This window comes from Commensalibacter sp. W6292M3, assembly GCF_016101315.1.
Lineage (GTDB): Bacteria > Pseudomonadota > Alphaproteobacteria > Acetobacterales > Acetobacteraceae > Commensalibacter > Commensalibacter melissae.
The window spans coordinates 1-352,020 of the sequence record NZ_JACFQT010000002.1 but is presented as its reverse complement, the minus strand read 5'-3'; the positions used below and the strand labels follow the sequence as shown (position 1 = coordinate 352,020).

The 352,020-nt window shown below is 38.6% G+C and carries 317 protein-coding genes and 5 tRNA genes; 168 read left to right on the top strand and 154 right to left on the bottom strand.

Going from position 1 to position 352,020, the window contains the following annotated elements:
- Nucleotides 1-11: 11 nt before the first annotated feature.
- From H3T57_RS07155 to cydD, 7 genes are all read right to left on the bottom strand, one after another.
- Nucleotides 12-1,415, bottom strand: a complete 1,404-nt coding sequence (locus H3T57_RS07155) for a hypothetical protein (protein ID WP_155567551.1) — start codon at nucleotides 1,413-1,415, stop codon at nucleotides 12-14.
- A 313-nt stretch (nucleotides 1,416-1,728) separates the two neighbouring features.
- Entirely contained in the window at nucleotides 1,729-1,926 is a 198-nt protein-coding gene (locus H3T57_RS07150) for a hypothetical protein (RefSeq protein ID WP_155566218.1), read from the bottom strand.
- Nucleotides 1,927-1,942: 16 nt separating this feature from the next.
- Nucleotides 1,943-3,079, bottom strand: a complete 1,137-nt coding sequence (gene cydB, locus H3T57_RS07145; RefSeq protein WP_198193666.1) for a cytochrome d ubiquinol oxidase subunit II — start codon at nucleotides 3,077-3,079, stop codon at nucleotides 1,943-1,945.
- Between the two features lies 1 nt (nucleotide 3,080).
- Nucleotides 3,081-4,682, bottom strand: coding sequence for a cytochrome ubiquinol oxidase subunit I (locus tag H3T57_RS07140; protein WP_198193665.1), 1,602 nt, complete (start codon nucleotides 4,680-4,682; stop codon nucleotides 3,081-3,083).
- A gap of 190 nt (nucleotides 4,683-4,872) precedes the next feature.
- Entirely contained in the window at nucleotides 4,873-5,343 is a 471-nt protein-coding gene (locus tag H3T57_RS07135; RefSeq protein ID WP_155568730.1) for a hypothetical protein, read from the bottom strand.
- Between the two features lie 116 nt (nucleotides 5,344-5,459).
- Nucleotides 5,460-7,157 carry a thiol reductant ABC exporter subunit CydC gene (gene cydC, locus H3T57_RS07130; protein WP_198193664.1) on the bottom strand — a complete coding sequence of 566 codons (1,698 nt, stop codon included), beginning with the start codon at nucleotides 7,155-7,157 and terminating at the stop codon, nucleotides 5,460-5,462.
- Entirely contained in the window at nucleotides 7,154-8,830 is a 1,677-nt protein-coding gene (gene cydD / locus H3T57_RS07125) for a thiol reductant ABC exporter subunit CydD (RefSeq protein WP_198193663.1), read from the bottom strand. Before cydD ends, cydC begins: the two co-directional genes overlap by 4 nt.
- 366 nt (nucleotides 8,831-9,196) lie before the next feature.
- Here cydD and H3T57_RS07120 point away from each other — a divergent pair, with 366 nt between their 5' ends.
- The 7 genes from H3T57_RS07120 to H3T57_RS07090 all read left to right on the top strand — a co-directional run bounded on the left by H3T57_RS07120 (nucleotide 9,197) and on the right by H3T57_RS07090 (nucleotide 16,301).
- Complete coding sequence (locus tag H3T57_RS07120) at nucleotides 9,197-10,228, top strand: sulfate ABC transporter substrate-binding protein (protein ID WP_198193662.1); 1,032 nt, start codon at nucleotides 9,197-9,199, stop codon at nucleotides 10,226-10,228.
- Nucleotides 10,229-10,246: 18 nt separating this feature from the next.
- Nucleotides 10,247-11,113: a sulfate ABC transporter permease subunit CysT gene (gene cysT / locus H3T57_RS07115; protein WP_198193661.1), complete on the top strand. Its 867-nt coding sequence runs from the start codon at nucleotides 10,247-10,249 to the stop codon at nucleotides 11,111-11,113.
- Nucleotides 11,114-11,956, top strand: coding sequence for a sulfate ABC transporter permease (locus H3T57_RS07110; RefSeq protein ID WP_198193660.1), 843 nt, complete (start codon nucleotides 11,114-11,116; stop codon nucleotides 11,954-11,956). It begins immediately after the preceding gene.
- Nucleotide 11,957: 1 nt separating this feature from the next.
- Nucleotides 11,958-12,941 (top strand): sulfate/molybdate ABC transporter ATP-binding protein, encoded by a 984-nt coding sequence (locus H3T57_RS07105; protein WP_198193659.1) that lies wholly within the window; start codon nucleotides 11,958-11,960, stop codon nucleotides 12,939-12,941.
- A gap of 296 nt (nucleotides 12,942-13,237) precedes the next feature.
- Entirely contained in the window at nucleotides 13,238-13,990 is a 753-nt protein-coding gene (locus H3T57_RS07100) for a phosphoadenylyl-sulfate reductase (RefSeq protein ID WP_198193658.1), read from the top strand.
- A gap of 26 nt (nucleotides 13,991-14,016) precedes the next feature.
- Nucleotides 14,017-14,931 (top strand): sulfate adenylyltransferase subunit CysD, encoded by a 915-nt coding sequence (gene cysD, locus H3T57_RS07095; RefSeq protein WP_110439299.1) that lies wholly within the window; start codon nucleotides 14,017-14,019, stop codon nucleotides 14,929-14,931.
- A 38-nt stretch (nucleotides 14,932-14,969) separates the two neighbouring features.
- Nucleotides 14,970-16,301, top strand: a complete 1,332-nt coding sequence (locus H3T57_RS07090; protein WP_198193657.1) for a sulfate adenylyltransferase subunit 1 — start codon at nucleotides 14,970-14,972, stop codon at nucleotides 16,299-16,301.
- Between the two features lie 45 nt (nucleotides 16,302-16,346).
- Here H3T57_RS07090 and H3T57_RS07085 read toward each other — a convergent pair whose 3' ends face one another.
- Nucleotides 16,347-17,468, bottom strand: coding sequence for an alpha/beta fold hydrolase (locus tag H3T57_RS07085; RefSeq protein ID WP_198193656.1), 1,122 nt, complete (start codon nucleotides 17,466-17,468; stop codon nucleotides 16,347-16,349).
- Nucleotides 17,469-17,534: 66 nt separating this feature from the next.
- On the opposite strand from H3T57_RS07085, the gene H3T57_RS07080 reads away from it, so the two are divergent.
- The 3 genes from H3T57_RS07080 to H3T57_RS07070 are packed head-to-tail and all read left to right on the top strand — an operon-like array spanning nucleotide 17,535 to nucleotide 21,136.
- Nucleotides 17,535-17,735: a zinc-finger domain-containing protein gene (locus tag H3T57_RS07080; RefSeq protein ID WP_155564821.1), complete on the top strand. Its 201-nt coding sequence runs from the start codon at nucleotides 17,535-17,537 to the stop codon at nucleotides 17,733-17,735.
- Nucleotides 17,736-17,743: 8 nt separating this feature from the next.
- On the top strand, nucleotides 17,744-20,524 hold the full coding sequence (gene polA / locus H3T57_RS07075; protein WP_198193655.1) for a DNA polymerase I: 2,781 nt from the start codon (nucleotides 17,744-17,746) through the stop codon (nucleotides 20,522-20,524).
- A gap of 3 nt (nucleotides 20,525-20,527) precedes the next feature.
- Nucleotides 20,528-21,136, top strand: coding sequence for an SCO family protein (locus H3T57_RS07070; RefSeq protein ID WP_155568720.1), 609 nt, complete (start codon nucleotides 20,528-20,530; stop codon nucleotides 21,134-21,136).
- A gap of 77 nt (nucleotides 21,137-21,213) precedes the next feature.
- Here H3T57_RS07070 and fghA read toward each other — a convergent pair whose 3' ends face one another.
- The 3 genes from fghA to H3T57_RS07055 form a co-directional block, all read right to left on the bottom strand.
- On the bottom strand, nucleotides 21,214-22,050 hold the full coding sequence (gene fghA / locus H3T57_RS07065; RefSeq protein WP_198193654.1) for an S-formylglutathione hydrolase: 837 nt from the start codon (nucleotides 22,048-22,050) through the stop codon (nucleotides 21,214-21,216).
- A gap of 27 nt (nucleotides 22,051-22,077) precedes the next feature.
- Nucleotides 22,078-23,190 carry an S-(hydroxymethyl)glutathione dehydrogenase/class III alcohol dehydrogenase gene (locus tag H3T57_RS07060; RefSeq protein ID WP_196424072.1) on the bottom strand — a complete coding sequence of 371 codons (1,113 nt, stop codon included), beginning with the start codon at nucleotides 23,188-23,190 and terminating at the stop codon, nucleotides 22,078-22,080.
- Nucleotides 23,191-23,594: 404 nt separating this feature from the next.
- Nucleotides 23,595-24,365: an energy transducer TonB gene (locus tag H3T57_RS07055; protein WP_198193653.1), complete on the bottom strand. Its 771-nt coding sequence runs from the start codon at nucleotides 24,363-24,365 to the stop codon at nucleotides 23,595-23,597.
- Nucleotides 24,366-24,511: 146 nt separating this feature from the next.
- Here H3T57_RS07055 and H3T57_RS07050 point away from each other — a divergent pair, with 146 nt between their 5' ends.
- Together H3T57_RS07050 and H3T57_RS07045 are read left to right on the top strand one after the other, a co-directional pair.
- On the top strand, nucleotides 24,512-24,976 hold the full coding sequence (locus tag H3T57_RS07050; protein ID WP_198193652.1) for a DUF2946 domain-containing protein: 465 nt from the start codon (nucleotides 24,512-24,514) through the stop codon (nucleotides 24,974-24,976).
- 74 nt (nucleotides 24,977-25,050) lie between these two features.
- A complete protein-coding gene (locus H3T57_RS07045) occupies nucleotides 25,051-27,258 on the top strand; it encodes a TonB-dependent receptor (protein WP_198193651.1) in 2,208 nt (735 codons plus the stop codon).
- Here the strand turns inward: H3T57_RS07045 and H3T57_RS07040 are convergent, their stop codons facing one another.
- The 9 genes from H3T57_RS07040 to tkt form a co-directional block, all read right to left on the bottom strand.
- Complete coding sequence (locus H3T57_RS07040) at nucleotides 27,259-27,801, bottom strand: gluconokinase (RefSeq protein ID WP_155566201.1); 543 nt, start codon at nucleotides 27,799-27,801, stop codon at nucleotides 27,259-27,261.
- 12 nt (nucleotides 27,802-27,813) lie between these two features.
- Entirely contained in the window at nucleotides 27,814-28,512 is a 699-nt protein-coding gene (gene rpiA / locus H3T57_RS07035) for a ribose-5-phosphate isomerase RpiA (protein ID WP_110439287.1), read from the bottom strand.
- 41 nt (nucleotides 28,513-28,553) lie between these two features.
- Nucleotides 28,554-29,306, bottom strand: coding sequence for a 6-phosphogluconolactonase (pgl, locus tag H3T57_RS07030; RefSeq protein ID WP_110439286.1), 753 nt, complete (start codon nucleotides 29,304-29,306; stop codon nucleotides 28,554-28,556).
- 105 nt (nucleotides 29,307-29,411) lie between these two features.
- Nucleotides 29,412-30,221: a Cof-type HAD-IIB family hydrolase gene (locus H3T57_RS07025; protein WP_198193650.1), complete on the bottom strand. Its 810-nt coding sequence runs from the start codon at nucleotides 30,219-30,221 to the stop codon at nucleotides 29,412-29,414.
- Nucleotides 30,222-30,417: 196 nt separating this feature from the next.
- Nucleotides 30,418-33,993 (bottom strand): pyruvate:ferredoxin (flavodoxin) oxidoreductase, encoded by a 3,576-nt coding sequence (nifJ, locus tag H3T57_RS07020; RefSeq protein WP_232349789.1) that lies wholly within the window; start codon nucleotides 33,991-33,993, stop codon nucleotides 30,418-30,420.
- A gap of 49 nt (nucleotides 33,994-34,042) precedes the next feature.
- Entirely contained in the window at nucleotides 34,043-35,671 is a 1,629-nt protein-coding gene (locus H3T57_RS07015) for an NAD(P)-binding protein (RefSeq protein WP_198193649.1), read from the bottom strand.
- A 256-nt stretch (nucleotides 35,672-35,927) separates the two neighbouring features.
- Nucleotides 35,928-36,911, bottom strand: a complete 984-nt coding sequence (gene gnd, locus H3T57_RS07010) for a phosphogluconate dehydrogenase (NAD(+)-dependent, decarboxylating) (RefSeq protein WP_198193648.1) — start codon at nucleotides 36,909-36,911, stop codon at nucleotides 35,928-35,930.
- Nucleotides 36,912-36,983: 72 nt separating this feature from the next.
- Nucleotides 36,984-39,824, bottom strand: coding sequence for a bifunctional transaldolase/phosoglucose isomerase (locus H3T57_RS07005; protein ID WP_198193647.1), 2,841 nt, complete (start codon nucleotides 39,822-39,824; stop codon nucleotides 36,984-36,986).
- A gap of 70 nt (nucleotides 39,825-39,894) precedes the next feature.
- Nucleotides 39,895-41,949 carry a transketolase gene (tkt, locus tag H3T57_RS07000; protein WP_198193646.1) on the bottom strand — a complete coding sequence of 685 codons (2,055 nt, stop codon included), beginning with the start codon at nucleotides 41,947-41,949 and terminating at the stop codon, nucleotides 39,895-39,897.
- Between the two features lie 392 nt (nucleotides 41,950-42,341).
- On the opposite strand from tkt, the gene H3T57_RS06995 reads away from it, so the two are divergent.
- The 3 genes from H3T57_RS06995 (at nucleotide 42,342) to H3T57_RS06985 (ending at nucleotide 45,589) form a co-directional block, all read left to right on the top strand.
- The gene (locus H3T57_RS06995; RefSeq protein ID WP_155566194.1) at nucleotides 42,342-42,875 is read left to right on the top strand and encodes an ankyrin repeat domain-containing protein; all 534 of its coding nucleotides are present in this window, start codon (nucleotides 42,342-42,344) and stop codon (nucleotides 42,873-42,875) included.
- Between the two features lie 31 nt (nucleotides 42,876-42,906).
- Nucleotides 42,907-43,977, top strand: a complete 1,071-nt coding sequence (gene hisC / locus H3T57_RS06990) for a histidinol-phosphate transaminase (RefSeq protein WP_198193645.1) — start codon at nucleotides 42,907-42,909, stop codon at nucleotides 43,975-43,977.
- A 70-nt stretch (nucleotides 43,978-44,047) separates the two neighbouring features.
- Nucleotides 44,048-45,589 carry a carbohydrate porin gene (locus H3T57_RS06985; RefSeq protein ID WP_198193644.1) on the top strand — a complete coding sequence of 514 codons (1,542 nt, stop codon included), beginning with the start codon at nucleotides 44,048-44,050 and terminating at the stop codon, nucleotides 45,587-45,589.
- Between the two features lie 66 nt (nucleotides 45,590-45,655).
- On the opposite strand, the gene dhaL is transcribed toward H3T57_RS06985, so the two are convergent.
- The 5 genes from dhaL to H3T57_RS06960 form a co-directional block, all read right to left on the bottom strand.
- Nucleotides 45,656-46,300, bottom strand: a complete 645-nt coding sequence (gene dhaL / locus H3T57_RS06980) for a dihydroxyacetone kinase subunit DhaL (RefSeq protein ID WP_155564803.1) — start codon at nucleotides 46,298-46,300, stop codon at nucleotides 45,656-45,658.
- Nucleotides 46,301-46,305: 5 nt separating this feature from the next.
- On the bottom strand, nucleotides 46,306-47,304 hold the full coding sequence (locus H3T57_RS06975; protein WP_122124222.1) for a dihydroxyacetone kinase subunit DhaK: 999 nt from the start codon (nucleotides 47,302-47,304) through the stop codon (nucleotides 46,306-46,308).
- 35 nt (nucleotides 47,305-47,339) lie between these two features.
- Entirely contained in the window at nucleotides 47,340-48,095 is a 756-nt protein-coding gene (locus H3T57_RS06970; RefSeq protein ID WP_155564801.1) for an SDR family oxidoreductase, read from the bottom strand.
- 19 nt (nucleotides 48,096-48,114) lie between these two features.
- Nucleotides 48,115-49,392 carry an MFS transporter gene (locus H3T57_RS06965; RefSeq protein WP_347400969.1) on the bottom strand — a complete coding sequence of 426 codons (1,278 nt, stop codon included), beginning with the start codon at nucleotides 49,390-49,392 and terminating at the stop codon, nucleotides 48,115-48,117.
- 64 nt (nucleotides 49,393-49,456) lie between these two features.
- Nucleotides 49,457-50,572: an alcohol dehydrogenase catalytic domain-containing protein gene (locus H3T57_RS06960; protein WP_230882806.1), complete on the bottom strand. Its 1,116-nt coding sequence runs from the start codon at nucleotides 50,570-50,572 to the stop codon at nucleotides 49,457-49,459.
- Between the two features lie 210 nt (nucleotides 50,573-50,782).
- Between H3T57_RS06960 and rpiB the strand changes: the two genes are divergently transcribed.
- The gene (gene rpiB, locus H3T57_RS06955) at nucleotides 50,783-51,241 is read left to right on the top strand and encodes a ribose 5-phosphate isomerase B (RefSeq protein ID WP_198193643.1); all 459 of its coding nucleotides are present in this window, start codon (nucleotides 50,783-50,785) and stop codon (nucleotides 51,239-51,241) included.
- Nucleotides 51,242-51,308: 67 nt separating this feature from the next.
- Here rpiB and H3T57_RS06950 read toward each other — a convergent pair whose 3' ends face one another.
- Nucleotides 51,309-51,632: a DUF1971 domain-containing protein gene (locus H3T57_RS06950; RefSeq protein ID WP_110439274.1), complete on the bottom strand. Its 324-nt coding sequence runs from the start codon at nucleotides 51,630-51,632 to the stop codon at nucleotides 51,309-51,311.
- 71 nt (nucleotides 51,633-51,703) lie between these two features.
- The gene (locus H3T57_RS06945) at nucleotides 51,704-52,759 is read right to left on the bottom strand and encodes a Gfo/Idh/MocA family protein (protein WP_198193642.1); all 1,056 of its coding nucleotides are present in this window, start codon (nucleotides 52,757-52,759) and stop codon (nucleotides 51,704-51,706) included.
- A 288-nt stretch (nucleotides 52,760-53,047) separates the two neighbouring features.
- On the opposite strand from H3T57_RS06945, the gene H3T57_RS06940 reads away from it, so the two are divergent.
- A complete protein-coding gene (locus H3T57_RS06940) occupies nucleotides 53,048-54,091 on the top strand; it encodes an NAD(P)-dependent alcohol dehydrogenase (RefSeq protein ID WP_198193641.1) in 1,044 nt (347 codons plus the stop codon).
- An 88-nt stretch (nucleotides 54,092-54,179) separates the two neighbouring features.
- Nucleotides 54,180-55,451: an MFS transporter gene (locus H3T57_RS06935; protein ID WP_232349788.1), complete on the top strand. Its 1,272-nt coding sequence runs from the start codon at nucleotides 54,180-54,182 to the stop codon at nucleotides 55,449-55,451.
- 98 nt (nucleotides 55,452-55,549) lie between these two features.
- Here the strand turns inward: H3T57_RS06935 and H3T57_RS09115 are convergent, their stop codons facing one another.
- From H3T57_RS09115 to H3T57_RS06900, 6 genes are all read right to left on the bottom strand, one after another.
- Nucleotides 55,550-57,097 carry a hypothetical protein gene (locus H3T57_RS09115; protein ID WP_232349787.1) on the bottom strand — a complete coding sequence of 516 codons (1,548 nt, stop codon included), beginning with the start codon at nucleotides 57,095-57,097 and terminating at the stop codon, nucleotides 55,550-55,552.
- 182 nt (nucleotides 57,098-57,279) lie between these two features.
- Nucleotides 57,280-59,610: a peptidoglycan glycosyltransferase PbpC gene (gene pbpC, locus H3T57_RS06920; protein WP_198193640.1), complete on the bottom strand. Its 2,331-nt coding sequence runs from the start codon at nucleotides 59,608-59,610 to the stop codon at nucleotides 57,280-57,282.
- Nucleotides 59,611-59,694: 84 nt separating this feature from the next.
- On the bottom strand, nucleotides 59,695-64,584 hold the full coding sequence (locus H3T57_RS06915) for an alpha-2-macroglobulin (protein WP_198193639.1): 4,890 nt from the start codon (nucleotides 64,582-64,584) through the stop codon (nucleotides 59,695-59,697).
- 92 nt (nucleotides 64,585-64,676) lie between these two features.
- Entirely contained in the window at nucleotides 64,677-65,339 is a 663-nt protein-coding gene (locus H3T57_RS06910; protein WP_110439269.1) for a DUF421 domain-containing protein, read from the bottom strand.
- A 151-nt stretch (nucleotides 65,340-65,490) separates the two neighbouring features.
- Nucleotides 65,491-66,468: a COG2958 family protein gene (locus H3T57_RS06905; protein ID WP_198193638.1), complete on the bottom strand. Its 978-nt coding sequence runs from the start codon at nucleotides 66,466-66,468 to the stop codon at nucleotides 65,491-65,493.
- Nucleotides 66,469-66,629: 161 nt separating this feature from the next.
- On the bottom strand, nucleotides 66,630-67,376 hold the full coding sequence (locus tag H3T57_RS06900) for an SDR family NAD(P)-dependent oxidoreductase (protein WP_110439268.1): 747 nt from the start codon (nucleotides 67,374-67,376) through the stop codon (nucleotides 66,630-66,632).
- 131 nt (nucleotides 67,377-67,507) lie between these two features.
- On the opposite strand from H3T57_RS06900, the gene thiM reads away from it, so the two are divergent.
- The gene (gene thiM / locus H3T57_RS06895; protein WP_155566186.1) at nucleotides 67,508-68,329 is read left to right on the top strand and encodes a hydroxyethylthiazole kinase; all 822 of its coding nucleotides are present in this window, start codon (nucleotides 67,508-67,510) and stop codon (nucleotides 68,327-68,329) included.
- Between the two features lie 65 nt (nucleotides 68,330-68,394).
- Here the strand turns inward: thiM and H3T57_RS06890 are convergent, their stop codons facing one another.
- A complete protein-coding gene (locus H3T57_RS06890; RefSeq protein WP_155567519.1) occupies nucleotides 68,395-69,018 on the bottom strand; it encodes a glutathione S-transferase family protein in 624 nt (207 codons plus the stop codon).
- A gap of 47 nt (nucleotides 69,019-69,065) precedes the next feature.
- Nucleotides 69,066-69,695, bottom strand: a complete 630-nt coding sequence (locus H3T57_RS06885; protein ID WP_196424189.1) for a TVP38/TMEM64 family protein — start codon at nucleotides 69,693-69,695, stop codon at nucleotides 69,066-69,068.
- A 198-nt stretch (nucleotides 69,696-69,893) separates the two neighbouring features.
- On the opposite strand from H3T57_RS06885, the gene H3T57_RS06880 reads away from it, so the two are divergent.
- Both H3T57_RS06880 and tldD read left to right on the top strand, forming a co-directional pair.
- Nucleotides 69,894-70,934, top strand: coding sequence for a COX15/CtaA family protein (locus H3T57_RS06880; protein WP_198193637.1), 1,041 nt, complete (start codon nucleotides 69,894-69,896; stop codon nucleotides 70,932-70,934).
- A gap of 40 nt (nucleotides 70,935-70,974) precedes the next feature.
- Nucleotides 70,975-72,426, top strand: coding sequence for a metalloprotease TldD (tldD, locus tag H3T57_RS06875; protein WP_198193636.1), 1,452 nt, complete (start codon nucleotides 70,975-70,977; stop codon nucleotides 72,424-72,426).
- Nucleotides 72,427-72,508: 82 nt separating this feature from the next.
- On the opposite strand, the gene H3T57_RS06870 is transcribed toward tldD, so the two are convergent.
- Nucleotides 72,509-73,114 carry a YigZ family protein gene (locus H3T57_RS06870; RefSeq protein ID WP_155579882.1) on the bottom strand — a complete coding sequence of 202 codons (606 nt, stop codon included), beginning with the start codon at nucleotides 73,112-73,114 and terminating at the stop codon, nucleotides 72,509-72,511.
- Nucleotides 73,115-73,320: 206 nt separating this feature from the next.
- Here H3T57_RS06870 and H3T57_RS06865 point away from each other — a divergent pair, with 206 nt between their 5' ends.
- A complete protein-coding gene (locus H3T57_RS06865; protein ID WP_198193635.1) occupies nucleotides 73,321-75,759 on the top strand; it encodes a DUF3772 domain-containing protein in 2,439 nt (812 codons plus the stop codon).
- 141 nt (nucleotides 75,760-75,900) lie between these two features.
- Nucleotides 75,901-77,331, top strand: a complete 1,431-nt coding sequence (locus tag H3T57_RS06860; protein ID WP_198193634.1) for a glycosyltransferase family 2 protein — start codon at nucleotides 75,901-75,903, stop codon at nucleotides 77,329-77,331.
- A gap of 70 nt (nucleotides 77,332-77,401) precedes the next feature.
- On the opposite strand, the gene H3T57_RS06855 is transcribed toward H3T57_RS06860, so the two are convergent.
- Both H3T57_RS06855 and H3T57_RS06850 read right to left on the bottom strand, forming a co-directional pair.
- A complete protein-coding gene (locus H3T57_RS06855) occupies nucleotides 77,402-77,995 on the bottom strand; it encodes a uracil-DNA glycosylase family protein (RefSeq protein ID WP_198193633.1) in 594 nt (197 codons plus the stop codon).
- Nucleotides 77,996-78,004: 9 nt separating this feature from the next.
- Nucleotides 78,005-78,718: an NAD-dependent deacylase gene (locus H3T57_RS06850; RefSeq protein ID WP_155579879.1), complete on the bottom strand. Its 714-nt coding sequence runs from the start codon at nucleotides 78,716-78,718 to the stop codon at nucleotides 78,005-78,007.
- A 179-nt stretch (nucleotides 78,719-78,897) separates the two neighbouring features.
- Between H3T57_RS06850 and H3T57_RS06845 the strand changes: the two genes are divergently transcribed.
- Nucleotides 78,898-79,725: an SDR family oxidoreductase gene (locus H3T57_RS06845; protein ID WP_110439257.1), complete on the top strand. Its 828-nt coding sequence runs from the start codon at nucleotides 78,898-78,900 to the stop codon at nucleotides 79,723-79,725.
- Between the two features lie 82 nt (nucleotides 79,726-79,807).
- On the top strand, nucleotides 79,808-80,368 hold the full coding sequence (locus H3T57_RS06840) for an adenine phosphoribosyltransferase (protein ID WP_110439256.1): 561 nt from the start codon (nucleotides 79,808-79,810) through the stop codon (nucleotides 80,366-80,368).
- 4 nt (nucleotides 80,369-80,372) lie between these two features.
- Here H3T57_RS06840 and accC read toward each other — a convergent pair whose 3' ends face one another.
- From accC to aroQ, 3 genes are read right to left on the bottom strand one after another with little or no spacing between them, the layout of a single operon-like run.
- The gene (accC, locus tag H3T57_RS06835) at nucleotides 80,373-81,728 is read right to left on the bottom strand and encodes an acetyl-CoA carboxylase biotin carboxylase subunit (RefSeq protein ID WP_198193632.1); all 1,356 of its coding nucleotides are present in this window, start codon (nucleotides 81,726-81,728) and stop codon (nucleotides 80,373-80,375) included.
- A 1-nt stretch (nucleotide 81,729) separates the two neighbouring features.
- The gene (gene accB, locus H3T57_RS06830; RefSeq protein WP_110439254.1) at nucleotides 81,730-82,206 is read right to left on the bottom strand and encodes an acetyl-CoA carboxylase biotin carboxyl carrier protein; all 477 of its coding nucleotides are present in this window, start codon (nucleotides 82,204-82,206) and stop codon (nucleotides 81,730-81,732) included.
- Nucleotides 82,206-82,658 (bottom strand): type II 3-dehydroquinate dehydratase, encoded by a 453-nt coding sequence (aroQ, locus tag H3T57_RS06825; protein ID WP_110439253.1) that lies wholly within the window; start codon nucleotides 82,656-82,658, stop codon nucleotides 82,206-82,208. The genes accB and aroQ overlap by 1 nt, the downstream gene beginning before the upstream one ends.
- 326 nt (nucleotides 82,659-82,984) lie before the next feature.
- Here aroQ and H3T57_RS06820 point away from each other — a divergent pair, with 326 nt between their 5' ends.
- Nucleotides 82,985-83,500, top strand: coding sequence for a septal ring lytic transglycosylase RlpA family protein (locus tag H3T57_RS06820; protein WP_196424188.1), 516 nt, complete (start codon nucleotides 82,985-82,987; stop codon nucleotides 83,498-83,500).
- A gap of 10 nt (nucleotides 83,501-83,510) precedes the next feature.
- Here H3T57_RS06820 and H3T57_RS06815 read toward each other — a convergent pair whose 3' ends face one another.
- From H3T57_RS06815 to H3T57_RS06805, 3 genes are all read right to left on the bottom strand, one after another.
- Nucleotides 83,511-84,458, bottom strand: coding sequence for a YihY/virulence factor BrkB family protein (locus H3T57_RS06815; RefSeq protein WP_110439252.1), 948 nt, complete (start codon nucleotides 84,456-84,458; stop codon nucleotides 83,511-83,513).
- A 265-nt stretch (nucleotides 84,459-84,723) separates the two neighbouring features.
- Nucleotides 84,724-85,326 (bottom strand): methionine biosynthesis protein MetW, encoded by a 603-nt coding sequence (gene metW / locus H3T57_RS06810; protein ID WP_198193631.1) that lies wholly within the window; start codon nucleotides 85,324-85,326, stop codon nucleotides 84,724-84,726.
- Entirely contained in the window at nucleotides 85,316-86,503 is a 1,188-nt protein-coding gene (locus H3T57_RS06805) for a homoserine O-acetyltransferase (RefSeq protein WP_198193630.1), read from the bottom strand. The genes metW and H3T57_RS06805 overlap by 11 nt, the downstream gene beginning before the upstream one ends.
- A gap of 189 nt (nucleotides 86,504-86,692) precedes the next feature.
- On the opposite strand from H3T57_RS06805, the gene H3T57_RS06800 reads away from it, so the two are divergent.
- Nucleotides 86,693-87,247, top strand: a complete 555-nt coding sequence (locus H3T57_RS06800; RefSeq protein ID WP_198193629.1) for a hypothetical protein — start codon at nucleotides 86,693-86,695, stop codon at nucleotides 87,245-87,247.
- Between the two features lie 46 nt (nucleotides 87,248-87,293).
- On the opposite strand, the gene H3T57_RS06795 is transcribed toward H3T57_RS06800, so the two are convergent.
- From H3T57_RS06795 to H3T57_RS06785, 3 genes are all read right to left on the bottom strand, one after another.
- Nucleotides 87,294-88,769, bottom strand: a complete 1,476-nt coding sequence (locus H3T57_RS06795) for a SulP family inorganic anion transporter (RefSeq protein ID WP_347400970.1) — start codon at nucleotides 88,767-88,769, stop codon at nucleotides 87,294-87,296.
- Nucleotides 88,770-89,084: 315 nt separating this feature from the next.
- Nucleotides 89,085-90,680 (bottom strand): lycopene cyclase family protein, encoded by a 1,596-nt coding sequence (locus H3T57_RS06790; RefSeq protein ID WP_198193627.1) that lies wholly within the window; start codon nucleotides 90,678-90,680, stop codon nucleotides 89,085-89,087.
- A gap of 136 nt (nucleotides 90,681-90,816) precedes the next feature.
- Nucleotides 90,817-90,890, bottom strand: a tRNA-Gly gene (locus H3T57_RS06785).
- Between the two features lie 155 nt (nucleotides 90,891-91,045).
- Here H3T57_RS06785 and H3T57_RS06780 point away from each other — a divergent pair.
- A complete protein-coding gene (locus H3T57_RS06780) occupies nucleotides 91,046-92,263 on the top strand; it encodes a PLP-dependent aspartate aminotransferase family protein (RefSeq protein WP_198193626.1) in 1,218 nt (405 codons plus the stop codon).
- 204 nt (nucleotides 92,264-92,467) lie between these two features.
- Nucleotides 92,468-93,067 carry a GTP cyclohydrolase I FolE gene (folE, locus tag H3T57_RS06775; RefSeq protein ID WP_155564777.1) on the top strand — a complete coding sequence of 200 codons (600 nt, stop codon included), beginning with the start codon at nucleotides 92,468-92,470 and terminating at the stop codon, nucleotides 93,065-93,067.
- Here the strand turns inward: folE and H3T57_RS06770 are convergent, their stop codons facing one another.
- The 5 genes from H3T57_RS06770 to fabI all read right to left on the bottom strand — a co-directional run bounded on the left by H3T57_RS06770 (nucleotide 93,068) and on the right by fabI (nucleotide 96,650).
- Nucleotides 93,068-93,409, bottom strand: a complete 342-nt coding sequence (locus H3T57_RS06770) for a hypothetical protein (protein WP_110439244.1) — start codon at nucleotides 93,407-93,409, stop codon at nucleotides 93,068-93,070.
- Nucleotides 93,410-93,436: 27 nt separating this feature from the next.
- Nucleotides 93,437-94,375 (bottom strand): DnaJ C-terminal domain-containing protein, encoded by a 939-nt coding sequence (locus H3T57_RS06765; RefSeq protein ID WP_198193625.1) that lies wholly within the window; start codon nucleotides 94,373-94,375, stop codon nucleotides 93,437-93,439.
- Nucleotides 94,376-94,387: 12 nt separating this feature from the next.
- Nucleotides 94,388-94,561 carry a hypothetical protein gene (locus H3T57_RS06760; RefSeq protein WP_155564776.1) on the bottom strand — a complete coding sequence of 58 codons (174 nt, stop codon included), beginning with the start codon at nucleotides 94,559-94,561 and terminating at the stop codon, nucleotides 94,388-94,390.
- Between the two features lie 127 nt (nucleotides 94,562-94,688).
- Complete coding sequence (aroC, locus tag H3T57_RS06755; RefSeq protein ID WP_198193624.1) at nucleotides 94,689-95,783, bottom strand: chorismate synthase; 1,095 nt, start codon at nucleotides 95,781-95,783, stop codon at nucleotides 94,689-94,691.
- 27 nt (nucleotides 95,784-95,810) lie between these two features.
- Entirely contained in the window at nucleotides 95,811-96,650 is an 840-nt protein-coding gene (gene fabI / locus H3T57_RS06750; protein WP_198193623.1) for an enoyl-ACP reductase FabI, read from the bottom strand.
- A gap of 333 nt (nucleotides 96,651-96,983) precedes the next feature.
- Here fabI and H3T57_RS06745 point away from each other — a divergent pair, with 333 nt between their 5' ends.
- From H3T57_RS06745 to H3T57_RS06710, 8 genes are all read left to right on the top strand, one after another.
- The gene (locus tag H3T57_RS06745) at nucleotides 96,984-97,859 is read left to right on the top strand and encodes a universal stress protein (RefSeq protein WP_155566172.1); all 876 of its coding nucleotides are present in this window, start codon (nucleotides 96,984-96,986) and stop codon (nucleotides 97,857-97,859) included.
- Nucleotides 97,860-97,983: 124 nt separating this feature from the next.
- Entirely contained in the window at nucleotides 97,984-98,340 is a 357-nt protein-coding gene (locus H3T57_RS06740) for a DUF2849 domain-containing protein (RefSeq protein ID WP_198193622.1), read from the top strand.
- The gene (locus tag H3T57_RS06735; RefSeq protein WP_198193621.1) at nucleotides 98,318-100,030 is read left to right on the top strand and encodes a nitrite/sulfite reductase; all 1,713 of its coding nucleotides are present in this window, start codon (nucleotides 98,318-98,320) and stop codon (nucleotides 100,028-100,030) included. The genes H3T57_RS06740 and H3T57_RS06735 overlap by 23 nt, the downstream gene beginning before the upstream one ends.
- Nucleotides 100,017-100,502, top strand: coding sequence for a DUF934 domain-containing protein (locus tag H3T57_RS06730; RefSeq protein WP_198193620.1), 486 nt, complete (start codon nucleotides 100,017-100,019; stop codon nucleotides 100,500-100,502). The genes H3T57_RS06735 and H3T57_RS06730 overlap by 14 nt, the downstream gene beginning before the upstream one ends.
- A gap of 209 nt (nucleotides 100,503-100,711) precedes the next feature.
- Nucleotides 100,712-101,326 carry a lysophospholipid acyltransferase family protein gene (locus H3T57_RS06725; RefSeq protein ID WP_232349784.1) on the top strand — a complete coding sequence of 205 codons (615 nt, stop codon included), beginning with the start codon at nucleotides 100,712-100,714 and terminating at the stop codon, nucleotides 101,324-101,326.
- A complete protein-coding gene (locus tag H3T57_RS06720; RefSeq protein ID WP_198193618.1) occupies nucleotides 101,323-102,618 on the top strand; it encodes a 3-deoxy-D-manno-octulosonic acid transferase in 1,296 nt (431 codons plus the stop codon). The genes H3T57_RS06725 and H3T57_RS06720 overlap by 4 nt, the downstream gene beginning before the upstream one ends.
- Complete coding sequence (gene lpxK / locus H3T57_RS06715; RefSeq protein WP_198193617.1) at nucleotides 102,615-103,595, top strand: tetraacyldisaccharide 4'-kinase; 981 nt, start codon at nucleotides 102,615-102,617, stop codon at nucleotides 103,593-103,595. The genes H3T57_RS06720 and lpxK overlap by 4 nt, the downstream gene beginning before the upstream one ends.
- 100 nt (nucleotides 103,596-103,695) lie before the next feature.
- The gene (locus H3T57_RS06710) at nucleotides 103,696-104,640 is read left to right on the top strand and encodes a lysophospholipid acyltransferase family protein (protein ID WP_198193616.1); all 945 of its coding nucleotides are present in this window, start codon (nucleotides 103,696-103,698) and stop codon (nucleotides 104,638-104,640) included.
- Here H3T57_RS06710 and H3T57_RS06705 read toward each other — a convergent pair.
- The gene (locus tag H3T57_RS06705; protein WP_198193615.1) at nucleotides 104,637-105,920 is read right to left on the bottom strand and encodes a penicillin-binding protein activator; all 1,284 of its coding nucleotides are present in this window, start codon (nucleotides 105,918-105,920) and stop codon (nucleotides 104,637-104,639) included. The genes H3T57_RS06710 and H3T57_RS06705 overlap by 4 nt on opposite strands.
- Before the next feature lie 104 nt (nucleotides 105,921-106,024).
- On the opposite strand from H3T57_RS06705, the gene rsmI reads away from it, so the two are divergent.
- Complete coding sequence (gene rsmI, locus H3T57_RS06700; protein WP_198193614.1) at nucleotides 106,025-106,948, top strand: 16S rRNA (cytidine(1402)-2'-O)-methyltransferase; 924 nt, start codon at nucleotides 106,025-106,027, stop codon at nucleotides 106,946-106,948.
- A 3-nt stretch (nucleotides 106,949-106,951) separates the two neighbouring features.
- On the opposite strand, the gene H3T57_RS06695 is transcribed toward rsmI, so the two are convergent.
- The 4 genes from H3T57_RS06695 to H3T57_RS06680 form a co-directional block, all read right to left on the bottom strand.
- Nucleotides 106,952-107,605 carry an outer membrane lipoprotein carrier protein LolA gene (locus tag H3T57_RS06695; RefSeq protein WP_198193613.1) on the bottom strand — a complete coding sequence of 218 codons (654 nt, stop codon included), beginning with the start codon at nucleotides 107,603-107,605 and terminating at the stop codon, nucleotides 106,952-106,954.
- Between the two features lie 33 nt (nucleotides 107,606-107,638).
- Nucleotides 107,639-108,802 carry an iron-containing alcohol dehydrogenase gene (locus H3T57_RS06690; RefSeq protein ID WP_155564765.1) on the bottom strand — a complete coding sequence of 388 codons (1,164 nt, stop codon included), beginning with the start codon at nucleotides 108,800-108,802 and terminating at the stop codon, nucleotides 107,639-107,641.
- 90 nt (nucleotides 108,803-108,892) lie between these two features.
- Nucleotides 108,893-110,278, bottom strand: coding sequence for a glutamate--cysteine ligase (locus H3T57_RS06685; RefSeq protein WP_198193612.1), 1,386 nt, complete (start codon nucleotides 110,276-110,278; stop codon nucleotides 108,893-108,895).
- A gap of 53 nt (nucleotides 110,279-110,331) precedes the next feature.
- Complete coding sequence (locus tag H3T57_RS06680; RefSeq protein WP_155564763.1) at nucleotides 110,332-111,066, bottom strand: 16S rRNA (uracil(1498)-N(3))-methyltransferase; 735 nt, start codon at nucleotides 111,064-111,066, stop codon at nucleotides 110,332-110,334.
- A gap of 133 nt (nucleotides 111,067-111,199) precedes the next feature.
- Between H3T57_RS06680 and ubiA the strand changes: the two genes are divergently transcribed.
- On the top strand, nucleotides 111,200-112,117 hold the full coding sequence (gene ubiA / locus H3T57_RS06675; protein WP_198193611.1) for a 4-hydroxybenzoate octaprenyltransferase: 918 nt from the start codon (nucleotides 111,200-111,202) through the stop codon (nucleotides 112,115-112,117).
- The gene (locus H3T57_RS06670; protein WP_155564761.1) at nucleotides 112,114-112,764 is read left to right on the top strand and encodes a methyltransferase; all 651 of its coding nucleotides are present in this window, start codon (nucleotides 112,114-112,116) and stop codon (nucleotides 112,762-112,764) included. The genes ubiA and H3T57_RS06670 overlap by 4 nt, the downstream gene beginning before the upstream one ends.
- Here the strand turns inward: H3T57_RS06670 and H3T57_RS06665 are convergent.
- From H3T57_RS06665 to queE, 3 genes are read right to left on the bottom strand one after another with little or no spacing between them, the layout of a single operon-like run.
- Complete coding sequence (locus tag H3T57_RS06665; protein ID WP_110439226.1) at nucleotides 112,761-113,294, bottom strand: 6-carboxytetrahydropterin synthase; 534 nt, start codon at nucleotides 113,292-113,294, stop codon at nucleotides 112,761-112,763. The two genes, H3T57_RS06670 and H3T57_RS06665, sit on opposite strands and share 4 nt — an antisense overlap.
- Nucleotides 113,287-114,018, bottom strand: a complete 732-nt coding sequence (queC, locus tag H3T57_RS06660; RefSeq protein WP_198193610.1) for a 7-cyano-7-deazaguanine synthase QueC — start codon at nucleotides 114,016-114,018, stop codon at nucleotides 113,287-113,289. Before queC ends, H3T57_RS06665 begins: the two co-directional genes overlap by 8 nt.
- Complete coding sequence (gene queE, locus H3T57_RS06655; RefSeq protein WP_155568680.1) at nucleotides 114,018-114,653, bottom strand: 7-carboxy-7-deazaguanine synthase; 636 nt, start codon at nucleotides 114,651-114,653, stop codon at nucleotides 114,018-114,020. Before queE ends, queC begins: the two co-directional genes overlap by 1 nt.
- Nucleotides 114,654-114,887: 234 nt before the next feature.
- On the opposite strand from queE, the gene H3T57_RS06650 reads away from it, so the two are divergent.
- The 4 genes from H3T57_RS06650 to H3T57_RS06635 all read left to right on the top strand — a co-directional run bounded on the left by H3T57_RS06650 (nucleotide 114,888) and on the right by H3T57_RS06635 (nucleotide 118,495).
- Nucleotides 114,888-115,781 carry a LysR family transcriptional regulator gene (locus H3T57_RS06650; protein WP_198193609.1) on the top strand — a complete coding sequence of 298 codons (894 nt, stop codon included), beginning with the start codon at nucleotides 114,888-114,890 and terminating at the stop codon, nucleotides 115,779-115,781.
- Between the two features lie 177 nt (nucleotides 115,782-115,958).
- Nucleotides 115,959-117,005 (top strand): quinone oxidoreductase family protein, encoded by a 1,047-nt coding sequence (locus H3T57_RS06645; RefSeq protein ID WP_408869330.1) that lies wholly within the window; start codon nucleotides 115,959-115,961, stop codon nucleotides 117,003-117,005.
- A gap of 57 nt (nucleotides 117,006-117,062) precedes the next feature.
- A complete protein-coding gene (locus H3T57_RS06640) occupies nucleotides 117,063-117,842 on the top strand; it encodes a glucose 1-dehydrogenase (protein WP_198193608.1) in 780 nt (259 codons plus the stop codon).
- Nucleotides 117,843-118,297: 455 nt separating this feature from the next.
- Nucleotides 118,298-118,495, top strand: a complete 198-nt coding sequence (locus H3T57_RS06635; protein ID WP_196424184.1) for a hypothetical protein — start codon at nucleotides 118,298-118,300, stop codon at nucleotides 118,493-118,495.
- Nucleotides 118,496-118,546: 51 nt separating this feature from the next.
- Here H3T57_RS06635 and H3T57_RS09105 read toward each other — a convergent pair whose 3' ends face one another.
- The 4 genes from H3T57_RS09105 to H3T57_RS06620 all read right to left on the bottom strand — a co-directional run bounded on the left by H3T57_RS09105 (nucleotide 118,547) and on the right by H3T57_RS06620 (nucleotide 120,669).
- On the bottom strand, nucleotides 118,547-119,386 hold the full coding sequence (locus H3T57_RS09105) for an MFS transporter (RefSeq protein WP_232349781.1): 840 nt from the start codon (nucleotides 119,384-119,386) through the stop codon (nucleotides 118,547-118,549).
- 191 nt (nucleotides 119,387-119,577) lie between these two features.
- The gene (locus tag H3T57_RS09100; RefSeq protein ID WP_232349780.1) at nucleotides 119,578-119,868 is read right to left on the bottom strand and encodes a hypothetical protein; all 291 of its coding nucleotides are present in this window, start codon (nucleotides 119,866-119,868) and stop codon (nucleotides 119,578-119,580) included.
- A 191-nt stretch (nucleotides 119,869-120,059) separates the two neighbouring features.
- Entirely contained in the window at nucleotides 120,060-120,332 is a 273-nt protein-coding gene (locus H3T57_RS06625) for a hypothetical protein (protein WP_198193607.1), read from the bottom strand.
- Nucleotides 120,333-120,396: 64 nt separating this feature from the next.
- Nucleotides 120,397-120,669, bottom strand: coding sequence for a hypothetical protein (locus tag H3T57_RS06620; RefSeq protein ID WP_155564751.1), 273 nt, complete (start codon nucleotides 120,667-120,669; stop codon nucleotides 120,397-120,399).
- A 225-nt stretch (nucleotides 120,670-120,894) separates the two neighbouring features.
- Here H3T57_RS06620 and H3T57_RS06615 point away from each other — a divergent pair, with 225 nt between their 5' ends.
- On the top strand, nucleotides 120,895-121,674 hold the full coding sequence (locus tag H3T57_RS06615) for a hypothetical protein (protein ID WP_198193606.1): 780 nt from the start codon (nucleotides 120,895-120,897) through the stop codon (nucleotides 121,672-121,674).
- A gap of 78 nt (nucleotides 121,675-121,752) precedes the next feature.
- Here the strand turns inward: H3T57_RS06615 and hemJ are convergent, their stop codons facing one another.
- The 3 genes from hemJ to hemE are packed head-to-tail and all read right to left on the bottom strand — an operon-like array spanning nucleotide 121,753 to nucleotide 124,018.
- Nucleotides 121,753-122,202 (bottom strand): protoporphyrinogen oxidase HemJ, encoded by a 450-nt coding sequence (gene hemJ, locus H3T57_RS06610; protein WP_110439218.1) that lies wholly within the window; start codon nucleotides 122,200-122,202, stop codon nucleotides 121,753-121,755.
- A 2-nt stretch (nucleotides 122,203-122,204) separates the two neighbouring features.
- Nucleotides 122,205-122,939: an HAD family phosphatase gene (locus tag H3T57_RS06605; RefSeq protein ID WP_198193605.1), complete on the bottom strand. Its 735-nt coding sequence runs from the start codon at nucleotides 122,937-122,939 to the stop codon at nucleotides 122,205-122,207.
- 14 nt (nucleotides 122,940-122,953) lie between these two features.
- Complete coding sequence (hemE, locus tag H3T57_RS06600; RefSeq protein WP_198193604.1) at nucleotides 122,954-124,018, bottom strand: uroporphyrinogen decarboxylase; 1,065 nt, start codon at nucleotides 124,016-124,018, stop codon at nucleotides 122,954-122,956.
- Nucleotides 124,019-124,486: 468 nt separating this feature from the next.
- Here hemE and H3T57_RS06595 point away from each other — a divergent pair, with 468 nt between their 5' ends.
- Both H3T57_RS06595 and H3T57_RS06590 read left to right on the top strand, forming a co-directional pair.
- Nucleotides 124,487-124,927 (top strand): carboxymuconolactone decarboxylase family protein, encoded by a 441-nt coding sequence (locus H3T57_RS06595; RefSeq protein WP_110439215.1) that lies wholly within the window; start codon nucleotides 124,487-124,489, stop codon nucleotides 124,925-124,927.
- Between the two features lie 216 nt (nucleotides 124,928-125,143).
- A tRNA-Ala gene (locus H3T57_RS06590) sits at nucleotides 125,144-125,219 on the top strand.
- A gap of 256 nt (nucleotides 125,220-125,475) precedes the next feature.
- On the opposite strand, the gene H3T57_RS06585 is transcribed toward H3T57_RS06590, so the two are convergent.
- Nucleotides 125,476-130,470, bottom strand: coding sequence for a type ISP restriction/modification enzyme (locus tag H3T57_RS06585; RefSeq protein ID WP_198193603.1), 4,995 nt, complete (start codon nucleotides 130,468-130,470; stop codon nucleotides 125,476-125,478).
- 280 nt (nucleotides 130,471-130,750) lie between these two features.
- Between H3T57_RS06585 and dalD the strand changes: the two genes are divergently transcribed.
- The 8 genes from dalD to H3T57_RS06545 all read left to right on the top strand — a co-directional run bounded on the left by dalD (nucleotide 130,751) and on the right by H3T57_RS06545 (nucleotide 138,605).
- Nucleotides 130,751-132,127 (top strand): D-arabinitol 4-dehydrogenase, encoded by a 1,377-nt coding sequence (gene dalD / locus H3T57_RS06580; protein ID WP_162988620.1) that lies wholly within the window; start codon nucleotides 130,751-130,753, stop codon nucleotides 132,125-132,127.
- 99 nt (nucleotides 132,128-132,226) lie between these two features.
- Entirely contained in the window at nucleotides 132,227-133,129 is a 903-nt protein-coding gene (locus H3T57_RS06575) for a glycosyltransferase family 2 protein (protein WP_198193602.1), read from the top strand.
- 142 nt (nucleotides 133,130-133,271) lie between these two features.
- The gene (locus H3T57_RS06570; protein WP_122124207.1) at nucleotides 133,272-134,165 is read left to right on the top strand and encodes a BadF/BadG/BcrA/BcrD ATPase family protein; all 894 of its coding nucleotides are present in this window, start codon (nucleotides 133,272-133,274) and stop codon (nucleotides 134,163-134,165) included.
- The gene (nagB, locus tag H3T57_RS06565; protein WP_155566148.1) at nucleotides 134,165-134,953 is read left to right on the top strand and encodes a glucosamine-6-phosphate deaminase; all 789 of its coding nucleotides are present in this window, start codon (nucleotides 134,165-134,167) and stop codon (nucleotides 134,951-134,953) included. Before H3T57_RS06570 ends, nagB begins: the two co-directional genes overlap by 1 nt.
- Nucleotides 134,954-134,989: 36 nt before the next feature.
- Nucleotides 134,990-136,291, top strand: a complete 1,302-nt coding sequence (locus H3T57_RS06560; RefSeq protein ID WP_198193601.1) for a sugar MFS transporter — start codon at nucleotides 134,990-134,992, stop codon at nucleotides 136,289-136,291.
- Between the two features lie 2 nt (nucleotides 136,292-136,293).
- Nucleotides 136,294-137,409, top strand: coding sequence for an N-acetylglucosamine-6-phosphate deacetylase (gene nagA, locus H3T57_RS06555; RefSeq protein WP_198193600.1), 1,116 nt, complete (start codon nucleotides 136,294-136,296; stop codon nucleotides 137,407-137,409).
- Between the two features lie 159 nt (nucleotides 137,410-137,568).
- Nucleotides 137,569-137,838, top strand: a complete 270-nt coding sequence (locus H3T57_RS06550; protein ID WP_196424063.1) for a DUF333 domain-containing protein — start codon at nucleotides 137,569-137,571, stop codon at nucleotides 137,836-137,838.
- A gap of 74 nt (nucleotides 137,839-137,912) precedes the next feature.
- Complete coding sequence (locus tag H3T57_RS06545; protein WP_155566145.1) at nucleotides 137,913-138,605, top strand: pirin family protein; 693 nt, start codon at nucleotides 137,913-137,915, stop codon at nucleotides 138,603-138,605.
- A 49-nt stretch (nucleotides 138,606-138,654) separates the two neighbouring features.
- On the opposite strand, the gene H3T57_RS06540 is transcribed toward H3T57_RS06545, so the two are convergent.
- Nucleotides 138,655-140,586, bottom strand: a complete 1,932-nt coding sequence (locus tag H3T57_RS06540; RefSeq protein ID WP_198193599.1) for a S9 family peptidase — start codon at nucleotides 140,584-140,586, stop codon at nucleotides 138,655-138,657.
- A 168-nt stretch (nucleotides 140,587-140,754) separates the two neighbouring features.
- Here H3T57_RS06540 and H3T57_RS06535 point away from each other — a divergent pair, with 168 nt between their 5' ends.
- A complete protein-coding gene (locus H3T57_RS06535) occupies nucleotides 140,755-141,333 on the top strand; it encodes a DedA family protein (RefSeq protein WP_155564739.1) in 579 nt (192 codons plus the stop codon).
- Here H3T57_RS06535 and H3T57_RS06530 read toward each other — a convergent pair.
- The 6 genes from H3T57_RS06530 to H3T57_RS06505 all read right to left on the bottom strand — a co-directional run bounded on the left by H3T57_RS06530 (nucleotide 141,328) and on the right by H3T57_RS06505 (nucleotide 148,263).
- Nucleotides 141,328-142,080, bottom strand: coding sequence for a tRNA (guanosine(46)-N(7))-methyltransferase TrmB (locus tag H3T57_RS06530; RefSeq protein ID WP_198193598.1), 753 nt, complete (start codon nucleotides 142,078-142,080; stop codon nucleotides 141,328-141,330). The two genes, H3T57_RS06535 and H3T57_RS06530, sit on opposite strands and share 6 nt — an antisense overlap.
- An 11-nt stretch (nucleotides 142,081-142,091) precedes the next feature.
- A complete protein-coding gene (gene metK, locus H3T57_RS06525) occupies nucleotides 142,092-143,279 on the bottom strand; it encodes a methionine adenosyltransferase (RefSeq protein WP_198193597.1) in 1,188 nt (395 codons plus the stop codon).
- 97 nt (nucleotides 143,280-143,376) lie between these two features.
- Complete coding sequence (gene dapB, locus H3T57_RS06520) at nucleotides 143,377-144,174, bottom strand: 4-hydroxy-tetrahydrodipicolinate reductase (protein WP_198193596.1); 798 nt, start codon at nucleotides 144,172-144,174, stop codon at nucleotides 143,377-143,379.
- A gap of 34 nt (nucleotides 144,175-144,208) precedes the next feature.
- Nucleotides 144,209-145,345, bottom strand: coding sequence for a molecular chaperone DnaJ (dnaJ, locus tag H3T57_RS06515; protein ID WP_110439202.1), 1,137 nt, complete (start codon nucleotides 145,343-145,345; stop codon nucleotides 144,209-144,211).
- Nucleotides 145,346-145,473: 128 nt separating this feature from the next.
- The gene (dnaK, locus tag H3T57_RS06510; RefSeq protein WP_122124196.1) at nucleotides 145,474-147,411 is read right to left on the bottom strand and encodes a molecular chaperone DnaK; all 1,938 of its coding nucleotides are present in this window, start codon (nucleotides 147,409-147,411) and stop codon (nucleotides 145,474-145,476) included.
- Between the two features lie 234 nt (nucleotides 147,412-147,645).
- Entirely contained in the window at nucleotides 147,646-148,263 is a 618-nt protein-coding gene (locus tag H3T57_RS06505; RefSeq protein ID WP_198193595.1) for a nucleotide exchange factor GrpE, read from the bottom strand.
- A 256-nt stretch (nucleotides 148,264-148,519) separates the two neighbouring features.
- On the opposite strand from H3T57_RS06505, the gene H3T57_RS06500 reads away from it, so the two are divergent.
- From H3T57_RS06500 to H3T57_RS06435, 15 genes are all read left to right on the top strand, one after another.
- Complete coding sequence (locus H3T57_RS06500; protein WP_198193594.1) at nucleotides 148,520-149,230, top strand: response regulator transcription factor; 711 nt, start codon at nucleotides 148,520-148,522, stop codon at nucleotides 149,228-149,230.
- 43 nt (nucleotides 149,231-149,273) lie between these two features.
- Nucleotides 149,274-151,034 (top strand): ATP-binding protein, encoded by a 1,761-nt coding sequence (locus tag H3T57_RS06495; protein WP_370552772.1) that lies wholly within the window; start codon nucleotides 149,274-149,276, stop codon nucleotides 151,032-151,034.
- A gap of 368 nt (nucleotides 151,035-151,402) precedes the next feature.
- Entirely contained in the window at nucleotides 151,403-152,269 is an 867-nt protein-coding gene (locus H3T57_RS06490; RefSeq protein WP_198193592.1) for an OmpW family protein, read from the top strand.
- An 18-nt stretch (nucleotides 152,270-152,287) separates the two neighbouring features.
- Nucleotides 152,288-153,652 (top strand): oxygen-independent coproporphyrinogen III oxidase, encoded by a 1,365-nt coding sequence (gene hemN / locus H3T57_RS06485; protein WP_198193591.1) that lies wholly within the window; start codon nucleotides 152,288-152,290, stop codon nucleotides 153,650-153,652.
- Between the two features lie 14 nt (nucleotides 153,653-153,666).
- Complete coding sequence (locus H3T57_RS06480) at nucleotides 153,667-154,323, top strand: 2OG-Fe(II) oxygenase (protein ID WP_198193590.1); 657 nt, start codon at nucleotides 153,667-153,669, stop codon at nucleotides 154,321-154,323.
- 84 nt (nucleotides 154,324-154,407) lie between these two features.
- Nucleotides 154,408-156,054 (top strand): electron transfer flavoprotein-ubiquinone oxidoreductase, encoded by a 1,647-nt coding sequence (locus H3T57_RS06475; RefSeq protein WP_198193589.1) that lies wholly within the window; start codon nucleotides 154,408-154,410, stop codon nucleotides 156,052-156,054.
- Nucleotides 156,055-156,093: 39 nt separating this feature from the next.
- Entirely contained in the window at nucleotides 156,094-156,843 is a 750-nt protein-coding gene (locus H3T57_RS06470; protein ID WP_198193588.1) for an electron transfer flavoprotein subunit beta/FixA family protein, read from the top strand.
- A gap of 2 nt (nucleotides 156,844-156,845) precedes the next feature.
- On the top strand, nucleotides 156,846-157,793 hold the full coding sequence (locus tag H3T57_RS06465) for an electron transfer flavoprotein subunit alpha/FixB family protein (protein WP_198193587.1): 948 nt from the start codon (nucleotides 156,846-156,848) through the stop codon (nucleotides 157,791-157,793).
- 97 nt (nucleotides 157,794-157,890) lie between these two features.
- Nucleotides 157,891-158,022, top strand: coding sequence for a hypothetical protein (locus tag H3T57_RS09150; protein WP_255412377.1), 132 nt, complete (start codon nucleotides 157,891-157,893; stop codon nucleotides 158,020-158,022).
- Between the two features lie 48 nt (nucleotides 158,023-158,070).
- Complete coding sequence (locus H3T57_RS06460; RefSeq protein ID WP_198193586.1) at nucleotides 158,071-158,973, top strand: metal ABC transporter solute-binding protein, Zn/Mn family; 903 nt, start codon at nucleotides 158,071-158,073, stop codon at nucleotides 158,971-158,973.
- On the top strand, nucleotides 158,973-159,731 hold the full coding sequence (locus H3T57_RS06455) for a metal ABC transporter ATP-binding protein (RefSeq protein WP_110439190.1): 759 nt from the start codon (nucleotides 158,973-158,975) through the stop codon (nucleotides 159,729-159,731). The genes H3T57_RS06460 and H3T57_RS06455 overlap by 1 nt, the downstream gene beginning before the upstream one ends.
- 23 nt (nucleotides 159,732-159,754) lie before the next feature.
- Nucleotides 159,755-160,564: a metal ABC transporter permease gene (locus H3T57_RS06450; RefSeq protein ID WP_232342162.1), complete on the top strand. Its 810-nt coding sequence runs from the start codon at nucleotides 159,755-159,757 to the stop codon at nucleotides 160,562-160,564.
- Between the two features lie 90 nt (nucleotides 160,565-160,654).
- Nucleotides 160,655-161,581 (top strand): RNase adapter RapZ, encoded by a 927-nt coding sequence (gene rapZ, locus H3T57_RS06445; protein WP_198193585.1) that lies wholly within the window; start codon nucleotides 160,655-160,657, stop codon nucleotides 161,579-161,581.
- A 49-nt stretch (nucleotides 161,582-161,630) separates the two neighbouring features.
- The gene (gene purH / locus H3T57_RS06440) at nucleotides 161,631-163,205 is read left to right on the top strand and encodes a bifunctional phosphoribosylaminoimidazolecarboxamide formyltransferase/IMP cyclohydrolase (RefSeq protein WP_198193584.1); all 1,575 of its coding nucleotides are present in this window, start codon (nucleotides 161,631-161,633) and stop codon (nucleotides 163,203-163,205) included.
- 14 nt (nucleotides 163,206-163,219) lie between these two features.
- On the top strand, nucleotides 163,220-163,765 hold the full coding sequence (locus tag H3T57_RS06435) for a hypothetical protein (protein ID WP_155581015.1): 546 nt from the start codon (nucleotides 163,220-163,222) through the stop codon (nucleotides 163,763-163,765).
- Nucleotides 163,766-163,797: 32 nt separating this feature from the next.
- Here the strand turns inward: H3T57_RS06435 and H3T57_RS06430 are convergent, their stop codons facing one another.
- Genes H3T57_RS06430 through gmk form a run of 4 tightly spaced genes read right to left on the bottom strand, consistent with a single transcriptional unit; the run spans nucleotide 163,798 to nucleotide 168,663 of the window.
- Nucleotides 163,798-165,303: a replicative DNA helicase gene (locus H3T57_RS06430; RefSeq protein WP_347400651.1), complete on the bottom strand. Its 1,506-nt coding sequence runs from the start codon at nucleotides 165,301-165,303 to the stop codon at nucleotides 163,798-163,800.
- Nucleotides 165,304-165,307: 4 nt separating this feature from the next.
- On the bottom strand, nucleotides 165,308-166,519 hold the full coding sequence (locus H3T57_RS06425; protein ID WP_155572381.1) for an AGE family epimerase/isomerase: 1,212 nt from the start codon (nucleotides 166,517-166,519) through the stop codon (nucleotides 165,308-165,310).
- A 34-nt stretch (nucleotides 166,520-166,553) separates the two neighbouring features.
- Nucleotides 166,554-167,999 carry a D-glycero-beta-D-manno-heptose-7-phosphate kinase gene (gene rfaE1 / locus H3T57_RS06420; protein ID WP_198193682.1) on the bottom strand — a complete coding sequence of 482 codons (1,446 nt, stop codon included), beginning with the start codon at nucleotides 167,997-167,999 and terminating at the stop codon, nucleotides 166,554-166,556.
- A gap of 7 nt (nucleotides 168,000-168,006) precedes the next feature.
- Nucleotides 168,007-168,663 (bottom strand): guanylate kinase, encoded by a 657-nt coding sequence (gene gmk, locus H3T57_RS06415; protein ID WP_198193583.1) that lies wholly within the window; start codon nucleotides 168,661-168,663, stop codon nucleotides 168,007-168,009.
- Between the two features lie 67 nt (nucleotides 168,664-168,730).
- On the opposite strand from gmk, the gene H3T57_RS06410 reads away from it, so the two are divergent.
- Nucleotides 168,731-169,531, top strand: coding sequence for an SDR family oxidoreductase (locus tag H3T57_RS06410; protein ID WP_232349779.1), 801 nt, complete (start codon nucleotides 168,731-168,733; stop codon nucleotides 169,529-169,531).
- A 71-nt stretch (nucleotides 169,532-169,602) separates the two neighbouring features.
- On the top strand, nucleotides 169,603-170,964 hold the full coding sequence (locus H3T57_RS06405) for an MATE family efflux transporter (protein WP_232349778.1): 1,362 nt from the start codon (nucleotides 169,603-169,605) through the stop codon (nucleotides 170,962-170,964).
- A gap of 9 nt (nucleotides 170,965-170,973) precedes the next feature.
- Here H3T57_RS06405 and H3T57_RS06400 read toward each other — a convergent pair whose 3' ends face one another.
- Nucleotides 170,974-172,467, bottom strand: coding sequence for an oligopeptide:H+ symporter (locus H3T57_RS06400; RefSeq protein WP_198193581.1), 1,494 nt, complete (start codon nucleotides 172,465-172,467; stop codon nucleotides 170,974-170,976).
- Between the two features lie 145 nt (nucleotides 172,468-172,612).
- Here H3T57_RS06400 and H3T57_RS06395 point away from each other — a divergent pair, with 145 nt between their 5' ends.
- The 8 genes from H3T57_RS06395 (at nucleotide 172,613) to H3T57_RS06360 (ending at nucleotide 178,458) form a co-directional block, all read left to right on the top strand.
- The gene (locus H3T57_RS06395; RefSeq protein WP_198193580.1) at nucleotides 172,613-173,377 is read left to right on the top strand and encodes a hypothetical protein; all 765 of its coding nucleotides are present in this window, start codon (nucleotides 172,613-172,615) and stop codon (nucleotides 173,375-173,377) included.
- Between the two features lie 76 nt (nucleotides 173,378-173,453).
- Complete coding sequence (locus H3T57_RS06390; RefSeq protein WP_155568629.1) at nucleotides 173,454-173,765, top strand: AtpZ/AtpI family protein; 312 nt, start codon at nucleotides 173,454-173,456, stop codon at nucleotides 173,763-173,765.
- Between the two features lie 28 nt (nucleotides 173,766-173,793).
- Nucleotides 173,794-174,561, top strand: coding sequence for a F0F1 ATP synthase subunit A (locus tag H3T57_RS06385; protein WP_110439177.1), 768 nt, complete (start codon nucleotides 173,794-173,796; stop codon nucleotides 174,559-174,561).
- Nucleotides 174,562-174,606: 45 nt separating this feature from the next.
- On the top strand, nucleotides 174,607-174,840 hold the full coding sequence (locus H3T57_RS06380; protein WP_110439176.1) for an ATP synthase subunit C family protein: 234 nt from the start codon (nucleotides 174,607-174,609) through the stop codon (nucleotides 174,838-174,840).
- Between the two features lie 13 nt (nucleotides 174,841-174,853).
- A complete protein-coding gene (locus tag H3T57_RS06375; RefSeq protein WP_110439175.1) occupies nucleotides 174,854-175,465 on the top strand; it encodes a hypothetical protein in 612 nt (203 codons plus the stop codon).
- A gap of 15 nt (nucleotides 175,466-175,480) precedes the next feature.
- Nucleotides 175,481-175,990 carry a F0F1 ATP synthase subunit B gene (atpF, locus tag H3T57_RS06370; protein ID WP_232349777.1) on the top strand — a complete coding sequence of 170 codons (510 nt, stop codon included), beginning with the start codon at nucleotides 175,481-175,483 and terminating at the stop codon, nucleotides 175,988-175,990.
- Nucleotides 175,991-176,013: 23 nt separating this feature from the next.
- On the top strand, nucleotides 176,014-176,739 hold the full coding sequence (locus H3T57_RS06365; RefSeq protein ID WP_122124173.1) for a glycosyltransferase family 2 protein: 726 nt from the start codon (nucleotides 176,014-176,016) through the stop codon (nucleotides 176,737-176,739).
- 33 nt (nucleotides 176,740-176,772) lie between these two features.
- On the top strand, nucleotides 176,773-178,458 hold the full coding sequence (locus H3T57_RS06360; protein ID WP_198193579.1) for a glycosyltransferase family 39 protein: 1,686 nt from the start codon (nucleotides 176,773-176,775) through the stop codon (nucleotides 178,456-178,458).
- A gap of 95 nt (nucleotides 178,459-178,553) precedes the next feature.
- On the opposite strand, the gene H3T57_RS06355 is transcribed toward H3T57_RS06360, so the two are convergent.
- A complete protein-coding gene (locus H3T57_RS06355) occupies nucleotides 178,554-178,856 on the bottom strand; it encodes a YggT family protein (protein WP_110439173.1) in 303 nt (100 codons plus the stop codon).
- A gap of 111 nt (nucleotides 178,857-178,967) precedes the next feature.
- On the opposite strand from H3T57_RS06355, the gene H3T57_RS06350 reads away from it, so the two are divergent.
- A tRNA-Ala gene (locus tag H3T57_RS06350) sits at nucleotides 178,968-179,043 on the top strand.
- 40 nt (nucleotides 179,044-179,083) lie between these two features.
- Here H3T57_RS06350 and H3T57_RS06345 read toward each other — a convergent pair.
- Nucleotides 179,084-179,809: a helix-turn-helix transcriptional regulator gene (locus tag H3T57_RS06345; RefSeq protein WP_155572375.1), complete on the bottom strand. Its 726-nt coding sequence runs from the start codon at nucleotides 179,807-179,809 to the stop codon at nucleotides 179,084-179,086.
- 379 nt (nucleotides 179,810-180,188) lie between these two features.
- Here H3T57_RS06345 and H3T57_RS06340 point away from each other — a divergent pair, with 379 nt between their 5' ends.
- From H3T57_RS06340 to H3T57_RS06325, 4 genes are all read left to right on the top strand, one after another.
- Nucleotides 180,189-181,358: an efflux RND transporter periplasmic adaptor subunit gene (locus tag H3T57_RS06340; protein ID WP_155572374.1), complete on the top strand. Its 1,170-nt coding sequence runs from the start codon at nucleotides 180,189-180,191 to the stop codon at nucleotides 181,356-181,358.
- A gap of 23 nt (nucleotides 181,359-181,381) precedes the next feature.
- Nucleotides 181,382-184,543: an efflux RND transporter permease subunit gene (locus H3T57_RS06335; protein ID WP_283949368.1), complete on the top strand. Its 3,162-nt coding sequence runs from the start codon at nucleotides 181,382-181,384 to the stop codon at nucleotides 184,541-184,543.
- Nucleotides 184,544-184,547: 4 nt separating this feature from the next.
- The gene (locus H3T57_RS06330; protein WP_196424175.1) at nucleotides 184,548-186,077 is read left to right on the top strand and encodes an efflux transporter outer membrane subunit; all 1,530 of its coding nucleotides are present in this window, start codon (nucleotides 184,548-184,550) and stop codon (nucleotides 186,075-186,077) included.
- A 162-nt stretch (nucleotides 186,078-186,239) separates the two neighbouring features.
- The gene (locus tag H3T57_RS06325; RefSeq protein ID WP_198193578.1) at nucleotides 186,240-187,139 is read left to right on the top strand and encodes a DMT family transporter; all 900 of its coding nucleotides are present in this window, start codon (nucleotides 186,240-186,242) and stop codon (nucleotides 187,137-187,139) included.
- Nucleotides 187,140-187,175: 36 nt separating this feature from the next.
- Here H3T57_RS06325 and glpK read toward each other — a convergent pair whose 3' ends face one another.
- The 7 genes from glpK to trpB all read right to left on the bottom strand — a co-directional run bounded on the left by glpK (nucleotide 187,176) and on the right by trpB (nucleotide 195,465).
- Entirely contained in the window at nucleotides 187,176-188,675 is a 1,500-nt protein-coding gene (gene glpK / locus H3T57_RS06320) for a glycerol kinase GlpK (protein WP_155569718.1), read from the bottom strand.
- A gap of 27 nt (nucleotides 188,676-188,702) precedes the next feature.
- Nucleotides 188,703-189,491, bottom strand: coding sequence for an MIP/aquaporin family protein (locus H3T57_RS06315; RefSeq protein ID WP_155566087.1), 789 nt, complete (start codon nucleotides 189,489-189,491; stop codon nucleotides 188,703-188,705).
- Nucleotides 189,492-189,516: 25 nt separating this feature from the next.
- On the bottom strand, nucleotides 189,517-191,025 hold the full coding sequence (gene glpD, locus H3T57_RS06310) for a glycerol-3-phosphate dehydrogenase (RefSeq protein ID WP_198193577.1): 1,509 nt from the start codon (nucleotides 191,023-191,025) through the stop codon (nucleotides 189,517-189,519).
- Nucleotides 191,026-191,217: 192 nt separating this feature from the next.
- Nucleotides 191,218-192,522, bottom strand: a complete 1,305-nt coding sequence (locus H3T57_RS06305) for a folylpolyglutamate synthase/dihydrofolate synthase family protein (protein WP_198193576.1) — start codon at nucleotides 192,520-192,522, stop codon at nucleotides 191,218-191,220.
- Between the two features lie 5 nt (nucleotides 192,523-192,527).
- Nucleotides 192,528-193,388 (bottom strand): acetyl-CoA carboxylase, carboxyltransferase subunit beta, encoded by an 861-nt coding sequence (gene accD, locus H3T57_RS06300; RefSeq protein ID WP_198193575.1) that lies wholly within the window; start codon nucleotides 193,386-193,388, stop codon nucleotides 192,528-192,530.
- Between the two features lie 41 nt (nucleotides 193,389-193,429).
- Nucleotides 193,430-194,242 carry a tryptophan synthase subunit alpha gene (gene trpA, locus H3T57_RS06295; RefSeq protein ID WP_198193574.1) on the bottom strand — a complete coding sequence of 271 codons (813 nt, stop codon included), beginning with the start codon at nucleotides 194,240-194,242 and terminating at the stop codon, nucleotides 193,430-193,432.
- Complete coding sequence (gene trpB / locus H3T57_RS06290; protein WP_198193573.1) at nucleotides 194,239-195,465, bottom strand: tryptophan synthase subunit beta; 1,227 nt, start codon at nucleotides 195,463-195,465, stop codon at nucleotides 194,239-194,241. Before trpB ends, trpA begins: the two co-directional genes overlap by 4 nt.
- 381 nt (nucleotides 195,466-195,846) lie before the next feature.
- On the opposite strand from trpB, the gene rho reads away from it, so the two are divergent.
- Nucleotides 195,847-197,118 (top strand): transcription termination factor Rho, encoded by a 1,272-nt coding sequence (rho, locus tag H3T57_RS06285; protein WP_110439160.1) that lies wholly within the window; start codon nucleotides 195,847-195,849, stop codon nucleotides 197,116-197,118.
- A gap of 78 nt (nucleotides 197,119-197,196) precedes the next feature.
- On the opposite strand, the gene H3T57_RS06280 is transcribed toward rho, so the two are convergent.
- Nucleotides 197,197-197,649 (bottom strand): methylated-DNA--[protein]-cysteine S-methyltransferase, encoded by a 453-nt coding sequence (locus H3T57_RS06280; protein WP_198193572.1) that lies wholly within the window; start codon nucleotides 197,647-197,649, stop codon nucleotides 197,197-197,199.
- A gap of 106 nt (nucleotides 197,650-197,755) precedes the next feature.
- Nucleotides 197,756-198,073: a hypothetical protein gene (locus H3T57_RS06275; RefSeq protein WP_198193571.1), complete on the bottom strand. Its 318-nt coding sequence runs from the start codon at nucleotides 198,071-198,073 to the stop codon at nucleotides 197,756-197,758.
- A gap of 199 nt (nucleotides 198,074-198,272) precedes the next feature.
- Between H3T57_RS06275 and mnmE the strand changes: the two genes are divergently transcribed.
- From mnmE to H3T57_RS06250, 5 genes are read left to right on the top strand one after another with little or no spacing between them, the layout of a single operon-like run.
- Nucleotides 198,273-199,607, top strand: coding sequence for a tRNA uridine-5-carboxymethylaminomethyl(34) synthesis GTPase MnmE (gene mnmE / locus H3T57_RS06270; protein ID WP_198193570.1), 1,335 nt, complete (start codon nucleotides 198,273-198,275; stop codon nucleotides 199,605-199,607).
- Between the two features lie 21 nt (nucleotides 199,608-199,628).
- Nucleotides 199,629-201,524 carry a tRNA uridine-5-carboxymethylaminomethyl(34) synthesis enzyme MnmG gene (mnmG, locus tag H3T57_RS06265; RefSeq protein ID WP_232349775.1) on the top strand — a complete coding sequence of 632 codons (1,896 nt, stop codon included), beginning with the start codon at nucleotides 199,629-199,631 and terminating at the stop codon, nucleotides 201,522-201,524.
- Nucleotides 201,514-202,134: a 16S rRNA (guanine(527)-N(7))-methyltransferase RsmG gene (gene rsmG, locus H3T57_RS06260; protein WP_347400766.1), complete on the top strand. Its 621-nt coding sequence runs from the start codon at nucleotides 201,514-201,516 to the stop codon at nucleotides 202,132-202,134. The genes mnmG and rsmG overlap by 11 nt, the downstream gene beginning before the upstream one ends.
- A 1-nt stretch (nucleotide 202,135) precedes the next feature.
- A complete protein-coding gene (locus H3T57_RS06255; protein ID WP_198193569.1) occupies nucleotides 202,136-202,924 on the top strand; it encodes a ParA family protein in 789 nt (262 codons plus the stop codon).
- A 16-nt stretch (nucleotides 202,925-202,940) separates the two neighbouring features.
- On the top strand, nucleotides 202,941-203,843 hold the full coding sequence (locus H3T57_RS06250; RefSeq protein ID WP_198193568.1) for a ParB/RepB/Spo0J family partition protein: 903 nt from the start codon (nucleotides 202,941-202,943) through the stop codon (nucleotides 203,841-203,843).
- 97 nt (nucleotides 203,844-203,940) lie between these two features.
- Here the strand turns inward: H3T57_RS06250 and H3T57_RS06245 are convergent, their stop codons facing one another.
- A complete protein-coding gene (locus H3T57_RS06245) occupies nucleotides 203,941-205,641 on the bottom strand; it encodes an alginate export family protein (protein ID WP_155569710.1) in 1,701 nt (566 codons plus the stop codon).
- A 206-nt stretch (nucleotides 205,642-205,847) separates the two neighbouring features.
- On the opposite strand from H3T57_RS06245, the gene H3T57_RS06240 reads away from it, so the two are divergent.
- A complete protein-coding gene (locus H3T57_RS06240; RefSeq protein WP_155568617.1) occupies nucleotides 205,848-206,600 on the top strand; it encodes a HesA/MoeB/ThiF family protein in 753 nt (250 codons plus the stop codon).
- Here the strand turns inward: H3T57_RS06240 and H3T57_RS06235 are convergent.
- The 3 genes from H3T57_RS06235 to H3T57_RS06225 form a co-directional block, all read right to left on the bottom strand.
- Nucleotides 206,597-207,253, bottom strand: a complete 657-nt coding sequence (locus H3T57_RS06235; protein WP_122124155.1) for a response regulator transcription factor — start codon at nucleotides 207,251-207,253, stop codon at nucleotides 206,597-206,599. The genes H3T57_RS06240 and H3T57_RS06235 overlap by 4 nt on opposite strands.
- Before the next feature lie 18 nt (nucleotides 207,254-207,271).
- Nucleotides 207,272-209,161 carry a histidine kinase gene (locus H3T57_RS06230; RefSeq protein WP_155580998.1) on the bottom strand — a complete coding sequence of 630 codons (1,890 nt, stop codon included), beginning with the start codon at nucleotides 209,159-209,161 and terminating at the stop codon, nucleotides 207,272-207,274.
- Between the two features lie 62 nt (nucleotides 209,162-209,223).
- Nucleotides 209,224-211,404 (bottom strand): TonB-dependent siderophore receptor, encoded by a 2,181-nt coding sequence (locus tag H3T57_RS06225; protein ID WP_198193567.1) that lies wholly within the window; start codon nucleotides 211,402-211,404, stop codon nucleotides 209,224-209,226.
- Between the two features lie 275 nt (nucleotides 211,405-211,679).
- On the opposite strand from H3T57_RS06225, the gene H3T57_RS06220 reads away from it, so the two are divergent.
- The 9 genes from H3T57_RS06220 to moaA all read left to right on the top strand — a co-directional run bounded on the left by H3T57_RS06220 (nucleotide 211,680) and on the right by moaA (nucleotide 222,950).
- Entirely contained in the window at nucleotides 211,680-213,062 is a 1,383-nt protein-coding gene (locus tag H3T57_RS06220) for a NarK family nitrate/nitrite MFS transporter (protein ID WP_122124151.1), read from the top strand.
- Between the two features lie 32 nt (nucleotides 213,063-213,094).
- On the top strand, nucleotides 213,095-216,793 hold the full coding sequence (locus H3T57_RS06215) for a nitrate reductase subunit alpha (protein ID WP_198193566.1): 3,699 nt from the start codon (nucleotides 213,095-213,097) through the stop codon (nucleotides 216,791-216,793).
- Nucleotides 216,794-216,803: 10 nt separating this feature from the next.
- Nucleotides 216,804-218,360, top strand: a complete 1,557-nt coding sequence (narH, locus tag H3T57_RS06210) for a nitrate reductase subunit beta (protein WP_198193565.1) — start codon at nucleotides 216,804-216,806, stop codon at nucleotides 218,358-218,360.
- Nucleotides 218,360-219,016: a nitrate reductase molybdenum cofactor assembly chaperone gene (narJ, locus tag H3T57_RS06205; protein WP_155567413.1), complete on the top strand. Its 657-nt coding sequence runs from the start codon at nucleotides 218,360-218,362 to the stop codon at nucleotides 219,014-219,016. The genes narH and narJ overlap by 1 nt, the downstream gene beginning before the upstream one ends.
- Nucleotides 219,000-219,686, top strand: a complete 687-nt coding sequence (gene narI / locus H3T57_RS06200; protein WP_110439144.1) for a respiratory nitrate reductase subunit gamma — start codon at nucleotides 219,000-219,002, stop codon at nucleotides 219,684-219,686. The genes narJ and narI overlap by 17 nt, the downstream gene beginning before the upstream one ends.
- Before the next feature lie 18 nt (nucleotides 219,687-219,704).
- Nucleotides 219,705-220,481, top strand: a complete 777-nt coding sequence (gene modA / locus H3T57_RS06195; RefSeq protein WP_198193564.1) for a molybdate ABC transporter substrate-binding protein — start codon at nucleotides 219,705-219,707, stop codon at nucleotides 220,479-220,481.
- Between the two features lie 6 nt (nucleotides 220,482-220,487).
- A complete protein-coding gene (gene modB, locus H3T57_RS06190; protein ID WP_155568609.1) occupies nucleotides 220,488-221,165 on the top strand; it encodes a molybdate ABC transporter permease subunit in 678 nt (225 codons plus the stop codon).
- Nucleotides 221,166-221,215: 50 nt separating this feature from the next.
- Nucleotides 221,216-221,830 carry an ATP-binding cassette domain-containing protein gene (locus H3T57_RS06185; protein ID WP_347400968.1) on the top strand — a complete coding sequence of 205 codons (615 nt, stop codon included), beginning with the start codon at nucleotides 221,216-221,218 and terminating at the stop codon, nucleotides 221,828-221,830.
- Between the two features lie 145 nt (nucleotides 221,831-221,975).
- On the top strand, nucleotides 221,976-222,950 hold the full coding sequence (moaA, locus tag H3T57_RS06180) for a GTP 3',8-cyclase MoaA (protein ID WP_198193562.1): 975 nt from the start codon (nucleotides 221,976-221,978) through the stop codon (nucleotides 222,948-222,950).
- 10 nt (nucleotides 222,951-222,960) lie between these two features.
- Here moaA and mog read toward each other — a convergent pair whose 3' ends face one another.
- The 5 genes from mog to H3T57_RS06155 are packed head-to-tail and all read right to left on the bottom strand — an operon-like array spanning nucleotide 222,961 to nucleotide 226,059.
- On the bottom strand, nucleotides 222,961-223,527 hold the full coding sequence (mog, locus tag H3T57_RS06175; RefSeq protein ID WP_198193561.1) for a molybdopterin adenylyltransferase: 567 nt from the start codon (nucleotides 223,525-223,527) through the stop codon (nucleotides 222,961-222,963).
- 24 nt (nucleotides 223,528-223,551) lie between these two features.
- Nucleotides 223,552-224,760 carry a gephyrin-like molybdotransferase Glp gene (glp, locus tag H3T57_RS06170; protein ID WP_198193560.1) on the bottom strand — a complete coding sequence of 403 codons (1,209 nt, stop codon included), beginning with the start codon at nucleotides 224,758-224,760 and terminating at the stop codon, nucleotides 223,552-223,554.
- Nucleotides 224,744-225,358, bottom strand: coding sequence for a molybdenum cofactor guanylyltransferase MobA (mobA, locus tag H3T57_RS06165; RefSeq protein ID WP_155572353.1), 615 nt, complete (start codon nucleotides 225,356-225,358; stop codon nucleotides 224,744-224,746). The genes glp and mobA overlap by 17 nt, the downstream gene beginning before the upstream one ends.
- Nucleotides 225,351-225,809 carry a molybdenum cofactor biosynthesis protein MoaE gene (locus tag H3T57_RS06160; protein WP_155566063.1) on the bottom strand — a complete coding sequence of 153 codons (459 nt, stop codon included), beginning with the start codon at nucleotides 225,807-225,809 and terminating at the stop codon, nucleotides 225,351-225,353. The genes mobA and H3T57_RS06160 overlap by 8 nt, the downstream gene beginning before the upstream one ends.
- A 1-nt stretch (nucleotide 225,810) precedes the next feature.
- A complete protein-coding gene (locus H3T57_RS06155) occupies nucleotides 225,811-226,059 on the bottom strand; it encodes a MoaD/ThiS family protein (RefSeq protein WP_198193559.1) in 249 nt (82 codons plus the stop codon).
- Nucleotides 226,060-226,115: 56 nt separating this feature from the next.
- Between H3T57_RS06155 and moaC the strand changes: the two genes are divergently transcribed.
- Together moaC and H3T57_RS06145 are read left to right on the top strand one after the other, a co-directional pair.
- Nucleotides 226,116-226,589 (top strand): cyclic pyranopterin monophosphate synthase MoaC, encoded by a 474-nt coding sequence (gene moaC / locus H3T57_RS06150; protein WP_198193558.1) that lies wholly within the window; start codon nucleotides 226,116-226,118, stop codon nucleotides 226,587-226,589.
- 77 nt (nucleotides 226,590-226,666) lie between these two features.
- A tRNA-Lys gene (locus tag H3T57_RS06145) sits at nucleotides 226,667-226,742 on the top strand.
- Between the two features lie 195 nt (nucleotides 226,743-226,937).
- Here H3T57_RS06145 and H3T57_RS06140 read toward each other — a convergent pair.
- Entirely contained in the window at nucleotides 226,938-228,266 is a 1,329-nt protein-coding gene (locus tag H3T57_RS06140) for an oligosaccharide flippase family protein (RefSeq protein WP_198193557.1), read from the bottom strand.
- A 128-nt stretch (nucleotides 228,267-228,394) separates the two neighbouring features.
- Nucleotides 228,395-229,054, bottom strand: a complete 660-nt coding sequence (locus H3T57_RS06135; RefSeq protein ID WP_122124140.1) for a histidine phosphatase family protein — start codon at nucleotides 229,052-229,054, stop codon at nucleotides 228,395-228,397.
- Between the two features lie 158 nt (nucleotides 229,055-229,212).
- Between H3T57_RS06135 and rfbB the strand changes: the two genes are divergently transcribed.
- From rfbB to rfbD, 4 genes are read left to right on the top strand one after another with little or no spacing between them, the layout of a single operon-like run.
- On the top strand, nucleotides 229,213-230,268 hold the full coding sequence (gene rfbB, locus H3T57_RS06130; protein ID WP_155568600.1) for a dTDP-glucose 4,6-dehydratase: 1,056 nt from the start codon (nucleotides 229,213-229,215) through the stop codon (nucleotides 230,266-230,268).
- Complete coding sequence (gene rfbA, locus H3T57_RS06125; protein ID WP_155580988.1) at nucleotides 230,265-231,170, top strand: glucose-1-phosphate thymidylyltransferase RfbA; 906 nt, start codon at nucleotides 230,265-230,267, stop codon at nucleotides 231,168-231,170. The genes rfbB and rfbA overlap by 4 nt, the downstream gene beginning before the upstream one ends.
- A gap of 29 nt (nucleotides 231,171-231,199) precedes the next feature.
- Nucleotides 231,200-231,760, top strand: a complete 561-nt coding sequence (rfbC, locus tag H3T57_RS06120; RefSeq protein ID WP_198193556.1) for a dTDP-4-dehydrorhamnose 3,5-epimerase — start codon at nucleotides 231,200-231,202, stop codon at nucleotides 231,758-231,760.
- 12 nt (nucleotides 231,761-231,772) lie between these two features.
- Complete coding sequence (rfbD, locus tag H3T57_RS06115) at nucleotides 231,773-232,651, top strand: dTDP-4-dehydrorhamnose reductase (RefSeq protein ID WP_198193555.1); 879 nt, start codon at nucleotides 231,773-231,775, stop codon at nucleotides 232,649-232,651.
- Between the two features lie 31 nt (nucleotides 232,652-232,682).
- Here rfbD and H3T57_RS06110 read toward each other — a convergent pair whose 3' ends face one another.
- From H3T57_RS06110 to H3T57_RS06090, 5 genes are all read right to left on the bottom strand, one after another.
- Nucleotides 232,683-233,348, bottom strand: coding sequence for an RluA family pseudouridine synthase (locus tag H3T57_RS06110; RefSeq protein ID WP_232349774.1), 666 nt, complete (start codon nucleotides 233,346-233,348; stop codon nucleotides 232,683-232,685).
- A gap of 17 nt (nucleotides 233,349-233,365) precedes the next feature.
- Nucleotides 233,366-236,050, bottom strand: a complete 2,685-nt coding sequence (locus tag H3T57_RS06105; RefSeq protein ID WP_347400967.1) for a DNA translocase FtsK 4TM domain-containing protein — start codon at nucleotides 236,048-236,050, stop codon at nucleotides 233,366-233,368.
- A gap of 70 nt (nucleotides 236,051-236,120) precedes the next feature.
- Complete coding sequence (rsmD, locus tag H3T57_RS06100) at nucleotides 236,121-236,678, bottom strand: 16S rRNA (guanine(966)-N(2))-methyltransferase RsmD (protein ID WP_110439128.1); 558 nt, start codon at nucleotides 236,676-236,678, stop codon at nucleotides 236,121-236,123.
- 4 nt (nucleotides 236,679-236,682) lie between these two features.
- Nucleotides 236,683-237,459, bottom strand: coding sequence for a pseudouridine synthase (locus H3T57_RS06095; protein ID WP_198193554.1), 777 nt, complete (start codon nucleotides 237,457-237,459; stop codon nucleotides 236,683-236,685).
- Nucleotides 237,440-238,141, bottom strand: coding sequence for a gamma-glutamyl-gamma-aminobutyrate hydrolase family protein (locus H3T57_RS06090; protein ID WP_198193553.1), 702 nt, complete (start codon nucleotides 238,139-238,141; stop codon nucleotides 237,440-237,442). Before H3T57_RS06090 ends, H3T57_RS06095 begins: the two co-directional genes overlap by 20 nt.
- A gap of 233 nt (nucleotides 238,142-238,374) precedes the next feature.
- Here H3T57_RS06090 and H3T57_RS06085 point away from each other — a divergent pair, with 233 nt between their 5' ends.
- Both H3T57_RS06085 and H3T57_RS06080 read left to right on the top strand, forming a co-directional pair.
- Nucleotides 238,375-238,806: a nucleoside deaminase gene (locus tag H3T57_RS06085; protein ID WP_110439125.1), complete on the top strand. Its 432-nt coding sequence runs from the start codon at nucleotides 238,375-238,377 to the stop codon at nucleotides 238,804-238,806.
- Nucleotides 238,807-238,895: 89 nt separating this feature from the next.
- Nucleotides 238,896-240,449 (top strand): trypsin-like peptidase domain-containing protein, encoded by a 1,554-nt coding sequence (locus tag H3T57_RS06080; protein ID WP_122124132.1) that lies wholly within the window; start codon nucleotides 238,896-238,898, stop codon nucleotides 240,447-240,449.
- A gap of 142 nt (nucleotides 240,450-240,591) precedes the next feature.
- Here the strand turns inward: H3T57_RS06080 and H3T57_RS06075 are convergent, their stop codons facing one another.
- Nucleotides 240,592-240,900 carry a TRL-like family protein gene (locus H3T57_RS06075; RefSeq protein ID WP_110439123.1) on the bottom strand — a complete coding sequence of 103 codons (309 nt, stop codon included), beginning with the start codon at nucleotides 240,898-240,900 and terminating at the stop codon, nucleotides 240,592-240,594.
- Between the two features lie 331 nt (nucleotides 240,901-241,231).
- Here H3T57_RS06075 and H3T57_RS06070 point away from each other — a divergent pair, with 331 nt between their 5' ends.
- The 4 genes from H3T57_RS06070 to H3T57_RS06055 all read left to right on the top strand — a co-directional run bounded on the left by H3T57_RS06070 (nucleotide 241,232) and on the right by H3T57_RS06055 (nucleotide 244,444).
- Nucleotides 241,232-242,527 (top strand): radical SAM protein, encoded by a 1,296-nt coding sequence (locus H3T57_RS06070; RefSeq protein WP_198193552.1) that lies wholly within the window; start codon nucleotides 241,232-241,234, stop codon nucleotides 242,525-242,527.
- Nucleotides 242,528-242,760: 233 nt separating this feature from the next.
- A complete protein-coding gene (crcB, locus tag H3T57_RS06065) occupies nucleotides 242,761-243,147 on the top strand; it encodes a fluoride efflux transporter CrcB (protein ID WP_198193551.1) in 387 nt (128 codons plus the stop codon).
- A 91-nt stretch (nucleotides 243,148-243,238) separates the two neighbouring features.
- The gene (locus H3T57_RS06060) at nucleotides 243,239-243,685 is read left to right on the top strand and encodes an META domain-containing protein (protein WP_122124129.1); all 447 of its coding nucleotides are present in this window, start codon (nucleotides 243,239-243,241) and stop codon (nucleotides 243,683-243,685) included.
- A gap of 21 nt (nucleotides 243,686-243,706) precedes the next feature.
- The gene (locus H3T57_RS06055) at nucleotides 243,707-244,444 is read left to right on the top strand and encodes a dienelactone hydrolase family protein (RefSeq protein ID WP_198193550.1); all 738 of its coding nucleotides are present in this window, start codon (nucleotides 243,707-243,709) and stop codon (nucleotides 244,442-244,444) included.
- Between the two features lie 64 nt (nucleotides 244,445-244,508).
- Here H3T57_RS06055 and H3T57_RS06050 read toward each other — a convergent pair whose 3' ends face one another.
- Nucleotides 244,509-244,751, bottom strand: a complete 243-nt coding sequence (locus tag H3T57_RS06050; RefSeq protein WP_110439118.1) for a DUF3297 family protein — start codon at nucleotides 244,749-244,751, stop codon at nucleotides 244,509-244,511.
- 133 nt (nucleotides 244,752-244,884) lie between these two features.
- On the opposite strand from H3T57_RS06050, the gene H3T57_RS09230 reads away from it, so the two are divergent.
- Nucleotides 244,885-248,250, top strand: a complete 3,366-nt coding sequence (locus H3T57_RS09230) for a S41 family peptidase (RefSeq protein ID WP_198193549.1) — start codon at nucleotides 244,885-244,887, stop codon at nucleotides 248,248-248,250.
- A gap of 124 nt (nucleotides 248,251-248,374) precedes the next feature.
- Here H3T57_RS09230 and H3T57_RS06040 read toward each other — a convergent pair whose 3' ends face one another.
- A complete protein-coding gene (locus tag H3T57_RS06040; protein WP_155568589.1) occupies nucleotides 248,375-248,737 on the bottom strand; it encodes a hypothetical protein in 363 nt (120 codons plus the stop codon).
- 129 nt (nucleotides 248,738-248,866) lie between these two features.
- Here H3T57_RS06040 and H3T57_RS06035 point away from each other — a divergent pair, with 129 nt between their 5' ends.
- Nucleotides 248,867-249,232: a copper resistance protein CopC gene (locus H3T57_RS06035; protein ID WP_155566049.1), complete on the top strand. Its 366-nt coding sequence runs from the start codon at nucleotides 248,867-248,869 to the stop codon at nucleotides 249,230-249,232.
- A 6-nt stretch (nucleotides 249,233-249,238) separates the two neighbouring features.
- Here the strand turns inward: H3T57_RS06035 and ccmB are convergent, their stop codons facing one another.
- Both ccmB and ccmA read right to left on the bottom strand, forming a co-directional pair.
- Entirely contained in the window at nucleotides 249,239-249,901 is a 663-nt protein-coding gene (ccmB, locus tag H3T57_RS06030) for a heme exporter protein CcmB (protein WP_155567394.1), read from the bottom strand.
- Between the two features lie 12 nt (nucleotides 249,902-249,913).
- Entirely contained in the window at nucleotides 249,914-250,534 is a 621-nt protein-coding gene (gene ccmA / locus H3T57_RS06025; protein WP_155567393.1) for a heme ABC exporter ATP-binding protein CcmA, read from the bottom strand.
- Between the two features lie 183 nt (nucleotides 250,535-250,717).
- Here ccmA and acnA point away from each other — a divergent pair, with 183 nt between their 5' ends.
- The 6 genes from acnA (at nucleotide 250,718) to rbfA (ending at nucleotide 259,730) form a co-directional block, all read left to right on the top strand.
- Nucleotides 250,718-253,402, top strand: a complete 2,685-nt coding sequence (gene acnA, locus H3T57_RS06020; RefSeq protein ID WP_155569683.1) for an aconitate hydratase AcnA — start codon at nucleotides 250,718-250,720, stop codon at nucleotides 253,400-253,402.
- 291 nt (nucleotides 253,403-253,693) lie between these two features.
- Complete coding sequence (rimP, locus tag H3T57_RS06015) at nucleotides 253,694-254,158, top strand: ribosome maturation factor RimP (protein ID WP_230882797.1); 465 nt, start codon at nucleotides 253,694-253,696, stop codon at nucleotides 254,156-254,158.
- A 61-nt stretch (nucleotides 254,159-254,219) separates the two neighbouring features.
- Nucleotides 254,220-255,749, top strand: coding sequence for a transcription termination factor NusA (nusA, locus tag H3T57_RS06010; protein ID WP_155566044.1), 1,530 nt, complete (start codon nucleotides 254,220-254,222; stop codon nucleotides 255,747-255,749).
- A 92-nt stretch (nucleotides 255,750-255,841) separates the two neighbouring features.
- Nucleotides 255,842-256,426, top strand: coding sequence for an RNA-binding protein (locus H3T57_RS06005; protein ID WP_198193548.1), 585 nt, complete (start codon nucleotides 255,842-255,844; stop codon nucleotides 256,424-256,426).
- Nucleotides 256,427-256,485: 59 nt separating this feature from the next.
- Nucleotides 256,486-259,305: a translation initiation factor IF-2 gene (gene infB, locus H3T57_RS06000; protein ID WP_198193547.1), complete on the top strand. Its 2,820-nt coding sequence runs from the start codon at nucleotides 256,486-256,488 to the stop codon at nucleotides 259,303-259,305.
- Nucleotides 259,305-259,730, top strand: coding sequence for a 30S ribosome-binding factor RbfA (gene rbfA / locus H3T57_RS05995; protein WP_198193546.1), 426 nt, complete (start codon nucleotides 259,305-259,307; stop codon nucleotides 259,728-259,730). The genes infB and rbfA overlap by 1 nt, the downstream gene beginning before the upstream one ends.
- Nucleotides 259,731-259,735: 5 nt before the next feature.
- On the opposite strand, the gene H3T57_RS05990 is transcribed toward rbfA, so the two are convergent.
- The 4 genes from H3T57_RS05990 to H3T57_RS05975 are packed head-to-tail and all read right to left on the bottom strand — an operon-like array spanning nucleotide 259,736 to nucleotide 263,207.
- Complete coding sequence (locus H3T57_RS05990) at nucleotides 259,736-260,329, bottom strand: membrane integrity-associated transporter subunit PqiC (RefSeq protein WP_198193545.1); 594 nt, start codon at nucleotides 260,327-260,329, stop codon at nucleotides 259,736-259,738.
- On the bottom strand, nucleotides 260,326-261,276 hold the full coding sequence (locus H3T57_RS05985; protein ID WP_122124116.1) for an MlaD family protein: 951 nt from the start codon (nucleotides 261,274-261,276) through the stop codon (nucleotides 260,326-260,328). Before H3T57_RS05985 ends, H3T57_RS05990 begins: the two co-directional genes overlap by 4 nt.
- A complete protein-coding gene (locus H3T57_RS05980; RefSeq protein ID WP_155566040.1) occupies nucleotides 261,273-262,064 on the bottom strand; it encodes an ABC transporter ATP-binding protein in 792 nt (263 codons plus the stop codon). Before H3T57_RS05980 ends, H3T57_RS05985 begins: the two co-directional genes overlap by 4 nt.
- A gap of 3 nt (nucleotides 262,065-262,067) precedes the next feature.
- The gene (locus H3T57_RS05975; protein WP_155572337.1) at nucleotides 262,068-263,207 is read right to left on the bottom strand and encodes an ABC transporter permease; all 1,140 of its coding nucleotides are present in this window, start codon (nucleotides 263,205-263,207) and stop codon (nucleotides 262,068-262,070) included.
- A 219-nt stretch (nucleotides 263,208-263,426) separates the two neighbouring features.
- On the opposite strand from H3T57_RS05975, the gene truB reads away from it, so the two are divergent.
- The 4 genes from truB to H3T57_RS05955 all read left to right on the top strand — a co-directional run bounded on the left by truB (nucleotide 263,427) and on the right by H3T57_RS05955 (nucleotide 268,599).
- Nucleotides 263,427-264,353 carry a tRNA pseudouridine(55) synthase TruB gene (gene truB, locus H3T57_RS05970; RefSeq protein ID WP_198193544.1) on the top strand — a complete coding sequence of 309 codons (927 nt, stop codon included), beginning with the start codon at nucleotides 263,427-263,429 and terminating at the stop codon, nucleotides 264,351-264,353.
- A gap of 19 nt (nucleotides 264,354-264,372) precedes the next feature.
- A complete protein-coding gene (rpsO, locus tag H3T57_RS05965; RefSeq protein ID WP_110439101.1) occupies nucleotides 264,373-264,642 on the top strand; it encodes a 30S ribosomal protein S15 in 270 nt (89 codons plus the stop codon).
- Nucleotides 264,643-264,880: 238 nt separating this feature from the next.
- Nucleotides 264,881-267,049, top strand: a complete 2,169-nt coding sequence (pnp, locus tag H3T57_RS05960; RefSeq protein WP_198193543.1) for a polyribonucleotide nucleotidyltransferase — start codon at nucleotides 264,881-264,883, stop codon at nucleotides 267,047-267,049.
- Between the two features lie 131 nt (nucleotides 267,050-267,180).
- Nucleotides 267,181-268,599, top strand: coding sequence for a nitronate monooxygenase family protein (locus tag H3T57_RS05955; RefSeq protein WP_198193542.1), 1,419 nt, complete (start codon nucleotides 267,181-267,183; stop codon nucleotides 268,597-268,599).
- Nucleotides 268,600-268,708: 109 nt separating this feature from the next.
- On the opposite strand, the gene H3T57_RS05950 is transcribed toward H3T57_RS05955, so the two are convergent.
- On the bottom strand, nucleotides 268,709-270,499 hold the full coding sequence (locus H3T57_RS05950) for an FAD/NAD(P)-binding protein (RefSeq protein ID WP_198193541.1): 1,791 nt from the start codon (nucleotides 270,497-270,499) through the stop codon (nucleotides 268,709-268,711).
- Between the two features lie 183 nt (nucleotides 270,500-270,682).
- Between H3T57_RS05950 and H3T57_RS05945 the strand changes: the two genes are divergently transcribed.
- Complete coding sequence (locus H3T57_RS05945) at nucleotides 270,683-271,717, top strand: nitronate monooxygenase family protein (protein ID WP_198193540.1); 1,035 nt, start codon at nucleotides 270,683-270,685, stop codon at nucleotides 271,715-271,717.
- 164 nt (nucleotides 271,718-271,881) lie between these two features.
- Here H3T57_RS05945 and purD read toward each other — a convergent pair whose 3' ends face one another.
- On the bottom strand, nucleotides 271,882-273,156 hold the full coding sequence (gene purD / locus H3T57_RS05940; protein WP_198193539.1) for a phosphoribosylamine--glycine ligase: 1,275 nt from the start codon (nucleotides 273,154-273,156) through the stop codon (nucleotides 271,882-271,884).
- Between the two features lie 52 nt (nucleotides 273,157-273,208).
- Between purD and xseA the strand changes: the two genes are divergently transcribed.
- From xseA to H3T57_RS05925, 3 genes are all read left to right on the top strand, one after another.
- Complete coding sequence (gene xseA / locus H3T57_RS05935; RefSeq protein ID WP_155567382.1) at nucleotides 273,209-274,660, top strand: exodeoxyribonuclease VII large subunit; 1,452 nt, start codon at nucleotides 273,209-273,211, stop codon at nucleotides 274,658-274,660.
- A gap of 157 nt (nucleotides 274,661-274,817) precedes the next feature.
- Complete coding sequence (locus tag H3T57_RS05930; protein ID WP_155566031.1) at nucleotides 274,818-275,255, top strand: YcgN family cysteine cluster protein; 438 nt, start codon at nucleotides 274,818-274,820, stop codon at nucleotides 275,253-275,255.
- Between the two features lie 163 nt (nucleotides 275,256-275,418).
- Nucleotides 275,419-275,505 (top strand) — tRNA-Leu (locus H3T57_RS05925).
- 24 nt (nucleotides 275,506-275,529) lie between these two features.
- Here the strand turns inward: H3T57_RS05925 and H3T57_RS05920 are convergent.
- The 4 genes from H3T57_RS05920 to H3T57_RS05905 form a co-directional block, all read right to left on the bottom strand.
- Nucleotides 275,530-277,008, bottom strand: a complete 1,479-nt coding sequence (locus H3T57_RS05920; RefSeq protein ID WP_198193538.1) for a DUF4435 domain-containing protein — start codon at nucleotides 277,006-277,008, stop codon at nucleotides 275,530-275,532.
- Nucleotides 277,009-277,154: 146 nt separating this feature from the next.
- Nucleotides 277,155-278,669: an efflux transporter outer membrane subunit gene (locus tag H3T57_RS05915; RefSeq protein ID WP_370552882.1), complete on the bottom strand. Its 1,515-nt coding sequence runs from the start codon at nucleotides 278,667-278,669 to the stop codon at nucleotides 277,155-277,157.
- 11 nt (nucleotides 278,670-278,680) lie between these two features.
- Entirely contained in the window at nucleotides 278,681-279,592 is a 912-nt protein-coding gene (locus H3T57_RS05910) for an HlyD family secretion protein (RefSeq protein WP_198193536.1), read from the bottom strand.
- A 30-nt stretch (nucleotides 279,593-279,622) separates the two neighbouring features.
- Nucleotides 279,623-279,817: a DUF1656 domain-containing protein gene (locus H3T57_RS05905; RefSeq protein WP_110439090.1), complete on the bottom strand. Its 195-nt coding sequence runs from the start codon at nucleotides 279,815-279,817 to the stop codon at nucleotides 279,623-279,625.
- Nucleotides 279,818-280,486: 669 nt separating this feature from the next.
- Here H3T57_RS05905 and H3T57_RS05900 point away from each other — a divergent pair.
- The 3 genes from H3T57_RS05900 to H3T57_RS05890 all read left to right on the top strand — a co-directional run bounded on the left by H3T57_RS05900 (nucleotide 280,487) and on the right by H3T57_RS05890 (nucleotide 282,084).
- On the top strand, nucleotides 280,487-280,744 hold the full coding sequence (locus H3T57_RS05900; RefSeq protein ID WP_198193535.1) for a hypothetical protein: 258 nt from the start codon (nucleotides 280,487-280,489) through the stop codon (nucleotides 280,742-280,744).
- Nucleotides 280,745-280,774: 30 nt separating this feature from the next.
- Complete coding sequence (locus H3T57_RS05895) at nucleotides 280,775-281,209, top strand: hypothetical protein (RefSeq protein WP_198193534.1); 435 nt, start codon at nucleotides 280,775-280,777, stop codon at nucleotides 281,207-281,209.
- A 185-nt stretch (nucleotides 281,210-281,394) separates the two neighbouring features.
- A complete protein-coding gene (locus H3T57_RS05890; RefSeq protein ID WP_198193533.1) occupies nucleotides 281,395-282,084 on the top strand; it encodes a response regulator transcription factor in 690 nt (229 codons plus the stop codon).
- Between the two features lie 26 nt (nucleotides 282,085-282,110).
- Here H3T57_RS05890 and H3T57_RS05885 read toward each other — a convergent pair whose 3' ends face one another.
- Nucleotides 282,111-282,893 (bottom strand): NAD kinase, encoded by a 783-nt coding sequence (locus H3T57_RS05885; RefSeq protein ID WP_155568569.1) that lies wholly within the window; start codon nucleotides 282,891-282,893, stop codon nucleotides 282,111-282,113.
- Nucleotides 282,894-283,373: 480 nt separating this feature from the next.
- On the opposite strand from H3T57_RS05885, the gene H3T57_RS05880 reads away from it, so the two are divergent.
- Nucleotides 283,374-283,877: a helix-turn-helix domain-containing protein gene (locus H3T57_RS05880; RefSeq protein WP_122124102.1), complete on the top strand. Its 504-nt coding sequence runs from the start codon at nucleotides 283,374-283,376 to the stop codon at nucleotides 283,875-283,877.
- Nucleotides 283,878-283,890: 13 nt separating this feature from the next.
- On the opposite strand, the gene H3T57_RS05875 is transcribed toward H3T57_RS05880, so the two are convergent.
- From H3T57_RS05875 to H3T57_RS05850, 6 genes are all read right to left on the bottom strand, one after another.
- Nucleotides 283,891-284,553, bottom strand: a complete 663-nt coding sequence (locus H3T57_RS05875; RefSeq protein ID WP_370552881.1) for a tyrosine-protein phosphatase — start codon at nucleotides 284,551-284,553, stop codon at nucleotides 283,891-283,893.
- A 34-nt stretch (nucleotides 284,554-284,587) separates the two neighbouring features.
- A complete protein-coding gene (locus H3T57_RS05870; protein ID WP_110439083.1) occupies nucleotides 284,588-285,370 on the bottom strand; it encodes a succinate dehydrogenase iron-sulfur subunit in 783 nt (260 codons plus the stop codon).
- A gap of 19 nt (nucleotides 285,371-285,389) precedes the next feature.
- A complete protein-coding gene (gene sdhA / locus H3T57_RS05865) occupies nucleotides 285,390-287,201 on the bottom strand; it encodes a succinate dehydrogenase flavoprotein subunit (protein WP_155572329.1) in 1,812 nt (603 codons plus the stop codon).
- 27 nt (nucleotides 287,202-287,228) lie between these two features.
- On the bottom strand, nucleotides 287,229-287,642 hold the full coding sequence (gene sdhD / locus H3T57_RS05860) for a succinate dehydrogenase, hydrophobic membrane anchor protein (RefSeq protein ID WP_230873110.1): 414 nt from the start codon (nucleotides 287,640-287,642) through the stop codon (nucleotides 287,229-287,231).
- A gap of 64 nt (nucleotides 287,643-287,706) precedes the next feature.
- Nucleotides 287,707-288,159, bottom strand: a complete 453-nt coding sequence (gene sdhC, locus H3T57_RS05855; protein WP_230873109.1) for a succinate dehydrogenase, cytochrome b556 subunit — start codon at nucleotides 288,157-288,159, stop codon at nucleotides 287,707-287,709.
- Nucleotides 288,160-288,510: 351 nt separating this feature from the next.
- Nucleotides 288,511-289,533 (bottom strand): aspartate-semialdehyde dehydrogenase, encoded by a 1,023-nt coding sequence (locus H3T57_RS05850; protein WP_155572328.1) that lies wholly within the window; start codon nucleotides 289,531-289,533, stop codon nucleotides 288,511-288,513.
- 216 nt (nucleotides 289,534-289,749) lie between these two features.
- Between H3T57_RS05850 and zapE the strand changes: the two genes are divergently transcribed.
- The 6 genes from zapE to H3T57_RS05820 all read left to right on the top strand — a co-directional run bounded on the left by zapE (nucleotide 289,750) and on the right by H3T57_RS05820 (nucleotide 298,276).
- Nucleotides 289,750-290,853: a cell division protein ZapE gene (gene zapE / locus H3T57_RS05845; RefSeq protein ID WP_198193531.1), complete on the top strand. Its 1,104-nt coding sequence runs from the start codon at nucleotides 289,750-289,752 to the stop codon at nucleotides 290,851-290,853.
- Nucleotides 290,854-290,987: 134 nt separating this feature from the next.
- Nucleotides 290,988-293,843 (top strand): 2-oxoglutarate dehydrogenase E1 component, encoded by a 2,856-nt coding sequence (locus H3T57_RS05840; protein ID WP_198193530.1) that lies wholly within the window; start codon nucleotides 290,988-290,990, stop codon nucleotides 293,841-293,843.
- 44 nt (nucleotides 293,844-293,887) lie between these two features.
- Entirely contained in the window at nucleotides 293,888-295,093 is a 1,206-nt protein-coding gene (gene odhB, locus H3T57_RS05835; RefSeq protein WP_155567373.1) for a 2-oxoglutarate dehydrogenase complex dihydrolipoyllysine-residue succinyltransferase, read from the top strand.
- A gap of 45 nt (nucleotides 295,094-295,138) precedes the next feature.
- On the top strand, nucleotides 295,139-296,863 hold the full coding sequence (lpdA, locus tag H3T57_RS05830; protein ID WP_155566019.1) for a dihydrolipoyl dehydrogenase: 1,725 nt from the start codon (nucleotides 295,139-295,141) through the stop codon (nucleotides 296,861-296,863).
- An 82-nt stretch (nucleotides 296,864-296,945) separates the two neighbouring features.
- Nucleotides 296,946-297,956, top strand: a complete 1,011-nt coding sequence (locus H3T57_RS05825; RefSeq protein WP_198193529.1) for a L,D-transpeptidase — start codon at nucleotides 296,946-296,948, stop codon at nucleotides 297,954-297,956.
- 92 nt (nucleotides 297,957-298,048) lie between these two features.
- On the top strand, nucleotides 298,049-298,276 hold the full coding sequence (locus H3T57_RS05820) for a DUF3126 family protein (RefSeq protein ID WP_198193528.1): 228 nt from the start codon (nucleotides 298,049-298,051) through the stop codon (nucleotides 298,274-298,276).
- 11 nt (nucleotides 298,277-298,287) lie between these two features.
- Here the strand turns inward: H3T57_RS05820 and H3T57_RS05815 are convergent, their stop codons facing one another.
- A complete protein-coding gene (locus H3T57_RS05815) occupies nucleotides 298,288-298,818 on the bottom strand; it encodes a DUF2939 domain-containing protein (protein WP_198193527.1) in 531 nt (176 codons plus the stop codon).
- 451 nt (nucleotides 298,819-299,269) lie between these two features.
- Between H3T57_RS05815 and H3T57_RS05810 the strand changes: the two genes are divergently transcribed.
- Nucleotides 299,270-299,950 (top strand): SH3 domain-containing protein, encoded by a 681-nt coding sequence (locus tag H3T57_RS05810; protein ID WP_198193526.1) that lies wholly within the window; start codon nucleotides 299,270-299,272, stop codon nucleotides 299,948-299,950.
- Nucleotides 299,951-300,038: 88 nt separating this feature from the next.
- Nucleotides 300,039-301,484 (top strand): pyruvate kinase, encoded by a 1,446-nt coding sequence (pyk, locus tag H3T57_RS05805; RefSeq protein ID WP_198193525.1) that lies wholly within the window; start codon nucleotides 300,039-300,041, stop codon nucleotides 301,482-301,484.
- Between the two features lie 31 nt (nucleotides 301,485-301,515).
- Here pyk and H3T57_RS05800 read toward each other — a convergent pair whose 3' ends face one another.
- The 3 genes from H3T57_RS05800 to H3T57_RS05790 all read right to left on the bottom strand — a co-directional run bounded on the left by H3T57_RS05800 (nucleotide 301,516) and on the right by H3T57_RS05790 (nucleotide 305,215).
- Nucleotides 301,516-303,135, bottom strand: coding sequence for an ATP-binding protein (locus H3T57_RS05800; protein WP_198193524.1), 1,620 nt, complete (start codon nucleotides 303,133-303,135; stop codon nucleotides 301,516-301,518).
- Between the two features lie 85 nt (nucleotides 303,136-303,220).
- On the bottom strand, nucleotides 303,221-304,123 hold the full coding sequence (locus tag H3T57_RS05795; RefSeq protein ID WP_155566012.1) for a prephenate dehydrogenase/arogenate dehydrogenase family protein: 903 nt from the start codon (nucleotides 304,121-304,123) through the stop codon (nucleotides 303,221-303,223).
- 39 nt (nucleotides 304,124-304,162) lie between these two features.
- Complete coding sequence (locus H3T57_RS05790) at nucleotides 304,163-305,215, bottom strand: lysylphosphatidylglycerol synthase domain-containing protein (protein ID WP_158523884.1); 1,053 nt, start codon at nucleotides 305,213-305,215, stop codon at nucleotides 304,163-304,165.
- 156 nt (nucleotides 305,216-305,371) lie between these two features.
- Here H3T57_RS05790 and hpnA point away from each other — a divergent pair, with 156 nt between their 5' ends.
- The 7 genes from hpnA to H3T57_RS05755 all read left to right on the top strand — a co-directional run bounded on the left by hpnA (nucleotide 305,372) and on the right by H3T57_RS05755 (nucleotide 313,577).
- Nucleotides 305,372-306,364 carry a hopanoid-associated sugar epimerase gene (gene hpnA / locus H3T57_RS05785; RefSeq protein ID WP_198193673.1) on the top strand — a complete coding sequence of 331 codons (993 nt, stop codon included), beginning with the start codon at nucleotides 305,372-305,374 and terminating at the stop codon, nucleotides 306,362-306,364.
- A 49-nt stretch (nucleotides 306,365-306,413) separates the two neighbouring features.
- A complete protein-coding gene (locus H3T57_RS05780) occupies nucleotides 306,414-307,670 on the top strand; it encodes a glycosyltransferase (protein ID WP_232349773.1) in 1,257 nt (418 codons plus the stop codon).
- Nucleotides 307,671-307,673: 3 nt separating this feature from the next.
- Complete coding sequence (locus H3T57_RS05775) at nucleotides 307,674-308,561, top strand: squalene/phytoene synthase family protein (RefSeq protein ID WP_198193523.1); 888 nt, start codon at nucleotides 307,674-307,676, stop codon at nucleotides 308,559-308,561.
- 128 nt (nucleotides 308,562-308,689) lie between these two features.
- Entirely contained in the window at nucleotides 308,690-309,568 is an 879-nt protein-coding gene (gene hpnD / locus H3T57_RS05770; RefSeq protein WP_198193522.1) for a presqualene diphosphate synthase HpnD, read from the top strand.
- Nucleotides 309,569-309,579: 11 nt separating this feature from the next.
- Complete coding sequence (hpnE, locus tag H3T57_RS05765; RefSeq protein WP_198193521.1) at nucleotides 309,580-310,869, top strand: hydroxysqualene dehydroxylase HpnE; 1,290 nt, start codon at nucleotides 309,580-309,582, stop codon at nucleotides 310,867-310,869.
- A gap of 90 nt (nucleotides 310,870-310,959) precedes the next feature.
- A complete protein-coding gene (shc, locus tag H3T57_RS05760; protein ID WP_198193520.1) occupies nucleotides 310,960-312,924 on the top strand; it encodes a squalene--hopene cyclase in 1,965 nt (654 codons plus the stop codon).
- A complete protein-coding gene (locus tag H3T57_RS05755) occupies nucleotides 312,924-313,577 on the top strand; it encodes a hypothetical protein (RefSeq protein WP_155569656.1) in 654 nt (217 codons plus the stop codon). The genes shc and H3T57_RS05755 overlap by 1 nt, the downstream gene beginning before the upstream one ends.
- Nucleotides 313,578-313,641: 64 nt before the next feature.
- Here the strand turns inward: H3T57_RS05755 and H3T57_RS05750 are convergent, their stop codons facing one another.
- Nucleotides 313,642-314,202 carry a TIGR00730 family Rossman fold protein gene (locus H3T57_RS05750; RefSeq protein WP_198193519.1) on the bottom strand — a complete coding sequence of 187 codons (561 nt, stop codon included), beginning with the start codon at nucleotides 314,200-314,202 and terminating at the stop codon, nucleotides 313,642-313,644.
- Between the two features lie 24 nt (nucleotides 314,203-314,226).
- Nucleotides 314,227-315,432, bottom strand: a complete 1,206-nt coding sequence (locus H3T57_RS05745) for an MFS transporter (protein WP_198193518.1) — start codon at nucleotides 315,430-315,432, stop codon at nucleotides 314,227-314,229.
- A 63-nt stretch (nucleotides 315,433-315,495) separates the two neighbouring features.
- On the opposite strand from H3T57_RS05745, the gene H3T57_RS05740 reads away from it, so the two are divergent.
- The gene (locus H3T57_RS05740; RefSeq protein ID WP_198193517.1) at nucleotides 315,496-316,527 is read left to right on the top strand and encodes a M20/M25/M40 family metallo-hydrolase; all 1,032 of its coding nucleotides are present in this window, start codon (nucleotides 315,496-315,498) and stop codon (nucleotides 316,525-316,527) included.
- Here the strand turns inward: H3T57_RS05740 and H3T57_RS05735 are convergent.
- Complete coding sequence (locus H3T57_RS05735) at nucleotides 316,524-317,270, bottom strand: methylenetetrahydrofolate reductase (protein ID WP_198193516.1); 747 nt, start codon at nucleotides 317,268-317,270, stop codon at nucleotides 316,524-316,526. The genes H3T57_RS05740 and H3T57_RS05735 overlap by 4 nt on opposite strands.
- A 108-nt stretch (nucleotides 317,271-317,378) precedes the next feature.
- On the opposite strand from H3T57_RS05735, the gene H3T57_RS05730 reads away from it, so the two are divergent.
- On the top strand, nucleotides 317,379-317,882 hold the full coding sequence (locus H3T57_RS05730) for a lytic transglycosylase domain-containing protein (protein WP_232349772.1): 504 nt from the start codon (nucleotides 317,379-317,381) through the stop codon (nucleotides 317,880-317,882).
- Between the two features lie 36 nt (nucleotides 317,883-317,918).
- Here H3T57_RS05730 and H3T57_RS05725 read toward each other — a convergent pair whose 3' ends face one another.
- From H3T57_RS05725 to H3T57_RS05705, 5 genes are all read right to left on the bottom strand, one after another.
- A complete protein-coding gene (locus H3T57_RS05725) occupies nucleotides 317,919-318,512 on the bottom strand; it encodes a hypothetical protein (RefSeq protein WP_198193515.1) in 594 nt (197 codons plus the stop codon).
- Nucleotides 318,513-318,686: 174 nt separating this feature from the next.
- Nucleotides 318,687-319,556: a bifunctional methylenetetrahydrofolate dehydrogenase/methenyltetrahydrofolate cyclohydrolase FolD gene (gene folD / locus H3T57_RS05720; RefSeq protein ID WP_198193514.1), complete on the bottom strand. Its 870-nt coding sequence runs from the start codon at nucleotides 319,554-319,556 to the stop codon at nucleotides 318,687-318,689.
- Between the two features lie 51 nt (nucleotides 319,557-319,607).
- Nucleotides 319,608-320,918, bottom strand: coding sequence for a dicarboxylate/amino acid:cation symporter (locus H3T57_RS05715; protein WP_198193513.1), 1,311 nt, complete (start codon nucleotides 320,916-320,918; stop codon nucleotides 319,608-319,610).
- Nucleotides 320,919-320,986: 68 nt separating this feature from the next.
- Nucleotides 320,987-321,589, bottom strand: coding sequence for an NUDIX hydrolase (locus tag H3T57_RS05710; protein WP_198193512.1), 603 nt, complete (start codon nucleotides 321,587-321,589; stop codon nucleotides 320,987-320,989).
- Between the two features lie 27 nt (nucleotides 321,590-321,616).
- Nucleotides 321,617-322,120 (bottom strand): protein-export chaperone SecB, encoded by a 504-nt coding sequence (locus H3T57_RS05705; protein ID WP_198185008.1) that lies wholly within the window; start codon nucleotides 322,118-322,120, stop codon nucleotides 321,617-321,619.
- A 566-nt stretch (nucleotides 322,121-322,686) separates the two neighbouring features.
- Between H3T57_RS05705 and H3T57_RS05700 the strand changes: the two genes are divergently transcribed.
- The 3 genes from H3T57_RS05700 to H3T57_RS05690 are packed head-to-tail and all read left to right on the top strand — an operon-like array spanning nucleotide 322,687 to nucleotide 324,470.
- Nucleotides 322,687-323,079 (top strand): LapA family protein, encoded by a 393-nt coding sequence (locus tag H3T57_RS05700; protein ID WP_198193511.1) that lies wholly within the window; start codon nucleotides 322,687-322,689, stop codon nucleotides 323,077-323,079.
- Between the two features lie 52 nt (nucleotides 323,080-323,131).
- Nucleotides 323,132-323,833 (top strand): orotidine-5'-phosphate decarboxylase, encoded by a 702-nt coding sequence (gene pyrF / locus H3T57_RS05695; RefSeq protein WP_155565991.1) that lies wholly within the window; start codon nucleotides 323,132-323,134, stop codon nucleotides 323,831-323,833.
- Nucleotides 323,834-323,837: 4 nt separating this feature from the next.
- On the top strand, nucleotides 323,838-324,470 hold the full coding sequence (locus H3T57_RS05690) for a phosphoribosylanthranilate isomerase (RefSeq protein WP_198193510.1): 633 nt from the start codon (nucleotides 323,838-323,840) through the stop codon (nucleotides 324,468-324,470).
- A 37-nt stretch (nucleotides 324,471-324,507) separates the two neighbouring features.
- Here the strand turns inward: H3T57_RS05690 and H3T57_RS05685 are convergent, their stop codons facing one another.
- Complete coding sequence (locus H3T57_RS05685; protein ID WP_155565989.1) at nucleotides 324,508-324,699, bottom strand: heavy-metal-associated domain-containing protein; 192 nt, start codon at nucleotides 324,697-324,699, stop codon at nucleotides 324,508-324,510.
- Nucleotides 324,700-324,808: 109 nt separating this feature from the next.
- Between H3T57_RS05685 and H3T57_RS05680 the strand changes: the two genes are divergently transcribed.
- A complete protein-coding gene (locus tag H3T57_RS05680; RefSeq protein WP_198193509.1) occupies nucleotides 324,809-327,031 on the top strand; it encodes a cation-translocating P-type ATPase in 2,223 nt (740 codons plus the stop codon).
- Nucleotides 327,032-327,081: 50 nt separating this feature from the next.
- Here the strand turns inward: H3T57_RS05680 and bioB are convergent, their stop codons facing one another.
- Together bioB and H3T57_RS05670 are read right to left on the bottom strand one after the other, a co-directional pair.
- The gene (gene bioB, locus H3T57_RS05675; RefSeq protein ID WP_198193508.1) at nucleotides 327,082-328,089 is read right to left on the bottom strand and encodes a biotin synthase BioB; all 1,008 of its coding nucleotides are present in this window, start codon (nucleotides 328,087-328,089) and stop codon (nucleotides 327,082-327,084) included.
- A gap of 54 nt (nucleotides 328,090-328,143) precedes the next feature.
- A complete protein-coding gene (locus tag H3T57_RS05670; RefSeq protein WP_155567345.1) occupies nucleotides 328,144-329,199 on the bottom strand; it encodes an acyltransferase in 1,056 nt (351 codons plus the stop codon).
- Between the two features lie 105 nt (nucleotides 329,200-329,304).
- On the opposite strand from H3T57_RS05670, the gene H3T57_RS05665 reads away from it, so the two are divergent.
- From H3T57_RS05665 to mltG, 9 genes are all read left to right on the top strand, one after another.
- Nucleotides 329,305-330,303, top strand: a complete 999-nt coding sequence (locus H3T57_RS05665; protein WP_198193507.1) for an enoyl-CoA hydratase/isomerase family protein — start codon at nucleotides 329,305-329,307, stop codon at nucleotides 330,301-330,303.
- A gap of 101 nt (nucleotides 330,304-330,404) precedes the next feature.
- Entirely contained in the window at nucleotides 330,405-331,232 is an 828-nt protein-coding gene (locus H3T57_RS05660) for an acyl-ACP desaturase (RefSeq protein WP_198193506.1), read from the top strand.
- Between the two features lie 34 nt (nucleotides 331,233-331,266).
- Nucleotides 331,267-332,028, top strand: a complete 762-nt coding sequence (locus tag H3T57_RS05655) for a glycine betaine ABC transporter substrate-binding protein (RefSeq protein ID WP_198193505.1) — start codon at nucleotides 331,267-331,269, stop codon at nucleotides 332,026-332,028.
- The gene (locus H3T57_RS05650; RefSeq protein ID WP_155580900.1) at nucleotides 332,028-333,281 is read left to right on the top strand and encodes a class I SAM-dependent methyltransferase; all 1,254 of its coding nucleotides are present in this window, start codon (nucleotides 332,028-332,030) and stop codon (nucleotides 333,279-333,281) included. The genes H3T57_RS05655 and H3T57_RS05650 overlap by 1 nt, the downstream gene beginning before the upstream one ends.
- 24 nt (nucleotides 333,282-333,305) lie before the next feature.
- Entirely contained in the window at nucleotides 333,306-334,259 is a 954-nt protein-coding gene (gene fabD / locus H3T57_RS05645; RefSeq protein WP_232349771.1) for an ACP S-malonyltransferase, read from the top strand.
- 24 nt (nucleotides 334,260-334,283) lie between these two features.
- Complete coding sequence (gene fabG, locus H3T57_RS05640; RefSeq protein ID WP_155568532.1) at nucleotides 334,284-335,027, top strand: 3-oxoacyl-ACP reductase FabG; 744 nt, start codon at nucleotides 334,284-334,286, stop codon at nucleotides 335,025-335,027.
- A 191-nt stretch (nucleotides 335,028-335,218) separates the two neighbouring features.
- Nucleotides 335,219-335,461, top strand: coding sequence for an acyl carrier protein (locus H3T57_RS05635; RefSeq protein WP_110439039.1), 243 nt, complete (start codon nucleotides 335,219-335,221; stop codon nucleotides 335,459-335,461).
- Between the two features lie 48 nt (nucleotides 335,462-335,509).
- Complete coding sequence (gene fabF, locus H3T57_RS05630; protein WP_122124066.1) at nucleotides 335,510-336,790, top strand: beta-ketoacyl-ACP synthase II; 1,281 nt, start codon at nucleotides 335,510-335,512, stop codon at nucleotides 336,788-336,790.
- Nucleotides 336,791-336,824: 34 nt separating this feature from the next.
- Nucleotides 336,825-337,784, top strand: a complete 960-nt coding sequence (mltG, locus tag H3T57_RS05625; protein WP_155565980.1) for an endolytic transglycosylase MltG — start codon at nucleotides 336,825-336,827, stop codon at nucleotides 337,782-337,784.
- A 38-nt stretch (nucleotides 337,785-337,822) separates the two neighbouring features.
- Here mltG and H3T57_RS05620 read toward each other — a convergent pair whose 3' ends face one another.
- Nucleotides 337,823-338,683, bottom strand: coding sequence for a lipid-binding SYLF domain-containing protein (locus H3T57_RS05620; protein ID WP_232349770.1), 861 nt, complete (start codon nucleotides 338,681-338,683; stop codon nucleotides 337,823-337,825).
- A 71-nt stretch (nucleotides 338,684-338,754) separates the two neighbouring features.
- The gene (locus H3T57_RS05615) at nucleotides 338,755-339,543 is read right to left on the bottom strand and encodes an inositol monophosphatase family protein (RefSeq protein ID WP_198193504.1); all 789 of its coding nucleotides are present in this window, start codon (nucleotides 339,541-339,543) and stop codon (nucleotides 338,755-338,757) included.
- 166 nt (nucleotides 339,544-339,709) lie between these two features.
- On the opposite strand from H3T57_RS05615, the gene H3T57_RS05610 reads away from it, so the two are divergent.
- Together H3T57_RS05610 and H3T57_RS05605 are read left to right on the top strand one after the other, a co-directional pair.
- Complete coding sequence (locus H3T57_RS05610) at nucleotides 339,710-340,006, top strand: putative quinol monooxygenase (RefSeq protein ID WP_155567338.1); 297 nt, start codon at nucleotides 339,710-339,712, stop codon at nucleotides 340,004-340,006.
- A gap of 13 nt (nucleotides 340,007-340,019) precedes the next feature.
- Nucleotides 340,020-340,910 (top strand): formyl transferase, encoded by an 891-nt coding sequence (locus tag H3T57_RS05605; RefSeq protein WP_198184995.1) that lies wholly within the window; start codon nucleotides 340,020-340,022, stop codon nucleotides 340,908-340,910.
- 60 nt (nucleotides 340,911-340,970) lie between these two features.
- Here H3T57_RS05605 and H3T57_RS05600 read toward each other — a convergent pair whose 3' ends face one another.
- The 5 genes from H3T57_RS05600 to H3T57_RS05580 all read right to left on the bottom strand — a co-directional run bounded on the left by H3T57_RS05600 (nucleotide 340,971) and on the right by H3T57_RS05580 (nucleotide 345,792).
- Nucleotides 340,971-341,744, bottom strand: coding sequence for a nucleotidyltransferase family protein (locus H3T57_RS05600; RefSeq protein WP_198193503.1), 774 nt, complete (start codon nucleotides 341,742-341,744; stop codon nucleotides 340,971-340,973).
- Between the two features lie 17 nt (nucleotides 341,745-341,761).
- Nucleotides 341,762-342,586 carry a sterol desaturase family protein gene (locus H3T57_RS05595; RefSeq protein ID WP_232349769.1) on the bottom strand — a complete coding sequence of 275 codons (825 nt, stop codon included), beginning with the start codon at nucleotides 342,584-342,586 and terminating at the stop codon, nucleotides 341,762-341,764.
- On the bottom strand, nucleotides 342,583-343,680 hold the full coding sequence (locus tag H3T57_RS05590) for an LptF/LptG family permease (protein ID WP_198193502.1): 1,098 nt from the start codon (nucleotides 343,678-343,680) through the stop codon (nucleotides 342,583-342,585). Before H3T57_RS05590 ends, H3T57_RS05595 begins: the two co-directional genes overlap by 4 nt.
- Nucleotides 343,680-344,837 (bottom strand): LptF/LptG family permease, encoded by a 1,158-nt coding sequence (locus H3T57_RS05585; protein WP_198193501.1) that lies wholly within the window; start codon nucleotides 344,835-344,837, stop codon nucleotides 343,680-343,682. Before H3T57_RS05585 ends, H3T57_RS05590 begins: the two co-directional genes overlap by 1 nt.
- A 67-nt stretch (nucleotides 344,838-344,904) precedes the next feature.
- The gene (locus tag H3T57_RS05580) at nucleotides 344,905-345,792 is read right to left on the bottom strand and encodes a metallophosphoesterase (protein WP_198193500.1); all 888 of its coding nucleotides are present in this window, start codon (nucleotides 345,790-345,792) and stop codon (nucleotides 344,905-344,907) included.
- 195 nt (nucleotides 345,793-345,987) lie between these two features.
- Here H3T57_RS05580 and H3T57_RS05575 point away from each other — a divergent pair, with 195 nt between their 5' ends.
- Both H3T57_RS05575 and H3T57_RS05570 read left to right on the top strand, forming a co-directional pair.
- On the top strand, nucleotides 345,988-346,962 hold the full coding sequence (locus H3T57_RS05575; RefSeq protein ID WP_198193499.1) for a diacylglycerol kinase family protein: 975 nt from the start codon (nucleotides 345,988-345,990) through the stop codon (nucleotides 346,960-346,962).
- Nucleotides 346,963-346,978: 16 nt separating this feature from the next.
- A complete protein-coding gene (locus tag H3T57_RS05570; RefSeq protein ID WP_198193498.1) occupies nucleotides 346,979-347,917 on the top strand; it encodes a hypothetical protein in 939 nt (312 codons plus the stop codon).
- Nucleotides 347,918-347,922: 5 nt separating this feature from the next.
- Here the strand turns inward: H3T57_RS05570 and spt are convergent, their stop codons facing one another.
- The 3 genes from spt to H3T57_RS05555 all read right to left on the bottom strand — a co-directional run bounded on the left by spt (nucleotide 347,923) and on the right by H3T57_RS05555 (nucleotide 351,269).
- Nucleotides 347,923-349,122, bottom strand: coding sequence for a serine palmitoyltransferase (gene spt, locus H3T57_RS05565; protein ID WP_198193497.1), 1,200 nt, complete (start codon nucleotides 349,120-349,122; stop codon nucleotides 347,923-347,925).
- A 12-nt stretch (nucleotides 349,123-349,134) separates the two neighbouring features.
- Nucleotides 349,135-349,377, bottom strand: coding sequence for an acyl carrier protein (locus H3T57_RS05560; RefSeq protein ID WP_122124053.1), 243 nt, complete (start codon nucleotides 349,375-349,377; stop codon nucleotides 349,135-349,137).
- A 158-nt stretch (nucleotides 349,378-349,535) separates the two neighbouring features.
- On the bottom strand, nucleotides 349,536-351,269 hold the full coding sequence (locus tag H3T57_RS05555) for a fatty acyl-AMP ligase (protein WP_347400643.1): 1,734 nt from the start codon (nucleotides 351,267-351,269) through the stop codon (nucleotides 349,536-349,538).
- Between the last annotated feature and the right edge of the window lie 751 nt (nucleotides 351,270-352,020).

The window sequence follows — 352,020 nt, the reverse complement described above, 5'->3', positions numbered from 1 at the left end:
TAAATGCATCGCTAACCATCCATGTCTATCTGAAAATTCGTCGTCAAATTCTTATAAGAGGGAGCAGGATTATTGATGATTTCAACATGATCATGATATGCTGCTGGTTTAGAAAAAAACTCTATAACATTTGACCTCATCTGATTATAAGGTGCATTTGGAATAACTGGAACTTCTGTATCTATATCAACAAAAGAATTAATTTTTACATTTTCAATAATATAAAGAAATGTCGTATTTGATATATTTACAAAAAAGTTACTAAAACTAAAATTTAACTCAATTATACCATTTGCGTCTCCACCGCCAACAATAAAATGATTTAATCCATTTTTAGGTAACTTGTTAAATATACATCCTGTAAACGAATAATGACCTCCAGAAATTAACCATCCTTCAATAACATTAACATGATATGGATCGTTATCCATTTCATTTATTCTATCAATTTCAATTTCGATACCCCAAAAATTTACATAAAATTGTCCTGAAGTACCAGATAACCGAGTAAATCGGATACCTGAAATATATAATTCATTATTATTATCTAATGAAGAAGTATATGTCCAACATATTATTAATTTTGGTCGAGTCAAGCCAACTAAACTCCGATTTAAACCAATATTATTAGTATGCTTGTTCAGCCACTCTGTCGCCTGATCCAAAAAATCATCTCCGTAAGCCAAAAAAGTAACATTTTTTGTTTGAAGATCAAAAGTATGATCAATTTCTTTATCTGAATTTAGCTTACCATCTGGAGTTAAATAATGAACATCACTAGCTTTTAAATAAATCATAATTGATCCAGTTGCAGGAGCTTGTTGCAGAGCTTTACTTATAGAAAAATAAGGATTTTTCATAGTGCCATCTCCCATTTTATCATTACCTTCAGAAGAAGAAACGTAAAATTCTGTCTGAACAGATGGTGATGCAACCAATAACTGACCGTCTTTATCATAATATAAAATATTACCATAAATTTTTGATAAAACAGGATATCGTATCCAACCGTTTTGAGGGTTGATTATGTTAACTTTATTCTGGTTGGGATTAAATCTGTTATTATCCTCCAAACATTGCCATAAAACCCAAGGCCTGTTTGGATCATCCCCCTGCACGATGGTTCCTTTTGAATAACCATTGTTTTTATTACAAAAATCCTGGTTGAAACTTGGCAGACCTCCCGCCTGCATCCACTGTATAGCCTCTGTAATCTGGTATAAAATCCCGTTATGATCCTGTCCCCAGGGTGGAACACCACCTTTCAGGGCAGAAATCATAGTTTGTTTTGGAAAACCTTTTTCAATATCCGCACGTCCATTTCGATGATCTGCACCAGATTCAACAATATCAAAACGCTCGCCTTTTTCTGCCCATTTAGAGGAGAAAAGCTTTCCAGGTCTTTGAATAGACATATATAATCCCAACCAACTTTATTGTAAAATAACTAATTAATCATAATAAGAAATTAATTAATTACTTATTGATTGAATAGGGATTATTTGCCTTAGTTAATTAACTTATCAATATTATTCATTTACAAATTTTAATATATCACTTAATTATTTTAAATAACAAAGCCGAGAAAAATATTTTTCTCGGCTTTGTTATTTAAAATACATCTATTACATTAGGGAAAAATTCTTTTAGTAATAAAATAAAATATCAAATAAACAGCCAAATAAATAAAAGGAACGCAAAATACGATTAATTCAAGATAACCACCCATTAGAATTCTCCTGTTGAATCACGTAAATCTGATTGGGCATCAAATAAAACGGCCCCTGCCACTGATATGAGAATAATCATTACTGTACCAATTAACCATGCAAAATACCAAGGTCCCTGATCACCCACAAAAACAGCGATTAATAATGCGACTATTAAAACCAAGCCAAGTCCAGTGAAACGTAGAAATATAGACATAATAACACCTTATTATTCAATAACTGTGATGATCATTTATGATATTGGAAGTTTTAACCTTACCCCGCATGACATAAAAGCACCATGACGTATAAGAAAGGATGATGGGCACAAAAAGACAAGCCACAACAGCCATGCAAATTAGTCCATATAAACTACCGCAACTGTTCCATATTGTCAGACTTTGATTTGGAATTGTTGTTGAAGGCATAAAAAACGGAAACATGGCAGCCCCAACCGTACCAATAACACCAATCCAGGAACCAAGCCCAATCCACCAGGCAACAACAGGTCTATCAGATTTAACCATTAATGTTCCCAGTAACATGCATAAAACACCCAGCAAAGGTAATCCCCATAAAATTGGATGTTCATAAAAATGATGTAACCAGGCCCCTTTATATAATGCAACATTCTGACCAAATAATGGATTTGAAGGCATTGCGGGATGACCACTGACTAAAACAAATCCTTTAATTTGCGTAATCCATAATCCTCCCAACACAAATAATATTATCGCAATCATCTCTGCAATAGTGGCATATTTTTTTGCCCGTAAATAAATGGGATCTTCACCACGTATCATCAACATGGCTCCACCTTGATAAATACTTAACGAAACCGATAATAAACCACATAAAACAGCAAATGGATTAATCAGATAACTCCAGAAAGATTCATCTTGAAAATACTGTCCATTCCAAATGAAATGATATCCTACACCTTGCAAGATATTACCAAAGGCTGCTCCACAGACAAACATTGGAAAGAAACCAGAAAGCAAAAAAATCCAGTCCCAACTCGAACGCCATAATTTTGCATCAACTTTTGATCTAAATTCAAAAGCTACAGGTCGCAAAATCATGCTGAACAACAGTAAAACCATAACAACATAAAAAACAGAAAACGCCGTGGCATACAAGGTTGGGAAAGCAGCAAAAATGGCACCTGCTCCCAAAATAAACCATACCTGATTCCCTTCCCAATGGGGTCCGATAATATTAAGGGCTGTACGACGCTCAACATCATTTTTGCCAACGAAACGAAGAAGCATACCAACACCCATATCCATACCGACCATCAGGCCCAATCCAATAAGCAGGATACATAATAATGTTGCCCAGATTAATTTGAGAATTACATAATACTCCATATCAATCTCCCCAACCTTCTTGATATGTAAACACTTTTTTCGATAAAGAATCCATATCTTGATATTTTACCGGCCCAAGTCGAGCAAATTTAAACATCAAATAAAATTCCACAACAATAAATACACTGTAAAATAATAAGAAGCCGATCAAGGAAAAAACCATATATCCCGCACTATGTGTTGACGAAGAAACAACTGTCGGCAGAATTTCATAAACGGACCATGGTTGTCTTCCTACCTCTGCTGTGATCCAACCGAACTCGGATGCAATAAAAGGAAGCGGAATTGACCATGTAATTATCTTTAAAAACAAACGGTTTTTTTCAATTTGTCTTTTCAGACTTACATAAGATCCCATGGCAAAAATGACAAAGAAATAAATTGCAAGGAAAACCATAATTCTAAAGGCCCAGAATGTGACAAAGACATTAGGGACAATATCATTCTTGGTTTTTTCAATAATAGTCGATTTATACTCTGGCGTGATCTTTGCTATATCCTGATCCGGAGCATATTGACTTGCCAGAAAACCATATCCCATATCTTTTTGATGAGCCTTAAATATATCAAGATCAGCCTGTCGATGGTCTTCCCCATAACGTTTTAAAGCCGATACCGCCTTTATGCCCGACTCAATCCTTGGAACCGCTTGATTTTTTAATTCCTTAACACCAGGAATAGAAGTTGTAAAATCATGGGTTAACAAAGGGGTTAAAACAAAAGGAACTCCAACCTCCAAATGGTTTGTCTGCTTTTTATCATCGGGAATACCAAATAAAATCCATGGTTCATAAGGAGGTTTGCTTGTTTCCCACAACCCTTCCATTGCAGCAACTTTTGTCGGTTGATGCATATAGTCCAATCGGCCAAGGACATCCCCAAGCGTTATGACTGCAATTGTTGAAATAATTCCAAATAATGCGGCCATACGAAAAGAACGTGCGGCAAATTCACGATGCTGTTTACGTAATAAATAAAATGCGCTAATCCCCATTACAAACATTGATGCGGTTACAAATCCTGCCACAGAAGTGTGTACAGCTTTTGCCTGTGCATCAGGATTGAAAACCAGAGCAACAAAACTTGTTGAGGTTAATCGCATGGTCTCTGGATCAAAATGAGCCCCTGCAGGCATATTCATACATGCATTTGCCACTAAAATCCATAAGGCGGAAATATTTGACCCCAATGCGACAAGATAGGTAATTGCCAGATGAGCACCACGGCTCAACCGGTCCCATCCAAAAAACATTAGTCCGATAAATGTTGATTCCATAAAGAAGGCCATTAAACCTTCAATCGCAAGAGGTGTTCCAAAAATATCGCCAAAGAACCTTGAATACATTGACCAGTTCGTGCCGAATTCGAATTCCATGGTTAATCCTGTTGCGACACCAATCGCAAAATTAACACCAAATAATTTTCCCCAGAATTGTGTCATTTCCTTGTAAATTTCTTTACCAGTAATGACGTAGGCAGTTTCCATGGCAGCCAAGATAAATGTCAGACCCAGTGTCAAAGGAACAAACATGAAATGATACAAAGCTGTCAAAGCAAACTGAAAGCGGGAAAGATTTACAACCAGAAGGTGTATCCCATCCATTTTATATAACTTTCATTTTTTCAAAAAAATGTTCTAGTCTAATATCTGGCCAAAATAGAAAATCATAGAAAAAGACAACAAAAAACCCTGTACCAAATAAAAGAATGATTATTTGATTGCTTTATAAACTATTTTATCAACGAGGTGTTTTCTATAATAGCCAAACACAAATATTGTTTGAATATTTTACTTATGAATATGTTTCATAAAATGGAGGCGCTCTTGCCCCATTTGCCTTGTAAAAAATATTGAGTGGAGCCTTAGCAAGATATATCCGATATAAATATGAAATAATGGATATTAAAATCGAAGGTAATAAAGGCTCATAATTAACAATCGATATTGGCAACCAAAAAATACTACAATAAAGACAGAAAAGTATCCCTTTTTGTTTTGAATGAGAAGTTGAACCGTGAGAAGAGGAAATTTTCTCATCCATTGGCATAATGGCGTTATTCATACTCAACATACTGTTCATATGTTGCATATGCATCATGGCCTTTGGCGCAAATTGCCCATTATGCATTGGGCAATGCCATATTTTCGTAAATGTCAGGGGCGTAGTGAATAAATGAAAAACAAAGAAAAACAAAACTGTCAGTGCCGTATAGTTACAAGCCCTATCCATGTTTTTTTCTTCAATTTTCCGTTTTGGATACATTATCAGACAGCTAAAAACAATATTAATTCCTTAATAACATATCCTGTTAAAATCGATTGATAAAAAAACTGTAATTATACGTAAAATATTCGTGTAATTTGATTTTGAAATTAAGATTATTTTTTATAATCATCCATGATAACTTTATTAAAACATCCATTTTCCAGCGAAAAAACAAGATTCATTAAAAATAATATACTTGTTTCATGAGTAATGATTATCAGAGTTTTGTCAGCATATAGTTTCAATAATTCCTGCATCATTGTATATTTTGTTTGCTGATCCAAACCATCTGTTGGTTCATCAAGAATCAACCAGGGGGTTTTACGTAAAAGAGCAATAGCAATAGCCAATCTTTTTGCCTCCCCTCCCGACAATTCTATTGCATTATTGCCTATATGACTGTGAATATTCTTTGGTAGTCGTTTAACAAAATCATCAAGTTGCACAATTTTTAACACATCATAAATTTCATTTTCAGTTGCATCCGGTACAATCAATCTAAAATTATCCATGATGCTTCCAGAAAAAAGATGAAAATCCTGGGAAACAACAGTGATAAAAGAAGATAAATTATCCGTATTCAAATTCTTGACAGCTTCACCAGCAAACTTAATTTCTCCAGCCTGGATTGGATAAAACGAAAAAATCAAATTGATCAAACTACTTTTACCAGTCCCGGACTCGCCAATAATCGCCACTTTATCACCTTGTTTGATTGTTAAAGATGCATTCTGTAAAATCATTCTTGGGTTATGGGGATAACTGAATTGAACTTTGTCAAATACAAGACAGGTGGAAGAGGATACGGAATTGATGACCCTACTGCTTTGTTCATCTTTCCCTATATTTGATAGAATCTGTAACCTTTTTTGTGCCAGGCGTGCTTTTATATGAGCATGACAAGCCTGTGGTAAGGGAAGTACAACATCAAAAGCTGCCATTACACCCAAAACCAACATGGGAATTTCAGCTGCATTCAGCCCCATATCATGATGAGCATTACTGGCCTGAAACAAAACGGCAATAACACAAAGCATCATAATAAATGTAATTAATGACTTGGCCACACTTTCAATACAATCCAGCATCAATCTGCTTCGATCAATAGATTTCTGAGCAGTCTGAATTTTTATAAAATACTGATCAATAACCTTAAAAATATATAATTCACCAAAATGACGCAGAGTCTCACCTAGATCAGCCTGTAAATTGTTTCTTGATTCAAGAATATGACAAATATACTTGTATGAACAACCGTAAACTCCAACAGAAACCAGACCGACTGCCATGATAAAAGCTATGGCCAAGGAAAAAGCCGCCACAGGCAAAAAGAAATAAAAGGTAACAATAAATATAATCCCACAACATAAAGCCCGAATAAATGGAAGCAATGCATCAGTATAATAATTTGCTATATTTTCTGAATCGGAAACAAATTGTCCCAGCAAGTCACCCCCTCTTTTATTCACAAGTCCTGCAGGTGTTAAGGGGATCAGACATTCATAAACCTTTTTTCTTGCCAGGCTTATAACCCTTAATGCACCATCATGCGTGATCACACGTTCCAAATATCGTGTCACAATCCGTGTTATGGCAAAAAAACGGACCCCTGAAGCTGGCACAATAATATTAAATGCCTGAACGGCAATAATCCCGGTTAATCCAACTATGGCTGCACTAGCTATCAGCCATCCTGATAAAAACAGCAACCCAAAATTACTCAGGGCCGCGATACAAGATAAAAATAGACCCAGCATTAAATGCCATTTAATCGGTTTAACCAATTGAAAAAAAGAAAAATTAAAATTCATAACGACTTGCCATCAACCCTTGAATTATGAAGCAGTTGTCCCCGGTCTATTTGCACAGAAACCTCACCATAAGAGATTAAAAGGGGATTGTGCGTTGCCACAATAACAATCCTGCACTTTTTAAGAAATTGAATAGTCTGAATGATCTGCAAGGCATTTTTTTGATCCAGCCCGGAAGTGGGCTCATCAAGAATCAGAATATCTGGATTTTTTAACAGCGCTCGTGCCAACATAAGGCGTCTTATTTGTCCACCCGATAAATTCTGCCCTTCCTCCCCTATATGAGTTTCAAAACCCTGTGGTAAGGTTTCTATAAAAGACAAAATACCGGCTTGATTGGCTACATTACGCAATTGATCAAGAGAAGGTTCAAAAGCTTTCAGGGATAAATTATCCCTAATCGTCCCATATAGCAATAAAGGTTCTTGAGGAACCCAGGCAATATCCACCATATTTAGAGATTGTGACTGGTTTTTTAAATCAATCATTTTAAGCGTGCCTGATTGTATAGGCAAAAAACCAAGTAGAATATTTAATAAGGTCGTTTTTCCTGCACCACTATGACCAAATATAATATTGAGCCTATCTCTTAAAAATGTACAAGTAATATCCTGCACTAAATTTATATTTTCTTTATTCTTAACCGTTACATGATCGAGAATGATTTCCTTAATACATGAATCTATCCTTTTATTTTGATAAGAAAATTTAATTAGTTTCGGTAAACTGTATATTTTTTTTAATTGATCCAAGGCTGCATTTGCATTTTGTCTGGCATGGTAACTCGATGAAAAGTCTCGTAAAGGCATGAAATATTCTGGCGCCAATAACAGGACAAGAAAAGCAGAGTGAAAATGCATGGTTCCATTTAACAAACGAATACCAAATGTCACAGCGACAACTGCAATTGATAAACTTGAAAAAAATTCCAACACTGCTGACGTTAAAAACGCAACCTTCATAACTGACAGTGTTGTTTTACGATATTCATCTGAAAGTTTTTCAATAAATTTCAGACTTTCACCAGCCCGTCCAAATAACCGTAAGGTCTTCAACCCTTTCAACATGTCAAAAAAGTTTCCGCTTAACAGGGATAACTGCCGCCATTGTCTATCCATAATCACCTGTGCCGTATATCCAACCAAAGCCATAAAAAGCGGAATTAAAGGACCCGTACATAACAAAATCACAAAACCCCAAATATCAAAGTTTAAAACAGTGGCCAAAATAAACAGGGGCAATATGACCATCATCACGGCACTAGGGATATAGCGTGCAAAATAGGGAAGCAGATTATCGACGGCTTCTGTTAGGCTGTTAACCATTTCCCCCAAAGAAATATGACTGTAGGAAATTGGACCTGTTCTAAACAGTGATTGATAAATCTCCAACCTTATGGCTTTTGTAATTTTTAATGCCGCTTTTATGCCAGTAATATCAGAAACAGATCTGGTACAAATTTGAAAAAATACACAACATATAAAATAAATAACTTCGTTATCAACAAAAGAAATATTCGCTTTATAAAATATGATTGAAGTAATGATTTTTGACAACAACACCAATTCTAATATTAATAATATTGATGAAATTGAAGATAAAAAAACAGTAATAACAAACCAATTTACTGATAATTTAATAAATTTGTTAAGCGTTATTGATATATTATTCATTTTTATAAAACATATAAAATTAATCTAAATTTTATACTAATCTAAATAATCATTATTTAAATTGGCGGCAACATGATGATAATGATATAAAATATATTTTATATTGACCCCTAAAATTATAAAATAAACATTTTCGCGAAAATTGAAATTTGTTGTAAAACAGAAATAATTGTTATATATGTCAAAATTTAATGTCATCAAATTTATCTCCTAGATAAATCTGAAAATTTATATTTACACAGATTTAAAATACTTTATAAAAAAGTAATTTATTATATTTTTTAAAAATTAACTTTTATTTTTTGTTAAAATAGTTCATATTCACATTTACGCAAGTAATTATTCCCCTTTCAAAGCCATATCCCTATGTTTTTATTCAGATATATTACTCAAACATTACATTTATATATAGCTTTGATTATTGCAGTTTTTGCCGTCACAACATCCACCGCCCGTACTAAAACCATAACTCTATTGAATTCTTCCTATGATCCAACACGAGAATTTTTTCATCAATATAACCATTTTTTTCAACATTACTGGAAACAAAAAACAGGTCAGGATGTCATAATATACCAATCCCATAGTGGTTCAGGAAAGCAGGCCAGGGCCATTATTGACGGTATGCAAGCCGATATTGCCACACTAGCTCTTGCCGGAGATATTGATGCAATCAATAAGTATCACCCCTTGCTGACCAAAAACTGGCAGGACAATTTTCCCAATCATAGTGTTCCTTATACATCAACCATTGTTTTTCTTGTTCGCAAAGGTAATCCCAAGCATATCCATGACTGGAATGATCTTGTCAAACCTGACATTGCTGTAATTACCCCCAATCCAAAAACCTCTGGTGGGGCAAGATGGAATTTTCTCGCTGCATGGCTTTACAGTTATACCAAAAATCATGATCCACAAGAGGCCTATGATTTTGTCAAACAGCTTTATAAAAATGTTCCCATACTTGATGCCGGGGCAAGGAACGCCAGTCTTACATTTACCCAACGCAACATTGGAGATGTACTTATTTCTTGGGAGAATGAGGCCTATATGGCAACCCGTGAATCAGGGACAGGACAATTTGAGGTAATAACCCCATCCACATCTGTCCTAACGGAACCCCCCGTTGCACTCATCGATACTGTTATTGACCAAAAAAAAACAAGGGAAGTAGCAAAAGATTATTTACTTATGCTTTACAGCGATGAAGGTCAAAAAATTGCCGCTCAAAATTATTATCGTCCCATTAATCCAGGTATAGCATCCCATTACATCATGTTTCGTCCCCTTCATCTTTTAAAGATCAATGATTTCTTCAAAAACTGGACAGAGATTAACCAAGAGTTTTTCAAAGATCATGCCATTTTTGACCAAATCATTCACAGTATTAATCAATAAAGCCATAAGGAAAAAATTATGTCTTTTTCCCGATATTCAATTCTTCCAGGGTTTTGGCTTAGTTTTGGATACAGTCTTTTCTGGTTGTCCTTTATCGTTTTATTACCATTGGTTGGACTGATTCTTTACAGCACCCATATCAATAGTCATCAGCTTGTCATGATCTTAACCGATCAACGCTTATTAAGCGCATTAAAACTTTCTTTTTACACCTCTTTCTGCGCTTCTTTACTGTCCTCTATCCTAGGCGGTTTTTTGGCCTGGAATTTAATGCGTTACGAATTCAAGGGAAAAAAAATAATTGATTCAATGATTGATCTTCCCTTGGCATTACCTACTGCAATTGCAGGCATTGCATTAACGGACTTATATGCGCCCAACGGTTTATTCGGTACAATTTTACCCTTCAAGGTTGCCTACACACCCCTGGGAATTATTCTTGCCCTCATATTCGTTACAATTCCCTTTGTAATCAGAACCTTGCAACCCGTTATAAAAGAGTTCCCCCCCTCATTACAAGAGGCGGCTTACACACTAGGTGCAACCCGTTTACAAACATTTATATATATCTTTCTCCCCATTTTATTTCCTGCATGGCTTACCGGTTTTTCGCTTTCTGTTGCAAGAAGCTTGGGAGAATATGGCTCCGTTGTGTTCATTGCCGCGAATATTCCTTACAAAACGGAAATTTTACCTATCTTAATCGTATCAAAACTTGACCAGTTTGATTATACGAGTGCAACTGTAATCAGTCTCTTAACGTTGCTGGTTTCTTTTTCTTTATTATTTTTTTTCAACCTGTTCCAAAGACATTTTAAACCTTACCGCCTAATTCTATCCACATCCCGGCTTTCCCCTTTTAATATTTTTCAGAGGAATACATAAATGCCCCTTTATTCCTCCAAACCTTTTGTAAATTGGCAAAAAAACAGCCTTATCTTTATTACTTGGCTTATTTTTTTAATTATTTTTATCGCACCCCTTTCTATCATTCTAATTGAAGGTTTAGGCAAGGGTATTGTCTTTTTCTGGGTCACCTGTACTTCGTCAGAAGCCCTGGCGGCACTAAAATTAACAATAATAGCGACTTCCTGCGCCGTTTTTTTCAATGGAATCTTCGGACTGATGGCTGGATGGTGTTTATGCAAATATGATTTCAAAGGGAAAAATATACTTTTAACCCTCATCGATCTACCTTTTTCCATTTCCCCTGTGATTGCAGGTTTGATTTGTACCTTATTCTATGGATCGCAAGGTATTTTACATACTTTTTTAATGCATTATCACTTACAAATTATTTATGCAATTCCAGGAATTATTCTTGTAACCATTTTTGTGACTTTTCCTTTTATCGCACGTTCTTTGATCGCCTTAATGCAAACCCAGAGCAATCAAGAAGAGGAAACCGCCCGTTTGTTAGGTGCATCAGGATGGCAAATTTTTAAAAAAATAACATTTCCCAACATCAAATGGGCATTTCTATATGGTATTGTTATGTGTACCGCCCGTGCCATGGGAGAATTTGGTGCCGTTTCAATTGTTTCAGGCCATATACAAGGCCTGACCAATACCTTACCCCTTCATATCGAGATTTTATATAATGAATATAATGCCGCGGCCGCATTCAGTATTTCCATTCTCCTTCTTATCATGGCCCTATTCATTCTCATTCTAAGATATTGGTGTGAGAAACAACTTAAACCGTCCCAAAAGAAGGGAAATAGTTAAAATGGGTATTCAGATATCTCATCTCAATAAATGGTTCAATCATTATCATGCACTCAATGATATAAACCTCACCATTGAAAAAGGTAAGCTTGTTGCACTCCTAGGACCATCGGGATGTGGAAAAACAAGCCTGTTACGAATTATTGCAGGTTTGGAATTGCCCACCTCGGGACACATCTTTTTTGAAAACCAGGATATAAGCAAGGAAGATATTCGTAATCGACATATTGGGTATGTATTCCAGAATTTCGCTTTATTCCCACATATGAAAGTTATTGACAATATTGCGTTTGGTCTACGCATTAAACCAAAAAAATTACGGCTTTCCCCCAAAGAGATCACGAAAAAAGCTCAATTTCTTCTGGAAATGGTACAACTTGAACATGTGGCCAATCATTATCCACATGAACTCTCCGGCGGACAATGCCAAAGAATTGCCCTGGCACGTACCCTAGCCATAAATCCCAAAATTCTATTACTGGATGAACCTTTTTCCGCTCTTGATACAAAGGTCCGAAGAGAATTACGACGTTGGCTAACCCGGTTTCATCAAGAAATTCAACTGACAACCCTTTTTGTAACGCATGATCAGGAGGAGGCCATGGAAATTGCTGATCGTGTTGTCATCATGAATAGGGGTGTCATTGAACAAATTGGCTCCCCGATTGAAATCCTCAATAATCCGGCCAATGATTTTGTCTATAATTTTCTGGGCGATTCGAATAATTTACGCATTGGGGAAAAAAGCTTTAATTTTCGCCCCTATGAAATTGATATACAAATTAACGATATATCCCCTATAGGATACTATCCAGCAGAAGTCATCGATATACGACCCCTTGGTGCTTTAATGAAACTAGTTTTAAAACCTCAACAATGCACCTCTCACATTGAAGCCCAAATTCCAAAAACAATTCCAAAAATTCATAATCTAAAAAAAGGCCAAATTATTTATTTTAAGCCAATTTTAGATTTTGAAATATGAATATATACAAAGAAATTATAAATTTTATATATAAATCAATAAATTACAAATAAGATATACAATATTTTATAGTTATTAATTGACTTTATTTACTTAAATAATACAAATTATATTGCTTAAATTGAAAATATTCTATATTTTACAGTTAATTAAAGTAATTTGAGGAATAGTTTTATCATGGATCAGCCCCCTATTGCAGATTATCCTGTTTAGTCATTAACACCAGAATTTCCAACCGCATCTTTTTCAAATTCCTAATAACAGAATTATTATATCAACTTAGGTAACAGTTTACGATGACACCACTTGAATTCTATTCCAAACATCCAAGCGAGCAATATGAACAGAAGCTGGAACAAACAAGATCATTCCTGCAAAAAATAAATCGGGATTATTCACCATTGGTTCAGGCAACCAGTTTAGGGGTGGAAGATATGGTAATCACAGATCTTATCCATCAGCTTGATTTACCCATTCAGGTTTCCATGCTGGATACACTAAAACTGCATCCTCAAACGCTAGCCTTAAAAAGACAAGCTGAAATTCATTATAGTATAAAAATAAAAAGCTACTATCCAAACAAAAAAACAGTCCAGAATTATGTTCAAAAAAATGGTGAAAAAGCGATTTATCGATCAACTGAGCTTCGTAAAGAATGTTGTCACATCAGAAAACTGGTCCCCCTGACCGACCTTTTACGAAACTATAAAGGTTGGATTACAGGATTACGCAAGGAACAATCAAATTTCCGGGCCAATCTTCAAGCGGTTGAACCTGAAAACAAAGGGAATGATCAACCTGAAGTAAAGCTAAACCCTTTACTTGACTGGACAAATGGAGATGTGTGGTACTACGTTAAAACATATCGCGTTCCCTACAATACGCTTCATGGTCATTTTTTTGTCAGTATTGGCTGCGAACCATGCACTCGCGCCATCACTCTTGGCGAAGATTTCAGAGCTGGACGCTGGTGGTGGGAACATGATGAAGCGAAGGAATGTGGTCTTCATGTGAGTGCACCCATTTCTTTCAACTCTCATCAGTCTTAACATATTTTAATTATGGTCATTTTATCATGAATTTTCTCATATCATCCTCGAACCCTGCCTTAAATGATCTGGAAGAAGAGGCCATATTCATTATGCGTGAAGTGGCTGGTTCCTTCGAAAAACCAGCCCTGTTATTTTCTGGCGGCAAGGATTCATGTATTTTATTAAGGCTGGCTGAAAAAGCCTTTGGGCAGGGACGCTTCCCCTTTCCGCTTCTTATGATCGATACAGGACATAATTTTCCAGAAGTCATCCAATTTCGTGATCAGAGAGCAAAAGAATTAAAGGCAAATTTAATCATTCGATCAGTAGAAGAATCAATGAAACGAGGTACGGTGAGGCTATCTCATCCTTTGGAAAGCCGTAATCCCCATCAATCAGTAACATTGTTGGAGGCTATAGAGGAATTTGGTTTTGATGCATTAATTGGAGGGGCCCGCCGTGACGAAGAAAAGGCCCGTGCCAAGGAAAGAATTTTTTCACACAGGGATTCTTTTGGTCAATGGCAACCCAAAGATCAACGGCCAGAATTATGGAACATATTCAATACCAGAATTCATCCGGGTGAAAATTTCCGTGTTTTTCCAATCTCTAACTGGACGGAATATGATGTATGGCGTTATATCGAACAGGAAAATATTCCCTTACCCAGCCTTTACTACGCTCATCAACGGCAAGTCATTCCCCGCAAAGGGTTGCTTGTTCCTGTAACAGAGGTGACACAGCCTAAACAAGATGAAGAAATTCTTACCAAAACTGTCCGCTTTCGCACGGTCGGTGACATGACCTGTACTTGCCCTATTGAAAGCAATGCAAAAACAGCACGCGATATTGTCAGGGAAACAGCTACCGTCACGATCAGTGAACGTGGTGCAACCCGTATGGATGACCAGACCTCAGAAGCCTCAATGGAAAAACGTAAACTTGAAGGTTATTTCTGATCTCTCTATCCCCGTTTTTATTTCTTAAGGAATGCATCATGATATCTTCTCCCGTAAATTCCACCTCTCATTCACATCATACATTAAAATTCCTGACCGCCGGAAACGTTGACGATGGCAAAAGCACATTAATCGGCCGTTTATTACTCGATAGCAAGGCAATTCTTGCCGATCAACTATCTGGTATACAACAACAGTTTTCGACAGACCGTTCCTATGATCTCGCCCGGCTTACAGATGGATTACAAGCTGAACGAGAACAAGGTATTACAATCGATGTGGCATACCGTTATTTTACCACACCAACTCGTAAATTCATTATCGCGGACGCACCAGGTCATGAACAATACACAAGAAACATGGTAACCGCCGCCAGCAATAGTGACGCTGCCGTCATTTTGGTCGATGCGACAAAATTAAACTGGGAGATGGAAAATGTTGACTTGTTGCCTCAAACCCGTCGACACACATTACTTGCCAACCTATTAAAAGTCCCCTCGCTGCTTTTCGCCATCAATAAACTTGATGCTGTCAAAAATCCTGATATTGCCTTTGTGCATATTAAAAAAGCACTGAAAAAATTCACTCAGGAAGCAAATATACCTGTTACGCACATCATACCCATTTCAGCATTAAAGGGTTATAATATCATCTCCACTATAGCCGATAACGAAAGATATCGCTTATGTGAAAATGTCTATCACGGTCCCTGTCTTTTAGACGCCTTGACCGAACTTCCCTCCCAACAACATATTGTCAAATGTCCTTTATATTTCCCTGTCCAATATGTACAAAAACTATCTGAAACCCAATCCAGCCCCACCCAACATGGTCAAAGAATTTTTTGGGGGAAAATAGCGGCAGGAATTGTCAAGCCAGAAAATGAAATTATTGTGCAACCTTCTGGACTAAAAGCAAAAATTGCTAAGATTTTTGCCGATGCACTACAAAACGAAATACCCTGTGCTGAAGCGGGTAAATCCGTTGGATTAATTCTTGACCGGGAAATAGACATTTCCCGAGGGGACTGGATAACCTCTCCTTCCATATCTCCATTACAAAAAGAGGTCCAAGCCACCCTGGCATGGTTGGATGACGAACCTTTGATTATTGGAAGACTTTATTGGTTGAAACATGGTCACCGCTGGATCAAGGCGAAAATCTCATCGATTCATAATCATCTAAATATACATAATCTGGAAAAAGAACCTGCCAAGGATTTACAGAAAAACAGTATTGGACAAGTTTCCCTAACCTTGCAACAGCCAATTCCGGTTTTACCCTATAATCAGGCAAAAGATGTGGGTGCAGCCATTTTGGTAGATACGGCCACCAATCGGACTGCTGGAGCTGTTCTCCTCCAAGACTAGCCGGCAAGCTGTTATTGCACTATCACCCATAAGATATAGAGACTTTTATTTTTTAATAAAATTATCAACCTGGCTTGGCAAATAAACCGGTATTTTTTCCTTTCCCTCAATCGATAACCATGTGGAGGTTGAAATATCTCCACCTGATGGCAAAAACTGATCCGGACTAAAAATCCAGCTCAGTATATCCTGCACCACAATGTTTCTATTTCTACCACGCAACAATAAATGATATCCTCCAGGAATATAATCCTTTCTTACCCAAGAAGGAAATTGTCGCCAGACCTTTTTCATTGAAGAATCAGGGATGAGCTGATCCATATCACCATATATTACAAGGATTGGAGAATGAATATAAGGAGCAGCCTTTGCAGCCTTGCTCATCAAATTGACCAACCCATACAATGCCTTTACACGGGCTTTGTGCAATGATAACGGATCAAAATACAAACGTAACAGGGATTCATCATTATCACTTGCCCTGATGGTTACCGGGGCGCTTTTTCCACTTAACCGCCAATTCGGGGCGATCGTATTGATCATGCGCAAGATAACATCGGCAACCAGTCCCAGCTGTTTATGACCCCACACGGCTGGGGCCAGTAAAATATAACCATCGACTTTTGGAACATTGGGACGTGAGGCCAAACACATGGCGACAGCCCCCCCCATACTCTCTCCCATCACATACAAGGGTGTATCGGGATATCGAGTTTTTAAAAATGATATTTCCTCTATAATATCGTCAATCATCCGACGGCTACCCGCCCAATTCCCTCTTAACGGTGCTTGTCCAAATCCTCTCTGATCCGGGGAATATAAAGTTACACCTGACTTAACAAAATGATCTGCTGAATCTTCCCACGCATCGCGACTATCATTAAATCCATGTAAAGCCAAGATAATTGCCTTTTGTTGTCTTGCCCGCCATATACGCACGGGAATACGGGCATGATCCGACATTTCCCACCACAAATCAGGAGGAATCAGCTTTTTATAACGTGCATAAGGATCAGAACCGATAGAGGATGTATTCAAAACAGAACTATTCACTTTAACTTCTGCATAGGCTATATTACAATGTTGGGTCAGGAAATAAATTCCGATCAGAAAAAAATAGCAAGCTTTATGTAAATAGACAGAACTTAAACGGTTTAAGAAAAACATATTTGTCCAAGATAAATTTTATTTTTATAAATGACAAGTTCTGAACCACTTAACAAGGGTATATTCATGAATTTAGAAAAAGATTCTACAACAACCTTACCGACGAAACCTATTGAAACCATTTATACTTCCTCCCAAACCGTTGCTTGTGAGGGTAATCACACACTGTTCGGTCATCCACGGGTTTTTCTAAAACTAAAAAACGGACAGGCAACCTGTCCTTATTGCTCAAAATCATTTGTCTACAAACCATCTGAATCAAATTAACATCTTTCATGACTTCATTTTCTGCATCAAATCAAAAACACTTAATCCTCATTGATGGATCCGGGTTTATTTTTCGTGCTTTTCATGCCATTCCCTTAATGACTGATCCATCAGGAACACCTGTCAACGCGGTTTATGGTTTTACTAACATGATGATAAAACTAATCCGTGATCATGTGGCCAGTCATATGGCTGTAATTTTTGATGCAGGAAGAAAAACCTTCAGGAATGAAATCTATCCAGCTTATAAAGCACATAGACCTCCTCCTCCTGAAGAGCTTATTCCCCAGTTTTCACTTGTTCGGGAAGCCTCTGAAATTCTGGGATTACCAACAATTGAAATGTCAGGATGGGAAGCTGATGATCTTATTGCAAGTTACGCAAAAGCAATCGTGGCAGATGGGGGCAAATGTACAATTATTTCTTCCGATAAGGATCTGATGCAATTAATCAACGAACATATTCAAATGCAGGATCCCATCAAGGAAAAAATCATCAAGATTGAAGAGGTACAAGCTAAATTTGGTGTGTCCCCAACAGATATGATTTCCTTACAAGCATTGATGGGAGACCCGGTAGATAATGTCCCTGGAGTTCCTGGCATAGGTCCCAAAACGGCAGCCGCTTTAATTCATGAATATGGACAGTTGGAGGATATCCTTGCTGCCATTCCTACGATGAAGCCCTCCAAACGGCGCGATAATCTTGAAACCAACAAGGAAAATGCACGAATTTCATACCAACTTGTTCAGCTAAAAGATGATATTCCTCTACCCACCCCGATTGATCAGTTAAATTGTTGCAAGGCTGATCCTGAAAAAGTTACCGCATGGCTTCAAAAACATGGATTCCGCTCCATATTAAATCGCTGGACAAAAAATTCTCATAATACAGGCGACATTCCTCATACATCTCGCAGACAGGAAACACAGACCGGTCCCGAACCAAACAAAGCGGTTCTTGCCGCCCCGTATCATCAGTATGAGACCATTCTCAATAACACGCAATTACAGGAATGGATTCACCGAATTCAAACAACCCATTTTTGTGCCGTGGATACTGAAACCGACAACCTTAATGCATTACAGGCAAATCTAATCGGGATTTCCCTAGCTGTAGCCCCGGGTAAAGCCTGTTATATTCCCATCAATCATCAAATAGATGGAGAATTATTAAAACCAGAACAAATTTCATTAAAAAATGTCATTCAGTATCTTGGCCCCATTCTGACAGATCCTTCCATCCTCAAGATTTTTCATAATGCTAAGTATGATTTTCTTGTTTTAGAACATAACGGGTTTCCGCAACCTGCCCCCTATGATGACACAATGATTATTTCTTACAACCTGGCGGCGGGAGAGCACAGACATGGAATGGATGAGCTGGCAAAACGCTATTTGAATCATCAAACAATATCTTATGATGCATTAACCGGAACCGGTCGTAAACGTATCCCTTTTGCGCAAGTTTCAATTGAAGAGGCAACAACCTATGCAGGTGAAGATGCAGATGTCACTTTGCGTTTATGGGAAATATTGCGACCTCAATTAAGAACCGCACATGTTCTAGGTCTTTATGAAGAAATAGAACGCCCCCTAATTCCAATCCTGACCAGGATGGAACAGAATGGAATTATGATTGACGCTTCCCTTCTTCAAAAGCTTTCTACTACTTTCACCGAAAAAATGTCAGAACAAGAAAAAGAAATCTATCATGTTTCCGGTGAAGAATTCAATTTGGCCTCACCAAAACAGCTTGGGGAGATCCTTTTTGACCAGATGAAGTTGCCGGGTGGAAAACGTATGAAATCTGGTACATGGGGAACAGATGTCAAGGTATTACAAGAACTTAGCGATCAGGGTTACGAGATTGCTGAAAAACTGCTGGCTTGGCGACAATTGGCGAAACTTAAATCCACCTATACGGATGCCTTGGTTAAGGAAATAAACCCGGAAACAAAACGTGTACATACCAGCTTTAATATGGTTGGAACCGTTACGGGACGTTTGTCTTCCAATGATCCCAATTTACAAAATATACCTATTCGAACAGAAGAGGGTGGAAAAATCAGGGAAGCATTTATTGCCAAGCCTGGCCATGTTCTTGTTTCCGCAGATTATTCACAAATAGAATTGAGGCTTCTTGCACATGTTGCAAATATTCCCCAATTAAAAGAATCCTTTATTCATAATGAGGATATTCATGCCCGTACTGCCTCAGAGGTCTTTGACGTTTCAATCAATGAAATGCAACCTTTGCTGCGTCGACAGGCCAAAGCCATCAATTTTGGTATTATTTATGGAATTAGTGCCTTTGGGTTAGCCAAACAATTGAATGTTTCATCATCTGATGCCAAACAATATATTGAGACCTATTTTAAACGTTACCCTGAAATAAGGGCATATATGCAAAATACCCAGGAAGAGGCAAAGGAAAAGGGATTTGTTCTAACACCTTTTGGCAGAAAATGCTGGATTGCTGGAATTAAAAATAGCAAAGGTCCACAAAAGGCTTATGCCGAACGCCAAGCCATAAATGCTCCCATTCAGGGGGGCGCCGCCGACATTATAAAATGCGCAATGCGGGATATGGACAAAATCATCACAGAAAAAAAACTCCCCGTAAGCATGTTATTACAAGTTCATGACGAGTTGCTTTTTGAAGTGCGAACAGATTATGCTGAAACATTCGTTAATCTTGTAAAGCAAACAATGGAAAACACTGTTAATCTTTCCATTCCCCTTGTTGTTGAGGCTGGAATAGGTAAAAACTGGGCAGAAGCACATTAAACCATGCCACAGAATCAAAAAAAATCTATTTGGATTATTTCATTCCTATTTATCGCTTTCATTATTGGCATGATGTTCCTCGGGATTAAATTCACTGCCAATCATACAGCCGTTGCGCCTGAAAATTCCAATGTAATCGGAGGGGGTTTTCAACTTATCAGCCCTGCAGGAAGTATCGTCAATGACGGAATATTCAGGGGAAAATGGATGTTGATGTATTTCGGTGCAACACGTTGCCCGCATAATCAATGTCGTAAGGATCTTATAAAAATGGGTGAGATCATTAACCATTTAGAGAATAAAGCATCTCAACTTGTTCCAATTTTCATATCCTTTGATTCTAACTATGATACACCCAGCCGTCTGATGTTAAGCATGAAAACCTATAATGATAAAATTATAGCCCTGACCGGTGGTGAACTGGCGCTTCGTGATATTTCAATTCTTTATCATGTTTCCATCAAAAAAGCGCCAATCAATAGTGATATAAGTCTTGTTGAACCTTATGATCAGTTCATTCTCATGGATCCAGAGGGAAAATATAGAACCTCCATTCAAACAGGAACAGAAACGCATCAGATTGTAGAGACCCTTGAATCAATAATCCATTAAATATAGTTTATACAAACTGTCCTCATTTCAAAAAGCGTGAAACTGCATAAATTCTTGATATGATTATTCACATATATTTACTTTAAATATCTATAATGAAATAACAAATGATCACGGATAAAACTTGAAACAAAAAAATAGCTGTGGTCATAATCTTTCTGCCATCGCAATTGAAACGGCCAATTCTTTTTGAGGGCAACAGTTTCCAAAATTTCTGGTTGTAACTGTTTTAATAAAAATTCATCCGTTGTTCCCTGATCAATCAATATGGGAAAGGGTTGATCAATATAATGTTCCATTAGAAAACAGCTATCATAGACTTGCCAAGTTTCCTTGCCATCTCCAAGATAATGACAAAATGCCTTCCGCCCGAACGGCACCTGCATTGGATTAACAATTGGTGCAAAAGCCGAAACCGAACAAAATCGACCAGGATGTTTTAGGGCAAACATCAAAGCACCATGACCACCCATTGAATGTCCAGCAATAGATTGCCTGCCATTCGATTTAAATTGTCGCTTGATCAATTTGGGAAGCTCAATGGAAATATAATCAAACATTTGATAATTTTGTTTCCAGGGTTCTTGTGTCGCATTAACATAAAAACTCGCTCCCTGTCCCAGATCATAAGAAGGCGCGTCAGGAATTATATCACCTCGGGGACTTGTATCAGGGACAACCAGTATAATTCCCAATTCTGCAGCATATTTTTGCGCCCCTGCCTTAGTCACAAAATTCTGGTCATTACAAGTTAAACCGGAAAGCCAGTATAATATAGGTAAAGTTGTATTCCTGTAATCAGGTGGCAAGTAAACTGAATAACTCATTTCGCAGCCCAGTGTGACTGACCAGTGTCTAAACCGTTTTTGCTGTCCACCAAAAGATTGATGAGTTTCCAATTCAACATATTTCATAATATTTCCTGTCAAACCTATCTGAAACTAGTAATGTAAAACAGTTCGAATAGCTTTTCCCTGATGCAATAAATCAAAAGCCCTATTAATCTCATCAAATGCCAAGTCTTGTGTTATAAAATCCTCCAAAACAAATTTGCCTTGCAGATAATCATTTACAATAACAGGCAATTGTGAACGCCCCTTAACCCCACCAAATGCGGATCCTCGCCATACGCGGCCAGTCACCAACTGAAAAGGACGGGTGGAAATTTCCTCACCTGCCCCGGCAACACCAATGATAACAGATTCTCCCCAACCTTTATGACAACATTCAAGAGCAGAACGCATTACCTGAACGTTTCCTATACATTCAAATGAAAAATCTACTCCACCTTTTGTTTTTTCAATTACAACTTCCTGTATTGAGGCGGAATAATCTTTAGGATTTATAAAATCGGTAGCACCTAACTTCCTAGCCAATTTAAATTTTTCTGAATCAATATCAATTGCGACAATGCGACCTGCACCCGCCATATGGGCTCCCATAATGACCGACAAGCCAATCGCACCCAACCCAAAAACTGCAACACTATCACCTTTTTGTACTTTTGCCGTATTTTTTACAGCTCCCATACCAGTTGTGATTCCACAACCCAATAAACATACTTTTTCCAAAGGTGCCTGTTTACTGATTTTTGCTACGGAAATCTCCGGAACAACCGTATATTCGGAAAATGTAGATGTTCCCATATAATGATAGATAGGTTCGCCGTCTTTAAAAAAACGGTTCGTACCATCAGGCATCAACCCTTGACCTTGAGTGACACGAATAGCCTGACAGAGATTGGTTTTACCAGAACGACAATATTCACATGTTCCACATTCCGGAGTATATAAGGGTATAACATGATCACCAACAGAAACACTTGTTACCCCTTCACCAACAGCCTGTATAATTCCCGCCCCTTCATGACCCAATATTGCAGGAAATATACCTTCAGGATCTTTTCCTGAAAGCGTGTATGCATCTGTATGACATACGCTGGTTGCAATTATCTTTATTAAAACTTCCCCTTTTTGTGGCGGCATTAAATCAACTGTCTCAATTGAAAGGGGCTGATTGGCTCTCCATGCAACAGCAGCCTTCGTTTTTATCATCTCCATCTATGATCACTCTTCTGATACAAAAATTAATTTATTCAATTAAATATTAAAACCCAGGATTTTATAAACCAAACAAACAGTTTCAAAGTAAAGATTATATCTATGAAATGGAATTTCATGACTCAATTCAAATTAAAATAATTTAATATAGTCTTCTGGTCCCAAAATTTTGAAAATAATCAATCCATAAACCCCAAACAGGCATTGATAGAATTTTCTTTCTTGATATATTCTTACTTCAGATAATCTTCCCGAAAAAGTATTTTTAATTTAAACGTGTTTCAATTTTAAAAATAAAATGGCAATAATCAAATAAACTATATAATATAAAAACATATATATCGGCTGAACCAATCATAAATAATATTCAATTATACATGAATACTACTTATATATTTTTAGTTGTGTCTTAACTCAAAATGAACCGTGGTTGTTGTCTGAACAAGCGTATCATTATCTTTCAGTGCACTGCATTTTATTTGTTGGACTGCCTCGATTGCAGCCCGATCCAAATCAACAAAACCACTTGTCTCAACAATTTTTACCTGACCAACCTGTCCATTTGACAAAATTTGCAATGCAACCTTTGCAACACCTTGTTCATGTCTTCTACGGGCAGCCAAGGGATAAGTGCTTTTTGGTGATGAGCAGCGTTGCAATGGAAAATTGTGGCTAACTAAAGGTATTGATGATTTGGCTTTTTGTTCCATTCCCCTATCTTGCCTTTTCTGCTGTCCCATTGCTGATTGAGCAGCTATTTTATTTTTGGAAATGTTGCGATTACTCGATTGATCCTGAGTGGTTGGCACTGAAATTTTTTGCAATGCGTTCATGGCAGGCAAAGCATTGACAGGACTTCTGGCCACGGGGATGGTTACTGCCTTCAGATCATCCGTTTTATTTTCTGCAATTGCATCCAATAAGGAAAGAGATTTCATCCCTTCTTGAAATTGAACCACAACCATTGAAGAGAGTGGGAAAACTTCTTTCTTTACATGTAAACAAAAAAACATTAGCAGGAAAACAATTATATTAAATAGAACAGCAACCGTACAGGCCAGCTCTATCCCTACTGAATTGACATGTTCGGAAAAAACCAACGTCCTTTTTGGAAATGATGATAAAATCGTTTTCTGATTCAGAGAAGGACAGATAGGTTCCTGTTTCATAATCCTTGATGCCATATTTGCTCAAATATATTAGAGGTAAAGAGCCTTTATTCTATTCTATCTATAAAACAAAACATTCAAATACTAAAAAGAAATTTGACTTTATTCTTAATTTTAATCAAATAAATAATAATGATCTTCAATACTTGACCAAGGCATTAATGATTTTATCCTCTACAACAAATATATGGGTAAAAAAAAATAAAGATTCTTATCCTGTATCTTTATATTCTGTTATTATTGTCCTGTTTCTGTTTATAAGTCATTTAATTCTTTTACCTTTTACATTTACCTCGCTTTGGCATTGTCCAATGATGCAAAATCAGCATGCATCCATGTCAATGACGATGTGTGACACTGCCACTTTCTCCCACTCTAAGATAAGCAAAAAAACGGATCAACATTCCAAACACAATCAACAACATCATGGAATCTTTGTTTGTCCCCTCTGTAATGGATTGGCTGTTCCAAGCCCCTTGTTAAATTTATTACTTATCTTTCCCCAATTGACAATTATTCATCTTTTTTTGAAACGCAAGGTTTATCAGGCTCAACCTCCCCCGATATTACCCTTGAATACGCAGCTACCCCGTGCACCACCCCTTTATTAACACTGATAGTTCTAATGGTCATACAGATATTATGACCAAATTATTCCTTTGTCATTATTATATCAGGTTAATCTATGTCTTATCGATGGCATTGTTCATGTAAATTTTACCTTTTTTTATTATTGTGTTCTCTTTACCCCTATAATGGAAAAGCACAAAAAAACATTACACAAAATAAAACCTCTCTTTCAAGAACCAATACCACTGCACCAGTTCCAGAAATACATATTGAATCAGAAGACATCCCAGACTTTTCCACAAATCCACCCAATTCAATTTTTTTAAAAAAGGATAAATTAAAGGATATTGTGAATAACAGTCCAAACCCAATGGATCTTTTCAAAAATCAAATGGGTATCAGCCAATATGGTGCGGGTCGTATTGCCTCTTTACCCGTAATTAACGGAATGGCGGATGATCGGGTGGCCACGTTCATTGATGGTATGCGTATCAATGGGGATTGTCCAAACCATATGAATCCTGCCATTTCCTATCTTAATCCCCATGATGTTGCAACAGCCAAAATCATGGCCGGTATCACACCCGTAAGTATGGGAGGGGACAGCCTGGCCGGATCAATTGATATCCAACGAAAAGATCCTCTTTTTGCAGAAAAAAACAAAAAAATTCTCATCAAAGGAGAAGCTTCAAGCTTTTATCATAGTAATGGTTCAGGCGTAGGAACGGCAGGAAACATTACTGTTGCCAATAAACATTTAAGTCTCCGCTATAACGGGTCATGGTCTCAATCCCGCAATTATCATGCAGGCAGCGGAGGTGGAAAAGTGTATTCTTCTGCTTATAAAACATTCAATCATGATGTGACCCTAGGTTATAAAAAGGATAACTATTTATTCTCTTTGACCTATGGACAATCTGACACACCCTATGAAGGTTTTCCCAATCAATATATGGATATGACCAATAATCGCTCCATTTTTGTCAATGGAAAATATAAGGGTGACTTCGATTGGGGAACAATTGAAGCAAGAGGCTATTGGCAACGTGTCACCCATGCCATGAATATGCTCAGCAATAAAGGCGGCCATTCCGCCACGAAAGGAATGCCCATGAACATTGATGGTCGTACAGCTGGATATAATGTTAAGGCAACGGTATTCATAGATAATCATAACACGTTACGGATTGGCAGCTCTTTCGATCATTCAGGTTTAAATGACTGGTGGCCCCCCCTACAAAAAAACATGATGATGGGACCTCATACCTATCACAATATCAATAATGGCCATCGGGATCGATTGGGAAATTTTGCTGAATGGGAAGCCCAATGGACCCCAAAAGTCACAACCCTTCTCGGTTTTCGAAATGATCTGGTCATGATGAATACAGGGAGAATATCTGGATACCAGGGCATCAATGGAATGAATGCCGAGGAACGGAAAGCCATTCATAATTTCAATACTGCAAACCGTGGCCATACCGATACCAATTTTGATGTTACAGCCATGGCACGATGGACAGTCAATAAATCCTTTACCTGGGAAGGTGGGTATGCCCGGAAAAGCCGTTCTCCAAATTTATATGAACGTTATACATGGGGCACATCTCCAATGGCCATGCGCATGATTGGCTGGTTTGGTGATGGAAATGGTTATATCGGCAATCTCAACCTCAAACCGGAAGTAGGCAATACCGTCAGCACAACCTTTGACTTTCACGATCCACACCAGGATATATGGGAGGTCAAGGTTCAACCCTTCTATACCTATATTCACCATTACATCAACGTTAATTACCTTGGGAGTATGCGAACACGTCAAAATACAACTGTCTCAAAATTGCAGTTTGACAATCATAACGCCCAAATCTATGGAATTAACACAGCTGAATCCTATAAATTATGGAACAATAAGAAATATGGTCAAGGCATATTGAAAGGAAATATCAACTGGGTTATGGGTCAAGATCGAACCAATCACAACAGCCTTTATCACATGATGCCATTAAATGGAACGTTAAGCCTTAATGAATATTTTGGTCCATGGGCTGGCAGGATCGAGGCAAATTTCGTCAATACAAAAAGTCAGATTGACCCTATGCGTCGTGAACCGAAAACACCTGGGTATGTTTTGTTCAATATCGGGGGGAGTTATACATGGCGTATGCTTCGCCTGGACGCAAGCATAGAAAATATTGCCAACAAAAAATATTATCTTCCTTTGGGGGGAATGTCCTTAGGGGATTTAATCACAACTAACGAATTGCGTGCCCTGCCAGGTCTGGGTCGTTCTTTTAATATCGCCCTGACTGCCAGCTTTTAACTAAAGTTGCTGTAATTTCATTAGTGTATCTCGAATAACCGTTTCAAGCGGATGGGACATGTCAATTTCTATATGAGGTTCATCCACCTGGAGCGGTTCAAAGCTTTTCAGCTGTGTATCCAGTAAACTTGCGGGCATAAAATGCCCTTCACGTTTTTCAATACGATGAAGGAGAACATCATATGGAACTTTTAAATTTACAAAATAGAAAGGTTTCCCAATGCCCTTGCGCAAAAAATCACGATAGGATCTTTTTAGGGCAGAACATGTTAACACCCCTTTCCCACCATGTTCTTCCGCACATGCCTCCAACCATGCATGACATTTTTCCAGCCATGGCCAACGATCGCTATCTGTTAGGGGTTTGCCTTCTGACATTTTCTGGATATTATGTTGTGAATGAAAAGAGTCCCCTTCCTGAAAAGGCCAGTCAAGATACTGATCCAAACCTTTTGCCAATGTCGTTTTTCCACATCCCGAAACACCCATTATCACCAATAAACAAGGCCTAATCTGTACATTATCATTCGTGGACAAAGACATTGATGTGTTCCTTTACTTATATAAATGCTGAATCCCGTTATAGCCCGCGACTAAAGCTTCATCCGTACAATTAATAAATAAACCGCTTTCGATAACCCCAGCAATCGAAATGATATCTTTCTCTAGTCGCACAGGATCGTCAATAATTCCAAAATCACAATCGAGAATCATGTTCCCACCATCCGTCAGGAAAAAATCAGGATGATCATTCTTGACCCGAACTTTTATTGATGCTCCAATTTTTTCCAAATGTTTCATTGTGGCTTCCCAACCGAAAGGGGTAACCTCAACTGGAACAGGTGTATGCTCACCAAGCTTATCGACTAATTTACGTTCATCAACGACTATAACAAATTTTTTGGCTGCATAGCGAACAATTTTTTCTCGTAATAAAGCGCCACCCAACCCCTTAATTAACTGTAATCCTTGATGCGTAACCTCATCTGCCCCATCAATGGCAATATCCAATTCTGGACATTCCCCCAATGTTGTCAGTTCAATTCCGTAAGATTCGGCCAGCTTGGCCGACGCAATCGAGGAAGGCACACCTTCAAAACGCAACCCTTCCTCTTGCCACCGCTTGCCTAAAGATCGGATAACACATGCCGCGGTACTCCCACTTCCCAATCCGACTTTCATCCCTTGCGAAACTAATGAAGCCCCTATTTTTCCAAGCTGCTCTTTATATTTAACGATTTGTTGTGCATCCATCTCTATCTAGTATTCTTTCGTTATCCAATTACCGACCGCTTTTATTCACCACCGGCCGCTTTATCCAAAATCCAGTGAACCTCTCCTTCCGTTTCAATTTTTGAAGAGGGATATATTGCATTCTCTTCCCTTACCTCACGGAAAATCTTAACCTTGTTTTCTCCACTCACTACAAATATAACCAAACGGCTGGAAGCAATTGCTGGATAGGTCAATGTCATTCTTCTATGAGGGGCGTCTTTTGGTTGACACCAAGAAACCCACTTCTGTTTTTCCTCCAAAACAGCTGTGTCAGGAAAAAGTGAAGCCGTATGACCATCTGTTCCCAGTCCCAATAAAACGATATCAAATAAGGGTTCCCCATTCTTCAATACCCTTGATCCATATTCATGCTGTAGATTTTCTTCGTATAATCGCGCAGCTTTTTCCACATCTTCTAAAATAGGCATCGGATGAACATTCCTAAATGGAATATTCACATGATTAAGCAAAGCCTCGGTAACCATACGAAAATTGCTGGCTTCATCCGTATAGGGCACCATTCTTTCATCACCGAAAAACAGATGCAACCGTTCCCAAGGCAGTCGATGACTGTAAGTCTCTCCCCCTAATAATTCGTATAATTTTTTAGGTGTGGATCCTCCTGATAACGCTATCCTGAAAACCGCATCCTTTTTTTCCTCAATCTGGTGCAAAATGATATCAGCCAGGTAATTAGCCTGTGCATTTGCATCGGGTAAGACAAGAACATATCCGGTTTTCGCATTATGCCCTTTTTCCATATTGTCTGTCATAGATAACTCGTTCTTTATAATTTTTATGTACCCCTTCCCGGGATTCAACAATTCAGGTTACAAAATAAAACCATTATTTCACAACTTAAAATATTTTCATTTAAATTAAAGTAAAAATTGATTAACAGCATAAGCCCATCCATTTTCCTCATTCGTACGTGCAATATGATGAGCATATTGTTTTACCCTTTGACTTGATTGTCCCATAACAATCGGCATTCCTGCAATTTTCAGCATCGGAATATCATTATCCATATCCCCTATACAGGCCGTTTTACTTAACGGAATTTTAAGTAATTCCGCTATTTTCTGAGCTGCAAATCCTTTATTTGCCTTTACATGAGAGATATCCAGATAATTTTTTGAAGAATGAACTGCGGAAACTTCCCGGCCATGACGTCGTTTTATCTGTTGTGCTAGATTATCAAGTAAAACAGTATCCTGGGAAATACCCATGATTTTTATTGTATCCGTTACATGATCTTGAATGTTTTGAATAATTTTCGGCTGCAATTGCAAGGCTTTTTGTTCATGCTCCACAAAGGCGCTTTCAGTAGTAAATACGAACCATTCAAGACTACTATAAAGCCATATTTCAATTTTATGCTTCTGGAGCATGTTGCATATATCGAGAATCAGGACAGGATTCATGCAAATTCTGGAAAGGATATTTCCTTTTACATCAAGAATTTCTCCGCCATTCAATGCGGCAAAAGGCAACTCTATTTTCAATTGCTCCAAATACAAACGCATACCCAAGGCAGGCCTGCTACTTACCAGGGACAATCCAATCCCTGCCTGTTTCATTTTATGAACAGCATGAATGGTTTCATTTGTGACAATTTTATTGTTTGGTATCAATGTTCCATCAATATCCGAAATTAACAACCGAATTGCTGGAGTTGTTTTATTCAAGATTGACACTTTCCAACTGTATTAAAATGTTTTAGAACCATCCAAAAAGCCATTTTTGATTTTCTAATAATCAATTGGAAAAATATTATATTCACAAATTGATAAAAATATGACGATATATAATTGTCAAAATATAAAAACACCCCTTGACCGCAATCGTCAAGGAGTGTCATCAATCACATATTTTAATTTAGTCTCAATGTTTTAATCCCAATACAACAGGATTGACTTCATCCGTTTCAATTGATGCCAGGGCCTCATATTGTTTATAACGACGGTCAATTGCCTTTTGTGCATTTTCCATAATTTCCTCGGCATCATTCGGACGTATCCGTTTTAGATTCCGATATCTGATTTCATTACCCGCATATTCTTTTAAAGCAATACGTGGTCTGGCTGAATCCAGTTGGAAAGGATTTTTACCAATTTTCCGCATCATAGGATCAAAACGGAATAATGGCCAATAACCGGATGCTGTCGCCAATTTTTGTTGGGTCAATCCATGGCGCATATCTATTCCCTGTCCAATGCAGTGGCTGTAGGCAATGATCAACGATGGCCCATCATAAGCTTCGGCCTGGCGAAATGCTTTTAGGGTATGTTGCGGATTGGAACCCAAGGCAACCTGGGCAACATAGACATTATCATATGTCATGGCCATTAACGCCAAATCTTTACGGATTGTTTCTTTTCCCTTTGATGCAAATTTGGCAATTGATCCGAACGGTGTCGCCTTTGAGGCCTGACCTCCTGTATTGGAATACATCTCTGTATCCAGCACGAGGATATTGACATTTTCACCTGACGCTAAAACATGATCCAAACCACCATAACCAATGTCATAGGCCCAACCATCTCCACCAACAATCCAGATACTGCGACGGATAAAGTAATCAGCCAATGCCAATAAACGTTTTGCATCATCACTGTTAAGCCGAGCTAAACGTGTCTTCAGCATTTTTACCCGTGAACGTTGGGCCTGAATTTCAGATTCTTCTTTCTGTGATGAATTCAAAATCGCATCAGCCAGATCCGTACCGACCTCTTCCCTCAATCGCTTCAATAAATGACTGGCCACTTCTAGCTGTTTGTCAACAGCAATCCTAAAACCCAATCCAAATTCGGCATTATCTTCAAACAAAGAATTGGACCAGGCTGGGCCCTGTCCTTCTCCATTTACAGACCAGGGCGTTACAGGCAGATTGCCACCATAGATTGATGAACAACCAGTCGCGTTGGCAACTTGCAAGCGATCTCCAAACAACTGGGTCAATAATTTCAGGTAAGGCGTTTCCCCACATCCGGCACAGGCACCAGAAAACTGAAATAAAGGTTCCAGAAACTGCACACCCCGTACATTCGAAAAATTAACTTTGCTACGATCATCAACCGGTAAAGTTTCAAAAAACAAAATATTCCTTTTTTCTCTTTCAAGCAGGGATTCCTTTGCTGTCATATTGATTGCCCTGGTTTCGGGCTCAATAGGACTTTTCGCTGGACATACATCAACACACAAAGTACACCCTGTGCAATCCTCCACGTAAAATTGCAAAGTATAATTAATATTTGGATATCCCCTAACTTTTAAAGGTGCCGTCTTAAATCCCTCTGGTGCTTTTTCCAGATAACGATCATGGTAAGTTTTGGAACGTATCACACTATGTGGACAAACATAGCTGCACTGACCACATTGCACGCACAGATCCTCTCGCCATTCAGGAACAAAATCCGAAACGTTACGTTTTTCATAAACGGCTGTTCCGGAAGGAAAAGTTCCATCGGCCGGGATCAAGCTTACCGGAATTTGATCCCCCTTGCCCGCAAACATAGGAGCAATAACCTTATGAACAAACTCTGGTGCATCTGCTGGAATAGAATATTCAAGATCGATATTGCTTGATACACGGTCTGGAACCCTTACTTGCTGTAAGCTATCGCAGGCTGCATCAACAGCCCTGTAATTTTGCTGTACAACATCCTCACCTTTTACAAGATAGGTTTTCCTGATCGAATGTTTGATATACTCAATCGCTTTATCCCTTGGAAGAATATCCGAAATTGCAAAAAAACAGGTTTGCAAAATCGTATTGGTGCGCATACCCAACCCAACTGCCTGGGCAACTTTTGAAGCATTAACAACGTAAAATCTTAATTTCTTTTCAATAATACGCTGTTGTACCAAACGAGGTAAATGTTGCCAAATTTTATCTGCATTATAATGCGCATTCAGCAGAAAAACTCCACCTTCCACCACATGTTCAAGAATATCCTGACGATAAAGAAAATGAAAATGATGACACCCAACAAAATCGGCACGTTGAACCAGATAGGCCGCCTTGATCGGAATTTTACCAAAACGTAAATGGGACACAGTCTGCGCACCGGATTTATGAGAATCATAAACAAAATACCCCTGTGCATATTCCCCTGCATCCTCAGCAATAATTTTCACGCTATTTTTGTTGGCCCCAACGGTTCCATCCGCACTCAATCCAAAAAACATGGCGCGTTTAATTTGATCACTATCAATTGTAAAGGATGAATCATAGGTTAAACTGTTATGGGTTAAATCATCCTGGATACCGACTGTAAAACCATGTCGAGGATTCTCTGTCTTTAACTCATCAAATACGGCCTTGACCATTGCAGGGGTGAAATCCTTGGATGAAAGACCATACCTACCACCGATAATCAAGGGCAAATCCCTTCTTTTCCCCCTTGAGACAGCCTCGGCCAAAGTCGCCATCACATCTAAATATAAAGGTTCCCCCAACGCACCTGATTCTTTTGTGCGATCCATAACTGCAATTCGTTTGACTGAGGTAGGCAGGAATTCGAGAAATTTTTCTGAAGGAAAAGGACGATAGAGACGAATTTTTAAAACACCAACAGATTCCCCCTGTTTTATGAGGGCTTCAGCTGTATTGTCAGCAGTTTCGGCAGCGGATCCCATCAATACGATAACATGTTCTGCCCGAGAATCCCCAACATATTCAATCAGATCATGGTAACGCCCTGTTAAATCCCCTAAACGCTTTACGTATTTTTCAACAAGTTTGATAACCCGGTTGTAATATGGATTAACCGCTTCACGTGCCTGGAAAAATGTGTCAGGATTATGAGCCGTTCCTCTAATAAAGGGTTTTTCGGGATTTAGGGCCCGTTCACGATGTGCAATGACAAATTCATCATCGATCATTTTGGCCATAATCTCATCAGATATGATATCCAATGTGTTTAATTCATGAGACGTACGAAAACCATCAAAAAAATGAATGAAAGGTACACGTGCCTCCAATGTAACGGCATGCATAATCAAGGCCAAATCATGGGCTTCCTGGACTGATGCAGAACAGCACATGCCAAAACCTGTCATTCTGCTTGCCATGACATCAGAATGATCCCCGAAAATTGACAGGGCAGAAGTTGCAACAGAACGTGCTGCCACATGAAAAACCGTCGAGGTCAATTCACCAGCGATCTTGAACATGTTTGGCAACATCAACAACAATCCCTGTGATGCCGTAAAGGTTGTTGTTAACGCCCCTGTTTGTAAAGAGCCATGTACTGCTCCTGCAGCACCACCCTCACTTTGCATTTCCTGAACAAGGGGAATATTTCCCCAAATATTTTTAATTCCCTTTGCCGCCCATTCATCAATATGCTCAGCCATCGGGGATGAGGGCGTAATCGGAAATATGGCACAAACCTCATTAACACGATAAGCAATATGGGCAACTGCAGTATTGGCGTCCATTATTGTATTAGTCATCTATAACCATCCTCTCTTGAGACGTTATCTGCATGTAATATTAATATATTTAGATATTTTCAGCTGTCATATCAATTGCTTGGCATGGACAGGATTCAAAACAGACCGCACATCCCGTGCAACGATCCATATCCAGTAAATACCCTTTTCCCACTCCGGCTTTGGTTAAAGCATCCTCTGGACAAGCTGCCAGACAGTTATCACACTCATAGCAATTTCCACAGGAAAGACAGCGTTTGGCTTCATACAGAGCTTCTTTTTCATTAAAACCGATTAATGTTTCCGTAAATCCAACACGCTTTTCAACAGGCAATTCCTTTTGTAGGATCTGAGGTGTATCCTCCAATAAGGGAAGATGTAAATCCGTATAATAGGTAATCGGATTTTTTTGGGATACGATAAAGGGTTTATTATCCAGCCAAGCATTAATGAACCGAGCAGCCTTTTTACCAGAACCCACAGCATTCGTGATACTTCGAGGACCGTCAATAGCATCCCCGCCCGCAAATATGCCAGAAACCCCGGTCATCATCTGGGCATCAATAACCAGAGTCCCCTTTGAATCAAATTCTATTCCTTCAATATTTTGCAAAAAATGATTATCAGGTTGCTGTCCCAATGCCATAATAACGGTATCCATCTGTATTTCCTCCATCTCCTCGGATGGTTCCGGACGAGCATCCTGGCCAATGATCATTTTCCGTAAAATCACCCTGTCTTTAAAAACAGAATCAATTGTCCTCATACATTTAAATTGAGTGCCTTCTGCCTCTGCATCCTTAATCTCAAATTGATGCGCCTCCATATGCGAACGATCCCAAAAGAAAATAACCGTTACTTTTTGCGCCCCTGCACGAAAGGCTGTTCGAGCGGCATCCATCGCTGTATTTCCGGCTCCATAGACCAAAACGTTTTTACCGATTTTTGGATTTTTCCCAGCACTGACATCACCCAAAAACTCTATGGCTGACAAAAGATGCGCTTCCTTATCAATTGGAATATTTAACAAACTTGGTTTTGTAGCCCCTATTGCCAAAAAGACCGCATCAAACCGTTCCTCCTGCTTTTCTTTCAATAAGTCCCTCACTGGATCATTACATCTGATCTTGACCCCCATCTGTTCAATCCGATGAATATCAAGCTTTAGAATATCTCTCGGTAAACGATAAGCGGGAATGCCATAACGCATCATGCCTCCAGGTTCAGGAAAAGCCTCACGTATTACAACTTCATGCCCCATACGACACAAATGATAAGCTGCTGATAACCCCCCAGGTCCAGCTCCAACAATTAAAATACGTTTACGATTAGGATTATCTGCAACGGAAACTTGCCATCCCCGGTCATTAGCCATATCCCCCAAAAACCGTTCAACAGCGTGAATGGTGACAGATCCATCCAATTCTTTACGATTACATGAACCTTCACATGGATGATAACATGCCCGCCCGTGAACTGCAGGCATGGGATTATTATCAAGAATATGTTCCCAAGCCTCTCTAAACTTTCCCTCTTGAGCAAGGGAAAGCCACCCTTGTATATCCTCACCGGCGGGACAAGCATAATTACATGGTGGTAAATGGCGATTATAAACAGGATATAATTTCCTTACCGGCCCACCAAACTGTTGTTGAGTCATATCAATGACCGGACTCATATCGTGATGTTTTGTTCCCATTAGATGATACCCTTAAATTATATCTTGTAGATTTTTATAATCTTTATGAAAAACCATTATGCTTATGTATGTTGTTAGAAAATTATTATGTCATAAACCATTCAATAGCGAATTTTGTTTAATGTAATGTTAGTAAAATAAATTTGATTTATTTCACTAACTCCATATATTCCTTATATATTTTGTATAAAATTTATAAAAAAAAGCCTTAATCCTCACGATTAAGGCCTTTTCCAATAAAATTGGAAAATTTATATTATTTCTTTTCTACATGGCCACCAAAACCAAAACGCATTGCTGACAACATCTTTTCGCCAAACGTATTTCCTGAACGGGAACGAAAACGGGTGAATAAAGCGGAAGTTATAACGGGGGCAGGAACAGCCTCTTCAATTGCGGCTTCAATGGTCCAGCGCCCTTCTCCCGTATCTGCAACATCACCTTTAAAACCTGCAAGAGTACCATCCTTTGCAAGCGCATCCGCACATAAATCCAACAACCACGACGGAATAACGCTGCCACGACGCCATACTTCTGCAATATCTGCCATATTCAAATCAAAACGTTCATCTTCGGGTAAACGATCTGACCCTTTGGTACGCATGATATCAAACCCTTCTGCATAGGCCTGCATCATACCGTATTCAATACCGTTATGAACCATTTTGACAAAATGTCCAGAACCTGCGGGACCACAATGAAGGTAACCTTTTTCCGCACGGGGATTCAAATTGGCATTACGTTCCTTTGTACGTGGAATATCGCCCATTCCAGGAGCCAAAGAGTCCAAAATCGGATCAATATGGTCAACAGCTTCCTTACTGCCACCATACATCATGCAATATCCACGTTCCAGACCCCAAACGCCACCGGAAGTTCCAACATCAACATAGTGAATACCCTTTGCTTCCAGCATTTTTGCACGACGTATGTCATCTTTATAGAACGTGTTTCCACCGTCAATAACGATATCCCCTTTATTTAACATATCTCCAAGACTTTTGATTGCCTGTTCTGTCACTTCACCACAAGGCAACATAATCCAAACAATTTTTGGGGAAGGCAATGCTTCTACCAAAGATTTCAAATCATCGACAATGGTACTTTTAGGAGCTTGATTATGAATTTCCTCACTTTTGCTGCGCGTACGATTTAACAGAACAACTTCATGACCATGACGAGCCAAACGAATTGCCATGTTACCACCCATTCTGCCCAAGCCATACATACCTAGTTTCATAGTTAATTTCTCCATTCTCATCACAATAAGTTTATATCTTGCGGTAATCGTAAGATATAAACGTTGATTAATCTACAGAATATTTAAAATTGATTGGCTTAATTTATCCAATCCAACTTTCATATTCCCTTTTACATGAATACGGATAACCCTTCTATCCCGTTCCGATAATACATCGAAATCACCACGAGCTTGTGCTTCCTTCACAATTCCAAATGTGTATTTTTCACCGGGAACAGGCAAATCATGATCATCATCGGCAGTGATCTGTAAAAATACACCACTATTGGGTCCACCCTTATAAGCCTGTCCAGTTGAATGCAAAAACCGGGGACCGAATTCAGCCGCTGTTGCAACCTTTTTCTTGTCTCTTATAGCCAGACGTAATTTCTGGATCCACTCCCGTGTTGCCAAATCACGTTCAATATAGGCCAAAACAGCAACATAATCCCCTGCAGCAATTTCATTGAAAAAATTTTTCAAGGCTTCGGAGATTGTGGAAAGACCTTTTAATTTTGCAATTTCAACCTTACCTGCATAAAGATCAAACCCTTGCTCTTGAACGATTGGGGTAATAACGGGAAGAGAACCTTTTTCATTATAAGCAGTTGTAATTTTCTTGGTTTCAATCTTACTGGCTTCAACATCGGGTTGATCAAAAGGATTAATTCCAATGAAAGCACCCGCCACAGCGGTTGCAAATTCTGTTTGGAAAAAAGTCTGAACAATCTGTGCTTTATCATGTAGATTTATTGTCACAACAGGCTGTTGAGCCGCTTTTAATTCAGCAATTGCTTTTTCCTGTTGAGGATCAATCTTATTCTCCAACCGTAAATAGATAAATAGACGATCCTTTCCATAGACAGATGGTACAGTCAAGGTTTCCTCATCTATAGGAATGATTCCTTTACCAACCTTACCCGTTGATTCTGCCAAAAGTTGCTCAAGCCATGAACCTAAGGAGCCAATATCAGGTGAGGCTATGATTGTAAATTTATCCCGTTTGAATTCAGCAACACCAACCCCGAAAATTGCCCCGAGTTGAACTCCCGGATTTTGTGCCGGTGGAGATCCTGCAGAACAAGCTTTTTCCATTCGTTGGGCCGAATACAGGATTTCCTGTAAAGGCAATCCCGCCGCGGCTGCGGGAACAATTCCAAAATTAGATAAAACGGAATAACGCCCACCGATTGATTTCAAGCCGTAAAAGATTTTCCAGAAACCATCCTGCTTGGCCACATCTTCCATATGGGAACCCGGATCAGTGACCGCAACAAAATGCTGTCCCACTTTGTCACCCAGCACCTTTTTGGCTTCATTGAAAAAATACGCCTTAAGAATATTAGGCTCCAGAGTGCTGCCTGATTTCGAAGAAACAATAAACAGGGTTGTCGCAATTGTCACTTTCTGCTGGAAGCTGTGCACTTGCTGTGGATCAGTGCTATCCAGGACATGAAGACGCGGAAAACCAGCCTGATGTCCAAAAACCTCTCCCAGAACTTCAGGACCAAGACTTGATCCGCCCATACCTAGTAAAAGGATATCGGTAAAACCTCTATTCCTGACTTCTTTTTGGAATTCCTCCAGTTCAGCAAGATTTTCAACCTGTTGATCAACAATATCAAGCCAACCGAGCCATTTATTCTCATCATTTCCCGTCCAGACAGAAGATTCACGATCCCACAGTTTGCGGACTGTACCATTCTTACGCCATTTATCCAGACCAGTTTTTACAGCGATTTCATAATCTGAAGGTAAATCAAACTGCAAATGAGTTAGCTTATTCCCCTGTAATATCATCTGCTTTTCACCAACAGAACCCAATAATTGATCAAAAGCGTCGGCAAATGAATTAACACCGTCTTCCAACAACTGATCCGTAACTTTTTTTAAATCAAGGTTCAAATGTTCAGCCTCAGCCAGAATCTTTTTAGCTTCATCAATATTTTGTTCCAGGGTGTCAGCCACAGTACCATGATCTCTAAAAGCATCCATGGTGGCAGGTGGAATTGTATTGACAGTATCCCTACCAATCAGTTGATCAACATAAATAGTGTCTGGAAATGTCTTATCCTTGCAACTTGTACTGGCCCATAATAAACGTTGGGGTTTCGCTCCTGCAGCCTCAAGTTTTTTCCATCGGTCACTTTGCATCACTTCAAGATAATGCTGATAAGCAAGTTTTGCATTTGCAATGGCAACCTTGCCACGAATAGCTTTTAATGCACCGCTTTCCTTATCCCCTGCGGCGATCCTTTGATCAATTTGCTTATCAATGGCCGTATCAATACGACTAATAAAGAAAGAGGCCACACTGGCAATATGCGCAATATGATGCCCCTTGGCAAGATGCGCTTCAAGCCCCTTGATATACGCTTCAAGAACCTGTTTGTACATATCCAAGGAAAATAGTAAAGTTACATTAACATTGATTCCCTCGGCAATGGCCCCTTCAATAGCGGGAATACAAGGTGCTGTTGCTGGAATCTTGATCATAAGATTCTTTTCAGCAACCCTTTTCCATAATCGGCGTGCGTCTTCCAACGTTGCATGCCCGTCCATAGCGATATATGGAGAAACCTCCAAACTAACATATCCATCCAGCCCATGGGTTTTTTCCCATACAGGATACAATACTGAACAGGCCGCACGGATATCATCAATCGCCATTGTTTCATATAAGGTAACAACATCGGTGATTCCCGAAGAAATCAGTTGTTTAAATTGTTCATCGTAGTCAGTGCCATGCCCCATTGCCTTTTCAAAAATTGAAGGATTGGAAGTAACGCCCTTTAATCCATCTTCATCAACCAGTTTTTTTAACCCACCGCTTTGTGTAAATGAACGCTGGATAAAATCTAGCCAAGGTGATTGTTTATACTGTTCTAATTTAATGAGAGGGTTTTCAACCATTTCTATTTCTTTCCTTAAATATGCTGCGACAAAAAATCCTTCTTAATAAATTAAGAAGGATTCACAACATTTACCTTGTCAATTGTTCCTGTGCCGCTTGTAAAACAGCTTCAAGAGTAAACCCGAATTTTTTCTGTAGATCACCATAGGGAGCAGAGGCACCAAAACCACGCATAGCGATGATTGCACCGGTTGTTCCAGCATAACGATCCCATCCAATGGGAGATCCCTGTTCAACCGCGACACGTGCTGTTATATCAGGAGGCAAAACCTGATCACGATAAGACTTGGACTGTTCTTCAAAAAGTTCCCATGAGGGCATTGAAACAACCCGAACCTTTTTTCCGGATTTTGTTAAAACCTGATAAGCTTCCATAATCAAACCAACCTCGCTTCCTGTCGCCATGAGAATCAAGTCTGGCTTACCTTCACAATCCGCAATAACATAAGCACCCTTTTTAAGCCCTTCTGCCGAAGCATATTGATGGCGGTCAATTGTTGGCAAATTCTGACGACTTAATGCCAGAATGACTGGTTTAGAATTTTCCTGCATCGCATATTTCCATGCCTCGACAACCTCGTTTGCATCGGCGGGACGAAAAACAACAAGATTAGGCGTTGCCCTAAAGTGAACCAACTGCTCAACTGGCTGATGTGTCGGACCGTCCTCACCAACCCCGATACTATCATGCGTAAAAATATATATGACCGGCAAATGCATCAATGCAGACAAACGAATGGGATTTTTCATATAGTCAGAAAAAATGAAAAATCCTGCGGCATACGAACGCAAACCGCTTAAGGCCATTCCGTTGACAATTGCCCCCATGGCATGTTCACGAACGCCAAAATGAAAATTCCGTCCATCATATGTACCGCCATAAGCAGGATTCTGAAAAACTCCAGCCCCTTCAAAATCCAGATTGCTTTTATTAGAGGGGGCAAGATCTGCAGATCCACCGATTAACCAGGGCACATTCTTTGCAATGGCATTCAATACCTTTCCTGAGCTAGCCCGCGATGCAACCCCTTTGGCATCAGGCGCAAAAATTGGAATATCCTTGTCCCATCCCTTTGGTAGGCGATGATTTAAAATATCCTCGATCTCTTGACCCAACTCGGGATATTTCACCTTATAATCCGCAAACAGCGTATGCCATTTTTGATAGGCTGCAGCCCCTCTTTTACCAATATTGGCTTTAAAATGATCCATTACACCATCAGGGACAAAGAAATCTTTGTCTTCAGGCAAACCAAGATTCTTTTTGGTCGCCTTAACTTCTTCCACCCCAAGCGGTTCACCATGCGCTACTGATTTTCCCGCTTTATTAGGAGAACCATACCCGATAACACTATCAATGACGATGAAACTTGGCATGTCTTTATTTTGACGCGCTTGATCAATCTTATTTTGGAAATCATTGATATCGTTACCATCTTTCACATGATAGATCTTCCATCCTGCAGCTTCAAAACGTTTTTCAACATTTTCTGTAAAGGCAATATTGATATTGCCCTCGATCGTAATACGGTTCCGATCATATACCCAGATAAGGTTACCTAACTTCAAATGTCCTGCAAGAGAGGCCGCCTCATAGGAAATCCCCTCCATAAGATCACCATCACCGCAAAAGGCATAGACGTGATAATCGAACAAAGGAAATTCTGGTCGATTATAACGTGCAGCAAACCATTCCTGGGCAATCGCCATTCCCACAGACGTTGCAATCCCTTGAGCTAAAGGTCCTGTTGTGGTTTCAATTCCGGTGGTATGCAAATACTCTGGATGACCGGGCGTTTTTGAATTGAGCTGTCTGAATTGACTTAAATCTTCAAGGGTTAAGGCTGGTTTGTTTTCCACTTTACCTTGACGTGTCACTTCCTTAATACCGCTTAAATGAATCATGGCATATAAAAGGGAACAGGCATGACCACCTGACAAAACAAAACGATCGCGGGCCGGCCACAATGGATTCGCAGGATCATAATTTAAAATATTATTCCATAAGGCATATGTCGCGGGTGCCAAGTCAAGCGGCGTACCTGGATGACCAGAGTTAGCTTTCTGCACTTGATCAATTGCAAGTCCACGAATGGTATTAATACATACCTTATCCATATTCATTCAAGTCTCTCCATCAAACAACTTTTAAAATAACTTCGTTAATCATAAATTTAATCGTTTTTTTTAAATCAATTTATATCACCCAATAAAAAAGGAAAAAAAATCGATTGTTCAAATTACAAAAATTTTATCCTACAAAGCTATCAATTAACTTAAGATCGAATTGTTAATATTCCGATAAATTCTGACCCCTGCCAAATGTTCAATTAATAAAACATTTTATCTGTAATCAATTTTATCGATTATATTAAATTATATTAAAATCATACACTTTTATAAAACTTTCTCCTATAAAAGAAATCTTATTTTTCTTGATCTTTCTTTTTTATACGCGGCACTATAAAATAAAAACCAGATTTTTGTTCATTAACTCTCAATAATATGGCAATACCATGACGGTTTCATCTTCTCTTGATTCTAGTTCTTCCCCTGAATTCACTTCACAGGAAATAGAAACGCTTTATTTCAATTCTGCTAGAGAAGGTTCACTTCCTTTGCTTGAAGAATTCATCGCCGCGGGTATGAATATCAATCATCAGAATGAAAAAGGCTATACTCCTCTCATCTTAACCACTTACAATAATCATCATGATGCAACGGCTTTCCTATTAAAAAGCGGGGCAAATCCTGATCTGCGGGATAAAACAGGTGCAACGGCTTTAATGGGCGTAGCTTTCAAAGATCATGTTGAAATGGCCAATCTTTTAATTAAGGCTGGTGCCTCGGTTGATATTCCCAATAATCTAGGACGCACACCTTTGATGTTTGCAATCCTTTTTAACCGAAACGACATGACTGAAATTTTATTAAAAGCCGGGGCGAACCCTCTGCACGCCGATGGGGAAGGCATTACACCCTTAAAACTTGCAGAACAACAGGGGAATAAACATCTAATATACTTACTTGAAAACTATCAAAACATTTAAATTTCATAATTTTTTAAATAGGTATATCCTTATGCAAAATCGTTATTGGAGTTCTTTTGTCAAAAATTTAGTTCCTTACACACCTGGGGAACAACCCAAAGTAAATAATCTTATCAAACTTAATACAAATGAAAATGCGTATGATATATCCCCCAGCGTATTAAAAGCCATACAGACAAATACCAACAATTTATTAAAATTGTATCCCGATCCTACATCCCAGGCCCTTTGTCAATCCTTGGCTGATTTGCACCATGTCCAACCAGACCAGGTTTTCGTCGGTAATGGCTCTGATGAGGTACTTGGATTTGCCTTTCATGCCTTATTAAAACATGAAAAACCTATTCTCTTTCCAGATATAACCTATAGTTTTTACCCTGTTTACTGCAATCTTTTCAATATTGACTATAAAACCATTCCCCTAACCGAAAATTTCAAGATTGACCTTGAACAATATGATGCAGAGGATGCTTGCGGGATCGTCATTGCCAACCCCAACGCTCCAACTGGCTTGCTGATTGACCAGGAGACAATCCGGCATTACCTTGAAACACACCCTGAACAAATTGTTATTATCGATGAAGCCTATATAGATTTTGGTGGAAAATCGGTTATTCCCCTTATCAATCAATTACAAAATCTTCTTGTTGTTCGAACTTTCTCGAAATTTCACGCCTTTGCAGGATTACGGGTTGGTTATGCAATTGGAAACACACAATTAATTGAGGGTATTAAACGTGTAAAGGACAGTTTTAATTCATATCCCTTAGATCGATTGGCACAAATTGGTGCGATTGCATCAGTAAAAGACATTCAATGGTCTGTTAATAATGCCCGACAGATTATCAAAAACAGAGATTACCTGATCAACGCCCTTTCTGAATTAGGATTCACAACTCTCGATTCAAAATCAAATTTTGTTTTTACATCTCATCCCGAGATATCTGGTGAAAAACTTGCAATTCAGTTAAGAAAAAATAAGATTTTGGTAAGACATTTTAATCTCCCACGAATTCAAAACTGGCTTAGGATAACAATTGGCACAGAAAAAGAATGTCAAATCCTGATACAGGTCATAAGCACAATAATATCAACTAATTGACAATACAAAATAAATAAGATTAACTTAAAATTTATATTAGTAACAATCATTTGAAATGAGGTGTGTTATAATGTCTCATCCCTATTCCCAGCTTTTTTTTTCAAAAAAAAATGATTTATCCAAAATTGTTTTAATTAATTTTGTTATATATCAAGCGCTGATTAATCAACATTCTGCATATGCGGTTGGAAATTCCCCTATTGTTAATCAGGGCGCATCTCCATCAACAAATATTAGCGGTGCAACCCCGGTAAAAAAATCCCCTCCACCAGCCACAATCCTTGATAAGGATACAGGTCAGGCACCCGAAAACAACGATATGTTATTGGGAAATATTTTGGGATTACGTTCCCTTATGGCACAATATGGTCTGACCCTCACCCTGGTGGATGTCAATGAGGTATGGGGAAATCCTTATGGGGGGATCAAGCAGGGTGCTGCCTATACAGGTTTGACCACAGTTACCTTGAACTGGGATCCCGAGAAAGTGACAGGAATTAAGAATGGTCTTTTTAACATTAGCGCCCTGCAACTTCGAGGACGGGCTTTTACGGCAGAAAATATAGGAGCCTATAACTCTACCAGTGGTTGGGAAGGCGATCGCTCGACACGCCTATGGGAACTATGGTATCAACAGGGGTTTTTCGATAATAAAATGACCATTCGCATCGGGAAATTAAGTTTGGACCAGGAGTTTAACATCAGCGATTATGCAACGCTATTCATTAACTCCTCTTTTGGATGGCCCATGATTCCATCAGTCAATACCTATAGTGGAGGAATTGACTATCCCGTTGCCTCTCCTGCAATCCGTTTCAGTTTTCAACCCAATGATCACTGGACGGACCTTTTTGCAGTTGCGGACAGTAATCCCAACAATGTTTCTTTTTGCAATCCATCCGGACCATTTACCTGTGATCCGTATTCCAAGCATCAATCAGGAACACATTTCAATTTTACTACCGGGGTATTCATAACCAATGAAATTCAATATCATCTGAATCCTGGCAATGAAGATGATGAAAAATATACAGCTTATCCTGGAACTTATCGGTTGGGAGCTTATTTTGATAGTTCAAAATTCCCGGATCAACGTTATAACAGGGATGGGGATCCATTAGGAAATCCGGACAATCCCCAAACAATGCTCAACCATCGCCATACCTGGTCAGTTTATGGAATTATGGATCAAATGATATGGAGAAACCCGGGAAACAAAAAAGAATCTCTTGGCATATTTGGAAGAATACAAGTCAGCCCAACTGACCGCAGCCCCATCAATTATGCAGGAGATGCAGGGATTGTCTATAAGGGACTTCTCAATCGGGAACATGATTCCCTAGGTTTTGGCTGGGGATTTGCCCATACTGGCAACCGTGCCAGACATTATGACCGTGATTACCGCAATTTTGCGGATCCATACTGGTGTGTTCGAAAAACAGAACATCATATCGAGCTCGCCTGGCAAATACAGGCCACATCATGGCTAGAGCTAAAACCTGATTTTCAATATGTCTTCCGTTCCGGTGGAGGATTAAATCTTGAGGAAAATAGTAAAAAGAAAATTCCAAATGCCGCCATTTTTGGATTGAGATCTACGGTCAACTTTTAAAAAAAGATTATATACATTATCGATAAATCGATAATGTATATAACTTGTATTTTATTTTTTTAAAATTTAGGAAATTCTTTTCGAAATACTGTCCGCAAGTTGCGTTAACAGCAAGCAGCAAGAAGTTGCACCAGCATCCAAAATGCCTTTTGAACGTTCACCCAAACGACTGGCACGACCTATTTTTGCAACAAGATTGCGGGTGGATTCCTTACCATCATGTGCTGCCTGTTTCATAATAATCAAAGCTTCATGAAATGTTTTTCCGGATTCATTCGCTTTTTTGAATCCTTCAATTGCAGGCATTAAAGTATCAACCAAACATTTATCACCCTGTTTGGCAGAACTAATTTCCTGTAATTCATGCAACCCTTTTGAAAGCATTTCCTTGAATTCATTTGAATTCAAGGTATTTTTACCTTGAATTGCCTCAGCCCATCCAGCAAAAATACTGCCATATAAAGGCCCCATTGAACCACCAATCCCCTCCATCAGGGAATCACTTAATATTTCAAAGGCTTCTGACAATGAAAGATTTTTCCCATCAATACGATGTTTGCAAATGTTAAATCCCTTTGCCATATTGATCCCATGATCACCATCACCGATCGCACCGTCAATCTCACTTAAATAATCACGGTTATTCACGATACAGCTGATTAGATCATCAACAATCTCGGTGCCATTTTCAATCTTAGCCACTTCTGTCATGCCATTTACTCCTGTACCAAACCCAAAGAACGTGCAGGAATATCAATCAGTTTTTTTAATTCCGCATCTAATTTCATAACGGAAAGCGTCACACCCATCATTTCAAGAGAAGTAAAATAATTTCCTACATAACAGCGATGGATCTTGACATTTTTAGCCTTCAAAAGACGTTCAACCTCTGCATAATAGATATAAAGCTCCATAACAGGTGTTGCTCCAAGGCCGGAAACCAGCACGACCACTTCAGATCCGGGTTCAAAAAGACCTTCCTCCATGATTGGATGAAGCATGGTTTCCGCCATCTCTTTTGCCGTTTCTATAGGAACAACCTTGATTCCAGGTTCACCATGATGGCCAATACCCAATTCCATTGTTCCTTTTTCAATATGAAAATTTGGTTTTCCAACTGCAGGAATAGTACAAGAACTCAAGCCAACCCCAATTGAGCGACAGTTATTTATTGCTTTTTGGGCAGCGGCAATAACACCATCAAGATCATATCCTTCGGCAGCGGCAGCCCCACCAATTTTCCACATAAGGATTTCACCCGCAACACCGCGGCGTTTCTCTATTTCACTGGCTGGTGCGGAAGCGACATCATCATTGGCAACAACTGTTTTGACTGTAATACCAGCGGCTGTGGCCTTCTTTATTGCCATCTTGACATTCATATTATCGCCAGCATAATTGCCGTATAAACAAGCAACACCAGCACCTGAATCTGCGGCTTTCATTGCATCCAAAAATGCACCAGCAGTGGGAGAAGAAAAAATTTCCCCAATTGCAACCGCATCAACCATATTTTTACCCACATATCCCAGAAAGGCTGGTTCATGACCGGAACCGCCACCTGTAATAATGCCAACTTTACCTTTTTTTTCTGAACCTGAATATTTTAGAACTCTAGAATTATCCGTTTTTTCAAAAAATTCTGGATGGGCGACGACATATCCCTCGATTGCATCTTCAACGACTAAATCTGGATCATTAATAATTCTGTTCATTGTCATTATTTATTCTCATTATTTTTTATTTCTTTTTATTGAATGGTAAATCCACCATCAATGACTAAATTAGCACCATTCACAATAGATGCTTCAGAGCTGGCAAGATAAACAGCTGCAGCGGCAATCTGTTCGGGTTCAGCAAAACGGCGCATGGGAATTTGCGCCTTCATATCCTCACCAACTTTACCTGCCCATGCTTTTTTCCCAAGTTCCGTCAAAACAACGGTTGGAGAAATCGCATTAACATTGATCCCATGAGGTCCCCATTCCAATGCCAATACATGTGTCAATCCAATAACACCTGCCTTACTGGCACAATAAGCAGCATGTTTTTGCAAGGCGATAACCCCCGCCTGTGAAGCCATATTAATAATGGATCCACTCTTTTGTTTTAACATCACGTTTCCCACTGCCTGGGCAACCCAATAGGTACCAGTTAAATTAATATTAATAGTCGCATTCCACATTTCCTCACTGAGCGTTTCAGCTGCATCAAGCAAAGCAACACCCGCACAATTTACAGCAATATCTATACGACCAAAATGATCAACAACTTTTTTTACTGCCTGATCAACCTGTTTTTTATTCGTTACGTCAACCTGGATACCAATAGCATTATCTGGACCTAGATTTTTTGCAACTTGGTCAATGGTATCAAGTCGGTCCAACAACGCTACCTTTACACCTTTTTGTAAAAAAGTCCGAACAATCTCGTTTCCAATACCGGCAGCCCCCCCGGTAACAAGTGCAGTTTTACCTGATAAATCAAACATTTGATTTGTTGACATAAATCTCTCCTTTAATAGGCTATAATGTTTCTTCTATTGCCACACCGACTTCTCGATCGATTGTTTCATTTTTATATTGTTGAACCTTGACAAAAATCATTAATGCTGCAGCAACAAAATAGAGCCCGATATAAATATACATCACCCCGAAATTACCAATGATCCCTTGAAAAAGCATGACAATTGCATAACCAAAAAAGTAACTCATTCCCGCACCAAAATTAAGAATTGACATGGCCGCACCCTTATTTTCAGGGGCAAGATTTGGCATAATGGCTGATAAAGGGACAAATGCTGCAAGTAATGCACCATATACAGCGGCGCATATTTTTATGGTAAAAAGATCCGCATGAATAGAAATGCAATAGGTATATGCAATAACGCTCAATGCGCAGCCTATACAGCCAAACCACATAACAACATTACGCCATCCCAATTTGTCACTTGCGGCTCCAAAGATAAGATTGAATACAACATTACCCATCCATAAATACACGGCAACCTCAAGCCACGCATTTTCAGCATATCCCATACCAAATAAAAAAGTTGGCATAAAAACTGAAAAACCGTAAGCGGCACTTGTATTAATCATCCGGACAAGACCACCAATCCCCACTTTTGGTTTTTCATAAACAATCGTTAAACCTTTTAACAAATGTTTTAATGAATGGGTTTCATCATCTTCTGGATAATTATTTTGGGCAGATTTTTTTCCACTTAAACTCAATGCAATAACAGCACCTACAGCAACAAAAATCAATGCTGTCCACAATAAATGCAGATTTTCCATATGGAAATAATAAAGCATAATATTTGAATAGCCAGTTCCCAGAACGGAAATCCCTCCTGCATAAACAAGCCAGAACATACCGACAGCCCCTCCCAAGCGTTCACGAGGAGCCTCATAAGCAACGGAAACTAGAAAACCATAAGCGAACAGAGGATAAGCAAGCCCCCGCACTGCATAGGTAGGTAATATGACGCTAAAATTATAAGTTGGAATACCAAAAACCAAAAAAAGAAATGACCCTACAAAAAAAAGGACAAGTCCAATGGTCATCACTTTCCGAACCCCGAAAATCTCTGCCAAAACACCTGAAAGCCATGATGAAATGGCGACCATCAATCCATAAACCGTGAAAATGGTAGAAGCCTGATGTGCAGTTAGACCATGCTGTTGTAAAAAGGGAGACAACCAGTTCTGTTCCAGCCCTTCACCAGCCATGAAAATTAATACTCCAAAATAACCCAACATCAATTTTGGAGAAATGAAAAGTCTCTCTATGACTTTGTTCACGCGCAGGCCTCCCTCTTAGTAAATAAATTACTTTCAAATAATTAGATGGCTAAAATTCAATAAATTATAAATTTGGATCGAGTACGACCTTTAAAGAACCCACTCCTTTTTTCATTATGTCAAAAGCTTCCTTAAAATCTTTTAATGGGAAAACATGCGTTACAACGCCCTCCGTTGGAAAATCACCATTTTGTATTCCCTTGATCACCATGGGATAGCAATAAGGACCCAAATGTGATCCCAAAACATCCAACTCCTTACGATCGCTAATGATACTCCAGTCAACCGATACCGGGTCTTTGAATACAGAAAATTCAACAAAACGACCAAGCTTGCGAATCATTGACAGACCCTGTTCTACTGATTTGCCTGCACCCGTAGCTTCAATATAAATATCGCAACCATATCCTTCGGTCATATCCTTGATTTTCTTGACAACATCTTCACGGGCTGGATTCATCACGATATCAGCACCGAATTTCTTAGCCAATGCTAAACGATCATCATTCAAATCAAGAACAACCAGTTTGTCGGGACCGGATTTTTTCAATGCACCAATCATACCTAAACCCAGAGTGCCCGCACCAGATAGCACCACAAAATCTCCCAACTTAACGCTTGCACGTTGCACGGCATGTAATGAACAGGCATATGGTTCAACCAGAACAGCCTGTTTCATGGGAAGATCATCTGGCAAATGATAGTTAATCGCTTCTTTAGGCAATTTTATATATTCTGCCATGCCGCCATTAACGTTGTTTTGAAAACCGTAAAGATCGTGTTTTTCACACATCCAGTATTCACCACGTTTACAGAAACGGCATTCCCAACAAGGAACAATTTGTTCGGAAATAATACGGTCATTCAGTTTGAAATCTTTGATTTTATCGCCATAGGCAACAACATGCCCAATAAATTCATGACCGGGTATCATGGGAGCCTTAATATAGGCAGGTTGCTTTTCATCCCCCCAAAAACTTGGTGCCCCATCAAATGCTTTGGTGTCCCCAGCGCAAATTCCACACGCCTCTACTTTAACAAGAATTTCTTCAGACCCAATTTGTGGTACAGGAACCTCTTCCAAACGGTAATCATGTGGCGCATAAGCAACAATTGCTTTCATTGTCTTGGGAATATTATCTATTTTTGTAATAGAAGGTTTACCGTTTTTTTCCATCATTTTTCTCTGCTCATCTGTAATGTTTACTATGATGATCAGCCAGAATATATTCAAAAACAAATAAACTTCTTGTGATCTTTTAATCTAAATTACTTGTATATTTATTGGTGAAAAACTTTATAAAATACATACTATAAATGGAAATCTTTAAAAATATTTTTAATACACCAATACAATGAAATATTTTGAGAAATTTTAAGGAATATAAAAATGCCTTCTATTGCTATCGGCTGCGATGATGCTGCTGTTGACTTAAAAAATAAAATCGTAGACTGGCTTCAATCCAACAATATTGAAGTGACAGACTACAGTAGCGATTCCAATCGCGATTCAAATCTGTATCCGGATATTGCCTGGTCTGTAGGACAGGCAATCAAGTCCGGCAAACATGAAAGAGGGATTTTGATTTGTGGCACTGGAATAGGAATGGCAATTGTTGCAAATAAGATACCCGGCATTCGTGCGGCTCAATGCCATGATACCTATTCCGCCGAACGGGCCAGAAAAAGCAATAATGCACAAATCATCACATTAGGTGCCCGTGTTATCGGTAAAGAACTGGCAAAAACAATCCTTCAGGCCTGGCTTGATTCTGAATATGAAAAAGGTAGATCAGAGCCTAAGGTAAAAAGAATTGCGTATTACGAAGATAAAGCAATTTCCGAGTAATCCTACATAATTCCATAGACTATTAATTGGTATCGATTAATAGTCTATGGAACAGGAGATACCCGTATCAATCATTTGACGAAACTGTATAAAAAGATAACTGACAGGTCATATCCTCACTGCAGGAAGCGATTTTATGATATTGGCGTGGCTTTATCATTTCAGGTTGATGCACAACTGAATATTCAGTTTCTTTCTCAATTTCTTTTTTATCATTCAAAAATTCCATTACCAAAGATCCTGATAATATCTTTAATTTTGCCCAGACACCCTCTTTTGTATTATGGCATTCCTTGAAAGATTTTGGTAAAGTTTTTACATTCCATATTGGCAAAGTTTTATAGCAAACCAATTTACCATCCCCATAATTCTGTTTTACAGCATTCATCATTTCCTCATTATCTATTAAAAATAATCATGATTTAGATTCTATACTTAAATATATTCCAATTTTTTATAAATTTACTCAATTTTATTATCAGACCTATAAAAATCGGGACATTTCAAGACAGGTATTGCAATTTCCTGACCTTTTTTTTGAGATTCAATACAGAATTCGGCCACATAAGTCGCCATATATCCCCGCCATGCGTCCGGACCTTGTAATTTTCCAACCAGACATTCATTAATGAATTCCTGTATTTCAATATTATAGGCTTCCAAAAACCAATCCTGCCAATTTGCCAAAATTTGATCATACTGTTTTTCATGCTGGCATATTGAAACAGCAGCAGGAGCGGGTAAGCTGGCCACACCTTCTTCACCCACAATTTCACATTTGATATCGTAACCATATTGACAGTTTACAAATAATTCCACATTAATTCTGATTCCTGATTGGGTTTCCAAAAGTGCAAACTGAGGATCCTGCAAGCCTTTTGGCGCTTTTGATGTTTTACGGATTGGAATCATACTTACGGTAACAAATTCATCGTTCAACAACCAACGAAATATATCCAGTTCATGAATTAAGGTATCCGTTATAACCATTTCAGATGTAAAATTCTCTGGACACTCCTGATTCCTATGTGCCGCATGTATCATCAGGATCTGGCCTAATTTTTTATCTTGAATGATTTTTTTCAGTTCTTGATATCGCCGATCATAAGAGCGCATAAATCCAACCTGAACTAAACGTTTTCCATATGTTTGCTCAGTCTCGATGATCGCTTGACATTCCTCGATTGTCGTTGCCAGCGGCTTTTCACAAAAAATGAATTTTTTTGCCTCAATGCCAGACAATATATATTCCGCATGGGTTTTACCTGAAGAGGCAATGATAATTGCATCCACCTCTTTCGCTTGAATCAAATCGTTCCCTGATTCATATGCTTTAGCATCCAATCCATATGTGGAAATGGCATTCTGTGCAGATTTTTTATCAATGTCACTGACAGCAACAACCTCGACTCCTGATAAAAAGTTCGTACATCGTTTGATATGATCCTGACCAATAGCTCCAGTACCAATGATTCCAATCTTTAACGTTTTGTTACCTGATATTTGTTTAATCATCATCGAACTCTTTTCTTGGATTTTTTATTTAAACAAAATGACAAAAAAATAAATAAAATATTTCTGTCATTATCCAATTAAATATAATAGTTATATAAACTACTGAACTGTAATAACAATAAAACTATTTATAATTACGAACAAATATTTTTTTATTAAAAATTTCTATTTCAATCTTTTATAAATAGAATGAAATTACTTTGAAATAACACATTTGTTATTTTTCATACTTACGGAATATTGGTAACATAATTGTGTATTTTATATGTTTATTCCAGTAAGGAACATTTCATGGCTCAAGCTCTTGTACTTGAAGAAAAAGGCAAATTAAGTATCCGTAACATTGATTTACCCTCTACAGTAGGGGATAATGACGTTAAAATAAAAATACGTAATGTTGGTATTTGTGGAAGTGATGTACATTACTACACACATGGAAAAATTGGCCCTTTTATCGTAAATCAACCAATGGTGCTCGGGCACGAGGCTTCTGGTATTGTTATTAAGACAGGCAAAAATGTTGAAAATTTAAAGGTTGGGGATCGTGTATGTATGGAGCCCGGCATACCCAATCCACACTCACGCGCAACAAAACTCGGTATTTACAATGTTGATCCTGACGTCGTGTTCTGGGCAACCCCACCCGTTCATGGATGCTTAACGGAAACGGTGGTACATCCCGCAGCTTTTACATTTAAACTGCCCGACAACGTATCTTTCGAGGAAGGTGCCTTTGTTGAACCTCTTGCCATTGGCGTTCAGGCTGCCGTAAAAGCCCGATTAAAACCTGGCGATATCTGTTTAGTGACAGGATGTGGTCCAATTGGTATTCTGACCGCACTTGCCGCACTTGCCTCTGGCGCAAGCAAGGTTTTCATCTCTGATCTTGCTCAACCCAAACTGGATATTGCCAAACAATATCATGGCATTATCCCAATTAATTTGAAAAATGAATCCGTAGAGGAAAGAGTCAAGGCGGAATGCGGTAAAGACTGGGGGGCAGATGTCGTTTTTGAGGCTTCAGGACATCCCTCCGCTTATGATACCGTATTGGCCTGTGTCCGCCCTGGTGGAACCATAGTATTTGTAGGGATGCCCGTTGACAAGATCCCCTTTGATCTTGTTACTGCACAAGCAAAGGAAATACATATGGAAACAATCTTTCGATATGCACATGTTTATGACCGGACCATTAATCTGATTGCTTCTGGAAAGATTGATATCAAGCCATTAATTTCTGGAGTTTATCCATTCTCAAAAAGTATCGAGGCTTTTGAACGGGCCGCATCAGCACAACCTACTGATGTAAAATTGCAAATTGAAATGCCCGAATAAGATTCTTCTGAATTTTATTCCGATACAAAGCCCGAAACCAATTCAATTCGGGCTTTTTTTATAAACTTATCATGCTCAAAGATTACTTATGAATAATATCCAAATAAAATCACGTATGATGATGGGAATGCCAGTCTCTCTGTTTTGGGGGTATATTGCCATTGCCCTTTTCATGATTGGCGACGGTCTTGAACTGAATTTCCTTTCCAAATACATTGTTACACTGGGATTCACAGAAAAAAAAGTCAGCCTTATTTTTGCTGCTTATGGGTTAACCGCTGCAATTTCAAGCTGGCTTTCTGGCGTTCTAGCTGAAACATTTGGTGCAAAAAAAATCATGATGGTTGGTGCCATTACATGGATTGTTTTTCACGCAGCCTTTATGCTTTTCGGAGTTATACCTCATAACTATTACATGATGTTGCTATTCTATGGTCTACGCGGTTTTGCTTATCCCTTATTCTTTTATGCATTTTTCTATTGGGTTGTAAAAGAAACCCCTGACAGCCAGCTTGCCTCGGCAGTGGGGTGGATCTGGTCCATGTTCACCATAGGGTTTGGCATTCTCGGAAATTTGTTACCGATTTATTCTGTCCGTTACTTTGGCGAGATCAACACTTTATGGCAATCCATAGGCTGGGCAACTGCAGGTGGTGCAATCGCCTTTTTCCTTCTCAAGGCACCCGTTATGGAAAAGAAAAATCATCAGATTCATTCATTCGAACACAAATTTAAAGGTATTATCCAAGATCTCTCACTCGTTTTTTATAATCGTGATCTGGCAATTGCACTCATAACCCGTGCGATCTGCAACTTTTCCCTTTTTGGTATTCTTGCGGTCGTAATGCCTATTTTCTACACGTCTGAACATGGTGGACATTTTACGGATGAACAATGGAAAATTATCAGCCTTAGTATATATCCTATCCAACCTTTTACCAATGTTCTATGGGGCATTATCGGCGATCGTATCGGTTGGTTAAAGCAAATGCGATGGGCGGGATTTATAGGATGTGGAACGGCAACCATCCTGCTTTATTTTATTCCGGTCTGGTTTCCCGGAAATATATGGGCCAGCATATTCGGAATCCTGTTTTTTGCCCTGACCATTACAGCCTTTGTTCCAATGGGAGCCATTTTTCCAATGTTAACACCTGAACATAAAGGGGCAGCCGTATCCATTCAAAATCTTGGTGGTGGTCTAAGCAATTTTGGCGGACCCGCTTTGGTTTCTCTCATTCTTTTTACAGGATTGGGACATTTTAGCGTCTTCATAATTTTTGGTTTCTTATATTATTGTGCGGCAATCATGACCTATTTTATCCGCCTCAAACAACCCGGTGTTGATAAACCTTTTTAATTACAATTAACGTAACAACAATCAGCAATCACCCAGACGCTATATAACAATATAACCATATTAGGTTAATACCCCTAATATGGTTAAACAATACACGACTAGTTTATTTTACCTCTTTCCCTATAACGGTCATTACGAACATAAATGTAAGAATCCGTTGCAATATGGGTATAATCATTTTTCAAAACTATCAATACGCAATTCAAGAACTGATCTGGCATATATTTGCCCCATATTATTGATGGATCATAATAAATAAGTGGTGGCTTATTTTTAGGCAAATCTTTACAAAGGTCCCGTTCATAATGATGCCAAGGATGTGAAGCGTAGTCTGCCTCCCATGGTAAATAAGCGTGATATTTTTTTATGGGCAAACGGTTAGCCAAAATATAAATATCTGGATTATAAGGTATAGATAATATTCTTTCGTTTTTATCAACGTAAAACCAAATTGCTTTCGTATCTTCATTATATCCTTCACGAAAGGCATGCCATTGATAGGCATTACGTTGTCGCTTGTCTAAAATATTGGGAGAGGTTACTGCATATTGATCAATGATAAAAAAGATGCAAAAAGTTGAAATGACAGAGAAAAACAGGGAAATATCCGGCTTGACTTCCGTTGATTTTATAAAAGCAACGATTATTAAGGTTACAGAAGCAATAAGGAAAGCACCATTTTGAAACAGGATACTTCCTCGAGCCTGCAAACCCAGAATCCCGCACAATACAAGACATGCACTTATTTTATATTTTCCTTTTGCAACCAGGATAATCCCCCCAAAACAAAACGAAAATAAAGCAAATGTTTCAACAATATGATTAGAGGAAAAAAATGGAATCAAACTTAGAAAAAAATTGCTTAAATTGAAGGGAATGTATCGTGCATAATTCATTTGGTTGGTGATGAAATGAAAGGCAACCATTCCACCTATATCCCCATATATACCTAACCAGACAAGCATCATAATGATAGATGTCAAACACCCCGACAAACTTGTCACGAATATCGAAACATATTTTCTATGATCTATACAAATTCCATTGATAACAACAAGAAATAAAATAAAGGCGGTTATTGCAAAAGGATAGGCAATAAAAGGCAAAAGCGTGATAAAAAATCCTCCTGTAAAGGCCTGTATCCGTGACGGCTTTATGTCATAAATCATGGGAATAACAAGAGTGACCAAACCAATAGCTGCAAAACACCCACCTAATGTCCAATAATTATCAAGATATAAACCCTGTATAAGCCAGACACTTGAAATGAAACCAAACCACAAAGCGGTTACGAGATAACGTTGCCAAAAATAATGAAAAATTGGAGAAAAAAATAAACACAGGGCAGCTAACATTGCGCTAAACGAAGAAATAAGTCTCAACAGCCATACTTCTGAGAAACCAACAATTAATCCCATCATCCATGTCAGCATATAAATTACGGGACCATGATAATCTATATAGTCCCTGTAAAGTTTGTCCCCTTTATGAATGGCTTGTGCACCTACAAAATGACCTGATTCGTCTGTAAATCTTAAAAAACCTAAACCCTTTATATTTTCATATAAAAATAATGCAAAACACAAAATTAAAAACAGGAATGAAATAATGGATGCCTTGTTTTTTTTAAAATGATTCGGATACATATCCAATAATTCTCTTTGAAATTATTACCTGTGCATAACAATTGTTTTCCACGATTATATGAAAAGATACAAGATATTTTCTTGAATGAAGATGATCTATACCAAGGCCATAAATATGATTTCAAATCGTCAATGAATCCATTTATTTTTTACCTGATAGTATATCCTATGAATTCATGCCTTTAATTCAACGTAAATTCAGCAAGAGCCGTTTTTCCCATTTCATCCATTACCGTCAATTGTTGCTTTCCATGATTATGAAAAACATGATCAAAACTTTGATTTCCATCAGTTTCCTGAATAAGATAACCATTTAGGAACCACCATTTTTTCTTTGTCCCCCCAAGGGCAGATAATTTTAAAGTTAACGGATGCATATTACTGGGAGGCAACTGTAAATGGTCTCCGTTTTTTACACCTATAATGGACAAGGAAGAAGATTCCATCAAAGATAAGGAGGGACAGGATAAATCCTGTGTGGGCAGACGATTGTGACGCTGTTCTGTAAGGGGCAACCAAGGTTCAAGTGCAATTGGCCACAGATCAATTTTTTTTTCAATGGCTCCTGGACAATCAGACGATACTTGAAATCCTCGTTTATTGATCCATACCGTTTGGCTGACACCCGTTCCTAACGGTTGATCGGCCATTTCCAAAGTGGGTGGAACTATATGGTTTATAATCCATGCGGTCCTTTTTTGTCGGCAATTTTGATCCCTATCCGGCAATATCTGTCCAGATGGCCAACATATCTGTGCCACGCTTACTGTTGCCGGCTCATAATCTTTAATACTATATGAAAACGTCTGTGAAGCTTGGTTTCTGACCATATCATATACTTGAAATAATAAGGGGGTTGCGGAAGCTATTCCATATTGGCCTGCCACAGGTGTGCCATCAGGTCTTCCAATCCAGACCCCCATTATATGATGTCTGCCAACGCCAACAGCCCAAGCATCCCTATATCCGTAACTTGTCCCTGTTTTCCATGCCAAATGATCCTGCTGAAAAATCTGCCGATCAAAATTACTGTCCAATGGACTTTCCCCTTCCAGAATTTTCCGAATAACCCAGGCTGAACCTTCAGACAATAATGGCCGTTCACTCATGGATCCATTATTCTTGAAACGTAACATTGCAACCTTCCCCTTTCTTGCGAACGCGCTATAAGCTGTAACAACATTTTCCAAAGACGTGCCAATCCCGCCAAGAATAATTGCCAAATTTGGTTCAACCATTTGAGGCAGTTTTAATCCAATGCCGGCACCTGTTAATTTGCCGTAAAATTTTCTGGCTCCATAAACTTCCAACACTTGTACGGCTGGTAAATTAAGTGACCGTCGCAATGCCTGGCTTACTGAAACGGGTCCAACAAATGAAGAAGAAAAATCCTCTGGCCTATAATGACCAGATTGTCTTGGTACATCCTGCAATAAGGATTCAGAATGGATAAGCCCTTCATCCATGGCCAACCCATAAAGAAAAGGCTTTAATGTTGAACCGGGTGAACGGATAGCGGTTACCATATCCACATAACCAAAACGCTGTTTATCCTGTAAATCTACAGAGCCGAGATAGGCCTTAACCTGCATTGTCTCTGAATCCACCACCAAAATGGCAGCGGAATTATGCGGTGGCCAACGGTTTTTCCAATTTTCAAGAAGTTCCTCCAAATGACGTTGCATATCTATATTGATAGTGCTATGAATGACTGCATCTTTGTTCTGAAGTGATAATCGTCTCGCCAATAAGGGAGCCAATTGTGGTATCTGACGTTCACTTAATAAAACATTTTCCCCTTTAATTTCCTCAATATCCCTCTTTGACCATACCTTGAATTGAGCCAGCCGCTCCAGAACTTTGTCACGGGCCTTCTTGGCACGCTCAGGATAACGATCTGGTCGTAAACGGCTGGGCGCTTGTGGTAGAACAGCCAGCAAGGCTGCCTCTCCTTTGGTAAGTTGATCCGGTGGTTTACCAAGATATGTCCAACTCGCCGCCGCAATACCCTCTACCATTCCCCCATAAGATACATGATTTAGATAAATGGTTAGAATCTGTTCTTTATTCAAATGCCATTCAAGTTGCAACGCCCGGAAAATCTGCCCAATTTTTCCCAAATAAGTATGAGGACAGGGATCAACAATACGGGCAACCTGCATTGAGAGCGTACTACCACCCGATACGATATGATGATGATAAATATCTTGTCCAAAAGCCCTGCCCAAAGCGACAGGATTAATGCCGGGATGATGATAAAACCACCGATCTTCATAGGCTAACAAAGCCTGAATATAATATGGAGAAACCTGTTGGATGGTAACAGGATAACGCCAGACCCCTTTTTGATTGGTAAAACGCCATAAGGGCGTTCCATCCTCTGCCAAAACGACACGAGAAGAACTGATATTTGGTAAAGGAAGAGGGTTGGTTTTATCCGCTATAAATAACCCAATACAAATAAATAAACAGAATATTACCCCTTTTCGATAAATCTGACCTATCACACGCACTATACACACCATTTATTTCTAATAAAAAAGGCGTACACCATCATATATTGATGCACACCTGATTATGACCTTTTTATTAATTTTTTAACGTGCTTTAACTATTAATGTCATATTGCCACTGGTCCTTGCAAACCGGCCTGGCTGATACATCGACTGTAATGTTGCCGATGGTATGTGATACCTTCCAGGTGTCACCGCACGGGCCAAATAAACCAGTTCAGTTTTATTCGTAAGATCCAATTGGGCTACATAACGGTCATCACGATATTCTTGATGTTGAATGGATGCTTCCTGCATTTTTTCAAGAGATTTTTTAATTACCTCCCCTGCATTTTCCAAATTGACAGAAGCATTTGAAAGATCTTGATTTTCCAGCTCAAATCCAGCGGGCAGGAAATCAACCACCAAAGCGTCGTGCATTCTTGAAAACGAAAATATCTTAATTCTAACCAATATAAGATCACCCGTTTTGACATTTTTCAAATCCACTGGATTACCGTAAATATCAAGAAATTCTCTTTCTATGTTCAGTTCCTTTTTCTGAACCTGTACAGGAGCCCGTAACGGATAACCGGATAAACCGAGATTTGGATATAGATCAACATCTCCCGTTTTGCTGGCAAGGCGAAGCGTATTGATCTGTCTCATTTCCTGATCATTGAATTGCAAAAAAGATTTTTGGTTTGTCAGGTTATAATGATTCCCTGCCACGTCGACCTCAACCTTCCAGTTTTTAGCGGATTTTGAAACATAGCGATATCCTGCCAGAAAAATTGCATTCTTTTCCTGTGTAGACAAATATATTTTATCTTCAATTTGATGACTTAAAGCAAACAGCCTTTGTATAACAACGTCATCACTGACCAAATGATTATCCTGTAAAAGTGCAAGAATTAACGCATTATCACGAATATCACTTCCATAATCTCCTATCCACCAATCATGAACACGTTGCCCATAATGTAAACCTTCATTTAAGGTCTGTGCAGAACGTCCCTCATCTCCCATTAGCTTTAATGCTGCTGACAACTGAATTAAAGAAAATCCTGATGGTGCCTGTTTACGATGATTGTAAAGATTTCTTAATGCGGCTAAAGGTACCTGTTTTGTTCGTGCCAATACATATCCAGCATAGGCTTGAACCGTAAAACGCGATTCATTAAAGTCACGACTGTAATAAGGGTCAATCTCATTGCCGTTTTGAACATATATTAACAAACGTTTTAAGGCATTTTGCAAGGCATCTTCAGGAATCATATAACCCCGGTCCCGTGCCTGAATAAGAAAATCCGTGATATAAACGGTTAACCAATATTCTTCTGGGCTGTCACTGCTCCATAACCCAAATCCCCCATTTGAACGCTGCATCGTTAGTATATGAAAAATCGCTGCATTAATCGCATCATGACGCTGTTGATCGGTTAGCTTGTTTTTAATATTAAGCTGTTTTAAGATATCCTTATTTACATAGAGGAAAGGATAAATTCCACTTGTTGTTTGTTCGGCACATTCATAGGGATAAGTTTGTAAATCCTCAATCTGTCTGGATAAATTCAAGGGTGGATAAGGACTTATGTTCAGTCTCCCCTCACGACCTGAAATCCCGATATTATGCAAGACCGATGGTGATATCTGCCAACTTTTTTTATTTAGTTTAGTCTGTTCTATTATAAATTGAGCAGCATAAGGCGAGCGTGTTCCAATTGACCATGAACGGCTCAATACTTGCTTTTTACCGTTAAAGACAATTCCTGAAACATCAACCCTGATTTTTCCTTCTCCTGATCCTGTTTTTGCCTGGAAAGGAATTTTTAGTGTTTTCCGTTCATTTGGTGCCAATATAACAGCTTGATCCCCAGAATGCGTTGCAAAAATAAATCCCTCTGTCTTGAAACGCACAGATAATTCCTGTGACTGTCTGGTCATGTTAGTAAGATCAAGTGCCAGAACCGTTTCATCACCCCCTGCCAGGAAACGTGGTGTGGACATTTCGGCAACAATAGGTGCGGCAACTGTTATTTTATTTTCTGCCATACCAAATTGACCAGCTGTCCAAACTTGCCCCATAATTCTTAATTCGCCGTTAAAATCTGGAACAGTAATTGAAATCTCGGCTTCACCCTGATCATTCACATGAATAGGCTTGGGTTGTAACGTAACAATCTTGATCTTGGTATCGGGCAGTTTCCCCCCCTTCGCCATTGCATCCCCACCAAAAGCCAAACTTGCCAAAGGGTTTTGACCTGCCTCGATTAACTTGCCATAAACATCTAACTGATCAACATTATAAGCTTTGCGATCAAAGAAAGCCCTGAAAGGATCTGGAGTTTTGTAATCCGTAATATTTAAGACACCTGTATCCACGGCGGATAACAAAACCTCGGCATCCTTTACAGGTTTCCCATATGCATCCGTAACTTTGACCTTAACTTTCTGATCCGTTAAAGGCTCGATTTTTGAATTCATTTTCATTTGAAGTTTTAACTTACGATCCTGCCGATCAAGAGGTAAGTGTAATATTCCCACAGATCGTTTTGGAGTGGCGCCAACCTTACGGTCACCGGGTCGGATAATCAAAGTTGCAATATATACATCATGACGTAACCATTTTGAATTAATGGGAAGGGTAAAACTTGAACCTTTGGCAGAAGCCTGAATAGATTGCCGCCATAATAGCTGACCTGATGACTCTACCGCCAAATAACCCTTGCCATCAGAAGGAGGGGTCAAAGTGATTCGGGCAATATCGCCAGCTTTGTAAGCCGTTTTATCCAGCATGACCTTAACCTGATCGGGACGCAAATTCTCTTCTGACCCCGCTTCTTTAACTGCCCCCGTTTCAAAAGAATAACTGGATGTCAAACCGGTATCTGGATTGAACACTTCCAATCGATAGAATCCCCAATCTTTGGAAGGAAATGTCAGCATCGCTGTTTTGTTTTGGCCTATGTTTAAAAGCTGTTCATCCTCTATAACATCTTTCTTATTAAAATGGCTGTCCCACCCTGTATCATCAGAATACGTCCAATAATAATCATGACGTTCATGAACAAATCTTGCTTTTAAATTTTTTGCCGGTAATTTATGCCCTTCGAAATCAGCCATGACAACCTCAAATCGAATTGGCTTGTCATGCGAGGTAACCGAATCAAAAAGGGGCCGAATACCAACCAATTGTTTGGCTGGCCATACAAATTGCGTCAAATGTCTCACCACTGGACGTTCTCCGGTTTCAAACAGGCTGGCCTCGGTGATCAATTGAACAGGTGATCTGATCCCTTGCCATTGATTGGCCATTTTAATTTGGCCATAACCTAGCTGATCCAGATGAATCTCGTCAAAATCCATCCGTTTATCAAGACCTTTTTCTTGACTATCACCAAATTCAAATCCCTTTAATTGAGGAACCGCTTTTCTCAATGAGTGCATGGTAATTGAACCTGATAAAAGATTATGACTGGCCGGCGCCCCATACAGATACCAGCCATTCGCCTTGACATGCAAATCTTGCCGAGAGGTCAGAGGCACATTATTTTTCGAATTTTCCAGATTTTCCGATTGTAAAGTAAGACCCATACGTTCAGGCAAAAAATCCTCAACTGCAAATCGATACTGATTCAATTCTTTCCTCCCCGCTTTCACAACGACAGACCATTTGCCTGTTACAGCATTGGCGGGTAATTTTAACTGATATTGATAAAATCCTGTCTCTGAGGCTTTCCAAACAAAATTTTGAGCCTTTTTTCCCTCTGCGTTATAAACAATAGCATTGACTGGAATATTTTGAACAGATTGCCCATCCGCATCCCTCAATAAAGCGTTCAATATTACGGTTTCTCCCGGACGATACAAATCACGGGGGCCAAAAACAAAAAACTGTAAATCATGCTGAATATCTCCATCAATTTTAAAATCTGATAAATCCAAAGCTGGAGACTTTAATTGGATAAAGGATGTTTGACCATTTTGTGTTGCCAGCAAAATTCTAGCTTTTGACATATTTGTCAAATTTGCATAACCGTCCTTATCTGAAAAAGCTGTCGCAATGATATGCCCTTTTTTATCCAAGGCACTGATATTTACGTTTGGTAAGACATCACCCGTTTCTAGAGACTGTGTAAAAACGCTGACCTGATCATTATCCTGATAACGATGTACGGAAATGCCAATATCAGAAATCGTAAACACTGTAACAGGATAACTGTAATTATACATTCCCGCGGAACGCATAACCGCAAAATAAACACCCTTTTTTTGTAAAGATTTGATGGAAGAAATCGGCAGTAAAATTTTCTGACGATGATTTTTATCTACATTTAGCTTAAAAGAACCCGTATATATCAGATCCGCCTTATCAACCAAAGCCGAGATCATGTCATTTGACAAGATTGAGGAAGATTCCTTATCTTCAAAAAAATTGACAAGCTGGTCATTTTTTATTCTGAAGAATTCAACATTTGCCTGATTTACATTCAATGTTATAACAGGCAAACCCTCGGCCAATCTTACGGGAAACAAAGAACCCTGACTGGCAAAGCTGATATTGGGACTTAAATCGTTTGTTGTGATTTTGGCCGTATATTCTTTTCTGAGAATTTTTGCGTCTTTACCCTTTAATCCAGCATCAACAGTTAAAACCAGTTTCCGGTTAGGCTCAAGATGATTAAAAATAAGTTCCTGATGGTCTTCAGATAAAATCCAGGCGCCATCCACCTTTCCTTTTTTTGCATCAAAAAGATGCAATATCTCTTCAAAGTTCTGGTTTTCATTCAGGGGGGATGAAAAAGTAACCTCAAGACAGTCCCAACCATCCCTGTCTATTTCAGATACGTCAACAACCTTTAAAATTTGTTCATTACCCGAATTCTGAACATTTGAATTTCCATAAACAGTTTTGACAGATAATGAATTTAAAAAAAAACTACATATAAATAAACATATAAAAAAGGCAAAGAACCTTTGTTTTTCAAACATCTAAAAATCCAATAAAATAAAACATTTTTCAAAAATAAACTAAAAAACAAAAACTTAAATATTCAAATTAATTTATATAGCACTATAGATGCTCAATAAAATGGAATAGTTATTCTTTTACCGTCATATAAAGCAAACATGATCTTTTTATCGTAGTATTCGGCTAGATAAACATCCTCCAGTTTCAAGGAATATTTATCAAGTAAATGCTGGACCGTATCTTGACTTATATCCAACAAATGGGATGGACAATCCTTGATCTCGCTATCAAGGATTAAAATGACGGAAGGATCCTTTTCCTCTTTATTTTTAACAGTCAACGATCCATTAGGCTCAATTTGGGCATAATATATTTCCTGCATTGAACCAATGCCTCTGGAATGTAGGCTGGACATAATATTGATAATATCAATTTTATTTTTTTTATCCTGGATATTATCCATTAATAAGGAACCGTTTTTAATAAAGACAATCGTGTTACCCAAGGCCAAGGCACGGAAAACATCAAATTTCTTGGCAATATAATTTAGAAAATGCATTAATAGAGTGCCAATTATCAAGACAACAATATAACGAGACAGAGAAATACTATCTGTATAAATAACCCCCCCAATTATTCCACCCAATATAAAATTTCCAATCAGATCAATAGGGGTCATTTGGGAAAGCTGCGTTTTGCCGGACTGATTAAAATAAAAAATTACAACAGCAAAGCCGATAATAAATTTTACAAAAACCAACATATAAAAATTCATGAAAAATCTCTTATATGAATAACACACTGAATAAATTCATTTTTACTCTGCAAATTATAACATATTGGAAAATATTTATATATTTATTTAAGAATTATTTTAATTAAATCAGTTTTTTATAGTTAAATTAATATATATTAATAATTTATATTTAATTACTCTCAACTTTTAGTAAATCATTACTCCATCCAGTTTTTTGTAACAAACCGCTTTTATAATAACTGGCAACTTTTTGAATAAACAATCTCATATCCGGATTTTCTTCAACCAACCGGTTTACCGAGCACCAATCCACCTCTGCTCTAAATGCCGCAGGAATCATTATCTGACTATCAATTACATTATCTGTTTTAAGTATAATTAACCCAATACCATGTAAAGCCGATAACATTCTTAGCTCATTCATCGTTCCATCATCTGGAATGCTTGCACTCACCAGATAACCGTAATTTGCCCAACTGGAATTACTAACGGCTTGAAAAAAATATTGACGAACTGTTGAGCGGGAAATCTGTTTTTTTACTTCAAAAGACCATAGATAAGCCATTTTAGCATCCCCTGACTGTACACAAGTTTTAACCAAACTATTCCAGTCTTCAGTCACTGCCTGCAAAGCAACAATATCCGGATGCAACCATTTGTTGCCATTTTCCCCTTTACCTTTTTTAGAAATTTTTTCATTGATTCTATCACATTTTAAACTATATTCCGTACCAAGATACTCAATCAATAAAGGATAAAGATCAGCTTCCGTATAATTCATCTTTTTTAATGGCAAATTTAAAATGTCTTTACCTGCATTTTCTTCATCTTTCAGTTTATCTATAAAATTGCTCTTGAGCCTGGAATTACCTTTCCATTCGTAAACTCTTGGTCGAGGCTGGTCCTGAATCAATATTCCTGCATTTGATTGTTTCAACCTTTTAATACGTGAACTAATTTCAGCAACAATTTGAGAAATAAAAGAATTTTCCGAGGTAAAACGCTGCTGGCTATTTAGCCTTTTTTGCTTATAATAATCAGGATAAATTTTAACTAATTGGATTGCAATTTCACGCGCGGTAAATCGTTTACGCGGATTATTTTTTAAAAATAAAACAACTTGCTGAATTAATGTATAATTTTTCATAATATTATAAATTGTTCAGATAAATTCATTATTTCTATCATATGATATTAAAATAATTGGTTAACCTTATTTAAAGAACATAATATATATAACCGGTTAAATTGCCCGATACCGCCTATTTGATTTTAAAAAGGCTTGAGACAGACAATTTATCAATAATTTTACACGCGTTTTGTCATGCCACCATCAACAACAAGGTTGCTTCCGGTAATAAAACTTGCCTGTTCACTTGTCAGAAAAACAACTGTTGAGGCCACATCCTCTGGTGTTCCCATACGACCTAACGGGTTATTCTTCAAGGCTGTATTATAAAGTTCAGGCTGCTCCCGTTCAATTTGATCCCATATCCCTCCCTTAAAATAAATTGTTCCTGGAGAAACAAGATTAACCCTTACATTGTGTTCTGCAACTCTTAGTGCAACCGATTTGCCATAATGATTCAAGGCAGCCTTTAAGGCACCATATGGTTCAGCAAATACGTCTATTTCAGAAGCGGAAACACTGGATATGATAACAATTGATCCGTTTTTCTGTTTGGTTAAATAAGGCAATGTCTCGTTAACCAGGGCAACGGTACCTAACAGGTCTGTATCAACCGCCTTTTTCCAGGTTTGCAGATCCCGTCCCGAGGCAAGAGCGCTTACATTCGCCACCACATGATCAAGCCCACCCATCTTTTTGTGACTTTCCTTGATCCATCTTTCAACTTCATCCGCCTTGTTAATATCAACAGTCATGCCCATGGCCCGGTCACCCAATTGCAGAATAGCCTTATCGATACCTTGCTGATTTCTGGCACAAATACTGACAAACGCACCTTCATCAATAAATTTTTGGGCAATCGCCAATCCAATTCCTTTGGAACCGCCACTAATAAGCACTTTTTTATTTTTTAGACCAAGATCCACTTTATTATTCTCTCAAATTTTAAAAGACATTATTATCTCTAGAATACGTAAGGCAGATATCTTTTGCAACGAAATAGTCTATAATCTCCATTCATAAACCATAACCTATAAAACAAAAACTTTGTATTATCATGATCGAACCCAATATCCTAATTTCCACTCTTCATGCCATACGCACAAAAAATCCACTTATCCTCAATATAACCAATCAGGTTGCAACCCAATTTACCGCAAATATTTTACTTGGGCTTGGCGCATCACCCGCCATGGCCAATGCGGAGGAGGAAGTTGAGGAATTCGTTCAAAAATCCAACGCTCTGGTTATCAATATCGGGACTTTATCAACACCCCAATTACGCTCCATGCAGTTGGCCAGTCGTACCGCATACCAGCAAAACATTCCATGGATACTCGATCCGGTGGGCATCAGTGCCTCTCTTTATCGAGCTAAAACAACGCTCAGTCTTTTACAGAATTTCCCCAATGCCATTCGAGGAAATGCGTCAGAAATTATCAGTCTTTACCATTATCATCAAAATACATCTCCTCGAACACAGGGCCATGGAGTGGATAGTCTTGATTCCTCTCATGATGCACTGGAAGCCGCTAAACAACTGGCCTTATCTTATAAAACCACTGTGTCAATCAGTGGCCAAACAGATTATATCACCAACGGAAAAGAGATTGTCTCCGTAAGAAACAGCCACTCTCTCTTAACCAAAGTAACAGGATCTGGTTGTGCAGCAACCGCCATCACCGCAGCATGCCTGGCTGTTGAAAAAAACACCCTATATGCTTGTTCCGCGGCAATGGCTTTTATTGGCATTGCCGCCGATATCGCTATGCAACATATCAACGCCCCCGGCAGTCTGCAAATCGGATTAATTGACGAGCTTTATCTATTGAACGATGAAAAGATTATAAAATATGCAAAAATTAATCTTGTCAAATAATGGATAAAATAATTTTCCAAAATGATGAAAATGAGATTTCATTTTCATCATCCCTTATTTGGACATCAAACGAAATTCGGAATACCTTCCGCCTTGAAAACAGCAAGAACCCCATCATCTTTTTGCATTTTCATATAAAACTGCAACAGATTCTTATAACTCGAAATATCTATTTTTAGATTTTGAACCCAGGTCAAGGTCATGAATAAATATGGATCTGCCACACTACGGAAACCCGCGATCCATTCCTTTTCCGCCAGTTGTTTATCAACCTGACCGTATAATTTATGAAGTTTTTTACGAGCGGCAGTATCAAGGATTTCAATCACTTTTTGATCGCCGCTGATTTGTTGTCCTCCAAAAATCAAACCGAATACAGGATGAATATCGGAATTTACAAAAGCCAACCAACGCAAAGCCTCTGCCCTTTGTTGCTTACTACCATCTCCGAGCAGCTTCCCTTGTGGAAAAGAATCCGCAATATAATTCATGATGGCGACATTTTCAGTCAGCACAAACCGATCATCAACCAATACGGGCACCTGACCTGATGGATTCAATTTAAGAAATTCATCCTTTTTTAAACCATCATGATCAACAATTTCAAAGTCAAAATCAGCTTTGCACCAATATAGGGCAATATGACATCCTGTTGAGCAAGCACCTGGAATTGTATAAAGCTTTAACATCAATAGTCTCCTTGAAATATCCTGAGAAAATTATAATGCTTTTATAATTATTCAGGCAATAATAAATCATCTTTTTTGTTAAAAGAACGTTTCATTAAAATCAAACCAGCAAGTATTGAAACAGCCAATAAAAGTAAACTTAACGTAATTTGCCCAAAATGGCCAATCCGAATTCCGCCGCCGAGTAAAACAAAAACAACCGTTTGTGGAAAGCTTCCCAGAAAAGTCGCACAGATAAAAGGCATAACGGAAATACCAACTATACCAGCCATGGTATTCAGCAGAACGGAAGAGCCCACAGGCATCAAACGGCAGATAAGAACGGTATGAAAAGGGTTTGTTTGAATGAAATGATGAATTTTTTTTAGTTTTGCATGGGAAAGATATTTTTTCCCCCATTCACGTCCCAGCCACCGGGCCCAGTTATAGGCCAATAACGCTCCTATGACAGTCGCAATCGTGGCGTAAAAAATACCCAACCAAAAACCGTATACCACCCCAGCCGTCAGACAGACAAGCTGTCTTGGAAAACCGACCATGCACATAATGATGGCAATGGATAAGAAAATCAGGGGACCTTTTATCCCGCGCCTTAATAACGTATGATCATTTAAAAACAAATCAAAGCCGTGAAAATAACGAGCAAGTAAAAGAACAATAACAATTCCAAAAACCATACATAATGGTTTTATTACTTGACCAATTAGTGTTTTGTATTGAGTTAAATTTTTATTTCTTTTCATAACACAACTAAATTATTGACCTTATGAAAGGCTTGACTTGCAAAAACCTTCTTATAGGACTAAAAAAAAACACAATATCTCACTTTTCTTTAAAACGATACCCTTTATCATTTATTTAGAATTTCTTTACTCATGCAAAACAATAAATCAATTTCAACGTGGCTGTTCCTCATCTGCTTTATGCTTCTTTGCATGATAGCCCTTGGGGGATATACACGACTAACGGGTTCCGGTCTGTCCATCATGGATTGGCGTCCAATCACTGGTATCATCCCTCCTCTAAGCCACGCAGAATGGGTTCGGGAATTCGATCTTTATAAAACCATTCCACAATATCAAATTCTTAACAATGGTTTTGGACTGGATGGATTTAAACAGATTTTCTGGGCTGAATGGAGCCATCGTTTTCTGGGAAGATTAATAGGTCTGGTTCTCATTTTACCCTTAATCTGGTTTATTTATAAAAAAATGATCACAAAACAACTGGCTCTGCGCCTGTTCATTTTTTTTATTCTCGGTGGATTACAGGGCGGTATTGGCTGGTTCATGGTTCATTCTGGCTTCAGAGCAAACAGTACCGCGGTTGAACCGGTCCGTCTCGTTTTGCATCTAGCCTGCGCCATTATTCTCTATATCGCTATTTTATGGACAGCCCTTTCATTACGCCACCCTGTTGCCAATCCACTGACCCAAAATCCAGCCGTAAAATTTATTAAAACCTTATTGAAAACAGATTTCATTTTATTGCTAGTCACCATTGTTGCCGGTGGTTTTACTGCAGGAACCCATGCGGGTCATTCATTTAACAGTTTTCCCCTAATGAACGGCCACCTGATTCCTGCTGATTATAATAGACTATCCCCTTTCTGGTTAAACTGGTTTGAAAATATTTCAACCATTCAATTCAATCATAGGCTCTTGGCAACATTTACAGGCATAATGATTCTAATAACCGTTATGACAGGTCTGAAATCCTCATTGGACAAGACGACCAAGGACAGCTTTATGGCAATGGGATGGGCTGTCCTTATCCAATACGCCCTGGGGATTACAACATTATTGCTTGTTGTTCCTGTCTGGGCAGGCACCGTTCATCAAGCCTTTGCAATCGTTTTATTGACAACAGTTACGATTGCCCTACATCATATGCGTAAAAATAAATCATTATCATAACTAACATTTTTTATTTTGATCCTCTTGAAAGCTATCATTTATGACTGACCCCATCAATGCCTTGACCCTGACAGATTCTATATTTTTTAATCCACAGAAAACCCAGCTGGATCGGGATAAGACAGAAAAATCCATTCATCAGACCCTTTCTTCCATGGATGATGGAGAACTGTTTCTTGAATATCGTGAAAGTGAAATGATAAGTATTGATGATGGAACCATCCGAACCGCGACAACAGATATCACTTCTGGATTTGGCCTACGATCAGTCTTGGATACTCAAACAGGATTTGCTTTTTCCAATGAATTAAGTGATAAAGCCTTAAAACGTGCCAGTGAAACTGTCAGCCAATTGAAATCAGATCATGAATCTATAATCAGTGATAAACCTGTTTTGACCAATCATCAGCTTTATCACCCTGACAACCCACTTCATCAAGGTAAATTTGCCGATCGGGCTCATTTGCTTCATGAAATTGATGCTTATGCCCGTTCAAAAAGTCCTCATGTCGTTCAGGTAAGCGCATCCCTATCGGCAGAATGGCAGGCCATTCAAATTATCCGGACCAGTCAGTTCCGTGTTGCTGACATCCGTCCCCTGGTTCGACTTAATGTTACCATCATAACAGAAAAAAATGGACGTCAAGAAATAGGTTCCTATGGGTGTGGTGGACGCTATGGTTATGATCATATTACACAGGAAAATATTTGGAAAAATGCTGTTCATGAAGCCTTGCATCAATCCCTAATCAATCAGGAAAGTAAATCTGCACCTGCCGGTGAAATGGATGTCGTTCTCGGGTCTGGATGGCCTGGTATTTTGTTACATGAGGCTATCGGCCACGGATTAGAAGGTGATTTCAATCGCAAGGGAACCTCTGCTTTTGCCGGTTTAATGGGTAAAAGAATTGCAGCTCCAGGGGTTAATGTCGTTGATGACGGCACCCTCTCTGAACGACGGGGAAGTCTTAATATTGATGATGAGGGAACTCCAACTCAACGGACAAACCTGATCGAGGATGGCATTTTGACAGGATTACTTTATGACCGTTTGAACGCCCGTCTGATGAATAAACCATCAACGGGAAATGGACGTAGAGAATCTTTTGCCTGTGCGCCAATTCCTCGTATGACCAATACATTTATGCTGGCTGGAAAAGATACGTTGGACGATATGATTAAAAGCACCAAAAAAGGTCTTTACGCTGTCAATTTTGGCGGTGGTCAGGTTGATATTACCTCTGGTAAATTTGTCTTCTCTACTTCTGAGGCGTATCTGATAGAAAATGGAAAGGTCACCCATCCAGTTAAAGGGGCCACCCTGATTGGAAATGGTCCAGATGCCCTTACCAAAATCACAATGATTGGCAATAAAGTTGAATTAGATAAAGGGGTGGGAACTTGCGGCAAGGCTGGTCAAGGCGTACCGGTTGGAGTTGGACAGCCATCCCTTAAACTTTCCGGCCTGACCGTCGGGGGAACAGATTTCTAATTTGCGTCAATACAAACGTAACTGATCCTTATACCCCAAGGATCAGGAAATCATCTCTCCTCCTGTATTTTATCACCGATCTTTATCTATTAATATCCTCTATCAATATCTGTCCCCTTGTCAGATCAAGTAAACGCCGCTTCAAAGCCAAATACTGTTCTTCAGGCACGACAAGATGACACTCCACATCCATGGATTCAAAATTTTCCATGGCAATTTCTGCTTGATATTCTCCAATACGGACTTTTACCAAAGCATAATCTGAAAAAGAACAGACAATTATAATTTCTTTTTTAGGAATATATAATTTGGAGGAAGACTGACGTAAACATTCAGCCGCAGTTCCACTATAGGCCCGAATAAGACCGCCTGCGCCTAGCTTAATACCGCCAAACCATCGAATAACTATTACTAGTGTACAATCAAAATTCTGTCTTTCTATAACTTGTAAAATGGGTCGCCCCGCTGTTCCGGAAGGTTCACCATCATCATTGCTTTTATAATTTTGTCCTATACGATAAGCCCAGCAATTATGTGTTGCCTCTGGTATTTTTAACCGTTGCAACCATTCCCCAACCTGCATTTCTGTATAGACGGGCACAGCATGTGCCAAAAATATACTTTTTCGAATTTCTTGCTGAAACTGATAAGGGGCGGTTAACGTATAAATCAGATTGTTTGCTATCATTAATTCATTCAGAAATTATGTTTTTATTGTAATAAAGCAATGTTTGAGAATACATTTTACTAACAATTCCCATATAATTCATTCCAAAAAAGCCATTTTCGCCTTATTTCGTACAAAAAAACAATATTTTTACATATTTTTATAGTTTACTTTACCAAGTCGTTATAAAATAAAACAAATTTGCCTTTAAACTTGGAGCTGCTTCTATGAAAATAGTGCAATACCTATTATTTAGTCTTTTCCTTTCCTTTGGAATAATATCTATACAAAATACCCACGCGCAAGAAGCAGCCAACTCTCTTATTTCCTCATCAACCCCTTCAAATACACCTGTTTTTCTCAATATTCCCGATACAACAACTCAACCAATTTTAAATAAGCTTATAAAACAATTGGGAAATATTAATAAAAGCTTACAAAACCTTCAGCATTCTGAAGATTTTACACAATTCAAAAATCTGCTGAATCAAGCGCGATCCATATCCACCTCGGCAGATGCGATTGTAACTGATTTGACCCCTCGTCTGAAGGGATATAATCAGGCTTTAAAGCTACTGGATAACGTTATCCAAAATACAGGAAGTGATAAAAATAAAGATGATATTAAAAATTTAAATGATCGACAAAAATCCTTTATTCAAAATAGAAATGATCTTAGCGCAAAAATTCAGCAGGCAACAATCATATCCTTGGAAGCCAATAGTCAGGTTGCACAAATTCAGCAGGCTTTATCCAAGATTCAACAGGTGCAGTTATTTACCCGCATATCCTCCCCCCTAGGTTATAATTTTTGGCATGAAATTGCCATTCATTACGATGATGACAGTTCCCGCATAAATAAACTATATTCTGATTTTGGCAGTTTATTCACCAAAACATGGCAAGATGGCTGGGGAAGCCGTCTTACAATGCTTGCAGGTTTTCTTGGCGCTATTCTGTTAATTTTCATCCTACGTCCTCTTATTGAAAAGGGACTGGTACAGTTCACAGAAAAATTCATTCCCCCCACACGTCTTAGACGCAGTTTAATGACGCTGTGTTCAGCAATAATAGCCTCTCTTACCGCAGGATTATCTGCCACACTCATTTTGGTAACCATTAATAACCACAATACGATCAGCCCACAAGCCTATGCTTTTGCACAAAACATAATTCACCAACTTTATTTTTGCGGTTTCATCTTTGGACTTTATCGAGGTTTCCTTGCCGTAAAAAATCCACAATGGCGGTTATTGCCCATTGGTGACGAAGTTGCGCATTCAATCAATATTCTACCCAATATTTATATGGCCATTATCCTGCTTCTTGGAATTGTCCGTTATATCAATAATGTTAGTGGTGTAAGTATTATAGCACAGCAATTATGCAATGGTTTTTTTGCCTGTGTCGCCTCAATCCTTTTTTTGTCCATTCCCATAAAGCTTCGCGAAGTGGGTCAGAAAAGAATCAAACTTCATTCAGCACAAAATAATCAAAGTCCGGATATCACACTTCTTGTCGTTGCAATCGGGCTCCCATTATTCTGTATCATCTCTATTGTTGCCATCCTAACAGGATACATCCATTTGGGTTATTCAATGTGTGTATGGTTTAACTGGGTAATTCTGGTTTTCAGTACTTTAAGTCTTTTAAGAATACTTTTGAATGATATAACAAACCTCATCTTTGATCCGGATCGCTGGCTGGGTAAAAAAATACAACTTTTAGGCATAAAACCTCAAAGCATGGAACAATTATCAACCATCATTACCGGTGTCATCACACTAACAACTGTCATTCTGACAATTGTTTCCATTATTTCCCCCGGTAATTTTGATCTGGTCGTCTTCATCCAACATTTAACAACCACCCTAACCAACCAAAAAATAGGTAACTTTACATTTTCCTTTTCAACAATCGCCGAGGCAATCTTGGTATTTTTCATTGGTATATATTGTATAAGAATTGTCAGAAACTGGTTAAATAAAAACTTCTTCCCAAAAACCAGTCTGGATAATGCAACCTGTAATTCAATTGATACAATTTTCAATTATTGCTGTTGGGTCGTTGTCGCCATTATTGATTTATCCATCCTTGGGGTAACAACCCAAAACATTACCTGGATTGTCAGCGCTCTTTCTGTCGGTATTGGTTTCGGTTTACAAGCCATTGTCCAGAATTTTGTTTCCGGTCTTATCCTTCTCGCTGAAAGACCCGTCCGCATAGGGGATACGGTTATCATAAATGGTGTTAAAGGAGTGGTAATGAGCATCAAAGTAAGAGCTACCGAAATTCGTTTGTCAGATTTTTCAACCCTAATTGTTCCAAATTCACAAATTATCACATCTTCTGTTCAGAATGCCACCCGTGGACGTCATATGGGTCTGGTTTCATTTAAATTACCTGTAATTACCATTCAACAATTGGATCAAGCACGCACGTTAATCATGAAAATCATGGAAAAACAAAAAGATGTTCTAGATGATCCGAAACCCTATATATGGGTTGATAACATTACAGAAAGCTCTTTAGTCATGACCATTGTTTGTTATACAAATTATCTGGCAAATACAGATGCAGTAAGAAATAACATCTTATCTGAATATCTAAATAATATAAGTCAGCTATCCAATAACAAACCCTCCTCAGAAAAGGGTGACAAATAGACAATATACATAAATATTAATAACTTAACATTAAGAAAAATTAAAAAATAATTAATTTTTTGCTATTTTTATATTATTATTTCGATATATTTATAATTTTAAATACGTATTATTGTTATTTTTCTAAAAAGTTATTTAAGTATGAAAATTTGTCTCGCTTTATTTCTTAAAAATGAAAATCCAAACATTTTATCATGGATTTCTTGGCATCTTGCTATCGGTATCGATAAATTTTTTATTTATGATGATCACTCAACAGATGGAACATATGAAATATTAAAAACTGTTTCTAATATATATAATATTGAAATTGAACTAACAAATCCTGTCAGTATTCCTTATTTTTATGATCGACAAGCTAATGCATTTGAAAGCGCTTGTCGAAAAGCATTGAATCAAGAATATGACTGGATTGGATTTTTGGATGCCGATGAATATGTATCACTAGAACACGATCTATCTATACAGGATTTTTTTAAAAGATTCTTACACTATAATGGTGTTTCTTTAAATTGGAGAATTTATGGAAATTCAGATAGAGTTTTAAAGAGCAAAATTCCAACCTATGAAGCTTATACTAAGCACTGTGATAAAAATTTTTCCGATACTTTATTAACAAAATGTTTTATAAGGCCTAGCAATTACTCGTTTGAATATGAAAATCCTCATTATTTCAAAACAATCCCTCAAAATTATGCAAATGCTTGTGGATTACCTGTTTCAAACAAACGTGCTGATAGTGATACTGTTATATGGGATAATGCATGTATCAACCATTATATTAACCGATCGATGGAAGATTATATAATTAGAATTCAATACCGCCTAAATACAGATTTGATAAATTCAGAAGGTCGATGGAAACATTTCAATAGAAATGATATAGAACATCAGGAAAGAAAAGATTTTATAAAAAAAGCCAACGAAATATTAGTAACCCTTAAACAAGAATGTGTATATCGTTATATATTTGAAATTACGGGATCTTTTAACAAGAAAAAATCCAACAACAAACAAACAAGTTGTTTTAGCCTTTGCTCAACAAAAGAACGGTATCTAGCTTTACATATGCGTGAAGGATATTTATTTAATTTTGAAAATATACAAAACATGATACCAATATATGGCGTTATATACAATCATAAACCAAATTTGATTTATCTTTTCTATAAAGAAAGCAATTCCATATCTACTATTCCTTTCATTATTAAATTTTTAAATAAATTTTCATCAACCTATCAATTTTCAGTTTGCTCAATTGATAATACACCTTACCATTCATTACAAACACCTTATTCTAAAAAATTTATGTCGTTAAATCCTGATACAGGTTTTTTTGGAGATGTAGATGTCAACAAAAACATTTGTAAGGAATGGGAATACCTTCAACTGAAATCAAAGGATTTAGAAATTAATTTCAATGTTTCACCTGATTCTGTACATGATCTATACAGTTTTTATAATTACTTATATCAAAATAGTGAAGATATAACCTATGCAGATTTTATCTTGGCATATAATCTTTTATCCAAAAATATACATAATGTTGGAAAAATTATAAGTTGGCTATAAAATAATTATTTTCAACTTCTGCCAAGATGCAGTTTCCTTTATTTAATATGATAAGTTATTAAATAAATATTTAAGATTTCATGTTTAAACTCAAAATATCGCAAACCCTTTTTTTCAACTCTGGTAAAACTTCCGTTTCAAAAAAAGGGTTCTTTTTTGCCCAAATTCTTGTCCGCCATGAAGGATGAGGAAGAGGCAAAAAATTAGGTAAATAATCCCGAAAATTCTTAACTCGTTCTGTTAGGCTTCCTTTTCCCAAGACATAATTTTGTGCATAAGATCCAACCAGAAGGGTTAATTCAATATCAGGCAATAATTTCAAAAGTTTGGCTCTCCATTGTGGCGCACATTCTTTACGAGGAGGTAAGTCCCCACCTCTTTCATAACTGCCTGGATAACAAAATCCCATTGGAATAATTGAGATCAATTGATCATTATAAAATAAGGATCGGTTAATTCCCATCCATTCACGCAAACGATCCCCCGAAGGATCGTTAAACGTTATTCCCGTTTCATGTGCACGTGTACCCGGAGCCTGTCCAGTGATTAACAACCGCACTTTAGACGAACCTACCTGCAAAATGGGTTTTGGACCCAAAGGTAAATCCCTGCAGATATGACAAGCCCGAACCTCTTTCAAAAGACGGTTTAAAGAGTCAGCCATTCTTTTCCCTTATTTCTGATAGGCGTTTAATAAATAATTGACAAATTCGGGAACCAATTCTGTTGCTGAACCTTGCCAGGATTCATCAAAATTTGATGTGCCCATAGAATGTTCCAGATTTAACTCGATTGTTTTCGCTCGCCCCTGTACTTCGTTTACAAACCCAGCAGCTGGATAGACTACACCGGAAGTACCAATGGCGACAAATAAGTTACAATCTGATAATGCCCTTCCAATTTCTTGCATATAATAAGGCATTTCCCCAAACCATACAATATCTGGCCGTAATGTCACAGCATGACAATATGGACAAGATGTATATGGAAAACATGACTTATGCCATTCCATACGTCGATCACATGTTGTGCATCTTATCTTGTACAATTCTCCATGCATATGATAAAGAAAACGGTTCCCGGCACGTTCATGTAAATCATCAATATTTTGCGTTATCAAAACCAATTCAGCTTCAATTTCTTTTTTCAAGACAGCCTGTTCAAGTTTTGCCAAGGCAATATGAGCGGCATTGGGTAAATATTTAGGCAAATTCGAACGTAACTGATTATAAAATTCATGTAATTTTTCAGGATTTTTCTTAAATCCTTCCAAGGTGCAAACTTCTTCCATATTATATTTCGCCCAGATACCATTAGCATCACGAAACGTATCAAGACCCGATTCCTGACTGATCCCGGCTCCAGTTAAAACAACAATTTTATTCATTGCTCGATACTTCTTATAACATTTAATTCATAAAATTATTTTATGGTAAAAATAAACAAGTTTGATTAATTACGCTATATAAACCTAAATATCTTATATTTTAAAATATTATGTTATACTTAATTAAATAGTATTCTATAACTTAGTATAATGACCTTTTAAGTTTGAGATTTATCTAAATGAATTTAAATATTTTTAAACAATCTAATAAAATCGCTGTTCTTACTGGAGCAACCGGGGGGTTGGGCAAAAAACTTGTTTCTTACCTTTTAGAAGAACATTACAAAATTATTATGATTGCAAGAAATCTTGCGCAATTAGAACAAATTTCTCTCCATTATGGAGATAAAGTCATTATTCGTATTTGCGATATTTCTCATCTTAATGAAATACAGTATTTATGTGAGGATATTAAAAAACAATTCCATCACATTAATGCCTTAATCCATTGTGCAGGAAATATTTATCCAGGTTCGTTTTCAAATTTAAGTGATCAATTAATACTTAACCAACTTCAGGTAAATCTTAATGGAGCCATTTTTTTGACCAAGGGCTTACTTCCGCTTATGCGTAAAAAAAGCTCAATTGTTTTTATAAATTCATTGGGAGGTATTTTCCCCCTAAAAGACAGCGCATTATATTCTGCCAGTAAATATGGTTTACGTGGATTTGCCTTGGCGTTGGCCATGGAGCTCCGTCCCCGGAAAATATATGTTTCATCCATTTTTCCTGGCGCCATTGACACGCAAATGCTTCATAATGAAATGCAAAATGGGGGGTCTTTGCTTAATTTCTGCTCTCCACCTCTTGAACCCGAAATTGTCTGTAAAACAATTATGAAAGCCCTCAAGAAAAAAGGATTGGAATATTACATTCCCAAATGGTCAGGATTGCAAACTAAACTTTTGATGCTAAAACCATATTTTATCCTACGATTAATGCCTTTTGTGGAAAAGTTTTGTGAAAAAAGAAAAAAAAACTGGCAGAAAAATAACCTACATTCATAAGATCAATAAATTTATTGCGTGACGTATTTGAACCTTTTAAAACATGAATGGTTTATGTTAAATTTATTAATGATTGTTAGAAATGAGCAACGCACCTAATCAAACAGATTTCACACCACCCACCAATATAGATTTAAAAAAATATATTCGTACTATTCCTAACTATCCTCATGAAGGCATATTATTTTACGATATCTCCACACTTCTACGCAATGCTGATGCCTGGCAGATTGCTTCTGCACGTATGGCACATGGAATTGCAGCTTGGCAACCCGATCTAATTGCCGGAATTGAATCAAGAGGATTTGTTAGTGCATCACCCCTTGCAACAGCATTAGGCTGTGGAATGATAATGATTCGTAAACCCGGAAAATTACCTGGAAAAACGATTTCAATTGATTACGATTTGGAATATGGACAAAATTGTATCCATATTCAGGAAGATGCAATCAAGCCCGGACAGCGCGTTGTTATTATTGACGACTTGCTCGCAACTGGTGGAACGTTGCAGGCCGCTATTAAACTTTTACGTAAAACTGGTGCCAATATCATCGGAGCAGCTGCCTTAATTGAACTAAAAAATTTAAAGGGACGCGAAAAAATTGACGTCCCCTTATTTTCAGCAATCACTTATAATGAATAAAGCTTCAATTATTTTCGGCTTTGTTTTTCTCAATAAAATGTTCCAGCCAATGTATGGTATAGTCACCTTTCTGAAACTCTTTATCTGCCAATATTTTCTGCTGTAATGGAATGGTTGTTTTTACACCTGTCACAACCATTTCCTCCAATGCTCTTTGCATTCTTGCAATTGCGGTTGCCCTGTCATGTCCATAGGCAATTAATTTGGCAATCATACTATCATAATATGGTGGAATAGTATAACCAACATATAAAGCGCTATCCAAACGAACCCCCAGTCCACCTGGAGAATGAAAAACTTCGATTTTTCCAGGGTTGGGTACAAAATTTTCAGGGTCCTCGGCATTAATACGGCATTCTATTGCATGTCCTTTAAACTGAATGTCTTTTTGGCTTAATTTTAATTTTTCTCCTGAAGCCACACGAATTTGCTCTGCAACAAGATCAACATCGGTAACCAGTTCGGTAACAGGATGTTCAACCTGTAAACGCGTATTCATCTCAATAAAACAAAATTGTCCATCCTGATAAAGAAATTCAAGCGTACCGGCATTTTTATATTCCAATTGCTGCATGGCATGGGTGGCAACTTTACCAATAAAATCACGTTCCTTTACAGTTAGACAGGGAGACAAAGCTTCTTCCAACACTTTTTGATGCCGTCTCTGCAAAGAACAGTCCCGCTCACCCAAAAATAAGACATTACCATGTTGATCGCCAATAATCTGAACTTCTATATGACGAGGTTTATCCAAATATTTTTCCATATAAACTTCGTCATTACCAAAAGCCATTTTTGCTTCAGCCCTTGCAACCTGCCACGCCTCTTCCAGCTCTGTTTCTGTAGAGGCAACTTTCATGCCGCGACCTCCACCCCCAGCAGAAGCCTTGATCAAAACTGGATAACCAATCTTATTTGCAACCTCTTTTGCTGTAGCAAGATCTGACAAAGCCCCATCTGAACCTGGAACCAGAGGAACATTGAATTTCTTCATGGTTGTTTTGGCCTGGATCTTATCACCCATCATACGAATATGCTGGGCAGAAGGACCAATAAAAACAAACCCATGCTCTTCAACCAGTTCGGCAAAATCTGCATTCTCGGAAAGAAAACCATAACCAGGATGAATTGCTTCGGCTCCTGTGATGGCTGCTGCAGATAAAATTGCCCTCTTATTCAAATAACTGTCTGTGACTGAAGGGGGACCAATACATACGCTTTCATCTGCCAAACGCACATGCATTGCATCTGTATCCGCAGTTGAATGCACAGCAACGGTTTTAATGCCCATTTCACGACATGCCCGTAAAATACGAAGAGCAATTTCTCCACGATTCGCGATTAAAATCTTTGAAAACATTTTATTCAATTACCGCCAGAACCTCACCATATTCTACTGGATCACCGGAATTAACAAGCATACGCGTCAATTTTCCTGATTTATGGGCACGAATTTGATTAAAAGTTTTCATCGCTTCAATAAGCATGATGATCTGTCCAGACTGAACCTCTTGTCCAACAGTTACAAAAGGGGGGGCAGAAGGTTCCGGCGTTAAATAAGCCACACCAATCATTGGACTTAGCAGCGCGCCAGGATGTTTAGAGAGATCTTCTTCCTGTTTGGCATCATCATTATTAACCGTTACAGGCACAGGCGCGGAATTCATGACAGGAGCCATGGAAACGGGAGCTGTTACTGGACTTGCGTTAACGGTAATATTCTTTACGACGCGAATATGCTGATCCTTTTCGGAAACCTCGATTTCTGTTAACCCTGTTTCAGTTAAAATATCAGCCAATTTACGAATAACTTCTACATCTACGAGCATTTTGCTCATCAACTATCCTCTTCCAATATAAGATTTGCCAACGCAGCCAAGGCCAAGGCATAACCCTGAATACCCAATCCACAGATTACCCCTGTCGCCGCATGAGAAACATAAGAATGATGCCGAAATGATTCCCGGCGGTAAATATTTGATATATGTACCTCTATAACAGGTAAATCAACTGCCAGTAAAGCATCTAAAATTGCTATAGAAGTATGACTATATGCTCCTGCATTAATGATAATTCCCTTTGCTTTTCCCCTACACTCCTGAATCCAGGAAACAAGTTCCCCCTCATCATTGGATTGGCGAAAATCAATTGCTATTTCGAGCTGTTCTGCATTTTGAATACAGATTTGTTCTACATCATCCAAGGTTGCATGACCATACACATTTGGCTGACGCATTCCTAACATATTTAAATTAGGACCATTCAAAACATATACGAGGGGCAATTCCATCACTAGTTATTCATGCCTTTAATCAGGTTTAACACTATATGAATTTAAAAAGCCTCTCTTATAAACAGTCAACAAATTAATTAAATTTTCTCTTAATTTTTTGATAAACTATGTCTATTTATATCATTTCAGCCAGAAACAATAGATTAAACAAATTATTTGCCATATGTGCGTCAATTGTATTAGCGTAAAGTTACAAAAGCAAATCTTTTCATTTTTTTGCCATTTTTTTTCTCTAGCTTTTAACATGGTTTATATTAACTTAAAGGAATTATGGCGGTTTTCTTAATCATTATGATCAAAAAACGCTATAATAAACAGGGTATATGAAACGTCGAAATAAATTACTGGCTTTGTCACTTGTTATCGGATTAAATGTTCAATCCATGCAAGTATATGCTAACTCCGGTTCTCATAAGATCACCTCTCACCGGATTCGAAAATTAAAGAAAAGAGTGATGCCCTACACTCTTCACAAAAATAGACATCCTGCAGACATGATCATCAGTACAGATGAAACAGCTTTTCAAAGCGGTATTGCCAGCTGGTACGGTGGGCGACATACGCAAAGACGTAAAACAGCCTCTGGTTCAACATTCAACAACCAGAATTTTACCGCAGCTCATCCTACCCTTCCTTTGGGAAGCAAAGTGTTGGTTAAATCAGAAGATACAGGGCACTCAGTCATCGTCACCATTAACGATCGTGGCCCTTTCGTAAAACATCGCATTATTGATCTATCAAAAGCTGCTGCAGCAAAAATTGGCATGTTAAGCCGGGGAACTGCCCATGTAACAATTAAACCCCTGAATAATATCGAAGTTGCTGAAACTCCCCAATAATTTTCTATGACTATGGTATCTTGTTAGAAGCCTCGCTTCTATCTAAGATATATCCTTCTATCTGGGCATTGAACTGAGCGCCAACCAGAACAACATAGCAGGAAACCAGAAACCACATCATAACAGCAACCACGGTTCCCAATGGGCCGTAAGTACTTGTAAAATTTGCAAAATGGGCAACGTAATAAGAAAAAGAAAAGGCAGCCAACAACCATAAAATTGTGGCGATAAAAGCGCCTGGACATGTCCAACGCCAATGCACGTTGGAACGGCAGGGCCCAAAACGGTAAAATAAAGCAAAAGTCCACGTTGCAAAAAGAAAAACAATAATGTTACTACTTATTCTCACCATATTGTAAGCAGGAAAGTAATCTGTAAGAATATTTAGAAATTGATATGGCAAAATATTCAAAATTGCCGGTAAAGCAACAATAACCGCAAGGGTCATAATCGTTCCCAAAATAGCGCAGAATGTCAAAACAACAGATAGAACCTGAAATTTCAAGAAACTCCGTGTTTCATGCGTATTATAGGCAACGTTTAGCCCCGTAACCAAACCCTTTGTCCCAATGGATGCAGACCAAAGAGCGAACAAAATGGAAACAACCAATTGTATTGTTAAAGTGGAATGGGTTTGCTCGACAATACTGTTAATCATTTCCTGTAAAAAAACATAAACATTCGGGGGGAAAAAATGTTGTAGAAATTCCAGTTGTGGCTCAACCGTTTGTGGATCAAAAACCAGCCCATAAATGGAAATCAAGCTACTTATAGAAGGAAATAGTGACAAGGTAGAAAAAAATGCGCAACCAGCTGCGACCAGCATATATGGACCATCAATTAGTGTATGAATGGTCGCCATTATAATTTTTATCCATCCGTGAAATGATATCTTTAAAGGGGAATGATGTTTTTCAACAAAAATATGACTTTCAGAAGACCGATCCAAGTCTCGCATTACTTCTTTTAAACCTCAATCAAATATTAAAAAATTATTCTAAAAATTTTATTCGTACCCATAAGAAATATGACTCTACAAAACCATGATGTAATGTAAATGATAGAGTAATATTATCCAACCCCGTCAATTCTATTAACCAATTCATGACATAAAAATAGAAATCTAAAATACTCTGTTAACTAATCCAATGAATATCAATTTTTTTTATATATAATCAATATAATATCAGATATGTAACAGTTGCATTGATTGTCTCATTTAATCAACGTGTCAGCAAAAATAAGGCCTGTTCCCCAAAAAAATTGGCCAAACGTATTGAACGTCGCCAGGGGGCCTTTTCCCCCTCGCCATGATCATCAATAGCCATCCACTGACTAATATGATATCCCTCTTGTTTACATAGTGATACAAAATCTGTTAAGGTACAGGGATGAATATTCGGCGTCTCAAACCAATGGGTTCCCCATACTTTTGTCATGGGCATATGTCCCTTAAAAAGCAGTTGCATTCTTACAGTCCAATGGCCAAAATTTGGAAATGAAACAATAGCATACCGTCCTATTCGCAACATTTGTTGCAAAACTTCACGTGGGCGATTAACCGCCTGTAGAGTCCTCGATAATACGACATAATCAAAACCATCCGTGGGATAATTCTGCAAGTCAAAATCTGCGTTTCCCTGAATTACAGATAAGCCTTTACTTACTGCCTTGGTAACACAGGACATATCCAACTCTATTCCTCGTGCATCACATTGATGATTACAGCACAGATAATCGATTAATGTACCATCACCACATCCAATATCCAGTATTGTTGAATTTTGCTGAATCATGTCAACAATACAACATTGATCAAGACGCATTATTTTCCAATTGCCTCTGTCTTTTAATTCCTGCCAGAAAACCGCTGATTACATGATCGAGATCCGGTTCATCCAACAAGAAGGCATCATGCCCTTTATCACTTACAATTTCAACAAAAGAAACCTTGGCTCCAACACGATTTAATGCCTTGACTATCACTCTTGACCGTGAAGTGGGAAAAAGCCAGTCAGAAGAAAAACTGATAACACAAAATCTGGATTTAACCTGTGAAAATGCCTTGACCAGATCCCCATCATAAGCTTGGGACAAATCAAACCAATCCATTGCCCGGGAGATTGTCACATAAGAATTTGCATCAAAACGTCTTACAAAATTCGATCCCTGATAATGCAAATAGCTTTCTACCTGGAACATTTCCCCGAAAATTGGTGACGAAGAATCTATCATTGTTTCTTGCAATCTCCGTCCAAATTTTCGGTTTAATGCATCTTCTGACAAATAGGTAATATGTGCCATCATACGTGCTACAGCCAACCCTCTGGATGGGATAACACCATATCGCCAATAATCTCCATTTTGCCAATCGGGATCTGAAAATATGGCCTGTCTTCCCACTTCATTAAATGCAATATTCTGTGCCGAATGAAAAGACGAGGTGGCAATTGGTATAGCTGCATAAACTTGATCTGGATAGCTTACCGCCCATTGCAATGCCTGCATTCCTCCCATTGAACCACCGATAACGGCAAATAACTGATCAATTTTGAAATGATCGATTAGAAGTTTTTGGGCATTGACCATATCCCTAATGGTAATTACAGGAAAGTCTATTCCCCAATAGCCTATTTTCTGATGATCTGTTCGTATGGAACGTGGTCCTGTCGTTCCCATGCAGCTTCCTAAAACATTACTACAAATTATAAAATATTTGTCTGTATCAATAGGTAGTCCAGGACCAACCATTCTGCTCCACCAACCAGGTTTCTTGCTGATTGGATTAATACCTGTTACATACTGATCGCCAGTTAAAGCATGACAAATCAAAATTGCATTATCCTTGGCTGATGACAACTTTCCATAAGTCTGATATGCAATTTCCAAGTGATTTAGTTTTTGACCATTTTCCAAAACAAGTCCTTCAGTAAAAAGTAATTTCTGAATAGATTCATTTTGTGTTTCGTCAGCTGCAACCTGTTTAATCCCTGAAGTTACCATAAATAATACAGGTATCCTTTTTACTATAAAATATGAAAATCCATCCCAGAAATCATCTCTTTGCCATAAACTGCACTATCTTATATAATCATTTGAAATTAAAAATATTATCTCTGTATAAGTTAGTTTTTTAAAAAAGTTCATCTATTAATATCAAATATTCTTGTTTAGAAAAAGGCCTTAATAATTATGAATAAAAAACTTGTTGTATTTTGTTTAATCAGTGCCTTTGCTTTTACTGTCCAATCCTCTTGCGCAGTTTCCCATCATACGAAAAAAAACAGAAATTATCAAAATCCAAAATCAGGAAGAGTCGTTTTAACCCCCCAACCTGCGAACAACCTTTCAACAATTGCATATAACTTGAATAAAACCGATATTAATTTTGCTGTTCAACATGGTGAGAAACCGCTTATCCTTATTGGCAATGCAAACCTCTCCAGCACAAAAAAACCGCAAACTGTTCTATTTACCCAGTTACAATCCGCCAGTCTTTGTGGGTCTGGAGGCTGTACCACCACAGCCTATCTTAACCGTAATAATCATTGGGTAAAAATACTCGATTCTGTTACTGGCAATATTGAAATAAAAAAAACATCCCACAAGGGGATGCATGATTTGATAGTTGAAGGTTCAGATGTCTGGATATGGAATAAAACAACTTATGTTGAAACCCAACAGGGACCCAATCTAAATGGATTGAAAAAATCCATTCATAAATATCAAAAAAATAGACCTGAATAAGCGATATAAACACATTAACTATATATATCGCCAAGAATGATCCTGATTAATAACTCCCGATAACCTTTTCAATTTCCTCTGGTTTATCATGGATGCCAAAACGGTCAATGATAGTCGCCGTGGCATCGTTCATTCCCTGAACCTCCACTTTTATACCACGTTGGCGAAAATGGATGACAACCTTATCCAATGCCATAACTGAACTTACATCCCAAAAATGCGCATGGGTTAGATCGACTGTAACATTCTTAATCTCTTCCTTGAGATCAAAGCTATTTATAAAACGATCAACCGTTACAAAGAATACATGACCATTCACTTTATAAATACGAGACTGATCTTTTTTTTCTGATTTAATCAGCATGAAATGTGAAACCTTGCTTGCGAAAACAAGAGAGGCAACCAGCACGCCTGTTAATACTCCATAGGCCAGATTATTTGTTCCAACCACAACACAGACCGTTAGAATCATGACAATATTGGTAGAAAGCGGATATTTTTTTAAATCAAGAATTGAACGCCAGGAAAAAGTACTAATAGAAACCATGATCATCACAGCCACCAAGGCGGCCATAGGAATCCGGGCCACCCATTCCTTTAAAAAAACAACAAGAATGAGCAAGAAAACACCAGCCACCAAGGTAGATAATCGTCCCCTTCCCCCGGACTTGATATTAATAACCGATTGACCAATCATGGCACATCCAGCCATACCTCCCAGAAAAGCAGTACAGATATTGGCAATTCCCTGCCCCTTACACTCACGATTTTTATCACTTGAAGTATCCGTGAATTCATCAACGATCGTTGCTGTCATCATGGTTTCAAGTAATCCGACCGCTGCCAGTCCAGCAGAATATGGTAAAATGATCATGAGGGTATGAAAGTTCAAAGGAATATCTGGAATAGCCAAAATTGGTAAAGAATCTGGCAATTTACCCATATCACCCACCGTTGGAATATTTAAGCCATAACCGATTGAAATGGCGGTCATTATAATAATACATATCAAGGGAGACGGTATTAATTTCGTTAAATAAGGGAAAAGGTAAATAATTGCCAATCCACCTCCAACAATCACGTAAACATGCCATGTCACATGCACTAATTGCGGAAGCTGTGCCATAAAAATCAAAATTGCCAACGCATTTACAAAACCAGTCACGACAGAATGGGAAACAAAACGCATTAATTCACCAAGTTTCAAATATCCGGCAATGATCTGAAAAATACCTGCAAGAATTGATGCTGCGAGTAAATAACTCAATCCATGAGTCTTTACCAAAGGCCCCATCAGTAAAGCCATTGAACCCGTTGATGAGGATATCATTCCAGGACGTCCGCCAAATAACGAAATGACACAAGGAATGGCAAAGGCCGAATAAAGTCCTACACTCGGATCAACCCCAGCAATAATGGAAAAAGCAATTGACTCTGGTATCAGGGCCAATGCAACCACAATACCAGATAGAATATCCGCACGAATATTTCCTAACCAATCTTGTCGATTACAAGACAGCAACATATTATAATCCTATAAATATTTTTAAATTGAAAAATTAATCAATAACAGACTGATCGCATCAATCCTGTTCCTGTTTTTTTTAAAAAAACAGAAATAATAAAATTGGTTACACAGTGCTAACTTAGGGCGGCGTTAAAACAAACATTCCGACTCAACAAAACAATAAGAATTTAATTTTAAAATCAATCAATCTAGTAACAAAAACTAATAATTTATAATTAAAAATATTCACAGAATCAATACGTAAACGCTTTTTCTATAAAAATGTCACTTTCAGAATAATAAAATATAAATGTCTATATCAGAAAATAATTAATTTCTATTCACCATTTCTGGATTGGGAAAAAATTCACCATAACGCCATGAAGTATGAAAGATTTCTGGCTGTCCATCCCTTCTAATATACAAATCATATAAATTCCTATCGGAAGAAATATATTCACATATTTTACACATGACCTGGTAATTATCCTGTAACAGGTTAATCAATTTCTCCAGGTCATTATCAGGTTCCGTCAAATAACTGTTTATTTTGGCAAATAGACTTTCAGAAAGATTGATAAATCTTGGTAAGTCCAAATTATTCTGCCTATTGTTTTCAGAAAATTTCTTGGTTTTGAGTATGGAATTCACCTTATCATATTCCATATAAATTTTATGAATTTTATCCCATATAATCTTTGCGTTTTTAAAATCTCTCATTCCCTTATTCATGAAACAGGGGCAAATTGATCCAAAATAAAATACGGAATCAACAACATATTTAACAAAAATATAATACCAATTATCTTTTTGTTCGTACATTTTATCAAATACGTTACTATAAGCAATTACCAGATCTGATATGACCGAATTATAAAATGCCATACGTTCTTTTATGTCTTGACCATTTTTTTCCTGTGCAAGGACATCAACTATAAACGTGTTTTCAATGCACATCAAATCTATACCACTTGAATAAACTGGATCCAAAAAAATGCATGCATCCCCTGTTAATGCCCAATGATTTTCAGAGATACAGGGCTGCGCAATAGATGCGTATTTTCTCAAATATTTAAAATCAAGGATGGAAAATTGTTTCTTCAGCAAATAATCATAAAAAACCCTTTCATGCGTTTTTAACCATTCAAAGGTTTTCTCCAAATCCGATAAACTGTCAAATTGATGAATATTCTCACTAAAACATATTCCCACACTGGTCGTATGATCAGAAAGCCGAAGAACCCAGATCCAATATCCCTTTCCATCAATATGTAAGGAACTGTAGCTTCTATCCATGCCATAAAAAGGGTTATCTTCTTCTGCCGGATAGATTTCATCTACCAGAACAGCCCCCTTGACTCTAAACCAGACTGAAGAATTGGGTAAACTACCTTTGCTTGATAAATTATACTTCCTGGAAATAACTTTTTTCCGTCCGGATGCATCAACAATCCAACGAGAATTAATGATTTTCTGGACTTTGCTCAATTCAACTACGTGGATTCTTTTAAAATGCCCCTCATCTTCAACATCAAGAAAACGCGTATTTTGTAAAATATCAATTTTATCTTGTAATAATGAAAAAAAATGATTTTCCAGTTTGCCACGTTCAAATTGATAGGAATTTTTTTTGGGAAAATTTCTAATTCCCATTTCTTTATAGAATTCATCATTTGTATAAATAAACCGCATTCCCATTTTTATAAAATGTTCCCGACCTAGATATTCATCTCCCAGCAATTCCCTAAGATAATACCCACCCAAATCAATTGTTGCCTCTCCAACTTTGAAAGCTGTCTCTTCATTGGGAAATTTTGCATCATGAATAAGACAAATGGAAATATCAGGTATATCACGCAGCAATTGACTGGCCAATGTCAATCCGGCAAGTCCACCCCCAATTATAACTACATCATAATTTTTCACTATATCCCTCAATTTAATATTAAAGTAATTAATTGTTTTATTTATGATTAAGATAAAACAATACTACTAAATTAGGTTGAATATCTAAATAATCAATTTTATAGATATTATATAGTTTAAAATAAATAATATTTCTTGGAGCGGATGAAGGGAATCGAACCCTCATGAACAGCTTGGGAAGCTGTCATTCTACCATTGAATTACACCCGCCAAAATCTGAAAAATAACATTTCTTATTAAAATAACCAAATTGAATGGAAAAATATATCTTTTTTGATAATTTTTAAAAAATAAAGAAATTACTAACCACTTTTCTTGCATTCCTCTATCATGAACGCTCCTTATGGTTATCAAAGAGAAATATTATGAACAAAACCTCTTCCCATCGCCTCGCCACCCGTTTACTTCATGATAATATTGAACGTTCTTCCTTTGCTGAAACATGTGAAGCTCTTTTTTTAACATCTGGGTTCATTTATGAAAGTGCAGAACAAGCAGAACGCACTTTCCAAAAAAAAGAAAGGCATTATCAATATAGCCGTGTTAATAACCCTACCATTACCAACCTTGAAAATCGACTTATTCATTTGGAAGAGGCTGAATGTTGTGTTGCCACCTCAACAGGAATGAGCGCAATTTTTGCTGCCTTATTTTCCAATTTGAAACATGGGGATCGTGTTATCGCATCTAAGGCGCTTTTTGGATCAAGTTACTGGATTGTTGAAAATTTTTTACCAAAATTAGGAATCGAAACCGCTTTTGTTGAAGGCACGAATATTCAGGAATGGAAAAAAGCATTATCCAAACCTGCAGCAGCTGTTTTGATTGAAAGCCCTTCCAATCCAATGCTAGACATTCTGGATATTCGGCAAATTGCTGACTTGACCCATCAGGCAGGCGGAATATTGATTATTGACAATGTTTTTGCCACGCCATTATATCAAAAACCTTTGAAAGTAGGGGCTGATCTTGTTGTCTATTCTTGTACAAAACATATGGATGGACAGGGGCGTGTCCTAGGAGGTGCTATTCTAGGTAGTAAAGACTTGCTTGAAGCCGATATTATACCTTTTGTTCATAATACAGGACTTACAATTTCAGCTTTTGATGCGTGGATATTGCTGAAAGGTCTGGAAACTTTTCCACTTCGGATGGAAAAAATGACCGAAAATGCGAAAATCTGCGCAGAATTTATTGAAAAATCTGATGTTGTTAATCTTATCCGATATCCCGGATCACACTCACATCCTCAATATGGCCTTGCCTGCAAACAAATGGATGCGCCAGGTGCCATGATCGCCTTTGAAGTCAATGGGGGGAAAAAAGGTGCATTTACATTCATGAATGCCTTACAGCTCATATTAATTTGTAATAATCTTGGTGATAGTCGGAGTATTGTAACGCACCCGGCAACAACAACACATATGAAGGTCAGTCCAGAGGATCGTTTAAAACTCGGAATTACTGATGGCATTATCCGCTTTTCAGTAGGAATGGAGGATCCACAGGATTTACTTGAGGATCTGCAAAAAGGATTTGATAAATTAACAATTTTTTTGCAAAAACAAACAATAAATAAGTAATCTTTTAAATTGAAAATATATTAATTTTTTCCATATATTTTAATACTGAAGGAAAATATAATAAAATCGTGTAGTTTCATTTTAAACAAAACCGTTTAATTTTCCCTTTACAAAATTAATATATATCTTTTTATATTGTCCAAAATTACTTCATACCAAACAGAAACATTGAACAGTTTTACTGGTTTAAAAGGTTTATAGAATATGACTGATAAAAAAACTTCCGCCCCCTCTCGTTCAGAAGCTGAAGAAGCGGTGCGTACCCTTATTCGCTGGGCTGGTGATGATCCGGATCGTGAGGGGTTAATAGATACGCCAAGCCGTGTTATAAATGCCTATGCCGAATTTTTTTCTGGCTATAAGGAAAACCCGAAAGAAATCCTTGGCCGAACATTTGAAGAAGTCGGTGGATATAAGGAAATTGTCCTTTTACGTGACATTCGCTTTGAAAGTCATTGCGAACACCATATGGTTCCAATTATTGGAAAGGCTCATGTTGCCTATTTACCCAATAACTATGTCGTCGGCATTTCCAAACTGGCCAGGATTGTAGAGGTTTTTGCCAAAAGATTACAAATTCAAGAAAGAATGACAGCGGAAATCGCCAATATAATCCAAGAGGTATTACAACCTAGAGGGGTCGCTGTAATCATTGAGGCCACTCATCAATGCATGACAACCAGAGGTGTGCATAACCCAAGTGTATCTATGGTTACATCAAAATTGCTTGGTGTTTTCCAACAGGATCAAAATGCAAGAGCAGAACTTTCAGCTTTATTAAATCGTTCTGTTTCATTTATGTAACTAATTGATCTCAATCGTTGAATGATCATCTAGAATACGACGTAAAATTTGTTGAACATCAGGATATTTCTCCGTGGAAATCACTTCACATAAATAACGCATTTGTCGTCGCGTCGTATAAAGCTGATCCAAAAGTTGCAGAACCAGAGACATTGAATCTTCTGCCACTCCCAAATGATCCCTTAATTCAAGAATTAATTTGGCCCTTGCCTCATCAATCTCCTTAAACAAATAATTTCCCTCTTTCTTTTCTGGCCTCAACCATTGATTATTTATCCAGTGATAGACATCATTGGCTGTTATTTCAGGTAAATTATAGCATAACATTTCAAGGGTTATCATTTTCTTTCCCTTTTACATTTTTTAGATTTAATTGGATTGATCAATGGATTTACGTAAAAACTCTTCCAAAGCGGGATCGACTTTACCAATCGTAATTTGTAAAGTTACATACAGATTCCCGGCCTCAAGATTTTTACGGGATGGGATACCCCGTCCACGTAACCTTAGTACAGTTCCGCTATCTGAATGAGCCGGCACATTTAACGCAACCTCACCGGTAGGGGTTGGAACAGTCAGCTTACCGCCCAAAACCGCTGTCTTTAGATCAACAGGCCACGTCATTCTTATATCCTGACCATCTCTTTTAAAATAGGCATGAGGCATTACCTGAATGGTAATCAAGGCATCCCCGGCAGAACCATTTTGAAAGCCAGGATCCCCTTTTCCGCGCAACCTTAAGGTCTGACCATCATCAATTCCAGGAGGGATTTTAACATCAAGTGTTCCTCCTTCAGGTAAGGTAATTCTCGATGTTGTACCATTAACTGCATCCAGAAAACTAATTTTCAGACTATAGCGTCGATCCTGCCCTTTCTGTGGACCTCTACTGGATCTTCCTTGAGAAAAACCCCGACCAGAGAAACCACCCCAGCCACCACCGCCAAACCGGTTCAATATATCCTGCAAATCATCCTCGGAAAAATGATTACCGTGCATTCCTTCACCCTGACTGTACCGAAATCCTTGCGCTCCATCAGCATAATGACGATATCCGGCACCTCCCCCCGGAAAGCCCTGTTCCTGACCATGAATGTCAATCTCACCACGATCAAAACGGGCCCTCTTTTCTGGATCTGAAAGCAATTCATTCGCAACGCTAATTGCTTTAAATTTATCCTCAGCCTCTTTATTTCCGGGATTTAGGTCAGGATGATATTTTTTGGCCAATTTTCGATACGCTTTACGTATCTCATCCTGACTGGCTGTTTTCGATATTCCCAAAATGGTATAAGGATCTAAACTCACTGCACTTTTCTCTTAATTTTCTATCATTATGGCTTTGAAATCGATTTCATCGGATAAAGTAATCAACAACGCCTCAAACACATCTGCTGGAATGCCTTTTGCAGCAGAGTTTCTTGCCACCTTAATTAATTGATCCCTTACAAATTCTTTTTCAAAATCAGTATTCTGTTTTTTATTATCATCCATAGTCTGGCAGTCCCAATAAACTTTGAAACCAAAATTTATTTTTTAAAAGTATAACCACATTTTCATTAAACTTGAAATCAAAATAGCTGATTATTTATAAAATACAGTTCATCAATATAATGTTCTATTATTTATGAATTATCTCCCCAAATTTTCCGATTTGACCGCGATGCCTTAACCAATGATCTGCCAAGACACAGGCAAGCATGGCCTCTCCAACTGGAACAGCCCGTATACCGACACAAGGATCATGTCGACCTTTGGTAATTACTTCAACAGATTCACCTTCTGAATTAATTGAGGGTTGAGGGACAAGAATTGAGCTTGTCGGTTTAACTGCAAAACGAACCACAATTGGTTGACCGCTGGAAATACCGCCCAGAATACCGCCCGCATGATTAGAGGCAAATGAAAGCATACCATTTTCAAGATATATAGGATCAGCATTCTCTTCACCCCGTAAGGCTGCAGCGGCAAAGCCTTCACCGATTTCAACAGCTTTTACGGCATTGATACTCATCATGGCCTGGGCAATATCAGCGTCCAGTTTTCCATAAATTGGCGCCCCCAATCCTGCGGGAACCCCTTCGGCCACCACTTCAATCACCGCACCGATTGATGACCCAGCCTTACGGATTATGGATAATTCATTCCTCCAAATCTCGACCATTTGTGCATCGGGACAAAAAAATTCATTTTTTTTAACCTCGTCCCATGACCATCGGTCACGATTGATTTTTTTATCCCCAATCTGAATTAGGGCCCCACGAATAAAAATTGAATTTCCCAAAACCAAACGGGCAATCGCTCCAGCAGCAACACGCATGGCTGTTTCCCTGGCTGAAGATCTTCCTCCCCCTCGATAATCCCGTATACCATATTTCAAATCATAGGTAATATCTGCATGACCTGGACGGTAGGACTGAGCGATATTGGAATAATCCTTGGAACGCTGATTGGTGTTTTCAATCAATAATGATATAGGAGTGCCTGTCGTTTTACCTTCAAATACACCTGATAATATCTTCACCTGATCGGGCTCATTACGCGTGGTTGTAAATGAGGATTGTCCAGGTCTGCGTAAATCCAGCCAAGGTTGAATCAATTTCTCAGAAAGCGGAATCAAGGGAGGACACCCGTCAACAACACAACCGATTGCAGGCCCATGACTTTCCCCCCATGTCGTAACCCTGAACAAGCTTCCAAAACTATTACACGACACGTTACTGTTCACTCACTGTAAAATTGATTAATTATCTGACAAGGCAATATCAGGTGCATCAGGATTTTTCATTCCAACCAGATGATAACCACAATCAACATGATGTATTTCACCTGTGACCCCTCTAGATAAATTAGAAAGGAAATACAAACCCGCCCCGCCAACTTCATCAATGGTAACATTACGTTGTAAAGGGGAATTAAGCTGATTCCATTTCAGGATATAACGGAAATCGCCTATTCCACTTGCCGCCAATGTTTTGATAGGACCAGCGGAAACCGCATTGACACGAATATTATCAGGTCCAAGATCTGCTGCCATATACTGCACGGAAGCCTCCAAAGCCGCCTTGGCTACACCCATAACGTTATAATGAGGCATCACACGTTCAGATCCCAGATATGTCAAGGTAAGAAGTGATCCACCATCTGGCATTAATCTTGCGGCCTCTTTTGCAACAGCAGTAAAAGAATAGCATGAGATATCCATGGCTGTTAAAAATGCCTCTCTAGGAGTATCGACATAACGTCCACGCAAATATTGTTTATCAGCCCATCCAATCGCATGAACAACAAAATCTAGTTTTCCCCATTTTTGGGCAATATCTTCAAATACGTTGCTGATATCCTCATCTTTACTGACATCACAAGGCAAAAGATAGGTTGATCCCAAACTTTCGGCCAAAGGGGCGACCCTTTTTTTCAAGGCATCTCCCTGATAAGTAAAAACAAGCTCTGCCCCTTGTAACGCACAAGCACGCGATATTCCCCATGCTATCGAATGATTATTGGCCAAACCCATAATCAAACCGCGTTTTCCTTGCATCAAATTTCCCTTTACAGGCAAAACATCATTTTTCGTTATCATAACACCCCTTAATAGATTTTTTGTTTTTGTATGTCTTTTGACAATTAAAAAGTAGCCAGAACAATTCCTAAATTGGCATTCATTTTAAAACAAAAAAAAAAGAAAAGAAATCATTTTCATTATGGATACAATCTTTAGAGATTAAACCCAAACATTATCAAATAATACCCCTCAACTTTTTGTTTTAATTAAGCTCCAGCATTCCTGTCACAAAAATGTGATTCTTTTCAGCGCTCTATTTCAGCCTAGAATTCATTTTATCTATTAAAAAATCAAATAAGCGATTAATATCCAAGATTATACCCCGTTTATTTTAAGGAAAGGGAATAAACAATGCTTAGCGTCAAGAAAATACTCATTCCTATTCAAGGCACCCCTTTATCTGAATCTACTCTAACCACTGCCTATTACCTCTCAAAAAACTATAATGCTCATCTTGCCGTTATCCATATTCAACCCGATAGAAAAGACCTCATTCCGCTTACTAGTGAGGGATTGTCCGGATCCATGATTGAAGAGGTCATGAATATTGCCGCCTCAGAAAATCAAAAACGGTTAAAACTTGCCCGAGAAATATTCGATAATTTTATCGATAAATACAATATCGAATTAACCGACCCAGACCTTACTGAACCTGCTAAGGAAAAAATTACGGCCAGTTTCACCAATATGGTTGGACGGGAAAATGAATTAATTACCTACTGGGCACGCTTGTCCGACATAACAGTGATTTCTCACCCCGATTCAGACAGTGAAATTTCCTCTTCCGAAGCACTTCATACCCTATTATTCGATAGTGGCCGCCCCATCATTATCGCCCCAAAACAAAAACCCCTGACAACCGGCAAAAAAATCTGTATCTGCTGGAATGGCAGCGCAGAATCAGCCGCCGCCCTGCATGCAAGTTTGAGATGGCTTCATTATGCTGAACAGGTCTATATCCTATATACGAATGATTATGAAAATCATGGTAAGAAAATTCAAGATGTTGTTAACTATCTCAAATTCCATAACATTCAAGCAACTCCCCATCAATTGGGCAATGACAGGGATGTTGGAAATACAATCCTTTCAACCTGTAATGAGATAGGAGCGGACATGTTATGCATGGGTGCCTATTCCCACCCACGTTGGCAGCAGCTGATTCTGGGAGGGGTCACACGTTACATGCTTGAAAACGCCAATATATCTGTCTTGATGAATCGATAAAACATCATCTTCATTTATCCTTATGGTAAAAGGATAATTTTTCCTTTTACTATTTTTTTGTGTAATTATAAAAAATAATGTTATATATACATACTTGTATAGTTATAAAAAGGAATTATCTGTTGTGGTTTCTCAAGACAGGCAGGCCGATCAATCTGATTATTATGTTTTAACCGCAAATCGTCTTCTGGATGGGCGGGTTGTGTGGTTCACCCCGCAAGAACATTGGGGAATAATGCTGGAAGACGCCCAACTTTTTTCCAATAAGGAAAATGCCGAAAAAAAATTGCAGGAAATCATCCAGTCCAATACTGCCCATTTTTTAATTGATTTACATTATGTAGAATTAATAAACCCTTTCCATCCAGCATCAGCACGTGAAAATATTAGAGCGTTTGGTCCCAGTACACATCCTGAATTTAATCCACGCTCTATGCTCTATAATAAGATGATTATCAATGAAACAGTTTCCATCCCATGATACCGATTCAAACACCATAAAAGTCATTGGTCGTTATAACTATGACGAAATTGATTTTGATTTTTTAAAAGAAAGAATCAATCAATTCAGGTCACAGATTGAAAGACGGCTGAATGGTGAACTTTCTGAAGATGAATTTAAACCCTTACGATTGATGAATGGTGTATACCTTCAATTACATTCCTATATGCTTCGTGTCGCCATCCCATATGGTATTTTATCATCAAGAATGTTGCGCGGTTTGGCATATATTGCCCGTTACTACGATCGTGGATATGGTCATTTCACTACCCGTCAGAACATACAATTTCATTGGACAAAACTAGAGGAGGTCCCCGATATTCTAACGTATCTGGCATCTGTTGAAATCCATACCATCCAAACCAGTGGAAATTGTATCCGTAATATCACCAGTGATGAATTTGCTGGTGTGGCGCAAGATGAGATCTTGGATCCCCGTATTTATGCAGAAATTATGCGTCAATGGTCAACGCTTCACCCTGAATTTTCATTTTTGCCCCGAAAGTTCAAGATTGCTATAAGCGGCTCTTCAAATGATCGTATCGCTGCTTGTTTTTATGATATTGGCATATTAACCCGTCGCAATGAACAGAATAAACCCGTTTTTGAAATCTGGGTTGGTGGTGGCCTGGGCCGCATTCCGGTTAAAGGTAAAATCATCCGTGATGACTTGCCCCCTGAACATTTGCTCGCTTATCTTGAAGCCATTATCCGTGTTTATAATCTGCATGGAAGTCGAAATAATTTATATAAATCGAGAATCAAAATTCTTGTAGAGAATCTTGGTATAGATGCTTATCGCAAACAGGTTGATAAAGAATTTGATACCATGGATTTAGAACAATACCGTTTGTCTGACGATATCATAAATTCGATTCACAAACGTTTTGGTCATCCCAATCTTGCCGATATCCCAAACGCTTCTGAAACCATGAAAAAACATCAGCAAAACAATCCGGAATTTGACCGATGGGTAAAACATAACAGCCACCCTCATTTTCATAAAGATTATATAGCAACCGTCATTTCCCTTAAAAACATCGGGGAAACACCTGGTGACATGACAGCAGATCAAATGAATGCTCTGGCCAATCTGGCGGAGGAATATTCCTTCGGGGAAATTCGTGTGACTCATTTACAAAATCTTGTCTTGGGGCATGTCAGAAAAGACCAATTATTTTTTCTATGGCAGGCTTTGCAAAAATATCGGCTGGCAATGCCAAATCAGGGATTAATTACAGATATCGTCTGCTGTCCCGGACTTGATTACTGCTCCTTGGCAAATGCGCGGTCAACCTCTGTCGCCAAGGAAATAATGTCTCTATTTCAGGATATCCGTTTACAGGAAAAAATAGGTCCCATACATATTGGAGTCGATGGATGTATCAATTCCTGTGCCCATCATCATATCATGAATATTGGTGTTTTGGGGGTTAATAAAAAGGGGGAGGAATTCTATCAAATAAAACTTGGCGGATCTTCCTATAAAGGCAGAGCCGCAATAGGTGCCATACTAGGAGCGGCACTTACTGCGGAGGAAGCGGTTGATGCCGTTCGCAGGCTAATTGATTTTTATCTTGAGCAACGTCATGAAAATGAATATTTTATTGATACTTACAACCGCCTAGGTATCAGCCCATTCAAGGAAATTGTCTATGCTACTGCTTAAAGATGGTGAAATTATTGATAACCCCTGGATTGTAATTGAAAATAATTTACCAACATCGTTACCTGATTATCCGATCCTGTCGCAAACGCTTTTATCCACGCTTGACAATATCGATAAAATTCATCAACCACTTGGTGTTTTATTGCCATGCGATCAAGATATTGAACACTTAAGACCTTATCTTGAAAATCTCTCCCTTATTGTCCTGGAATTTCCCTCTTTTAAAGATGGCAGGGCTTTTTCACAAGCTCGCCAAATCAGAGAGCATCTAAAATTTACAGGAGAACTACGGGCAATTGGGCATATTCTTCCCGATCAATATCAATTTCTAACCAGGGTTGGTTTTACAACCATCTTGATCCCAGATAATGCCAATATAGCAAGTTGGAAAGAAAATAGACAGCATTTTACAATCGGTTTTCAGTCTTCCGTTTTAAAAGAGCCCAAACAGGGTTTGGTAAGAAAGCTTTAGGTCTCTTACAAGTAACGATATATTTTAAAATATACTGTTATCTAACTAATAAAATAAAATCTTGTTCAAATTGTACAATAGATTCCTATATCAATCATATGTAAATCTTTATCACCATCAGTTTCAAACAGCATTTTATCCATTTTCAAATGTTTGCCTCCATAAAAAAAATAATTCAAAATAGTTTAATCTTTATTTTAAGAGGTTATTTGAAACTAACCTTACAAACAACATGTTGGCAATTTGATATTGACCCGCAAGCACGCTCTTTACTTACTTGTAGGGATGGTCAACCCGCCCTTGTCATTTTTTGGCATGAAACCCTGATCCTTTCACCACGTTTATGGTGGTGGGCCTTACCTCAGAACCCTTATCTGACCCTATATGTACTTATTAGTAAAAATAATGATGGACGCCTCATCAGCAAAATTGTTAATCCCTGGCGAATATGGACAGTACAAGGATCTGCCAATAAAAACGGACAAGATAAAGGTGGGGCGACCGCTTTCCGCAAACTTCTAAAATTATCCAAAGCAGGTCATCTAATCGCCATCATGCCCGATGGGCCAAGAGGCCCACGCCATCATTTACATCCGGGATTGATCAAGCTTGCCTTACTTGCCAAAACCAAAATCGTACCTGTCGGAGCTTATTGCAGCTCAATACGCCTAAACAACTGGGATAAATTGATCGTCCCCTTACCGTTCGGTAAAGGAAAAATGGTTTGTCGCACACCTATCGAAGTCACAAAGAAAAATTATGATACAATTGAAACAGAAATCATTAACCAACTACATCAAGCCAACCAGCTGGCACAATCATGAAAATCATAATTAAGGATCATTTTCTTTTATCAGCCTGGACAGCATTAACGAATTGTTTGTCTCCCTTTTTACCATTTTATCTTCAAAACCGTTGCAAAAAGGGTAAAGAAATTCCCAACCGCCTTAAAGAAAGGCAAGGTTATCCTACCCTATCCAGACCTGCCGGTTCAATCATACAGTTTCATACCGCAAGTGTTGGAGAGCTTGTTTCCATTTTTTCGGTCATTCAAGCCATTCATATTCAGGATGCCAGCCAGAGTTTTTTGATTACAACAGGAACAGTTACCTCCTTTCGTATCTTAGAAAATTTCATATCGCATCATCCAATATTAGCCAGACATATTATTCATCAATTTATACCCCTCGATATTCCACAATGGATCAATCGTTTTTTAACTTATTGGCATCCATCCCTTATTGTTCTGGCAGAAAGTGAAATCTGGCCCAATCTTATCAAAGAGGCCTGCCAAAAAAAAATACCACTTGCTTTAATCAACGGACGCCTTTCCGATCGCTCATTAAAAAACTGGAAAGTTTGTCCATCCCTTATCCAAAACATTCTATCACGTTTTCAATGGATCGTTTCCCAATCTGAACATGACCAAAATAATTTTGCACATCTACAGATTACAACCGATTATTTGGGCAATTTAAAACAAACAGCACAAAAACTCCACTTTAATTCTCAAGAATTGGTCGAGTTAGAAAACCATTTTAATAATTCTCCAATCTGGCTGGCAGCATCAACCCATCCTAATGAAGAAACCCTTATTGCCAAAACGCATGCTGTATTAAGAAAAAAATGGCCCAACCTTATTACAATCATTGTACCACGCCATCCTGAACGAGGACAGGAAATCATTAATGAGATAGGAATGGTTGCCCAACGCAGTAAACATGAGCTTCCTTTTGAAAACGGTTTATGGCTCTGTGACACTTTAGGAGAGCTTGGACTATTTTACAGATTGGCTGACATTGTATTCATAGGCAACAGTCTTGATGTTGTTCATAAAGGGGGTGGACATAATCCATTTGAAGCTGCGCGATTAAATTGTACCATTGCAACTGGACCCAAAATACATAATTTCAGACAGGCTTATTATCATTTGCAGAAAGCGGTTACAATAATTCACACCATAGACGATCTGACAAACTGGGTTGATAAAATGCTGTCCAACCCACAATTGAGAAAAAAACAAGCCTGCCTGGCCTTGGAAATCATGGAACAAAAAAGCAATCTTGCTACGGATATTGGCACTCATCTTCTAAAATTAGCAAGGCAATCCATATGAAGGCTCCCTTTTTCTGGCAACAATATCCTCCCACATCAACAGCAAAAATTTTAACCCCCTTTTCGTTCATAACCTCACTTATCACCCGTTATCAAATAAACAAACCAGGCTGGCATGCCCCTATTCCTGTTCTCTGTTGTGGAAATTTGACTATTGGTGGCACAGGAAAAACTACCGTAGCGCTGGAAATGGGTCATTATTGCCAACAACAATCAATTCCTTTCGCCTTTTTGACACGTGGCTATAAAAGAAAAAGCAGAATTGCAGAACCATTTATGGTTGATCTCAATCAGCATAATGCCAAAGATGTTGGTGATGAAGCCCTTTTATTGGCCCGACTTGCACCAACGTGGATTGGTGGCAATCGAGCCGCATCGGCCAAAGCAGCAATAAAGAAAAGTCCTGTAAAATTACTAATCATGGATGATGGTTTGCAAAACCCTACCCTGTATAAAGATCTATCCATCCTAGTTGTTGATGGTGTAACAGGTTTTGGAAATCAAAGACTTTTGCCTGCCGGCCCTTTACGACAACCTGTTATACAAGGGCTTAAAACAGTCAAAACCTGTATTTTTATTGGCAAAGATAAAACAGGGCTTTTACCCATGATTTCATCCCATGTACCTGTTTTCAGGGCAAATCTAACAATGAATCCTGCCATTCGACGGTTTTCTAATCAATCTGTTATCGCCTTTGCAGGCATTGGACGACCTGAAAAATTTTTTCAAACCTTAAAAGATAACCAACTTATCCTTTCAAAAACAATTTCATTTCCAGATCATCATCATTACTCAAACAAAGACCTAAACAAGCTTGTATCACTTCATCACCATTATCAATTGCCCCTGGTAACAACACCCAAGGACTATGTGAGGTTACCAGATCAATTCAGACCTTTGGCCACTCCACTAGAGGTTTGTTTGACATGGCACGATCCCGCATCTTTACAAAAGCTATTTCATATGATTCATTTCTAACCAATTTACTTTTCAAGATTTCTCTATATCTTTTCTATGTAATCTTTTAGACTGTCATCCATTCCGTTTTAGTAAAATCCATTCAATAAAAATTTCCTTCATGTCCTTGCCCTTACCATCCCGTCAGATTATTTCCAATTGGTTGAAACAATGTTTATATTACGGTGAATATCTGATCGCTGAAATTTGTATAAACCTGTTACAAAAACTTTCTCCAGAACAAGCCTCCAATCTAGGTGGATGGATTTGTCAAAAAATTGGCACGAAACTTCCCGTTTCCAAAATAGCTGATAGAAATCTAAAATTTGTCATGCCTGATCTGTCCTTGCAGGAAAGACAAAAAATTATAGCAGGCGTATGGGAAAATCTTGGAAGAACAGTTGGAGAATTTCCACATCTTGCTAATCTTGAACAAAATACCAAACAAGGTGCGGGCTGGGAAATCATTGGGGAAAATTATTTAATTGGACAGGCAAAGCGTAAAGGACCGGTTTTATTTGTATCAGGTCATCTTGGAAACTGGGAAATGTTGCCACCGGGGGTTGCACAATATGGGGTTCCTTTTTCTTCTTTTTTCCGTGCAGCTAGCAACCCCTATGTAAATGAGCTTATCCTTCAATTACGATATCAAGCCATGCAACAAAAAATTCCCATGTTTGCAAAGGGAGCAAAAGGGGCAAAACAAGCATTAAGACACCTTTTACAAGGAAAAAGACTTGGTGTTCTAAGTGATCAGAAGATGAATGATGGCATTCGGGTTAATTTTTTTGGAAAACCTGCAATGACCTCTTCCGCTGTTGCAAGCCTGGCCCTGAAATTACGTTGTCCCATCATTCCCGGTTATGTAAAACGACTTGGACCTGCAAGGCTGCGCATTATTGTCGAAACACCCATTGATTATTCGGATCTGGTCGAAAACAATATAGAAAATGTTCGAATATTAACCCAACGCATAAATGACAAAATTGAAGAATGGATAAGGAAACAACCAGAACAATGGCTCTGGCTGCATAAAAGATGGCCAAAAGAATACTATAAACCCTAATGTGTCATACTGCCCGATGTATTATCTTTTGGAGTTGAAATCATTTTTGCTCCACCAAAGGACTGAATTTCAAAAATCTGTAAATCACGTTTTACTGTTCCATCGGGATGCAGGGCAAAAAAGCCATCAATACCATTAAATCCATCCGGTCGCGTTAGATTTTCTATTGAGAAACCACCTGGACGTTTTCTCAAACTGTTTGCCAATGCAGCTGAATCATAGGTGAAGTCCGCTAGGGGTTTTGGGGTTTGTCCATATCTTGCCATATATTGCCGGATAAATTCCTGACGTTTGACCGGATTGGGCGCGACATACCAGGCCCCTTTTAATTTTCCCAACTTACCGGCAAAAGATGACCATAAAGTAGGTCCCATAATCCTGACCTGGCTTGTAGAAACCTGCACTTCATTCATCGCATTGATAACAGACTGCAACTGTAATCCTGTATCAGCCAAAAGCAAGGCGTCAAACGGAGGTTTATCCAGTTTCAGTTTTTTTGTCTCGACCTTTTTTTCAGGTTTTGAAGGAATAAGTTCATTTTGTAAACTATCTCCATCTTCCTTGGATCCATTCGCTGCAGTGGTATCAGTTGAATTCTGGTTTTGAGAGTTTATTTTAGCCGCTTCCATTCTTTCATCAAAATTTGACATTGATTTCAATTTTTGTGTGATGTCAGACAGGTCAGCCGCATGATACACGATTGTGGGTTGCATCAATCCCTGATCAGAGCAGCTTTTAATTAATCCATCTGCCATTGCCCGACCAAAACTGTTATCAGGTAAAAAAGCTGCAAATTTCATTCGCCCTTCATTTTTGGCTGCTTTTACCAAAGTTTCAATTTGCTGATTTTGCGTAATTCCAAAAATCCACACATTTGAAGATGCAATTGAAGCATTACTGCTATAGGAAAGAACCGGAATATTGACCGCACCTGTCACTGCTGCAACCTCTGTTGTATCCTTAGCTGTCAAGGGACCAAGAATAATGCCATCACCTGCCTCAATGGCTTTATGGGCTGCTGCAGAAGCCCCACCCGTTTCTGCCGTATCATGAACGTCGAGTGCAGAGGGTTCATCAATGGCGAGCCGGGCGGCTTTTAACATATTGTTTCCCAATCCGCCATTTCTCCCCGTCAAGGGAAGAAGAAGCCCAATTTGTTTTTTGGAAGGTTGTTGCAAATTTTGAGTAGGTGTCGTAATAGGAGTATTATTATCACTATGACTAGAAGAACAAGCTGCCAGCAAGCATACAGGGATAGTGACCTTTAACAAATTTGCCATAAAAGAATTCAATCCCAAACAATTTTGTTTAAAAGGTATTTTCTGCTCTATCAATAGTATTCTCCTTTGATTTAATCAAAATCTGATTATCAGTTATTATTAAAATGCAAAAACAAAATATTCAATCAAATATTAACACAATCCAATCAAACAGGCTTTTACATAATCGTACCATTGAAAATAATGCTCGATTTTTTCTGGTTTCGACACCAATTGGCAATCTTGGTGACCTAAGTTTTCGTGCCAAAATGATTTTACAGGAATGCGATTTGATTTTGTGTGAAGATACACGGGTCAGTGCAAAACTTCTATCAACCTATGGTATTACAACCCCAACCGAATGCCTGCATCAACATAATGAAACCCATCGTATCCATCATGTTTTAAATTTACTTCACCAGGGTAAAAAAATTGCATTGATTTCTGATGCTGGCACCCCTTTGGTATCTGATCCAGGATATCAACTAACCCATGCTGTCATAAAAGAAAATATTAAAATTACAGCCATTCCAGGCGCAAATGCAGCTTTAATGGCATTAACTTTATCAGGACTTCCACCACATCCCTATTTATTTATTGGTTTTCCGCCACCAAAATCAACAGCTCGGCAAAATTCTTTTGCTATCTTAAAGGCAGTAGAAAATATAGGACTGACCCCAACCTATATCTGGCATGAAGCACCCCATCGATTGATCGATATGCTAAAAGATTTGAAAGAGGTTTTTGGCGAAAATCGTGAGGCAGCCGTAGCTAGAGAATTGACAAAAAAATTCGAAGAAATTCAACGTGGTACTTTAAAATCTTTGCTTGATCAATTTTCCCAAATCTCACCAAAAGGTGAAATGATTGTATTATTGGCCCCCCCCTCTTCAGAAAAAAATAACCATGATATGATAGATCTTGATGCAAATCTTATTGAGGCCTTAAAAACAATGTCCATTAAAGACGCTGCCCAAGTTGTGTCCACCGCTCTTCACTTGCCCAAAAAAATTGTTTATAAACGTGCGCTTGAACTGCAAAAAATATAATCCTTATTCATCATCCTTAAAATGAATGTTAAATAACTCATCAGAAACAGATTTTTTAGGATGAAGGTCATACAGGTCAACTTTGGTAACCTGACCCTGCGCATCAACAACCTCCCATCCTCTTAAAACCATATAATTTTGATTGAATATCAACGTCAAGCTTCCTTCTGAAGGAGAGGCCGTCCTGACAACCGTGACCTGAATTAAACCATTTTCCTTTTCATATTTAACAATCGTGACATCTCCGGAAAAATGAAGATCCGGCTTTAATAACAGTCCTAATGGATTTTGATCAATTGGAATGGTGGTTGTTTGACCAACAGCTCCATCATGAAAAACCATTTTCCCTTCATTCGCTACCAACAATAATTGACTGGGTTTATCATATTCAAACCTGATCCGCCCTGGACGCTTGATCCAAACCTGTCCAGTGCTTCGTTGACCATTCGGGGCAATCTGCTGAAAATTGGCTTTCATTATTGTCAGATTATCAATCCAATTTTCCAACTGCTGAATATTATTTAGCTGCTTGGACGTCAGTGTCACACCCGTCATTGCATTCCCTGTCTTATCCTGAGCAAAAGCAAGATTTCTTAAACCAACCATTTCCAAAACGGTAATAAAACAGCAAATGGAAACAACTTTCAACAATCGCATGGCAAAACCCTTTTAGCAGAAATGTAATTATTGTTACAGACTTGCCTGCACAATACGATAACTTACATCAGGTGTAATATTTTTTCTTTCCCCCAATGCGGTCATATGATGTCTCTTTAATTGCTCAATTACCTTTTCCGCAGCATTATTATCAATATCATATTCGTGTAAATAGGTTTTTACACCAAAACTTTCAAAAAATTCCCTTGTTTTCCTGATTGCTTCATCAATAATCTTTTCATCACTATATCCTGTTAATCCCCATACTCTCTTACCATATTGAAGAAGTTTTTCACGTTTATCTTGACGCATTTCCTCTAATAAGGATGGAAGTACAATCGCCAAAGTCTGCCCATGATCAAGACCATACAAAATTGTCAGTTCATGTCCAATCATATGAGTGGCCCAATCTTCCGGAACCCCTGCGGCAATCAAGCCATTTAGGGCCATTGTTGCTGCCCATACAAAATTTGCGCGAGATTCATAATCCTCTGGATTATTATAGGTCTTTGGACCCTCTTCAATTAAAGTTAACAAAATCCCTTCAGCAAAACGATCTTGAATGGATCCATTAACTGGATAAGTCAAATATTGTTCTGTAGTATGGACAAAAGCATCAATAATTCCGTTTGCAACTTGCTTTTTCGGTAAACTGAATGTTTTCGTTGGATCCAGAATAGAAAATACAGGATATAAAAGCTCGTTTTTAATCGGCAATTTATCTTCTGTTGTCTTCCGTGAGATAACAGCATTACTGTTCATTTCCGAACCTGTTGCCGGTAAGGTCAAAACAAATCCGAAAGGAACAATCTGCTGAATATCTTTTCCACCATCAAGTACCAATTTCCAAGGATCATCCTTGCAATGTACTGCCCCGGCGATAAATTTGGTCCCGTCCATGACAGATCCTCCGCCAACGCCCAATATAAAATCAAAATTTTCCTGACGAATTTTCTCAACAGCTTTCATGAGAGTTTCAAAAATAGGATTGGCTTCTATTCCTTCAAAAATCTCGACATGACGACCACCCAATGCCTTTTGTACCTCAGCAAGGGTTCCATTTTTGCGAACACTGCCCCCTCCTATAGTAATTAGTACTTTTGCATTTTTAGGAATTAAGCTGTTCAATTTTTCAATTGTATTTTGTCCGAAAACGATACGTGTTGGATTATAAAATTCAAAATTTTGAATCGACATGACTAAATTCCTTTTATAAAATCAATTTATTAATTTACAATATTCAACCTTAATGACTCAAAGAACAATAAAATTAATTTTTTATCTTCCCTAAATCATAGACTCTTTCATAATTCGCCTTACATCTCCCCTCCAAACCGTTTCATAACGGTGTAACCAATATTCAGACTGGGTTGGACCTCCCTCAGCAATTTCAAATAGGGGAATCAGATACTTGGTTTCATCATCACCATTCTCATCCTTAAAATTGCGATTTTTCAATCCTTGTTGAGCCAACTGAAGAAGACGCCTCATAAATTCCCTAAGGTTTTCTCTACCGATTGATGCTGACAATCCCTGTCCGATCACTTTATTTCTTAAAGCTTTATAGACAGACCATTCCTGTTCCCTGACCAGCTTTTCCACGGCCAGCAACGTTGAAGAATCATACAATAATCCCGTCCAGAAAGCCGACATTGCAATCATCATTTCCCTTGATCCTGCATCCGCACCCCGCATTTCAAGATATTGTTTCAAACGGACATCAGGAAAGGCGACTGTTATATGGTTTTTAAAATCTCCCATGGTCAGTTTCTCATGCTCCAAACCCGCAGGTGTTCTACCCTGTATCCATGCCCGAAAAGATGCCCCGGAAACATCAATCATCTTACCATGACGAATGACAAAATACATCGGCACATCCAACAGCCACTCGATATAGTGTTCGAAACCAAAATGATCGTCAAAAAAAACATCGGGCATACCTGCACGCTGATTATCCGTATCTGTCCAGATATATGCACGCATTGACTGCAACCCGCTCGGTTTTCCTTCATAAAAGGGTGAATTTGCAAATAGAGCGGTAAATATGGGCTGTAAAGCCAAAGATACACGCATTTTACGTGCCATGTCTTTTTCTGAAGAAAAATCCAGGTTGACCTGAACTGTACAAGTTCTTGTCATCATATCCAGGCCAAGTTTTCCAACCTTTGGCATATAGGCTTTCATAATTTCATATCGCTTTTTGGGCATCCAGGGCATTTGGTCACGTCGTGCAAACGGATGAAATCCCAAAGGAGAAAATCCCAATGCCAAAGAGTCAGCAGCACGATGCATATCCTGAAAATGCAAATCCATTTCCCGGCGCGTTTCATGCAAAGTTTCAACAGGCGCCCCAGATAGCTCAAATTGTCCAGCCGGTTCAAGGGAAATCGAACCCCTGTCACCATTAAATCCGATAAGGTTATTCATATCGTAAAGCGGCTGCCAGCTTTCATGCTGATCTTGAATATTTTTTAAAACATCCTCTATTCCATCCGGTTTATAAGCGGGAGGGAATAAATAATCACGATCATTCTGAGAATTAATGAATCCAAATTTTTCATGCTCAGTACCAATACGCCAATTTTGAACAGGTTTACATCCACCGGCCAAATAATCAGCCAATTGTTTTACGGAAGTTACTAGAGTCTGATCATGATCAATTAAACTGGACATATACAATCTATCTACATTTACATTTTTAAAAAAGAAGTAATTATTATACTATATTAAGCTTTTACATAAGGAAATAATTTTGCAAGTCCTGCAGCAATAGCTGTTTCCGCTTTTAAAACAAGATTTCCCAAGGATATAGGAAGTATAAATTTATAAGAAAGTAATTTTTCGATTTCACATTCATCAAACCCTCCTTCGGGACCAATAAGGAGCCCTTCGTTTCCATTATATAATGGTTGAAAAGTTGCATCAATCTTTCTTTCATTTCCACGCTCTAGCGCTATCAGCAAAGGCTTGTCCTGTGGCCAAACATCACAAATTTCGAATAGGGAACAAAGTGACCTTATTTCGGGAATGGTCAAACGGTTACTTTGTTCTGCAGCCTCTTTGGCGATAGCCAGTAACCTTTCATCTTTAATTCTTTGACTGTTTGTTCGCAATGTCTGAACAGGCTGAATAATTCTGACCCCCAATTCAGTCGCCATACGAACAGCCAAATCTGTTGCATCTCGTTTCAAGGGTGCAAAAAGCAAGGTTGGTCCATGAGCAAGAATGGGTAACCTTACCTGCTCCAACAGATGAACAACCCCTTTGTTTTTGGATATATGCTCTATTTCACCAATCCACTCTCCATCTCGGTTATTAAACAAAATAACTCTGCCACCTTTTTTCAATCGTAAAACATTTCCTAGATAATGAACAATTGTAGCGGATAAATAACAAGGTTCATTTGCAACCAATGTTATAGATTGATCTAAATCAATATAGATACGCGGTACAAAAGACATTCATTCCACCATTCTGTAACAAAATATTCAAACAATCTTTTTCTAGTAAAAAAACAGTTTTATACTATAAAATCCATAAAGCTTTTACACCATCCTCGATATTCAGGCACAAATTTGCCTTTTGGAATTAACTGTGAATCAAAAATCATCATATTCTGATATCAATTTATCAAGTTGGATTAATTTTTTACCGTCTTCCTTAAAACCTTATGCCATTTTATCCAGACTGGATCGCCCGATTGGAAACTGGCTTCTCTTTATCCCGGGGTTATGGGGAATCCTATTACCCCATCAAATCAATTGGGCAATACGCTTAAAACTCATATTTCTTTTTGCGCTGGGCAGTATCATCATGCGCAGCGCCGGTTGTGTTGTAAATGATATATGGGATCGTGATTTTGACCGTCAGGTTGCCAGAACACAACAAAGGCCCCTTGCAAATAATACAATTTCCCTAAAAAGAGCAGTTTGTTTTTTACTTGTTCTCTTGGCTCTTGGTTTTCTCGTTTTATTACAGCTAAATCCGCTTTCATGGCTTTTGGGCGCTTCCTCCCTAATTCTTGTTGCTCTCTATCCTGGTGCAAAAAGAATTTTTGCTTGGCCACAACTTGTTCTGGGATTTACATTTGGATTTGGTGCCCCCCTTGGATATACCGCCGCTACAGGCTGTTTATCCTGGTCCCAATTTGCGTTATATGCCGCAACTATTTTTTGGCAAATCGGTTTTGATACTATTTACGGATATCAGGATATAGAAGATGATCAACGAATTGGTGTCAAATCAACCGCCCGATGGGCCGGGGAGGCAGGAAAGATTTTCGTGGGTACAAATTATGGCTTTTGTATCATAATGTTATTGATTGCCATGATTTTAAATCAGAATAGCTGGGTTTCTTTCTGTGCCCTTCTCTTACCCTTGAGCCATTTTATATGGCAGCTTAAAAACTTTGACTTATGCAACCCAACCTGTTGCCTAATATTGTTCAAATCCAATCGTGATGCCGGTATATTGATCGCCCTGGCTTTATTAATGGGAAATATTTTTCAATGAATCCGGCACTATTCCAAAAATTTATTTCCGATTATACCATTTTAAAAGAAGTTGATTTTGTTCCGGAAATTTCACTTTATCAAGCCAGTGATATTACACCTATTTGGCAAGCGACTGAAAACTGGCTTGCCGAGCAAAATATTGAACCGCCTTTCTGGGCTTTTGCCTGGCCTGGAGGAAAAGCACTCGCACGGTATATTATAGATCATCCTCGATTTGTTAAACAGAAAAAAGTCCTGGATTTTGCAGCAGGATGTGGAATTGCCGCCATTGCAGCGGGCAAAAACAACGCGCAATTTATTGAAGTCGCAGATATTGACCCTCTGGCACAGCAAGCGTGTGCATCAAATGCAAAGGCCAATCATATTCTTCTAGATAAAAATTCCAAAAATATTGTTGGACTACCCTGTCAATGGGATCTGATTCTTTGTGGTGACGTTTGTTATGAAGCCCCAATGACCAGGCATATCTGGCCCTGGCTAAAAAAATGTGCCGCCACCGGTGCACAGGTCATTATTGCAGATCCTGGACGTAATTATTTACCCAAAGAAGAACTTTTCCCTATTCATGAATATAATATTCCGACAACAATGGAACTGGAAGATTGTACCAGTCGTCACACGATATTATATCAACTCACCCTCTAGATTTCCAAATCAGAAATTGACATATCCGGCCGTTCCCACCAATGACCTTGTCCATTTTTCGATTGGGGAACAAAATCAAAAGGATTGCCCGAAAAACTGACCGTATTTGTCGGGGTTTCCTTGATATCGATTTTAAAACAATATAAGCCGGTTTTTTCTGCATCCAAAATTGTATTGACCTTGATCATTAATAAACAAGCCATTAATTCAGTTGTTGGATCACCTGGTGTCACGACTAAATGCCTTACACGTTTTGGTTCATTTTTGATAAACCAGGGCAAAAGGGGATCATCTTCTGAAAGCTGAAAAGAATGATCTATGGAACCATCCACAAATTGATGCCATTTCTTTTTTGCATAATAGAAAGGAAGGACCATATTTGCAGAACCATCCAGTCTTTCCGCTTCATGAGCCTTTAAATAAACGCTCACCTCTTCATTATGCCCATGCGGTGTGGCACAAATATCTCCAGCCCCGTGAATCAAACGATGCCCCATAGAATAACGACGAGTAAAAACCAAATCAAACACCAAACATTTCCTTTTGCCGCAAATAGGTCTCCCATCCAGCCTGACGTAATTCGCAGGCAGGACAATGACCACAACCATATCCCCATTCATGATAATGGGTACGATCGCCCAAATAACAACTATGCGTTTCCTTATTGATTAATTCAATAAGTGAATCATTTCCCAAAGTTTCAGCCAATTTCCATTCTGCAGCCTTGTCAAGCCACATTAATGGTGTATGCAAAACAAATCGCGTATTCATTCCCAGATTAAGCGCAACCTGCAAAGCTTTTAACGTATCGTCCCGACAATCAGGATATCCTGAAAAATCTGTTTCACACATGCCACCAACCAAATGCCGCAAATTTCTTCTGTTTGCAATAATCGCGGCATAAGTTAAAAAAAGTAAATTCCTTCCAGGAACAAAGGTCGAAGGTAATCCCTGCTTATTCCATTCAATTTCGGTTTCCCGCGTTAAGGATGTATCAGAAATCGCTCCCAAATCTGATAATTTCAAAATATGATCCTCTCCAAGACGCTCTCTCCATTCCGGTTGAATATTCAAGATCTTTTCGCGAATTACCGAACGGCATTCCATTTCCACAAAATGACGTTGTCCATAATCAAATCCTAGCGTCTCGACAATTGGGAAATGTGTCAAAGCCCAGGCCAAACAGGTTGTTGAATCCTGGCCTCCCGAAAATAAAACCAGGGCCCCTTCTGAAAAATCTGCTGTTTTTTTCATTATGGAATTCCTATTAATTTATGTGTTTGCAATGAAAGGTACCATTTTGGATTATCCTGACAGTATTGGATTGCCTGACGCAAATGTTTATCTCTCTGCTCATCATCCCTAGGCTGCAAACGAAAACTCTTAAAAGATAATGATTCAAATTTCTGGGGATCCATCGCTTCTTGCGGATACACTAATTTCAATTCATCCCCATGCATTTGCATTAGGGCAGCCCCTTGTTTGGGACTTACACAAATCCAATCCACCCCTTTTGGTACAGGCATCGTTCCATTTGTCTCAACAGCAATAAAAAAACCTTTTTTCTTCAGAACATCAATCAAGGATTTATCTAGCTGCAACAAAGGTTCCCCTCCGGTAAAAACAACAAAACGATAGGAAGTGTCCCTTTCTCCCCAATGTTTTTCAATAGCTATGGCCAACGAATTTGCATCTTCAAATCGTCCACCACCAGAACCATCCATTCCGACAAAATCTGTATCACAAAACTGACAAATCGCAGTAGCTCGGTCTTTTTCCTGTCCGGACCACAAGTTACAACCGGAGAAACGGCAAAAAACCGCTGTCCTGCCTGCAAAATAGCCTTCTCCCTGCAAGGTAAGAAAAATTTCTTTTACTGCATAGCTCATTATCTTAATTTCAAAACTGTTCAAACAATCAATGAAGTATTCTAGTACCATATAATTTTTTATCTTTTAAAGATAAAATTTATTACAGGTTTTCCTTGTATACAAAATTTGAAATTGTTTCGAATGGAAATTCGAATACACTATATATATGAAATAATTCTTTAATTTCTAACCAAACTTTAAAATTTATTCTTCAATTTAATATTCTTATTTTTTCAAACCTATGACAATAAAATGAAAAAAACGACACTTAATGCATTGCAATCATTTTTAGCCGTAGCACGAAATAAAAGCTTTACAAAAGCTGCAACTGAATTAGGAATAACTCCATCAGCTTTAAGCCATATAATCAAAGATCTTGAAGAACAACTTGGTTTACGATTACTCGCCAGAACGACACGCAATGTTTCTCCAACCAAAATTGGTGAACAATTAATAACATCGGTTGGATTTCATTTAAATCAAATAAATTTGGAACTTGAAAAGCTCAATGAATTACGTGGTAAACCAGTAGGTACTATAAGAATAACTTGTACTGATGATTCTATTGAAATGTGTCTAAGACCTCTTTTAAAAGATTTTTTTATACAATACCCTGATATTATCTTAGAATTACATATCAATTATGAATTTATAAATATTATAGAACATAAATTTGATGCCGGTATTCGTCTTGTAAATTCCATAGACAAAGATATGATTGCTGTTCGTATAGGAACCAATTGGCGCATGGCTGTAGTCGGGTCTCCTGATTATTTTCAACAAAATTCATTTCCAACAACCCCATATGAATTGATCCATCATAAATGCATCAATATTCGACATAATAATTCCGGAAACATTTATGCCTGGGAATTCAGAAAACATAATGAAAAATTCACGGTCAAAGTTAATGGGCCTCTCATTTTAAATAGCAGTTTACAAATGTTGAATAGTGCCCTTGATGGAATAGGTTTGGCCTTTATTCCCCAACCACTTGCTGCACCTTATTTACACAATGGTCAATTACAAGAGACATTGAATGATTGGTGCCCTGTTTTCCAAGGATTTCACCTATATTATCCCAATCGTAGAAATATGTCGTTAGCCTTTTCTAATTTTATTCAAGCTATTCGATATAGAGATTAAATCAATTTCTATTAACAATTTACTTGAAAAATTTGAATCAATATCAAGAAATTCATACAGATGATCTTGAAATTCAATATTTTTATTTGTGATTTTTTCTCATAACCACATAAAACTTATTAAATCTAATCACGTTAATCTATTCCCTTTATAATTAAATCCATCCGCAATTTTTAAATCATCCATTCTATTGATTTTATTAAAAAATCTACGACACGAATTGAAAATACATTTACAAATCTAGGAATACAGATAATTAAAGCCATACGAATTCATAATTATGGTGATCCAAATGTTTTAAATTATGAAGAGATACCTATTGTTCATCCCAAAGCTGGAGAGGTTCTTATCCGTAATCGAGCAATTGGAGTCAATTTTGTCGATATTTATTTAAGAAAAGGGATTTTTAATACACCACTTCCATTTATTCCAGGTAAAGAGGGGGCTGGCGATATTATTGCCATTGGTGAGGGAGTAAAAGATTTTTCCGTTGGGGATCGAGTAGCTTATATCGAAACCTTGGGTGCTTATGCAGAACAAACAATTGTTCCTGTACATTTTCTTGTACCCTTGCCTGATAATATCTCTTATGAAACTGCAGCCGCATCCTTACTCAAAGGATTAACAGCCCGGTTTTTAATCCGACAAACCTTTCAAGTTAAAGCAAACCATATTCTTTTAGTGCATGCGGCGGCAGGTGGTGTTGGACGTATCCTGACACAATGGGCCAAACATCTTGGAGCAATTATTATCGGTACCGTTGGTTCTTCGGAAAAAATCAGAATTGCCAAACAAAATGGTTGTGATTATGTAATAAACTATAATGAATGTGATTTTGTGACACAAGTTAAAACCATCACTCATGGTCAGGGATGTCATGTTGTTTATGATAGTATTGGTAAAAAAACCTTTCCTGGTTCACTGGATTGCCTGCGTCCTTTTGGTTGTTTTGTTAGTTTTGGCTTTTCTTCAGGACTTATTCCGCCTTTTGATATTCTAACTTTATTAGAAAAAGGATCGCTTTATGCAACTTGGCCTGGCTTAACAACATATCTTTCCAAACGTTCCGACGTGCTTTCCATGAGTAAAGAGTTTTTTGATATTGTTTCAAATAATATTGTAAAAATTCAATCACCTTTTCAGTTATCTTTAGCACACGCTGCTGAAGCCCATCAGCGACTTGAATCACGCAAACTCACAAAAGCCACTGTACTGATTCCCTAAACAAAAGAATAAATAATAATTTTCATTAAATTGCTACTAGGAAAAAGGAATTAAAAAATGACTATAAATCAAAATAAACGTTTTACTGATAAAGTTGCCTTTATTACAGGTGCAGCAGGAGGTATTGGTAAGGCCACAGCCCTTGCTTTTGCAAGAGAAGGAGCAAATATAATTTTAGTGGATCTGGACGAAATTAGGTTGGAGGAAACCGTAAACCTTATTGAAAAAATTGGGCAACATGCCTTGGCTATTACTGCTGATGTAAGAAATAGCCAACAGATAAAAAATACTGTCGATCGTGCAGTTGCCACGTTTGGTCATATTGATCTAGCATTTAATAATGCTGGTGTTGAACAACCTGTTGGACCGATTGGTGAAGTTACAGAAGACGATTGGTACCATTATATTAATATAAACCTAAATGGTGTTTTCTTATGTATGAAATATCTTATTCCAGTTATGCTTAGGAATGATGGAGGATCAATCGTTAATACTTCTTCCAGTGCAGGCATTATTGGTATTAAAGGGCAAGCTGCTTATGCCGCGACTAAATTTGGTATTATCGGTCTTACCAAATGTGCCGCACTTGATTATGCAAAATCAAACATTCGGATCAATGCCATTTGTCTTGGTATTATTGACACGCCAATGATTGAGCGATTCAGTGGTGGTACGCCTGAAGGAAAAGCTCGTGTAATTGCTCAAGAACCTATTGGCCGTCTTGGTAGACCTGAGGAAATCGCTGCTGCTGTATTATGGCTTAGTTCCAAAGAAGCTGCCTTTACTACTGGTCATGCCATGATTGTGGATGGTGGTCAGACTATTGGTATCAATTAAATATAATTGATTTTGTAAATCCTTATTTATAAAATCAAATAAAAATAAACTAAAACACTATTATATTGCCTATAAATAAAATATCTATTTCAAAAAAAGGTAGTTTTACAAAACTCAAAGGCAAAACGGTTATTGTTACGGGAGCAGATAGCGGTATAAGTAAAGCAATCGCACTTAAATATTTAGAAGAAGATATCAAGTGTGTTCTTGTCGATTTAAAAAACCTTCATGAATTGCACTTTATTACTTGAAGATCAATTTATTACTCTACACTGCTGATATCAGTAAAAAAGAGGATATATAACAAATTCTGTCAACCACTCTCCAAAACTTTAATAAAGTTGACATTTTATTTAATAGCGCAGGAATTTTTGACATGCAACCTTTATGGGATGAATCATGAGATGTCTTTGATCAATTATTTACCGTTAATGTAAAAGAATCATTTTTTTCTTATGCAAACTGTTGCCAAACAAATGGTAGAACAAAATGAAGATGGAAAAATTATCAATCTGTCATTTCAGGCTCCTCCCTTTGGGACGAATGGATTACCAGAAAATTTTATGGGAGCAGCTTTGTTTCTGGTATCTTCTGACTCAAATTATATAACAAACCAGACATTAAATATTGATGACGAGAATTATATGAATTAATTACAAAAACTGTCAAAATAAATATTACTGACAGTTTTGTTTTATCATAATCTAATTTTCCAAAATAATCTGATCATATTCTAGTTCAGTTCCATTTTCTTGAAATTTGACTCTTTCCTCTTTTGAAGGCTGTTTCACTTTAATCAATAACGTTAATAAGGCGGCAAAAACATATAGCCCCATATAAATTCCGATTGCTCCTCCAACCCCCAAGAAAGGTACCGCTGTAGTGGCAATAGCCGGACCAAGAAAATTGCTCAATCCAGCTGACAAATTATATATTGAAATTGCCGCCCCTTTATGATGCGGTTCCAGAGTTGTAAAAATAGCAGTCATAGGCATAAAAGAAGCAACCGTAATTCCAAACAAAATTGCCGGTATCATTGCCATCCAAATATTATGACCATATGTTATTGGAATGTAATAAAAACTGAAACAGGCAAAAACACCACCAATACAACCAACCCAGCGTACTTGCTGTAACCAACCAATATAATCTGCCAAAATACCCCATAAAATATTTGTAAAAATCGTAACAAACAAAAATAGTGTCCAGATATTTTGCCATTCAGTTTTAGAAAATCCCAATCCATGATCCTGGGATGTTTTTCCAACTAAAAACCAAGGCATTACAACGGCAAATCCAAATAAAGGTGTCGTATTAATGATACGAACCAGCGCAGCCATAAATATATTCTTGTTTCTGAATAAGATGGTAATTGCCTGACCTAATTCAGCTGTTTTCTCTTTAAAAGTCAGATTGGCTTTTTCCTTGTTGGTCCTTGCATTATGCAACGTAATTAATGCAATCAGTCCACCGACAATAAGCCAACCCAGAGACATCCATAAAATATTATATTCCCCAATAACCGGATTTATAAATCCTGGCAAAAAACCACCTATAACACCAAACCCAACAGAATATGCCGCCTAAAACCATCCCATTGCATTAGAAATTTGCAATTTATCAACATTGTAAATAACAAGCACAACAAAAGAATATAAAAACAAAGAATAGCCAAGTCCTCGAATGCCATAAAAAATCACCATCATCCAATAATTGTGATAGGTGAGGCCAAATATCATGAAGAATATATGCATGGCTGCCCAAATGGCAAATCCTGCAAACACATCGCTTTTTGTGGAGTAATAATTTCCGCAACAACCCCAGAACACCATGCGGACAAGGCAACCATTAACCCATAGACAGCAAAGACAAAACCTGACTGTGCTTCAGAAAATCCTATATCAGTTATATATTTCGATAAAAAAGCGGCCTCAAATCCATCCCCGGCCATAAATATCGCAATTGCAATATATCCCCAAATCAAAGGAACCATCATAAAACCAAATAAAGGCTTTTCTGTATTCATAAAAATAATCCTTTATCCATAAGGTTAAAGAATTATTATAAATTCAATTTATTGTTATTATAGATTTACTTTCGTAATTTTCCATATATATTTGCTAATACTTTTTTATAATAATTTTAATATTTAAACGTTATATTGCTTTGCTGTTTATTAGTTATACAAAGCAATATAATCAAGAATTCATGTGATGATCAGAATTGTATTGCAGTTATACAAGCAATCGCACCAAAAACAATACCTGGAGCGTTTGAGATTGCCACGGGCCAGTCTTTGATTTTAACAGCGTACCAAACCCATAATGCACCATTTACAGCAGCCACAGCCGGTTGATAGGGAGGTGTAATTTGACCATGAAGATTATCAATAATCTGAAAAACATATGAAACATACATACAACATGCCGTTAAGGTGGCTATCCAACCCACAATATGAATGTATTTGGGAATTTGATCTTTTTCTAACATTTTTATTCTTTACCTTAGAATTATTGCAAGTTTTCTATTACGAAAATTAGTTCGAAAAATTATTTTATTGATAAAACAATGCAGTAATCGCAGCGATAATTCCAAATAAAATTCCAGGAGCATTCGCGATCGCTACGGGCCAGTTTTTGACACGTACAGCATACCATACCCACAGTATACAGTTTAAAGCAGCCACAGCGGGCTGATAAGGCGGAGTTGGATGACCATTAAGATTATTGATAATTTGAGGAATATAAGATACATACATAAAACATGCCGTAAGAATTCCGATTGTGCTTACAATATGTAAATATGTGGGAATTCGTGTATTGGTCATTTTGCAACTTTCACAATAATAAGTTTAGAATTGTATCGTAGTATTCACCTTTATATATTTACGAAGGAAAGAAAAAACAATTAATAACATTAATTTATATTACAACAATAACTTTAATTAACAAATATTTTTTAAAATATAAAGATTAATTACTCTATATTTTTTATAATACTATTAAAATCCTGATATATTTCATTCTTTTTGTTATTTTTTAAAGGAAATTCTATGTTAAAAAAATTTTTATACATTTTTATATTTCTTATGATTATTTGCAATAACTTCATTGCAAAAACCAATGCAAAGGATCCTTTTTTTATTCAAGAAGATCATTATGAAAACTGGTCGCTAACCAAAAATTACACTCGAACCTGGTTAACTTCCACCGGGCAGAATAATGATCTTACAATAAAATTGCATCCTTACAGCTATTCATTAAGAATTTCCATTACCCTTAACAAATTACGGAGTAATCAACCAGTTATTGAACTAGATGTTGGTGATTTTACCTGTGAATTAAAGAAAGAGGAAACAGGCACTTACAAAACTGTCCTGGAACCTATTAGTACCGTTCAATTTATCAATAATCTGAAACAACAAAAAATATTCACATTAATTGTTGATGAACAAAAAAATTATACCATTCCCTTGGCAGGAATCAATAAGGCAATAAATGAAATGGAGAATTTCGCCAAAGATCATTACATTATTCTTCCCCCTCCATTTTCCTCAAAAATTGATGAATTCACGACAATGGATATACCCAATATCGTTCCTCCAGATCTATATCCCTTATTCAGACAACAGGCTGCACTGGCTAGAAAATGCAAAGAGGAAAAAAATGATAGGGAAACCTGCGAGAAAGAATATTCAACTGTTCTTGGTTTGCTAAAACAAAACAATATCTGTCAAAAAGAAAAAAATCAGTTCATGTTATCCTATAACAAATCCTCTCCAAAATCCTATCAATGGGTCAGTTGTAACGCTTTCCAGAAAGATAACGATTAAGGACTGATCCTGTATGAACAGCAATTGTTACAAATATAAATTGTAACAATTGCTGTAATTAAAAATATTTTTAAAATATTAAAAAGGCTGCACAATAACCATGATAACAATAATAATCATTAATATTGTAGGAATCTCATTCATCCAGCGATAAAATTTTTCAGAATGATGATTGTTATTTGCAGCAAATTGCCGACGCCAACGTGAACAAAACCCATGATATCCTGTTAAGATCAATAAAGCCACCAGCTTAACCACCCACCATTTTGCATGCCAATCAATGATCCCAGGAGTCAAGGCCAATAAAATTCCAAATAAAAAAGCCGCCATCATTGCAGGATTAATAATATAACGAAGCAATTTATACTCCATTATTTTAAATCTTTCATTTTCATCTGTTTCTTTGTTTACCTGACAATGATAGACAAATAACCGGGGCAAGTAAAACTGACCTGCCATCCAGGCAATAACTGAAATGACATGCAAAGCTTTTATCCACAGGACATAAGGCAATAGAGAGGACATCATTACTAATGTTCCCTGTTATGCTGAGATTGAACAATTTCCTTTATGATATCGATAGCTTTCTGAAGAGAATCAACACGGATGACCCCTTTATAATTTGGCGCTGCTTTATTTAAATCCCTCAATAACATACAGGCCATCCCCGCATCATAGGCAGCTTTTAAACCTGTATCAGAATCCTCTATAACCAGACATTCATCAGGGTTAACCCCCTCTTTTTCAGCAACATACAAATAAAGGTCAGGAAAAGGCTTTGAATTTCTAACCTCATAAGCAGAATGAATACGATCCTTGGGAAACCACTTCATCAATCCGGTTTTCTCAAATTTTGTTTTCATTTCCTCCTGTGAGGAATTCGAGCCGACACGATAAGGTATTTTCAAATCATGTAGGGTTTGCAGAATTGATTCAACGCCAGGAATTTTTTCCACATTGCCGAACATGCCCTCGACAACCTTTTTATGTGCTTCCTCAGCCCAGTTATCCGGTAAATTCATTTTTGCATGCTTGGCTATCTTTTTTCCGATATCCACCATTTGCACTCCGGTAAATTCTTCACGGGCCTGTTTATCGGTTATGTTCCATCCGTATTGACGAGCTTCTTTTCCCATAATTTCTGCCACAATATGCTCACTTTCAACCAGAACACCATCGCAATCAAAAATAACCAGTTTTAAAGATCCATTAGTATGAACTGCCTGCGGTGCCTGTTGAATAACCTGTTTTATTCTATCATCCATTCCCAATCTCCCAATTATTTCAAATTATGTACAGTGTTAACCAATTCTTCGACATGTTCAATAGGGGTTGCAGGTAATATTCCATGACCTAGATTAAAAATATGCGGCCTGTTTTTCAATTCATGACATAAGCGATGAATTTCCTTCTGAAGCATGTTCCCGCCATATAACAGACACAAGGGATCAAGATTACCCTGGAATCCAACTGTGGGGGATACCTGACGGTTTAAAAAGGATATATCGTTATACTGATCAACTCCAACCGTATTTAAACCTGTCCGTTCAATATAGGTTAGCAGTTGTGTCCCGGACAACCGCGGGAAACCGATAATCGGGACCAGAGGATAGACCTGTCTGATTCTGTCAATGATTTGTCGAGTGGGATCAATGACATAACGCTGAAACAGGGTTGAAGGGAGCAGACCTGCCCAACTGTCAAAAAGCATAATGGCTTCGGCACCGGCCCTTACTTGATGACAAAGATAGGTTGCTGTTGTTTCTGCAAGAAGATCAATGATCTTATCAAACAAGTCAGGATTTTGATAAATCATTTTAAACACAGTTGAAAAATCTTTCGAGGATTTACCTTCAACCATGTAACAGGCAACTGTAAAAGGCGATCCTGTAAATCCCATCAGGGTTACCGATCCAGGTAAGGCTTTTCCAATCGATTCACCATTATTAAGCAATTTATTCAGATTTTGCAAGGTGATCAGGACCGGTTCAATTTTTTCATCAATCTGTTCCGGATGAAGTTTTTTAAGATCCTCCTCCGAATGAATAGGGTGTAAAATAGGGCCTTTTCCTTCAACAAACTGTAATTTTTGTCCCATCGCCCATGGCAGGATTAAAATATCTGAAAAAAGGATGGCGGTGTCAAAAGCAAAACGTCTTATGGGTTGCAATGTTATTTCAATGGCAAGATCAGGTGTCAGACAACGTGTAAGAAAATCAGCCTGTTCCCTTAATTTTCGAAATTCAGGTAAAAATCTTCCTGCCTGTCGCATCATCCATAAAGGGGGTGGCCATATTTTTTCCCCTTTCAGAACTTTCATCAATTTTTTTTCAGATTTTAACATTCATATTCTTTCTTATTCGTCTTGATAAAACAGTATCAAAATTTTTTTTCTTTTTCATGTCCTTTAAAATAAAAAGAAAATTTAAATTTTTTAATATTTGTTTATAAATCCTGTTAGTACTGTGGTACCCGTTATTTAAAAAATGTACCCCATTTTTCCAACAGAGTGTACAGTTTTTAATAGGTTGAATTCATTTAATAAATTTAGATTATCCAGATATTGTTAAACCAAACCTGTGTACAACTCACTGAAAAATAAAAAAGGGTACAATCCCCGGTACTCAGTACCTGACTGTTTTTCTTGAAATTTAATCCCCATGTACCTCATTGTACCCCAATCATAAAATCAGATGAAAAATTGTCGGAATCGATTTGGAAAAACCGAGAATAAAATTCATTGTAAATACATCTTATAATAGGTATTTTTTATTATGGGAAACCAAAATTTATTTTAGAAAGGGAATTTGAGATGGTAGAAAAACGACTGAATTATTTTAAGGCCGCTCCTGAAATGATGAAGGCCATGTGGAATTTGGAAGAGGCTTCAAAAAAGTCAATTCTTCCCGTTTCATTGAGGGAATTGGTAAAGATAAGGGCTTCCCAGATTAATGGCTGCGCTTTCTGTATTGATATGCATACCAGGGATGCCCTGGCTGCGGGCGAGGATTTGAAACGGATCTTGACCCTCAGTGCCTGGCGGGAGACATCCTATTTCAATGAACGGGAACAGGCAGCCTTATTATGGACGGAAACACTGACGCTTGTATCGGAAAAACATGCTCCTGATGAAATTTACAGTCAGGTCAGAAAACATTTTGATGATCAGGAAATTGTAGAGTTGACGGTTACCATTAATGTTATCAATGCCTGGAACCGTTTTGCGATCGCTTTTGCGACCAAACCTGAATAATTGATGAAATCCGGGATGTTTGTTGTTGGTTCAATCAATAATTGCTGTTCGGATGATAGATATTTTCGGATTTTGTTTTGAATATCTTTCCTGAAGTGGAGATTTATCAAAGAAAGCCGGAATATTGTCTGAATTTTCCATCATTTGATAAAAATTAAAAGTTACCATTTTTAACTTGCCATCTACAGGTTTAACCGTTATATATTTTTTTCAAAAGGGGCCATAGCTCAGTTGGGAGAGCGTCTGAATGGCATTCAGAAGGTCAGGGGTTCGATTCCCCTTGGCTCCACCATTTAAATAGGTTGGATATTGCCAATTCCTGACAGATACCTTGTTTTTCCCAAAAAATACATATTTACCTATCATATTCTTGCCAGTTCATGACAGACTATGCGATAAAAAGTGGGTACAAAAATGGGTACAATATTTTGAATTATTAAATTCGCTTTCTTAATAGACAAGTTTCAACGATAATATTCTATCTTTATAACAATTGGTTTCGGAATGATATATGAGGATTGTTCCTTGAATATCATTTCTGTTGACTGTTACAGTTTCAGTTTAGGCAAGGCATTGACAATTTTACTTGTTGCCAGACTGACAGTGATGACACGAAGAAAGAGTTCAAGCGGATATTTTGGATTATGCATGGTTTCAATGGCCCAGTCGTTGGCATCATTGGTAATGCCTGTTTTTTTGTCTGTTGTAACGGATTGGCGTTCCATAACCCATTCCAGGGCCGATTTTCCATTTACGATATAGTCATAGGCCTCCTCAGGTATGTTTCTGATGGTGAAACAGTCATTGTAAATGACTTCCGTTTTCTGGTTCCTTTGGGGGAATCTCATTTTGGTAACGTGAAATTCATGGTCTTTCCCCCCGACAATTCCTGATGGGGTAAGGTTTAACCCATCAATTTCAACCCCGGTGTAACAGTCAACAGTTTCATAATTCAGGTGCAGGTCGGCAAGCATGCGTCCCGCCTGTGTGAAGGCGGTAAAATCATCAAATGACTTGACACGGGGAATACGGGGAAGTTCCTTGGTCAGATTGTCCTCATAACGGTTGCGGTAATCTTCACTGTGAAGCAGGCCGTAAATGTAATAGAAAATATCCTCCCTGGTGATGGCCTGATCGGGATAGGCGGCCTGAAAATGTTTTAGGGCATCATTGGTGATGGCGTCCCGTCTTTTGGGTGTTTCCTTTTCCAACAAATCATTTTCACAGGGGGAAATGTCATAGAGATATAGGGGAAAACACTGGCCGTTGGCTTGTAATTGTACATCTGGAATAACATTGCATATTATACAGCTGAATTTTTTTGTAACTCCCAAACCTGTAATACTGATAACTTTATTATCAGTCTGTGCAGTTGGAAAAATTCGCGGCATTTGATAAGTCATGTTATTTAAATATTTGTTAAAATACAAGTAAGATTTGGTGAAAGGACGATATAAAGATTTATATAGGGAGGAAGCATCAAACTGATATTTTTTTCCTTTTTCTAAATCTTTTTTATTTTGACGATCCCATGAAAACCTGGTTGAATCAAAAATGACGAAATCTTCAGCTTTTATAATTTTGGTGGATTGGGGTTGGGCAAGATAGCGATCAACCTCGTCATTGTAGAACTGAATGGAATTTTGGATATTGGCAATCAATTTTTTGGATGAGGCATCATAAACCCAGGCATCTCTATTTGTTTTGATACCGTTAGAATAATTTTCAAAAATACTTATTGTTTGCCTATTTTTTTTATCACCCATGGGAATATAGGCATTGAAATTTGGATCGCGCTGATTGATCCAGTCATTGAACCGGTCAGGAACAATATTGCTCCAGCCGTTGTGTCGGGTGATTCCATCGATATTGCCGAATTTCCGTATTGTTTCCAGTTTTTGCCGACGGGTGAGGTAATCGCCAATATCATGGAAATATATTTGTCCCCTCTGGTTTTGATTGGGGTTTTTAACCAGAATTGAAATGGCAATGGGCGTTAAGCTGCCTCCTTTTCCACCATGAGCGGCAAATAGGGGATGTCCTTCTTTACGGCAACGTTCTCCTGATGTACGTCCATTGCCGCGTAAATGAAAAATATAAAGGCTGGTGAATTCTTCAGCCAGACATTTTCTCAAACCATCACCAGTGTTGCTGTCGATAAAGCTGGCATTGCTGACAAAACCGAGAACACCGCATTCCCTGATTCGATCCGATGCCCAGCGGATGGCCCTTATGTAACTGTCATACAACGCGTTTTTATTGGTTGCCGTTGAATATTTGGCATAGGTTTCACGAATTCTTTCATCCAGGTCTGGATAGGAAAGATTGGCGTTATTGTCATTGGCGGATCCCTGCCCCGCGGAATAGGGCGGATTGCTCATGATAACCTGAATGTCAAGGGCCTGCTGACGGGAAACCCGTTCATTGTTTTCCTTTAGCAGGATATCTTTCCCGATATCCTTTTGCCTGCCTTTCGTCATTCCGAACGTGTCGGTCAGACAGATTCCGGCAAAGGGTGTATATCCCCCTTCCTCCTTTTCTGTTTTGCCAGCATCGTTTTGTTGCGTCATTATACTGTGATAGGTTGATTCAATATTGATCGTGGCGATATAATACGCCAGCAGGACAATCTCATTGGCATGGATTTCATTTTCATATTTGTGGGGTAGTTTGTCCTTTGTGATAATGCCGCTTTGCAGCATCCTTGTGATGAAGGTTCCGGTACCTGTGAATGGGTCAAGAATATGGACATTGGGTTCGGCGAGACTGCTTCCAAATTCGGTTTTCAGGACATGCTCGATGCTGTGGATGATGAAATCCACCACCTCAACCGGTGTATAGACAATTCCCAATCTTTCGGTCATGCGGGGAAAGGCATTGCGAAAGAATTTGTCATATAGCTCGATGATGATGCGTTGTCTGCCCTGTACGCTGTCAATGCCCGTGGCACGCATTTTTACGGATTCGTAAAAGGACTGCAGGGTTGCACGTTCCTTGTCCAGTTTTTCTTTGTCCAGCTGTTCTAGGATTTTCTGCATTCCCTTTGAGATGGGATTGTGCTCGGTAAACCGGTAATGTCCGAACAGGGCGTCAAATACAGGTTTTGTGACCATATGCTGGGCCAGCATTTCAATGATTTCTTGATCATCGAGATTTTGGTTGATATCGTCCCGCAACTCTTTGGCAAATTCGTTGAAAAGATGAATGGCCTGATGATTTTTCGGGTTGTCCAGAATGTGCTGGATGCGATCGATATGGGTTTGGGCAATTTTGGCGACATCATTTGCCCAGTCCTCCCAGTGATGCCGGTTTCCACATTTTTTAACGATTTTGGCATAGAGGGCCCGTTCAATTTCCCCAACCTCGAAGACCAGGTCTCCCTGCCGGTTCGATGCGGGTTGGGAAGCTTGGCCAATAATATGGCTTTTTCTCGCCCTGGCCACTATTTCCTGAGATCTGGTTTGCTTTTGTCTTTTGGGGCCAATCTTGTCGGCAACAGCGATCACCTCTATTCTTGAGGGGGCCTTTCCATTGAATTCCAGCTTGTTGATGGTTGCGTCAAAACGGTCATCATGGGAACGGAGGGCATTTAGAACCTGCCATACAACACGATAGGTCTGATTGTCATCCAGTGCCTTTTCAGGCTCAATGCCTGCCGGTATGACAATGGGCAGTATGACATATCCCAACTTTTTTCCGGGTGCCTTGCGCATAACCCGACCGACGGATTGAACCACGTCCACCTGGGATGAACGGGCTGTCAGGAAAAGAACGGCATCCAGTGCCGGAACATCTACCCCTTCGGACAGGCACCGGACATTTGACAGTATGCGACAGGTATTTTCTGGTATTTCGGATTTCAGCCATTCCAGTTTCGTTTCCTTTTCCCCCGCGTTCATTCCTCCATCAATATGTTCTGCCTCGCAAGTCATGCTCAAGGCCCTGTCCGGAAGTGCGTCAGGATTTTCTTTTGAACGTTCTTCGGTTTCGTGATGTTGATATTGTTCAACAACCTTGCCAAACATCTCGGCGATTAGTTTGGAACTGACTTTGTGTGTCCTGCCTTTATAGGTTGCCTCAATGACCTGGCAAAAGGCAACGGCGCGTTGCATGGGATCCGCCGAATTATCGGGATTTTCATACAGACCCTGTTTAGACAGGGCTTTCCAGCAACCAACAATTTTTGCCGCATCATCAACCTTCAAGGCATTATCCTGATCCTTCAGCAATTCTTGCAGGCGTCTGTTGATGTGGCTTTCCTCCACGGCCAGAACGATGACTTTGTAATCAACCAGCAAGTTCCGTGATACGGCCTGGGAAAATGTGATGACATATAATTCCTCACCATAGATAGCCGGATCATCCATTGAATAGACGACAATAGATTCATCTTTGGCCTTTTTCTTGCTGGCTTCGGCATAAATCCGGGGGGTTGCGGTCATGTATAAACGTTTTTTTCCAAGAATATATTCATTGTCATGAATTCTGACAAATGCGGATTCATCATCTCCCTCATAGGTTGCACCAGTCGTACGGTGCGCTTCATCACAGATGACCAGATCGAATGCCGGAATGGCGTTTTCACCCTGTTGCGCCTGGTTAAGAACCTCGATGGAATGATAGGTTGAAAAAATGACCGTCATGGCTTCGGGATTATTATCAAGGGCCACGTGAAACGCTTTTTTCAGACTTTCGGCATGGGTTGTTGCCGGATATTGCAAATCACTGATTCCCGCAATGACACGGTCATCCTCCCTGGCATGTTTCTTGCCTACATCACTGTCTGAACAGACCGCGAAACTGTTTATTTCAATGGCACTCTCTTGCGTCCATTCTGTAAGGCTCTGACTGAGCAGGGAAAGGCTTGGAACCAGAAATAATACGGTTTTCCCCTTTCCTGCCATGGTTTCGGCAATTTTTAGCGAGGTAAATGTTTTTCCTGTACCACATGCCATGATCAGTTTGCCGCGATCCGCGGTTTTCAGGCCGTGTTGCACGGCTTCCAGGGCGGACGCCTGATGATCAAGCAGCTTTTTCTTGGGTTTTAAAACCGGTTTTTCTTCATGCAAGTATTTTGACCAGTCAATAACACTCTGTTCCAAGTGATGCAGATCGATCTTGCTGACCGGGGGATTCTGGTTTTCCAGGGCATTTTCAGCATTTTCTGTCCATTTGTCAGTCGTGGATATGATATAGCGATAGGTAAAATATTTCTTGCCCGAAGCGGTAAAGAAGCTGTCTATGTCATTTTTGCTGATTGTCCTGTCCGGATCATAGTTTTTGCATTGAAAGGCATGAAGTTCATTATTCAAAGTGACCCCGACCAAATCAATACCCGTGTCCTTTTTATCCGTGATGTTCAGGACCTTTCCATAACAGGATACCCAGTCAGAATAGGATAAAATATCCTTGTATTTATTTTTATAAGCTGGTTCAGTTTTGAAATACTTGATCATCAGGTTTTCAAAACTGGTTCCCTTATCCCGTTCCGTTTGCGTTGTATGACGGAATTGTTCCAGTAAATTCTGTAATGCCGAGGTCATTTTAAATGATGAATACTAAAAAGAAATTAACAAATAATTCAAATTATTAAATATGCTTACCTTTTTGAAATAACATTGTTGGTAAATATCGTTCCATTCCATCAAATTATTTTGATAAATCAATTAATTTATTAATAATCGGTCAATTGATTATGATTCGCATTGTCTAAAATATTTATTAATTATTTCAATTGGTTATATAATATGTTTTAATACAGAACATAATCTCATTCACAATGATCCTGCAATATTAGGTACAATCATCTCAAGGGGTTCAGTCATGACAAATATATGGATGCATATTGGTATTGGTTCTTTTCAGCGTGCCCATCAGGCATGGTATCTTCATCGTTTGTTACAGGAAAATACCAGGGAAAAATGGATTGTGGCGGCTGGGGGGATACGCAAGGATACGGCTCCGTTGTTGGACGCCCTGTCAAAACAGGATGGTCAGTATATATTGGAAACCGTCACCCCAAAAGGTGAACGGGATTATGAAAAAATCACATCTATTCAAAAAATCCTGCCCTATGATGATAAAATGCAAGGCCTTGTTGAACAGGGGATCAGGCCTGAAACAAAAATTATCGCTTTTACCGTTACAGAAGGTGGATATTATCTGGATACCAATCATCAGCTTGATAAGAGCAGCAGGGATATCCAGTCTGAACTCAAGGGTGAAATCTGCACGATTTATGGTGCCTTAAAGGCAATTCTAAAGGAAAGAATTAGAAAGGGTGGCCAACCTGTCACCCTGTTAAGTTGTGATAATTTACGTCACAATGGGGAACGTTTCAGAAACGGGTTTATCGAATTCCTGAAACTGTCTCGGGAAGACCAGTTGCTGGAATGGGTAAGGAAAAACACTTCCTCTCCAAATACTATGGTGGATCGTATCACCCCCCGCCCCTCAGCCGATTTACCGGAACGGGTATATGGGGCCACGCATTTCAGGGATGCCGCCCCCGTTATGGCGGAATCATTCATTCAATGGGTTATCGAGGATCATTTTATCGATGGTCGCCCCGAACTTGAAAAAGTCGGGGTTGAAATGGTAAAATCGGTTGATCCATGGGAAGAGGCAAAAATTCGTATCCTGAATTCAAGTCACAGTTGTGTCGCTTGGGCGGGAACCTTGGCAGGGCTCTCCTTTATTCATGAGGATGTGGCCAATGCTGAGATCAGGAAAATGGCATGGAATTATGTTACAGAGGACGTTATCCCTTGTCTGACACCAAGTCCCCTTGATTTGGCCAGATACAGGGATGTTGTATTGGATCGTTTTAGTAATCCGTATATAAAAGATACGAATCAACGCGTGGCTGCAGACAGTTTTTCCAAAATCCCGGGGTTTATTACACCCACCTTAACCGAATGTTACGATCGGGGTAAAACACCTGATGCAACTGCCGTTTTACCAGCATTATTTTTTGTTTTCCTAGAAAATTATGTAAAGGATCTAATTCCCTATCAATATCAGGATGGTATTATGGATCAGCAAGCTGTTCACGAAATGTTCAAGGCAGGGGACCCCGTTGCGGAATATGCGGGAGACAAAATGCTGTTCGGGAAATTGGCAGGCAAACCAGAATTTGTAAAATTATTACACAACAAAATTAATTATTTGAGAGATTGGCAGAAAAAAGTTAATAATTAGTTACGAAACCCTTAACCAGCATTAAAGTCTGTTGAGTGTCAATTACACCAGAATTGAGGGTTATTTTAATGAATTTAATTTTGTGAAGTTGATAATTTTATGAAAATTGGTATTGCAATAACTACATTTAACCGGATTGAATATTTAATAGAACAAATACGCCTGATCCAAAAGTTTTCCTTGAATGAATATGAACTGATTGTATGTGACGATGGTTCAACAGATGAAACGGTTGATGTTTTAAACAGGGAAAAAATAAATTACATTACGGGAAAAAACAAGGGTATCGCCTGGAATAAAAACAGGGGGATTTACTACTTGGCCAACTATACACAAGCCGATATGTTTATTTTACTGGATGATGATATTTTCCCAACGATGTATGGATGGGATGTGGAATGGGCAAAGGCAGCCCAAATTCATGGACATGTCACCTTTGTCGTTCCAGAATGGAAGGACAGATTGCTTTATGGTGATTGTAATGCGCAGAATCCGGGCATATCCCCACTAATTGCGGGTTCATGTATCACGGTCAGCAGGGAGGCTTTTCCCCTGGTTGGTTATATGGATAACCGTTTTGGGCGTTATGGACATGAACATACGGATTATTCAACAAGATATGTTAAATCTGGATTTGGGGGAATTATCAGGGAAGATAATTCCATCGTTTATGCGGTTATGGATAGTGGATTAAAATTGATGCCCATTCCCTCAACAGGTTCCCCAGAAGAAGCAAGAAATAATGAAAAAACGTTAAATGACCTAAAAGAGGAGCCGCTTTTCCGGTACCCCTGGTTTTCACGAAATCAAAAACAGGAATTCCTGAATGATTTAAAAGATAAAAGTCAAATAGTTCATTTAAAAGAATGGGACATTATTCGTGAATTTGATCAGGATTTTTATCTGGAAACCTATCCTGATGTAAAAGCGGCAGGTATTAACCCTGTTCAGCATTACATTCTTTATGGATGTAAAGAAAATCGCAAAATTAAACCAGAATAATGAAACGTATTTATTATCTTCTATTGGAATTTTAAAAGTTAATAATTAATTAATAAATGAGGGGCTTATAAAGTAAATAAATTTTTTTTATTTGTTAAATTTTTTATTTGCTTAATCGACGAATAATCTAGATTGGGTGACTATGAAAAAAAAACAAGATTTATTAATCAGTATTGATGGTGGAGCCACTAAATCCATCATACAAATTTTTACAGCTGATGGAAAATTTTTATTAGAAAATAAAGGGGGACCAGCGAATATTGCGAGTAACACGCAAGAAAGCTGGTTTTCTATTAAAGAAACTCTGGATAACAGTTTAAAACAATTGGATATTACACCAGAGGATGTTAATTTATATGGAGGTGCTGGTCTGGCCGGAGCAGAGGTTCCTGTTGCCCGTGAAAATTTTAGGAAATTATGCACAGGTTTTGAAAAATTTATTTTTGAAACAGATGCTCATACATCATGTCTAGGTGCGCATAAAGGTAAAAATGGCGCGGTTATTGCCATTGGAACAGGGACAGTGGCCTATGCCATTTTCAATGATAAACATAAAAAATTAAGCGGCTGGGGTTTTCCGCAGGATGATCAAGGAGGTGGAGCCTGGCTGGGATTGCAATTGATATCTGACATGTTGCAACGTATAGAGGGACGTAAGCCGGAAACCGATTTAAGCAGAAAATTATATAACCATTTAAAGCGGCAGGGAGAGGATCCAATGTTGTGGGCAGTAAGAGCGCAACCACAAAAATTTGGTTCTTTGGTTCCATGGCTGATTGAGCAAGCGGAAACTGGATGTTCTGACGCAAGTTTATTCTTGGATAAAGCAGCGGAAATTATATCTGATTTGGCTTTGGCATTACTAAAAGACGAATATGCGGATCTTCCTCTGTGTTTATTAGGGGGACTGGCAAATATTTTCTTATCTCGATTATCTCCAAAAGTGCGTGAACATATTATTCCTGCTCAAGGTCAATCTTTAGATGGTGCCTATTATCTGGCGCTTCAAGCATATAAAAATAAGGAAGTACATTAATGGAAGTCATTATTCGCCCAGATGCAGAGAAAACAGCACAGTTGGCGGCAACTTTTATTGCCCAGAAAATCAAAGAAAAACAAAAGATTGTTTTAGGACTGGCAACGGGTCGAACCATGGAACGGATTTATGCAATTTTGGTCCAGATGCATAAAAATGAAGGGCTGGACTTTTCCGGATGTCATTCTTTCAATCTAGATGAATATATTGGTTTGTCCGCAGAAGACCCCAATTCTTATCGTAGCTATATGGATTATCATTTATTCAGGCATGTGAATATTGATTTGAAAAATACACATGTTCCAAACGGTATGGCACAGGATGTGCATTCTGAAGGTAAACGTTATGAAGAAGAAATTCGTAAAGTGGGCGGAATAGATCTTCAATTGTTAGGTATTGGTGAAACCGGTCATATTGGTTTTAATGAACCCTTGTCCGCGTTAATGTCACGAACCAGGGATAAAAGCTTAACCCCTCATACACGTCAACAAAATGCAGAAATGTTTGGAGGAGATCCGGAAAAGGTTCCCAGTCGTGCAATGACCATGGGTGTTGGTACGATTTTGGAAGCGCGGTCAATCCTATTGGTTGCCTTAGGAGAAAGCAAAGCATCAATTTTGGCAAAGGCAGTTGAGGGACCTATCACTTCGATGATTAGTGCGTCTGCACTACAACTTCATTCTGCATGTAGGATTCTGGTTGATGAAGCGGCAGCCTCTCAATTGTCAGGTCGCCAATATTATGATTGGGTTTTCCAAAACGAACCTGAATATGCCCAATATCGTTAAAAATAACAATTCAAGGCGTGGATAAAAGGAAAATATATGTCTGATCAGATATCGCCTAATGTTCCTCAGAATACGACAAAACCTCTTATTATTGTAGGTGTTCTTTTTTTTGTTATTGGATTTTTTACTTGGATTAATAGCCCTCTAATCCCTTTTGTAAAAGTTGCTTTTTCGCTTGATGATTTCAATGCTTTTTTTGTTTTATCTGCTTTTTACATATCCTTTTTTGTTTTTTCACTTCCCGCCTCATGGGTGTTAAAAAAGACAGGCATGAAAAATGGCTTGTGTATTGCATTGATTGTCATGGCAATAGGTGCATTAATTTTTGGCCAGTTTATAAAATCTCATTGGTATATTGGGGTTTTAATAGGTTTATTTATTATTGGGGTTGGATTGTCGTGTCTACAAACCGCTGTAAATCCTTATGTTAGTATTTTGGGGCCTATTGAAAAAGGTGCCCAAAGGCAGGCAATAATGGGTATTTGCAATAAGGGTGCTGGTATTCTTGCCCCTGTAATCTTTGGAATGTTTGTTACAAATATCAGTGGCATCCAGGAACGTATTGATGCCGCCAAATCCATTAGTGAGAAAACGCAAATTATATCTGTTTTTGCTGATAAAGTTTATTATCCATATATGGGAATGGCATTGATTTTGCTTTTGGTTGCTTTTGGAATTTATCGTTCGACTTTACCAGAAATCAACAATGAAGATGATGGACAGCAAAAAGGAAATAGTGGTGGAATTCCTACCTCTCCTCGTTTATGGTTTGGTGTTTTGTGTATATTTACCTATGTAGGTATGGAAGTTTTGGCTGGAAGTGCCATCGGTACTTATGGATCAGATTTTCATATTTCTCTCGATATTACCAAGTTTTTTTCTTCTTTTACCCTTTCTGCAATGTTGGCCGGTTATTTTGCAGGAATTATTATTACCCCTAAAATTCTTTCTCAAGAAAGTTATCTGGTTGTATCCAATGTTTTAGGCATTATTTTTGCTATTGGTGCATGGTTGACCACCGGATATATTTCAATTACTTTTATCGCTCTATTGGGATTTGCCAATTCAATGATGTGGCCCGCTATTTTTCCAATTGCCATACGTGGTTTGGGTGAACGAACAGCTAGTGGTGCAGCTTTAATGGTAATGGGGATTTGTGGAGGTGCTGTTATTCCGCAAATTTACAGTTATTATACGAAATTTATTGATTTTCAAACGGTTTTTGCAAGTATAGCCATTATTTGTTACACGATTATGGGTTTATATGGCATTTATGGTTATTTTGACCTGAAAAGAAGCAAAGCATCTCGACCTGTCATTATTAATGAGGGTGCATAGGGATGACCAATTTACAAGGACGTATTGTATTACGTGATCGGGTTGTTACAGGTAATATATCTTTTGGTGAGATAATTTCTGATATAGAGGCTGGAAATTTATCCAATAAAGATCCACAATACTATATTCTGCCGGGTTTTATTGATGGTCATGTTCATGGTGGAGATGGCGCGGATACAATGGATGGTGCGGAGGCAATTGAAAAGCTTTCAAGATTTCATATGCATCATGGCACGACAACCATTCTACCAACAACCATAACACGGCCATGGAAAGAAATTCTTGATTCACTTCGGGCAGTTAAAGAGGTGCGACAGAAGGGATTGGCGGATCTTCCCGATATTCGAGGTGCCCATTTGGAAGGTCCTTTTATCAGTAGTAAAAAACTGGGTGCCCAGCCTCCATTTAATATCATGCCAAAGGCAGAAGTGCTTCAGGAAATGATAGATCTGGATATTGTCAGAGTCATTACCATTGCCCCTGAAGTTGAATATATTGAACAGGCTGTTCCTTTATTAACAAAGGCTGGAATTCGTGTCAGTTTGGGACATACGGCATGCAGCTATAGCCAAGCCCAACATGCTTTGCAAATAACTCATACACATCATGGTGTTGTGGGGGGAACCCATTTATTTAATGCAATGGGTGGGATTGAAGGACGCGCTCCAGGTCTTGCCGGGGCCATATTAGATGATGATAAGGTATACGCTGAGATGATTTTTGATACCCATCATGTTCATCCTGTCAATTTTCGATTGGCACATCGTCAAAAACCCGATCATTTGCTGTTTGTGACAGATGCGATGCGTGGAGCTGGAATGCCTGAGGGTGAAAGTGAATTGGGTGGACAGAAAGTGATCATTAAAAATGGTTGTGTGATGGGAATGAATGGACATCTTGCAGGAAGTGTCCTAACGCTTGATCAAGCCTTTCGTAACGCTTTGGTTCATGGGGCAACACTACCAGAAGCGACACGTTTGGTAAGTACAAATGCAGCCCAATATCAGGGATTGACTGATCGTGGTGAGATCGCATTTGGAAAAAGGGCAGATTTTGTTGTGATGAATGCCAATATGCAGGTTGAACAGGTTTGGATTGCAGGCAAAAGAAGAGTCTAGCTACAAATTGGGTTTAAATTCTGATATGGAGCCTAACCTTGTTTGAGGTTAGGTTTTTTTATTTGATATTTGATGAGAGAATGGAGGTAAATAATTTGTTCTGAAATTATCTGAAACATAGTATTATAAAACAGTAAATACATTCAAAAGGGGTAAAACTTGAATAAATATTTTGTTAATATTGGAATATTATTATCGGTTTTTACCCTGTCCAATTGCCAGGCGGCCAATAAAAGTAATCATAAAATCTCATTTCCCGCCCAAAAAATAGGGATGCCCAATCCCGCCTCTGTTTATTGTCTAAAGTTGAAGGGAAAGCTGATCAAAAGACAAAATAATCTTGGAGAATATAATGATTGTCTTTTACCTGGTGGACAGGTTATTGAGGAATGGACATTATTTCGCAGAGACCATTCCGTTAAGAATTAGGAAACCAATGGTATTTATGAAACATTCTTGATTAATATCGATTCCATTATCTTGAATATTTGAAAGTCTATAGAATGATTTATGTACGTAAGGCAAATGCAAGAGGGCATGCCAACCATGGCTGGCTTGAAACCTATCACAGTTTTTCGTTTGCAAATTACTATGATCCGGATTTTATGGGGTTTTCAGATTTAAGGGTAATTAATGAAGATCGGGTACAGGTGGGTAAAGGGTTTGGTCAGCACCCACACAAGAATATGGAAATTCTTTCCTATGTATTGGAAGGAACCATTGAACATCAAGATAGTATGGGTTTTAGGGAACGGGTAAAAGCCGGCGAGTTTCAGATCATGAGTGCCGGTACCGGAATTCATCATTCAGAATATAATCCCTCTGATCAGGAAACGTTACATTTTTATCAGATATGGATTAAACCAAATGAAATAAATATTAAGCCACGGTATGAAACAAGATATTTTCCTGAGGTTGAGGGTAGGCAACTCATTTTATCATCAGACGCACGTGAAAATTCCCTAAAGATTTACCAAGACATGAATCTTTGGCGTTGGCGATTTAAGGCACAAGAAGATCATGAATATACAATTTTAAAAAGATACGGAAATGTATGGATTCAAGTTGTTACTGGTGAATTGAGAGTAAATGGACAATTGATTCAAACAAGTGATGGCGTTGCTGTGTTTGATGAGGAAAATATTCAGATCACAACAGTTAAAGCTGCTGAAATATTGCTTTTTGAATTATTGTAAATGTTTGTAACCCATTAAAACAAATCCAAAAAAGGATTTGCTTTTTTATCTAAGTGTGTAATGTTACCTTTTCAGAAACACTATCCGGTTTAAACCCAAGAATTTTACCAAAAAAAGCCAGCTCCAGCTCAAGAACTTTTTTTACGGTTGCCTCTTGTTTAAATCCATGTCCTTCTTCTTTAAATGTATAATATGCATGGGGAATATGGTTGTTTTTTAAAACTTTAATAATATTTTCTGCCTGTGATGGAGGGACCACCATATCTTTAAGGCCTTGAAAAAGAATAAGGGGACATGCGATTTGATGAATATGGGTCAAAGGGGAGCGTTCATGATAAAGCTCTTTTTCTTCTGGATAAGATCCGATAAGACCATTTAAATAGTTGGATTCAAATTTATGTGTTTCCTCGGCCAGGGCTGTTAAATCCCCCACACCATATAAACATGATCCTGCAGCAAAAATCTTGGACTTGACTAGGGCTGATAATACGGTAAAGCCTCCTGCGCTACTGCCTTTTATGACGATTTTTTTTGGGTCAACCTTTTGTTGCTTGATCAGATAGTTACAGGCATCAATACAATCCTGGACATCCAGGATTCCCCATTTTTTTTGTAATGCATTCCGGTAGGTTTTTCCAAAACCTGTAGATCCTCGATAATTAACATCAACAACCGCGAAACCTCGACTGGTCCAGAATTGTATCTTTGGATTGTAACTGTTAACAGTTTGACCTGTTGGTCCACCATGAGCAATGACCATCAAGGGAGGTAATTCATTTTTATTTGGTTGAAAATGCCGATTGGTTGGTGGATAGAAAAAACCATAAGCATGTTGATGGTCCTGTGTTGGGAAACATATAGTATGTCCAATGGAAATGTCTTCCTTGTGTATATGAACTAGACTTGATATTTGAATAACCTGTCTATTGTGATGATTATCCTGGTAAATGATTTCCGTTGGTCGGGAAGTTGAGCAGTTTATCCAGGCAAATTCATTATTTTTTATGGGAACAGGACAATATTCAGGTTGATCTAGGGATATTTTTTTGATTTTATTATGACTTATGACAAATGTTTCAGGAAATCCCTGATGAATAGCCTGGACAACAAAATTATTATTTGAAACCGGATACCAGTTTTTTTGGCCAAAAATCCAATGTGGTTTACCAATTTCGGCATTCATCTGGGTAATGGCTCTTAAGTTATCAGCTTTGTCAGTGTGTAAATTTACATGGTAAAGATTCCACCAATTTTCACGGTCACTGCAAACATAGAGCTGATTATTTTCTGTCCAGGCTGGTTCAATCAGAGATTCAATTTGTTTATTACCGGCCAAGATCCTTTTATTTTTAATCGCTTTATCCTTAATATCAAAATCGGCACAGCATAAATACGTTGATTCCCATGGCATGAAAGGATGATACCATTCAATCCAGGCGAGCTTCGCTTGATCCTTTGATAATGTTGGTGTGCTATAAAAATCAGCCTTTTCATCCAGTGTTATCATTATATTTGGATTATCCAATGAAAATAGAACAAGACTGTTTTTAACATTATTTGTTGAATGATCTTCACAAACACAGAAAACATGTTTATCAATCAAGTTAAAGCTGGCAAAACGCAAGGCTTTGTCCTGATACAGACAAGTAGCCTGCCGATCTTGTGAAACAGTCCAAATCCCACCTGTATAAAGATCGCTAAAAACAATACTGTTTTTATGAACGCTATAGGATCCTCCACCATATTCATGTACCTTATTTCCAACAGAAAATGATGGTGTGGTTATATCCTTTATACCCTTGTTTTTATTCCATTGGACAAGAACGGTTCTGTTTTGTTCCTGTGGACGTCTTTCAAGCCAATATATGTTTTCCTCATCTATTTGTAATTCGGAAAAAATAACGTTCTTCCCTGCAACAGTTTCCGTTGTGAAAGGGGAGGGCCAACTTCCACAAGGGCCATTTTTTTTGAACATATTCATAACAAACTCGATAAAAATTAAATCTTTCTTAATTGGTTAGAATCGGTCATAAAGATAGTAAGATTTTTAGAAATGAAACAATATGGATTTTAAACACTGTTAGATTATATTTTACAATTTGTTCATCATTATGAATCCCATGCCTATTATATTGTTGGTCTTATCATTATGTTGGAAAGTATGGGATTAATCCTACCAGCTGAAAGCTTGCTGATTACCATATCCATTTACTGTGCCTCTCATTACAGTAGCCTCAATATTAATTATATTGCCTTATCCGCGATTGTCGGTGCGATTATGGGGGATAATTTTGGATATCTTATTGGTCGTATTGTTGGATATCCAGTATTGAAAAAATATGGTCCTAAATTCAAATTGACCCCAGATCGTCTATTATTAGGACAATATTTGTTTAGGCATCATGGGGGTAAAGCTGTTTTTTTTGGACGTTTTGTTGCCATTTTAAGGTTTTTTACGGCTTTATTGGCGGGTGCAACACATATGCATTGGAAGGATTTTTTAATCTATAACGCTTTGGGGGGTATGTGTTGGGCAGGTGCCTTTACATATACCGCATATTTCCTGGGTCAGGAATTTCTTAGACTAAAAGGGACTATAGGCCTTGTTATAGGGATTATCTTTGTTGTAGTTGCTGTTCTGGTGTTTATATTTTTACGTAATAACGAGCATAGGCTTGTCAAACGTGCAGAACAGGAACTAAAAGTTGATAATAATAAAAAATCATGATTTTTCAAATATCCAGAAAATTGGTGATCTTCCAGCCTTGTAGGCTTTTTGTTCGTAACGGGTTGATGGCCAGTTTTCAGGACGTTTGTTCGTTTGCATGATTTTCTTGAAATAGGGTTGATTCTCCATGGTTTCTTCAACCCATGCCTGATAGGTTGGATCATCACTTGCAATATGCCACTGTCCTTTTGGGGTTAGAATACGATGAAGCAAAGGCAGACGTTCTGGATGGACAAACCGTCTTTTTGCATGTCTCGTTTTTGGCCAAGGGTCAGGAAAAAGCAGAAAAATCTTTTCAATTGAATTTTCCGGTAATGCACGGATCAAGATACGTGCATCTTCATTCCATATCCGAAGCATATTTGGAACAGTTGCTTCTGTTTCCTTAACATCTTCCCGAACAAGATTGGATAATAGGGAACAAATTCCGTTTTCGAATACCTCACATGCAATATAACCAATATCAGAATGTATTTGGTGCTGGGCAAGGCTGTGCTCACCTCCCCCAAATCCAATTTCCAGCCATAGTGCCCTGGGCTGACTTTCAAAAGCCTCAAAGGGGTGTTTGATATTTCTGGTTGGGAATTTGATTCGGGGAAGATAGTCTGAAAGAAGCCGTTTTTGTCTGTCGCGTAAAGGATGAGCACGACGACGCCCGTACAAACGGTCTTTGGGTAGGGATGAATCTGTTTTGGAAAAAGGCTCTTGAGCACTTTCTCCACAAGAACCTTTTTGAATTATGGTCATATACTTAAGTTTTAACGATTAAAAGCATTTCGCAAAGCATCAACAAGATCAGTTTTTTCCCATGTAAAATCATCTTTTACCGGGTCTGGATGGCGTCCAAAATGACCGTAGGCTGAAGTTTGTTTGTATATGGGACGATTTAATCGTAAATGTTTACGGATGCCTCTTGGAGAAAGATCCATTAATTCACGTAAAACTTTTTCAAGTTTTGCTTCATCAATGTCTTTGCCTGTTCCATGTAAATCAACATAAACAGAGAGAGGATGGGAAACTCCAATCGCATATGAAATTTGCAGGGTACAAAGATCAGCAAGACCGGAAGCTACAATATTTTTGGCAAGATAACGACAGGCATATGCTGCTGAGCGATCAACTTTGGTTGGATCCTTACCCGAGAAAGCTCCCCCACCATGAGGGGCAGCTCCACCATAAGTATCGACGATGATTTTACGACCTGTCAGGCCACAATCGCCATCAGGACCTCCAATAACAAAAATTCCTGTAGGATTGACATAAAATTCTTTGTCTGGACACATCCAGCCTTCTGGCAATGTATTCGTAATCAGTTCTTTTAAAACGTCACGAATATTTCCCTGTGGCATGAATTCCTCATGTTGGGTTGATAAAACAACAGATGTTGCTCCAACAGGTTTACCGTGAACATAACGCAAGGTTACCTGACTTTTTGCGTCCGGAAGAAATCCTTTACCCTTAGGGTCACTTGATTTACGTAGGTCATTGAGATTTTTTAGGATCTTATGAGCATAATAAATTGGGGCAGGCATTAAGGTTTCGGTTTCAGACGTTGCAAAACCGAACATGATTCCCTGATCGCCAGCACCTTCATCTTTACTTTCATTACTGTCAACCCCGACTGCGATATGGGGAGACTGTGCATGTAACAGGTTTAATATATTTGCGGTTTTCCAAGAAAAACCGTCCTGGTCGTATCCAATTTCACGTATGGTTTCACGGGCTTTTTCATTGAGCATTTCTTTGGTAATGCTTTTCGGGCCACGCAGTTCTCCAGCCAAAATTACCTGATTGGTTGTAACAAGAGTCTCACAAGCTACGCGCGCTTCTGGATCTGCGGCAAGGTAGGTATCCAAAATGGTGTCGCTGATACGATCGGCAACTTTATCTGGATGACCCTCTGATACCGATTCTGAAGCGAACAGAAAATCGCTATTGTTTCGCATAATTTTTCTGCTATCTCACTAATAAATAAAAAAACACAAGTATTGTAAACAGACCCTTTTGTGGTCTATCCGTCAAGTATTAATTTAAAAAAAATTATCATTTGACCGGATCCAGTCCCAAAACATGGTTCATGTCATATAAACCTGCGGGTTTATTGATACACCAAAAAGCTGATCGAACGGCACCTTTTGCAAAAATGCGACGATCAAAAGCTTTATGTGTAAGAACAATTTCCTCAACATCGGAGAGAAATATGACACTATGTTCACCAACAATTTGTCCGCCCCTTAAGGAAGCAAATCCGATGGCATCTTTTTTCCGGGCCCCTGTAAACCCTTTTCTGCCAATTTCTGCAACAGATCCTAAATCCACCTTTCTTGCTTTTGCAATGGACTCCCCGATTGCCAAAGCTGTTCCAGATGGAGCGTCAACTTTTTGACGATGGTGTGTTTCCACAATTTCAGCATCATACTGATCGGCAGGCAAAGCTTTCGCCAGTTCAAAAGCCAGTCGGGTTATCAAGGTTACACCAGGTGAAAAATTAGCCGCCTGAACAACGGGAATGGTTTTTGCGGTTTCTTTGATAAGTTTTTGGACGGATTCAGATATGCCTGTTGTTCCTAAAATCCATGCTGTTTTACTATTGTTTAATGCTTTTGCATGTGTTTCCGTTGCTGTAGCATTTGTAAAATCGATAATTACATCACTTTTTTCGACCAGACTTGCAATGTCAGAGAAGATTTGAACAGAATCTGGTATATCATGAATGTCTTTTGAAAGTGATGTACCTCCAGATAAAACAGCATTATCTCTAGAGGTAATTTCTTCCATCAAAAGACGTCCAACACGTCCGGTAATGCCAGCAATACCAATACGTAAAACAGATGTATTCATTCTAAACACTTTCATTTATCAAAGAATAGATTAATCAGGATTTTCCTTCAAAGAAATCTTTGACTTTCTTAAAAAAACTTGTTGTTTCCGGATTTCCCTCATTTTCTTTATTTTGCGCTTCTGCCTCGAATTCTTCAAGCAGCTCTTTCTGGCGTTTTGTCAAATGTTGAGGAATCTCGACTTTGACTTCAATATACATATCACCACGTGATGAAGAGCGTAGAACAGAAAACCCCTTACCCCGTAAACGGAATTGTTTACCTGTTTGGGTACCGGCAGGAATTTTCACTTTTGATCTGCCACCATCTATGATAGGTACTTCAAGCTCTGTTCCCAAAGCAGCCTGCGTGATTCGAATGGGGATACGACAGAATATATTTGCCCCTTCTCTGTGAAATAGATCATGGGGTAAAACAGAAACATATACGTATAAATCCCCAGGTGGATTTCCATTGCTGCCGGCCTCCCCTTCCCCCGAAATCCTTATACGGGTTCCATCTTCAATTCCGGCAGGTATATCGATTTCCAACTCTTTATCTTGATTTTCAAGCCCGGTACCATGACATTTTTTACATGGGTTACTGATGACCTGGCCTGTTCCATGACAGGTATTACAAGGGCGTTCTACCAGAAAAAATCCCTGTTGAGCACGGATTTTTCCAGAACCATGACAGGTCGGACAGGTTTTATTTCCATTGGTTTTGTCTGTTGATCCTGATCCATCACAGCTTTGGCAAGGTTTTTTTGTTTTATATTTTACCTTTTTCTTAATGCCTGTAAAAGCTTCAGTTAACTGGATTTCGGTTTGAATTTGGATATCAGCACCAGAACGTTTGCGACTGTTACCGCCACGGTTCATACCCATCATATCGCCGAACATGTCAAAGATATCGCTGAAGCCACCAGCTCCAAAACCACCGCCGAAACCATTACCGGCCCCGCCATTTTGGAAAGCATCGTGACCAAAACGGTCATAAGCGGCTTTTTTCTGTTCATCTTTTAGAACATCATAGGCCTCATTGATTTCTTTAAATTTGGCTTCCGCCTCCTGATCGCCAGGATTGCGATCAGGATGGTATTGCATTGCTTTCTTGCGATAGGCTTTTTTAATTTCTTCGCTACTTGACGTACGACTAATCTCTAGAATTTCATAATAATCTCGTTTAGACATTGATGTCCTCAAATTATCTTCAAATAGATATCGTAACAAAAAGCAGCCCGCCTTGTTGAAAGGACGGGCTTGACTTCTTACGACATATCAAATTGGTTAATATATCTTATTTAATAGGCATTGACCCATTAGCTAGATTTTTTGTCATTATGATTGACATCTTCAAAATCAGCATCAACAATGTCTTCTTCTGGCTTTGCAGAGGAACCCGCTTGATCTGCAGTTTCTGCTCCAGCAGCCCCTGCGGCTGCATTTGCATCATTGGTTGCTTTGTAAATGGTTTCACCGATTTTCATTAAAAGCTGGGAAAGTTTTTCAGTTGATGATTTTAGGGCCTCCAAATCATCACCTTCTTTTTTGCTTTTAACATCGGCTACGGCAGCTTCAATATCTGATTTTGTTGAAGCATCAATCTTGTCACCATGCTCTTGCAGGTTTTTCTCTACCTGGGCGACCATCATATCTGCCTGATTTCTGCTTTCAACCATTTCTTTCTTCTGCTTGTCTGCCTCAGCATTTGCTTCAGCATCTTTAACCATTTTTTCGATATCGGCATCAGACAGACCACCAGAAGCCTGAATACGAATTTGCTGCTCTTTACCGGTTGCTTTATCCTTGGCGGATACAGAAACGATACCGTTTGCATCAATATCGAATGTTACTTCAATTTGTGGGACTCCACGTGGTGCAGGTGCGATTCCTGTCAGATCAAAGTTGCCAAGCAACTTGTTGTCTGCCGCCATTTCACGTTCACCTTGGTAAACCTTGATGGTAACAGCACTTTGGTTGTCTTCTGCTGTAGAAAAGGTTTGGCTTTTCTTTGTAGGAATGGTTGTGTTTCTATCGATTAAACGTGTGAAAACACCTCCGAGTGTTTCAATTCCAAGGGATAAAGGAGTAACGTCAAGCAACAGTACGTCTTTAACATCCCCCTTAAGAACAGCACCTTGAATGGCAGCACCAATCGCAACGACTTCATCAGGGTTAACGTTACGGGCGGGTTCCTTGCCAAAGAAGCTTTTGACGACCTCGATGACTTTTGGCATACGGGTCATTCCACCTACCAAAATAACTTCATCAATATTATTTGCTGATAATCCGGCATCCTTGATCGCTGCCTTACAAGGTTCTAGGGTTTTGGTGATTAGATCATCAACCAAGCTTTCCAGTTTTGCACGGCTTAGTTTAATGACCAAGTGTTTTGGACCGGAAGCATCAGCGGTTATAAATGGAAGGTTAATTTCCGTTTCTTTTGAAGAGGAAAGTTCGATTTTTGCTTTTTCAGCCGCCTCTTTCAAACGTTGTAAGGCGAGTTTATCACTGCGAAGGTCAATTCCTTGTTCTTTTTTGAATTCATCAGCCAAGAAATCAATGATTCGAGCATCAAAATCCTCACCGCCAAGAAAAGTATCACCGTTGGTTGATTTAACTTCAATTACACCATCAGATATTTCTAGAACAGAAATATCAAAAGTACCACCACCCAGGTCATATACAGCAATGGTGCCGCTATTTTTCTTTTCCAAACCGTAGGCCAGCGCGGCGGCTGTTGGTTCGTTGATAATACGAAGAACATCAAGTCCAGCAATTTTACCAGCATCCTTGGTTGCCTGACGTTGCGCGTCATTAAAATAAGCTGGAACAGTAATGACAGCCTGTGTTACTTTTTCGCCCAGATATGCTTCTGCTGTTTCTTTCATTTTACCTAAAATGAATGCAGAGATTTGTGAAGGGGCGTATTTTTTATCTCTGGCTTCAACCCATGCATCGCCATTTTCACCTTTGACAATAGAATAGGGAACCAACCCCTTGTCACGGCTTACAGTCGGATCGTCAAACCGACGACCAATTAACCGTTTTACGGCGTAAAATGTATTTGTTGGATTGGTGACAGCCTGTCTTTTTGCTGACTGACCAACAAGCATTTCATTGTTTTCAGTGAAAGCAACCATCGAAGGGGTAGTACGGGCCCCCTCACTATTTTCTATTACTTTGGTTTCATTACCTTCACGGATAGCAACACAGGAGTTTGTTGTACCAAGGTCAATACCAATAACTTTACTCATTAATTCATCTCCTAATAGCAACTTTCACAAGACCCGAAGCGCCTTCTAAAAGTCCTTTTCTAAAAATCATGGTCATTAAACATTAACCCCCAATAATGGCGAGGTTACAGTTATGACTTGTTACCATTATATAAGTTTCTTTAGTGAAATCTTCAAGAAACCTTTTGAACAGCTCCATTATACACATTTAATTAATGGAAGTCAGCTAATTAATTTAGTTATTTAATATCTGCATTATGTGTTTTCAGGAGATTTGGCCACGACAACCATGGCTGGTTTTAACAGACGGTCATTTAGGGTCCATGTTGGTGTCCAGCTTTGAATAATGGTTCCCTGAGGGTGTTCATCAGATGGTTGTTCTGCCATTGCTTGATGTTTATTTGCATCAAATGGACTGCCTGTCGGATCTTCGCATTTGATACCATTTTTTTCCAGAATTTTTAAAAATGAACGTTCAGTACTTTCAAAACCTTCACGCATTTTTGTAATCATTGGATCTTCATTCTCAGCTGGTTTTGGCAAGCTATCAATGCCGCGACGCAGGTTTTCGGCTGCCTCTACGATGTCACGAGCAAATTTCTGTACAGTATAGAGGCGTGTATCTTCAAGCTCTTTTTTATGGCGATTGCGCAGATTCTGATTTTCGGCTTCTGAACGCATCCACTGATCTTTCATGGCTTGCAGTTCATTTTTCAACTTGTCAACTTCACTATTCTGGCTGGAAGAGGAATCTGAAGATTCCGTGCCGTTTTCCTCTTGTGGGAAAATAGTTTCATGACCCCGTGAATCTTGTTCCTGATCAGGAACAGAGCTATTTTCTGGATTGGCGTGTAAATTTTCTTCTTTTGTCATAATAACCAAATTTGTTTTATTCTGTTAAAAAGATTGTAAAAGATATTGGATAAGATCGGTATCCTTACAAAATTTAAGACAGATCTATTTTAATAAACTTTTTGAAAGTTACAAGAAATACGAATGAAATAGAGCAAATAAGATATAGAAATTAACCTTTGGAATTGATTTTATAATTTATTTTCTATTTAACTTTATTCTAGCATATTTATATAAGATTTTGATTTATTTTTAATGGATTGATGGAGTGTAACAGGTGGAAGCAGGGAAACATGTCATAGCATTGGTTGATGATGATCGTAATATTTTAACCTCTGTTTTTATGATGCTGGAAGCTGACGGTTTTATTGTTCAGACCTATACGGATGGTGAAAGTGCGCTGCAAGGTCTTTTATCACGTCCTGTTGATCTGGTGGTTTTGGATATTAAGATGCCTCGGATGGATGGAATAGAATTGTTGCAGAGACTGCGTAACCGTTCCCAAATGCCCGTGATAATATTATCTTCCAAGGATGAGGAAATTGACCAGTTAATGGGGTTGCGCCTTGGGGCAGATGATTATATCACTAAACCTTTTTCCCAGCGTCTTCTTCTGGAGCGTATCCGTGCTTTGTTAAGGCGTCATGAAGTCAATAAGGCTGAAAATGATGGTGGGATCAATAACGGTTTGGTTGTTCGTGGTGCTTTAACCTTGGATGATATGCGCCATCAATGTCGTTGGCATGACCAGGATATTCAATTGACAGTAACTGAATTTTTATTGACCAAAGCATTGGCAACACGGCCCGGCCTGGTAAAATCAAGGGATCAGTTGATTGATGCTGCCTATGGTGAAAATATTTATGTTGATGATAGAACAATAGATAGTCATATTAAACGTATCCGCAAGAAATTTCGTCAGATTGATCCTGAATTTAATAAAATAGAAACGTTGTATGGCATTGGATATCGTTACAAAGAAGATTAGAAAAGTCTATAAACTCTTTGGTTTTTTTTATCGTCACCATCCTTTGGAGAATAGAAGATTCAGGAAGCTTTTTTTCTCTCCTCTGATGAAGAGGATATTATTGGTTAATACGCTTCCTCTTGTGGTTTTGGTTGTTACACTTCTTTATTTGAATCAATTTCAGAATAGCCTGTTGGAAACAGAAATCAATGTTTTACGGGAGCAGGCAAAAATTTATGCTGGAGCACTCAGCCAAAGCGCAATCAAGAAGATTAAGGATGATGTTTTTTTTCGATCCTTGGATTTTTATGCTTTGGTACCAGAACAGCGGAATAATCAATCTTTATCTGTTGAATTGGCCAGACCTCTTTTGTTAAGCCTAACAAACCCCAGTCCACGTGTACGTGCACGTGTTTATGCCGTTAATGGGAAACTGGTTATTGACAGTCAAAATGAAAGAAAAAAAACATATAGATCTCATAAAGATAATCGACTTGATAATTCGGTTTTTTCAAATACAGAACAGGATACACAGAAAAAAATAGCCGTATTTGGTGAGAGTAATAAAAATAAATATTTAAATTATGACGGATTTTTAGAACAGATTTATGATCATCTTTTAAGTTGGCTTCCCTATACGAATGCAAGAAGAATTGAGTTTCTTGAAATGGGTGCCGATCCAGATAGTGTACCTTATGATAATCAGACATTTAAGCTGCATGAATTATCAAATAATTATGAAGCTCCCCCTTATATTCGTAGGACGGTTGATTATCGTTTGTTGATTACCGTATCTGAACCTATCATCCATCAGAACCAGCTTGTAGGTATTATTGAACTGACAAGAGAGGCACAGGATATCGATCAGGCGCTATTTTCTGTGCGTGCATCAATTTTGATTCTATTTTTAGTTGCCTTGGCAATAACGGTCCTATTATCTTGGTATTTGTCTTTGACTATTGCAAAACCTTTACTGAGTTTGGCTAATTCCGCTTACAGGATTCATAAATCTACGGGACGAAACAGAATGGTTCCTGATTCCCTTTTGATCCGAAAAGATGTTATCGGTGATCTGGCAAGGGCAATTCAGGATAGTGCAAGAGAGTTATGGGCCAAGATGGATGCAATTGAGCGTTTTGCGGCTGATGTCAGTCATGAGCTGAAAAATCCTTTGTCTTCCATTCGTTCTGCAATTGAATTGTTGCCAAGAATAAAAGACGATAAACATCGTCAACAGTTATTATTTATCATTACCGATGATGTTAAACGTTTGGATCGTTTAATAACGGATATTGCCAATTCAAGTCGTATTGAATCTGAAATGTCAAGGGTGGCTCCAAAAGCTGTTGCTGTAGCGCCTATTTTTCGTTTGCTTGCTGATATCAATGCAGCCACACAGAAAGAAGATGATCCTTATATTGTCGTGGATCTGAAAAATGACGATACTAAATATCCGCTTTCTGTTTTGGCAATTGAAGATAGACTGGTACAGGTTTTAAGGAATTTGATTGGAAACGCATCTTCTTTTTCTCCATCAAAGGGAAGAATTATTTTGTCGGCTGTTGCAGTCAAAGATAACGTGGAGATTATGGTCAGTGATGAGGGACCGGGGATTCCTGAAAACAAATTAAACAATATCTTTGAACGGTTCTATACAGAGCGACCTCAAGGAGAAAATTTTGGGCAACATTCAGGTCTTGGATTATCAATTTGTCGGCAAATTGTGGTTGCCTTGAAAGGGTCAATTCGTGCCTATAACCGGTATGATGATGCAGGAAAAGTTATTGGCGCCTCTTTTGTGGTTTCTTTACCAAGGGCAAAATAACTGATTGGATTTTGTTTTAAATTTAAAAATTTAATCAAACAAAAACCGATTCGCTCAAAGAATTTTCGAATATTTAATTACAATTAAAGATATATTACAAATATATATTTGTAATATAATATGTAAAAAAAATACTTATTTAAAATAATGATTATCCTAATTTGTTAAGCTTTATCAGGAACTAATTAATTTTTTTTGCGAAAGATTACATATTTATTTGTTGTTATTTGGTCACATTATGTATTGTTTAAGTATATATTGTTAGAAACTGGTTGCCTGATCAATGGTTATGATCCTAATAAAAAAGAATATTTAACTATTTAATTTGATCATTTCATCTTTACTTTGATCAGTAAGGTTTCACCACAATGAAAAAATCATTAAGTCGTATTCTTACCTGTGCATTTTTGTTTACGCCAGTCGCAGGCTATGCACAACAACACTATGCTTCTCCTAATCTGACTCCTGCTGCCAATCCAGCATTGGCTCCAGCTTCAAGCACAACTGCCCCAGCAACGGCAATTCCTATGAGAAGAGAAGAAATCTGGGCTTCTGGCTGGAGTGGAAAAATCCAGTATCGTGAAGTTCCAATGTATGCTCCACCTAAAAAACCAAAACCTCATTGTGGTTTATTTAAAACATGTTCTGGTGTAACCAGAATTGGTTTGGGTAAAGGTGATTTTATCATCAGATTAAGTGCATTGGGTGTTATCACGAATAATACAAGTTCTAAAACATCCGTTGGAGGGCATGTCAATGCAACAAACCAGGTTATGCCTGAATTAAGTTTTGATTATTTTGTCACGGATAATTTGTCATTTGAATTAATTGCGGCAAGTACACGTCATGAAATCAAGGCACAGGGTGTTCCGGGTCTTGGTAAGGTGGATGTGGGCAGTGGATGGATTTTACCTCCTACCTTGACAGCACAATGGCATTTTCGTCCTCATAAGGCCTTTAATCCTTATGTAGGTGTTGGCTTGACAGTCGCTTTCTGGCATAATATCTCTCCTGCAGGGGGTATTGTCAAAAAAGTGGGGTTGGAAACAGCAGTTGGTCCATCTTTCAATTTCGGGTTTGATTATCAGATTGTTGGGAACTGGTTCTATAATGCTGATGTAAAACAGATTCTTTTACAACAACGTGCCCACATTAATGACAGTCCCAACAGAATTGATGCTCGTACTTCTTTGAATCCAACCGTTGTAAGTATGGGTATTGGATATCGCTTTTAATTCATTGCGGAGATTGGCATGAAACCCGAAGTTTCCTTTGACCGTCTTGCGCGGTATGAAGGGAACGTGCCGCGTTATACAAGTTATCCAACAGCTGTACAGTTTGAAGAGCGTGTCGGGTTTAATGAGTATAAACATTGGTTGCAGGCTTTTCCTGAAGAAGAGCCTGTTTCTTTGTATATCCATGTTCCTTTTTGTGATGAGTTGTGCAAATTTTGTGCCTGTAACACACAAGTCGTTCATCAAGTTAATGTGCGGGTTGCTTATGGTAATCTTCTATGTGATGAATTGAAACGACTGGCAACCCTTTTAAAATCGCGTCGTAAAGTAAGTTTTGTTCATTTTGGTGGGGGTACTCCTACAACATTACCGATTGAAGCGATGAAAAAGGTGATGTCAACAATACGATCCTTATTTTATGTTCAGCAAGATGCCGATATTTCGATAGAATTAGATCCAAGACATATCTCCGAGGATTATCTTGCATTATTACCCACTGTTGGATTTACACGGGTTAGCCTTGGAGTTCAGGATATTGCTCCTGAAGTGCAAAAGGCTTGCGGTCGAATCCAGAGTTTTGAAATGATTTCTGATTGTATTGATCGTGTCAGGCAGAAAAATATAAAATCGGTTAATTGTGATTTGATTTATGGTCTGCCCAATCAAACAGCTGCCAGTGTTCGAGAAACGATAGAAGCTATTGTGACGTTAAGGCCTGATCGTTTGGCTGTTTTTGGTTATGCACATGTCCCATGGAAATTTAAACGCCAAACTTTGTTGGAGGGGGAAATCTTACCCAATCCGGCTGAACGTTTTGAGCAGAGACAGATTATTGATGAAGTTTTAAAAAAAGCGGGTTATCGGGCTATAGGATTTGATCATTATGCTTTGCCTCATGATTCCATGAGTAAGGCAATGGAAAAAGGTGTACTGCATCGCAACTTCCAGGGATATACCGTAGACCAAGCCAAAGCACTGTTAGGGGTTGGTGCTTCATCAATTTCAATTTTACCGCAAGGTATTTTTCAAAATCAGCCATCTTCCTATGGCTATCAAAAGGCAATGCAGCAGTTCGATATCTTGCCCGTTGTAAGGGGGGTACAGCGAAGTACAGCAGATTTGTTCCGTTGGGAAATAATTGAGCGGTTAATGTGTGACTTACATGTTGATTTAAAGAAAATGATTAGTCAATATAAACAAGATCCGTCTTTATTAGGTGAGTTTCTTAAAAAGCTACGCAGTTTTGAAGAGGATGGTCTGGTTATTATTCGTAATAATGAAATTACAGTGACAGAAGAAGGTCGTCCCTTTTTACGAAATATTGCCGTGGTTTTTGATGCTTATTACCGTGCAGCTCCCCATCGCCATGCGCAGGCGATTTAGGTGAAAGAAAATTTATGCAACTTGTAGAAGAGATAAAGCAAACTAAACAAGATATCAAAAACGTAATTGATCATGCTGATTATCATTCGCTGCCATATTCCTATTGGACAATGACGAATGTCTTGCCTTTGTTTATTTGTGACTCTCTGTTGAACTGGATGCCTGATTCAAGATCTATTGCCGGTGATGTGAAGGGCAAAAGGGAAAATCATAATAAAGATCGTGTATTTGTAACCCAGCAAAAACAGAGGGAGGATCCCGCCTGTGCGGTTTTGGCGCAAGTTTTTGATTCAGAGGAAATTCGTTCTGCTTTCTCTCATTTAACAGGTGGTGACCTTTCCAATACTTGGTTAAGATTGGAATTATGCCTTGATACTGATGGGTTTTGGTTGGAACCACATACAGATATTGGGGCAAAGAAATTAACCTTTTTGCTTTCTTTGTCCACTGCAGAAGGGGCCGAGGGATGGGGGACCGATATCATGAATGAGGCAGGTCAGTCTTTGGGAAGAAGCTCAGGCGTTTTCAATTCAGCATTTTTATTTATTCCCGCTAAAAATACCTGGCATGGTTTTGAAACGCGACCTATCAAGGGAGTGCGTCGTACCCTTATTTTAAATTATGTAGATTCAAGTTGGCGTGCAAAACATGAATTGGCATTTCCCTCATAATTGAATAAAGTCTTTTTAATTAAGATTAAAGATATATATAATTTGCAACTTGATAAATATCAGCAGAAGAGAGATTAAGGAATTATGGGTGAGGTTGTGCGAGAGCAAATGGAATTCGATATTTTAATCGTTGGTGGAGGACCTGCCGGTCTTTCAGCGGCAATACGATTAAAGCAATTACTTCCATCTCTTGAGATCTGTTTGATTGAAAAGGCTTCTGAAATTGGTGCCCATATTGTTTCAGGAGTGGTGATCGAACCGACAGCGCTTAATGAGTTGATCCCAGATTGGCAGCAAAAAAACGCCCCTTTAGACACGTCAGTTCAGCATGAGGCATTTTTTTATCTGCCGAATGAAGACAAGTCTATAAATATCCCCATTATTAAATCTATTATGCCTCAAATGGACAATGAGGGAAATTATGTGGGAAGTTTGGGTGATTTTTGTCGGTGGCTGGCCGCAGAAGCTGAAGCAATGGACATTCAAATTTTTCCAGGATTTGCTGGTAGTGATCTCATAATTGAAAATAATCGAGTTATGGGTGTAGTGACTGGTGATATGGGACTTGAAAAAGATGGCAGCCAGGGAGGCAATTATGTTCCAGGTATGGAGCTAAGGGCAAAATATACGTTATTTGCAGAAGGCTGTCGTGGTTCCTTATCCAAAAAGCTCATGGGCTTTTTCAATTTACGTCAAGGTGTTGACCCACAAACATACGGAATTGGAATTAAGGAATTATGGGAAATTCCACAGGAAAAATTTTCGGCTGGATATATACAGCATAGCTTTGGTTGGCCCTTGGACAATCGCACTTATGGTGGTTCATGGCTTTATCATTTTGGCAGTAATCTGGTTTCATGTGGTTTTGTTTTGGGATTGGATTACGAAAATACCTGGCTTTCTCCATTTGATGAAATGCAGCGTGTAAAAAAACATCCCATTATCCGCAAATATTTAGAGGGAGGCAGAAGAATAGGATACTCTGCCCGTGCATTATCTGAAGGTGGATACCAATCCATTCCAAAACTGACCTTTCCTGGTGGTCTATTAATCGGAGATGCAGCAGGCTTTTTGAATGTTCCAAAAATTAAGGGAACGCATACTGCAATGAAATCAGGAATGATTGCCGCTGAGTCGATTGTTGAGGCATTAAATACACAACAAGCAGAACCTATGATTTATCAATTTCGTATCCGTAAATCCTGGGTTTATGATGAATTGTATCAAGTGAGGAACATTCGTCCCGCATTTGCAAAATTTGGTGCAAAGTTTGCAACATTGTATACGGGATTTGATTCCTTGGTTCGGGGGAAAGTGCCTTGGACCTTTCGCCATCGTTTGGCTGATAACGATAAATTAAAAGCGGCTTCTTTATGTGTTAAACCTGATTATCCAAAGCCCGATGACAAATTGACATTCAGTCGTGAATCTTCCGTATTTTTGGCGAATATTGATCATCGTGATGATCAGCCTGTTCATCTGAAATTAAAAAATCCTTCAATTTGGAAAACGGTTAATTGGGATATTTTCAAGGCTCCTGAAACAAGATATTGTCCGGCCGGTGTTTACGAGGTTGTTGATGTTGATCATGAGAATCAAGAACCCAAATTACAGATTAATGCGCAAAATTGTATTCATTGTAAGACTTGTGATATCAAGGATCCAACACAGAATATCGATTGGGAAACACCTGAAGGCGGCAGTGGTCCCAATTATTCAGGGGGAATGTAGAAATCATTTAATTATGTGTAATTATAGAGAAAGGTCATTATGAAAGTAATTGTTCCGGTTAAAAGGGTTGTTGATTCCAATATAAAACCGCTGATAAAATCAGATGGATCTGATGTTGAGATTAATGGTGTAAAAATGTCCATGAATCCTTTTGATGAAACAGCTGTTGAGGAGGCTGTTCGTTTAAAGGAGAAAAAAATTGTCTCGGAAATTGTGGTTGTTTCCATAGGAGAAGCGAAATGCCAAGATACATTGCGAACAGCTATGGCAATGGGGGCGGATCGGGGAATTCTGGTGACAACGGATAAGGCTGTGGAGTCTCTGACCGTTGCAAAAATTTTGCAATACTTTGTGGACAGGGAAAAACCCGACCTTGTGTTAATGGGTAAACAGGCCTCAGATGATGATATGAATGCGACAGGGCAGATATTAGCTGCCAAACTTGGATGGGGACAGGGTACTTTTGTCAGTAAACTGGAGTTATCTAATGGACACGCAAAAATTGCCAGGGAAGTCGATGATGGACAGGAAATTCTCGAGCTAACATTGCCAGCAGTCATTACAACCGATTTACGGTTGAATGAACCTCGTTATGCATCATTACCCAATATTATGAAAGCACGTAAAAAGCCTTTGGAAACGGTCGCTTTATGTGAATTGGGAATTGAGGCAAAAAAACATTTGGAAGTTATTTCCGTAAAAGAATCCTCTTCATCTCGTGAAAGCGTCATTGTTGATTCCGTTGATGCATTACTTGATAAACTTAAAAATGAAGCAAAGGTAATTTAAGAATGACCGTTTTAGTTTTGGCAAGTTATGAAAAAGGTGATCAAATTCGTTCTATTACCCGATCAGCGATTACAGCCGCATCCAAACTAGGGGAAGTTCATGTTCTATTAGCTGGGAAAAACCTAGAAGCAATAACGAAAAAGGCTGTGGCGCTGGCTGGTGTTTCAAAGGTGCTGGTTGCTGATCATGAGGTGTATGCCCATATGTTGGCAGAGCCAACCGCAGATCTGATTGCATCTCTGGCCGATTCTTATGATACGGTTATTGTTCCTGCAAATGCTGAAGGAAAAGATATTTTGCCTCGTGTTGCTGGATTGTTGGATATGCAGCCTGTATCTGATGTTATCGAAATTATTGATGCCTCCACCTTTGTGAGACCTATTTATGCTGGGAGCATTTTGGCAACGGTTAAGTCTCATGATTCCAAAAAGCTTTTATCTGTTCGTGGAACGGCTTTTGCTCCTGTTGCTGAAGATGGGGGGAGTGCCGAGATTGAGATTCTGGATAATTTTCCCGGTTCAGTAAAATCATTATCCAAATTCTGTGAACTGCAAATTTCCCAATCGGACAGACCAGAATTGGAATCTGCCCGTGTTGTTATTTCAGGCGGACGGGGTATGCAAAGCGGTGAAAACTTTGTGTTAATTGAAAAGGTGGCGGATCAATTAAATGCCGCCATTGGGGCATCTCGTGCTGCAGTTGATGCCGGATTTATCAATAATGATTGTCAGGTTGGCCAAACAGGGAAAATTGTTGCTCCGGAATTATATATCGCAGTAGCCATTTCTGGTGCCATTCAGCATCTTGCGGGTATGAAAGACAGTAAGATCGTGGTTGCAATTAACAAAGATCCCGATGCTCCAATTTTCAAGGCTTCAGATTATGGTATTGTTGGCGACTTATTTGAAATTCTCCCTCAATTAGAGGAAAAACTTAAAGCATTAAGATAAAAGATTTTCAATTGAGGCATGATTTTTTAACAATGTTTCAATTGAATGAATAAGGTTAAGTGGAAATAATAATATTAATAAGGTTAGGATTAGGGCGATGAAATGGGAATTACAGCAACCAAGAGATAAGTATTATGTTCCAGTTATAACCATTAAATGGTTGTTGATTCTTCATCTGGCCCTAATTGTATTGCTTAGTATTATGATTATTGGTGCCTGGGAATTATAGGAATTGGTGAGCAGTTTAATTTTAAGTTGGGGAATGGCATTCTAGATAATGAAAAATGGTGACATAATCAAGGGCAATTTTTTTTTCAGTATTTTTTTCAGTATTTTTGCTTTGTTATTTTATGCTTGTCATGATGATGTAAAAGCCAAAGTTGTTCATATTGTTGCTGCTGAAAATATGTACGGGGACATAGCCCAACAAATAGGGGGTGATAACGTCAAGGTTGACGTGATTTTAAATAATCCTGATCAAGATCCGCATCTATTTGAATTGACCCCGCATATCAGCAGAATGACAAGTCAAGCTGATTTAATCATCATGAATGGTTTAGGGTATGATGACTGGATCAATCGGCTAATTTCCCGTGTTGAAATAAAAAACGGAAAGGTTATCTCCATTCAGGATTTGTTAAATCGTTCTGATGGTAGTAATCCACATTTATGGTATGATCTTCAGTCAGTCAAGAAATTGGCTGGGTATTTGGAGCAAAAATTATCTGTTCAGGATCCTGAACACAAGAATTCTTTTTTGCATAATCGTGATTATTTTTTGCATGAAATCGACAGTATAGATCAGCGTATTCATAAAATTCGTGTTCAGCATCCTGATTTAAGCGTGGCTGCTACGGAACCTGTTTTTGGGTTGATGGCCAAACATATGGGCTTTAGGGTATTGGAAGAATCCTATCAATGGGTAATTATGAACGGTGGAGAACCGACTCCCCAGCAAACAGCCCAATTTATCCAGGATTTTAAAACCCATAAAATAAAAATCTTGTTTTATAATAATCAGGTCAGTAACGGCGCGACAGAGCATTTGAAAAAAATGGCGTCAATATATAAAATTCCTGTAATTGGTGTTGAAGAGATTATGCCTGTTTCTCTTTCTTATCAAACATGGATTAACCAGACATTAGATAAAATTGAGGCGGTAATACAGAGCATCCCCTGATGACAATCCTCGCTTGCAATAAGCTGCGTATCCAGTTTGGTAACCGGCTTGTTTTATCAGATTTAACCTTTAGCATTGATGAACCCCAGTTTATAGGGGTTTTCGGTCCTAATGGGGCGGGCAAAACAAGTTTTATGAAAACAATTTTAGGTATTTTACCTGTTCAGCAAGGAACCTTAAAAATTTTTGGAAAACATCCAAGACAGGTAAGGAAGGAAATAGCCTATATCCCTCAGTATCAAAATATGGATAGCTTTCATTTGACGGGAAGATCATTTATTGCAAGTTCTGTCCATGGGAATCGTTTGGGTTTACCGTTTCTAGCAAGAAAAGACCATCAGGAAATAGATCGGGTTCTGGATGATGTGGAGGCAAGGGATCTGGCTGATCTATCCTTGATGGAAATGTCGGGAGGCCAAAAACAGAGAATTTTATTGGCACAAGCCCTTTTGGGGGAGCCAAGATTTATTATACTGGACGAACCTTTTAATAACTTGGATCCCAAATGGGTAAAAGTTATTTTAGCCCTGATAAAAAATATACAGCAGGAAAGAAAAATTTCTGTCTTATTGTCAACGCATGATTTAAATCCGTTAATTCATGTTATGAATCAGGTATTATGTATTGGTAATCAATCAGCAATTCTGGGTAAGGTTCAGGATGTCATTACAGCAAAGACTTTAACGAAGCTTTATGGTTTCCCAATACAGGTGATAAAGGCAAATAATACGTGTTTTGTAACAACATCCTTTAATTAAGAAATTCGAAAGTATATTCTTGGATGCTTACCCTTGAATTTATGTATCATGCTTTTGCCGCTGCAGGGATTGTGGCTTTATTGACAGGGTTTATTGGTTATTTTCTTTTATTGAGAAGAGAGGCCTTTGCAGGACATGCATTATCGCATATAGGGTTCGCTGGGGCGACAGGGGCGGGACTGTTGGGAATATCCCCTTTTGCCGGACTGCTTGTTTTCAGTTTATTTGCTGGTGGATTGATCGGTTTTATAGGTCCACAGTTGAGGGATCGTGATATCGCTATTGGCCTGGTTCTGTCAGCATCAATGGGTTTAGGTCTGTTATTTCTTCATTTTTATACCCATTACGCGACACAAGTTACGAGCTTGTTATTCGGCAATATTTTTGCGGTTGATACAGTCATTTTATATGATCTTGTCGGTCTCGCATTATTTTGCCTGGCTGTTATGCTATTTTTTATGCGACCTTTGTTATTTGCCACCTTGCAACCAGATTTGGCCGAGACAAGAGGGATCTCTTTACGATGGGTTTCGATAGTCTTTCTAATGCTGGTTGCCTGCATAACTGTTGCTTGTGTTCAAGTGACCGGTATTCTTTTGACCTTTTCTTTGATGATTGGACCTGCTGCTGTTGCCAGGCAATGGGGTAAGACAATATGGCGGGCACTTATGGTTTCGGTTTTCCTGGCTGTATTTGAGGCCTGGAGTGGTATAGTGGCTTCTTGGTATACAGACTTGCCAGTATCTTTTTGGATCAGCTTTTTTAGTTTTGTCATTTATTCAATAAGTTTGCTTTTTTTCAAAAGAAAAATATCATTTCGAAAGTATTTATAAATATCATATTGTATAAAGAGTAAGGATTGCTTAACATAACCCTTTATGGGGTATTTGAAAATTTTTATTTAAAAAGTTGATTTCTTCAGAATGCATGATTTCACGTCAAGTAAGAAATTGGTAATTTTTGTAACGGGATTATCAGGAGCTGGTAAAGCGTCCATTCTTCGGGTTTTTGAGGATCTAGGATATGAACTGGTTGATAATGCGCCTTTACAGCTTATTGCGGATGTTGTTGGGCGTGTTCAGGGGCCCATTGCAATAGGCATTGATTCCAGAACCAATGGATTTGAGGTGAATGCATTTCTAGAGGTTTTAAATAGTTTAAAGCAGAATTCATCCCTTAAGGTTGAACTAATTTATGCCACGGCAGAGTTGGACGTTTTGTTGCGACGTTATACAGCAACCCGTCGCCGTCATCCAATGGCTGCCAATGGTACGGTTAAGGACGGGATTAATGCTGAAATAGCCTTGATGAATCCATTACGAAATGTTGCTGATCTGGTTATTGATACATCGGATCTTCCCCCTACGGAATTAAGGTTGCTTGTGGAAACAAGGTATAACTTTAATCATCTGGATACTAAAAACCGCTTTACCCTAACCTTGATGTCTTTTGCCTTTCCTGTTGGAATTCCGAGAGAGGCGGACATGGTATTCGATGCGCGGTTTTTGCATAATCCTTATTATATATCAGAATTATCAGCACTGACGGGGCTGGATACGTCGATCCAGGATTATGTTAAAAGTGATCCTGATTATGAGAAATTTGTTGATCAGATTTATCAGATGCTAAATTTGATTTTTCCCCGTTTTGCGATAGAAGGAAAAAAATACGTCACAATTGCGGTAGGATGTTCTGGTGGACGTCATCGTTCAGTTACCGTTATAGAGGACCTTGCACGTCGTATTGTTAATTCTAAAGATAAAGAAATGCGTTTCCCTGCATTGGTTATCCATCGTGAACTGGCGCGGCAGGGAATTCAGACATGGCGATGGGTTGCCCATCCTCAATAAAAATTATAATAAGTGTAAATTGTTAGAATATTAGGTTTGGAATATTAATATGGATCAACAGATTATTCCTGTTCGTCGGGCTTTGATTTCTGTTTCTGATAAAACAGGTTTAATTGATTTGGCCAAGTTATTGGCTGAAAACAGCGTGGAAATCTTGTCAACAGGTGGGACAGCCAAAGCACTTCGGAATGCCGGAATAAAAGTGGTGGAGGTTTCGGATTTTACAGGATTTCCGGAAATTCTGGATGGTCGAGTTAAAACACTGGTGCCTCAAATTCATGGTGGGTTATTGGGACGACGTGATCTGTCCAGTCATCAGGAACAAATGAAACAGCATAATATTTTGCCGATTGATTTGTTGTGTGTCAATTTATACCCTTTTGAGGAAACAGTCGTGTCAGGCGCCGGTAAAGAAGATATTATAGAAAATATTGATATCGGTGGTCCAGCTTTAATCAGGGCTGCATCTAAAAACCATAGTCATGTCGCGGTGTTGACGGATGTTCATCAATATGCTGCTTTTAAAGAAGAGATGAAGCAGAATGGTGGAACAACAATACAGCAGCGGCGAAAATGGGCCCAGGCGGCTTATGCCCGGACCGCTGCATATGATGCTGCGATTGCCAGTTGGTTTGCAGGTCAGGCAAAAGATATATTTCCAGAACGCCTAAATTTAAGTGGCCAACGGAAACAGATTTTGCGATACGGGGAAAACCCTCATCAACAGGCTGCTTTTTATACGAATGATGAACAACGTCCGGGTGTTGCAACAGCCCAACAATTACAGGGTAAAGAGCTTTCCTATAATAATTTTAACGATACAGATGCAGCTTTTGAAGCGGTGGCTGAATTTGATAAACCATCTGTTGTTATTGTCAAACATGCAAACCCTTGTGGTGCAGCAAGCGCATCTTCTTTATCAGAAGCTTGGGATTTGGCTTTACGGTGTGATCCTGTTTCTGCTTTTGGAGGAATTATTGCGGTCAATCGTCCATTAGATAAAGAAACCGCACAAAAAATTATAACTATATTTAGTGAAGTGATTATTGCTCCAAAGGTCAATTCAGATGCATTGGAGATCCTTTCAAAGAAAAAGAATGTAAGGGTTTTAGAAACAGGGGCAATGCCTGATCCATTGGCACAAGGTATGACGGTTCGTACTTTGGCGGGTGGGTATCTTTTACAAAATCGTGATAATGGACGACCTTCCGATTTTAAGGTTGTAACTAAACGCGAACCTACTGAAAAGGAAATGGAAGATCTGATTTTTGCCTTTACGATTGGCAAGCATGTTAAATCAAATGCAATTATTTATGTTAAAGATAAAGCGACTGTAGGGATAGGTGCGGGTCAAATGAGTCGTGTCGATTCAGCCAGGATTGCTGCCCACAAAAGTGCGGAAGCAGCTCAAGCCGCCGGTTTAGAAAAACCCATGACCCGGGGAAGTGTTGTTGCTTCAGATGCCTTTTTTCCATTTGCAGACGGTTTGCAGGCTGCCGTAGCGGCAGGAGCCACTGCGGTTATTCAGCCAGGTGGTTCAATGCGTGACAATGAGGTGATTGCGGCCGCAGATGAGGCTGGAATTGCAATGGTTTTTACGGGAATGCGCCATTTCCGTCATTAAAAGGTCAAGGGAAAATGAAACGGATAGGTTTGTTCTGTATTTCTTCTTTATTTCTGTTTGTGCAGTTTGCTTATGCGAAAGAATATCGCTTGAAAAGTCAATTTGATCCAGCTTCGGTTCAATGGTCTAAAACAACAGGAAATGCAGCGGTCGCAGGTATGGGTATCTATCGATTATCCGATGGTACGATGAAAAGTTGTGCAGGACAAACCGTCTATTATTATCCCTATTCTGATTATGTAATGGAACAGTTGCAGTTTAGAATGCGAGGTATTACCAATATCAAGAATTTAAATCCACAGTCTGTTCAATACCGTTTTTCCGTAACTTGTGATCAAGAAGGTGATTTTCACATTGCCTATTTGCCGGCAGGAAAATGGATTTTTGTAATGAATATTCCTGTGGTTAAAAATGATGAAGACTATTCTTTTTACAATCAAGAATCAGATTTAAGTGGTGTCGCTGGGGAAGGGAATGGCATTATTTATCGGATTGTAACCCTTACCCCTCAAAAAGTCACGCAGGTTCCCTTGATTCAGGGGGATGTTAACAGCCATTAACATGAATGGTTTTGTTGATTTTTTTTATTGAATTAATAATCGTGAATTTCGTCAAGATCGGTAAAGCGTGTAAATTCTCCTTCAAAAAAGAGGTCAATTTTACAGGTTGGGCCGTGACGTTGCTTTTCAAGAATGAGTTCTGCTTTATTATGAACCTTATTCATATCTGCTTGCCATTTTTCCAAGGCAATTTGATATTTATCCTCATTTTCAAATGTGGTCGGTTTCGGCATGCGTTGCTGTAAGTAGTATTCATCACGATAGACAAACATGACGCTATCGGCATCCTGTTCAATTGAGCCAGATTCTCGTAAGTCTGAAAGTTGCGGACGTTTATCTTCTCGGCTTTCGACTTGTCTTGAAAGTTGTGAAAGTGCAATAACGGGAATGTTAAATTCTTTTGCCAGAGCTTTTAATCCTTGGGTAATTTGTGAAATTTCCAAGACCCGACTTTCAGGTTTACTGCCAACGGATGGACGCATCAGTTGTAAATAGTCGACGACAACCAATCGCAACCCTTTTGTTCGAGATAATCTCCGGCAGCGTGTTCGCATGACGGATAGACTGATTGCAGGTGTATCATCAATATAGAGAGGAAGCTGTGATAATTCTCGGCTGACTTGAACAAAGCGATCAAATTCCTTTTGTCCAATTTCTCCACGACGGATGCGTTCACTTGAAACACGTGATTCCTCGGAAAGTAAACGGGTGGCCAATTGTTCAGAAGACATTTCCAAAGAAAAAATGGCAACAGTTCCTATTTTATGATGATTTGTATCCGATTGAATTTGTGATTCTTGTAAAAGATTGCGTGCCGCATTAAAAGCGATTTTAGTTGCCAGGGCAGTTTTTCCCATGGCAGGTCGACCAGCCAGAATAATTAAGTCAGAAGGATGCAATCCCCCAGTTCTTTTGTCCAAGTCACGTAACCCTGTGGTGAGTCCGGCGATTCCGCTACTGTTTGTAAAAGCCTTTTCAGCAATTGTAATGGCTTCTGTTAAGGCATTTTCAAAGGTGACGAAACCACCCTCTTGCCCTTTATGCGTGGCAAGCTGGAAAAGCTTTTCTTCGCCCAAAGAAATCTGATCAGTGCCATTTATTTCAGTATTTGATTGAAAAGCTTCGTTGACAATATCCTCGCCAATATCAATTAACTGTCTTCTTATCCAGGCATCATGAATAATTTTACCATAATCCTTGGCATTAATAATTCCCACCATGGATTGTAACAATTGTCCTAGATAAGCTACTCCGCCAACCTGATCCAATTTTCCCGAATGTTCAAACTCAGCTTTCAAAGTAACGGCATCCGCTATTTGACCGGCTTCAATACGCTTTACAATAGCATCGTAGATTTCTTTATTGATGGGATCTGAAAAATGTTCACCAATCAAAAAATCGGCGATTTTATCATAAGCCTTATTGTTGGTCAGTAAAGCACCAAGCAATGACTGTTCTGCTTGAATATTGGTTGGAGGCAGTCTTTGTGACATTTCCAACAAAGATGATTTACTAGAACTGGATTCTTTATTACTCACGTTTTTATTGTATCACTTTTTGTTGACTAATGGGGGTGTTAATTGTGGGGAAATCTGTGGATAATGTGGATAAGTTGATTGTTTTATGAAGTTGTATATAGGCACTCATGATATGATAAAATGAACTGGTGGGTATTTTATCGTTTCTATAATGATAGTGATCATCTAATTGATCTTGCCATGTGCCTGACGGGCAGTGGGTAAAATAGCGATATAATAAGTTATGAAGAATTTGGACAAGATGGCGGCAACTTGTTTCATCTTGATTATGAATTGTCGCCCGTAAAGCTTCTGTCTGAACCCATAATCGGGCAGATTTATGGGTTAGTGTCCCGTCTCTTCTTACTTTATCCGCAACGAGTCCGGTTTTTTGATCAATGGCATGTAAACGGTTAAAAAGAAATAGACGGTCAATTTCGTTTTTATAACTGATTCCAGTCAAGCGTTGATATTCGTAAAGCAGCCAAATCCATTCATATTGATGTCCCGGCTCGATACTTTCCCGAGCCATGCAAGGAGCATTAAACCACCCTTCAGTATAATATTCACCTAAAACACCAGCTTGATGATCAAAAAAATGATTTTTAAATAGAGAAATAAGTTTGTGGGCTAAAAGAAGATCTCGTTCATTTTGGGTAACTTCGAACAAGGCCAGCGTTGCTTCCAGGAGATGCATATGCGGGTTTTGTTGACGATATCCGGCAGTCAAGGGGAGAATATTTTTAAAACCACCCTCAGGATAAGCCATAAATTGCAGGATCCATTGTATGGTCTGGCGGGCCTGTTGAATGGGTCTGGGATTATTACTCAATTTTCCATACCAGGCCAGAGAGAAAATGATAAAGGCTAGATCATATAAATCAGAAGCTTTATCAAGAATTTTTCCTTTTCGTGTTAGGGATTTTGCCCAATGTCCCTCACCTTGAAGGGCATTTTGCATAAAAACATATATTCTTTCAGCAATTATGTTGCCCTTTGTCCATCCCAAAAGTCCTGCTTGACTAAAGGTATAAAGTTGACGTGCCTGAACACGCATTCGTTTGTATCCAGGAAAATCAGGTTGTCCATCAAGCTTTAGTTGTTCATGAACTCCGTAAAGAAAAGGGTTTTCTGCGGTTCCATCACATCCTATTGTTCCCCAATATGGTAAGGCCTTATCAAATAACCAGGAAGTAAAGAGGATATAGTATCGGGTTATATTTTGGGAGATAGGCATAGTACTTGACTTTTTAGACTCAAATTACATTGATTTATAAATGTTTTATTTTATCAATAATATTGGTGGTTGAAAAACCTTTCTGCAATTCTGTCAAAATAACTTTGCCGTTATATTGTTCAACGATATCCTGTCCAACAACTTCTTTTCCAATATAATCTGCCCCTTTGATTAGAATATCAGGTTTTATATGTTGAATAAGATTAAGGGGGGTATCGTCGTCAAAGGCAACAACGGCATCGACATACCGTATGGCAGAAATGAGTCTGGCGCGTTCTTTTAACGGATTAATAGGTCTTTTGGGTCCTTTTAAACGTTGAATACTTGTATCTGAATTCAGTGCAACGATAAGCCGGTCACATTGTGTGCGTGCTGATTGCAAAAGCGATATATGACCTGTATGGAGGATGTCAAAACATCCATTGGTAAAACCAATAGTAAGCCCCTGTTTTTTCCATTTATTGACTTGAAGGGTCAAATCATTCAGTGAAATCAGTTCAGGTGTAACAAGAGGAAAAGTCTCTTCTGAGGATTGTGCTTTCAGTTCATTTTGAACTTCTGCAATGGTGGCGGTGGAGGTTCCCGCTTTTCCGATTACGACACCAGCAGCTGCATTTGCAATATGCATTGATTCCCTTATGCATAATCCCGAGGCGACCCCCAATGCCAAGGTTGCAATAACTGTATCGCCCGCGCCAGAAACATCAAATACCTCCCTAGCTCGGGAGGGTATATGTTGGGTGTTTCTGTTTTTTTCAACTAATGTCATTCCCTTTTCTGATCGTGTGATCAGAATGGCTTGTCCCTGGGTGATATCTAAGAGTTCCTGTCCTGCCTTTTCAAAATCGGTATCAGTTTTCAGGGATATCTGCACGGCCTGGCTTGCTTCAGCAATATTGGGTGTGATACAGGTGGCATGTTTATAAAGGGAAAAATCCCTGGATTTAGGATCAACAAATACAGGCAGGCTGTAATGCTTGGCCCTTTGTGTGATAAACTGAATGATCTCAGGGTGACAGACCCCCTTTCCGTAATCAGATATGATAACAGCCTGAACAGATGGAATATTTTTTTCAATATTTTCAATCAATAGGGTGATTTCTTCGGAATGAAGGGGAATAAGACTTTCTTCATCTGCACGAATGATTTGTTGATTTGCAGCGATAAAGCGCGATTTACAGATAGTTGGACGATAGGGAGAGGAAATAATGGAATCTTCGGGAATATATTTCGAACGCATTATTTTTTTTATTTTCAATGCATATTCATCATTTCCGACTAATCCAACCAGAACAGCCTTACCATTTAGGGATAAAATATTATTGGCAACATTTCCAACACCGCCCAGCATTTCTTTTTGGCTGTTTAAATGAAGAACAGGTACTGGTGCCTCGGGTGAAATACGCTGGACATTTCCGTAAATAAAGCGGTCCAGCATAATATCGCCTATGCACAGGATGGTTAAGGCTGAAAAATCCATTTTAGTATTATCGCTCATGTTGAAAATTTTGAATGAAAGGGTCTAAAAATAATTGTCTGTCTGTTTTTAATCGTTCGCTGGCTAAAATAGATTCAATTTCTTCAATAGCCTTGTTTAATTGATGATTAATAATAACATAATCGAATTCATTCCAATGGGATATTTCATCCATTGCCTTGTTCATTCTATTGTTAATTTCGTCAATATGGTCTGACCCTCTCAGTTGAAGGCGATTTTTTAGTTCATTAAGTGAGGGGGGCAAGATAAAGATACCTACAACATCATGGGGTAAAGCCTTACGAATCTGTTGATGTCCTTGCCAATCTATGTCAAAGATAAGGTCTTTGCCTTCCGACAATAGTTTTTCAACAGGAGCCCTGGGTGTACCATAACCTCGACCAAAGACGGTTGCCCATTCCAGTAACTCATTATTTTCTGCTTGTTTTTCAAATTCTTCTTGACTGATAAAATGGTAATGAACACCGTGTTCCTCACCGGGTCGAGGGTCACGGGTTGTTACTGAGATCGAAGGAAACAAATTGGGTTGAGTCGCCCGGAGAGCATTGGCAATTGTTGATTTTCCAGCACCAGAAGGAGCGGAAAGAACAAAACAGATTCCTCTTTTTCTTGGAGTTGATGTTGATTTGGCTTTAGATTCAGACATACCTTGATATTCCTTGATAAGCAGTAATTATTCAAGCTTATAACAGAAAAGTAAACAATATATGTATATGAAATTACGATCAGTTCTAATCACGGGGGCATCATCAGGTATTGGGTATGCCTTGGCTATTCGGCTTGCCAAATCGGGGGTCACATTGCATTTATCAGGCCGGCGTTCGGATGCTTTGGCAGGATTGGCTGAAAAATGTTGTCAACTGGGTGCCAATGTTCATACGAAAATTATTGATGTTTGCAATCATCAGGAAATGGATAAATGGATTAAATCTGTTGGACAGCTTGATCTTGTATTGGCTTGTGCAGGAATTTCTTTCGTTCCCCATGTTGAGACCCATGCGCATGTTATTCCAGAACCAATTGCACAGTGCTATAAAATCATGCAGACCAATATGAATGGTGTCCTCAATACAGTTCTTCCCGCAATTGAGGTGATGCAAAGACAGGAATGCAATTCAGAACATATACGAGGAAGAATAGCTGCTATTGCCTCAATTGCAAGCTTTTTCACTTCGGCCTGGGCACCATCTTATTGTGCGTCAAAAGCGGCTGTGGATCGGTTTATGGTGGCGAGTGGTATGGGTTGGTGGAAAAAATGCAGAATTCAGTTAACGAGTGTTTGTTGTGGTTTTGTTGAAACACCGATGACACAAAAAAACAAATTTTATATGCCAGGGAAAATATCGGCGGATAAGGCGGCACAATTGATATTGGAAGGGATAGAAGGGCGAAAAAGGCGTGTTATTTTTCCAGTTTGGCTTGCCATTATCGCAAGAATCCTTGATTTGTTTCCTGTTTCTTTTTTGGAAAAAATCTATTTGCCTTATCTTCAGGAACAGGATCGTCATAAATAAAAGATTTATGAATCAATGATCTGTGTGTAAAAGTTTCTATTATTTCTTTAAAATTAAGACCGTGATTTATTATGACAATTTCTGCCAAAGATCCATCAATACATAAACCCCGTTTTTGTGAAGGGTCTATTATGCGGCATGTGATCGTTATGGCCGGAACCGGAACAATTGGGTTAATGGCTGTTTTTCTGGTTGATTTTCTGAATCTTTTTTATATTTCCAGATTGGGGGATACACGTTACACAGCAGCTATTGGTTTTGCCAATGCAATTAACTTTTTGCAGGTGGCGATCTGTATTGGTATGTCTATTGGAATCACGGTCGTGACTGCACGGCTGATTGGGGCCAAAAAACATGATTTGGCAGGTCAGATTATAAATTCGTTTTTATTATTGATGACGGTAATTATGATTGTAATTGGTGTTGCGATCATGGTTTTCCGATATCCAATTTTATCTTTGTTAGGGGCACAGGATTTAGTGCTTGAACAAGCCGGTCAGTTTATAGCTATTACTTCCCCCTTTTTATGTTTTATAGGGTTGGGAATGGCATTGTCTGGATTGTTAAGGGCGGTGGGTGATGCAAAAAGATCCATGTATATCACAATTGCAGGAGCCCTGGTCACGGCGGTTTTGGATCCTTTGTTCATTTTATATTTTGGTTGGGGATTGGAAGGAGCGGCAGTAAGTACCGTTTTTTCACGAGCGGCTGTTGCCGTTTTTGGTTTTTATAGTTTGAGGAAGTATCAATTAATTCATAAGCCAGTTTGGAAAAAGATCTTTTCTGATTCTTATCCTGTTTTTGTAATTGCATTTCCTGCGATTTTAACCAATCTAGCGACACCAGCAGGAAACACTTTTGTTATCAAAACAATGGCATCTTTTGGAAGCGATGCAATTGCGGGACAAACCGCGATTGATCGTATCGTTCCTGTAGCATTTGCGTTTGTATTTGCTTTGACAGGTTCGGTGGGGCCGATTATTTCGCAAAACTTCGGTGCCGGGTTTAGGGATCGGATGTGTGAAACTTTGATGGTCTCGCTAAAATTGGTATGTTTATGTGTTTTATGTGCATGGATCCTTTTTTTTGTTGGAGAGGAATGGATCGTCAAAATGTTTGCGTTAAAGGCGGCAGGTATTGAACTGATGCGGTTATTTTGTCACTGGGTTATTTTAAGCAATTTATTTTTGGGGATGTTATTTGTTTCCAATACGGCTTTTAACAATTTGGGATATCCCTTATTGTCGACCCTGTTTAATTGGGGTAGAGCCACGTTGGGGACAATTCCCTTTGTCTGGTTTGGTGCAACCTATGGCCCGAAAGGAATATTGGTTGGTCAGGCAATTGGGGTTATGCCTTTTGGATTTTTTGCGGTTTTATGCGCTTTTTATGTCTTGCGTAATATTAAAATAAACATGGTTTCGTATCAATGAAATCTCATTTCATATTTGATTGGTTTTAAAATTACGATCCCATTTTTGAATAAGGGGATATAAAACAACCAGCAAAATCAAGACAATAATGGCAGTGATAAAAAGATTTAAAAATAAATTTTGATATAATCGAAGTGTAAGATGGTCAGTTGCTGTATTGATATTTTTTGAGGCTGCAAGATTTGCGATTTTACTGCCTATGTAAAGGGAGATACCTGAAGCCATGAAATAAGATCCGGTCATAAACCCATTCATGGATGCCGGGACATAGCGGGCAATGACTGCCAAACCGAGACCACTGGTTAAAAGTTCTCCCAGAGAAAGGAAAAAATAACCATATATCATAACCCAGGAGGATAATTGTGGAGTTGTGCTTCTAAAACAGGCAAACCACCAAATACCAAAGGCGAAGGCGACAAAACTGAAACCGGTAATGAATTTTGTGGCAATGGAAATATCATATGATTGCCTGTTTATATAGTCATATAGTTTTGCCAGAATGGGGCTGAGAATGATAATCGCAATGGGATTGAGCGCCTGAAACTGTCCCGAAGACCAATTGAAAAGATGATATGATCCGATATAAAAAGCGGGATTTATATTCCGTTGCGCGAACAAGGTCAAAGATGTTGACATTTGTTGATAGAAAATAAAGTAAAGCATTCCTTCCAGAGTTAGGATATACATTATTTTTAGACCATAACGATTTGATGAATCAATCCTGTAATACATGATGATCCATAAAAGAAAGATCAGTATAGCCGCAACCCACATACATGCAGCAATCAAGGTTGCCGATTGAATCAGAAAGGTCATTCCGGAAATAAAGGTGACAATCCCTAGAAAAATCAGACCTTGAACCGGCCAGGATAATGGATCCTGATCTTTCTTGGGCAAATAGGGATTTAATCTTTTATGTGTGGCAAAATAATTGAGAATGCCAAGGACAAGTCCTATGAAACAGGTGATAAAGGCAGCGGACCATCCATAATGGTCTTTAAGAATTGGACAGAGAAGCATGGAAACGGTCGAGCCAATATTGACTGCCATATAATAAAGGGTAAAGGCAATGTCCAGTTGATCATCGTTTTGATCATAAATGCGTCGAACCAGCGTTGCCGCATTGGGTTTAAAAAGACCGTTTCCTGTACTGATGACAGCCATGGTAAGATATAGAATGGCTGTATCATGGGTTGCTTCTGCCAATAAAAGATAGCCCATTGCAAGAATTATGCTGCCATAAAGCATCGCTCTTCTGTTTCCAATGATTTTATCGCCAATCCATCCCCCAAGTACTGGTGCGGCATAAGTCATCGCTGAAAATGCACCGATTAGAAGATTGGCATTCTGATCATTGAAATGCATTCTGTTAATGAGGAACAGCACTAAAATGCTTTGCATACCGTAATAGCCAAAGCGCTCCCATAATTCGATGAAAAGGACAACGGAGAAAGCTCTATTTTTCTCCCTGAAAGGATGGATGGTTACAGAAGAGGTATGCACATGTGTCTCGGTTTAAAAAAGGATATCATTATAAAAAAATTGATTGTTTCTCATTTTGAAGTAAACAGTATATAATTACAGAAAACCATAAATATGTGTATATTCGTATTAAATTTATTAGATTTATTTAGGTTTGTGGTCGTTTATGAAAAACAATCAATGGAAATTAGCCGGCTGTTTTTTGGTAAGTTCTGTCTTTGTTAATGCCAATCTGTCAGAAAGCCATGCCAGGCCAGAAAATGGAAATATACATCATATGCGGAAGGTTGATCCGGTTCAGAAAAATAATCGGGTTGCAAAAACTGTTCTGGATTTTTCAGTATTGCCTGTTGTTAAGGGAAATGTTGCACAATATCTTCCTACCCCTTATGGCAATTTGGGTGGATTGTTATTGACGGATGGAACGCAAATCATGTTTTCCACAATGTTTGGGGAAATTGTGAAATCCTTTGTTCATCCGGGTCAGGACGTGGTGATTCGTGGGTTGAAAGCCTATTCATTACCTTTTGTCCAAGCTTTTGAGATTATCAATCAACGTGGAGAACAGATTGAGGAGGATAGTCCCGAGGCAAACTTTTCACCTGTACCTATTACTGGACCAGATTTGTCTGTAAATGGTACAATCAAGCAAGTTTTGTATAATTTGCAAGGCGATAAAATGGGTGTTGTTTTAAAGGATGGAACAGTTATTTATATTCGCTCTTCCGATGTAAAAAAACTTGATTTTATTTTGAGTGTAGGTCAGAAAATTTATGTTAGCGGGATGGGAAATGCCAATTCTCTGGGTAAAGCGTTACAGGCAAGGATAATCGGTAAGACGGAAAATACCATGGTAGAATTGTCGCAATTTAATGTTCCACCAGCTGGTGCCCCTGCAGGAAGTCCATCGTATGATTATATTCCGCAGTAGTTTTCTTTGAAATTGGTTTTTGAAGAAGTGTTTGGATCAGTTATTGATCTCAGTTTGGAGGTTTGAAGCTATAACAATGAATCAGGAAAAGAATCAGTTTGATGCCTTTGATCAGAAATTGAATAGTTTTGAAGATCGATTAAATCCACGCTCTTCAAAAAAACGAGAAAAAAAAACAGAATATGGCGATAATCCTTGGTTTTTCGCCTGTCGTGCTGGTGTAGAAGTAGTATCTGCCTTTATTGTCGGTCTTGTAATAGGATATGGATTGGATTATTGGTTATCAACAAAACCAGTTTTTATTCTTATATTTTCAGTTTTAGGAATGATTGCGGGCATTTTTAATATCTGGCATCTTGTTAAACCTAATGATATAAGGTTAAAATAAATGCTATTTTTGGTAAGATTCGGTTTATATTGGGAGAAAATTAGTGGCCGGTCATAATATAGACGCGCTCGGTCAATTTGAGTTGCATCCAGTTTTTGGAACCTTGGGTGAAACAATCCGTTTCAGCCAGTCAGAATTAATGATGGTGATTGCAGCAGTAATTGTCCCGGTCGCTATTTATTTTGGCATGCGTCGTAAGGCAGTGGTTCCCGGTCGTTATCAGGCGGCAACAGAGATACTATATGAATTTGTATATAGTATGGCTGTGGGAACCATGGGTGAAAAGGGCAAAGGGTTTTTCCCATTTATATTCGCATTGTTTTTCTTCATCCTGACGGGGAACTATCTTGGGCTTTTGCCTTTTTCTTTCGCTTTTACCAGTCATATCGTTGTAACGGTAAGCTTGGCCTTGATGGTATTTGTCTTGGCAATCATTGTTTCCCTCAAAAATCAGGGACTGAAATTTTTTGCCCATTTCATGCCTGCTGGAGCGCCAATTTTAATGGCCCCGTTATTGGTGCCCATTGAAATCCTGTCCTATTTGTCGAGACCTGTCAGCCTGTCTATTCGTTTGTTTGCGAATATGGTTGCTGGTCACGTCATGTTGGAAATGTTTGCTGCTTTCACGATTATGTTGGCTGCTGGATTGGGATTGGCTGTTGGCGGTTTTTTAGGTATATTTCCTATTTTGCTCAATATAGCCTTATTTGCCCTTGAACTATTGGTTGGTGCATTGCAAGCTTATGTATTTACAATCCTTACCTGTATGTATTTACAAGAAGCCGTTCATCATTAACTTTGGGTTTCGTTTACTTTATTTTTAATAACAAGGAAAAAACAAATGGATCATTCGCTTCTTTTGGCTGCAAAACAGATTGGTGCCGGCCTCGCTGTTATCGCTCTTTCCGGTGTTGGTATTGGTATTGGTAATATTTTTGCAACTCTGGTAAGCAGTATTGCTCGCAATCCAGCTTCCCGTTCCCATGTATTTGGTTTGGGAATGTTGGGTTTTGCTCTCACAGAAGCTGTTGCCCTTTACGCACTCCTGATCGCCTTTCTTATTCTGTTCATGTAAAGGGTTCTTTTATATGAGACGCTTTTCAGTCTTTTTTACCCGTCTGGCGGCGTCTCTCGTGGCGGGTGGATGTGCAAGCCTGTTGCTGGCACCTGTTTTTGCTACGAATGCCAGAGCTGCTGGCATGCCCCAGATGGACTTTAAAAACCCATTGGTAATGGGTCAATTTTTTTGGGTATTGATTATTTTCTTTTGTTTATTTCTGGTGGTGAAATATTTTTCAATTCCTCAGGTTGAAAATGTCATTTCCCATCGTCGTTCAAAAATTGATCAAGACTTGAATTCCGCACGTCAGGCTAAGGCACAGGCTGATAAAGCTGTCGCTGCATTAAATAAAACACGTCATGATGCCGCCCTGGAAGCGCAAAGACATGTTGATGCTATTTTACAGGAAACCAAAGCGGATTCTGCAAAAAAAATGCAGGAATTGCAAGGTAAGCTTGATCAGGAAATGAAGAATACTGAAAAACGCATCATTGAAGCTCGAAATAAAGCCCTGACCCAGGTTGATCAAATGTCAAAAGAGGTTGCGTATCTTTTGGTGAAGAAAATGCTGAATGAAGAGATAGATAGCGGCGTTATTGATCAAAAGATCAGACAGTTTGTTCCTTCGTCTTCACATTAAACAAGCAGAGAGAGTATGATGCTTTTTTTACAAGAACCACGTTTTTGGGCTGCTATTGCATTTATTTTATTCTTTGTCCTGTTTGGTAAAAAGATTTGGCGTCCCTTGGCTGCAATGATGGATAAACGGTCTGTACAGATACAGGCGGCACTGGAAGAGGCCAGCCGTTTGCGTCGGGAAGCTGAAGAAATATATACGAATGCCAGAAAAGAGCATGAGGCTGCCAAAGAAGAGGCAGAGAGAATGCTGCAAAATTCCAAGGAAATTGCAGCCCGTATTGCTGCCAAAGCAAAAAAGGATGCAGAATTTGCGGCTGAACGTCATGAACAGCTTATTCGTCAAAGAATGGCTGCTTCTGAACAAGAAGCCATTTCAGTTGTTCGTAAAGAGGCCGCTGAGATTGCTGTAAAAGCTGCAAGAGAAGTAATTGCATCTGTTATGACTGAGGAAAAAGATAAGTCCTTAATTGATCATGCAATTGCTGAAGTTCCCAAGATGTTGGCCAAAGATCAATATAATGCCTAATTTTATTCGTCTCGTTCAGGCACATGAATTATAAACTTTCAATTGTAGTTGCTGTTTTAAACGAGGCGGATAATATTTTACCTGTCTGTCAGGAAATTGCTTCTGTTTTGCCAAAGTTGCCTGATAGTGAAGTTATTTTTGTTAATGATGGAAGTACTGATCATACGCTGGATCAGTTAATCGAAATAAAAAAAACGATTCTTCCCGGGCTTGTTATTTTATCTCATCCCAAATGTTGCGGTAAATCAGCTGCATTATTGACTGCAATCAAAGTTGCAAAGGGGGAATGGATTGCAACTCTGGATGGGGATGGTCAGGATGATCCCATTGATATTGTTGCAATGTGGGATGTAATGCAGCGACATCAAGGAAAACCCCCGTTAGTTGTAGGGGTAAGATTAAAGAGACATGATAATTTTTCCCGTCGGTTTGCAACGCGGTTTGCAAATGGGTTACGACGCCGTTTGTTGAATGATGGCTGTCCAGATACGGGTGCTCCGATGAAATTGTTTATGAAAAACGATTTTCTTTCCTTACCGCAGTTTGAAGGGTTACATCGTTTTTTACCGGCTTTATTTGCCCATTATGGTGTTCCTCTATTATGTTATCCTGTCCATCATAGGCAAAGACTGAATGGATTTTCTAAATATACCAATTTAAATCGTGCCCTTGTGGGAATAAGGGATTTACTGGGGGTAATGTGGTTGTTAAATCGTATTCATTTGCCTGGTAATATTAGAAAGTCTTAATACCGAAACAGATCAAGATAAAAAGGGATAAGCATGAGTATTTCTCATCTCTCGGAACCGTCTTTTCGTTTGAAGGCAAGTCATTATTTGTGGCTTGCCTTGTTTGTTTTTGTGTTGTTTTTACCTGGTAGAGCAAGCCTTCCACCACTGGATAGGGATGAGGCTCGGTATATGCAGGCAACATCTCAAATGCTGGAGAGCGGTAATTATGTTGATGTTCGGTTTCAGGACAAGCCTCGTTATCTGCAACCTGCCGGGATTTACTGGTTGGAAGCGTTTTCTGTTAAGGCGGCATATTCCATCAGTCATAAAGAGGTTTGGCCATATCGCATTCCTTCCCTCTTTGCTGCGGTTGGATCAGTTTTACTGACTGTATGGATAGGCAGTCTATTATTTGATTCATGTATTGGTTTATTGGCAGGTATTTTTCTGGCAGTTTCGGTAATACTTACTGCGGAAGGTCGTATGGCCACAATAGATACGACTTTACTTTTTTTCATTTTGCTTGCCCAAACGAGTGTTGCAAAAGCGTGGTTATCCCGTTTATCTGTGGAAAAATCACCTTTTCACATTGCCGCAATCTATTGGGGGGCAATTGGGTGTGGATTGATGTTGAAAGGGCCAGTTATTCTCATCCCAACCTTATTGACTCCCTTGACTCTAGCCTGGGTTCAAAAGGATAAATCATGGTGGGAACAATTAAGGCCCGGCTATGGCTGGTTAATTTCTGTAATGATTGCCCTACCCTGGTGTATTGCCATTGCCTTGATAAGTCATGGACAGTTTTTCACAAATGCAGTTGGTACGAATTTTTTAGGGAAGGTTGCGTCAGGACAACAGGCGCATGGATTACCACCAGGGTATTATCTTCTGGTTTTTCTAATTGCATTTTGGCCGGGTTCCCTGTTTACGGCATGGTCGTTACCTTTTATATGGATGGAAAGAAAAACTGAATCAGTAAAATTTTTGTTATGTTGGATTATTCCCCATTGGATGGTCTTTGAGGTTATTGCAACCAAACTTCCCCATTATGTATTGCCTACATATCCTGCGATTGCAATTCTTACATCTGCTGCATTATGGAAAATTTCTGAAAGGTGGCATGGTCCAATTTCTGTCTTGGGAAAGGGACTATTTTATTTTTATATGATTTTATGGTGTTTGGTTGGAGTCATTCTGGCTGTTGGAAGTGTTATCTGGGCACATTTCATGACAGGGGAATGGTATTATGCCGCGATGATCGGGGCAGTCACTGTATTATGTCTGATTGGGTATGTTATTTACTGTTTCTGCAAACAAAATGTTCAAAGGGCTTCTCTTTTTTCCATATTGGCCGCTCTAATTGTTTATATTCAACTATTCGTAATCTTGATTCCTTCTTTACAACCAGAATGGTTGAGTTATAAAATCGCACGAACTGTTCATTTTCTTAAACCCTGTCAGAAAACGGTTTTGGCCTCGGCCTCTTATTCAGAACCAAGTCTGGTTTTTTTAGTTGGGAAAGAGACACAGCTGATCAACGTGATGAAAACAGCTGCATTTCTTGAAAAGAATAAGGTGTGTGGAATGGCTTTGGTTGATTGGAAAGATCAGAAAGTGTTTAAAGAGTATTTGGATAAAGATAATATTTCCGTCGATTTATTGGGAGAAATCAAAGGATTAAATTATTCGACTGGAAAAAAATTGAATTTAGGTCTGTATAAAGTTCATTCATGGTAATTAAAAGAGATTGATACGAAATGCTGTTTTTGAAAAGCAAAGATAATGATTCATTATTGGGTATTGTTTAATTTTGAATAACGGCATTTTTTAATTTAATGGGTAAAAATTGATAAGTTAAAAAAAATACGAAACAATAATGGACGAATAAGATAATCAATAATTAAAAACACAATGATAGGACTGATATCTATACCACCAAGATCCGGTAAAATTCTTTGAATGGGTCGTAAAATCGGCTCGCAAAGCCTGCTCAGGAAAGTGCCGATTACATAAACGGCCCGTGCGTTAGGATTAATGATGTTAAGTGCAAATAGAAAACTGAAAATACAATAAGCAAGCAGGATGAAAGAATAAAGGCTTAATAAGGTTTGAAGTAATTGATATAGTTCAAACATATCTAATTCCTTGATAACGGATTCTGATGGTAAATTATGGTATGAATTATATAATTCTTTCTTGACAGTTTTTCTAGGAATAGTATCAATGAATTAGATTTTACTTTAGGGGGGGTTATAGCTCAGTTGGGAGAGCGTCTCGTTCGCAATGAGAAGGTCAGGGGTTCGATTCCCCTTAACTCCACCATAGATGTTAAGACCTGAATTGATTCTCTGGTTTCAATAAATCAAAGAAATCTTGCAACGACGGTAAAATAATTCTGCCACGTTTTTTTACAGATTTTTCTTTCCTTTTCAGGATTGTAATATTTTATTAACCAGAAATTCTGGTGATCCTCTATTAATTCTCCCATTGTATAGATGTGGAGATTATTATCCACCTTTAAAAAAAGACAGATATTTCCTTTCTTGGCAATTTTACGGGGATGTAAAATTATAATGTCGCCAATTTTAAAGATAGGTTCAATATTACGGTTTGCGATTGAAATACCGAAAGCATCTTTTTCAAATGTTACAACATGGGGACGTTTAACATACTCAATGGGCGTATCCGTCAGAATAAAATCATCATGGATCAAGTTCATTGTACCGAAAACAGGTATTTCTTCATCCAGTTTAAAGTTATCAAAAGAATGATCACTAAAATCAGAGCTATCTTTTTTTGAGTTAACTTTAAAATTTGAATTGAAAAATTGAGTTATTTTTGGGGTAAGTTTAATCTGACTTTTTAATTTCCCCTTGCCGATATTTGGGTTTAGATGGTCGAGTTTAACATTCAGAGCAAGTGCAACATAAGGTAAAAGAGAGCTTTCACGAATATTGCCATTTTCAATATTCGCTATGGTTTGTTGGGAGCATCGACCCGTTAGCTTTCTGACTCTTTCTGCCAATTGGGACTGAGAAAGTTTTAAATATTTCCTAATTTTTTTGACGTTGTTACCAATGGTGGTCATTCTTTTTTTTAAAATAAAATGTTGGAGTTGTATATTTTTACTTTATAAGTTTTAATATTAAAATCAAAACCGGCTATACAGCTTATAAAAATATACGGTAAATAAGATTATTTTTAATAGTTAAATTTATTGGTTAAGTTTTCCAATAATTTGCTGAAAATGAAAAATTTGGATTCAATTTTTTTGTTTGTTGAAAAATAACTGTTGTTTATTCGAAGCATACCGATATTATGGGAAGGCTTTTAATAAGAATATACAATATTATGTATATTATTAAGTGAATAAGCTTAAATTGTTCATATTATAATTTAAAATTTACTTTATTTATAGATAATCAACAGTAAATTTATCTTGATTTTTAAGGAAATAGGGAAGAGAAGTGACAATAACAGATTCTTTCTTTACAAAATGGCATAAAGAATATGCTTTATTATTTGCTTTATTATTGCCACTTAATGCATGTAAAAAACAGCAACCTGCTCGACCCATACCTAGTGCGAATTTTGTAACGGTTCATGCTCAAGAAGTTGAGAATTTAGTTGAGCTGACTGGACGTGTTTCTCCGATGCGCGTTTCACAGGTTCGTCCTCAGGTAAATGGATATCTTTATAAAAGGTTATTTGAAGAAGGTACGGATGTTATTAAGGGACAACAGCTTTATGAGGTTGATCCTCGACCCTATCAAGCCGCTTTAAATGAGGCGCGGGGTAAGCTTAACCGTGATTTGGCGACATTACGCACCCAGACTTTGAAGTTAAAAAGATATGGCCCATTGAAAAATATGGATGCTGTCAGTCGTCAGGATTATGATGATACACTTGCTGCACAAGAAGCAACTAAGGCTGATATTGAAAGTGATAAAGCAACAGTAAGACAGGCTGAACTGAATCTTGAATATACGGGAATTAATGCCACCATTTCTGGAAGGATAAGTCGTTCTATCCAAACGCAGGGCGCATTAATGTCTGTTAATCAGGCCGATCCAGTCGCTGTCATTACGCAACTTGATCCAATTTTTGTTGATATTATTGAACCTACCGCAGAACAGTTGCGTTTACGTTCAAGACAGGAAAATGGAAAATTACAGACCTTACGTGGGGCAGCCCATGTTCCTATTGATTTGATTTTAGAAGATGGTTCTCGTTATCCCTTGCAGGCGAATTTATTATTTACCGAAGTTGTGACGGATCAGGAAACAGGATCTGTTATTCAGCGGGCAATCATACGTAATCCTGATAAATTATTGTTATCAGGCATGTATGTTCGTGCTGTTATGCATGAAGGATATGAGAAAGGGGCCTTTTTAATCCCTCAGGAAGCTATTATGCGTGGTTTGGATAATGCTCCCTATATTTATATTATTAACAAGGACAATGTTATTGAAAGACGTAATGTAGAATTACAACGTATTCAGGATACATACTGGGTTGTCACAAAAGGTCCAGTAGATGGTGATCATCTTCTTGTTAGTAATCCAACTTCATACAGGCCAGGTCAAAAAGTCGTTCCTAAAGAAGGACGGACGATTACGGCAGAGGTCCCTAATTAAAGTGTTATAATTGGAATTTTTACATGTCATTGTCGCGTTTTTTTATTGACAGGCCGATTTTTGCTTGGGTTATTGCTATTCTTGTTTCACTGATTGGAACAATTTCTATTATAAGCCTGCCTATTGCACAATGGCCTTCAATCGCCCCTCCACCAATTACATTAAGTTTTACCTATCCAGGTGCTACCGCAGATACGGTTCAAAGAACGGTTGTTGATCCAATCAGTCAAAATCTATACGGTTTGGATAACCTAGAATATATTTCCACTTCCGCTAATGCTGATGGAACCGCATTAGTTACCCTCACCTTTGCACAGGGTACCAGTCCGGATATTGCACAGGTTCAAGTACTGAACCGTATTGATGTTGCCCGTTCATTGTTACCATCAACGGTTGCGTTGCAAGGAATTCGTATTTCGAAATCCAATAAAAGTTACATGATGTTTTTTGCCGTTCAATCTTCTGATCAATCCATGGATGAGGGAGCTCTGGGAGATTTATTGGCAAGTGATATACAAAACCCCGTTACCCGATTGAACGGGTTGGGAGATTATACAGCCTTTTCATCAGAATATGCGATGCGTGTCTGGCTGGATCCAGATAAGCTGCATGATTATCAGCTTAATGCAACGGATGTGATGAATGAAATTGGTTCCCAGAACTCGGAACAGCCTTTGGGTGAATTTGGAAAATTGCCAGCTTTGCCTAACCAGCGTTCTGATATTTATACAGGTGGTGTAAGACGTTTGGTCACACCAGAGGAATTTCAGAATATAGTTGTTAAAACACAGGTAAACGGTGCACGTATCCGATTAAAAGATGTTGCCAGGGTTGAATTGGGACCAATGACTTATCAGCCAATTGGTATGATTAACAATCAGCCTGTTGCTGCTTTTGGTGTCAAGCTTGCTTCTGGGGCCAACCAGTTGGCGCTGTCAAAAGATATTCATAATAAGATTGCAGAATTATCAAAGTATTTTCCAGCAAATACAACCTATTTATATCCACAAGATACCTCGACATATATTATTGAATCAATGGAAGAGGTTGTTGAAACTCTTGTTATTGCGATTTTGCTGGTTATTGTTGTGATGTATGTTTTCTTGCAAAATTTTAGGGCGACGTTTGTACCTGCAATTGCCGTTCCGGTAGTTTTACTGGGGACATTCGCAATCCTGTTTTTTTCTGGATTTTCGATCAATACCTTGACAATGTTGGCTATGGTGCTTGCCATCGGATTGCTTGTGGATGATGCGATTGTGGTCGTGGAAAATGTTGAGCGTGTTATGGAGGAGGAACATTGTTCTCCTAAAAAGGCCACTCAAATTTCCATGGATCAGATTAGTGGGGCCCTGGTTGGTATTGCGCTTGTTCTATCCATTGTTTTTATTCCCATGGCTTTTTTCAGCGGTTCTGCCGGGGTGGTTTATCGGCAATTCTCAATTAGCATTGTTGCAGCGATGGCTCTTTCTGTTGTCATTGCATTGATTTTTACCCCCGCTTTGTGTGCAACGGTTTTAAAACCTAAGGAAAAAAAGGAACGGCACGGTTGGTTCTTTACGAAATTCAATAACGGGTTTGATAAAATGGTCAATGGATATATTCGAGGGGTGAAGCATATGATTCACCATTCACGTATAACCATGATTATTTATGTATTCATTACGGTTGCCGGATTATGTGTTTTTTATATTTTACCTGAAGGGTTTTTACCTGATGAAGATCAAGGGGTTGTTTACATGCAGGCAACATTGAGTCCTGGATCTTCAGCCGCAATGACGTCGAATGTCACCCGGAAAATGACAGATTATTTTGTTAAGCATGAGAATAAATATATCAAGTTTGTTTTTACGGCGATTGGGTTCAATTTTGGTGGTCAGGCCCAGAGTGCAGCTTTTGGTGTTGCCCGTTTGAAAGAATTTGATGAAAGGGGCAGCGATTCCAGGGCAACCGCTCAAGCTATCGCAACAAGGGCGATGCATGCATTGTCTTCTATCCCCGGCGCCAATGTGTTGGCATTTCTTCCGCCTCCCGTTATGGATTTAGGTTCGTCGACCGGGTTTGACTTTGAATTGCAAAATCGTGGACATCTGGATACCATTACCTTTATGAAGGCAAGGGACGCTTTGTTAAAAAAGGCCAGTGCGGATCATCGTCTCGTTGCCGTTCGCCCGAATGGGTTGCCTATTGCCCCGCAATATTATTTCAATATTGATCGTGATAAAGCACATGCCCAAGGGGTTAGTATTGACAGTATCAATCAAACGTTATCCATTGCTCTGGGATCTTCTGATGCGGGATTATTTAACTTGCGTGACCGTGTAAAACACGTGTTTGTACAAGGAGATGTCAAGTCGCGAATGAAGCCTGATGATCTAAGGCGTTGGTTTGTCCGGAACAACAATGGCAAGATGGTTCCATTAACCTCGTTTGTTGATGGTGAGTGGAAAATGGCTCCTCAGAAAGTGGAGACCTATAACGGTTATCCATCTTTTGAAATCATGGGGCAGGGAGCTCCTGGTATCAGTAATGGTACAGCGATGAAAATCATTGAGGGTTATGCAAATGAACTTGGCAAGGGAATAGGCTATGAATGGACGGGCATGTCATATGAACAGGAAAAGTCCTCTGGACAAGCCGGAAAACTATATGCTGTTTCTATTTTGGCAGTCTTTTTATCTTTGGCGGCTTTGTATGAAAGTTGGGCTATACCTTTTTCCGTTATCCTGGTGGTTCCCTTGGGAATTATTGGAGCGGCGGCAGCGGTTTATCTGCGTGGAATAGATAATGATATTTATTTCCAGGTTGGGTTGTTAACAACCGTGGGGCTTGCGGCCAAGAATGCCATCCTGATTGTTGAATTTGCTAAGGAACATTATGATACTGGTACAAAAACATTGGAAGAATCAGCGATAATGGCTGCACGTGAACGTATTCGGCCTATTCTGATGACCTCGCTGGCATTTGTGATCGGAACTGTTCCTCTGGCAATTGCAGAAGGGGCGGGTGCTGCAAGTCACGTGGCCATTGGTACAAGTGTGGTGGGTGGTGTTATTACAGCCACTTTGTTGGCCCTCTATTTTGTCCCTGTATTTTTTATTGTCGTTCTGGGATTATTCAAGGTGCGTCCTCATCCATTAAATAATAAGAATGTTGATGCAACCGCTGGACAGACAGGAGAGTAAAATAATGATGAAAATAAGAAAGTCATTTCGGTCACCGCTTATATCCATGACTTTAGCTTTAATGATATTTTCAACGACCTCCTGTAATCTTGTTCCAGATTATAAACGCCCAGATGCATCAATTTCCCAGCAATGGCCGATGGGCCCCGCTTATGGGCCCCCCTTGCCCAAGGATTCAAATTTGCCACAAGCCTATAATGTCGGTTGGAAGGTTTTCTTTCGGGATCCAGTCTTGAGTGAATTAATTTCCATGGCTCTGGCTAATAATCGTGATCTACGTGAGGCAATCGAGAATATTACGGCTTCCCATGCCAGTTACATGCGTCAAAGAGGTGATTTATTTCCAACAGTAAATTATTCTGCGGGGGCTTCCTATCAAACGAGTCCGGGAAAAACCTTGGGCGGTATGCGGGGCTATACGCATTGGAACCAATTATCAACGGGATTTGGTGTATCAAATTATGAAATTGATATATTCGATCATGTTCGGAGTTTGACGAAAGCGGCCAGGGAAAGTTACTTGCAGCAGGTAGAGAGTACTTTATCTGTGCAAATTTCGTTGATTAGCGAGGTTGCTAATACATATATGGCCTGGCTTGCGGATTGTGACAGTCTTCGTACTGTTCAGGAAAGCTTGCATAATCGTGAAAGGAATTTACAATTAATTCAAGGAATGCATACCTATGGTCAACAAAATGCCCAGGCTGTGGCACAAGCAACAGAATTGTTGCAAGAAGCCCGAAGTCAGGAGCAGGTTTATCAAAAAACGGTTGCCAATGATCTGAACAGCCTTACTTTGTTGATTGGTCAGCCTATTCCACAATCTGTCTTGCAAAAGGCCGGTCCTAACCCCTCTCTGGATAATTTTGTTTCAATGCCAGAGGTGGCATCGGGTATGCCATCGGATCTTCTCGAACGTCGTCCGGATATTTTATTGGCAGAACATCAGCTCAAAGAAGCCAATGCGAATGTTGGATATGCCAGAGCCGCTTTTTTTCCATCCATTCAGCTAACAACATCAGGCAGTACGGCAGGAGCAACTTTTGCACAAATGTTTGGGCCTTATTCTGCGGCTTATACATTTATGCCGAAAATTACCGTACCTGTAATTGATGAGGGGCAAAATCTGGCACAATTGAGAACAGCAAAAGCTAAAGTGCGTGCCGCCGCCGCTCATTATCAGAAAGTGATACAATCTTCTTTCAAGGAAGTTGCTGATGCTTTGGCAGCCAGAACAACATTAAAAGAAAAGTGGAAAGCTGAATCTGACAATGTCAAGGCAAGCCAGACAGATTACCGTTTGTCCTATGCCCGGTTCAGAAATGGAATTGATAGTTATATCAGCACATTAACAGCGCAAAGAACATTATTGACCGCCCAAGTTTCATCTATTCAGGCACGTCTTCAATATATGCAGAGTCTTTCAACTTTGTACAGAACGTTGGGAGGAGGATGGAGTGCAGAAAATGCTTTTCAGACCTATCAATCCAATGGAAAGAAATTGAACACTCAGGTAGATAAGAGCAAGCAATAAATTTATTATGAATTAAATCGGTTTGCGATTAGAGATTATCTGAAGAGGATAATCTCTTTTTTTATCCATATGAATTTTATTTTTATTTTGAAAAATTGTATTGAACAGGTGCCGAATTGCAATGGATAGTAAAATCAATCAGTTATCGGTAAAAAAACGGATATGAATATTGGAAAAAAATATATAGGGATAATCTCTATTTTAATGGCTTCTGTTTTATGGGGGACAACAGGGGTTGCCGCTCAATTTGCACCTGAAGTGAGTGCGCTTGCGATTGGGTCAGGTGCTATGGGTATCGGTGGGTTGTTGCAATCAGTGATTGCCTTGCCATGTCTAAAAAATTATCAGGGGAAATTATATAGTCAAAAAGCATGGATTATATTGGGTGCCCTTGCCGTTATGTTTTACCCTTTGGCTTTTTATGGTTCGATGCGGGTTGCCAGTATTACGGTTGGAACAGTTGTTTCAATTGGTTCAGCACCATTTTTTTCTGCTGCATTTGAAAACATAATGGATCATTTCAAAGTCACGCTACAATGGGTCATTGGTGCCTTTATGGGAGTATCGGGTATCATCTTGCTCTGTTTTTCTGCCCAACATACCGTATATAACCCAATATCCTTTGCAAGAATCAGTCTGGGTATTTTATTGGGATTGTTGGCAGGGTTTACCTATGCATTCTATACATGGGTTGCAAGACATTTGATACATCATGAAATTCCATCAAAGGCAGCGATGGGAAGTATTTTCGGGGTTGGTGGTCTTTTGCTGTTACCAGTTTTATTGATAACGGGTGGAACATATTTGAATTCATGGAGCAATTTATCTGTTGGAATTTATATGGCGACTATTCCCATGTTTATTGGTTATCTTTGTTTTGGTTACGGCCTGTCCTTTGTTCCAGCAAGCATGGCAACTTTGATAACCTTGTCAGAACCTGTTATTGCAACATTTCTTGCCGTAATAATTGTAGGGGAAAAATTTTCAGGTTTTGGCTGGTTAGGAATTGGTTTAATTTTTTTATGTCTGGTTTGTATCTCAATTCCCAATAATAAAAAATGAAAAATGCCTTTATAAGGATAAAGGCATGAGAAAAAATTATTCTTTCAGTAAAGCTTTTTTAAAGGCTAGTCGCCAACCTTTGAGTTTTCTTTCCCGTTCTGTTTGTTCCATTGCCGGTTTGAAAGTGGTACCTTCGGACCAGTTGGTCGTAATATCTTCGATATTGTTCCATATACCGCATCCAAGACCAGCAAGATAGGCAGCTCCCATTGCGGTTGTTTCAATATAAGCGGGTCGTTCGACGGTTGTATTCATAATACTGGCCAGGAATTGACAATACCAGTCATTCGCTGACATTCCGCCATCAACACGGATGGATGAAATTTCTTCAAGACTGTCCTTTTTCATTGCCTCGGCAAGATCATAGGTCTGATAGGCAATGGATTCTAGTGCGGCACGGGCTATATGGGCAGCTGTCGCATTGAAGGTTAATCCAGTAATGATTGCCTTGACATCAGGTTCCCAATGGGGGGCACCCAATCCGACAAAGGCTGGAACCATATATACTTCATGGTTGTCGTTAACCTTGGTTGCCATATCATTGGTTTGTGAGGCATGGGTGATGATTCCGATACCATCCCTTAACCATTTGATTGCAGCACCAGCAACAAAGATGGATCCTTCAAGTGCATAGGTTGGTTTACCATTTAGGCGATAGGCCGTTGTTGTGAGCATGCGGTTTTGTGAGGTTACGATTTTGTCCCCTGTGTTTAACAGCATAAAACATCCCGTGCCATAGGTTGCCTTAACCATGCCAGGTTCAAAACAGGCTTGGCCGATTAATGCGGCTTGCTGATCCCCCGCCATTCCCATAATGGGAATTGAATTACCAAACAAGGCAGGGTCTGTTGTGCCGAACAAAGTACTGTTATCTTTTACCTCAGGTAAAATAGAGGCGGGAATATTAAAGATTTTGAGTAGTTCTGGATCCCATGATTGTGTTTGTATATTAAACAGCAGGGTTCGACTGGCATTGGTTGCATCTGTTGCGTGAACCTTGCCTCCAGTTAGACGCCATAAAAGGAAACTGTCAATTGTACCAAAAGCCAGTTCACCGCGTTCTGCTTCAGATCTTACATTTGGGATGTTATCCAATATCCAGGCAATTTTTGTCGCGGAGAAGTAGGGGTCAAGAAGTAAGCCTGTTTTTTCATAGATTGTTTTTTCCAGCCCTTCTTCCTTTAAAGCTCTGCATGAATTTGCTGTCCGTCGATCCTGCCATACGATGGCATTGTAGACAGGTTTGCCCGTCTTACGGTTCCAGATAACAACTGTTTCACGTTGGTTGGTAATGCCTATGGCGGCAATTTCACTGGTTTTACCTTCAAGGGAAGCTTTGGCAATGGCGTTTTTAATTGTATATACAGTATCACTCCAGATGTCCTCCGGATTATGTTCAACCCATCCAAGTTGAGGATAATGCTGGGTAAATTCATGTCGGCTGAGCGATATTTCTTGGCCCCGTGTGTTGAAGATAATTGAACGTGTAGATGTTGTGCCCTGGTCAAGGGCAATAATATAATGAGCTTTATTCATGGAAATTATATCCGCTTTGTAATTAGGTTATGATATACGAGATAAAAAGGGTTTAATGAATAATTGATAGGCACCTCCACCCATGACACCGCCTAGGAGTGGGCCGAAAATAGGACCCCACCAATAAGAAGGTAAACCGGGAAAGGCAGAAGGTCCCCAGCCAGCCAAATAGATGAATATTCTAGGACCAAGATCACGTGCGGGATTGATCGCCCATCCTTCAAGATATCCTGCCGATGCACCAATAGCAGCAACTACAAAACCGATAATCAGTGCACCACTGTTTGCTTGTGGGGCAATGGTATTGTATTCATCAGTAATGGCAAAAATACTGAAAACCAAAAATGCAGTTAAAAGGATTTCGTTAAAAAAAGCATGGATAGGTGTGACTGTTAATCCGGGTGCTGTGATAAAAACACCAGCCCCACCGCCCAATGGGCGGGTCAGGTGATGGACAACATTATAATGGTCAATAACTGAATAATACATGCAATAAACAAGAACTGCACCGCAAATCCCGCCAAAAACCTGGGCGATTATATAGGCGGGGACTTTTTTCCAGGAAAAATTCCGGAATAAGGCAAGGGCTAGTGTTACAGCAGGATTGGCATGGGTGCCACTTATGCTGCCAGTAACATAGATCGCGAAAGTTACACTTAATCCCCAGGAAATCGCAACACCCCAATAGGCATTTTGATAAGGACTTGGATCATACATAAGAAGCATTGCTGCTGCTGAACAACCAATAAATATGATAATTGTAACTGCAATCGCTTCAGAAATGAGCTCTCCTATGAGATTTTTTGTATTTTGCATATGTTATTGACTTTCTGGGGGGAGGTTATTGAGACTTTTGCAAATATTGAGCCAGTTTTCCTTGCTCTTCTTGGGTGAAATATAATCCCAGTTTTGTTCTTCTCCATAAAATGTCTTCTACAGTCATGGCCCATTCCTTTTCGACAAGGTAATCAACTTCATGTTGTGTCAAACCATGGCCAAAATCAATACCCATATCCGTCTTGCTTTTGGCATTGTGAATAATGTTTATGGCATCTGTTCCATAACTGTGTGCAATGCGTTTGGCAGTGATTTCATCAAGGAAGGAAACAGTATTGCGAAAATCTTTATAAAATAAATCAAAATTGCCATCGGTAATATTTCCACCTGGCAAAGGTTCTTTGTCCGTCCAATTTTGGCGGGTATATTTGAAAAACTTGGCTAGTTTTTCCATGCTATGTTCTGCAAGACGGCGATAGGTTGTAATTTTCCCGCCAAAGATTGAGAGTAAAGGTGCCTGACTGTTTTCCTCATTCAAATCGAGGTGATAATCTCTGGTTACTGCTGAAGCATTGCTGGAGGCATCGTCATACAGTGGACGAACGCCAGAATAATTCCAGATTACATCTTTTGGAGTAATGTTCTTATTGAAATAATCATTCACCGATTTACATAGATATTCGGTTTCATTTTCATCAATCCCAGGTAAAATATCTGGAGATTGATCCCAGGAAATATCTGTTGTGCCAATCAATGTGAATTCTTCGTGGTAGGGAATGGCAAATACAATCCGTTTGTCATCATTTTGCAGAATATAGGCTTGAGGACCTTCATAAAGTTTTTTGACAACAATATGACTGCCCTTGACAAGCCGAACATTCATTTTACTTTGAACATGCAGTTTGTCTTGTAAAAGTTCTGCAACCCATGGTCCGGCTGCGTTCACAATTACTTTTGCTGTTATGGTTGTTTTTTTCTGGGTTTTATTATCTTGGATTATTGCATTCCATTCATTTGTTGAACGTTTGGCATCCACAAATTTTGTTTGAGTACGAATGTCGGCACCCAGCATAGAGGCCCCTTTTGCATTTAATACAACAAGGCGGCTATCATCAACGGCGCAATCTGCATAGGTGAAGCCTTTTTTGATGTCATTTCGTAAAGGTTGTCCATATGGAGAGGTTTGTAATGAGATTAATTTGGAGTTAGGCAATTTTGGGTGGCTTGCCAAATGATCATATAAAAATAATCCGATTCGAATCATCCAGGCTGGTCGAATGGAATTTCGATGAGGAAGAACAAATTCAAGAGGACGTATAATATGAGAGGCCAGGTTAAGAAGACGTTCACGTTCCTGTAAGGCCTCCCGAACCAGGCGAAATTCATAATATTCAAGATAACGCAATCCGCCATGAATTAGTTTTGTGCTTGCAGAAGAAGTATGGCTTGCCAGATCATCTTTCTCAACGAGTAAAACTTTTAATCCTCGTCCTGCCGCATCGCGAGCAATACCTGTTCCATTGACGCCACCACCAACAATTAAAAGATCATAGGTTGTAGGCTGGGTGTTCATTAGTAATCTCCTGAAAGAATATTTTATTTATTTAATTTTATTTTTTTAATATGGTTTCAGGAGATATGAAATATCAAGCAAGAAATGGCCCTATTTGGGCTATTTCTGGTAAAGTATAGTTGTACTAAAAGTAAAAATCATATATTTAAAAGAAAATAAAATTTTAATTATAAATAGTTATATAAATAAACCTTAAACAGGTTTCCATCCATCTTGACGTAAAACACTTCCTGCTAAATAAAGACTTCCACAAATAAGGACTCTGTAAGGTTTTTTTTCTGTTTGTTGAAGATGAATTAAAGCATTCTTAATCGTTCCACCGCTAATGGCATGATTTTTAGAAGCCTGGATAATATTATCAATGGACATGGCCATATGTTGATCAGGTTCAATTACAGCCTGTATAGAGGTGCATAACGGGATAAGAGGGGCAAGAAATGCACTGGAATCTTTATTGTTTTTCATGCCAACAATGAGATGAAGGGGCCTGTCCTGCCATTTAGACTTTATAAATCGGGCAAGGATTTGCCCGGCATCGGCATTATGTCCTCCATCCAGCCATAACTCTGTTTCTGGAGTGATATACCTGGTCAATGTTCCTTGTAAGCGTTGCAAACGTGCCGGCCATTGTGCCTCTGCAATACCTTGCCATGCATATTCTGGCACGGCAAGTTGGGTTGCACGTAAAGTGGCAATCGCCAAACCTGCATTATTAACCTGATGAAATCCCATTAGACTGGGTAGAGGTAATTGAAGCGTTCCCTTGGAATCATTATAGACAAGATGATCCCCTTGTCTTTCAATAGTCCAGTTTTTTCCCTGGATAAATAGTGGGGCATTCTTGGTTTGAGCTTCTTTCTGTAAAACGTTCAATACTTCTGGGGATTGATTATAAGTTATAACAGGTATGGATTTTTTGATGATTCCAGACTTTTCCCTAGCAATTTTTACAAGACTGTTGCCAAGAAAAGTTTCATGATCCATTGAGATGGAGGTGATGGTGCAGGCAATGGGATATATGACATTTGTTGCATCAAAGCGCCCACCCAATCCTACTTCAATAATTGCCAGATCAGCTGGATATTTCGCGAATAGACAAAAAGTGGCGGCTGTTAGAACTTCAAAAACCGTGATGGGTTGTTGATTATTAACTTTTTCAATGTAGGACAAGGTATCTGATAATTCTGCTTCATCAACCAGATGGCCTGAAATTCGAAAACGTTCTGTGACATTGATCAGGTGGGGTGAAGTTGAAACATGAACATTCCATCCCGCTTTTTCGCCTATGGCACGCAAAAAGGAACAGGTGCTGCCTTTTCCATTCGTACCGGCCACATGAATTGTTGGGGGAAGATGCCGCTCTGGATTTTCCAGATCGTTTAGCAACCGTTTCAATCGATTGAGGGATAGATCAATCAAAGAGGGATATAGTTTGTTAAGTCGCTCGAGTATTTGACCTGAGCGTCCAGTAAATTCGGTTAAAACAGGAGAATTCATAAAAGCTAGGATGTTTGTGTATTTGTGTTACATAACAGGCTGATGAGATTGGCAAGCGTTTCTCGCATATCTGTTCTTTTAACAACCATGTCAATCATGCCGTGATCAAGAAGATATTCTGACCGTTGAAATCCTTCTGGCAATTTTTCATGAACAGTATTTTCAATAACACGTGGACCTGCAAATCCGATTAATGCATTGGGTTCTGCGATGTGGATATCCCCCAACATTGCAAAGGAAGCAGTCACCCCGCCTGTTGTTGGATTGGTAAAGACGACGATATAGGGAATTTTGGCCTCTTTCAGCATTTCTACAGCGATGACGGTACGGGGCATCTGCATAAGGCTAATCATTCCCTCTTGCATTCTGGCCCCCCCTGATGCGGTAAATATGATTAAAGGGGATTGTTGTAAAAGGGCAAGACGGGTTGCCGCAAGGAAACCCTCACCAAAGGCGGCTCCCATTGTGCCTGCCATAAATTCAAAGGCCATAACGGCCACCACTGCTTTTTGTTCCAGAATGGTACCATGTGCGACGGCAATTGATTCTTCAATTTGTGATTTTGTGCGGTTTTCCTTTAGTCGATCGGTATAACGTTTTTTATCCCTGAAATTTAAGGGGTCTACAGGCATTTTGGGGAGCTCTATGCAAGTATAGGAATCCTGGTCAAAAGTCCATTCCAAACGCTGTTTCACAGATGCACGCATATGATGTCCACAATGTGGACAGATATTCATGTTTTTTTGTAAATCCTTGATTAACAGCATTTGGTCACAGGCATCGCAATTGGTCCACAGATTATCAGGTATATCTTTTTTTAAAAATCCTTGAATTCTGGGACGTACATATTCCGTAAGCCAACTCATAACTGATCTTTCATTGATGATGATTAATTTATAAACCTGTTTTACAGGGTATTCGCTGACAGGAGCGCAACATGCTGGATAACTTTTTCAATGGTTGTATCAGTAGAATGATAGTCCTGATTTAAGGTTGATTCCAGTGTTTTTAATAAAGCTGAGGCAACAACGGCAGCATCTGCATGTTTTATAGCGTTTTGAACATGTTCAGCTGTTGAAATTCCAAACCCGATTGCGATAGGGAGGTCGGAAACGGAACGAATGATGGGAATGGTTTTTTCCAGATCTTTCTGGGACGCGGTTTTGGTGCCTGTCACTCCCGTAATACTGACATAATAGATAAAACCACTGGCATCTTTAAGAATTTTTTCCAAACGGTTTTTGGGAGTGACCGGGGTTACCAGCCGAATAACATCAAGATGATGTTTTCCCGTATATGGTAGAATACAGCCTAATTCCTCATGAGGCATATCAACAATGATTAGACCGTCAACACCAGCCTGTTCGGCATCCTGACAAAAACGTTCGTATCCATAATGTTCGATTGGATTAACATATCCCATTAAAATGATAGGGGTTGTTTGGTTGTCCTGACGAAAATCCCGAACCATTTGCAATGTTTTTTGCATATTGGTTCCGGCTTTTAACGAACGGTTGGCAGCTGCCTGAACTGTTGGGCCATCTGCCATGGGATCACTAAAGGGGATGCCAATTTCAATCAGATCCGCGCCTGCATGTGGCATGGCCTTTAGAATATTTAAGGCGGTTTGGTAATCAGGGTCACCAGATTCTATATAAGGAATAAAAGCTCCACGTTTTTTTTGTCTAACAGTTTTGAAACAGGTGGCAATACGGCTCATAATTTTACTCCTAAATAATTTGCGATATTATCAATATCCTTATCGCCTCGACCCGATAGATTGACAATGATGATATCTTCTGACTTCATGGCAGGAGCAATTTTCAAGGCATGAGCAAGAGCGTGAGAGCTTTCTAGGGCCGGGATGATTCCCTCTTTGGTTGTGCATTTCTGAAATGCGTCAACTGCTTCATCATCATTGATGGCAACATATTCCACTCGTTTCAGATCATGTAACCAGGAATGTTCAGGACCCACTCCGGGATAATCCAGTCCGGCACTGATACTGTAAGGTTCAGTAATTTGACCATCATCATCTTGTAACAGATACGTACGGTTACCATGCAATACCCCTGATGATCCCCGTTCAATAGAGGCTGCGGTTTTTCCACTATCCAGCCCCTTTCCTCCCGCTTCAACACCAATTAGGGATACGGTAGGATCATCCAGAAAAGGGTGAAAAATACCAATTGCATTTGATCCGCCGCCTATTGCAGCAATAATTTTATTGGGTAACTTCCCTTCCGCTTCCAAAATCTGTTTTTTAGCTTCATTGCCAATAATGCATTGAAAATCTCTGACCATCATGGGATAAGGATGAGGTCCGGCAGCTGTACCCATAAGATAATAGCTGTTATGAACATTTGTTACCCAGTCTCTTAACCCCTCATTGATGGCGTCTTTTAATGTGGCATTGCCAGCGGTGACAGGAATGATTTTTGCGCCCAACAGTTCCATGCGGAAAACATTTGGTTTCTGACGTTCAATGTCAACCTTGCCCATATAGATTACACATTCCATATTAAATAGTGCACAGACTGTGGCTGTTGCAACGCCATGTTGGCCAGCTCCGGTTTCAGCGATTATGCGTGTTTTGCCCATGCGTCTGGCCAGCAAGATTTGACCCATGACATTGTTAATTTTATGGGCTCCCGTATGGTTGAGATCCTCACGTTTCAGATAGATTTTTGCACCATTGGCAATGTTTGTTAATTGTTTTGCAAACCATAATGGGCTGGGTCTTCCAACATAGTTTTTTAAATAGTAGGTCAATTCATTTTGGAATCCAGGATCTTTCTGAATGGATTGATAAGCTTTTTGCAAATCAAGGATTAAAGGGACAAGTGTTTCGGCAATAAACATTCCCCCATATTTTCCAAAATGTCCATGTTCATCAGGACCCTGTCTTAAACTATTAAAGGATGAACCAGTTTGGGACCCCACGTTTCTCTCCTAAAAACTTGATTGAAATAAAAAATCAACAAAATTATCGTTTGGTTGAGTTTAAATGATTCTGGATTTTACAGCAAATAAATGGAATTGTAACTTAAATGGCTTTTTGAAAAAAAAACAGTTATTTTTCAATTTTATTTAAAAATTAAAGTTCTTGACGTTTTTGATCTTTTTATCTATAAATCCAATCTTATATTTGATATATATCAAAATTCCCTTCGTATGAAATGTGTATTTTATTTTTACGTTTTTGTTTTGAAATGTATGAATAAAGGATCAATATACAATTTGGTAAATGTTTAAGTATTTGATCGCCATATTTCCTTTCCTTATTTATATGATTTAATTTTCTATTATATAGAGCCTCCATCTATGCAACTTGCCGAACTCAAGGCGCAATCTCCAGCAGAACTGCTCAATTATGCAGAAAGTTTGCAGATTGAAAACGCGTCCTCACTCCGTAAACAAGATATGATGTTTGCCATCCTTAAAAAGCTTGCTGAGAACAATCAAGCTATTTATGGAGAGGGAACTCTGGAAATTCTACCAGATGGTTTTGGATATTTACGTTCCTCTGAATCCAATTATCTGCCAGGACCGGATGATATTTATGTTTCTCCCGCACAGTTACGCCGTTTTAGTTTGCGGACAGGGGATACTGTTTCTGGTGAAATACGCGCTCCAAAAGATGGGGAGCGTTATTTTTCCTTGCTGAAAGTTGATACAATCAATTATCAGGATCCGGAAGTGGTTCGTCATCGTATCAATTTTGATGATTTGACCCCCCTATTTCCAAATGAACGGTTACAGATGGAAATTCCATCATTAATGGAAAGCAAGAATCCAAATAAGGATTTTACACCCAGAGTTATTGATTTGGTAACACCCATTGGTAAGGGGCAGCGTGCGCTTATCGTTGCCCCGCCGAGAACGGGTAAAACCGTGATGTTGCAGAATATAGCAACAGCAATTTCAACCAATCATCCCGAGGTTGTCTTAATTGTTCTTCTGATTGATGAACGTCCGGAAGAGGTTACGGATATGATTCGTTCAGTCAAAGGTGAGGTTGTTTCCTCAACCTTTGACGAACCTGCGCATCGTCATGTTCAGGTTACGGAAATGGTTTTGGAGAAAGCAAAAAGACTGGTTGAACATAAACGCGATGTTGTGATTTTGCTTGATTCCATTACGCGATTGGCTCGGGCTTACAATACTGTTGTTCCTTCATCAGGTAAAGTTCTGACTGGCGGTGTGGATGCCAATGCGTTGCAACGTCCAAAACGTTTCTTTGGTGCAGCGCGTAATGTTGAAGAGGGTGGTTCCTTAACCATTATCGCAACGGCACTGATCGATACGGGTAGTCGTATGGATGAGGTTATTTTTGAGGAATTTAAGGGAACCGGTAACGCTGAACTTGTTCTTGATCGTAAGCTTGCTGATAAACGAACCTTTCCTGCGATTGATATTACTAAAAGCGGTACCCGTAAGGAGGAGCTATTGGTGGATCGTTCGAGCTTGTCAAAAATTTGGGTGCTTCGTCGTATCTTGGCGCCAATGGGAACGATGGATGCAATGGATTTCTTGCTTGATAAGTTGAAATACAGCAAAAACAATCAAGATTTTTTTGATGCTATGAATACTTGATCGTAAAAAGTATTGAACATTAGGAAATAGAATAAATCCTATGTATTTATTCTATTTCCTGAATTATAGAGATATTGATTAAGGTGTGCTAAATAATTTTTCAATATTCAATAAATATTCTTTGGTTTTAATCCCTTCCCCTCCAGAATATCCACCTAAAGTTCGTTTACCAATGACACGATGACATGGAATGATAATGGGAACTGGATTTGCGGCGTTTGCATTTCCAATGGAACGGGCACTTCCTCCTATTATTTTGGCGAGTTCGGAATAGGATTTTGTCGTACCAAAGGGAATAGTTTGCAAAAATTCCCAGACTTGTTGTTGATAGGCTGTTCCAGGCGATAGAATGGGTAAATCAAATTTTTTTAGTTTACCATTGAAATACGCGGCAATCTGGTTTTTTGCCTCCTCCAATAAGGGTGTTTTTTCTTCAAGACTACCCCAGCCCCAATCAATTGAGACGATAAGATTATCATTTTCAGCGATACTAAGATCACCGACTGGAGAATGAAAAGATATAAAACCCATGGTGTTATAAAAATCTGAAATTTATTTCTGTAAATGTAGCAATTTATAAAATTAAGATAATTTATTTTATTTATCAATTTATTCTATTGGGGATTGTCTCTAAAATTTAAGCGGGAAGTAAAATCTTCAGATCATTAAGACTATTCGTCACGGCTGCATTAATAAGTTGAGTGATACCTGTTTGAGTGTTATTCCATGCATCCCCCCAAACAGATCGATTATTAAGATTATCCAGAAATTCACCGATTCCATAACCTATATTTATTGCACCTGTTATATATGATTTCTCTGGCTCTTTTCCAGAGATATTTTTACTCAGCTGATTTAGTCCATTACCAATTCGAGAACCAATTAACGAACCAATTGCGGTAAATGAAGCGGCACCTGATACATTGTTAATTTCATTATTTGTTAGGTCACGCATATTATATCCCTTCAATTTAGTTGCATAATTACAATTATTATAGGTAGCGTACAATGATATGTGTAGTAATATTTAGTTTATTGATTTGAAGAAAATTGATTTTATATGAATGAATTTATCTTTTCGTATGTATTAAAAGATTTTTTTATGTTACGACCATATAAAAAATATATATCTTAAGTAGATAAGTTAATATTGTATGGAAAATATTTCATTAAATTCAAATACGACAATTTTTGCCTTGGCAACCGCAATGGGCAGGGGTGCTGTTGCGATCATGCGTTTGAGTGGGCCTTTAACTTATTCTATTTTACACAGAATGTGTCATCAAGTGCCGCAACCACGTTTGGCGTCGGTTCGTAAATTATGGAAAATTCAGGAGGGTCAGAAAGAATTACTGGATGAGGCTTTGCTGCTGTGGTTCCCGGGCCCTAATAGTTATACGGGTGAAGATAGTGCAGAACTGCACTTGCATGCAGGTCCTGCTGTGGTTGATGCTGTTGCGGAGGTATTGGTTTCTTATGGTGCCATTCCTGCCCAGGCAGGTGAATTCACCAAGCGAGCGTTTTTGAATGGCCGAATTGATTTATTACAGGCGGAAGGTATTGCCGATCTTGTTGAGGCGGAAACGCAGGCGCAAAGAAAACAGGCTTTGGAACAAACGGAAGGTGGATTAAGTGACCTTTATCATGGTTGGGCAAAACAATTGCGCGAAGTGTTGGCATTTCAAGAGGTGTTAATTGATTTCCCGGATGAGGATTTGCCGCAAGAGATTGAGGAGAATGTGAAGAGGATAATCGTTGATTTGCATTCTGAAATGATTGACCATCTGAATGATCAAGGACGAGGGGAACGTTTGAGAAAAGGACTGACCTTTGCAATTGTGGGGCCACCAAATGCTGGAAAATCTAGTTTATTGAATTATTTGGCTGACCGTGATGCGGCGATTGTGACCGAACAGGCTGGAACAACACGAGATGTTATTGAGGTCAGGGTAGTATTGGGTGATGTTCCTGTAACCTTGGTGGATACCGCAGGCTTACGTGAAACAGAAGATGAAATTGAAAAAGAGGGGATAAAGCGAGCCTACAAGATCGCTCAAAATGCAGATTATGTAATGTGTTTGATGGATGCTGCGGATAAAAATGATTGCCCTGAATTATCTTGTGATCTGTTGGTTCGAACAAAAATTGATTTAAATGTTTCACGTGAAACATTATTAAGTCAGTCAGATAAAACCGTGTTAATCAGCGTCAAATCGGGTGAGGGGATGGATAAATTCAAAAGTTTATTGGTTCAGAAAACCAAAGAATTAATATCCCGTCAGGGGCCACCCCCTTTAACACGGGTAAGACATCGATTAGGTATAACAGAATGTGTTCAACATTTGCAAAAAGCCCAAGAAATGGAATGGGCTGAATTGCGTGGTGAAGAATTGCGGTTAGCTATGCAGAGTTTGGGTAGACTAACTGGTGCTGTAGGTGTAGAGGATCTGTTGGATACCATATTTGGTCAATTTTGTATCGGTAAGTAAGGTCGAGTTGAGAAAAGATTAATGATAAATGTAAAATACGATGTAATTGTCGTTGGTGGAGGACATGCTGGAAGTGAAGCGGCTGCAGCTTCTGCCCGGATGGGGGCAAGAACTTTATTGCTGACCCATTCTCTTAACACGATTGGGATCATGTCATGTAATCCGGCAATTGGTGGAATAGGCAAAGGGCATCTTGTTCGGGAGATTGATGCTTTTGATGGTATCATGTCAAAAGCAGCGGATCGGGCGGGTATTCATTTCAAGCTGCTTAATCGTTCCAAAGGTCCAGCAGTACATGGACCCAGGGCTCAGGCTGATCGGATGTTATATCGTAATGCGGTTCAACAATTTTTAAAAGAATTAAGCAACCTGACTATTATGGAGGGTGCGGTTGCTGATCTCAATGTCGATATTGGCAATAAAATATGTGGTGTTATTTGCGAGGATGGTCGTGAATTTCTGTCAGGAGCGGTTGTCTTAACGACGGGAACTTTTTTGCGCGGAGTTATCCATGTTGGCAATAAAAGTCAGCCAGCCGGAAGAGTTGGAGATAAACCTGCCACAATATTGGGAAACCGATTGGAGGTGATGGGACTGCGTATGGGTCGCTTAAAAACAGGAACCCCTCCAAGGCTGTTGCGATCAAGCATCGATATGGAGCGGTTGACAGAAGATAAGGGGGATAAATCTCCCGAGTTTTTTAGCCGATTGACTGATAACGCTTTTAATGAATTTGTTTCCTGCCGGATAACTGCAACCACTCCTGAAACACATCGGATAATAAGGGATAATATTCATACTTCTGCAGTCTATGGGGGTGCAATTACTGGAAAAGGACCTCGTTACTGTCCGTCAATCGAGGATAAAATTGTCCGTTTTGCTGATCGGGAGCGTCATCAGATTTTTATTGAGCCTGAAGCATTGCCTGGACATGAAGGTGGGGATTTGGTTTATCCGAATGGAATATCAACCAGTCTTGCAGAAGATGTTCAGGAACGAATGGTTCATTCAATTCCAGGTCTGGAAAATGCCGTGATTGTCAGGCCAGGTTATGCCGTGGAATATGATTATATTGATCCGAGATCCTTGAATCCGACCCTGGAATTGCCAAATTTTTCCGGATTGTTTCTTGCCGGACAAATCAATGGTACAACAGGGTATGAGGAAGCCGCAGCTCAGGGTTTGTTGGCTGGAATTAATGCCGCAAATCATGCTTCTGGATCAGAAAAAATTACAATTGATCGTAGCCAGGGTTATATTGGTGTCATGATAGATGACCTGACAACGCAAGGGGTGACTGAACCTTATCGTATGTTTACCTCACGGGCAGAATATCGCTTGACTTTACGGGCAGATAATGCAGATATACGGTTAACCCCTTTGGCTGAACAGTTGGGGTGTTTGGGGGCTGAACGATTGGCTTTATATCTTCAGGATATAGATCATATCAAAAATTCTGTTCAGAGAGCGAAGGGAGAGAAATACCTGCCTAAAACCCTGAATGGTTATGGAATGCAGATTTCGTCCGATGGACGCTGGCGGTCATTATTTGAAATTTTATCATTATGCCCTTCTGAGGAGGTAATTGAGAAAGTCGCTCCTTGGTTTCATCAATTAACATCAAGAGTTCAACAATATATTCGTACCGAGGCCCGTTATGAAGGTTACCTTGTTAGACAGGCCAGGGAAATCAGGCAGCTTGACCAGGAGTCCAGAATCAATTTGCCACTGGATCTTGATTATAGGAAAATTGGCGGATTAAGTCGTGAAATGCAGGAACGTCTAGAAGCGGTTCGCCCTGTTTCTTTTGGTGCTGCCCAAAGGATACCGGGGGTAACACCCTCTGCATTGATGGCTATATTGGCATATATTCGAACCCCGCAAAAAGGGGAAAAGGATAATTGTTGTGAATCTTGACGGTTATATAAAAAATTATCCGTTTTTAAAGAGTGTTTCACGTGAAACAATAGAGAAACTGGAAATTTATATCTCTTTACTTCAGCAATGGAACAAAAAAATAAATTTGGTATCGCAACAGGGTATGGATCAGGTCTGGAAACGTCATGTATATGACAGCTTTCAATTGATTCGGTATCTTGATTCATCTGTAAAATCTATTGCTGATCTTGGATCAGGTGGAGGATTTCCCGGTCTGATCTTGGCATTGTCAACAGATATTCCTGTAATATTGATTGAATCTGATATGAGAAAGACAATTTTTTTAAGGGAAGTTCTGCGACAGACCAAAACACAAGCAACTGTGCTTTGCCAGAGGATTGAAAATGTGAATGCTATCAGTGCAGATGTTGTGACGGCAAGGGCATTGACTTCATTGACTCAGCTTTTGAAATTTTCAAAAAATATTTTAAATAAAAATGGTTATTGTTTATTTTTGAAAGGCCGGTCTGTTAATCTGGAAATTGAAGAGGCACAAAAGAATTGGAAAATAAATTATAAAACCTTTTCCAGTCAAACGAATGCCGATGGGGTAATAGTTAAGATTAATCAATTTGAACGTGTTGAATAAAATGGCGCTTAAAAAGACAAAATCAAAAAAGACTTATATTTTGGCAATTGCAAACCAAAAAGGTGGGGTGGGTAAAACAACGACAGCAATTAATCTTGCCACAGCATTCGCTGGAAAAAAGAAGGTTCTATTAATTGATCTTGATTCTCAAGGAAATAGTTCAACTGCATTGGGAATTGAATATGGCGATCGTGATAAAGGAACCTATCATTTATTAATTAATGGCAAAGTGGTTGATGGAATGATCAAGGAGTCCATGATTCCAGGATTATCGTTGATTACAGCTGATGGCAACCTTGCGGCTGCAGAGCTTGAGTTGATTGATATTGAAAAACGTGAATTTCGGCTCAAGGAGGCAATTAAGCAATTTATAGGTATATATGATTATATTTTGATTGACTGTCCTCCAAGCCTTGGACTGTTAACGGTAAATGCCTTGGCGGCTGCTACTGGTGTTATTGTTCCGTTGCAATGTGAATTTCTGGCACTCGAAGGAATAAGTCATCTGGTTAAAACGGTTACACATTTGCAGAAAAAGGTAAATCCTGATCTGGATATAAAGGCAATTGTTTTAACGATGTATGACAAACGCAACAGACTTTCAGAGCTTGTTGCTGAAGATACCAGGAATTTTTTTGGGGATAAGGTCTGTAAAACAGTTATTCCACGCAATATCCGTATTTCAGAGGCACAAAGTTATGGAAAGCCAATAATGGTGTATGATCCTAAATCAACTGGAGCGCAAGCCTATATAAACTTGGCTAAGGAATTGAATCGTCGATTTGCTTAATTTGAGGGTAGGAAATATGAAGGGTAAGAAAAGGGATCAGGGTAAAATTCGTTTGGGAAGAGGACTTGCCGCTTTATTAGGGGAGTCGGTTAAAGATGAGGATAATCAGAAAGATATCGGATCCGATCTTGGGATTTCAGATTTGAAAATGCAGATTTTACCTATTGACATAATTGAGCCTGGTCCTTTTCAACCTCGACAAATTATGCAGCCTGAAGCTTTACAAGAGTTGGCGGACTCAATCAGACAACATGGTATTTTACAACCTCTGCTGGTTAAGGAAAAAGATACCCAAAAGGGTCAATACCAAATTGTTGCTGGGGAACGTCGCTGGCGTGCTGCCCAACTGGCCATGATTGATGAGGTGCCGGTTAGGATCTGCTCTTTTACTGACAAAGATGCAATGGCTGTCGCATTAGTGGAAAATTTACAGCGTACGGATTTAAATATTATCGAAGAGGCTGAAGGTTTTTCAAGATTATTAAATGAGTTCAATCTTACTCAGGATGAGTTATCTTCTGCATTGGGTAAATCACGTTCACATATTGCTAATATAATCCGCCTATTGCAATTGCCGGATGAGATTATAAATTATTTGAAAAATGGGATATTAACCCCGGGACATGCAAGAGCCTTGCTTATGCATCCCGATCCTGTGTCAGCAGCAAAGGAAATTATTCAAGATGATTTAACAGTAAGACAAACAGAAGCCCTAGTTAAAAATGCCAAAGCGGTTAATAAAAATTTACACTTGAAAAAAAAGTCAATCGATCCTGAAATAGAGTCACTTGAAAAAGATTTGCGTGGCAGATTAGGGTTTAATGTCAAAATTCAATTTGATGGTAAAGGTGGGTCCTTAAAAATATTTTATAAATCCCTTGAACAGTTTGATGAGATTTTGACGTTGTTAAAAAATTAAATGAAATATTGATACTTCATAGACCCATATATAAAAAAAGTCGCTTATTATTAAAAATAAGCGACAGAATAATAAATAAAGTATAGAATGAAAAAGGTTAAAACCTGAAGTCGAGTGTTTCCATAAGGAAAGCACTGTCATTGCCACCAGCTTTTTTTATGGATTGTGAGGCTAGAACACCGCCAAAGTCTCCAGTTAAAACAAGATGGGGAGCAATTGCATAAGCGAGAGTAAACTGAGGAATTGCACCAACAAATCCACCAGAATAATTGTCACGCAAAGGGTAGTTGAATCCGACACCGTAAATCGTATCATTGGTATTGGCTCTCCAAATTACAGGTGCGTGCAATTTGACAAGTGCTTTTTTTGTTGGATTGTAAGTGATTAAAGGACCTGTACTGACTGTATTGGAAGTTGCCAGATATAGTGTCATATCCTGATAATTTGCTGTTGTAAAATAGGGAACAGCAAAATTTCTGACCGCACCGTGATCTTTGTGATAGTTACCACCAGAAAAATAGTCGCTTTGCAAGCCCAATGACAAATTTCCCGGCACGTTTTTAAAGTTATAAGCAAAAATCGCATCAAATGCATAGGCTCTGACTGGACGTGTTTTACTACCAGAATTTGCGGGACGGAATTCACCACCCTGATATATACCTGTAACATCAATGGTGAAATTGCCAATATTTCCGTTCAACCTTCCGCCGATATTATCACGTCTTGTAGATCCTTGACGGTTTTTTCCGGGTGTTGGTGTGGGAAGACCTGCAGCATTACCGTTATAAAGGTAACCAATATAAAAGGCATCAAGAAATAATTGGCTATTCACATTCTGCACTTTAAAGCTGGGAAGAGCATAACTGGCCAAACCACCAAACATGCGAGCATTATAACTTGGCCCTGCACCAAAAACATGATCTTTGGAAAAGTCAGTTTGCCAGAAGTCAAAAATGTCGACTCTGAAATTTTTCCAGAAAGCATAGCCTCGGAATCCATCCCAACTGTAACGAATATTAGTCAGTTCCCGTGCGGAAGTCATGGAGAGTGGTGCATCAACAAAATATTGACGTCCTCCCATTGCCCCCATTTTTGCACCAAGCAGGTTCCCCTTTATTTCTAAAAAACCTTGCTGCATGTCAAGTCGTTTACGTTGAAAACCTGTTTGATAGCCAAAAGTGTTGCTGCCACCAGCAACACCATTAATGAGTTCGGCATAAGCTCTTACGTGGGAACCAATATGCAAATCAGCACCATAAACGCTACGAATCAATAAACGGTTGGAATTTGTTTTGGCTCCAAATCCCATATATGGTTTGCTGTCGAAAACATGACGAAACCGTTCATTGCCGTTTAAACTCAGCCAGATATCCCCAGAATCATTCAGGGGAATATACTTGAGTCGGTTAAACCAGTCATCATTTTTATGGGGATCATTGCATAATCCGCTCCAGTCTTCTGCCCATCTTGCTTGTGCGTATGGGGCATATTGTCCAAAAGCATACCAAGAATAATTACCAACAGGTCCAAAACCGCTGTGTTTGTTGAAGACACCCCAATCCGGATGTCGTGTATTTCCATATTTACCAGCCGCTGTGACAACTTTTGCACAACGGTTATTAAGATTTGAGTAATCAGTAAATGTAGAATCGGTTTTATTTTGAATTTTTGAATCTGTTGGAAGTAATGTTTGTTTTGTTTGATCTTTAGCGTAAGTATGTATTGAAGTTAAAAGTAGTAATGAGAAACAAATATGATTAACTACTTTTAAACTAGCCAGAATAGTTGATTTATTCATAGTTTATCATTCATACTAATATTATTGTTTTATTTAATTATATTATTCTTTTAAGAAAAGAATTTATATTATCCACATGTATAGTATTATTTATATTAAGAATAAGATTATATTAATCTTTGTGAATATTTGGTTGCTAGTCTTATGGCTAGTATTCTTTATGACATTTATCATTATATGGTTATTTATTTGGGTTATTTCAAATAATGCATGAAGATCAATTGGTAAGATACAGTCGCCATATCCTTTTGCCGCAAATTGATTTGGATGGACAAAAACGGTTTTTAAATAGCCGTGCTATGGTTATAGGATGCGGGGGACTGGGTTGTGCAGCAATTCCTATTCTTGCTGCTGCGGGTATTGGCAGTTTATTGCTGGTTGATAATGACAGGGTCGAACTGTCCAATTTACAACGACAGACATACTATACACCTGATGATATTGGTAAATTCAAAAATCATGTAATGGCCGATTTCATTCATAGACAAAATCCGGATATTACTGTTGATACTGTGCCTTACCGTTTATCCGAGGATGAATTATCTTCATTAATTCATGATTATGATGTGATTTTGGATTGTAGTGACAATTTAAAAACCCGACAAATGATCGGGCGGGTTGCATATTCTAGTAAAATACCTTTAATTTATGCCTCGGCCATACGGTTTGAAGGGCAATTAAGTGTATTTGACTCGAATAATGATCGATCACCATGTTACGCCTGTCTATTTGATGGAGCGGAAACAGAACAGGACCGTTGTTCATTTACCGGTGTTTACGCCCCATTGGTCAATACAATGGCAGCTATGCAGGCTTCAGAGGCTTTGAAGGTAATATCCAGGATGGGTCAAGCTCTTACGGGCAGGATACTGCATTATAATGCTTTGAATTTTTCTTTTCATATGCTGGAATGTGATCGCAATCCGCATTGTAACGTATGTGGTTGTTCGAGGAACTAGGGTGTTTTGTCAAAACCATGTTCTAGGGCGTAAATTGCTGCCTGCACCCTGCTGTGTAAATTAAGTTTTCGTAATATGTTCTGAACATGCAACTTGATTGTACTTTCTGACACGCTCAAAAAACGGGCAATTTCTTTATTACTTATTCCCTTGGTCAGCCAAGCCAATATTTCTTTTTCCCTTGGTGTTAAAGAATCATAGAGATCTTCGTCCTTTTCCTTTTCATTGGGTCGGAATTGATCGATAAGAGTTGATATCATGGCTGGGGAGAGAATATTATTCCCTTCATAAACTTTGTGAATACTGTCCAATAGGAAATCGGTATTGATATTTTTCAAAAGATAGCCTTTTGCTCCAAGTGTCATACATTGAATAAGGTCATCATTATCTTCCGAAACAGTTAAAATTAGGACATTAAGGTCTGGATTAATATTTAAAAGGTTTTGGAGCGTTTCCTTTCCACCCATTCTTGGCATATCCAGATCAAGGAGGATGATATCAGGGTTAAGTTTCTGGGCCAGTTTTATACCTTCTGATCCATTTTGCGCCTCTCCAATAACCTCTATATCTTCCTGATTGTTAAGAAGAAATTTCAATCCTGAACGAAATAAAGAATGATCGTCAATAAGCAGAATTTTAATTTTTGTTTGCATTTTCTTTATACTACCGTTCTATAAGTTTATCGGAATAGTGAGTTCCAAGGTTGTACCATGATTAGGTGTTGAGGTAATGTTTATTTTTCCGGAAATATTTTCTGCCCTCTCTTGGATAATTGATAAACCGATATGGTTCTGTTGTTTTTTTTGCAAGGTATTAAGGTCAAATCCGACACCATCATCATGAATACGCATCATGAAAGAATTATTATAACTAAATTCAATTGTTGCAAGCTTGCATTTTGAATGTTTACGAATATTGGATAAAGCTTCTTGAAGAATAAAAATGATCTGTAATTGCTGTTGTTTTGTAATAAATAAAAATTTTTGCAGATTAATTAATTTTACAGGTATTTTTGTCTGGGCTTTGAAACGGTTCACGACTTTCTTAACAACAGTCTCAAAATCTTCCTTGCCAATCTTGGTTCGAAAATTCATCAACAGTTCACGAACATCGTCATAGGATTCTTGCACGCCACGCTGAATAAAATCCAGATTTTGCTTGGCTTTGTCAAGGTCATTCTTATTGATTGCCTTTTCAAGCATTTGAGCTTGCAAGTTAAGAAAGGACAATGCTTGTGCTATGCTATCATGCAACCCCTGTGCAATTAAGTTGCGTTCCTCCATAATGGCAAGCTGTTTTTCTTTGGCGGTTAATTGGTAATTTTCAATGGATACACCAAGTTGACAGGTCAATGTTTCAATCAAGTGGTAGGTTTCTGGAGAAAAAGTAGATTCCCTTTTTTTAAAATATAGAACCATTAACCCTATTTCATTTTTATTATGCCAAATAGGAAAAATGATAAAATGACTAAATAATTTTTTAACGCACGAGGGTATAAGACAGTTTTCCTGCTGATCAGTTTTGACGCAAATAGGATAGGAATTTTTGGGCAGGGAAGAAATATCAAAAAAACAGTTGGCAGAAAAATAACATTGTTCGATGGTGTTTAATTGTGCTGGAAAACCTTGGCTACAAATAAAATTCATGGCGTCTTTCTCTTCGTTAAGAAAGCCGATAAATCCGGCATCTGCTTGACTTAAATCAATAATTTTTTCAAGGAATCTCTCGGTTGCCATATTGGGAGTCAGGCAGGTATGTAAAAAGGTGATCATGTCATAAAGAATAGTTAATTCATGATTCTTTTTCTTTAATGCAAGTGTTTTATCTGAAACTTTATGTTCAAGGTTATTGTATAAGTCCTGCAAATTATGTGCCATCTGGTTAAAACCGGAGGAGACAATATCAAATTCACTATTGCCATTTACAGGAATACGTCTGGATAGATTACCTTGACTTAGGGCTTTGATACTTGATTCAAGATGTTTCAACGGATTGATGACTGATTTATATAACAGGGATATGCTCGAAAAGGCAGTTATTAGTATCATCAGGATAATTGTTGTGATTATGTATCGAAGCCAAATGATGTCTTGCGTATTTTGATTTTCGATCAGTTTGACTAAAAGATCAATGTCTTCTACGAATGTGTTGAGATGATAATAATTTTTGTCAGTTAGTCTATGATATCCAGAGGACTGGTTTATAAGCGGCAATATCTGGTTATTATAGGTTTTTTCAATATATTTTATTTGCAGGTTTATTTTTTTATTATTTGAAAAAATTAGGGTATTATTATCGTATTTTTTTAATTTATTAAGGATTGTAATAAATTTCGTTTGTTCATGCTGCAGGTTTACATAATCGTTTTGATTAGAAAGTAACATCATGTAATAGACACGCATGCGCAAACTGCCTGTATAATTGATGGCAATTCCAGCATTTTCAAGCTGCCAAAGCAGGGAGAGTGCATATCCCGTAAAGAATATGGCACATACAACCCATGCGATAGTACAGGTAAGCAGTTTGGTTGAAAGCTTGTTAAAATACCGCGTGATTTTCATTATTTGATAATTGTTCGTAAATATTATGATAAGATTATTTTAACATATATTTGAATTAAATATTAGAAATCAACTGCCAATGAAAATTGATATGTTCTGGGTAATCCGGCATAAGCACTGTTATTTGCGGTGCCTCCGTTAATTGAGGATGGATATACAGACATCCAATAATGTTTATTGGTTACATTATTGACATTAAATCGTGCCGCAAGTGGGGTGTTAAAGACATTGAAGGCGTAGCGCATTCCGACATCTGTCGTAAAATACCCTTTGGCAAAAGTGGTATTGTAATTATTGGCAGCCCGACGATCTGTATAGTGAAGATTGATGTTGAATGCCATACCATACAGGATGTGATCTTTTGCGATAGGTAATTGGTAGTCAATCAGCAGGTTGGCCTGAACAGGGGGGACACCAACAATTTGTTTATGAGAGGTGGCAATATTTCCTGTTTTTCCCAGTTGTGCATCAAGCCATGTAACACCTCCAAGAATAGACAGACTATTCCATATCTGTCCTGCGACCTGAAATTCAACCCCATAATTGCGCTGTTGTCCTGCGACGGCAAAAATATGGGTTGTTGGATTGATAAATGCATATGGACGTGTCATACGGAATGCAGCAACATTTAACCACAGGCGGTTGAATTTGACCTTATAGCCTACTTCATATTCTTCACTACGATAGGGAGCCATGATCTGGTTTGGATTAATTACTTCCGTCGCTGGGGCAATATCTCCCGCCTGCAGACTTCTTGCCCAAGTGAAATAGGCGGTATGACCTTCAAGAGGATGATAAATCAGGCTTGTTGTTGGACTAAATGCCGCATCATGTGAATTGTGTGCGGTTTTCTTTCCTTTCATGTTCCAGCTGTCATTGCTTAACCAGCTCCAACTGAAAACACCCATAATGGCCCATTGTTGATTAAAATGGATTGTATCGCCTGCAATCAGGGCTTGTTGTTGGATTAAGGCCGATTGATAACGTCCCCATCCTTTTGGTCTATGACCCGGTAATGGACGAGGATTGTGTATGTTGCTGGTTCCAAGATTGATTGTTTCAGTATGAGTGGGGTTGTAATTACCTCTCATATATCCATTGGTGCCCAAAACAAGTTCATGTTTTACAAAATCTGTATTTACTTCTCCATTCACATAGGCAAAATTGCTCCCTACCTGAAAAACGTTTGCCTGACCGGCTACCGAAATAGATTGTTGATAATCACCCTTGCTGTTTAGGAGTCGATTGTTGTTGTTGAACATCTCTCGTTTGGCATCCTGATAGAGCCCTCCCGCAGTAAATCTCCATTTTTTATTGATTTGGTGTTTGATTTTTCCGAGAAAGGTATTTGTTTCCGTATTAAATCCGGCATATTTTTGCCCAAGATAGGCCTTGCCCATATTGGGTGCGGATGGCAGCTGAATGGAATTATCAAACGAAAAATTCGTCGCTGTTCCCCTTTCATTATAGGTATAATGGCTGGCATCTATCTCAATAACGGTTTTGGAGGAAAGATGAATATCAAAATCACCACTGACCAGATTACGTTTTAACTGACTGTGTTCCACATAGGCGGTGCCTTCATCATGCAGAAGGTTTAAACGATATCCAAACCACCCATTTTTACCGACTCGACCAGACACATCCGCATATTCCGTCACGGCACCAATTGAATCGTAATTGATTGAAAGATGTTCCGTACGACGGTCAGTGGGACGTTTGAGCTGGTAACTGAAAATGCCGGCTGGATTTTGTGGGCCATACATAGCCCCGGCCAACCCGTTCAGAACCTGCAAATTTTCAAACATTTCCGTTGGATAGGGGGTGGTGGTTGTCATATTGAGCCCGTCAATACGGCTGTTTGCTGTTACGTCCCCCTCAAACCCCCTGGATTGCGGCCTAGCCATGCCTGCAGATCCACGGGCCTCGAGTTGTACGGAAGGAAGGTATTTCATTAGATCATTAACGTTTCTTGCCTGTTGATTGGCAATAACGTCATGAGGAACTGACATGATTGAAAAAGGTGCGTCTTCAGATTTCAAGGAACCCAAGGGGCCCAAGGTAACGTCTGGAGTACTCATTACCGCAACTGATCCGTCAGCCCTTCTTTGTCCCCTTACAGTAATTTTTTCGGATTTTTCATCATCTCTTTCCATATTGTTCGAGGTTGAAATCTTTTGTGCCATTGTTTGAAGAGGGAAAAGAAGAAGCAGGGGTAGAATATATTTTTGTTTTTTATTCATGCAAATTCTTCATGGATTAATAATTCAAGAAATTATTCTAATAATGGAAATGAATATGATATATTAATAGTAGAAAAACGACTAATTATACTTAGCCAAATGGCTATAAACAACCTAGCCATTATTCCAGATTTCTATAAGCTTTTGACTAATTGGTTCGATCTTGCGGAAGATGTAAATAATATTAAAACAATTATGCGTTTTATTTAACTTATACAATAAAGATCAAAACAATACAGATATAAACGTATTGGTTCATCAACCAAGGAAAAAAAATGTCTCATTTACTAACAAAATGGGAACCGGAAAATCAACAGTTTTGGGAAAAGCAAGGACGTGTTATTGCTTTACGGAATTTATGGATTTCCGTTCCTGCTCTTTTACTTGCTTTCGTTGTATGGCAATTATGGAGTGTCGTTGTTGTCTATCTACCAGAAGTTGGGTTTAAATATACTCAAAATCAACTAATGCTTTTAACGGCATTGTCTGCATTGTCAGGGGCAACCCTGAGAATCATCTATGCCTTTATGGTTCCCATTTTTGGTGGAAGAAGATGGACGGTTTTTTCAACAGCCACCCTTTTGATTCCAACCATTGGTTTTGGTATATGCATACAAAATCCAAATACCAGTTTTGCAACAATGGTGATTTTGGCCCTGTTATGTGGATTTGGTGGGGCAAATTTCAGCTCCTCTATGGCAAATATCGGATATTTTTTCCCTAAATCAAGAAAGGGATTTGCCACGGGGGTAAATGCTGGACTGGGAAATCTTGGTGTACCGTTTGTACAATTTGTTACCTTGTGGGTCATTGGCATCAGTATCTTTGGTGTTTTGGGGGGTGGACCAGAAACACGTATTCATAACGGTCAGCAGAGTCTTGTCTGGTTACAGAATATCACCTATATTTGGGTGCCTTTTATTGCGGTAACCGTTATCGCTGCCTGGTTTGGGATGAATGACCTTGCCACGGTCAAGGCATCTTTTTCAGAGCAATCAATAATTTTCAAGCGTAAACATACCTGGGTTGCCTGTTTGCTTTATCTGGGTACATTTGGATCCTTTATCGGTTTTTCAGCGGCATTGCCCCTGTTGATAAAGCATGAATTCGTTAATGTTAATCCTATAAAATACGCTTTTTTAGGTCCTTTGCTGGGGTCCATATTTAGAGTTGTTGGGGGAATTGCCTCTGACAAATTCAAGGCGACACGGGTAACTCAAATCAGTTTCCTGGGTATGATTGTTTTTTCCTTATGTATCGTTTTTTTCATCTCAGCCCCGGAAGAATCAAGAAGTTTTGTCGGCTTCCTGATAAGTTTTATGATCCTGTTCATTTTTGTTGGATTGGGAAATGGATCTGTATTTGCCCAGGTTCCCGGAATATTTACAATATTTTACCAGAAATACCTTAAAAAACAAAAAGCTGAGTCTGAAGAGCAGATGAATGAGGATGCTGCCAAGGAAACCGGTGCGGTTCTTGGTTTTATGGGGGCTATTGGTGCCTATGGTGGATTTATAATTCCAAAACTGTATGGAACCTCTTTAAGTTATACCGGATCGTATAATTTAGCTTTTTATATTTTTGTTGGATTTTACGTATTTTGCCTTTTGATAAATCGTTGGTACTACCTTCGCAAAAATGCGGAAATACGTTGTTAAGACAAATTTGATTTAGAATTTGGAAATTGATTATGAGCCATATATTAGATCGTTTAAACTTTTTTAAAAAAACGAAAAGCAGTTTTGCTGACGGGCATGGCGCTGTTGTTAACGAGGACAGAAAATGGGAAGATGCGTATAGACAACGTTGGCAACAGGATAAAATCGTAAGATCAACTCACGGTGTGAATTGCACCGGATCCTGCAGTTGGAAAATCTATGTTAAAAGTGGATTGATTACCTGGGAAACCCAACAGACAAATTATCCAAGAACTCGTGCGGATCTACCTAATCATGAACCCAGGGGATGTCCTCGCGGGGCATCTTACAGCTGGTATGTTTATTCTGCCCAACGTGTTAAATATCCAATGCTGCGTGGACAGCTGGCTAGATTATGGCGTGATGCACGTCAGAAGATGGATCCGATATCCGCCTGGGAATATATCAGTCAAACACCAGAATTGGCCAGTTCTTACAAGAAAAGACGTGGATTAGGCGGATTTGTCCGATCAACCTGGCGGGAAGTCAACGAGCTTGTTGCCGCGGCAAATAACTTTACCATCAAAAAATATGGTCCCGACCGTATTATTGGATTTTCTCCTATTCCGGCTATGTCAATGGTCAGCTATGCTTCCGGATCCCGTTATCTTTCTCTTATTGGGGGTGTTCCGCTATCTTTTTATGATTGGTATTGCGATCTGCCACCAGCAAGCCCACAAATATGGGGCGAGCAAACCGATGTTCCGGAATCAGCCGATTGGTATAATTCAACCTATTTACTAGTGTGGGGATCAAATATCCCCATGACTCGTACGCCAGACGCTCATTTTTATGCCGAAGTTCGTTATAAAGGTACAAAAACGGTCGCTGTTTCATCAGATTATGGTGAAATGGTAAAATTCAGTGATATATGGCTCTCTCCCAAACAAGGTACGGATGCTGCCTTATCCATGGCGATGGGACACGTAATCTTCAAAGAATTTCATCTGGATCGTCCCTCTGAATATTTTACGTCATATTGCCGTCAATATACAGATATGCCAATGCTGGTTATGCTTGATGAAAAGAATGGCCAACTGTTTCCCGGATATTTCTTGCGTGCCAGTCATTTGGCAGATCAGCTTGATGAAAAAAACAATCCTGAATGGAAAACGCTTGTTATTGATGAATTGACGGGACAGATTGTAACCCCCAAAGGATCAATTGGTTTTCGCTGGGGTGAAACAGGTCAATGGAATCTTAAGGAACAGGATAGCAAAGGACAAACCGTTAAGGCCCAACTTAGTCTGCTGGGTAAGCATGATAATGTTGCGGAGGTTGTGTTCAATTATTTTGCTGGAGAAAGCAAAAATGAACAGATGCTCCGAAAGGTTCCGGTTAAAACCATTACCTTGGCTGATGGCAATCAGGTAAAGGTTACTACAGTTTTTGATTTAATGGCTGCCAATTACAGTATTGACCGTGGTCTAGGTGATGGCGCTAGAGATTATATGGATGATGTTCCCTATACTCCTAAATGGCAGGAAAAACATACTGGTGTAAATCCAGAATTGGTTATTCAGGTTGCTCGTGAATTTGCCCAAAATGCCGATAAAACTCATGGTAAAAGCATGGTCATCGTGGGTGCCGGATTAAATCACTGGTATCATATGGATATGTCCTATCGTGGCATTATCAACATGTTAATGCTTTGTGGATGTATAGGTCAAAGTGGAGGTGGCTGGTGCCATTATGTTGGTCAGGAAAAACTGAGGCCACAAACCGGTTGGGCTCCATTGGCATTTGGATTGGATTGGAATCGTCCATCTCGTCAGATGAACGGGACATCCTTCTTTTACAATCATACGAGTCAATGGCGCCATGAAAAGCTGGCTATCAATGAAGTTGCCTCACAAAATAGTCTGAGTGAATTTGAAGGTATGGCGCTGATTGATTGTAATGCCAAAGCTGAACGGATGGGATGGTTACCTTCTGCACCGCAATTGTCAATGAATCCGTTGACGTTGACACAAAATGCAATTGCTCAAAATAAAGATCCCATTGACTATGCGGTTGAAGGGTTGAAATCAGGTGTAATTGACATGTCTTGTAATGACCCTGATAATCCAGTGAACTTTCCACGCAACATGTTTGTATGGCGTTCCAATATTCTTGGTTCTTCAGGTAAGGGACATGAATATTTCCTTAAATATCTTTTGGGTACTCAGAATGCAGTTTTAAGTGAAGAGCAAAATTGTATTAAACCGAAGGAAATCAAGGTAAGAGAAGCCGCAGAAGGTAAACTGGATCTTTTGGTCGTCTTGGATTTCCGTATGTCAACGACTTGTTTATATGCAGATGTAATTCTTCCGACGGCCACCTGGTACGAGAAAAATGACTTGAATACATCGGATATGCATCCCTTTATTCATCCTTTAAGCGAGGCTGTACAACCTTTATGGCAAAGTAAAAGTGATTGGGAGATTTTCAAAGGACTGGCTGGAAAATTTTCTGAACTCGCCGCAGGATATCTTGGAAATCAAAAAGATCTTGTCTTGACACCCTTAATGCATGACACTCCACAAGAGTTGGGACAGCCTTTTGACGTTAAAGACTGGAAAAAGGGTGAATGTGATCCTATTCCTGGTAAGACAATGCCAGCCATGAAAGTTATCGAGCGAAATTATGGAGCAATTTATGAACAGTTTACATCAATTGGTCCTTTACTTGAAAAACTTGGTAATGGTGGTAAAGGTATAAGTTGGGATACCAAGCATGAGGTTGATCAATTACGTAATTTAAACAAGGTTGTTGGTCAGGGTATTGCAAAGGGACAGCCGAGACTTGATACTGCTATTGATGCGGCTGAAATGATCCTGAATCTTGCTCCTGAAACAAATGGGCATATCGCTGTCAAGGCATGGGGGGCATTATCAAAAGTAACAGGTATTGACCATACGTATTTGGCCACTCCTCGTGAACATGATTCCATTCGTTTTCGTGATATACAGGTTCAGCCACGTAAGATTATATCTTCCCCAACCTGGTCAGGTCTGGAAAGTGAAACGGTAAGTTACAATGCTGGTTATACAAATGTTCATGAACTGATTCCTTGGAGAACCCTGACCGGTCGACAGCAGTTTTATCAGGATCATCAATGGATGCGTGCATTTGGTGAAATGTTGTGTGTCTATCGTCCAGCGGTTGACTTGAAAACAACTCAAAAGGTTTTGGGACAGCATGGTAACGGAAATCCAGAAATAGTCCTGAATTTTATCACACCACATCAAAAGTGGGGCATTCACAGTACTTACTCCGATAATTTACGGATGTTGACATTATCCCGTGGCGGGCCACATGTCTGGCTTTCCGAAATTGATGCACAAAAGGCTGGTATCGTTGATAATGACTGGATTGAGGTTTTTAATCTAAATGGAACTTTAACGGCCAGAGCAATTGTAAGTCAGCGCGTTCCAGAAGGAATGACCTTGATGTATCATGCTCAGGAAAAGATCATCAATGTTCCCGGTGCAGAAGTTTCAAAAAAACGCGGCGGCATTCATAATTCGGTAACAAGAACAGTCTTAAAACCGACACATATGATTGGCGGTTATGCGCAATATTCCTATGGTTTTAACTATTATGGAACAGTTGGTTCAAATCGTGATGAATTTGTTGTTGTCCGTAAAATGAAGCATGTCGATTGGCTTGAAGAGACTATTAGCGTTAATTACCCAAAAGTTGAGGCATAAGAGATTACCAATGAAAATTAGAGCTCAAATTGGCATGGTGTTGAATCTGGATAAATGCATAGGATGCCATACTTGTTCCGTGACATGTAAAAATGTATGGACCAGTCGAGATGGTGTTGAATATGCATGGTTCAATAACGTTGAATCAAAACCAGGGGTTGGATATCCCAAGGAATGGGAAAACCAGGATAAATATAATGGTGGATGGGTTTTAAAAGGTGGCAAGTTGCGTCCCCGTCAGGGTGGCAAGTTACATATTATGACAAATATATTTGCCAATCCCAATCTTCCGCAAATTGATGATTATTATGAACCCTTTACATATGATTATGAACGTTTGCAAAATTCTCCGGATGTAAAAACCCCCCCTGTTGCCCGACCAGTTTCGGTCCTAACCGGACAAAAAATGGAAAAAATACATTGGGGACCAAACTGGGAGGATGATCTTGGTGGAGAGTTTTCAAAGCGTGCAAAAGACAAGCTTTTTGATGGTATTCAAAAGGATATGCTGTCAACTTTTGAAAATACATTTCTTATGTATTTACCAAGATTGTGCGAGCATTGTTTAAATCCAGCCTGTGTTGCAAGTTGTCCTTCAGGTTCAATTTATAAACGTGAGGATGACGGTATTGTCCTGATAGATCAGGATAAATGTCGCGGCTGGAGGATGTGTGTCTCGGGCTGTCCCTACAAAAAGATATATTTTAACTGGGTTTCTGGTAAAGCAGAAAAATGTATATTCTGTTATCCACGTATTGAAGGTGGACAGCCAACCGTTTGTTCCGAAACATGTGTAGGGCGTATTCGTTACCTGGGTGTTTTACTTTATGATGCAGATAAAATTAAAGAGGCTGCATCTACGGAAGATACCCAGGATTTGTATGAATCCCAACTTGATGTTTTTTTAGATCCCAATGATCCGGCAATTATTGTGGAAGCTCTTAAACAGGGTATACCCCAAAGCTGGCTGGATGCGGCAAGAAATTCACCGGTCTATAAAATGGCAGTAGAATGGAAAGTTGCTTTCCCCCTGCATCCAGAATACCGCACCTTACCAATGGTTTGGTATATTCCACCTTTATCGCCTATTCAGTCTGCAGTAGCGAATGGCATGATTGGCAAGAATGGAATTATTCCTGGTATTAAGGATTTACGTATTCCAATTCGCTATTTGGCTAATTTGCTTACGGCGGGGAAAGAAGAACCCATTATTAATGCCTTGGAAAACATGATCGCGATGCGTCGTTATATGCGTAGCAAGTCTGTTAATCAATGTCCTGATCGTTCTGTCTTGAAAGATACGGCTTTGACTGAAGTCCAGATTGAAGAAATGTATCAGATTATGGCGATTGCGAATTATGAAGATCGTTTTGTCATTCCATCATCCCACAAGGAAATGGTTGAAAACGCATTCCAAGATAAGGCTTCCTGTGGATTTACTTTCGGGAATGGATGCTCTGACGGGGTGAATAAGGCAAGTCTTTTTGGCAAAAAGGTTTCTCCAATTATCTTTCACGACGCTGTAGAGGATCGTGAACAGAACAAGGCAAAAGAAAGCAATAGCTGATGGAAATTTTCAAGATACTTTCAGTTTTATTATGTTATCCAGAGCAAGAATTGGTTGATGCACTCCCTTCAATTTTGGGACGTTTAAAAACGCTTGAGATTGAATGGAGCTTGCTTTCTCCCTTATTGGAACATTTGCAAGAAAAAGATTTGATTGATTTGCAAGAAGAGTATGTTTCACTTTTCGATCGTAATCCATCATGTTCATTGCATTTATTTGAGCATATTCACGGTGAGGACCGTCTAAGGGGGCAAGCCCTAGTCAATCTCATGTCAGAATATAAGGCAAACGGTTACGATATTTCAGTAATTGATGAATTACCAGATTATTTGCCTTTATTTTTAGAGTTTTTATCTGTCTGTAATGAAGGTGAAGCAAAGGATTTACTGGCGGCATCAATTGACGTGATTGATCACATCGGATCAAAATTGCGGGAAAGTCAGTCTGTCTATGCGGGTATTTTCACTTTACTTGTCAATTATTCTTCTGTTCAACCTCAACCTTTAAAAGTTCCCCCAGTTAAAGATATGGAGGAGGCAATGGAGAAATTTGGCCCAAATATTGAGGGAGTTGAACCTCTTTTACAAACGAATGCCTGTAATCTCTGTTCTGTAGACAATAAAAATAAAGGGGCAAGTCATGCATTATCTCGATAAATTTATTTTTGGAATTTATCCGTATATCGTATTAACAATTTTTGTTGTTGGATGCTTGGTACGTTTTGAACGTGAACAATATTCATGGAAAAGTGATTCCAGCCAGATTTTATATCGTGGACAATTAAGATTTGGAAATATCTGTTTTCATATTGGTATTTTAGGTCTGTTTTTTGGGCATCTTTTCGGTCTTTTAACACCCATCTGGGTTTGGGATACACTGGGAGTTACCCATTCAGCAAAACAGATTTTCGCCATGATGGCTGGCGGCATCATGGGCAGTATCTGTTTGGTTGGGATTTTGATCCTTATTCACAGAAGATTTGTTTCAGCCCGTATATTGGCAAATAGTACCTGGCGTGATAAATTGTTGTTGGTCTGGTTATTATTGACTTTGTTACTCGGTTTATCAACAATTTTTGTTTCGGCTCAGCATACGGACGGTCATGAAATGGTTCAACTTATGACATGGGTGCAGCATACAATTACCTTTCAAGGTGATGCCGTGGCCTATATCATGAATGCGTCACCAATCTTCAAATTCCATCTTTTTATGGGAATGACGGTATTTGCTATTTTCCCATTTACCCGTTTAGTTCATGTATTTAGTGGCTTTGCCATGGTCAGTTATGTAACTCGACGCTGGCAGTTGGTAAGACCACGTTCATGAACGTGAAGATGTGAACTGATGAAAAATCCCAAAATACCGGAATTAAGATTGCTTAAACTATTGGCTGTTGTTCTGGCTTGTTTTGGATTTTTTCATTCCGTTCAGGCAAAAGAGATTGTTGTTTCTGCGGCGGCTAGTTTAAGCGATGCTTTTAAAGATATAGCTAAAATCTATGAAACATCGCACCCTCAGGATAAAATTTTATTTAATTTTGGTTCTTCGGGCAGTCTGTTAAATCAAATAGCACAGGGTGCCCCGGTTGATCTTTTTGCATGTGCCGATGAAAGCACAATGGATATGGCAGAGCAAAAAGGATTGATTTTTCCTGGATCAAGACAGGATTTTATTAATAATCATTTGGTTCTTGTGACTTTTATTCATAGCAAGTTACAGATACGTGAACTGGCAGATTTAGATAAACCCTTGATTAAGTGGATCGCGTTGGGACAAGTTGTAACTGTTCCAGCGGGTCGTTATACAAAACATGCATTGCAGGCTGCAGGTTTATGGCATAAATTACAAGATAAATTCATTCCTGCGCAAAATGTCCGTCAGGTTCTGGATTATGTTGTCCGTAATGAAGTGGATGTCGGTTTTGTTTATGAAAGTGATGCAAAACTTTTTTCAGATAAAGTTAAAATACTTTATCGGCTTCCTTTGCCAAAACCCGTTCAATATCCAGTTGCCTTGGTTAAAAATACTCAAAACCCAAATCAGGCTAAGGCATTCATGGACCTGTTATTTTCAGTTAAAGGTCAGAGAATTTTTAGACAATACGGTTTTGCTGTTCGGTAATTGTTCATGGGAATAAATTTTACCTGGACGGCTCTTTTTCTATCCTTGAAAATTGCCGTTTTCGCAGTCGCGATCAATATGTTTCTGGCAATACCTGCAGGATATTTTATTGCTCGATATCGTTTTTATGGTAAGGAATTTTTAGATATTGTCTTTACATTGCCAATGGTTATGCCGCCGACTGTATTGGGATACTATTTGTTAGTATTGTTTGGACAGCATGGTTGGATAGGACAAATATTGGGAAAATATTTTCATCTTAGTCTTATATTTACGTGGCAGGGGGCTGTTTTAGCCGCTATTGTCGTGACTTTTCCTTTGATATTCAAACCCGCAAGAAGTGCCTTTGAATCAATCAATCCTTGTTATGAACAGGCTGCACGGGTATTGACTATTTCTGATATGGCGATTTTTTTCCGTATAACCCTACCTTTGGCTTGGCGTGGTATTATGGCAGGTTTATTACTGGCATTTGCCAGAGCTTTGGGAGAATTTGGTGCAACCCTGATGATTGCCGGAAATATTCCCGGAAAAACGCAAACCCTATCTTTGGCAATCTATGAAGCCGTTGAAGCGGGACAGGATCATGCCGCAAATATATCCGTCTTGATTTTATCCGCTGTTTGCATTTTTGTTTTATTTATGGCTAAACGGCTGAATATTACGCATAATTCAATTTATTGATCATGATATTTCAAATAAATCTCAAGAAATTAATAAAAAATCATCATCATGTGTTTCAGCTCAATGTTGATTTTTTTTCTCAAAATCGTTCAGTGGTGATATTTGGCCCATCTGGATCTGGAAAAACAACATTGCTTAAAATAATAGCAGGATTAAATTCACCAGATTGCGGGTTGATAAAAATTAATAATAAAATCTTTTTTGATCAGAAACATAAAATCAATCTGGTCCCCCAGAAGAGAAAACTTGCTTATCTTTTCCAAGGTTATAGTCTTTTTCCGCATTTAACAGTCAAACAGAATATTTCCTTCTCACTTGTCAAGGGAATATTTAATCCCCGTGTCAGTCAGGATTTTGCAATTGTTAAGGACTGGATGAATCGCTTGGAAATCCTGAGCTATGCTGAATATTATCCATATCAATTGTCGGGGGGGCAACAACAGCGGGTTGCATTGGCCAGAGCATTGGTTGCGCAACCCGATTTGTTGTTACTAGATGAACCATTTTCAATGCTCGATAGTCGCTTGCGACGCAAATTGCGGTATGAAATAAGGGATATTCAACAACGCTTACAATGCTTGATGATGGTTATATCGCACGATGATGAGGATGTAGAGTGTTTTGGTGAGGATATCTTACATTTGGGAAAAAATAGTAATTATTAGATGAATTAATAAATAATAGTCTGATTGTATTTTATCTATAATGATTTTTTAAAAATATTTAAGTCTTTTTTTTGATTTTTAAACACATATATAAAATTCATAACTATAAAGTCTTTATTGCAATTATGACGTAGCCGAGCTTCTGATGCTGATTGATAAATTTGGTAGAACAATTGATTATTTAAGAATTTCTGTTACGGATCGCTGTAATTTAAGATGTTCTTATTGTATTCCGAAAGGATTTAATGATTTTGAAACTCCAGACCATTGGCTCACTTTTGATGAATTAATGCGTGTTGTTCGTGCGTTTGTAAGATTAGGTACAAAACGTTTTCGCTTGACTGGTGGTGAACCGTTGGTTCGCAAAAACCTAACAGATCTGGTGCATCGAATTAAAAAGATTGATGAGGTGGAGGATTTATCCATTACAACGAATGGAACCTTGCTGACATCCCATGCCAAATCATTGTTTGAGGCTGGCTTAGATCGTTTGAATATAAGTCTTGACTCCTTGAATCGTAAAAATATAGAGGATATTACAGGTCTGGATTGTCTAGAGCAGGTTATGGAGGGTCTGCGAACAGCAAAACAACTCGGTTTTCATAAAATAAAGATTAACATGGTTGTATTGCCAGACAAGAATATAGCAGAAATTGAACGAATGCTCGAATTTTGTATTGAACACGGGTTTATTCTGTGTTTGATTGAAGTCATGCCAATGGGAAAAACCGGGCAAAATATGACAACTGTCTCGCTGCAACCCATTATACAAGAATTAAGGAAACATTACGATTTGCGTTCAACGATGAAGATAATAGGAAATGGTCCGGCGCGTTACTGGGAAACATCAACAGGTAATGTATGTCTGGGATTAATTACACCGTTATCACAGCATTTTTGTGCGACATGCAATCGGGTTAGATTGTCGGTTGATGGAACCCTTTATATGTGTTTGGGACAGGATAACAGCTTTGCGTTAAGGCCGTTATTAAGAAATCATTGTAGTGATAAAGAACTGGATCAGGCCATTCAAGAAGCGATAGAACTAAAGCCAAAAGAACATGATTTTTTAAAACAGCCCAATAAAATTATGCGTATTATGTCAAAGACAGGAGGATAGGTTGACAGTCCTATTTTTTAGGTAAAAAAGCTTTTACGACTTTTTCATCTGTTTCAATCCTGGGTCCACCAATTACATCGATACACATTGGAACCGCGGCAAATACTCCATGTATAAGAACCTTGCCATCTTGATCTTTTACCCCTTCCAACGTTTCACGAATGGCATTCGGACGTCCGGGCAGGTTTAGTATCAGGCTTTTTTTACGGATTACGCCCACTTGTCGTGACAGAATGGCGGTTGGCACGAAATATAAACTGACTTGACGCATTTGCTCACCAAAACCGGGCATAACCTTATCTGCGATGGCCAGAGTTGCATCAGGTGTCACATCTCGGATGTAAGGGCCTGTACCGCCCGTGGTTAAAACAAGGGGACAATCTTGATGATCGACCAGATCGATTAATGATTTTTCAATCAGATCCTGTTCATCAGGAATTAAATGCTCAATATATTGTTTTTCGTTAAGAACCGCTTTATCCAGCCAATTTTTCAAGGCAGGTAAACCTTTATCTTCATATATACCCTGACTGGCTCTATCACTGACAGAAACCAAACCAATTTTTATTGCTGTCATTTTATATTTTCCTATCAATAAAGTCTAAAGAGAATAGTCAAGTGGATAAATTTTTATAAAGTCTCCTTTATGAACAGAGGTATTTTCCGGAATTTCTGCCAATCCATTTGCCTGGGAAAATGTTGCCAACATGGCAGAACCCTGATTATTTAAAAGACTAACATGAGCAGGTGATTGAGAATAATCAACCCGCACCCGTAAAAACTCCCGTCTTGCTTGGGTTTTCCTTTTTTCAAATTGGGCTTGAGCAAGAATAGTTTTTGGCAGGCAATTCTGTAATGTTTCGCCGGCAAGATGTCGTAAAGCGGGAATAACAAGTTGTTGAAAGGTGACGAGGGTGCTGACAGGATTACCGGGTAACATAAAGAATATTTTGCTATTGATTTGTCCCCAGGCAAAAGGTTTGCCGGGTTTAATGGCAAGTTTCCAGAAAATGAGTTGGCCAAGCTGTTGTAAGGCGGCATGAACGTGATCCTCTTCACCAACCGAAACTCCACCAGATGAGATAATGATGTCTGCTTCTTTACTGGCTTTTTTTAATGCGATTTCAGTTTTATCCCGATTATCGGGAAGAATGCCTGCATCAATGACATGATGTCTGGTTTTTTGAAGCCAGGTTATCAAAAGATAACGGTTTGCATCAAAAATCTTGCCAGAAGATAGAGGCTGACCTGGGTTGATCAATTCATTTCCTGTGGAATAAACCCAAATGGTTAAAGGTTTATATATTTTGACATTTTGATAGCCTTGACTTGCCAGTAAGGCAACACTTGCGGGCGTAAGCCTATGGCCTTGTGTAAGCAGTATATCACCTTTTTTTAGTTCTTCCCCTTGATAGCGTATATTTTGTCCTTTTTTGATCTGCGAGGTAAAAGTTAGGGTGTTGTTTTCAATTTTTGTATTTTCTTGCTGGATTACAGCGCTGGTTCCGGGGGGAATTGGAGCTCCGGTAAAAATTCGTGCGGCTTCACCAGTTTGAAGGGTGACATTGGAAAGGGAATCTCCTGCTGCAATCCGGTTTGTAATTTGCCATTCAGAACATTGACAAGGATCACCACCCAGAGCATAGCCATCCATGGCACTATTGCTGAAAAAAGGTGTGTCATATTGAACATAAATATTTTCAGCAAGAATTAGATGATTTGCCTTTAAAAGGGGATAATCTTCTATGGGTTGTTTAATAGAGGTTCTTTGCAGAAGTTCTTCAAGGGCCTCATCATAGTTTTTTAGCATGGTGCCTGTCTTGTTGATAACGGGTTAATGTGTCAAGGTCGTTAATATTGGTAAATTCATGTTCATCATGAAAATTCACTTTTATATTTGGGTGTGCAGATATCCATGATTTAAGGCTATAATGCTGATGATTTAAATGATTGGCAAGATAGTCATTCGTACAGGGTTTGCATAAGAAGATACTTGGATGAATCTGTTTTGGTGTCGCTGCGTACGCAATTAGCAAGTCTGGATTTGATATCAATGCGTGATAAAGTGAGGAAACTAGATTTGCGGGTAAAAAGGGAGTGTCGCAGGGAACAACCAATATGTAATCTGTATGAGCGGGAATAAAGGAATAAAGACTGACAATGCCAGCCAAGGGACCTTTTCCTTTCCATTGGGGGAGATCCTGGTAGACTGGAAAACCAAAAGATTGATAAGTTTCAATATGATTGTTTGCGCTTATCAAAATGTTTTGAACATGCGGTTGAATACGTTGGATAACATGATTGACAAGGGGATGACTATTAAGAGAAAGTAATCCTTTGTTTTGACGTCCTACACGCCGACCTTCCCCACCTGCCAGAATAAAGGCGGCAATATTTTTATCATTCATGACTGGACCATCGTTCTTTTTCTTTTAAATCGTATGATTTAGCCCTGACCCATCTTGACTGTCCGTTTCTAAAAAATTCTTTTTTCCAGAATGGAGCTTCTGATTTTAAATAATCCATTATGAATTCAGCAGATTCAAATGCAGCCTTTCTATGACTGGCCGCTGTCAGAACCAAAACGATTTCTTCTCCTACCCGTAAATTCCCCACGCGGTGTATAACCTGACAACCCTGTATATCCCATCGTTTTTTTGCCAAATGAATTATTCGTTCAATTTCTTGTTCAGTTACAGACGGAAAATGTTCAAGATAAAGATAATCAAGCGGTTCTTTTTCATCAAACCCCCTGACGATACCGGTAAAGCTGACAATTGCACCACAATTGAAAATGTGAATCTTTTTTCGGAATTCCTCTTGTGAAAAAGGTTGGGTCTGTATTTTGACAGAGAACAATTCAACCTCCTGTAACAGGAGGTAGAATGGCAACTTCATCATCAGGATGAAGGGGAGTGGGTTGATAGATAATGCGTTGATTAATGGCCAGGCGGAAAATGTTTTCTTCTGCCAAGGCGTCCGACCAAGAGGCATTGCGGCTTCTTAAAAAATTAAGTAAATCTTGTGAATTACCTTTGTCCCAGGTAATTTCTTCCTCTTCAATGTGTAAAATATCTTTAAGAAAACCAAAATAACGGATTTTTATCATATTATATATATAGCATCTGCTAGAATGAGTTTAAAGATTAATATAGGAAGAATATCATGAGTAAATTGACGCATTTTGATGAGTCTGGGCAAGCTCACATGGTTGATGTCGCAAATAAGAAAATTTCGAAAAGAACTGCCATGGCTGGGGGGTCAATCCAGATGTCTCAGGAAGCTTTTGAACTTTTGAAAAAAGGAAACAGTCATAAGGGTGACATATTAGGTATAGCAAGAATTGCCGCCATACAGGGCAGCAAACAGACTTCAAATTTGATCCCTTTATGTCATCCATTATCGCTAAATCATCTAAAAGTGGAATTTGAATTGGATGAAAGCAAACATATTGTGCATATGCGGGTTACTGTTGATACAGAGGGCAAAACAGGAGTTGAAATGGAAGCGTTGACAGGGGTTTCTGTCGGATTGTTAACCGTTTATGATATGCTTAAAGCGGTAGATAAAAGAATGGTCATGCATAATATTCATCTTGTTTCTAAAAAAGGTGGGAAAAGCGGCGAATTTAATTTTTAAATTTTATAAGGAAAGTTCAGTCTAATTACTGAATTCATCTTGTATTTTTGATCGCTTCTTGATAAAAGTTCTGTGTGGGGCGCATAGCTCAGTTGGTAGAGCAGCTGACTCTTAATCAGCGGGCCCAAGGTTCGAACCCTTGTGCGCCCACCATTTTCTTGATACAGAAATTTTTGTTTATCAAATATGATTTTGAGAAATATGCATTTTTAAGTTAAAAGCCTCATATTATGAGCTTAAAATTCATGTTTTTGAATTTTGGTTATTTAAATAATAAAAAAAATTAATGATCATTAAACAATATTACGATTTTTAATAAGAATATTGTGAATAATAATGCAGGATTTATTATTGTGTTATAGTTTTCTTTTTATATTTCATAACAAAAATGATTTGGGAAATAACCAGTAATACAGATGAAATTAGGGTGGCTGGTCCAATCCCCTGTATCCCCCATTTTTGAATAAAAATAATCAACATTGGTATATAAATGAAACTGTTTATTCCACGAGAAATGGATGCCCCTTTGGTATTTCCTGTTGTGATTAAAATGGGTTCCAAGGAAATCCCCCATAGGATAATTGCTTTTGCTCCAGCCAACCAATAAAGTAAATGAAGGGTTTCAGGCGTGGTGGATTTATGAAGTAATAATGAAATGATATATGGTGCAATATAAGGTAGAATGAGAAAAATAACGGAAATGATACCGCCGGTTAAAAGAGTGATTTGCAAGGCCATTTTATAAAGGTGCGATGGTTTGCTTCCCTGCCATGAGCGGGTCATTTCCGGATATAATGTAGATTGTAGCATAATGACAGGTTTTGCAATCGCTTCTGAAATTTTATTGGCAATCGAATAGCGTGCATTTTGAACAGTACCAAGCATACTTCCAATAATTTGAGCGGTTATATGGGCGGAAACAAGGGAAAAAGTCATGTTTATATTGGTATTCCAGGCAAATTTCCATATCCCGGGTAAATCTTTGGTAAGCCCATCATTAATACGATTGAAAAATCCTTTTAAAAAACCTTGCTTGTAAAGTTGGTACAAAGCGGTGACCAAAATAGTAATGAAATTCATGAAAGTGGCAAAAGTCCAGACAATAACTGCTCCCAACATACCACCATGAATAAGGGTAAGAAAAGCGATGCCCAAGAACCGAACTGTTGTTGTTGTTGTCCCTTGAATGGCCAGTAAATCATAACGGTTCAATAATAATAAAACGCCATTGGCTGTTGCACTTGTCGTAAATAAAACAGAAAAACTGAAAATGATACCCAGATAATGCCATTCAGGCGGCCACCCCAAAATATTGCTGAAATTTATGGCAATCAGAACACTGACGACCAAGGCAAAGGTAGCACTGCATGCATCAAGTAAAAAAGAAAATCGCAACACTCGTTGAAAAAGGGGAAGATCTTTATTTTGATAGGGTTTAAGACCGTAATGCAAGACAGTCTGCCATGATTGAAATTCTGCCACATCGCCCACAAGCTGGCCAAAAGCGTATATAAGAACCAGAAAACCGTATCCTTTATCGCCAATGAGTCGGGTTGTTAAATAAATTTGGGCCAAACCAAGAGGAACATTGATGATCTTTCCGCTTAATAATTTTAATACGTTATATCCTGACCGCCTTAAACTGCCTCTGTAGGAAGGGATTTTATTCTTTGGCACTCTTTATTCCATAGTTTCAAGTAAACAGATTTTGTTATTTTCAGTTTTTCAGGGCATTAAAGAGATAATGCCTTAGCAATTTTTTTTAAGTTAAAATATATAGTAATTTTTTTTAGAAAAATAAAAGGCTAAATCATATCATTTACCGTAATAATATGCCAATGTTCACGTGTTTTTTCTATCAGAGTAATGGAAAGGTTATAAATGGCAAAGGATAATGCTGAATTAACCGGGATTTTTGAGGCATAGGCAAGGGCAGCCCGAATAGCCCCGCCATGAGATATGACAATAATATCTTTATTTGTGTATATTCTGCTAAATTCCTCCATTTTGCAACTGACTCTTTGATGGACATCATTCATGTTTTCACCTTTGGGTGGAGTTTCTTCGGCTGAGAAGGGCCAAAAAGGATGCGCAGAAAATTTTCGGTGTTTTTCAACTGTAACATGTGATAGACCCTGCCAGGCTCCAAGATTCTGTTCCAGAAAAGCATTTTCGATTTGTAAATTCTCAGATCCATAACCCGCCTTTTGAATTTGTAAGGCCGTATCTCTTGTACGGGACAGGCTGGTAATGAACCAAAGTTGTGTCTTGGGTAATTTCTTGGCCAGAAACTGATAGTATGTTTGTTGTTTTTTTAAATGTGTAGGACAGATTGGAACATCTTTAGTACCATAAAGATAAGAACGATCCTTTTCATTAACAATTGCATGACGAATAAACCAGAAACGTGTCGTATCACCAATAGAATCAGGATGGTCTATGAAACTAAAATTATTGTTAGACATAAGCAATGATATACTTTATATAGTCAAAAAATATGGGTATTTATATCATAAATTGCAAATTGGTTTGATTTAATTATTATAAATTTTTAAGATATTTTGAAGATATTCAATAAATTTATAATATAAAATACAAAAAAATTATTTAAGGTACATTAATAATGTTGATTTTAGTCACTGGAGGATGTGGTTTTATTGGTTCAGCTGTGATTCGACATCTTATAAAAAATACGCAGCATGAAGTGGTTAATATCGATATCCTAACGTATTCGGCTTCTCTTGATAATGTGGCAGAAATAGCCGGAAATAGCCGGTATTCTTTTTGCAAAACTGATATTACTGATTTTATTTCATTAAAAAAAATATTTAATCAATTCAAGCCTGATGCAGTAATGCACCTGGCTGCAGAATCTCATGTAGATCGTTCGATTGATGGGCCAGAAGTGTTTATTCGGACCAATATTCATGGAACATATTGTTTATTACAGGCTGCTTATGAATATTGGAGAGCAATGTCAGTAGATAGACAAAGAAAATTCCGTTTCCATCACATTTCAACAGATGAAGTTTTTGGTGCTTTACAGTCTGGAGATCCCCCATTTACAGAACAAACTCCCTATGATCCGCGCAGTCCTTATTCTGCTTCAAAAGCAGCTTCAGATCATCTGGTTAGGGCTTGGTTTCATACATATGGACTTCCAACTTTTGTGACAAACACAACAAATAATTATGGCATTTGGCATTTTCCAGAAAAGTTAATCCCGTTAATGATTATCAATGCCTTGGAAGGCAAGGCTCTACCAGTTTATGGTAAGGGAGATAATATAAGAGACTGGCTGTATGTTGAAGATCATGCTGAAGCGCTTGTAAAAGCTATAGAGCTTGGAATTCCGGGAGAAACTTATGCAATTGGTGCCCAACAACCCAGAACTAATCTGGAGGTTGTGCAAACGATTTGTCATATTCTTGATGAACTGAAGCCTGATCCTCAGGGAAAATACGAGCGGTTGATTCATTTTGTAACGGATCGTCCAGGTCATGATTTTAGATATGAAATAAATCCAGTCCACGCCCAAACCGAATTAAAATGGAAAGCAAAACACAATTTTGAAGAAGGAATTCGTAAAACGATTCAATGGTATTTGAATCATGAGGATTGGTGGAAGAATATTCGTCAAAAACATTATGCTGGACAACGGTTGGGAATAAAACAATGACAAATCAGCATGAAAAATCAATAAAGGGTATATTACTGGCTGGTGGATCAGGTACAAGGTTATATCCTTTGACAGCTGTTTCCAGTAAACAGCTATTGCCTATATATGACAAACCCATGATTTATTATCCGCTGACAACATTAATGCTGGCAGGTATTCGGGAAATCATGATTATCTCTACCCCTCATGATATACCACAAATCAAAAGATTATTGGGAAACGGTTCTGATATTGGAATGAAGTTTGACTATTGTGTTCAACCCAAACCTGAAGGTATTGCACAAGCCTTTGTTTTAGCTGAAGAGTGGTTGGATGCTTCCCCTTGTGCCCTGGTGCTGGGGGATAACTTGATCTTTGCTTCACATTTAAGTCAGTTGTTGCAAAAGGCGGTTCAACGAAAATCCGGTGCAACGATATTCAGTTATCAGGTTAGTGATCCTGAACGGTATGGTGTTGTGACATTCGATGAAAATGGCAAGGTAACCCAGATTGTAGAGAAACCGAAAGATCCTCCTTCAAACTGGGCTGTGACAGGACTGTATTTTTATGATTCAAGGGTTACAGAATATGCAAAAAAAATTAAACCATCAGCACGTGGTGAATATGAAATCACGGATTTAAATAAAATTTATTTTGAAAATGACAATTTACATGTAGAGCGTCTGGGTCGGGGTTGTGCTTGGTTGGATGCCGGTATTCCCGCCAGTTTGATGCAGGCGGGAAATTTTGTGCAAATGATTCAGGCAAGACAAGGGATTTTGGTGGGATCTCCTGCTGAGGTGGCCTACCATAGAGGATTTATTAATGCGGAGCAATTACGTACAATTGCAAAAAAATTGAATAAAACAGACCTTGGGAGAATGTTGATGGATGTTGCAAACGAAGGTTTTAATCAAAAGTAATTAATTATTAAAAGTAAGAAATATTTGTCATGAAAATAGAAAAATTAGCCATTTCAGAAGTATTATTGATAACACCTCCTCGTTTTCGGGATAATCGTGGATTTTTTTCAGAAACCTATAATGCACAGCGATTAAAAGAAGTCGGGATTGATTTGTCTTTTGTGCAGGATAATCAAAGCCTTTCTGTTCAGAAAGGTGTTGTGAGGGGTTTGCATTGTCAGTTGGGCCCTTATGAACAAGGGAAGTTGGTAAGATGTACGCAAGGTTCGATTTGGGATGTGGCTATTGATGCGCGAACGGGTTCTCCGACATATGGGAAATGGGTTGCTGCGGAATTATCAGCTGACAATTGGTCTCAATTGTGGATACCACCAGGATTTTTACATGGTTTTTGTACGTTAACAGAAAACGTTATGGTACAATATAAATGTACAAATTTATATAATAAAGCCAGTGAGCGTGCTGTTTTATGGAATTGTAAAGAAATTGGCATTGAATGGCCAATCGCTGTAAATGATGCGATTTTATCAGAAAAAGATATGCAAAATCCATCATTTTCAGCAGCAAAGAATTGGTTTTCATATTCATAAAAGGATAAACTGATGACAATTCTAGTAATTGGCGGGAAAAATGGACAATTGGCAGAATCTTTACGGAATTTGCATGATAAACGCTTAAAGTTCATCGGCCGTCCACAGTTTGATTTTACACAACATAATACGATATCCGGAGTTTTTGAGCAAGATAGACCTGACCTTGTTGTAAATACCGCAGCATGGACGGCTGTTGACGCGGCAGAGGATCATCGAGATGAAGCCTATTTGGTCAATAGTTATGGGCCCGCCTATTTTGCTGAATTATGTGCAGGATATAATATTCCCATGATTCATATTTCAACGGATTATGTATTTTCTGGTGAAAAGGGGACTCCCTATGTTGAAACGGATCCAATTTCTCCCGAAACAGTATATGGGGCAAGTAAGGTTGCAGGAGAGAAGGCTATTTTACAGGCCCATCCTCATGCAATTATATTGAGAACAGCTTGGGTTTATTCGGCGCACGGAAAAAATTTTGTTCGTACTATGATTAACGCGGGAGCCAAAAATCCAGCGCTTCGTGTTGTAGGGGATCAGAAGGGAAATCCAACCTGTTCTGATGATTTGGCTTTGACGATTATGAAAATAGCAGAACAGATTGTCGGTCAAAAATGGCAGGAGAATTGGAGCGGTATTTATCATGCTGTTGGAACGGGTGATGCGACTTGGTATGATTTGGCTGTATATGCATTGAGACAGGCAGAGCGTTATGGGCAAAAAATACCTTCCATTACTTCTATAAAAACTGAAGATTGGCCAACTCCTGCAAAAAGACCACAGGATTCAAGGTTGAATACGGACAAGCTTTATAAAACTTTTGCCATACGGCTACCGGATTGGCATAAAAGTGTTGATAATGTCATTAAAAAAATTTTCTCGACATAGAATTTAAATATAAAGGTCTTGATCTTGAGGGTTAAGACTTTTTATATATGCTGAATTTATTTATGTAATATAGCATATGTTGTGGTGGCTGAGCCGTAGCAGAAATGGCTGTTTCCAATTGAAGCGTTAGGGTTCGACTCAATAATGATAATGGAATGGATGAATATTTCTTGGCACCATATATTGTATCACCGATAATTGGATGTCCCATAATGGAACAATGGGCTCTGGCCTGATGGGTTCTACCCGTTTGTAAATTAAGTTCAATTAAACTGCAAGCATTATCGCCTTTCAAAAATTTCCATTTTGTCAGTGCATTCTGACCCTTATTATCTTGTATCATTTTCCATTGGCCCTTTTGTGTTATTTTTAAAAGGGGGGATGTAATGATACCGGAATATTTTTTCGGTCTACCCTGAACAATGGCCCAATAGACTTTATTTACTTTATGTTGCGCAAAACAGGCTTGGGCCTTGATTAGGGCTTGCTTGCGTAGGGCTATTAATAAACATCCTGCTGTATCCTGGTCTAAACGGTGTACTAGCCACGGCCCTTCTTTTCGTCTTGATAACAGGGGAAAAAAATTTTCGACAGAGGGAATGGAAACATTTTTATCGCTCGAATACACAGGCATTCCAGCAGGTTTGTCAATGATAATATAATAGTTATCTTGATAAAGAATTCTAAAAGGAAGCAAGATAAAGAATCTTCCCCTTATTCTGATCTTTTAATAAGGATTTCACGTTTACCAACATGGTTGGCAGGACTGACAATCCGTTCTTTTTCCATTTGTTCAATAATTTTGGCCGCTCGATTATACCCGATGGATAAATGACGTTGAATAAATGAGGTGGAAGCCTTTCCCTCCCTTAAAACAAGATTGATTGCCTGGTTATATAATTCATCATTATTGCCGCCTGAACGTCCATTATTATCTTCCACAGGGTCAACGGTAACATCTTCAACATAAATCGGCTCACCCTGTGTGCGTAAATGCTGAACAACCCGTTCAACTTCTTCATCAGAAACAAAGGGACCATGAATGCGTTCAATACGTCCACCCGCCTGCATGAATAACATGTCTCCCTGTCCCAATAATTGTTCGGCTCCTTGTTCACCAAGAATAGTTCGGCTATCAAATTTGCTGATTACCTGAAAAGAGATACGAGTGGGGAAATTCGCCTTAATGGTCCCGGTAATTACATCAACGGAAGGACGCTGTGTTGCCATGATAACATGTATTCCGGCAGCTCGAGCCATTTGCGCAAGACGTTGAACGGCAGCTTCGATATCTTTGCCGGCCACCATCATGAGATCAGCCATTTCATCAATGACGATAACGATATAGGGAAAATGTTCAAGGGGAATTTGCTGTTCCTCAAATGTTGGTTTACCAGTTTCAGGATCAAAGCCTGTTTGTATGCGTCTTGTCATGACCTTGCTTTGATTTTTTGCATTGGTTATGCGCTGGTTATAACCATCAATATTCCTGACTCCAAGCTGGGACATAAGACGATAACGTCTTTCCATCTCCCTTACCGCCCATTTCAAGGCAGACAAGGCTTTGTGCGGATCGGTGACAACAGGAGTCAAAAGATGGGGAATACCTTCATATACAGAAAGCTCTAGCATTTTTGGATCAATTAGGATCAAACGGCATTCATCAGGAGACAGGCGATATAATAAGGATAGAATCATGGCATTAACGCCCACTGATTTCCCTGAACCGGTGGTTCCAGCAATTAATAGATGTGGCATTTTTGCAAGATTTGCATAAATTGGCTCACCAAAAATGTTTTTCCCCAAAGCCAGACATAAACGCGCAGAATTTCTGTGCCAGTTTTCTGTATTAAGCAGTTCGGAAAAATATACAATTTCACGAATATTGTTGGGAACCTCAATCCCGATGATATTTCTGCCTGGAACGGTGGCAATGCGCACTGATATAACGGAAAGAGAGCGGGCGATATCATCGGACAGGCCAATGACACGAGCAGACCGGATACCTGGAGCCGGTTCCAATTCATATAAAGTTACTACTGGGCCATGTAGAATATTACCTATAGTGCCTTTTACCCCGTAATCGTCCAAAATGGTTTCCAGCATGCGAGCATTGGCATGAAGCATTTCAGGTGTAGGTTTATTGCTTTCGTGATTTAAATTGGGTTTTAACAGGGTAAGGGAAGGAAAAGACCAACCGTTTCCTGATTGTTCTTCAAATGAGGGAGGGTGAGATTCAGATGCATTATTGGAAGATACAAAGTGTTCCTTAAGAGGTTTATGGAGCAGGGAAAAAATACCTTTATTTTTTATGGGCGTAGTTTCCCTTTTTTCATAAGGTTTGTCAGGTTGCCGGGTATCTCCATATTCTATTGATTCGGTGGGTTTTGTTAATTCTCTCAGAGGTTGCTCATTTTTATTAACTGTGGTGGATACTGTTGTTTCTTGCTTTGTTATCAAGGACTGCGATGCCGGCCGATAATTATTCTGGGCATCTTCCTGATCGTCCTCCGGGTTGAAAATAGGTGTGTTGTCTGGTGCCAGTGAAGAGGGTTTCTGTTTTTTTGCATAAGGCTGAATGGCATGGGTTGTTTCCCTGACAGAATCCTGATAGGCGGGAGGGGTATAGGTTTGTTCTTCCTTCAGGATATCTGGATTGGATTTAAAAGGCGAATGGTTGTAGGTTCGTGGAGGGAGATTATAAGAATTATTGATATAATGATCAGTTTCTGGTTCGGCAGGTTTAGATTTCCTGAGTAAAGTATAATAGAAAAATTGAAAGATCTTTTTGAAAAAACCTATGATCTTTTTCCATTCCTGTTTTGACAATCCCATTGTTAGAGGGATTAACAGCAAACAAAATATGGCGCTTAAAACCCAGATCAAGATTTTTCCCATAATGCCAAGTGTATCCTGAGCCGCTATCAAAGATGTTCTCGCGATCACGTAACCAATTGATCCCCCCAATCCAGGTGGAATAACAAGCGTAGGAACTTTGTTGCCTGAAAATAGCAGGATGGTTGCCACAATTAGCGCAGCCATGACTGGTATGGCAATAATCATGGCTATAAAACGGATAATTATTCCTTTTAAATATTGAAACCGTATGATGCGCCAACCCCATGCAATAAAAACGAGCACTGGGAAAAAACTGGCTATTCCAACCCATTGAATTAAAATATCTGACAAATGGGATCCAATATAACCGAGCAAGTTGCTGGGAGGCTGGTTTGACGAGGTATTGAATGAAGGGTCATAAGGATTGTAACTGATCAATGCCAGCATAAGTAACAAGGCAAATATCCATAGAATCCAGCCGCTTGCCTGTATCAGCCTTTTACTGAATGAAGATTGAAATTTTGAAGTCGTGTTTTTTCCAATTTTATTCTGGTTAGGCACAGTAATTATCCAAATCCTTACAGGGGTTTATTTATTTTTATAGGGTTATAAAACTGAAATATACCCTTGGTTATTTTCTTTTTACCCAAAATTTTAGGCATGTATTTTTGAAATTTCGTTCAGCTAACATATGATAATTATCATTTAGCATAAGATTTTCATCTTGTGCAATTTCTGTAATGATAATGGATCGGGTGGAAAGCCAATTTTTATTTTCTAGCGTCTGGAGTGTATAAGGTATAAGGTTTTTTCGATATGGGGGATCTAAGAAAACTAGGTTGCAGGGGTGTTCAGTTATTGGCAGGGCCTGATAATCACTGTAAATTACACTATTCAAATGGCAATGACAACGGGTCAAGTTTTTTTCTAAAACCTGACGAGTTGATTTATTTTTTTCACAAAAAAAACCTTTTCTTGCCCCCCTGGACAAAGCTTCAATACCCAAGGCACCCGTTCCGGCAAAAGCATCGAGAACAAGGCTGTCCTGCAAAAAATATTGTCCTCCCCATTCTGCATGTATAAGCATGTCAAATAATGTTTGTCTTACACGATCGGCCGTTGGACGGGTTTCCAGACCAGCAGGGGGGTACAAATGTGTACCCTTATATTTACCGGCAATAATTCGCATGTATCTATTTATTTCTGGATAAAGGTATGTGTTTACCCGTTTGCTCTCTAATGACTTTTCCCGAAACCTCATCAAGGCTATTTTTTGGTAATGAACCCAGCTGGAAAGGTCCATAGGCAATTCGGATTAGACGATTAACTTGTAAATCAAAATGTTGCATAACACGTCTGATTTCCCGGTTACGACCTTCCTGTAATGAAATTGTAAGCCAAGCATTCATTCCTTTTTGTGAATCGATTTTGGCAATGATTGGGGAATAGTGTATTCCTTCAACTGTAATGCCATCTTTTAGCTGATCCAGTTTTGCTTGTACGATATGACCAAATACCCGGACCCGATACCGACGCACCCAGTGATTGGAGGGAAGTTCCAGCTGCCTTGCCAGGGAGCCATCGTTGGTGAGTAGTAGAAGGCCTTCACTATTTAAATCCAATCTACCTACACTGATAACACGTGGCATGTTAGGCGGGAGTGCACCGAAAACAGTGGGTCGTCCCTCTGGGTCTTTGTGGGTGGTTATCAGGCCAACAGGTTTGTGATATCGCCACAAACGAGAATGTTCTGGATAAGCAATGAGTTTTCCATTAACATAGACATTGTCATTATTCGAGACAAAGGTGGCGGGTTGGGTGATTTGCTGTTGGTTAATAAAGACTTTACCTTCCGAAACCAGTTTCTCAGCATCTCTTCTGGATGCCACACCTGCACGTGCAAGCCATTTGGCAATGCGTTCTCCTTTTGAAAATGAGAGATTGGGAGAATCAGGATCTGTTTTGGGCATAGGTTCTGGCCTTGGCAATTAGTGCTGAAAATAATTTGCGATCAGTATAATCAATAGCAAATTCAGGATGCCATTGTACACCAACAAAAAAAACCCTTGAAGGATCTTCAATTGCTTCGATAGTGTTATCTTCGGCAAGGGCACTTGGGATCCCTTTTCCTGCAGATTTTATTCCAGATTGATGAAAAGAATTTACCATCCATTTTGTTCGCTTGGTTAAAGAATATAAACAGCTTTTTGGCTGAAGTTGAATGCAGTGACTTCCTTGATAGGGAGAATTTATTTGAATATGGGGAAGGCTTTCAGGCAATTCCGTTTGAATATTTTTATATAATTCCCCTTGGAGAAAAAAGGTCATGTGACAGGCACCACCTGCAATAGCCAGAATGGGAATGTTTTTTTCCCAAGCATATTGAAGAAAATTTTGTTCAAAGGGATCATGATTTTTTGAAGAGTCGGAAAATTTATTTTTATAAAGGACAAGCCCATCCATTTTGTCAAGAATCATTGATAAATTCTTTTGATTGACTGGAAAAATACCCAACGGAATTCCACCTGCCTCAAGAACACTTGTTTTTAAGTTTCTGTCCAGAATATAGGAACAAATGTTGTGATTATCTGTAAAGGGAATTGTACTACTATCCAGCGTGATGCCAATCAAGGGTAAAGAAGAATTTGTCATACAAGAATCATGGAGACGGTGAATATTAAGGGGAATATATTGGATAGACGTTTTTAATAAGAAAAAGATATTTTTGTCAAAGTATCTTTTAACTAAAGATGAAAATAGTTCTTCTAATTGAAAGAATTGGTGATTTAGATGACATATTCTATATTCAAAATTTACTATAGAATTATAACATGTATTAATTTTAAGATATGATATCATTGTATCCTAAACAATCTTACTGGAGAATGGATCAGGCTCTGCATCTTGCGAGGAAAGCATATCAGCGGGGAGAGATTCCGGTTGGAGCGCTTGTTTTATCACCGGAAAACAAGATTGTTGCGCAGGCTTTTAATCAGGTAGAGGCGCATCAAAATCCTTTGGCGCATGCCGAAATGATCGTTTTGAAAAAAGCTTGTCTAAAAGTCAAGAGTAAACGGCTTATGGGATATAGTCTGGTCGTTACATTAGAACCCTGTCCTATGTGTGCCGCTGCTGCAATGCATGCTCGGATCGCAAGAATTGTATTTGGAGCATATGATTCAAAAGGTGGGGGAATAGAGCACGGGGCGCGTATATTTTCACACCAGCAAACGATGTATCATCCCGAAATAATTGGAGGTGTTCGGGAGCATGCCTGTCAAAAATTATTAAGAAATTTTTTTATGAATTTACGGTAAAAAATTTTTAATTTTTGCCATAATTGATCATCATATTATTTCTTAAATAATTAATTTTATGTAAAAATAAAGAAATTACGAGGAATTTTATGGATAAATATTCTAAAAAAAAGCAAACGGTTCTAGAGCTTATAAATCATGTTTGTGGAAAAAAAATTAAACAGGGTTTATTGGCTTCTTTAGTGCTGGGCAGTGCAGTCACAGGTTATAATTCAGCCCAGGCAACAGATTTGTTAAAAGATCATTCTGATGCGATCAAGCCGGTAACCTCAACGCAAAATCTGCCTAATTTTGTAAATTTGGTCAAACAGGTCAAACCTGCCGTTGTATCCATTACTTCACGGGTTGTTGTCGGAGACAATGATGATTCAATGATGGGAAATGGATTTCCCAATGGCGATGATAATATGAATCCGTTTCCGTTTCCTTTTCCCTTTCCCATGTTTCCACAACAAATGCCCAAGCAGGTGGCTGAGGCACGTGGATCAGGATTTATCATTTCGCCTGATGGTTATATCGTAACCAATAATCATGTTGTTAAAGGGGCGAAGAAAATAACGATTGCCCTGGAGACTGGTGCGAAATATCAGGCAAAAATTATTGGAAGGGATTCAAAAACAGATTTGGCGTTGTTAAAAATCCAGTCTGAAAAACCTTTGCCATTTATCCAGCTTGGAGATTCAAATGGTATTGAACCTGGTGAATGGGTAATTGCAGTTGGAGATCCATATGGTTTGGGGGGTACCGTTACCGCAGGGATTGTATCTGCCCGGGGAAGGGATATCGGTGATACTCCTTACGATTCCTTTATCCAGGTTGATGCTCCAATCAATCGTGGAAATTCGGGAGGGCCTCTTTTTTCTCAAGATGGTAAGGTTATCGGTGTTAATACAGCAATTTTATCTCCATCAGGAGGATCAATCGGTATCGGGTTTGCCATTCCATCAAATACGGTGAAAAATGTCGTTACTCAATTGGAAAAGACAGGACATGTTACCCGTGGTTATTTAGGGGTTATGGGCCAGATGATCACACCTTCAATGGTGAAAATGTTAAAATTGCCTCCATCTGAGCATGGTATTCCACCAAAAGGGGTTTTGATTGCATCTGTTGCAAACAATAGTCCTGCTGAAAAGGCCCAACTGAAGGTTGGGGACGTCATTCTTTCTTTGAATGATAAAAAGGTTGAAAATCCGAGGGATCTTGCCAACCAGGTTGCGGCTATTACTCCAAATACAATGATTGATCTGAATATTTTGCGAAATGGCACGCGGAAAGTTGTAAAGGTTCAGGTTGGTAATCTAAACGAGGATACCAAGAGTAAAAAAACACCAGCTCCTGCTCCTGGCAGTTTGGGTGTCTCCTTATCATTATTAACCCCTGAAATAAGGCAACAGGCTGGTATTGATGAAAAAATCAAGGGGGTAATTGTTACCTCGATTAAAAACGATTCCCCAGCTGATCATGCCGGATTGCAGAACGGTGATGTCATTGTATCCGTTAATAATCAAGATGTTGATAAACCGGAAATGGCGAACCGGTTGATTAGTTCATCTCTAAAAACAGACAAAACTGTTTTATTGAGAATTTTAAGAGATGGCCAGTCCATATTTATCGCTGTCACACTCGGAGATAATGATTAAATTGCATGATTATCAGTAAGTTAAAAGCAATCGCAAAGTGTTGTTTCTTATTTATAAAGCGAAAAAAACACTTTTTAGAAATTGTTTATATTAATAATTTATAAACAACTTCCAAAAAAGTTAATTATTTATATAAAGGAAGTTATTCCCCTTTTACATTGACACAGGTTTTTCCATAAAAAGGGAAAATACCTGTGGTTTTATAATCAACAGAAGAAACTTTTGTTATGCCTGCCTTCTTTTTGGCAGAATCAATTGATGCATCTCCGCTTGCAACAATACCTAGTAGATTGTGGGCACAACTTGCACCTTTTTTTGAGGTGACAGTGTGATCAGTTGCTGAAATAGGGCCTTTTACATTACTGATTAAAGCTAGTCCCACGGGTGATTTACCACCCGCACATCCGGCTAGTAATCCCGTGGTTGCTAGTAAAAAAAACAGTTTTTTCATTATAAATCCAATAATATATTAAAATAAGTACTAAAATATGTAATTATTTATTAATAAATTAATTACGGGTTTTTAATAGCGGTTCTTTTATTGAATTTCAATCATAAATATTGCATATTATAAATATAAACATTATGAAATTATTACTTGTTTTGTACAGGATTGATCAATCAAGCTGAAGATCATACATAACTGTTCATGAAATTTTATAAATAATTTATTGTTTTTTATGGCTCACCAATTTTATTTCTGTACAAATATATTTTATTTATCGTAATTTTTTCGAATATGTATTATATAAAGCCAGCCTTCATTTTTATGAATCTGCATAATGTATAATATTTCTAAAAAACTATTAAAGAAATTAAAATCCTTATTTACAGTTCATGAGCCTTTTATAGGATTTGTAGATGAATTGAGTGATTCATATGCATATGGTTGGGTATGCAATCAGGATTTTCCTAATCAGCGTTTGATTTGTGAAGCAATTTTGCAGAAGACAAATGAAATACTGGTCTCTTCTGTAGCTGATAAATTGCATTATGAAACGATCAAAGAAATTGGAGATGGGAGCTGTTATTATGCATTCTATATGAAATTCCCACGTGTACTCAGTGTGAAAGAGCATGAAAATGTTGTTATTCGAGTAAAAAATTCAAATTATAAAATACCTTTTGCATCAAATATTAGATTGGAATTTCAACCATTTGTACATATGGCAATGGATATTGTTAATAATTGTAACTTACGCTGCCCATTCTGTTTGTATGATTATACCTCGACAAATAAAACATATTTTATGAGTGAAGAGGTCATAGAGTCAGCTTTACGTTTTTTGCCTTATATTCGGAACAGTGAATTTTGGTTTTCATGTCTGCATGAACCTACTCTTCATCCCAAATTAATGGATTATATTGAGAAGGTTCCTGAAATTTATAGAAATAAAATTTTTTTTACAACTAATCTGGCCAAGAGAATGTCAGATCATTTTTTTAATTGGCTTGTTAATTCCGGGATAGATCATATCAATATTTCCCTTGAATCCTTTGATTCTGTAATTTATGAACAATTGAGAAAAGGGGCCAAACAACATATTTTTTTGGAAAATATGGAGAAGTTGAAAAAAGCGGTCCTGACATCTGTTCATCCAATTAGAATACAATTTATAATCATGGCATATCAGTCCAACTTGAAAGAATTGCCAGATTTATTTAATAGGCTTGTTAATGATTATAATGCTTCTAAAGTGGAAATTCGCAATACATTCGATACCCCTTATCTTTCAAAAGATTTCAAAGAGAGAGAATTTTTAAATGATAGTGATTGGGTGAATTTAAGAAGGTTGTGTAAGACCTTGCCAAATAATGACAAGTTATTTTTTTTACAGGATCTTCAGGTTGAAGAGGCAGATCAAAGGAAAATATCAGTAAACAGATTTGTCGGTCAATTTATGCTTAGATTATCATGGGATGGTCGTTTAAAGGTATTTGTGGAGGCTTATTCAAATATACAGGGAAAAAAAGTGGAGAGAAATATCTCTGAAACTAATATAAAAGATATTGTTAATATTCATGATTTTTATGATCAGTTAATTGAAATAAGTAATAACATGATAATAAAAAATTAAATTATATCAATTTGATGAATGGTTTTATTTATGATTATCAAATTATTATTAACATTTTGAATGTTTTATTGAATATTTTGTTATTAAGGAAAAAATAGCATCTTTATTTCATTAAATAGATTATGTTGATTAAGTAAACCAGAATTTTAATTGAAAATGATATTATAAGCTTCATTTGATGAATGATTTATTTATAGGATTGATTCAATAAATTGTATGAATAAGGTAAATGAATGATCAATTCAATTATGATGGTCAGTATAGGTGGGGCCTTGGGCTGTCTGTTGCGCTGGTGGTTGGGGATTGCCTTGAACGCTTTTTTTCCTTATTTGCCCCTTGGAACTTTGGCTGCCAATTGTCTTGCTGGTTACTTTATTGGTATTGCCGTGGCAATTTTTGTGGTAATTCCAGTCCTGCTACCATGGCGCCTCTTCATTATTACGGGTTTTTTGGGTGGTTTATCAACCTTTTCATCTTTTTCTGCAGAAGTTGTTCTTTCCATGCAAGAAGGGCGTTTTATGTGGGCGGGAATTATAGTGTTTACGCATCTTATTTGTTCAATAGGATTGACCATTCTCGGAATTGCAACGATTTATATGATGAGATCTTGTTTTCATTGATTGTTTTGCATTCATTTTGTTTACTTCAACTCATTCGTATGATTAGGTAGATTTACTTGAATGGGAAAGCGCAATAGAAGGATAAATTTAAATGAAAAAAATTATTGTAATGATTTTCGGTATGGGGTTATTGGGGGCAGGAATAAATTCAGCTTTTGCCCAAGATTCAAAAAGTAAAGCTCCTTTTGATGAATCAATATGGCGTGTTGAACATTTAAGTCATCAAAAAACATTTATTAAATCCTATCAAAATGATCAGAAATTCACATATTTAAGTTTTAATCCTTATACACATCGAATTAATGGAAGTGGTTTATGTAATAAATTTCTTGGATTTTTTCAAAACAATGGAAACCAAATTACAATCAGTAAAATTGAACGTCAGCAAAATACCTGTTTGGATCCCCAGGTTAATGCGCAGGATGAATTTTTCTTTGACAAGTTAAAATTGGTTAAATCAGTTTCCATTGGTGGAAAATATCTAAGGTTGCTTGATGAAAATAATAAGATATTAATAACCGCAAAATATTTTAAATAATGATAACAAAAGGATGAATGGGTGATTATTTATTCGAATGAGGCAGAGGATCTTAACACGCCAACAGGCTTGATGCGTTGTCATATTTTCCGACCTGTCAAAGAGGGAAAATATACGGCGATCATATTTTACTCCGAAATTTATCAGGTAACTCAGCCAATTCGTCGTTTGGCATCTTATATAGCAGGGCAGGGTTATATTGTTATTGTTCCAGAAGTCTATCATGAATATGAAAATCCAGGTGTTGCCTTGGAATATGATAAGGAAGGAACGGATCGGGGTAACTGTTTGAAATTTGAAAAACCTGTTTCCGCTTATGATTCCGATACGACGTCAGTTATTGAATGGTTAAAAACCTATCCTTATTCTAATGGCAAGATTGGATCAATGGGGGTATGTCTAGGAGGGCATTTAGCGTTAAGAGCTGCCCTGAACCCTGAAATATCAGTAGCTGTCTGTTTTTATGCCACCAATGTGCATGATGCCACCCTTGGTAAGGGGCAAAGGGATGATACCTTGAAACGATTTAAGGATATCAAGGGAAAGGTTATGTTTACATGGGGAAAACAGGATCCCCATATCCCTTTTGCGGGTCGGCAATTGATTCGTGAAGCCCTGGAAAAAGCAGAGGTTCAGTACGAATGGCATGAATTCAATGCCCAGCACGCTTTTTTAAGGGATGAAGGGCCACGCTATGATCCCGCCCTGTTTCAAACCTGTATGGGGCTTGTCATTCGGTTTTTAATGGATTCTTTTTAGATTGCTGTCGATATAAAGTAACGTATGAATGATATTTAAATTTACGTTACTTTAATTTTTAATATTATTTTTCCTCTTTGAGGTATGCCTCAACGGGACCGTTGAGTTTCATGCTCATGGGCTTGCCACTGCGTGTCAATGTATTGCCGATGGATACCTTGACCCATTGTTCGCTCAGACAATATTCAATAACATTATCTTTTTCCACTCCTTTAAAGCGAATACCAACTCCACGGTTTAAAAGCTCTTCATTATAGTATGGGCTTTGCGGATCGGCAGAAAGGCGATCGGGAAGCGCGTCTGACATTTTTAGGTTTCCTTGTTGTGATTTTAGCGATAAGTTTTTAACTTATTACAAAAAAATGATTCGGCCTGACAAGCAATTTTGCGATTGAAGATTTTAATGGCTGAAAAGGGCATGAACAGATGGAGATAATAAAGTGCGTGGATTTGGCATGAACAGATGGAATAGGTTATTAGTAAATACGATATTGTTTCATGTCGGAATGATCGGTTGTGCAGGAACTTTTTTTCCAGGTCTTGCCCAGGAAAGTCAAACTTTAAACAATCAAGTTCTCATGCGTTATCCAACTTTACATGGGAATAAAATTGTTTTTTCGGCACGGGGTAATCTTTGGCAGGTTTCAAAATCAGGTGGAACGGCCGTTCGGTTGACTTCCGAACAGGGTGAGGATTTGATGCCGAGATTTTCACCGGATGGTCAATGGCTAGCTTTTACAGGAAGCTATCAAGGCAATAGAGACGTCTATCTCATGCCCGCTGCGGGTGGAGAGGTCAAACGATTAACCTATCATTCTGACATTGTTGCTTCTGCACCGGAACGTTGGGGGCCTGATAATATGGTTGTCACCTGGACACCGGATTCGAAATCAATCGTATTTTTATCTCGTCGCAATGCGTGGAACAGCTGGATGAGTTTGCCTTTTTCCGTATCCATAAAAGGTGGTCTGCCAAAAACGCTTCCCCTGGATCGTTCTGGATTTTTAAGTTATGATTGTGATGGAAAAAAAATTGCTTATACCCGTATCTATCGTGATTTTCGAACCTGGAAACGTTATGATGGTGGTCTGGCACAGGATATTTATATTTATGATTTTGATACAAAAAAACTGGAACAAATAACTCATTGGAAAGGCACAGATACCATTCCGATGTGGTATCAGGACAAAATTTATTTTTTATCTGACAGGGATGCCAATCGACGCGTTAATTTATGGGTTTATGACAAAACGACAGGAAAAAAACGCCAGGTAACGCATTTCACCGATTATGATATTGATTTTCCGTCATTGGGTGATCAAGGCATTGTCTTTCAACAGGGCGGTCATTTATACGTGCTTGATCTTCCATCGGAGCACCTGCATGAAATCCATGTTATTGTACCGGATGATGGTATAAAAATCATGCGTCGTCATGTGTTTTTGACTGATGATGTACGTAAAACTGATTCTGCCCAACAACCTGATTTCTCGATTGCTCCAAATGGAAAACGGGCCGCTTTTGCCGCAAGGGGAAATATATTCACCGTTCCTGTTGAAAATGGAGCTATCCGAAATTTGATTAATGCAAGTAATGTAGATGCAGATCATCCCGTCTGGTCACCGGATGGGAAATGGATCGCCTATACAACAGATAGTGATGGTGAACAGAATATTGCTGTTCGTCCATCTCTGGGAGGGGCCGAACGGCTTTTAACCCATTTCAAGTCAGGTTATTATTATGCTCCGCGTTTTTCTCCCGATGGAAAACAGCTTGCCTTTTCAGATGGCAACCATAATTTATGGACAGTTGATTTTGAGGGTAAATCCGTAAAAAAAATTGCCACCGATATTCATGCGGAAATACATGATTTTAGTTTTTCTCCTGACAGTCATTGGTTGGTTTATAGTTTAACTCAATCCAATCAGCAACGGGCAATTTGGGCTTATAACTTTGCTACGAATAAGTTTGTTCAGCTAACATCTGGAAACAATAATGATTATTTGCCACTATTTTCTGCTGATGGAAAATATTTATATTTTGTTTCCAATCGTCATGAAAATACTGTTTTTGCTGACAACGAAATGAACGCCCTGACGGTTAAAAGCGCGGGAATATATGTGGCAACCCTACAGGTTGCAACCCCATCCTTATTCGCCCCTCGTTCTGATGAGGGAATTACAGATAAAGATAGGGTTATAAGAGAGAAGGATGGAAAAATGATCTCTTCAATTCAGATCGATGAAAAAGGATTGGAAGATCGAATTGTTCCCCTACCAATTGAAGGTGGCATGATTATAGATATGCAGATTGCAGGGGATAAGGTTTATTACTTGATGAGTCCTCCACAAACGATTTCTAGTGAATTTCCGGGTGAAAAACCTGCGTTGCATGTTTATGACGTTAAACAGAGGAAAGATACCATAATTGAACAGGGTATTCAGAATTATAGTCTTTCGTATGACGGTCAGAAATTTTTATATAACAAGAATAACCAGTGGGTTATTAGTGATGCCAAGGAAAAACATACGGAAGATAAATCATTAAAGCTTGAATCCTTAACAAGTTTTGTCATTCCGTCTGAAGAGTGGCGGGAAATGTTTGATAATGCCTGGCGTCTACAGCGTGATCTTTTCGTTAATCCTCAAATGAATGGACAGAACTGGCATGAAATTCATGATCGTTATGCCAAATTATTGCCATTGGCTGGATCAAGGTCGGATATCAATTATCTTATTGGTCAGATGGTTGGAGAAATCGGTAATTCACATACATATGTTGGAGGTGGAGATCAACAGAATTTGATAAAAACAGTTCCCACAGCCTTATTGGGGGTTGACTTTGCCTATGATGCACAGAAGCAGCGTTATTATTTGGCAAAAATATATTCCGGGGATAATAGCCGCAAAGCCTATCGCAGTCCTTTATCCGAACCCGGATTTAATATTCATGCAGGTGATTATCTGTTAAGGGTAAATGGTCAAGAGGTAAAGAGTGATACCAACCCTTACCGGTTTTTTGTCGGGCTCGAAAATCCTGTCCAACTCTCTTTTGAGGATCGGCAAACAAAAGCCGTGAAAAATGTAACAGTCAATACGATTAAAAGTGAACTGTCATTAAGAGAGAAAGACTGGATTGAACATAATCGTAGACTGGTTGATCGTTTATCAGGTGGGAAAATAGCCTATATCTATCTTTCAGATATGGAAGAGCTTGGATTGCAGCAGTTTATCCGTCAGTTTTATGCCCAGCTGGATAGACAGGCCGTTATTATTGATGATCGCTGGAACGGTGGCGGTTTTATCGATGAAATTCTTCTTGAGCGTTTAAGGAGAATCTTAGTGGGAATGACCACAAACCGTGAAAAAATGACTCATTCCTTGCCTGAACAGTTGATTGTTGGACCTAAGGTCACGTTAATCAACCAGTATTCTGCATCTGATGGTGATATCTTTCCTTATTATTTTCGTAAATATGGTTTGGGTAAACTGATTGGCAAGCGAACCTGGGGTGGCGTACGTGGTATTCGCGGTTTTTGGCCGCTTAGGGATGGAGGATATATTACTATTCCAGAAGAAAGTTTGTATGGATTACAATCAGAATGGATTATTGAAAATCACGGGGTCGATCCAGATATTGAAATTGAGAATACTCCAGATGAATTACAGCATGGGCATGATAGACAATTGGAAACGGCAATAGATTATTTGCTAAAAGAGTTAAGGGATCATCCTGTATCTATGCCTCAGTCTCCTTCCTGGAAAACCGCTTATCCTGAGAACGGTATCCCCTTTAATAGGAAATAGGGTTCAAACTGTATGGTATCTTAATATAAGCCATACAGTTATCATTTTTAGAGTTTATATAAGCAGTAAGAAGAGATAACAGCCGTCACATTGATTTTTGAACATTCAAAATGTTGAAAGATTGTTAGTCTTTTAAAAAAGTTTGATGCAGTTTAATAATCTGGTATCCGGAAGCCAAAGTACAATGATCCAATTTTTTACCTTGTTGTACGGGACATTGATACCAATGATAATTTTTATAAAATAACCCATAACCATCTTCTATATTGCAGGATTTTTCTAAACTACCTGCAACTATTGGACATTTTTTATATATATTTTGTTTATTTATGAAAAAATAACCATCAGCAGGGGCGCAGTTGATAGTAACAACACCATTTTCCAGCCAGCATCGTTTATATTGGGCGACAGCTTTACAGGTAAACAGGATATTTAGGCTAATTCCAGCAATTATGGTTACAGCCAAAGAGCGCAGATGAAAGATCATTTATCTTTCCAGTTGAGATTAATAGGTAAGTGATCGCAGTCATTATTGTAAGGACTGGTTTTAACCATTTTATAGGGCTATAGTTTTTTTTGAAAGATTTGAAAGAATAAATTTAAAAGGGCTTTCAAAATGAGTAAAAAACAAAATAAATTAATTTTTATGGCCTGCTGCACTGCCTTGTTATTATCGACTGGTACAGCTAAAGCAATCGGTTTAAAGTTTTCCAATCCTCAGCCACATCAGAAAATTAAGGCCGGGAATCAAGAAATTCATTTGGTTTATGACCATGAATTTGATCCTTTCCGCAGTCGTTTGTTGTTGATAAATCAATCTGGACAACCTGATTTGATTCCCGCAACAACCGCTTTAAATCACAGGGAAGTTAAAACATCATATCCGTTAAAAGCGGGGCAATATATCTTGCAATGGCATGTTTGGAATTGGAAAGGGGAGGAAAGTACAGGTGAAATTCCTTTTGAGGCTGTTAATCCCTGATTTTGTTCATTCTATTGCCAATCGTAAACCTGCCCCAGCAGCAAGTGGGCAAAAAGGTAGAGCAATAGCAAAACATGCCCCGAGTAATTGAAGATTGGGTAGGAATGCGAGATTATTTAATTTTGCATCAATAAGCATGGTGCCAAAAATAAGGACGGGGGTTAACAAGGGAAAAGTTAATAAAGGGAGCAAAAAAGAGTTTTTCTTGGCTCCAAGGGCAATAGAATTTGTCATTCCCCCAACAAGAGATTGACAGGCGGTTCCAAGTGAAAGGCTGATAATAAAAATGGGCAGGATTGATATGGGCAAGTTATATAAAATTGTTAAGGGGATACTGGCGCAGAGAAGAGGGATCCCTGTACATAACCAGTGACCTGTCATTTTGGTGAAGGCCAAGGTAGAGGGAGATATTCCAAGCAAAAAAAATTGATCCAGGGACCCATCCTCATAATCTTGCTGGAATATGCGTTCCATAGGCAACAAAGCGGCCAACAGGGCGCAAACCCACAAAATGGCAGGGGCTATTTGCTGAAGTCTTTGAGGTTCTGGTCCAAGCGCAAGCGGGAAAAGAGTCGCTGTCAAAATAAAAAACAGGATTGTTCCAACGGTATCACTGGCATGCCGGAAAGAAAGCAATATTTCTCGTTGTAAAAGAAGAATGAAAGGCATGGGAATGATATCTTAATGTAAGGAAGGGAGTGAAAGATTAAGAGATTTTGCGTTGATCAACGGAAGATCTGTATGTGTACTGACTAAAATCATGCCACCATTTTTTTGAAAAGAGGCAAATATTTCAGCAAGATTGATCATGTTTTCTCTATCCAATCCAACGGTTGGTTCATCTAGCAACCAAATTGTTGCAGGTTTAAGCAAAATGCGGGCCAAGGCTGTGCGACGTTTTTGACCAGCGGATAATAATCGAACGGGAGTATCAATTAAATGGTATAAATTAAATTTTTTCAAACAATCGTGAAGATTGGTTTTGTAAAATTTTGAATATAACTGCAGGTTCTCTCTCACAGTCATAATCGGTTTTAAGGCGTTTGAATGACCCAACCAAGCAATAGTTTGAAGATAATTTTCATAAATTTCATGATGTTCAAAGATGTTTCTGGAGTTCCATAAAACATTACCTGAATCTGGTTTTCTGAACCCTGCGAGAATTCTTAATAACGTACTTTTGCCAACGCCATTTGGACCATGGATACAGAGACTTTCCCCTGCAGATAGAGAAAAATTGATATTGTTCAGGACCAGTTTTTCATTTCGAAATGTGGTTAGATTGACAATAGATACGGTCATGAAAAGGGTTTCAAAAATGATTTTAAGTTACAAAAGTACACTGTTTAGTGAAATTGTAAAAGCCCATGAATAATTGCTTTTATGATATTCAAGATATAATAAGTATAGTGTAATTGGCGAGATAACAAATATAAAATGTTGTTTATACACGATTATCTAACGACATAATTTAAGGATATCATTATGAAACTGATTGGTCAGGATAATTTAAAAACATGTAAAACGTTGGAAGTCGATGGAAAAACCTATCATTATTTTTCACTGGTTGAAGCAGAGAAAAAATTGGGTAATTTTCGTCGTTTACCAAATACCTTAAAAGTATTGCTGGAAAATGTTTTACGCTTTGAAAATGGTCAATCTTTTACGGTAGACAATGCCAAGGCAATTATAGAATGGCAAAAGAATCATCATAGCCAGTCCGAAGTGCCTTTTCGTCCTTCCCGTATTTTGATGCAGGATTTTACAGGGGTTCCAGCTGTTGTCGATTTGGCTGCCATGCGTGAAGGAATGACCCAGTTAAAAGGTGATCCACAAAAGGTTAATCCACTAATTCCGGTAAATCTGGTGATTGATCATTCTGTAATGGTCGATAAATTTGGATCTGATGCGGCACTGAAAGAAAATATAACGCTTGAATTTGAACGAAACGCTGAGCGGTATGCTTTCCTTCGTTGGGGACAAGAAGCGTTCAAGGGCTTTTCCGTTGTTCCACCTGATACTGGAATTTGTCATCAGGTTAATTTGGAACATATTGCCAAGGTTGTTTGGCTTCGTGATGAAGATGGAAAAACCTATGCCTATCCAGACACTCTTTTTGGAACAGATTCCCATACAACAATGGTCAACGGATTGGGTGTTCTTGGCTGGGGTGTTGGAGGTATCGAAGCTGAAGCAGCCATGTTGGGGCAACCGATTACAATGTTAATACCGGATGTTATCGGCTTCCGGTTAACAGGAAAATTGGCAAAGGGTGTAACTGCAACAGATCTTGTTCTGACAATTACACAGATGTTACGTAAGAAGGGTGTTGTTGGCAAGTTTGTTGAATTTTATGGTCCGGCTTTGGATCATTTACCACTTTATACACGGGCTACAATTGCAAATATGGCACCTGAATATGGCGCAACATGTGGGTTCTTCCCGGTTGACCAGCAAGCTTTGGATTACCTCAAATTAACCGGTCGTGACGATCATCAGATTAAGTTGGTGGAAGCTTACCTTAAAGCACAGGGTATGTTCCGTGAAGCGAATGCGGAAGAACCAGAATTTACTGATACTTTGGAACTGGATATTGGTAATGTTGTTCCCTCTATTTCAGGTCCTCGTCGTCCACAAGATCGTATCAGCCTCAGCGATGCAACCTCTGCATTCGTCAAAGAGCTGTCTTCAGGATTCCATGTTGAAGGTAAAGATCAAGATGTCGCTTGTGTTGTTGCCGGTAAAGATTTTAAACTCGAACATGGTTCAGTTGTAATTGCGGCAATTACTTCATGCACCAATACCTCTAATACGGAAGTGATGATTGCTGCTGGTTTATTGGCAAAAAAAGCACATGCTTTGGGATTGAAGCGGAAGCCTTGGGTTAAAACGTCTCTTGCACCTGGTTCAAAAGTTGTTACTGAATATTTAGAAAAGGCCGGGTTAATTCCATCTCTTGATGCGCTTGGATTCAATATTGTTGGATATGGTTGTACAACCTGTATCGGAAATTCTGGTCCTCTGGCACCAGAAATTGTTGACACTATCGAAAATAACAATTTGGTGGCAACAGCGGTTCTTTCGGGAAACCGTAACTTTGAGGGACGTATTTCTCCAAACGTTCGCGCAAACTATCTGGCAAGTCCACCGTTGGTAGTCGCTTATGCTTTATTGGGAACCTTGCGTAAGGATATTACAAAGGATCCTATTGGTGTTTCCAAGGATGGTAAGGAAATTTATCTACATGATATTTGGCCTTCAACAGAGGAAATCAAAGAGGTAATGGCAGCAGCGATTACGCGTGAAGAATTCCGTAAGGGATATGATAATATCAGTAAAGGTACGGTTGAATGGCAGAGATTGGCTGTGGCAACTGGATCTCAGACTTATGATTGGGATTCAAAATCAACCTATGTTCGTAATCCTCCCTATTTTGAAGGAATGAAGCGGCATCCTGAAGCCCGTCATGATATTAAAGGGGCAAGAATATTGGCGTTATTAGGGGATAATGTTACAACAGATCATATATCTCCAGCTGGTTCCATTCGTAAAGATTCCCCTGCTGGCAGATATTTGACTGAACATGGAGTTAGGGTGGAGGACTTTAACTCGTATGGTTCACGTCGTGGTAATCATGAGGTCATGATGCGTGGCACTTTTGCCAATATCCGTATTCGTAATGAAATGGTTCCAGGAGTTGAAGGTGGATATAGCAAGCATTATCCTGATGGTAAGGAAGGGGCAATCTATGATGTTGCCATGGAATACCAAAAAGAAAATACACCATTGGTTGTTTTTGGCGGTAAAGAATACGGAATGGGTTCCTCCCGTGACTGGGCGGCAAAAGGTACGACGTTGTTGGGAGTAAAAGCCGTTATTGCTGAAAGTTTTGAACGTATTCATCGTTCTAATCTTGTTGGAATGGGTGTATTGCCACTCTTATTTGAGGAGGGTACAACACGTAAAACGTTGGGATTGAAGGGTGATGAAAAAATCGATATTTTGGGTATCGAAACTTTAAAACCGCGTCAAAAAATGATTATGAGAATAACTCGCAATGATGGTTCACATCAGGATATTCCTGTGATCTGTCGTGTTGATACACAAGAAGAGGTGGAATATTATCGTAATGGTGGCATTTTGCCTTATGTTCTCAGACTAATGGCCTAAGTCTTAAAATCTGTTTTAAAGTGTAAGTGACCTGTTTATTTGTTAAACAGGTCACTTTTCATTTGTAATATATCCAAACATAACGTGTCATTATCATGGAATTATAAATATTTGGATTTGTTACTTGTAAAGCATTTATAAGATTGTTAAATTAATACAAAATTGTCTTCCGTTAGATGTGGGGGGTGGCCTTAGTCGGCCGCCTTTTTTATTTTGGAATCCGTAGAAAATATTTCTGATGTACGTATTGAACAACGTGTTATCGCTTTGATTGAACCCATTTTGATTGATATGGGATATGAGTTGGTTAGAGTGGCTTTGTTGGGCAAACAAGCTTTGACCTTACAGATTATGGTGGATCGGGCTGATGGTAGTCTGATTAATGTTGAGGATTGTGAACAGATCAGTCACGCTGTAAGTGCTGTAATGGATGTTCATGATCCTATGGAAGGTGCCTGGACATTGGAGGTTTCCTCCGCCGGAATCGATCGTCCCTTGGTGCGCGTAAAAGATTGGAACCGTTTTGCGGGTCATCTTGCCAAAGTGGAAATGATGATTCCAATTGAAGGCAGAAGACGGTTTTCCGGGATTGCCCTGGGAGCGGATGAACAGAATGCGCGTATGCGTTTAGATACAGGTTCTGAAATTGAATTGCCTTTGTCAGAAATACGCAAGGCTAAATTGGTGCTGACTGATTCTTTAATTGATGCATGCAGTCATATGGTCAATGCTTTATCTGGGTCGGAAACTGAATAAAGTATAAGTGAAAATAAAATCAAAACCGGTTTAATCTGGTATAATAGATTGTGAGGTTAAAATGGATACGTCTGTTGCTCGTCCTGAATTGTTATTGGTTGCTGATGCTGTTGCACGTGAAAAAGCCATTAGCCGGGAAGAGATTCTCGAAGCGATGGAACAGGCCATTCAAAAGGCTGGACGCGCTAAATATGGTCATGAAAAAGACATTCGTGCGATAATTGATCGTAAGACGGGAGAGGTGCGCCTTTCCCGATGGACAGAAGTCGTGGAGGAAGTTGAAAATGAGGCTTCACAAATTCCATATAAAATTGCGCTCAAGATACAGCCTGATATTAAGATTGGTGAATATCTTATTGATCCATTGCCACCCATAGATTTTGGCCGTATCGCTGCACAGACTGCAAAGCAGGTTATCGTGCAACGTGTTCGTGAATGTGAACGGAATCGTCAATATGAGGATTTCAAGGACCGTATTGGTGAAATTGTGAATGGAACAGTGAAACGAACTGAATATGGCAATCTGTTGGTGGAAATTGGCAGTGTCGAAGCTTTGTTAAGGCGTGATGAATTGATTCCAAGAGAAAACTTTCGGAATTCAGAGCGTGTAAGAGCCTATATTTGTGATGTCCGTAAGGAGCCACGTGGTCCACAGATCTTTTTATCTAGGACGCACCCCGCATTTTTGGCGAAATTGTTTGCACAGGAAGTGCCTGAAATCTATGATGGTATTATCGAGATTAAGGCAGTCGCCAGAGATCCGGGTTCCCGAGCGAAAATGGCTGTTATTTCAAAAGACAGTACCATTGATCCTGTTGGTGCTTGTGTTGGAGTCAGGGGGTCTCGTGTACAAGCTGTAGTACAGGAATTGCAAGGGGAAAAAATTGATATCATTCCTTGGAGCGGTCAGGCGGCCACCTTTGTCGTGAATGCCTTGGCACCGGCGGAAGTTACAAAAGTTGTCATGGATGAGGAAGCTGGGCGTGTGGAGGTTGTGGTTCCAGATGATCAATTGAGTTTAGCTATTGGACGTCGTGGACAAAATGTTCGTTTGGCCAGTCAATTGACACGATGGGACATTGATATTCTGACCGAAACAGAAGAATCAGATCGTAGACAAGAAGAATTCCGTCGCAGATCCGCTATTTTTGCCGAAGAGCTGGATGTTGATGATGTGATTGCCGGCCTGTTGGTTACAGAAGGTTTTCATACTATTGAGGAGCTTGCTTTTGCCGATCCCCAGGAATTGGCTGAAATTGAAGGTTTTGATGCAAATATCGCGCAAGAGCTTGTCCAGAGGGCAGAAGAATGTTTGGAAAAACAACATCGTTCTCTGGATGAGAAAAGGCAGGCTCTTGGGGTTTCGGATGAGCTTGTGGAACTTGATTGCTTTACACAACAAATGTTGATCTTATTGGGTGAAAAAGGGGTGAAAACGCTCGATGATTTAGCTGACCTTGCCAGTGATGAACTGATCGAGATTCTTGGTGCAGATGCAATTGATGAAGAAACAGCCAATGCAATTATTATGCAGGCCAGAGAACATTGGTTTGAAGAAGAGGGAGGCGAGGAAAGTCAAGATAAAGAATAAAATTTGATAATGATATTTAAATGATTAGGCTTCATGGGAGGCCTAATCATTTTGATTTATTATTTTCTTTTAATTTTGAATAGTTTACGCTAATGAATAAAAGTCCTGATAGCTCGGCGAATCGTCAACGTTTCTGTGTGGTTACAAGGGAAAGAGATGATCCTGAAAATTTAATTCGTTTTGTTTTGTCGCCAGATGGATATATTGTTCCAGATTTGACAGAACGGCTTCCTGGAAGAGGGATGTGGTTGAAAGCCGATAAAAATATCATACATAAGGCGATAGAAATGCATTCGTTCTCACGTGCAATGCAATGTCAGGTTACGGTTCCGGAAAATTTGGTGTCAATAATTAGGGATGGTTTGCGGAATAAAATTAAGGATACATTTGGTTTTGCAAGACGTGCTGGACAGATTACTTACGGTTTTGTAAAAGTAAGAGAAAAGATTTCTCAGAATATTGCTGGATTGATTATACAGGCTATAGATGGTAGTGAAGAAGAAAAAAAGCGTATATTATCAGGAACGGGTCTTTTACCTGTCATGGCAGTTTTTACGGCAAAAGAATTGGGAATGATTTTTGGTCGAGAATATATAGTTCATGCAGCAATTTACAGGGGACCGTTTGTAAAACAAATTCTTTTTGATAATAAACGGTTATCAGGAATAATAAATTAGGGTATAAATCGATGGAATAAGTCAACCCATCGAAAATGGATTTAAGAACAGGCAGGTATATGAGCGAAGGCAACGATCAAGAACAAGGACAGGGTAAAAAACGTTTATCTTTACGTTCATCAGTAAAAAGGGACGTGGGGCAGACTGTCGATGCCGGATCTATTAGGCAAAGTTTTAGCCATGGACGCAGCAAGGTTGTCCAGGTTGAAGTACGTAAAAAGCGTAGTGCGCCTGGCAGTAAGGAAAAACAGGTTAATAGTGTCCGTAAACCTGCGGCAAAAAAAGCATCTGCTGGTTCGAGTAAACGCTCCTTGACAGCTGCAGAATTAGCCATCAGACAGCGTGTTCTGGAAGAACAAAAGCTTGAACAGCAGCGTAAAAATCTTGAACGTCAAGAACAGGAAAAAATATCTATTCTTTCAGAAGCGGAGAGATTACGTAAAAAACAGGAAGAAGAGAAAGTTCTAGCCAAGGCACAGGCAGAGGCTGAAAAGGCTGCGCAGGAAGAAGGCAAGGAAACTGTTGAGCAGGAAAAAATTGCTGTATCTGAGACAGAAGAAGAATCTAAAAAAACTATAAAATCCAAAAAAACGAAAACTGCATCTGAACCTCCATTACGTCGGGTCAAGGTTTCCAAGGTTCCTATTCCTGGTGAAATTACCTTGGCACCAGAACCTGTTCCTGTGGAACCTTTGGCAAAAAGGGCTATTTTGCCTGAAAAACCTGTGGTGAGTGAGTCTGTTAAGAATGGAGAATCCGTTTCTGGTAAAATCTCAGTAAAAAATTCAAGTGAATCTGTTCTCAATGTCAAAACATCTGAAAAAGACGGAAAAATAAATAAGAAATCTGTTGAATCTTCACGTAGGATTAATGTTCAGGATGATATGGATTCTGATGAAGGGGAAGGTCGCCGTGGTTCGTCCCGTCGTGGAAGCGGTGTAAATCGTAAAAGCAGTAGTCGAGGCAAGGGGGATGGTCGACGTTCTGGTAAAATAGATATTCAGGCAGCGATTGAGGGCGAGGATGATAATAAAGTTCGTTCATTGGCTTCGGTACGTCGTCAAAGAGAACGTGAACGCCGTCAAGCAGAGTTGGAGAAACTACGTACGGATCAGGTAAAGGTTGTTCGTGATGTCACTCTTCCAGAAACAATTACCGTACAAGAACTTGCCAATCGTATGGCGGCACGCCAAGGAGTCGTTATTAAAGCCCTGATGAAAATGGGTGTGATGGCAACAGTTAATCAGTCATTGGATGCAGACACGGCCGAATTGATTATCGAGGAATTTGGTCATCGTGTGCATAGGGTTGCCGATAGTGATGTTGAACTTGGTATTGAAGGTGTAGAGGATAAGGATGAGGATAAATTGCCCCGTCCACCTGTTGTAGCAGTGATGGGACATGTTGATCATGGTAAAACCTCTTTGCTGGATGCTCTGCGGACAACGGATATTGCGCATAAGGAGGCTGGTGGGATTACCCAGCATATTGGCGCCTATCAGGTTAGAATGCAGTCAGGTGCTAAAATCACCTTTTTAGATACGCCTGGTCATGAGGCATTCACGGCGATGCGTTCCAGGGGAGCGTCAGTGACGGATATCGTGGTGCTTGTTGTTGCTGCGGATGATGGGGTCATGCCTCAGACAATTGAGGCAATTAAACATGCTAAAGCTGCAAATGTTCCAATTATTGTCGCCATTAATAAATGTGATTTACCTGGAGCCAATCCTGACCGTGTAAGACAGGAGCTTTTGAATCATGAAATCGTCGTTGAGAAAATGGGGGGTGATACTCAGGATGTTGAAGTTTCGGCTAAAAAACATATCGGCTTGGACAAACTGGAAGAAGCAATCATTTTGCTGGCTGAATTGTTGGAATTAAAAGCAAACCCGAATAGAGTGGCAGAGGGTGCTGTTATTGAAAGCCGTTTGGACAAGGGACGTGGACCTGTTGCGACTTTATTGGTTCAGAAAGGAACCTTGAATAAAGGAGATGTTATTGTCGCTGGTTCTGAATGGGGTCGTGTTCGTGCGATGCTGGATGATAAAAGCAAGAATATGAAAAAAGCTGGACCTTCCACACCCGTAGAGCTTTTGGGTTTAACGGGTGTACCTCGTGCTGGTGAGCCTTTTGTTGTTGTGGATAATGAAAGTAAAGCTCGTGAAATTTCTGAATTTAGGCAACGTAAGGCTCGTGAAAAACAGGCGGCGGTTAGAATGGCTGCACGTGGAACCTTGGATCAGATGCTTGCGCGTATTCAAGCAAATGAGCAAAAAGAAATTGCTGTCTTAATCAAGGCTGATGTTCAGGGATCTGCTGAGGCTATTCAGGCAACAGTTCAGAAACTCGAACATGAGGAAATTAAAGTTCGCGTTTTATCCGCAACAGTTGGTCAGATTACGGAAAGTGATGTTCAACTTGCCAAAGCATCACAGGCTATCATTATCGCCTTTAATGTAAGGGCAACAACGCAGGCTAGAGAACTTGCACAGCATGAAGGTGTTGATATTCATTATTATTCAATTATTTATCAGGTGGTTGATGATATTGAACAGATTATTAAAGGACGTATTGCACCAAAACAGCGTGAGAAATTCTTGGGTTATGCAGAAATTCGTAAAGTCTTTACCATCAGTAAAACTGGTAAGGTTGCAGGATGTTACGTAACACAGGGTGTGGTTCGTCGAGGTTGCGGTGTTCGGTTGTTGCGTGACAATGTTGTTATTCATCAGGGTAATTTAAGCCAGCTTAAACGTTTCAAGGATGATGTCAAAGAAGTGGCACATGATTATGAATGTGGACTTTCTTTTGCAGGATACAATGACTTGCGAGAGGGAGACGTTGTTGAATGTTATGAAATTGAAACAGTACAGACTTGATGGATAAATTTATAGTAACTGGGAAGGATTTTTTGAAAAAGGATTCAAAAGGCCCTTCTCAACGGCAATTGCGCGTTGCTGAAGAAATCAGGCATATTTTGGCAGATTTATTCATCCGGATCGAATTTCGTGTGCCTGAACTTCAGGGACAGAAATTTACAATAACGGAAGTGCGCATGACGCCTGATTTGCGTCATGCAATTGTATATATTTCTCACTTAGGGAAAAGTGATGTAGGGGATTTTTTACCTGCATTAAAACGAGTTGCACCTTATTTGAGAAATCAGTTGTCACAAAAAATTAGACTTAAATTTTTACCTGATTTGAGATTTCAGCCTGATACAACTTTGGACTATGCAGCTAAGATTGATGCAGTGCTGAATAGTCCGGAAGTTTTGAGAGACCTTGAAAAAGAAAATCAATAATCAAGTTAGTACAAAGGATTTTTACTGATTTGATTAACCAGTTGGATTAATAGAGCCTGTTCTATTTTGATCACATCACTGTCAGAAGCAATGGAACCCGATGCAAAAAAGGTTCCTTTTTGTTTGTTGATGGGTAGATGTTCATTTCTAGGAATAATGGACCAATCAGCTTCCAAGATTGCTGAGCCATTTTGATTCCCCAGATTTTGTACATCCAAGTGGCTGATATTGATCAGGATCTGACTTGTTGGCATACCAACCTGTCTTTGATTGGTTATGAATAGAGTTGGATTTTTTATGGATAGCAAATGTGTAACATAATCGGTTACGGCAACGGATAAAACGCTACTCATTCTTCCGTTGACACTATGATGGAGACTGCTGTTTTCTCGGGTAACAATATCGGTTGTGTCAAGGTAATCCGGTACTGTGATCGGTGTAATGATAATAGTGGGGGAAGTTTCAGAATATTGTGTAATTTTGTTTGTCGACTGATTTATAATATTTTCATTGAAAGTGTAATATTTAAGAGGGGGAGCACTGCATCCCCCGAGAATAAATAAGGTAATTAATGAGGATAAAGCGATGAATTTATTCATTGTTTTCGACCAATCAGTAATAATTTAGGATTACGTTCTATTTCCCGCGAAAATCCTCGAAGTGAAGTGGAAGCATCAGCAAGGTTCTTCAGGATAATTTCAAGATTGTTTCGTGAAGGTGAACGGGATGAGGTAAGCGTTTTCACATTATCAATCATTTCTGATGCTGATGACACGGCTTTGTTTGAATTGTTTAATAAAATGTGAAGCTCTTTTCCGCGTGAACGAAGTTGGACATCTCCATCAACAAGCAATTTATTAAAGTTCTTCAATAAACCATCTATGTTTTTGTTGATATGAGTCACCAGAATATTTGTACTATCTGATGTTTTCTTGACGCTATTAATAAGATCAGGAGTTTGTTTGTTTAAAGTTTCGGCAAGTTGTCCTATTTTTTGTGCAGTGTCATTTAGGTTTCTGGAAAGTTGTTCAAGTTGTAGATTCATTAATTCGGATTTGATTTTTTGAAACGTAGAGGGACGGGAAGGTATTTCTGTAAGATTTTTTGCAATCACAGGATGAAAGTGAGGGGCATTCTGCAAATCAAAATCAAGAAAAATATTGGACGTACCGGTAACGAAACTTTCTGTGCTAATTTCTGCACAAAGTCCATTTTCTATCATTTTTTCCAATAGTTTTTTAAAATTATTATATTTATATCCTATGCGGATTTTTCTGGGATCAATATTGATTACTACAGGGATATAGGCTTTGTGACTGCCTTGATCGAATTGGAGATTAATGGAATCAACGGTTCCTACCTGCACTCCTCTGAACGTAACAGGCGCTCCAATGGATAATCCTGATATTGAGCTTGGAAAAACGATTATGGCATGCTCTTTTTTTGAAAAAAGATTAAAATTACTGAAAAAAATAACAGCACAAAGAGCAAGAATTATTCCTCCCAATACAAAAGCCCCGATTGTGGTTTGTTTATTAATGGTCATCTTTGTTCTTCTTTCTCTTCTGCATTTTCATAACGTTGTCTATGCATAAAATCGTATACCAATTGACAGGATGGATGATCGTGCATTTCTTGTGGTGAACCATGGGCAAGGGGTGTCTTTGATTCCGCGTCAAGGAATATACCATCATCTGCAATTGTAAATAAACTTGATAATTCGTGACTGACTATGATGATTGTGCTTCCCAATCCATTTCGTAAGGTGAGAATTAAATCATCAAGTCTCTTAGAAGTGATGGGATCAAGTCCGGCTGAGGGTTCATCAAAAAATAGGATTTCTGGATCAAGGGCAAGAGCTCTAGCCAAGCCACACCGTTTTCTCATTCCTCCGCTTAATTCGGAGGGATACAGGTTAATGGCATATTCCATTCCAACCAGCCCCAGTTTTAATTCTACCAATCGATGAATCATTTCTGGAGAAAGGTTGGTAAAAAGTTGCAATGGAAGCGCAACATTTTCACCTACTGTCATAGAGCTCCATAGAGCAGCATTTTGAAACAAAATACCAAAATTATGCGCGATTTTTATGCGATGTTTTCTCGAAACTCTCCAGTAATTTTCATTCTTGACAAGATAATCACCCGCTATTGGTTCTAAAAGCCCTATCATGGATTTAAGAAGTGTACTTTTTCCACATCCACTACCACCCATTAGGGCAAAAATGCTGCCTTGCTTAACGTCAAAATTAATGTTTTTCTGGATAACCTTTGTACCGTAACCAATGGTGAGATTTTTAACGGATAGAAGTATATTGCTGGATTGGTTACTCATTATTTATATTCCAATCATATCAGCAATAACGGCAAATATGGCATCAATAGCGATCACCCCTACAATGCCAGTAACCACAGCTTTGGTCGCAGCCAAGCCGACATCAACCGCACTTCGTCCTGATTTTAACCCGATGTAACAGCTGCTTACCCCTATAAATATTGCAAATGAAATGGTTTTGAGACCACCAAACACAAATTGGTTGAAAGCAACCGCTCCGAAACTTTGTTGTAAAAATCCTATGATTGAAACTTTTAACATGAAAATGGAAACAATCAATCCGCCAAGAATTCCCATAAAACAGCCATAAAGATATAAAATCGGCATGGTGATTACAAGTGAGAGCATTGATGGAAGAATAAGATATTCCATAACGGAAACACCCATGACTTTTAACGCATCAATTTCCTCATTTCCCTGCATTGTTGAAATACGGGCTGCATAGGCCCCACCTGTTCGGCCTGAAATAACAATAGCACTCATGACGGCAGCCATTTCCCGAACAGTTGCAATGCTGACCAAGTTTGCCACATAAGCGTCAGCTGCAAACCTGCGTAATTGTACTGCACCGACAAAACCAAGAATTGCCCCGACTAGAAAATTAACAACACTGATGATTAAGAGGGCAGACGGACCAGCGTTCTGGACATCAGAAATCAAATCCACAATTCGCATGTAAGAACGGCCGGTGAGGGATTTTAAAATACCAATAATAACTTCCTTAAGCATCTGGACAGTTATGCCAAGATTGGTCAGTCCGTTGATAGTCCATTCACCAATCATATATAACGGACGAAAGGGAGATGAATGTTTAACAGGTCCCTCATCTTTGCTTTCATGCAAGAGGGAAAGAAGTTCTTGTGCGGAAGCAGGCAGATCCTTGTCAGAGAATTTTATGGAATGTTTGGTGGCCTGACATTTGATATCCCAAAGAAAGACAATCAATCCACTATCCCAGTTTTTAAGATTTCTAGCATCAAAATAAAGCGTTTGATGAGCAGGGATCCTTTCTAGATTTTTTGGAGAAAATCGGGGAATGTTATTGTTTTTTGCTAACCATTGCCCACTTAAGGAAATAACATAATGATTTTCTTGCTGCTCTAGTTTCCACTGAGGCTGCTGATCTGAATTTATATCGCTCATGCTTTGTCTGAATAATGTTGAATAATTTTATTTCATAAAATTATACTAAAAAGGTAAATATATAAAACATTATATACTTATATGAAATGTAGGTGAATTTATTATCATTTTAATTTTTTATATAATATGGTTTTTTTTGTAAAAAGTAACTATGTAAAAAAGAGAAGTATTGGTAATATAAAAGTTACTTTTCAGAGAATTAGGATTTTTGATTGATTGATGCATACAAAACGTAAACAGAAGTTGGATGGATGGCTTCTTGTTGATAAACCATTAAATGTGACATCTGCTTACGTTGTAAATAGGGTGAAATATGTTTTTAATGCCTGTAAGGTAGGGCATAGTGGTACCTTGGATCCATTGGCGACAGGGTTGTTACCCATCGCTTTTGGCCAGGCAACCAAAACAATCCCTTACATTATGGATAAGACAAAAGTTTATCATTTTGAACTTACTTTTGGAGAATCTCGTACAACGGATGATGCTGAAGGTGAGGTTCTTGACCATTCAGAGTTCAGACCGGGTGATGAACAAATCAATAAGGCTTTACAGTCCTTTCAAGGAGAAATATATCAGGTGCCTCCTATTTACTCAGCGGTAAAGGTGCAAGGTAGACGTTCTTATGACTTAGCACGTCAAGGGGAAAAACCTCAACTAAAAGAACGGTTGGCACGTATTGATTCTTTTCGAATGATAGAACGGATTGATAAAGATCGTGCAAAGTTTGAAGTTGTTTCTGGTAAAGGCGTTTATATGCGTTCTTTAGCCAGGGATTTGGCGGTTGCCTGTAATACAGTTGGTTATGTTTCTGAATTACGCCGCCTTCGCGTGGGTCCATTTGATATTGCAAATGCTTTTTTACTGGACAAATTCGTTGAAAATGGCAAAAAAGGAATTGTTTCTTTAGATATGCTTCTTCCCGTTCAAACTGCGCTGGACGACATCCCGGCTCTAGCTATGACTGAAGAGGAGGCTGAATCCCTGAATTTTGGCAAATCTATTGATCTGACCGAGATACGGAATCGTTTTGCACTGGATGTGAATTCATATGATGGCATTGTTCGTGCAATGAAAAAGGAGCATTTTATAGGATTGTGCCATTTAAACAATAAATGGCTGCGTCCTGTTCGTATTTTTAATATTTAAATTGATGAAAGGATATACGATGTCGATTACACCGGATCGTCGTACCCAGCTAATTAAAGAATACCAAACCAAAGAAAATGATACAGGGTCTCCTGAGGTTCAGATTGCTTTGTTAACAGAAAGAATTAATAATTTAACTGAACATATGAAAGAACACGCCAAGGATTTTCATTCCCGGCGTGGGTTATTGAAATTGGTTGGTCAACGTCGTCGTTTGCTGGCCTACATCAGTCGGGTTAATAAAAGCCGTTATGAAAACCTGATCAAGCGTTTAGGTTTGCGTCGTTAAAAAATAAAGACTGGTTTATCTATTAAACCAGTCTTTATTTTATAAATTAAGAATATTGAGTATATTATAATCAAAACAGGAAAGTTTTTTGAAATCCAGCTTTACAGCGTTTCAGGCCACATGGTGTGAAAATAACAAAATATAAATGCTCCATGCCGTCCGAAACGCTGTTATTTACAGCATTGAATGTAATGATGGTTAAAAAAATTTTCTTGCGTATAACTTCATAGGATAAAAAATGTTTAAATATTATCGTAAGGAAATTGAATGGGGGGGACGTCCTCTTATTCTGGAAACAGGTAAAATAGCGCGTCAGGCAGATGGTGCAGTGATGGCCACTTATGGCGGGACTACAGTATTATGTACAGCTGTTGGAAATAAGAAAGCCAATCCAGATCAGGATTTCTTTCCATTAACCGTGCATTATCAGGAAAAGGCTTTTGCAGTTGGAAAAATTCCTGGCGGTTTTTTCAAACGTGAGGGGCGCGCTTCTGAAATCGAGACATTGATCTCTCGACTTATTGATCGGCCTATTCGTCCATTATTTCCTGATAATTTTTGTAATGAAGTGCAGGTTATAGCGACTGTTTTAAGTCATGATATGGAAAATGATCCTGCCATTGTTGCCATGATTGGCTGTTCTGCAGCGCTGACCCTGTCCGGTATTCCTTTCTTTGGACCGATTGCGGGTTGCCGGGTTGGATATATTGATAATGAATATGTTCTAAATCCTGTTTTGGCGGAGATGGATCAAACCAAATTGGACTTGGTTGTGGCGGGTACTTCCGAAGGGGTTCTGATGGTTGAATCCGAAGCCCAGGAATTAAGTGAAGAAGCAATGTTGGGGGCTGTTAATTTTGGTCACGAGGCCTGTCAGCCTGTTATTGATGCAATTATCGCTTTGGCCGAGCATGCTGCCCGTCAACCTTGGGAATTGTCTGAACCTACTGCAGAAGAGAAGAAATTAAAAACTCGTATTGACAAGATTGGACGCAAACCTTTGGCGGAAGCCTATAAGGAAAAGGAAAAGCAAAAACGTTACACTTTACTGGATGCGGCACGTACCAAAATTATTGATAAGCTTGTTGAGGAAGAATTTGATACAGCCAAGGCGGGTTCCTTGATTGATAAATTGGAAGCCGATATTGTTCGTAATTCAGTGCTAAAGACAGGATTGCGGATTGACGGACGTGATTTAACCACGATTCGACCCATTATCAGTGAGGTTGGTGTTTTACCTAGAACACACGGATCCGCTCTTTTTACCCGGGGTGAAACGCAAGCTCTGGTTGTGACAACTTTAGGTACAACTCAAGATGAACAGGTTGTGGATGCGTTAGAAGGGGAATATCGTTCTAATTTCATGTTGCATTATAATTTTCCTCCTTATTCTGTGGGGGAATGTGGACGGTTGGGTTCACCTGGGCGTCGTGAAATTGGTCATGGAAAACTGGCATGGAGAGCTATTCATCCTCTGTTGCCAAGCAAGGAAAAATTTCCATATACCATGCGTGTAGTTTCTGAAATTACGGAAAGTAACGGTTCGTCCTCTATGGCTACGGTTTGTGGAACCTCTTTATCCCTGATGGATGCAGGTGTGCCACTGGAACGTCCTGTAGCGGGAATTGCCATGGGATTGATCAAGGAGAAAAAGGGTGTTGCTGTATTGAGTGATATCCTTGGTGATGAAGATCATCTGGGAGATATGGATTTTAAAGTTGCTGGTACTGAAGTTGGTGTCACCGCTTTACAAATGGATATTAAAATTACATCCATTACACCAGCAATTATGGAACAGGCCTTGGAACAGGCTCGTGAAGGAAGAATTCATATTTTGGGTGAAATGGCAAAAGCCTTGACAGAAAGCCGTAATGACATTGCAGAGAATGCACCACATGTCATCATTATGAATGTGCCCAAGGAAAAGATCAGGGATATTATTGGATCTGGCGGTAAAACAATTCGTGAAATTGTTGAATATGCAGGTTGTAAAATTGATATTGATGATGATGGTACAATACAAATTGCTGTTACATCGAATGAACAGGCGGAAAAAGCCAAGGAGCGTATCAATGCAATCATTGCTGAACCAGAAGTTGGCCGCATTTATACAGGAAAAGTTGTAAAGGTTGCCGATTTCGGAGCATTTGTCAATTTTATGGGGGCTCGTGACGGGCTGGTTCATATTTCTGAATTATCAGCCGGGCGTGTCGGTCGTACAAGTGACGTTGTCAAAATGGGGGATACTGTCAAGGTAAAGGTTGTAGGTTTTGATGATCGAGGAAAAATCAAGCTTTCCATGCGTGAGGTAGATCAGGAAACAGGTGCTGACATCAGTGAAGCCGTTGGAGTCAAAAACAGCTCGTCATCTCGTAATCGCAATGATAACCAGTCCAAACGCTCATAGGTTTTTATGTGTATCATTTTTTCAATAAAAAGATGATTCTTGATTTTTTTATTGGAATAAATATAAGTGGGCTATTCAAAGTTTTTTTGGTTTAGATTGTTTAGTCCACTGCATATAGAGCAGGAGTAATAATGAAAGCAGTTAATTCAATTCGTATGGGAAATAAAGAAGTCCTCCCTTTGATTGAAGGGGGTAAAGGGGTTTCTGTTTCTACAGGAGTATCTGCTGGTCATTGGTCTGCTGCGGGTGGAATTGGAACCATTTCCATTGTAAATGCTGATAGTTATGATGAAAATGGCAATGTTATTCCCCAGATCTATCATGCAAAAACACGGCGTGAACGACATGAAGAACTCATTCAATATGCAATTAAGGGCGGAATAACCCAAATAAGGGTTGCCCGTGATATTGCGGGGCCAAAAGTGCCTCTTCATGTCAATATTATGTGGGAAATGGCAGCAAGTGAACTGATTGCATCTCAGGTTTTGGAACAATCAAAAGGCTTGATTAATGGTGTTACCTGCGGAGCGGGAATGCCCTATCGTTTATCAGAAATTGCTGCAAAACATGCATTATATTACTATCCCATTGTTTCCTCTGGACGTGCATTCAATGCGTTATGGCGTCGATCTTACAGAAAAACGCCAGAATGGCTTGGTGGGGTGGTTTATGAAGATCCATGGAGGGCTGGGGGGCATAATGGGTTATCAAATAGTGAAAATCCATTAGAACCGCAGGATCCTTTTCCACGCGTTGTAGAGTTGAGAAGAGTCATGCGCCAATATGGACTGGATCATGTTCCAATCATTATGGCAGGTAATGTCTGGTGGCTTTCTGAATGGGAAGATTGGATTGATAATCCAGATTTGGGTATGATTGCATTTCAGTTCGGTACAAGACCTTTGTTAACGAGGGAAAGCCAAATCCCTCAAGCTTGGAAAGATCGTTTGCGGACATTGAAAAAGGGTGATGTATATCTTAATCATTTCTCTCCTACAGGTTTTTATTCATCGGCAGTTCAAAATGGTTTTCTTAATGAATTGAGGGAACGGTCTCAAAGGCAAGTTCCTTTTTCAAGGGAAGCTACAGAAATGATGAATGTTCCATATGAATATGGGGCTAGAAAACGTTTGATTTATGTTACCCAGACGAGTTTTGAAAATATTAAGAAATGGGAAAGCGAGGGGTTTACTCAGCCTCTCCGGACTCCAGATCATACATTCATTTTTGTAACTCCTGAAAAAGCAGGAGAGATACAACAGGATCAGAATAACTGCATGGGATGCCTGTCAATGTGCCAGTTTTCAAATTGGTCACAGGTTGGTCCCAGTTATACGACAGGAAATCGACCCGATCCCCGCTCTTTTTGTATCCAGAAAACATTACAGGCAATAGCTCATGCAAATGGTCCTGACGCAAAAGAGGTGGTTGATCATAATTTGATGTTTAGTGGAACCACAGGGTGGCGATTTGGATCTGACCCATTTTATGATAATGGGTTTATTCCAACAGTTAAACAGTTGGTTGATCGAATTATAACCGGATATTAATGATAAATTTATCCAGTATCGAATGTTAAATTCTAAATTACTGTTCAAATAATTTAGAATTTTTTGATTAAACTAGTTTTTAAAAAACTATTGAATATTTGTTAAAATATTATCTGGCAATTTGCGATAACAAATTATTGGTACAGACTTCTGCATCAAATAAAGCTGTCGAATTAACAAAAGGTCTTGGTAAAATATAAGTATAAAATTTACTGCCTTCAGTGGGAACACCTAGAGCATAAATAGACTTGATTATCTGATTGTTTTGATTGATCAAATTGAAGTTTGCATTGACATTAAATTCTCCTAGAGCATAATTGCCAATATGGAACTGACAGCCTATATTGTTTTTCAGGATATTTTGAAAAAGAATGTCTTTGCTTTCCTTTGCAATGGGTGCATTGACCATGGCAACAATATAATAATCAGCACGAATGACTTCGTTAAATTGTGTTGTTAGGTAAAAGCTTTCCTTTTTTTCTTCTACTTTAACATTCGGCCCCAAATCTATGCGCAATATGTTGGCCTTGATTAAAGCGATCATTTGCTGAATTCTCTCAAGGGGTGGACCAACACAAATTCGGATCATGATAGGTTTAAATACTTCATTGAACCAGATAGCACTTTTTTCCGACAGGCCACAATGGTCAACGGTTAATCTGATCCAATCACGTACATCCCTTAAAATATCAGTGCTTGCCTTGGTGGGATTGTCTATATTGCCCTGTAAAGCGTTATGTATATCTTCCTGTAAATAGTTTAAAAGCCAGTCATGAAATTCTTCCTGACTTTTGAAGGAAGTATGGGCAAGCGGATCGCTAATTTTTTCCCATGAGAATCTTTCTTTTTCATCGGGAATATAGGCTTTTACAATCGCGTTTCTTTGTGATTTGTTTCTTAGATAGTCATTAAGGAAATTATAAGCCTTGATTATGTCCTGATTCTTGAGATAGGTAAAACTGTAAACACATTCCATTTCTTCAATCAATAACGGGAGATAATCCTTTTCAAAATCAATTTTTTTATTGTTTTTTAACTCAATTATTTTTTCTTTGGTAAAAATTTGGGGCTTGTATTGTTCTCTTAATTCTTTTTGCGTTCTCCCCCGTGCATTCAAGGGCAATCCTGATCTGGAAAAGGCTATAATTTTAGGTTCCTTTCCAGAGGGTTGATAGATTAGGTGATCTTTTTCCTTAATGAATTTCCCTCCTCTGTCTTCAGTCAATTTGGAAATAACGTCAAATGTGGTCAAGCCAAGCCCCTGTATTGCAACGGTTTCTTTATTCGTAATGATATGGTCTAATTTTTCCAAAGGATATGCATATATTTTTTTCTTATTTGGAAATTCGCAATTTTGGGTATCGTGACCGGTGGTTATACAAATAATATCAGATGAGTAAGTGTTATTTTTCGTAACGATACTCCATTTTTTTTTATCACTTCCGGAAATGTTTATAACTTTTTCCTGTATTTTGATGATCTGAAGGTTTTGTACCTTGATAGAACATAAATAATTAAAGACCCAGCATAGATATTCGCCAAGATCCTTTCGTGAATAATAGTTTAAAGGGTTGATTGTTTTATTTTGTGATTTATATTTGATTTTTAACCATTCATAAAAGGTTGGTCCCCGGATTGCATATTTGTAGTTTTTAACCGTATCATCAGGGAAAACAGTAATCTGACTGCAAATAGTGTTAACCAATAAATTTTCTGATTGATTGATATCATGACAACCGGCACCATAATCTTTATTTTCGTTAAATAGTTGTAAAATAATCTGCCTATCTTTTAGTTTCTCATCCCAAATACAATGGGATATAATTCTTTCAAGTACGTTGAGGCCTCTTGATCCCAATCCTATTATAGATACCTTAATCTTATTATAATCATTATTCATAATTTTTTCTTCTATTAATATATTAATATTTTTAAATAAAATTAATGCATTATTAATATAATTATAATTTTATAATAAATAACACATTGAAACGAAATATAATACAAATTAAAATAACTAATAAAGTTATAATTTAATTGGTTTTATTAAGAAGTATATTATTAGTATTTAAGTGTATAAAAAATGTTACGAAATTTTTTGAATATTCAATATCCTATTTTTCTTGCACCAATGGCGGGTGTATCAACACCAAAACTGGCAGCTGAGGTTTCAAATTCTGGTGGATTGGGATCATTGGGACTGGGATCCTGCAATCATGAAGAGGCGAAAAAGCAAATTGAACAGCTGAAACAGCTGACCTCCTTACCTTTTCAGGTCAATTTTTTCTGTCATCAACCAGAGAAATCAGACGCTACACTTGAAAATCAGTGGGTTCAATATTGCTGTTCAAAATTTGGCAGGATAGATCTGATGAAAAATTTTAGTCAGGCTTTTTCCTGTCTTTATTCCAGTTTTTTAGAGAATGACAATTTTCTGGATTTAGTAATTCAAGAAAAAGTTCCCGCTGTTAGTTTTCATTTTGGAATCCCAAGCAAAAGTCAAATTCACAGATTGAAACAAGCCAATATTGTTACGATGGCTTCTGCGACAAATTTGATAGAGGCCTCATACATAGCAAGGTCTGGTATAGATATAATAATAGCGCAGGGTATAGAAGCGGGTGGTCATCGGGGTGTTTTTAATCCAAATATTGATTCGGCGATACCAACACTAGAACTGGTTTTTCTGATTAAAAATAATTTATCAATACCAGTTGTGGCAGCCGGTGGTATTATGGATGCACGAGATATTCATGATTGTCTTAGAGTGGGGGCAAATGGTGTTCAGTTAGGAACGGCATTCGTCCAATGCAGTTCGTCAAAAGCGAGTGAAACCTATAGACAATCATTATTTAATTCTAAAGTTACGCAAATTACCGCGACCATTTCTGGTCGACCTGCCAGGGGGTTGGTCAATGATTGGCATTTAAAAATTGATTCACCAGATCGGCCTTTAACACCACCTTATCCTTATACTTATTATTTTGCCAAGAAAATTTACGAATATACTAGACAGCCTCAGTATGCCGCATTTTGGGCAGGATCAAAGGTTTCAAAAATTAAAAAAATGGAAGCACCAGATTTAATGAAGTCTTTTATTGAAAATGTTGATTTTTGATCTTAATCATTATTTAGAGTATGAAGATAGAGTTAAATTAAACAGCAATATTTTTTACTATAATTTTTAGAAAATAAAATGCATATTTGCTGAATTGTAAAAATTGAACGTATTTTAAGATACATTCAATTTAACCTGTTTTGAAATATCGTTTTTATATTATTCTACTGTTTTAAAGCTTTATTACCGATATCCGTGCGCCAGATACCATCTTTCCAGTTAATTTTGTTAACGGCATTATATGCGGTTGTCTGTGCTTGTTTGAGTGTTTTATCAAAAGCGGCAATGCATAAGACACGACCTCCTGCTGCACAAAGTTCTTGTTGAGCGTTATAATTGGTTCCAGCATGAAAGACTTTTACATGGGGTATGGATTCAGCTTGGTCAATATTTTTGATAATTCCGCCTACAACTGGTGTTCCCGGATATCCTTTTGCCGCCATAACAATACAAATCCCTGCTTGATCAGAGAATTTGATTTCTGATTTTTTTAATTTTCCCTGACTGAGATTATAGAGAATGTCTAACAAATCTGTTTCCAGTCGAGGAAGCAGAACTTCTGCTTCCGGGTCTCCAAAACGAACATTATATTCAATTAGATAGGGCCCATCATTTGTAATCATCAATCCGGCAAAAATGATGCCACGGAAAGGAATTCCACGTTTTACCATTTCGCGCAGCATGGGTCTGACTGTTATATCCAACGCTTTCTCTTGGGCTGCGTGATCAAAAAAGGGTGGTGGGGATATTGCACCCATTCCGCCAGTATTGGGTCCCGTATCATTATCGCCAATGCGTTTGTGATCCTGAGCCGCTCCGATTAAAACCGCATGTTCTCCATCGCAAAAGGCAAATAGGGAAATTTCCTCTCCTGTCAGAAATTCCTCGATAACGATTTTATTGCCTGCTTCGCCAAAACGGTTATCTTGCAGGATTGTTTCGATCGCTTCTTCAGCTTCCTTAAAGGTATAGGCGATAATAACGCCTTTTCCTGCCGCCAAACCATCTGCCTTGATGACAATTGGAAAAGATTGGGTTTTCAAATAAGCAACCGCTTGTTCACTATCTGAAAACTCTTTCCATGCTGCAGTTGGGATCCGGGCGGCATCGCTGATCATTTTTGTGAAACTCTTGCTTCCCTCCAGCTGTGCAGCCGCTCGGCTGGGACCTGCACAGAGGATCCCGGCGTGCTGGCAAGCATCGGTTAATCCTTTAACCAAAGGTAATTCTGGTCCGGGAATAACAAGATCAATATGATTGTCTTGTGCAAATTTTACTAAATCGGTAATATTATCTACCTTAATGTTTATATTTTTACCATATTGTGCAGTACCTGGGTTTCCTGGTGCGATAAGAAGCTCGGTAAGATTGGGTGAGCAAGCAAGAGCCATGGCAAGGGCGTGTTCTCTTCCCCCAGAACCGACGAGTAAAACGCGCATAGAGATTTCCTTTACTGATGTTTCTTTTTTGGGATAAGGCTGTATCATATTTATGTCGATAGATGAGCAACTTTCTGATCGAATGACGGATAATATACCAGAATTTAGTGTAGGGGATATTTCTACAGCGATTAAGCGCGTTTTGGAAGGAAATTTTTCTCGGATTAAAGTAAGGGGGGAAATTACCGAGTTAAAACAGTATCCGTCTGGACATATTTATTTTTCCCTAAAAGATGAAAATGGAAAACTGACAGCAATTATCTGGCGGTTCAAGGCGGCAAAACTTACTATAAAACTCGAAAACGGTATTGAGGTTATTGCAACAGGCAAGATTTCTTCTTATGGGGAACGTTCATCATATCAGCTCATTGTCGATCAGATTGATTATGCCGGCGAAGGTGCTTTATTGGCCCGTATCGAAAAATTAAGAAAGAAATTGGAAGCTGAAGGTTTATTTGACCAGGAAAAAAAGCGTCCTTTTCCTCTATTGCCAAAAGTAATAGGTGTGATTACATCCTCTAAAGGCGCGGTTTTGCACGATATTCGCACAACAATTCAACGACGTTTTCCCAGGGATATCCTGGTCTGGCCAGTGGCGGTTCAGGGAGAGGGGGCAAGTGAACAGATTGTCAGGGCTATTATTGGATTTAACACCCTTTCTGTAAATGGTAAAATTCCACGTCCTGATATCTTGATTGTTGCACGAGGGGGTGGATCACTGGAAGACTTGATGGCCTTTAATGATGAGGCTGTTGTAAGGGCCGCAGCAGAGTCGAAAATTCCCCTGATCTCAGCAGTTGGACATGAAACAGATACAACCTTGATTGATTTCGCATCTGACCGTCGGGCCCCGACTCCAACTGCAGCTGCGGAAATGGCAGTTCCTTCGCAGGTTGATCTTGCTGCTGGAATAATGCAGCTGGTTACGCGTTTGAATAAAGCATTAATACAGATTATTCAATCTTATCAACTGCGTTTGAACAAGGCCATTACCAGACTGCCGGATGTTCCCACTTTATTGGCGCAAAACCGTATGCGCCTGGATGACCGTTCCTATCGTCTGGATTTGGCGCTTCCAGCATTGGTTCTGAAAAGGAGACATCAGCTTTCTTCCATTCAGGCTGTTGATCAATATCTTTTGGGACTGATTGATCGTTTCAAGAGACAACTGGCCTTTAATGAAAAACAATATGCAATTTCTTGGCTGCATTATATGCGTCAGTTGGAAAATAATTTACCCCTGTTCTCCATATCGAATGTACGTAATTTATTGAGAGAAAGGCAGCTGAAATTGGAAAGTGTCACGGCAAGATTGGAAGCCCTTTCTCCCAAGGCTGTATTGGCGCGGGGATATGTCTTGGTACAGAATAAGAAAGGTCAGCCTGTAACTGAAGCAAGAGGATTAAGGGCTGGATCTGATTTGATCTTAACTTTTTATGATGGGCAGAAAGACGTGCGTGTTTTGAAGCGGCAGGAAAACCGTCAGGAAAGTTTTGATCTGTAAATTGATTAAACGGTTTATAATCAATCCTGTTGAATTATTCAATTTAATTAAATCGCAACCTGAATTATATAAATTGAGATGAATGTTGATTTATTGAAAAATTGAATTTTGAAATATTGTAAATCATTTTTTTGATCAGAATATTATATTGGTTGTTATGGTTACGGATCGTTATTGGGAAAACTTGTCACTTCAAGAAATGAACAAGGAGCAATGGGAGGCTTTATGTGACCGTTGCGGTCGGTGTTGCCTGCATAAATTGCGGGATGATGATACGAATGAAATTTATTATACAAATGTTGCCTGTTGGTTGCTGGATATAAAAACAGGGCAATGTTCGGATTATTGTCATCGTAAAATCAGGATTCCGGACTGTATCCAATTGACCCGAAAGAATTTATCAAGGATTGACTGGCTGCCCTCCACCTGTGCATATCGTTTAATAGCGGAAGGCAAGACACTTTATCCTTGGCATTATTTGATTGCCGGTAATTTTGAAGCCATGCATAAAGCCGGTATTTCCGTGCGGGGAAAGGTTGTGAGTGAACATGATGCAGGGGAGTTGGAGGATTATATAGTGGAGTGGATCGATTGAAAAACACAATGAGCGGTTTTCTTCCTTCATGGTAGGCTGTATATTTACTTGTATTGGAGAATTTTACATGGATTTGAAATCTTTTATCAAATAATCAATTTTTTTTAAATTTACTCTTTGACCTTTTCGTTCTTCATGCTATTAATCCTTTTACAAAATATGGGCGAGCTTGGCGGAATGGTAGACGCTCAAGACTTAAAATCTTGTGTCCGTTTTGGACGTGTGGGTTCAAGTCCCACAGTTCGCACCACCTGAATCATATTTGAATGATCTGTCAGACATTATTTTTTATTTCTGGTAAATGTTTTTTTAATACATCAATCAAATTTTCATTACTATTTTCTAGTAAGCGTTTTATCCATTTAAGAAAATCTTCCTTTTTTTGTTTCGTTAAGATTTTGCTGATAATTGATAATCCTTCACCTTTGCCATTATACCATTTTAATAGCTCTTTTATATTTTTTTCCTCAATTGCTTTGTTAATATTGTATTTAGTTTTTTGTAGATCTTCTTGAAAAGAATTTTTTAATTCATCAAGGCTTTTGTTAAAAAATTCAATTAAAGATTCCTGCTTCTTGATTTTATCATCAGAAGGTGAAAGTCTAGCAAATGATCTGCTTAATTGTAATTTTCCATATTCCACGATATACGAATTTCTATTTTTATTGATAGTATCGAGAAGTTGAGAGGTTATCTCTTGAATCAGATTTTCTTTTTCCGTTTTATCGTTATATTGCTCTAGTTCAGCAATAATCTCGAGAACATCATATAATAAGAAAAGATTTTCAATTTCAAGGACGTTGAGCACATAAATATTTTGATTATTCAGTTTTTGTATTTCATCTGTACCACGATAATCAGCATCCACGATACCCGCACAATTAATACGAGTTAAAGATGGATGGTTGTTAAGCGAATTAACCGCATGAATAACTTCTGTACATGAATTGCTTGGAATAATTGTCCATTCTGGATAACATGCGCGGTAAACAGCTTGATCTAAACTGTTTTCTTGTCCCTCAACAAAGAAAATGGGACGACGACTACCCAAAATCAAAGTAACAATTTCCTCTGATAACGGCATATTATCTGGAAGCGCTTTTATATCCCATTTATCAGATTCAGAAAAATTTCTTTGGTATTTTTTGAGAATATATTTTTTTCCTGCCTGATTGGCGATAAAATTTAAATCGTGTGAAATGGTTATAAAAGCACAATCTGGACGTATTTTTTTCAGTTCATTCCATAGTGGTGTTAAGATGGAAGGATGTAAATGTTGTTCAAGTTTGCTTGTCGGTTTTTGTACAGGAGGACGATTAGGGTTGTAATTATTATAAAAATTCGTGGCAATACTATGTGATTGTGAAAATAGGTATTGTAATAACTCGTCACTATCATTGTAAAATTCTAATTGATCAAATTGATTAGTTAATCTATTAGCTTGATTTTTTCTTGATAATTGGCTTATTGGATTAGGTAACAAAGCTTGTTTTGCTTGTGCTTCTTTCATTTGAGTTTGGGGAATATTTAAAAATATTGCACGGTGTGCATTGATACGATATGTTTTATATTCACCGTAGTTTTGGATAATATATTGTTCAATATATCGTGCCAGATGGGTTTTACCGGAACCATTTGCTCCAACAATATAAATTGCCTCCCCTTTATCTAAAGTGATTTTAGTGGAATCATTCTTGTTGGTCTCGTCAATAATAAGAGGTACAGGGATTTCAAATAAATTTTCACTTGTCATAATTGAACATGGATTTATATCAAAGATGGTTAAAATATCTTTGGAATATTAAACATATTGTTAAATAATAAAAATGAAAATTGTTTGATCTGACTTTTCTTTTATAGATTCAGACAATTGCTGGATAATGGAGAGAAAAGGAAGATTTATTGTTTGACCAGTTTCGCTAACAGATTTTGTTGTTCGATGGTCATGGGAAGTTCCGTTTTTGTTATATCCACACCCTGCCAGCCAGCTCCAAGGGCCGTGAACAAATTGATGGAATCCTGGAAACGTTCCAAAATGGCCACAGCCTCTTCATTGGCGGCATTTGTGGCTGTACGTTGCGCGGTCAGGACATCCAGATATCCTGTAAGTCCTGCCTTATAGAGTTTTTGGGCACGGATAAGGGCGGTCTGGCTGCTTACTTTGGATTTGTGCAACAGATCAACATGTTCTGAATCATCACCCCAGGCCGCGATAACATCCTCGATTTCTTTCAGGGATGTCAGGATTGTTTGACGGTAATTTAACCGTGCCTCTTCTGCCTGAGCCTGCGCTTGCTTAACCGCGGCACTAAGGCGGCCACCATGCAGACCTGGAATGGAAAGATTGATAAAGCTGCTGGATACCAGACTGGCAATATTGGCCATTTGACTGGTAAAAGAAGTCGTTGGCATCGCACTCATGTCAATGGTGAATTGTGGATAGAGTTCTGCAACCGCAACACCGATATTTGCCGTTGCCATGGCGTATTGCCTTTCGGCAATACGTATGTCTGGACGATTGGCCAGGGCAATGGAAGGAATGGAGGGTGGAAATGGGGGTAAGTCTGGTAAAGGCTGTTCTATCTTAAGAAGTGTTTCCGTGGTTCCCGGCGTTTGTCCCAGCAAAACATCAATTGTATGGGTAATCTGGGTAATGCTGGTTTTCAAGGGCTCTCGACTTGCTCGCTGGGTTTCAAGCTCGGCTTCTGCCTGGGCAGTGCTTAGAGTCGTGCCTGTACCCTCAATATACTGTTTTTGTGCCAGATTATAGATATACTGGGCGATCGCAACATTTTCATCCGCTATGCGTAACCGTAGCTGCATGGTGCGGAGGGTTACATAGTTATTGGCCAGTTGAGAAAGCATGGCTAAAAGGACGGCTCTTCTATCCTCGATCGAGGCCTTTACAGCCTCTTCTTGGGATTGAACCATTCGTCTGATCAAACCGAATGTATCCAGTTGCCAGCTGAATGTCGCGCCATAACGACGTATAACGGCATTATTTGGATTTCCTTTTGATATCGAGATATTGCTGGATAAGGTATTGGAAGATGTCTGATATCCAAATCCGCCAGAACCATCCAGTTGGGGATACCATTTTGACGCCTGCTGATCACGCAAGGATTGAGCGGCCAAAATCCGTTGTCCCGCCATCTGAAGGTCATAATTGTTCTGGATGGCCTTTTCAACAAGTTGATTTAACAATGGATCATGAAACTGTTCCCACCAACGACGCATGTTGTTCGCTGCCTGGACAATCTCTTGGGCTGTGGCTGGTCTTTTCCATACTTTTTCAGTCCATTGTTCCGGAATTTTCATGTGATCCCGATGAAAATTGGGGCCAACCGTGCAGGCATTCAATCCAATCAAGGAAAATGTAATTGCTTTCTGCCAGATAGATTTTAGACGGAACATGTTTGAAATACTCATAGATGATCTTGTAACCAGGTGGCCAGTTTTCCTTTTCTGCCACTTGTTTGTGGGCCGACACTGATTGTGGCGGTCATGCCGGCGGAAAGATGGATCGTGTCTGGAATATGATCAATATGAATTCTTACGGGAATACGTTGAGCCAAACGAACCCAGGTAAAAATGGGATTAACATTTTGCAAACCAAAATTATCAGCGTTGGCATTAGAGTCATTGATACCACGGGCAATACTGACAACATGTCCGGGCAGTATCTGTTTATATCCCATTAACTTGATCCGGGCGACATCGCCGACATGAATGCCCCACATTTTGGTTTCTTCAAAATAGCCATAGACCCAGAAAGAATCGGCATCAATAACGGATAAATATGAATTGCCTGTATTGACGTAATCACCAACCCGTAAATTAAGATTTGTAATATAGCCATTGACAGGTGAATAAAGTATGGAACGTTGCAAATTTAACTTGGCTTCTGTCAGGGCTGCTTTTGCTGTATCTACACTTGCCTGTGCGGTTCTAACCTTTGTATTGAAATCTTCTTTTTCTTCTGTTGAAACAATGCCTTCCAATCCTTTGCGACGCATTGCATTACGATGTTGTAAGGCAAGATTGGCCTCCGCATTTTCCAAATTTGCCTCTGCCTGTTGAATGGCGATTTTAAAACGTAAGGGGTCAATTACGAAAAGGGGATCACCCTTGCGAACAAACTGGTTGTCCCTGACAGGAACCTGTACAATGGTGCCCGAAATTTCCGGGGCGATTTTAACGACGTATACTCTGACACGACCATCACGGGTCCATGGGGCAATCATGTAGGTGTCCCACAAGGCTACCCCTAGAATTATAGCCATGGCTACAATGATTAGGGTCAAGATGATGCGGATGATGTTACTAATGGGTGCCATGATTGAAAAACAAATTCTTAAAGTCAGAAGTTATACATATAAGATAAGCAAACATAGGATACTGAAATATAAAGCTACTTCAAATAAAGCAAGATGCCAAAATAATTTTATTAAACCTGTTTTCCACAGGAAAGAACGGATAATAACAGTTAAGGCGAATGCAAATAAAGCATAAACAACAAAAGGGGCGATATAGACACCAAAAAAATCAAATTCTGCGATCATCTTGTTGCACTCAGAAAAAAGGAAACATTTTTACTAATTTTTAATGGATAGTTTGTAAATTCCCAGAAAAATAAAAAAGAGTAATATAAATTTGTTTTCTTTATGGACAAAATTTTCTTTAAAGCACAAAACATGAATCAATCAATTTGATCTTAAAAAATTAACTCTAATATTGTTTATAATATAATCCATTTATGATAGAAATGGATAATGATATGGGTAGCATTTAAAACATATTTAAGTAAGGGAATAAATCAAGAATTATTAAATGCTCTCCGTGCGGATTATGCCTAAATTATTTTCAAGTCAAGATATTTTCATTGTATATGTACATTAATTTTATTTTACAATGCGTTTTGCAGTAAATAAAATTTAGGTTAAAATAGAAAGGAAATATTTGGTCCATAATTGGAAAATTTGAATAGAAAAAATTAAATTGCATATTAAAATCAAGTAATTTTAATATGCAATTATAGATAAAAAAAGCATTTTATGAGTTATATCATTTATTAGTAATAAATCTAATTGTATGTTTAGATCTTGTCATTAAGTCTTATTACATTATTCAAAGTAAAATAAATAATATTTCTTGTCTTTTTTTATTATTATTAATTTAAATATATATTAAACTTGAAAACAAGTTTTATCGGATATGTAGAAGGAATTAAAATGTTTTTTTGCAAGAAAAAAAAAACAAATTTAAAGCAAATTAAAAATCAGGTTCAAGATAATGTCATGGCTTCAAAAGAACAGCTTAATCCTGCTCTGGCTGAAATGGCAGATAAAGCAGATAAGATTAAGGATGATATGAAGGATGTTGCAGAAGAACAAGTAGAGCAGCTTTCTAAAAAAGTTCAATCCAAACCGATCAAAGCGGTTTTGATCTCCACGGTTATAGGTTTTGTACTGGGTCGGATGACGCGCTAGTAATATTTGTTGCAGAAATGGTCTATATACATGAAGATTGTTGAATTTGGCAAAGCAGCAGCGGATGCAGAGCTCCTGCTTTTGAAAAAAAAGTCAATTAGAGTAAGCAAGCAAATCCTGTTATGCTGTATAGGGGCAGTATTTGGATTATTTGTTTTAATTTCCTTGCATGCTGTTTTGGCGGCGCTGTGTTGCTGGTTGTTTCATATTGGTTTTTTGGGATCATCATTAATTATCCTAATTTTTGATATTTTGTGTGCTGGTATCTTTTTCTATCTAGCCTTGCAGGTAAAAATTGGTGAAGAAGAGATAGAAGCCAAGGTGATTCGGAACCATAATTTAAAGCAATTGCGTGATTCAATTGCCCTGACAACTTTAATTACTGCACTTACAGGGCCGTTGGGTGGATATTTACGAAGTTTTATATGGCAGTTTATTAAAAAGAAATTTAGAAAAAAAATCTGAATAGATTTTATTTATAATGTTGAGGTTTTTATAATAAATACTTCAACATTATTTACGAAGTTGTTGAAAAAAAATTGTTTTTCCAAATTTATCATTATCATTATTAAGTTTTTGTTGATTTTTTTTATAAACTTATGCACTTTATAGTAGTATTTTAAATTCATTTTATAACCTGGAGTAGAAGTATGCACGTTCTTCTTATGGGAGAAATCTTTTTTTTAGAGCATGAATTCTACCAAAAACTTAAAGTAACAGACTTTTCTATCGATAGGGTATCGTTTGATATTGAGGTATTATCAACGGCTCATCTGTATGAATATGATCTTATTATAGTTGAAGGAAATAATTTGGATAAATTGTTTTTTTCGACCATTAGAGAATTGCGCGCATTAAATGAAAAGATTTCTATTATTGTTGTTTCCAGACAAAATAATCTGGAAAGTAAGATAAAAGCTTTTCAGGCAGGTGTGGATGATTATGTGTTAATTCCATTTTATGAGGATGAGCTGATTGCAAGATGCAAGGCGGTTTTGAGACGTGTCCAAAAAGTATTTTCCAAAAAAATTATTCATATTGATGCATTAAGTATCAATTTGGAAACACATGAAGTATTCGTTAATAAAGCATTGGTTCATTTGACAGGCAAGGAATATCTTATTTTGGAATTGCTTATTTTACAACGTGGCACTTTAATTACAAAGACGGCACTTTTAAACCATTTATACAAATGCAATGTAGAACCCGATATTAAAATTATTGATGTCTTTGTATGTAAATTAAGAAAAAAATTACAAGATGCTGGTGCGGAAGATTTTATTTCAACAATATGGGGACAAGGTTATATCTTCCGTAAATCAACAATGGATAGTGAATGAAAATAGATATTACGTTTCACCAATCTTTATTCGGAAAATTGTTCTGAAATAATCCGTTCTGACAAGCTTTGATTTGGATTGAATAGTAAACAAGATTTTATAGATTTGTTTTCTTTGACAGTAATCTCGACAACGTCACGTATCTCTGTGAAATCGGCTACAGCTGCTATAGGGCGTTTATTTTCTTCCATGGTCAAGAATTGAAAAAGAGTTGTTGAAGGAAGTAATGCGCCTCTCCATCGGCGTGGCCGAAAAGGACAAATAGGAGTTAAGGGTAACAAATCAGAATTTAAGGGAACGATTGGACCATGTGCTGATAAATTATAGGCTGTCGATCCTGCGGGTGTTGAAAGAATGATACCGTCGCAAATCAGTTCGGATAACCTGATCTTATGATTAATTATCACCTTTATTTTGGCTGCCTGTCTGGTTTGCCGGTATAAAAATATATCATTAAAAGCTAGGGCTGTGTGTGTTTTACCATCCACTGTTTTAGCTGACATGGCCAAAGGATGAAGACAAGTTGGTTGGGTTTTTTGAAGTAGTGATGGAAGATCCTTCTTGATCTTGGGATTTGTAAGGAAACCAACAGAACCGAAATTGATACAATAAATGGGAATCTGATAATTAATATAAGTATGAAGTGTTTCTAGAACAAAACCATCACCACCAATACAGATAATGACTTCGGCTTGGTCGATACTTGCGTTTCCATATTGTTTTACCAGGTCATTTTTATATTGAATTGCCTCGGGTTTATCCATGGATAAAAAATGAAACTTTGTGGGTGGATTATCAAAAAACCTCATAAATAGTTCTCGGCAATTATACAGATTTCATTAATTATAAACATTACGCAACATATAAACAATATTGTTTTAGTTTAATTAATTTCTTTTTTAATCAATCAAAATTATTAAATCAAATATAATTTATTATTAAAATTTTACTAGAACTACTGGGTTGAATAGATAGATTTGTAAACTGAATAATACTAAAAAAGGATTGATATACCAAAATTTAAAATTTATTTGCTAATTTTAGGTAAACAATTTAATTGTTTATTAATATTTATAAATTAGGTAAAAATTATGCAATTAGAGATAATGGTGTTGAATTAAAATTATATTTCATGGCTGAATGTAAATATATATATATTTATTAGTTTAGAATAATGTAAACAATCATATTTGTCTAGTAATATATAATGTTTTGAAAGAGTTATTTAATATAAATATTTATTGTGGATATGATTTTACAAGTATTTTATTGTGAAAGTTTATTATTTGATGAAAGCAAATGAGTTGCTATCAAACTGTATTTCAAAAGAAAAAAAAATTCCTCCCAATCCTATAGATAAACGAGTAGGAAGCCGTATCCGGTTAAGAAGAAAGTTATTAGGCTTTTCCCAAGAAAAACTTGCTATAGCTTTAGGTTTATCATTTCAACAGATTCAAAAATATGAAAAGGGATTTAATCGTGTTGGTGCTTCGAGACTTTATTATATAGCACAGTTTTTGCAAGTTCCGATTAATTTTTTCTTTGATGAGTTTTTGACCGGAAACGAAGAAAATAAAAGTCAGGTTCCTCCATCATTTTCAACGGCATTAGATGTTAAAAAAATATTAATTACCAAGGATAAGGAAAATGCCATTAAGGAGGAAATTAAAATTACAGATTTGAATGTTATGAATAATAAGGAAACGGTTGATTTGTTAAAGGCGTATTATCATATTAAAGATAAGGAAATCAGGAAAAAGTTGCTACATCTTATTAAGGTTATGGCAGAATGATTTAAAAAATATTTCATTCTCTATGTAAAATGTTATCTATAATAAAAGAGGAGATTTTTTTCGATTTGAAAGAGTCTTTTAATTGCTTTTCATTATATTGGGATTGAAGCCAATATAAAAATTTCACTTTTCCATGCGTTTGCTGAAGATATTGGGTAAAAAAAGCATCAAGAATTCCTGTTCTGGAATATTTAAAATGACCGTATTTCCATGAAAGCTGTCGCATTGCAGAATGAATATCGTAGTTTTCAAATAGAAGAATTAATGCGGAAACTAAACCTGCACGATCAGCTCCAGATTTACAGTGGATTAAAAGAGGGAATTCAATAGTTTTGTAAATATTTGCAAGATTTAGAATTCGATCAATATGTGGTGCTCCACGGCTTTCAAAAGGGAGGTCGTAATGTTTTAAATTTAATTTATGACTGATATGGCGGGATAGCGCATCAGAACCACAATTTCTTTTCCCCCGTAAATTGATAATTGTTTTAAGATGATATTTTTTTGTTAAATTCAATAATCTGGTTGGAGTGGGATGGTTGCTGCGATACACTTTACCGGGAATAACCGTCTGAAAATTTGACCATAATAAACGAAAAATCGCATGGTCAACAAATAGGCTGTTGAGCCATGCGATATGATAGTTCCGACGATTTGGAAAAGATGAGTCAAAAATATATTTCTTTTTCATGACTCATCTTTTAGCTTATTTAAAGTTTACGTTCAATTTGTAATCTTTTCAATTCAGCAATTGCATGAGCTGGATTAAGACCTTTTGGACAGGTCTGTGTACAGTTCATAATAGTACGGCATGCATACAAACGCATTGAATCCTCTAATTCATCAAGGCGTTCGCCTTTATACTCATCACGGCTATCAGCAACCCAACGCATGGCAGCCAATAAAACGGATGGGCCTAAATATTGGTCCCCGTTCCACCAATATGAAGGGCAAGAGGTTGAACAGCAAAAACACAGGATACATTCATATAAACCATCCAGTTTTTTACGCTCCTCAATGGATTGTAACCGTTCTTTATCGGGGGGGGGAGGGGTATCAGCTTTAAGCCATGGATCAATTTCCCTTAATTGTGCATATGGACCATTAAGATCAGGTATCAAATCCTTAATGACGGGCATATGGGGGAGAGGATAAATTGCAATATCCCCCTCATATTCATTAATGTGTTTTGAACAGGCTAGGGTGTTTAATCCGTTAATGTTCATGGCACAAGATCCGCAAACCCCTTCACGGCAAGAACGACGGAATGATAAAGTTGGATCAATTTCATTCTTAATATGAATTAACGCGTCTAAAACCATTGGGCCGATTTTGTCCAGATCCACCTCGTAAGTGTCGATAACTGGATTTTTGTTATCATCAGGGCTCCAACGATAGATTCTAAATTTCTTAATATTTTTTGCCTGTGAAGAGGCATAAAATACTTTTCCAATTCCAATTTTACTGTTTTTGGGTAGTCTTAATTCAACCATTAGTCATCACCTTCTCTGATTAATATACCCGTTTTTTAGGAGGGAAAACCTGAACTTCATCGGTTAAAGTTCTCATATGGACTGGGCGATAATCAAGTGAAACCTCTCCCTTGTCATTAAGATATGAAACAGTATGTTTCAACCAGTTTTTATCGTCACGTTCAGGATAATCATCATGGGCATGTGCGCCACGACTTTCATGACGTGCGGTTGCACTTACCATGGTTACGGTACCATTTGCCAATAGATTCTCGAATTCCAAGGCTTCCATTAAATCTGTATTCCAAATCAGGGATTGATCGGAAACAGAGATGTCCCCCAGACCAGACCAGATATCCTTAATCTTTTCAACGCCCGCTTCCATGTTTTTAGTATTCCGGAAAACGGCTGCATGACGTTGCATGGTTCTTTGCAGGGTGTCACGCATTTGAGCCACACGGGTTTCACCTTTGGCAAATCTTAGTTTATCTAAACGGCCAAGTGCATTTTCCCCGGCATTTTTAGGGAATGGAGCAACAGGAGCGCCAGGTTTAAGAATATCTTTTGCACGTAAAGCAGCTGCACGACCAAATACAATCAAGTCAAGTAATGAATTCGTACCAAGGCGGTTTGCACCATGAACGGAAACACAGGCACATTCACCGATTGCCATTAATCCCGGAACGGTTGCATCTGGATTGTCTTTGGTAGGTCGAATAACTTCGGCCTGAAGATTTGTTGGGATACCACCCATATTATAATGGACAGTTGGTAATACAGGAACGGGTTCCTTGGTTACATCAATTCCGGAGAAAATGCGCGATGTTTCAACAATACTAGGTAAACGTTCGTGTAAAAGGTCTGCCCCCAGATGTTCAAGATGTAACATGATGTGATCTTTATTGGGACCACATCCGCGTCCTTCATTGATTTCCACAATCATGGCACGAGAGACAACATCACGAGAAGCAAGGTCCTTTGCATGTGGCGCATAACGTTCCATGAAACGTTCACCTTCACTGTTTGTCAGATAGCCGCCTTCTCCGCGACATCCTTCTGTTAACAAACAGCCGGCTGGGAAAATACCGGTTGGATGGAATTGAACGAATTCCATATCCTGTGTTGGGATGCCAGCACGCATGACCATGGCATTTCCATCACCTGTACAAGTATGGGCAGAAGTACAGGATTGAAAAGCGCGTCCATATCCTCCTGTCGCCAAAACAACCAGATTTGCACGGAAACGGTGTATACTGCCATCCTCCAGACACCATGCCGTAACACCACGACATGTGCCATTTTCATCCATGATAAGATCAATAGCAAAATATTCAACAAAGAATTCAACATTGTGTTTCAAGCATTGTTGATAAAGTGTATGCAATATAGCGTGACCAGTTCTGTCTGCCGCAGCACAAGCGCGTTGAACGGGTTCCTTTCCGAAGTCGCGCATGTGTCCACCAAATGGACGTTGATAGATTTTACCATCTTTATTCCTGGTAAAGGGTACTCCCATATGTTCCAGTTCATAAACGGCAGGAACCGCTTCACGGCATAAATATTCAATTGCGTCCTGATCACCAAGCCAGTCAGAGCCCTTTACGGTATCGTACATGTGCCATTGCCAGTGATCCTCTCCCATATTTCCAAGTGAAGCCGCAATTCCCCCCTGGGCTGCTGTTGTATGACTGCGGGTTGGAAATACTTTTGTAATACAGGCTGTATGAAAACCGGCCGCACCCATTCCCAATGTTGCCCGCAAGCCAGAACCGCCAGCCCCTATGACAATGACATCATAGGCATGATCCACGATACGATACGTATCTTTTAATGATAAAGTAGTATCAGTCATTACGATATATATCCTTTAAATGCTGAATTATTTACTGGCGGATGCAGTAAAAAATAATTTTAATATAGAAATTACGGATAGAATTCCTAAAAATAAGGCCCCACCTTTAATACAGTAATTAAGAGCCAATCTTTTTCTTTCACGTGCGTAATCTGATGTAATGACTTCCAAGCCGAGTTGCATATGACGGAATGTTAGCAAGACAAGTGTGAGTAATAAAATTGTATTCGTAGGTTTTCCAGCCCATTTTACAACATCCTTATGATCTGCATCACCCAATCTTAGCATTTGGATAATAAACCAGATTGATAAAGGGGCACTGCCTGCCGCGGTTATGCGTTCGGTCCACCAATGTTCGAAAATATTGTGTCCTGTCCCCAATCCACGCATACGTCCAAGGTAAGATCGTAGAATGGTGGGGCGTTCTACAGAGGTATTCATTGGAGTTTCTCCTAATTGTTTATAGAAAATTATTTTGATATTTTTTAATCAATACGAAGGTTGTCTATTTTTTTCTTTTTTTGATTTTTTTACCAAGAATAATGGTCCATAAAGCTAAAGTTAAAGCAGCAACACCGATAACCTCTGATTTACTGTCTTGATTAATTTCAGGTTTTTCAAGACGTTTGCCACTTAAATCCCAAATAAAATGACGAATACCGCCAATAAAATGGAGAAAGAATGCTGATGAAAAACCAAATAAAATAATTTGTCCTAGAAAACTTCCTGTAAATTTTTGAGTTTTTTGAAAAGATTTTGGTCCTTTTGCGGCTGAAACCAGCCAGGCAACCATTAATGCACTTCCTGCGGAAAGTGCACCGCCTGTAATGCGGTTACTGATTGACAAGACCATTGATAAAATGGGTTTGTAAACTTGTAAATGGGGCGACATTGGTCGGTTTCGATATGATCCGTCACTTTTGTAACCTACATAAAAAGTTTTGCGTATATCCGACATTCTTGATTTCCTAATTAATCCTTATAACACGGCTGATACCGATTTAAGTTAATTGCACTTTATACCCCACTAAAAGATTGATCCAGTCAATTTTTGGACATTCAATTGATTGTGTATGAAGTATTCGGGGTCTTTGTTATTTGATGACTAAACAGTTTTTTGTTTTATTTTTAAAGTAACAATAAGAATATGATAATAACAATTTTCAGGATAATAAAATAAATATCAAATTAATTTGTATAAATTGGATTAATGGCTATAGAAACGTGAAATTGGTAATCATTAATTTATTTATGTTTTTAATTTCGATACCAACAAATCATATCAATTTTATGATCTGTTGGTTAAAAATTACCGTTTAGAAATTAGATTCATTTCTATTAATTTTTCGGCAATCTGTACTGTATTCAATGCTGCACCCTTACGTAAATTGTCGGAAACGCACCATAGTCCTAAGCCATTTGGAACTGTTGGATCGATACGGAGTCGTGAAACATAGGAGGCATCTTCTCCTGCCGCCTCAATCTGGGTAATATAGCCGCCATCTTCCTGTTTATCGAATAGAATGACACCTTCAGCGTTGCGTAAGGCTTTTTGTGCCTTGGCAAGATCAACGGGGCGTTCACATTCAATGGTAATTGCTTCGCCATGTCCAATAAAAACAGGAACCCGAACACAGGTTGCAAAAACATTGATATCTGGATCAAGAATTTTTTTGGTTTCCACATTCATTTTCCATTCTTCTTTTGTCGATCCGTCTGGCATGAATTTATCAATATGAGGTATACAGTTAAAGGCAATTTGCTTGGTAAAATTGTTTATTGAAATGGAATCCCCAACCAATGATGATTTGGTTTGGATATATAATTCGTCCATTCCTTTTTTGCCTGCCCCGCCTGTGGCTTGATATGTCGAAACAACAATTCTTTTAATTTTGAACAGGTCGTGCAAAGGTTTTAAGGCAACAACCATCTGAATGGTTGAACAGTTTGGATTTGCAACAATATTCCGCTTGATTTTCTTTAAATCTTCCGGATTAACCTCTGGAACCACTAATGGAACATCAGGTTCCATACGGAAATGGGAAGTATTGTCAATCACGATGCAGCCTGCCTTGGCTGCTTTGGGTGAATAGACGGATGATACGGATGCGCCAGGAGAGGATAAAGCGATATCCCATCCTTTAAAATCAAAGGTTTCAAGATTTTGGACTTTTAGAATTCTTTTGTCACCAAAGGATATTTCTTTTCCTGCCGAACGTGGAGAAGCCAAGGCAACAATTTCCTTAATTGGAAAATCACGTTCCGCCAGAATTTTTAAGATTTCTCTACCTACCGCCCCTGTTGCTCCAATAACGGCTATGCGATATCCCATAGTATATAATCCTTAGATAATAAAGTTTAATAAATTTTAAAGAAGTCTTTAGAAACCAGCCAAATATTTTAACTCTTTTATTATTTATGTAAATAAATTTTATCAAAATTGTTTGAAAATAAAGAAAATTATTAGGAAAAAAAAAGAAGCTATGTTCTTCTTAGAAATAATTTAAAAGGTCTTTAATACTAATTGTTAACCAGGTTTTTATTATTTATGAGTCGTTTAAATGTGTTGTATGCACAAAAAGTAAAGAATGGTGAGCTTAAACCAGACAAGGCACAGGAACAAATTGCAGATCGACTGGATCATCTTTGTGTTGAATTGTCTGATTATGTGCCAGAACAGACTAACGTTGGCGGGCTTTTGAATTCATTTAAAAAATTGTGGAAAAAGCCTATTGTAAAACCCAAGGGTATATATCTTGTAGGGCCTGTTGGTAGAGGTAAATCAATGTTGATGGATTTATTTTACAGTCAGGCCCCTGTTGAAAAAAAGATGAGAACACATTTTCATGTTTTCATGCAGGAAGTGCATAAGAAATTTCATGCGTTGGAAATACAGTATCCAAAGGGTGAGGACCCCATTCCAAAACTGGCTGAGGAAATTGTCGAAAAGACATGGTTGCTTTGTTTCGATGAATTTCAAGTCAATGATATAGCTGATGCAATGATATTGGGACGACTGTTTGAATATCTTTTTAAATTAGGAGTTATCATTGTTGCCACTTCGAATGTTCATATCAGGGATTTATTTCAAAACAGACCGGGAGCTGATGCTTTCAAGCCGTTTATTGCTTTATTATCACAAAATATGATTGAACTTGAATTATGTTCGGCACATGACTATCGATTGGGTCGCAAGGAAATTGAAACCAAATGGTTGATCGGCTGTAATCCGGAAAACCATGCTGTTCTAGATAAAGTATTCCTACAGGAATCAGGTGGCAAAGAGGGCGAAAAGACAATCTTAACCGTTATGGGACGTCAATTTATTATACCTTGCGCAGCAGGAAAGGTGGCCCGGTTTCAATTTGAACAATTATGTGATGCGGCACTGGGAGCTGGTGATTATTTGGTTTTGGCTCAAAAATATGAAGTGTTGATTATTGATAACATACCGATATTTAACCCTGAAAATATGAATGTAATTGAACGGTTTACCACTTTGATTGATGTATTGTACGAACGGCATACAATTCTCTATGCATCTGCGGAGACGGATTGGGAGCATATTTATCCTGAGGAAAATAGGGCGGCTTTTTTTGAGCGTACTGTTTCACGTTTGTATGAAATGCAAAGTCTAGATTGGACAAAATAGGCATTCGAGAGTAAAGGTTTTCTGACATTTGTTAAAGAAAAATTGAAGTGGCTTATAGGTGCACTTGTTATATTAATAGGTAAATTAAACTCTGAATAGTGAGTTTTTAGTAGAAATAATTAAGGGGAAATATTATGGCGATTGCTGATCAAATTGCCAGTGTATTCAGTGGATCGAATGCTGCGTATCTTGCGGAATTATATGCAAAGTGGAGGCAGGACGCTAATAGTGTTGACCCGTCATTTGCACAGATTTTTTCTGCGATGAATGATGATAAGACAGTTGTAATGGATGATGTAAGGGGACCTTCATGGGCCCCTCGCAAACCTGTAAAAATTGAATTGGAGCCCGATGACAAGCCCGCTTTGACGAAAGAGGGAAAAGTAACGGCCAAACAACTTTATCAGGCCGCGAATGACAGTCTGCGAGCCGTAGAGCTTATAAATGCGTATCGAAGCTTTGGTCATTTTAATGCTGTATTGGATCCCTTGTCCATTCATAAGCCTACAGAGTGCAAGGAATTAAATCCTGAAACTTATGGATTTAAAAAAGAGGATTTGGATCGCCCAGTTTTTATGGGAGATGTTACTAAGAATTTCCTTCCAGGTGAAATTCATACTCTTGGTGAAGTCATTCCTGTATTAAGGCGGATTTATTGCAGTTCAATTGCCTGGGAATATACATATCTGCAAAATAGTGAACAACAGCAATGGTTTCGTGAAAAGGTTGAAAGCCAGAAAAACCATGTGCTGAATGCGGATGATAAGAAAACAATCTTACAGGAACTTGCAGAGGCTGTAGGGTTTGAAACTTTTTGTCAAAAACGTTACGTTGGTGTAAAGCGGTTTGGATTGGATGGCGGGGAATCACTTATTCCTGCCTTACGTACCCTTATTCGACATGCAGTAGCAAATTATGATATTCAATCTGTGGCGATGGGCATGGCACATCGTGGACGTTTAAATGTTTTAACCAATATCGTTGGCAAGTCTTTTCCTGCCTTATTTAGTGAATTTGCAGGAAAATCTTATAAATCTGACGATATTCCTGGTGTTGGAGATGTGAAATACCATCTTGGATATCGAAAACAGGTTCAAATGAATGGAAAGGATGTCGATCTTGTCCTGGAATTTAACCCGTCCCATCTTGAGGCGGCTGATCCTGTTGTAGAGGGAAGGGTTCGTGCCATGCAAGATGCTAATGGTCAGAAACATCTGGCTGTTTTAATGCATGGTGATGCTGCCTTTGCCGGACAGGGTGTGGTTTATGAAAATTTTGCCATGTCCAGGCTTCCCGGATATAAAACAAACGGGACAATTCACGTTGTTACAAATAACCAGATTGGATTTACCACATCTACAGAATATGGACATTCTGGATATTATTGTACGGATGTCGCTAAAGTTGCTAAAGCTCCCGTCATTCATGTCAACGGGGATGATCCTGAGGCTGTTGTTTCAGTCATGCGGCTTGCCGTTGATTATCGGGAACGTTTTGCAACAGATATCGTTGTTGACATTGTCTGTTATCGTCGATTTGGACATAATGAAACGGATGAACCGACATTTACCCAGCCAATCATGTATCAGGCTGTTCATAAACATAAGGATATTTATCAGCTTTATGCAGCGAAATTACAAGATGAAGGAGTGATTTCTGCTGTAGAAACGGAAAAATATTGGTCTGATTTCCAGAATTATTTACAAAAATCCTATGAAGAGGCTGATAATTATCATCCCGGAACTCCAGAATGGTTAAAAGGTGACTGGAAAAAAATGCAATGGCGTGGAAAAAATCGTAAAGATTTTTCCACTGCAGTTTCAATTGATGATTTAAAGCGGATTGGTAAAGCGATTAGCTCATACCAAACAGGGTTTAATTGCCATCCGAAATTGGTTCGTCAACTTGAAGCTAAGGCCAAAATGTTTGAAACAGGAAAAGGGTTTGACTGGGCGACTGGTGAAGCCTTGGCCTTTGGTAGCCTTTTATTGGAGGGGCATCCGGTTCGTCTTTCCGGCGAAGACTGTCAACGGGGTACATTCAGTCATCGTAATGCAATGCTGTTTGATCAGAAGACGCAGCAACCTTATATTCCTTTAAATCATATTGCCACTGATCAAGCGAAATTGGACATCTATAATTCATTGCTGTCTGAATTTGCGGTTCTGGGATTTGAATACGGTTATTCTTGTGAAAATGCAAATGCCTTGGTCTTGTGGGAGGCGCAATTCGGTGATTTTGCCAATGGCGCACAGATTATCATTGACCAGTTTGTTTCGGCTGCTGAAAGTAAATGGCTCCAGCAATCGGGGTTGGTGCTTTTATTGCCACATGCCCAGGAAGGACAAGGGGCCGAACATTCATCTGCCCGACTTGAACGTTACTTGCAGCTATGTGCAGAGGAAAATATGCAGGTTTGTAATTTTACAACTCCCGCAAACTATTTTCATGCCTTGCGTCGGCAGTTGAAACGGAATTATCGTCAACCGTTGGTTGTCATGTCCCCGAAATCTTTATTAAGACATCCTCTTGCACAATCAACATTGGCAGAATTTGCGGATAAAACAGAATTTTTACAAGTTATTGATGAAATAGATGCCTCTGTAAATCGTCAAAAAGTCAAACGAGTTGTATTCTGTTCAGGTAAGGTTTATTACGATTTGTTGACAGCTCGTCGTGAAGCCAAGAAAAATGATGTGGCTTTGGTTCGTGTCGAACAATTATATCCATTCCCAATCGATATTGTTAAGAAATTGATACAATCATATTCTGGGGCACAGGAATTTGTATGGTGCCAGGAAGAACCTCAGAACATGGGGGCATGGCAGTTTATTTCTGGTAAGATTGAAGCGATTGTGCAAACGGTTAAAAATAGTCCAATCAAAATTGAATATGCCGGGCGTACGGCTCAGGCAAGTCCTGCGGCAGGATTGATGTCTGTTTATAAGGCAGGTCAGGAACAATTGGTTAAACAAGCCTTGAATTTATAAGAACTATATTGAGAAATAATAAGATTTAATTAGGAAAAACAAATATGTCCATTGAAATTAAAGTACCGCAATTAGGCGAAAGTATCAGTACGGCCACTGTTGCCAGGTGGTTAAAAAAACCTGGTGAGGTTGTGAATATGGATGAAGCGATTGTAGAGCTTGAAACAGATAAGGTAAGTGTAGAGGTTCCTTCGCCTAAAACAGGTGTGATGGGTGCACAGCTGGTACAAGAAGGGCAGGAGGTCAGTGTTGGGACCTTATTGACTGTATTGGAGGATGGGGCTTCGGTTATTGAATCGGCTCAATCCAAAAGTGTGTCTGTACAGGATGCTAAACAGGAAGAACCCTCGGTTTCAGTGGCTGCTGGTAATAAGCCAGCTTCAATGCCGGCTGCCCGTAAAATGATGGAAGAAAAAAATATTACGGTTGATCAGGTGGCTGGTACGGGACGGGGTGGCCGGATTACACGGGATGATGTGGTACAATTTCTGGATCAAAAAGAAAATCCGGCCAAGGCATCTGGTCCTGTTGTACCCCGTCAGGATGATCCTCGTGAAGAGCGTGTCAAAATGACCCGGTTACGTCGTACGGTTGCACGTCGCCTTAAAGAAGCACAGGAAACAGCGGCAATGTTGACGACCTTTAATGAGGTTGACATGTCTGCCGTCATAAATATGCGGACCCTGTATAAGGAAGCCTTCAATAAGAAACATGAAGGTAGCCGTTTGGGATTTATGTCTTTTTTTGTAAAGGCAACTGTATCTGCCCTTCAGGAATATCCTGCAATCAATGCACAAATTGATGGTGAAGATATTATCTATCGTCATTTTGTGAATATGGGAATTGCGGTTGGTGGCCCAAATGGGCTGGTTGTTCCCGTGCTCAAAGATGCGGATCAAATGAGTTTTGCTCAGATTGAGGGGCAGATCATTGATTTTGCAAAACGTGCACGCAGTAATACGCTGAAATTAGCTGACCTTTCAGGGGGTACCTTCTCGATTACAAATGGGGGAATTTACGGTTCTCTGATGTCCACCCCAATTTTAAATATGCCGCAATCAGGAATTCTGGGGATGCACGCGATCAAAGAGCGTCCAGTTGCAGTCAATGGACAGGTTGTTATCCGTCCAATGATGTATCTTGCTCTTTCTTATGACCATCGTATCGTGGATGGTAAGGAAGCGGTCAGTTTCTTGGTTCATATCAAGGAACGTATTGAAAATCCAGAACGCTTGTTGTTGGATGTTTAAGGGGTCGTGTGAAATTTATTATAAAGGATAGGAAAGGTAAAAAACATGACCATAAATATTGTCGTACCTGTTTTGGGGGAAAGTATAACATCTGCTGTTGTTTCAAAATGGTTGAAACAGCCAGGAGATCAAGTTGCTGCGGATGAGGCGATTGTTGAGCTTGAAACGGATAAAGTAAATGTTGAAGTGCCGGCCCCTTCTGCGGGAATTGTCGGCAAACATGTTGTCGAAGCGGGCAGTGAGGTTTCAGTAGGTGCATTATTGGTGACATTGGAACCATTGGGGAAAGGTGAAACAGTCACAAGAAATGATACAAGAGTGTCATCTGTTTCGGGCTCAAATCCTGAACAAAAACCAGTTGACGCTTCCGCGCCAGCAAGTGAATATGATTATGATGTTCTTGTAATTGGTGCGGGACCAGGAGGATATGTTGCCGCCATTCGTGCCGCACAACTGGGCATGAAAGTCGCATGTGTAGAAAAACGGAAAACATTGGGTGGAACATGCTTGAATGTTGGCTGCATCCCTTCAAAAGCTTTACTATATGCTTCCGAGCAATATGAAGCTGCCCGACATCAATTTGAAAAATTGGGGGTTGTTGTTAAGAATGTCTCAGTTGATCTGAAAAAAATGCAGGAGCACAAACAGTCAGTCGTTGAGGCGAATGTTAATGGAATCGAGTTCTTATTCAAAAAGAATAAGGTAACGCGTATTGAGGGCGAGGCAACCATTGTTGCCGCAGGAAAAGTTTCCGTTAATGGGCAAGAGATTAGCGCGCGTTCCATTATCATTGCAACTGGCAGTGAGACGGCAGGATTGCCGGGAATTGAAATTGATGAAAAACAGGTTGTAAGTTCAACAGGAGCCTTGGCTCTTTCTGAAATACCTCGTCATATGGTCGTTATTGGTGGTGGTGTGATCGGGGTTGAACTTGGAAGTGTTTGGAAACGTTTAGGTGCCAGGGTTACTGTGGTTGAATACTTTGATCGGTTGGTGCCTGGTTTTGATCAGGAAATTTCATCTACATTAGCCCGTCTTTTGATCAAGCAAGGTTTTGAACTGAAACTGTCTCATAAAGTTAGTAAAATTGACAAGATGAATGGACAGCTTAAGATCGCAATTGAAGCCGCTCAAGGAGGGAATCAGGAAACTCTTGAGGCAGATGTAGTCTTGATGGCAGTTGGTCGCCGTCCTGTAACTGCAGGTCTGGGACTAGATAAAATTGGTGTGGAATTGGATGAAAGGGGAAGAATTAAAACAGACGCTCAATTCCAAACCAATATTCCGGGTATTTATGCGATTGGAGACGTGATAGCTGGTCCAATGTTGGCGCATAAAGCAGAAGAGGATGGTGTGGCAGCTATAGAATTTATTGCAGGTAAAAAGCCGCATGTTGATTACAACCTTGTTCCAGGTGTTGTTTATACAGAACCTGAGGTTGCCATGGTTGGTAAAACAGAAGAAGTATTGAAAAAAGAAAATGTAGCCTATACGGTTGGCAAATTTCCATTCAGCGCTAATGGTCGTGCCCGTGCAATGGGTAAAACAGACGGTTTTGTAAAAATTCTGGCCGATAAACATACCAACAGAATTTTGGGTGTTCATATGATTGGTCCAAATTGCAGTGAAATGATTGCAGAAGCTGTATTGGCAATGGCTTTTGGTGCTTCTGCCGAAGATATTGCCTTGACTTGTCATGCACATCCTACCTTGTCCGAAGCGGTTAAAGAGGCGGCCTTGGCAACACAGAACCAGGCAATCCATATGTAAACTAAATTATTCTGTTTTTATTTGTAAAATATTATATATAATTAATGAATAATTGTAATATTTTACATAATAAGGAGAGAGGATGAAGCTTTATCGATTAAGGGTTTGCATATTATTGTGCTCTTTAATCTTTATTATGCAGCCTTTTGCTAAAACATCTCTCTCCTCTTTCAATGTTACTGATCAATTGAACTCTTTAAGACGACATTATTATTGTCCAATTGATGATCGTGATTTTTCTCCAATTATATATGACTGTTTTTCAAGTCTGACAGAAAATCAATGTCATATTGATTATACTCAGTTTGAAAATAAATTCTCGATCTTTGGTAATAATCATTTTGTCACTTTATCTCCTTTACCAGTCCTTGCGCCGGAAAAGGCCTATTTAGAGGCCAGAAGGCTTCAGCGTTTATTAAGCAAGAATGTTCCCCGTGCACGAATTTATAGCAATAAACAAAATATGGAATGGATTAGACTGGCTAAAAAAGAAGTTGAAAAATCAGGTATTCTCTTGAAACGGGCGCAGATTTTAGTTGTGGTTGATCGCAATCCCAAGGTTCAAGCTTTATGTTTTGTGCTGGCGTTTCCTCAAGGCACGGATAAATGGATGGCATTTGGGGGAGGACATGTATCTACAGGAAAAAAAGGACGTAAATTATATTATGTCACACCGACAGGTGTATTCATGAATACTACGGAAAGGTTGGGATATCGCGCGTTGGGTACCAAGAATAAATTAGGGATTCGTGGTAACGGAACGAAAGGAATGCGAGTATGGGATTTTGGTTGGCAATGGGCCGAAAAAGGGTGGTTGCCTAATCATGTAAAAGGTCAGATTCGGTTGGAAATGCATGCAACAGATCCTGTATATTTGGAACCAAGACTGGGCAATTCTGCATCTGAAGGATGCGTTCGTATTTCTGCCCATATGAACCGTTTTATAGATCATTATGGTATCATAGATGTTTTATATGAGCAGGCCGCAAAACAGAATAAACGGTTTGAAGCTATTTTATCTAGAAATCGCCAGGTTACACCAATTGCTGGTGACCTGTTGGTTGTTGTTGATTCTTCAGAGAAAATTAAATGATAATTTCAAATAAAGAACTGGTAATTTGGTAAAGGGTTGGTTAACTAATATGGAATCATTTTCAATTTTCGATTTCAAGATAAGGAAAGTCTATGAATATTACTGAAAAAGAAGGCAAGTTATTACAGTCATATTTACAGAAAAAATTAGGAAATAACAATTTGAAGGTTATTTTGCCTAAACGTCAGGGACAGCCTGTTGAATTATGTATTCAAGAGGGAAAAACACTTGAGTCAATTGGAACAGTTTATCGTGATGAGGATGAAGGTGAAATTTCTTATGCGATCTCAATGACAATATTAGAAGAAGATCTTGTATAATCAGAACTAGTCTATTTATTCTGTTGGAAAAGTTGGGCAATAACCTGATCAGGTAAAGATATGTTTGTAATTTTCCAACGCCATCTTTGTAATTTCATTGTCAGGCTTAAGGGTGGCATGTTTTCACCAGGAATTATAATTCTTGCGTGCATTGTAAAAGGCGAAGAAAAATAGATATGGCTCGACATATAAATTTGTAATGCATTCTTCTTATTTTTCAAAGAAGAGGATGATGGCAATGTAGGCGGGGATATATAATCAAGTAAAACATGTAAACTATTGTGATTGATATGATGATCAATAGCATTACTTACCGCTTCAGTCGCAAAAGACGTTCCAAAATCCGGTAATTCATCTAGGTCTTCTTTTGAAGGGCCGTGAAAATCCTGAGTGAGATATTTTTTTAAGTGATCTTGAATAGAATGCCAGTTCAAACTTTTGGTTAGATATTTAGTATCGTGGGTCTGTATCGCCTTAGAAATTGACCATAGGGTCAAATACGGATAGGCAATGTATATCGTACATAATACAATTATAACCATTAACCATTTCATATATAAAAACAGATTTTTTCTATATTTTTTTTGGGATATGTATAAAAAAGTCATATTCTTGTTATTTAACCTGTTTGAATAAGATTTATGGTAATATGTCTCTTGCCTTTTTAAAAGAAGGCATTGATATTATAACATAATTATTATTTTATATTATAGTAACGATTTGATCCCTTGATTTATATTTGAAAGACAAGATAAAATGCAATGCGGTTTTTTAGATCATCTTATTAAAAAAAGCTTAAATTGTTTTTTATACATTTCATTTTTTATATCAATATTTTGTTTAAATATTTTATGTTTTTCCACGACCGCTTTTACTCAGGAAAAAAATCAGCATAAACAGCTTGTTCATAAAAAAAGTATCAGGAAAAAAAGCCCCCCAGTTTCTCACAAGAAAAAAAAGGTTCATATACAGGAAAACTCTCAGACTCAATCTGTGAATAATAATGAGGGGGGGGGCACAGCTGCAGCTGGAACAGCAGTGGGAGTCGCAACCGCTTCAGCGGCCGCAATCCCTGCTGCAAGCAGCATTCCTTCTCAGGAACCAGAAAAGGGTTCTGTAACAGGTTTGCCTATTCCTCATTTTCTTTCTTTACGTGCGGATGTGGTGAACATGCGAGCAGGTCCTGGAACCCGTTATCCTATTATCATGATTTATCACAGACGTCATATGCCAGTAAAAATTCTTAGGGAATTTGATGTCTGGCGTCTTATTGAGGACGTGGATGGACAAAAAGGATGGATCCAGCAGGCTATTTTATCCAGAGAGCGTTTTTTCATTACAACTGGAATGCCGCTCAGTATCATGGATGATAAAGATAAATTACAAGATGAAACAAAAGAGAAATCAGAAGTAAAAAGCACAGACAGCTATATTTCAGAATATGTATCCAAAACACAAAATTCCCAATTATCGGGTCAGGGTGTTATTGTAAGGACTGTTCCACAAGAGTCGGCTGATCCAGTTGCGATTTTGAAACCCGGAGTTGTTGGAAGTATAAAAGAATGCCAACCCAACGCCAGTTGGTGTAAAGTTAAAATTAATACCTATATAGGATGGATACCAAGATCAAATATCTGGGGCTTGCTTCCCCAGGAAATTATCCAACCTCATTAATTTTCTTATTGAATAATGATATATAGGAATAAAGAATTCAAATTTGATACGTTTGAATTCACAATTAAAAATGTAAGGAACTAATATTATGAAAGATAAATCATTAATCTTAAGAGATCGTCGGGCAAAAATTGTATCAACTTTGGGACCTGCTTCCTCAACAAAAGAAATGATCAAGGCTTTATTTTTGGCCGGGGTTGATGTTTTTCGTTTGAATTTTTCCCATGGTACACATGAGGATCATGCAGAACGATATCGTATTATCCGTGAAATCGAAGAGGAAACAGGTAAGGTTATTGGTATTTTGGCCGATATTCAGGGACCTAAACTGCGCGTAGGGAATTTTGTAAATGGTAAGGTTACTCTAAAAAATGGAGCAATTTTTCGTTTAGATTTAGATCCGGCATTAGGTGATGAACATCGTGTCTGTTTACCTCACAAAGAGATTATCCAAAGTGCAAAGCCAGGGGCAAGATTATTGCTTGATGACGGTAAGTTACGTTTAACGGTTCGGAATGTTGGTGCAGATTATTTGGAAACCGAAGTTACCGTCGGCGGTGTTTTATCTGATCATAAAGGTGTGAATGTTCCTGATATGGTTTTGCCCATTCCAGCATTGACAGAAAAAGATCATAAAGATTTACGTTTTGCATTGGATCTGGGTGTTGATTTTATTGGGCTTTCCTTTGTTCAGCGTCCAGAGGATGTTCAGGAAGCCAAGGCTATTTCCAATGGTAGAGCCTGGATTATTACCAAAATGGAAAAACCACAAGCAATTGAAAATCTTGATTCAATTCTTGAAGTTACGGATGGTGTAATGGTTGCCCGTGGTGATCTTGGTGTTGAAATGCCTCCTGAAGAGGTGCCCCTGGTTCAAATTCAGATTATTCGCAAGGCACGCAGTCTTGGTAAACCAGTGATTGTGGCCACTCAGATGTTGGAAAGCATGATTTCATCACCAACACCTACCCGTGCTGAAGCTTCTGATGTTGCAACTGCTGTATTGGAGGGCGCTGATGCGGTCATGTTGTCTGCTGAAAGTGCGGCAGGTCAATATCCGAAAGAAGCAGTTTCCATTATGAACCGTATTATTACACGGGTTGAAAAAGATAAAGAGTGGACAAAATTAATGGAAGCCACGCGTGAACAGCCTCAACGTAATATTGCTGATGCTATTGTTGCTGCTGCCCAGAAAATTTGTGCGACTTTGTCTGCACCCGCTGTTGTTGCCTATACGCATAAGGGAACAACTGCCCTGCGCATGTCGAGAGAACGTCCAAACAGTATGATTTTCAGTCTAACGCCAAGTGTTGAAGTGGCTCGTAGATTGGCATTGGTTTGGGGTATTCATCCATGTACAACAAATGAGGCTTGTATACCTTCTTGTACTGTTGAACATATTGTTGATGAAGCCCGTAAAACGACGCAAGAACACAATATTGTCAAAAAGGGCGACCAAATTGTTGTTGTTGCTGGTGTTCCTTTTGGTCAGACAGGCAGCACGAATTTGATTCGTGTTACGGAAATCAACTAGTATTTTAATAAAAATAAAATAATTCCATTTTTTAATACGGGAATTTCTTTTCTCGTATTTTTTTTATTGTTTCAATTTGATCGGCAAGAAGAGAATATGTTATCGGTTGTCGAATAATAAAATTTTTCTCGTCTGTAAAATTAGATAAATTTACAAAGTTCTTTTCATAACCGGTAATGAAAAGAATTAGTAGATCTGGATAATTGTTGTGAAGTGTTGAAATTATATTTTGATTGTTGAATTGCTGTAATATCCTGGTATCAATAGTGATAAAATCGAAATTTGAGCTATTGTTTAGTAATGTTGTCGCCTCTGGATAAGTTTTAACCATGGTCGCTATATAACCAAGATCTTCAAATGCCTCGCCTAAAAGTGTACGAAGATGGTAATCTTGTGAAATAATTAATGTTTTATAGCATAATTGCCGGGTATCATTTGTGAAAAAATTTTCCACAACCAAAGGGCGTCGATATCGTGGAAGATATAAATCAATAATAGTGCCTTCCATATACCTGGAATGCAGCTTTAAGTATCCGCGTGACTGTCTGGTAAAACCATAAGCCATTGAAAGGCCGAGTCCGGCTCTTTTTCCCAAGGGTTTGGTTGTAAAAAAGGGATCTGTAACACGGTCAATATATTCAGGCTTGATGCCTTTACCATTATCCTTTATACTTATTTTTACGTAGTCATCAGGTTTAATGGAAAGCTGATTGGCAAGAGTATGGTCAATAGATGAATTTTTACTGGATATATTTATTCTTCCTGTCAGGGATTGTATCGCTTCACAAGCATTTGTAAAAATATTGATCAGTGCGGTTTTAAATTGTTCTGGATCGCAAAAAACAGGCCAAATATCTTGACTCAAAGAACAATCAAGAAAAATGGTTTTATCTGAATTCTTATGAAGTATGTTTTGAAAAACATCAGTCAGAATTTGAATGATGTGATTGGGGTTCGTAACGTGCGGAATGAGAGTTTGCCTTCTTGAGAAGGAAAGAAGCTGATTTGTAATGACTGAGGCTTGGGATGCCGCTTGTTGGGCAGCATTGATATAAGTGGGTAATTTTTCCAGTTTTTTTTGTTGAATTCTCAATTCCATTAATTCCAGATTTCCAATTATTCCACCAAGTAGAGTGTTGAAATCATGAGCTATGCCACCGATTAAATGCTCGATTGATTCTGTTTCTGGTTTTTTGTGATCAGTTATATTTGTAATGATTCCAAGGATACCGCTTATTTTATTATGTTCATTATGAACAGGATTAAAGGTAATGGTAATTTTTTGTAAGGGATGAGAGGATGAATTTTTGGCGTGCTGCTGTTGAAATGTGTAACTGAAGGATTCTCCTTGATAAACAAGTTTGATGATTTTATTGAAATTCTTGTTCTGTTCTGGCCAAACCTCCAGTAGAGGACGCCCTAAAAGGGCAGGATGTTTAAAATCAATAAAGGGAATGTAGGCTTCATTATAAAACGTGATATATTTTTCTCCCCAAAAAAGAATCATGGGAAGTGAAGAATTCATTAACAGGGAAATTGTTGTATGTAATGTGGACGGCCAATTTTTTTGTTCTCCCAGCGTTGTGTGTTTCCATTCAAATGTATTCATCAGTTTTTGAATCGATGGGAGTTTTGATGGCAATACGTTCATTTTATGATTATCTTATTTTAGGGTGCTGAGGAAAAAGCCGATAAATTAAAATAAGATATCTTAATGAATAAGACCAATAAAATGATTATGCTTGCTTATTATTGATAAGGGATTTACGAATTTCCCGTCCTTTTTTAATTGTTTTTACAATATAGTCCTCATCTTGCCAGCGAATCGCTTTTGCCATTGCCTGGGCATCTTCGGTAAAGCGAGCCAGCATTTCCAGAATGGCTTCACGGTTATTGAGAAAAATATCCTTCCACATAATTGGATCAGATGCTGCAATCCGTGTAAAATCCCTAAATCCGGACGCCGCGTAATCCAATACCTCGGAACGTGTTTCATCGGCCAGACTATCTGCTGTATTGCAGATAGTAAAGGCAAGTAGATGTGGCAAATGACTTACAATTGCGCAGATTTTATCATGATGTCTTATATCAAGAATGCGCGTATTCGCCCCCATGGCCTGCCAGAATCGCTCGATCTTATAAACGCTTTCTTTTCCGGTTGAGGTGGTGGGCGTTATCAGGCACCAACGATTTTCAAACAGAGATTCAAAACCAGCATCAGGACCGGAAAATTCTGTTCCGGCCATGGGATGTGCTGGAACAAAGGAAATATCAGAAGTTAGATAGGGAGTAATGGCGGCGATGACAGAAGCCTTGGTGGATCCTGTATCGGTAAGAATGGCTCCTTTTTTCATATGTGGAATAATTTGTTTGGCAACTTCTTGCATGGCACCAACAGGTATTGCGAGGATGACGCAATCTGCATTTTTAACTGACTCAACAGGGTCTGAACTGACTTTGTTGGCGATTTTTAATTTCTTAACGCGATGACAAACTTCAGGGTGATTATCAACAGCAACCGTATATTCTGAAATAGTGGGATCTTTTTGAATGCGTCGAAGAATTGAAGAACCGATTAATCCCGGGCCAATGACGGTGATATTTTTAAAAATTGGAATTGATGTAATTTTATTGGTCATAATGTTAATTTGTTTACTTGAAATTATTCAGAAGAGGGATCAACAATTTTTTTTATTTTTTGAATATTTATTCAAATAATGAATTTCAGTAATTTGCCATAATAGAAGGGTTGGCACCCCAATTAAAATATCTCTGGCCCTGCGCAAGAGAGAGAGGCTGAAGGATAAATGGGGATCAATGCCAAATATACTGCCTAAAAGAACGTATGCGCCTTCTTGTATACCAACACTAGCGGGAACAAGAAACCCGATGGAAAGGGCAACACATACAAAAGCCTCGATAATAACGGCCTCCTGAATGTTGATTGAAGCTCCCAGGAATTTATAACAAAGCCATGTTCCAACTGCACCAGCCAACCAGCCTATTAAATGGATAATACAGCTTAACAGAACATTTTTTGGATTCGACCAGATTTGATTGATTGAATTTTGAAAGGAATCTGCATTGGCATTAACTTGATCCTCCCATTGTTGGGCAATATTTTTGCTGAGAAAATTGACAAGTTTTTTAATTAAGGCGCTTCCTTGTCGTTGGGACCAAATAAGGGAAATGCTGCCTATCAACAGAAAAAAAATTCCAATGATGATAAACCATTTAAGATTGAGTTTGGTGCCGGGAACGGTAATATTTTGTAAGGTCTCATGATATTGTCCAATTATCAGGAAGCATATGCCAACAATGATAAAAACAATTTGTCCAAGTGTCTCGGTGGTAATATCAACGATATTCGAGCTGACGGCATGGGCAATTGAAAGATCTTTAGGGTTTTTAATATAACGGTAACCTTTAAAACATACGGCGCGGATACTTAAAAGAATTCCGCCGACTTGTGAAAAAGGTAGACAGGTTGCCGCAGATTCCCGTAAGAAACGGGCCCATATCAAGCGCAGCATGCCTATATCAGGACAGATGACATGCCAGGCATAACTTAGTAAAAGAATGACAATAACCTGCCATGAAGAAAGAATGAGTAATCCTTTTATTCCCACCGAGGAAAAAGATTGAACAATACTGTCCATACCAACCCAGACAGCTCCGCCAATGAGAAGGGTAAGTCCGAGAAAGAACAAAATAATTGAGATTTTTTTCAAAACAAACCGTATGTTATTTTATTAGAAAGTTATTTTATATTATTAAATTATTTGCATACTAGTTAGAAATAGAGCTAATTACAATACACGTTCCTACGTATCTTAGTTATTGATTTGCAAAACTTAAAAAATATAAACATGATGAATGAGGTCGAGATGGTCGCGCCAACGTTTGTGACAGGAGCAACAGGCTTTGTAGGTTCTGCCGTAGCCCGCAATTTAATTGCCCATGGACATCAACTTAAATTATTGGTTCGGGCGAATAGTAATCGTCAAAATGTGCAGGGATTAGAGGCTGAATTGGTCGAGGGGGATCTGGCTAATCCCAAAAGTTTTGCCGATGCGTTGCAAGGGTGTCGATATCTTTTTCATGTGGCAGCTGATTACCGGTTATGGGTACCGGATCCAAACAGAATGATGCATATTAATGTCGAAGGCACACGTCAGTTGATGCTGGCCGCAATGGAAGCCGGCATTGAAAAAATTGTTTACTGTTCTTCTGTGGCAGCCCTTGGATTGGTTGGGGACGGCAGTGTTGCTGATGAAACAACACCTGTTCATCATATAATTGGTGCTTATAAACAGTCCAAATATCAGGCTGAACAGGCTGTGTTGGAGCTTGTAAAAAACAAAAAATTGCCGGCGGTGATTGTTAATCCCTCTACCCCCATTGGTCCTGGCGATATAAAACCCACTCCTACGGGAAAAATGATTTTGGACTGTGCCTCTGGAAAAATGCCCGCTTATGTTGATACAGGCTTGAATATTGTGCATGTTGATGATGTTGCCAATGGGCATCGGTTGGCTTTGGAAAAAGGATGTATTGGTGAAAAATATATTTTAGGTGGTGAAAATATGTTATTACGGGAACTCTTTTCAATTGTCGCTGAAATTGCTGGTGTAAAACCTCCCTTAATAAGACTTAATCAGAAGGTTTTGTGGCCGGTAGCTGTTATTTCAGAGTGGTTGGCTCGTACATTCAATATAGAGCCACGGGTTACGCGTGAAATGCTGATGATGTCTTATAAAAAAATGTTTTTCTCTCCTGCCAAGGCAGAAAGGGAACTCGGTTATACATTCAGGCCTGCAAAAGAGGCCTTGAAAGATTCCCTGTTATGGTTTTGGAAGCAAGGATATCTTAAACAATAAAATAATTTAAAGACTTGAAATTTAAGATGAATATAAATGGTGCAATATTATGTTAGTATTGGCAGGTGTTTCTTTTGCAATCTGGATAGGATTGATTTTTTTTCATGGTCGTTTTTGGAGTAGGGGACCGATTTTATATCCTCTATCCCGGGAAGAGCAAAAGAAGCAGGATTGTTGGCCAGAATTGCATGTTATTGTCCCAGCGCGTGATGAGGCGGAAACAATCGAGAACGTCATTTTATCCTTGTTAAATCAGGATTATGCTGGACGGTATGATGTTACATTGGTTAATGATGGAAGTACTGATGGAACCGGAACACTGGTCAGGAAACTGAGGGAGACCTTGTCGGAAGATCAACGTGAAAAACTACAAATTGTTGATGCATCTTTTCGTCCCGATGGATGGAGTGGTAAATTGTGGGCCTTGTCACAAGGAATAACAAAAGTTACCCAACAGAGGTCAATGAAAAATTCTTTTTTCTTTTTTACTGATGCCGATATTTTTCATGAACCGACTCATCTTTCCTCTTTGGTAAATAAGGCTTTACGAGATAATTTGAATTTAGTATCCGAAATGGTAAAGCTTCGTTGTGAAAGTTTTTTTGAAAAAGCCTTGATTCCTGCCTTTATTTTTTTCTTTTGTATGCTTTATCCCTTTTCAAGGGTGAATAAAGCTTCGAGCACTGTTGCGGCAGGGGCAGGCGGAACAGTTTTGATTCGAAAAGAGGCCTTGGATCGGATTGGTGGTATTGCAGCGTTAAAAGATGCATTGATTGATGATGTAACCTTGGCGTCTTTGGTTAAAAGAAATTGCGGAAAAATTTATCTGGGACATAGTTCTCAAGCTGTTTCATTAAGGCCTTATGAATCTGTTGAATCCATTTGGAACATGATTGCACGTTCTGCTTATGTTCAGTTGAATTATTCATTGGTTTGGTTAATAGTAACCATTATCTTGATGACGCTGATTTGGTTCACGCCTTTTATACAGGTTGCTTTTTCCCAGGGGCGTGTGCAGCAACTGGCATTTATCACCTATATGATGTCAATTTTGTCATTTGTTCCGACCTTATCTCGTTTTCAAATTTCCTATTTATGGATTTTGGTTTTACCATTTATTGCTTTGTTCTATTTGTTTGCGACAATTGGTTCAGCAATTAATTATTACCGGGGGAAGGGAATGGTCTGGAAAGGCAGGGCTTATACAGACAATTCCGGTACAGCTCATGAACAGGAAACCGGTATGGGTTTAGGAGATCTGGTTTCAGTACGGAATGGGCACAAAAATGCAAAACAGAAGGATTAATTTATGCGTTCAGTGAATAATCATTGTGATCTGTATGATTTTTCAATTTGGGGGAATGAAGATGTTTCTTCTGGCAAGGGGGCAAAAGATGAGAATTTTCCTGTAGGATCTTTATTGATTAGCCGTAAATTGAGACCTCATGTACAGGCATATTATAATTTCGCAAGGGTTATTGATGATATCGCTGATTCCGAAATGTTAAGTTCGGAAGAAAAAGTTAAACGATTGAATGGAATGCAGGCTGTTTTATGTGATGATGTGCCGGCACCCGATCGGGCTGATGTCCAGTCTGCAAGATATTTACGTAACAGTTTGTTGGAAACGGGTGTATCTTTTGACACTGCAACGGATTTATTGATTGCATTTCGTCAGGATGCAGTAAAAAATAGGTATGAAACTTTTGCCGAGCTTCTCGAATATTGTCGATATTCTGCCAATCCTGTTGGTCATTATCTACTTGATCTTCATAAGGAAAATGCTGATACAAGGCCAGCTGCAGATGCGTTATGCACCTCTTTACAAATTCTTAATCATTTGCAGGATTGTAGGGCTGACCTCATTCGTCTTGATCGCTGTTATATCCCGTTGGATATGCTGCGTGCAGAAAATGTTGATGTGCAGGCGGTTAAAGACGAGGGAACAATAAGCGGATTAAGGAATGTATTTGATTATATTCTTGACTATATTGATGATTTAAACAGGGAAGCCGAACAATTAATACGATTGACGTCCAATCGACGGTTAAGAATGGAAAGTTCTGTAATTCTTACGCTTGCATGTTCCTTGACTGAGCATTTGAGAAAAGAGGATCCATTGGCAACAAGAGTGAAACTGAATTATAAGGATGCGATCAAGGCTGTTCTATATGCTTGTCCACATATTTTAAGATAATAGTCCTGAAAAAGATAAATTATTGATATAGGGTAATAGATTATCCTATTATTTAATTTGCTAATTTTTGTTTTCTTGCTTAAAACTGTCTTAATTTATTTTTAACTATGGAAAGGTCCGATCAAATTATGCAAAAGCCACTAGCTGAAACTGCACAGATAATGGGATGTAGCGAGCTTGATTTGATCTTTGTCGAGGCAATCGTTCGTCATGCCAAGACATCTTTTGCCGCAGGCATGAAAATGTTATCTCCTGAGCGTCGTTACGGTATGTTCGCTTTGTACAGTTTTTGTCGCATTGTTGACGATATTGCGGACGATATGGGTGAACCTGAGGTTAAACAGAAACAATTGCAGAAATGGCGCGATAAAATTGAGCTTCTGTATAATGGAAAGGCTGATGGTTCCGTTGAGAATGTGTTGCTGGGCTCAATTCAACAGTTCGGATTGAGGAAAGAAGATTTTCTTGCCATTATTGATGGTATGGAAATGGATGTATTAAATCCTGTTATTGCTCCTGATGAAGCCAATCTCGATTTGTATTGTGATCGGGTTGCTTCGGCAGTGGGTCGTTTGGCAATCCGGATTTTTGGGGATTCATCAGAAGCGGCTGAAAAAGTCGCTTATCATTTGGGCCGGGCACTACAGATAACAAATATTTTGCGCGATCTAGAGGAAGATATCGAACGAGGGCGCTTGTATTTACCGAAAGAATTGTTGGAACGTTTTCATATTTCCCTGATTCCTGAACGATGTATGCAGAATCCCTCAATTCAAGAAGTTTGCAATATTATGTCATATCGTGCCTTGGATCATTTTCATTCTGCTGCGAACTATATGAAACAATGTAAAGTTGATGCCATTCGGCCTGCAAAAATTATGGCAGCTACTTATCGCTTTTTATTGGGTAAACAAAAAAAATTGGGGTGGAAAAAACCTTTTAAAAGAGCATCCTTATCGACAGGGGAAAAAGTTATTGTTGGTATGGTTGGATTGATGATGGTATAGCGTTCAATAATATGGCAAAGAAACATATTCATATTATTGGTGGGGGGCTGGCTGGCTTGTCTGCCGCTGTCTTTTTATCTTCAAGGACAGATGCGCAAATCGCGCTTTATGAAGGAAGTCCAACATTTGGTGGGCGGGCCCGTTCTTTTTATGATTCAAAATTGGATCGTTTGATCGATAACGGTAATCATTTAATTCTTTCTGGAAATGATGCCGTTTTTGATTATTTGAACAAAATAGATTCCATGAATAGTCTGACCAGTTCAGGAATTCCCCTATTTCCCTTTTTTGATCTTGATGAAAACAAACATTGGGATGTTAGTTTATCAAATGGAAGATTCCCTTGGTGGCTATTTAGTAAAAACCGTCGGGTTCCAGGTTTTAAATTTCCAGAATTGATGGCTTTGTGGCATTTAATTAAGGCCAATCATAGTCAAACTGTTGCCGATTGTTTGGTAAATGGTGAATTTTCCCGCCGTCTTCTGAAACCGTTTGCCATTTCTGTTTTGAATACTTCTTGTGAGGTTGGTAGCGCAATTTTACTGGGTTCTGTTGTGCGTCAGTCTTTGCTAAAGGGAGGAAAGGCCTGTGTTCCCTATTTCCCAAGGGAGGGATTGTCAGAAACCTTTGTAAAACCGGCTTTATCTCTGATAAAATTGCAAGGGGGCAAAGTTCATGCGACATCCCGTCTTTCTGAATTGCATCGGAAAGACGGATATATTGATTATTTTACCGTGAATAATGAAAAAATAGAACTTAATTCAGAGGACCAGGTTATTCTTGCGGTTAATCCTTATACGGCAAGACAGGTTTTATCTCCGATTTTACCTGACATTCCCTTGCCAGATGAATTTGAAAGTATATTGAATCTTCATTATAAAGTTGATTTTGCCTTGCAAATGAAGGGGAGTGTCGAAAAGGCAAGGTTTATCGGTGTTATTGGTGGAATAAGTGAATGGATTTTTGTTAAAGACGGGGTGATTTCGGTAACTGTAAGTGCCGCCAATCGTTTTACGGGGTCCGATCCTGAAAATTTATCAAAATTAATTTGGCAGGAAATCAGGAAAACTCTTGAACCTTTCCTTTTTTCCCCTTTGCCTGAAGACGTGCCGTCCTATCGTCTGTTGTGGGAAAAAAGGGCCAGTTTTGCCGCAACGATAGAACAAAATAAACGTCGTCCTTCCTGTTATACGATATGTCCAAACCTGTTTTTGGCAGGAGACTGGACCGCTACAGGTCTTCCCTCAACAATTGAGGGGGCTATCCGTTCGGGATATAAGGCGGCTCAGGCGATTTTATAGCTTATAAACTCGGGATAATTAAGGTTAGATTTTTTATCAAAATTCAAATAGTAATGGTTTATTTATAATAAAATAAGGAAATATTCAATTATGCTAGATCATACTGGTGATTTGGGAAAGGGAATAGATAATGACGATTTGGACGCAGCAATTTCTCGAGCACAGCATGTACTAACTGAACATCAGAATGAAGATGGACATTGGGTATTTGAACTGGAGGCGGATGCAACTATCCCTGCTGAATATGTATTGTTGGAACATTTTCTGAATCGTATAGACCGGGATTTGGAAAATAAAATTGGCGTTTACTTGCGCCGTATCCAAGGGGATCATGGTGGATGGCCTCTTTATTATCAAGGAAAATTTGATCTTTCGGCTTCCGTAAAGGCTTATTTTGCTTTAAAGGCTATTGGGGATGATATTGATGCACCCCATATGAAACGTGCCAGAGAGGCCATTCTTGCGCATGGCGGTGCGGAAAGAACCAATGTTTTCACACGTATTCAAATGGCGTTGTTTGGTGAGGTTCCATGGCATGCCACTCCTGCAATGCCGATTGAATTGATGCTGATGCCCAAGAAAGCATTGTTTTCCATTTGGAATATGTCATATTGGTCCAGAACAGTTGTTGTTCCTTTATTGATTCTGGCCGCTTTGAAACCCAAGGCGATTAACCCTCGTAGTATTCATATTCAGGAATTATTTGTAACTCCGCCTGATCAGGTCAGCGATTGGATTAAGGGTCCGTTCCGGTCTTATTGGGGACATGTCTTTAAAGGACTGGATAAAGTTGTAAGACCTGCTGAAAAATATATTCCATCTGTTTTACGAAAAAAATCCATTCAGAAAGCATTGGAATTCGTTGATGAACGATTGAATGGAGAAGATGGGCTGGGAGCAATTTACCCAGCCATGGCAAATTCTGTGATGGCATATCATGCGTTGGGAATTGCCGATGATGATCCACGCGTTGCGATTGCCTGGCGTTCTGTGAAAAAATTATTGATTGAGTCGGATACAGAAGCCTATTGTCAACCTTGTGTTTCACCTATTTGGGATACTGCCTTGACTGGACATGCCGTAATTGAAACCATAAGTCATAATCGAGCAGTGGATCGAGAGGTAACCTCACAAAAATTGGCGAAAAGTTTGAAATGGCTGAAAGATCGCCAGATTTTGGATGTAAAGGGAGACTGGATTATTAACTCTTCCGAAACAGCTCCTGGAGGATGGGCATTTCAATACAGAAATGATTATTATCCAGATGTTGATGATACGGCTGTTGTCGGTATGTTGCTACATCGTGATGGTGATCCGGATCATGCCGAATCAATTGAACGTGCCCGTCAGTGGATAATTGGCATGCAGAGCTCGAATGGTGGTTGGGGGGCCTTTGATATCGACAATAATAAAATGATCCTGAATCATATCCCTTTTGCTGATCATGGCGCGTTGCTGGATCCTCCTACGGCTGATGTAACGGCGCGTTGTGTTTCTTTCCTGGCACAGCTTAATTATCCCGAAGATAAAGCGGTAATCGATAAGGCAATTCAATATTTACGTTCTGAACAGGAAGATGCAGGTTGCTGGTTCGGGCGTTGGGGAACGAATTATATTTATGGAACATGGTCGGTTTTATGCGCCTTAAATGCAGCTGGAGTTTCTCATGAAGATCCAATGGTAAAACGTGCGGTTAAATGGTTACTTTATGTACAGAGACCAGAGGGAGGATGGGGTGAAGATGAAGCCTCCTATGAGGATGCGCCAAAAGGCGTTTATAATCAAGGCATGCCTTCTCAGACTGCCTGGGCATTACTCGGATTAATGGCAGCGGGACAAGTCAAACACCCAGCGGTGCAAAAAGGGATGGCCTGGCTGATGAGCGCCCAGAAAGAAAATGGTCACTGGGAAGAAAATCCTTATAATGCCGTGGGGTTTCCAAAAGTGTTTTATCTTCGTTATCATGGATATAAACAGTTTTTTCCTTTATTGGCCTTATCACGTTTTCGCAATCTTCAAGCGAGTAACAGTGGAAAAGTCGAGGTTGGGTTTTAATGATATACAACCGCCTTGGTATTTTGGTTGGAATGGATTTTGAGGCAAGATTAGCCTCAACTTTAGCTCCCGCTGCTGTTGAAACGAGCGGGGCTACCTATCTGGGTGCAAAAAAGGCCCTTGAGCGATTGTCGGTGGAAAAAATTGATTCAATCGTATCTTTTGGATTTGCTGCCGGTTTGGATCCCGTTATTAAGGCAGGTACAATATTATTGTCGCATAGTGTAGTTGCCGAGAATAGGGAATATCATGCGGATGCCGAATTAAGGACCTGGTTGGGGGCGGAAAAATCAGAAGTCAAGCTCGGAAGTTTATTGCATAGCAATGAAATTGTGACCTCTGCCCAAAAAAAAGAAAGGCTTTTTAAAGATTCGGCCTGTTTGGCAGTTGATATGGAAAGTGGTCTGGTTGCGCAGTTTGCTCAGGAGAAACATATTCCGTTTGCTGTTTTACGTGTTGTATGCGATACGGCAAGTCGGAATCTTCCACCTCTTGTTTCTTCAGTCTTGACACAGGATGGTAAGTTGAATTTTTCCAGGATTGCCGGAAGTCTGTTAACCTGTCCATTCCAGATTAAGGATTTGTTTGGCGTGGGTATGGATATGGCTCGAGCATACTGGCATTTAAAACGGTATCTTGCCAATTTTCATTAGAAAATATTGTATAATATGTGAAATCCCTGTTACAGAATTTTATGGTAACAGGAATATTTATTTTCTAGAATTTCATCTGTTTTTTCAAAGATTCTATCGCTGAAGGTACATCAGGAACAACTTCAAAGAGTTTCAACAGGGACTTATCTGCAAATCCCTGTTCGATGGTATTGTTTAATTGATCATGAATGCCCCTAGCCCAATTATCGACATTTACAATGATGATCGGTTTATTATGGAGCTTTAGATAGCGCCAAGTAAGTATTTCAAAGAATTCGTCAAAAGTCCCGATACTTCCAGGCATAATCAGATAGGCATCTCCTTCGTCATAAAGAATCTTTTTTCTGGAATGCATATCTTCGGTAACGGTTAAATCATTTACACGAGAATGTTGCCCCTCTTTTTTGATAAGGAATTGCGGGATAATACCTTTGACGGATCCACCAAGGTCAATCATGGTATTTGATATTATTCCCATCAAACCCACACTGCCACCGCCAAAGACAAGTCGTAATTTATTGTGAACAAAATGGCTTGCCAATTCTTTTGCCGCCTGAATGTAGATGGATTTGTTTCCGCATTTTGAACCGCAGAAAACGGTAATTGAGTAATTGTAATGAGTCATGAAATTTTCTTTAATATATCATTGTTAAATAGAGGCTGTTTTATTCTGATAATATAGCCCATAGGTTAACAGAACACTACAAAAAGCAAAAAAACTGGCTGACAAATAAAGATAATCATATCCAAGATGACTTTGGATTAGACCCAGTAGGGGACCGGAAATAAAAAGGGCCATATCCAGAAATAAAGAAAATGAGGCAAGGGCCGCTCCTTTATTTTCACTACTGACTTTTGATATGGCAATAACACCCAAGGCTGGATAGATGAGTGAAAAACCACATCCTGTCAAGGCTGCTCCGATATATGCACCAATTATTGAGGTTTGTGTGGCAAGCAGAAGAAGACCAATGGTTTCTGTAATTAGGGAGATGATAGAGACAATATAACCACCATATTTTAAAAGTGAATTTTTGAAAATAAATCGGATCATGACAAAGGAAACGCCAAAAATTGTCAAGGCAATGGCAGATCCTGTCCAGTGGTTGCTAATAAAATATAAGGCAATGAAAGTTTGAATACTGCCAAATCCGATAGTTGATAAACCAAGACAGCAGCCGTAAGCTGAAATTCGTTTGAAAACCTTGGTAAAAGGTAAACGTCTAGCGGTTGGAACGGGAATGATGGCTGGATAGGTTGATGCTAGAAGCATTGATGCTGAAGCCAGAATGACAGTAAGAATAGAAAATCCAGATAACCCTCCAATAAAACCGATGGGTTGTGAAGCAAGATAAACCCCTAAGGGGGCACCAATAGCCATGCCGCCATAAGTGGTTACGCCATTCCATGATATGACATGGGTTGCGTTTTTAATTCCTACCCTGCCGATATTCCAGACATTAACACCTGTTGATGCCCAGCTTTCTGAAATACCCATGCAAAAGCGGCCTAGAAGGATGATTATTAACGCCATAAGAGGTTGATGGATAAAAAATAAAGCCAAAATTGTCAAAAGTCCCCCGCATGCACTAATTCCCAAACCTATAATGACTGCACTTTTGGCCCCTTTGGTATCCAGCCATTGACCCGCTCCCGGGCGACTTATAAAGGTGGCAAGATAGGCTGCGGAAACAGCAATTCCGGCAATTATACTATTATATCCGAGTTGTCTGTGAACAAATACAGGTATTGTAGCCAAAGGCATACCGATATTTATGAAACATACAAGATTAAAAATGGCCGCGGCAAGAATCTTTAATGTAATGGGTTTTGGTTTCAGATAGGATAAAATCATTATTGGTTATTAAATAAAAAAGTATCTCTTTAAAATAAAATTTTATGATAATAGGAGTTTATTTTGCAATCAATTCTTTGCAATGTTGATCATAGGATAACAGAATCTCTTGATCGTTTATTCGAATTTTTACGCATTCCAAGTATTTCAGCTATTCCAAGCTATAACCAAGACTGTCGAAATGCAGCACAGTGGTTGCATGATTACTTGCGTAATATGGATTTGGATGTGCAGATTTGTGAAACTGGGGGACATCCAATCGTCATGGCAAATTCTCCTGAAATAAAGGGAGCCCCGCATGTTTTATTTTATGGACATTATGATGTACAACCTGTCGATCCACTGGAATTATGGGAAATACCACCTTTTGAACCTTGTATCCGAACCGACGCAACAGGAAAAGAGGTTATTCATGGGCGTGGATCATCAGATGACAAAGGTCAAATTCTTACTTTCCTGGAAGCCTGTCGAGCGATTTATATGAAAGACAAGCAATTTCCATTGAATATCACCTTTATTTTGGAGGGTGAAGAGGAAAGTGGAGGAGAACATTTACCTATCTTTTTAGCGCAACAGAAAGAAATCTTACATCCTGATATTGCTTTTATTTGTGATACGGATATGGCTACTCCGGATGTGCCAGCAATCACTGCCATGGTTCGTGGCTTGGTTGGGGAAGAGGTTACCGTTTACGCGGCTAATCGGGATTTGCATTCGGGATTATACGGAAATGCCGCTCAAAACCCTATTCAGGTTTTGGCTGAAATTATTGCAGCATTACGTGATAATACAGGAAAAGTCACCATTCCAAATTTTTATGAAGGGGTGCCTGAAATTGCTGAAACGATTCGTCAAAAATGGCAGGAAATTGGTAAAACCGATAGTGAACTGCTTCATAAAACAGCCATTATTGGCAGTGGAGGCGCCATACCTGTGGTTAATGATTTACAGCGTGAATTCGGAATAGAATCTTTTTTAATTGGGTTTGCAAATGCTGATGATTGCATTCATTCCCCGAATGAAAAATATAATCTTCGTTCATTTCATAAGGGGATACGATCTTGGATTCGAATTTTATATGCGTTGGGAGACTAGTTTTGAAAAATTTCCTGTAATGGTGATAGATAGGTGGTTAATTTGACGCGTAAAGGCATTAAATAAGCATTTTGGTTTGTTTTTTTGATCATTTGTAAGGCTTTTTTTGCAAAATCAATGTTAGCCTGTAAACTTGTTTCAAAATTATGTGGAAAGACAACTTTGTTGGTAATTTCCCAATATGATTTCGATTTTGGTCCAATGACAGGTGACAAACCCCAAAAAACGGTTTTGTTGTGTAACCAATCCATACAGAGTTCAAGCATTTTCTCATCAAAAATGGGTTGTGTAAAAAAACCACTGGCTCCCGCTTCTTTTTTTGACAGGACATGTTCAAGTTCTTCCTTGGGAGAACGACGGTATGGGTCAAAGGCGGCATACAATTTCAGATGCGGGAGTTCCCTTCGATATCGTCTTAAAATGCTTTCAGTTGAATTGGGATATGTATGTTTGTTGAAATCGGAGGGAGGGTCTCCCTGAATAACCAGAATTTCTTGTAAATTATTGATATCATGGCCGGGCAATGGAAGATCGGGATTAATATCAATTGCTCTTATATGAGGAATGGAACGTGTATAATATGAAGAGGTAATCTGAAAAGCGTTCCAGCTTCTTAAAGAAAAACGCATGAGATCTGGAATATTGATGCTGTCGGCAATTGGAAAACATTCCTTGACTTGTTTCATGTCATTAATGATATGATTTCTATCTCTAGGAATTAATTCTACCGAGATTCGTGTCATAACGAATTCCTTGTAATGAAATAAATGGATTTGAAATAATAGATTCTATTTCTTTAATGTTTAAACTGTTAATATAAAAATAAAATAGAATAAAGTTAATTTAGTTAGATGGTTGCGACATATTTAAAATGTATGATGATGGTTGCTGCATTTCATCATTTGCCTTCCTCTGTTTTACCGGCAATACAACGTGTGGAGGGTGGGGCTCCTAATCTTGTCTCCAATAACAAGAATGGCACGCAGGATTTGGGGGTAATGCAGATCAATACACGTTGGATTGTTCCATTGATGGAAACAACGCATGAAACTGGTCAAGTCATCTATCAACGATTAAAACAGGATAATTGTTATAATATAGCCGTGGCGGGGGCGATTCTTAAATTGTATCTTGCAGAGACAAATGGAAATTTAATGCAGGCGATTGGCAATTATCATTCTCATACACCTGATCTAAACAATCATTATCAGTTTCAAATCATTCAAGCCTCTTATTTGAACAATAATTCTTCAATAAGGAGAAAAAAAGCTGGAAAATATCTCTCTCCTTATCAGTATCGTTTAATGAATGTAAAAAAAAGAAGAAAATTTAAAAAGAAAACCGTTAGAAACTGATTATTTATCTAGTTTTGAATTTATACAAAAATCAGCCTATCTGCTTATACTATTACCATGTGTTATGCGTTGAGTTTTGACTTTCGGGCTTCGTTTTCGAGAGGATGCTACAGATGAGTTTTTTGGTTTTACAGTCGTTTTCTTGTTTGGTAATTTTGTTTTAATCTCAGATACGGCATTCAAGGTTAATTTATCATAGGATGCGGTTTTTTTATCTTGCAATTGCTGGGGAGGTTCTGAATCACTGATTTTAAAACTTAAATTAATTTCAGATTTAGATTGTGGGTTGGGCTCGGTGGCAACCATATACGGAATATCGGTCCCGGTTGATAATTCCGTGCTTACCGTTGTAGAAGGTATAGATGGTTGATCAGAAGCCCTGGGCAATCTCCCTTCCGCGGCACCATACATTATATAATGGATAAAAGGGTTAATAGTGCTTGCGGCAACATCAGGATAGGTATTCAGATAAAAGGTGGTATTAAAAAAACGGTTAGGATTTCGTCCCTCTCGAAATCCGAAAAACAGATAATGTTCAACAGGATCTGCATTGGCGGCTGCAATATCTGGATAGGTTTTTAAATACCAGGCTGAATCAAACAGTAAAGAGGGAAAATCAATTTCAGTCATTTTAATTGTTCACTTAAATATTATATTAGCAAGTTTTAGTTTCGTTTATAGAAAACAATCTAATAAATTGTAAACCGCTTTTAAATGATTTAGTTATTAATATTAATCAAGCGGTTTAAGAAATTATTGTTATATTATTGCAATAATTATAATAAGAAATAGTTCTGGTGTAAATTATTTTATCGTATTTCTTGCTGCTTGTAATGTATTATGCAACAAACAGGCAATAGTGACAGGACCGACACCACCAGGGACAGGTGTGATTTTTGCAGCTTTACCCAAAACCTCTTCAAAAGCGACATCACCTATCAGTTTGGTCTTGTTATCTTTTGTCGTGATACGGTTAATGCCGACATCTATAATAGTCGTACCTTCACTGATCCATGATCCTTTAACGAGCTCACTGCAACCAGTCGCAACAATAAGAATGTCTGCTTGACGGGCAAGTTTTTCAGGATTGCGTGTATGAATGTGGGCAATAGTTACAGTGCAACCTTCTTGTAATAAAAGTTGTGCCATGGGTTTGCCCATCAAGTTTGACGCTCCAATAATGACTGCATGTAATCCTTTCAAACTGGAAAGTTCTTTTTGCAATAACATTAGACATCCAAGTGGGGTGCAGGGTATAAATCCGTCTTTATGTCCGAGCGCAAGTTTTCCTGTATTATAGGCTGTCAAGCCGTCAACATCTTTATGAGGGGTGATTGCCTGAATAATGGTGTCTGCATTCAACCCTTTTGGAAGAGGTAGCTGTACGAGAATTCCATGAATATCAGGATCTTTATTCAATCTTGCAATTAGATTTAGGATTTCTTCTTGTGTGGTTGTTTCAGGAAGAAGATGCATGAACGAACGCATTCCCACCCTGTGTGTCTGTTTTGTCTTGTTTCTGACATATACCTCGCTGGCAGGGTCATTGCCGACCAAAATGACGGCAAGACCAGGGGTTATATTTTTTTCCTGCTGCAGCTGCTTGACTTCCAGAGCTATTTTCTGGGTCATGTTTGAGGCAAAGCTTATGCCATCAATTAATTGCGTTTTCATAAGATATCAGTGACCTTTATTATATTCAACTGTTTTTGGGGAAGGATAAAATTATATTGTCTCTTTTGTATTGTTTGCCCTGATGTCCCATTCATTAGCGATTGCTGCAATAATTCCATTACCCAAAACACTTGTTGCAGTTCTTGCCATATCAAGAAACTGATCAATTCCGACAATTAATAGCAGTCCAGCTTCGGGTATTCCAAAACCTGGCATGACAGCGGCTAGCATTACCATTGAGGCGCGTGGAACTCCTGCGATGCCTTTACTGCTGATCATCATGACCAGGAGCATCATGACTTGTTTTTCAATGGGCATATGAATACCATAGGCTTGTGCGATGAAAATGGCGGCAAATGAAATGAACATCATGGTTCCACAAAGGTTAAAGCTATAGCCTAAGGGAACGACAAAGCTAGATATTTTGGGTGGAACACCGAATTTTTCAAGTTGTTCAAGTAATCTTGGAAAGGCAGACTCACTACTGGCGGTTGCAAATCCCACCATTACAGGTTCGGCTATGAATGGAAGAAGTTTAAACACTTTTTTTCCCATCATGAAATAACCAGTTCCAATCAAAATAATGAACATGACGAGAATGACAGCATAAAACTCGATTAAAAACAGTCCATAGCTTTCAATTACATGTAATCCATTACGGGTTGCTATTGAAAGAAGTGAAGCAAAGACAACCAATGGTACAATAATCATGACCATATCGGTGACTTTCAGCATAACTTTGCCTACTCCATCTGTTACATCTCTTACCAGTTGACATTGTTTGTCAGGTAAAGCGGCTAAAGACAAACCGAAAAAGACAGCGAAAACAACCAACTGTAACATATCGTTATGAGCCATTGCGTCAATGACACTATCAGGAACGATATGAAGTGTAAATTTAATAAGGTCAAAATGATAAATTGCATGAGATTCAGAGACAGGTGGTAAATTATGCGTAAAATTCTTGCCTGGCTGGATGATATTGGCGGCAAGCATTCCAACACCCAAGGAAACGATAGAGGCACCGATAAACCAAAAAATAACCTTGATCCCGATGGTTTTTATGGTTTTAGTATCTTGAACGTTCCCAATCCCGGCAATAAGCGTGGCCAGAACCAGAGGTGCCACGATCATCTTTATCAGGCGCAAAAACAAATTGACAATTAATTCAGACAAGGTCAGAATAAAATTTGATAACGTTATTGAGCCATTTGCTGACTTATAGATAATAACATCTCCAAAAGCATGACAGATCAACCCAAAAACAAGTCCCAAGACCATGGTGGAACCAATTGTAACCGCATGTTTGACAAGGGTACGTGATGTAGAAGGGTTATTATATTGGAGCTGGGTTTCTGCCATACTTTATATTTCCTCAAGTCATAAATTACACGATTAAATCTTTTTTTAGGTAGCGAAGGAAGAGAGAGTCAAACTAATTTTTTACTACGTAACAAACAGAATGCAGCGATTGTGACCATACAAGTTATTTGTCCGTTTTGAATCATTTCCTCAAATTGAGTTAACGGGATTGTATGACAGGTCATATGCAGTTCTGTCTCTTCGCGTTTCGGGGAATGTTGTGTTAAATCAGTTGCAAGGAAAACGTGACCTTTTTGGGTCGAATAGCCTGCCCCCTGATATAATATACCTCCATGTACCATATTGGCGGCACGCAAACCTGTTTCTTCCTCCAGTTCTCCGGCAGCAACCATCTCGGGGGTGGCATCTGGTTTTAATTCCCACATTCCCATCGGCAGTTCCCACATAAATTTACCCACAGGATATCGGTATTGTCGAATAAGGGTGACTATTTTAATTCCCTCATTATTAACATGCAGTGGTAAAATAACAGCGAATTCGTTTCGTTCTACAACACCAAACATGCCTTTTAACCCGTTGGGATAGCGTATGATATCCTCACGGATTTTTAGCCAACGGTTTTCATAGGCAATACGTGATGATTCCGGAACAATTCCGCCTGGATCTGCTTGACCAATAATTTTTTTGTCCGTGTCTAGTTTTTGGGGCATTGTTGTATCCATTTTTGTAGGGGTTTCTTAATCTTTGTTTTTCATGGTGGATTTTTTTTCTTTCCATAATTCTGCGAAATCAATGGGTTGCAAAAGAATAGAGGGTAGATTGGATGTACGACTTATATTCAGGATGATATTGCGAATTTCTGGAAATAATAATTCTGGAGCATGTATCATCAACAATTCTTCTATATTGGCAGCCTTTAAAGTGGGAAGGGTCACAACTGCACCATATTGTAAGTCAATTTCAAAAATAGAAGTTGGTTCATCATCATCTTCAAGTTGTTTTTGGCTGGTACAATTTAGGATAACGATAATTTCGAATTGGGGGTAATCCTTTTCAATTTGCTGGGCATTGACATTAACGGTTACGGTAATGTCGGATTTTGGAGATACCTTAAGAAAAACTTTGGGTGTATTAAAAATTTTTACGTTTAATTCTCGAATATATTCAATGTTGGTGACTAAATCCTTAACTGGGATGATAGGTAAAAAAAATGTTTTTTCTTCATGTTGTTTATTAGACATTGAGCATTCTCTTTTAAATATTTATAGGTATAAAATTATTAATAAATTGAATCGAAAGACCTGTTTATAAAATCAAATTGTTTTTTTTGAAAGTTTTTTTGGGGAAAGCAAAAAACCGAATACAGGCATAAGGTTGCCAATTTTTTGGAATCTCTGATTGGTGAATCGGGATTGTCAAATATTGTGGTACGGGTTGTTCATGATTGATTAGTAAATGTCTGTAGGCAGTAATTTCCTGTTTCCGCCATTCACAATCCTGATATGCTTTTTCATAAGAATGATAAATATTAGTGATGTATCGTTTGTTTCCGATATAAAAAATGTTGGCCCATATTTTGTTCTTTATTTTTTTAAATGAAACAACTTCATGCATAGCTTTTTGATTTATATAAGAAAAAACGATTTATCTTTTTATAACTATATGGTTATTTTTTGTTTTTTTTAAATTATTATTTTAAATGTTTTTTTTATCTGGATTAAAATTCCTTATTTATGTAAGGGTTTGTGTATTATATACTGGTCATATTCATAATGTTTGATTATGGTTGGGTTAGGGAGATCATATCGTGTTGCGATTAATTATCGTTGTACCATTCCTGGTACTTTTAATTATCTTTTTCTTGTTAAATATGACGCCTGTGCCAATGAATTTCTTTTCTGCTAATTGGCAAAGTTCTGTTGGAATGATTGTATTGCTGGCTGGAATCATTTCTTTTGCGATAGGAGCTTTAACAGTTTTCACCTCCTTGGTCAGTCAATGGAAAAGAGCCAGAAAGGCAGAACAGAAGATACATGATTTGGAAACACAGTTAAATGAATTGCGGGCCCAGTATATAGCCCTGACTCAACAGAATACAACGCAGCAGGGAACAGGACAGAATGGGACCCCAGTTCCAACAGCAACGTCTGCCCTTTGCCCTGCCGGGGTTGAACCTTCGCAACAGAATTCAGAAGAATAGATTTATTTCCACATATTATAATAAATAATTGATAGATCACTTAAGAAAAATAATGACAAAAACCGGCTTGATTCTTGCGATTGACACAAAAGATTATGATTTGGCTGAGCAATGGGCTCAAATTGCTGATTTAACAGGGCAAATGATTAAAATAGGTATGGAGTTTACCTACGCTTGCGGATTTGACGCGGTAAGGAAACTGGCTAGGGGTCGGCAAGTTTTTCTTGATCTGAAACTGCATGATATTCCCAATACCGTTGCATCCGCAATTGCCAGTTTGGTTTCTGTAAAACCAGCCATGTTGACTATTCATACGTTAGGCGGAAAAGACATGATTAAAGCCGCACGTAAGGCAATAGATGTCAATTTTCCTGATAATCAGAAACCGTTATTACTTGGGGTTACGGTTTTGACCAGTATGGATCAGGAGAATTTAAATAGTGTAAATCTTCATACGACACCTCTTGAACAAGTAATGAAACTGGCAGGAATGGCTTTGGACGCTGGTGTCGATGGTCTTGTTTGTTCATCTGAGGAAGTTGCAACTTTGCGTAAGATTTATGGAGATAAAGTTGTATTGGTGGTGCCGGGAATAAGGTTGGAAAATGCCAAAACAGATGATCAAAAGCGAATCATGACACCCGCGTTGGCACATAAGGCGGGTGCAAATTGGATTGTAGTGGGTCGGCCAATAACACAGTCAGCTAATCCACAACAGGTTGCTGAGGAAATCATTTGTCAGTTACAAGATTAATTTTATGGTTTCTATCAAGATATGTGGTGTAAGAGAAACGGCGACTTGTGATTTATTGTTAAAATTACGGGTTAATTGGGTGGGATTGGTTTTTTATCCAGCGTCTCCGCGTTTTTTATCTGTTACCCAAGCGAGACAGTTGCCTGATTATGGTAAGGAAGGTCTGTTAAGGGTTGGTTTGTTTGTTAGGCCAAAATTAGATGATATAAGAAGAATTCTTGACAAGGTTCGGCTGGATATTCTGCAACTTTATTGTTCTGACAAGCAGGCGGCAATTATTCGAGAGGAAATCGGTCTGCCAGTTTGGTTGGCAAGAGGCGTTAAAACGCGTGATGATTTGCTTGAACCTTGCCAGGTTGATGGAATGGTGATTGAGGCACCATTTTATGAATCGGATACAAGACCGGGCGGTAATGGACGCAAGTTTGATTGGTCCCTGACTAAAAACTGGAACCCGGCAAAGCCATGGTTGCTGGCAGGTGGATTAACACCCGATAATGTGCAAGAAGCCATTCAGCAGTCAGGTGCAGAGGCAATTGATGTCTCATCAGGGGTTGAATCTGTATTGGGGAAAAAGGATCCAATCCTAATTCAACATTTTGTAAAAAATGCCAGACAAGAATATAATTGCGAATAATTATTATTGAACCTGAAATGCCCATTATGGGATTATTTCAAGAGAGTGTGTATCCTTCCTCTTCAATCGCTTTTTTGAGTTCATTCTCATTGACCGAACCGGTGATTTTTAATGTTCCGGTTTTCAAGTCGACATTGGCCTCCTGAACATCTGGAAGGGCTTCAACGGCTTCTTTTACAGCGTGGACACAATGTTGACATGTCATTCCTTCGACATGATATATTTTCATGATGAAAATCCTATTTAGTTAATGACTATGAAAGTTGATTATTATAGCATGTTTTATATTTTATACTAATTCTTATTTGCATACCGATAAAGTGTAGGATTGGTCGATCATGTCTGCAGCATTGGAAAATAAAGAAATTGATTTTGTAATTCGTGGAATGACATGTGCATCTTGTGTCAGACGTGTTGAGAAAGTCATTAAGCGTGTTGCAGGAGTTGAAGATGTCAATGTGAATCTGACATTGGAACAGGCCAGGGTAATTCCTAAACCAGCTATCCAACAACAAAATTTAATTGCTGAGATTGAGACGGCTGTCACAAAGGCTGGTTATCATGCGGAATGGCTTGATCCCGGTCATGCAGCTATCAACCTGAATGGGGATCGTGATGAAAAGGATTTATATCATTGGATTATCGCGGCCTTATTTTCCGCACCATTATTGGGTTCAATGATTGCTGGCGGTTTCAACCATCATTGGATGCTTCCAGGCTGGGTTCAGTTTTTATTGGCAACTCCTGTGCAATTCTGGTTGGGAAAACCATTTTATATTGCTGCTTATCGTGCGGTAAAATCAGGAAATGGAAATATGGATTTGCTGGTGATACTTGGTTCAGGTACCGCCTGGATTCTGAGCACATGTTTATTGCTTTCCTGGTTGTTGGGTTATTGCAAGGTTGAGCCTGATCTTTATTATGAAAGCGCCTCATTGATTATAACCTTTATTTTACTGGGACACTGGTTGGAAAAGCGGGCAAGATATAAAGCCGCTGATTCAATTAGGGCATTACAGGCTCTGCGTCCTGATACAGCCTGTAAACTTGTTGATGACAAAGAAATATCAGTTCCCCTCGATCAATTAATGGTTGGTGATCAGGTTATTGTTCGTCCAGGTGAAACAATTCCTTGTGATGGTGTGGTCATACAGGGTGAAAGTGCGGTTGATGAGTCGATGCTGACTGGGGAAAGCCTGCCAATCGAGAAAAAAATAGGGGATAAAGTTACTGGTGGTTCATTAAATGATAATGGGCGTTTATCAATTAAGGTTGAAAAAACCGGGAGACAGACAAGATTGTCCGCTATTATCCAATTGGTTGAAAATGCACAAGCCTCCAAGGCGCCAATCCAAAAAATGGTGGATCGGATAAGCAGTATTTTTGTACCTGTTGTTATTATTCTAGCATTATTAACCTTTCTGGGTTGGTGGTTGATAAACGGTCTTTTTGTAATAGGGTTAATGCATGCCGCTGCCGTATTGGTGATTGCCTGTCCTTGTGCATTGGGTTTGGCAACGCCGACAGCTTTAGCCACTGGATGCGGGGCAGCAGCTCGTTCTGGTATTTTAATTCGTGATGCTGAAACTTTAGAGAGAGCGGTGCATGTCAAAAAGGTGGCATTTGATAAAACAGGAACCTTAACAGAAGGAAAACTGTCAGTCGTTTCAATTGTTTCCTTATCCGATTTTTCAAAAAAAGAAATTCTCTATCATGCAGCCAGTTTGTCTTTATCAAGCGAACATCCCTTGGCAAAGGCACTGCTATCTGAAGCCTCCTCTTATACTATTTCTTTGAAACAACCAGAAGAATTCCGGGTTATAAAAGAACAGGGACGTGGTGTCATGGGAAAGATAAAAGAACGGGTTTTCTTATTGGGCAATCAGCGGATGGTTGAATCGCATGGGTGTAAAATTCCTGATGTACCGTCAGAAATTCGATCATCAACTTTATCCTGGCTTCTTGAGAAGATGCAAGATTCCTATCGTTTATTGGGTATTGTAGCTTTTGAGGATCATGTACGGTCTGGTTCGGTAGAGGCGGTTCGACGATTGAAAGAGCATTCAATCCAATCAATTATGTTGACGGGGGATAATGAAGCTGTCGCCAAAAAAATTGGTAATATATTGAGAATAGATGACGTTAAAGCGAATCTGACACCAGAAGATAAACAACAGTTTATCAAGAAACATGGTTCAAAGGGTATCGATCATCAGTCAATTGCCATGGTTGGAGATGGAATAAATGATGCTCCGGCCTTGGCAGAGGCGGATCTTGCCATTGCAATGGGCGAGGGAACGGATGTGGCGGCCGAGGTGGCTGGGATCGTATTGATGCGGAATAATCCTGAATTGGTCGCTGATACGTTGGATATTGCCAAAAGAACTCGTCAGCGTATCAAGGAAGGGTTGTTTTGGGCGTTTATCTATAATATTATCGGCATTCCTTTGGCAATGCTCGGATTTTTAAATCCGGCTATTGCAGGGGGCGCCATGGCTTTAAGTAGCGTATGTGTTGTTATGAACGCTTTAAGGTTATTACGCTGGAAAGCAAGAGTCTAGATAAGATCTCCAAAATTCAAAATCTTAATTCTTATAGTAGTGTTGTTAATTTAGGATATGGCCCGGTTTTGCTGGTTGGCAATTTGCAGTCCTAATTTGTTGAATAAGGTCAAATCACTGCTTTTTTCTGGATTGGGACAGGTTAGCAAACGTTCACCCAGAAAAATAGAATTGACCCCAGCCAGATAGCACAAGGTCTGCATTTCATTACTCATCTCCGTTCTGCCGGCTGCCAATCGGACATAGCTTTCAGGCATCGTGATTCGGGCGACAGCAATTGTACGAATAAAATCAATAGGATCTATGGGGTCTGCGTTACCCAAAGGTGTTCCTTTGACGCGGATAAGCATATTGATAGGTACGCTTTCCGGATGTCTGGGTAAATTGGCAAGGGTTGCAATCATGCTGACACGGTCTGCTTCATCTTCATTCATTCCGAGAATACCCCCACAACATACTTTGATACCGGCATCACGAACAAAAGCGAGGGTATCCAGACGATCCTGATATGTACGGGTTGAGATGATCTTTTCATAATGTTCTTCAGAAGTATCAAGATTATGATTATAATAATCCAGCCCAGCGTTTTTAAGTTTTTCAGTTTGTTCCAGATTAAGCATTCCTAAGGTTACGCATGTTTCCATCCCAAGATTTTTAATGCCTTCTATCATGGCACAAACGGTCTCGAGATCATGATCTTTCGGGGAACGCCAGGCGGCACCCATACAAAAACGTGTCGCACCTTCCGCTTTGGCAGCGCGTGCTTTTTCAAGCACTTTTTCAACGGACATGAGACGGTCTGCCTTAATTTTTTCTTCATGTTTTGCACTTTGTGGACAATAAGCACAGTCTTCGGGACATCCTCCACTTTTGATCGAGAGCAAGGTTGAAACCTGAATTTGTGTTGGATCGAAATTTAATCGGTGGGCAGTTTGTGCTTGGTAAATAAGCTCGGGCAACGGGAGCTGAAACAAAGAAGCGATTTCCTCCTTGGTCCAGTCGTGACGAATCGGAAAATTATTAAAAATCGTTGTTGAGAAATCTCTTTTAAGCGGCATATATAAGTCCTTAATTTATCATAAATAATTTTACGAGATTACTGAAAATTGGTTTTAAGTATTATTTTTGTATCGTAGAAGTTGTAGGCAAGGTTTATCAACAAATTGATAAATTATATATGCAGATGTTAATATGCAAAATATATAAATGACGATATTAATTCCTTTTGTGGTATGTAAATGAAAATATTTTGAACAGATATTTATCCAAATAGGATGAATTAGGTAAATAGAATATGAAATATCTCCTAAAAATTTTGCAAAATTATTAGAAGTTATTTTGTAAATAATTCCAGTTTTAAAAGACAAGAGATAGATAAATATAGCGAATAAAAAAGGAGCTATAAATTCATTATTTCTATTATAATTTAATTTTAAGTAAATCATAGAAAATAAAAGAATTATAAAAAGTTGAAAAAAAGAAATTATAAAATTGTTTGGTTTAAAATTAATCTTAATAAATATTAAATAAGTAAGAATTCCTAGTGAATATTCTAATAAACATCTAATAATTGCATAATCTATAAATAAATTATACAGCCTATGATGCGCATCCATATAGTTTATAGAGGTTTGATTTAATACAATTAAACAATATAAGATTACTAGAATTAAAACAGGAAATATCAAATGCGTAAATTTATCTAGTAATGTTACAAATATTGGAAAAATTATTATTCCAACCCAAAGTTCGGCTGAAATAGTATATGAAATTCCTATTGGTTCAAAAGGTATTGAAGGGTGAAGCGTATTTAAGGGAATCATTTCTGAAATAGTTAATATTTTAAACCAATCAAATAAATTAGGTTGAGTGATATTATTAAAAATATTAAATACATAAGAAATAACTACGCAAACGATATATACTGGAAAAAGTCTTAGATAACGTTTAAAAGCAAAATTTATAGAGTTAAATTTTTCTCTTTTTTGATAAACGGAATGACAAATGACAAAACCACTGAGAACCAAAAAAAAGTCAACAGCTAAAACAAAAGAACAAGGAATTATTGGTTTATGGTTCCAATAAAAAAAATGTCCACAAGCGACAAATAAAGCCATAATTCCACGAAAACAATCAAGGGATACATTTCTTTTATGGAGTAAGTCCATGACGCAACCTTATAAAAATATACTTTCAAACTATTAACTTTTATAAACTTTTTTAAATTGTTATCAATATTTATGAATTTATAAATTTTTGTTGGATATATTTAAGTGTCTAATTTAGTTATAGTACAAAAAAGAAATTATGTTGGTGTATTAACATTGAATAGACCGCAAGCATTGAATGCGATTGATGATGTGTTACAAAATCAAATATTAGATGTTTTAGAAAAGTGGAAATTCGATTCGCGTATTTATATTATTTTAATTAATAGTAGTAGTGAACGAGCTTTTTGTGCTGGTGGTGATATTCGGAAAATTGCTGATTTAGTTCGTTCAGGTAAAAAACAAAAAGGTTTAGAAATTTTTAAATATAATTATGTATTAGCTAATTATATACTACATTATTCTAAGCCCATTATTTCAGTAATGGATGGCATTACCATGGGGGGAGGTATAGGATTAGGAGCGTTTGCTACATATCGTTTTGTTACTGAACGTTCTATTTTAGCAATGCCAGAAGTGATGATCGGATTAACCCCAGATGCAGGTAGTTCTTTTTTATTTCAAAATGCTCCAGGTTTTTCTGGATTAAGGGCTATGTTAACGGGACAACGTTTTAATGGTAACACTGCTATTAAGTTGGGGTTTGCAGATTATATGATTTATTCAAGTGAATTAGAACTTTTTTTACAAAAATTAACAGAATTACAGCCAAATGAAATTAATTTTTTTCTTTCAACATATAAGCAATCCTATGAATTTGATAATAAAACTTTAAAACAAATTGCTGATATTTATCAAGCTTCTTCTGTAGCAAAGATTATTGAGAAATTGCGAAAAAGTAAATATAATTGGGCCGTATGTGATTTTAAAACTATATTAAAAGCTTGTCCATTTTCTTTAGAGGTAACTTATAGAGCTTGGCATTTGAAATTACCAACTCAAGAAGCTGTTTTAACACGCGATTTATTGTTAGTTAGTCATCTTATCCAACGGGCCGATTTTTTAGAAGGGGTGAGGGCTGCAGTTATTGACAAGGATCATAACCCAAAATGGAATCAGGCGCCAATTTCAGAGTCCGAGATTAATTCCTGTTTTGACTATTGAATTTAATAAAAATATCTAGTCATTTTCTCATACTACGGTTTACTATAGTCATTTTATAATTTCTTAATTAAAAATAAAATTGATAAGGAAAGCGTGGCACTATGAAACATTGGGATATTGAACAGGTTAACTGGGATAAATTTGACCCTTCATTAATAGATGCTAATATTGTTCCTTTGATAAAAACAGCTGCTGTTGTTGAACGAAATAGTGTAGACTATACGGTTTATTTGACTAATGTATTTGGTCATGATCCTGAATTGACAAAGCTTTTCAGGAAATGGGAAGATGAAGAGGTGCAACATGGTGAAACATTGGGACGATGGGCCATGATGGCTGATCCTGCTTGGGATTATCAGGAAAGTTATAAGCGTTTCAGAAATTTTTATAAAATTGACTTAAAGACGGATCACTCAATCCGTGGATCACAGGCGGGAGAATTTATCGCCCGGGCTATGGTTGAGGTTGGCACTTCATCTTATTACAGTGCCTTGGCAGATTATGTAAAGGAACCTGTCCTGAAGGAGATATGCAGACGGATTGCTGGAGATGAATATCGTCATTATAAATTGTTTTATGATTATGCTAAATTATATTTGAAATCTCAAAAGCTCTCCAGGTTGCAACGAGCCAGGATTGCCTTGGGTCGTATAATTGAAAGTCAGGATGATGAGCTTGCCTCGGCCTTTCATGCCACCAATGAGCCCCATGGAATGCCATATAATCATAAACGATGTATAGCCCTTTATATGGAAAAGGCCATGTCATTATATAAAATTCATCATATTGTCAGGGTGGTTAATATGGTTTGTAAGGTTATTGGGTGGATGCCTTCAGAAAAATGGCAAAGATATTTGTCTAAATTGATACTAATGATTATTAATAAACAACAGAAAGCCTATACCAAACAAGTTTTATCTATAATATAACAATTTTCTGAACAAGAGTGGGACATTAACAGGGATGGATTCTTTAAAGCTTGGTTTTTTTGACAATTTGATACATGAAGCAACAGCAGCGGTTATAACACGTGTGTTAGAGGCCCATGGAATAACGGATATAGAATTAATTACCGGTGAATGTAGGGATTTGATACAGGAGCTGACTGCTGGGAAAATTGATTTGTTTGTAAGTGTATGGCTGCCTGATATTCATGCCGATATCATTCAATCCAACCCGAATTTCAAGGTGATTGGAAATCTTTATCAACCCTCTATTTCTTTTGCTTTGCCAAAAAAGTTTCAAGAACATGTGGGTTCTATTGATCAACTTATAACAGCTTCATTTCTTCATCGTGAAATCACGGTTTGTGAAACTTTGCAGGTTTTCGCGAATAAAATCATGAAAGAATATGGTTTGATCGAGGCTGGTTATCAATTGAAATCTATTGCAGATGAAGAGACGTTGACTCATTATCAGGAAATAATCCACTCACAAGAACCCGAGTTAATGATGCTTTATGAACCGGCATTGTTCACGGATTCAGGAAATTTTTATCATCTGAGGGAACCCGAGAGTATTTTTATCCGGAAACAAAAAGCGGCCATGCTATTAAACCCCAATTGGATTCAGCGATTTGGGGGTGACTTGATTGATGAGCTTGAGGAAATGATGTTGGGTAATCAGATTGTTCAGTTCATGGAAAATGCAATACGCAATCAAGGGATGAGTGCCGATGAGGCGGCAGAAGCTTGGCAGCGTGGTAAATTGGTTGTAAGAGCGTAATGCCCCATAAAAATGATCAGCAAGATTTGGGATTGGCAAGGCAATATGAGGCCTATCCGTATCCCGAACGCAATCCAAAGGATGAAACCAAACGCTTATTAATAGGCAGTCCAAGCCATTTGAATGAAATTGATTATTGGGTATTTGGCGGATATCGTTCTTATACTCAACCATTAAGGATTTTGATTGCTGGTTGTGGAACCGGCGATGCAGCAATCATGGTGGCTCAACAAATGGCACGACACCAACGTTCTGGTGAAGTGATCTGTTTGGATCGGGCCAAGGCAGTTTTGAAAATTGTTAAAGAACGGGCAGCTACACGGAAATTGAGTAATATCCGTTATGTTCAGGGTTCAATTCTTGAATTGCCAGATTTAAATCTCGGGTTGTTTGATTATATTGATTGTTGTGGTGTTTTGCATCATTTGCCTGATCCTGCTGCTGCCCTGCAAATATTAAGGGAACAACTAAATCCTGGCGGCGGGATGGGATTGATGGTTTATGCTCCTTATGGTCGTACTGGCGTTTATATGGTGCAGGAAGCATTATCCAAACTGACCTCTTTGTCAGATCCACCAGTAAAGCGTTTGGATATTGCAAAAAGAATCATGAAGCATCTTCCATCGACTGCCTGGCTCAGATTTAATGGAAATTTTGGTGATCATTTAACTGGAGGTGACGCTGGTCTGTATGATCTTTTATTAAACCCGCGTGACCGATCCTATAAAATTGCTGAATTATGGAATCTGTTGGATAAAAATGAGTTGGCGGTAAACTGTTTGGTGGAGCCTGCGCGTTATGATCCTGCTTATTTAATAACAGATCCAAAGATCAGAGAAAAATTCAGGCAGTTTGATATAAGAACACAGGCTAGTCTGGCTGAATCTTTGGCTGGGAATATGTCAACGCATGTTGTGTATGTGCGTCGCGCGGAAGATAATATACAATTTGCTGATCCATGTGCCTCTGATTCAATTCCTTTTATGCGGGAAACGCCTGGAGAAATACTTGCCAATCAGATTTTACCATCCAATCTGCTTCCTTATTCTTTTGGAATGTTGACGATTATGCTTCCTTTACCTGCACAGGCACGCGGGTTTTTGGGACTTGTTGACAATCGCCGTTCGGTTGGAGAAATAATTGAGATTGTCAAAAAACGGGGTATTGAGGAACACCGTATTTTACCTTTGTGGAAGCAGACTTTTGAAATTTTACGAAGTATTAACCAGCTTTTTGTAAGATCTGCCGTTTAATTTATTTTATTGGAATCATCTATTATGAAATGTGCATTTTTATTCCCCGGTCAGGGAAGCCAATATGTTGGTATGGGTAAGGCATTGGCTGAAGCATTTCCAATTGCCAGAGAAGTCTATGAAGCGTTGGATGAAACGTTAAAGCAGCCATTATCCAAAATTATGATGGAGGGGCCTGTGGAAGCGTTGATTTTAACGCAAAATACACAACCTGCATTAATGACACATTCCATGGCCGTAATCAGGGTTTTGGAAAAAGAATTTAATATTGATGCCAATCATCTGGTTTCAATGGCAGCAGGACATTCCTTGGGTGAATATTCTGCTCTTTGTGCTGCCAATGTGTTTGATTTTGTTACAACTGTCAATTTGTTACGGACGCGCGGCAGTGCAATGCAAAATGCGGTACCGGTTGGTCAGGGAGCAATGGCTGCACTTATAGGCGTCACGATTGGACAGGTTCAGGATTTATGTAAACAGGCCACGCAGGGAAATTCGGTTGTTGTAGTTGCCAATGATAATGGTGCGTCTCAGGTTGTGGTTTCTGGTCATATGGACGCGATTGAACGGATTATAGCCATAGCCAAGGAAGCTGGTATCCGTAGAGTTGTTAAATTGCCTGTGTCAGCACCATTTCATAGTCCGTTAATGGAACCCGCTGCCCGGGAAATGCGGGATGCCTTGGCTAAAACAAATCCCAAACCATTTAATTTTCCTGTTATCGCAAATATAACCGCCTGCCCTTATGAAAATTCTTCTTTTGTCAGGGATTCATTGGTTAGACAAATAACAGGTTCTGTAAGATGGGCAGAAACTATGCGATATATGATTGATCAGGAAGTTGATTTTTTTGTTGAAGTTGGTGCAGGTAAGGTTTTGTCTAAAATCATGCAGCGTACTGCACGGGATAGCAAGGTTTGTTCTGTTGATACACCTGCAGATCTTGAAGAATTTGCAAAAATTCTTTCTGCTTTTTAAAAGAACACAAGGATTATGAAGATTATGTTCAGACTAGATAATAAGGTAGCGTTGGTTACTGGTGCCTCGGGTGGAATTGGTCAAGCGATTGCCAAGGCATTTGTTCAGCAAGGGGCAAAGGTTGTTTTGTCGGGAACCAGGGAAAACGTTTTAAGAGAGGTTCAAAAAGAGTTGGGTGAACAGAACGCATTTGTTCAAACAGCCAACCTCAAGGATCAGGAATCTTTAAAAGCGCTTATCCCGAATGCAGAGAGGCAGGCAAATGCACCTGTCGATATCCTGGTTAATAGTGCCGGATTAACGCGGGACAATCTTTCAATCCGAATGAAGGAATCGGAATGGTCCGAGGTTCTGGATGTGGATTTGTCTGTGCCCTTCCAATTATGTCAGATTGCGTTAAAGGGAATGGTTCGCCGGCGTTCAGGACGCATTATCAATATCGCTTCGATCATTGGGTTTATTGGTAATGTTGGTCAGGCCAATTATTCAGCTGCAAAAGGCGGATTAATCGCTATGAGTAAAAGTCTGGCGTTAGAAGTGGCGAAAAAAGGCGTTACCGTTAATGTTATTGCCCCCGGTTTTATTGAAACACCAATGACTGCCGTATTATCAGAAGAGCAACAATCTAGATTATTACAAAGAATTCCAAGAAATAGAATGGGACAGGTGGAGGATGTTGCATCCGCAGCTGTCTATCTGGCTTCTGAAGAGACAGATTGGGTTACTGGAACATGTTTGCATGTTAACGGTGGCATGTATATGGTGTAAAGATCCTTGCTTTGTGAACCATTTGAACATTTTATAAAATTATAATATTGCTTTTGCTTGGTTATTTGGGGGAAATGTGATATTTCCCCAATACCATTGTGATAAAATCGTATAAAGTTCTAAAAATTCTTTGGAACTTTGGTAATATAGTATAAACATGTAAGCTTTATAGCTGTAAAAGGACGAATATAATGAGTGAAATTGCTGACAAAGTAAAAAAAATTGTTGTTGAACATCTTGGTGTTGAAGAATCAAAGGTAACGCCTGAAGCTTCCTTTATTGATGACTTGGGTGCGGACAGCTTGGATACAGTTGAACTTGTTATGGCTTTTGAAGAGGCTTTTAATGTGGAAATTCCTGAGGATGCCGCAGAAAAGATTGCAACAGTCAAGGATGCTATCGATTATATTGAAAAACAGAAACAAGCATCTTAATTAAAAGTCTATAACATTATCGATTCATAAAACTTACAGGATAATTTAATGACGAGTACAAGTTCATGGCCACACCGCAGGGTAGTTGTTACTGGAATGGGGATTGTAAGCCCTCTTGGAATTGGTATCGATAATGTTTGGAAAAGACTTGTTGCAAGCGAAAGCGGCATTGACAAAATCAAAAGTTTTGATGCTTCACGTGTTGCTGCACGTATTGCCGGGGAAGTTCCTGAAGGTTCAAAGGAAGAGGGCAGGTTAAACCTGTCTGAATGGATCCCCGTTAAAGATTTAAAGAAAATGGACCGTTTTATTCAATTGGGTTTAGTGGCGGCTATTCAGGCAGTGGAGGATTCTGGCTGGACACCCAAAAATGAAGCGGATCAAATGGCTACCGGTGTCATGATTGGTTCAGGAATTGGTGGGCTGCAAACCATTTATGAAACGTCAATCAAGGTTAATGAAGGTCAGGCTCGAAAAGTTTCTCCGTTCTTTATTCCATCTGCCTTGATTAATTTGGTTTCAGGATATGTTTCCATCAAATATGGCTTTAAAGGGCCCAATCATGCGGTAGTGACAGCCTGTGCAACAGGAGTGCATGCTATTGGAGATGCAAGCCGTTTGATTGCGCTTGGCGATGCTGATGTAATGATTGCCGGAGGAGCGGAAGCGGCTGTATGTGAATTGGGTATTGCAGGGTTCTGTTCTGCCAGAGCATTATCCACGGGGTTCAATGATACACCTACAAAAGCGTCAAGAACCTGGGATAAGGATCGTGACGGATTTGTTATGGGAGAAGGTGCCGGTGTTCTTGTGTTAGAAGAATATGAACATGCGAAAGCCCGTGGCGCAAAAATTTATGGTGAGGTGGCTGGATATGGCATGTCAGGTGATGCGTATCATATCACTGCTCCAGCAGAAGGGCATGAAGGTGCTTATCGTGCAATGGCATCGGCCATTAAGCATTCAGGATTATCATTGGAAGATATCCATTATATTAATGCACATGGTACATCAACCATGGCGGATGATCTTGAACTTGAAGCTGTCGAGCGGTTGTTTGGGGATGCAAGCAAACATTTGGCAATGTCTTCAACAAAAACGGCTATTGGTCATTTATTAGGTGCAGCAGGTGCGGTTGAGGCGATCTTCTCTCTATTATCAATATGTAATAATGAGGTACCTCCCACTTTGAACCTTGATAATCCATCAAGGGAAAGTGTCATTGATCGTATAGCTCATACTGCCCAGCAAAGAAAAGTTGATGCTGCCCTATCCAATAGTTTCGGTTTCGGTGGCACGAATGCGAGCCTGATTTTTAAAAGAATATGAAAATTTACTAAGATATATCATGGGTTAAATTGTAATGCGTCGATTGTTATATGGGGTCAGTGCATTACTTGTATGCCTGCTTGCTGTATTCTTTTACGGAAAATATACCTATTTTGCTCCCGGTCCTTTGGATAATGCTAAAAATGTGGTTATTGCCAAGGGAAATGTCGCGGCAATATTAAACCAACTTCAGAAAGAAAAGGTTGTCACTCAATCCTATTGGGGCGGTTTTATTTTTCGTAGTGGCATAAAGCTGACAGATAAGGCCGGAACGTTACATGCGGCTGAGTTTTCTTTTCCAAAGCAGGCATCGATTCAACAGGTTATCGATATCTTGCGGTATGCAAAACCTGTACAGCATAAATTAACCATTCCAGAAGGGCTGACAGCCTATCAGATTGCGAATTTGATTAATGATGCCCCCTATATGACAGGACAGATACAGCCACCAGAAGAGGGAACGGTATTGCCCCAGACATATGCCTATGAATGGGGTATGTCTCGTGAAAAGATGATATTCCGTATGCAACAGGCAATGCAGAAAAAATTGCAAAAAATCTGGGGTGAACGACAGGTTCTTGCTGAGATAAAAACGCAACAGGATTTGGTTACCCTTGCCTCAATTGTTGAGCGGGAAACCGCTTTAAAACGCGAACGTCCCATGGTTGCCCGTGTATTTATCAATCGCCTGCATCTTGGCATGCGATTACAGTCAGATCCCACAGTGATTTATGCCCTGACTGATGGAAAAAATGATTTTGATCGCAGGCTAACTCGACAGGATCTGGAAATTGTCAACCCATATAACACTTATTGGACCAGCGCTTTACCTCCTACACCAATATGCTCTCCTGGTGAAGCCGCTATGGAGGCTGTTGCACATCCTGCAGAAGGAAAAATATTATATTTTGTTGCAAATGGAACGGGTGGGCATAGTTTTTCAACAAGTCTTGCAGAACATAATCACAATGTTGCCGCAGAGAAAAAAAGATAGTTTTTAAAAACTATCTTTTAAAATATAGAATAGTTTTTTTATTTTCTGGATTTTGAAGGGGAGGGCAAATTTTCAGATTTAATATTATGTGATGAGGAGCCTTTTTGTGGGGCAAGGTCAATCGCACCTGAATCATCGTTGGTATTGGTATCGCCATTATCATCCTCTACATTATGATTTTTGGATGATTTTTTTTCAGGTTGGACATTTTTTGCCATATTTGAATATTTGATCAAGATTTTACGCAGATGGTTTGCCGCTGGATTATTAACGCGCATTGCCATAACAATATCTTCTGGTCCCACAATCTGGTTATAATATTTATGATTGGCACTACTGTTAATTTTTAATTTAGATCCTTTTAGAGATGCTCCGACAAATAATCCTGATGCTTTTTGCAGGTTATAAATATCGGCTGTATCCTTGTTGGCATCGCTACTGGATTTTGCTGCTGTTGCAGAGGCACTGGCTCCCATTGTGAATTGGCTGTCCAACAATTTGCGCAAACTGCGTTCGTTCATGATGAAAAGCATGACTTCTGTATTTTGTACACCAAGCTGTATACCAAAAGAGCCACTTGACATTTTATAAAAAGCAGGACTGGACCAAGAATTTCTTGCATCCCTAGAAAGAAGCACACAATCTCCTCCGGAGCCTCCAAACACGAGGGAGATATGTGTAATATTTGGGCAAATCATCACTGCCCTGGCGTTTTTTAAACGGGTATAGACACGGCTGGATGTGGGAATATTTGCAAAGACATCCTCAACTGTTAAAAGAGAATGATCCACAATAGATTGTACTTTGTCAGTTTTGGCCTTGGCATGCTGAAGAGAAAATATTGACAGCATTGAAAAGCAAAACATCGTACCATATTTAAAGATGAAATTATTTTTCATAGGATTAAACAATATAGTTCAGGTTTGACGAAAAAGTAAAAGACAGATCGGTAGTTTAACATAAAAGCGATTTATGATAAGGATATATGAAGTGTTTTCGAGAGGATATCCGAAATTCCTGGAGCTGCGGTTAAAATAGGTGTCATTTGATGAAGGCCACCATTTTCCAAGAAAGGTGAAATACAGGCACCAGCTTCTCTAAGTAAAACGAGTGCTGCCGCCACATCCCATAAATTAATGGCCATTTCAAAATGTCCATCCAGTCTACCGCTCGCAACATCGACGAGGGACATGGTGCCAGAACCCAAAGTGCGAATCATTGCGCCAGTTTTTAAGATAGCTTCTGCATTTTTTAGAAATTCATCGATTTTACTGACGTGACTCCAGCCCAGTTCAATCATGGAGATTTTTGGATCTTTAACATCGGAAACATGAATGGGCTTTTCATTCATGAATGCCCCTTTTCCTAGACGGGCAGTATAGAATTCGTTTACGCATGGAGCTGCAATAATACCGAGAATGGGAACATTTTCTTCTATAAGGCCAAGAGAAATACACCACCGATTTCTGCCACGTGCATAGTTTGATGTTCCATCGATAGGGTCGACAATCCATCTTAACGACCCTGAACGTGTTTTCCCCTTTTCCTCTCCTTGAAAACCATCTTCGGGAAAGAGGGATTGAATTGCTTTTGAAATATAGGTTTCGATCTTGCCATCTGTTTCGGTCAACCAGTCTTGGGCATGTTTAAGGGATCCTTGGGGTCCCCCTGGACTGGGCCGCATTTGTAAGGCAATTTCAGATGCATTTTTGACAATTTCTTGTGCAGCTATAAAACGACGTGAAAGTGCGTCACTCATAATTGGTCTTAACCTTAAATGATTGAATGAATTTAAATCATATGATTATAGTGAATTTTATCAGAAATATTTAATTTTTTATAGAATCAGATTGTTTACTATTTTAAAATAAAAATTTGATAAAGATGAAACGTGTTATTTTTATTTAAAAAACAAGGAACAAATTATGTCTCAGGAAGTTAATTTGGTTGCTATACTGGAAATTGATGAAGGGGCCTGGTCAAAAATTTCAGATGCTGTGAATGTGTGTGTTTCTCGTTCAAGAGAGGAAAAAGGAAATCATAGCTATACAGCCTATTTTCAAAGTGACAAGCCTAATAAAATTGTTTTTATTGAATGTTGGGCAAATCAACAGGCTTTGGATGCGCATTGCGAAACGGAACATTTCCAGAATCTGATGCGCGTGGCAAAACCTTTTGCTGTGAAGCCCCTTGAATTACTGAATTTAATACCCGCAAAATAAATTTGTATTTCTGATGTCGATTTTTGAAACGGATATATGGCGCATTGGTATTGTCAAGGCACCGGTTGAGGATGTGATAGCTTGTGATATTTGCGATATTCATTGGATAAAAGAGGAGGATACGTTCAAATTTCTTGCTGATCCTTTTGGCCTCTATAGAGATAATAAACTATATGTTTTTGCGGAAGCGTATGATTACAGAGATCGTCATGGCCGTATAGAGGTATTAATTCTTGATCAACAGCTTTCACTTATTGATCGAAAAATTGTATTGGAGAAACCCTGGCATCTATCCTATCCAATGTTAATTGAGGATCAGGGGTTGGTTTACATGCTGCCAGAGGCATACAAATCAGGTGAAACCAGTTTATATAAAGCAGTTGAGTTTCCATTTCATTGGGAGAAGGTATCCTCTTTTTCTTTTCCTGAAGTGGCCATTGATCCGACTGTATTATTTTATAATGATTTATGGTGGATGTTTTATACCCCTGTAAGGGAAGGGTTAAGTCGGCAAAGCGTTTTATCTGTTGCCTGGTCGGAAAGTCTCGCAGGAACATGGCATTCTCATTCACTTAATCCCGTAAGGATTTCCCCCTCAAGTGCACGTCCTGGTGGTAATGCAGTCATTACATCTCAGGGTATTATTTTACCGACACAGGATTGTAGCCTGACGTATGGAGGGGGACTAACATTTTTAAACATTATTGAATTAACCCCTGATCAATTTGAAGCAAGAATTACAGGTCAGTTCAATAAAGGTTCAATATTTGGCGAATATAATCAAGGGGTGCATACATTAAGTAAGGCTGGCCCCTATAGTCTGATAGATGGCAAAAAAATACTTAGACAGCCTGTGAGGCGTTTCTTGATTGACAGGCGATATCAAATACATGGAATATTTTAAAAAGCTTGGAATATTTATTGATTTTTTGATTTTAAACCAATGAAATGTGTAAGAATTGATTTAATTTGATCGGTCAGACATCAAATTATTAACCAAGTGGAGATCATCAGGTTTATCCACATCTACGGCAGCCTGCCCCCAGGGTATAATTACAAAATGGATCTTAACCTTGGTTAATTTGAAAATTCTTTTTTTAAGTGCTTTTCTAGTCAAGCGATGCAGGATATATCGCAAGATTATTGAATATCCCAATAGCAAGCCCATTTTTACTGGACTTTTGCGATAACTTTCCAATTTTTGCCAAAGTTTCGCGACTTGAATGGACCTTGGTGTTCGAAACATAAAAATATTGCAACCAGAAAAAGAACCGTCAGCTAATTTGATGTAAGTTCTTTTTGTGTTTGGAACATCTTTTTCAATCTGTTCCTTTAGGGCGATACCAACAGCAAGGTCACATTGTGAGGCCTCCGCTTCCTGTATGAAATATTCCACCCATTCCGGTTGAAGTAAGGGGTTATCAGCGGTTGTTATTAATAGGGGGGTTCCCAATGCTTGAATGGCTTGGATGATGCTTGCACTTGGACCAGGACAGGTGGGAAGATACTTAATAAAGTTGGGTAGAATATCCCTAACAACCTCGAACTTTTCAATTGAAACAGAAATTTCATTAATGGATTCTATTTTTGCAAGGGTTTCGGTAACATATTCGATCATTGGTTTTCCCAATACGGGAATAATCGCCTTGTGCGAAACGTGAGCATGCAAAGCCAAAGGATCTTGTTTCCCTTGCCTTGACCCAGCCAGAATTAAAGCATTGATGGGTTCACGTTCCATAATGGTCCCAATTCCTTTTAGGCTGCTTTTTGGGTATGTTGGGTGCAATCTTTTTTATGCTCCCGAAAATTAGATCCTGCGGGACGATCACGTGGAGGAGCCCCGGTTTTTAGCATAACCCAAGGATAATGTTCAGCTTCTTTCACGGTATATCCCATGTTAAATACAGTTGGACTCCGTGGGCGTGCCTTGGCATCTTCATAATAGGTACCGAAGACTTTGTCCCAAAAATAGTTGGTAATACCAAAGTTTCCCTTTTCATAATGAAAGTGGTGTAAAACATGAACCTGTTTAATATGACTTACATACCTAGATTTTGGTTTATAATTCAAATGTTGAATGCAATGAAAAAATTCATAAAAACATGACATGTACACAGCTGTACCAATAGAGGCGAAGAAACCGCAAAATCCACCAACTAAATATCCCAAGCCGCCCCCAACGATAATGATGGTTGGTATGGTATTCAAGGGTGATCCAAATAATACATTTAAAAGATGGGGATCCTGATGATGATCAAAGTGAATGCGTTTCCATAGTGAAGCCGACCATTTCATTCTGTATAGTAACGAAACATGCATGATCCAGCGATGGATAATATACCAGATTAACGGAAAGCCAAATATCATGACGATAATTGAACTTAAGACAGGAACCCATCCATTGAACGTGTAGCAGACGGCGACAATACATCCAATAATAAGGCTGAAATATAATAGGATGGTTGGATGCGTCAAATAGGCCACCCATAATTGTTTTAGTCCCATTTTACCTAAATCGTAACTACGTCCGGAACGTAGGTCTTGATTGCGCATAATTTGAAAGATAGATTGGTTGCTCATTGTTTTTCTTCAACTGATAGAATGATAGTGCATGTAGCTAACATAAAGACAAGGAAGGCAGAAAGTGAAGCCACTGGGGCGGGTATGGTTCCTGCTTTCCCCAAAGCATGCAGGACTTCTTGGAATATAATAAATAACAATCCATATCCCAAACAATAGATGGGGATCCAGCTACGTAACCCGGCACGTGGCGGGATGTAGGTCACAAGTACAGTAATAATTAGCATCATGATAAAAGTAAAGGGTAAACACAATCTTCCCCAAATTGTTGTTTTTATATAATTCGTAGGCATTTTGAAAGGTTGTTGATATGATAATTCTAGAACCATATTATGGATGGATTGTGGCATTGATTTTGAAGATAGTCTTATAAGGGTATGTGGTGTCAGGTTAATATTCCATATTCTTTCTTTTTCATTTGTTAATTCATGAAATTTTAATGGAATATCCGGTTTGTTTTGCAGGAATTTTGCATGAGAGAAAATCCATTGGTGGTTTTTATGAATGACTTCATCAGCAATAAGCACCGAGTCAATATGAGATAAATCGCGACGCTTGATGACCGTCAGTCCTGTAATTTTATTTCCTCCATAGGCAATATGATCAATATTGATGATATCAAGATTGCTGTAAAAATAGAAATTATTTTCTTTTTCGGGATGCGGGTTGGTTTTGTTCCACCATGTTGCCAGATCCAGTTCCGTTTTGGGTGTAATTTGGTCAGACATAATAAAACATAGAAAACTTAGCAATAGCGTAACAGGTATTAATTTTTTTATCAGTCCCCATGTCGATAGGCCTATGGATCGTAGGATGGTTATCTCATTGTTGATTGTCAATTGAGTGAGGGCGATCAAGAAACCGATAAGGGTACTTAAGGGTAAAACAGAATTAAAAAGTAAAGGTAATTTCAGCATCATGAAATGAACAACCCCTTTTAGCCCAAGTTGTCGTTCCAAAATGGAAGAGGTTTGTTCCAATAGGGTTAAAACCTCCATGATTGCTGTTAAAATAATGACAGTAGTAAAAGTTGTTGCTAACAAGCGACTGGATAAATAAAAGGTTAACACATAACGTTTCAATAATTTTTTCATTATTTATCCGAAGACTTTGAAAAGTGTCTTAACAAATTGCGAGAGGTAAGGAGAAAAGGATTGTTTTTTAAGAATAGACAGCCAAAGCAAAAAAACAAGAATATAAAAAATGGTAGCCATAAAGCGACAAAAGCATTGTCATGTCCGTGTGAAACAAGGGTTAAACCCAGTTGTTGAATATGATCATAGGCAACAAGAATGATTGCCGCGATTCCAAGACCTAAATTTCTTTTACGACGTTTTGGTGTAATGGCTAAGGCGACAGCAAGAAAAGGAATGGCAATAATTGATAAGGCGCGGACTAAACGAAAATGAAATTCAGCCTTTATATCTAAAATTGGAATGTCTTGATAGGTATGGTGCTGAATTTGTTCGTAGAGATTTGTCAGGGTTAGTTCGCGTTCATCGCTGCCTCTTTCCCTAAAAATGCTTTTCTTGTTTGTGTTTTGTATTATTCGTGAAGCATTGGAAAAATCTGTTATATTATTGTTGTTATTCGGATTTAATGTAAGATTTTGACCATCATAAAGGGTCAGCATTATTTTTGAATGATCGGCCAGTGAATAAAAATTCCCTTTATCGGCCAGAATAATTTGTTCAACCAGTTGTTTTTTATCATTTAATTTTGTTTGTCTTATGAAGATTCCTGAAAGCTGGGTTCCGTTTTGGCTAGCTTTGTCAACGATCATAACAGTGTGGTTATTGGGTTGAACAATCATATGGCTTTGAATATGGGGTGCCCATCCAGCATGAGAGGCATAAAAAAAAGCTGCGCGAAAATCATATCGGGCATATGGCTGAATATAACCATATAATATTATACAAAAAAAACTGACGGCAATACCACTTATGATGTAAGACCGTGTACATTGAAAAAGGGATTTTCCAGCATTTAATAGTGCATCAATTTCATTATTAAGATTTAACTGACGAATACTTGAAAAAATTGATACGCAAAAGGCTGCCGGAATGGCAAGACCAAGATAATGAGGGATCAGATCTGCCAGCAAGCCAAGAAAAGTACTGAGGGGGCTGCTGTCTGCCGCTAATAGGTCAAGTAACACAAGCAATCTTTCCAGCATCAAGGCGGCAAGAATAACTCCAAGAGAAACAATAAAACTTGGGAGAGCTTGCGCAAAAAGATAGGAATCCAACATCTTGATGTGGATCGTTGATAAAAATCTGGTCAAACTCTGGTTTTTTAAATGAAATTTCAACAAGGATTTACTGAAAATAATGATTTATATAAAAGGAGTGGGTTTGAGAAAAATCACCATTTTTATCTATAAAGCGTACCGTTGAAAATGTATGAAAGTGATCATCCAATTTTTCAATTACGATTTTACGCCAAGCGGCTTGGTGATACGGACGGTTTGAATTGGAAGAGGCCGAAGCAATTCCCAGCATCGGTATATTGGTGTCAAGAAATTTTCGGGTAATGGTACGATGGACATGCCCAAAAAGAATAATTTCGACACCCTCTTCATATAATATTTTTTGCAATTTTTTCCTGTCTTTTAAGGCCTTTCTTTCCGAAACAATTCCTGATACAGGGGGATGGTGCAAAATTACAATCCTGAATAAATTATCTTTTTTAAGTCGTTGGAGTGCATATCTTATTTGATTCAGCTGATAATTTCCAACCTGGCCATTTGCAAAAAAGGGAGGCGTGGGAACGGCTGTATTAATGCCAATGACAGCGATAGAACCATAACGGGTTATGATAGGGTAATCGTCATGATTGTAAGCCTGTGACCAGGGTGACCAGAAAGCGTAGCTATTGTGCCATTGTGTTTTAACAAGCGCATCATGATTCCCTGGGATAATATTTATATTTTTAAAAGGAAGATGATGCAACCAGTCAGCTGCCTGTTTAAATTCCTCAGGCAGAGCCAAGTTGGTAAGATCTCCCGATATCAACAAAAGATCGGGAGATTCTCTGGAAATATCGTCAATGATGATATCAAGTCTCTTTTTTTGCAAAGAAAGGCGTCTTTTTTTCCAGGACAGAAAACTTAAAAATCGTTTATTGACAAGGGATAATTTCGGAAATTGAATGCTTTCCAAGGGAAGATGAATGTCCGAAATATGGGCAATTGTAAAGCGTTTCAAAAGAGACTATCCTTAAATATATTCTATGCTATGTTATGTAACACACTTGAAATCATGATAATATAGTTGATTTTTGCACAATTTTTTTCATAAAAGAAGCAAATGGGAAGGAATGATAACATCAAAACTATAAAAACGTTTATTACTCCTCATATTAAATTAAAACAAGATACTATAGAATGTTAGAAGCAATCCGTGAATCAGAATATTGCCTTAATTAAAAATCCTGTCAGTCGATTAAATCAGAAAGAGGATAAGGAATTTACAGATTTTGCCTTGAACTGGTTAGGAGAAAATTATTCTACGCCACGAACTGTTGATGATATGATGCAAACGTTAAATCGTTTTGTCGCAACAGGGGTTGATTATATCATTATAGATGGTGGGGATGGCACGATTAGTCATGTCATGACAGCTATTTATAGCTGTTATCCACATGATAAATTGCCAAGCCTTATTATTCTTCCTTCAGGAAATACAAATTTAATAGCCAAGGATATTGGATTCGGTATTCGGGGAATCAATGCTCTTAAGCGTATCAGGACTTTGGCAGAACGTCAGCGATTGCATTTTACGGTTCAGCATCGTCATGCATTAAAAATTGAATGGTCTGATCCCTCTCGCCCGCCTGTTTTGGGAATGTTTCAAGGTGCGGCGGCATTTACGAAGGCTATTCAGATTGCACATAACCCGACGATTTTAAAAAATTTTCCTCATGATGCTGCTGTGGCAATCACTATTATAACGTCTTTACTAAAATTATTTTTTTCAAAAACACGGGATTTGTGGCTTAACGGTAATGTATGCTCTTTTTTCATTGATGAAAAGAAATCATATCAGGAGAATTGCTTTTTGTTTTTATCGACGACTTTACAGAGCCTATCTCATGGAATGTGGCCGTTTTTTAACCGATATGCAGGGGATGATAGTCTTCATTATTTGAATGTTAAAGCACGTCCTCCACATCTGTTGGCGGCATGTTTCGCCTTATTAAGAGGTAAAACGCCGGAATGGTTATTGAATGATCCTAATTATCTTAGTGGTACCGCCAATAAAATAAAACTGTCAATCAAAGAGGATATTATTCTTGATGGAGAACAGTTTGATACAGGCGAGGATCATTGTATCCTTCTTTCGACCGGTCCCAAATTTTCGTTTGTCCGTTTATAGATAATGTCGGCTGTTTATGTCATCATCCTTGTCACAATTATTAGCTACTTCATTTGATCAGCATTCTGTTCCAGAATCTGTTACCGCCTTCGTTAAACAGATCATAGGAGATCGGCAACCCATAGGTGTTATCTATTACGGTTCTTCTTTATGGAAAAAAGAACTGACAAGTTTACTTGATTTTTATGTTGTTTGTCAAAATTTGTCTGATTGGTATCCGGAAGATTGTTTTAAAATTGTGATTAATTATTGTCTACCTCCGAATATTGAATATCATGAATGGAGTGAGGGGAATGTTAATTTAAGGGCCAAAGTTGCGATATTATCAATAGATCAACTTCAAAAAGCTACTGCTTTACAATCCATTGATACAACGATGTGGGCGCGTTTTTGTCAGCCTGTTAAGATTCTTTGGTGGAAGGATGATAAAGGAAAACAGGCATTGTTGGATTGTCTCATAAGAGCGGTAAATACAGCTATATGGTGGGCCACTTTTTTGGGGCCAGAATATGGGACTGCGGAAAAATATTGGTGTTCATTATTCCGTCATACTTATGATGCTGAGCTAAGGGTGGAATCAAATAATCGTCCAATGTTGATTTTGGAAAATAGAGAAGATTACTTTAAGCAACTTTTAAAACTGGGCTGGCAAAAAGCAGGAATATCCTATAACGAGACAAAAAATTATTCTCTATTTCCATCTGTGTCAAAGGATCAACGAGAATATGCTAGAAAACGCTGGAAGATTCGGAAAATATTGGGTCGACCCTTGAATATTTGCCGATTAATTAAGGCCGCTTTCACGTTTGAAGGGGGGGCGCAGTATATTGTGTGGAAAATTAATCGACACCGTGACATTAATCTTGAGTTGACAGCGTTCCAAAAAAAATATCCCCTTATAAATGCACCCTGGATATTATTCAAATTATATCGACAGGGTTTATTCAAGCGATAAAGATTTTAATTAAGAGTTAGCCCTACATCTTTAGCCGCCTGAATGTAGATTTGAACTAGTCGGTCAATCTGTTCTTCTGTATGGGCCGCGGCGATACTCGCTCTTAATAAAGGTCTGTTATCTGGTGTGGCGGGAGGCAGGCTAAGATTAATATAAGCCCCCAATTCTAACACCCTGTTCCAGAAATGAGCAGCCTGAGGTAATTCATTCAAGATAACAGAAACAACAGAGCTGATATCTGGACCAGTTTGAAAACCAGCATTCTGTAATGCATGATAAAATCGGGAGGCATTATTCTTTAGTTTATTTCTCAATTCAGGACGGTTAGCGATGATTTTCAAGTTTTCACGTGTTGCGGCGATTACTTCGGGAGGTAAAGAGGCCGTAAACATGTAGGGTCTGGTACAAAGACGTAATTTATCTATTTGTGGATAATCGGAAACACAATATCCTCCAACAGTACCCAAGCTTTTAGAAAAAGTTCCCACGATGAAGTCAACGTCTTGTTCCACGTTTTCACGTTCTGCAATTCCTCGACCATGTTCACCAAAAACACCAAAAGAATGTGCCTCATCAATCATGAGATAAGCATTTTCCTCTTTCTTGACTTGGATAAATTCTTTGAGGGGAACGATATCTCCAAACATGGAGTAAACTCCTTCCACAACAACCAGTTTAATACCGTTTATATTGCCAACTCGGCGTAATCTCTTACGTAAGTCGTCAGCGTCATTGTGTCGGAAACGTATAATTTGTGCCTGACTGAGTCTGCTGCCATCATAAATACTGGCATGACAGTCCGCATCCAAGAAAAGGTAATCATCCTTACCGGCAAGAGTTGATACCATGCCGAGGGTTGCTTGATATCCTGTTGAAAAAACCATGCAGGAACGACGGTTGAAGAACTGAGCCAGCTCTTGTTCGAGTGATTGATGTAAGGAATAAGAGCCATTGGCAATTCTGGATCCCGTTGTTCCAACACCATATTGCATAGCTGTTTCAGCAGCTGCTTTTCGTGCCTCTTCGGATTGACTGAGGCCTAGATAATTGTTTGTTCCAAAAAGAAGTGTTTCTTTCCCGTTGATAGTACCAACTGTTGCAGAAAGTGTTTTCTCGATTGTAACCCCAAACGGATTGTGCGGGGCAAAGGAAATAAGTTGGTTGAAAGCAGTTTCAAGTGGCTTGAATTTTGTAAATATATCCATAGGAGAGAGCTTTTATTTAAGGGAAACGATGGCATCTGCAAGATCACGAATCGTTCTTACGTCTGTCAGGCGATCCAAAGGAACGGATACGTCTAGTTTATCTTCAATTTCCATGACGAAATTCATGACAGCTAGAGAATCGAATTCCAAATCTTCAATAATTTTGCTGTCTGGTGAAATGTTTTTGGGAACTTTTGGGTTTTCTAATAATGTATCAATAATTATTTTTGAAATTTCTTCAACCGTTTCAGTCATAGTGTTACCTTGTTAAATATCAATATTTGAACGATTATGACTGATTGGATGACATTTAACGCAATCAGTCGCATATCCTAAGGAAAGAATTGATTTATTGTAAATAGCTTTTAAATTCTGTTCAAGAGGCCATAAAATTTCATTTCATACCTGAATTTTTAAAAATGAAATCCGAATTCTCCTTTTAAAAGCATTTGTCTTGCTTTTGCCCGTGTCAATTTTCCAGAGGAGGTTTGCGGCAGGCTATGTGGAGGGACTAACAGGACAGACACTTCTACACCATTTTGTCTTCTAAACAGACTGGTCATATCTTCTTGAAGTCTTTTTCTTTCAGACTCATCAATGGCACGGCATTGGACAAGTGCAACGACAGTTTCCTGATTATTCTTATCAACCGAGAATACAGCGACATCGCGGCTTCTTAGCGAGTTAAAAGCATGTTCAGCCGCCCATTCCAGATCCTGGGGCCATATATTTCGCCCATTAATGATAATCAAATCTTTTTCGCGTCCAATTATGACAATTTCGTTATTTAAAATATAACCTAGGTCACCTGTTTTTAACCATCCTTCTTTGTCAAGAACGGCTTCTGTTTCTTTTTCTTTATTGAAATAACCTTTCATAAGGCTTGGGCCTCGCACGTAAATGCTGCCCGCTCTTCTTTCGGGAAGAATATTTCCATTTTCGTCCCGTATTTCAATTTCATGATCAGGAAGTATCGGACCACAAAGAGTAAAAGTCCTGGTTGTAACGAAAGGATCATTGGAAGGTTTTGCTATACCTGTCGTTTCAAGAAGGGGCAAATCAATAGTATCGGTTTTAAGTCCCTCTCCCAAAGGTGCGAATGAAAGGGCTAATGTCGCTTCCGCCATACCATAGCTTGCGACAAAAGCTTTTGAATCAAAACCATATTTTTGATATTGTTCGGCAAATTGTTCTAAAATATGAGAACGTATCATATCTCCGCCAATACCTGCCGCACGCCAAGAGGATAAATCAAGTTCCAGGGTTGAGGAAGGCATACGGCGTGTACAAAGTTCATATCCAAAAGATGGACTATAAGATAGGGTCCCTTTATTACGACTGATCAGATCCAACCAGACATGTGGACGCCTTGCGAAATCCCTGGTAGGCAAAAGATCAATGGTTAACTGGCATGTCATAGGGGTTAGAAAAAATCCAACCAGCCCCATATCGTGATACAAGGGTAACCATGAAACGCATCGGTCTCCTGTTTCTTTTACTGCCAATCCATAATATGAGATTGCATGAGCGTTGGCCAAACAGGCTTTCTGGGTGACAGCAACCCCCATAGGAAAGCGAGTGCTTCCTGAAGAAAATTGAAGATAAGAAAGATCATCAGCCTGAATAACTGGTAATTCTATGGCGCTATTAACTTTTATTTCTTTTAGCTGGGCAGGACTTCCTCCGAACAATAAAGGAAATTTTTCAATAATTTCCCGCGTCCAGCTTTGAATTGTTTGTGGAATAATAACCGCTTTTGCGGAAGAGTTTTCAATCATTCCCCGCAAGGTGTTGATATAAGAAGATTTTCCAGCAAAAGCAACAGGCAGAGGCATTGGGGCGGGAACAATACCTGCATATTGGCAGCCAAAAAAGATACGGCTAAAGTCACTGTCACTTTCTGCAACAATGGCCAGGCGATCGCCTTTCTTTAGTCCCAAGGTCAAAAGTAGCTTGGCAACATGTATAGCTTGTTGTCGCAGGTCAGAATAGGGTAATGATTCTAATAAAACTCCCTTGGCTGAATAAAAATTAATACCGCTTTTTCCTTGAGCGGCGTAATCTAAAGCCTCAGAAAGAGAAACAAAATCACCAAAACGTCGTTTAAGACCAGAATCCGTTGGTGTTGGATGTTTGTTTATGTCCACAATTAAAATTCCACCAAGTTTTTTACAAAACAGTATATATAAATTGCTTTTGTTAAGTATACCTAAAGATAAATAATAATCACTTCATTATGATTATAAAAGAGCAATCCTGTTTGGCTGTTGCCAAACATATTGTGTATAGAAGCTTTCTACAAATGAAGAAAGTATTTTTTGCAACATGTAAAAACTCATTGTTATGGTTATGTATTTACGTTTAATAGGGCTTATAATAAAAAACAATCTTGTTTTTAAAAAAAAATAAAGATTTCGCAAGTTTTTTATGCAAATATACATTCATATGAAACAGTTTTTTTAAAACCAGATCTGTTTTGGACTGATTATTGTTTTGTTAATTAAATCCCATTATTGCAATCAGTTTAAAATGAATGAACAGCGTTTTATGTATGTATAATACTTATATACTAATAAGTGGGAAATATATTTCATTTTCAGTATGAAAATAGTCAATCTTTTAAATAGAAAAGAAGTAAACCTGATATCTTATTTTATAAATTGTTAAATGAGCGGATTTACATTGTTAATTAAAAACGGTTTTTTAGAATAAAAAAGGATTTAAAATTAAAAATAAAAAAATAAAATTTAGGGGTTGATTCTTAGATTTAAATTGTATAGATAAGTTCACACAGACATTGAGAGAACAAAAGGTTTTTGATGTGTTTTACGGTTTTGTTCATTGACAATTGTATAGGATGAGAAGGGGATATGCTGGTGGCGTATTGGTTGTAGCGTT

What these genes read in the sequence shown, in the direction of transcription:
- H3T57_RS07155 (WP_155567551.1), bottom strand. Translation starts at nt 1,415, where the DNA reads ATGTCTATTCAAAGACCTGGAAAGCTTTTCTCCTCTAAATGGGCAGAA.
- H3T57_RS07150 (WP_155566218.1), bottom strand. Translation starts at nt 1,926, where the DNA reads ATGTCTATATTTCTACGTTTCACTGGACTTGGCTTGGTTTTAATAGTC.
- cydB (WP_198193666.1), bottom strand. Translation starts at nt 3,079, where the DNA reads ATGGAGTATTATGTAATTCTCAAATTAATCTGGGCAACATTATTATGT.
- H3T57_RS07140 (WP_198193665.1), bottom strand. Translation starts at nt 4,682, where the DNA reads ATGGATGGGATACACCTTCTGGTTGTAAATCTTTCCCGCTTTCAGTTT.
- H3T57_RS07135 (WP_155568730.1), bottom strand. Translation starts at nt 5,343, where the DNA reads ATGTATCCAAAACGGAAAATTGAAGAAAAAAACATGGATAGGGCTTGT.
- cydC (WP_198193664.1), bottom strand. Translation starts at nt 7,157, where the DNA reads ATGAATTTTAATTTTTCTTTTTTTCAATTGGTTAAACCGATTAAATGG.
- cydD (WP_198193663.1), bottom strand. Translation starts at nt 8,830, where the DNA reads ATGAATAATATATCAATAACGCTTAACAAATTTATTAAATTATCAGTA.
- H3T57_RS07120 (WP_198193662.1), top strand. Translation starts at nt 9,197, where the DNA reads ATGTTTTTATTCAGATATATTACTCAAACATTACATTTATATATAGCT.
- cysT (WP_198193661.1), top strand. Translation starts at nt 10,247, where the DNA reads ATGTCTTTTTCCCGATATTCAATTCTTCCAGGGTTTTGGCTTAGTTTT.
- H3T57_RS07110 (WP_198193660.1), top strand. Translation starts at nt 11,114, where the DNA reads ATGCCCCTTTATTCCTCCAAACCTTTTGTAAATTGGCAAAAAAACAGC.
- H3T57_RS07105 (WP_198193659.1), top strand. Translation starts at nt 11,958, where the DNA reads ATGGGTATTCAGATATCTCATCTCAATAAATGGTTCAATCATTATCAT.
- H3T57_RS07100 (WP_198193658.1), top strand. Translation starts at nt 13,238, where the DNA reads ATGACACCACTTGAATTCTATTCCAAACATCCAAGCGAGCAATATGAA.
- cysD (WP_110439299.1), top strand. Translation starts at nt 14,017, where the DNA reads ATGAATTTTCTCATATCATCCTCGAACCCTGCCTTAAATGATCTGGAA.
- H3T57_RS07090 (WP_198193657.1), top strand. Translation starts at nt 14,970, where the DNA reads ATGATATCTTCTCCCGTAAATTCCACCTCTCATTCACATCATACATTA.
- H3T57_RS07085 (WP_198193656.1), bottom strand. Translation starts at nt 17,468, where the DNA reads ATGTTTTTCTTAAACCGTTTAAGTTCTGTCTATTTACATAAAGCTTGC.
- H3T57_RS07080 (WP_155564821.1), top strand. Translation starts at nt 17,535, where the DNA reads ATGAATTTAGAAAAAGATTCTACAACAACCTTACCGACGAAACCTATT.
- polA (WP_198193655.1), top strand. Translation starts at nt 17,744, where the DNA reads ATGACTTCATTTTCTGCATCAAATCAAAAACACTTAATCCTCATTGAT.
- H3T57_RS07070 (WP_155568720.1), top strand. Translation starts at nt 20,528, where the DNA reads ATGCCACAGAATCAAAAAAAATCTATTTGGATTATTTCATTCCTATTT.
- fghA (WP_198193654.1), bottom strand. Translation starts at nt 22,050, where the DNA reads ATGAAATATGTTGAATTGGAAACTCATCAATCTTTTGGTGGACAGCAA.
- H3T57_RS07060 (WP_196424072.1), bottom strand. Translation starts at nt 23,190, where the DNA reads ATGATAAAAACGAAGGCTGCTGTTGCATGGAGAGCCAATCAGCCCCTT.
- H3T57_RS07055 (WP_198193653.1), bottom strand. Translation starts at nt 24,365, where the DNA reads ATGAAACAGGAACCTATCTGTCCTTCTCTGAATCAGAAAACGATTTTA.
- H3T57_RS07045 (WP_198193651.1), top strand. Translation starts at nt 25,051, where the DNA reads ATGTCTTATCGATGGCATTGTTCATGTAAATTTTACCTTTTTTTATTA.
- H3T57_RS07040 (WP_155566201.1), bottom strand. Translation starts at nt 27,801, where the DNA reads ATGTCTTTGTCCACGAATGATAATGTACAGATTAGGCCTTGTTTATTG.
- rpiA (WP_110439287.1), bottom strand. Translation starts at nt 28,512, where the DNA reads ATGGATGCACAACAAATCGTTAAATATAAAGAGCAGCTTGGAAAAATA.
- pgl (WP_110439286.1), bottom strand. Translation starts at nt 29,306, where the DNA reads ATGACAGACAATATGGAAAAAGGGCATAATGCGAAAACCGGATATGTT.
- nifJ (WP_232349789.1), bottom strand. Translation starts at nt 33,993, where the DNA reads ATGACTAATACAATAATGGACGCCAATACTGCAGTTGCCCATATTGCT.
- H3T57_RS07015 (WP_198193649.1), bottom strand. Translation starts at nt 35,671, where the DNA reads ATGGGAACAAAACATCACGATATGAGTCCGGTCATTGATATGACTCAA.
- gnd (WP_198193648.1), bottom strand. Translation starts at nt 36,911, where the DNA reads ATGAAACTAGGTATGTATGGCTTGGGCAGAATGGGTGGTAACATGGCA.
- H3T57_RS07005 (WP_198193647.1), bottom strand. Translation starts at nt 39,824, where the DNA reads ATGGTTGAAAACCCTCTCATTAAATTAGAACAGTATAAACAATCACCT.
- tkt (WP_198193646.1), bottom strand. Translation starts at nt 41,949, where the DNA reads ATGAATATGGATAAGGTATGTATTAATACCATTCGTGGACTTGCAATT.
- H3T57_RS06995 (WP_155566194.1), top strand. Translation starts at nt 42,342, where the DNA reads ATGACGGTTTCATCTTCTCTTGATTCTAGTTCTTCCCCTGAATTCACT.
- hisC (WP_198193645.1), top strand. Translation starts at nt 42,907, where the DNA reads ATGCAAAATCGTTATTGGAGTTCTTTTGTCAAAAATTTAGTTCCTTAC.
- H3T57_RS06985 (WP_198193644.1), top strand. Translation starts at nt 44,048, where the DNA reads ATGTCTCATCCCTATTCCCAGCTTTTTTTTTCAAAAAAAAATGATTTA.
- dhaL (WP_155564803.1), bottom strand. Translation starts at nt 46,300, where the DNA reads ATGACAGAAGTGGCTAAGATTGAAAATGGCACCGAGATTGTTGATGAT.
- H3T57_RS06975 (WP_122124222.1), bottom strand. Translation starts at nt 47,304, where the DNA reads ATGAACAGAATTATTAATGATCCAGATTTAGTCGTTGAAGATGCAATC.
- H3T57_RS06970 (WP_155564801.1), bottom strand. Translation starts at nt 48,095, where the DNA reads ATGTCAACAAATCAAATGTTTGATTTATCAGGTAAAACTGCACTTGTT.
- H3T57_RS06960 (WP_230882806.1), bottom strand. Translation starts at nt 50,572, where the DNA reads ATGATGGAAAAAAACGGTAAACCTTCTATTACAAAAATAGATAATATT.
- rpiB (WP_198193643.1), top strand. Translation starts at nt 50,783, where the DNA reads ATGCCTTCTATTGCTATCGGCTGCGATGATGCTGCTGTTGACTTAAAA.
- H3T57_RS06950 (WP_110439274.1), bottom strand. Translation starts at nt 51,632, where the DNA reads ATGATGAATGCTGTAAAACAGAATTATGGGGATGGTAAATTGGTTTGC.
- H3T57_RS06945 (WP_198193642.1), bottom strand. Translation starts at nt 52,759, where the DNA reads ATGATGATTAAACAAATATCAGGTAACAAAACGTTAAAGATTGGAATC.
- H3T57_RS06940 (WP_198193641.1), top strand. Translation starts at nt 53,048, where the DNA reads ATGGCTCAAGCTCTTGTACTTGAAGAAAAAGGCAAATTAAGTATCCGT.
- H3T57_RS06935 (WP_232349788.1), top strand. Translation starts at nt 54,180, where the DNA reads ATGAATAATATCCAAATAAAATCACGTATGATGATGGGAATGCCAGTC.
- H3T57_RS09115 (WP_232349787.1), bottom strand. Translation starts at nt 57,097, where the DNA reads ATGTATCCGAATCATTTTAAAAAAAACAAGGCATCCATTATTTCATTC.
- H3T57_RS06915 (WP_198193639.1), bottom strand. Translation starts at nt 64,584, where the DNA reads ATGTTTGAAAAACAAAGGTTCTTTGCCTTTTTTATATGTTTATTTATA.
- H3T57_RS06910 (WP_110439269.1), bottom strand. Translation starts at nt 65,339, where the DNA reads ATGAATTTTTATATGTTGGTTTTTGTAAAATTTATTATCGGCTTTGCT.
- H3T57_RS06905 (WP_198193638.1), bottom strand. Translation starts at nt 66,468, where the DNA reads ATGAAAAATTATACATTAATTCAGCAAGTTGTTTTATTTTTAAAAAAT.
- thiM (WP_155566186.1), top strand. Translation starts at nt 67,508, where the DNA reads ATGATCGAACCCAATATCCTAATTTCCACTCTTCATGCCATACGCACA.
- H3T57_RS06890 (WP_155567519.1), bottom strand. Translation starts at nt 69,018, where the DNA reads ATGTTAAAGCTTTATACAATTCCAGGTGCTTGCTCAACAGGATGTCAT.
- H3T57_RS06885 (WP_196424189.1), bottom strand. Translation starts at nt 69,695, where the DNA reads ATGGTTTTTGGAATTGTTATTGTTCTTTTACTTGCTCGTTATTTTCAC.
- H3T57_RS06880 (WP_198193637.1), top strand. Translation starts at nt 69,894, where the DNA reads ATGCAAAACAATAAATCAATTTCAACGTGGCTGTTCCTCATCTGCTTT.
- tldD (WP_198193636.1), top strand. Translation starts at nt 70,975, where the DNA reads ATGACTGACCCCATCAATGCCTTGACCCTGACAGATTCTATATTTTTT.
- H3T57_RS06870 (WP_155579882.1), bottom strand. Translation starts at nt 73,114, where the DNA reads ATGATAGCAAACAATCTGATTTATACGTTAACCGCCCCTTATCAGTTT.
- H3T57_RS06865 (WP_198193635.1), top strand. Translation starts at nt 73,321, where the DNA reads ATGAAAATAGTGCAATACCTATTATTTAGTCTTTTCCTTTCCTTTGGA.
- H3T57_RS06860 (WP_198193634.1), top strand. Translation starts at nt 75,901, where the DNA reads ATGAAAATTTGTCTCGCTTTATTTCTTAAAAATGAAAATCCAAACATT.
- H3T57_RS06855 (WP_198193633.1), bottom strand. Translation starts at nt 77,995, where the DNA reads ATGGCTGACTCTTTAAACCGTCTTTTGAAAGAGGTTCGGGCTTGTCAT.
- H3T57_RS06850 (WP_155579879.1), bottom strand. Translation starts at nt 78,718, where the DNA reads ATGAATAAAATTGTTGTTTTAACTGGAGCCGGGATCAGTCAGGAATCG.
- H3T57_RS06845 (WP_110439257.1), top strand. Translation starts at nt 78,898, where the DNA reads ATGAATTTAAATATTTTTAAACAATCTAATAAAATCGCTGTTCTTACT.
- H3T57_RS06840 (WP_110439256.1), top strand. Translation starts at nt 79,808, where the DNA reads ATGAGCAACGCACCTAATCAAACAGATTTCACACCACCCACCAATATA.
- accC (WP_198193632.1), bottom strand. Translation starts at nt 81,728, where the DNA reads ATGTTTTCAAAGATTTTAATCGCGAATCGTGGAGAAATTGCTCTTCGT.
- accB (WP_110439254.1), bottom strand. Translation starts at nt 82,206, where the DNA reads ATGAGCAAAATGCTCGTAGATGTAGAAGTTATTCGTAAATTGGCTGAT.
- aroQ (WP_110439253.1), bottom strand. Translation starts at nt 82,658, where the DNA reads ATGGAATTGCCCCTCGTATATGTTTTGAATGGTCCTAATTTAAATATG.
- H3T57_RS06820 (WP_196424188.1), top strand. Translation starts at nt 82,985, where the DNA reads ATGAAACGTCGAAATAAATTACTGGCTTTGTCACTTGTTATCGGATTA.
- H3T57_RS06815 (WP_110439252.1), bottom strand. Translation starts at nt 84,458, where the DNA reads ATGCGAGACTTGGATCGGTCTTCTGAAAGTCATATTTTTGTTGAAAAA.
- metW (WP_198193631.1), bottom strand. Translation starts at nt 85,326, where the DNA reads ATGCGTCTTGATCAATGTTGTATTGTTGACATGATTCAGCAAAATTCA.
- H3T57_RS06805 (WP_198193630.1), bottom strand. Translation starts at nt 86,503, where the DNA reads ATGGTAACTTCAGGGATTAAACAGGTTGCAGCTGACGAAACACAAAAT.
- H3T57_RS06800 (WP_198193629.1), top strand. Translation starts at nt 86,693, where the DNA reads ATGAATAAAAAACTTGTTGTATTTTGTTTAATCAGTGCCTTTGCTTTT.
- H3T57_RS06780 (WP_198193626.1), top strand. Translation starts at nt 91,046, where the DNA reads ATGAACAAAACCTCTTCCCATCGCCTCGCCACCCGTTTACTTCATGAT.
- folE (WP_155564777.1), top strand. Translation starts at nt 92,468, where the DNA reads ATGACTGATAAAAAAACTTCCGCCCCCTCTCGTTCAGAAGCTGAAGAA.
- H3T57_RS06770 (WP_110439244.1), bottom strand. Translation starts at nt 93,409, where the DNA reads ATGATAACCCTTGAAATGTTATGCTATAATTTACCTGAAATAACAGCC.
- H3T57_RS06760 (WP_155564776.1), bottom strand. Translation starts at nt 94,561, where the DNA reads ATGGATGATAATAAAAAACAGAATACTGATTTTGAAAAAGAATTTGTA.
- fabI (WP_198193623.1), bottom strand. Translation starts at nt 96,650, where the DNA reads ATGATAACGAAAAATGATGTTTTGCCTGTAAAGGGAAATTTGATGCAA.
- H3T57_RS06745 (WP_155566172.1), top strand. Translation starts at nt 96,984, where the DNA reads ATGCTTAGCGTCAAGAAAATACTCATTCCTATTCAAGGCACCCCTTTA.
- H3T57_RS06735 (WP_198193621.1), top strand. Translation starts at nt 98,318, where the DNA reads ATGAAACAGTTTCCATCCCATGATACCGATTCAAACACCATAAAAGTC.
- H3T57_RS06730 (WP_198193620.1), top strand. Translation starts at nt 100,017, where the DNA reads ATGCTACTGCTTAAAGATGGTGAAATTATTGATAACCCCTGGATTGTA.
- H3T57_RS06720 (WP_198193618.1), top strand. Translation starts at nt 101,323, where the DNA reads ATGAAAATCATAATTAAGGATCATTTTCTTTTATCAGCCTGGACAGCA.
- lpxK (WP_198193617.1), top strand. Translation starts at nt 102,615, where the DNA reads ATGAAGGCTCCCTTTTTCTGGCAACAATATCCTCCCACATCAACAGCA.
- H3T57_RS06710 (WP_198193616.1), top strand. Translation starts at nt 103,696, where the DNA reads ATGTCCTTGCCCTTACCATCCCGTCAGATTATTTCCAATTGGTTGAAA.
- H3T57_RS06705 (WP_198193615.1), bottom strand. Translation starts at nt 105,920, where the DNA reads ATGGCAAATTTGTTAAAGGTCACTATCCCTGTATGCTTGCTGGCAGCT.
- rsmI (WP_198193614.1), top strand. Translation starts at nt 106,025, where the DNA reads ATGCAAAAACAAAATATTCAATCAAATATTAACACAATCCAATCAAAC.
- H3T57_RS06695 (WP_198193613.1), bottom strand. Translation starts at nt 107,605, where the DNA reads ATGCGATTGTTGAAAGTTGTTTCCATTTGCTGTTTTATTACCGTTTTG.
- H3T57_RS06690 (WP_155564765.1), bottom strand. Translation starts at nt 108,802, where the DNA reads ATGTCGATTCAAAATTTTGAATTTTATAATCCAACACGTATCGTTTTC.
- H3T57_RS06685 (WP_198193612.1), bottom strand. Translation starts at nt 110,278, where the DNA reads ATGTCCAGTTTAATTGATCATGATCAGACTCTAGTAACTTCCGTAAAA.
- H3T57_RS06680 (WP_155564763.1), bottom strand. Translation starts at nt 111,066, where the DNA reads ATGTCTTTTGTACCGCGTATCTATATTGATTTAGATCAATCTATAACA.
- H3T57_RS06670 (WP_155564761.1), top strand. Translation starts at nt 112,114, where the DNA reads ATGAATCCGGCACTATTCCAAAAATTTATTTCCGATTATACCATTTTA.
- queC (WP_198193610.1), bottom strand. Translation starts at nt 114,018, where the DNA reads ATGAAAAAAACAGCAGATTTTTCAGAAGGGGCCCTGGTTTTATTTTCG.
- queE (WP_155568680.1), bottom strand. Translation starts at nt 114,653, where the DNA reads ATGAGCTATGCAGTAAAAGAAATTTTTCTTACCTTGCAGGGAGAAGGC.
- H3T57_RS06650 (WP_198193609.1), top strand. Translation starts at nt 114,888, where the DNA reads ATGAAAAAAACGACACTTAATGCATTGCAATCATTTTTAGCCGTAGCA.
- H3T57_RS06640 (WP_198193608.1), top strand. Translation starts at nt 117,063, where the DNA reads ATGACTATAAATCAAAATAAACGTTTTACTGATAAAGTTGCCTTTATT.
- H3T57_RS06635 (WP_196424184.1), top strand. Translation starts at nt 118,298, where the DNA reads ATGCAAACTGTTGCCAAACAAATGGTAGAACAAAATGAAGATGGAAAA.
- H3T57_RS09100 (WP_232349780.1), bottom strand. Translation starts at nt 119,868, where the DNA reads ATGAATACAGAAAAGCCTTTATTTGGTTTTATGATGGTTCCTTTGATT.
- H3T57_RS06625 (WP_198193607.1), bottom strand. Translation starts at nt 120,332, where the DNA reads ATGTTAGAAAAAGATCAAATTCCCAAATACATTCATATTGTGGGTTGG.
- H3T57_RS06620 (WP_155564751.1), bottom strand. Translation starts at nt 120,669, where the DNA reads ATGACCAATACACGAATTCCCACATATTTACATATTGTAAGCACAATC.
- H3T57_RS06615 (WP_198193606.1), top strand. Translation starts at nt 120,895, where the DNA reads ATGTTAAAAAAATTTTTATACATTTTTATATTTCTTATGATTATTTGC.
- hemJ (WP_110439218.1), bottom strand. Translation starts at nt 122,202, where the DNA reads ATGATGTCCTCTCTATTGCCTTATGTCCTGTGGATAAAAGCTTTGCAT.
- H3T57_RS06605 (WP_198193605.1), bottom strand. Translation starts at nt 122,939, where the DNA reads ATGGATGATAGAATAAAACAGGTTATTCAACAGGCACCGCAGGCAGTT.
- hemE (WP_198193604.1), bottom strand. Translation starts at nt 124,018, where the DNA reads ATGTTAAAATCTGAAAAAAAATTGATGAAAGTTCTGAAAGGGGAAAAA.
- H3T57_RS06595 (WP_110439215.1), top strand. Translation starts at nt 124,487, where the DNA reads ATGGTAGAAAAACGACTGAATTATTTTAAGGCCGCTCCTGAAATGATG.
- H3T57_RS06585 (WP_198193603.1), bottom strand. Translation starts at nt 130,470, where the DNA reads ATGACCTCGGCATTACAGAATTTACTGGAACAATTCCGTCATACAACG.
- dalD (WP_162988620.1), top strand. Translation starts at nt 130,751, where the DNA reads ATGACAAATATATGGATGCATATTGGTATTGGTTCTTTTCAGCGTGCC.
- H3T57_RS06575 (WP_198193602.1), top strand. Translation starts at nt 132,227, where the DNA reads ATGAAAATTGGTATTGCAATAACTACATTTAACCGGATTGAATATTTA.
- H3T57_RS06570 (WP_122124207.1), top strand. Translation starts at nt 133,272, where the DNA reads ATGAAAAAAAAACAAGATTTATTAATCAGTATTGATGGTGGAGCCACT.
- nagB (WP_155566148.1), top strand. Translation starts at nt 134,165, where the DNA reads ATGGAAGTCATTATTCGCCCAGATGCAGAGAAAACAGCACAGTTGGCG.
- H3T57_RS06560 (WP_198193601.1), top strand. Translation starts at nt 134,990, where the DNA reads ATGTCTGATCAGATATCGCCTAATGTTCCTCAGAATACGACAAAACCT.
- nagA (WP_198193600.1), top strand. Translation starts at nt 136,294, where the DNA reads ATGACCAATTTACAAGGACGTATTGTATTACGTGATCGGGTTGTTACA.
- H3T57_RS06545 (WP_155566145.1), top strand. Translation starts at nt 137,913, where the DNA reads ATGATTTATGTACGTAAGGCAAATGCAAGAGGGCATGCCAACCATGGC.
- H3T57_RS06540 (WP_198193599.1), bottom strand. Translation starts at nt 140,586, where the DNA reads ATGAATATGTTCAAAAAAAATGGCCCTTGTGGAAGTTGGCCCTCCCCT.
- H3T57_RS06535 (WP_155564739.1), top strand. Translation starts at nt 140,755, where the DNA reads ATGTTGGAAAGTATGGGATTAATCCTACCAGCTGAAAGCTTGCTGATT.
- H3T57_RS06530 (WP_198193598.1), bottom strand. Translation starts at nt 142,080, where the DNA reads ATGACCATAATTCAAAAAGGTTCTTGTGGAGAAAGTGCTCAAGAGCCT.
- metK (WP_198193597.1), bottom strand. Translation starts at nt 143,279, where the DNA reads ATGCGAAACAATAGCGATTTTCTGTTCGCTTCAGAATCGGTATCAGAG.
- dapB (WP_198193596.1), bottom strand. Translation starts at nt 144,174, where the DNA reads ATGAATACATCTGTTTTACGTATTGGTATTGCTGGCATTACCGGACGT.
- dnaJ (WP_110439202.1), bottom strand. Translation starts at nt 145,345, where the DNA reads ATGTCTAAACGAGATTATTATGAAATTCTAGAGATTAGTCGTACGTCA.
- dnaK (WP_122124196.1), bottom strand. Translation starts at nt 147,411, where the DNA reads ATGAGTAAAGTTATTGGTATTGACCTTGGTACAACAAACTCCTGTGTT.
- H3T57_RS06505 (WP_198193595.1), bottom strand. Translation starts at nt 148,263, where the DNA reads ATGACAAAAGAAGAAAATTTACACGCCAATCCAGAAAATAGCTCTGTT.
- H3T57_RS06490 (WP_198193592.1), top strand. Translation starts at nt 151,403, where the DNA reads ATGAAAAAATCATTAAGTCGTATTCTTACCTGTGCATTTTTGTTTACG.
- hemN (WP_198193591.1), top strand. Translation starts at nt 152,288, where the DNA reads ATGAAACCCGAAGTTTCCTTTGACCGTCTTGCGCGGTATGAAGGGAAC.
- H3T57_RS06480 (WP_198193590.1), top strand. Translation starts at nt 153,667, where the DNA reads ATGCAACTTGTAGAAGAGATAAAGCAAACTAAACAAGATATCAAAAAC.
- H3T57_RS06475 (WP_198193589.1), top strand. Translation starts at nt 154,408, where the DNA reads ATGGGTGAGGTTGTGCGAGAGCAAATGGAATTCGATATTTTAATCGTT.
- H3T57_RS06470 (WP_198193588.1), top strand. Translation starts at nt 156,094, where the DNA reads ATGAAAGTAATTGTTCCGGTTAAAAGGGTTGTTGATTCCAATATAAAA.
- H3T57_RS06465 (WP_198193587.1), top strand. Translation starts at nt 156,846, where the DNA reads ATGACCGTTTTAGTTTTGGCAAGTTATGAAAAAGGTGATCAAATTCGT.
- H3T57_RS09150 (WP_255412377.1), top strand. Translation starts at nt 157,891, where the DNA reads ATGAAATGGGAATTACAGCAACCAAGAGATAAGTATTATGTTCCAGTT.
- H3T57_RS06460 (WP_198193586.1), top strand. Translation starts at nt 158,071, where the DNA reads ATGAAAAATGGTGACATAATCAAGGGCAATTTTTTTTTCAGTATTTTT.
- H3T57_RS06455 (WP_110439190.1), top strand. Translation starts at nt 158,973, where the DNA reads ATGACAATCCTCGCTTGCAATAAGCTGCGTATCCAGTTTGGTAACCGG.
- H3T57_RS06450 (WP_232342162.1), top strand. Translation starts at nt 159,755, where the DNA reads ATGCTTACCCTTGAATTTATGTATCATGCTTTTGCCGCTGCAGGGATT.
- rapZ (WP_198193585.1), top strand. Translation starts at nt 160,655, where the DNA reads ATGCATGATTTCACGTCAAGTAAGAAATTGGTAATTTTTGTAACGGGA.
- purH (WP_198193584.1), top strand. Translation starts at nt 161,631, where the DNA reads ATGGATCAACAGATTATTCCTGTTCGTCGGGCTTTGATTTCTGTTTCT.
- H3T57_RS06435 (WP_155581015.1), top strand. Translation starts at nt 163,220, where the DNA reads ATGAAACGGATAGGTTTGTTCTGTATTTCTTCTTTATTTCTGTTTGTG.
- H3T57_RS06425 (WP_155572381.1), bottom strand. Translation starts at nt 166,519, where the DNA reads ATGCCTATCTCCCAAAATATAACCCGATACTATATCCTCTTTACTTCC.
- rfaE1 (WP_198193682.1), bottom strand. Translation starts at nt 167,999, where the DNA reads ATGGATTTTTCAGCCTTAACCATCCTGTGCATAGGCGATATTATGCTG.
- gmk (WP_198193583.1), bottom strand. Translation starts at nt 168,663, where the DNA reads ATGTCTGAATCTAAAGCCAAATCAACATCAACTCCAAGAAAAAGAGGA.
- H3T57_RS06410 (WP_232349779.1), top strand. Translation starts at nt 168,731, where the DNA reads ATGAAATTACGATCAGTTCTAATCACGGGGGCATCATCAGGTATTGGG.
- H3T57_RS06405 (WP_232349778.1), top strand. Translation starts at nt 169,603, where the DNA reads ATGACAATTTCTGCCAAAGATCCATCAATACATAAACCCCGTTTTTGT.
- H3T57_RS06395 (WP_198193580.1), top strand. Translation starts at nt 172,613, where the DNA reads ATGAAAAACAATCAATGGAAATTAGCCGGCTGTTTTTTGGTAAGTTCT.
- H3T57_RS06390 (WP_155568629.1), top strand. Translation starts at nt 173,454, where the DNA reads ATGAATCAGGAAAAGAATCAGTTTGATGCCTTTGATCAGAAATTGAAT.
- H3T57_RS06380 (WP_110439176.1), top strand. Translation starts at nt 174,607, where the DNA reads ATGGATCATTCGCTTCTTTTGGCTGCAAAACAGATTGGTGCCGGCCTC.
- H3T57_RS06375 (WP_110439175.1), top strand. Translation starts at nt 174,854, where the DNA reads ATGAGACGCTTTTCAGTCTTTTTTACCCGTCTGGCGGCGTCTCTCGTG.
- atpF (WP_232349777.1), top strand. Translation starts at nt 175,481, where the DNA reads ATGATGCTTTTTTTACAAGAACCACGTTTTTGGGCTGCTATTGCATTT.
- H3T57_RS06365 (WP_122124173.1), top strand. Translation starts at nt 176,014, where the DNA reads ATGAATTATAAACTTTCAATTGTAGTTGCTGTTTTAAACGAGGCGGAT.
- H3T57_RS06360 (WP_198193579.1), top strand. Translation starts at nt 176,773, where the DNA reads ATGAGTATTTCTCATCTCTCGGAACCGTCTTTTCGTTTGAAGGCAAGT.
- H3T57_RS06355 (WP_110439173.1), bottom strand. Translation starts at nt 178,856, where the DNA reads ATGTTTGAACTATATCAATTACTTCAAACCTTATTAAGCCTTTATTCT.
- H3T57_RS06345 (WP_155572375.1), bottom strand. Translation starts at nt 179,809, where the DNA reads ATGACCACCATTGGTAACAACGTCAAAAAAATTAGGAAATATTTAAAA.
- H3T57_RS06335 (WP_283949368.1), top strand. Translation starts at nt 181,382, where the DNA reads ATGTCATTGTCGCGTTTTTTTATTGACAGGCCGATTTTTGCTTGGGTT.
- H3T57_RS06330 (WP_196424175.1), top strand. Translation starts at nt 184,548, where the DNA reads ATGATGAAAATAAGAAAGTCATTTCGGTCACCGCTTATATCCATGACT.
- H3T57_RS06325 (WP_198193578.1), top strand. Translation starts at nt 186,240, where the DNA reads ATGAATATTGGAAAAAAATATATAGGGATAATCTCTATTTTAATGGCT.
- glpK (WP_155569718.1), bottom strand. Translation starts at nt 188,675, where the DNA reads ATGAATAAAGCTCATTATATTATTGCCCTTGACCAGGGCACAACATCT.
- H3T57_RS06315 (WP_155566087.1), bottom strand. Translation starts at nt 189,491, where the DNA reads ATGCAAAATACAAAAAATCTCATAGGAGAGCTCATTTCTGAAGCGATT.
- glpD (WP_198193577.1), bottom strand. Translation starts at nt 191,025, where the DNA reads ATGAACACCCAGCCTACAACCTATGATCTTTTAATTGTTGGTGGTGGC.
- H3T57_RS06305 (WP_198193576.1), bottom strand. Translation starts at nt 192,522, where the DNA reads ATGAATTCTCCTGTTTTAACCGAATTTACTGGACGCTCAGGTCAAATA.
- accD (WP_198193575.1), bottom strand. Translation starts at nt 193,388, where the DNA reads ATGAGTTGGCTTACGGAATATGTACGTCCCAGAATTCAAGGATTTTTA.
- trpA (WP_198193574.1), bottom strand. Translation starts at nt 194,242, where the DNA reads ATGAGCCGTATTGCCACCTGTTTCAAAACTGTTAGACAAAAAAAACGT.
- rho (WP_110439160.1), top strand. Translation starts at nt 195,847, where the DNA reads ATGCAACTTGCCGAACTCAAGGCGCAATCTCCAGCAGAACTGCTCAAT.
- H3T57_RS06280 (WP_198193572.1), bottom strand. Translation starts at nt 197,649, where the DNA reads ATGGGTTTTATATCTTTTCATTCTCCAGTCGGTGATCTTAGTATCGCT.
- H3T57_RS06275 (WP_198193571.1), bottom strand. Translation starts at nt 198,073, where the DNA reads ATGCGTGACCTAACAAATAATGAAATTAACAATGTATCAGGTGCCGCT.
- mnmE (WP_198193570.1), top strand. Translation starts at nt 198,273, where the DNA reads ATGGAAAATATTTCATTAAATTCAAATACGACAATTTTTGCCTTGGCA.
- mnmG (WP_232349775.1), top strand. Translation starts at nt 199,629, where the DNA reads ATGATAAATGTAAAATACGATGTAATTGTCGTTGGTGGAGGACATGCT.
- H3T57_RS06255 (WP_198193569.1), top strand. Translation starts at nt 202,136, where the DNA reads ATGGCGCTTAAAAAGACAAAATCAAAAAAGACTTATATTTTGGCAATT.
- H3T57_RS06250 (WP_198193568.1), top strand. Translation starts at nt 202,941, where the DNA reads ATGAAGGGTAAGAAAAGGGATCAGGGTAAAATTCGTTTGGGAAGAGGA.
- H3T57_RS06245 (WP_155569710.1), bottom strand. Translation starts at nt 205,641, where the DNA reads ATGAATAAATCAACTATTCTGGCTAGTTTAAAAGTAGTTAATCATATT.
- H3T57_RS06240 (WP_155568617.1), top strand. Translation starts at nt 205,848, where the DNA reads ATGCATGAAGATCAATTGGTAAGATACAGTCGCCATATCCTTTTGCCG.
- H3T57_RS06235 (WP_122124155.1), bottom strand. Translation starts at nt 207,253, where the DNA reads ATGCAAACAAAAATTAAAATTCTGCTTATTGACGATCATTCTTTATTT.
- H3T57_RS06230 (WP_155580998.1), bottom strand. Translation starts at nt 209,161, where the DNA reads ATGAAAATCACGCGGTATTTTAACAAGCTTTCAACCAAACTGCTTACC.
- H3T57_RS06225 (WP_198193567.1), bottom strand. Translation starts at nt 211,404, where the DNA reads ATGAATAAAAAACAAAAATATATTCTACCCCTGCTTCTTCTTTTCCCT.
- H3T57_RS06220 (WP_122124151.1), top strand. Translation starts at nt 211,680, where the DNA reads ATGTCTCATTTACTAACAAAATGGGAACCGGAAAATCAACAGTTTTGG.
- H3T57_RS06215 (WP_198193566.1), top strand. Translation starts at nt 213,095, where the DNA reads ATGAGCCATATATTAGATCGTTTAAACTTTTTTAAAAAAACGAAAAGC.
- narH (WP_198193565.1), top strand. Translation starts at nt 216,804, where the DNA reads ATGAAAATTAGAGCTCAAATTGGCATGGTGTTGAATCTGGATAAATGC.
- narJ (WP_155567413.1), top strand. Translation starts at nt 218,360, where the DNA reads ATGGAAATTTTCAAGATACTTTCAGTTTTATTATGTTATCCAGAGCAA.
- narI (WP_110439144.1), top strand. Translation starts at nt 219,000, where the DNA reads ATGCATTATCTCGATAAATTTATTTTTGGAATTTATCCGTATATCGTA.
- modA (WP_198193564.1), top strand. Translation starts at nt 219,705, where the DNA reads ATGAAAAATCCCAAAATACCGGAATTAAGATTGCTTAAACTATTGGCT.
- modB (WP_155568609.1), top strand. Translation starts at nt 220,488, where the DNA reads ATGGGAATAAATTTTACCTGGACGGCTCTTTTTCTATCCTTGAAAATT.
- moaA (WP_198193562.1), top strand. Translation starts at nt 221,976, where the DNA reads ATGCTGATTGATAAATTTGGTAGAACAATTGATTATTTAAGAATTTCT.
- mog (WP_198193561.1), bottom strand. Translation starts at nt 223,527, where the DNA reads ATGACAGCAATAAAAATTGGTTTGGTTTCTGTCAGTGATAGAGCCAGT.
- glp (WP_198193560.1), bottom strand. Translation starts at nt 224,760, where the DNA reads ATGCTAAAAAACTATGATGAGGCCCTTGAAGAACTTCTGCAAAGAACC.
- mobA (WP_155572353.1), bottom strand. Translation starts at nt 225,358, where the DNA reads ATGAATGATAAAAATATTGCCGCCTTTATTCTGGCAGGTGGGGAAGGT.
- H3T57_RS06155 (WP_198193559.1), bottom strand. Translation starts at nt 226,059, where the DNA reads ATGATAAAAATCCGTTATTTTGGTTTTCTTAAAGATATTTTACACATT.
- moaC (WP_198193558.1), top strand. Translation starts at nt 226,116, where the DNA reads ATGAGTAAATTGACGCATTTTGATGAGTCTGGGCAAGCTCACATGGTT.
- H3T57_RS06135 (WP_122124140.1), bottom strand. Translation starts at nt 229,054, where the DNA reads ATGTCTAACAATAATTTTAGTTTCATAGACCATCCTGATTCTATTGGT.
- rfbB (WP_155568600.1), top strand. Translation starts at nt 229,213, where the DNA reads ATGTTGATTTTAGTCACTGGAGGATGTGGTTTTATTGGTTCAGCTGTG.
- rfbA (WP_155580988.1), top strand. Translation starts at nt 230,265, where the DNA reads ATGACAAATCAGCATGAAAAATCAATAAAGGGTATATTACTGGCTGGT.
- rfbC (WP_198193556.1), top strand. Translation starts at nt 231,200, where the DNA reads ATGAAAATAGAAAAATTAGCCATTTCAGAAGTATTATTGATAACACCT.
- rfbD (WP_198193555.1), top strand. Translation starts at nt 231,773, where the DNA reads ATGACAATTCTAGTAATTGGCGGGAAAAATGGACAATTGGCAGAATCT.
- rsmD (WP_110439128.1), bottom strand. Translation starts at nt 236,678, where the DNA reads ATGCGAATTATTGCCGGTAAATATAAGGGTACACATTTGTACCCCCCT.
- H3T57_RS06095 (WP_198193554.1), bottom strand. Translation starts at nt 237,459, where the DNA reads ATGCCCAAAACAGATCCTGATTCTCCCAATCTCTCATTTTCAAAAGGA.
- H3T57_RS06090 (WP_198193553.1), bottom strand. Translation starts at nt 238,141, where the DNA reads ATGACAAATTCTTCTTTACCCTTGATTGGCATCACGCTGGATAGTAGT.
- H3T57_RS06085 (WP_110439125.1), top strand. Translation starts at nt 238,375, where the DNA reads ATGGATCAGGCTCTGCATCTTGCGAGGAAAGCATATCAGCGGGGAGAG.
- H3T57_RS06080 (WP_122124132.1), top strand. Translation starts at nt 238,896, where the DNA reads ATGGATAAATATTCTAAAAAAAAGCAAACGGTTCTAGAGCTTATAAAT.
- H3T57_RS06075 (WP_110439123.1), bottom strand. Translation starts at nt 240,900, where the DNA reads ATGAAAAAACTGTTTTTTTTACTAGCAACCACGGGATTACTAGCCGGA.
- H3T57_RS06070 (WP_198193552.1), top strand. Translation starts at nt 241,232, where the DNA reads ATGTATAATATTTCTAAAAAACTATTAAAGAAATTAAAATCCTTATTT.
- crcB (WP_198193551.1), top strand. Translation starts at nt 242,761, where the DNA reads ATGATCAATTCAATTATGATGGTCAGTATAGGTGGGGCCTTGGGCTGT.
- H3T57_RS06060 (WP_122124129.1), top strand. Translation starts at nt 243,239, where the DNA reads ATGAAAAAAATTATTGTAATGATTTTCGGTATGGGGTTATTGGGGGCA.
- H3T57_RS06050 (WP_110439118.1), bottom strand. Translation starts at nt 244,751, where the DNA reads ATGTCAGACGCGCTTCCCGATCGCCTTTCTGCCGATCCGCAAAGCCCA.
- H3T57_RS06040 (WP_155568589.1), bottom strand. Translation starts at nt 248,737, where the DNA reads ATGATCTTTCATCTGCGCTCTTTGGCTGTAACCATAATTGCTGGAATT.
- H3T57_RS06035 (WP_155566049.1), top strand. Translation starts at nt 248,867, where the DNA reads ATGAGTAAAAAACAAAATAAATTAATTTTTATGGCCTGCTGCACTGCC.
- ccmB (WP_155567394.1), bottom strand. Translation starts at nt 249,901, where the DNA reads ATGCCTTTCATTCTTCTTTTACAACGAGAAATATTGCTTTCTTTCCGG.
- ccmA (WP_155567393.1), bottom strand. Translation starts at nt 250,534, where the DNA reads ATGACCGTATCTATTGTCAATCTAACCACATTTCGAAATGAAAAACTG.
- acnA (WP_155569683.1), top strand. Translation starts at nt 250,718, where the DNA reads ATGAAACTGATTGGTCAGGATAATTTAAAAACATGTAAAACGTTGGAA.
- rimP (WP_230882797.1), top strand. Translation starts at nt 253,694, where the DNA reads ATGGGATATGAGTTGGTTAGAGTGGCTTTGTTGGGCAAACAAGCTTTG.
- nusA (WP_155566044.1), top strand. Translation starts at nt 254,220, where the DNA reads ATGGATACGTCTGTTGCTCGTCCTGAATTGTTATTGGTTGCTGATGCT.
- H3T57_RS06005 (WP_198193548.1), top strand. Translation starts at nt 255,842, where the DNA reads ATGAATAAAAGTCCTGATAGCTCGGCGAATCGTCAACGTTTCTGTGTG.
- infB (WP_198193547.1), top strand. Translation starts at nt 256,486, where the DNA reads ATGAGCGAAGGCAACGATCAAGAACAAGGACAGGGTAAAAAACGTTTA.
- rbfA (WP_198193546.1), top strand. Translation starts at nt 259,305, where the DNA reads ATGGATAAATTTATAGTAACTGGGAAGGATTTTTTGAAAAAGGATTCA.
- H3T57_RS05990 (WP_198193545.1), bottom strand. Translation starts at nt 260,329, where the DNA reads ATGAATAAATTCATCGCTTTATCCTCATTAATTACCTTATTTATTCTC.
- H3T57_RS05985 (WP_122124116.1), bottom strand. Translation starts at nt 261,276, where the DNA reads ATGACCATTAATAAACAAACCACAATCGGGGCTTTTGTATTGGGAGGA.
- H3T57_RS05980 (WP_155566040.1), bottom strand. Translation starts at nt 262,064, where the DNA reads ATGAGTAACCAATCCAGCAATATACTTCTATCCGTTAAAAATCTCACC.
- H3T57_RS05975 (WP_155572337.1), bottom strand. Translation starts at nt 263,207, where the DNA reads ATGAGCGATATAAATTCAGATCAGCAGCCTCAGTGGAAACTAGAGCAG.
- truB (WP_198193544.1), top strand. Translation starts at nt 263,427, where the DNA reads ATGCATACAAAACGTAAACAGAAGTTGGATGGATGGCTTCTTGTTGAT.
- rpsO (WP_110439101.1), top strand. Translation starts at nt 264,373, where the DNA reads ATGTCGATTACACCGGATCGTCGTACCCAGCTAATTAAAGAATACCAA.
- pnp (WP_198193543.1), top strand. Translation starts at nt 264,881, where the DNA reads ATGTTTAAATATTATCGTAAGGAAATTGAATGGGGGGGACGTCCTCTT.
- H3T57_RS05955 (WP_198193542.1), top strand. Translation starts at nt 267,181, where the DNA reads ATGAAAGCAGTTAATTCAATTCGTATGGGAAATAAAGAAGTCCTCCCT.
- H3T57_RS05950 (WP_198193541.1), bottom strand. Translation starts at nt 270,499, where the DNA reads ATGAATAATGATTATAATAAGATTAAGGTATCTATAATAGGATTGGGA.
- H3T57_RS05945 (WP_198193540.1), top strand. Translation starts at nt 270,683, where the DNA reads ATGTTACGAAATTTTTTGAATATTCAATATCCTATTTTTCTTGCACCA.
- purD (WP_198193539.1), bottom strand. Translation starts at nt 273,156, where the DNA reads ATGCGCGTTTTACTCGTCGGTTCTGGGGGAAGAGAACACGCCCTTGCC.
- xseA (WP_155567382.1), top strand. Translation starts at nt 273,209, where the DNA reads ATGTCGATAGATGAGCAACTTTCTGATCGAATGACGGATAATATACCA.
- H3T57_RS05930 (WP_155566031.1), top strand. Translation starts at nt 274,818, where the DNA reads ATGGTTACGGATCGTTATTGGGAAAACTTGTCACTTCAAGAAATGAAC.
- H3T57_RS05920 (WP_198193538.1), bottom strand. Translation starts at nt 277,008, where the DNA reads ATGACAAGTGAAAATTTATTTGAAATCCCTGTACCTCTTATTATTGAC.
- H3T57_RS05915 (WP_370552882.1), bottom strand. Translation starts at nt 278,669, where the DNA reads ATGTTCCGTCTAAAATCTATCTGGCAGAAAGCAATTACATTTTCCTTG.
- H3T57_RS05910 (WP_198193536.1), bottom strand. Translation starts at nt 279,592, where the DNA reads ATGGCACCCATTAGTAACATCATCCGCATCATCTTGACCCTAATCATT.
- H3T57_RS05905 (WP_110439090.1), bottom strand. Translation starts at nt 279,817, where the DNA reads ATGATCGCAGAATTTGATTTTTTTGGTGTCTATATCGCCCCTTTTGTT.
- H3T57_RS05900 (WP_198193535.1), top strand. Translation starts at nt 280,487, where the DNA reads ATGTTTTTTTGCAAGAAAAAAAAAACAAATTTAAAGCAAATTAAAAAT.
- H3T57_RS05895 (WP_198193534.1), top strand. Translation starts at nt 280,775, where the DNA reads ATGAAGATTGTTGAATTTGGCAAAGCAGCAGCGGATGCAGAGCTCCTG.
- H3T57_RS05890 (WP_198193533.1), top strand. Translation starts at nt 281,395, where the DNA reads ATGCACGTTCTTCTTATGGGAGAAATCTTTTTTTTAGAGCATGAATTC.
- H3T57_RS05885 (WP_155568569.1), bottom strand. Translation starts at nt 282,893, where the DNA reads ATGAGGTTTTTTGATAATCCACCCACAAAGTTTCATTTTTTATCCATG.
- H3T57_RS05880 (WP_122124102.1), top strand. Translation starts at nt 283,374, where the DNA reads ATGAAAGCAAATGAGTTGCTATCAAACTGTATTTCAAAAGAAAAAAAA.
- H3T57_RS05870 (WP_110439083.1), bottom strand. Translation starts at nt 285,370, where the DNA reads ATGGTTGAATTAAGACTACCCAAAAACAGTAAAATTGGAATTGGAAAA.
- sdhA (WP_155572329.1), bottom strand. Translation starts at nt 287,201, where the DNA reads ATGACTGATACTACTTTATCATTAAAAGATACGTATCGTATCGTGGAT.
- sdhD (WP_230873110.1), bottom strand. Translation starts at nt 287,642, where the DNA reads ATGAATACCTCTGTAGAACGCCCCACCATTCTACGATCTTACCTTGGA.
- sdhC (WP_230873109.1), bottom strand. Translation starts at nt 288,159, where the DNA reads ATGTCGGATATACGCAAAACTTTTTATGTAGGTTACAAAAGTGACGGA.
- H3T57_RS05850 (WP_155572328.1), bottom strand. Translation starts at nt 289,533, where the DNA reads ATGGGATATCGCATAGCCGTTATTGGAGCAACAGGGGCGGTAGGTAGA.
- zapE (WP_198193531.1), top strand. Translation starts at nt 289,750, where the DNA reads ATGAGTCGTTTAAATGTGTTGTATGCACAAAAAGTAAAGAATGGTGAG.
- H3T57_RS05840 (WP_198193530.1), top strand. Translation starts at nt 290,988, where the DNA reads ATGGCGATTGCTGATCAAATTGCCAGTGTATTCAGTGGATCGAATGCT.
- odhB (WP_155567373.1), top strand. Translation starts at nt 293,888, where the DNA reads ATGTCCATTGAAATTAAAGTACCGCAATTAGGCGAAAGTATCAGTACG.
- lpdA (WP_155566019.1), top strand. Translation starts at nt 295,139, where the DNA reads ATGACCATAAATATTGTCGTACCTGTTTTGGGGGAAAGTATAACATCT.
- H3T57_RS05825 (WP_198193529.1), top strand. Translation starts at nt 296,946, where the DNA reads ATGAAGCTTTATCGATTAAGGGTTTGCATATTATTGTGCTCTTTAATC.
- H3T57_RS05820 (WP_198193528.1), top strand. Translation starts at nt 298,049, where the DNA reads ATGAATATTACTGAAAAAGAAGGCAAGTTATTACAGTCATATTTACAG.
- H3T57_RS05815 (WP_198193527.1), bottom strand. Translation starts at nt 298,818, where the DNA reads ATGGTTATAATTGTATTATGTACGATATACATTGCCTATCCGTATTTG.
- pyk (WP_198193525.1), top strand. Translation starts at nt 300,039, where the DNA reads ATGAAAGATAAATCATTAATCTTAAGAGATCGTCGGGCAAAAATTGTA.
- H3T57_RS05800 (WP_198193524.1), bottom strand. Translation starts at nt 303,135, where the DNA reads ATGAACGTATTGCCATCAAAACTCCCATCGATTCAAAAACTGATGAAT.
- H3T57_RS05795 (WP_155566012.1), bottom strand. Translation starts at nt 304,123, where the DNA reads ATGACCAATAAAATTACATCAATTCCAATTTTTAAAAATATCACCGTC.
- hpnA (WP_198193673.1), top strand. Translation starts at nt 305,372, where the DNA reads ATGGTCGCGCCAACGTTTGTGACAGGAGCAACAGGCTTTGTAGGTTCT.
- H3T57_RS05780 (WP_232349773.1), top strand. Translation starts at nt 306,414, where the DNA reads ATGTTAGTATTGGCAGGTGTTTCTTTTGCAATCTGGATAGGATTGATT.
- H3T57_RS05775 (WP_198193523.1), top strand. Translation starts at nt 307,674, where the DNA reads ATGCGTTCAGTGAATAATCATTGTGATCTGTATGATTTTTCAATTTGG.
- hpnD (WP_198193522.1), top strand. Translation starts at nt 308,690, where the DNA reads ATGCAAAAGCCACTAGCTGAAACTGCACAGATAATGGGATGTAGCGAG.
- hpnE (WP_198193521.1), top strand. Translation starts at nt 309,580, where the DNA reads ATGGCAAAGAAACATATTCATATTATTGGTGGGGGGCTGGCTGGCTTG.
- shc (WP_198193520.1), top strand. Translation starts at nt 310,960, where the DNA reads ATGCTAGATCATACTGGTGATTTGGGAAAGGGAATAGATAATGACGAT.
- H3T57_RS05755 (WP_155569656.1), top strand. Translation starts at nt 312,924, where the DNA reads ATGATATACAACCGCCTTGGTATTTTGGTTGGAATGGATTTTGAGGCA.
- H3T57_RS05750 (WP_198193519.1), bottom strand. Translation starts at nt 314,202, where the DNA reads ATGACTCATTACAATTACTCAATTACCGTTTTCTGCGGTTCAAAATGC.
- H3T57_RS05745 (WP_198193518.1), bottom strand. Translation starts at nt 315,432, where the DNA reads ATGATTTTATCCTATCTGAAACCAAAACCCATTACATTAAAGATTCTT.
- H3T57_RS05735 (WP_198193516.1), bottom strand. Translation starts at nt 317,270, where the DNA reads ATGACACGAATCTCGGTAGAATTAATTCCTAGAGATAGAAATCATATC.
- H3T57_RS05730 (WP_232349772.1), top strand. Translation starts at nt 317,379, where the DNA reads ATGGTTGCGACATATTTAAAATGTATGATGATGGTTGCTGCATTTCAT.
- H3T57_RS05725 (WP_198193515.1), bottom strand. Translation starts at nt 318,512, where the DNA reads ATGACTGAAATTGATTTTCCCTCTTTACTGTTTGATTCAGCCTGGTAT.
- folD (WP_198193514.1), bottom strand. Translation starts at nt 319,556, where the DNA reads ATGAAAACGCAATTAATTGATGGCATAAGCTTTGCCTCAAACATGACC.
- H3T57_RS05715 (WP_198193513.1), bottom strand. Translation starts at nt 320,918, where the DNA reads ATGGCAGAAACCCAGCTCCAATATAATAACCCTTCTACATCACGTACC.
- H3T57_RS05710 (WP_198193512.1), bottom strand. Translation starts at nt 321,589, where the DNA reads ATGCCCCAAAAACTAGACACGGACAAAAAAATTATTGGTCAAGCAGAT.
- H3T57_RS05705 (WP_198185008.1), bottom strand. Translation starts at nt 322,120, where the DNA reads ATGTCTAATAAACAACATGAAGAAAAAACATTTTTTTTACCTATCATC.
- pyrF (WP_155565991.1), top strand. Translation starts at nt 323,132, where the DNA reads ATGACAAAAACCGGCTTGATTCTTGCGATTGACACAAAAGATTATGAT.
- H3T57_RS05690 (WP_198193510.1), top strand. Translation starts at nt 323,838, where the DNA reads ATGGTTTCTATCAAGATATGTGGTGTAAGAGAAACGGCGACTTGTGAT.
- H3T57_RS05685 (WP_155565989.1), bottom strand. Translation starts at nt 324,699, where the DNA reads ATGAAAATATATCATGTCGAAGGAATGACATGTCAACATTGTGTCCAC.
- H3T57_RS05680 (WP_198193509.1), top strand. Translation starts at nt 324,809, where the DNA reads ATGTCTGCAGCATTGGAAAATAAAGAAATTGATTTTGTAATTCGTGGA.
- bioB (WP_198193508.1), bottom strand. Translation starts at nt 328,089, where the DNA reads ATGCCGCTTAAAAGAGATTTCTCAACAACGATTTTTAATAATTTTCCG.
- H3T57_RS05670 (WP_155567345.1), bottom strand. Translation starts at nt 329,199, where the DNA reads ATGGACTTACTCCATAAAAGAAATGTATCCCTTGATTGTTTTCGTGGA.
- H3T57_RS05660 (WP_198193506.1), top strand. Translation starts at nt 330,405, where the DNA reads ATGAAACATTGGGATATTGAACAGGTTAACTGGGATAAATTTGACCCT.
- H3T57_RS05655 (WP_198193505.1), top strand. Translation starts at nt 331,267, where the DNA reads ATGGATTCTTTAAAGCTTGGTTTTTTTGACAATTTGATACATGAAGCA.
- H3T57_RS05650 (WP_155580900.1), top strand. Translation starts at nt 332,028, where the DNA reads ATGCCCCATAAAAATGATCAGCAAGATTTGGGATTGGCAAGGCAATAT.
- fabD (WP_232349771.1), top strand. Translation starts at nt 333,306, where the DNA reads ATGAAATGTGCATTTTTATTCCCCGGTCAGGGAAGCCAATATGTTGGT.
- fabG (WP_155568532.1), top strand. Translation starts at nt 334,284, where the DNA reads ATGTTCAGACTAGATAATAAGGTAGCGTTGGTTACTGGTGCCTCGGGT.
- H3T57_RS05635 (WP_110439039.1), top strand. Translation starts at nt 335,219, where the DNA reads ATGAGTGAAATTGCTGACAAAGTAAAAAAAATTGTTGTTGAACATCTT.
- fabF (WP_122124066.1), top strand. Translation starts at nt 335,510, where the DNA reads ATGACGAGTACAAGTTCATGGCCACACCGCAGGGTAGTTGTTACTGGA.
- mltG (WP_155565980.1), top strand. Translation starts at nt 336,825, where the DNA reads ATGCGTCGATTGTTATATGGGGTCAGTGCATTACTTGTATGCCTGCTT.
- H3T57_RS05620 (WP_232349770.1), bottom strand. Translation starts at nt 338,683, where the DNA reads ATGAAAAATAATTTCATCTTTAAATATGGTACGATGTTTTGCTTTTCA.
- H3T57_RS05615 (WP_198193504.1), bottom strand. Translation starts at nt 339,543, where the DNA reads ATGAGTGACGCACTTTCACGTCGTTTTATAGCTGCACAAGAAATTGTC.
- H3T57_RS05610 (WP_155567338.1), top strand. Translation starts at nt 339,710, where the DNA reads ATGTCTCAGGAAGTTAATTTGGTTGCTATACTGGAAATTGATGAAGGG.
- H3T57_RS05605 (WP_198184995.1), top strand. Translation starts at nt 340,020, where the DNA reads ATGTCGATTTTTGAAACGGATATATGGCGCATTGGTATTGTCAAGGCA.
- H3T57_RS05600 (WP_198193503.1), bottom strand. Translation starts at nt 341,744, where the DNA reads ATGGAACGTGAACCCATCAATGCTTTAATTCTGGCTGGGTCAAGGCAA.
- H3T57_RS05595 (WP_232349769.1), bottom strand. Translation starts at nt 342,586, where the DNA reads ATGAGCAACCAATCTATCTTTCAAATTATGCGCAATCAAGACCTACGT.
- H3T57_RS05590 (WP_198193502.1), bottom strand. Translation starts at nt 343,680, where the DNA reads ATGAAAAAATTATTGAAACGTTATGTGTTAACCTTTTATTTATCCAGT.
- H3T57_RS05585 (WP_198193501.1), bottom strand. Translation starts at nt 344,837, where the DNA reads ATGTTGGATTCCTATCTTTTTGCGCAAGCTCTCCCAAGTTTTATTGTT.
- H3T57_RS05570 (WP_198193498.1), top strand. Translation starts at nt 346,979, where the DNA reads ATGTCATCATCCTTGTCACAATTATTAGCTACTTCATTTGATCAGCAT.
- spt (WP_198193497.1), bottom strand. Translation starts at nt 349,122, where the DNA reads ATGGATATATTTACAAAATTCAAGCCACTTGAAACTGCTTTCAACCAA.
- H3T57_RS05560 (WP_122124053.1), bottom strand. Translation starts at nt 349,377, where the DNA reads ATGACTGAAACGGTTGAAGAAATTTCAAAAATAATTATTGATACATTA.